Below are 461373 nucleotides of genomic sequence, written 5' to 3' on the forward strand. Positions count from 1 at the left end.
GGCAATCCGGGCGCCGGAGTTGATCACAAGGCACCGGTCGCATAGCGAGCGGATGGCGTCCATGACATGTTCGACAAGAATGATCGTCCGCCCCTCCTGGCGCAGGCTGGCAATCAGATCGATGCCGACCGTCAGCTCGGAAGGATTGAGACCGGCGAGCCACTCGTCCAGAAGAAGGACTTCCGGTTCACTGGCGAGCGCGCGGGCAAGTTCCAGCCGCTTCTGGTCGATGTAGGTCAGCGCGGAGACCGGCTTGCCACTTTGCCCTTCCAGACCGACCCTTGCCAGAAGCTCCGCCGCGAAAGTTTCCACCTCCTTGCCCCAGCGCCTGGCGTGGCCGAAGACGCCGCCGGCGATGACGTTTTCCAGCACGGTCAGCTCCGGCAGAATGCGGACAAGCTGAAAGGTTCTGGAAACGCCAGAGCGGGCAATTTCGTGGGGCTTTTTCCTGGTCAGATCCTGCCCCTTGAGAATGATCGCCCCGGAGCTCGGCTTCAGGGCGCCGGAAATCATGTTCATGGTCGTGGACTTGCCGGACCCGTTCGGCCCGATCAGCCCCATCACCTCATGCTCGAGCACCTGGAAACTGACATTGTTGACTGCAACAAGACCGCCGAAGCGCTTGCTGAGGCTTTCCACGTGAAGGATCGGTTGTCCTTGTGTCATGACGACCTCCCTGCCAGAAGCTTGCCGAAAAGACCGGTGACACCATTCGGCAGGAAATAGACGATCAAAAGAAAAGCGAGCCCCAGAACCAGCGTGGTGGCATTGGGGAAAGAGACAGAAATCACCTCCCAGAGGAGCGTGAAGGGAAGAACGCCCAGAAGCGGGCCGTAAAGTTTCCGCGTGCCCCCCAGAAGAGCCATGATGACAACGACGAAACTGAGTTCCGGCGAGAACACGACATTCGGTTCGATGTAGTAGTAGCGCGGTGCGACGATGGCACCGACGAGAGCGGCGACGAAGCCGGTGGTCATGAACATCAGGACCTTTGTGCGCGCGGTGTTGATGCCGACATGACGCGCCACAGCCTCGTCATTGCCGAGAATGCGCAGCGCGAACCCGAGCCGCGACCGCCCAAGCCACCAGCCGAACACGAACACGGCGGCAAGAACGGCAAGCAGCATCCAGTAGATATGCGTTTCATCCAGGTCGGTGAGCACATAGAGCCCGCGGCTGCCGAGGAAGTTATTCTGCACCCAGCTGACGAGGTTGCGGACCATTTCCGCAAGACCGAGCGTGAAGATGACGAAATAGACACCGGACAGGCGCAGGGTTGCCCAGCCGATCACCGCCGCGAGCGCTGTCGCGACAACGGGGGCGAGCGCCGCCATGGCCCAGAAGCTCTGGTCGTAGTCGCTCATGCCGAGGCCGACCAGATAACCACCGATGCCGAAAAAGGCGCCCGTCGACAGGGCAATGTAATGGGTCGGCCCGGAAAACAGCGACCATGAAGTGGCAAGGGCGGCATACATGAGAACGGTTACGGCGATCGACAGCCAGTAGCCGTCTGCAACAAAGGGAACGCATGCGGCGGCGGCCAGAAGCGCTGCGGCGCCGGGCATCGCAAGGGCTGAAATGTTCATGCGGGTCTCCTGCCAAACAGGCCCTGGGGTCGAAACAGGAGAACAAGCAGAAAGATCGTGTAGGCAGCAGCCAGGGTCAGCCCCGGATCGATCAGCGTCGCCACGGCGGTTTCCACCACGCCCAGGATCAGCGCAGCCACAATCGCCCCGCGAATGTCGCCGACCCCGCCCATGATCACGATGATCAACGCCTTCATGGTGAAGATGACACCCAACGACGGATCAAGCGTGACGAAGGTTGAAATCAGCACGCCCCCCATCGCCGTGATCGTGCCGCCGATGGCAAAGGCCAGCGCACTGATGCGTTCGACGTTGATGCCGACAAGACCGGCTGCCATCGGACTGACGGCAACAGCCCGGACAGCCAATCCGGCGTTGGACCGGTTCAGCCAGAGATAAAGCGCCAGACTGATGGCCACGGCCCCGCCGAAGGCAACCAGCCGGTTGGCGGCAACCGTCGTTCCGGCAACGTCCACCGGAACGGCAAGGAAGGAATAGGCAAACAGTTCCGGATAGATCAACACCATGGTGCCCACCAGAATGAATGCCATTCCGAAGGTTGCCAGAATGGAGTCCACCTCCAGCTGGCCTTGCGTTCTCGCCCGCCGGACAAGCGGCAGAAGCAGGACGCGGTAGACAAGCCAGCTGGTTGCGAACGCCAATGGCGCCACGAGGAACACCGTGATCAGCGGACTTATGCTAGCCGCGGTAAAGGCAAGAAACGACGCCAGTGCCCCCATGACCAGAACCTCGCCATTGGCAAGGTTCATGATCCGGGCGACGCCGTATTGCAGATTGAGCCCCATGGCTATGAGCGCATAGGTTCCGCCCAGAAGCAGGCCGGAAATCAGGATGTCCATCTAAACTACCAATTCGCGAGACGATCCGGACCGGCCTGAGCCGGCCGGTCCGAAGGTCTTCAGTTCCAGCCTTCCTTGGCGACCGGCTCGACCGCAACCGGGACACCGACGCCGGCGACGGCATTGAACTGGCCGTCGTGCCACTGGCCCACCGTCCAGTAGTGCTTCGATTCATTGTGCTTGTCGAAGCTGATCGTGCCGAGGGCGGTGTCAAAGCTGTTGGCCTTGATGTACTCGGTCACGGCCTCGCGGTCCGTACTGTCAGCCCCTTCGATCGCCTGTTCCAGAACCTGCAGGCTGGCATAGTAGGTGGCTGCGGCCCAATATTCAGGCTGGTTGCCATGAAGCGCGTTGAAGGCCGTGCGGTATTCCGTCATCGGCTCCAGATCGAGATTGACGCCCCCTGCCCCGAGATTACCTTCGATCTTGCTGCCGAATTTGCCGGCGTAGGCGGGAAACGCTGTCGCGACCGCCGTGTAGAAGGCGCCGACATCGAGATTTTCAATGATCGCCTGTTCCGTCAGAGCAAAGGTATCCGGCGGGTAGGAAAAGGCGATGAACGCATCCGGTTCGGTCGCCTTGGCTCCCTTGACCACCGGGGACAGATCCGCCGTGCCGAGGGGGTAGGACTTGTCGAAGACAATCTCGTAGCCAGCTGCCGGCAGAACTTCACGGGCGACGGCAGCAAGCTCTATGCCGAAGGCATCTGCGACGTTGACCATGGCCACCTTGTTGCCGATGGCACCGTTGTCACGAAGCTTGTTCAAGGTGTCGCGCAGGCCCTCGACAAAACCGGTCGTGTTGCCGAGGGTGAAGAACATGTTCGGAAACCGTTCGGAAAGTTCCTCGATCTCGTCGGTGATGTTGGTCACCGAGATTTGCGGATATCCGTATTTTGCGAAGATCGGAGCAGCTGCCGCGTTGAAACCGGTGCCCCAGGGCGTCAGCAGAAAATCGACTTCATCCTGCGTGGCGAGACGCTGCACCGCCTTGATCATCTCGGCCGGATTGGATTTGTCGTCATATTCGACCAGTTCCACAGGACGGCGCTCGCCGCCGACCATCAGGCCGCCGCGTCCGTTCACCTGGCTAACCCAGAGCTCCACATTCGGGCTGTGGCTGGCAGCATCACCTCCTGCCGCCGGACCGGTCATATGCACCACGCGGCCGATCTTGATCGGGTCCGCGGCAAAGGCCGTGGAGGCCAGCAGCGCCGCGGCAAGCGCGGTCGCTCCAAAAACTATTCTACGCATCAGAACTCCTCCCAGTCGCGCAGATCATGCGTTTGATCGCGCCTCAACTTTGTATCCATAAATTTTCAACTTTGCAACATATTGCATCCAATAATGGTGATTTCAGAAATTTTGTAATGACAATGCGCTATTTTTGGATACATAAATATGAAAATGCTCATGATAAGGTCCATGCCTTCGAACAGGTATGGATCCGAAAATGGCAAGGACAGATGACGACCAAGGCAAATGAAACAGCCCCGTCCGACAAGCGCGTGCTGGCAGTTCTTCATCGCATGATCATGGACGGCTCGCTGGCACCGGGCTCGAAGATCAGCGAAGTGAGCGTCGCCGACATGTTCGACGTGTCGCGAACACCTGCGCGGCTGGCACTGCGCGCGCTGGAGGTGGAAGGTCTCATCAAGAAGCGTGACGGTCGCGGCTTCACGGTGCAGGAATTCAATCTGGGCGACATCAAGCATGCCTACGAGGTGCGCGGTGTACTGGAAGGCCTGGCTGCCGGCACGCTTGCCAAGAGCGGCATGAGCAAGGACGTCGAGGCGACGCTGAAATCCGTCATCAAGGACATGGACATCGCGCTAACCGACACATCGGCGGATGGTGACAAGATCTCGCGCTATCAGGACGGCAATGTCGCCTTTCACGAGACGATCATGCGCCAGTGCGGCAACGACTACATCGGCTATGCGTTCGATCGCATGGAAAGCCTCCCGATGCTCAAGCTGGGCACGGTGGTGTTCAGCGCCGACAAGGCCGAAGAAGACATGATGCGCCTGCGCCTGGGCAACATGCAGCACCGCCTCATCTTCGACGCGATCTCGAAACGCGACCCACAGCGCGCTGAATCGATCATGCGCGAACACGCCAACCAGACACTCGTCTACTCCGCCCTGTTCGCAGGCCCGGACAACTGACGGAACCAAACAAGACCAACACAACGGAGGATCCCATGGACTACGGCCTTTTCATCGACAACGAGGACCAGGCAGCCAGCAACGCGGCAGTCTTCGAACGCAAGAACCCGGTCAGCGGCGAACGCGCCAGCGTGGCGGCGGCCGCGGTGGCGGCCGACGTCGACAAGGCTGTGCAGTCAGCGCAGGCTGCCTTTGCCGCGTGGTCGAAGACTGGCCCGAGCGAACGGCGCAAGATCCTCAACAAGGCTGCCGATCTCATGGAAGAACGCACGCCGCAGTTCGTTGAGGTCGGCATTCGCGAGACAGGGGCGACCGCGCCATGGCTCGGTTTCAACAACATGTTCGCCGCCAAGATCCTGCGTGAAGCGGCCGCTTCCACCACTCAGATCAAGGGCGAGATCATCCCCTCCGACAAGCCCGGCTCCTTTTCCATGGGGTACCGCCAGCCCGTGGGCGTTCTGGTCGGCATGGCGCCGTGGAACGCTCCGACCATTCTGGGTGTCCGCTGTTTCGCGCTGCCGATTGCTTGCGGCAACACGGTGGTGATGAAGGCCTCCGAGAAATGCCCGGGCCTGCACAGGCTTCTGGGTGACGTCATGGCTGATGCGGGCTTGCCCAAGGGCGTCCTGAACATCCTGACCCACGATGCAGCTGACGCTCCCGAAGTGGTCAACGCGCTGGTCGACCACCCGCTGACGCGCCGGATCAACTTTACCGGATCTACCCGCGTTGGCCGGATCATCGCAGAGCGTGCTGCCAAGCACCTGAAACCCTGCCTTCTGGAACTCGGCGGCAAGGCTTCACTGGTGGTGCTCGACGATGCCGATCTCGACGGTGCGGTCAATGCGGCCCGGTTCGGCGCTTTCATGAACCAGGGACAGATCTGCATGTCCACGGAAAAAGTTGTTGTCGATCAGTCCGTTGCAGACGTCTTTGCGGAGAAATTCGCGGCCAGCGCCAGCGCTCTCAAAGTGGGCGCGCCAACCGAACAGGTTCATATCGGTTCGGTTGTCGATCGCGACACGGTCGACCATGTCAAAGCCCTGATTGACGACGCCGTTGCGAAAGGCGCAAAGGTTCTGTGCGGCGGCGTGCCGGAGGAAGGCACCGTGATGGCCCCGACCATCGTCGATCTGGTTACTCCGGAGATGCGCATCTACGGCGAAGAAAGCTTCGGTCCTGTCACCACGATGATCCGCGCCCGCGACACCGCCCATGCCATCGAGATCGCCAACGACACGGACTACGGCCTTTCGGCTGCCGTCTTCGGGCAGGATACCCGCAGGGCTCTGGAAGTTGCCAAGGACATCCAGTCCGGCATCTGCCACATCAATGGCCCGACTGTCTTTGACGAAGCGCAGATGCCTTTCGGCGGCGTGAAATCCTCCGGCTATGGCCGCTTCGGCGGTACGGCAGGCATCAACGAGTTCACGGAACTGCGCTGGATCACCATCGAAGACCCCGGTCAGGGCTATCCGATCTGATCCATCACCGGTAAGTCGCCGCCTCCCCCCCCCCTGAGAGTGTGCGGGAGGCGGTTGAGCCAAATCACTTTCACCAGAGGCCCCGCAGCAAGGCTTGCCGAGGCTGTGCTGGGGCTTGCCTCCTTTGCAAGGCCCGCCGGGCGGGACGCTGCGTCATCTGGCTTAAACAGGTGTGCCTTCACGCACTGTTAACCATAAATTGCAATACCTGACACACCAATAGCGCGCATTCCCGCGTAATCAGACAAGCGGTGTTTCAGCCATGAAAAGACTATTGCAGTCCCTTCCGATTGCGGCCTTCCTTGCGCTTTCTTCGGCGCCCCTTGCCTCCGCTGCGGATGTCTACTCAGGGCCCGGCGAGCTCTATCAGCCATCGACACTGCGCGGCAGCATCGGTCTGCGATACTGGTACAGCCAATCGCGCTCCGATCTGGACAACAGCGGCTTCGACATTTCCAGCACGGATAATGTGACCTCGCACACCGCTGAACTGGTCGGAACGCTCGAGGACACGACGTCCAACACCTTCTTCAGGGGCTATGTCGGCCTCGGCAGGAGCGACGGCGGCGATGTGCATTTCTCTGGCTACGAGATGGACGAAACCGATGAGACCTCGCTCGGATATGTTGTTCTCGACGGCGGCTGGGGCTTTGCGCAATTTGCAAACAACCAGGTGCGGCTGAAGGGGTTCGTCGGCTACCAGTACCTGTCCGACGACGTTTCGGCGAAATACGGAAACCTGACCGTCGAACAGTCCCGCGACTGGCATGCGATCCGCCTGGGAATGACTGCTGAAGGCGACATCGGCCAACGCGCCGGCTGGTCCGTTGACGTCGCAGGTGTCCCCTGGAGCTACAACAAGATAGAAACCTGGGAAAGCGACTGGACCTATGGTCTGGAAGCAGATGCGATGCTGAATGTCGACCTGACCAAGAACTGGCAACTGGGCGTCGGTGGCCGTTACTGGTGGCTCCAATCGAATTTCGACCGCAGATATGTCGTCACCGGCGAGAAAGTGGTTCTCGACCAGAACTATCACCGCTACGGCCTGCTGCTGGAAAGCAAATACACCTTCTAGAACGTATCGCGTTCAACCAGAAGGATCGCGCATCGCGATTTGCGCCAGGCAGCTTCCCGGAAAGACAGCACAGCCTTCAGAAAGGTCCGCGCACGCGGGCCTTTTTCGTATAAACAGACGAAACGGAAACCATTTGCTCCCGAAAGGTCTGCGCACCTTCATCCGGAGCTCCCTCACCGCCTTAAAGAGCCAGAGATGCCGAACAGCCTCGCCGCCACCTATCTTTTTCTCGTCGCGGCCATCGTCGCCGAGGTGATCGCAACTTCCGCACTGGCAAAAACCGAAAATTTCACCCGCCTGCTGCCGTCGATCGTCACCGTGGCCGGTTATGCGATCTCTTTCTGGCTGCTGTCCTATCCGATTCGCGTTTTGCCGACGGGAATCGTCTACGCAATCTGGTCCGGAGCAGGCATCGTTCTCATCACCATGGTCGCCTGGCTGGTGTTCGATCAGAAACTCGACCTGCCGGCCCTGATCGGCCTTGGACTGATCCTTAGCGGGGTGGTGATCATCAATGTTTTCTCAAAATCGGTAGGCCATTAGGCCAAAACGCCGAAGCAGCCCCAGAAACGAAAAAAGCTCCGGAAAACCGGAGCTTTTTTAGATTGTTCTGGACCTTGGTAGTGTGTCCAAAACCGGAATTTGGTGCCCAGGAGAGGACTCGAACCTCCACGCCCTTGCGAGCGCTAGCACCTGAAGCTAGTGCGTCTACCAATTCCGCCACCTGGGCTGTGAGGGGGGCTTTTAAGGGTGGTTCCGGGGCTTGTCAATCACTCTGTGTGACTTTTTTTATTCATTCACAGCCAGCCCTTCACAGACCCGCGGCAAAGGGCTAAGAAACTCCCAGACTGAGCCGGCCAAATTCCAGGCCGCCTCTCCTTTTGGACGCGACAGAAGGCATTTTCAGGATGTCCACAGCACTTAACGGCAAACTCGTCACGGTTTTCGGCGGATCGGGATTCCTTGGCCGTCATATCGTTCAGGCGCTCGCCAAGCGCGGTTACCGCGTGCGCGCAGCCGTCCGCCGTCCCGATCTGGCGACTCATCTTCAGCCGCTTGGCGCCGTTGGCCAGATCATGCCGGTACAGGCCAACCTGCGCTATCGCTGGTCGGTCGACCGGGCCGTGATCGGCGCGGATGCGGTGGTCAACGCCGTCGGCATCCTGGCCCCCAGCGGCAAACAGTCCTTCGACGCGGTGCAGAGTTTCGGTCCGCGAGCAATCGCGGAAGCCGCGCGTGCAGCAGGCCTTGATCGGATCACGCATATCTCTGCCATCGGTGCGGACGCACAGAGCAGCTCTGCCTACGCCCGCTCCAAGGCGGTCGGCGAAGCCGGTGTTCTGGAAACCCTGCCCGGCAGCGTTATCCTGCGGCCATCCATCGTGTTCGGTCCGGAAGACAAGTTCTTCAACAAGTTTGCCGACATGGCCCGCTTCTCGCCTGTGCTGCCGCTGCTTGGTGGCGGCGAGTCCAAGTTCCAGCCGGTTTATGTCTGCGACGTTGCCGAAGCGGTTGCCCGCGCTGTCGATGGCCAGCTTGCCGGTGGCACCACGTATGAACTCGGCGGCCCTGAAGTGAAAAGCTTCAAGTCTTGCCTGGAAGACGTTCTGGAAGTCACCCGCCGCAATCGCGTTCTGTTGCCGCTGCCCTTCCCGGTCGCATCTGCCATGGGCAAGGTTCTGCAGCTCTTCCCCTACGCGCCGTTCACCGCCGATCAGGTCGAGCTGCTGAAAACCGACAACGTGGTGTCTGACAAGGCCAAAGCGGAAGGCAGCACCCTGGAAGGCATCGGCATTCCCCCGGCAACGCTGGCAGCCGTTTTGCCGACCTACCTGGAACGCTACCGCGAACACGGCCAGTACGACGCGCACCGGCCGGCGTAAGGCCTGCTTGCACCTGACTTCTTCGACGGGCCCTTTGGGGCCCGTTTTCTGTTGAAAGAAACTTGCCCGGTGCCGGGCGGGTATGCGCACTCCAGCAGTTCGTCTGCAAGCAGCACCGTTCATCTGCCGCCCCTACCCGGCACAGCTTTTCGTTGCCGCATCCCGCTCCTTCGCCTACCGTCAAAATTGACGGGAGGCGCAGATGTCATTTCTTGCCAAGGTCACGTTACTTTTTGTTGTCTTTGTCGACCTGCTCGGCCAGGGGCTGGTGTTTCCGATCATCAATTCCCTGGTGATGGAACCGTCGACGTCGATGTTGCCGCAGTCCACCAGCGACGCGATGCGCCATTTCGATTACGGCCTCATCATCGGCATCTTCTTCTTGTGCTGGTTCTTCGGTGCGCCCTACATCTCCAAACTGTCGGATGTCATCGGCCGCAAGAATGCGATCCTGATCTGCCTGTTCGGCGCGCTCGGCGGCTATGCGCTCACCATAGCAGCGCTCTATCTCAACAGCTTCCTGCTCCTGGTCCTGGGCCGCGCGATCACCGGGTTGACTGCGGGCAACCAACCGATCGCGCAGGCCGCGATGATCGATGGCAGCACGGATGACGAGGACCGCAACCGGAACATGGGCTATATCATTACCGGCGTCAGCTTCGGGCTGGTCGGCGGCCCACTGCTCGGCGGTCTCCTGTCGGACCCGGTCCTGCTTGGCGACCTGGCGAGCATCAAGCTACCGTTCTATGCCTGTTTCGTGCTGGTGCTGATTGCCATCCTGCTGGTGGTGTTCTCATTCAAGGATGCACACGACGCCGAGGCGGAACGGCAGAAATTCGTGTTCAGACCTTCGGAAATCCTCGAGCTTCTGTGGCGTATCCGGAAATATCCGACAGTGATGCGGCTGACAGTGGTGTTCTTCTTTTTTCACGTCGCCAACCTGTCTTTCTACATCTTCGTCGACAACTACCTGACCAGCCGCTTCGGTTACGGCACGCTCGGCGGTTCGATGGTGATGCTGACAATCGGCATTGCCCTTGCCTTTTCCAGCACGTTTCTGGTTGTGCCGGCGCAAAAGCGGTTCAGCAAGGAAGCTATTCTGGGCATGACCTTCACGGTCTGGGCAGTGTCGGCGGCAGCTTTCATAGCCTCGCCCAACGCAATTCTGACCTATGTGCCGGTCTTCTGTTACTACTTCGCCTTCGGCATCGCCTATCCGACGTTTCTCGGGCTTTATTCGGCAGCCGTCAGCGACAAGGAACAGGGATGGGTCATGGGCGTGACCATTGCCGTCTTCACTTTGGTGGCGGGCGTGATCTCGTTGCTGGGCGGGGAACTGATCGGGCTTGATCTGGATCTGCCGTTCTACGGTGTGATCATCGCGGCCCTTACCGCTCTTGTTGTGATGTTCTTTGCCTGGAACAAGCCGGAGATAAAGGCATTGATGCGCGGATCCGGCGGCTGACAGGAGAACTTGCCAGCCGCCGGAAAAGATTATCCACGCCGAGGCCCCAACTTGAAGCGGTCGTCGTGCAGCTCGCTGTAGCCGAGCTCTGTGCGTTGCAGGCCGATATCCTTCAGCTCACTCTCGTTCAGGCGAGAAAGTGCTCGGTTAGTTTCCCGGCGGCGAAGATAATTCCGGAACTCTGCCACACAAACACGAAGGGCAGAAAACAGAACACTGCGGCTGTTTGCGCGGCTGCGGAAAATGGTGTCGATCTCAAGGCTCATCTCTCTTCTCCTAAGGGCTGAACGCCCGTTCCTTTCTGGGGACGAGATGAGAATGACAAATCAATCCTGACAGCAGTGAGTCATGTTTGATCCCGTTCTGTTCTCAGGTTATGATTTTTTTTGTTCCGACCTCACAGAGCCCGATTTTCCATGAACCCGATTGAACGCGCACTCGGCATCCTGCTTCTGCTGACCGGCGGCAAACTTGTCCCGGCAACCGTACTTGCCGAACGGTTTCACGTTTCCCATCGCACGATCTATCGCGACATCGACAGGCTGATCGCGCTTGGCGTTCCGGTGGATGCGGAGCGTGGTGCGGAAGGCGGCTACCGGCTTGCCAGCGGTTATCTTCAGCCACCCGTGGCGCTGACCCGCAATGAGACCGCCGCCCTGCTGGCTGCAATGGCACTGGTGCGCTCCAGCCGCACGGTACCGCTGGCAGACGATCTTGCGGCCGCGGAAAAGAAGCTGTTGGCGTCCCTGCCCAAAACGGTTCACGGGCTCCTGAAAGAGGCCGACAGGATCGTGGGCATCGAACCAATCCCGCCCGACATCTTTCATTCCGGCACAAAGGCGGAACCGACGGGCGACTGGCAGAAGGCCCTCGACGGATTCATGGCCGGTATCCTGGATGGCAAACGGGTCCGCTTCGAACACGTCAACCCCACAAGGCGGACCGTGAAAGCCCATGACGTCGAACCCTATGGGGTCATGTTCGACCGGGACCTTTGGTATCTGGCCGGACGCTGCGTCGATACGGACACGCTCAAGGTCTATCGGGCGGACCGGGTGCGGGATCTGGAAATCAGCGGGCTCTTTTTCCGGCCCGACAAGACCTTCTCCATCAAGAGCCTTCTCGGCGGGGCATGGCTGTCGCAGGCGATGCGTCGCTGGGAGCAGGAAGAAGCGATTGCCGAGATCCTGATCACTGCCGCACAGGCCAAGAAGCTGAGCGCCGACTGGTATTATCGTCACGCTGTCTTCACACCGGCCGAAGAAGGCCGGATCCTCGTCAGCATCCCCTCTACCGAGCGGGCCCGCATATTGCCGCTCGTCCGCTGGCTCGGGCCGGGGGCGGAACTGCTTGGCCCGGAGGACCTTCGTCAGGAGCTTGCAAGCGAACTGGAGGCGCTGGCGGGCATCTACACTACCAAGAGACAGCTTAACCGCTCAGCCTGAGCCAAGCCCCCGTCACACACGCTCCGTCGGTCCGGACAAGCGCAGCAAAATATGCACGCCGATCCGGACATTGGTGAAGCGGCCTCAGCCCAGAAAATAAAGCCCGGCGAAACCGGCAATGCCGACGAAAATGCGCCACCAGGCAAAGGGTGCGAAGCCGTGTTTGGAGACGAAGTCGAGCAGCCCCTTGACCACAAACACACCGGCGATGAAAGACGCGACAAAGCCGATACCAATGAGCATGGCATCGTCCATCGAGAGCACGTTGCGGTTCTTGTAGAGATCGTAGGCAAAGGCGCCGGCCATTGTCGGCATAGCCAGAAAGAACGAGAATTCGGCCGCCGAGCGCTTGTCGGTGCCCATCAGCAATGCACCGGCAATGGTCGCACCGGAGCGCGAAACGCCGGGCACCATGGCAAGGCACTGACAAAAGCCGATCTTCAGGCAGAGCGACAGCGGGTAATCCATCACATTTGTATAGCGCGGCTTCAGTGGCAGGCGGTCGATCCACAGAAGGACGATGCCACCGAGCAGCAACGTCGTACAGATAAGCGCGGGCGTTTCGAACAGCACTTCCTTGATGAAACCATGCAGCAGCACGCCGATGACGGCGGCCGGCAGGAAGGCAATCAGGATACCGGCCACGAAACGCCGGCTGGAGGGATCGCTTGGCAGCGTGATCAGAAGCGTCCACAAACGGCCGAAATAAACCGACAGGATCGCCAGAATGGCGCCGAGCTGGATCAGAACTTCGAATGTTTTGCCTGTGCTGTCGAAGCCGAGAAAATGCCCCAGCAGCAGGATGTGACCGGTTGACGAGACGGGAATGAACTCGGTCAGACCTTCGACAATCCCCAAAATGAGAGCATTAACAATCGTTTGGCCGTCCATTGTGTATCTTGTCTCCAAATGGCTTGATGAAAACCAGCCTGACCAAGTATGTCTCGCGACTCAGGGCGTCTCCCAAGTCGCCGCTTATTTGACGAAGCGAAGTCACGCCGTCAAACCCTTGATAACCATATTCGGGGCAAACTCTCCGTTAAGGCGATTGCAGCATTCGGCATTCGCTTTGACGTAGTCTTGCCACAGTTCAGGCTCTTAACCCCTTCATGCTGACGCTCTACCATCATCCGTTCTCGCCATCTTCAAGGTTCATCCGGCTCATCCTGAGCGAATACGGTGCCGCCTTCGAGGAGCATCACGTGAACCCATGGGAGCGGCCTCAGGCGCTCCTGGTGCTGAACGCGGCAGGCACCGTGCCGGTTATCGTGGAAAACGAAGGCCCTGCCATTTGCGGCGCCGGACCAATCATGGAGTATCTGGACGAAACCCGGGGCTATGCGGTTGCCGACCGCCGGTTGATGCCGGATCATCCCGATGCCCGTGCAGAAACGAGACGCCTGGTCGAGTGGAGCCTCGGCAAGTTCGATCAGGAAGTGATCGGCCATCTTGTGCGTGAGCGCATCTACAAGCAGATCATGCCGAAATCCGCCGGCGGCGGCGAACCGGATTCGGCTGCCCTGCGCGTTGCCCGGGCAAACATCCATCACCACCTGAAATACTTCGGCTATCTGGTCGCCTCCCGCCGCTGGGTTGCCGGCGACCGGCTGACCTTCGCCGACTTCGCCCTTGCTGCCTCCCTGTCGTGTGCCGACTATCTGGGCGAAGTGCCGTGGAGCGATCAGGAAGACATCAAGAGCTGGTATGCGCGGGTCAAGTCGCGGCCGTCGATGCGCCCGCTCCTGGGCGAGAAGGTACTGGGCATGCCGGCCGCACAGACCTATGCGGATCTCGATTTCTGACGCATTCTTCGTGCGTTCAACCGGTTCCGGTTGAACTGAACGTTGTTCCAGCGAGCAGCCGAAGGCCTTGGACCGAAAGACCCAAAAGCTTCTGACCGCCTTTGAGGAGAAGGCCCGCGCCCTCGGTTTCGACGGCGTGAAGATTGCCGCTGCCGACAGCATTCCGGAGGCGGGCGAACGCCTGCGGCACTTCCTGGATAAGGGTTATGAAGGCAGCATGGCCTGGATGGCGGAAACCGCCGACCGCCGATCCTCACCTCAAGCGCTATGGCCGGAGGTTCGCTCTGTCATCATGCTGGCGATGAACTATGGCCCCGGCAGCGCACCACACGAACATCCCCTCGCCCATCTGGCCGACAAGACCACCGGCGGCATTTCCGTCTATGCGCGACACCGCGACTATCACGATGTCATCAAGGGGCGCTTGAAGGAACTGGCCAGCTTCCTGGTTTCCCGCTCCGGTGGCGATGTGAAGGTATTCGTCGATACCGCACCGGTGATGGAAAAGCCGCTCGGGGAGGCTGCCGGGCTTGGCTGGCAGGGCAAGCACACGAACCTGGTGTCACGAGATCTCGGGTCCTGGTTTTTCCTCGGTTCGATCTTCACCACACTGGATCTGCCGCCGAGCGGCGCGGAACGCGATCATTGCGGCTCCTGCCGCGCCTGCCTCGACAGTTGCCCGACGAACGCATTTCCCGCGCCCTACCAGCTCGATGCGAGGCGCTGCATTTCCTACCTCACCATCGAACACCCCGGCCCCATTCCGGACGCGTTTCGCAAAGCCATCGGCAACCGAATTTACGGCTGTGACGATTGCCTGGCCGCCTGTCCCTGGAACAAGTTTGCCGAAGCTGCCCGGGAGGCCAAGTTGATTGCCCGGGAGGAGATGATTACCCCGAAGCTTGCAGACCTTCTGTCGCTGGACGACGCAGCTTTCCGCCAGCTCTTTTCCGGATCACCGGTGAAACGGATCGGACGGGGAAAGTTTCTGCGCAACGTTTTGATTGCCGCCGGTAATTCCGGAGAAACTGAACTGCTCGGCAAGATCGAAGCACTGCTGGACGATGCCGACGCCCTTGTTCGCGGCACCGCCGTCTGGGCATTCGGCCAACTTTCTGCACAGGAAGATTTTCAAGCCCGCAAAACCGCGGCGTTGCGCGTCGAAACCGACGAGACCGTGCGTTCTGAATGGCTCCTCGCGCAATCCTGATCCGGCTTTTCCCGATTCGACCTTGTCATGTGATTGGTACATAGTCATGGAATGGCCTAGGTCTTGATGAGGACTTGGACGTCCAACCCTATCGGGACCGATCTCGTTCAAACCGCTCGATTCCGATCATTTTATTGGAGCCACGACATTGAATTTTCAGCCCGCCTCCGTTTTCTCATCCAAACCAGCCAGGGCCCGCGTCCGGCTCCTCATGCTCGGCACCGCGCTTGCGCTGGTTTCTGGCTCCGCCCTTGCGCAGGACACCGGCGAGACCGCCTATGAAGCTTATGTAGAAGGCTTGAAGAGCCTGGGTGTCGAGGTCGAAAACGGTAGCGTCGCTTACGACGAAGGTACCGATACGCTGACCCTCACCGACAGCACGATCTCCTTGAGCGGAACCATCGAGGATATTCCGGCCGAGGAAACGGATGTCACAGGCAATGACGGCGCCACGGATATCGAACCGGAAAAGCTGACCGACCTGACCTATTCGCTTTCATTCAGCAGCGGCACGGTCACCATTACAGGTCTCAGCCATGAAGACGGCGACTTTGACGCCGCAAGCTGGGTCTATTCCGACGATTCAGAAATGGTTCTTTCCGCCAGCGCCGAAGGCAAGGGCCGATTGAAGATCGACGGCCGGTTGAGCGGAGTTTCCGCGACGAACTACAGCTTCACCATGCCGGAAGTGCCGGCAGAAGACGAGGCGCATCAGGTCAGCCGCTGGCTGCCGTTCGTGAAGGCCGCTCTCCTGACTTCCTACGACGAAGTCAAGGCCGACAACACGGCGATGACAATCGAGGCGCATGAGATCGAAGACGGCAAGGACACTCTTGTTCTGTCAGGCACCATGCAGATTGCCGGCTACCGCATGGCCGACGCTGTGGATGGCCGGATCGGGGAATACACGATCGACAGCATGAGCCAGTCGATGCAGACGCTGGACACGTCCTCGGGCCAGATGCTGAACCAGACCACCAGCCAGGGCAAGACCGTTTACACGGACATGGACGCGGCCGCGTTCTTCGATCTGTTCGACCCCGATGTTCCCGAAACCGGCGATGAAGTGGTCATGCTCGGCTCGGCGTCGGCGATCGACTACAAGTCCAAACAGGACATCGCCGACGGGCTTGCGATTGAAATTGCCGTCGACAAGACCTCGATTTCAGAAGTCACCGTTCTGAAACGTGAAAACAACATCCTTGCCCTGTTCGACAGTCTGTTTGCCAAGCAGGTTCCAGCCCCTGAAGAACTGATCACCGGCGTATTCCAGTTCTACCGGTCGTTCGGCGTCACCGATGCCCGCATCAGCGGTATCAACGTGACCGTGCCGACACCTGGCCCAGAAAAGCCGATGGAAATCGCCATCAAGGAAATGTCCATGTCGGAGATCAACTCCGACGGTATCGGCGAAATGATGATGGTCGGTCTCGATGCCCCGGACCTGCCGGAAGGTGCATCGGTCAAGATCGACTGGGCGGCGATCGGCGATATCGAATTCGCCGAATATACGCCCATGCGTGCCATGATCAGCACATTGATGGCGGACCCAAGCTTCGGCGAGGATCATCCGATGGAGGTGGCCCGCGCGTTCATGCCGCGCTCTTTCGGCTATGAACTGGAAGGACTGGACGTTGCCGTGCCGGACCTCGGTCGGACCGAAATCGGCAGAGCCGAGATGACGCTGTCCACCACGGTGCCGCCAATCCCGACCAGCTTTCACGCCAGGACCGAAGGGCTGAAAGTGCCTGTCGCGGCCATCGATGACCCGGAAGCCCAGGCATTGCTGGAAGCTCTTGGTCTGGAAACGGTCGTCTGGTCCGACGAGACCCGGCTCTATTGGGACGAGGCAACGCTGGAACTGCGCCTGGAACGCATGATGGTGGATGTCGAAGGGCTCGGCCGCGCCGAATTGTCCGCACGTCTTGCAAACGTACCGAAGTCCTTGTTCGAGGATCCCGAGAACCAGGGACAAATGGCCCTTGTGGTTGCCCAGTTCGTCGACGCATCCCTGACCTTCAAGGATGCCGGCCTCACCAAGAAGGGCCTGACCCACATTGCCGAGGCTCAGAACATCCCCGAAAATGTCTTCCGGGAAGCCCTTGTTGCACAGGCGACGCAAATGACCGCGCCGATCCAGAATGCGGCCTTCACGCAGATGGTTACTGAAGCAGCGTCCAAGTTCCTCGACAATCCGGGGGAACTGAAGGTCACCCTGACGCCGCCGAACCCGGTTCCGCTGGCGCAGATCCTGGGTTCGATGGCAGCACCGCAAACCCTGCCGGATCTTCTTGCAGTCAAGATTGTTGCCAATTGATTGCTCTGACCACGTGAATGCGAATACCAAAAGGGCGGCCAGTGGCCGCCCTTTTTTGCCTTCAGGCAGTTAGCTCGTTCTTAGAGTTCTGGCGAGACCTGGCGTCACTCTGCCGCCTGCTGCTGTCCGACCGTTCCGATCCGCGCTGCACAGAACTTGAACTCCGGGATCTTGCCAAAGGGGTCCAGCTGCGGGTTGGTCAGGAAGTTGGCCGGGGCTTCGCTGAAGCAGAACGGGATGAAGAGCATGCCTGTCGACACGTCCCGGTCTGCGCGCAGGGTCAATGTGATTGCGCCGCGCCGTGTTTCCACCCTCACCTGCTGGCCGATGTCCAGACCCGAGCGCTCGATATCGCGCGGGTTCATGGAAACGACTGGCTCCGGTTCGATGGCATTGAGCACTTCCGCACGCCGCGTCATGGCACCGGTGTGCCAATGCTCCAGCATGCGCCCCGTGGTCAGCACCAACGGGAAATCATCGTCGGGAAGTTCATCCGGCGGCACCAGATCCGTCGGTACGATGCGCCCGCGGCCATCTGCCGTCGGGAAGGACTGGCCGAACAGGATCTCGTTGCCAGGCTTGTCCGGGGCATCCGCCGGATAGGTGACCGTGCCGTCGCGCTCCAGCCTTTCCCAGGAAATGTTACTCAGCGAGTTCATGTGCGACCGCATTTCCTCATAGATCGCCGGAACGCCGTCATAGGTCCAGTTCAGGCCCAGGCGGTTGGCGATATCGATGAGGATCTGCCAGTCGGCGCGTGCCTCACCGGGCATCGGCACGCAAGGACGGCCGATCTGAACCTGGCGGTTGGTGTTCGTGAACGTGCCGAGCTTTTCCGCATGGGCGGAGGCAGGCAGGATCACGTCCGCATGCCAGGCGGTTTCTGTCAGGAAGATATCCTGAACCACAAGATGTTTCAGACTGGCGAGTGCCTTGCGGGCATGGGCCTGGTCCGGATCGGACATGGCCGGGTTTTCACCCTGAACGAACATCGCCTCGATGCCACCATCCAGGATATCGTCCATGATCTCCACCACGGTCAAACCGCGCGCGGGGTCGAGCGTGCGGCCCCAGGCGTCTTCGAATTCGGCGCGGATATCCGGATTTTCAACTGAACGATAGTCCGGGAACACCATCGGAATGAGCCCGGCGTCGGATGCCCCTTGCACGTTGTTCTGACCGCGTAGAGGATGCAGGCCGGTGCCCGGGCGGCCTATCTGGCCGGTTGTCAGCGCCATGGCGATCAGGCAGCGGACGTTGTCGGTGCCGTGGACATGCTGCGAAACGCCCATACCCCAGAAGATTATCGACTTGGCACTGGTGGCGTAAAGCCTTGCGACTTCCCGCAGGGTTTGTGCGTCGATGCCGCAGACCGGCTCCATCGCTTCCGGCGTGAAATCGATGATCTTTTCCTTCAGTGCCTCGAAGCCGTCCACGTGAGCGGCGATATACTGGCTGTCGTAGAGGCCTTCGGTGATGATGACGTTGAGGATCGCGTTCAACATCGCCACATCGGTTCCCGGCTTGAACTTCAAGCCGTAGTCGGCAAAGCGCATCAGTCCCTGGCCGCGCGGGTCCATGACGATCAGCTTTGTACCGTTCTTGGCCGCCTGCTTGATATAGGTCGCGGCAACCGGGTGGTTCTGTTCCGGACGAGCGCCGATCACGATCATGCAGTCTGCATCGCCGGCTGCATTGAACGGGGCTGTCACTGCACCCGAACCGATGCCCTCCATGAGCGCAGCCACAGAAGAAGCGTGGCAGAGACGCGTGCAGTGGTCGACATTGTTGGTCTGGAAACCCTGGCGGATCAGCTTCTGGAAGAGATAAGCCTCTTCGTTGGAGCCCTTGGCCGAGCCGAAGCCCGCGATGCCACGGCCGCCCTTGGCGTCATAAACCGCTTTAAGACCACCAACGGCTCGCTCGAGCGCTTCGTCCCAGGTTGCCTCACGGAAATAGTCGAGATGGTTTTCCAGCGTCATGGCAATGTCGCCACGCTTGGGTGCATCGTCCCGGCGGATCAGCGGCTTGGTCAGGCGCTCGCGGCTGGAAACATAATCGAAGCCGAAGCGGCCCTTGACGCAGAGCCGGTTCTCGTTGGCCGGGCCGTCGCGGCCCTCGACGCTGACGATCTTGCCGTCCTTCACCGAGACAGACGTCAGGCAGCCCACACCACAGAAAGGACAGACGCTGTCGACGGTTTCTTCGGCAAAGATCTCGCGCTTGCTGGCGCTGGCATCCAGAAGGCTCTTTTCCATCAGGGCCCCGGTCGGACAGGCCGACACGCATTCGCCGCAGGCAACGCAGGTGGAAAGACCCATCGGGTCTGCCAGATCGAACACCGGCACCGTGTGCGAACCGCGATCCGCCATGCCGATAACGTCGTTGACCTGCACTTCCCGGCAGGCTCGCTCGCACAGATTGCACGCGATGCAGGCGTCCAGATTGACTGCGATGGCCGGATGGGAAATGTCCTGGGCCGGTTTGGCGCATGGGGCAAAGCGGCTGGTGGAGACACCGACATGGTCGGACCATTTCCAGAAATCACTTTCCGGGTCAGGGTGATGGTCGCGCGAGGGCTGGTCGGCAGCCAGAAGTTCGAACACCATCTCGCGTGCCTTGGACGCACGTTCGCTGGCGGTCTTCACCACCATGCCTTCGGCGGGGGTGCGAATACAGGAAGCGGCAAGCACGCGCTCGCCCTCGATATCGACCATACAGGCACGGCAATTGCCGTCGGAGCGATAACCCGGTGCGTCCTTGTGGCAGAGATGCGGAATGGCGACGCCTTCGCGCTTGGCAACTTGCCAGATGGTTTCGCCGTCTTCCGCGGTGACCATCCGACCGTCGAGGGAGAAAGTGACCTGGCTCATTTCTCGAACTCCTCCGGGAAAAATTTCAGCACCGACGTGACCGGATTGCTGGCTGCCTGCCCAAGACCGCAAATGGATGCCGATCGCATGACTTCATCGAGATCCGTGATCTTCGTCTTGTCCCAATCGCCTGCTGCCAGCAGATGTTCCATCTTCTCCGTTCCGGAGCGGCAGGGCGTGCACTGACCGCAACTCTCGTGCTTGAAGAAGCGCATCAGGTTCAATGCCACATCGCGCATGTCATCCTGATCGGAGAAAACGACGATGGCGTGGCTGCCGATGAAACAGCCGTATTTGTCGAGCGTACCGAAATCCAGCGGCTCGTCGGCAAGAGATGCGGGCAGGATGCCCCCGGAGGCACCACCGGGCAGGTAGCCCTTGAAGACGTGCCCCTCTTCCATGCCACCGCAGTATTCTGCCAGAAGTTCGTTCATGGTGATCCCCGCCGGGGCCATCTTGACGCCAGGGTCCCTCACACGGCCGGAAACCGAGAAGGAGCGGTAGCCCTTGTGACCACGGCGGCCGTGGCTGGCGAACCACTCCGAACCCTTCTCGACGATATCCCTGATCCAGAACAGGGTTTCTATGTTGTGATTGAGCGTCGGCCGACCGAACAGGCCGACCTGGGCAATGTACGGTGGGCGGTGGCGCGGCAGGCCGCGCTTGCCTTCGATCGATTCGATCATCGCGCTTTCCTCGCCGCAGATATAGGCTCCCGCCCCGCGGCGCAGTTCGATGTCGATGGTCGTGATGATGCCCGCTTCGCGCAGGGCCTCAATTTCAGTCTTCAGGATCCGGAGTACCGCCGGGTATTCATCGCGCATATAGAGATAGATGCGCGCGGCGGAAATCGCATGGGCGGCGATCAGCGCGCCCTCGAGCATCCGGTGCGGGTCGCGTTCCAGGTGAACGCGGTCCTTGAACGTGCCAGGTTCGCCTTCATCGCCATTGATGGTGAGGTATTTCGGGGCCGGCAGGTCGTGGACGATCTTCCATTTCGTGCCGGTCGGGAAGCCTGCACCGCCCAGGCCGCGAAGGCCTGCTTCCAGCGCCTTGTCCGCAATTGCCGCTGCATCCAGTTCACCTGCGCGCACGCGCTCCAGCAACTTGTAACCACCAGCTTCGCGGTAGGCATCCAGCTTGATGTAATCGGGAACCACCGGATCGGAAATTCCTTCGAACAAGGCAGCGCGTACGGACACTTCGCTCGCGTTGTCGATGGCCCGCTTGCCGACCTGCACGGCCGGGGCACCGGCACAGCGACCGATGCACGGAACTTTCTGGATGCGGACTTTTGTCGGATCAACCCCGGCTTCAAGCGCAGCAGCCAGAGCGTCCGCCCCCTTGAGCGCGCAGGCAACGCTGTCGCAAACACGAATGGTCAGAGGTGCAGGCTTTGCATCCCCTTCCCGTACGATGTCGAAATGGTGGTAAAAGCTCGCGACCTCATAGACCTCGGCCTGCGACAGGCGCATCTCGTCGGCCAACGCGCGCAGGTGCCGAGCCTCAAGACAGCCAAATGCGTCCTGGATCTTGTGCAGATGTTCAATGAGCAGGTCGCGCCGGCGCGGCTCATCACCCAGCAAATTCCGGACTTCGTCCAGGGCCGCATCTTCCAACTGACGCCCTTTTGGCTGGGACGGCTTGCGTGAAAGCCCCTTGCCGAAAGACATTGGCGTACCTCCCGTATTGCTGGAGCGCATGTGGATTTCGCGTCCGCGCTCCTCTCTCGATCTTCGCGGGGGCGGCTGATGGTTCGAACAGGCGAACCCAGGACCTACCCCGCATTTTGGTCCGGATGTTAGCCGCGCCGAGTCAGCCTGTCTGTTTGAAAAACGACAAGCGGGACTCCAATGCTGACGCTTTGGAGCACCTCACGGACAAAAAGCACCGCGAACCCAGCAGGTTCCAGGGGGCTTTTCAGCCCGTGTTGGATGAGCTTCGTTTTACGAGGTCAGATGTGAAAACGCGGCAACCACGCGCTCATAGACTGGGCGCTTGAACGGCACGATCAAACCGGGCAGCCGGTCGGCATCTTCCCAGCGCCACTCGCTGAATTCCGCGGTGTGGCCGTCCGGGGGCGTGAGGATATCGATTTCGTCTTCCGATCCGTCGAAGCGGTAGGCGATCCAGCGCTGAGCCTGACCGCGATACTTGCCCTTGCGCGATGCGCGGACGACGTCTTCTGGATAGTCGTAGGCGAACCACTCCGGGGCTTCTTCCAGAAGGGAAACGGACTTGATCGAGGTTTCCTCGTAGAGCTCGCGCCGGGCAGCCGGCTCGGGGGCTTCGCCCTTGTCGATCCCGCCTTGCGGCATCTGCCAGCAATATTCGTAGTTGGAGGAACTGCCTCCATCATCGCGGCTGCCGATCCAGACCTTGCCCGCCTTGTTGATCAGCATGATACCGACGCAGGGCCGATAGGGAAGACCGTCGACAGGTTCCGGAAATCCCGGTCCGAGTGCCAGCTTCGTCACGAATACCTCTTGGTGCTCAATTTCTCAGAATTATCGATCGATGGTCGCGCTGACGGGGACCAGCTGGAGACCGCGCTCTTCAAGATCCTGCACCCACTTTTCCAGCTGGCGCACGGTCACAGGCAATGCGGATGCGGTCGCCACCGCGACACCGCGGGCACGGGCGACGCTTTCCAGCTGCAGCAGCTTGGCGTTAATGTCGTCTTCACGCGGGACTTCGTCCAGCACCACGTCCACCCCACTGAAGGGAACGCGCATTTCCTTGGAGACATCATCGGCGATGGACCGGGAAGATGTGCCGTTGTCGGCGAACATCAGGCCACGCGCCTTCAGTTTTTCCAGAAGGAACTCCATGGAGGGTTTCGTCGCCGTGAAACGCGCGCCCATTTCAGGAATGACGCCGACATAGTTGGTCGCCCGCGTGAGCAGGAACCCAAGCCGATCCATCATTTCATTGGGGCGCAGGCTGACCAGCAGCGTGTGCGGGCCCGGGTCATTGTCGGGAAAATCGAACGGCTCCAGCGGCAATTGCAGCAGCAGTTCATGGCCCTTGGTCCGGGCCTGCTGCATCCACAGGTCCAGGTCTTCACCATAAGGGGCAAGCGCAAAGGTCGTATCGGCCGGCAGCCGGGTAATGGCGTTCTGGGTACCGGTTTCACTCAGGCCGAGCCCGGTCACGATGACGGCAATTTTTGGGATCGAGGTGAACTCGCGAACGATCGGCCGGGAATAGGCATCCAGCGGACGGATACCAGCATCGCTGACCTTCGGCAGGAACCCGAAATCGGACCGTTCGCTGACACGGCTGTCCGGATTGATCGACAGGCCGGTTACCGGAGCTTCCGGGCCCAGTCCGTCCGGTCGCATGACCATGTCGTAGCGCGGGCCAAGCAGATCCTTGCTGCTTTCCGGACGCAGGTTCGGGCCCAGGTCACCGTTGATGCCCGGGCGGATCTCGACCACTTCGATGTCCTGGGAGGTCACGCCTTCGACAATGGCGTCGAGCGGCAGAACGGCAACGGGTTCTCCGCCAAGCGGGTCGTCGACGACAGTGATCCAGACGAGCGTAGAAGTGAGGATCACGCTCAGAATACCGACCCCGATAAGACCGAACGGCAGCCTGACCAGCCGCCGCTTGCCCATGCCTAAAGGAGCTGTGAGATCTTCGCTCGACATATCGTCCTGAGCCTATTGCCCGGTTTCAGGATGTCCCTGAACCGGAAAGTTTGTTTTTGATATACGCAGAACGAGAACGACAAGTCGCGCGCCGGCGGACCGGCGCGCGTTTTTTGATTTAGTTTTTGACAGCCGCGCTGTCGGAGACCGGCGGGAAGGCGCTGTTCACCTGATTGCCGCGCAGAAGGTCGAGTGCCAGGTTCAGCTGGGTGTCGTCCTTCGGATCGGACGGCACATAGGCCTGGCTACCGGATTCTTCCTCACCTTCGGAAGCTTCCAGGTGGCCACGAAGACCGGCTTCGCCCTTGGTATCGACACGGCCGACCAGATCGTCCGGCAGATCCTGCAGGGACTCAATGTCCGGCACGATGCCCTTGGCCTGGATCGATGTGCCAGACGGGGTGTAGTAGCGAGCCGTGGTCAGGCGGATGGCACCGTTGGCACCAAGCGGGATGATCGTCTGAACCGAGCCCTTGCCGAAGGACCGTGTGCCGAGGATGGTTGCCCGGCGATGATCCTGCAGCGCACCTGCAACGATTTCCGAAGCGGAGGCGGAACCGCCGTTGACCAGCACGATTACCGGCTTGCCGGTTGTCAGGTCGCCAGCCCGTGCGTTGTAGCGCTGGGTTTCGTCGGCTTCACGGCCACGTGTCGAAACAATCTCGCCACGGTCCAGGAAGGCGTCGGAAACGGCTATTGCCTGATCCAGCAGACCACCCGGGTTGTTGCGCAGGTCGATGACGAAGCCCTTGAGCTTGTCTTCACCGATGTTCGCAGTCATTTCCTCGATGCCTTCCTTCAGGCCATCGAAGGTCTGTTCGTTGAACTGGGTGACGCGAACATATCCGACGTCATCCTCTTCCCGCCAGCGAACCGAACGGATGCGGATGATGTCGCGGGTGATGGTGATGTCGAACGGCTCGGCGCGGCCCTTGCGGCGCACCGTCACCACTATGTCCGTCTTGACCGGACCGCGCATCTTTTCGACCGCTTCGTTGAGGGTCAGTCCCTGGACCTGTTCGCCGTCGATGTAGGTGATGTAGTCACCGGCCAGAACGCCGGCCTTGGCGGCAGGCGTATCGTCGATCGGCGACACGACCTTCACGAGGCCTTCTTCCATGGTGACTTCAATGCCGAGACCACCGAATTCGCCGCGGGTCTGCACCTGCATGTCCCGGAAGCTCTTCGGAGACATGTAGCTGGAGTGCGGGTCGAGGGAGGTCAACATGCCGTTGATGGCGCTCTCGATGAGCTGGGCGTCATCAGGGACTTCCACGTAGTCTGACCGCACGCGTTCGAACACGTCGCCAAACAGGTTAAGCTGCCGGTACGTATCCGTTGCCGCCGCATTGGCCGCTACCGAGACATTGATCGGCATCTGGGACAGTGTCGTGATTGCTGCTGCTCCCATGAGAGCACCCACAAGCAGCAAGGAAGCTTTCCGTATCATCCGCGAGCCTTTTCTTCTTCAGTGCGTGCCCACCAGGGTGTGGGATCGATCGCACGACCGTCTTTCCGGAATTCAACATAAAGGATCGGCTGGGTCGAGCCCAAACCGAACGTCGAAGCGCTTGCCCACTGGGTTGCGCCCATCACTCCGACCGGTTCCCCGGTCAAAACAAATTGCCCCAACTCCGCATCGATCCGGTCCATTCCGGCCAGCAACACATGGTAGCCGTCGCCGGTATTCAGGATCAAGAGCTGTCCGAACGAACGAAACGGTCCGGAGTAGACCACCCATCCGTCGGCAGGTGACGTAATATTGGACCCAGGCCGTGTGGCGATAGATTGACCCTCCGTCACACCGCCGAAATCGTCTTCCTGGCCATAGTCCTTCAAAAGCGTACCGGCAACAGGCTGAGGCAGCTTGCCCTTGGCCTCCTGGAACGAAATGGCCGGTGCCAGGCGCCCAGGATCCGCAAAGGGATCATACGAGCGCGACGGATTTTTCCTGGCCTCGAGTGCTGCCTGGCGCGACTTTTCCGCCGCCTCCCGGGCGCTCTCGATTTCCACTTCCAGGGTCGCGATCAATTCTTGGAGAGATCCCGCCTTGTCCGCAAGTTCCGCTGCACGTTCCTTCTCTTCCTGAAGGTCCTGTACCGATCTTTGATGTTCCTGCCTTTTCGCGCTCAGAAGAAGCTCCAGCCGGGACTTTTCCTCAGCCAATCGCATCGCGTCGCCGCGCAGGCGGTTTTTTTCCTCAGCAATCACCGTCTTCAGACGGTGCAATTCCTCAAGATCTGCTGCCAGTGCCTCGGTTTCCACCTTCAACTCCGGCATGACCGCGTTCAGGAGAATCGCACTGCGCACAGCCGACAGCGCGTCGCTCGGGCGCACGGCAAGCGCCGGTGGCGGACGCCTTCCGATTCGCTGCAGGGCAGCCAGAACTTCTGCCAGCACGTCACGGCGAGCAATCAGCGACAAGCGCACCGCATCCTCGTTCTCCCCCAGCGCGCGCAGCCGCCGCTCGGTATCGGTCAGTTCGCCTTCCAGGCCCTTGATCGTGTCGGACGTGCTGATGATCTTGGCATTCAACGTGTCCCGGTCGCGATCAAGTGCGCGGATTTCGCGTGCGATGGTCGCCTGCCGGTCCGTCGATACCTCGATATCACGCGACAGCGCGGCAAGTTCCTCTTCGCGTTGTTTCTTGCGTTCCAGTGCAGCAGTCACCTCAGCAGGCGGAGCCGCCTGTTCCTGGGTGGTGGTCTCGTCGACACTTTCCGTCGATCCGGCTGGCAGGGGCAGAACGAGCAAGGCCGCAGTCAGGCCACTCAAGAGCGGGCGGAATTTCTTCCGTCTCTCGAGTTCCGAACGCGCCGCTGTCATGCGATCCGCTATCAACCTGCCTAAGCTCCCAAAGGGTTATCTTCCAATGCGATACACAGTCTGCGTTAACGAACCGTTTACCCTAGTGACCGGCCAATTAACTTCTGCTCCCACCGAGGATCGCATTCCCTCTTCTGTCTGATCGATGACCGTTACGTGGCGAATGCGGCGAGATACAGGCATTCTCGCCTTTTTCCGCCGTTTCAATCGTTAATTTTTAGTCATAGTGCCGTTACGACAACAGGTTTTCCGGCGGAAACCCCATCTCCTGTCCTTCACGATCAGTAATGTCTGTAGACAATATCCTTGGGGTCCGGGCGCGCAGCATCGACATCGAGATGCGCTCCAAGCCGTTCGGCAAGGCGCGCCGAGCGGGTGTTTTCCTGATCCATATAGCTGACGAGCGACGGTAGGCTGCGGTCCTGCCGTGCCCAGTCACGAAAGGCCCTGGCCGCCTCGAAAGCGTAGCCCCTGCCCTCCGCATGCTCATAGACGAACCAGCCGAGTTCATGTTCCGGAAAAAGCGGACCATGATTGATACCGACCTGACCGAAGACCTCGCCGGAGCCACGTGCTTCCATCATGAGGGCCCCATGCCCCATCAACTGCCATTGCGCAATGTCGTGGCAGAACAGGCCCCAGGCTGCAAACCGCGAAAGCGGGCCTCCCATATACTGGGATCGGTCCGAGGCCATCAAAGCCTCGTACGCCGGCCAGTCCGACATGGTCATCGGCCGCAGGATCAGTCTTTCGGTCTCAAGTGCCGGTATCACCGGTTCTCTCCCAGGGCTTTTTCAGAAGTCTCACACACGGTGATAAGGGTGACCGGACTGGATCGTCATGGCGCGGTAGACCTGCTCCGCCAAAAGAATGCGGGCGATCTGATGCGGCCAGGTCATGGCACCAAGAGCGAGTTTAAGATCGGCGCGGCTCAGAACCTCCTGGCCGTGACCATCCGCTCCGCCAATGGCAAAGACCACGTCGGGAACACCTTCATCCTTCCAGGCTTCCAGTTTCTGACTGAAGGCCGGGCTGGTCAGGTTCTTGCCGTTCTCGTCCAGCACCACCAGCCGCGCACCGGCATTGAGCGCGGCAAGAATTCCCCGCGCTTCTTCCGCCTTGCGGTCATCGGCGCGCTGCGCACGGCTTTCCGGCATTTCGTTGAGGATGACTTCGGTAACGCCGAGACCGCGGCCTGTCTTGCGGGCGCGGTCGATATATCGGTCGAAAAGTTCTTTGTCCGCACCGGCTTTCATTTTGCCAATGCAGAAGAGCGTAAAGCGCATAAGTCCCTGCCGGAGATCGATCCGGTGATAAATCTGCCCGGCAGCAGACGGAGGCCCTGCCTCAGGGCCTCAATGCCGGCTCAGCCGATGTAATGCGGTGCCGCATCCTCTTCCGGTGCCCACATCTTCTCAAGATTGTAGAAGCCGCGAACCTCCGGACGGAAGATGTGTACGATCACATCACCCGCATCGATCAGCACCCAATCGCAAATGTTCAGACCCTCAACCGTTGCCGATCCGGCGCCGGCCGATTTGAGGTCTTTCAGCAAGTGCTCGGCAATCGCGCCCACGTGACGATGGGAACGACCGGACACGATTACCATGTAATCGGCCAGTGAACTCTTGCCTGCGATGTCGAGGGTAACAGCGTCCTCAGCTTTGGAGTCGTCAAGACTGGTGAGGACCGTATCGAGGAGGTCTGCCGCAAGTTCTTTACCTACGGAAGCCTGCAGAGGAGAGGACATGTCTGTCCGCCCACTTTCAAAGGTCATGGTCAGGTGTTGTGCCTTTCGCCGTTTATGCCGTCCCGCGCCCAACGTCGTCACGAACTGAAACGTCCGACTTCGTACGTCACCCGTTTTGGATGCAGGACCGGTTGACCGTACCTCGGCCGCGCTCATCGCGACCGTCCCTATAATACCGCTTCCCGTTTGGCATTTTCAAGACACGCGGGAATTCTTGGCAAATCCGCTGTTTACCGCTTTTGCCCGAGGCGCAGATCGGTGGACGATGTCCGGTCCAATGGCGTGTGCAGAAAAGTCCAGATCGGCGCCTCCATTTCCGGCAGAAGTGCCGCGTCTTCTTCAGGAAGCCTATATTTTTCATAGGCTTTTGCCATGGGAGACGACATCACTGACAAGGAGGCTCCCGGCCGGTCGACAATGGCGATCGGCACCGAGCCGACGATGTCGCGCCAGTCCTGCCAGCGATGGAAGCCGGCTAAATTGTCAGCCCCCATAACCCAAACGAATCGGACAGATGGACGCATCTGGCGCAGGGCGACCAGCGTTCTGGCCGTATAGGGTGTTCCCAGAACCTGCTCGAAGGCGGTAACCTTCATGCGTGGATGGTCGGCGAGGTCCGCCGTCAGGCGCAGCCGCCGCTCCAGCGGCGCCAGGTCCGCGTGGCTCTTGAGCGGGTTGCCAGGCGTCACCAGCCACCAGACCTGATCCAGCCCCAGCCGCTTCAACACGGTCGAAGCCACCAGCCGGTGACCTGAATGAGGAGGATTGAAGGATCCGCCGAAAATGCCGATGCGGTTGCCCGGCTCGGCATGGGGCAGTTTCATCCAGTCACGGTCCAGTCCCGCGCCAAGACTCAAGGGGCTCATTCAGACGAACTCACGATTGGTCATTACGGGCGGGCATTCCTGGCGGTCCTCAAGGGCGGTCGTCACGGGCGGGTCTGGCCGGTGCCATGCACCTTGTACTTGAAGCTGGTCAGCTGCTCCACGCCCACTGGTCCGCGTGCATGCATGCGCCCAGTGGCAATGCCGATCTCCGCGCCCATGCCGAATTCACCACCATCGGCAAACTGGGTCGACGCATTGTGCAGCACGATGGCTGAATCCACTTCCCGCTGGAACCGGTCGGCAGTCGCCTGATCTTCGGTCAGGATGCAATCGGTATGGTTGGAACCGTAGCGCGCGATATGCTCCATGGCAGCGTCGAGATCCGCGACCACCTTCACCGAAAGGATCTTGTCCAGATACTCCGTCGACCAGTCGTCTTCGCTTGCCGGCACGATGTTTTCGCAAATGTCGCGCACAATCGCACCGCCCCGGATCTCGCAGCCCTTTTCCTGAAGTGCCTTCACGATCACCGGCAAATGGCTGTGGGCCACGTCTTCATGCACCAGCAATGTTTCCAGCGCCCCGCAGATGCCGGTCCGGCGCAGCTTGGAATTGACGATCACCTCGACGGATTTCTCAAGATCGGCCGCCTTGTCGACGAAGATATGCACCAGGCCTTCCAGATGGGCAAAGACCGGCACGCGAGCTTCGGTCTGCACACGCTCTACAAGACTGCGGCCACCACGCGGGACGATGACATCGAGGTTGCCTTGAAGACCGCGCAGCATTTCGCCAACAGCGGCCCTGTCAGTCACCGGAACGATCTGGATCGCATCTTCCGGCAGACCGGCGGCGGCGAGGCCTTTCTGCAGGGCTGCGTGGATCGCCCGGTTGGAATTGATGGTGTCGGAGCCGCCACGCAGAACAACGGCGTTGCCGGCTTTCAAGCACAGCGCGCCTGCATCCGCGGTCACGTTCGGGCGGCTTTCGTAAATGACACCGATAACACCCAGGGGCGTGCGCACACGTTCGATCTTCAGGCCGTTCGGCCGATCCCAGGCGGCGATCACGCTGCCGACGGGATCGTCCAGCGCGACAATGTCCTCAAGGGCTTTGGCAATCGCCTCGATCCGCTCTTCCGTAAGCGTGCCACGATCCAGGAACGCTGCCGTCTGGCCGCCTGCCTTCATCGCTTCGAGATCGAGACGGTTGCCTGCAAGAATATCCGGTGTTGCAACCCGAACGGCGGCTGCCATTTCGGCCAGGGCCTTGTTCTTCTGGTCTGCTGGAGCGATGGCAAGGATCCGGCCGGCAGCACGGGCGCGCTGCCCGATCTCTGCCATCAAGTCCTCGGTCGTCTTTGCCTCGACTACTTCCAGCATACTCACTTGCTCCCGTTTTGCGGCGTTCACCGCCGCCAGTCTTTCCGCGTTTTAGCGCGTTCTGCCTCAAAAGGCATCCATCGGTTCGCTCACACTCACTCGAGCGCGGGCAGTTCCAGAACCAGATCGTCCCGGTGGATCATTTCCGCCCGGCCCGGATAGCCGACGATGGCTTCAATCTCGCGGCTGTTGCGGCCTGCAATCAACTGCGCTTCGTCCGCGTCATATGCAATCAGCCCCCGGCCGATGATCCGGCCTTCCGGGTTGAGCAATGTCACGGCGTCGCCGCGCGAAAAACTTCCCGATACAGATGTCACTCCGGCAGGCAGGAGGCTCTTGCCAGACGTCATCGCCTTGACCGCGCCTGCATCCAGCCGGATTTCACCGCGCGGCTCCAGATGGCCGCCAATCCAGGCCTTGCGGGCACTGGCAGGTGAACTGAGCGCCGGGAACCAGGTGCCGCGGGCGCCCTGATCCAGCCGCTGAAGCGGGTTGAGTTCCTTGCCGGACGTGATCACCATCGACGTTCCGGCCGCGGTCGCGATCTTGCCGGCATCGATTTTCGTCTTCATGCCGCCGCGCGAAAGCTCCGACCCGGCGCTGCCGGCCATGGATTCGATTTCATGGGTAATGCGCGGCACTTCCGGCAGGAACACTGCATCGGGGTTCTGCTGGGGCGGTGCGGTATAAAGCCCGTCAATATCCGACAAAAGCACAAGGCAGTCGGCACTGGCCATGGTGGCAACACGCGCCGCCAAACGGTCGTTGTCGCCGTAGCGGATCTCGGAGGTCGCCACGGAATCGTTTTCGTTGATGATCGGCACGGCCCCGAGTTTCAACAAGGTGCCGATAGTGGCGCGCGCATTGAGATAGCGCCGCCTTTCTTCCGTGTCGCCAAGGGTGAGCAGGATCTGACCAGCCTTCTTGCCATGCGCGCCGAGGGCATCCGCATAGGCCTGGGCCAGCGCGATCTGACCGGCTGCGGCCGCCGCCTGGCTTTCCTCCAGCTTCAGCGGCCCACCCGGCAGCCCTAGAATACCGCGGCCGAGTGCAATCGATCCGGAGGAGACTAGCAGCACCTCCGCACCGGCATCGGACAGCTTGACCACATCGGCGACCAGCGCGTTGAGCCAGCTACGCTTGAGTTCGCCCTGCTCGACAAGCAGGGCGGAGCCGATCTTGACGACGATGCGGCTGAAGTCTCTCAGACTGCGGGACATCAGGGATGCCAGCCCTCTTGTTCGGGTGCAGGCACCTGGTTGGCTTCTTCTTCCTTGTCCCTGTCAATGGCGCGCACGATCATGCGCAGCGCCCGGTCGACATTGAGGCCGCTGGCCGAGGACAGGATCAGCGGTTTCTGACCACAGGCTTCCTCGAGGCTCGCCGCCTTTTCGGCAATCAGGTCTTCATTGAGAGCGTCGCACTTGCTGAGCGCCACGATCTCGGGTTTCTCCGTAAGCCCGGCGCCATAGGCATCCAACTCGCCGCGCACGATCCGATAGGCTTCGCCCGGGTCTTCCTGGCCAGAGCCGTCAACCAGATGAAGCAGAACGCGGGTGCGTTCGACATGCCCAAGGAAGCGGTCGCCAAGGCCCGTGCCTTCGTGCGCCCCCTCGATCAAGCCGGGAATATCGGCCATGGCAAAGCTGCGACCGTCGATCTGCACGATGCCAAGATTGGGGTGAATGGTCGTGAACGGATAGTCGGCAATTTTCGGCTTTGCAGCCGATACCGTTGCAAGAAAGGTGGACTTGCCCGCATTGGGCAGGCCGACCAGGCCAGCATCGGCGATCAGCTTCAGCCGCAGCCAGATCCATTTTTCCTCGCCTTCAAGACCAGGGTTGGCCCTGCGCGGCGCCTGATTGACCGACGACTTGAAATGGGCGTTGCCGAAGCCGCCATTGCCCCCTTTCAGAAGCATCACCTTCTGGCCAAGCTCGGTCAGGTCGGCAATCAGCGTCTCGTTGTCTTCCTCGAAGATCTGGGTACCGACAGGAACCTTCAGCACAACGTCGCCGCCGTGCGCGCCGGTGCGGTTGCGGCCCATGCCGTGAATGCCGGTTTCCGCCTTGAAGTGCTGTTTGTAGCGATAGTCGATAAGCGTGTTCAGGCCGTCGACACATTCTATGATGACATCACCACCCTTGCCGCCGTCACCACCGTCCGGTCCGCCATATTCGATGTATTTCTCGCGCCGGAACGATACGCAGCCCGCTCCGCCATTGCCAGAGCGCACATAGATCTTGGCCTGATCTAGGAATTTCATTTTCTTTTTCTCTTTTCGTCCTGTTTCAGGCCGGATCCCGATCGGATCAATGGCCGTTCAGAAAGTCTGTTCGTGTCAGCTCGGTGCGAATGGCGGGCATCGTACAGCCTCGCGACACGCTGGCACAGCCCACTTCACCAACTTCCCGGAAACCCAATTTCCGGGCAACACCGAGCGAAGCCGGGTTATCCGTCATGGCTTCGCAGGCGACCAACTTGTGATCCGTATTGCCGAACAGCCAGGCGACCGCCGCCTGCACTGCTTCGCTCATATATCCCTTGCCCCAATAGGCGCGCCCCAGCCAATAGCCGATCTCCGGGGTCTCCCGCAACTTTTTGAAGCCGATGCCACCGATCATCAGGCCGTCGCAGTCGATCTGGAAACCGAGTTCTTCCGCCTCCTGCCATGTCGACCAGCGCTCGACAGACAGCGCCAGATAAGCCCGGCCCTGCTCCAGATCGTAAGGGTAGGTAACCCGCGACAGCATCTTGGCGACTTCGTAGTCCCCCAGAAGCTCGGCGCAGCGATCCAGGTCCTCCGGGCGCGGGGCTCGAAGGACCAGACGCTCGGTCTTCAGAACGGGCGGCATCAGGCCGCTTCCTTGCGTGCATCGAAATCGGTGCGCGCCAGGCGGACGATCACGTTGGAAACCCTGCGATCCAGTGCCTTCGAAAAACGTTCCGTCATGGAGTAAGGCTTGAAACCCATTTTCCTCAGCAGACCGCGGGAGCGGAAGTTGTCCTCAAAGGCGCGCGCGGCTATGGCGTCCGTCTCAAAGGCTTCGAACGCCCAGGCGAGAGCAGCCTCTACAGCCTCGCTGGCATAGCCGTGCCCCTGAAACGCCCGACCGAGCCAATAGCCGAGTGTCGGCAGGTTCGGCAGATCATCCAGGTCACCCGGCGGTTCGATGGCAACCACCCCGATGAACACCCCACCGAGCGTAATGGCAAACAGCGCTTCGGTTTCGAACGGATCCTTGCCGACCACCGTCTTCAGGAAGGCTTCCGCAGCTCCGTCCTCATAAGGCCAGGTGAACGACGTCATCCAGCGGGCGACCTCGAAATCCTTGCCCGCCAGCGCAACCATGGCTTCGGCGTCCGACATCTCGATCGGCCGCAGGATCAGGCGTCTTGTTTTCAGCTCAGGCAACATGCTCATCGTCCCTGCCCCCATCTTTTCAATGACTTCCAGACAGCCCGCTCCAGCGTATAGCGCTCGATGGGCACCGAGCCACCCGCCCCCAGAGAGCGGATCATGGCCTGGTCGCGATACTGAAATCCGGATTTGACGAGCACCCGGCGCGATGCCGGGTTGGTGACCCTGCAGGATCCCTGCAGCTCGCCGATGTCATGATAGGTGAAGGCATGGTCGACCAGTGCATGCACCGCCTCTGTCGCCAGACCCTGGCCCCAGAAGGGTTCACCCAACCAATAGCCGACATGCACCGGACCGCCGGGCTCGACATTGGCATACCGCGCGATGCCGATCAGCCGGCCGGTTAACTTCAGGCGGATGGCAAAGCTAGCAGACCGGGGTTGGTTGATCGCGGCCTTGGCGACCAGCGCCCGGGCATCGTCCAATGCGAAGGGATGCGGCATGGTGGAAAGGTTTGCCGCCACTTTCTTGTTGTTGGCCAGAAACACCATATCGGCCAAATCGTCCATACGCGGCTTGTCGAGCCGCACACGAACCGCTTCCTGCGGCAATGGGGCCGCAGCCAGACTGCTTTCGTCTAATAAACCGTCACTTTCAACAACCATCTTTTCCTCCAGCCAAAACAAATCAAGGGAGAGATGGCGCCCCATCTCCCCCTTGGATCTTGACTGGTCGGATTGCTGACCTGTCTCGAATTGCCGGGGTCTTACGGGACGCCGGCGTTTCGAAACTTCACGTCGGCTTTACTCCGCTGCTTCCGCTACCGGGAGCACGTTAATGTAGGTTCGCTTGTTGGCTTTCGCCTGGAACTCTACCTTGCCTTCCACGGTTGCGAAGATGGTATGGTCCTTGCCCATACCAACGCCGGTGCCCGGGTGCCAGGTAGTGCCGCGCTGACGCGCGATGATGTTGCCGGGAATCACAGCTTCCCCGCCGAATTTCTTGATGCCGAGACGGCGGCCAGCTGAGTCGCGGCCGTTGCGGGACGAGCCGCCTGCCTTTTTATGTGCCATCGTTAGAACTCCTCGTTCTTCGAATACTTTTTAGGTTCGGGAGCGGCGGCTTAGTTGCCAGCCAGTTCCTTGGCCTGCTCAACCCAATTACCGCGCTCGAACTTGCCTTTCAGGCCAGTTTCTTCTTCAACGCGTGCGACGTCGTCAGCGGACATTGCTGCGATCTGAGCGAAGGTGGTGATCCCTGCTTCGTTCAGCTTCTTCACAGCTGCCGGACCGGCGCCATCGAGTTTCTTCAGGTCGTCGGCGCCTTCTGCTGCAGCCGGTGCGGCTTCAGCGGTTTCTTCAGCCTTCGGCGCTGCCTTCTTCGGCGCTGCCTTCTTGGCCGGCTTTGCACCACCGGTCAGGATATCGGTCACCTTCACGAGGGTGAAAGCCTGACGATGGCCGTTGCGGCGGCGGGAATTCTGACGCCGGCGCTTCTTGAAAATGATAACCTTGCGGTTACGGCCCTGTTCGACCACTTCGGCAACCACGGTTGCGCCTTCGACAAGCGGAGCGCCAACTGTGGTGTCGGTGCCATTGCCGACCATCAGAACCTCTTCAAAGGTTACGGTGCTGCCGGCTTCGGCATCGAGCTTTTCGACCTTCAGGAGGTCATCGGCGGCAACAGTGTACTGCTTGCCACCCGTCTTGATCACTGCGAACATGTCTCGCACGTCCTTCTTTTCGTTTTTGACACACCGGAACGGGCTGTTAAACCATCGAACCGGCTGCTTTTCAGGTCGAACCGAGGCGCCTGTCTCTCCAGGTCTTGAACCTGGCTGACAAGTCTTTGTGTCGGGTTGAGCGTGAAGCTTTTAAAGCCCGGCAGGCCTTGAACGACAAACATAACTCGAAAAAGCGAACCTTTTCGAGCCCGCGCAATATAGTCGGCCGGTTCTCGTTGTCAAACGGAAATCTGGCCTTTCTGCCGCAAAACCGCTTGTTTTCGTTTCCCTGGCGCCCCCGCATTCGCGGCGGTTTCTCTCGTGGTCACCACGATTCCCGCAAACAGGGATACGCCAATCGGCGTTGACGGCCGTTATCGGGGCAAGCCGACATCCGGTCAATCCGAATCTCCATGGTGCTCCCTCCTCCCCTTCCCCGAGCTCCCTGCAGACCGCTTTTCGCGTCGTGCAAATACGTCTGCAGGCGGTAAATTCGCGCCCAGGAAGCAGACAAACCGGGCAAAAACAGCCCCAATCCACAAACTGAAAAAAGAACTCATTTCCGGGCTTGCAGGGCGCGCAGAGTGTGTCTATGTTCCGCGCCACTTGAGACCCGTTTATCGCAAGTACCGCGGAGAGGTGCCGGAGTGGTTGAACGGGGCGGTCTCGAAAACCGTTGAGCGCGCAAGCGTTCCGGGGGTTCGAATCCCCCTCTCTCCGCCATATCTATCCTTGCGCTACCGCCTTCGGCTACTTGAGCGCATGGCTCCGGGTTCGGACCTTGTCCTCGCTGCTCCGCCATTTTCCAAATTTCCAGTTGAAGTTTTTATTCTCTTCAGCGCGTTTTCGCGGTGACGAAAGAGCATTGCATAGCAATCGCCTTCAGATCATCAGTGTGCTCGAGGACCGAGTCGTCATCGGTGCCACACGTGTGGGTCGTCGGGTCAGCTTTATCACCTGCCGCCATCGATGAAGAGTTCCAGGCCGCTCAGCGCGCCGCCGAGTTCCATCAGCCTCCCGCCTGTCGCCAGCGAGCCGATGTACACCGGGTGCAGATGGATGTCTGAAACCAGATGCTGTGCGATGGCGACAGCGTCTTCGTCGTCACCGGCCACGAACAGGACTCGCCGCAAACGGTCTTCCTGTAACGGCGCGATCATTGTGGCGACAGGAAGAGTGTTGAACGCCTTCACGACACGAGCGCCGGGGGCCAGGCTGGCGACAATCTCGCTGCCGGTCTCTTCCCCCAGATCATCGATCTCGAACGACGGTGCATAGCTGGTGAAGATATTTGTCGCGTCGATCAGGACGCGGTTGTCCCAATTGATATCAGGCGCAAGCACGTCGCTGAGTTTCGTCCATGGCATGGCCAGGACAACGACCGGTTTGTTCATGGCCTCCGCCGCATGGCCGGCGGCAATCCCTCTCCCAAGTCGCGTGATGACATCACGCAGACTTTCCGGCCCGCGGCTGTTGGCCAGGACGATGTTGTGACCGGCAGCGGCCAGCCGGCTGGCGAGGGTCTGCCCGAGCGACGCTGCACCCAGAATTCCGATTTCCATCGAAGAGACTCCTTGAGAGCGTATTGAAGTGAGCGCGTGGGCCAGACGGCCAAACCGGTTGTCGGCTCGGACCGTCTGGTCAACCGCGGACTTAAATCTGGTTCATGCCGCCATCGACGAACAGCTCGATGCCGTTGACGAAGCTCGATGCCTCTGAAGCAAGAAAGAGCACTGCGTTGCTGATGTCTTCCGGCCGGCCGATCCGGCCCGAGGGAATATTGCCGAGGATGTGGTTCTTGACACCTTCGGCCTGCTCACCGCCACCGAAGAGATCGTTGAGGCCGGCGGTCTCGGTCAGCCCGGGGCTGATGGCGTTCACCCGGATATTGCGGTCCTTCAGATCGAGGATCCAGCTACGGGCGAAATTGCGCACTGCTGCCTTGGTTGCCGAATAGACACTGAAGTTCGGTGTCCCCGCGGTGCCCGTGGTCGAAGACGTCAGGATGATCGAGGCTCCGTCCCGCAGCAGCGGCAGCGCCTTTTGCACGGTGAAAAGAACACCTTTCACATTGGTATCGAATGTCTTTTGATAGTGCTCTTCGCTGATCTCGCCGAGCGGGGCAAATTCACCTCCACCGGCATTGGCGAAGAGTACATCAATCTGGCTGTGCTGCTGCTGAACCGCGTCGTACAGCCGGTCGATATCTGCAAGCACGGACATATCCCCCTGCACGCCGGTCGTTCGCCCGCCAATGGACTTGACGGCTTCGTCAAGAGTTGCCTGGCGGCGACCGGTGATGAAGACGGATGCCCCCGCAGATGCGAATGCTTTTGCCGTCGCGAGACCGATGCCACTGGTTCCGCCGGTGACAACCACAACCTTGTTCTCGAAGTTCTGTGTCATTTCATTCTCCTGTCTGACGGCACGATTGCCGTTGACATGAAGATGCAAATGGAACGATCGTTTCTGTAGTGGGCAATTTCAACACTTAGCGTTCCATAGAAAGAACGATCGATGCAGCAAGACCTGAATGACCTGGCTTATTTCGCCGAGGTGGTGGCGCATCGCGGATTTGCGCCGGCGGGCCGGGCGATCGGCGTTCCCAAGTCAAAGCTCAGCCGGCGAATAGCGGCTCTGGAAGAGCGCCTGGGCGTAAGGCTGATCGAAAGATCAAGCCGGCGGTTTCGGGTCACCGACATCGGGGAGCAATTCTATGAGCGGTGCCGCAGCATGCAGTCGGAAGCTGAACACGCCCATGCCCTGGTTGCGGAATCCCGGGCAGAACCGCACGGGCTGATCCGCTTCGGATGCCCAACTGGCCTCGTTGAGGTTGTTGCCCCGCTGATAAGCGAGTTCCTGTCTCGTCACCCCAAGGTACGGCTGCAGCTCGTAGCAGCCGATCGGGCGCTGGACCTGATCTCGGAACGCATTGATCTCGCCTTGCGTGTGCGTACGGCGTTGACCAGCGATGCCTCGCTGACAATGCGTACGATCGGTACCTCAATCAGAATTCTGGTTGCAAATCCAGGTCTCGCGCAGACCGTTCATGAGGTCGATGACCTGGACAAAGTTCCATTGCTATCGACGAGCGATAGCGCGGATGAAATCGAATGGAACATCGAAACCGACATGGGCGAAACCCGCGCGTTTCGAAAGCAGGCCAGGATGGGCTGCGCGGATTTTTCGGCAACACGAACGGCCGTGAAGAAGGGTCTCGGTGTAGCGCTATTGCCCGACCACGTCTGCAGCGCGGAACTGGCTACCGGGGATCTTGTGCGTGTCCTCCCGCAATGGCGAAGTCAGAAAGGGATCGTGCATCTGGTCTTCACGACGCGGCGCGGGCTGCCGCCAGCTGTCCGATCATTCATCGACCATCTTGCCCGCTGTTTTCCAAAGGATGCGCTGAGCTACGAATAACAGTCGAAACCTACCCATGTTGCGACTCCGTCTGTCCTTCGAAAGACACATGTGGCGGATCCACGAGAAACCACAGCAAACGGATCTCATGGAAAGGAATGGAACAGGCAGAAAACCCCGATGCGAGCTGATCGCTCTGCACCGGGGTCTTGATTTTTCAGGCAGGTTTCCCGTCAAACACTCAAGGTCTTGTCAGCTGGTAGCCTCTTCCCTTTTGGCGCCTTGAATCCGCCGCTTGATCATCGGCCCGACGACAACCGCGACCGTCAGGGCTACCAGAACCAGGCTGGTTGTATTCGAGAACAGGACCAGCCAGTCGCCGCGTCCGATCCGCAAGGCAAGACGAAGGTTTTCCTCGGCAAACCCACCCAGGATAAGACCCAGGACAACCGGTGGCAGCGGGAACTTGAGCTTGTCCATTACCCAACCGATCGCACCGAAGCCGAGCATCAGATAGACATCGAACATTCGTCCGTGGATCGAATAGACCCCGATCAGCATCAAGACGATGATGACCGACCCCAGGAGAGGACGCGGGAGATTCAAAAGGCGCGCAAAGCTGTTCGTTGCCAGTGCCCCGCCAAGCAGCACCAGAAGGATCGCGCCGAACAGGAACTGCCACATGAAGCCGAATACCACGTCCGGATTGTCCCGGAACAGCATGGGCCCCGGCTGCAGACCATGCACCAGCAACCCACCCAGCATGACCGCAGCGACGGCAGTTCCCGGGATGCCAAGTGTCAGGGCCGGGATTAGCGCGGAAGCGGTGTCGGCATTGTTTGCTGTTTCCGCGGCCGCAACGCCTTCGGGTTCACCATTGCCCCAGGTATCCGGTGTTTTCGAGGCCCGGCGAGCTTCGTTATAGGACATGAAAGCAGCCATAGAACCGCCGGCTCCCGGAAGAATTCCGATCCAGATCCCGATGATCGATGAACGGATCCATGTCTTCCAGAAGCGGTACATGCGAGGCAGAGCACGCCAGATCGGCTCCGTTCCCAGTTTGGAACTGTTGACGCCGTCCGTTTTCAAGGGCGTTTCCAGCAGATCGATAACCGGAGGCAGCGCGTAGAGACCGACGAGCAGAATGACGATGTTGACGCCGTCCAGAAGCTCCAGCTGTCCGAAAGTGTAACGATCATTTCCATAGATCGGGTCCGAGCCCGCCACTGAGACGAAGACACCGAAACAGGCGCTGATCAGCCCTTTCACCGGGTTGCCTCCCAGCAGGAAGATGATGCTGGCAAGGCCGAACACGGCAACCCAGAACACTTCCGAAGGGCCAAACAGGAGCGTGACCTTGGAGAGCGGAGGCGCGAGCAGCATCAGGGCAAAGGCGCTTGCGATGCCTCCGATCGAAGATGAGACGACGGCCACTTGCAGCGCAAATCCGCCCTCGCCCTTTTGCGCCATCGGATAACCGTCGAACGTTGTCGCAACGGCTGCGGGGGTTCCGGGAATGCGCAGAAGTACTGCTGGGATGGCACCGCCATACATTGCACCGTTGTAGATGCCGGCCATAAGACCGAGCGCGACCAGGGGTTCGAGACCGAACGTGAATGGCACAAGCACGGAGATGGCCATTGTGGCGCTCAGGCCGGGCATTGCACCGACAACGATGCCCGCAATCACGCGATGACGACAGCGGCAAAGTTGGCCAGCCCGAAAACTTCGGGAAGTGCGCTGAGAAGATCGGAGTACATTGAGATCACTCCTGCCAGAGGCGTCCTGCCGGAAAGTCTTGCGACATTCCGTAATCGAAGATCAGCCAGATGGCTCCGACGACGACCAGGGTTGCCACTGCAAGTCCAAGTGGGTTGCGATAGCCGAAGAGCCAGGCAACGAGCGGAATGGTTATGGCTGTGCTCGGGTAAAAGCCGATCAGGTCGGTGGCCAAGGCATATCCAAGGATCAGCAGAAAGGCACCTGCAACCCGGCCGGGTGACTTGCTCATGGGCTCGGTTTCTTCACCAGCCGACGCCTTGCGTTGATCGGCGATCAGAAGCAGTAGCGAGAGGATGATCAGCCCGACCAGCATCACGGCTGGCAGCAGGGCAGATATCGGCCTCAATGTCGAGGTCGGGTAGAGAAAAGCAAACGCGGCCGCGGCGATGCCAAGAGCGGTCAGTGTCTCGGGCCGGAGAAGGCGGTGTGTACGATGGTCGGACATGGCACTGGCTTTATCTGAGTAAGAGAGGCCGCGCGGGGGCGTGCCCCGCGCAACGCGCATCAGTTCCAGGGAGTCGTATCCCAGACCTGCTTTGCAAGGGTATGCAGATCCTCGGTCAATGCCTTGAAATCGTCCCCGGTTACCACCTCGACCAGATTTGCGGTTTCCTTCATGGCTTTGAGGAACTCCGGATCAGAGGCAAGCTGTTCGAATGCGGCAAGAAGCTTAGCCTGTACATCCTCAGGCAGGCCGGCAGGCGCGACGAACCCCCGCATGGAACCGTTTATCAGGTCCAGCCCCTGCTCCTTGAAGGTTGGCAGGTCTGGCGCAAAGTCAGAGCGCTCCGGCGTCGCAACGCCAAGTACATTCAGTTCTTCCTGAAACTCGGCCACCTCGGAAATGTTGAGGATCCCCATCGCCACGTGTCCGCCCATGAGTGCGGTTCGCGCCGGGGCGGAGCCCTTGAACGGTACGATGGTGAACTCGGTTTCGGTCAGGCCTTCAAGCTTGATCAGCGCGAAGTGATCATCGCCTCCGAGGCTGGACATCCCGACGGTGATGGCCCCGGGATTGGCCTTGGCTTCCGCGATCAGCTTGTCGAGCGTGTCGAGACCGCTCGCCTTGGAGGTGACGATCACGTTGGGATCGTTCACCACATTGGCGAGATAGGTGAAGCTGTCGGCATCATATTCCGCTTCACGATCAATCGTGCGCGCCATCATGCCCGGAAGGTTGAAGGTGCCGAGCGTGTAGCCATCCGGAGAAGATCTCGCCGTTTCCGTAATGCCGATCTGCCCACTTGCACCCGGCATGTTCTTGACGACGAGGCTTGCCCCTTCGCCCAGGTATTTTTCGATGAACGGTGCAGCGGTGCGAGCCATAACGTCCGTGCCGCCGCCTGCGGAATATCCGACAATGACCTCGATGGGTTTTTCGGGATAGTCGGCCATGGCAGCCCCAGCGACCATAACCAGCGCACCTGCAATTGCAGAAGCCTTCAGGTAAGTAAGCATTTGTCTCCTCCCTTTGTTGAGACTGTTCAGTAATCCGGAAATTCGCAACCGCGTTCCTTGAGGGCTGCGTCCACCCAGCTGCGATCGTTCTTGCCTTCAGCGATTGCCTTCATCTGCCGTTCTTCGGCATCCTGTTTCGCCAGGGTCTGACGAAGAATTTTCTCGGCCCCATCCAGGGGAACCGCGAGCACGCCATCGGAATCGCCCAGCACGATGTCACCTGGCTCGATCACCATTCCGTCCAGACTGATCGGAACATTGATTTCACCCGGGCCGTCCTTGTAAGGGCCGCGATGGGTTACCCCCGCTGCGAAGGTCGGCAGGTTGGTCTTGAGAAAGGCATCGACATCGCGGATTGCGCCATTCAAGACGAAGCCCGCAACCCCTCGCTTGACGGCGTAGGCAAGCATCAGCTCACCCATGAGGGCATTGGAAAGATCCCCACCGGCATCGACAACGATCACATCACCGGGTTTGGCCAGGTCGATCGCCTTGTGCAGCATCAGGTTGTCACCCGGACGGCTCTTGACGGTCAGCGCCACGCCGGCCAGGCCGCCGGAGGCATGCATCGGCCGCAGGCGCGGACCGGCGGCTGCGAGGCGTCCCATGCAGTCGGAGACATTGGCAACCGGAAGCTTGGCAAATTCAGCAACGAGTTCCAGCGGCGCAGCTTGTTTTCGGCTGCAAATACGAAAGCCAACCGACATGTTCATTCTCCTGCTTTGGCGTACATGGCACCGGCGTCGGCCAGAAGTGCACGATTTGCTATGCGTTCGCGGGCGACAGGCTGGCCATCCAGAACCTGGAAGATGCCGCGCACGGCCTCCACTCCGACACGTGCACCGGCTTCGCGCGTGACGCCGCCGATATGCGGAGTGACAATGATGCGGTTTTCACTGAAGAACGGATGGTTCGCCTGGGGTGGTTCCACGGCAAAGGTGTCAAGTCCCGCGCCTGCAAGATGACCTGATTGAATTGCAGCGAGCAGCGCGTCTTCGTCAATCAGCCCACCACGTGCCGTGTTGATCACGTAGCTGCCTTCCGGCATGCGCGCGATGGCTTCGGCGTTCAGGATCTGGCGTGTCTGATCGGTCAGCGGACAATGAAGGCTGAGGACATCGGATTGTTCCAGCAGCTCTTCGAGCGAGCTGCAGCGTTTTACGCCCAGTCTTTCGAATACGTCGTTGTCGGCATAGGGATCGTAGCCGATCAGGTTCAGGCCAATGCCCTTGGCAATTCGGCCTGTCGCCTGTGCAATAGACCCCATCCCCAACAAGCCCAGTCGGCTTCCTGCCAGCTCGCGGCCAAGAAAACCTGCCTTTTCCCAGCGGCCGGCACGAAGCCCTGCGTCAAGCGGCAGGATGCGCTTCACGGTGGCAAGCATGAGTGCAATCGCATGTTCGGCGACTGAAACTGCATTCGCGCCCGTTGCAACAAGTACCGGAATGCCGCGGGATGCGGCTGCCTGGAGATCGATGTTGTCGACGCCAACACCATGCTTTGAAATGACGCGCAGCTTTGGAGCCTTTTCAAGGACGTCGGCATCCAGTCGGCCCATCCGCGAGACGATCCCTTCCGCCCCGGTCTCGACCAGGAGCGTGGAGATCACATCACTGTCTGCATAGGCCGGAGTATGAACGGTTTCGTATCCGTGGTCTTTCACAAGCGCGACAGCACTTGGGTCGAGGTCGGGGCCGGTCACAAGGATTTTCTTGCTCATGCGTACGTCTCTCTGCTCTCCGCAAGCGGAAAGTGATTGTTCTTTGATAGGGGATGAGTGACCGCGTCCGCCTCCCAGCTTGCACGGTTGAATTCCTCCGCCATCTTGGGTAACGGATAGAATGACTTAACAAAAGCGAATTAATCTGGTTCTTATATTAAGAAAAACTGGATAAAGGTATGGACACCCGTCAACTCAAGACCCTGGTCGCTATCGCAACCCATGGCACCTTCACCAAGGCGGCGGAGATCGTAAACCTGACGCCGTCGGCAGTCAGTCAACAGATCCAGGCGCTGGAAGTCGAACTGAACATCATCCTGTTCGAACGGTCGTCCCGTCCTCCGAAGTTGACCTCGCAGGGACTTCAAGTCCTTGAAATGGCTCAGGAGATGTTACGTCTCGAAGACGATACCAAGGCAAATCTGCGGGGAGACAAGCTCGCCGGCACCCTCATGCTGGGCTCTGTTCGTTCCAGTGCACTCAATCTGCTGCCGAGAGCCATTGTCCAGATGCGAAACCAGTATCCCGATCTGAAAACCAATCTGAGAGTTTCGCTGTCTTCAACCCTGATTGCCGATGTGGCTTCCGGACGGCTCGATGCTGCAGTGGTCGCGGAGCATGTCGGCATTCCGCCCGCCTTGCGCTGGAGCCCCTTTCTTCGTGAGCCGCTCTGGCTGATCGCACCGGAAGACACAAAATCCACCGACCCCGCCGACCTGCTGGCCACCTGTCCGTTCATTCGATTTCGCAGCGCCGTGCCGCTTGCCAACCTTATCGACACGGAGATCTCTCGCATGGGGATCGCTACCAACGACATTGCCGAGATCGACACGATCGGGTCCATCGTGACATGTGTCCGGCAAGGCATGGGCGTTTCCGTTGTACCGCATGTCGCCTTGCAGGAACCGGATCACCAGCGGCTGACAAAACTCCCTTTCGGCAATCCGCAAGTGACAAGGCAAATCGGCATCGTTGAGCGGATCGTATCGCCGCGGGCTGAAATCATCGCGCGTATCCACACGGTACTTGCCGAACTTTGCGCCCCGCATGGCGTAAGCAGAATAGAGGACGTGTCTTGACCATCCTCCGGAGGATCACCAGCCAGTAGGCTGCACCGCCTAATCAATGTGTCTTGTCAAAAAGGCTGTCACCAACGAGGTCGTTCGGTCTCAGGGCCGAGAAAGAAGGCGTTGCCTGGACAAACGGAAGATCCTCGCATTGTTTTTTCCATCACAAGAACAAGGTCGCAATGCCGGGCAGAAGAATAACGAGCAGCAAGACCAGCAGCATGACCGCGATGAATGGCATCGTGCCCGCGAAGATCTGTTCGACGGAAACGTCCGGATCGTTGAGCGTATTGTGCACCGTGAACACCGAGATGCCGAAGGGCGGCGTCAGGAGGCCGATTTCAACGGCGATCACGATGACGATGCCGAACTGGCTGAGATCTATGCCCATGTGCTGCGCGATGGGCGCTGCGATCGGCACCATGATCAGGAGGATCGACGTGCTGTCGAGGATCATGCCCATGACGAGAATGAGCGCCGAGCACAGAACCATGAAGCCCATCGGGCCGAGGCCGGTCTCGTTGACGAGGCTTGCGATGGCGTTGGGAAGGCCGGCGATCGACAACATGCGCGAATAGTAACTGGCAGCGACAAGCAGCAGCAGGATCGATACCGAGATCACGCCGGTCTGTTTCATCACCCGCCACAGGTTATGGCGGTTGAGGGAACGGCGTGAAAGCGCAACCAGCAGCGCACCGAAGGCGCCGACACCGCCAGCCTCTGTTGGTGTGAAATATCCCGAATAAAGTCCGCCGAGCACCAGAACCACGAGCAGGATGATCGGCACCAGCTTGGCGATCATCCGGCCAAGCGGCATCGGTTCAATGGCGCTGTCGCGCCGACGCTCCTTCGCAGCAGCCGGATCGGTAAGAACGAAACCCGGGAACAGCACGGTGACGGCAACGAGCATTGTCACGAAGCCACCGGCAAGCATCAGCCCCGGCACGATGCCGGCGATGAACATGCCACCGATGGAGACTTCTGCCAGAACCCCATAAATAATGAGGAGCAAGCTCGGCGGGATCAGCATACCGAGTACCGATGAGCCCGCGACGGTACCGGCAGCAAAGGCCGGGCGATACCCGTGACGCTCCATTTCAGGGACTGCGACGCGCGTGAATACCGCCGCCGAGGCAATGGAAACGCCGGTGACCGCAGCGAAGATCGTGTTGGCCGCGACAGTCGCGACCCCGAGACCGCAGATGACCCGGCGCAGCAGTTCCTCTGCAACTTCGAAGGTGTCCCGCCCGACGTTGGAAACGCTCACCAGCAGCCCCATCAGGACGAAGAGGGGAATGGTCGCGAACAGATAATCGGCAATGCCGCTGTAGACGGTCAGCTCCAGCATCCTGAAGGCAAGGTCGATGTTATTGCGGATGATCCATATCCCGGCAAAGGCCACCAGGAACAGCGCATAGGCTATTTGCATGCCGAGCAGAACCAGAACGATCAACGCGCCGACAAGCAGGAAGCCAATGGTCAACGTCGTCATGAAAAGCTCCGGAACATGCGAATTTCTGTGTGCGCCCGGTAGAACGCGGCCAAAACAGCCACCGCCGAGCCCAGGACCGTTATGCCCCGGAAGGGCCAGGTCGGAATGGTAAAGACGCCCTGGACGCCGAAAAATTCGGACGTCGCCCAGGCACTGGCGAATTTCGGCCAGGAAGCCCAGAGAATGAGACCGAACACGATGACGCCGCAGAGGGAGAACAGGGCCTCGATCAGGCAGACACCTTTCGGCGACACGCTTTCAAGACGCCGGACGAGAAAATCGGCCCGGGTCAGGCGCTTTTGCAAGATGGCAGCGGCAACCTGCAGGAAGACGATGGCAACAACGGTGCGCGCAGCGATTTCCGCAACGCCGGTAATCGGCGCGTTGAAGAAGTTTCGACCAAGGACATCAGCGACGATCAGTATCATGAGCGCGCCGATGGAAAGTGTACCGACCGATGACATGATGGCGGCCGTGCCGCCGAGCATTGCGCCGAAAGGCGCTTCCGAGAAAGCCGGGACATAGGCGTCGTCGGCCTCGGTTCTGGTCTCATCCGTCATCGTTACGTCCAGTTCGCTCTCAATAAACCCGCCCGGACAAGATGCCGGGCGGGAGAGGTGTGAGGCAAGGCCGCTCTCAGAGCCCTTCGTCCCAGGACCTCAGCGGTTCCGCACCGCGTGCGCGCAGGGCGTCGAAATAGGCCTTCAGCACGACACGGCCGGCATCGCCGGTCTGTTCCAGCCACGGTTCCACGATATTCGGCAGTCCGTTCACCCAGGCGGTTTTTTCTGCTTCCGGCAGTTCGTGGATCGTCAGACCCGCTTCCTGCATTTCCTTGAGTGCTCGCGTGGCAAGATCCTCGACATATTGACCGTGTGCCGCGGAAGTTGCCTTCGCAGCTTCCCGGAAGGCGGCCTGGACCGGTTCCGGCAGACCGTCGAAGAAGTCCTTGTTGGCCGCGATGCCGCCGAAATACATCGAGCCGATGCCCACGCGGGTGAGTTCCGGCGCGACTTCATAGACGCGGGTCGGCAGAATGCCCGACGCGAAGGACAGCGTACCTTCGGTCACGCCGGTCTGGATGTTGGTGTAATAGGTCGTCAGTGCACCATCGACCGGCGTTGCCCCCGTCCCGCGCAACCAGTTGGCCGAGGTTCCCGGGGCGTTGAGCTTGCGGTTTTCAAGATCCTTCATGGAGTTGACCGGGAAGGTGGCATAGATGTCGTAGCTGTCGGTGATGAGCGATGACAGATGAACCATGCCGTTTTCCGCCCAGCTGTCACGCAGCTCCGGTAGGTTTGCCGAAAGATCATCGAAGATCTCGATGATCATCTTGTGGTCTTCCGTGGCAAACGGCGTGAAATAGGTCACGTTCTGGAGCGGCATGTTCGCACCTTCCCAGACGGTGCCGACCATGCCTACATCGACGATGCCGTCCATGACGGCTTCACGCGTGTCGGTGAATTTGTAGAGCGTGCCGGCATAGGACTCCACCCAGTCGACCTTGTATTCGCCGGCGGCTTCCAGGATCCGGTTCACTTCCGGCTGGAAGGTGTTCTTCATCGCATAGACCCAGATGTTCTGTTCCGGATGCGACGAACCGATATTGACCGTGATCGCCTGTTGCGCGGCGGCGAGGCCGGCAGAACTGGCCAGCATGGCCGTTGCGGTTGCCAATGTTACGAACTTCATGATTTTCCTCCCTGCATTCGGAGCCTTATCCTCCCAGGCTCCTCTGGTTCAGTCATTCAAGGTTCCAAGTGCTCTCACGATCCGTTCAGGCGTGAACGGCATTTCTGTCACTTGCGCGCCCATGGGCCGCAGGGCGTCGTTGATCGCATTCATGACGGCGGCCGGAGACCCGGCAGTGCCCGCCTCGCCCGCGCCCTTGGCCCCGAGCAGGCTCTCCCCCGTCGGCGTTTCAACGTGACCGATGATCATGTCGGGCATTTCAGCCGCCATCGGCACGAGGTAGTCTGCCATCGAGCCGTTCAGGAGCTGGCCTTCCGCGTCGTAGTGGATTTCCTCGAACAGCGCTCCACCGAGCCCCTGAACGATGCCACCCCGGATCTGCTCGTCAACGAGAAGCGGGTTGATCACCCGCCCGCAATCCTCGACGCACCAATGCTTCAGCAGCTTCACGATGCCGGTCTCCGTATCGACCTCGAGGTAGGAGGCCTGGACGCCGTTGGTGAAGGCAAAGGGGTATTCGGACGTAATGAAGTGCCGTGTCTGGACAAGCTCCCGCGGCAGGCCCTTCGGCAATGTGTCGCCGCGGAAGTAGACGATCCGGCCGAGCTCCTCGAGCGGCATGCGGGCTTCGCCTGAAGTGCTGTCGACCACAGCGCCGTCGCGGATGTCGAGCTGCGCCTGATCGGCCTGGAGCATGGAAGCGGCCACCTCAAGGATGGAATCGCGAAGCGCCCGCGCCGCCTGCAGCGCAGCCTCGCCGCCGATACCGGCCCCGCGCGACGCCCAGGTGCCGCCACCGTAGGGCGTCACTTGTGTATCACCGGTAATGACGCGCACACGCGCAGGGGACACGCCAAGACCCTCGGCAACCACCTGGCTCAGCATCGCCTCGGTGCCCTGCCCCTGTTCGGTTACGCCGGACAGGGCGACGATCGATCCGTCCGGATCCATCCGCACCGTGCAACCGTCTTGTGCCGAAATGCGCGCGCCGCCGATACCGTACATGAAGGGCGAGGGATTGGTCAGCTCGATGAAGCTTGCAATACCGATGCCCCTGTAGATGCCCTTCTTGCGGAGCTCTGCCTGTTCGGCTCGCAAGCCGTCGTAGTCCATCAGCTCCAGAAGCTTGTCCATGGAGGCGTGATGCGACAGCCCCTCGAAACGCATGTTCGCGGGAGACGTCACCGGATAGGCATCATCCCTGAACATGTTGCGCCGGCGGATCTCGACCGGGTCCATGCCGATTTCGGCGGCCGCCATATCCACCAGGCCTTCGGTGATCGCAACCGCGATCGGATGGCCGACTGCCCGGTACTGGCAGGTCGGCGTCTTGTTCTGGAAGACGACTGTGGTCCTGGCCCGGTAATTCTGGAAGTCATAGGGGCCACCGCAGAGGTTCACCACCTGGTTGCCTTCGATGGCGGAGGTGCGCGGATAGACCGAATATGGGCCGATCGCCGTCCAGTCATCGACATCCATGGCGAGGATCCGGCCGTCTTCTCCAACTGCAATCTTCGCCTCGATCTGATGATCGCGGGCGTGGATGTCGCTGGAGAAACTTTCCAGCCGGTCGGCAATGAATTTCACCGGCCGTTTCATGATCTTGGCGATTGCCGCCGTCGCCATTTCGTCCGGATAGACATGCACCTTGATGCCGTAGGAGCCGCCGACATCCTCGCAGATGACACGGACCCGGCTTTCCGGCAGGTCGAGATGAGTGGCCAGAACTGTCTGGATCATGTGGGGCGCTTGCGTCGCATGCCAGGCGGTCATCTGTTCCTCGGCCGGGTTCCAGTCGACCAGGATCGAGCGCGGCTCCAGCGTCACGCCCGTGTGCCGTCCGGTGACGAAGCGCGCCGAGACGACCTTGTGCGCGGTCCGGAAGGTTTCGTCCACGTCCCCCTGTTCGTGCAGGCGCCGGAAGGCGAGGTTGTCGCCCATTTCCGGATGCAGCACCGGCGTTTCAGGATCGAGCGCGGTCATCATGTCGGTGACGACGTCCAGTTGCTCGTAGTCAACATCGACAAGAGCCGCACCATCCTCGGCAGCAGCGCGAGAGGTCGCGACAACGGCTGCCACCGGTTCGCCGACCCAGCAGGCTCGGTCAACGGCAATCGCGTGTTCCGGCGGCGATTTCAGGCCTTTCAGATGGGCGAGCACAGCAACCCATGGCTTGCAGACCTCGGCGATGTCCTGGCCCGTGAAGACCCGGAGCACACCCTTCACCGCTTTTGCATCCTCGGCGTCGATACTGTTGATCTTCGCGTGCGCGAAGGGCGAGCGCACAAAAGCGACATGGACCATGCGCGGCAGCACGATGTCGTCCACATAGACGCCGCGCCCCTGGACCAGACGCCGGGCATTGGGCCTGGGGACCGTCTTGCCGATATAGGAATTGGGCCGGTCCGGATTACCGAATTGAATGGTCATGCGGCCCCCTTATGTGCGCGGACACGCGCTACCGATTCAACCGCGTCCACGATGGCTTCGTAGCCGGTGCAGCGGCAGTAATTGCCCGACAGATGTTCGCGGATCTGATCGCGTGACGGCATGCCGCCGGCCTCCAGCAGCTCGTTAATGGCAACCAGCATGCCGGGCGTGCAGAAGCCGCACTGGAGCGCATTGCGCTCGACAAAGACGTCCTGAAGATCCTTTATCGCGCCCAGGTCCGACAGGCCTTCCACTGTCCAGACGTCGGCACCGTCCGCCTGGGCGGCCAGCATCAGGCAGCCCCGCACGGCTTTGCCATCGACCTTCAGTGTACAGGCACCGCAGACACCGTGTTCGCAGCTTGCATGGGCGCCGGTAAGGCCAAGCTCGCCGCGCAGGAAATCAACGAGATGCTGACCTGCCGGAACACGCGCCTCGACGGGCTCCCCGTTAACGGTCAGGCTGATGTCGATCTTGTCGCGGAACATCTCCGTCATGCGTTTCCTCCCTCGATCCTGGCGGCGGCGCGGCGTAAGAGGACACCGGCAAGGTGGCGGCGGTAAGCGGCACTTGCCTGGGTGTCCGACGGTGGGTCGATTTCCGCCTGAAGAGCCTGAACGGCGCCATCAATGTTGCCCTGGTCGAGAGCGGCCATGGCCCCTTCGGCAAGGACCGGCTTGGGTCCGACGGAAAAAAGCGACAGCCGGTGTCCATCGGCGCGCGTGACGAGGCACACTCCGGCAAGGGCATAGTCGCCGGATCTCCTGGCAACCTCTACGATGACCTGCTTTTCGCCGGGCTCTGCCTTCGGGACCGAGAGGCCGGTCAGGATTTCCCCCTCCTCGATGGCCGTTTCGAAAATGTCCTGAAAGAAATCTTCCACCGGTATGTCCCGCGAGCCGTTGAGGCCCTCCACATGTAGCGTGGCGCCAAGGGCCAGAACGCAGGCTGGAAACTCCGCAGCCGGATCGGCATGAGCCAGCGCACCACCCATGGTGCCGCGGTTGCGGATCGCAGCATGGGCGATGAATTCCACCGCCTGTGAAAGAAGCGGAGCAGACTGCCGGATCAGCGGGTTACGACCAATCTCCGCATGCGATGTCAGCGCGCCGATCCGCAGACCATCCTGCGTTTCGGTTACCCCGGAAAGCTCGCTCAGGCGGGAAATGTCGATCAGGACGTCGCCTGCGGAGAGACGCAGGTTCAAGGCCGCAACCAGGCTCTGGCCACCTGCAAGCACGCGGCCGTTGCCGTCGCTCGCGGCCAGCATTTCCAGCGCGTTGCGCAAACTGGATGCCCGGGCATAACCGCCCGCCGATGCCTTCATGGCGTCTCCCTCCCGATTTCATCGCGACGCCCTCCAGCATCGCTTATTGAGCATCTGCTCAACTTTATTGATCAGATGATCTATAAAAATCGGAAGATTGCAAGTAGATTATTGCGTGCCGTATGAGGGAGGCAGGAAAAGGAACATGAATGGAATGACCGATGTCGCCGAAACGGGGGACACTTCCAGCCGTCGCAGGCTGCCCCCTTCCGAACGCCGCCAGCAGATCGTTGAAGGTGCCGTCGCCTTCTTCGCCGAGGTCGGCCTTGACGGCAACACACGCGATCTCGCCAAGCGTATCGGCGTCACGCAATCGCTGCTTTTCAACTATTTCGCCACCAAGGACGACCTCATAGAGGCGGTCTACGAAAAGGTGTACCTCGGTCGACTTTCTCCCGACTGGCCGGAGCGGCTGACCGACCGGGAAGTGCCGCTGCGTCGGCGCCTGCTCGATTTCTACACCGAATACAGCACACTCATCTTCCAGTACGAGTGGATGCGGATTTTCATGTTTTCCGGCCTTTATGGCGCAGAACTCAACCGCCGCTATCTCAAACATCTGGGTGACGTCATCCTGCTGCCGCTCCTGGGCGAGATCGAGCACGAGGCCAGTTCCGGCGTCTCACCGGTCATGGAAGATATCTGGAACCTGCACGGCGGCATCGTCTACATCGGCATCCGACAGCACATCTACCGAACCCCCTGCCCGGACGATCCGTCCGAGGCCATATCAAGAGCGATCGACCGTTTCCTGCTGTCGTTCGGAATCAGTCCCTGCCCTTGAGCTGGTGCTGAAGAGGTTGTCCGCTGTTCAAGCGGCTCATTCTCATTCACCGCACCCGGAGAGACACACGCGAGGCAAGGCTCCAAATCTGTTCCAAGCGCAGCTGGACAGTCGGAAACGCGATTTCGGTAACTTCGTGGAGAACAGAGATAACGTCGTTCCGGCTATTCCTCAGGTTTTTCAAGGACCGCATAGCGTCCACAAGCTCCCAGGCAGCTACACACATTCCGGGAACCTCAATCTTGCAGTGAGGTAAATCCAGCGGACAGCCCGTCAGATCAACATCCGCCGAGGCTCTTTCAAAAGACCCGCGTAATAGCTCAGGAAGCGCGCGGCGTCGGCGCCGTTGATGACCCTGTGGTCGTAGCTGAGATCGAGGGGCGCCATCTGGACGGGTTGGAAAGCCTCCCCGTCCCAGACGGGGGACACTTCGGTGCGAGTGATGCCGAGTATGGCGACTTCGGGTGGGTTGACGATGGGTGTGAAGGCGGTGCCGCCGATCCCGCCGAGGTTGGTGATGGTCATGGACGCACCGCCCATTTCATCAGGGCGCACCTTGCGCTCTTGTGCTCTGGAGGCAAGGTCGGCGATTTCCGCCGCGATCTGCCAGAGGCCTTTCCGGTCAACGTCCCGGATAACGGGCACCATCAGGCCGTGGGCGGTGTCGACCGCGATGCCAAGGTGCACGTAGTCCTTCAGGAACAGTGTCTTGCCGTCCGAGCTGAGAGAAGCGTTGAACTTCGGGAACTCCCGCAAGGCCTTCGACAAGGCTTTGGCATGGAAGGCCAGCGCCGTCAGCTTCACGCCGCGCTCGCCGGCTTCCGATCGCAATTCCTTGCGCAGGGCTTCAATGGCGGTCATCTCCGCGCGGTCGTGATGGGTGACGGCGGGAATGAGCCGCTGGGCCGCGGCCATGTTCTGTGCAGCAACCTGCGCGAACCTTGAAACCGGTTCTTCCGTTATGGGGCCGGAAAGCGCGTGGTCGACGTCCCAGTACCCGCGGTCTCCTGTTTCAACTGGAGAAGCTGAGACCGAAGGCGACATCCCAGTATCGCCTTCGCCCTCCACATCCTCGCGGGCGATGGACGTGCGTCCGATGTCGCGCGCGAGTTTCTCTATGTCTATGCCCTTCTGCCGGGCCAGCGCCCTGACCGAAGGCGGTGCGATCACGTCGGACATCTCCACCTCCTACCAGCTTGCCGAAATATACTGGGTTTCCATGAACTCCAGCATGCCTTCATGACCGCCTTCACGGCCAAGGCCGGACTGCTTGGTGCCGCCGAAGGGAGCCGCCGGATCGGAGACGAGGCCGCGGTTGAAGCCGACCATGCCATAGTCCAGCTTTTCGCAGACCTGCAGGCCGCGTTTCATGTCCTTCGTGAAGACATAGGCAACCAGACCGTATTCCGTGTCGTTGGCTCTGCGGATCACGTCGTCCTGATCGGTGAAGGTCTGGAGGGCGGCGACGGGCCCGAAGATTTCGTCGTGCACGCAGTCGGCCGTCTCGGGCACACCCGACAGAACCGTGGGCGGATAGAAAAAGCCCTTTCCGCCCGGCAGGTCGCCACCGACTTCGATCTTCGCCCCCTTCTCAACGGCATCACGAACGAAAACCGCAACCTTGTCGCGGGTTTCCGCATTGACCAGCGGGCCGACGTCCACATCCGGGTCAGATCCGTCACCGACCTTCAGTTTTTTCATGGCCTCGACAAGTCGGCGGGTAAAGTCGTCGGCAACGGCTTCGTGTACATAGATACGGTTGGCCGCCGTGCAGGCTTCACCGAGGTTGCGCATCTTGGCCAGCATCGTGCCCTGCACCGCCTCATCAAGGTCGGCATCGTCAAAGACGATCAGCGGTGCGTTGCCGCCAAGTTCCATCGCCGGTTTGAGAACCTGATCGGCCGCAGAATGCAGCAGCTTGCGGCCAACCGCCGTGGAACCGGTGAAGGAGACGACGCGCACGCGCGGGTCGTGCAGCATGTGGTCGACAAGCGCGCCGGTGCGCTTGGAAGGCAGCACATTGACGAGGCCTGCCGGAACGCCGGCTTCTTCCAGGAGGGGCATGAGCGCCAGCATGGTCAGCGGTGTTTCGGAAGCCGGTTTGATGATCACCCCGCAGCCGGCGGCCAGAGCCGGAGCGATCTTGCGGGTGCCCATCGCCGCAGGATAGTTCCATGGCGTGACAAGAACCGCAAGGCCGGCAGGCTTGTGCTGCACGATGATGCGCGCGCCAGAGGCAGGCGCATGGGTGATGAGGCCGTCGGCGCGTACGGCTTCTTCGGCAAACCAGCGGAAGAATTCGGCGGCATAGGTCGCCTCGCCCATGGCGTCACTGCGCGCCTTGCCGTTTTCCAGCGTGATCATGCGGGCAAAGTCTTCCAGCCGCGCCGTCATCAATTCCCACGCCTTGCGGAGCACTTCAGAACGTTCGCGCGGCGTTTTGGCGGCCCATTTTGCCATCGCGGCTTCTGCGGCATCCAGCGCGGCATCCGCGTCCTTGATATCTGCGGACGCGACGGAGGCAAGCACCTCTTCGGTTGCCGGGTTCAGAACGTCGAACCTTTCGCCGCTCGCTCCCGCGCACCAGGTGCCGTTAATGTAAAGATCTGTATGGTCCATAATGGTCCCCATGGGTTCAAAGCAGGTGGCGGAGCGGTTGCTCCATCCGACCCGCGAAATTGGAAAGCAGGTCAATCGCCTGAGACGTGGTCACTCGGTCACCGGTCCATTCCAGCACGAGAGCGAGATCCTCCCCCTGGCGCAGGATGCTGATGACAGGGCATTTGCCTGCATTAAGCTGAAGCGCCGAGATGCGGCTTGCTCTCAGGTCACGCACCAGCAGATCCACTTCTAGATCGTCGTCTGCCGGTTTGACCTGACCAAGCCAGAGCGAAGCAGCGGAGTAGGCTTGCGACTGCCACATATTCTCAACGCGGACTTTGGCGGGAAAGTTCCCGAAACTGGCAGCCGCAAACCCGGCTAGCAGAGCTGCCTGATCGGCTTGCCCGCCGTTTTCCTTCGCCCAGGCCACGAAGTCTGCAAATCCTGTACCCGATACCTCTGCCCTGAGTTCGAAGCGCTGCGCCGTGGCACTTGCCGCCGGCGTTTCCGCGTGCAGGGTCTTGAGGGTCTCCAGATCCTTGACGTGAAACGGCTGGGGGTGGCCGGCATCGGCCAGACGCTGCAGGTCCAGCCCTTGTTCCTGCGCAAGCCGCCGTGCCTTGGGGGACGCAAGAACTCTCCCGGCCACCCCGGGCGCTGTCTTGGCCGTCATCCGTTTTTCAGGAGAAGGTGCAGGCGTGTTAACAGGTTCCGTCTTTTCCTGCCGCTCCGGCGCTGTTTCACCGGCTGCGGAGATTGGTGCTCCAGCCGCCTTGCGCGACACTGCCTTGTCCGGCTTTTGCGCCGAAATCACCGCGATCGCCTGGCCGACAGGCACTTCCTCTCCCGCTTCCGCCAGAAGCGCGGCCACGAAACCGTCGCGGCCGGCATTGACCTCAACAGTGCTCTTGTCCGTTTCCACTTCGAAGAGAATGTCGTCAGCCGCAACGGCTTCTCCGGGCTGTTTGCACCAGGCAACCAAAAGGCCCGTGTCTTGAGCCATGCCGAGTGTCGGCATGATCACCTGATGTCCGTCTGGAAGCTCATCCTCCCCGGCCTCCATGCCGCCCGGTACGGGTTCTGCCGTATCGACGACCTTCTCCGGTGAAGGCGCATTGCCTGCCTCTACAGCCCCTTCCGGGGTTTCAGAGATCATCGCGATCACCTGTCCAACCGGAACATCGCTGCCTGCTTCCACGGAGACGTCGGTCAGATAGCCTTCCTTCTGCGCCTCCACTTCCATGGCGGCCTTGTCGGTTTCCACCTCGAAAAGCACATCGCCAGCGGCGACCGCCTCTCCCGGTTTCTTGTGCCAGGCCAGCAATTGGCCGCTGTCCTGGGCCATGCCGAGCGCGGGCATGATCACCTCATGCGGCATGGACCAGCTCCCCGCGGCAGATCTTGCGCGCGTTGTCGGCAACTCCTGCGGCATTCGGAACGGTGATGTCTTCAAGGGCAGGCGAAAATGGCACCGGCACGTCCATGGCGCCCATGCGGATGACCGGCGCGTCGAGGTGGTAGAAAGCTTTCTCGCTGATCCGCGCTGCGATTTCCGCCGTCACGCCGTAGCTCTGGTGGCCTTCGTCGATGACGATGGCGCGCGACGTCTTGCGGACTGAACGCAGGATGGTTTCCTCATCCAGCGGCACGATCGTGCGCGGGTCGATGATCTCCGCGCTGATGCCCTCGCGGGACAACGTTTCCGCTGCTTCCTCGGCTACCTGCACCATGGAAGAGGTCGCCACCAGCGTGACGTCCCGACCCTCGCGCTTGATGTGCGCCTGACCGAAGGGGATCAGGTATTCTTCCTCCGGCACCGGGGCCTTGTCGTTGTACATCAGCTTGTCTTCGAAGATGACCACCGGATTGTTGTCCCGGATTGCCGTCTTCATCAGGCCCTTGGCCTCGTAAGCCGAAGACGGCATGGCGACCTTGAGCCCCGGAATGTGGGCGACAAGCGCTTGCAGCGACTGGCTGTGCTGGGCGGCCGAGCGGCGGGTTGCCCCCATGTTGGTCCGCAGGACCAGCGGCACGTTCAGCTTGCCGCCGGACATATAGTGGGTCTTGGCGGCCTGATTGCAGAGCTGATCCATGACCAGATAGAGAAAGTCGCCGAACATCAGGTCGACGATCGGCCTCAGTCCGGTCATCGCCGCACCAACGGCTATGCCCATGAAGCCGGGTTCGGATATCGGCGTGTCGATGATCCTGTCCGTTCCGAACTCCTCCACCAGGCCGGACAGCACCTTGAACGGCGTTCCGGCCTCCGCGACGTCTTCGCCCAGGAGAATGATCGACGGATCCCGGCGCATTTCTTCCGCGATGGCCTCGTTGACGGCCCTGGACAGGGTGATTTCACGTGTCATGGCGTCCCTCCTCAGGCGGCCGTGTCGGCGTAGACATGCATGTCCACTTCCCGCACATCCGGATATTTCGCGTCGAGCGCATATTTGACGGCAGCTTCCGCATCGGCGGAGATTTCATTGTCGATGGCCACCAGTTCGTCGGCGGTCATGATCTTCTGGTCGATCAGCCACTTGCCGAAGTTGGTGATCGGGTCGCGCGCAGACTTCCACTCCGTCTCTTCATCCTTGGCGCGGTAGTAGTCGCGGTTGATGTCGCCGACGTGGTGGCCGTGATAGCGATAGGTGTCGAGTTCGATGAAGAACGGGCCTTCGCCCTTTCGGCAGCGGGCGGCGAGCTCTCCCGCCAGCTTGTTCACGGCCAGCACATCCTGGCCATCGACCTTGAAGCTCTCGATGCCGAAGGCTTCCGCTCGGGCAGTCAGCGAACCGGCCGCGATTTCCTCGGTCTTGGTGTATTCGCTGTAACCGTTGTTCTCGCAGGCGTAGATGACAGGGAGCTTCCAGAGCGCGGCCATGTTCATGACCTCGTACCAGAGCCCCTGTGCCGTCGCGCCATCTCCGAAGAAACACACGGTGACGTGCCCGGTGCCCAGACGCTTGGCGGTGAGTGCCGATCCGGTGGCAATGCCCATGGAGCCGCCGACAATGGCGTTGGCGCCAAGGTTGCCGTTGGCCTGATCGGCGATATGCATCGACCCGCCCTTGCCCCGGCAATAGCCCTCTTCCTTGCCCAGAAGCTCGCAGAACATTTCCTTGAAATGCGCCCCCTTGGCGACACAGTGACCGTGCCCCCTGTGCGTCGACGTGATCTTGTCTTCGGGCGTCAGCGCTTCGCAGATGCCGACGGCCACGGCTTCCTGACCGGAATACATGTGGGTCAGACCCGGCATCTTCGCCGACAGGTAAAGCTGGTTGGCGTTGTCCTCGAAGGCACGGATGCGCACCATCTGCGTGTACATGCGCAGATACTCTTCCGTGTTGTGTTTCTTTTTCTTCGCAGCGCTCATCTTGTTGTCCCTTGACTGGGCCCGGCCGCCGCGCGGCCGGGCACGATGGGCAGGTCAGTATCGGTTGGCGATCGGAAGTTCTTCGGCCGGGAACAGGCTGATCACCTCGACGCCCGTATCCGTCACCACGACTTCCTCCTCGATCCGGGCGGCGGAATAGCCGTCGGCGGCCGGGCAGTAGGTTTCCAGCGCGAACACCATGCCCGTCTTGATTTCCATCGGATGGTCGAGCGAGACCGCACGCGAGATGATCGGCCGCTCGTGCAGGGCCAGACCCAGGCCGTGGCCGAATTGCAGACCGAAGGCTGTCTCCTCGTTGGGGAAGCCGAACTCCTCCGCCTTGGGCCAGACTTCCGCCACCTTGTCGGTGGAAACGCCGGGCTTGATCATGGCGATGGAGGCATCGATCCATTCGCGCGCCTTGACGTAGGCATCACGCTGCGCCGGGGTTGCCCGGCCGATGTTGAAGGTGCGGTAGTAGCAGGTCCGATAGCCCTGATAGGACTGCAGGATGTCGAAGAACGCCTGATCGCCCGGACGGAAATAGCGGTCGGTGAAATTGTGCGGATGCGGATTGCAGCGCTCGCCGGAAATGGCGTTGATCGCCTCGACATCATCCGATCCCATCTCGTAGAGCATCTTGTTGGACAGGGCGACAATGTCGTTCTCGCGCACGCCCGGCTTCAGTTCCTCGTAGATCATGTGATAGACGCCATCGACCATGGAAGCCGCCTGCGTCAGAAGCTGGATCTCGTCCCAGTTCTTGATCTCGCGCGCCGCCAGCATGATCTGCTGACCGTCCACCACGTTAAGTCCCTCTGCCTGCAGCGCATGGAACATGGCGGTTTCGGCATAGTCGACACCGACTGGCATGTCCGCCATGCCGGCGTCCCGGATCAGCCCGGCAATTTCGCGGGCATATTTGCGCATCAGGCCGAATTCCGGCGGAATGGTGCCGCGCATGCCGACCACACCTGCCCGGCAATGATCCGGCACCAGCCAGTCGGAGAACTTCTTGTGGTGGACGGCGGCTGAACCGAAGTCCCACACGTAAGGGGCATCATCGCCCGTCAGCAGGCAGAAGCGGCACATCTTGTCCCGCTCCCATTCGCCGATCTTGGTGGCCGAGACGTAGCGGATGTTGTTGACGTCAAATAGCAGCAGCGTACCGGCGGGAGAGGCCTTCAGCGCCTCCCGTGTTCTGGCAAGGCGATACCGGCGCAGCCGATCATGGTCGATACGGCGTTCGAAATCGACGGATGTGTGCCCCCAGGCAGGCAAACGCCCCTCCCAGCGCCAATGCGGTTCGAGATCCTGTGGCGTCAGGAGGTTGGGTAACAGTGCGCGAGACATGGCTCTCTCCTTCGGATGCACCTACGCACATCCGTCATGTGAAAAAGAATATTGTTTTTCAGAATGTTACTGGATGCACCAGCCGCCATCGATGTGGATCATCTGGCCGGTCATGTAATCGCTGTCGGGGCTGGCGAGAAACGACGCGGTGCCCTTGATGTCATCCGGATAGGACACACGCTTGATCACCAGTTCGTTGTTGGCGATGTCTTCGTAGGCCTGTCCGGCCCGTTCCTTGAAGCCGATTTCGACAAGATCCTTGTCGAGCTGTTCCCAAAGCGGTGTCACCACCACGCCGGGGGCATAGCCGTTGACGGTGATGTTGTGTTCGCCGAGCGCAACGGCCCCGCAATGGGTCAGAGCCAGGCAGCCGTATTTGGACGTGCAATAGACGGTCACATCCACCAGCGGCTTGCGCGAAGCGATGGAGCCGACATTGATCAGCTTGTAGGGAAAATCCTGTGGCCCTTGCGCAATCATCTGCCGGGCGGTTTCCTGCATGCCCAGCCACATTGCCTTGGTGTTGACACCCATGATGAGATCCCAGTTGTCCTCATCGATATCCATGAAGAAACGGGGCTTGTTGAGGCCGGCGTTGAAGAGGCCCACATTGATGCTGCCGAAGGCTTCGACAGTTGCCGCCACCGCCGCGGCGTTGTCCTCGCGGCGGGTCACGTCCATCTTGACCGCAACCGCCTTGCCGTTACCGGCCGCATTGATCCGCTCCGCGACGGCCTGGGCTTCGTCGAGGTCCAGATCACCAAGACAGATGTTGGCGCCCTGAGCTGCAAAATGCTCGGCGTTGGTTGCGCCCATGCCGCGTGCGGCACCGGTAATCAGAACGTTTTTTCCCTTGAGCCGATTGGGGTCCATGAATTCCTCCCATTAAAGTTTTCCAGCCTCCCGCAGAAGTCGGTCGGCACGATCTTGAGCCATCTGCAACGCGGCTTTTGGCGTCTTCACGCCACGCAACATGTCGTGGCATTCCTCCCCGCAGATGCGGATGATGTCGTTGATTTCCGGGATCGGCGGTCGTGGCCAGAACTGCAGTTCGTCCCGCCAGGACATGGCGTCCACCGCTTCAAAGATCGGAGACAGGCGCCGGACTTCCGGGTCCGCGCCAACCGAATAGCGCGGATTGGTGCGGCTGCCGTGTTCGACGTAGAGCTTTTGCGCTTCAGGCGACGTGAAGACGATCAACGCTTCGGCTGCCGCCTCCAGCCGTTCCGGCGCGATATTGGCCGGAATGCCGAGCAGATAGCCACCGACCGGGGCGATATTCTGCGCATTCGGGCCGGAAGGATGCGGCAGGAAACCAACCTTGCCGTGAGCCGCGCAGGCCGGATTCTGTTCGAAGTATGGAGCGAGCAAAGTATAGCCGTAGGCCATCGCTACACGTCCGCTGGCGAACGGACGGACGCGCTCGTACCAGGACATCGACAGGATATCTGGCGGCGAATATTGCAACAGCGCCATCAGGTATTCGGCAGCATCGAGTGCACGTTCGGAATAGATGACAGGCCGGTAGCCGCCGTCTGCCAGTCGCGAGGCGTCATAACCACCAGCCTGTTTGGGCAAATCGAGAATAGGCTGACCGAAGTCCGCACAAGTCATCATGAATGTATGGCCAAGCGCCGTCCCGCGTGCCGCGTTCCAGGCAATTCCGTATCTGCCCTGAACCGGGTCGTTGAGCCGGGCGGCGGCCTTGAGCAGCGCGTCCGTGGTGAGGGGCGGTTCAAGCCCTGCTTCCGCCAGCAGATCCTTCCGGTAAAACAGCAGTTCCGGCGTAGTCTGCGAAGGCACACCGTATGGCTTGCCTCCCCAGTGAGCTGCCTGCCAACCGGCGGTGTGAAAATCGCTCGGCTGAAGCCGCTCGACATCCAGCACTTCGTCCAGCGGCAGGAGATACCCGTTCTCGGCAAACTCCCCAAGCCACGGCAGGTCCAGGGCAATCAGGTCATAGCGACTTGTCGCCCTGTGGGCGTTCTTGACCGCTTCTTCGTGAAGCCGGTCGATGGAAAAGGCCCGCTGCTGAATGGAACACCCGACCACCTGCTCGAACTGGCGTTTCAGACCATGCATCACCATGAAGGTGGGATCGCCATGGACCAGAACGCGAAGATCGCCGGACAGTTTCAAGGGTTCAAGCAGGACCTGGGGCGGCTGGATCGTCTGGGCTTCCAGATAGGACCCGCCAAAATAATAGTCCTGTGTGCCGGAGCGCAGATCGGCAGAACCGAACGATTGTGCCGCCATCCTGCGGACCCGGCTGCTGAACTGGGTCCATGCCTCCAGCATGTCGGCGCTCGGATGGAGGGAGTAGCTTCTGCCGGAAGACGTCCTCGGCCTTTGCTCGATCAGGCCGTTGTCGATCATCTCGCGCATGCGGCGGCTGGCTGTCGCGTAGGGAACGCCCGACGCGCCAATGAGCGAGGTCGGGGTCACCGCCTTCGCTTCCAGATGCCTTTTCACCAGATAGGTCGACATTTTGACATAGGGGTTCGGAGCAGATATCTCCAACAGACCATCCATCTCTTCTTCAAAGTTCTCCAGAAAGCTGAGAACCTGGAGGATTTCCGTCTTGGCCTGTTGCGTCAGATAAGTCTTTTCGCGAACCAACTCTCCCTCTTGCTGGTTCATCGCTCGGCTCCAGTTTTCCGGACGGGATGAACCACTGCTGCGTTTCCTCGTTTTGGATATTTTTTGGATCGACATTGAATGTCCTCCTAAGCGTGAGCGACGTGGCCGATTAGAAAAACGGCCAAAAAATCCATTTTGGATATAAGAACATCCATTTTGGATATTTTCGAGGGGGCGTCGTTCTGCCGAGGCGTGCAGGCTTTTGAGTGACGCTCACGGTGGGCGCATATCCGTGTCAGGAGGAGGCACGGTTCAGAATTCAGACCATTCGAAATGGTCTCTCAGGGAGGAAATGAAACGATGAACACTTTCCGTTCGCTGCTTGTCGCCACGACGGCCGTCGCAGGCCTGACCTTGTCTGGTGCAGCCGGTGCAGAAACGATGAAGATCGGCATCACGCAGAACAACGTCGGCGTCGACAGCTACCAGACCACCTATGAAAAGGCCTTCATCGCGGCAGCCGACGCCAATGCGGATGTCGAGACCGTCGTTCTGGACGCCGGCGGCGACGTCGCCCGGCAGATCGCCCAGATGGAAGACCTGATCCAGCAGGAAGTGGACGCGATCATCATCTGGCCGACGAACGGTGAAGCCGTCATCCCGGCCGTCCGCAAGGCCTTCAAGGCCGACATTCCGGTGATTGTGACCAACTCGAACATCGCCGAACAGGGCTTCGAGTTCGTGAAGTCCTTCTCCGGTCCGGACAACATCACCCAGGGCTCCCGTTCCGCCGAGATCATGTGCGACAAGTTCAAGGCCATGGGCATCGAGAACGAGGCGCAGATCGTTCAGATTTCCGGCCAGCCGGGCTACACGACGGCGATCGAGCGCGCCAAGGGCTTCGAAGACCGCCTGCCGGAAGTCTGCCCGAATGTGACGCTGGTGGAGACCCAGCCGGGCGACTGGAACCGCGAAAAGTCCCAGAAGGTCATGGAAGCGTTCCTGGTCAAGTATGACGACATCGACGGCGTTTACGCCGGAGACGACAACATGGGTGTCGGCGCGCTGAATGCCGCCAAGGCCGCTGGACGCGAGGGCATCATCTTCGTCGGCGCGACCAATTTCTCCGTCGGTTACGAGGCGATGGAGCGCGGCGAATACTGGGGTTCGATCTACCAGTCGCCCGTTGACGATGCCGAAGCTGCCCTGCAGACGGCAATCGACATCCTGTCCGGCAAGGATGTTCCGTTCCTAAATTACTTCGACACGCCGAAGATCACCCAGGACAACATGGCCGAATTCGACAAGCCTGTCTTCTGAGCCTGAAGGTCAAGCCCGACTGGGGCGCGAGCCAAGCCTTGCGCCCCATTTTTCCCAATACATTGACCGGGAGGAAACCATGGGCCGAGTGTCCGGGCGTTCCTGTATCGTCACCGGCGCTGCCCGAGGGATCGGTCGTGCCATTGGCGAAGCCCTTATCAACGAGGGAGCGGATGTCTGCTTTGCGGACATCAACGGCGAACAGGCAAGTGCCGTTGCCGAAGCCAACCGCGACCGTGCTGCCGAAACCGGCGCCGGGGTGACATGGGCCCAGGTCGATGTGACCGATCGTGAGCAGGTTCGTGCCATGATCGCGAAAACCGTTGCGACTTTCGGCAAGCTGGACGTCAAGTTCAACAATGCCGGCGTCAACAAGCCCATGAACTTTCTCGATGTCACGGAGGACAACTGGAACTTCATCATGGGAGTGAACGGCCTTGGGTGCCTGATCGGCATGCAGGAAGCCGCCCGCCAGATGATTGGCCAGGGCACCGGCGGCAAGATCATCAACACCGCGTCGGTCGCCAGTCGACAGGGGTTCGACAATGTCGCGCCCTATTGCGCCTCGAAATGGGCCGTGGTCTCGCTGACGCAATCCGGCGCAAGAGACCTTGCCAGACACAACATCACCGTCACAGGCTTCGCACCGGGTGTCGTGGCTACCGAAATGTGGGAACAGGTGGACCGGGATCTTCTGGATATCGGCGCTGCCGAACGGCCCGGACAGGCGATGGAGGAATTCTCCTCCGAGATCCTGCGCGGCCGGGTGGCGACACCGTCCGACATCACGGGAACGACCACGTTCCTGGCGTCACCAGAAAGCGATTACATGACCGGTCAGGTGGTGATGATCGATGGTGGCATGACGCTCGTTTGAATCTTTACAACAGGATGAGGGAGGGTCTGTTGTCCGACATATCAACCAAGGCTGCCAGCCGTCCCGGCAGTTCCAAGGAAAAATCCATGAAGCCCTTCAGTCTGTCGGGCGTTGGGGGATTTCTGGCGAAACAGGGCATTCTGATCGCCTTCGCCGTCTTCATGATCGGCTTCACGATCGCCAACCAGCGCTTTCTCGACCCAGACAACATCATGGGCGTTGTCCGCTCCTCTGCAATCCTGGGCGTGATGGCCCTCGGCGTCACCTTTGTCGTCATCAGCGGCAATCTCGACCTGTCCGTCGGTTCGATGATGTCGTTTGCCACCATCGTCGTCCTTGATCTGCACGACAAGCTGGGGCCTTTGCTCGCCATTCCGTCCATGTACGCCATGGTACTGTGCCTGGGCGCCTTCATTGGCTTCCTCGTCGGATATCTGAAGCTGAATTCCCTGATCGTGACCCTTGGCATGTTGTCGGCGATCCACGGACTGACCCTCACCTATTCCGGCGGCAAGAACATGGATATTGCCGACAAGGAAGGCACCTGGTTCAGCGTCTTCGGCCAGTCGACCGTCCTCGGCATTCCGGTACCGATCCTACTGTTTGCCCTTGTCGCCTCTGTTCTGGGGATCGTCCTTGCCAAGACACCGTTCGGTCGCAAGGTCTACGCGGTTGGAGGCAACGGCACCGCGGCAACCTTCTCGGGCATTCGCAGAGCCCGTGTCGTCTTCACCTGCTACCTCATGTCCGCTTTCTGCGTCGGTACTGCCGGTCTCATCCAGGCCAGCCGGTCACTGGGAAGCCAGAACACGGTTGGTCAGGGGCTTGAGCTTGAAGTTCTGGCTGCAGTCATCCTCGGCGGAGCATCGCTGATGGGCGGCTCCGGCACGATCTTCAAGACCGTTATCGGTGTCCTGATCCTCGGCTTCATCCAGAACGGCCTCTTGCTCGTCGGACTGCAGTTCTATGTCCAGTATGTGGTGACCTGGATCATCATCATTCTTGCCGTGTGGCTGGATATTGCCGCCAAACGCGGCAAGCTCTGGTCGCCGATCGCGTGAGGGAGGGATTGATGGAACCGGGAACCTTGAGCACTTTTCTGAAACGCGGCGCGATCTGGGGCTTCATTCTCGTCGAGCTGGTCTTCTTCTCGGTCGCGGGCGAATTCCTGTCGCTCAGTGACAAGGCCTTCATGGACGTGGACAACATGCTGCTTTTGTTCAAGCAGTCAGCCCCCATCGGGATCATCGCCATCGGCATGACGATCATCATGATCAATGGCAATATCGACCTCAGCGTCGGAGCGACCTTTGCCCTGAGCGCCGTCGTCCTGCTCGACAGCATGACCTGGCCGGTTTTCGCCGGCCTCGGCGACGGCGTCATTCCCATTGCCTGGGGACTGGCATTGCTGACAGGGATCGTTCTGGGCGCTCTGAACGGGTTGATCGTCTGGAAGACCGGTGTCGATGCCTTCATCGTCACGCTCGGTTCCATGCTCGGCTATCGCGGGCTTGTGTTCATGTACAATGGCGAACAGCCCACATCTCATCTCAACTGGACGCTGGTTGATTTCGCCGAAGCCCATTTCCTGGGACTGCACACCGCCACCTGGTTCCTGATCGTCGTGACCGCCGTGATCTGGTTCGTGATGAACCGCACGATCCACGGGCGCAACGCCTATGCCATCGGCGACAACCGGTCTGCGGCCATCAATGCGGGTATCCGCGTCGGGCCGCACATGATGATCAACTTCATGATCATCGGCTTTCTCGCGTCCCTGTCTGCCGTGGTGTTCTATTCGGAATCCGGCTCGGTCAATCCCAACGACGGCGAACTCTATGAGCTGTGGGTCATCACCGCCGTGGTTCTGGGCGGCACCAAGCTTACCGGAGGTGCGGGATCCGTGCTTTCGACGCTCGGCGGCGTTCTGGCCATCCAGCTTCTGCGAAAAGGACTTGGACACATCGGCGCCGACACGGAAACAGTCAATCTGGTAATCGGCCTGATCCTGATTGCCGTCCTGTTCCTCGACCGCCAATTGAATCTGAAAGGCAAACAGGAGCTGAGAATATGACCGGCACCACCCCCGCCTTGCGCCTGGAAGGCATCGTCAAGACCTTCCCCGGCGTGCGCGCGCTCGACGGTGTGTCCTTTTCCGTCCTGCCCGGCGAAGTGCATGCTCTGATGGGCGAAAACGGCGCCGGAAAGTCGACCCTCATGAAAGTGCTTGGCGGCATCTATCAGCCTGATGAAGGCAAGATTATCGTCAGCGAGCAACCGGTTGTCATGACGTCGCCGCTTCAGGCGAAAAGCAAGGGCATCGTCTTCATCCATCAGGAACTGAGCCTCGCCGAGGAACTGACAGTTGCCGAAAACATCTATCTCGGCGAACTGCCGCGAAAGAGCTTCGGCCGGGTCGACTGGCAAAAGCTGCATGAGCAGACCAACCGCATTCTGGAGATGCTCAAAGTCGGCTTCGACGCCCGCACGCGTGTCGGCGATCTCTCCATCGCCAACCAGCAGATGGTGGAAATCGCGCGTGCCCTGACAGTGGAAGCCAAGGCGGTCATCTTTGATGAGCCGACCGCCTCGCTGACCGATGCGGAAAAGGTGGTTCTGTTCGATGTCATCGACAACCTGAAAGCCGAAGGCGTCGGCATCATCTACATCTCGCACCGGATGGAAGAGATCTTCAGGATCACCGACCGCATCAGCGTGCTGCGGGACGGACAGTATCGCGGCACGCTGAACACCGCTGAAACCAGCGAGGACGAGATTACGCAGCTCATGATCGGCCGCAAGCTCGACCTGTCACGCAACGCCGTCCATCACGAACTGGGTGATGTGGCACTGGAGGTACGAGGGCTCTCCTGTGGTTCGCTTTTCCGTGACATCAGCTTCGAAGTGCGCAAGGGAGAGGTTGTCGGCTTTTATGGCCTGGTCGGGGCCGGCCGCACGGAAATCGCCGAAACGCTGTTCGGTCTCAGAGAACCCAGCAGTGGCGCTATTTTCCTGAACGGGCAAGAAACTGCCATTCACTCGCCGGCCGATGCCATCGCCAAGGGTATCTCGCTGGTGCCTGAGGACCGCAAGACGCAGGGCCTCGTTCTGGGCATGAACTGCCGGGACAACATGACCCTGCCTCAAGTAGACGACTTGAAAGCCGGCCCATTCGTCGCCGAAGGCGCGGAGATCGCGATTTTCGACCAGTACCGGGACCGGCTCGACATTCGCACGCCCGGCTGGAAGCAGCTTGCCGGCAACCTTTCCGGCGGTAACCAGCAGAAGATCGTGATCGGCAAGTGGCTTTCGATGCACCCGAGCGTTCTGATCGTCGATGAACCGACACGCGGCATCGATGTCGGCAGCAAGTCCGAGATCCACAACCTCATCCGCGACCTGGCAAGCCAGGGCTATGCGGTCATCGTCATCAGTTCGGAAATGCCGGAGGTCCTGCATGTAAGTGACCGGATCGTCGCCATGTACAGCGGCGAGATCATCCGGACTTTCACCTCCGAGGAAGTTACCGAAGACAATCTCATCCAGGCCATTTCCGGCATTCGGCCGGACAAGGCCGCCTGATGCGGGTCGGATTTGCGGGGCTTGGCCGGATGGGCGTGCGCATGGCTGCCAATCTGGCCGCCGCCGGTCTGGATGTGAGCGTCTGGAACCGGACAGCAGGAACTGCACAGGCCTTCGCCGCCGCCCACAACGCCTTTTCGGCAGCCAACCCAAAAGACCTGGCGGAACGGTCGGATGTGGTGATCACCATGCTCGCCGACGACACCGCCGCGGAGACAGTCTATCACGGGCCGGATGGCCTGCTTGAGGCGTCAGGGGGCAGTCGGGTTCTGGCCGAAATGGGTACCATTTCCGTACCGATGGCAGAACGTCTGGCGCTATCGGCACGGGAGAAAGGCCGACGCTTCGTCGATGCGCCGGTTTCCGGTGCCACACAAGCGGCGGCGGATGCCAAGCTGCTTATCATGGCAGGAGCAGAAGCAACTGATGTGCCTGACCTGGCCCGCCTCTTCGAGGTTCTTGGCCGGAAAACCGTCTGGCTTGGCAAATCCGGCGCAGGCGCTGCCATGAAACTCGGCGTCAACATGCTCATTCATGGCCTCAACCAGACATTGTCAGAAGCCCTTACGCTGACCTCAGCAGCCGGCATCTCAAAAGAACAAGCCTATGAGGTCGTTGAGAATTCGGCGGCAGCCGCTCCGGTTCTCGCCTATCGCAAGGGGCTTTATCTGGATGAGACTGCGCATGACGTCAGCTTCACGGTCGCACTTGCCCGCAAGGATGTCGGGCTGGCGCTGGAGCTTGCATCCACTTGCGGTGTGATCATGCCGCAGGCGGAACTCAATCATGCGGTTCTGAAGGCCGCCGGATCAGCCGGATATGACGACCGCGACATGGCTTCCATTCTTTCTTTCGTGAACAAGGGTCTGAAATGAAGGCAGTTCTGTTTGTCGGTGGCTGGGAAGGCCACACACCAACCCATTTCAGCGACTGGTATGAGGCCTTGCTTCGCGACAATGGTTTCAGCGTTACCGTCTACGATACGATGGAACCGCTGGAACGCCCGGAAGACCTTGCCGATGTCGACCTGATCACGCCTATCTGGTCCTCGGCCCGGTCGGGTCACCAGCAGGAATTCGGCAACATGACCAAACCGCAGGAGGACGGGATGCTGAAGCTCGTCGCCAACGGCTGCGGCATTGCCGGGTGGCACGGACATATGGGAGATGCCTTCCGCGACCGGCCGACCTACCACTTCCTGATTGGAGGCCAATTTGTTGCCCATCCTCCCGGTTGGCCGGACAACCTGCAGCCCAGGGAGGACTACATCGACTACGACGTGACGATCTGCAAACCGGACGATCCGATCGTGAAGGGCATCAGGAGTTTCCGCCTCAGGTCCGAGCAATACTACATGCTGGTCGATCCCTCCAACGACGTGCTGGCCACCACGACCTTCTCAGGCGATCATTTGTGGTGGATCGAGGGCACCGTCATTCCCGTTGTCTGGAAACGGCGCTGGGACAAGGGCCGAGTGTTCTACTGCTCCATCGGACACGAACTGGATGACCTGAAGGTTCCCCAGGTGACGGAGATCATCCGTCGCGGTGCACTCTGGGCAGCAGAAGGCAAATCCGCTTAGTGACCCGCAAAGAACACACCCTTCAAGAACCGTCAGCTTTGCAATAGGATATTCAAACTTTCACGATCGTCTGGCGCACCTTTCACTGCGCTGATCTGCGCGAATGCAGTTAATACACTGCAGGAACAGGGAGACGTTTTTGAAGTTTGATAGAAAGATCTTCTTCTGCCATATCCCGAAAACAGCCGGCACCTCATTGCGCCTGTCGCTGGAACAGGCTGTCGGAGACGCAGCCGTTGTTCCCTCTCAGGCGCTGATTTCCCATCATGGTGGCCGCTATCCGCCGCTTCACGAAGCCCTGCAGGAGCTTCAGGAGAAGCCGGACTATCGCCTGTTTCGGGGACACTACGGCTTTTGGGTCCGAAATTATCTTCCGAGGAATACACTGACGATCGTAGTTCTGCGTGATCCGGTAGAGCGTGTCCTTTCCCACATTCGCCATTTTCTCGCAGACGGAAAAACGACAGAGGCAGAAGCGCTTGAAAGTCTGGATCAGGGAAGATTGCCAATTCCTGACAATGCTTTGTGCCGATATCTGGGTGGTGCGGCCATAGAAGCAGCAGGACAAGAGCTGTCCGCCCGATTTCTTGATTCCAAATCAATACCGATTGTCGATCATAACGATCTTTTCAAACGGGCTATTTCAACCGGTCGCTCGGTGGATATCATGGGATTTACCGATAAAATGCCGGATCTCTACGAAAAGATCTCGCAAGAAACCGGCCTGCCCCTGACAATGCGGCAGGACAATCCGAGCCGCTATCCTGCGCTTTCGCTTTCAGACCGTCAGCTCGACACCGTCAGGAGACACAATCAACTCGATCTGCAGCTCTATGAGGCAATGCGAGCAGAGCGCACTTCCAACAAGTTGACACGGCTCCTAAAAAGAACAGGACTATACCGAACCTGATCTGCAGCTAAGGCCCTGCCTGCCAGAGCCCCCACTAGAGACCGTCGGCTTGCTGACGTGGAAATCAACCGCATGAACAATCCACTTGCAGGCAAATGGGCCGGAGGCGCTAAACTCTGGCGCCCAGCTTGACCTGCACATTGAGACGGGACGCAGCACCCTGAACATGAGCCGCCATGGCTTCCCGGGCGCCTGTCCTGTCACCTGCCTCAATGGCCTCAAGCACCCTGCAATGTTCACCCAAAGTGATCTCCACCAGGTCGTCCTTGGCGTAGATGTCGGATGTCACCCGCGTGGTTTCCTTCAGCCTGGAGGAGATGTAGCAGATGATGGCGAAGAGATAGGAGTTGCCGGCCGCCTTGCCGATTGCGCGGTGAAACACGGCGTCGGCTTCCAGCCGCTGTTCGTCGAACTGCTTGTGCCCTTCCAGAATGGCGACTGCTGCCCGCATCTCCCTGAGATCTGCCCCTGTGCGACGCATCGCGGCAAGTCCCGCAGCTTCGATTTCCAGGAGGCCACGCAACTCGAACAGGTCCGCAAGGTTGCCGGACTTGTCGAGTGAGCGGATATCGACCCGGAAGGTTTCGCGCTCCGAAACAGGTTTGACAATGGCCCCACGCCCCTGACGCGATTCAATGACGCCATCAGACCGCAGCCTGGCAATGGCTTCGCGCACCACATTTCGGCTCACGCCAAAGGTTCCGGCGAGTGCATGTTCGGTCGGCAACGTATCGCCGGGATTCAGTTCACCATCCTGAATTTTCGCCATGATGTCTGCTGCGATGCGGTCCGGTAACAGCGATGACCGACGCACTTCCCGAAACTCAGCCATGCCGGGCTCCTCTTCGCATTGCCGGTGGGTTATTCGTGTTCTTCAACGGCTTAATGCATCCTTAGGCCAAGCTCGGGTGCTTGTCGAGCCGGTCGCCACCTCGAGGTCAGATGGCCGAAACCCGCCATTCTCACGGATCGAACGCGATTACGGAAGCAGATTGCAGATCGAGCCGAAGGACCCGTTTCCCCTGAAGTTCTAAAGCGCGTAGATCACCTCTGCTGCGCGAACGGCAGCGGAAGCCCTGTTCTCAACACCAAGTTTGACGAAGATCTGCTCCAGATGCTTGTTCACGGTGCGCGGCGACAGACCCAGAATTTCGCCGATATCCTTGTTGGACTTGCCCTTGGCGATCCAGATCAGGACTTCCGCCTCGCGCTGTGTCAGTTCAAAGCTGCCCTGCAGCGCCTGGACCTGCCCGGCTTCGTCTTCAGCGGTAACACGGAACAGGTTTTCGTCCGGGCCGACACGGCCAAGCGGGTGAAGTTGCACTGCCAGGTTTTCAGATAAGCCGAGCATGAAACTCTTGCGACGCTCGCCGGAGGAATTCGGCCCGTCCAGCCAGTCCCCCAGTGCTCGGCCCAGCCGGAAAAGACTGGTTTCGGCAGCCCCTGTCTTTGCCAGCAGGTTGTGAATTTGCGGTGTCGACCAAAGCACTGTCCCCTCCTGAGACACGGCCACCAGATGGCGCCCGGCTGCATCCAGCGCCACATGCGCGCTTTGAACCGACCGGGCATTCTTCAGATGCACCTTGATCCGCGCCTTCAGTTCGTCGACGTCGATCGGCTTGGTAAGGAAATCGACCCCGCCGGATTCCAGCGCCTTTACCACATGTTCCGTTTCGGACAGCCCGGTCATGAAAATCACCGGGACATGCTGAAGCGCCGGGTTTTCCTTGATCTGCCGGCAGGTCTCAAAACCGTCGAGGCCGGGCATGACCGCATCCATCAGGATCGTATCCGGTGTCACCTTGTTGCAGATGTTGAGAGCGGTTTCGCCGCTGGTCGCCACCAGAACGGCTACGCCGGTCTTTTTCAGGGCTTCGGTGACGAAGCCGAGCGTTTCCGGGCTGTCGTCGACCACAAGGACCGTATCGCGACGATCATCCGTCATGTGTTTCCAATTCACTCAAGACGTTTTTGTAGGCATCGAAATCGAACCGGGCGAGATGGACATTCAATGCATCGATCAGGGGCAGATTTTCCGGCGTTTTCGCCAGTTCGTTCAATTTGGCCTCGATGCCTTCCACATAACCGATCTCCGCAAGCGAGATGAGATCGGCGACGTGATCGGCACCGGGCGATTTCAAGGGATCCTTTCGGGCGGGTTCCTGGTTTCGCTCGACCGGCTGTTCGGTCCAGACAACACCCATGTGTTTTTGCAGCAGGTCGTAAAGCTGGCCGATGCCGAAGGGCTTTGCAAGGGTTGCCGAATGGTGAGCCGGACCGTCCGGCCGCAAAGCCTTGTCACCGATGTTGGCCGACAGCATGATGATCGGCGCGCTGACGCCTCTGTCCCTCAGGTCCTCGGCCAGTTCCCAACCGTTCATTCCCGGCATCAGGATATCGATCAGGTAGAGATCCGGCCGGAGCGGCTCGACCGTCTCCAGGCAGGCCCTGCCCGTATCCGCCTCGACGACGGCAAATCCGATCGGTTTCAGGATATCGCAGACAAGCGCTCGGTGATCCGGATTGTCATCGATCACGGCAACCGTCTTCCGCTCGCCTTCGTAGCCTCGCACCTGTCTTTCCAGGCGGATGGTATCGACCGGCCGGTCGACAGCCGCCAGCATCAGCCGCACTTCAAAGGAAGCGCCCTTCCCCGGTTCGCTGGACAGCGCGATGGCTCCACCCATGGTTTCCGTCAGAAGCTTGGTGATGGTCAGCCCGAGCCCCAACCCCGGTGTCTTCGCCCCGTCGGCGGTCTTGCTGCGGCCGAATGGTTCGAAAATCTTGACCTGTTCGTCAAGCGCGATGCCCGGTCCGCTGTCCGACACGACAAAGCTGGCCACCTGTGACCGGTAACTGACCGAAAACGAAACAATGCCCTCAGAGGTGAACTTGATCGCATTCGACAGGAGGTTCACCAGGATCTGCCGCAGACGTTTTTCGTCGGTTCGGACAAACACCGGCAGGTTGGGTGCGCGCGCATAGTTGAAGCCGAGCCCCTTGGCAGCCGCCTGCATGCGGAACATGTCGACGATCTGATCCAGAAACTCGTGAATGTTGATCTCGTTGGAATAGATCTGCAGCCTGCCAGCCTCGATCCGCGAAATATCCAGAAGGCCGTCGATCAGCCCTGACAGATGCTCGGCACTGCGCCGGATTGTGCTGATCGCAGGCCTGCGGGCTGTCGGCACGCTGTCGTCCCGTTCCAGCACCTGCGCATAGCCCATGACCGCGTTCAAGGGTGTTCTGAGTTCGTGACTGAGGCCGACCACGTAGCGGCTCTTGGCAAGGTTGGCGGCCTCGGCATCTTCCTTGGCCTTCTGCAGAGCCGCGTCGGTAACACCGTGAGCGTCGATTTCCTTCTGAAGCAGCGCGTTCTGGCGCATGGATTCTTCTTCGGCGACCCGCCGGGTGTCATGAGCAAGCACCAGGAACCAGCAGGCAATACCGACGACGATGGCGAAAACAAAGAAAATCAACAGCACCGTCTGGCCGATGATGCCGGTCGGATCTCCCAGACGATTTTCCGCCTGGGCGTAGATGATCCAGAGCACCAGGCCGATTGCAGCATTCGACAGAACAGAGATGAACGCATAGCGCCCCAGCCGGGACTGTAGGAACGCCATCGCGTTTTCCGGCAGAATGCGGCCCGCGACGGTGCCGACCTGATAGGAGAGCCGCGCCTTCGGCTTGCAGCTGTCGTGGCAGCGGGCATCGAGTGAACAGCACAGCGAACAGATCGGCGACTGATAGGCCGGGCAATAAGCCATGTCTTCCGGCTCGAACGGGTTTTCGCAGATCGAACAGGCGATGTGCTCCTTCTTCTGCCAGCTCTGGCGCGGTTTGCGAGCCAGGTAGAACCGCCCCCTGGTCGCATAAGCGATCAGGGGCGCGGCAACAAAGGCAATGGCCATCGCCAGAAAGGTGGCGAGGGCCTCCGCCGTCTTGCCGAACTCGCCGAAGTGCGCGGCCAATGCGAGACCGGCGGCCAGAAGCATTGCGCCGGTACCAACCGGATTGATGTCATAAAGATGTGCGCGTTTGAATTCGATTCCCGGAGGCGACAGCCCGAGCGGCTTGTTGATGAAGAGATCAGCCGAAATGGCGGAAAGCCAGGCCATCGCAATGATGGAAAAGACGCCAAGAGTTTCTTCCAGCAACCGATAGATGCCGAGTTCCATCAACAGCAGAGCGATGCCGACATTGAAGACGAGCCAGACGACCCGGCCGGGATGGGAGTGTGTGAGGCGCGAGAAGAAATTCGACCAGGCAAGCGACCCGGCGTAGGCATTCATGACGTTGATCTTGAGCTGCGCCACCACCACGAATGCCGCCATCAGCAAGAGGACGACGGTTTCGTTCGGGATCATGTAGCCGAAAGCGACCGCATACATGCGCGAGGGTTCGTCGGCATGATCAACCGGAACACCGTGCGACAAAACGAGGACTGCCAGGAAAGAGCCTGCAATCATCTTGGGGGCACCGAGAACAACCCAGCCGGGCCCGGCCAGAAACAGGGCAAGCCGGTGCCGGCGGCGGGCATAATCCTGCGCCGGAAGAAACCGCAGAAAGTCCACCTGTTCACCGATCTGTGCCATCAGCGCCAGAATGACTGCGGAGGCTGCGCCGAAGCTGACCAGGTTGATACTGTCCCAGCCGCCAGCTGTCGTACGCGGCGCCTGTGTTACCGGGTCGATGCCGGAAAACGTCAACCATTCGCCGACGGCCTGCCAGTCGGTGAAGGCAATGAAGAGGAACGGCAGGATGTTCAGGATGATCCAGAAGGGCTGGGTTGCGAGCTGAAAGCGGCTGATCCAGGTAATGCCGTGGGTCACCAGCGGAATGACCGCAACCGCGCTGATGACAAACCCCAGCCAGAGCGGCACACCGAACGCGAATTCCAGCGCGCTCGACATGATGGAGGCTTCAATCGCAAAGAGAATGAAGGTGAAGCTGGCATAGATCAGCGAGGTAACCGTCGAACCGATGTAGCCGAACCCGGCGCCACGCGTGAGCAGGTCTATGTCGACGCCGTAACGCATGGCATAGCGGCTGATCGGCAGACCGACGACCAACAGCACCAGGCTACCGACCAGTATGGCGAGAAACGCGTTGGCTGTTCCGTGGGACAGGGTGATCGCACCACCGATCGCCTCCAGAGCCAGAAAGGAGATCGCCCCGATCGCCGTCTGGGAAATCGCGCGTGAGGAAAAGCGGCGCGCGCTCTTGGCGGTGAATCTGAGCGCATAGTCTTCCAGGGTCTGGTTGTTGACCCATTTGTTGTACTGGCGCCGAACAGGCAGAATGCGTTGGCGCGCCCTCACGCGTCCGCCTCCACACCGGCACCGAATGCCCAATAACTGGACATATGACTATTTATTCGGCAAATGCCGTTCTTCATCGCCCGCTTTCCGCCCCGTTTTTTTATTCAGCTCCTCTCTTCAGCACATTTCATGCCGTCTTTGCTTCTGGAACGCCGTGGCAGGCTTTCAAGCCGGTTACGTCAATTGACGTATGTTGCGGTGCAGTGGTGCCAGTGCACGATCCCTTCCTGACAGCGGCACACCTTCCAGCCGCCAATCGCCGGCGTGGGAACCGGTGACGTCAAGCAAAGGGGAACATCCATGAAAAACACATTCACCAAACTCGCATTGGCAGGCCTGATGGCCTCCACGATGATCGGCGGCGCATCCGCCCAGGAAGACACGATCAAGGTCGGCATCCTGCATTCGCTTTCCGGCACCATGGCCATTTCGGAAACCACTCTGAAAGACGCCATGCTGATGCTCATCGAAGAGCAGAACAAGAAGGGTGGCCTGCTTGGCAAGAAACTGGAAGCGGTTGTCGTTGACCCGGCTTCCGACTGGCCGCTGTTTGCTGAAAAGGCGCGTGAGCTGATTGAAGTCAACGGCGTCGACGCCGTTTTCGGCTGCTGGACGTCCGTTTCGCGCAAGTCCGTTCTGCCGGTCTTCGAAGAACTCAACTCGCTGCTGTTCTATCCGGTTCAGTACGAAGGTGAAGAATCCCAGCGCAATGTCTTCTACACGGGCGCTGCACCGAACCAGCAGGCCATTCCGGCCGTCGATTACCTGATGAACGAGGAAGGCGTCGAGCGCTGGGTTCTGGCCGGCACCGACTATGTCTATCCGCGCACGACCAACAAGATCCTTGAAGCCTACCTGAAGTCCAAGGGCGTGGCTGAAGAAGACATCATGATCAACTACACGCCGTTCGGACATTCCGACTGGCAGACGATCGTGTCCGACATCAAGACCTTCGGCTCTGCCGGCAAGAAAACCGCTGTGGTCTCTACCATCAACGGCGATGCCAACGTGCCGTTCTACAAGGAACTGGGCAACGCGGGCATCAAGGCTGAAGACATTCCGGTTGTCGCCTTCTCCGTTGGTGAAGAAGAGCTCGCCGGTCTCGACACCGCTCCGCTCGTCGGCCACCTGGCTGCCTGGAACTACTTCCAGTCCGCAGATACCGAAGCCAACGCCGAATTCATCGATGCCTGGCACGCTTACATCGGCGACGACAAGCGCGTGACCAACGACCCGATGGAAGCGCACTTCATCGGCTTCAACATGTGGGTTGAAGCAGTCAAGAAGGCGGGCAGCACCGAGCCGGATGCCGTGATCGACGCCATCGTCGGCGTCAGCGTTCCGAACCTGACCGGCGGCTACTCGGCAATGATGCCGAACCACCACATCACCAAGCCGGTGCTGATCGGTGAAATCCAGGAAGACGGCCAGTTCGAAACCGTCTGGGAAACCTCCGGTCTCGTCGTCGGCGACGCATGGTCCGACTATCTGGACGGCTCCAAGGACCTGATCTCCGATTGGCGCGCACCGCTTTCCTGCGGCAACTTCAACACTGCCACCGGCAAGTGCGGCGGCTCCGGGTCTTAAGGGAGGAGACGGAGTTCGGGCGGGTCTTACGAGACCCGTCCTCTTTCCCCGGTTTTCCAACCGGAAAGGTTTGCCTGGAGAGACGCTCTTAGCTCTCCCCTCATCCTGAGGAGGACCACAAAGTCCGTCTCGAAGGATGGGCGGCAACCCCGGAAGCAAGTGACCCATCCGTCGAGACGCCGCAATGCGACTCCCCAGGATGAGGTCGTCAGGTGAAAGTTCTAAACACCGGTGGACACGATGTCCTTGATGAGATCCTTCCTACTCCTCCTCAGCCTCGCTGCCAGCCTCCTTGCCGCACCGGCACTGGCCCAAAGCGATCCAGAGGCACTCCGTCCGCTGATCAACGACCTGGCCAAGGGCAAATATTCCGAAACCGAAAAGCAGATCGGTGCCCTTGTCGCGACCGGTGACCCGCAGGTGGCCCCTGCTCTCGAGGCCCTGAGCGATGGCGACCTCTACGTGCGCAAGGCCGATGGCGAAGTCTTCATCACCAGGAAGGCCGGCAAGAACTTTGCCCTGATCGACCCGCTGACCATGGAAACGACCGGCGAAGCGGCCAAGGGCGAAATCGACAAGATCAAGGTCAACAACAAGCTGCGCCGGGTGATCCGATCCGCGCTCGGGTCGCTGACCCTGATGGCGCCCGACCCGAAGGTGCGGATGGCGGCTGCCGAAGCCGTGTTCAAGGCGAAGGATCCGGACAGTATCGAAGCCCTGGATGCCGCCATTGCCGCTGAAACGGACGATGGCGTGCGCAAGGTGATGGAAGAAGCCCGGGCCGCGGCCGTTCTGAACTCAGATATGGACGAGGCAACGAAACTCCAGGCGGTTTCGACGCTCGGCACCATGGGCAATCGCGATGCTCTGTCGCTTCTGATCGCCGTACAATCTTCCTCTGAAGGCGCTTTGCGCGAAGCGGCAACCACGGAAATCACCAAGATCGAGAAATCCATCGCCGCCTGGGATGCGGCACAGAATGTCTGGTACGGCCTGTCGCTTGGATCCGTGCTGCTGCTCGCTGCCATTGGTCTTGCCATCACCTTCGGTGTCATGGGCGTCATCAATATGGCGCATGGCGAGATGGTCATGATCGGGGCTTACGTCACCTTCGTGGTTCAGGAATTCATTCGCTCCTCCGCACCTGGTCTTTTCGATTATTCCCTGTTCATCGCCCTGCCGCTTGCTTTCCTCACCTCAGGACTGGTGGGCGTTGCCATCGAACGTGGCGTGATCCGCTGGCTGTATGGGCGCCCTCTGGAGACGTTGCTTGCGACCTGGGGCATCTCGTTGGTGCTGCAGCAGGCGGTGCGATCGATCTTCGGCCCGACCAACCGTGAGGTTGGCAACCCGGACTGGATGTCCGGCGCCTTCGAAATTGGCCAGATGACGATCACCTATAACCGCATGTGGATCATCGTCTTCGCGATGCTGGTCTTCGCCGGTCTGATGCTTGTCCTCAAGAAGACCCCGTTCGGGCTCTATACCCGGGCCGTGACCCAGAACCGGCGCATGGCCGCCTCGATGGGCATCCGCACTCCCTGGATCGACGCCCTCACCTTCGGGCTCGGCTCTGGTATTGCCGGGATCGCGGGCGTCGCACTCAGCCAGATCGACAACGTTTCGCCGAACCTTGGCCAGGGCTACATCATCGACAGTTTCATGGTGGTGGTCTTCGGCGGGGTCGGCAATCTGTGGGGCACACTGGTAGGCGCCATGACCCTCGGTGTCGTGAACAAGTTCCTGGAGCCCTATGCCGGCGCCGTGCTCGGCAAGATCTTCGTGCTCATCTTTATCATTCTCTTTATCCAGAAGCGTCCAAGGGGCCTGTTCGCCCTCAAGGGCCGGGCAGTTGAAGCATGATGACCTCTTTCCTCTTCCGCGCCATGGACGCCCGAGCAGGGATCTTCCTCGCCATCATGGCGGCCGTGATTGTCCTGGTTCCTGCCGGCAACCTGCTTGTCCCCGAAGGCTCGGCCTTCCATGTACCGACCTACGCGGTCACGCTGATGGGCAAATACCTGACTTACGCGTTGTTGGCGTTGGCGGTAGATCTGGTCTGGGGCTATTGCGGCATTCTCTCGCTCGGTCATGCGGCCTTCTTCGCGCTCGGCGGCTATGCCATGGGCATGTACCTGATGCGTCAGATCGGGACCCGCGGCGTTTACGGCGACCCGATCCTGCCGGATTTCATGGTGTTCCTGAACTGGGGAGAACTGCCCTGGTATTGGTACGGCTTCGACATGTTCTGGTTTGCGGCGCTCATGGTGCTGCTGGTGCCGGGCGTGCTGGCCTTCGTCTTTGGCTGGTTCGCCTTCCGCTCACGCGTCACCGGCGTTTACCTGTCGATCATCACGCAGGCCCTCACCTACGCGCTGCTGCTTGCCTTCTTCCGCAACGACATGGGTTTTGGCGGCAACAACGGCCTGACCGACTTCAAAGACATTCTCGGCTTTGATATTCAAGCCGACACGACCCGCGCGGGCCTGTTTGCAGCCTCAGGCCTGGCGCTGGTCCTGTGTTTCCTCATCTGCCGGGCGATCACCCGATCGAAACTCGGCAAGGTGCTGGTGGCCGTGCGCGACGCGGAGAGCCGGACACGCTTCCTGGGCTACCGTGTGGAACACTACAAGCTGTTCGTCTGGACCCTGTCGGCCATGATGGCCGGTATCGCCGGTGCCCTTTACGTGCCGCAGGTCGGCATCATCAACCCGGGTGAATTTGCACCTGCCAACTCCATCGAGGTGGTGATCTGGGTTGCCGTCGGCGGGCGCGGAACGCTGGTCGGGGCCGTTCTCGGCGCCGTTCTGGTCAACTTCGCCAAGACCTGGTTCACCGCCGCCCTGCCCGACATCTGGCTCTTTGCGCTCGGCGGCCTCTTCGTGGTCGTGACCCTGTTCCTGCCGAAGGGCATCGTCGGCACCCTTTCCCAGGGCTGGACGGCCTTGCGGCAACGGAAAGTCTCCAAAGACTTCGAAGCCGGGTCGGACCAACCTCCGAGCCAGGCGCCGCAGTCGCCCGCTTCCCCGGCCAACGTCAGCCCGAAAAAATCTGCCTCGACCGTTCCGGCGGATGCCGAACCCCAGCCCGCGGAGTAAAGCCATGGCACGATCTTCCAGTCTTCTTTATCTCGACGGCGTGTCGGTTTCCTTTGACGGTTTCAAGGCACTGAACGAATTGTCGCTGACGATTGCCCCGGGTGAAATGCGGGCCATCATCGGTCCCAACGGGGCAGGCAAGACCACGATGATGGACGTCATTACCGGCAAGACCCGACCGGACAGTGGCGAGGTCTTTTTCAACGGCACCGTGGACCTTACCGGCGAGGACGAAGCTTCAATCGCCGAACTCGGGATCGGCCGCAAGTTTCAAAAACCGACCGTTTTTGAGAGCCATACCGTCTGGGACAACCTGGAACTGGCGCTCAAGGCACCGCGCGGTCCATTTGCGACCCTGTTTCATGTCATTTCGGGTGGTGAGAAGAAGCGGGTTGAATATCTGCTCGATCTGATCCGGCTTGGTTCGAAGAGAAGCGAGCTCGCAGCCAACCTCAGCCACGGCCAGAAGCAGTGGCTGGAGATCGGCATGCTGCTGGCCCAGGATCCGAAGCTGCTTCTCGTGGACGAGCCTGCTGCCGGCATGACGGATGCCGAAACCGCCGAAACCGCTGAACTTCTGAAGGATATCGCCAATGATCACTCGGTCGTCGTGGTCGAGCACGACATGGTGTTTGTGCGCTCCCTGGGTGTCAAAGTCACCGTTCTCCACGAAGGCTCGGTCCTGGCTGAAGGCTCACTCGACCATGTCTCAGCCGACGAACGTGTCGTGGAAGTTTATCTCGGACGATGAGGAGTAGGCTTTGTCTTTCGTGTCTCGTCGCTCGCGGAAGCGATACGGCGGTACCGACAACGAACGAACCAACGGCCACAAGGCGCATCGCGATCAGCCAAGGGAAGTCAGCTCATGCTGCAAGTTGAAAACATCGATCTTCACTATGGCGCAGCCCAGGCGCTGAAGAAGGTTTCGCTGAAGGCCGAGACCGGCAAGGTAACCTGTCTGATGGGGCGCAATGGTGTCGGCAAGACGTCCACCTTGCGTGCTGTGGCCGGTCAGCACGGCATCAGCGCCGGCAAGATCCTGTGGGACGGCGAGGACATCTCCTCGCTGGCAGCCCATGCCCGCGCCAAGAAAGGCATCGCAATCGTGCCGCAGGGACGCGAGATCTTCCCGCTTCTATCGGTAAAGGAAAATCTTGAGACCGGCTATGCCCCGATCCCGCGCAAGGAACGGTTCATTCCCGATACGATCTTCGAACTTTTCCCGGTGCTCAAGGACATGCTGTCACGCCGTGGCGGTGATCTGTCCGGCGGACAGCAGCAGCAGCTCGCGATTGCACGAGCTCTGGTCACCCGTCCGAAACTTCTGGTGCTTGACGAACCGACGGAAGGCATCCAGCCTTCAATCATCAAGGACATTGGCCGGGCAATCTCGTGGCTGCGCGACCAGGGCACGATGGCCATCGTGCTGGTGGAACAATATTTCGAATTCGCCCGTGATCTGGCCGACGATTATGCCGTCATGGACCGCGGCGAAGTGGTGCTCTCGGGCACGGGGGCCGACCTTTCTGAAACGGAAGTCCGTCGGTATCTGACTGTTTAGGCCAGGGGCACGTCTCCCAAAGCTCACTTTTCCGCCTCATCGTGGGGAGCCGCTTCGGAGGCGCCGCGAAGGATGATGGGGTTAGGTGTGCTGTTACCCGCATTTGACGCAGGCAGTGCAGTTGATAGGGTGCAGGCAAATCGCCCACCTCATCATCCTTCCAAGCCGGATCGTCATGTCAGAACCACTTTCCAACGAAGCCATTTCCGCAATCATCACTGCCGTTGACGCCGCATTCGAGGACGAGATCGCCTTCCTGCAGGATATCGTGCGGGCAAGATCCCTTCGCGGTGAGGAGGCCGGTGTCCAGAAGATCATTGCAGACGCTCTCCGTGACCGTGCCTATGACGTCGAGACTTATGGGCTTGATGTGGCGCAACTGCAGTCTCATCCGGCCTATTCTCCAGCCACTATCGACTACACCGACACGTTCAACGTCAGTGGTCGCAAGAAGTCTGCCAATGGCGGACGTTCGTTGATCCTGAATGCCCACGTCGATGTTGTTCCCACTGCCAATCCGGCAAACTGGACCCATCCGCCGTTTGCAGCCGTGCGCGAGGGCGATTGGCTTTTCGGACGGGGCGCGGGGGACATGAAGGCAGGCCTCGCAGCCAATCTCTTCGCAGTCGATGCCATCGAGGCTGCCGGGTTCAGATTGAAAGGACCGCTCGAGTTCCAGTCCGTCATCGACGAAGAGGTGACGGGCAATGGCACCGCAGCTGCGATCATGAATGGTGCGACAGCGGACGCGGTTCTCATTCCCGAGCCGACAGACGAAGAGGTCACCTGTGCAAATTCCGGTGTCATCAAGTTCCGGATTTCCGTCCAGGGTGTGCCGGCTCACCCGCGCGAGCCGGAGTCAGGCCTCAGCGCAATCGAGGCGGCGTTCCTCGTCATCAACGAGTTGAAGGCGCTGGAAGCTCGCTGGAATGAGGAAAAGACCAACCATCCCGGCTTCGACGAGCTGCGCAATCCTGCAAGCCTCAACATCGGCACCATCAACGGCGGCGAATGGCCGGCGTCCATCCCGTTTGAATGCCGTTTCGAAGGCCGGATCGGGTTTTATCCGGGTGACGCCCCGCAAGACCGGATGGCCAGCCTGGAACAGATGCTTAAAACGCTTGGTACGAAGGATCCCCGGCTTGAAAAAGCCAATCCAAAGCTCGAATGGATCGGGACATGTCAGGCTGGATATCTTCTTCCCCAAGGCAGCGATGCGGAAAATGCGCTCGCCGCCGCACACAACATCACGTCCGGAACTGCGCTCAAACGGTCGATCATGGCCTGCTATCTGGATGCGGCTCTTTACGTGAACCATTGCGGCATTCCCGCCCTCACCTATGGCCCGCTGACAAAGAACATTCACGGCATAGACGAATGCGTGAACCTGCCGTCGCTGAAACGAGTGACGAAGACGATCGCCCTGTTTACCGCTGCTTGGTGCGGCATCGCACCGACGTAGGCCAGTTCAGCTGCACCGAAATGAGGAGGCCCTTCTTCGCACAGGGCCTTCCTTCCGGAGGAAGCACATCCCCTCTTTAGCCAGAAAAATGCTCCCGTTTTTTGTGTCGTTCCGTTAGTCTTCATGACCGGGACGCGTTCAGGCAATTGCAGACGCCTCATCCTGTCCCTATTCAGAGTAGTGTACGGAGCAGAATTTCAAAATTTCAAACAATACGTTTTCAACGAACTGGTCTTTTGCTGCCGGTCCATGTAATTCGGGCAGCACCTAGCGGGCTTATGGTGATTGACTAGCGCCTGAAGACCACCCAGAAGCAGGAAAATTTAAAATGCGTGTTGCAATGATTGGGACCGGCTATGTCGGTCTGGTGTCCGGAACCTGTTTTGCCGATTTCGGACATGTCGTGACCTGCATCGACAAGGATGCAAGCAAGATCGACGCCCTGAACAACGGACAGATCCCGATCTATGAGCCTGGCTTGCAGGAACTCGTTGCAAAGAACGTTGCCGAAGAACGCCTCTTCTTTACCACTGAACCTGAAGAAGCGATCCGCAAAGCGGATGCCGTTTTCATTGCCGTCGGCACGCCGACCCGCCGAGGCGATGGCCATGCCGATCTGTCCTATGTTTATGCCGCGGCAGAGGAAATCGCACGGCTGATCGAGGGCTTCACCGTGATCGTCACAAAATCGACCGTTCCGGTCGGTACGGGAGACGAAGTGGAAGCGATCATCCGCAAGACCAACCCTGACGCAGAATTCGCCGTCGTTTCAAATCCGGAATTCCTGCGCGAAGGCGCCGCCATCAGCGACTTCAAACGCCCCGACCGGGTGGTGGTCGGGACCGATGACGAGCGCGCGGTCGAAGTGATGCGTGAGCTTTACCGCCCGCTGTATCTCAATGAAACCCCGATCATCGTGACCCGCCGCCGCACATCGGAACTCACCAAATACGCGGCCAATGCGTTTCTCGCGGTCAAGATCACCTTCATCAATGAAATTGCAGACCTGTGTGAGAAAGTCGGGGCAAACGTCCAGGAAGTCTCGCGCGGTATCGGCCTCGACAACCGCATCGGCGGCAAGTTCCTGCATGCCGGCCCAGGCTACGGCGGCTCCTGCTTTCCGAAGGACACTCTTGCCCTCTCGCGGATCGCCGCGGACGCACAGTCCGATCTGAAGATCGTCGATTCCGTCATCGAGGTGAACGCAGCCCGCAAGAAGAAGATGGCCGACAAGGTGATCGAATTCATGGGCGGCGACGTAAGCGGCAAGACGATCGCGCTGCTTGGCCTCGCCTTCAAGCCCAATACGGACGACATGCGCGAGGCTCCGAGCATCGACATCGTGGAAAAACTGCAGGCTGCTGGTGCCAAGATCCGCGCCTATGACCCTGCCAGCATGGAAGAAGCCGAGAAGGTCATGTCGGGTGTGATGTTCTGCGATGGCCCCTATCATGCCATTGAGAACGCAGATGTGGTTGTAATCGTTACGGAGTGGGATCAGTTCCGTGCGCTTGACCTCGACCGCGTCAAAACCCTCGTCTCTGCACCCAAGGTGGTCGACCTGCGAAATATCTACAAGCCGGACTACATGGAAGCCCGTGGCTTCGAGTACACCAGCGTCGGCCGCAGCTACTAAGCGGCCGGTTCCCACTCCAGAATTTAATATCCTATGCGAACGTCGGGCTAACCCTAGCCCGGCGTTCAATTTTTTAAAAATTAATTAAATTTCACATCACTTTTGACGCCGGAACATTGCTCCCGTCGCGTCACTATGGTAACCAAACCCTTAATGGATAACAATTTTCCCGATCTTGTTACCCAAATATTAACGATACGATCGTGATTGCGACTGCCTCCAGACAGGTTGCTGGCGCACATCAAGTGGTCTCGTAAATCGGGTTGAGGCTGGCATATCTTGGCAGACGAAACAGTATCTTACGAAGCAGATGATCACGGCCGCGAAGCGATGAATATCGCCGGTTTCGCGACGTGGGGCTATGCGCACCCCGACCTGCTCGATGCGACAAACCGTGCCTCCCGCGACCTCCGCCCGGCACGCGGAGTGATTCAATCCGGACTGAAGAAATGTATTGACCTGACCGGTGCAAGTGCCGGCCTTCTACTGCTTTTTCCCTTATTTGTTGCACTTGCGGTTGCAATAAAACTGACAAGCCGCGGACCGGTATTTTTCCGTCAGTGGCGCTACGGTTTGAACGGCAAGAAGTTTGCCGTTCTCAAGTTCCGGACGATGTATGCCAACCAGTGCGACAGCTCCGGGATTTCGCAAACCGTTGCCAACGATCCGCGCGTCACATTGATCGGCGCCTTCCTGCGCAAGAGCAATTTCGATGAATTGCCGCAGCTCATTAACGTGTTGCGGGGAGAAATGTCCCTGGTAGGTCCTCGTCCGCATGTGCCCGGCATGCTGGCCGCCGGAATGCCTTATGAAGACTTCCACCCCAGGTATATGGACCGCCACAAGGTGCTTCCGGGCATCACAGGCCTGGCACAGGTCAACGGCTTTCGCGGGGAAACCAAAAACCCTCATGCGGCCCGCATGCGTCTGGCCTATGATCTTGCCTACATTGAGCGTCAGTCGGTTATCCTTGATGTCAAAATCCTCGCAACGACGGTCGCCAGGGAATTCTTCAACGGCAACGGTTACTGAACCGCCGGAAAATCCTCAAACAGTGTCATGGGCAGAGACGCGGGATCATGCGTCTGCGCACAAAGTTGCCATGCGCTGCAGGGCAAGCAGGTAACCCTCCACACCGCAGCCAGCAATCACCGCATCCGCGCGGGCTGAAACGTAGGAATGGTGCCGGAAGCTTTCCCGTTTGTGGATGTTGGAGACATGAACCTCGATCACCGGGCAGGTGCAGGTATTCAATGCGTCCAGAATTGCGATCGACGTGTGCGTATAGGCCGCCGGGTTGATGATGATACCCGCGGCCGCTTCTCTCGCCTCATGGATCCAGTCGATCAGTACGTGTTCGGCATTGCTCTGATGGAATGCAATCTCCAGCCCCTTGGGCGCAGCGGCGGCCTCACACATCGCACGGACATCATCCAGGGTCTGAGCCCCGTAGATCTCCGGTTCCCGCTTGCCAAGCAGATTGAGATTCGGACCGTTCAGAACATAGATGATTTTTGCCATTGAATTTTCCCTAGACCTTCGTCGACAACTTGCCCCGCACTGGCGATTTTTACCAAGAAATTCGAAGATTTCCGGCAAAAGTTTGTGGACGATTGTTATCGGAGGTGATACCGCGGTCCCGCATCCTTGCGACGCTCGGTTTTACGCATTATTAACTATAAAACTCCAGTGTGAGAAAAAATCGGCTCATCGGGTAACCATGATTAAACTCCGCGAACGGTTGGACACACTTGAAGCTTTGATGGCCGCCATCGAAGGCTACCATCATCTCCCTATCGATGTTCTTTCCCAGTTTCTGCTTGACCACTACACGGTTGATCTTGACGTTCTGGCGCAGTTTGCCGAAGCGGCAGAAAGTGCCCAAGCTCAAGGCGCATCGTCTTATGCGGCAGCGGAAAATCGCGCGGCAGCACAGTCGGCCGCCTGACGCGTCCACATCACATTCAGCTGAATTTTACGCTTAACCGATCGCGGTGAGGTTACCGTCGCCTTCGCCGCCCTGCTGTTGCGGCTGGCCGGGGCCACCTTGCCAGATCTTCTGGCGGTTCCGGATTTCGCGCGGTGCAGGGCCGAAATAAGTGGCTGTCTTGATGAAATCGCGCGGGTGCAGGATCACGCTGGAAACGCGCTGATACAGTGCCTTTGCCGAGATCGGCTTGGACAGCAGCTCGTGTACGCCGAGCCGGCGCGCTTCCACGATCCGGCTACGCTCGGTGTGAGCGGTCACCATGATAATCGGGATATAGGCGAAGGGATTGTTCGGACTGCGGATCATGCGCACCATGTCCGCCCCGTCCAGGATCGGCATGACCCAATCCAGAATAAGGATGTCAGGGTTCGCCCGGTCCATGGCTTCAAGGCCGGACGCGCCGTCTTCAGCCTCGACAATGCGCCGTGCACCGAACCCCTGCAGCATGGTGCGCAGGATGGTCCGCATGTAAGCACTGTCTTCGACCAGCAAGAATGTCAGAGAGGCAAGATCCAGGCTCACCTAGTCCTCCTTGTTTGACTTAACCTTTGCCATGAAAGTCTGAACAATGAGTTAGTCTCCGGCCGCGAGGGGCCCACAAACATCCGCCGACGCGGCATCGACTTTGAATAGTTTCGGAAAGGCTGAGAAATTACTCGCAATACACTGAGGGATTTCACCTATTGGTAATATTGCGCTCAATTAATCTTTTGGCCGGTTCGATATTAACGGGACTTTCAATTGTACGCCCCCATCTTTCAGGCAAGAAATCGAACTGAATGAGCAGCCTTTTGCAAACGATTGTAAGAACCATGTCCCGGGATCCTGAAACGTTCGGGGAAGACGACCCGCTCCCTATGGAGCATGAACCGTCCGACCTCGGCACAAATGCAAGACTGAGAGACAATCTCCTTCTGCTTGCCGGCATAGGGCTCGTCCTGCTTGCCACAGGCATGGCCCTGTCCAACGTCCTCTCCTAAGCCGCCCGTTGTGCCTTGCCGCGGCAGGGCTCAGGCAAGGCGCGGCTTCCGGGCACTGAAGAGTGCCACGCACCCGATCCTTTCAATCGTCACCTCGGCAAAGCGTTTTTCAAGTTCCGCTCGCAAAGTGTCCTGCGTGTCGGCTTCGTTTGAAAAGACACCCTTGCGGTTATAGATCTGCATCAGCTTGCGGGCGGCACCGGACCGCGGCGCATCGCCTTGCAGGATGGTGGAGCCAAAGACCGTTGCCCCTTCTTCGAGATGCGGTACCGCATGATCGAAAATCACTGCCTTTTCAGTCATGGTGCCCGGAAGGCAATGAAGCACGTAGTTGAGGCCGATGGTCTTGAAACTGCCGATATCTTTTGGCCAAGGCACAAGTGCATCTGCCTGAACGGTGACGGGGTTCAAGCGGGCAATCCTGGCGGCAGCCTTGTCGAGGCACTCCCGGTTGGGATCGAGCAACGTCACCCTTGGATCTGAAACGGGAAACCTGGTCTTGTCCAGGAAGTAACCGGTGCCCACGCCGATATCCAGGTGATTGGCGGAAACATGCTGGTCATAGAGCGCGACCAGATGAGAACTCGGACAACGCCAGATCCAGCGGTTCGACAAACCCAGCACCAGGGCATCGTAGATGGCCAGCGACGTTCTCGAATAAACGGCGTAGCCCGGTTTGTGCGCGTCCGGAAACGAATCCATGCATAGCTCCAGTTACCTAAAGGAATGCATGGGGCTAGGCGCACGGGAACACAAAGTCAAGATTGCCGGCAACTACTTGTCTGGCAGGTCGTCGTCGTCAAGGATGCGCCATTTGGCACCTTCGAGATCGTCATACTGGCCGCTTTTCAAGGACCAAAGGAAAGCCCCAAGCCCCAGCGCTCCCAGGAGCAGTGCAATCGGTATCAGATAGATCAGAACGTCCATGTTGATCTCATTCAGCAGCCTGTTGCTGTCGCACTGCGGGTGCGTTCGCTCCCGCGTTCCTGCCGCCCTCTCCCCAGCGCAGCTTGAGCGCGTTTGCGGTAACTGCCAGCGACGATGCGGACATCGCTGCTGCCGCCATCAAAGGTGTGACGAAACCGGCCACGGCAATGGGCACGGCAATGATGTTGTAGACGACCGAAATCCAGAGGTTCTGCTCGATTGCCGCCCTTGCCCGTTTCGACAGCCTGAGCGCATCGGCCACCGGCTGCAATTTGTCACCGAGAAAAACGGCGTCTGCAGCGGCCTGACTGAGATGCACGGCCGAGACAGGCGACAGCGAGACATGCGCCCCGGCCAGCGCCGGTGCATCATTCAGGCCATCGCCAACCATCAGGACCTTGCGGCCACTGGCCTGGAGTTCTTCGAGACGCGCAATTTTCTGGGCGGGCTTCATGCCCGAGCGCCAGTCCGATACACCCAGCACAGCCGCGCAATCGGCCACAGCAGGTTTCGTATCCCCGGAGAGAATTTCAAGCGCGTAGCCGGCTGATTTCAACTGATCGACCACTGCCCTGGCATCCGGCCGCAGCCGTTGCCGGAAGGCCAACAGGCGGGCAGGATCCCTGCCAAAGCGGATAGCAAGCAGAGAGGCTCCCGGGTTCGACTGCAGTGCGGCCTCGACCTGTTCGTCGGATGCTTCGCAGAACAGCGGGCTGCCAAGCCGCAGACGCTGTCCGGCAACCAGGGTTTCAAGACCCGCCCCGGATGTCTCGCTGACATCAGGCAGAGGCTGCAACGCTCCTGTTGCCTTGACCAGGGCTGCCGACAAGGGATGCCGACTTGCCAGGGCAAGGCGTCCGGCCAGCGCAAGCGTTTCGTCATCTGGATTGATGGAGCTACACAGATCCGGCTCGGTAAGCGTCAGCGTACCGGTCTTGTCGAACAGGATGGTGTCGATATCCGACAATCGTTCGATGGCATCGCCCGAATTGAGCAGGATTCCACACCGGAAGAGCTGCCCGGATGCCACCACCTGCACAGCAGGAACCGCCAAACCGAGCGCGCAGGGACAGGTGATGATCAAGACGGAAATGGCGATGATCAGGGCTGGCTGCCAGTCGAGCCCGGCCAGCAACCAGCCAAGAAATGTCAGCGCAGCCGCGCCATGCACCAGGGGCGCATAAAGGCGGGCGGCTCGGTCGGCAATGCGCACGTATTTGGATTTGGCCTGGGATGCCGCTTCGAGCAAGCGGTTGACCTCATCCAGCAACGTCGCGCCGGAAGCAGCCTGAACCCGGACCTGCAACACCCCTGCTCCGTTTAAGGTACCGGCGTAGACCCGCTGACCGGCCGCAACCGGCACCAGCACACTTTCACCGGTCACGAGGCTCTGGTCGATCTCGGAAACACCGGTTTCAACCACACCATCCACCGGCACCCGCTCGCCGCCCGATACCAGAACCAGGTCGCCTGCGGCGATTTTTGAAAGCGGAACTTCGCGGACAGCACCGTCGGGATGGATCAGCGCGGCAACTTCCGCCTTCAGCGCGGCGATGTTCTCTGCAAAGGATCGCGTTCGCCCCCGCATGTTGTGGTCGAGATACCGCCCGACCAGCAGGAAGAACAGCAACATGACGGCGGATTCGAAATAGGCATGATGCTGGTGCTGGATGGTCTGGACGACCGACAGGGCGACCGCCAGTGTCACGCCGATCACGATCGGCACATCCATGTTCAACCGGCCGGCAGCCAGGGCGTTGAAGGCGCTGCGAAAGAACGGCCGTCCGGAGTAGGCAACCGTCGGCAAGGCAATCAGCGCAGACAGCCAGTGGAAGAAATCCCGGGTTTCCGGGGTGATGTCCGTGGCATTGCCCGACCACACGGAAACGGACAGCAGCATGATGTTCATACCGGCAAAGCCGGAAACCGCCAGGCAGCGCAGCAATTGTTTGCCGGTCTTGTCCTGACGCTCCTTCTGGCTTGCCGGATCAAACGGGTGGGCCTTGTATCCGAGACGCTCCAGTTCGGCGACGATCTCGTCAGCCCCGGTCTGGTCTTCCGACCAGTCGACGGCGAGCCGCTGACTGGTCAGGTTGACGCGTGCCGTCCGGATGCCCGGAAGCCGTTTCAGACCTCGCTCGATGTCTCCCATGCAGGCAGCGCAGGTGATGCCGTCGACGGCAAGGTCCATGTGGACCGCACCGTCTTCGCCCGGCGTCACGAATGCCTGCCAATCACGCTGATGGACCGTCACGGTACGTGCCTCAGTTCTTGACGAAGATCCGGTTCTCGGACCGGAATTTCCGTTCGCCATCCTGTTCGATTTCCAGGATGAGTGTCCAGTTGCCGTCGGCAAGGTTCTCGACTGCTCCGACATAGCGCCCACCGCCGTCAGCCGTGAAATCGACCTTCACGTCGGCGTCGTCATGAACCGGATTGCGCAAAAGGGCATGAAGGACCACCCCGTAAAGCGGCGTTCCCTGCGCGTCGTTGGCCGTGACGACCAGCTTGCCATCCGCACTGCTGGTGCGGGTAAATTCGGTCGAGACCTGCCAGTTCAGGTCTGCCTGAGCCTTGGCGGCCGCGATTTCCTGGTTGTAGGCCTGTCCGGCTTCATAGGAACTTTCCACCACCACGCCCGGGAAAGACCCGAGCGCGAGATAGATGAACACGGCGTTGGCGGTAAAGATCACCCCAAAGAAGGCAAGAAGCCAGACCAGGACCGTCTTTCCGGTGATCGCCTTGGGATCTTTCATGTTCGATTGAACCATCGTCATTCTTTGCTCCTCAAGGTTTTTCCGGTGCCTTGAACGTGTCTTTGGCTGTGACCACTTCGCCCATGACGCTTTCGGTGATCCGGAAGGTAACCGGCGTCGAATGTGGCATCTTTGCCCAGGGCGGCGATGTCACAAGAATACGGACTTCCCGGGTCGTGTCAGGACCGACAGAGATGATCGGACGGCCGGCGAAGGTGTCCTCCGTACCGACGGCTTCCACCATCGTGTTGGCCGGCATGCCTTCCACATGCAGCATGAAATGGCGCTCGTGGCGGCGTTTGTTCGACAGACGCACGGTATAGCCGTTGCGCACGGACCCGTCAGACTGCTCGACGAACACCGGGTTTCTGTCATGCAGAACGCTGATATCGGCGAAATCACGATTGAGCAGTGCGAACAGCATGATACCGCAGACCACGGCGATGATGCCGACATAAATGACCGTTCGGACGCGGACGATCTCGTAGACCGATTCCTTGCCTTCCAGGCGGCGCTGGATGTTTTCGTCCGTATCGTAGCCGATCAGTCCCTTCGGCTTGCCGATCTTTTCCATGACGTTGTCGCAGGCATCGATACACAGGCCGCACTGGATGCAGTCGAGCTGCATGCCCTTGCGGATGTCGACACCGGTCGGGCAGACCTGGAAGCACTGGTAGCAGTCCACGCAATCGCCAGCAGGCATGCCCTGATCGGCAAGTTTCTTGTTTTGCTTCAGGGAACCGCGCGGCTCGCCCCTGTCCCAGCGATAGGTGACGTTGAGGGCCTTCTCGTCGGTCATGGCAGCCTGGATGCGCGGCCACGGGCACATGTAGATGCACACCTGCTCCCGCATGAAGCCTGCGAGGAGATAGGTCGTCGTGGTCAGGATGGCGATCCAGACATAGGCAATCATCGGTGCCTGGAAGGTCAGGAGTTCCCATACCAAGGTCGGTGCGTCGTTGAAGTAAAGCACCCACGCACCGCCCGTCCACCAGGCGATCATCAGCCACAGGAAATGCTTTGTCACGCGCTTGCGGACCTTGTCGAAGGTCCAGGGGTCCTTGTCCAGCACGATGCGCTCGCGCCGGTCGCCTTCCACCTTGCGCTCGACCCAGAGGAACAGGTCCGTCCAGACCGTCTGCGGGCACAGATAGCCGCACCAGACGCGTCCTGCGACCGCGTTCATCAGGAACAGTACCAGCGCTGCAAGAATCAGGAGACCGGTAAGGTAGTAAACTTCCTGCGGCCAGATCTCGATGAAAAAGAAATAGGCCCTGCTGCCTTCCATATCGACAAGAACAGCCTGGCTTGGAGCATCCGGGCCGCGGTCATACCGGATGAAAGGCAGGAAATAATAGATGCCCAGCGTGATGAACAGCAGCGCCCACTTGATCCTGCGGAACAGGCCGTGCGTCGCCATGGGATAGATCTTTTTGGCTGATGCAAACCATTCATCGGATTGCGCGCCCTCATGCGTCTCGGTGTCCGTAGACATACCGTCCGTCCTCTTCAACGCGATCCTGCCCCAATAGGATCTTTGGAAAATCATTCGCCACCCACCATTAGCAGCGAGTGCTCAAAATAAACCGGCGCAAAGCGTCACACTTTGCGCCGGATCAAATCGTTCAGGCTATCTGGCGCATTTGTCGCACCAGATCCGCAGGTTCTACTGCCCGCCCCCGAAGGAGTGGACGTAGACCGTCAGCGACTTGATGGTCGCCGGATCGAGACGATCGACCCAGGCCGGCATCACGCCGTTGCGCGGATTGTTGATCTGCGCCTTGATGGCGTCCAGCGACTTGCCATAGAGGTAATTGGCAGACAGCAGGCTCGGCGCACCGACATCCTGAATGCCCTTCAGGTCTTCGCCGTGGCAGGCTGCGCAGTTGTCGTCATAGACGGTCTGCCCCGCTGCCAGATCGACGCCTTCGTCGGTCTCAAGTCCCGCGCGGGATGCGACGAAGTTGGCAACCTGATTGATCTCCTCGCGGCTCAACAGCTCATCACGGCCGAAGGCTGGCATTTCGCCGATGCGTGCTTCGTCATGACCGGACCTGATACCGAATTCCAGCGTGGTGTGGATGTTATCCAGCGTGCCACCCCAGATCCAGGTGTCGTCCTGCAGGTTCGGATAACCTTCCGCACCCGTGCCGCCGGAACCGTGGCACGGTGCACAGTTGTCACCGAAAGCTGCCTGGCCGTTGGCCCGGGCAAATTGCAGCAACTCCTGATCAGTGGAGATGTCCTCAAGCGAGGCTGCCACGATCTTGTCGGCAAAGACCGACCGGTCGGAGATACCCTTGTCGTAGGCAGCAATCGCCTCGGTCCGCTGGTTGGCACCCAGTACACCGGTGGTATAGCTGGAGACCAGCGGCCAGGACGGGTAGAGAACCCAGTAGATCACCGCCCAGACAATGCAGGCGTAGAACAGATACAGCCACCATTTCGGCAGAGGATTGTTCAGTTCTTTCAGACCGTCCCATTCGTGGCCGGTGGTTTCGACCCCGGAGATCTGGTCGACTTCCTTGTTATGTGTGTCTGCCATGGATCAGTCCTCCCGAAACGGGATTTGAGCAGCGTCGTCGAACTTTTTCCGGTTCTTCGGCCACAATGCGTAGGCCAGAACGACGCCAAACAGGATCATGAAGTAGAGTAGGCCCCAGGTTTGTGCGAAGCCTGCGAATGCTGAGTATGTCTCGTTCATCGCCCTTACCTCGCGTTTGCCTTGTCGTCATAGATCGAGAAATCGACCATGGTACCCAGAACCTGGAGATAGGCGACAAGCGCGTCCATCTCGGTCACTTCCCTCGGGTTGCCGTCGAAATCGCGGATCGTGGCATTCGGCCAGCGTTCCTCGAAGCCATCGGCCGCTTCCGTATCCGGTCTCGCCTGACCGAGGATGTCAGATGCGGCATTTGCGATCTGCTCTTCGGTATAAGGCACGCCGATCACGGTGTTGACCGTCAGGTGAGACTCGATGTCCCGGGTGTTGAGGCGGTTTTCAGCCAGGAACGGATAGCCGGGCATGATGGACGCTGGAACCAGCGAGCGCGGGTCCTTCAGGTGCTCCACATGCCAGTCGTCGGAGTATTTGCCACCGACGCGGGCCAGATCTGGACCGGTACGCTTGGACCCCCACTGGAACGGATGATCGTACATCGATTCCGCAGCCAGCGAGAAATGACCGTAGCGTTCCATTTCATCGCGCATCGGACGCACCATCTGCGAGTGGCACAGATAGCAGCCTTCGCGGATGTAGATATTGCGTCCGGCCAGTTCGAGCGGCGTATAGGGCCGCACGCCTTCGGTCTTTTCGATCGTGCTCTTCAGATAGAAGAGCGGAGCGATCTCGACCAGGCCGCCGATGGCGACCATGACCAGAATGCCGATCAAGAGAACGAAGGAGTTCTTTTCAAAGACTTCGTGTTTTTTCCATGCAGACATAGTCTGTCCCTCCCTTATTCGGCCGGAGCCAGGGAGCCAGCCGGCGTGGCATCGGCTTCTTCAGCCTCGCCGTGACGGACGGTCATCCAGAGATTGTAGGCCATGATCACGGCGCCGAGCACGAAGAGCGCACCGCCAAGAGCACGGATGATGTAGAAGGGATGCATCGCCTCGACGGTTTCCACGAAGGAGTACTCCAGGAAGCCGAGCTGGTCGTAGGCGCGCCACATCAGGCCCTGCATGATACCGGACACCCACATCGCGGTGATGTAGAGAACGATACCGATCGTGGACAGCCAGAAGTGCAGGTTCACGAGCTTCAGCGAATACAGCTGACGCTTGTTCCAGAGCCACGGGATCAGGCAGTAGATCGCGCCGAACGAGATGTAGCCAACCCAGCCCAGAGCACCGGAGTGCACGTGACCGATGGTCCAGTCGGTGTAGTGCGACAGGGAGTTGACCGAGCGCAGCGACATCAGCGGACCTTCAAAGGTGGACATGCCGTAGAAGGCGACCGAAACCACCATCATGCGCAGAACCGGGTCGGTCCGCAACTTGTCCCATGCACCCGAAAGCGTCATCAGGCCGTTGATCATGCCACCCCAGGACGGCATCCACAGGATGATGGAGAAGGTTGCACCCAGCGTAGACGCCCACTGCGGCAGAGCCGTGTAGTGAAGGTGGTGCGGACCTGCCCAGATGTAGATGAAGATCAGCGCCCAGAAGTGCACGATGGAAAGACGGTAGGAATAGACCGGCCGCTCCGCGCGCTTCGGGATGAAGTAGTACATGATGGCAAGGAAGCCGGCGGTCAGGAAGAAGCCCACCGCGTTATGGCCGTACCACCACTGCACCATGGCGTCCTGAACGCCCGACCAGACGATGTAGGACTTGGTCGAGTAGATCGAGACCGGAATGGTCAGGTTGTTGGTGATGTGCAGCATGGCAATCGTGACGATGAACGCCAGATAAAACCAGTTGGCCACGTAGATATGCGGTTCCTTGCGCTTCCAGAGCGTACCCAAGAACAGCAGCAGGTAGGCCACCCAGACGATGGTCAGCCACAGGTCGGCATACCATTCCGGCTCGGCATATTCCTTGCTCTGTGTCGCGCCGAGCAGATAACCCGTTCCCGCGATCACGATGAAGGCGTTGTAACCCAGGATCACGAACCAGGGCAGGATCTTGCCGGGCATGCGTACGCGGCAGGTACGCTGGACCACATACATGGATGTTGCCAGCAGCACGTTGCCGCCGAAGGCGAAAATCACCGCGGAGGTGTGCAGCGGGCGCAGGCGCCCGAAATTGGTCCACGGCAAATCAAAGTTCAGCGCAGGCCAGGCCAGCTGAAGAGCGATGATCAAACCGACCGTGAAACCGGCAATGCCCCAGAACATTGCCGCGACCGCACCGAATTTGATCGGTCCGATGTTGTAGTTTGGTTTGCCGTCGATTTCGGCCGGAATCACTTCCCCGCCGTCATCGAAGTAGTTCTTGAAAATCAGAAACACGCTGACGGCGGCGAACAATGCGCCTATGCCAGCGTGGAATGCCATGACCTGATCGAATGTCTTGCCTGCCACGATGATGCAGGCAAACGCAAGCAGCACAAGGAAGATGGCGAAGCCGCCTTCCTCGAGCGAGATCATTTTGGCCTTGTTTTGTGCCATTTTAGCGCCCCAGTCTTGAAATCGTTACAAGGTGCCAACGATGGCACGACCATGCACACGACTCTGAAAATGCCGCGTTGATTCATATCAACATGCCAGCAATTGGCGATGTCGGAACAGCCTCCAAAGGTCAGATTGCATTGCGTAAATTGTCGCGGGCAAGATGAAGGCACGCCGTGAAAGGGATGTGACGCCGGCCTGAGGGGCATTGGCCGGTTTGCGGCAATGTCCTGGCACCCTTGCTCATCTGCCGGTCTTGCGGTTTTCCGAAGCCAAGGACCGGGAAACGTGTTACGCCGTTCTTCCTTCCGCTGAAGGGCGATGCTTTCTGGCGCGTCCGATAGCCCCTGATCTGCCGCTGACGACCTTCCACCTCGACACGGGACCCCTCCCTTGAACGCTGCATCTCAAAATGGCGCAAGCCTCCATCCCAATATCATCGGCAGCCTCTGGATGGTGGCTGCGATGGCCGCCTTCGCATTGGAAGATGCCTTCGTGAAGCAGGCTGCGGCACAGTTGCCCGTGGCGGAAATCCTGGTGCTGTTCGGCGTCGGTGGAACCATTACCTTCTTCGGACTTGCCACTGTCACAGGCGAGAAAGTTCTCAACCGGGACGTATTCTCGCCTGTCATGCGAGTTCGCTTCGCCTTCGAACTGGTCGGCCGGTTGTTCTATGTTCTGGCGTTGGCCCTGACGCCGCTCTCCTCGACCACTGCCATTCTCCAGGCAACACCGATATTCGTTGTGCTGGGCGCTTCCCTGTTCTTTGGCGAAAAGGTCGGCTGGCGCAGGTGGACAGCAATCTTTATCGGCCTTGTGGGCGTCCTGATCGTGCTCCGACCGACCAGCGAAAGCTTTTCTTTGCTTTCGGTCCTGGCCGTCATCGGCATGCTTGGCTTCTCCGGCCGCGACCTTGCCAGCCGCGCTGCGCCGGCGACCCTCAGCACCAATATCCTCGGGTTCTACGGTTTCCTGACGATCATAATCGCCGGTCTTGTCTATGGTCTTTGGGACAGGTCCGCTTTCGTGGTGCCTGACACAACCGCCCTTCTCGCCCTTGGAACCGCAGTCTTCTGTGGTGTCTTTGCCTATAGCGCCCTGATGAAGGCCATGCGCACCGGAGAAATCGCCACCGTCACACCGTTCCGCTATTCGCGGCTCCTGTTCGGCGTCCTGCTCGGTGCCGTCTGGTTCAACGAGCGGATCGACGCGCAGATGCTGGTTGGCTGCACCGTCATCGTCGGATCGGGACTGTTCATCCTGTGGCGCGGCAACAAGGCGAAGACCCGGCGCACTTGAAACAGGAACAGCCTTTCAGGCACCTAGCCCATCTGGCGCAAGGCCTGCAGCACCTGACCGGCCGCACCTTTGCCCCGGCTTGCCGGAAGGGCCCACAGGCAGATCTGACGCTGTAGCGGGACAACTGCTGCAAGAGGCGCCACCAGGGTGCCGGCGGCAAGCTGATCTGCGACAAGTGAGCGATGCGCCATCAGAACGCCTGCGCCGTTCAGTGCTTCTTCGACCGCAAGAGCATAAAGCGAGAAGACAGGTCCGCGTGGCGCAAACCCCTCGCCCGGCATAGCTTCATCCGCCCATATCCGCCAATCGTCTGCCCAGGCCGTGTCCGTCAGACAAACCGCCTCTTTCAGATCACCAGGCTGCTTGAGCGCCTTTGCAAGCGCCGGTGTGCAGACCGGCAGCAATTCGTCTCCCGAAAACGCGATCCCGTTGTCCGGAAGGCTGTCGCAGTAGAACAGGCAGAGATCGAATGGCACCCGCTTCAGGTTCGGCGGTGTTTCAAGGGCTGTGACCGAAATGTCGATCTCCGGCAACTTCTCGCGTAGCTGCGGCAGTCTGGGGGCCAGCCAAAGCTGCGCCAGCGCCGGCAGGGCCGCGATGTGTATCCTGCCGGGCGCAGCATCACGCCTCAGGTCGCGCACCGCAGTTCCAAGCTGGTCGAATGCGGCGACAAAACCCGGCAGTGCCCGCTGACCAGCGGCCGTCAGGCGGACCCCCTTGGCATGCCGCACGAACAGGGCCGCCCCGATCTCCTGCTCCAGCGCCTTGATCTGCGCTGCTACGGCTCCGGGTGTAACCTGCAGTTCCGCCGCGGCCTGTGCAAACCCACCGAGGCGCGCGGACGCTTCGAACGCTCTCAGTGCGTTCAGCGAAGGCAGTCTGGGGACGGGAGGAGCTACCGACATCTGCAAGGCCTATTTTTTCTAGCCCTTGAATTTCTAAAATCTGATTTGCGCGAACACAAGCGGAGATGGACACTTTGTCCAAATAGAACCGGAGTTCCGACATGACCGCGCAAGACAAATGCCCCTGGCTCCCCGCTGTGGCTGCCACCCGTATCGACGAGATCACCCAGGCAACTTCGCCTCTCGGATCCGAAGCAATTGCCGCGCGCGTCGAAGCGCTGGCCGAGGCCAACAGGACCATCCACGAGAAAGACTGCTTCAATCTCAACCCCGCGACCAACGTGATGAACCCGCGCGCCGAAGCCTTGCTGGCAAGCGGCATGGGGTCCCGTCCCTCGCTCGGCTACCCGGGTGACAAATATGAGATGGGCCTCGAAGCCATCGAGGAAATCGAGGTGATCGCAGCGAACCTTGCCTGCGAAATCTTCCAGTCGGCTTATGCGGAAATCCGGGTCGCCTCGGGCGCGCTGGCAAATCTTTATGCATTCATGGCAACCACAAAGCCGGGCGACGCCATCATCGCACCGCCTGCGTCCGTCGGTGGCCACGTCACTCACCATGCGCCGGGCTGTGCCGGTCTTTATGGCCTGGATATCCACGAAGCACCGGTCGATGCCGGCGGCTACACGATCGATCTGGAAGGTCTGCGCGCCCTGGCCCTGAAGGTTCGGCCGAAGCTGATTACCATCGGCATGAGCCTCAACCTGTTCCCGCACCCGGTAAAAGAAATTCGGGCCATCGCCGATGAAGTCGGCGCCTTTGTCCTGTTCGATGCAGCCCATCAGTGTGGCATGATTGCCGGTGGCGTCTTTTCCGACCCGCTGTCGGAAGGCGCACATCTCATGACCATGAGCACTTACAAGAGCCTGGGGGGTCCCGCTGGCGGGCTGATCGTCAGCAATGATCAGGATCTTGCCCACAAGCTCGACAAGATTGCCTTTCCAGGGCTGACAGCCAACTTTGACGTTGCAAAGTCTGCCGCGCTCGCCATCACCCTTCTGGATTGGCGCGATTTCGGCAAGGCCTACGCTGCCGAAATGGCCGCCAGCGCCGGTGCGCTCGCCGCTGGTCTCGAAGCAGAGGGAATGCCGGTGTTCACTACCGCCAAGGGGACAACCGCTTCACATCAGTTTGCCCTGGAAGCGGCAGCCCTCGGCGGCGGTCAGGCAGCTTCGAAGAAGCTTCGCCAGGCAGGGTTTCTGGCATGCGGAATCGGACTGCCGATAGCTCCCGTCGCCGGTGACATGAACGGCCTGAGGTTCGGAACACCGGAACTGGTCCGTTGGGGCATGACGACGGTCGACATGCCAGAGCTGGCCAAACTGATAGCCGAAGCACTGCGATCGAACGATCCGGCAGCGATGGCAGGACGCGTGGCCAAATGGCGCCGGAGTTTCAACACGCTCCACTTCATCCACCCTTGAGAAGCGTCACTCAACCTGCAGATCGGCGGTTCTTTGTTCCGCACTCAGGACCGCCAAGCAGGATCAGTTGCTTCGACGCCCCAGAACAAGTCCGGTGATGAAAGGCAGCAGCAGCACCATTCCGGTAAAGCGGGCGATCTGGTGCGCAGCCACAAAGGCGGGGTCGAGATCCAGCATGAATGCGAGCAGCGTCATCACCTCAAGTCCGCCCGGCGCATAGGCAAGCAGGGCCTGGCCAAAGGGAATGTCCACCAGTTCGGCAACGATCCACGCCCCGGCAAGCGAGGTCAGGAACGCCGCCGCAAAGGCGGCCATGGATGCGCCGAGCACGCTGAGAAACTGGCGCAGTGTCATGGACGCAAAGCGGCATCCGATGTGAGCGCCCATCATGACAAAGCACGGCAGCACGATGTAGCCCGGCAGGACAAGGACCAAGAGGCCGGATGCATTGAGGCCGGCACTCATGAAAAACGCACCTGTCAGACCGCCCCCTGGAACTCTGGCCTTGATGGCAAGCCAGCTTGCCGCGAGGCAGAGCGGTATCCCGATCAGGAAGTCCTTGAGACCGGAGACATAAATCGTGCCGCTGCCACCGCCCGCCGGTTCTGCTGAGGACACAACGGCGAAAGGCAGCACCGCCACCAGAACGAACAGACGCAAGGACTGGCTGGAAGCGATGCGGGGAAGGTCCGCCCCTCTTTCGGTGGCGAGGGCTATGACATAGGAAAGTGCACCGGGAATGGCGCCGAAATAGGCCGTTTCCCTGGACCATTTCGCCCCGTAGTGCAGAACCGCGTAGCCCGCGAACGTGACCGCCACCATGACAGCGATCAGCATGGCCATGGACACCGGCCACTCCGCCACCCGGTCAACGATATCGGGATGGACACCCGCCCCCATGGAGATGCCGATCATGACGAAGAGCGCGTCTCGCAGCGGGACCGGCATGAGCGTCGGCACTTGCGCAAGCGTCGCGATGGCAACAAAGACCATGGCGCCCGACAGCCATGCCGCGGGAAGCCCGAACAGGTTGAATGTTGCTCCTCCGGCAGCGGCAATGAGAAGTGTGACCGCAAGTCTTCCGGCGGCAGATTGAAACGAATTGGCAGGCATCGGGAACCGTTGAGCTTGGAATGGCTCCTTGAGCTATAAATGGATTGATCGGCCAGCGCATGGTTGATTGCATGGATCAACATGTACGGCCTGTATTTTATCAGGCGGTTGTCCCCGGCAACTGTACAGGACGGGGCTCCGTGAAAGGTTTACCCTCAATTCCTTCCAGTTCACAGGCCCTGTGTATCGCCGGGCGCATTTCCAGTTGTTCGCACAGGGCGCGCAGGTGGGGCGTCGCCGCCAGGGACCACTTGCCCTCATTACGATAGATCTGCGCCCACCTGGCACAGGCAGCAAGATAGTGGTCGAGGATGGAAAGGTCCTGTCCCAGGAGAAATGGTCCACTCCAAGTGGCAAGTTCAGTTTCCAGATGCGCGAAACTGCCGGCGATCCGGCGGGTCAGCCCAGCGTGAAGGCTCAAGGCCGTCTCCGGTTCGCGAACGTATCTTTCCGGCTTGAAGGAGATCCGAAGGTCGGAATGCAGGGTGTTTGAGAGAAAAAACAGCCATTTCAGAAATCGACCGCGCTGTGGAGAGGCCAGCCCCGGGGCCAGACGGCCGTGCGTATCTGCCAGATGCAGAGCGATCGCGGCGGTTTCGAACATGGGGGCATCCTGACCCGGCACTTCCAGAACCGGGATCAAACCTTGAGGATTGAGCCGCCGATATGCTTCCGAATTCTGTTCGGAGATCAACCTGTCAACAGCCACGTAGTCATAGGGCAGACCCAGTTCTTCCAATATCATCCTGACAATGAAATTGGCGCTGTCAGGCGAACCGTGCAGGCGATAGCGCTCCAGACCCTCAGGTTTCCGGGTCGGTTCAGTTGCGGCAAGCAAATCGGTCACCCCACAGCTCTCCATCGAATTGCGTGTCTTTCAAACGACTGGACTTGAGCGATATCAAGGCACGACCGGGCGAAGGACGGATAGATCGACACATGATGAAAGATCCGCTCTCCTACGCCATGCGCAACGTACCGCGCTATACAAGTTATCCGACAGCACCGCATTTTCATGACGGCGTAACGGCCGGCGTTTATGCGGACTGGCTCAAGGCGCTTTCGCCGCAGGACTCGCTTTCGCTGTACCTGCATGTCCCCTATTGCCGTGAGCTCTGCCATTATTGCGGCTGCCATACCAAGGCGACCCGTCAGGATGCGCCGCTCAAGGCCTATGCAGCGACACTCGGCCAGGAAATCAATCTGGTTGCCGGGCACATGCCGAATGCCGGTCCTGTCCGGCACATTCACTGGGGCGGCGGCACACCCAGCCTTCTGCCACGGCAGAGCCTGATCGACCTCACCGGCCTGATGCGTGTCAATTTCGACCTTGCACCGGACCTGGAACATGCCATCGAACTCGATCCGAGGCTTGTTACGGAACAGCTCGCCGAGACGCTGGCCATCATCGGAGTGAACCGGGCCAGCCTTGGCGTTCAGGACTTTGATCCCGACGTTCAAAAGGCCATCGGCCGTCTTCAGCCCTACAGGGTCGTCAAACAGGCCGTAGAGTTTCTGACAGCAGCCGGTGTCACCGCACTCAATTTCGACCTGATGTACGGATTGCCCGGCCAGTCGCCGGAAACGATACTCGATACGGTGGAAAAGACGCTCTCGCTGGCACCCGGGCGCATTGCCCTGTTCGGCTATGCCCATGTGCCCTGGATGCGCAAGCACCAGCGCCTGATTGACGAAAGCACCTTGCCGAATGCCGCCGAACGGCTGGCCCTTGCGGACCTCGCCCGCGCGGAACTGCTCAAGGCCGGTTATGTCGCCATCGGGCTAGATCATTTTGCCTGGCCGGACGACAGCATGGCCATCGCCCTTTCGGACGGCTCCTTGAAGCGCAATTTCCAGGGCTATACGACGGACCAGGGCGAACAACTCGTTGGCTTCGGCGTCTCCTCCATCGGACGTCTGTCTGCCGGTTATATTCAGAACATGTCTGATGTCGGCAACTGGCGCCGGGCAATAATGGCGAGCGAATTGCCGGTATCCAAGGGCTTGGCGCTTTCTGCCGACGACCGTTTGCGGGCACGGATCATCGAAGAGCTGATGACCAACTATGCCTGCGATCTCGTACCGGCCTGCCGCGCTTTCGGCCTGCCGACAAGTCACTTGAACGATGCTTTCGATGCCTTGCAAGACCTGGCCGCCGACGGCCTGGTCCGTCTGGAAGTAGGCAATGAAACTGCCAGGGTTGAAGTGACTGAGGCCGGACGGCCCTACGTACGTCTCGCAGCTGCAGCCTTTGACGCCTACCTGGCGGCGAGCCAGGCAAGTGGCAAGGCCCGGCATTCTGCCGCGGTTTGAAGAAAATGACCCCGAGGCGAGACCTCGGGGCCGAATACCAAACTTGCCAGCTTACGGATCGCCGAAGATCGACAACAAAAAAGGGCCGCCAAAATCGCAGCCCTTTCCAAGTCGACTATAAAGCAACGGATCAGTGCATACCAGTCATCTGACAGAGGCTGCAGACCTTGTTGAGATGGATCTGATCGGCGCGGTCGACGCGGATAACGCCCCGGCGTTTCAGATCGGACACAACGCGGCTGACAGTCTCGATGGTCAGACCCAGATAGTCGGCGATTTCCTGCCGGGTCATGTGCAGTCTCAGGTCGAACCCGTCGTCGCTGTCGTCAATCGGCCCAACGCAGCCGACACCACCGCGATCCGGAACGAGATGCATCAGAAAGCTTGCAACCCTTTCGACGGCAGACTTGCGGCCGAGCAGAACCGCATGCTCGTGCAGCACGCGCATCTGGTTGGTCAGGCATCTGGTGAGCGTGCGCTGAAGCGCATCGGAACGTTCGACCTGCTTCAGATCGATTTCCTGAATTTCGGCATTGGTGAGTGTTTCGGCGGTGCAGTCGTTCTCGTCACTGCCGGCGAGACCGAAAATGTCACCGGGACGAAGGACTTCGACAACCTGGCGGCGTCCGTCCGGCAGCAGCTTGTAAAGCATCACCGAGCCCTTCACCAACTCATAGAGCCGCTTTGCGGGATCGCCTTCGTAATAGATCACCGCATGGGTGTCGTATTGGACAGCCTTGCCGCCAAATTCCGAAAACGATGTCTTGCTGGGTGTGCAGATGGGAGCACCTGTCATTCTTGGTGCTGCGCCCTGGCCGGGGGTACCCGCGTCGAAATAAGCCATATGTCCCTCCTTCGTGCCTGTGGCACGGCCTTCATTTGCTACGTCAGCGGGTGATCTCCATTCCTTGGTGCTTCCATTTCCGCACCGCTCGAAAAATCGACCACTGCTTGCAGGTGTCCCGTCCGACACCCCGCAGCTTGCAGGATGCACTCTAAAACGCGGAGTGCACACAACGTAATTCGGTCGACTGCGTAAGATAAACTACATATGAGCCGTAACGACGCAGCCGACTAAGGTCTAATCAGGCCGGGACCGACTGCGCGTTTCGGGCGCGCGAAGCCAACGCCCGCCAAAATCGGCAGCGCTCAATCTCGCACACTCAATTTTCTGAAATTGGGTCAAGCAGGAGGAGAGATCAGATGATCGCCTTCTGAGCCATGGCCGCCGTCAGCATGTCTATCGACAGCGGTTTCCTCAGGACCTTGAGCCCCGGAAGCTCTCGAATTTGCTGCAACAGGTTCACTCTCGACTTGCCGGAAATGGCAAGGATGCTCGGAGGTGTTGGCAGGCCCATGAGTTCACGAACAACATCCGTGCCGCATCTGTCGGGAAGGCCGATGTCCACGATAACCCAATCGTCCGACGAAGGAATACCGCCGGCGAAAAAACTCTCCGCATCTTTGTAAGTTATCGGATGATGATCGAGATCTTCGAGCGCAATCGCCAATGCATCGGCGACTGCTTCATCATCTTCAACAATGTGAACAACCACGAATGTAGATCCTCAAAGCCTGCCCCCAGCGCAGACGATCAATCATACATACGCGATATTTTGCTTGCCGGATGTACGCAGAAATACGTTTCGGCATGCCGGTCATCCGGAAATGCATTCCAGCCGTTCACCTGAACCCGGCTTATCCCGAGGCGGAGTGGCCCAAAACAATGCGAACGAGATCCGCCGCATTGCGTGCACCCAGTTTTTCCATGATCCGCGCCCGGTGCACTTCCACCGTTCTCGGACTGATTCCAAGAGTGCGGCCGGCTTCCTTGTTGGAAGCTCCGTCGGTGATTTCCTTCAGGACTTCCAGCTCACGGCGGGTCAGCAGATCCGCTCCCTGGAAAGAGGCCGTGACGACCTCGTCCTGACGCTGCTTGGTGATGGCGATGCTTTCCTTCACCCGCTCCAGGACGGTTTCAGCGGAAAACGGTTTCTCCACGAAGTCAAAGGCGCCGTTGCGGATGGCTTCAACAGCCATCGGAATGTCACCCTGGCCGGAAATGATGAAGATCGGCGCCGGATAGTGTTCGGCATTCAGCGCCTTGAGAATCTCGATGCCGGAGCGCCCAGGCATATGGACATCCAGCATGACACAGGCAGGAACAGCCTTGCTTGCAGACTGCACGAAAGTGTCGCCATCCGAGAAGGTTTCGACCACATAGCCTTCCATATTGAAAAGCACCGACAGCGCGTCGCGCACCGCCGGATCATCATCAACGATGTATATGGCCTCCGCGTCAGCTTTCATGTCCATCACTTCCTCAGCTCATTTCTTTCGAACCGTGCGTTTCGGCTCTTTCTGCAACATCTTCTTCGGGCGGGTCTATTGGCAGGGACAACACGAAGGAGGCTCCTCGGCCGTTTGCCCCCTTTTCCAGACGCAAATCACCACCGTGGTTTTGAGCAATCGAACGGGATATCGCCAAGCCCAGACCAACCCCCTTGTGCTTGGCACCCGTAAAGGCCCGGAACAGGTTGTCAACCAGCTCTTCGGGAACGCCCGGGCCGTTGTCCGTAACCCGAAATTCCAGGCGATCTCCATTCCGGCATACGGCCAGCACTACCTTGCGGTCGGCCTGATCGCAGACCGCTTCGCGCGCATTGCGCAGCAGGTTGATGAGAATCTGCCGAATCTGCACCGGGTCGGCCATCAGTGGCGGCAGTCCTCTGGCGATCTCGGCCTTCATGATCGATCTGCCATTGCCGCTGCCGAGTTCCGCCATTTCCAGGCAGCTGGTGACAAAGTCCCGCACTTCGATCGACTGGCGATTGGGCGTTTTCTTTTCCACCAGTTGACGCATGCGCTGGATGATTTCTCCCGCCCGCTCGGCTTCGCGTACCGCCTTGTCGATAACCTCGATGATGAAGGGATCCAGGGACTTATCGGCGCGGGTCTTGCGCGATACGGATTGCAGGTAGAGCAGTACCGCGGTCAGCGGCTGGTTGAGCTCATGCGCAATCGCCGCGCCCATTTCGTCCAGTGCGCTGATCCGGGTCATGTGGAGAAGCTGTGCCTGGGTCTTGGCCAACCGGTCTTCCATCTGTCTGCGCGAGCGCAGATCGCGCAGGATGCCGATGAATTGTCGTCCGGCCGGTGTCCATGCCTCACCGACAGACAGCTCGATGGGAAAGACCGTACCGTCCTTGTGGCGGGCCTGGACCTCGCGGCCGATACCAATGATCTTCTTATGACCGGTGGTGAGATAGTTGTTCACGTAGTGATCATGCGCGTTGGCATATTCTGCAGGCATGATCCTGTTGACATTGCGTCCCAGAAGGTCGGCGGCTTCATAACCGAAAAGCCGTTCGCAGGCCTTGTTGAAGGCCAGCACCTGCGCACGGTCATTGATCACGACAATACCGTCGGCCGCGGTATCGAAAACACTGGCAAGACGCGCTTCCGTTACGGCTGCATTGTCATCATCGTGATCTAAAACGTCGTCGCCCACCGTCCCCGCACCCAAATGGAATTCTCATCCCGTCTAGGTTTAAGGGTTTTCCCGTAGGCCAGCAACCCGTCAGGGCTCTAAATCTCTGGTATCCAAGTGCTAATTCGACGCACTGCTTCCTCCAGGTGATCCTCGCGCCGGGCATAACATAACCTAAGGTGATGTTCACCGCCCTTGCCGAACGCAGTGCCCGGTGCAAGACCCACACCTGTCTGGCGAACAAGGTCCAACGCAAAGTTGCGCGTGTCCGTGACGCCCTCAATGGAAAAGAAGAGATAGAACGCGCCGTCGGGCGGCAGCACCTTCACGCGGTTAAGGCCCTGCAATCCCTTGAGAACACAGTCACGCCCCTTGCGAGCACGTGCGACCTGCTCCTGCAGGAACGCGCGCCCTTCGGTCAGGGCGGCAACGGCGCCCCACTGCGAAAAGGACGGAACACCCGACGTGGAATACTGGATCAGGTTTTCAAACACCTGGCCGAGTTCCGGCGGCGCCGAGATCCAGCCAACCCGCCACCCGGTCATTGCCCAGTTCTTGGACATGGAATTCACGAAGATGATGCGGTCGTCTTCCTCGGCGATATCGTAGAAGGAGGGCGAGCGCTCCCCTTCCCCGTAATAGAACAGCGCATAGATTTCGTCCGCGATGATCCAAAGGTCATGCTTTCGCGCGAGATCCAGAAAAGCCTTCAAGAGGTCTTCGCTTGCGACCCATCCGGTCGGGTTGCAGGGCGAGTTCAGGAAGAGTGCGGTCGTGTGCGGTGTGATCGCTGCTTCGACATCCTCGATGGCCAGCCGCCAGCCGTCATCCTCCTCCCGCATCGGCACACTGACCGAACGCGCCCCGTGAATTTCGATGGCAGCCGATATGTTCGGCCAGGACGGCGTCGGCACGATCACTTCGCGCCCGGCTCCTGCAACCGCCTGCACGGCGAGCTGAATGGACTGCATGCCCGATCCGGTCACATAGAATCGTTCCGGCGAGAAAGGCTTGCCGTAAAGATCTTGATGATAGGCCGCCAGTGCCTCGCGCAGCTGCGGGATGCCGCGCTGGTATGTGTAGAACGTCTCGCCCCGGTCGAGCGACGCTTTTGCGGCTGCGCGGATGAACTCGGGCGTCGGCAGATCGCCTTCACCGGCCCAGAGCGGGATCAGATCTTTCCGGTCACGTCCGGCATTGAAAACTTCGACGATACCGCTTTCAGGTGCGGTTCTGGCTTCCGGGCTCAATCGCTCGATCAGGCTGGTCACGTGGCAGATCCTTCATTGTCAATTGGCGCCACCTTATCGGGTTTGCTTGCCATTGTTCCATGAAAGGATGTGAAGAAGACTTCACCGAAGGTGATCAATTCACATACCTTGGGAGGCCTTTAAAACAGATCAGTCGCAAGGCGAATAGACAGATCGATTTGGCTGTGGTCGGATCGGACAAGGCAGCGTAAGAGGTTGCCGGGAAACAGGTTCGAGCCGGCCCGCCAAGAGGCCGACGGACCCCATGCCGCTCGGGAGGACGGTTACCAGATCATGCTGCATGGATGGCTCGTGATACTGGCCGCAACGGCCTACATCCTGTGCTTGTTCGCCATCGCCAGCTTCGGCGACCGGATGCCGCGCCGGTATTCGTCGCGTACGGGCGGCCGCCCCTTCATCTACGCCCTGTCGCTTTCGGTCTATTGTACCTCCTGGACCTTCTACGGCTCAGTCGGCAACGCCAGCCGGACGGGCATAGAATTCCTGACCATCTATATCGGCCCCTTGATTGTTTTCGCGCTCGGATACCCGCTGCTGCAGCGGATCATCCAGATCTCCAAGACAGAAAGCATCACGTCGATCGCCGATTTCATCGGCGCACGATACGGCAAGAGCCAGTCGGTCGCAGCACTTGCCACGTTGATTGCGGTCATTGGCGTCATTCCCTACATCGCCCTGCAGCTGAAAGCGGTGTCGCTGTCGATCACCACCATGATCGGCCCGCTGATTTCCCCCGGTGACATCTTCACGCCGGTGTTCGATGACGTCACCCTGCTGATTGCCCTCGGCATGGCCATCTTCAGCTGGGCGTTCGGGACAAGACACATTGATGCGACGGAGCACCAGGAAGGGCTGATGCTGGCGATCGCAGCCGAGGCGGTGGTCAAGCTCATTGCCTTTCTCGCGGTCGGCTTCTGGGTCACCTACTCGCTTTTCGACGGCCCGGTCGATCTGATCCGTTCCATTTCGGAAGCGCCTGAAGTCGCGCAGATTTTCGAAAAACCGCTGAACATCGGCAACTGGCTCGTCATGTCGTGCCTGTCGGCCTTTGCGGTGCTCTTGTTGCCGCGCCAGTTCCACGTCACGGTGACGGAGAACAATTCAGACGCCGAGCTGCGCCGCGCGACCTGGATGTTTCCGCTCTATCTGGTGCTGATCAACCTGTTCGTGATCCCGATTGCAGCTGCCGGCCTGCTGCGCTTCGGCCAGGACGTCAATCCGGATACCTTCGTTCTGGCCCTGCCCATAGACGCCGGACACCCGTGGCTTGCCCTCTTTGCCTTCATCGGAGGCCTTTCGGCGGCAACAGCCATGGTCATCGTGGCGACGGTTGCGCTGGCCATCATGATTTCCAACGACATCGTTGTGCCGCTCCTGCTGCGCCGGCACAGCGAGGACGACATCGTCAACATCGGCGGCCAGGACATGAGCGACCGGCTGCTGACGATCCGCCGCCTCGCCATCTTCGGCATCCTTCTGCTGGCCTATGCCTACTACAAGGCGGCCGGCAATACCGCGGCGCTCGTTTCCATCGGGCTTCTGTCCTTCGCCGCCATCGCCCAGTTCGCTCCCGCTTTCGTCGGCGCCCTCTTCTGGCGCCGGGCCACGTCTCTGGGGGCCATCGCCGGGTTGAGCGGCGGGTTTGTCTTCTGGGCCTATACGCTGCTGCTACCGACTTTCGCCAAATCCGGCCTGATTTCCGACGGTTTCCTGGAAACCGGCCCGTTCGGCATTAGCGAACTGAACCCGCAGGCCCTGCTCGGGATCACCATGGATCCGTTTATCCATGGCACCCTGTGGAGCCTATTCGTCAACATCGTCCTGTTTGTTGGCGGCTCCTTCCTGAGAAAGCCTCTGCCGGCGGAAACCCTTCAGGCAAACGTCTTCGTACCGGCCGAGTTTGCACCCTCCCCCAGCCTGCGTTACTGGCGTACGTCCGTTACCGCCGGAGACTTGCAGGCAACCGTCGCGCGCTATCTCGGTGAAGAACGTACGGCCCGTTCGTTCCGGCGGTTTGCGAGCGAACGAGGTATCGAACTCGATCCGAAAACTTTGGCGGACGCCAACCTGCTGCGCTTTTCCGAGCAGCTTCTGGCAAGCGCCATTGGCGCGGCCTCGTCCCGCCTTGTGCTGACCTTGATGCTCAAGCGGCACGACCCGTCGACCAAAGGCGCAGTAAAGCTGCTCGACGACGCCTCCATCGCCATTCAGTACAACCGCGACCTGCTGCAGACGGCACTCGATCAGGTGCGCCAGGGCATCGGAGTGTTCGACCGGGATCTGCGTCTGATCTGCTGGAACAGGCAGTTCCGCGACCTGCTGGGCCTGCCTGCCGAATATGGTCAGGTCGGCACCACACTGGATGCGATCCTGCGTTTCAACGCGGAACGGGGCGAGCATGGCCCCGGGCCTGTGGAGGCGATCGTCGCCGACCGGATCGAGAAGCTGGTGCTGATCCAGGAAACCTTTCAGGAAAAACTGGAATCGAGCGGAGCGGTGTTCGAAGTCCGCATCAGTCCGATGCCCGACGGCGGCATCGTGACCACCTATACTGACATCACCGAACGGGTTCTTGCGGAAGAAGCGCTCGCCCGCGCCAACGAGACGCTGGAACGCCGGGTCAGGGAACGCACGGAAGAACTCACCCACGTCAACGAGCGCCTGGTGGAGGCCACCCACGCCGCGGAAGAAGCCAATATCGGCAAGACCCGTTTCCTGGCAGCGGCCGGGCATGACATCCTGCAGCCTCTGAATGCCGCCCGTCTTTACGCCTCGGTTCTGGTCGACAAGCTTAAGGACGGCGACGACGGCTCGCTGGTCCGCAATGTGGAAATGGCGCTGGAATCGGTCGAGGACATTCTCGGCGCCGTCCTCGATATTTCCAGGCTCGACACCGGCGCCCTGAAACCGGAACCGACGGTCTTCCGGCTGGACGAACTGCTGCGCGGAATCGACCTTGATTTCCAGCCTGTCGCCAAGGAAAAGGGGTTGGAACTGCGGATCGTGCCGACGTCCCTTTCGGTGCGGACAGACAGACGCCTTATGCGGCGCCTGCTGCAGAACCTCGTTTCGAACGCCTTGAAATACACTCAGTCAGGCCGCGTCCTTGTGGGGTGCCGCCGACGCGGCAATCGGGTGATCGTGGAAATTCACGACACCGGCATGGGCATCCCGAAAAGCAAGCAGAAGGCGATTTTCCAGGAATTTCACCGGCTGGATGACGGCATGCGCGTTGCCAAGGGACTGGGGCTAGGCTTGTCCATCGTCGAGCGCATCAGCCACGTTCTGAACCACCCGGTTGAACTCCGCTCGGAAGCCAACAAGGGCTCGTGCTTCTCGGTCGAACTGCCTCGTTCCGCGGACATGCCCGATCTCGTTCCCATTCCGCAGGCCCCAACCATGGCTGGCCAGCTTGATGGTCTTTGCGTTGTGGCCATCGACAACGAGCCGGACATCCTGAGCGGCATGCGCCACCTGCTGACGAACTGGAACTGCAAGGTGATTGCAGCTGCCGATGACGTGGAGGCGGCAAACGAGCTCAGCAAAGCCGGCCTGACGCCGGACGTCATACTGGCGGACTATCACCTCGACAATGGCACCGGTATCGAGGCGATCTTGAAACTGAGATGGAAATTCGGTCGCCAGATCCCCGCGATCCTGATCACCGCGGACCGGAGCCGCCCTGTGCGCACGGAAGCCGAGGAAAAGGACATCGCCTTCTTCAACAAGCCGCTGAAACCGGCTGCCCTGCGTGCCCATCTGGCCCGCTGCCAGGCAGGCCAGGCGGCCGAATAAGCCGGGTTGGAGCCTGGGTCCCGGACGCTGTCAGCACCAATGCATCAGGAAGCTGAGCGGAGCGCTCCAGGGTTCTTCGGCGCAGTGCTCGGCGAACGGTCCTGCCAGTCTTCCCTGCGTATCTGGGCGACCCGCATCGGATTGGGATCCGGCTTGCCGAAGTAATAGCCTTGCATGGTGTCGCAGCCGAGCGTGCGCAAAGCATCCACCTGAAACTGGCGCTCCACGCCTTCTGCCGTGACTTCCAGACCAAGGTTATGCGCAAGCGCAATGACTGCAGAGATGATCGCCAGACCGTCGCTGCGTTCGCCGATCTCATCGACGAAGGATTTGTCGATCTTGATCTTGTCGAACTTGTAGTGCCGCAGATACGAAAGAGACGAATAGCCCGTGCCGAAGTCGTCCAGCGCGATGCGGATACCAAGGTCACGCAATTTCTGCAGCTTGATCGATGCTGTGCCGAAGTCGCGCAGGAACACGGATTCGGTTATTTCCAGGACAAGGCGTTCCGGCGGGAACCCCGTTTCCTGCAGCACGGTCAGGATCTGTTCCACCAGATTTGGATCCATGAACTGGACCGGCGACAGGTTGACCGCAACGCTCTCCAGCTCGGGACATTGGGCCGCCGCTGCACAGGCTTTCCTCAGAACCCAACTGCCGAGCGGCAGTATCAGACCGGCGTGTTCGGCAATCGGAATGAACACGTCCGGCGGCACCTCACCACGCTCGGGATGCAGCCAGCGGAGCAGGACCTCGCTGGACACCACCTTGCCGGACCGGGCGTCCACGATCGGCTGAAAATCGACATTGAGCTTGCCGTATTCGAATGCTTCGCGCAGATCCGATTCCAGTTCGCGGCGTTCGCGGACCTCACGCTCCATGTCCTGCTCGAAGGCGAGCGACCGTCCCCGGCCGCCTTCCTTTGCCTTGTAAAGCGCAATGTCAGCCTTGCGCATCAGATCGTCGACAGTGTCCTTGCTATCGCACAGACGGGTGAACCCGACGGTGGCGCCAATGGCGAAGTCGCGACGGCCAATCCGGAAAGGCTTGCGTGTCACGGCAACCAGTTCCTCGGCAAATGCAAGAGCCGCCTGATCGCTGACGAAACGGCCGAGCGCGGCGAATTCGTCGCCACCGAAACGCGCGAGCATCGTTCTGCCTTCGCCAAGGGCGGTAAACCGGCTTGCGACCTGCCGCAGAAGTTCATCCCCTGCCGGGTGTCCGCTGGTATCGTTCACGACCTTGAAATTGTCGAGGTCAATGAGGAAGAGCGTCAGTGTGTTCTGGCCATTCTGGTTTTGCTCTTCCAGTTGCGCTTCGGCCTGTTTCAGGAACCAGCTCCGATTGCCGATCCCCGTCAGGGAATCGTGCTCGGCCAGGTGAGAAACAAGGGCGCTTGCCCTGCGGGCTTCGGTGATGTCGGAAGCAACACCGCGGTAACCGGTAAAGGAACCATGGTCGTCGTAGACCGGACGTGCTGCCAGGGACCACCAGCGTTCCTCGCCGTTCACGTCCACCCCGATGACGATTTCGCGGAAGGCCTGCTGACGCTTCATGGCGTTTTCCAGCCTGGTCACGGCGGACCGCGCATCGTTCTCGTCCAGGGAATAGGCCAGATCGACCATGCGCATGGTTTCCAGTTCTGCCCGGTCCCGGCCGCTGGCATGTAAGAACCGGTCGGAAATGGAATGCAGATTACCGTGGCTATCCGATTTCCAGAGCCAGTCGCTGGACTTTTCCTCGAACTCGTTCAGCAGCAGGGCGATCAGTTCACCGCGTTGTTCCAGCTCGGCTTCAGCAAGAAAATGGGAGGCAAACAGCCAGCCTGCCGAAGCAACGCTGCCGACCACCACCAGCGTGTAGCTGCTCAACAGGAAGACCAGCGGCCACAGCTCCGCGCTGCGTCCGATTGCGAACGATACGAGCGATGCAAGGAAAAGGATCGCAACCCAGCGAAAGGCTGCCTGCGGCACGGTTGCCAGAGTAAAACCGCCACCACACAGCATGCCGGTGGTGACGCAGGAGGCAATCCAGATGCCGTCCGGATCGCCATAGCCGAATGCGGCAATTGGAACGACCGCCCAAAGACCACTGAAAATCGTCGCGTGCAAGACCGCCTTGTTCAGCGATCGCCGCGAGGCAAGATGAATAGGCGATCTGTTCGCTTTCAGCCACTTGTACAGGGTGTAGGCAAGAAAAGCTCCAATGGCCGCAATCCAGACCGCAATGAAACTGAACGGCATGAAGTGCTGAAACGCGAGCGTAATGACGATTACGTTGACGACGTTTGCCAGCACGATAAAGGGTGTCAGGCGCGCGATACTTGCGATCTGCGCTGCACGTACCTTGCGGGCGAGGAGTTCGTCGACCACCGGGTGACCGAACGCGAGCATGAAGGCGCGAACAGGATTGCTTTCCTGCTGTCCGGTCTGCGTGTCCGCGTCAGACTGGAAGTCCACCTTGAGCTGACGACCGGGCAACACGAAGGCCATGCCGATCGTCTTGAAGATCAGTCGCCAATTGAAGCTGGACCGCATTTTCTCTCCGGGTGGCTACTCGCACTCTGCGTGGCAGCGCCCCGCAGCAATGACGGTTACAGCCATTCCCTGAAATTACGGTAAAAACAGTGGTCTGGATTCCGCTATGTTTTTGCAATCCTGACTGGAAAGCTCGCCCTCAAGGCCTACAGAAATTGCATCCGGGCAGGTCGATCTCAGCACGCAAAGCAGAAAACGGTCTCCCGCATTGGAGACCGTTTCCAGGTGGAGCAGCCAGAAAGCAACGTGGCGCGTGTGCCTGGCGTTACTGAGCCTGGGCAGCCTCGGCGGTTTCGCCGCCAACCTGCCACTGCCCGGCCTCGATCTTGGACGCTGCAATAACGGCCTGGGTTCTGCTTTCCACGCCAAGCTTTTGCAGGATCGCGGATACATGGGCCTTTACGGTCGCTTCCGAAACGGACAGTTCGTAGGCAATCTGCTTGTTCAGAAGACCTTCAGACAGCATCATCAGAACACGAACCTGTTGGGGGGTAAGCGTTGCAAGGCGCTGGACCAGATCACCGCTGCCATCGTCGGCGGCAAGGTCGACATCCGGCGGGGTCCACATGTTGCCGGACATGACCTCCGAAATCGCCTCGCGAATGACATCGATCCCGTGAGACTTCGGAATGAAGCCGGAAGCTCCGAATTCAACCGCGCGCCGGATGGCCTGCGGATCTTCATTGGCCGAGACCACGACCACCGGAACGCCGGAATATTGGGCCCGCAGGTACATAAGCCCGGAAAAGCCGCGCATGCCGGGCATGGACAGATCAAGCAGGATGAGATCGACTTCGCCATCCTGTTCCAGCTTGGCCGTAACGTCCTCCAACGCACCGGCTTCCTCGATCACAGCATCGGGGTATTGTGTTTCGAGCGTTTGACGCAGAGCACCCCGGAACAGGGGATGATCATCCGCGATGATGAACCGATACGATGTCGCCGACACGTTGTTATTCCTCCCTCAACGGTCCGTTTGGCCCGCAGGTTCCGCCAGAGCCATGCGTCGCAGTCATCCTGCACCCGCTCGCTTCTTGATTTTATGGCGAAGCCCCGTTGTTGCGGCCATTGTGAAGTATGTTTGCAACATGGGTTACGCGCAAGTCAAACCATGCTTTTGACCAACACGCCATGTTCACGCGCTGCGCATTGGCTGCTGTCACGGCAAATAGGCTGCCTTTAGGCGCAAGAAAAATAGTTAAGTTAGAGCCACCAACAAAAACAACCTAAAGTTTAAATCACGCCGCCGCAGTTGATCTTTTCATTTTACCCACTTCCTCAACGTTGCCTGAACTAATTTTCCAGAATCTACATTTCTTGTTGATAATCAATGCAAAGACAGCAACAAATGACCTGTCCAATACACATCACATAATCAAAAATCACTGAGTGCACGAAGCAATTATGACAATTCAGGCAACGCTGTTTTCATTTGTGAACCGTTGGGAATGTGACGAAAACGATCATCTGAACGTCCAGTTCTACTTCAGCCGCTTCGAGGAAGCAGATCGCCAGTTCCGGCTAATGACCGGCTTGAGCGAAACCGTCGTGGGGGCTCGCCGGGTGCGCCACGTGCGCTACCACAAGGAGATGCGTACGGGAGACCTGATCACGGTTCACTCCAGCATCGCCTTCGACGGCCCGCATATGCTCACTGTCATTCACGAAATGCGCGACGCCGCCACGGGAGCGCTTTCGGCAACAGCTCTCGACGGATATGAACCAAGCGCCAGTGCCGCGAAGACCTTGCGCCAGCGCTTCCGCGACTTCCAGACGCCAATGATTGCAGAGGCCGGACCAAGGGGGATTTCCGCCGGACCGGCAAATGCGCGCGCGACGCTTGCGGCCCTGCAGTCGAAAGGCGCCCAGATCGTCTACCGGGGGACCGTTTTGCCACGCGATATCGGTCCGGACGGCAAGGCCGACGACAGATTTGCGCTGTCCTGCTGCACGGACGGCGTAGCCCATGTCTGGCAGCGTACGCCGATGACACACGCCTATTTGACGGAAAACGGTTTCGGCCGGGTGGCCGTTGAAATGAAGCTGACCTGGATCACACCGCTGAAGACCGGCGACGCAATGCTGGTGGTTTCCGGCTTTACCGGCGTCAATCCAAAGACCTTCTCGATGCGCCATCACCTGTTTGAAACACGGACGAACCGTCTCGCCGCCGTCCTGGATGTTGTCGCGCTGACGATGGATCTGACCAGGCGTGTTGCCGTGGAACAACCGGATGAAGCCTATCAGAGCATCAACAAGATGCTGATCGACTGACGTCTCCGGGCCAAGGAACTTTGCCGGACACAGCGTGCCCCTGGCAGGGACACGCTGTTTTTTTATCCTGACTTCAGGCGATCAGTTGGCTTCGCCTTCGAAGTCCTTCTGCAGATCGCGAACCATGCCAAAGAAACGACGCATGGCGCTTTCTGTGAAAGTTAGAACCTTTTCCAGTTCCTCATCTTCCTCGGTTGTCGATGGGCTGCGTCCGCCCTGACTGGAGCCGGGTGCTTTTGGGCGATCAAGTCCGGAACCGGGTGGCAATTGCTTGTCGGACTTTACGCCATTGCCTTCCAGCTCCTCCACACGGGCGGTCAGGCGATCCACTTCACCGGCCAGCTCGTTGATTTCGGCAAGATAGGCATCTTCTGCCAGCGGCACCGGATTGCAGCGCCAAGCGTCGCTCTGCTCCTTGCAAATGGAGACAGTCCCGTTCTGCCGGTCCACCCTGAGGATATCCTCATCCACCCTGACCAGGGAAAAGCGGTCCGCCTGTCCCTTTGTCACTGCGTCTGCGGTTTCAGGGGAGACGCTGTCCTGGGCGACAGCTGCCGGGGCCAGAAGAACGGCCACGGCCAGCCCGCGGAACACGGGAGCCAGATATTTGTTGCGGATCGTCATATTGCCTCTCCGGTTGCCGGCCTCGCGCTTTCGCGCCCCAGGTATTTCAGTTGAAACAGGGGCACAAGCGTCTGGCCGTTTGTATCTTGCCATGGGTGCCATATTTCCATGGCCAAAGCACGACTTAAGGGCGGGTTTTCAAAAGCGAGTTGTCGAACACCGAATTACCCTTCTTCGCCTGGCAACATTGCCTGAAGCGTTTCCAGCCTGTCGGCCTCAGCCGCCGGCTTGTCCCAACGCAGCCTGGAAATGTGAGGAAAACGCATGGCAACGCCGGACTTGTGCCGGGTGGACCGGTTGAGCCCTTCAAAGGCGACTTCCAGCACAAGCCCCTTTTCAGCGCTATGAACGACTTCCCTCACCGGTCCGAACCGGTTGATGGTGTTGTTGCGCACATAGCGGTCAATTTCACGCAATTCCTCATCGGTAAAGCCGAAATACGCCTTGCCGACCGGAACCAGATCGGCTCCCGCCTCCCCGTCACGCCAGACACCGAAGGTATAGTCGGAATAAAAGGATGAGCGTTTGCCGTGGCCGCGCTGCGCATACATCAGCACGGCATCGATCAGGTAGGGTTCCCGTTTCCACTTGAACCACAATCCCTTCGGCCGGCCGGTGACATAGGGCGCATCCCACCGCTTCAGCATCAAGCCTTCAACGGCATCGGCGTCGGCAGGAGGCAGATGGGCATGGGGATCGGCGCGCGCGGAGGTGATTTCCTCCCATCCGGTTACCTTCACCATGGGCGACAGATCGATGCTTCCCTCCGGCAATCCGGTGATAAAGGCTTCAAGCGCCTTGCGCCGTTCTGCAAACGGCAGCTCCCTCAAATCGGTTCCGCCGACACTAAGCAGGTCGTAGGCACGGATCGCTGCCGGGTATTCGCGGATCAGTTTTGGCCCGGCGGTCTTGCGGTTGAGGCGTTTTTGCAGATCTGCAAAAGGACGCACCTGACCGTCCGACACCACCAGCAATTCGCCATCAATGCAGGCATCGAATGTCAGCAAATCGAGAATATCGGGAAAGGCCCTGGATATGTCTTCACCGGTCCGGCTGAACAGGCGGCGTACGCGGTCGCCACGCTCTGTCAGACCAGCTGCCGCCTGAACGCGAATGCCGTCCCATTTCCACTCGACCGCAAAGTCCTCTGCGTTCAGAAGCTCCGTGTCCCTGTCCTCGTCCAGGGGGTGCGCCAGCATTACCGGCCGGAATGGTGCGGGATCGGACGTTTGCGGTTGTCCGCTCAGTCCTTCCGCCCAGGCGAACAGCGCTTCATAAGGTGGCTCCAGACCGTGCCAGACCTCCTCCACTGAAGCAACATCCAGTCCACCGAGCTTTGCCACGGCCGTTTTCGCAAGGCGCGCAGATACCCCGACGCGCAAACCGCCCGTCACCAGTTTCAAAAGGGCCCATCTGCCGGTCTCATCCAGCGTGTCCAGCCAGTCGGTCAGCAAACCGGGCACTTCGCTCTTTCCGGCCCCTTCCAGCCGCTTGACCACTTCAGACAGGCTGGGGGCAGCTTCTTTCGGGGCAACCTCTCCCTTTGCTGCCTGCGGCCACATCAGCGCAATGGTTTCGGACAGGTCACCAACAAAATCATAGGAAAGCGCAAACAGCTCCGGGTCCGTCCGCTCGCCGATCAAAGCCCTGAGCAGGGCAGGTTTGGCGTGTTTGAAACTCAGCCCGCCTGTCAGTGCGGCCAGGGCAAAGCCCCGGTCCGGATCCGCGACCTCCTGGAAATAACGGATCAGGAGCGCTTCCTTGGCGAGGCGCCTGGGTTCCAGCGAAAGCCGGTCGAGCAGATGGGAAAAAGCCAGCATAAGCGTTATACGAACCGCGAAAGCGCCCGGACTGCAAGCCCTTACGTCATAGACAAAAAATTCAGCTCACCATCTCAATGCGGGCTGAAAGCTAAGACCGGCTCTAGGCCCAGTTCAATTTAGCAACGGCATAAGATAATTGGTCAATGCCCCACAAGATGACCGGGTACGAGGAACAATAGTGCACTTGCGTCATCGCTCGGTACCTGGCGCACTGCGTAGAAACGCTGCAGTTTTTGCCAGTGCACCACTTTCACACCTAAAAAATGCGGGATGGACGGCGAGGAATAATGCCTGTATAAGCCGCGGCCATCCATGGGCCGATGACTGGATGGCCCTATCCGGTAGACTGCTGACTGGCATGCAGAAGATCCGGAGCAGTTGAAAGATTTCTATGACCGATTTGACTTCTCTCGCCCCGGCGCTGAAGGCCGCGCTGGCGAAACGTGGCTATGAAAACCTCACCTCCGTGCAGGAAAGCGTTCTCAGCGACGCGCCGCCGGAAGCCGACCTTCTGGTATCTGCGCAGACCGGATCCGGCAAGACCGTTGCCTTTGGCCTCGCACTTGCCCCGACGCTGCTTGACGGCCAGGACAGTCTCGGCCAGGCAGGCGCTCCCATTGCGCTGGCCATTGCCCCGACCCGCGAACTTGCCCTTCAGGTGAAGGAAGAACTGACCTGGCTTTATAATGAAGCCGGTGCCGTAACGGCCTCTTGTGTCGGCGGCATGGACCCGCGCACCGAACGGCGGACGCTGGAACGCGGTGTTCATATTGTCGTCGGCACGCCTGGCCGCCTGCGCGACCATATCGAACGTGGCGCACTGGACCTGTCGGAGATCAAGGCTGTCGTGCTCGACGAAGCCGACGAGATGCTCGATATGGGCTTCCGCGAAGACCTGGAATTCATTCTGGATACCGCGCCGCAGGACCGGCGCACGCTGATGTTCTCAGCAACGGTTCCGAAGCCGATTGCAGAACTCGCCAAGCGCTTCCAGAAAGATGCCGTTCGACTGTCGACCATCAACGCTCGCGAACAGCACGGCGATATCGACTACGTCGCGCATCCGGTTGCTCCGAACGAGCGCGAAAACGCCATCATCAACGTGCTGCGCCAGCATGAAGCGGAAAAGGCAATCGTCTTCTGCTCGACGCGTGAAGCTGTCAGCCGGCTGACATCGCGCCTCGCGAACCGTGGTTTCTCCATCGTGTCCCTTTCCGGCGAGCTCAGCCAGGAACAGCGTTCCAGCGCGCTGGCCGCGATGAAGGATGGCCGCGCCCGTGTGTGTGTGGCAACCGACGTTGCTGCACGCGGCATCGACCTGCCGAACCTCGATCTGGTGATCCACGCCGACCTGCCGACAGGCAAGGCTGCCCTGCTGCACCGTTCCGGCCGTACGGGACGTGCCGGCCGCAAGGGTACCTGTGTGCTGATGGTTCCCTTCCCGCGCCGCCGCCAGGCAGAGCGCGTGCTGCATTTTGCCGGCATCACTGCGACCTGGAAGGGTGCTCCGACCGCCGACGACATTCGTGCCAAGGACAAGGAACGGCTTCTGGCCGATCCCGCACTCAAGGTGGAACTGGAAGAAGAAGAACTGGCGATCGCGAACGAGCTGCTTGCGCTGCACAGCCCGGAACAGCTTGCAGCCGCCTTCGTCAAGCTGCGCCAGTCGCGTCTGCCCGCTCCGGAAGAAGTCTCCGATCTCGATGAGACCTCGCTCCGAGGCAGGGATGCCGGCTCGCGCGGTGGCCGCAATGCGGAAATCACCGGCAAGTTCGAAGACGGCATCTGGTTCTCGCTGTCGCTCGGCCACCGCCAGCGCGCAGAACCGCGCTGGATCCTTCCGATGATCTGCCGTGCCGGTCACGTCACCAAGAAGGAAGTCGGCGCGATCAAGATCTTCCAGAACGAGCTCTACTTCGAAATCGCCGGCAGTCATGGCCAGCGCTTCGCCGATGTGGTCAAGCGCGAAGGCACTGGCGAGGAAAATGCCACCATCACACTGCTTGATGCACGTGGCGGCAAGATCCCTGCCCCGCCGAAGGAAGACGGCTTCCGCCGTGACCGGTCTGACCGTTCCGGCCCGCCCAAGCGCCGTCCGCGTGGTGCAGATGCACCGGATTACGAAAGCCTCGGTGCCGAAGACAGCATGAAATCCGGCCGGCCGAAGCGCGAAGGCAGAGGCAAGTTCGACGGGCCCAAAGGCAAATTCGACGGGCCGCGCGGCAAGTTTGACGGACCTCGTGGCAAATCCCGCCGCCGGTCCGGTGACGACGATTTCGTGCCGCACCACCCTGCCTACGAGCCTCTGAACACCAAGGAACTGGCTCGCGACCTCGACGGCGGCGAGCGCGCTCCCAAGCGCAAGGAACGTGCCGCGGATGGCCCGGACGGCGATCGGCGCAAGCCGCGGACCCGGTCGGCTGCCAACTCCGCGCCGCCAAAGAAAAAGGCCGCAAAGAAAAACAAGCCGTCGCGCGCCGAGCGCAAGGCCTCGAAAACAAAGCCCTGACAGAAAGCCGGTGACCTGTGTCACCGGCAAAGACGATGAACCAGACTCGCCTCGCCTGTCGTCATCCCGGCCAAGCGTAGCGCGAGCCGGGACCGGGGAGGCGCAAGCCTTTCTGTTTTCAGGTTTTTCTTAAAGTCATCGGTACCCCGATCCCGGATCCTCGCTTCGCTGCGTCCGGGATGACAAACAGAAGGGCCTGTGAACAACAACAGCCGGTGACCAGCGTCACCGGCTTTTTTCATTTGAACCGGTCTAGGTCTGTCCCGTCTTGCAGGTATCCGGCGCAGGCACGGATGAACCAGCATCGGGCTGGACGATGACAGTGTCCTTGTGCTCGTCATCGGCCAGAAAGCTGTTCTGCAGGAAGCTTCGCGACGAGGGAGAGGCATTCTTGTTGCCTTCTATCACTGTTCCCTCTATCGGCCGGTTCAGCATTTTTGCCCGGAACGGACTGCCGAGATAAAGGTATTCGAAGTCTCCCACAAACAGATTGTCCCGGACCGTGTTGCCGTCGTCCTCGATCCGGATGCCCGTGACAAGGTTCTCGAAGCAGTTGTCCTGATACGTGTTGTCTTCGGCGAAATCCTCGTAAAGGTGCAGCTCCATCGGAAACGGCCATCTGGGAGCAAGCGCGTTCTTGTCGACAAAACCGGCGATGAGTTCCGGGTTGAAGTGATACCCCAGAAAAGTGTCGGACTGCCCCCATGGGCGGTCGCCCATCATCGGGGCCAGTGAAACCGGACTGTCGTAAGGGCTCTTGTCGCCGCAGTCCCACATCACCAGATCGCGCGCCTGGCGCGAGGCAACCCAGATGCCGATGTCCATATTCCGAAAGACATTGCCGCGGATGACGTTGCCGTCCGATCCTTGCAGGCGCGGTCGGCTTTCCGGGTTGGTGGTGTGGAACTCCCAACAGTTCTTGTAGTGAAAGATGCCACCGAAAGCGTTGCTGTCGAAGATGTTGTTTTCGATCAGATTGTACGCGGATCCATCCACGGACAGGCCTTCTCGGCGGGTCGGGCCGATGCGCCGGATGCCCTTGTTGGTGAAGAGGCCATTGTTGCGGATCAGATTGCCGGAAACGACGTTCTTCTGCGAACCATGCTCCAAATAGATGCCAACATGGTGACCATCGGCAACGATGGAATTACGGATCGTCGCGCCGACGACGTAGTGATCGACAAAGACGCCTGTCATGTAGGACTTGGTGATGGTCAGATGGTCGAGAACAACCCCTTGAGACGAATTTGCCCGCGCCTCGTCCCGCGCCGCCGCGTCATCCGACGGCGTTTGACCTTCAATCAGGATGCCGCCGGTATCGTCGAGGCGACAATCGCGAATGGTGATGTTTTTCAGGCCTGGCCGAATGGTAATGCCGCGCCGGTGCATGCCCGTGATGGTGCCACCGCGGCAATCCAGCAGGATGTTGTCGGAGGAGATGACGACCGGTTCCGTATAACGGCAATCGGTCTCCAGCAACACCTTGCCAGGCGTCATCTCCGGAAGTGTGCAGGCTCGCAAGGTTTCCGATGCTGGCGTCAATGCCCCATAGATAGCCTGCGTTTCGCCCGCTGCGGTTCCCGACAGGACCGAAAGCAGGCAAAGGATCGGCAGGGCAAGGCACCCTGCCCTCCGGCCCGTCGTTCTATTCATTGACGATGCAGGCAATAACCCAATCCGCTCCGTCCTGGATAAGCTGATAATGGCAGGTGAACTCGAACACGGCTTCGCCGTCCGCCGTTTCCTGGCTCCAGTCGAGGGTCACCAGTGCGACCGAGCCGCTCACGTGGCTGGATACGACGTGAAAGTCCGAATGGGACACGCCTTCCTTCTCCAATGCCTGAAGGAGCGCTTCGATGTTCTCGATCAACTCTTCGTCGTCGTTGAAGACATGCCCCTTCTCGTGCTGCCAGATGATGGTCGGCAGGGCGAAGCAGTCGCAGATCCTGTCGATGTCATAATCGTTGAAGCCGGCCTGATAGTCGTCAAAGAGCTGTGCAATCGCCTCTTCGGCTTCGCCGTTGGCACCAGCTCCGGCGCCGTTTGTCTGGCCGTTGCCGGCACCTGCAAATTCACCGTCGTCCGCCATGACTGCCTCTCCCCCAAAAGGAAATAAATGCCGCAATTTCGCGTGGGCCGGATCAGCCTTGTGCGGCCCGCGCAACGTCGGCGTCCTCGCCGTCGTCATAGCCTATCATATTGAGCGGGCGGGCGTTTCGTCCATTCAATTCGCACCAGTGGACAAGTGCCTCCTCCGCGCCATGGGTCACCCAGATCTGCTCGGCACCCGTTTCCAGAATGGTGCGGCAAAGGTCGTCCCAGTCGGCATGGTCGGACAGGATCAGAGGCAACTCTGCCCCTCTTTGACGCGCCCGCGCCCGAACGCGCATCCACCCCGAGGCCATTGCCGCGACCGGGTCGCCGAACCGGCGGGACCAACGGTCCGAAAGCTGGCCGGGCGGACACAAAACGATTTCACCGGCAAGCTCCTTGCCGCGCTGGCCGACAGGTTCGACATCGCCAAGTTCGATCCCCTGGCTTCGGTAATAGGCCGTCAGCTTCTCCAATGCGCCGTGAAGGTAGACCGTCTTTTGGTAACCGGCCGCCCGCAATTCTGCGAGAACACGTTGCGCCTTGCCGAGCGGATAGGCACCGACCAGATGGGTCTGCTCCGGAAACAGCTCCAGCGACGACAGCAGCTTGGCAATCTCCTCTCGCGCCGGGGGATGACGAAACACCGGCAGGCCGAAGGTCGCCTCGGTAACGAAGGTATCGCAGGGCACCACTTCGAAAGGCGCGCAGGTCGGGTCTGCCTGCCGTTTGTAGTCTCCCGATACGACGGTTCGCCGCCCGGCAGATGACAGCAGAACCTGTGCAGAGCCAAGTACATGACCTGCAGGGTGCAGCGAGATCTCGACATCCCGAAGCTTCAACGTCTCGCCATATCCGATCGCCTGCGCCGATCCGCAGAAGTTCTCGCCATAGCGGATTGCCATGATGTCGAGGGTCTGGCCCGTTGCCAGCACCGCGCCATGACCCGAACGCGCATGATCTGCGTGGCCATGCGTGATGACCGCCCTTTCGACCGGGCGGACGGGATCGATATGGACACCTGCTTCAGGACAATAGAGGCCTTCGGGTGTCAGCGTCAGTAGATCGGACATCCGTCGCTAGATAGGTCTGATTTGCGGATGTGCCATGGCCATTCGGCGAAAAGGTCGCATGGCCATGGTGTCGTGGTTCACTGGTAAGTGGCTCACTGACAATAGGAATACTCGATACGGCAGCCGCTTGCGCCGCTGTTCGAGCACCAGCCCATGGCAAAGTTCATCGCTGCCTGCTCGCTGTCGCCAGCGCCAATACCGTTGCTGGAAGGCGAAACAGCCAATGCATGGCACCTTGCCTGGGTGGCGTCCGCAATCCGGCATTGATTGTTGCCGCAATATTGCATGGCGAATTGTTCCGCGGCTGCCCTGGTGGGGGCAGCGCCATGACCAAAGGCTCCACCAGGTGCCAGGGCAAACGCCATCCAGCCACTACCGAGTTGCTGAGCCACTTTCGTGGCCGGCTGCGCAGACGCCTGCGCACCACAAGCTTGATAGACACCGTCAATCTTCGAGCCGTTGGAGCACATGATTCCGCCCCACTGGAAACCGCGCAATCCGCTGTCGGCCACAACTTCAAACCAGTCGTAGCCGTCCATTCGAACACCACTGTTTTTCAGGATGGTGACCCAGGTCCCCTCCGAAAGGCTGCCGACCTGCGCGAAATTCGTTCCCGGACCTGCGCGCAACTTGCCCCCCCGAGATTGGCCCTGGAGATTCAATTGCGTTTCATTTTTTCCAACAGCGTTGCTTGCCTGGCTCTGGCCGATGGAATCTGGCGCCGCTATTTCGCAGTTATGCGACACATCGCCAAGCCAGAGTTCAGGAACGGCTTTAGCCTGCTCAAAAGAGATTTCCTCGTCATCGTTGAAGTAACCACCCCGCCCGTCCGGCACCAGGATTGTCTTGCCGTTGATATCCTCGAGAATTGCGCGTCCCTCTTCCGGGATCGTTTCAATGAAGACGAACTCATTGCCGAGTTTGCAACGATAATTGAGGCTTTCCGAAGCATTTGCGCTTTCACCTGCACAAAGAACGGTTACTGACAAAAGTCCCATAAATACCAATGCTTTCAAAAGAACCTCCCTTAGGTCATATTCGCGCAGAATTGACCATAGGTCACCTGAACACAAGCTGAACAATCAAGGAACATTCCCCCTCGCCTTTCACCCATCCCTGGCCTAAAACCAAAGCCATGGACGTGCAGTTGCTACCAAACAGATTCCAAAGCTGGTTTGCCTCGCGGGGATGGGCTCCAAGGCCCCATCAGCTGCAACTGATCGATCATCTGCAACAGGGCCATTCCACCCTGCTGATTGCGCCAACGGGCGCCGGGAAGACCCTGGCAGGCTTTCTGCCCAGCCTGGTGGAACTGGAAGCGCGGGGAAAGCGCAAACCCGGTTCCGCGGGCAATGGCATCCACACACTTTACATCTCGCCGCTGAAGGCACTTGCGGTCGATATTGCCCGCAACCTGGAGGCTCCGGTTTCGGAAATGGATCTTGCCGTCCGGCTGGAAACCCGCACCGGTGACACGCCCTCTCACAAGCGCCAGCGGCAAAAGCTCAATCCACCGGACATTCTGCTGACCACGCCGGAACAGATTGCCCTGCTTCTGTCGGATCCAGCCTCGGCACGGATGTTTGCCTCGCTTCGAACCGTCATTCTGGACGAGTTGCATGCGCTGGTGACCTCCAAGCGTGGCGACCTCTTGGCACTTGGCCTGGCACGGCTGAGGCGTCTTGTCCCGAACCTCAGGACCATCGGGCTTTCGGCAACTGTCGCCGAACCGGATGACCTGCGCGCCTATCTTGTCGATCAGCCCGACCCGAATGGCCGGGCGCTGTCTCATGTCGTTGAGGTTGCCGGTGGCGCCAAGCCCGACATCTCGATCCTGGAGAGCGAAGAACGCGTTCCCTGGTCCGGCCACTCGTCGCGTTATGCCATTGCCGACATCTACAAGCTGATCAAGGCACACAACGTATCGCTGCTGTTCGTCAACACGCGCAGCCAGGCCGAAATGGTGTTTCAGGAACTCTGGCGCATAAACGAAGACACGCTGCCGATCGCGCTGCATCATGGCTCGCTTGATGTCGGCCAGCGGCGGAAAGTCGAAACGGCCATGGCCTCCGGTGCGCTGAAGGCCGTGGTTGCCACCTCTTCGCTGGATATGGGCATCGACTGGGGCGATATCGATCTGGTGGTCAACATCGGCGCGCCGAAAGGGGCCAGCCGCCTTGCCCAGCGGATCGGCCGCGCCAACCACCGCATGGACGAACCGTCAAAGGCGATCCTCATCCCCTCCAACCGGTTCGAGGTGCTCGAGTGTCAGGCCGCCCTTGCCGCGTCGATGCGCGGTGATCAGGACACGCCGCCGCTGCGCCAGGGCGCACTCGATGTGCTTGCCCAGCATCTGCTCGGCCTTGCCTGCGCAGACCCGTTGGATGCGTTGGATGTCTTTAATGAAATACGTTCCTCTGAAACCTACAGGCATCTCGACTGGGAGACGTTCGAGCGGGTGCTCGATTTCGTCGCCACCGGCGGCTACGCACTGAAAAGCTACGATCAATATGCCAAGCTGCGGAAAGGCCAGGACGGGCTTTGGCGGATTTCCCACCCGAAGATCGCGCAGCAATACCGGCTTAATGTCGGCACCATTGTCGAAGCCCTGATGCTGAAGGTGCGGCTGGTGCGCTCCAAGGCTTCCGGACGAAGGACGCCCGTTGGCCGGGGCGGCCGGGTTCTGGGCGAGATGGAAGAGTATTTTCTGGAGCAGATGGCGCCGGGCGACACGTTTCTTTTCGGCGGCGAGGTGGTGCGTTTCGAGGGCATCCGCGAAAACGAGGCCTATGTCTCGCGCACCACATCGGACAATCCGATGATCCCGTCCTACATGGGCGGAAAATTTCCGCTCTCCACCTATCTCGCTGAAGGCGTCCGCACGATGCTGGCGACACCCGAGAGCTGGAAGGCGCTGCCCGAACAAGTGCGCGACTGGCTGAACATCCAGAGGGAGAAATCCGTCCTGCCAGCAAGGGACGGCTTGCTGGTGGAGACGTTTCCGCGCGCCAACAAGCACTACATGGTCTGTTATCCGTTCGAGGGACGATTGGCGCACCAGACACTTGGCATGCTGCTGACCAAGCGTCTGGAGCGGCTGGGTGCGAACCCGCTCGGCTTTGTCGCCAACGACTATGCGCTTGGCATATGGGGCCTCGGAGACCTGTCTCTGCTGTTTTCTTCCGGCAGAATTCCTCTCGACCGATTGTTCGAGGAAGACATCCTCGGCGACGATCTGGATGCCTGGCTCGCCGAATCCAGCCTCATGAAACGTACGTTTCGTAATTGTGCCGTCATTGCCGGTCTGATCGAACGCCGCCACCCGGGGCTGGAGAAGTCGGGCCGGCAGGTAACCGTATCCTCGGACCTGATCTATGACGTGCTGCGAGCCCATGAACCAGACCACATATTACTCAAGGCAACCTGGAACGACGCCGCCGAAGGACTTTTGGATATCTCGCGTTTGGGGGAACTTCTTGCCCGGATCCGCGGACGAATCACGCATACTGAACTTCCGCACGTCTCTCCCCTTGCCGTGCCAATTCTCCTGGAAATAGGGAAGGAACCGGTCTACGGGGAGGCCATGGACACGCTGTTGGCAGAGGCAGCCGAAGAACTCGTACTGGAGGCTATGGAATGAGTGCCCTGACATCCCATTTGCGCAAATATGCTGCTGCGCCGGTATGTCATGACATTCAGATCAATGGCCAGCTGGTCGGTCTGCACGACAGCGGGATCTTGTGGTGGCCGGACGAGTCCACCCTGATCGTCGCGGATCTCCATCTTGAAAAAGGGTCCAGCTACGCCCGACGCGGTGTGATGCTTCCGCCCTATGACACCGGAGCAACGCTGGAGAAACTTGCCGGCGTAATCGATGCCTTCGATCCGGCTTGCGTCATTTGCCTTGGCGACAGTTTCCACGATCCCGACGGCTCCGACCGGTTGCCAGCGCCCTACCGCGCGATGCTGACGACCCTTCAGCTCGGCCGTGAATGGATCTGGGTCACGGGAAACCACGATCCGATTGCACCGGTGCGCCTGTGCGGTGTAACGGTTGACGAAATCACCATCGGCCCGCTGACCTTCCGGCACGAACCAATCGAGAAGGTCGGTTCCACGTCGACCGCAGGAGAAATCTGCGGACATCTGCATCCGGCCGCCCGCGTGCGCCGCTTCGGCCGCTCGATCCGGCGGGCCTGCTTCGTTACCGACGGCACCCGTCTTGTCCTGCCCGCCTTTGGCGCGTTGACCGGCGGCCTCAATGTCACCGATGAAGCCTATGGCATGCTCTTCCGGCGACGGCAGTTTTCCGTTTTCATGCTCGGTAATGACCGCCTGTTCCCCTTTACTGCCAGCCGTCTGGTCGGGGACTGACACTTCATCTGCCGCTTGTGCTCATGGCTGCCGTTGGCTAAGCCAGAGCTATGCTGACGAATTCTCCCGTACAAGCTTGCCACTCCGTCCATACCGACAGTGCTTCGCCAGCAATCGCTGCACTGAGTGATGCCGTTCGGAAGTTTGCGAAAACGGAAGGGGTCGCTCCGTCCCCACTCGGCTCCGTCTGGGCTTTGAAACTGTCGGAATGCCTTCCCTATCACCGTGGCCGGAACAAGGGACTTTCGGTCGCCGTTGCCGTATCCGGGCTGAAACGCGTTTGCCTGGGTGACAAGCAGATCGTCAATGACCCCGGCCACGTGATCGCGTTTCATGGTGACGCTTCTTACAGCGCAGTTGTCGAGGGCACACCGGCAAAGCCCTATCTGGCCCTCAAACTGCAATTGTCACCTGAGCTGATTGCTCAAACACTGGTTCGCCTTGCCGAAACCGATGCCCATGCGTCTTCCCCGGCCAAAGGCGCGCTTATCTCCTGTGAACCGCTGGACGATGAACTTGCCGGTTCGCTGCTGCGCCTCGTCACCTCTTTTCGGGATCCGGCCGACTGCCATGTGCTGGCACCGCTGTGCCTGCAGGAAATCTGTTACCGGATCCTGCGGTCCGACGCCTTTGGCGTCTTGAGGACCCTGGTTAGTGCAAGGGATGAAAGGCTGGTCAAGGCCTTGCGCTATATCGAGACCCATGCGGCACAACCGGAGCTGACGATTGCCGAAATCGCAGCCGAAGTTGCCATGAGCCCCTCCCATTTCGCACATGGTTTCACTGCTCTGTTCGGTCAGTCCCCGCTTCAATACCGCAAGCAGGTACGTCTCGACCGCGCCCGGCAACACCTACTGACGTCAAACGCCAGCGTGGCTCGTGCAGCCGAGGCTGCCGGCTATGCAAGCACGTCTCACTTCACGCGTGATTTCAAATCGGCTTTCGGTTTGGCTCCGCGCCAATATGCCGAAACTCTGGACCCGCCTCGCCAGAACGGTACTTGAGGAAAGTTCCGCAGGATCGGGCAGCCGTTCAGCAGGAATGGATCTGTCGCCAGCTACCTTGGCTGTTTATCCCATGCTGGCAACATACAGCCGACGCGGAAAGGATCCCCCATGGCCATCAAAGTTGTCGTTCAATTCAAGGCTCTCAAGGACTGGCAAGAGGCGTTTGAAACCATCATGCACTCGGTTTCGGCCGAGCTTCCGGGCGTGTCCGGATGTCAGGGTGTCGAGGTTCTGAAGGACCTGGACGATGCATGCCGCTTCACGCTTGTCGAAAGCTGGGAAAACGAAGCAATCCACAAGGCACATATCGACGGACTCATTGCTGACGGAACCTGGGCCATGATTTCCGGTCATCTCGCCGAAGATCCGGTAAGTGGCTATTTTCAGACGCTCTAGCGATCGGGCAAGGTCGTCACTTCAGGCGGCCTTTTCTCGCCTGCCTTCACCCAAGCAATGATCAGTTCGTAAAACACCGCCAGGATGACGGGCCCGAGGAAGAGACCGATCAAGCCATAGGCAATGGTGCCGCCGAGAACGCCGATCAGGATCACCAGCATCGGCACGTTGAGGCCACGGGACATCAGGATTGGCCGCAAGACATTGTCGATGAGCATCACCGGAACCATCAGCACGGTGAACAGGAGTGCCGGCACCAGTTCCCAGGAGCTCCAGGCCCAGATGATCGTGGGAATAATCACCAGTGCCGGACCAATCTGGATGATGCACAGGATCAGCGCCACGAAGGTCAGGACGCCGGCAAGCGGCACGGAAAACGATATCAGCACGATCCCCGTCAGCAGCCCCTGGACGACAGCAACACCAATGACACCGCGCGAGACGTTGCGGATGGTGGCACCGGCCAGATCGACAAATTCCGATCCGCGCGGCGCGATGATGCGGTCGGCAAACAGCTTGCTGCCCTTTGCCAGAGACGGGGCCGGCACAAACAGGCAGCCTGCGAGTACGATGGAGACGATGAAGAACAGCACGCTGCCACTGAGCGAAGCCAGAACACCGAGGATGCGGCTGCCGGCCGGAACCAGCGTCGGCCCGACCTTGGCCAGGAGTTGTTCCAGCCCCTGACCGGCGAGTTGCCAGATCTCGGAAATCTTGGCACCGACGACCGGCAACCCGGCGAGTTTCTCAGGCAGGGGCGGCAGCTTGAGGACGCCGTTCGCCATGCCGTGGTACCAGCCCTGAAGCGTGTCCACGAGACTGACGATCAACACGGCAACGGGACCGATCACGATTGCAAGACAGCAGAGCGTGATCAGGACTGCTGCAAGAACCTTTCGTCCACCAAGCCTGGCGACGAGCCAGTCAAACACCGGATAGAGTGCGACCGTCAGCACAACCGCCCAGACCAGGAACAGAAAGAACGGCGCGACGAGCTGAAGTGAAAAATAGGCAAAGAGCCCCAGAACGCCCAGGCGGATGGCGATATCGATGACCTTTGCATCCAGTGTCGGGTCAGGTTTCACAACTGTTTCCACCCGTGGTGTGGATGAGGGTTCTTCTGTCATGTCCGCCTGCCCCAACAGCCTGAAAAATCTTTGGACTTGAGAATAGCCGCGGCGGCGGCAAGCGCCAGCGGAAAGTGCGCGAACATGCGGTTTCCGACGATAACATTCGGCGTTCAGTCAGATGGGTAAGCCCGGTAGGACACAATCGGCTCGAGAAGACGAAATCGGGCGGGCCGAGATCGGGTCTGCCTAGTCCTTGCGGAAGATCACACCGGCGAGCCAGCCTGTGAAAATGGCCAGTGACACCGCGAGGAGGCCATAGAAGAACGGATAGGACTGCGCCAATTCAAAGGTGACCTGTTCGAAACCGCTTTTGGCAACAGCCAGCGTCTGCTCCGTCTGGGCCACCACCTCGCCGTGGAGGAAGAGGAAGCTTTTGACCTTGTAGTCGCCCACGGGGATGTTGGCTGGCAGGGGGATATTTGTTCGGAACATTGTGTCGGTCAGAAAGGTGATCGAGGTCTGCTGTTCCGAGTAAAGACCCATCTGCTCCCGCAGCCGGACGAAGGCGCGGCGAAAATCATCCCTGTCTGACAGAGCGACATTGGAAACGCCCGAGACAGCCAGGTTGATGTGGTTGAGGCCGATGCCAAGGTCGTCAAGAACCGTGCGGTTCGCAAGGTTGCCGATATTGATGGTGCTGGCGACCGCGTAGTAGGAAGGGACGTTCTGGAACCGCTCGGCCTCCCGGTTCACCCAAACGCCCAGAAAACGGCCCTTGCGCCGCGTGGTGATGTCCTGCGGTGGTCCTTCCACGACGATGGCCAGTTCATAGCCGCTCGGATCGTTGGGTTGGCGCTCGATGTTGCTTGCCTGCCCGAAGATGACGATTTCCGTGCCCGTGAAATTGGACTGGATCGAAATCAGATCCGAGGACAGGGACGTCACCAGTTCCTGGTTCGGCCGGCTCTGGGCAGCAGCGCCGGTTACCAGGCCAACGACAATCGACAGAAGCAGGATCAGCCGGCTCATGCCCCTGCCCCCTTCCGGATCGCGATGGAATAGAAATCGTCCGGTGTCAGCAGCAGGTCGACCGCAAAGCGCAAGCCGACAGCCAGGACCAGAAGCGCAAGCAGCAGACGCAATTGATCGCCGCGCAAGTTCTGGCCCATGCGAGCTCCGAACTGGGCTCCGATCACCCCGCCGACCATCAGCGTCATGGCCAGAACGATGTCGACAGTCTTCGTGCCCATGGCATGGAACACGGTTGCAGCTGCCATTGTGAAAAGGATCTGGAACAGGGATGTGCCGATGACGATGCTGGTGGGCACGCGCAGCAGGTAAATCAGCGCAGGCACCATCATGAAGCCGCCGCCGATCCCCAGGATCGTGCCGAGAAAGCCGATGATCGCGCCAAGGCCGACAACCGGGATGATGCTCACATAAAGCTTGGAGCGCCGGAAACGGACCTTCAGCGGCAACCCGTGGATCCAGTTATGCTGACCGGGTTTGCGGGCTTTGGGCGCAACGCCGGACTTGCGCCGACGGATGGCACGGATGGATTCGAACAGCATCAGGCCGCCAATGGCGCCCAGGAACGTCACATAGGACAGCGAAATCACGACATCCAGCTGACCGATGGACTGAAGAACCTCAAACAATATGACGCCGATAAACGACCCTATGACACCGCCGCAGAGCAGGATTGTGCCAAGTTTCAGGTCGATGGCCTTTCGTCGCCAATAGGTGACGACGGCCGATGACGAAGAGGCAACCACCTGCGTGGTGACAGTGGCAACGGAAACCGCGGGCGGGATACCGGAGAAGATCAAAAGCGGTGTCAGCAGGAAGCCACCGCCGATACCGAACAGCCCCGACAGAAAACCCACGGCGCCGCCCATGCCGAATATCACGAAGATATTCACCGGAATCTCGGCTATGGGCAGGTATAATTGCACGGGATCAACCGGAAAACTGCAGAAATGACTGCGTAAAGATTACGATGAAATGGTTAAAGACCTGTAGAGTCCAGCATGTCAACCGGCCAGCAGGTCGGTTTGGTTCGGTTCGCCGATTTTAGACAAGTGTCAGGCGGAATTCGACCATTGCGTTGCGGATATATCCCGCGTTCCGATCTGTTTTTGAAACCACGCCCATCGTGCTTCACGTTCGAATATCTGACTGGATTCAGGCTCTGCCTTTTCCATCGGCAAATTGCCTGTAGCGCCGTTTCCGAAGAAAATTCCATTTCGTGTCGCCGTGAAAAAACAATGCGGGCCGCAATGTGAAAACACCCAGCCGGGCATCTGGCCTGGCTGGGTGCTTGTTTCATCAGGTCGCCGTTTGTCGCGCCCACCCCGGATACACCAAGGGATGGTCTAGATCGCCTGGCTCTTCAACTCTTCCAGCAGACGGTTGTCGACTTCTCCGGTTTCCGGCATTCCGATGCTCCGCTGGAAGGCGCGGATCGCGCTGCGGGTGCGCGGACCCATCTGGCCGTCCGGGGTACCGGTGTCAAAACCGAGGTAGTTGAGCTTGTCCTGGGCTTCCTTGACCATGGCCGTGTTGTCGGGCGCCTGGATCGACACCTTTTCCGCCGGCAATGTGGCGCTGTCCACCCAACCCGGCTCCATCGTCACCTTGTTGGCCGCCGCGTTCGGCGTCTTCAGCTTGAAGTTTTCAACCGCGAGCCGGGCATTGGCCAGGGTTTCCTGGTCCATCATGTTGGCGACATCGTCGCGGCGCTTGGCTGCTTCCGGATCGCCCTGATCGGCCGCTATCGCGAACCATTTGTAGCTGGCTACCAGGTCCTTATCGACGCCTATGCCTCCGGCATAGAGGATGCCCAGGTTGAACAGGCTGTCCTTGACGCCGAAATTGGCGGCTTCTTCGAACCACTTGGCAGCAGCTGCATAGTCGGGCTGTTCACCACCTCCCTCAGCATAAAGAACCGCGAGGTTATGCATGGCCTTCGCATTACCGGCTTCGGCCGCCTTGGAATACCAGGCCTTTGCCTTCGGCAGGTCCTTGTCGACACCACGGCCTTTTTCGTAGAGGCTTGCGAGCCTGTACTGGGCAGGCGCGAGACCCTTGTCGGCCGCTTTCTGATACCAGACTGCTGCCTTGGACAGATCCGCCGATACACCGCTGCCTTCGGTGAATTTCACACCCACCAGGAATTCTGCAGCCGCATTGCCACTGGCAGCAGCGCTACGCAGCGCCATCGGGCCAACGCCTTCCGGCGGCAGGTTTGCAAGGAGGCTTGCCGGGGCGCCGGCTTCGCTTGCCGGTTGGAACCCGGACACAGTGCTTTCACCTGCTTCGCCGAAGCTGCTTGCAATGCCTGCGGGCGGCGTGAACGCCAGTTCGGTTTCAGGGGCAAGCGGACCGGACGCGGACGCAGCCTCAACATTGTTGCTTTCGGTGACCGGTGTCGTTTGCGGCGGCGCGGACTGCGCTGATGCAACAGCCGGGGCCTGTTCTGACATCGTGTCGGCTGTCTCGTCCGGCATCGCGCTGACAGCCCCGGATTCTGCGCCTTCGGCCGCAGATCCGACGCCGCGGCTTTCTGCCAGAGCGACCTCGCTAGTAACCTCAACGTCCGGCTGCACGTCGGCTTGTACCGGAGCAGCGTCTGCCATTTCCGGCGCAGGAACCGCTTCAACGGTTTCCGGCGCGTTCGCGGCAAGCTGATCGACCTCTTCCGGGCCACCGGTTGCCAGGCGGAACACCTGAAGTGTTCCGATCAACAGGACAACGGCGGCAGCTGTATAGAGAATGGCCCGACGACGGCCGCTGGAGGCCTGCGTAGCTTCCGGCGCCGGGCGATCACCCGGCAGAACGGCAGAATCCTGGGTTTCAAACGCCTGATCGGCAACGTCCTCAGCATTCAGCTCCAGATCTCCGACCGGTTCGGCCTTGTCTTCCTTTGCAGCGGACTTGTCGCGCTTGAGAACGTTGCGCAGCCAGCCGACACGGGCCTTGCCGCGTTCCTCGTCGGCAGCTTCAGGTTCTTCCGTTACCTTCTGCCGCTTTTCCAGCTGGGCAGCTTCCGCGGAAGCTGCCTGTGCTGCACGGCGGGCAGCTGCGATGAAGTCTGCCTTGCGATCACGGGTCCGGTCATCGGCTCGCGGTGCCTGCGATGCATCAGCGGGCTGCTGCTCGCCTTCCGTCTTCCTGGCCTGTGGGGCCTTGGAGAACAACGGGGCCGGTTCATCAACCTTGATCGGGGAGAAGCTGGAGGCCGGCGTTTCACCGAAGTGGTCGGCACGTTCCAGGTTGTCCAGGCGCTCGGTCAGCGAGCCCAGCACGGACTTGACCCCGTCAAAAGTGTTCCGCGTCCGTTCGTCAGTACCTTCAGCAGCGTCAAGCAACCGCTTCAGATCGGACTGAAGCTCCGTGATGGCCTGATCGTACTGGCCGTTTCTCGGTGCCGGTGCGCTTTCGATCGCTTCCCTTGCCGCTTCGCGGGCGATGCCCACAACGTCTGAGCGGGTTTTTTCCAGGCCCTTCTCGATCCGCTCCAGGAACGGCGAGAACTGCTCCATGCTGAACGCCTGAGTGGACGTGCTTTCGATCTGTTCCGCGAGCGCGGCAACCTTGGCTCCAAGCTGTTCGAAGCGGCTGTCGTCGGTAACTTCGGCACCCTTCGACACGATCTGTGCCAGATCGGCAATCCGCTGTTCGAGCGCTTCTGTCGATGCCGGTGCCGACACGCTGGCACGCATGGATCCGATCTCCGCGCGCAGCTTGTCGAGGTCCGATGTCGTGACCGTGTCTTTCGGCTGATCCAGACGAGCAGTCAGATCGTTCAACCGCTCCTGAAGCTGGGCCATGAACTTGGTGTCCGGCGCATTGCCGCCGGACCGCATCGCGGCTGCATCCAGAACCGGCACCGGGCGCGCAGATTTCTTTTCGATCGCGTCGATCTTGCCGGAGATCGTTTCCAGACGCTGTTCCAGCGCTGCAAAGGCGCCCGTGTCGGTCGACGGAAGCGGACCTGCTTGCTCCATCCTCTCGAGACGGTCAACGATTTCGTCGAGGCGCCGGTCAACCTGACCCAGATGCTGAGTGTCCACCGGAGCTGCACGGTCGTCGGCCATCATGCCGACGATGTCTTCCAGGCGGCCCTGCAGCCTGGAGATCGTTTCCGGCTCGGGCATGCGTTGTTCCATGGCGGACAGACGGCTGTCCAGGCCGCGCTGTTCCCGTGCCAGGACTTCCAGATCGTCGAGGCGGCCGGACACGAATTTCATCCGGTCATCGATACCCTCGACAAGACCCTTGATATCGATCTGTTCGACAAAGCCGCGCACTTCACGCAGTTCCGCGCGAAGCGGTTCGATATCGGCATGGCCCTTGCGCTGCAGGAGCTCTTCCATACGTTCGGCAATGCTGACGACCCGGTCTTCCAGCACCATCATGTGCTCGGACCGCGGCAGGGCGGCGAAGGCGTCCTCGATTTCGTTGAGGCGCGCGGTCACACCGCGCAGGACGCGGGGATCCACAGACGCACGGGACAATTCATCAAGGCGCTGCAGGATATGGGCATATCCGTGCTCCAGGGTCTGGAGTGCCCCTTCCACGTTCGTGCGGCCGACCATGTCCTTCAGGTCGGCGACTTCCTTGCGGATCTCGCGGGCAAGCTGGTCGTTCTTCTTGTCTGCACGCAGACGCTCGACCATGTCGGACAGGCGACGCAGTTCCGCATTCTGCCGGCTCACGGTTTCGTTGGTGCCACGCGACAGGCCGCCAAGTGCCTCGCGCAGCGAACCAAGCTCATCGCGAACCTGATTGAAGGCCTGTTCCTGCGGCGCTCTCAATGCGTCGATGCGGCGGCCAAGGTCCTTGTAGATATGCATGGACGCTTCGCTTCTGGAGCGTACGTCCCGGTCGCGCTGGCGAGAGGGCTGCGGTGCATAGTGCGCTTCGTAGGCATCGTCCTCGTCATAATAGGGTTCGTCAGCCGGCAGATTGTCGATGGCATAGCTCCCCGGGCGAGGACGTGGCTTCGGCGCCGGCCGAAGCGGCTCATCCCGGTAGTCCGCGCGATGCTCCTGACGATAGTCTTCCCGCGGGTCCGGGCTCGCAAGCCCCTGCACCTGTTCGTCCAATCGGTCGAGCGCGCCCATGACTTCATCAATGCCCGGCTCGCGGCGAGACACCCTGCGGCGCGGCGCAGACTGGTGAGGCTCCGGCCGACGCACTTCGGGCCGGCGTGGTTCCGCCTGGTCGGCCAGAAGCCGGTCCAGCTCGTCGGCCACGGCGTCGAGATCCTCGTCACGTTCCTCGGAGGGATAACGGTCATTTTTGCCAAGCGCCGTTGCAGTGCGCGTCAACCGTTCTATGCGGTTTCGCGCCGGCTCGCGGCGTGGTGCATCGTAAAAGTCGTCGCCTTCATACGCATCACGGCCGCGGCGTCCTGCCTCGTTTTTCTTCCAAGCCGGCATCTCTTGACCCTGGGCTGACGGTCATTCAGACCGCTGATGAAACAGGCTGCGCCATGATTCCGTCGAGGACGGGACAGGCACAGCGTTTTGAAAGACTTTGTCGTTTTAGGGTAAACAGGCCGTTAATTGGCCTTGCTAAATGCGAAAACAGACCGTTTTCGAATGAAAATCCGATGTTCACGCGATCAGGGTGACGCGAATCGGCAAACGCTGCGTTAACGAATTTTTCCCCTGCGACCTTCCGTGACTGGACCTTAACGCAAACGTAAGCTAAACAGTGCGCAAGAAACCGGCTGAGCCACTGTGCACACAACCGCATCGCCTGAGAACGCACTGGAGATCATGTCTTCGGAGCGGGTTTCGAAAACTGCAAAACATCAACGATGAGCCGGACAACGGCTGAAAAACGAGAACAAACTGCTATGAGCGAAGCGCTTTCGATCCTCAATGAAGACGATCTTGTGGACGTTGTGTCCGCAAACGACGACAGCACAAAGAAAACCCAGTTCACAATCGGCGACCTGGCGAAAGAATTCGACTGCACCCTGCGCACGCTGCGCTTTTACGAAGACAAGGGGTTGCTCAACCCCAAGCGCGACGGCCTGAACCGCGTCTATAACCGCCGCGACCGTGCCCGCCTGAAACTGGTACTGATGGGCAAACGCGTTGGCTTCTCCCTGTCCGAGATCCGCGACATGCTCGACCTTTACGACCTGCGCGACGGTCAGGTGACCCAGCTCCGCGTCGCCCTGTCCAAGTTCAACGAGCAGATCGCCGTTCTGGAAGATCAGCGCAAGGACATCGAACAGGCCATCGAGGAACTGTCGCGCACTGTCGAGATCGTTTCCGGCATGCTGAAGCACAAGGAAGCGGAAGAGGCATAAGTCCCTTTCCTTTCGACCTCAGAGTTTTGAAACCGCTGGCGGCAACGCCAGCGGTTTTTGTTTGTGCGTCCGCCAACTTGCAATTTTTGCGAGAATTGACGCCTTTTTCCAAAAACTGTGAAATTCCCCAAAAACGACACCTCGCAACACGATTTCGCGCACGGGACCTTCGGAAATCATTCCCATCAGCATGTTTTAGGCGTATTTTTTTGACAACCCTTCCGTTGGGACACCACTTGCCGGGCAATAACAACACGCGTATATAGGCCTCAAGGTGACGTTTACGGAAACGTAAGGTCGAGACATAAACGGCAGATCTGGGAGGATTTCCATGCCGAGCTATACCGCTCCCGTCGATGACACGCTTTTCCTGTTGAAGGACGTGTTCGGCTATGACCGATATTCCAACCTGCCAGGTTTTTCCGATGCACCTCTCGACCTTGTGGAAGCGATTTTGCGCGAGGGTGGCAAGTTCGCGGAAGAAGTTCTCCAGCCGTTGAACCAGACCGGAGACAGCGAAGGCTGCACGCGCAACGACGACGGCACGGTCACGACCCCAAAAGGCTTTCTGAAAGCCTACAAGGCGTTTTGCGAAAACGGCTGGGGCACCTTGTCGGCGGACGCGAATTACGGCGGACAGGGCCTGCCACATACTCTGACCACCGTCTTCAATGAATTTGCCTCTTCGGCAAACATGGCCTTTTCCATGTACCCGGGTCTGACCGCAGGGGCCGTTGCGGCCCTGACGATCCACGGCACGGATGATCAGAAGCAGACATACCTTCCCAACATGATCGCCGGAACCTGGACCGGCACCATGAACCTGACCGAACCGCACTGCGGAACGGATCTCGGCCTCATCCGCACCAAGGCGGTGCCGCAAGCCGACGGCTCCTACAAGATTACCGGTACCAAGATCTTTATCTCAGCCGGTCAGCACGACATGGCGGAAAACATCATCCACCTGGTGCTGGCCCGCATCGAGGGCGCCCCGGAAGGCACCAAGGGCATTTCGCTGTTTGTCGTGCCCCGCAACGCGATCGGCGACGATGGCTCGGTGGGAGACAACAATGGCGTTTCCTGCGGCTCGATCGAGCACAAGATGGGCATTCACGGCAACGCCACCTGCGTGATGAACTACGACGATGCCACCGGCTGGCTGGTTGGCGAAGAGAACAAGGGACTGCGCGCCATGTTCACCATGATGAACGAGGCCCGCCTCGGCGTTGCGGTTCAGGGGCTCTCCCAGTCGGAGGTCGCCTATCAGAATGCCGTCATCTACGCCAAGGATCGCATCCAGGGCCGCGCCCTCACCGGACCGAAAAACCCGGACAAGCCCGCCGACCCGATCATCGTGCATCCGGACGTACGCCGCACCCTGATGCAAATCCGCTCGTTCAACGAGGCCGCCCGTGCTCTCGTCATCTGGACCGCGCTTCATGGCGATGTCTCGCACAGGTCCGACGACGAAAAGTCCAAGCAGTTCTCCGACGACATGATGGGGCTGATGACACCTGTGCTCAAAGGCGTTCTGACCGACACCGGATTTGCAAATGCGGTCAATGCCCAGCAGCTTTACGGTGGCCATGGCTACATCAGCGAGTGGGGCATGGAGCAGTTCGTCCGCGATGCCCGTATTGCCATGATCTACGAAGGCGCCAACGGCATCCAGGCACTGGACCTCGTCGGCCGCAAGCTGCCCGCGAACGGCGGTCGGGCAGTCATGAGCTTCTTCAACGAGGTCAATACCTTCCTGAAGGAGAACAAGGACAACGAAGCCCTTGCCGCCTTCACCGGGCCATTGAAGAAGGGCATGGACGATCTTCAGGCCGCGACCATGTGGTTCATGAACAACGCCATGAAGAACCCGGACAACGCCGGCGCCGGCTCCGTCGACTACATGCACCTCTTCGGGCTTGTTGCCCTTGGCTACATGTGGGCGAAGATCGCAAAGGCCATTCAGGAAAAGGTCGCGGAAGGTGCAGGCGACAAGGCCGAATGGCTGGAAACCAAGCTGACCTTCGGGCGTTTCTTCATGGAACGCACGTTGCCGGAAACGGGCGCGCATCTTGCCCGAATCTCGTCCGGGTCCGAAACCATGATGTCGGTTGCCGCGGACGCTTTTTAAAGCGTCCGGGGACCAGCTCGCTGATGGCGGAAATTTGAGCCCGCAAATCGAAACCGGCGGCTATAGTCGCGTTCCAATTTGATTTGCGAGGGGAATTTCAAGTTATGGCTGAATACGTTCTTCACTGCATGGCCCAGTCGGGACACTCCTACAAGGTGGCCCTGATGCTGGAGCTGTGCGGCGCCGACTGGAAGCCGGAGTGGGTCGACTTCTTCAACGGGGCCACCCGAACCGAAGAATTCCGGGACACGCTGAACGAGATGGGTGAAGTGCCGGTGCTTGTGCATGGTGACGACATCCTGACCCAGTCCGCCGTCATCATGGACGACCTGTCCGAGAAGTTCGGCGCCTTTGGCTGGGAAAACGATGAAGAGCGGCGGGAAATCCTGCGCTGGACGATTTTCGACAACCAGAAGGTTTCCGGCTTGCTCGGCCCGCTGCGCTTCCTGCGCACGCTGATGAAGACCGGCGAGACGGACGTGGTCAAATGGCTCGACGGGCGGTCGAAATCCGCCCTCGCCATCCTGGACAAGCATTTCGCGAAGAATGACTTCGCCATCGGCAAGAAGCCGACAAGCGCGGATTTCTCGCTGTGCAGCTACCTCTTTTACGAAGGTGAGCTCGGGATTGATCTCGAGGCTTATCCGAATGTCACCAAGTGGCTGGGGCGGATCAAGGCTCTGCCCGGCTGGAAACATCCTTACGACCTCATGCCCGGCCATCCCTTGCCGGATAAGACCTGAGGCCAATCCGATCTAGAGGAGGATCTGATGCCCGAAGCCTATATCTACGACCACGTGCGCACGCCGCGCGGACGCGGCAAGAAGGACGGTTCGCTGCACGAAGTGCCCGCCGTCCGGCTTGCGGCCACCGCGCTGGAAGCGATCCGTGACCGGAACGGTCTCGACACGACGCGGGTGGACGACGTCGTCCTGGGTTGTGTCGACCCGGTCGGGGAAGCCGGAGGCGACATTGCCCGTGCGGCGGTGTTTGCGGCCGGTTACGACAAGTCGGTTCCGGGCATGCAGATCAATCGCTTCTGCGCCTCCGGTCTCGACGCGGTCAACATGGCTTCGGCCCAGGTCATGGCAGGCCAGCACAAGCTGGTAATCGCCGGCGGCGTGGAAAGCATGAGCCGTGTCGGCCTTGGCGCTTCCGGCGGTGCCTGGCCGATTGAGCCGCAGGTGGCCATCCCCTCTTATTTCATGCCCCAGGGCGTCTCGGCTGATCTGATTGCCACCAAATACGGTTTTTCGCGCGATGATTGCGATGCCTATGCGGTGGAAAGCCAGAAGCGCGCCGGCAAATCCTGGGAAGATGGCCGGTTCTCCGGATCCGTCGTGCCGGTGAAGGACGTCAACGGCATCACCATTCTTGACCGGGACGAGCACATGCGGCCGGAAACCGACATGCAGTCGCTCGCCTCGCTCAACCCCTCCTTCGAAATGATGGGCAACATGGGCGGTTTCGATGCGGTCGGCATCCAGGCCCATCCGGAAATCGAAAAGATCACCCATGTGCACCACGCCGGCAACTCCTCCGGCATTGTCGATGGAGCTGCCGCCGTTCTGATCGGTTCCAGCACAGCAGGCCGTTCCTCCGGCCTGAAGCCGCGTGCCCGCATCAAGGCTTTCGCCAATATCGGTTCCGAACCGGCCCTGATGTTGACCGGCCCGGTGGATGTTACCGAAAAGCTTCTGAAAAACGCCAAGATGGACATCAAGGACATTGATCTCATCGAGATCAACGAAGCCTTTGCCTCCGTCGTCCTGCGTTACCAGCAAGCCTTCGATCTTGATCCGGCAACGGTCAACGTCAACGGCGGTGCGATTGCCATGGGCCATCCTCTCGGCGCCACCGGCGCCATGATCCTTGGCACCGTGCTCGACGAACTGGAACGCCGCGATCTCAACACCGCCCTCGTCACGCTGTGCATCGGCGCGGGCATGGGAACAGCGACCATCATCGAGCGGGTCTGATCATGATCAGCAACATCGACAGGGAATTCGCCCAGATCACTGACTACTGGTCGCCGCGTGTGGTGGCCGACGTCAACGACCAGAGCGTCAAGCTTGCGAAGCTGAAAGGCGAGTTCGTCTGGCACGACCACCAGGACGAGGACGAGCTCTTCTTCATCATCAAGGGCAGCCTCACCATCCGCTACCGCGACCGGGACGATGTCGTCCTGAACGCCGGCGACATGCACGTCGTGCCCAATGGCGTCGAGCACAATCCGCTCGCAGAAGACGAATGCTGGGTGATGCTGTTCGAACCCGCAGAGACCAAACACACTGGCGACGTTGTCGTCGACGGCACGAAGACGGCTGCGCAACAGCGCGCCCATCTGCAGTCGACCGGCGCCTGACCCGAGGAGGACCATCAAATGAGCTACAAGAATTTCACCGTTGAAACCGATGAGGACGGTTTTGCCCTGATCACCTGGGACATGCCGGAAAAATCGATGAACGTCATCGATCTGTCGGTCATGGACGAGCTGGATGCGATTGTCGACCAGGTGGCAAGTGACGACGCCATCAAGGGGGCCGTGATCACGTCCGGCAAGTCCGCCTTTTCCGGTGGTGCCGACCTGACCATGCTGGAAGGGCTTCTGAAGGACTTCCACATCAAGCGCGGTAACGACGCGGAAGCTGCGGCCAAGGCTCTGTTCGAAGGATCGCGCAAGCTGTCTCAGGTCTACCGCAAGCTGGAAACCTGCGGCAAACCCTTCGTCGCCGCCGTTGCCGGCACCTGCATGGGCGGCGGTACCGAACTGGCGCTGGCCTGTCATGGCCGCGTCGTTGACGAAGGCCTGAAAATGGGTCTGCCGGAAGTCAAGGTAGGCCTCTTTCCGGGCGCCGGCGGCACCCAGCGTGTCATGCGCATGACGGACGGACAGCAGGGCATGCAGTTCCTGCTCCAGGGCCGCACCCTGCGGGCACCCCAGGCCAAACAGATGAAACTGGTGGATGAAGTCGCCCCGACCAAGAAACTGGTCGCCGCCGCCAAGAAGATGCTGAAGGCAGGCCTCGACCCGGTCAAGGACTGGGACAAGAAGGGTTACAAGCTGCCAAACGGCAAGGTCTATTCCCCTGCCGGTTTCCAGTTCTGGCCGGCTGCCAATGCGATCTACCGCCGCGAGACCTATGACAACTATCCGGGTGCCCGCTACCTGCTGCGCTCCGTCGTCGAAGGTCTGCAGCTGCCGATGGATCTCGCGCTTCAGGTGGAAAGCCGCTACTTCGCCAAGGTGCTGCAGGCCCCGGAAGCCGCCAACATGATCCGCTCGCTGTTCGTCTCCATGCAGGAGCTGAACAAGCTGGCCCGCCGCCCGGTGGATCAGCGTCCAAACAAGATCCGCAAGATCGGCATTCTCGGCGCAGGCTTCATGGGTGCAGGCATTGCCTATGTTACGGCACAGGCGGGCATCGACGTCGTCCTGATCGACCGCGACCAGGAAGCCGCCGACAAGGGCAAGGCTCATTCCGAAGAGTTGATCACCAAGGCGATCAAGCGTGGACGGGCGAGCGAGGAGCAGAAGGAAAAGCTGCTGTCGAAGATCACCGCCACCGTCGATTATGAAGCCCTAGCAGATTGCGATCTGGTGATCGAAGCCGTCTTCGAAGATCGCGATATCAAGAAGGCGGTGACAGAGAAGGCCGAGGCGGTGATGAAGTCTCGTGCCATCTATGCTTCCAACACCTCGACCCTGCCGATCACCTCCCTGGCGCAGGCGTCCAAGCGGCCGAAGAACTTCATCGGCATCCACTTCTTCTCGCCCGTCGACAAGATGATGCTGGTGGAAGTGATCCTCGGCAAGCGCACCTCCGACCGCGCGCTTGCCATGGCGCTCGACTATATCAAGGCCATCAAGAAGACCCCGATCGTCGTCAATGACAGCCGCGGCTTCTATACCTCGCGTGTCGTCATGACCTATATCCGCGAAGGTCTGATGATGCTGGCGGACGGCGTTCCGGCGGCCATGATCGAGAATGCGGGCAAGATGGCCGGCATGCCGGTCGGACCGCTGTCGCTTGGCGATGAAGTGGCGCTGGATCTTGCCTGGAAGATCGTTTCCGCCACCCGCAAGGACCTCGGCGTCAAATATGTCGAAGGCCCACTCGACAACATCCTGGAAGAGATGGTGGTGAAGCAGGAGCGTTTCGGCCGCAAGAACGGCAAGGGCTTCTACGACTACAAGGGCAAGGACAAGAGCCTGTGGCCCGGCATTCCGGAAGTCACCGGCCAGCCGAAACCCGCAGAGAGCTTCAACATCGAAGAACTCAAGCAGCGTCTCCTGGTGATGCAGGCGCTCGAAACCGCCCGCATCTTCGAGGAAAAGTGCCTGACGGACGTGCGTGAAGCCGATGTCGGCTCCATCCTTGGCTTCGGCTTCGCACCCTATACCGGCGGTACGCTCAGCTATATCGACATGATGGGCACGCCGGCCTTTGTCGACTTGTGCAAGAAGTTCACCCGCAAGTGGGGACCGCGCTTCAAGCCGAACAAGCTGCTGAAGGACATGGCCAAGGAAAACGAAACGTTCTACGGCAAATTCCCGCCGAAAGCCGAAGCCAAGGTCAAGGACGCAGCCTGATCGACAACCGATGCCGCTTCCGAACGGGAGCGGCATCACCCTATCGCATTCGCCAGCAATTGTTAGCATTTCACGACAAAACTTGATCCGGCGTGACTTGTCATGCACAGTTCTGCTTGGAATTAAGCATGGGCAGGCTGGAGATACGAATGCCGCTAGATGGCGAATGGGCGCGCTCGGATGTCTTCCGCGTTCTGCGCGACATTTGTTCGAACGCCAATCTGGACTGGCCTCAAATGGCCAGGGACTATGAATTCGATCTCGCCAGCCTGGACGACCCGCAAGGTACCGTGCCGATAGCCGCCTGGCATGCCGTTTTTGAACATATCGCCAATGTCCTGGGCGATGACGCCGTCATGTTCGATCTGTTCAACACGATCGACATCGGCTGCTTCTCAATCTTCGACTATCTGTTTGCCTGCGCTCCGTCACTTCGGGAGGCCTGTCAGGCCTGGGCGAAGTTCAGTCCGATCAGAACCAATGCCTATCGGGTGATTTTCGAGGAAGACGAAACCGGCGGCTTCGTGGAATGGCCTATCCTTGAAGGACGCGGTGAATGGCGACAGAACGTGTTCGGACGCATCGGCTGGGCGACCCAGCAGATTGAACATGCACTCGACATGAAAGCGCCGCCAATCCTTATCGAGCTCGCGACCTCACAACCAAATTGCACGTCCAATTTTCAGAAGAAATATCAGGGCCGCATCAAGTTCGGCGCGACCCGCAACAGGATTTCGTTTCCGAAAACGTTGCTCTCCCGCCCGCTCCGGCGCCACGACGCCCACCTTTACGAGATCATCCTGACGTCTGCGAATTCGGAACTGGAAAGGTTCGGCCAGTTTGAATCTCCGCTGTCGCGCATTGCCAATGAAGTTTCCGCCAGTCTGTCGACCGGGACATGCACCCTGCCGCTCATTTCAGCGAAACTTGGCATGTCGCAGAGGGCGGTGCAGAGGCTTCTGGAAAAGGAAGGCACCAGCTTCCGTCAGCTAAGCGAGGAAGTTCGGCGTTCCGCAGCCGAACGATATCTTCTGGGAACGGACCTTCCGATGAAGGAGATCGCCTATCTCCTCGGCTTTTCGGAACTGAGCACCTTTTCGCGCGCCGTGAAGACATGGTTTGGCGTCTCCCCCAAGAAGGTTCGGGATGCCCCCCGCTCCAGATCTCCTGCTGCTGCTAATTCCACGACGGGGCGCAAGCAATCGCTGCAGCGCCCCAGGGTCACGGTGGCGACGCCCTCCGCTGTTCGGCAATCCGCTGCCACAAAATGATTTCGTCTCCAGCCTCTGACAGGGCTTGGTCACCGCGAAGCTGTGATGGCTTGAGAATTGCGGCACGGCGGTTACGGGCTTGTCACCACCGTGCCAGAGATCATTCTTGTTGCCGGCGGTTCCGTCGAGAACACTCGACTAAACCCGCCAATACCGCTATCGGCTGCTCTTTCATTTGCATGAAGAACAGGACGGGTCGATGGCGGCTGGCCCATCCTGCAGTGTGCGCGCCTTTTTTGCCGGTTCAGCACTTGTGCCGGTCCGGCGGCTGTCTTTCACCGCAGGTAGAGGAAGGCAGACCGTCGCGGTTGTGGGTGGCCGCAAACAATCTAGATGCACATTCCTGAAAGTTTAATACGCCAGCAGGGCCGCTGCGTCTTTGGCAGGAAGCGAACAGAACTTTACGAATTACGACACCAAACTTAATTAATAAGAAATTTTACAAACGGCCTTCGCACGAGCTGGAGTTGCCGCCGTGCTTGCCAGGCCTCATTGTAATCGACACCGAATATTCCTAACTTCTGGCCAGGAATACTAGCAACGTCATGCAGGAGACACATATGTCCGACACCGGCCTGAGCCGATTTCTGGGAGGTTCACCAGCCCAGGTGCTTTTGCGGCTTGTGTTCCTGTCCTTCGTTGTCGGCATTATCCTGTCCGCGCTGAACCTCGACCCGCTCGACCTGATCACCATGTCGATCGATTTTGTCGAACGCCTGTGGAACATGGGTTTCAACGCCCTTGGACGCCTGGGCAAGTATCTGGTTATCGGTGCAATGGTGGTTGTCCCGATCTGGCTGGTTACTCGCATTCTGGCCATGGGTCGAAACCGCTAGTCCCGGCAGAGGACTGCGTTTGTCACTTAAGGCAAGCACGCAACCCTTGCGGGAAATTAACCCTTTCTTAATCATAATTAACTGAAACTGGCGGAACCTCCCCGAGCCTTAAGGGGCCCTTGCATGTCCGCCATCGCAACATCGAAATTTGCTGCCTCCTACCAGGCCTACGCCCGCGCGGGTTCTGGTGCGGGCAATCGCTCAGGTTCGCTTGCTGCCGCACAAACGCTCACCACGTTTCTGGGGGCCAACGGTTCGGCCGACGACGAGGACAAGGCAAAATCCCTCTTCGAAACCTACAAGGATTCTGTTGAGCTCAGCGACGGCCTCGCCCGCTCGGTAGAGAACAACAAGGATGCGATGCGCAGGCAAAAGATCGAGATGGTCCAGAAGCGCATCGAACGGCTCAAGGAAATGCTGCGGTTCGCAACGCCGGAGCAGGCCAAGCGTCTGCTCAAGGAGCTGAAACAGATCTCCAAGGAGTTCAAGTCCGCCTCCCAGGACCTCAAGTCGGCAGGTCAGGGCTTGAGCGGTGGAGGCGTCGGCACGGGTGTTCTTTCAGGTGCTTCAAACATCGCCGCCACAGCAGATATCATAACCAGTGCCGGGACGCAGGTTAATGCAACCTCCGCATTGGTCGAGACTGTGTCTGCAGCAGCGAGCAGTCCCGAGACACAAATTCCGGTATCCGGATCTGAAACGGGTGACGCGACTTCGGGACCGGAGAGCCAGGCGACGGGTCAGGCTCAGACCGGAGCGGAGCAGGATGGTTCTTCCGCAGGCGCACAGGATCCGGACAGCTGGCGGGAAGACCTGAAAGCGGCTGTCCTGACCTACACAAAACAGCAACAGGAAACGAACAAGGCAATCGCCGCAAGCCGCAGGTCCGGGCTGCAGGGCGACAAGGAAGTCCTCGCCAAGATGGCTGAGGACATCAAATCTCTTGCCCAACAGATAGAACGCCTGCTCAAGCGCGATGAGCGCGACACAAAAAAAGATCTGAAAGACGTCCGTGCAGATCTCAAGGACGGCGTCAAGGCACTGAGGACCTCAGACTTCAGCGCGCAGCCAGACCCAGCTTCCACCGCGAGCCCTGCGGGTACGGACGGGGTTTCGACCGCAACCGGTTCGACATCGGTCTCCCTGCAGGTGTCCGATATCCTGGTGTGAACCGGCTGGCTTTAGCCGGCCACCTGTTCATTGGCGGCGACCATAGTGAAATCCTCAGCCATAACGGCCTTGGCTGTTCGATGCAGTGTCACATGGCGATCGGCCAATTCGTCGATATCCGTCGAATAGCCTCCGCCCAGAACGCCCGCCAGCGGCACGCCCGCCTTTCGCACCGTTTCGATGACATAGCGGTCACGCCTGCAAAGACCGTCGCGTGACAGCGACAGTCTGCCGAGACGATCACCGGCATAGGGATCGACACCGGCATTGAAGAAAACGATGTCCCAGGGCCCCTGGCGCAGCAGGTCAGGCAGAACCTCTTCCAGAACAGCAAGATAGACTTCGTCACTCGTCCCATCGGCAAGACCTATATCGAGATGGGAGGGGACCTTTCGCACGGGGTAGTTCTTTTCCGAGTGAAGCGAGAAAGTGAAGACATCCGGGTCGCCCTGAAAGATGTCCGCGGTTCCGTCTCCCTGATGCACGTCCAGGTCGACCACCAGCGCCTTACGGATGGCGCCGTCCGCCTGCAACACCTTGATGGCAACTGCGACGTCGTTGAAGACGCAGAACCCGGCTCCGTGTGCACGCCGGGCATGATGACTGCCGCCGGCGGTGTTGCAGGCAATGCCGTGTTCCAACGCCAGATATCCCGTCAACACGGTCCCACCCGTTGCACAGCGTGCCCGCAGGGCGATGTCCTCGCGCATCGGAAAACCGATTTCCCGCGCCACCTTTTCCGGCACCCGGGCATTGAAGACCTGATCCACATAGGCCGGCTCATGTGCGAGTGCGACCCACTCGAAGGGGGCGGGACGAGGCCTGAAAAAGGCGTTGTCGCCGAGAAGCCCTTCCTGCCGTATCAACTCGGCGACGGCACGGAACTTGTCCATCGGGAACCGGTGATTGGCGGGAAGATCGGCGCAGTAGGCCGGATGGTGAACGATAGGCAGGGTCATCTGTGCGCAATATAAGGCACGCCGGCGCTACGGGCACCCCTTTGAACGACACAGCAGATCCGAATTTTACGGCTCAGTGCAAATTCGGCAGCCATGTCCGTGAATACCCGGTATGTGCCGAAATGAATTGACGTGCCGAGGCAAGGCAGACATGAAGGTCTTCCTCTCGAAGCGAGCCATCGATGTCCCAACTTTCAGCAACCGGCGAGCGGCCGAAACTGGCGTTTGCGGTTACCCACCGCACTGTTCTTGCCATCGCCATTCCGATGACACTCGCCTATCTGTCGACGCCCCTGCTCGGCATCGTCGACATGGCCGTGATCGGCCGCCTTGGTGACCCGGCTCTGCTTGGCGGGATTGCCATAGGCGGGATCATCTTCGACCTGGTGTTCACGACCTTCAACTTCTTGAGGTCCGGGACGACAGGCCTGACAGCCCAGGCTTTCGGTGCCCAGAACGAAGAAGAAGTCAGGGCAACACTGCTGCGCGCCTTCGTGATTGCGGCCATCGGCGGGCTCCTGGTCATCTTCTTGCAAGCTCCCTTGCGGGAAATCGGGCTCTGGTTCCTGGGAGGCAGTGCGGATGTGCAGGCCGCAACGAGCCGCTACTTTGACATCCGCGTCTATAGTGCCCCTTTTCTCCTTGCAAACTATGCCATGCTCGGCTGGTTCATCGGCCTCGGGCGTGCGGGAACAGGGCTGGTGCTTCAGCTCGTTCTGAACGGGCTCAACATCGGCCTCAGTGTCTGGTTCGTCATCGGTTTCGGCTGGAGCGTGGAAGGTGTCGCGCTGGCAACTGTCCTGAGTGAAATCGCGGCAACGGCACTGGGCGTCTGCCTGGTCGTCTTCACCACCGGCAAGACGTCCTGGCCGGCTTTTCAGGTGATTTTCGACCGCCGCCTGCTGGTGCGCATGATGGCCGTCAACCGGGACATCATGATCCGCTCCTTCACCCTTCTCTTCGCCTTCGCGTTTTTCACGGCGCGTTCGGCAGACCAGGGTGACACCGTATTGGCCGCAAACGCTTTGCTTGAGAAGTTCATCATGCTGGCTGCGTTCTTTCTGGATGGTCTGGCAACTGCGGCGGAACAGCTTGCGGGCCGCGCGGTCGGCGCAAGATACCGGCCCGCCTTCGACCGCGCATTGAAACTGACAGCACTGTGGAGCTTCGCCCTGGCGGGGATCCTGTCGACGCTGTTCTGGTTTTTCGGGCAGTACATGATCGATTTCATGACAACGGCAGAAGATGTCCGTCAGGTAACGTCGACCTATCTTGTGTGGGCGATACTGACCCCGGTCTTCGGCGTGCTGGCATTCCAGATGGACGGGGTCTTTATCGGCGCTACGTGGTCATCGACCATGCGCAACATGATGCTGTTGTCGCTCGTCGTTTACCTGGCTGCCTATTACCTTCTGTTTCCTATCCTGGGGAACCACGGTCTTTGGCTCGCCTTCCTGTTGTTCTTCGGAACGCGTGGCCTGACATTGCTGGCCGCCTGCAGAAAGCGGGCAGCCGAGACGTTCGGCAACGCATAAGAACAGCTGTATCTAGGCCGTTTCCGATGCCCAAGCATCGACATTGGCATCCCGCGCGTCGCGCAGCGACGCAATCCCGTGCTGGTCCAGTTTTGCAGAAAGGCCGCTCAGGATCTCGTCAATCAGCCCCGCGCCCTTGAACACAAGGGCAGAATAGAGCTGCAACAGGTCCGCCCCCGCCGTGATCTTGGTCCAGGCGGTTTCCGCACTGTCGATACCGCCGACACCGATGATCGGCAGGTCCGGTCCGGCCAGTTTGCGTGCGCGCGCCAGCATGATGGTCGATTTCCGGAACAGGGGCTTGCCCGACAAGCCTCCGGTTTCCTGTGCCGGCCCCTTGCCGATCAGGCCGTCTCGTCCGATCGTCGTGTTGGAGACGATCAGGCCGTCGACGCTCTTGGCGAGCACTTCCACGACGATATCCTGCAGGTCCTCATCAGCAACGTCCGGCGCGATCTTCAAGAGCACAGGAACCTTGCGCCCAAACGTCTGCGTGCATTCGTCCCGCGCCGTGATCACGGCGGTCAGCAGATCGGCAAGTGCGGACCGGGCCTGCAGGTCGCGCAGTCCCGGTGTGTTGGGTGAAGAAATGTTGACGGTAAAATAAGACGCCAAGTCGGCGAATGCGGTGATGCCGGCGACGTAGTCGGCAATCCGGTCGGTTGCGTCCTTGTTGGCACCAACATTGATGCCGACAATTCCTGTCAACCGCCGGCGGGCTTCAAGCCGCTGGCGCAAGGCTGCGTGGCCTTCGTTGTTGAATCCATAGCGGTTGATCACGCCTTCGTCTGCGGGCAAGCGGAACACCCTCGGCCGCGGATTGCCGGGTTGCGGCTTCGGGGTAACCGACCCTGCCTCGGTATATCCGAACCCCAGCTTCAGCAGCGCATCGGGCACTTCGCCGTTCTTGTCGAACCCTGCAGCCATTCCGAGCGGATTGGGAAAGGTCAGATCCCAGAGCTTCACTGCAAGGCGCGGGTCAGACACCTTCCGGCGCGGCGGCATCAGACCGGATTTCAAAGCCACAACAGTCGCACGGTGCGCGGTTTCGGCGTCCAGGCACTGCAGGCCTCTCAGCGCAACGTTTTCAAGGAAAGGCGGTATCATTGATCCAGCTCCGGAAAGTCATGTGACCCGTCCGGTGAAAGCGGCAGTTCCTTCACCCAGAGTGCGACCTTCGGGTCCAGCGAGCCATAGAGATGGGGAAACAGGGCCCCGCCCCGGGAAGTTTCCCATTTCAACAAGTCGCCAAACCCATCAGCATCAAAGGCGGCCAGCAACAGACCCTGATGGCCCGCGAAATGCTTTGCAGCGGTTTCCCGGACCTGATCCTCGGCGGAAAAATGAATGAAGCCGTCCTGAAGGTCCACCGGCGCGCCCTTGAAGACGCCTTGGTCGGTTGCCTCCTGCCACATGGATTTCGGGACGATCTTGAAAATCAGGGTCATCTGTCTGCCTTGCCTCTTGCCGGGGATGGCATGGCAGGCAAAGGCCCGGCGCATGCTCAGCCGGTCGGGACACTACTCATCCGAACCGTAGCGAACAAGCGGCACAAGGGACTCCAGCCTGTTTCTTTTGAATTTTGGTCGGGAAAACCCATATGAGCGAAAGGTATTTATTCCTGTCGCGTCAATACGGAGAAACGGCAGCCGTGCTCTCACATGAAAAGGTCTGGGCGGCCATTGATGCCCTCGCCTCGCAGAACGGGCTTTCGCCGTCCGGCCTGGCTCGGCGTGCCGGACTGGATCCGACCGCTTTCAACCCGTCGAAACGCGTTGCGGGCGACGGACGCCCACGGTGGCCATCGACAGAGTCGCTTGCCAAGGTGCTGGCCGCCACCGGCGAAGCCTTGAACACGTTTGCCGCCAGAGTTGAAACCCCGGGCGGGCCAAACGACGCTGCGCCAGCTTTGGTGCCCCTTGCAGGGTTTGATGCTGCCTCGGACCGAAATGCCTTCGACAGTGCCGGCCGGCCAGCCGGCGCGACGTGGCAAAGTCTCAGCTTTCCCCAAATCGGCGCTGCGTTTGCGCTGCAGGTCAGCACCGAAGACTTCCATCCCCTTTACAGAAACGGCGATATCGTCGTGGTTGCTCCCGGCGCGCCCCTTCGCACCGGTGACAGGCTTGCCATCAAGCTCAACAGTGGCCGGTTGTCGCTTTACACGTTGCAGGAGACAGGCGACGAAGACCTGGCGGTTTGCACAATCGGGGACAATTCACAGTCAGTGCGCTTTCAGCACTCGGCAATCGAGTGGACAGCCCGTATTATCTGGGCGAGCCAATAACCTGCGAGCACACATTTGATGAAGCTTCGGCCTCTCATAACGCCAGCAATCGTGCTGACCACCGCAGGTGGTCTGCTCGCCTGGCTGCTCCTGGCAGACCCGCCGTCCGTACAGGACGAGCCGGTAGCGGCAGGCAGCATCACCAGCACCGCCGAGGAAACAAGCGAGCCGGCAGAGACGCCCGAGCCCGCTCCGCAATCGTCCCCTCCCCAAGCCCAGACGCAGAAACCTGCACAGACACAAAGTGAACCCGTCGTCGTTGCCGCTGCGCCTTTGCCGAACGACATTCGCAACGTTTCGCCGGAGGGGGTATCGGCACCGCAGGTACAAGGTGACCTCAAACGTATCGAACCTTCCAAACGCTACCTGGAACTGAAGGATCCGCCGATTGAACCGGTTCCGGACGGCCCACTGGAGCTGATGCGCGTGCAGGTTCTCGACGGCGGACGCATCAAGTCGGACCGGTTGACAGTAACGCTTGCCCATATCGTTCCGCTGAAATCGGACGAAACCTGTGTTTCCCGTCTCGGTGGCACCTGGCCCTGCGGCGCAAGGGCGCGCACTTTCCTGAGAGGACTGGTGCGGCAATTGAAGGTGGTATGCGAAAAGATCGAGGAGACCGGGCCGAAACAGATTCTGGCAACCTGCACCCGCGGATCGATGGACCTCAGCAAGCGTCTTGTCCGCTATGGCTGGGCGGATCCGGCGCCGGACGCACCTGCCGATTTCATGGAACTTGCCGAAAAGGCCAGAGACAGAAAAGTCGGCAAGTGGCAATCGGAATGGCTGACCGAGTTGCCGACGAGCGAACTGGAAACAGAAGTGCCGTCTGCCTTGCCAGGCCTTGAGGAACTTGCCCCGGAAATCGTCGAATGGAGCCTGAGGACTGAACCGGAACAGCCGGGGCACGGTCAACCGGCAATCGAGGATTACCCGCAAGTAGAACGGCCGGTGCAGTAGGGCTGGAGCGGCACCGCTTCGCGTTGAAGCAAGCCTTTGTTTCTCCTCCTCAACCGACCGCCTCTCACTGCTGCTGAAAAATCCTTGCGAGCGCCTCGAAGCAGCTCATACCTTCGGCGAATAGGGTTAATACATAGACAAATCAATCAGTACAATTAGTTCAATATTTACGCCCTTAAGGGAAAGTGGCTCAAACATTATCAGTCCGTGACGAGGACCAAAGAAATATGAGCACATCTGCCCCCAAGAACACTGTCGAAACTGACAATATCGCAAAATATATCAAGTTCATGTCCAGTTCCGGAAGCAATACAGCTTCTGCGCAGACGGCTTGGAACACCCTTCAAAAACACCTTCCGGCCATTCTGGATCGCTTCTACGTAGAGCTCCTTTCGCAAGAAGAGCTGCGCCAGAAAATGGGAACGCATGAGAAGAACACCGTTCCTCTCAAAAACGCGCAAACCAAACACTGGGAATACATCTTCAATCACGACCCGGACCTGGAGTTCATCGGACAGGCTGCGCGTATCGGTCAGGCTCACGTAAAGATCGGGCTGAAGGCCGAATGGCTGATGTCCGCGTTTGGACGGCTGTTGAACGAAATCCTTCCCGTCATCGTCAAGAAGCACCGGTTCTCGCAAAAGGCCATGATTGCCGAGATGCAGGCCGTGGTGACACGGTTCTTTCTGGACATGATCCTTGCACAACGCGCGTTCGAAACGGAACAGCGCCGCATTGAAGACGCTGAAATGCGGGATACGATCGGTCTGGAGAACCTGCGCACGACCGCGAACACCATCAGCGAGCTGAACGAAATCGTGATGTCGATGGCGTTGTTGTCGCGCAATACCCAGGAAGCCAACGCGAACGGCCAGTCGATTTCCGCCGCGGCGGACCAGCTTGTCGCCTCCATCGGCCAGATTTCCGAAAACAGCGAAGGCGCGGCCAACGAAGCCGTTCAAACAAACAACGCCGCCAAGGATGGCTTGGACAAGATGTCGGCCGTGTCGAGTGCTATCGGCGATATTTCCTCAACGTCCCGGCAAACCGCGCAGAGCCTGTCAGACCTCAGCGAAGCTGCATCGCAGATCGGCGAATTCCTATCGGTCATTCAATCCATCGCAGACCAGACCAATCTTCTGGCGCTGAATGCCACCATTGAAGCCGCCCGTGCAGGGGAAGCCGGCAAAGGCTTTGCCGTCGTTGCTTCGGAAGTCAAAACCCTCGCCTCGCAGACCGGCAAGGCGACGGAAGACATCGCGCAGCGGATCGAAGCACTGACCGCGGGCATGGAAACAATCCAGACAGCCATCCAGAGCTCCGAAGGCGCCATCCAGAATGGCGAGGATGCCATTGCGGCCGCCAACGAACTGATGCAATCCATCGACGGGATGGTTGGCAATGTCTCCGAACGGGTTACCCAGATAACGGGCATCCTGCACCAGCAGAAAGAAGCCAGCCACGAAATCGCTCGCAATGTCGCCAATGTCGCTGAATCGAACCGGAATACGGATCAGCAACTCGGGGCCATGCAGCGCGTTCTGAAGCAGAGCAACGACAGTTTCAGCGGAGCAGCGAAAAACTTCTTTGATGCCAATTCTGACAAGTCCTTGCTGGAAATGGCTCGGATCGACCACGTTCTGTTCAAGAAACGTGTCGTCGATACGGTGACCGGCCACGACGACTGGGCGACTTCCGGCATGCCCGACCATCATCATTGCCGTCTTGGCAAATGGTACGACTCGATCAAGAACGAGAAGATCAAATCACATCCAGCGTTCCGCAACCTGATCGCTCCTCATAAGGCGGTTCACGAAGCGGGTCACCGGGCGCTGCATGCCACTGAACAAGGCAATTCCACGGAAGCTTTCGCGGCACTCGTTGACCTGGACAAGGCCAGCAAGGAAGTTCTCAAGGGCCTTACAGTTCTTGCCGCCGCCATGGAAACCGATCTGGCGGATGCAGAACCCCGCAAGTCGCCAAGACAGGACGTCGGCAAGAAGGCCGAAGTTCTGCTAGACGGGGGAGCCCAGACAGTTGAGCTGGAAAACGTGTCCGTGACCGGTGTCGGCTTGAAGGGCATAAGGGATGCCAAGGCAGGCAAGACCGTTTGCATCCGATGCGATGGCACGGAGCGCCTTGGCCATATCATCTGGGTGGATGGCACCAGGGCAGGCGTCCAGTTCTTCGACGAAAACAAATGATCTTCGCGGGAAACGCCTGCAGACAACCCTGATAAGGTGCCCATGGGCACCTTTTCCAGCTTTATCGCCATGCACGTTTGAATGAACGGCTGCTACAGCCATTCACACCACTGGATGCAGGCAGACCTGCTGACAGACCTCTGCTTAATTGCGATCCGCCGGTTTCTTATTTGCCCTGATTGGTATTAGGCTTCGGACTTCGGAAGTCCCGGATCTGGAGTTTTCATGACTGGAGAAATCAAGGTCGGCATTGTTGGTGGAACCGGGCAACTCGGCAGCGCCATCGCAACGGCTTGGCTGGAAAGCGGCTGTGTCAAACCTCTCCAGCTCTGGATATCCAATCGATCCGGAACGGCCGCAGGCTTCGAAAGCTGGCCGGAGATCACCTTCACCGCATCCAATCAGCTTCTGGCTGACACCTGTGATGTCATCCTTCTGTCCGTTCCGCCAGCGCTTGTCGAAACGGTCAGCATTTCGGCGCCCGGCAAACTGGTCCTCTCGGTCATGGCGGGTGTCTCGCGTGAGAGGCTCAAAGCCCTCACAGGCTCGGAAAAGGTCGTTCGTGCCATGTCGAGCCCCGCGGCGGGCAAGCAGCTGGCCTACTCCCCATGGTGTGCGGCTTCGTCGCTTTCGCAGGAAGACAGGGACCTCGTCCAGTCGTTGTTGTCGACCTGCGGGCCGAGTGATGAAGTCCAGGACGAACAGCAGATCGAGGTCTTCACCGCCATAACCGGTCCGGTACCGGGATTTGCGGCCTTCTTCGCCGACTGCATTGTTGACTATGCAAGGTCAAACGGTGTCGACAGGCACATTGCCGAGCGCGCTGCAAAACAGCTGATCCTGTCGGCAGGGCAAATCATGGCCGGAGACACCAGATCTCCGGCGGAACATGTTCAGGAGATGGTCGACTACGCAGGAACGACTGCCGCCGGTCTCGTCAAGCTGAAGGAACTGGGTGTTTCGGATCTGATCAGTGAAGGGCTGGACGCCAGTACGGAGCGCGTCAGAACGATTGCCGGCAAAGACTGATACCGCGCTTCTTCCGCCGGAGAGCACAGCTGGAAACAAAAAAAGCGGCGCTGATGCGCCGCTTTTTCCTGAAGTCTGATCATCAGGCTGTCAGTTCGCCAGCCAGTGCCTTGCGGATCATCTCACGCGTTTCGGCAATGCCGTAAAGAGCAACGAAAGACCCGAAACGCGGTCCCTTTTCCTGCCCGAGCAGAAGCTGGTAAAGCGCAGAGAACCAGACGACGGACACGCCAGGACCACCATCGGGACCCTTTTTGGACGGGTCCTGATAACGCTCGATGGACCGGGCGACGTCCAGCACGGCATCCTGGATGGCACCGCCATCCGCACCGGCCGGCAGGGCGGCCAGTGTTTCGTCCAGTTTTTCCAGCGCAGTGCGCTCGACATCGTCCGGCACCTTGAACGACTTGGTTGGTTTGACGAAATCGTCGAAGTAGCGGATCGCATAGCCGACAAGCGCATCCAGTTCCGGATGGGTCGACGCCGTCACGCCCGGAGCGTAGCGGGAGATGAACGCCCACAGCACGTCCTTGTTTTCCGCGTTGGAGGCGGACACAAGGTTCAGCAGCATGGCAAAGGGCACCGGCATGTCGATCTTCGGAATGTTGCCCGAATGGATGTGCCAGACCGGGTTCTGAAGCTTCTGCTCCACCGGCATCTGCTCGTACTTCTGGACGAAGGTGTAATATTCGTCGACCGCCTTCGGAATGACGTCGAAATAGAGCTTCTTGGCCGTCTTCGGCTTCTGGAAATTGTAGAGCGCAAGGCTCTCCGGTGCAGCGTAGGTCAACCACTCGTCAATGGTCAGACCGTTGCCCTTGGACTTGGAGATCTTCTCGCCCTTTTCGTCCAGGAACAGTTCGTAGACGAAGTGTTCCGGAGCGGTCCCGCCCAGGATGTTGCAGATCTTGTCGTAGATCGGCGCATTGGTCATATGATCCTTGCCGAACATCTCGAAATCGACGTCAAGCGCAGCCCAGCGCATGCCGAAGTCGGGCTTCCACTGCAGCTTCACCTTGCCGCCGGTGACCGGCAGCGTGATGTCCTCGCCCGTCTCGTCCGCAAAGGTGATGGTGCCGTCCTTCGAATTGACGTCCTTCATGGGCACATAGAGCACGCGGCCGGACGTCGGCGAGATCGGCAGGAAGGGCGAATAGGTCGCCTGACGTTCCGCGCCGAGCGTCGGCAGCATCACGTCCATGATCTTCTGGTACTTCTCGGTCGCCCGGATCAGCACGTCATCGAACTTGCCGGCCTTGTAGTATTCGGTCGCGCTGGCGAATTCATAATCGAAACCGAAGGTATCCAGGAACCGGCGCAGCATGGCGTTGTTGTGCTCTGCAAAGCTTTCATAGTCGCCGCCGAAGGGGTTCGGCACCGCCGTCAGAGGCATCTGCAGATATGGCTCAAGCGCTGCGCGGTCCGGCACGTTTTCCGGGATCTTGCGCATGCCGTCCATGTCGTCGGAGAAGCACAGCAACCGCGTCGGGATCTTGTCTTCGGTCAGCAGCCGAAACGCCGTGCGCACCATGGTGGTGCGCAGAACTTCGCCGAAGGTGCCGATGTGCGGCAGGCCGGACGGGCCATAGCCCGTTTCGAACAGAACCGGTTTGTCCGTCCCCCGTTTCTCGATCCGTTTGACCAGTTTTCGCGCTTCTTCGAACGGCCACGCTTTCGATTTCGTGGCCGCCTCGACAAACTCTTGCGAAAGGTCAAGCGGAGGCAGGGATTGATCGGTCATTTTTCAAGTCGTTCTGTTCATGAGAATGGATGGAATGCAACCCGGTCGGTTTTTTGACTTTTCGGCCGGTTGCTGCGGCGCGACACTAGATCAACGCGCCTCTATGTGCAATCACATGAACACAGCTAAGTTGACCGAAATCTCGGGCTTTGCGCACTCTTTCCGCCTGCGGACATATTGCGCCGGAAAAAAGCGGATAACTCCGGTCAATCGATTGTCTCGTAGCGGTGACTTGAAGCTTGTCTTCCAACCCGTTACATCGGGCGCACGATCAAGAAGAAATTTTCCGTCTTTTGGCGCTACGGGAGAATGAATAGTGTCTATGAACGAGCCGATCAGCGTACAGGAAGCCCTTATCTACGTGATGGTTATCGTCTCGGCGTCGGACAACCAGATGACCGACAACGAACTGGCCACCATCGGCGACATGATCAAGATGCTGCCCGTTTTCAATGGTTATGACGGCAACCGGATCATCCCGGCAGCCCAGCGCTGCGGCGACATCCTGCAGGAAGACAACGGCTTGCAGCTGGTGCTGGAGCTGGTTGGCGACGTCCTGCCGGCAAAGCTTTACGACACCGCATATGCGCTTGGGGTTGAAGTCGCGGCTGCCGATCTCCACGTCGAGAAGGAAGAATTGCGCATCCTTCAGCTTCTGCGCGACCGCTTCAAACTCGACAAACTCACCGTTGCCGCAATCGAGCGCGGTGCGATTGCCCGTCACCGGACCATCTGATCCTCTCGGAGCAGGTATTTGAAAGCAACGAAGGCCCTCGCCTGGGCCGGGGCGGTATCGATAGCCGTCCTGGCAGGTGTTTTCCTGATCTTCCAGGGCCTTCAGGATTTCGATCTTTCTGAATATGAAAGCCGGCCGATTGCCTTTTCCTTCGACGGACATTCCGTCGCCGGAACGTTGCATCTGCCCCACCTTCAAGATCCTGGGCACGTAAACCCGCCTCTGGTCCTGATCGTTCACGGGGACGGGCCAGCCGACCGCTATTCCGGCGGTGGGTACATGCCTCTCATCAGCCGTCTTCTGGACAGCGGTCTTGCCGTCTATTCCTGGGACAAGCCTGGCGTCGGCGAAAGCCAGGGCAACTGGCTGTCCTTTTCCATGGAAGAGCGAGCGCGCCTCGCGGCAACGGCCCTTGCGGCCGCAAAAGAACAGCCCGAATTGAAGACGTCTCCAGCCGGATTTCTCGGCTTTTCGCAGGCGGGGTGGGTTTTGCCCATTCTGGCGGAAGAGCCAGCGCAGGGCGATTTCTTCGTGATTGTCGGCGGAGCCGTCAACTGGCTGCGGCAGGCTGGGTATTATACCCGGCGCAGGCTGGAGCTTGCAGGTGCGGACAGCAAGACGATCGACAAGGCCCTCGCGCAGGACGCAAAAGACGGACAAAAGTTTCTAGACAGGAACTTTTCCTATCAGGACTATCTCGACAGCGGCATGGACAGGGTTCCGATGCCGGAAGATCGCTTCGCATTTGCGCGCCGGAATGCAGCTTCCGACTCCACCGCCTCCCTTGCCCATATCTCCTCTCCTGTTCTGACACTGCACGGAGCGGAGGACCTCAACGTGGATCCTCATTTCAATATCGGCATCTATCGAAAGATGCTGACGGACAACAATCCCGCCAACCGCTTCGTGATCGTCCCGGAAGCAACCCATGCGCTGTTGCGGGCGGAAGCCTTCAACTACCAGCTCGAGGGGCAAATGCCTTCCTGGTCGAAGGCCTTGTTCATGGTCCTGGGACGCCGTGCCTACGCACCGGGCGCACTGGACACCATAACAATCTGGATCAAGGAACAGGCCTCATCAGCAAACAGCCTTTCAACTTCACCAGATCGATCAAATTGAACCCTTTTTGTTTTCGGTCCTTCAATCCGCAGCACCTTATCACCGGAGCGGGGACAGCACGCTTGTGGGCTGCCGGGACCCTTGGGTCCTTCAGTGCGGAGACGGGGACATGAGCAATCAGGCAATCGGAGAGCGGACAAGTGTGCGCTATCCACTGAGGCGGCGCCGCCAGAGGCTGCGCGTAAAGCGCCCCATGCCTTATGCTGTCCGGTACGTGCAGGTTCGCACCGCTCCAAAGCAGGCGAACTGGGGCACGCGAATGATGATTGCCTTCGCAGGCTTTGTCTGCGGACTTGCAGCCGACGCGCTGGTGATGTTTGCCGAAGACCATTTCCATCTGGCAAAGAACCGGGATCCGGATCTTTTCGCATGGGTGCTCGGCACCGGCTTTGCCGGCCATATCCTCTATCTGATCTTCGGAATACTAGCGGTCACGTTGCTGACGGCCTTCAACCGCCGCAAGTGGATCTTGTGGCTGCTGATCGGCTTTGTCGGCGGGCTACTGAGTATCTGATCGGCTGATAGCCTCAATTCAGGCTGTGGATCGCATCCGGCAGATCGAGTGAAAACGCCGGAATGACGACGTCGAACATGGAGCCGTCCGGACGTTCCATCGAGTAGGACCCGGCCATGATGCCGCTGTCGGTCGAAAGCGGGCAGTGCGACGAATACTCATAGGTCTCGCCAGGCTCTATCACCGGCTGTTCGCCGACCACGCCCTCGCCGCTGACTTCTTCCTGGCGCCCTCTGGCATCGGTTATCTGCCAGTATCGCGTCTTCAGCTGCACCGGTTCGCTGCCACCGTTGTGGATCTCGACCATATACGCCCAGATATACTCGCTCTCTTCCGGACGCGATTCATCGTCCAGATAAAACGGCTCGACGGAGACTTCGATCCCTTGGGTGATGGCGGTGTAACTGCCAGACACGGCTTTTCCTTAATTTCAGAACTGCGAACCTTGAAATAGACCGGTCCGAAGCGACTTCCACGGGTAGTGCCCGCTCGTTCAGGAGGGGCTTATAGGGCGAATGACGCAAGCGTGAAAGAGGGTTGTGACATATGAGGCCGGAATTGCTTGAGATTTGAGGCCGGATTTTGCAAGAACACCATCTGTCAGACCCAAAACAGTGATCTCTTCATGTTCGATGCCCACCTGCGCCCGCTGATCGATCCGCCGTTGAACCGGCTGGGCCTGATCCTTGCCGGCACGGGGCTTACCGCCAACAGCGTGACGCTGGCGGGCTTTGCTGCCGGTATGGGGGCAGCCATCGCTATCGCAACGGGTCATACCCTGATCGGCTTGTTCCTGATCGCGGTCAACCGATTTGCAGACGGTCTCGATGGCGCGTTGGCTCGGGCAACGGCCAAGACGGATCTCGGCGGCTACCTCGACATCACACTGGATTTCTTCTTCTACAGCGCAATCCCTCTGGCCTTTGCCATACAGGACCCGGCCAGCAACGCTTTGCCGGCGGTGGCACTTCTTGCCAGCTTCTACGCCAACGGCTCGGCCTTTCTGGCCTTTGCCATCATGGCGGAGAAGAACAAGCTGACCACCGACGCTCAGGGCTCCAAATCGCTCTATTACATAGGCGGGCTGGCCGAAGGTACCGAGACCATCGCGCTATTCCTGCTGATGGCCCTGGTTCCCGCCTGGTTTCCTGCGCTTGCCTACGGTTTTGCCGCGATATGCGTCGTGTCCGCCGGCGCCCGGGTGCTCATTGGCGTGAAGGCGCTGCGGCAGACAGGCCGTTAGATCGCCTGGAGCGCCTTCTCGATATCTTCCAGCAGATCCTGCGGATCCTCCAGACCGATTGAAAGCCGCAGGATACCATCGGTGATACCGAGTTCCGCGCGGGCTTCCTCGCCGATCGACTGGTGCGTGGTCGTCGCCGGATGGGTGATCAGGCTCTTGGCGTCGCCCAGGTTGTTGGAGATCTTGACGATTTCCAGCGCGTTTGTGAAACGGAACGCAGCTTCCTTGCCACCCTCGATTTCCATCGCCAGCATGGTGGATCCGCCGCTCATCTGGCGTTTGGCAACATCGGCCTGCGGGTGGTCGTCCCGGCCTGGATAGATCAGCCGCGCGACCTTGGACTGGCTTGCCAGATAGTCGGCAATCCTGCCCGCCGTTTCCGTCTGGCGCGCAACGCGCAGCGGCAGCGTTTCCAGGCCCTTCAACAGGACCCAGGCACTGAACGGGCTCATGTGCGGACCGGTATGCTTGATGAAGGGCATGACCTCGTCGTTGATCCATTCCTCGTCCGACAGGATCACACCGCCGAGGCACCTGCCCTGGCCATCGATGTGCTTGGTGGCCGAATAGACGACCACATCGGCACCGAGCTGAAACGGCGACTGATACAGCGGGGTCGCAAAGACGTTGTCGACGATCAGACGGGCACCGGCTTCCTTGGCGATCTGTGCCACGGCCTCGATGTCGATGACTTCCAGCGTCGGGTTGGTCGGGCTTTCCAGGAACAGGGCCTTGGTGTTCGGCCGGACAGCCGCCTTCCACTGCTCGATGTCCGTTCCGTCTACCAGCGTACTTTCAACGCCGAAGCGCGGCAACAGTGTTTCGCAAATATAGCGGCAGGAGCCGAACAGGGCCTTGGCGGCAATCACGTGATCGCCTGCCCTTACCGCTGCCATCAGCGCCAGATTGACGGCCGCCATGCCGCTGGCGGTTGCCCGCGCGGCCTCAGCCCCTTCCAGTGCCTTGATACGGTCCTCGAACATGGTGACGGTCGGGTTGGCATAGCGCGAATAGACATAACCCGGATCCTCGCCATTGAACCTGGCCTCGGCAGCTTCGGCACCGCTATAGGTAAAGCCCTGGGTCAGGTAGATTGTCTCCGAGGTCTCACCAAACGGTGACCGCATGGTGCCGCCATGAACCAGAGTGGTTGCAGGGCGCCAGTTCTTGTTTCCGGTCTTGGTGGTCTCAGTCATGTCTTTCATTCGCTCCAAACGCAAAAAACCCCAGCCTCAAGACCGGGGTTCTCACCTCCGGCCTTTTTAGCAACTTGTTTAACGTGGCTGCAAGCCGGCCGGCCCAAATCACCACGAAGTGAGCCTGTCCTACGGGAAAAGCAGGCACTGGTCAATTGTCTTGCGCACGATCCTCTCAAAAGCCCCGTTCTGCCAGAATGCCTGTTGGCGCGGGCGGCCCGATCCTTTAATGACCATAGACCAGCATAATGCGGAACATCTTCATGAACGTCACAGCGGGTCAGGTCTTGAACGGAAGCGCACTTCTCACAGCAAACGGCATTTTGCCGGAACGGGTAATCCAGGCCATGTTCGCCGCCGGAGAGATTTCAGCGGACGCGCCGCCTGTCACCGGTCAGATACAGCCTGCCAGCCTCGACCTGCGCTTGGGCAAGGAAGCCTACCGGGTGCGTGCCAGCTTCCTGCCGGGCCCCGACATCCAGGTCGCGGCTCGGCTTGAGCAGATGAAACTGCACACGGTCGACCTGAGCGAAGGTGCCGTCCTTGAAACAGGCTGCGTCTATATCGTGCCGCTGCAGGAAAGCCTCGCCCTGGCTCCGGATATTTCGGCAACTGCCAACCCGAAAAGCTCGACCGGCCGCCTGGACGTCTTCACCCGCGTCATCACAGACAACGGCCTTGCCTTCGACACCATTCCGGCCGGCTACACCGGTCCGCTTTATGCCGAAATCTCGCCGCTGACCTTTCCGATCCTCGTGCGGTCCGGGTCCCGCCTCAGCCAGATCCGCTTCCGGCGCGGTCAATCGCTCATTCCCGATGCGGAGCTGGAAGAGGTGCACAAGGCCCACACGCTGATGAGCGGTGGCAACGAGCGCATCGGCAACGGTGTGCAGCTCTCCATCGATCTGGAAGGGACCGGACCCAACAGCCTGATCGGATATCGCGCCAAGCAACACTCCGGACTGATCGATGTGGATGTCGTCGGAGCGCAGGACGTTCTGGATTTCTGGGAACCTATCTATCGCCGCCAGCGGGCGGAACTTATCCTCGATCCGGATGCATTCTATATTCTGGTCAGCCAGGAAGCTGTGCATGTGCCGCCGGACTATGCGGCCGAAATGGTGCCGTTCGATCCGCTCGTCGGCGAATTCCGCGTCCACTATGCAGGCTTCTTCGATCCCGGTTTTGGCCACGCCAGTGCCGGTGGTGTCGGCTCGCGCGCGGTTCTTGAAGTCCGCTCACATGATGTCCCGTTCATCGTGGAACACGGCCAGACCATCGGGCGTCTGGTCTATGAACACATGGCGGAGCGCCCGGCGACACTCTACGGTGAAGGCATCGGCTCCAACTATCAGGGCCAGGCACTCAAGCTGTCCAAGCACTTCAAGGCACCCGCCTGACCGCCGATGGCCCTGAAAACCGTCACCCGTGAGTTTGAAGGATTTCTGGAAGACCGGAAGTCCCGCTTTCTGGCGCATCTGGTGCCGGTGGACATGTTCGACCAGCGGATGGAAGAGCTGCGCAAGGAGCACAAGAAGGCCAATCACATCGTCACGGCGCACCGAAGACTTCTGGAAGACGACCGGATTGAGGAGAGCGGCAAGGACGACGGTGAACCGGCTGGCACCTCCGGCATGCCGACATTGCGCGTGCTGCAAGGGGCAGACCTGATCAACTGCGCTGTTCTGATCGTGCGTTATTTCGGCGGTACGAAACTCGGCGGTGGGGGCCTGGCCCGAGCCTATTCCGGCGCAGCGCAGGATGCGATCAACAACGCCGACCTGGTACCGTTTCAAAAGATACTGTCGAAAACAGTTCGCGCCGATTTTGCGTCCGGATCGGAACTGGAACGGCGGATCGAGACCCTCGGCCTCACCGTCATGGCGCGCGACTACACCGAAGACGGAGTGACGCTGACCGTCGAAGGGCCGGAAGAGGTTCTGGCTGAACTCTAGAGAGCGTCGACGTCCCGTCGCTCCTTCCAAGTCACTAGGGCCGGCCCCTCCCCCAGTCGTCATTGCCGGACTTGATCCGGCCATCCATACGGGGATCTTGGTCACAAAGAGACAATTGGGTCAGGAGACGGAGCGTCCTGGTTCCCACGGTTCAGTCAAGGGACGACGCATCAGATCGTGGATAGCTCTTGGTTTATCCGCTGACGCCACTGTTTCAGTCCACCAGGCCGCCTTACGTCCGCGTCTTGCCAGCTTCCGCCTTCAGCTCTTTCAGTTCTGCTCGAAGCGCCCTGACCTCTTCCAGGATCAGCCCTGTGTCGTCATGAATGGCCTGACGGTTGGCGTCGGCTTCAGCCTCGTGTTCCTCCTGCATGGCGGAGACGATGATACCGATAAAGAGGTTCAGCACCGTGAAGGCCGTGCACAGGATGAAGGGGACAAAGAACAGCCAGGAATAGGGATAGACATCCATGACCGGACGCACGATGCCCATGGACCAGCTTTCCAGGGTCATGACCTGGAACAGCGTGTAGAGCGATGCGCCGAGGTTGCCGAACCATTCCGGAAAGGCTTCGCCATAGAGCTTGGTCGCCATGACGGCGAAGACGTAAAAGACCAGCGCCATCAACACGACGATGGAGCCCATGCCCGGCAGGGCGGCCACCAACCCGCCGATAACACGGCGCAAGGACGGTACGACGGAAATGAGACGCAGAGCCCTCAAAATTCGCAGCGACCGCAGAACGGACAGGTTGCCTGTTGCCGGCATCAGCGAGATTGCAACGATGCTGAAGTCGAAGAGGCTCCAGGGGTCCTTGAAGAACTTCAGGCCATGAGCATAGAGCCGCAAAGCCAGTTCAACGACGAATATGCCTAGGATCACCTGATCGACCAGCCTGAGGAAACTGCCTACCTCTGCCATGACAGCAGGACTGGTCTCCAGACCGAGCGTCACCGCATTCAAAACGATAACGCCAATGATGCAGACTTCCCAGTTGCGTGAGGTGACCAGCGCCCTGACCTGATTTCGCATATATATGACCCGGTTTGATGTCTTTTCGTGCGTACCGCACTGCCCGGGCCGGAACATGGCGATTTCAGCGTCGCAGCGCAAGATCGCAGCGCTTTGGAAAAGCATCTACCCATCAGACAAGCGTGCTTGACAGGTCGGGCAAGTCGGCGCAGAAAGCTCATCAGGTTCGGCGGGTGTAGCTCAATGGTAGAGCAGAAGCTTCCCAAGCTTAAGACGGGGGTTCGATTCCCCTCACCCGCTCCAAACAACCAATCCAATTCCTGAATTTCCCAGTGGCTTTTCTTCAGCGCAGCGTTTCGCCGACCTGCGGGGTTTTCCGGACATCTGCGCGGCTGAGGCCAACATCCTTCAAGAGATAGTCGGGCAGATCCGCCAAGTGCGCCATGTCGCGCCGACGGCGCAGGCACTTCAGCGCGAAATGCAAGACGGCAGCAACGAGACCGGCTCTACGGACGCGCGCCAGGTGCAGAGGTACAAGGTGATCGGTCATCTGTTTTGCTCCTTTCCAACGGACAGGAGTAAGTTTAGAAAAAGCCTCTACGGACAGTGCGCAAAATTCTCAAAATTGAGCGATAAATTCGCAAAAATTCCGATTTTGAGATAAACTACCGCACAATTACGCCGAACAGGACTTTTCAACATGGATCTGGACGATTTCGATCATCAGCTGCTGCATCTGCTCAGTCTCGATGCCCGCCAGACCGGCAAGGAGCTTTCCGAGAAAGTTGGCCTGTCTTCTGCCGCCTGCCTGCGCAGGGTGCAACGCCTGAGAGAAGTCGGGGCGATCGAGCGGGAAGTGGCCATCGTGTCACCGGAGGCAACGGGCGCCTCCGTTACCTTGCTAGTGATGCTGATGCTGTCGCGTGGACAGCCGGAACGTATGGCGAAGTTGCGGCAGAAGTTGCTGAAGCTTCGGGAAGTGAAAAAGATCTACCACGTCACGGGTCCGGCCGATCTGGTACTCACCGTGCAGTGCTCTTCCATGGAAGCCTATTCAACTTTCACCGAGGCGCATTTCTATGAAGACGACATCAAGGGCTTCGATACGATCGTCGTCCTGCGCTCCTACGATCCGGAATCGGGGACTTGACTGCACTCCGCGGAATTCAGCCAACGCTGTGCCTGTCAGAGTTCTCGCGTTTGTTTTCGGAGTGCCTCGTGACATCTTCGACGGAGCGGGCTGACAAGCGCTGCCGGTTCGCGATATTCTGTCTGCGCGATTCCCGGCGCGTATTGCCGACCATGACTTGATACGGAACGAGACGTCCGCGTGCCAGCTTCACTGCCACTTCTCAAGATTATCTGCCGCGTTGCAGCCGGGCTGCTGACGCTTGGCACTTTGGCGCTTGGTACTTTGGCGCTCGGCGTCCTGTCGGTTTCAGCCCAGGAGGCTTCGGTCCGCGTTCCCAATTTCTGGGATCCGAAAGCCGTCCACGACCGGCCAAATGCCATTCCGGACAAGATCCAGTTTCTGGCAACCGACGGATATCCGCCCTTCGTGTTCCGTGACCAGCATGGCCGTCTTACAGGCTTCAATGTCGATCTCGCACGGGCTCTCTGCCAGGAGCTTGGAAGTTCCTGCGCCTTGCGCATCAAGGACTTCGAGGTTCTTCTGCCTGCACTGGACGAAGAAGAAGGTGACGCGATTATCTCCGGCCTGTCGCGCAGCCTCCCCTCCACGCGCCGCCTCAACTTCACCGAGGACTATCTGAAGCTGCCGGCGCGGTTTGTGGTTCGGGCGTATAACGCGTCCGATTTCAACGAGCAGGCTCTCACCGGCAAGCGGATAGCCGTTGAAGCAGGGTCCCGCTACGAGGCGTTTGCCAAGCGCTTCTTTCCCGATGCCGAGATCATCAGTCTGGAAACCGCAGAGGCGACACGCGAGGCGGTCAAGGGCGGTTCGGCCGATGCTCTGTTCGGCGACGGCCTGAACCTGTCCTTCTGGCTGCCGAGCGAAGCTGCAGATGGCTGCTGTGCCTTTGCCGGCGGCCCGTGGCTGGAGCCGGGCTATTTTGATGAAGGCATGGCCATTGCGACCCGCCAGGACGATCCGGAACGGGCTGCGGCCCTCACCTACGCCTTGCGCCAGCTTCACCAGAAGGGCATCTACCGCGAGCTTTACCTGCGCTATTTTCCCATGAGCTTCTTCTGACCTTTCCGGCCATTCCCGACAAAGAACCAGGTCAGCTTTTGCCTTTCGCGTCCTCGACACGCGCCTCCTTCCGGCGGTCCGGATTTTTCAGGAACGGGATCGCCAGGCTGAAGGGAAACGAATGCGCACGCGGCGTGAGCGCGGCACCGAGCCCGATTTCCATCGTCTCTTGTCCTTGCTCGGGATCTTCCACGTAGGTTCCGAACAGACGGTCCCAGACCGAAAGATAGAACCCGTAGTTGGAATCCGTCTCGTGCGGTAGCACCGAGTGATGAATGCGGTGCATGTCCGGAGTGACGATCAGAAACCGCAAGGGGCGGTCCAGCCAAAGCGGCAAGCGGACATTGGCGTGGCTGAAAACCGCAGAGCCGTTGAGAACGATCTCGAAGATCAGCACGGCTTCAACAGGACCGCCGAGGGCGATGATGACCACCCCTTTCCAGAGGAAGGACAGCAGAATTTCGATCGGGTGGAACCTGAGCGCGGTTGTAGCGTCCACCTCACTATCTGCGTGGTGCATGCGGTGAATGCGCCAGAACAGGGGAACCTTGTGCGACACCAGGTGTTGAAACCACACCGCAAGATCAAGCACGACAAAGGTGATCAGACCGGCCACAACACCCGACCAGCCGAGAAATGCAAAGAGGCCCCAACCCTTTTCCTGTGCCAGCATTGCAAGGCCGACGCCGCCGATGGGGAAGAACAGCCGCACCAGAAGGGCATCAAGCAGAACAATGCCCCAGTTGGTCGGCCAGCGCTTCAAACGGCTGCTCTTCAGGCGCCGCCGTGGCAAGCCCGCCTCCAACAGCGCCATTATCAGAAAGATGCCGCCGAAACAGGCCATGCGAACCTGGTTGATGTCGATCTGGTCAAACATGGGGTCTTTTGAAACGTCCTAACTAATGCTGCTTGCCACGGTCCCGATGGCACGATAGGGCGATACGACAATACTCCTGATATCATTCCTTGCCGCTGCGACAGATCACATCATCATGACCGACTTTCTCTGGACCCACCCCGAAACGCCACCTGTGGCAACACTGCTGCTGGCCCATGGTGCTGGCGCAGCCATGGACTCAACCTTCATGAACAAGCTCGCGGCAGCCCTCGCGAGCCAAGGCATTGCGGCCGCACGTTTTGAATTTGCCTATATGGCCGGTCGCCGGACGGGAGGCCCGAAAAAACCGCCGCCCCGGGCCGACAAGCTGATTGCCGAGTTCCAGACCGCCCTGCAATCAGTCCTCAGCCAGAGCGACGGTCCTCTGCTGATCGGCGGCAAATCGATGGGTGGTAGGGTCGCCGCGATGCTGGCAGGCGGCGGCTCGCTGCCTGGCCGCGCCAAGGGCGTTGCCTGTTTTGGCTACCCTTTCCACCCGACCGGCAAGGCCGATGCCGAATGGCGGCTCCAGCCGCTGCAGGACGCCAAACGGCCGGTTCTGGTTCTCCAGGGCGACCGGGATCCGTTCGGCTCGAAGGCGGAACTCGATGAAGTCACCTTGCCAGCTCATGTCAGCCTGACTTATCTGGAAGACGGCAACCACGACTTCGGACCGCGTGGCAAGTCGCCGGCGACACTCGACGGCAACATCAAACTGGCAGCCGAAGCAGTCAGGGCATTCGTGGATCGGCTCACGAGTTAGGGCCCACTACGTACCCGGACAAGCGCAGCGCAAGTCCAGGGCTTACGCGCAAGGCAGCAAGGAAAAAAGCCCGGACCGTTTCCGATCCGGGCTTTTTGAATTTCACGACAGTCCGGCTTACTGGCCGGGCTTTCCGTCGAATTCGTAGCTGGTGCTGCAGAACTCGCAGGTGACGATGATCTTGCCGTCGACAGTCATGTGGTCGACGTCGTCGTCGCTGAACCCGGCGAGAACATTCTCGATCTTCTCGCGAGAACAGCTGCACTTGTCGACCAGCGGCTGCGGCTCGAAAAGGCGGACGCCACGTTCGTGAAACAGCCGGAAGAGCAGCATTTCCACGCTGACTTCCGGATCAGTCAGTTCGACATCCTTGACCGTCTCGACCAGTACCTTGGCTTCCACCCAGGCATCGTCCTCGTCAATCTCGTGCGGGCTCGTGCCTTCCGGGGCATTGCCTGGATCGATGTCAGCCTGGCGCATGCGTTCCGGCGCTTCGGGCAGGAACTGGATCAGGATCCCGCCGGCTGTCCAGGTTTTCACGTGACCCTCGCCTTCCTGGCGGGTGAACAGTTCACCAACACCAAGACGAACTTCTGTCGGGATCTGCTCGGATCGCTCGAAGTACCGGCGTGCGACTTCTTCCAGCGAAACACCATCCAGCTCCACCAGTCCCTGGTAGCGCTGCATGTGCATTCCCTGGTCGATGGTCATCGCCAGATGTCCGTGCCCGAGAAGGGCCTCCTGCGTCGCCTTGCCGTCAGCCATCAGCGCTGCGACTTCAGCAGCATCGAAGGTTGCGCAGGCGCGGATTGCGTCGGGTGACTTGAAGTCGACGACCAGCATGGACACCGGCCCCTTCGTCTGCGTCTGCAGCGTGAAGCGACCGTCGAATTTCAGCGACGTGCCCAAGAGGCTGGTCAGAACGATCGCTTCCGCCAGCAGGCGCGAAACCGGTTCCGGATAGGCATGCCGGTCCAGAATTTTTTCCAGGACAGGACCAAGCGCGACCGCACGGCCGCGCACATCGAGCCCTTCCACGGCAAAGGGCCGGACAGCGTCCAGCCCTGCAGGCGTAATGCCCAGTTCATCAAGATTAAGTGCCACTTGGCTTGCCTTATGCTGCGCCGAAGCACCAGGCCAGAATGCCCTTTTGGGCATGGAGCCGGTTTTCGGCTTCGTCAAACACAACGGAGTTGGGACCGTCCATGACGTCCGAGGTGACTTCCTCACCCCGGTGGGCCGGCAGGCAATGCATGAACAGGGCGTCCTGGTTTGCCTCAGCCATCAGGCGTTTGTTGACCTGATAGGCGCTGAGGAGGTTGTGACGCGATTCCGCATCGTCATCACCCATGGACACCCAGCAGTCGGTCACGACACAGTCGGTCCCCTTGACTGCCTCATATGGGTCCGTCGTGACCTGAATGGAACCACCCTTGGCACGAGCAGTTTCAATCAGGTCCATCGGCGGCGCCAGTTCGCCCGGCGTCGCGATGCGCAATTCGAAATCGAAGCGCGGCGCGGCATGAATCCAGGAGGCCAGCACGTTGTTGCTGTCACCGGTCCAGGCAACGCTCTTGCCCTTGATCGAACCGCGATGCTCTTCAAAGGTCAACAGATCCGCCATGATCTGACAGGGATGCGAGAGCTTGGTCAGGCCGTTGATCACCGGCACTGTCGCATTTTCGGCAAGTTCACGCAGGTCGTTGTGATCGAGGATGCGGATCATGATCGCGTCGACGAAGCGCGACAGAACCTGCGCCGTATCGGCGATTGTCTCTCCGCGGCCGAGCTGCATTTCCGCACCGGTCAGCATCAAGGTCTCGCCGCCGAGCTCGCGCATGCCGACATCGAAGGAAATGCGCGTACGGGTCGACGGTTGTTCGAAGATCATGGCCAGCACCTTGCCGGCCAGAGGACCCTGGCCGCGATGCACGCCGTTACGGCTCGACTTGATCTTCCGGCTGGTGTCCAGGATGGCGCGCAGTTCGTCGCCTTCGAAGTCCGTCAGATCCAGAAAGTTCCGGTAGGTTCCGTTTGCGGTCATCAGGCCGCTCCTTCCGCCAATTTCGCTTCCATGGCGACAGCAGCCTGTTCCAGGCGCTCGACAGCAATGGAAATTTCCTCTTCGCTCATGGTCAGCGGCGGCATGATGCGCACCACGTTATCGCCGGCAGGAACTGCCAGCAGACCGGCTTCACGGGCTGCAAGCACATAATCTGCTACCGGCACCACGCATTTCAGACCGAGCATCAGGCCGTTGCCGCGTACTTCGGCCAGAACGTCCGGATGGCCGTCCACCAGTCCGGCCAGCTTCTGCTTGAAGCTGAGCCCCTTCTGACGGACACCTTCCAGGAACCCGTCTTCCAGAACGACGTCCAGAACGGCATTGCCGACTGCCATGGCCAGCGGATTGCCGCCAAAGGTGGTGCCGTGGGTCCCGGGGGACAGCGCCGCTGCCGTTTCTGCCGTTGCAAGACATGCGCCCATCGGGAACCCGCCGCCAATACCCTTGGCGATTGCCATCAGGTCCGGTTCCACGCCCGTCCACTGGTGAGCGAACAGCTTGCCGGTCCGTCCGACACCGGTCTGGATCTCGTCGAAAATCAGCAGAATGCCGTTGTCATCACAGATCTTGCGCAGCGCACGCAGGAAATCGGCCGGAATTTCGCGGATACCGCCTTCGCCCTGCACGGGCTCGATCGCGATCGCGGCCGTTTGCGGTCCGATGGCATCTTTCAGCGCATCCAGGTCTCCTGCCGGCACCTGGTCGAAACCCGGAGCCTTCGGGCCAAAGCCTTCAAGATATTTCGCCTGGCCGCCAGCCGCGATGGTCGCGATGGTCCGGCCATGGAAGGCGCCTTCGAAGGTCACGATGTGGAACCGCTCGGGGTTGCCGTTGTCATAATGATAACGGCGCGCGCATTTGATGGCAGCTTCCATCGCTTCCGCGCCGGAATTCACGAACAGCACCTTGTCGGCAAAGGTTTCCGCGCACAGGCGCTGCGCCAGCCGTTCGCCATCCGGGATCTGGTGCAGGTTAGAGGTATGCCACAGCTTGGCTGCCTGATCCTGCAATGCCTTGACCAGATGCGGATGGGCATGACCGAGTGCGTTGACCGCGATGCCGGAACCGCAATCGAGGAATCGTCGGCCATCGGTGGTAACCAGCCAGACGCCTTCCCCATGATCGAAAGACAGGTTCGATCTTGCGTAATTTCCGAATAGTGCAGTCGCGGACATAACCTCGTTTGTCTCCTTTAAACGCCCCTGCTGTCCCCTGCGTCGCCCCGACGCCGGGCCGTCACCTTGAAAAGATGCCGAAGGGCCAAAACGCAACGTGCCGCCCCGATGAGGCGGCACGCAGCGGCTTTCTTATACACTGCCGGTACCATGCACTGTCAATGGAAATGGCGCACAAGACATTTCATGTGCCGCGGAGGGCGGATTTCATAAAATTCTCAATGACCTCGCCATAATTGGGGAAAAGTCGTTTCATCCCCAACTGGTTTGGGTCGAGTGGTTGCCTGACAAATTAACGTTATTGTAACCTCTCAGCAATCAGACACGAGATCTCGTGAGGCAAATCACCAAGAGGCACTAGATCTGCCAGCATTAAGCGTGCTTGCGCATGCTTAACACGGGGTTAATGGCCGCAGGACGGTCAAACTAAAGGGTGCGGCAATGAGTTGGACAAACGAACGAGTTGAGCTTCTCAAAAAGCTTTGGGGCGACGGCTTGAGCGCAAGCCAGATCGCAGGCGAACTGGGTGGTGTTACCCGTAACGCCGTGATCGGCAAGGTGCACCGCCTTGGCCTGTCCGGCCGCGCCAAGTCCACCTCTTCAAGCGCCAAGCCGCGCCGGCCGCGCACCGCAGCTCCTGCAACGGGTGCAGCGCCGAAGAAACCGACGACGTCACATCCGCAGTCGATCGGCGCGACGGCCCTTAAAGCAGACATCTCGCCTGCACCAGTGGTGGCCCCCAAGCCGCGCGTAGAGCCGATTGCAGAGCTCGTTCCGATCTCGCAGCGGGCTACCATCCTGACGCTGACCGAGCGGACCTGCAAATGGCCGATTGGCGACCCGGCGACCGACGACTTTTACTTCTGCGGCCGCCAGTCCGATGCCGGCGTCCCCTACTGCGCTCATCACTGCAAGATCGCGTATCAGCCGGTCGCCGACCGCCGCCGCGATCGCAAGACGATGGCTCAGGCAGGCTGATAGCCTCGCACCTAACCAATTCATGAGAAAGCCCGCCATCTGGCGGGCTTTTTTTTGTTTGGGCCTTCCATTGACCAGATGCCCGACCCCGACCAGTGACCTCCCACGGCTTGTTCTTGGCACCGATCCATGTCGTTTCCGTTCCATCAAATCAAACCTTGTTTGACCGCTCCGCCACGACAGGGACCGCAGGATCAGCCCCGACACCGACACATCTGATGGGGTGGTCGCAGAAGAGAACCTTGTTCCGCGAAAGGCACATAACCGCTGAGAAACAAAAAGCCCGCTTGAAAGCGGGCTCCTTAATTCCATTCTGCAAGTTGCGCTCAGGCAGTGGCAGAGGTGAACTGGTCATTGAAGGCGTATCCGGCACCACGGACGGTACGGATAGGATCCTTCGCCTTGCCCTTGTTCAGAGCCTTGCGCAAGCGACCGACGTGAACATCGACAGTGCGTTCGTCCACGTAGACATCGTGACCCCAGACCCCATCCAGCAGTTGTTCGCGGGAGAAGACACGGCCAGGCGATGTCATCAGGAATTCCAGCAGGCGGAATTCCGTCGGCCCCAGGTGTATTTCCTTGGTGTTGCGGCGAACGCGGTGCGTTTCGCGATCCAGTTCGATATCGCCGGATCGCAACATGCTGGACACCACTTCCGGACTTGCCCGGCGCAGGATGGCGCGCACGCGGGCCATCAATTCCGGTACCGAGAAGGGCTTGACCACGTAGTCGTCGGCACCGGTCGACAGGCCGCGGATGCGCTCTGCTTCCTCACCGCGTGCCGTCAGCATGATGACCGGCAGGCGCTCGGTGTCTTCGCGCGCCCGCAGGCGGCGGCACAGTTCAATTCCGGACAGGCCCGGCAGCATCCAGTCGAGCAGCAACAGATCCGGCAGGCTTTCCCGCAGGCGGATTTCCGCCTCGTCACCCCGGACACAGGACTCGACCGAGTACCCTTCCGCTTCCAAATTGTATCTCAATAGAAGGCTGAGCGGTTCTTCGTCTTCAACGATGAGCACCTTCGGCATACATCTCGCTCCAATTACCGCAACCGGCGCCGAAGCGCCGGCCGTTAAGATCTTCTGCAAATCCGACGATTACCGGCGGGTCAGACCGCGCCTGTTTCGTCGACCTTTGCCCGGTCTTCCGGCAAACGCTCGCCAGTGACCATGTAGTAGACGTTCTCGGCGATGTTCGTGGCGTGATCGCCGATGCGCTCGATGTTCTTTGCGCAGAACAAGAGATGGACGCACTGGGTAATGACCCGCGGGTCTTCCATCATGTAGGTCAGGAGTTCGCGAAAGATCGACGTGTAGATCGCGTCGACCTCGGCGTCGGCTTCCTGAACCCGGCGGGCGGCTTCCGCATCCTTGCGGGCGTAGGCATCCAGCACCTGCTTGAGCTGCGAAAGAGCAAGTTCCGTCATGTGCTCCACACCGATCGCGAGCTTCTTGGACTGCAAGTCGCTGTCGATGGCGATGACGCGCTTGGCAACGTTCTTGGCAAGATCGCCAACACGCTCCAGGTCATTGGCAATGCGCGTTGCGGCGGTGATTTCACGCAGGTCCTGCCCCATCGGCTGGCGGCGGACGATCAGCTCGATCAGCTTCACTTCAAGTTCGTTGTAAAGGCTGTCCAGACGGACATCGCCCTTGATCGTCGCCTTGGCAAGCTCCAGATCCTGCGACACCAGCGCGGACACCGCATCGGCGAAAGCCTTTTCGGCAATACCACCCATTTCGGCAACCTTGCCGGCCATGGCCGTCAGTTCGTCATCGTAAGCCGAGACTGTATGTTCAGACATCCTGTGTCCCCTTCAGAAACCTAAAAAATGCTTAGCCGAAGCGGCCCGTAATATAGTCCTGCGTACGCTTGTCCTTCGGATTGGTAAAGATGTCCTCCGTCAGACCTTCCTCCACCAGAACACCCAGGTGGAAGAACGCGGTTCGCTGAGACACACGGGCAGCCTGCTGCATCGAGTGGGTCACGATCACGATGGTGAAGTTTTCCCGCAGTTCGTCGATCAGCTCTTCCACCTTCGCGGTCGCGATGGGGTCAAGCGCCGAGCACGGTTCGTCCATCAGGATCACTTCCGGGCTGACGGCAATCGCACGGGCAATGCACAGACGCTGCTGCTGACCGCCCGACATGCCGGTGCCCGGCTCGTCCAGACGGTTCTTGACTTCTTCCCAAAGCCCGGCCTTCTGCAGGCTGGAGGCTACGATTTCATCAAGCTCGGACTTGTTGCGGGCCAGACCATGGATCCGCGGACCATACGCAATGTTGTCGTAGATCGACTTGGGAAACGGGTTCGGCTTCTGGAAAACCATGCCGACCTTGGCACGCAGCTGTACGGGATCGACCTTGGGATCGTAGATGTCCTCACCGTCGATCTTGATCGACCCTTCCACACGGCAGATGTCGATGGTGTCGTTCATGCGGTTGATCGTCCGCAGGAACGTCGACTTGCCACATCCGGAGGGACCGATGAAGGCAGTCACGGACCGCGGCTGGATCTCGATGTCCACGTCCTTGATGGCGTGGGTATCGCCATAATAGACCTGCACCTTGTTCGCGGAAATTTTGCTGTCGGTCATGGTTTTCGCCTGTTCAAAATTCGGCATCTCGTTCATCGGAGCAATCCTTACCAGCGGCGTTCAAACCTGCGGCGCAGGATGATAGCGATAATGTTCATGGTCATGAGGAAGACCAGCAGCACGATGATCCCGCCCCAAGCGCGTTCATAGAAAGCCGGGTCGGCGCGTTTCGCCCACTCGTAGATCTGGGCCGGCATGGCCGAGTTCGGAGAGAAGAAACCGGCAGCCACACCGTCCGGGAAATTGGAGGCGATGAAACCGACCATCCCGATCAGCAGCAGCGGAGCGGTTTCCCCAAGCGCCTGTGCCAGACCGATGATCGTGCCGGTCAGAATGCCAGGCATTGCCAGCGGCAGGACATGGTGGAAGATCGACTGCATCTTGGAGGCGCCAATACCAAGGGCCGCATCGCGGATGCTCGGCGGAACGGCCTTCAAGGAGGCGCGGGTGGAGATGATGATCGTCGGAAGTGTCATCAGCGTCAGCACCAGGCCACCGACCAGCGGTGCGGATTGCGGCAGATGCATGAACTGGATGAAGACCGCCAGACCGAGAATACCGAACACGATGGAGGGAACGGCGGCCAGGTTGGAGATATTCACCTCGATCAGATCGGTGAACTTGTTCTGCGGAGCGAACTCTTCCAGGTAGATGGAAGCGGCCACGCCGATCGGCAGCGACAGGAACAGCACCACCAGCATCATGAACAGCGACCCGATCATGGACGCCCCGATGCCGGCCTGCTCCGGACGGCTGTCGGAAGCATCGGTTCCGGTGATGAAGGCCCAGTTGAAGCGCTTCTCCAGAATGCCGGCGGACTGCATCTGGTCAGCCAGATCCAGGTGTGCGGCGTCCAGGTTCTTGTCTTCGGCAAGATCCTCGCGCTTGACGCGGCCCTTCAGGTAGCCGTCGACACGGGATGAGGCGATCAGCTCGAAGGTTACCGTCGTGCCGATCTTGTCCGGGTTGGCAAGTGCATAGTCACGAACCGTCGCGGCAGCCCCTGAGGAGAACAGCTTCTGCAGGTCCTTTGCCGACATGTCGGTGGTGATATTGAGGCCGGCAAGTTCCTTGGCAAAGGCGTCGTCGATAATGGCCCGGTACTTGGAGGTCTTGACCACCGACTTTTCCGCTTCGGCAATCTGCTCCTGATTGAGCGGGACATCCACCTTCAGGAAGGTCTGGCTGAAGGCGCCAAGGCCGTTGGAAAGGATTGCCCACAACAGCGCGACGAGGAAGAACAGGCCGATGCCGATGGCAATGATGCCGTAGAGCTTGAAGCGCGCTTCAGCGGCGTTGCGCTTTCTGGTCAGCGGATCGAGTTCGAGGATCGACGTGGTCTTGTGCGGGGTCGGAGCACTGGTCTTGCCCGACGGTGGCGTAAGGGTCGTGTCGGTCATTAGTCGTACTGCTCCCGATATTTGCGCACGATGTAGAGCGCGACGATGTTGAGCCCCAGGGTCACGACGAACAGGGTCATGCCGAGTGCGAAGGCGACAAGGGCTTCCGGGGAGGCAAAGTCGGCGTCACCAGTGAGCTGGCTGACGATCTTCGCGGTCACGGTGGTCATCGCTTCGAGCGGGTTCATGCTGAGCCGGGCAGCAGCGCCGGCCCCCAGCACAACGATCATGGTTTCACCGATGGCGCGAGAGGCCGCCAGCAGGATGGCCCCGACGATCCCCGGCAGGGCCGCCGGCAGAATGACCTGCTTCACGGTTTCCGAATGGGTGGCACCAAGTCCGAGCGAACCGTCACGCATGGCCTGCGGCACAGCGTTGATGATGTCGTCGGAAAGCGAGCTGACGAAAGGGATCAGCATGATGCCCATGACAGCGCCCGCGGTGAACACCGAGGAAGCACCGGACATCCAGCTTACGCCAAGCGCACCGCCGGAGCCGAAGACGTTCATCAGAAGCGGGCCGACTGTGAGCAGCGCGAAGAGACCGTAAACGATGGTTGGAATACCGGCCAGGATCTCGAGCAGCGGCTTGGCGACGGCGCGTACGTGCGGCGTTGCATACTCAGACAGGTAGATGGCAGCGAACAGACCGATCGGTACGGCAACGGCAAGTGCGATCAGGGAGATATACATGGTCGCCCAGATCAGCGGCACGATCCCCAGCTCCGATCCACCGCCGAAGCTCGGCGCCCAGGTCAGGCCGAAGAAGAAATCAGCAGCCGGATAGAGCCGGAAGAACTCGACCGTGTTGAAGATCAGCGACAGCACGATGCCGACAGTCGTCAGGATGGCGATCGAGGCTGCTGCAATCAGGATATAGCGGACGACCGTTTCCACGACGTTGCGGGCACGGAAATCCTTGTTGGTGCGCAGAACACCGACAGCGAAACCGATCAGGCCGACCGCCAGAACGCCGATTGTCCGCAACAGCAGGCCTGTACCCGAGATGCTGCGGTATGTCTGCGCGGCCCGCAACGTTTCGGCGGTCACTTCGGAACCGAGCGCGACACCTATCTCGCCGAGACGGCTGCGCACGTCGGTCAGATCGGTGCGGATGGAAGACGCCATGTCGGCCGACATGGCGCCTTGGGAAACGGCAAGGTCGAGACCCTCGGCAACACGTACGACGTCGCTCATGACGAGGTCGAGCGAACTTGCGGCAATGGTCTCTTCGGAAATCTTGGAGGAAACCTGACTGTCAAGAATGATGGGCTGGAAGATCAGCCACGCAATGAGCAGCAGGAGGGCAGGAACCAATATCGAAACAACGACGTTCCAGCCGTAATAACCAGGCAGGGAATGGAGCTCACGCACATCCCCTCCGGCAGAACTTAAGGCTTTTCCGCGGCCGACTATGTATCCGGCGACAGCCAGAACCAGCAGCGCAATAAGAATATATGGAAGTGACATAGGGCGACCCAACCGGCAAAGAAGAAAGAAAGGGCGGCCGAAGCCGCCCTTCCGGAAAGATGTGCTTAGTTGCCCATCGTTTCTTCGGCTTCGATGGAAGCCTGCGTAGCTGCAAGCTCCGGATCGGAAACCAGGCCATACTGGGCCAGCGGGCCGTCCGGGCCAGCGATTTCGTCAGAAACGAAGAACTGAGCGTATTCTTTCAGGCCCGGGATAACGCCGATGTGTGCCTTCTTGATGTAGAAGAACAGCGGACGGGAAACCGGATACTCACCCTTGGCGATGGTTTCGGTGGACGGAGCGATACCGGCCATCGTTGCCACTTTGAGTTTGTCGGTGTTGTTCTCGTAGAACGCCAGGCCGAAAACGCCAACGCCGTTCGGGTTGGAATCGATGCGAGCCAGGGTCTCGGTGTAGTCGCCGTCGATGTCGACCGACTTGCCGTCCGTGCGAACTGCGATGCAGGCGTCTTCAGCGTCGTCTTCGGACATGCCGCCGTCGATCATGGCTTTCAGAGCGCCGGATTCTTCACAGCCAACAGCCAGAACTTTTTCTTCAAACACTTCACGGGTGCCGTGCTTGGTGCCCGGGATGAAAGCAGCGATTTCCGCGTCCGGCAGGGAAGCGTCAACTTCGGACCACTTGGTGTACGGGTTGTCGACGATCTGACCGTCCTTCAGGACTTTCGGGGACAGAGCGTTGAACCACTGAACCTGGGTGAATTCGTTGAAAGCCGGGCCGTCTTTCTGGGAAGCGAAGACGATGCCATCGTAGCCGATGCGGACTTCGATGATGTCTTTCACGCCAGCTTCGGCACAAGCCTTGATTTCCTTCTCGCGGATAGCGCGGGAAGCGTTTGCGATGTCGATGGTGTTTTCGCCAACGCCGGTGCAGAACTTCTTCAGACCAGCAGAGGAGCCACCGGATTCAACGACCGGTGTCGGGAAATCGGTGTTTTCGCCGAATGCTTCAGCAACGATGGAAGCATAAGGAAGAACCGTGGAGGAACCAGCAATCTGCACCTGGTCGCGAGCCTGAGCCGAACCAACGAATGCAGTGGAAGCAACGGCAAGAGCAGTTGCGCTAACGAGGGTCGTAAATTTCACTTGACCACTCCCTTTGAATGTCAAGGTTTCTAGATGATCACCGCGCTTGGATGTGCACGAGCGATGCGGGGAACCTAGGCTCCACGGATGAGAGTTCTATGACAGTTCCTTTTCAGTTTTGTGACAATTTAAGATGCTGAAATTACTCAAGAAAACCTGTTCCTTGACGGTTTTATGTCGCAAAGGGTCACAAAAACCCGTCTCGAGGTGCACATGGTGCAGCTCTCACTTGCCTCGGCAAAGCTGACAGGCATCCCTTTTATCCATCTGGCGAGCGTTATGCCTGATCAGGGAGGTTTTCAGGCACCTGCCGCAGCGGCCGAACGGGGTTTTGCATTGCCCGGTTCGGCTCGATCAGAGTTGCAAGGCCGGCAACGCCATTGCGTCGGCCGCCACTTGCCTGCGTTTTTCGGCAGACAGGGGAATCAGTCCCTTGCTCGTCAGATACCCATCGTCGCCCCAGGCCTCTTCGCTGGTGAAGGCAGCCACATACTCCTCCATGCCAGGAATAAGGCCGACGTGTTCCTTCTTGATGTAGAAAAACAGCGGGCGGGACACCGGGTATTCCCCGGAGGCAATCTTTTCGAACGTCGGCTCGACTCCGTTGACGCCAACGCTCTGGATCTTGTCCCGGTTCTGCATCAGGAAGGAATAGCCGAAGATGCCGACCGTCACGGGATTGGCCTCCAGAGCACCGACGATCAGGTCATCGTTCTCGCCCGCTTCGACAAAGCTGCCGTCCCGACGAATGCGGGTGCAACCGTCCTTTTCCAGATCCTTGACCGACTTGCAGCCTTCTTCCATGACAAGTTCCTCGAACGCATCACGGGTGCCGGAGGTCGGAGGCGGTCCAAGCACCTCGATTTCCTCATTCGGCAAGTCCGCATCAATGTCAGACCAGGCGAGGTTGCCGTTGTCGACAAGCTGTCCGTCCTTCGGAAGTTTCTCGGCCAGCGCCTCGAAAATCTGCTCCACGGTCAGGGTGAATTTCGGGCCATTGCGCGAATTGGCCAGCACGATGCCGTCATAACCGATTTCCACTTCGACCGGCGTGACGCCGTTTGCGAGACAGGTGTCCAGTTCCGAAGGCTTCATGCGCCTGGATGCATTGGTGATGTCCGGCGTGTGTTCACCAACGCCCTTGCAGAACAGGTTGAAACCGGCGCCTGAGCCCGTGGATTCGACAATCGGGAACTTTACGCCGTTGCTGCCGACTGCTTCTGCGACCGCGGTCGCAAACGGAAATACCGTTGACGAGCCGACGATAAGCAACCGGTCACGGGCTTCGGCGGTCAGGGATGCCAAACAAAAAACGCCACACAACACAGCGCGGGCTGAAAAATACATCGGCACGTTAAAACTCCTGGACAAAATGCTGGCGCGATCCGGCAAGACAGGCCTTCCTTCCGGCGGATCGCCTGACCGGTCACAAAAGACTTTTCCGATCTTGCAGTGGCAAGTCTCTAGCAGTCTCGCGTCTCAGGAATACGACAGTCGCCAATCCGGCATCAGGCGGAGATCTTCTCGGGCAGACCTTCAACGTTCTCCATGGCAGGCAAACTGACCTTGAACGTCGCCCCCTGCCCCGGCTCGCTTTCCACCTCCAGCCGGCCCCTGTGGCGTGTCAGGATGTGCTTCACGATGGCAAGCCCGAGGCCCGTCCCCTTCATCGCCCGGCTCGATTCGACATCGACCCGGTAGAACCTCTCCGTCAGGCGCGGCAGATGCTCACGCGGGATGCCCTCGCCGTAGTCGCGTACCGAAAGTTGCCAGGTCAGTGCATCCTGCGGCGCCTGCGGTCTTTCAAGACCGACGTCGACGAACTTGCCGTCATGGCCGTATTTCAGCGCGTTCTCGATCAGGTTTTCCGTCACCTGGATGAGCTCGTCCCTGTCGCCCCTGATCCGCACGGGAGTGTCCGGGAGCTGAAGCCGGATCTCGACGCCCATGTCGGAGGCCAGTGGAGACAGCGCATCGGTCGTATGCCGGACGATTTCTGACAGATCGACAGCATTTGCGGGCCGGACGTGCGCCTTCAGCTCGATCCGCGACAGCGACAGGATATCGTCGATCAACCGGCGCATACGCCCCGCCTGGTCCAGCATGATCGACAGAAACCTGTCTCTCGCCTCCGGATCGTTGCGCGCAGGACCTTGCAAGGTCTCGATAAATCCGGTGAGCGAGGCCAGAGGCGTGCGCAGTTCATGGCTGGCATTGGCGACGAAATCCGTGCGCATGCGTTCAAGCCGGCGATTTTCTGTCAGGTCCTGAATGACCACCAGAATGAAGTCCGGCAAGCTCGGCATCTTTTCCAGGCCTGCGCTTCCGGGCATGTAGATCGGCGAGATATGAGCCTCGTACCAGGTTTCGGTCGGCACCTTCTCGATCCAGCTGATCTTCTCGGCCTCACCCGTTGTGCAGACACGGTCGAACGCTTCCAGCAGCGAAGGAGCCCGGAGCGAGAAGGACAGAGGATCCCCCGGTTTCACGCCTTCGTAAATCGACAGCGCCTGCTTGTTGACATAGCGGGTGATGCCCCGCCCGTCGGCAACGAAGCAGGGTGTCGGCAACGCATCAACAGTGACCTTCATGCCCGTACCCGGCCACATCCTGCGGATTTCCCGCTGGGCATTCAGCTTGACCCTGCGGCTCGAAGACTTGCGCGGCACGAAACAGGCCACAACAACAATTGCCGCCATGGCGAGCAGCGCCGTCGTCAACGGCACTTCATGGACGATGACCGCGCCTGCGGCTGCAGCAAACGCGAACAGCAGAATCCAGCGGGCTTCGCCAAGTCGGGTCAGCGGCGATGCGGCCTGCCGGTCTTCAGCAGGTTCTTCGATTGGCGAAGGCGGTTGGGTCATGGACGGTCGAGCGAATTCGTTTCAGCGGTTAGGTGTCCCGAGTGCAGACACTATTTCGACGTCTCAGTAAATGTGCAAGGCCGGAATAGGGAGATCGGGGCAGCATCGGACCACTCCCCTAACACGGAAAGCATGTCAGCCAAGCGACAATCAAATACACCCCTGAAAATGGGCTCCGACCCACCAACGCTGTTCGCGTCAGGTGAACCGAAACTTCCGAACCGGCGCTAAATACCCGCACCAATCACCGATTTTGAGGCAAGGGATGTCTGGCGGCGGATTTCAGGTTGTCCAGAATACGCGGCCAGCCATCAGGCTGGCGCATGCGTTCCAGATATTCCGCTCCCGCTTCGCCATGTCTCAGAAACTCACTGTGAACGATTTCAAGGCGCGTGCTGTCCCCGGCCTCGCGGAAGTTCACCATGACACGGCTTGCCGTCGCAGGATCCGCAACTTCCTCGCCATCCCGGCTGACCTGCCAGGCCAGACGAATGTAAAGCGGCGGTTCCAGCGAGAGGACGGTTCCCCAGACCCTGTGCTGGCCTTCACTGTCGATCTCATAACAGCTACCACCCGCGTAGGGATCGATACCCGCCTGAACCTTGCCGTCGCCCGCATCCTTGAAAGGCGATGTCCACCACAGATCAAGCCGGTCGACAAACAGTGAAAACGCCTGGCTCCGCGGCAGATTCAACATGCCTTCAACCCGGCACTCGGTGTCATGTGTCATGATTTTCCGTCAAATTCGTTCTTTCCAACCCAAAACGCACTGTTTCACATTTGGACCCGGCTTGGCAAAGTACCGCTTCCCTAGCCGATTCAAACGTCAGATACATGACGTAAAGACCGAGGCAGAACCTGCCGAAACTGTCGCCCCTGGCGGAACCAACTGGAGACATCATGAAGCACGATCGCACGTTCGATCCGCAATATGGAACTGCCGTCGAGCTGATGCCGGGCGTGCGCCGGCTAACGGTAAACAACCCGGGGCCTTTCACCTTTCATGGCACCAACAGCTATCTGCTGGGGACCAGTCGGCTGATCTGCGTTGACCCCGGGCCTGCCCTGGAAGGCCAGGTCGACACCATCTTGAAGGCTGCACAAGGCGCAGTCATCGAGGCGATCCTGATCACCCACACGCATGTGGATCATTCGCCGGGCGCACGGCTGTTGAAAGAAAGAACCGGTGCCGAGATCATCGGGTGCGGGCCGCACCGGCCGGCACGAGCGCTTCTTGAAAACGAGGTCAATCCACTCGACGCCAGCGGCGACAAGGACTACGCGCCCGACAGGTTGCTGGAAGACGGCGAGATGTTCGAGGCCGCAGGCATTTCGCTTGAAGCCGTCGCCACGCCCGGCCACACGTCCAACCATCTGTGTTTTGCTCTTGCCGGGGAACCGGTTCTGCTGTCCGCCGATCACGTCATGGGCTGGTCAACATCGGTCGTCGCCCCACCCGACGGCAGCATGCGGGACTACATGGCCTCGATCGACAAACTGCTGGCCCGTTCCGAAACCGTCTATCTACCCGGACACGGCGGTATTGTTCGCAATGCCATCGACTACGTCCGCGACCTGAAGCGGCACAGGCACGACCGGGAAGCCTCTATCCTTCATGAACTGGCAAAAGGCGAAAGATCGATTCCGGAAATCGTATCGGTGCTCTATGCAGCGGTTGATCCGGCGTTGCACCCGGCAGCAGGTCTGTCCGTATTCGCGCACCTGGAGGACCTTGCGGACAGAGGCCGCGTCGAGGCCAGTCCGGAGCTGTCTCTTGCCGCCCGCTATCGCCTCACCGGCTGAGCCTGCAAGCGATCAGCCTTCCAGATCGACCGCATCCAGACCTTCGGCAACCGGCGCATCCTCGTCCTCGAAATAGGGTTTGAAGCTCGGCAACGGAATGGTTTCGCGCAAGTCTTCAACCGGTTCGGCCGGCAGGTCTTCTTCCAGCTCTGTCTCGTCGACCGAAAGCCGCGCCAGATCGCCGTATGTTTCCAGAAGCACACGGTCGATCTCGCTGAAGACAAGACGGATGCGGTCCGCATTGTCGGTCAGGTCCTTCAGCGGTGTGCGCGAACGCGAACGAACGTCAAGCAGGGCCCCCACCGAATCCGGCCGGACGCGCAGTACGATATCGTGTTTCAATCCCAGGATCTGCGAAGTGCCCTCAGCCTGCAGATAGGTCGGTGCATCGAGGAGATCGGGCGGCAATTCATCAACGACCTGCCAGTTCAGACCTTCAAGCGCCTTGACACTCGCCGCATGCAGTTGAGCGATAGAAATGCGGTATCGGCGCGGAACGATATCGGGGTAAAGACGGTCTTCCGCCGAATTGGCCATAGCAGTCATGCCCGGCGCGGCACCCGTATAAGCGGCAACGGCCGGCCAGACGTCTTCAACAAGCGCGATGTTCAGCCAGTCGAGAAAAGGTTGTTCGCTTGAAGCCACATTTGTTTCAAGTTCGGGTGGATCGGCTCGGTTGGTGGCCAGGTCGCTCGCTCCCGCGTGCATGACCAGCATTCCGACCACAAGCACGGGCGTCGCAAGCGCCAGCAGCCCCAGGAACAAACCTGTGAGCGCCGCCGGCACGCCGGGTCCGCCATAAGTCCAGATCCGGTGGAAGCCGAACAGGGCAAGCAGGATGGCAGCGAGCGCAATCGTAGCCGCTGCAATCAGAGACAGGACAAACACATCCGCGTCGATCAGGCCGAACCGCTTTGCCAGAAAAGCAATTGCCGCAAGCGCCAGCGCCACGGAGCCGGTCGTGCGACTGGCCGGTGCCGAAGCTGTTTTATAGACGGCGTAGCGCTTCATGAGATCCTATCTCGCCTGGCTTGCCGCATCGGCGCGGCAAGGTGTCCACCTGATTGTTTCTTCGTTTACAGCCAATTTGTCAAAAATGAACTTCACTTCGACAGCGAACACATCATACATTCCTTCTGGGCAAACGATAAACGTGCAAGCAAGACACGCCGGAAATACAGTTGCAAATCGGGGTAAGGCATGACCGGATTGCGGTCCCGTCATACGGCGAGCGAACAGGAACACCGCGCTGCCGGTGACGGAAAACAAAAGGCGTTTTCACCATTTGGCTTGTTTCGGCCAGGCTCTGCCAATATCTGCCTGTGCCACCTGCTGGTTCTGACGATACTCCTGTCGCCCATCGCCCTGGCATTTGCGATCCTCTATGCCGAACCGGGCGGACGCTGGCTGCAAGCCCACTATCATTACCTGCGGACAACCATTGCCCTCTTGGTCATAGGCCTCGGCACAGGAGGCCTGATGATCCTTCTGGGAGCTTCGATCTCTTCTGCATTGATGCTGGCCGGACTGGGCCTTTGTGCCACGACGGTACTGCTCAGCTACGCGCGATCGCTGCTAGGATTCTGCAGTGCCTTGCGGGGCTCTCCACTACGGAATCACAGAAGCTATTTCATATGAATGGGCAGTCATATACTTGCTCAAATGACTGGCAGGCCTAATTCGTAAATAAATCCTTACTGTATTACTTCAAATCCGGCCGGGATTCGTTACATCTTGTTATTGTTTTTGACTGGCCGATTTCCGCCAATAAGCGCATGCTTTTTCACATTCATTGCGAAAACCGGCTGAAAGGCGTGTTTTCTGCCTTCCGTTTGCCGCAATTGGATACGACATGCACACCGCCCGCGAGCCAAGTAAACTTTAACCCAGAGAGCGGGCACTGGAAAAGACAACGGACGAGACAAATGTCTGAGCAATCTGCCCGCCCTGCCCCGAAGCAAAGCGCCGATGCGAAACTGGTGAACCTCTACAAGCCCGTCGGCATCGCAGCCCTCAATGCAGCTGCCCTTTGCAAGAATTCGGGCACGGTGGCCAAAAAGAAGAACTGAGCCGCTGCGCTATAGCGTCCGAAGACGCGGCAAGCCGCTGGTGACGGCCAGCTTGCCATGTTGTTTCGAGACGCTGTTTGACGGCCGGCGTGACCGGTCCAGGATAGCGTTCGGACATACAATCGGTGACGATTGAATGTCCGCCATCCTGAAGCGGCCAAGCCCCGCCGGGGTGCCGCAAAATCACTTTCTTCAGACGGTTGCCGTCTTCCGATCTGTTGGGCAAACTGCCGCCGAACAGGGCACGCTCCGTGTCCTTCGGCGGAGATTGCCTGCATGATCATTGCCTACTGCCCGACCGTCAAAGGTCTGGAGCGTCTTGAGCTTGCCTCCGGCGCCCCCCTTCCGACCACGTCTGTATGGATCGACCTGATCGCCCCGACGCAGGAAGAGCAAAAGGCAGCAGAAAAGCTGATGGGCGCGGAAATCCCGACACGGGACGAGATCGCCTCCATCGAAACCTCCGAACGCCTTTACCTGGAACCCGGCGCCGTGGTGATGACCGCGCAGCTTCCGATCGCCACGCAGATGATCGACCCGGCGCTTTCGTCTGTCACATTTGTCGTCAATGCCAAGCGGCTGGTGACTGTGCGCTATGGCGAACCGAAATCCATCGCCCTTCTGTCGCGCAAGGTTCAGGCTGATTCGACTATCGCCCACAAGGGGCCGGCTGTTCTCTTCACGATGCTCGACATCATCGTCGACCGGTGTGCCGATGAAATGGAAAGCGCGTCAGCACGGTATGACAAACTGGCAGTGCAGGTGTTCGGCGACGGCCTCAACATGCGCAAGACCGCAAGCTATCAGATCGCCATCAAGCAACTGGGGCAGATCGGACTGCATGTGTCCAAGATGCACGATGTCTGCACCAGCCTGTCGCGGATGATGCTTTACCTCAGCACACATGCCAAACGTCTGAACCTGAACGAAGAGCAGGAAGCCGACTGCAAGATGTTCGGCAGGGACATCCATTCCATCAAGGAACACGGCGACGCACTGGACAACAAGCTGTCCTTCCTGCTGGACGCAACGGTCGGCCTTGTCACGCTGGAGCAGAACCAGATCTCGAAGATCTTTACGGTCGTCAGCGTGATCTTCCTGCCACCGACCTTGATCGCATCGATCTACGGCATGAACTTTGCCAACATGCCCGAGCTGAACTGGCAGCTCGGGTTCCTGTTCTCGTTGGGCCTGATGGTGTCGTCAGTCGGGCTGACGTTCCTGTTCTTCCGCTGGAAACGCCTGCTTTAACCGGTCCGGCATCTTGAAACTTTCAGCCCCTGTCGCAGGCGCGTTACGGATAAAGGCGCGCCTTGGACCATGGCTGATCCGCGCCAGTTCGGGTGAACTGCACGCGGTCATGAAGCCGGAACGGCCGGTCGTGCCAGAATTCGATGGAAACCGGCACCAGGCGCATGCCTGACCAGTGGTCGGGCCGCGGAATGTCGCCGATACCGAACTTGGCGGTATATTTCGCCACTTCCTTTTCCAGCGCGAAACGGCTTTCCAGCGGCCGCGATTGCCTGGACGCCCAGGCACCGATCCGGCTGCCGCGCGGCCGGGAGCGGTAGTACTCGTCCGCTTCCTCGTTCGAAACCTGTTCGACAAGGCCACGAATGCGAACCTGCCGGCGCAAGGACTTCCAGTGGAAGCACATGGCAGCCTTGCCGGCGGAGAGCAGCTCCTGCCCCTTGGCGCTTTCGAAATTTGTGTAAAAAACAAAGCCGCGTTCGTCGAAGTCCTTCAGCAGAACCATCCGCACATTCGGCAGGCCGTCTGGGTCGACGGTCGATAGCGCCAGTGCGTTGGGATCGTTGGGCTCCGAAGCCCTGGCGTCCTCAAGCCATTCTGCAAAAAGCTCAAATGGCTTCACTACCTCTGTAAAGTCACCTTTTGTTAACTCTTCAGGGGGATCTTTAAGGTCTGTCATCGGTAACCTGTCGAAGGAAACGACAGCCTTTAGTGCGGCTCGAATAAGCCGGACCGGGGGGCTGCCTGAAAAATGTATCGTATGCGTTCATATACTGCCGGGCACATAAAGATCCAACCCTTAGCCGCACTTTGCATGGCCATTGCAACCGCACTTGGCGGCTGTAGCCAGTTGTCCGTTCCGGTGGGCAGCAACAACATCGATTCCCCGACAGTCCTGACCGGCTCCATTCCGTCCGCATCCGACGTCGCCTATGCCGATATCAACGAGGACGACCGGTCTGTGATCGCGCAGAACCTCGACACTATCAGCCAGGACCTTGCCGCCGGAACGCCGACGCAGGCCTTGTCACTGACGTGGCTCAACGCGATCAGCGGCAATTCCGGCACATTGTCGAACATCAATGCCTCCACCTACAGCGAGACAGGCTGTCTCGGCTTTCAGACGACGGCGAATACCATCGTCGGCATCAAGCTGTACTCCGGCACGGCCTGCCGGGACATCACGCAAAAATTCGCGGTCACCAGCCTGACCGTCGCCGAAGCTTGAACCCCGTCAAAAAACCGCTAAAACCGGAAGGTCCTCAAGACGAATTCGGGGTCTGGAATTTTTTCCTATCCATCCCGATATAGAGGACAAGTCCGGTCAAGCATGACCTGCTAAACTTGCACGCTTGTGTTCGGCTCGCCGAACGGAGCAGTGCGCGGGGCAGCCTGCCGGAAAATCTTAGGAACCTGGTGAGACGAATGCGTGATCCCTATAGCGTTCTCGGGGTGGCAAAATCTGCCAGCGAGAGCGAAATCAAGAAGGCCTTTCGGAAGCTGGCCAAAAAATACCATCCGGATCAGAACAAGGATGATCCGACGGCCGCACAGCGTTTTTCCGAAGCAAATCAGGCCTATGAAATTGTCGGCGACAAGGAAAAACGTGCCAAGTTCGACCGCGGAGAAATCGATGCGGAGGGCAAGCAGCGCTATCAGGCGCATGGTTTTGACGGCTTTTCCGGATATGAAGACTTCGGCGGTGCACGCACCCAGAAGACATCTGGTGGCGGCGGCAGTTTCGACGATATTCTGAACGACATTTTCGGCAGTTTCGGTGGTGGCCGTGCACGCGCCGGCGCAGGTGCAGGCGCTGGACCCGGCGCAGGTTTCGGCGGAGGCGCCCGTGCGAAGGCGCCGCCCAAGACAAAAGGCGCCAATGCGGAAATCGTCGCCCGCGCCTCGCTGGAGGACATCGTCAACTCCGGCAAGACCCAGGTAACGCTTCCAAGCGGCAAGACGGTGAATGTTACCCTGCCCAAGGGGGTGGTCGAAGGCGAAAAGATTCGGCTCAAGGGCCAGGGGCACCCCGGGGAAAACGGCGGCCCTGCAGGCGACGCCCTGGTCGAGATCCGTTTCAAGCCTCACAAGCTTTTCGAAGTGAAGGGATCCGACCTCCACCTCGACCTGCCTCTGACACTTTATGAAGCTGTCCTGGGCGCAAAGGTGCGTACGCCGACCCTGTCCGGTGCCGTCAACCTGACCATTCCGGCCAATGCCTCCAGCGGCAAGTCCATGCGGTTGAAGGGCAAAGGCCTTCCGACCAAGACCGGTGGTCATGGCGACCTTCTGGTCAAGCTGCAGATCGTAATGCCGCCGCACGGCGACGACGAGTTGGACACGCTGATGCGGGCCTGGAAGGAAATCACTCCGTACCGCGCACGCGGACCGGAATTCGACTAGGCTGCTTCTTCGTCAACTGTTGACCATCACCTCGCCCCGCCAGTGCTACTGGTAGGGCGAGGTTTTTCAACCTTCCACATCTCCGCCTTAGGTCAGTCTCCAAGTTCTTCACCCACCAGGTCTTGCGAATTTATATAACTAGTTATATATCAAGTTATGTAAATGGAGTGACCCATGAGCGAAGATGTCGTCCGCGCGCTTGGCTATGCCACCCTGGGCAGCCGGCTGAAACGGATCGGGGAAATGCTGCAGGCACAAACGCAGATCGTTGCGGCCGAGCTTGCCGACACCAGTCTGCCGACGCCGCACAACCCTGTTCTTGCCGCACTCGACCGGCAAGGCCCGCTGAGTATCGGCGATCTGGCGAAGACCCTTGGCCAGAGCCAACCGGGCGTTACCAGAACGATCAACAAGATGAAGTCGGATGGACTGGTTGAATCCGTTGCCTCGCAACAGGACCGTCGCGTGACGACAATCGGCCTGACCGACAAGGGAGTAGCCCTCGTCGCCCATCTGAAAGAAACGCTCTGGCCCGCGATCACACTGGCAGTTGCCGATGCCTGCAACAGTCTGGAAGGTCCTTTGCTGGACCAGCTTGCAGGTCTGGAGGATGCCCTTTGCACGAGGCCGCTGTCCGTCCGCTGCAAGGACAGGCCCTTGCAGGACTGGAACTCTCTGCAAACACCCCCGGAGCTTGAACGATGATCAAGCGCATCTGGCACGGCTGGACAGACCCCGGCATGGCCGACACCTATGCCCATGTTCTCACGACACAGGTCATTCCGGGCATCGAGGCGAAAGCCATTCCCGGCTATCTCGGCATCGAGGTCCTTCGAAGGAACCTGGAAACCGAGGTGGAGTTCATCACCATCATGAGTTTCCGCTCGCTTGACGACATCATCGCGTTTCAAGGCCCGGATTACGAGCGCTGTTATGTGCCCGATGTCGCCCGGGACGTGTTGAAGCGATGGGATCTGATTTCACAACACTATGAGCTCGAAGATGCACGCAGTTATGAATGAACCGAGCCGGGACAGCCTTCTGAAGCGGGTTGTCTGGTCAGCCCTGACCTCCCGGCATGCGCAATTCAGCCAGGGAGGCGACCTTGCCCGCCGTTTCGATCCGGCCATCTCCCCTTTTGCGGCAGCGGCGAACAACTCGCCCGAAGCTCTGGCCGCGCTGGCGGAACTGATTCAACCGGGTGACGACCGGGCGTTCATTCTGCAGGCGGACGACATCGCCCTGCCCCATGAACTTGAGGCAGAGATTACCGCGCTGGGTGTTCTCATGGTGGAAGTTTCCCCGTCAGCCGGCCCATCCCGACCGACTTCAATCGTGCAGCTGGATGAAACCGATGTCCCGGAGATGGTCGAGCTTGCAACGCTGACAAAACCGGGTCCGTTCACCGCTCGCACGCCGGAGCTGGGCACTTTCTTCGGCATCAGGCTGGACGGCCGTCTGGCTGCAATGGCGGGTAGCAGGATCAACCTCGACGGCTATACGGAAGTCAGCGGGATCTGCACTCATCCCGATTTCCGAGGCAGAGGCCTGGCATCCGAGCTCTCTCTTCATGTGACTGAAGTCATCAGGAACCGCGGCGACATTCCGTTCCTTCACGCCTATGCGGACAATCACGGAGCAATTGCCCTCTACCGCAAGCTGGGTTTCGAGATATGGCGGGAGGTCAACGTAGCCGTTGTCAGACGCAAGGCTCAGATCGACCCGGACTGATCCCTTACATCGGAATTGCGCCGGTCTCTTTCCTCCTGAAACTGAGAAAGACGTTGGCGAAGATATTTCGAAGCCGACCGGTAATGGCTTGGACCGGCGGCTTCCGCCCAGCGTCCCGTCGTCCACTTGTTGTTGGAGCCTTTCATCGGTTCGCCGTAGAGTTCGTCATTCTCCAGACTTTCCACGAGGGCGAGCAGTTCGGCATGGTTTCCCTCCAGAAGGGATCGCACCGATCGCCAGGAAAGACCGGATTGCTTTTGCCGCAAGTCGGCATTGTATCTGGGTGTCTCGTTCCACTTGTAGCCTTTGGCCGGAAACCAGACCGGTCTGCCGGCCTGGCCGTCCCGGTACCAGCCCAGAAACAGGTCTATCCAGTGGGCCCGGTGACCGACGATATCCTTTGGCGATATGCCGTCCGCATCCTTTTCAAGACGCAGCATCGCGGGCAGGTCATCGAGGAGCGTTTGCAGCTTTGAAAACTCGCTCTCGCTTGCGGCGAGCAATTCCGTTTTCGTGGTTGCAGGCATTTCGCTCTCCCGTGACCACAACATTCAGTGCGAACTATGCGGAGCTAAAGCCTCGTTGGCCTGTGGCGACTACAAGCTTCGCCCGCACCAGATGGTGCCATGAGATCCGCTGTTGCTGACTGTCAGAACCGGATGGAACTCCCGTGCTGTCCAGAATGCGAGCCCGGCATCGTTGGCAGCGCTCACCCCGGCATGAACAGCCGATACACCCTTCAGTTTTGCAGCGGCAATCCAGGCGTCCAGCAGCCTGGTGCCAACTCCCCTCCCGCGCGCACGCGGCAAGAGGTTCATGTGAATATGCGCCGGATATTCATCGATGACGGCCTGTGGCACGGGCGAAGGATTGTGGATCGTGCGGATCCGCTGATCATCTGCTGACTGCACGGGTTCCTGCTGCACCGGTTCCGGGTAACGTTCCCGCAAAGCCGGCCACCATTCCCGCTCCAATTCGCGCTCGAAAGCCCGTGTATCGCTGACGCCGACGGCATAGCCGAATACGCCGAGATCATCTTCAGCGACAAAGCTGATCGGACCTTTCAAAGCCACATAGGGCCCTGCGTAGATATGGCCGATCAATGCGGGGTCAGAATAAAGATCCGTCGCGTCGCGCCCGGCCTGGCCGGTTTTCAGGCAGATATCGTAAACGGCTTCCAGGTCCCGAAGCTCGGCCTGCCGCACGATCATGGTATCAGTCATAAGCATCCGATTTCTGTCTTCAATGGTCCCGGATCATGGCGAATGCAGATCTGCGGTTTACCTGTCCTGCCAGCCGTACCACCAGTAAGCGCCCTGAAGATAGAGTTTGCGCAGTGACGGCAGGGGAAACCTTGCAAAAGGCCGGCGCAGGGCAACCGGCAGATCTTCCGGCTGAAGCTTGCCCAGGATCAGTCCGGCGACCTTCTCCCCCGAGATCGATGCCATTGCTATGCCGCTGCCGTGCCACCCCATTGCGGCATAGACGCCGCCGAGACCGGGCACTTCCCCAACAAAGGGGGTCAGATTTCGCGCCAGGCACACATGTCCATACCAGCTGTGTTCGGCCTCAATGCCCGCCCAGGCAGGAAACATCTCGTCGAAATCCGACCTTGCACGCTTGTACATCGCCGTGAGCGACTGGGCATTTTCGAAAATGCCGCCGCGCGTTCCGAACAGGAACCGCCGGTCAGGCAACAGGCGGAAATAATGCAACAGGTTACGAGTGTCGGCAGCCATGGTGTCGGAGGTCCAGCCCTGTGTGGCAAGTTCGCCCTCGCTCAGGGGGCGGGTCACCAGGATTGACGACATGACCGGCAGCGTACGCCCGTGCAGCCATTTGGGTGCATCCTCGCGTGCATAACCATTACCCGCCAGGACAACCTTCCGGGCCCGGATGAAGCCGTGTTCGGTCTCCAGTTGCCAGCGGTCATTGTCCCGGGTCATCCCTGTCACCGGCGACTTGCCGAAGATCTTGCCACCGGCTCGGCGCACCTGATCCGCCAGAGCCTGGACATAGGCCATCGGATTGAGTGCAAAGCCGTAGGGTACCTGCAGTCCGCCGTGGAATGTCGGCCCGCCATAGCCTTCCGCGTCCAGGTCCGTCTTGGAAAGCACTCGGGCCTTGATGCCGAAGTTCTCCTTCAGGAACGCTGCTTCCGCCTGAAAGCCGGCGAAATCCTTCCGCCGGTGGGCAAGATAGATTTCGCCATTGGAATGGCGGTCGGCGTCAACACCCCAGCTGTCGAGTCTCTGGGCAACCAGATTGACGCCCGCGACCTGATAGGCAACGAAACGGCGCGCTTCCTCGAGGCCGAATTTCTTGATGAGGCGGCGTTCATCGAGTTTGGTACCACCCAGGCAACAAAATCCGCCGTTGCGGCCCGAAGCGCCGTAACCAACGTGTTCCGCTTCCAGAACGCACACGGAAACGCCTGCCTGCGCGAGCCGTAGCGCAGCGCTCAGCCCGGCGAACCCAGCGCCGATAATCGCAACATCGAAAAGCGCGTTGCCGATGAGCTGCCGGTCCAGCTTGACCTGCGGAACGCTGGCTTCCCAGTAACTGCCGATCGTCCGGCGCGCTTCTGTACGGCTCTGCGGCATCTCAGAACCCGAGCCTGTCCCGCAGAGAGAACCACGTCATGGCAAGTACCAGAAGCGGGAAGCGGAGCCGGTCACCGCCGGGGAATGCCGGTACGTTCAGTTTTTCAAAGACGTCGAAGCGACCCGCAGTTCCCGTCACGGCTTCCGCCAGCACCTGACCACCAAGGGTTGCCATGGCAACGCCGTGGCCGGAGTACCCACCTGCGGTCAGCATGTTGGGCGCAATCCTTGCGAAATAGGGCATGCGCTTGGGCGTAATCGCCAGCGTACCGCCCCAGCCGTAATCGATGGCCACGTCGCTGAGCTGGGGGAAGATTTCCAGCATCGGTTCGCGCACGAAGGCCTTGATGTCTTCCGGAAAGCGATAGCCGTAATTCTCACCGCCACCGAATAGCAGCCGGCGGTCTGCCGACAGACGGAAGTAGTTGATGACGAACTTGCTGTCGGCCACGGCGACGTTGTTGCGGATGATCTTTTGCGCCTCGTCTTCCGAAAAGGGCTCCGTTGCGACAATGAAATTGTTGATCGGCATGACGTGCGCGGCTGTCTGCCGGTCAAGGCGGCCGAGATAACCGTTGCACGCCAGAATGACGTGCTCTGCACGAACGTCGCCCTGTCCCGTCCTCACGGTGATCCGTCCTGTGCCCTGACCGTCAATGCCGGTGACCTTGGTTTCCTCGAAAATCCTGGCCCCTGCCGCTTCGGCTGCCTGCCCGAGACCCAGTGCGAAATTGAGCGGATGCAAATGGCCTGCGCCCGTGTCCAGAGAGCCGCCGTAGTACCGGGGACTGCCGACCTGCTCGCCGATTTCATCCGGACCGACAAAGCGAATGTCCTCATAGCCGTAGACGAGCCTGAGATGCTCGACATAGTCCCGGCTTTCCTCGACAAAACTCTTGCGGTGATCGGCATGCAGTATCCCCGGCGTGTAGTCGCAGGCGATCTGGTGCTTGATGATCAGGTCCTTGACCAGCGCCTTGGAATCCTCGGCAAGGTCCCACAGCAATCTGGCGTGAGACTTGCCATGGCGTTCTTCCAGAACCGTCTGGTCCATGCGCTGGCCGGAACCGACCTGGCCGCCATTGCGGCCCGAGGCGCCCCACCCGATCCGGTTGGCTTCCAGGAGGATGACGTCAACACCCCGTTCAGCCAGATGCAATGCAGCCGATAGCCCCGTATAACCGCCACCGATGACGCAGACCGTGCAGGTGTGTGAGCCATCGAGAACCGGGTGAGCCGTTTGCCTGTTGGCAGTTGCAGCGTAATAGGAAGGTGGGTGTTGACCTGGCGTGTCATTAGCTGTCAGGAGATCAAGCGCAGTCAGCATGTCGGAAGCCAGGCTCCTCTTATCAACATGAATTTCCGTGGCCGGGAGTGGTACGCCACATTCCCTTGTTCAGCAGCCAGTTTCAAGGTGTAATCAGGTGATGGCAGGCAAGTTTTGCCTGATTTTGCAAGCTCTTGAGGCTCCCGCTACGTCAGCAAGCCCGGGCAGCTCGGCTCAGATGACGCAAAAGGAAGGCAAAACTGTGTTTGGTCCCGTAGAACATCCCTGGTTTGATGCGCTTTGGCGCAGAATTGTTCTGGTCGCTTTTTGCGCCGGCTGGACCGGAGTGGAATATGCATTCGGCAATATCACCTGGGTCTACATCATGGCGGCAATCACCGCCTATGCCGCCTGGGCGTACCTGTTCAACTACAAGGGACCTGACGACCCGAGCCGGGTGACCCGTCCACGGATGGAAGACGATGAAGGTTGATGCCTCCGGCATGATTGCGGCCGGCCGCCTTCAGGCTCTCTGGTCCCGGATCCTGAAACAGGCGTTTCGCGCCATACTGCTGATTTGCTGTGCCGGCGCTGCATCGGCGCAGGAGGATACGTCAGCTCTCGATGTCCTCAACAAGCGCTGCGTCGTCTGCCACGGCTGCTATGACGCGCCCTGTCAGCTCAAGCTGTCATCCGCCGCGGGCTGGATGCGCGGAGCAAGCAAGCAGAAAGTCTACGATTCCTCGCGTCTGGAAGATGCTCCGATGACACGCCTCGGGATCGATGCAAAGTCTGTTCCGGGCTGGCGCGCCAAGGGTTTCTTCGACGTTGTCGGCACACAGGACGGGCCATCCGTTCTGGAACAACTGCTGCTGGCCGGCCGCAAGAATTCGTTCAAGCTCGGAGCGCCGCTTCCTGACGACATCGACATTTCGACGCTACGTGCAAACACCTGCGCCATGCCCGGCAAGGTGAATGACTATCTCAAGGAACACCCGCAGGGCGGCATGCCGTTTGCCATGGCGCCGCTTGCAGATGGCGACTACGAGACCCTGCTGTCCTGGGCCAGGGACGGGGCACCTGCACCTGACGCCGGCAAAGGATTGCCACAGAGTGTCGAACAGTCGGTGCACACCGTCGAAACGTTCTTCAACCGCGGCGACAAACGGTCGAAACTTGTCGCGCGCTATATCTATGAACACCTGTTCCTGGCCCATCTGCACCTGGAAGGCGATGACCCGAACCGCTTCTTCCGCGTAATCCGTTCCAGAACCGCGACCGGCTCGCCTCCAGATGAGATTGCCTCGCGCCGCCCCTTTGACGATCCAGGTGGCCCCTTTCATTACAGGCTCATCCCGATTGACGGCACCATCCTGCACAAGGAGCACATGGTCTATGAGATCGGGTCCAAACGCCTGAACCGCTATGAAGACCTGTTCCTGAAAAGCGACTGGGAGATTGCGAGCCTGCCGCCCTATTCAACGGCTGCAGGCGGCAACCCGCTGTCGACCTTCCGCGCCATTCCTGCACGCAGCCGCTACCAGTTCCTGCTGGACGAAGCGCTTTATTTTGTCCGCTCTTTCATTCGTGGTCCGGTCTGCTACGGCCAGGTCGCGGTGAACGTGATCGAGGACCGTTTCTGGGTCTCCTTCCTGACACCCGACGCCGATCTCTCCGTCACCGACCCGAGCTTCCTGGAAGCCGCGACCCCGATCCTCGAACTGCCGGTCGCCCAGTCAAAGGGAAAACTGTCCAAGCGTCTGGAAGGCTTCCTGTCGCTCGGACCGGTCAAGTATCAGGAGTTTCGCAAGGGGCGGTATGAACGCAAGTTCCTGGCGGAAGGCGGCCCCGACTACGGTGACATCTGGCAAGGTGACGGTTCCGAAGTCGATGCCCGTCTGACCGTCTACCGTAATTTCTCTTCCGCCTCAGTGGTGACAGGCTTCGTCGGCGCGGTGCCCGAAACCGCCTGGGTAATCGATTTCCCGCTGTTCGAGCGGATCTACTACAATCTCGTTGCCGGGTTCGATGTCTTCGGCAACGTGGAACACCAACTCACGACACGCCTTTATATGGACAGCCTGCGCCGTGAAGGAGAGCGAACCTTCCTGTCGTTCCTGCCGCCACAAGTGCGCAAACCCTTGCACGAAAGCTGGTATCAGGGTCCGCTTGTCAGCATGGTCGATCTCTGGAAGGAAAGCGCGCTCGACACCAGGTCTCCAACAGGTATCGACTTTTCCACCAGCGATCCCAAGGAGGAGTTCCTCACCGAGCTGCTGCGCGAACCTGCTGGCCTGTGGGCTGAACAAGACCCTATCAACCGCTGCACCGGCAATGCCTGTGCGTCCAGTGACACGCCTGCCGGGCAACTACGCCCGCTTGCCCAGAAACCTGCGCCATATGCAAAGTTCCTGCCTGATATCTCTGTTCTGCTCGTGGAAACGGAACGGGACACGCAGGTCTTTACCCTGGTGCATGACATGGCCCACAGCAACGTTGCCTTCATCTTCAACGAGGATCTGCGCCGCGAACCCCAGAACGACAGCGTGACGGTCGTGCCCGGCCAGTTCAGCAGCTATCCGAATTTCATGTTCAAGGTGAAACAGGATCAGCTGCCGGCCTTCGTGGAGACGGTTCGGGAGATCAGGTCACAAGATGATTTCCTCAAGCTTGTCGACCGTTTTGGCGTCCGCAGAACCGACCCGGAATTCTGGACCGACTTCGACCGGATCCAGACCGCCCTGAAAGACCAGGACACCCTTCAGGCGGGCCTGCTGGACCTCAATCGATACCGCGACCCCAAACCGCTCGACCCGATTGACCGGTTGTTCGAGTTCACCTTCTCGCTGGATTAATCTTGCAGCTTGAGCGGATGAGCTTTTGCTCAGCCAAACTCTCTTCCTCATCCTGAATGTCTGATCCGAAAGGGGTGCCCGGGGCGACTGTGACAACTGAGCAAGGCGCAAGTTCGTTATACGACCCACGTCAACTGCGTCCTCTGATACTTTCAAACCAAACTCTGAGGAGCGGCGTCTCGAAGAATGAACCGGAGTTCGTTGCGATCAACCAGGCAAGCAGTTCGTGTCCCTGGACAAGTTCCTCATCCCGCTTCGCCGCCAAGTTCCCGGAACATCCAGTCGCAAAAGATCTGGGCGTCGGGGCCGAGTGCCTGACGCGAGCCGTCGGTGACGAGATAGTAGCTGTGCCGGCTCTTTATCTTCTTGTCCGATGAACGGATCAGCCGGCCGCTGTCGAGATACGGCTGGGCCAGCGTTTCCAGAACCAGAGCGTGTCCATGGCCGAGAGCAGCCAGTTCCAGGGCCGAGAGGGTCTGGTCGACCTGCAGGCCGTTGCGTTTTGGAACCGCATGCCCGTGGCTGCGGAAGAAGCTCTCCCAGGTGTCGATCACGCCCATGATGTCGAGCCGGGTTGCTTCCGCCAGCGCCTCGATTTCACGCTTGCCAGGGTCAAGCGCCAGATCTGGATGACAGACCGGAATGATCGGGTCGTTCAACAGAAACGCCACCACTCCGTCAGTCCAGCTGCCGTCGCCGAAGCGGATATCGATGTCGAACAGTTCCGGGCTGAGAGTTTCCGCCCAGGAGGCCGAGATCATCTGCAGGTCGATGCCCGGATGTGCTTCCTGAAACGCACGCAGCCGCGGGATCATCCAGAGCTGGCCGAAGCTGTTGAGGCAGCGGAAGCGAACCGGCTGACGGTCGCGCTCGCCAAAGACCGAGACGGTGGCAATCGAAAGATCTGAGAATGCCTTTTCAACCGTCGGCAGATAGGTCTGGCCCAGCCGGGTCAGCGCCAGCTCCCGATGGACGCGGTCGAACAGCGGATATCCCAACAGTTGCTCCAGCTGACGCACCTGATAGCTGACGGCAGCCGGAGTGATCAGCAGCTCCTCCGCTGCCCGGGTGAAGTTCCCCAGGCGCGCAGCCGCCTCGAAGGCGCGCAGCCATGTGAGCGGTGGCAGGCTGTAGGCCATTTCGTCTTCCTTTTATCATCAGGTGCGGAAGCTGTTTTCATTTTCTGAAACGAATTCGCACCTGTGCAACAAGCGTCTCCTTCAAATTTTCTCAAAGCTATACCAAATATTTTTTCGTTTCAGGAATTTTCCATCCTCGCAGACACTTCTCCAAAACAGCGGTCAACCGGCAGCGCATCATGGACAAGGTCGATTACATCATCGTGGGAGCCGGTTCGGCCGGATGTATCCTGGCGGAACGCCTGAGCGCAGATCCGCAGACGCGTGTTCTGCTGCTGGAGGCCGGTGGGTCCGATGCCTCACCCTGGGTGTCGCTGCCACTCGGCTATGGCAAGCTGAATTCCGACCCAAAACGCACGTGGCGCTTCATGACCGAACCAGACGAAGGCCTCGGCGGGCGCAGTGTCTACTGGCCCCGCGGTCGATTGCTGGGTGGCTCTGGCTCGATCAACGCCATGGTCTATTGCCGAGGTCTGCCTGGCGATTTCGAAGACTGGGAGGCCTCCGGCGCGGCAGGTTGGGGCTGGGCGAATGTAAAGGCAACTTACGAGCGCCTTGAAACCCGGGTGACCTGCGAGGGTGTGAAGCAAGGCGAGGGACCGATCCATATCCAGAATGTGTCCGACCAGATCCACAGGGTGAACCGGCACTTCTTTGCCGCGATCCGCGAAGTGGGCCTGCCCTGGAGTGACGACTTCAACGGTGATGCTCCCGAAGGTGGCGGCATTTACCAGATCAACACGCAAGATGGCCGCCGGTGTTCGTCCGCACGCGCCTATCTCCATCCTGCCCTTGCCCGCAAGAACCTAAGCGTCCGGACACAGGCCCAGGTTGCCCGCATCCTGTTTGAAGGAAGAACGGCTGTCGGCGTCGAACTCCTGAGCGGGGAAACCCTGCTTGCCGGCCGAGAGGTCATCCTGGCGGCAGGCGCAATCGGTTCGCCGCAACTGCTTCAGGTTTCCGGCATCGGCCCGGGAAGGTTGCTGAATGAGCTCGGCATTCCGGTGATCCAGGCCAATGACAATGTCGGCGGCAATCTGCAGGATCATCTGGCTGCGAATTTCACCTTCCGCGCCAAGGAACCGACACTCAATGCGATCCTGCGTCCCTTGCTGGGTCAGGCCCTGTCCGCCATGCAATACGCAGCAACCCGCAAGGGTCCTCTGGCTCTATCCGTCAACCAGTGCGGCGGATTCCTGCGCTCGCGCCCCGAGCTGAGCCGGCCGGACCAGCAGCTCTATTTCAATCCGATCAGCTATCGCCTGAGGCCTTACAAGGACAAGACACGGCTGAGCATCGATCCGTTCAACGGCTTCATCATTTGCGCACAGCCGGCCCGCCCGACGAGCCGCGGCCGCATCGACATCAAAAGTGCCAATGCCAGTGCGGCGCCTTCGATCCAGCCCAATTCGCTGGCGACCGAGGAAGACCGCCAGACCGTGATCGATGGCGGCAAGCTCTGCCAGAAGCTGATGGCAAGCCAGGCCTTGAGCGCGCTTGTCGAAAACCCCATCGCTCCGAACCTCGGAGAACTCGACGGCGACGGCATCCTGGCGGACTTCCGCGCCCGGGCCAGCACCGTCTTCCATCCGGTATCGACTTGCCGCATGGGCGAGAACCGCGAGACAACCGTCGTCAACAGCCGGCTGCAGGTGCACGGAATTGAAGGGCTTCGCGTTGCCGACGCCTCCGCCTTTCCGAACATCACCTCCGGCAACACCAACGCCCCGACCATGATGCTGGCTCTCAAGGGAGCCGATCTCATTCTAGAAGACCAGAAGCGAGCCCTCTCATGACCGTTCAGGACATCGCCCAAGACTATCTGACCACCGGCAAGCTGGATGCCTTGCCCGATGGGCATTTCATTGCCGGCAAACGCACTCCGACCTCGAACAAGAAGATGGAAAGCTTCGATCCGGGCCGGGCAGAAGCCTTTGCCGAATTTTCTCTCGGGTCCGACACCGATATGGATAACGCCATCGACGCTGCCGAGAAAGCAGCCCTGCATTGGCGGCAAGTCTCACCGGCAGAGCGCTGCCGTATCCTCAACAATGTTGCCCGGGTCTTCCGCGACAACGCAGACCGGTTGGCCGTGATAGAGGTGGTCGACAGCGGCAAGACGCTGGCCGAGGCCCAGGGTGACGTTCAGTCCTCCGTACGCCTTTTCGAATATTACGCCGGCGCTGCCGACAAGCTCGATGGCCGATCGGTCAATCTTGGTCCGGCCTATACCGCCTTCACCGTGCGCGAACCGGTCGGCGTTACAGGACACATCATTCCCTGGAACTATCCCACCTCGACCTTCGCGCGCGGTGTCGCCCCTGCCCTTGCCGCGGGCTGTTCCGTTGTTGCCAAGCCGGCCGAGACCACGCCCTTTACCGCGCTGGTCATGGCGGAACTGCTTTGCGAGGCCGGGGTGCCGGAAGGGCTGGTAAATGTGGTCACCGGCCTGGGCAGTGATGTCGGCGCGCAGATGGCGCGCGATCCGCGCATCAAGCAGCTGACCTTCACTGGCTCCGTCACCACTGGTATCAATGTTGCCCAGATGGCTGCCCCGAATGTGACCCGCCTGACGTTGGAACTTGGCGGCAAGTCACCACTGATCGCCTTTGCCGACGCCGATCCGGAAAAGGTCGCCGACGGAGCCTACTGGGCAATCTTCTCGAACGCCGGTCAGATCTGTTCGGCCGGATCCAGGCTGATCCTGCATAAATCGATCCGCGACGAAGTGCTTTCCATCCTTGCGGAACGAGCCGCCAAGATCAGGACCGGTCACGGACTGACGGCTCCGGACATGGGGGCCATCAATTCCGAGCTGCACCTGACCCGCATCAAGGCCCATGTGGATGCCGCAAAGGCGCGCGGTGCCAACATCCTGACCGGAGGCGACGCTACCGGCGACGCGGAGACGGGCAAAGGCTGGTTCTTCCAGCCAACGGTAATTGCGGACCTTGCACCGAACGATCCGGCGGTTCAGGAAGAGATTTTCGGCCCGGTCCTGTCGGTGCAACTGTTCGAAAGCGAAGAAGAAGCCGTCGCCCTTGCAAACGGTACAGACTTTGGCCTGATTGCCAGCGTCTATACCAATGATGTCGGGCGGGCGATGCGGGTTGCCGGCGCAATGGATTGCGGCCAGGTGTCGGTCAACGATTACTGGGCCGGGGGGCTTGAGCTGCCTTTCGGCGGCAACAAGAAATCAGGTTACGGCCGCGAAAAAGGCTGGGAAGGCCTCGATGCCTATACCAAGGTAAAGTCCATCACGATCAGCAACGCGAGCTAAGCGGACCAACATGAAACTCGACCAAATCGAGACCTTCGTCGTCGAAAACGCCCCGCCGCGCCATGGCGGGCGCTACTTCATCTTCGTCAAGCTGGTGACCGCTTGCGGCATCACAGGCTATGGCGAGATCTACAACGCCACCTTCGGCCCGCACCTGGTGGCCGAGATGGCGAAGGACGTGTTCCAGCGCCAGTTCGAGGGCGAAGATCCGCATCATATCGAGAAGCTGTGGCACAAGACCTATGGTGCCGGATATACGCAACGACCTGATGTGACCGTGATGGGCGTTTTGTCAGGTCTGGAAATGGCTTGCTGGGACATCATCGGCAAAGCCGCCGGCAAGCCGGCCTATCAGCTTCTGGGCGGTAGGGTGCATGAGCGCCTGCGCTCCTACACCTACCTTTATCCCTCCGATGGCGATGTCTATCCGGACCCGTCGAAACCCAATGTCTACAACGATCCGGACATGGCGGCCGAAGCGGCGGTCAAGGCCGTCGACCAGGGTTTCACGGCGGTGAAGTTCGACCCGGCCGGTGCCTATACGATCTACGATGGTCACCAGCCGAGCCTTGACGATCTGGAACGCTCGGAAGCCTTCTGCCGGCAGATCCGCAATGCCGTCGGCACGAGGGCCGACCTTCTTTTCGGTACCCACGGACAGTTCACCGTTTCCGGAGCCAAGCGGCTTGCACGCCGGATTGAGGGCTATGATCCGCTTTGGTTCGAAGAGCCGATCCCGCCCGAAAAGCCCGAAGACATGGCCGAGGTTGCGCGGTTTACCTCCATGCCAGTTGCGACGGGTGAGCGTCTGTGCACCAAGTATGAATTCGCCCGCGTGCTTGAAACCGGTGCGGCCAGTATCCTGCAGATGAACCTCGGCCGCGTCGGCGGCCTTCTGGAAGCCAAGAAGATTGCCGCCATGGCGGAATGCCGGTCAGCGCAGATAGCCCCTCACCTTTATTGCGGACCGCTGGTGGCGCTCGCAAACATCCAGCTGGCAACCTGCAGCCCGAATTTCCTGGTGCTGGAATCCATCCGGACCTTCGACGGGTTCTATGCCGACCTCTTGAAGACGCCTATTCGATGGGAAGACGGCTATGTCATTCCTTCAAGCGAACCGGGCCTCGGGCATGATCTGAACGAAGACGTCGCGCGGGCCCATCCCTATACCGGCAACGAACTGCATCTCGGGTTTCAGGAAAGCCCGGCTTTGCCGCTATAAGGGGATCAGGGCCGGCAAGGCGGTATTCCTTTGCCCGGCCCATGCCCTTGTCATCCCTTGGTCAAACCATGGGATGACGGGAAAGAAGGTTGCCTCAGGCCACCTTGCTGATCAGGGTCATGTCCTGCGCGGGCTCAGCGGGCGGAACCGGTTCTTCGACCCGGATGGCGGTTGATGCCATTAAGGCACGGCGGACGTCGGCCACCGGCATGGGCCTGCCGAACAGGAAGCCCTGAACCTCGTTGCACCCTTGCGAAGCAAGAAAGCCGAGATGGTCTTCCGTTTCCACACCTTCGGCCAGCACCGGAATATTGAGACTTTCACCCAGAATGATCGTTGCCTTGATGATCGCTTCTGACTGCTTGTTGCCCCCGAGATCCTTGACGAACTCCCGGTCGATCTTGATCTTGTCGAACGGAAAGGCCTGCAGTGTGGCAAGCGACGAATAGCCGGTGCCGAAGTCGTCCATGGCGATGCGAATGCCGAGACGTTTCAGCTGGTGGATGATCTGAAGCGCATGCGATGTGTCAGCGATGATGCCGGTCTCGGTGATCTCCAGTTCGAGACGCTCCGGCGACAGGCCGCTTTCCTTCAAGGCGTGGGCAACGATATCCGGAAAGCTGCTGTCGGCAAGCTGCACTGGCGCCACATTGACCGCGATCTTGACCCGGTTGTCCCAGGACGCTGCCTCACGGCAGGCGGTGCGAATGATCCAGGCGCCGATTTCACGGATCTGGCCGGTCTCCTCCGCAATCGGAATGAACTCGAACGGCGGGATCATGCCGCGCTGCGGGTGGTTCCAGCGCAGCAGAACTTCCGTGCCGGTGACTTCCCGGGTCATGACATCGTTCTGAAGCTGATAATAAAGCTCGAACTCGCCGTTCTTCAGGGCATTGCGCAGGTCCATGGCAAGGGCACTGCGCTCGCGGGTCTGTTGATCTAGCTCGACGTCATAACAAAGCGCGGCATTGCCGCCGGCAGCCTTGGCACGGTGCATGGCCCGCTCCGCGGCTTCGATCAACTGCGCACCCGACGATGCGTGATCGGGATAGTTCGCGTAGCCGACACTGCAACTGACGCGGATTTCTTCGCCCTGCCATAGCAGTGGCCGAGCGACCAGCTTCTGGATGCGCTTGCAAAGGTCAAGGATGTAGCCCCGGTAGTAGACCGGCTTGCCGACGATCACGAATTCGACGCCGCCGTTCCTGGCGATGTATTCATCGGGCTCCAGGTTCTCCGACAGATGCTTGGCAACGTGCCGCAGGAGAGCATCTCCGCACGCATGGCCATGAACTTCGTTGACTTCCTTGAACCGGCTCAGACTGCAGTTGAGCACGACGACCCGGGCATTGTCGGCAGCATACCTTGTCAGGAAACTATCGAGATGGCGGTCGAGTGCCCGGCGGTTCGGCAGACCGGTCAGCGGGTCGTGATGGGTAATGTGGTTGACCCTGCTTTCGGCAACCTGGGAGTTTGCACTGTCGATCGAATAGGTGATCATCGCCGACAGCAACAGGACGCTCATGGTGAAGACCACCGAGATGCCGATCAACTGGTTGGAGACAAGGTCCTTGACGCTGCCATCCAGTCGCAGGGGCAGAATTTCGACACCAGCCATCGCAACAAAGTGCAGGCTGGCCACAGCCAGGATCAGGCTGAGTACAGCCCCGTATTTGCAGTAGCGTGTCACCGGGCGGGCGACACGGCTTGTGGCAATGAGGCAGAAGACGCAGGCCAAAACGACGGAAACCACCACGAAAGGCGTCGACAACATCATGATGCCGGATATCTGAAGCGCCTTGATCCCGATGAAATGCATCGCCGCAATAGAGGCGCCAAAGATGACACCCCCGACCTCGATAAGTGCCGAGCGCTGGGAAATACTGCTGACAAGAAGTCCTGCTGTCGTGCCGGCAATGGCGATAACCAGCGAGAAGGCCGTCAGTTTGAGATCGTAACCCAGAATGAACGGGCTCTTGTAGGCGATCATGGCAACGAAGTGCGTGCTCCAGATCGTACCGCCGGCGATCAGGCCGGACAACAGCAGCCAGAGATACTTGAGATCGCCTTGTGTCCGCCGGACACGGGCGAACAGCCGCATAGTCAAAACGGCACCGACCGTCAGGATTATTACCGCCAGGGCAACAAACAACGGGTCATGCTCGAAAGCTATGCAAGACAGGACGGTTAGCATCATCAACTCCAGATGATGCAAGATAGCGTTTTTCTGCTCTAAAGTAGTAAAAACACCTATATCCCATGCAATATGGATAACAGTTGGTAAATTGTTTTAACTGATTGTAAATGCGAGAGTATTTTCCGGAAACTGTACGCTTTCGATCCAAGACAGTTTGCTTCGATTTTTACCCGTTTACCATTCCCGTATTGCGCAGCACAAAGCGAAGCAACACGCCATGCGGGAACAGGGGATCATAACGATTTCGGCCGCCGGGATCGCTCCCGGCGGCCGAAACTTCAAGACCTGGTGACAAATGTCAGGCTGCGGTTTTCGCCTTGAACTCGATCCTGCGGCGATGCAGCACCGGCTCGGTGTAACCATTTGGCTGGCTGGTGCCTTCGAACACCAGTTCGCAAGCTGCCTGGAAGGCGACAGAGCCGTCGAAATCCGCCGCCATCGGCCGGTAGAGCGGGTCACCTTCATTCTGGCCGTCAACGACAGCGGCCATGCGTTTCATGGTCTCCAGAACCTGCTCTCGGCCGACAACGCCATGGTGCAACCAGTTGGCGATGTGCTGCGAAGAAATGCGCAGTGTTGCACGGTCTTCCATCAGGCCGACATCGTTGATGTCCGGCACCTTCGAACAGCCAACGCCCTGTTCAACCCAGCGGACGACGTAGCCCAGAATGCCCTGGGCGTTGTTGTCGAGTTCTGCCTGAATGTCTTCCGGTGCCCAGTTGGGACGTTCGGCAACAGGAATGGAGAGAATGTCTTCCAGCTTGGCGGAAGCACGGCTCTTCAGCTCGTTCTGACGATCCTTCACGGCGACCTTGTGATAATGCAGCGCGTGGAGCGTTGCGGCGGTCGGTGACGGAACCCAGGCCGTGTTCGCGCCGGACATCGGATGACCGATCTTCTGCTCCAGCATGGCATGCATCAGGTCAGGCATCGCCCACATGCCCTTGCCGATCTGCGCATGGCCCGGCAGGCCGCAGGCAAGTCCGACATCGACGTTGTTGTTCTCGTAGGCGCTAATCCAGGTCGCGGCCTTCATGTCGCCCTTGCGGATCATCGGGCCGGCTTCCATGGACGTGTGCATTTCATCGCCGGTCCGGTCGAGGAAGCCGGTGTTGATGAAGAACACCCTGTCCTTGGCCTGGCGGATACACTCCTTCAGGTTCACCGTGGTGCGGCGTTCCTCGTCCATGATGCCCATCTTGAGCGTGTTGCGCTCGAGGCTCAGCGCATCTTCAACGCGGTTGAAGATCTCGCAGGCGAATGCCACTTCTTCCGGTCCGTGCATCTTCGGCTTGACGATATAGACCGAACCCGCGCGGCTGTTGAGCTCCCGGCCGTTCGGACCAATGTCGTGCAGCGCAATCAGGGAAGTGATCATGCCGTCGAGGAGGCCTTCCGGCACTTCGTTGCCGTCCTTGTCGAGTACGGCATCGTTGGTCATCAGATGGCCGACGTTGCGGATCAGCAGCAGCGAGCGACCGTGCAGCGACAGCGCGGAGCCGTCGGGAGCGGTGTAATTGCGATCGCCATTCATGCGGCGGGTAACGGTCTCGCCGCCTTTGACGAAGGTTTCTTCCAGATCGCCCTTCATCAGGCCAAGCCAGTTGGTGTAGACGACGACCTTGTCTTCCGCGTCGACAGCGGCAACGGAATCCTCGCAGTCCATGATCGTCGACATGGCCGATTCCAGGATCACGTCGGCGATGTGGGCGGCATCGGTCTTGCCGATCGGATGCTGCGCATCAATGTCGATTTCAAGGTGCAGACCGTTTCTGACCAGCAGGACCTTGTAGGGAGCAGCGTTGTCCCCGGAATAGCCGGCAAACTGCGAACCGTCGGCAAGGCTCGTGGAGCCCGTCTTGGTGGAAAGAACCAGAGCTTCGCCTTCAACGGCAAAACCGGTCACGTCGGACCAGCTTCCATCAGCCAACGGTGCCGCTTCATCCAGGACCTTGCGTGCATAGGCGATCACCTCGGCACCGCGTGCCGGATCAAATCCCTTGCCGGCCGGCAGAGAGCCCATCGCATCGGTGCCGTAAAGCGCATCGTAAAGAGAGCCCCAGCGGGCGTTGGCGGCATTCAGCGCATAGCGCGCGTTCATCACCGGAACGACAAGCTGCGGGCCCGCGACAGAGCCGATTTCCGGATCGATGTTGGCGGTACCAACGGCAAAGTCCGCACCTTCCGGCACCAGGTAACCGATTTCCGTCAGGAAGGTCTTGTAGCCGTCCATGTCCGGAGTACCGGGGTTGGCCTTGTGCCAGATATCGATCTTTTCCTGCAGGCTGTCGCGCTTTGCCAGCAGTGCCCGGTTCTTCGGTGCCAGATCGTGGATCAGGCTGGACAGGCTTTTCCAGAAATGGTCTTGATCGACGCCGGTATCCGGAAGGGCCTTTTCATTGACGAAGTCATAAAGAACCCTGGCAACTTGCAATCCATGGGCATCGACGCGGCCTGTCATCTGTCAGCTCCCCTAAACGAACTTGAATGTCTGATATTAGCCCGTGTTTTGGGGTCTTAACACGCAATCGTCAATTGCCGGGTCGATTGGATGACTTTTTCCATTTTGGAAAAGATCCAGATCATTATCTCCAACAGTATAAGTCGGTATACAAAAAGATAGCCCTTTGCCTGGGCCCGCCAATCCGTTACCGATGGGTTTCCACTCCATCTTCCACGCAACGGTTTTCATGTTTTCGCTGGTTAAACGTGTAGGCGACCTGACCTACGGCAACGCCCTGTTGATGCTGGCCCTGACCACATTGTTCTGGGGCGGCAATACCGTCGCCGGTCGTCTGGCCGTGGGCGAAGTGTCTCCGATGGTGGTGGTGTTCCTGCGTTGGGTGATCGTTGCCGGCATCCTGGTCCCGCTGCAATGGCGGCACATACGTGCGGAGTGGCCCCTGATGCGGCCCTATTCCTTCCGCATGGTGCTGATGGCCGTCTTCGGGTTCATCGGGTTCAACACCCTTTTCTACATCGCTGCGACGGAAACCACGGCCGTCAACCTAGGCATTATCCAGGGATCCGTCCCGATTCTTGTTCTGATCGGTTCCATGATTGCCTTCGGCAGCAGGATCCGAGCCCTGCAGGTGATCGGCATTCTGCTGACGCTTGCCGGGGTGACGCTGATTGCCGCCCAGGGCAGCCTGGACGTGCTGCTGGCGCTTGCCGTCAATCCGGGCGATGGCGTCATGCTGATCGCCTGTGTGCTCTATTCCGGCTATACACTTGCCCTGCGTGACCGGCCCCAGGTCTCACCACTGGCCTTCTTTGCGGTTCTGTCCGGCATTGCGGCCATCACATCTCTGCCCGGACTTGCATACGACATCGCTGCCGGCACCGTTCAGTGGCCGTCACTCCAGGGCTGGCTCGTAGTCCTTTATATCGCGCTGTTTCCTTCCTGCCTCGCGCAGATCTTCTTCATGCGAGGTGTCGAACTGATCGGACCGGCGCGCGCGGGGGTCTTTATCAACCTCGTGCCGATCTTTGCGGCCATACTGGCGGTCTCCATTCTCGGAGAACCGTTCAAATGGTACCACGGCACCGCTCTGGCGCTGGTAATCGGCGGCATCTGGCTTTCGGAGCGCAAGGCAGGTTAAGCGGATCGGCACAGTGCCGACGCAGTTGCAACCGGGTCGAGGGCCATTATCCTTGCTGCCGTTTTGAGTTTTTTGGAAACACCTTTTCTATCTGACCGGGATTTCAGGCGTGTTGCGCAGTTTCAAAGGTTCTCTCCGCGTGCTTGCCCTCGTGGCAGCCACCTTGTGTGTTGTCTCGACCGCCGACGCCGGGCTGTTGTCGCGGCTTGCGCGGGAAGCAGGCGATGCTGCGGGGTCCGCAGGCAAGCATATCGACACGCCCAAGCATCTTCTCGATGAAGGCGCTTCCCTGGCAAAGCGGTTGCCCAAGGTCACTGGTGCTGCATCCCTTGCCCTGATGCCGGCACCAGGCAACGCCTGGCAGCTTGTCACGCCTGACGGGAAAAGCCTTCAGCTCGCCTCCCTGCACGACTTGCCGAATGCCCTGGATGATGCCGCCAGACAGACCCACCGGCCACTGGCGGGTGATCTCCCCGGCAAGGCTCCTGTGCCCGACGCCCTGCAACTTGCGCTTCGGGAAACCGATTTTTTCAAGCTTCGCGACCAGCTTGACAGCCTGCCCCCCAAAGCCCGGGCGGTGATGGTGAGGCCAAATGGCAAGACCTACGACCTGAAGCCGATCAGCACTTCAAATGGCACGCGGCTTGCGGTTGCGCTTTCTCCAGACGTCCTGATCAACCCGGCAACCGCAAGGGCGCTCGACGGAAACATCAGGTTCCTGTCCCGGCCGGTTAAACGCGCGGATCTCAAGATGGCGCGGTTCAACAGCTCCGAAGCAGCCAATGCTTCAGGTCCCGGAGACATGATTGCCGATCTGAATGCCGACATTCTGGCCTCCAGCCTGGCGAAGTACAAAAACAGGTCGCTGGTTGTCACCGGCCGCATCACCCCGCACCCGCAAACCGGTCGCCCTCAGCTCAGCGTGCGTGACGGCAAGTCCGTGCGGGAAATCGACCTCGACGCATTTCAGAGGGCGGCTGAAAGCCAGCGGGTCAACCTGATGCTTGTGGAAAGCAAGTCACTGGTGCAGCCCGGCAAAAGCTGGTTTTCAAGAACAGCACTCGAAAAGCGCTTCGAGGCCGCGCAGTCGGCAATGACACAGGCGGAGCTGCTCAAGGCACTTTCGCCTCCGAACAGCACGACACTGATCCACGCTGCCGATGAACGAAACTTCCGCCTTGTTACCGCAAGCCGTTTCAGCCCGGAGGCGACCCCCGTAACGACCTCGCCTCAGGTGTCTGCCACTGCCGGAGACGACTATACGCTCGCAGGCTGGTTGCTGGACGCAAGCTTGCGCACAAGTGTCAGGACCATTCACCGCAATGGCGAGGACCCCGAGCACACGGAAGAAATCGAAAGCCGCTGGATACCCTGGATATCAAATTTCGACCTGATCCTGCTCTCGGTCCTTTCCGTCGTAACGCTGTTCATGAGCTGGTATCTCTGGCGCTGGTGGAACCGCTTCTGGCGCTTCGTGCTGGGGAACTGGGCTGCCGCCGATGCTCCCTCTTTGCCGCTCAAGCTCGTGAAGATCGTCTTCTTCCTGCCGTTTGCACTGATCATGCTGGTTCCGGCGATGATCTGGCTCTTTATCGGCGACTGGGTGAGATTTCTTACATGGCCGCTCCGAAAAGCATTCGGACGTTAACGCATTTGCGCGTATTCCTGTGCCCTATTGCCCGTGGCGGCAATAATTTTGGATGGCCAATTTGAAATTGCCGCAATCGCGGTGCACCATAACGACATGGAAACTCCATTAATTACAGGCGCTTTCGCGCTGCTCCTGATTACGATTTCCCTGCTGCAGCCCCTTGCCAGACGGCTTGGGCTGGCCCCCAGCGTTTTGCTGGCAACGGTCGGCACCATGATCGGCATTCTGGCGATCTATCTGCGCTACACTGCCGAAACGAATGCCTTCAACGCTATTGCGGACGTCTTCATCAATCCCCCGCTGGATTCGGAGATGATCCTCTACATTTTTCTGCCCATCCTTCTGTTTCAAACCGCCCTCACCCTGGAAGTTCGACGGATCGTCGAGGACATTGCCCCGATCCTGCTGATGGCGGTTGTCGCCGTCTTCGTCGCAACAGCCTTTATCGGCTTTGCCCTCTATCCGCTGGCAACGCTGTTTTCGCTCACCGACATCACGTTGATCGCCTGCCTGCTGCTGGGCTCGATTGTCGCCACGACGGACCCGGTTGCCGTTGTCGCCATCTTCCGGGACATTGGCGCGCCCGCGCGGCTCGGCCGCATCGTGGAAGGCGAGAGCCTGCTGAACGATGCTGCCGCCATCGTGATCTTCGTCATCCTGCTGCACATGCTGGCCGGTCACGAGACCATGACCGTCGGCGAAGCCGCCATTGCCTTCTGCCGCTCTTTCGCCGGTGGCATCATCGTAGGTGCGCTGCTTGGCCGGATCGCGGTTTCCCTTCTGCCGATCATGCGCGACATTCCGCTGGCACAGGTGACCCTGAGCCTGGCACTGCCCTACGGCACCTATGTGCTGAGCGACCAGTTCGTTGATGTTTCCGCCGTTGTTGCCGTCGTCTGTGCGGGCACTGTGTTCAACCTTTACGGCCCGGCCCGCATTCAGCCGGCCAGCTGGCAATTTCTCCATGCGGTCTGGGAGCAGATCTCCTTCTGGGCTGCTTCGCTCATCTTCCTCCTGTCCGCCATCCTGATCCCGCGTTTCGTGGAAGGCTTCACGCCTGTCGACATCCTGTTGCTGTTCGTCGTCATCGTCGCCGCATTGGCCGCCCGTGCGGTCGTCATCTTCGGACTGCTGCCGGTGCTCAGCGTTTTCCGGATGGGACAGGCGGTCAACGACCGCTACAAGACGGTGATCCTGTGGGGCGGCATGCGCGGCGCCGTCACGCTGACACTGGCGCTCAGCGTGTCCGAGCATGCGATGCTCTCGGACGAAGTGTCGGTCTTCGTCACCAAACTGGCGACGGGCTTCGTCCTGTTTACGCTGCTGGTTTACGGCACCAGTCTGAAGCCGCTGATCCGGCTGCTCGGTCTCGACAAGCTGAATGCCCGCGACGAGGCCTTGCGAACACAGTTCCTGGCCCTGGCTTTGTCAGACGTCCGGCACGAGCTGGAAACCGCCGCCCGCAACTATCACATTGCACCGCGCGTCACGGACGATGTGCTGAAAGACTACGAGAGCCGTGCGGAAGCCGCAGCTGCGGAAACCAACAAGCTGGAAGAACTGAAGGACTGGGACCGCGTCCGCATTGGCCTGATCGCCCTGGCCGACCGGGAACAGCAGCTCGTGCTGGAGCATTTCCACGAAAAGACCATCTCCGGACGGTCTGTTTCGCGGTTCCTGGCCCTGACCGGACGTACCGGCGACCTGACACGAAGCGACGGCCGGTCCGGCTATAATCAGGCTGCGCGTCAACCATTGAAATTCGGCCTCGGCTTCCGCCTCGCCCAGACACTGCAGCGGCGGCTCAGGATTGCCCGGCCATTGGCAATCCGTCTTGCCGACCGGTTCGAATTCCTGCTGGTCTACCGGATCCTTGCCGACGAACTGGTCGACTTCAACAACAAGCGGATACGCCCCCTGCTCGGCGACCGTGTTGCCGACATTCTGCAGGACACCCTGGCGATCCGGCAGGACGAGACCCTTGCAGCCATCGATGCCCTGCGCCTGCAGTATCCGGATTACGCCGACGCCCTGGAAGGGCAGTTCCTGCGCAAGGCCGGCGTCCGGCTGGAAGAAACCGCCTATGACGAAGCCAAGGAGCAGATGCTGATCGGCACCGAACTGCATCGCGACCTTCTGCGGGATGTCGAGCGGACCCGAAAAGCCTGTCACACGCGGCCTAAACTCGATCTTGGCCTGAAGACCCGCGAACTCGTCAGCGCGCATCCGCTGTTTGCGGACCTCACCCGCAAGCAGCAAAAGGCCATTCGCCGGATGATGCGGCCGCAATTCGCGACGCCGGGCGAGAAACTGATCCGCAAGGGCGACCGCGGTGATGCTGCCTATTTCATTGCGTCCGGCGCAGTGGAAGTGCGTGCACCCAGCCACAACATCCGTCTTGGCCGCGGTGACGTGTTTGGTGAAATCGCGCTGATGACCGGCGGCCGCCGCAGCGCGGATGTCGTCGCACTCGGGTATTGCCAGTTGCTCAGCCTCAGGGCGCAGGACTTCAAGGCGCTGCTGGCCGAAAACGAGGACTTGCGCAACCACGTCGCCATGCTGACCAAACGGCGTCAGCTGATGAACCTGGACGACGGCGAAACGGAAATGGAAGATCCTGTCTTTCCCATTTTCACCGAGATCAGAACCAGCAACCAGACCGGCGAGGAGCTGTCCCCGGAGACCGTTCTTGCGGAGCCTGATGCAGGAGAAACAGAAACCGAAATTCTCACCTTCGATGAGGCGGACGCGCAGAATGACCCTTCGCTCATGGAGAAGTTGAGCGCGGCGGATACCGTCACTGCAACGCCTGAAGAGCCCTCTCTGTCGGACAAGAACAAAGACAGCCACGCCGCAGAAGACGAAGAAGTACAGGAAGTCGCCAAGAGCGACGCCGGCTCTTCCGATGCGGAACCGGAACAGGCTGGCACTGAAGGCACGCAGCCACACTCGAAAGGCTTCGAAGCTTCTGCAGCGGACGCATCAACGCCGGACCAGGGCAAGTCGGAAGCAACTGAAGAGGCCACCGCCACGAGCGAGCCTGAGGAAACTCGAAAGCCGAAGACCAAGACCAAGACCAAGACCAAGACCCGCGAGACGGCATAGGCCTCTGATCGGAATACAATCGCCGCAGCGGACGTTCCCCTGCGGCGATGGTACGCCGTATTATCCAGCTTTCTGAATTTCGACCGAATGCGGATAGGGAATGGAGATGCCACCGGCATCAAACGCTTCCTTGACCGACTTCAGCATGTGGAACTTCAGTTCCCAGTAGTTTCCGGCATCACACCACAGCCTGACGCCAAGATCGACCGAACTGTCTCCCAGATTGGTCAACCGGACCCAGGGCTCCGGATCCTTGTGAACGCGTTCGTCCGTGTTGGCGACATCGAGAATGATCTGCACCGCCTTGTCGATATCGTCGCCATAGTCGATGCCGAAGGTCAGATCGAGACGCCGGGTGGAATGCGCCGAGAAATTGGTGATGACCGTGCCCCAGGCCTTGCCGTTCGGCATGATGATCTGAACGTTGTCCGGCGTCACAAGCTCGGTGACGAAGATGTTGAGATCCTTCACCGTTCCGGACGTTCCGCCGATATCAACATATTGGCCCATCTTGTAGGGCCGGAAGATGATCAGCATCACGCCTGCCGCGATGTCGCTCAATGTTCCCTGCAACGCCAGGCCGATGGCCAGTGTACCGGCGCCCAGCACGGCAACAAGACTGGTGGCCTGAATGCCGAAGAGCTGCAGAACCGCGATAACCGTGATGAGCAGGATGAGCCAGCGAACGATGGATGCGGCAAAGCTGCCGATCGTGTCGTCGATGCGCGGGTGAGCCACGATCCTGCTCTTGACGATGCTCGACAGGAAACCGGCCAGAAACCAGCCGATCACCAGAACGATGATGGCTTTCACTGCGTTGATGATCAGTGGCGTATAGACACTCACCTGGTCGATTGCGCTTTCCATGAAGTCCCTCCGTTCCCGTACAATCTCTTGAATACGTGGAAGTACTAACAGCAGATTTGGGCACTGGCCAGCAATGCACCCTGAGATTGCTGTAACTTACCGGAATATTGCCGGGGAGCCAGCTTCATCGGCTGAACCGGCAAGCCAATCCTCGAGAAACTGTGCCATTTCCTCGTTGCCGCATCCGCTGATGTAGCGCGGATCAAGCAAGCTGCCGGCTTCAAGCAGCAGACGTGCACAGGCAATATGATCGGCTTCACGGCGTTTCGGGGCAAATTCCGAACCGTGGACGACCGTGTCGAGAGCATCGCCGCCAAAGCGGTTCTTGTGGGTAAGATCCGGTCCAAGCGAGAGGAAATAGGCCATTTCATCCGCAAGGCCGTTCCAGCCTGCCACCTGCAATGGTGGCAACCCCATGTCGTCGGGCTCATTCGGGTCCAGTCCGGCCGCAATCAGCGCCTTCATGTGTTCCAGCTTGCCTGGAATGAAGGCGAGCCGCGTCAGCAGGCTTTTGTCTTCCTTGCTCAGACGCGCAATATCGAGACTACCCGGATTTGTCTTTCCCTCGGCGCAGGCGGCCAGAACCTGTTCGTTCCGGTCCAGCTTGTGCGCATGACCTTTCTCCACCAGGTATTTGGCGACCGGCAGATTGCCGTAAATCAACGCCATGGCGTATCCGGTATGGCCGTCCCAAACCGCGTCTGGATCGGCGCCATGGGCAAGCAACAGCTCGACAACCTTCACCGAGCCACCGCGCCGGGCTGCCTGATGCAGGGAGGGAATCGTGTTCATGGGCTGGCCGCTCGGATGATCCGGTACGGTGATGTTCGGATCGGCTCCGGCTTCCAGAAGCAGACGGACCTTTATTTCATCATCAAAGTCGAGTGCGCGCGGCAAGGCATTGGTCCCATCCGGCTGCGCGCCACGCTTCAGGAGGAGTTCGAGCGCACGCGGATGCTCAAGCTCGGTGGCGTGGTAGAGGCTTTCGTTGTCGTTGGGACTGGCTCCCTGGTCCAGCAACCAACGGCCAAGTTCGAAATTATCCGCGTGACACAACGCGCCATAGAGTGCGGACAGCATGTGTTTGTCGCCCGGCCTTTCCGGGTAACCGTCATTCACATCCGCTCCGTTGGCGACCAGCAGTTCGGCAATGGCAATCATGTCTGCCGCCCGTTCCGGACGCCGATGTATTTCCTTGGAAAAAGCCAGATGCAGGATCGGTGAGCGCACACCCACCAGGCGCGTGGCGGCTGCAGCGTCCGCTGCCACCACCGCGCGAACGGCGTCGAGGTCGTACAGGGCAACCTGAAGACCGAAATTGTCGTCCTTCAGCGTCGGGTCATCGGCAAGCAGTTTTTCCGTAACCCAATGTTGGCCGAAATAGAGCGCCTGTTTCAAACGCTCTGCCCGCTCTTCCCTGCTCAGGGATGCTGCTTCGAGGGTGAATTTCAGCTTCGGCCAGCTGTCATGACCGGCTTCACGGGCAATCACATGAAGAAAATCCGCGTGGCGAAGGGGCTTTGCCGGGTCTATGTGGGCGGATACACGGTCAGTGGCTCCCGCCTCGCCTTTCAGAAAGGCTTTTCTGAGACGGCGTGCGGATTTCTTGAAGTCGTCGAGGGAAGTTGCAGGTCCTGCGGACATGGCTTTTCTCCTGTGTCGAAAGCCCGGGCGATCCGCTGGTGTCGGGCGCAGGTGAAAAACCGGCATATGTCGTCAGAAGTCAGGGTGCTTTCGCTTTCCGCGGATCCGGCAGCCGCCCTCGTCGGCAACGCCAAATTGCATGAGGACACAACGGATTGCAACCCCGGAGGTCAGTCCGGACCGTTCTCCCTCTCGAACCGTTCTCGAGCCGAGGAGACAGCGGCTTCGTTCTCGATCGCCCAGTTGGTGAGCGCTTTCAGCGGCACCAGAAGCGTCCTGCCGAGCGGCGTCAGCGAATAGTCGACACGCGGGGGAATGCTGGGGGTCACGACGCGGTTGACTAGGCCGTCCTTTTCAAGTTCCCGCAAGGTCGCTGTCAGGGATTTCTGGGTCACGCCGCCAATCGACCGCTTGAGATCGGAAAACCGGCGCGGTTCATACTCAAGATGGGCAACCACCAGGCTGCACCATTTGCTGCCGACAGTTTGCAGCAGTCTTCGTACCGGCACGCAGCGCGGATCCTCGTGGTGCGGCAGCTGTTCTCGCGGCAGCTCTTCGACGGGTTTCGCCAGCGGTTTCATCAAGGATACCTCGGTTTCCAAAAAGTGCCGTCTTGCGGCCGGCTCAGTCTTACATCATTTCATACCAGTATCCAACGTATACCGAAGTATCGTCTGGATACTCCTCCCAAGCTTTTGTTTCTTAAGGAATTCATCATGTCGCTGAAACTGAAGATCATCTCCGGGTCGACCCGGCCTGGCCGCGTCGGGCCGACGATCGCGAAATGGGCAGCCAGTGCCGCCGAAGCGCATGGCGGCTTCGAGGTGGAAAGCATCGATCTCGCCGACATCAACCTGCCGCTTCTGGACGAGCCGGCGCATCCGGCTGCCCAGCAATACACCCACGACCACACCAAGCGCTGGAGCAGCATCGTCGCCGACGCCGACGCGTTCCTGTTCCTGACCCCGGAATACGACTATTTCGTGCCGGCATCGCTGGTGAATGCCGTGCAGGTGCTTTACCGCGAATGGAACTACAAGCCGGCCGGCATCATCAGCTACGGCGGGATTTCCGGTGGCCTGCGCGCGTCGCAGACGCTGCGCGAGCTGCTTGGCAACGTCAACGTGATGGCTCTGCCGCAGGTGGTTCCGGTTCCCTTCTTCCCGGAATTCATCAACGACGAAAGCGTCTTCACGCCGAATGACAAGATGAGTGAAGGCGCCACGCAGCTTCTGGGCGAGCTGACCAAATGGGCGACCGCCCTGAAAACCATGCGCGGTTAAATGACAAGGCCGCCGGATGTCGATCCGGCGGCCCCTAGATCTTCTGACACTCTTGCAGACCAGGTTCTACTTCTTGACCGGCCCCAGGTCGCACGGCGCCTTGCTCTCGTCAGGTACGAAGAAATCAGGTGCCAGTGCGAGGCTCGGGTCCACCCGATACTGGTCGAAATCGGTGACACCGCGACTGGCCAGGAACGTGTCGTCAATGACGAACTGTCCGGTAAATTCCTTCGAGGGTGTGGTGAAGATCTCGTAGGCTGCATCGGCCAGAATGTCCGGCGTCCGGCTCTGCTGCATCATCTTGTCACCACCGATGATGTTCTTGATCGCCGCCGTCGCAATGGTCGTGCGTGGCCATAGCGCGTTGACCGCAATCCCCTTGGAGCGCAGCTCGCCTGCCAGGCCCAGCACCACGAGGCTCATTCCGTATTTGGCGATCGAATAGGGCGTGAAGGGCGCGAACCATTTCTCTTGCATGTCCAGAGGGGGCGACAGCATCAGGATATGCGGGTTGTCGGACTGTTTCAAATGTTCGATGGCATGCTTGGAACAGGCAAGCGTTCCACGGGTGTTGATCTGGTGCATCAGATCGAACCGCTTCATGTCGGTCTGCTGCAGCGGGGTCAGTTGAATGGCACTGGCGTTGTTGACCAGAATGTCGAGCCCGCCGAAATGTGCCGCGGTCTTGTCCATTGCTTCCTTGACCGCTTCGTCGTCGCGCACGTCGAGCAGCACCGGAAGTGCCTTGCCGCCTGCCGCCTCGATCTCTTCGGCAGCGGAATAGATCGTTCCTTCCAGTTTGGGATGTGGCTCGGCGGTTTTGGCGGCGACGGCAACATTGGCTCCGTCACGCGCGGCCCGCAGCGCAATAGCCTTGCCGATCCCGCGCGATGCGCCAGTGATGAAAAGTGTCTTGCCCTTCAGGGACATGGTGGTTCCTCCGTATGCCGCTCTCCGGCGACAACCTTGCGGTCTGAAATTTTCTCATCCGAGCAAATGTGGCTCAGGCCTTCTTTTTGGTCATGAAAGCCTGGAAGGCAGCTATCGTTTCCGGCGCACTCAGCCGGCTGGAGAAGATCCTGATTTCTTCCTCTACGCGCTCGGACAGCTGAGCTGTGTCGCCGCGCAGAAGCTTTCTGGAAAGCGCCATTGCTTCGGGCGGCTTTGCGGCGATTTCCTTCGCGCAGGCAAGTGCTGCCGCGTCGACGTCACCTTCGACAACCTCGTTTACCAGTCCGGCCTGTGCCGCCTTTTCGGCCGAAAAGGCGTTGCCGAGGCAGAGCAGCTCAAAGGCCCGGGCCGGCCCCATGATCTGTGGTCCGAGCAGGCTGGACCCCGCCTCCGGAACAAGCCCAAGATCGACGAAAGGGGAACGGATGAGGGCGCGCGGGCTGGCAAACACCATGTCGCAATGCATCAACAAGGTCGTGCCGACACCGATGGCGATACCGTCTATCGAGGCAACCAAAGGCTTTTCGTTGCGAACCAGAGCCCTCAGGAACCGGACGACCGGTGTTTCCCCAAGCCCGGTCTTGCCAGCGTATTGCAGGAAGTCGCCAATATCGTTGCCGGCGGTAAAAACTTCCGGCAGGCCGCAGATCAGATGACAGCGAATACCCGCATCCGTGTTGCCTGTTTCCAGAGCTTCGGCGAGATCACTGTACATCTGCCCGGTCAGGGCATTCTTCTTTTCCGGCCGGTCCAGACGCAGGGTCTGGACACCGTCTTCAAGGGACTTGCGGATCATCATCTACTCCGATCAGGCGGTTCAGGACGCCAGGGCTTCGGCGTCGAACGCCTGAATGGCTTCGGCGGACAGAAGAATATCCGACTTCAAACCGGCGGTTTCCCCCATTGTGGTTTCACAGAAACTGCGGGCAAGCAGCGTACGTTCTGACAGCCGCAGTGCCGGTTCACCTGTCGAGGCAAGCGCCCCCTTGGCAAGCAAGGCGCCGCCCAGGGTCAGCCCGGCCAGCCGCAGATAGGGCGTCGCCCCGGCGAGGGCATCGCCGACCCTGCCATCCGCCTGCGCGCTCAGCATGAAGCTCGTTGCTTCCTCAAGATCCCGGATACTGGCCGAGAGCCGATCCGCGGCGGCACCGAATTCCGGGCGGTTGGAGGCAGCAACCTCGTCGGCCACGGTCTGCAGTTCCGCGATGAAGCCCTTGATGTGTTCACCGCCGGACAGCGGCAGCTTGCGCATGACCAGGTCGATGGACTGGATACCGTTGGTGCCTTCATAAATCGGGGCGATGCGCGCGTCGCGCAGATGTTGTGCGGCGCCGGTTTCCTCGATGAAGCCCATGCCGCCGTGTATCTGAATACCCAGCGAAGCGACCTCGACGCCGAAGTCGGTCGGCAGCGCCTTGGCGATCGGCGTCAGCAGGCTTGCACGCTCGTTCCAGAACGTCTTGCCAGCTTCGTCTTCGGCAATCTTCGACATGTCGATGGCGTGGGCGCAGGCGTAACAGATGGCGCGGGCAACCTGCGTGCGCGCCTTCATGCCCAGCAGCATGCGTTTGATATCCGGGTGGCGAGCAATGGGGCTCATGCCGTCGCCGGTCTCGCCGGGGGCCCTGCCCTGCTTGCGCTCCAGCGCGTAGGCAAGCGCATGCTGATAGGCGCGCTCGGCCACACCAAGCCCCTGAATACCGACTGCAAGGCGAGCGTTGTTCATCATCGTGAACATGCAGGCCAGCCCCCGATTTTCCTCACCGACCAGCCAGCCGATGGCACCGCCCTCGTCGCCATAGACCATGGTGCAGGTAGGCGAACCGTGAATGCCCATCTTGTGTTCGACACCGGCCACTTTCACGTCGTTTCGCTCACCCAAGGAACCGTCGTCGTTGACCAGGAACTTCGGTACAAGGAACAGCGAAATGCCCTTGGTGCCTACTGGCGCATCCGGCAGGCGCGCCAGCACCATGTGGACGATATTGTCAGTAAGATCGTGGTCGCCGTAGGTAATGAAAATCTTCTGGCCGAAGATGCGGTAGGTGCCGTCGTCCCGACGCTCGGCCTTTGCCTTGAGCGCATTCAGATCCGAACCGGCCTGCGGTTCGGTCAGGTTCATGGTGCCCATCCACTCGCCGGATACCAGCTTCTCCAGGTACTTGGCCTTGAGCTCTTCCGAAGCGTGTTTTTCCATCGCCTCGATAGCGCCGATGGTCAGGGTCGGTCCGATGGCGAATGCCATTGATCCGGAGTTCCACATTTCCAGAGCCGCCGCCGACATCATCACCGGCAGGCCCTGGCCGCCGGACTCCGGATTGGCGGTCAGGCTGTTCCAGCCGCCCTCGATCCATGCATGATAAGCCTCGCGCCACCCCGGAGGAGTAGACACCTTGCCATCGGCAAGCGGTGTGCCGTGCTTGTCGGCAACTGCATTGAGAGGCGCGATTTCCTCGGCGGCGAACCGGCCCGCCTCGGTCAGGATGGCATCGACAAGATCGTCGCCGAGTTCGGCATGACGGGCACTCTTTTGCAGGTCGGACAGACCGCAGACATGTTTCAGAGTGAAGGCAATCTCATCGACGGGTGCGCGATACATTCAGGTCCTCCCAAAACCAATTGGCTTTCGATTCTTGCCGCCGGATGGCGGTTTTCGCTGTTCCGAGCTTGACGGCAGCAAGGCTACTCCGCAAAAGGCGCTATCGACAGCGGTTTGAAAGGACAATAGACCCGTTGACGTTAACGTCAACCCGTATCGCAGCGGCAGGTCATCGTCTTTTTGGTCAATTGCGGAAATGACATGTCCGGTCGGCTCGCGCCCTTCCGGAACTCATTGTACCGTCACTGTCGGAACCGAAATCGTCGCACATCCGGGCAGCTCTCGACTGCAGGATACGCAAGCGAGTGAGGCACATGCGGACTTGGACGCTCGACATCGCGGCACCTGACTGGAAGGAAGCGCCTGAAGCAGATGCGGTGTGCGCTGCGCTGATGGCGGGTGATCTTGTGGCGGTTCCAACCGAAACCGTTTACGGCCTTGCCGCCGATGCCACCAACGGCACGGCCTGTGCGAAGATTTTTGCCGCCAAGGGCAGGCCCCAGTTCAATCCGCTCATCTCCCACGTCCAGACGCTGGATGCAGCACTGGAACATGGTGTTTTCAACGAACGCGCACTTGCACTGGCTGAAGCCTTCTGGCCCGGCCCCTTGACGCTGGTCGTGCCCAAACGCCCGGCCTCCCCGATTTCCGATCTGGCCACTGCCGGACTTCAGACTGTTGCGCTTCGGGTGCCGGTCGGTCCGGTGATGCGATTTCTGGCAGAAAAGACCGGCAGGCCTCTCGCCGCGCCAAGCGCAAACCGCTCGGGCAAGATCAGTCCGACGCGCGCAGAGGACGTCGTTGCCGATCTCGGCCCTTCGCTCAGCTTCGTCATTGATGCGGGCGCTTGTGCCGTCGGTATAGAATCCACCATTGTCGGCCTGGTTGACGGCACACCGCGCCTGTTGCGGCCAGGCGGCCTTGCTCGCGAGGACATCGAACGCGTACTTGGCCAATCGCTGCAAGGCGCCAGCCCCGACATGCGGCCGGACGCTCCCGCGGCCCCCGGTATGTTGACGTCTCACTATGCCCCCGACGCTGCGATGATACTGAACGCCAGCGAGGTGAATGCCACAGACGGACTGCTCTCCTTCGGGGCTGATCGTTTGCCAGGAGCTGATAGTGCACAGGCCGAATTCAACCTGAGCCCGGCCGGTGACCTTGCCGAAGCTGCCGCAAATCTGTTTCGCGCCATGCGATTTCTGGACGCCAAGGGTGTCCGCGTCATCAAGGTGCAGTTTATCCCCAGCTTTGGATTGGGCGAAGCGATCAACGATCGGCTGCGCCGTGCGGCGGCACCACGCGACTGACCCCGACCAACGCTTGCGATGGAATGAGCCGGCTAAATTTATCCGGCAATGTTTTGGCGCATTCTGCGGCACCAAAACAAAAGGCCTTAAAAAACAGCAACTCGGAAGCAGGCGCTAAAATTCAAGCTGAATCCGGATCGCCTTAAGTTAACCGAAGAGAGACGCAAGTTTCCGCTTTAACGGACAAGCAACCGTCGCCCTCGCAACTCGATTTTGGTTAAGCAAACCATACAATATCTATCGAGATACGACCCTCTACTGCAAACTTATCAACACCATGCCCCAAATGGATTACGGTAAAAAGCTCGCATTCCCTTACTGGAATCACGTAGTTTAAGAATCAGATTTGAGATGCAGCGGACCTCCCCTCGGGCATTGCGGTGCTCGCACCTCGGTAAGGGCCGGCAAAGAGCCGGCCCCTTTTTTTGACCCTCCCCTTCCATGACGCAAGTCCGATCAGCTGAAGCTGAAGCCGGTACACCGGGATGCGTGCGACACTGGCCCAATCTGCTGCCTCATGTACTCACTTGCCTCAAACGCGCTCGATGCGTCTCTCTGCGATGGTGAAAGCTTTCAAGTGAAGTTCAAGTGAAGTCTCCGCTCAGATGGAAGCGTTGCCTCCCTTGATGCGGGACAAGCTCACGTGGAACCGGTATCGGAGTCCAAGTTCAGTCTGACCTGACTTTGTAAAATGCTCCCCCGACCTCCCGGCTTTCCTTTCCGCGGCTCACCAATTTTGCCGCAGTCGTTATTCCAATGCGGGAATTGACAGCCTGTCCGGCAACCGTTCTGATGCAGAGCCGACAAAAGATAACAATCGACCTTCCGGAAACACCCCTTGTCTACCTTGCTTCTGCATCATTCGTCCTATCTCGACCACCTGACACCCGTGGGGCATCCGGAGCGACCAGACCGGATCCGGGCGATCGACAGGATCCTGGAGCACGAAAAATTCCAGTCCGTGGAACGCGACCTCGCCCCCATGGGAACCGTTGAGGACATCGCCCGCGCCCACCCGATGAGCTACGTCGACCAGATCCACCGGCTGGCGCCGGCGGAAGGAACAGCCCGGGTTGATGCGGACACCACCATGTCGCCCGGCACCTGGGAAGCAGCGCTTCGCGGCGTTGGCGGTGCATGCCGTGCGGTCGACGAGGTCTTGACGAAAAAGGTCAACAACGCCTTTTCCGCGTCCCGCCCGCCTGGCCACCACGCGGAAAAAGACCGCGCCATGGGCTTCTGCTTTTTCAACAACGCTGCGGTTGCCGCGCGTTATGCGCAGGCAAAGTTCGGACTGGAGCGGGTGGCCATCGTCGATTTCGACGTTCACCACGGCAACGGCACGCAGGACATTTTCTGGGACGATCCCACGGTAATGTATTGTTCTACCCACCAGATGCCGCTCTATCCGGGCTCGGGGGCCGCCTCGGAGACCGGAGAAGCCAACACGATCGTGAATGCACCTCTGGCCCCGGGGGAGGATGGAACCGGCTTCAAGGAAGCGTTCGAAGTCCTGTTGCTGCCTCGCCTCAATCACTTCGCGCCGGAGTTGGTCATCGTTTCCGCAGGTTTCGATGCGCACATGCGCGACCCGCTTGGGGGCCTTAATCTGGTCGAAGCCGACTTTGCCTGGGCAACGCGGGCGCTGATGGACGTTGCCGATGCCCACAGCAACGGTCACCTGATCTCCGTCCTTGAAGGCGGATACGATCTCGAGGGCCTGGCGCGATCGGTCGCAGCCCATGTCATGACGTTGATGACGGGTTAAGCGATCCCGCTTCGGCGCAGCAAGACCGAAAAGCACGGGGATGACCGTCTGAAGGCCCAAATGAAACCTTGACCTTCGGCCCTCAGACCGCAAGTTTCCCTCAAGACCAGATGCCATCCAGACAAACGGAATCCGACCGATGACCGATGCTGCCAACGATATTGCCGGCCTTTCCTTTGAAGAAGCGCTGAAGCAGTTGGAAACCATTGTGCGGGAACTCGAGCAGGGGAACGTACCGCTGGAGCGAAGCATCGACATGTACGAACGCGGTGATGCGCTGCGCAAACATTGCGACACACTCCTGAAATCGGCGGAAGCGAAGGTCGAGAAGATCCAACTGGGTCAAAATGGCGAAGCCAGCGGCACCGAAGCACTCGACCCGCAGTAATCCGACAAGGTCATTTTCCAGTCCGACCAGACGCCATACAGTCAGATTGCAGTCAGAACAGCCTTGAAACGTGACCTGTTCAACCGGCAGACGCTTTTAGCTTACGTCATCCCTCATCGTTTTGACCGGCTTGCGGCTGCCCCACCACCATCCGGAGCAACGCAGACTTTACGAGCGCGTCGCCTCGTTGAAGTGTCGACCACCTTTATCCAGACGACGGCGTCAACTACGTCCAATTTAGCTGTACAAGCCGACATTCACTTTGTTCATTTTAAAGTAAGTTCAAGTTCCGCCCTGATCCTGACACAATAAATTTCATACTGTTCAACGATCATTCTGTCATTCGTACGCTAGGTTATCATTGGTGTATTTATTGCCATTTATTCGATAATTTGATAAATCTATTGTCAAATAGAACCCTGACAATGTAATCATTAATAGACGCAGCAGAGCATGCCGGCACTCAGCCAACGCGACCACATAGAACTACTTATGCAGATGCTCAAGCGCCCGCTACAACCTGAAGGTTGGCCCCCGGTACTGAACTTCATCGACGGCAAACTGAACTGCAGAACCTTTCTTGCTGAATACGATGGAGACGGGACGCCGTTAAGGTCCCTGGGCGGTGAAGAGCAGGCCAGAGAGCTCGCGACCCTTTTGAGCCGCATTGAAACGGTGAACGGCAACACCGCATTTCAGTTCCTACGCACCGAAGCCTCCCCGCTTTACCCCTATTCAAAGACATCCTTGGCGAACCATCGACAGACGGCATCCGACCCCGCCACCGGATCGCAGGAAACTTCGCACCCAGATGCGGATATGGCAGGCAACTGGCTGAAAAATGCTCCCGGGCTGGTTACCCCAGTCAGGCGCACTGCAGACGCTTCCGTCCTTTTTGGCTGCCTTTTCAGAGGATACAGTACTGAAAGGATTGACGCGGACCGGGCCAGTGCAACCTTTCACACCCTTGTCAGCGCGCTGCTGCCCGCACTCGATCTGCATTTCCAACTGGAAAAACAACGGCTCGAAAACCAGCTCCGGGAATTGATGCTCTTGGAACAGGACAGCGCTGCGGTTCTTGTCGACGCTAACCGGGTGATACTTGCCGAAACGTCCGAAGGGTTGGAAAGATTGAACGAACTGGATATCGCCCTCCGTCGGCAGCGACACCTGGCGATCAACAGCAGACGCCTTGAGATTGCCCTCCAGGAACAACTGGCGACATTCGAAGAAGGTGGCATCGCAGACCCGACAAGCGTCCTTTTTTGTCCCGCACCCGAGAGCGGACTTGTCTGCCGGGTGTCGCTGGAGACCGTTTCCTGCCCAAGCCTGACGCCGGACGCCTGCGCACAACCTTTGTTTTTGATCCGCACGACAACATCAAAGGACCCTCCGGATGAGGTCGAGATTTGCCTTCAGGACCATTACGAGCTTTCACATTCCGAAGCACGCCTGGCCTGGCATCTGACCATGACCGGCGCACTGAGCACCACGATCCAGGATCTCGGCATCACGCAGAACACAGCAAAAACACACCTGCGACGGATATACGAAAAGACCGGAGCGCACACACAACTTCAACTCGCACGGCTCGTCCACCGGATAGCCCGTCTGTTTTGAAAATATTCTGGGGCGGGGCATTTTGCGTTGAAGCCACTTGCTATCATTGTTGTTTCAGCAACCGGAAAGCGGCCCAAGCATAAAAAAATGGAGCCGTGGATTACGACTCCCAGTTGATCACTGTGCACGTGGCCCCATCGACCACACACAATCCGTAGGCCAGTTCTGATTTTTTTGCATCACCCAAAGGGGTGATTGCGCGTATTTTCACTAAAAATTGCACGGTTTCTGCCAAACACCGTCTTAAGTCTTTTGGGGCGAAGACGTGGTAAATTTTCGACCGAAATCATGAGGCCAATTTGGCGCATACCCCCTGCCCGATTTGCGCCCTATATCCGGTTGGTGTATGCCTGCCCGCCATGTTTCAAATCGTGGAGCTATCTCCAGAGTGACTTCCAAGCTCGATACCCCGCTTCTTGACAAGGTCAAGTCCCCGGCCGATCTGCGCCTGCTCGATGAAAGCGAACTCAAGCAGCTCGCCGAAGAGTTGCGTGCGGAAACGATTGACGCCGTGTCGATTACTGGCGGACACCTGGGCGCCGGGCTTGGCGTCGTGGAACTTACTGTCGCGCTGCACTACGTGTTCAACACACCGGAAGACAAGCTCATCTGGGACGTCGGCCACCAGTGCTATCCGCACAAGATCCTGACGGAACGCCGCGACCGCATTCGCACGCTTCGCCAAGGCGATGGCCTGTCCGGCTTCACGAAACGCGCCGAAAGCGACTTTGACCCGTTTGGTGCAGCCCATTCCTCGACGTCGATCTCGGCAGGCCTCGGCATGGCCGCCGGACGGGATCTGAAGGGCGGAAACAATAACGTCATAGCGGTGATCGGTGACGGCGCCATGTCCGCCGGCATGGCCTACGAGGCGATGAACAACGCCGGCCATCTCGGCTCTCGCCTTATCGTCATCCTGAACGACAACGACATGTCCATTGCGCCGCCGGTCGGCGCCATGTCCGCCTATCTGGCCAGGCTCGTTTCAGGCCCGACCTACCAGACCCTGCGCGATGCGGCCAAGAACCTGGTGAAGAACCTGCCCAAACCCATGTTCGAAAAGGCGGCCCGGGCTGAAGAATATGCCCGCGGGTTCTGGACGGGCGGCACGCTGTTCGAGGAACTCGGTTTCTATTATGTCGGTCCGGTGGACGGTCATAACCTGGAACACCTGCTGCCTGTTCTGAAGAATGTCCGCGACACCCACCATGGCCCGATCCTGATCCATGCGGTCACGCAGAAGGGCAAGGGTTATGCTCCTGCCGAAGGGGCCAAGGACAAGTATCACGGCGTTGCCAAGTTTGATGTCGTCACCGGCAAGCAGTCCAAGCCGAAGGCCAATGCACCCAGCTACACCAACGTCTTTGCGACGTCCTTGATCAAGGAAGCGGAAACGGACGACAAGGTGGTCGCGATTACAGCTGCCATGCCGGACGGAACAGGCCTTGATCTGTTCGGCGAAGCCTATCCGAAACGCACCTTCGACGTCGGTATCGCCGAACAGCACGCGGTCACTTTTGCCGCGGGTCTTGCCACCGAAGGCTTCAAGCCCTTCTGCGCGATTTACTCCACATTCCTGCAGCGCGCCTATGATCAGGTTGTCCACGATGTGGCGATCCAGGGTCTGCCGGTGCGTTTCCCGATTGACCGTGCAGGCCTCGTTGGTGCGGATGGCCCGACCCATGCCGGCGCTTTCGACACCGCTTTCCTGACCTGCCTTCCCGGCTTTGTCGTCATGGCGGCTTCGGACGAAGTGGAGCTGCGCCACATGGTGGCAACTGCCGTTGCCTATGACGAAGGCCCGATCTCCTTCCGCTATCCTCGCGGTGAAGGTGTCGGCCTGGAGATGCCGGAACGCGGCAGCGTGCTTGAAATCGGCAAGGGTGTCATCCGCAGGGAGGGCACCAAGGTTGCCCTTCTCAACTTCGGTGGCCGCATGAGCGAATGCCTCAAGGCGGCGGACGAACTGGATGCGGCCGGTCTTTCGACCACAGTTGCAGATGCCCGCTTCGCAAAGCCGCTCGACATGGACATGATCCGCCGTCTTGCCCGCGAACATGAAGTTCTCGTGATGATCGAAGAAGGCTCCGCCGGTGGTTTCGGCAGCCATGTGCTGACCCGGCTTGCCGAGGAAGGTTTGCTGGACAATGGACTGAAAGTGCGTGCCCTTGCCTTGCCGGATGCCTATCTCGACCACGACAAGCCGGACCTGATGTATGCCCGGGCAGGCCTCACCTGCGACGGCATCCTGAAGACCGTCTTCACCGCACTCGGAACGGCCTCCGTCAGCGCGCCGCAACGCGCCTGACCGGTCTTCAGGTCACCGGCTCCAGCACGCGGCATACTGTAATGGACAAAGTCGATTGGGGAGCGGGTTTCAAACCTGATTGACACAGGCCGCCATACCTGAAAAGGCTGGTCGAAAGAAACAGACGCGTCGGATCAATCCGGCGCTTTTGTTTTATTTCTGGAGCACGATACCGGCCGCGACGCTTCTGTTGGAGCTGCGGCGATCCATCGTCAGGATGCAGCCATGGCTCAGACCCTTCTTTCCGTGTCCGCTCTCTTGTTGTCCGTTGCCCTGCTCATATTCGGGCACGGTCTGCAGACGACACTGCTGCCGCTGGCCGCCGAACGGTTTTACTTCACCGACTTCGAAATCGGTCTGGTCTCTTCGGCCTATTTCTTCGGCATGGTGCTTGGCTGTCTCGGCGCACCTCTGGTGATCATGCGGGCCGGGCACATTCGCGCCTTTGCCGCACTTGTTTCGCTGATGTCGGCCGCCGCCATCCTGCATCCCGTGCTTATCGACCCCTATGCCTGGATGATCATCCGCATGATCTCCGGCTTCAGTCTTGCCGGCTTCTACATGATCGTCGAAAGCTGGCTCAACGAAAGCGCGTCCAACGAGAACCGCGGCACGGTGATGTCGTTTTACATCGTCATCCTGTTCGGTGCCCTGATGCTGGGCCAGATCTCGATCGCGTCGATGAATATTGCCGATTTCATCCCGTTCGCGATTGCCTCGGTGATGGTGTCCCTTGCGGTGATGCCCGTTTCGCTGACCACCTCGACCCAACCTGCACCGATCACGCTGGTGCGGTTCCAGCCCGTCAAGCTCTACAAGAACTCCCCTGCCGCCTTCATCGGCGTGCTGTTTATCGGCAGTTCGCAAGGAGCCCTGCTGACGCTGTCTTCGCTCTACGGGTCCCAGATCGGCCTCTCGACCAAGGAAGCCGCCTTTTATGCGGCGGCCATCGTCGGCGGCGGGCTTATCGCACAGTGGCCCGTTGGGCGTTTGTCCGACCGCATTGACCGGCGCCTTGTGATCGCAGGGCTCGGGATCGCAACCGCTGCCGTTTCGGCAGCTATCGTGTTCTTCTCGCCGAAGGACTTCACGATTGCCATACTGAGCGCCGTGGCCGTGGGCATGGTCGTCCAACCGCTTTATGCAATCGCGGTTGCGCACGCCTTCGACCACGCGGCCGCTGAAGATTTTGTCGCCACGTCGTCCGGCATGCTGCTGTCGTTCGGTATCGGATCAATCATCGGGCCGCTGGCCGCCTCCATGATCATGAGCAACACCGGCCCATCCGGGCTCTACATCATGATCATTGGGGCCAATATCCTGATGGTGATCTTCATCCTTGCCCGCGTCCTGACCCGTCAGGCACCGACAGCAGAAGAAAAGACCGACTTCGAATACGCTTCCACGGCACAGGTCGGTTCGGTTATCTCCGCTGAACCGCTGGATGCAGCAGCAGAAGAATACGTCATCGCGCCTGAAGATTTCCCCGCCTACGAAGACGACATCTACAATTTCGAATCGTCATCCGATGCAGAGGCAGGGGCAGAGGCAGAGGCAGAGGCAGAGGCAGAGGCAGAGGAAAACAACGCGTCCGCTGAAGGTGCCGCAACGGATGAAGCTCCGGATGCGACTGCAGACAAGACAACTCCAAAGAGCTGACACCGCCACTCGGCGGGTGACAGGCCTCAGCCCATGCACCTGCGCGGTTTCGCCCCTCGACACGGCATTCCAACCGGCTTATAGCCGCTAGCATGAATGCGCGCGTCACAAAGCTGCAACAGCTAAGGCAGGAGCGCCACCCTCTGGTGGCGCTGGCAACCCTTGCCTTTGCAATGCGGCTTGTTCTGCTGGTTCTCGCCAGCGCGCTGACGCCGGACGCAGCTGTTGCCGCGGGCCTTACCAGTCTCTGCCAGCCCTCCGGGCAGGAACAAAACCTTCCTGGACCGCACAACCCGCTGACCTGCCAATGCGGCCCGGTCTGTGCTCATGGCTGTGCTATCGCGCCCTGCCTTGCAGGTGCTTTCGCCCCTCTGAATCTGTCGCCCGAAATTTCCGCCACTGAACGCGTTCCGGCAGGGCAACAGGCTGTGCTGGCGCCTCCTCATCGAGCCACCGCCATCAGGGCTCCCCCTTCCTTGATCTGAAAAAGCTTCCAACTTCTCAGACCTCAAGGAATAGTATTATGAAACTCTGGAAATCCGTTGCGGCCGCGGCCGCCCTTTCGCTTGTCTCCCTGTCCGCCCTTGCCAGTGACTACAAGGTTGGTGAACTGACCCTGACCCAACCCTGGACCCGTGCGACTCCGCCCAAAGCAAAGGCCGGTGGCGGTTTCGTCGAGATCGTCAACAACGGCACCGACACTGACCGCCTTGTCGCGGTCAGTTCAGATGTTGCCGCGAAGGTGGAAATCCACGAGATGGCAGTCACCGACGGCGTGATGAAAATGCGCAAGATGGAAAATGGCATCGACATCCCGGCTGGCGAAACGGTTGCGCTTCAACCGGGCGGCTTCCACATCATGTTCATGGGCCTGAACCAATCCTTCGAAGAAGGCACCAGCATTCCGGTTGTCCTGACCTTCGAAAAGGCCGGGGACGTTGCCATCGAACTTCCAGTTGCCAAGATGGGCGCCAAGGCACCTGATGGCGAAGCTGCGCATGGTGCGATGGACCACAGCAAGATGGATCACGGCAAGAACTAAGCCCCGTCAGCGGGCGTTGCCTCGGCGAAGACGCAACGCCAGCAATTTCTTTTCCAAGCGCCAGAGCCGCCAGCCCGTCTCGAAGCCGGCACTGAAGGCTCTGGCCAAAGCAGGACGAAACCGATGTCTGGTTTGAAACTCTTCCGGTATGTGGCCTGGGCTGCTGTTGCCGTGCTCGCTGTCGTGTCCGGTGTTCTGGTCTATCAGCAGACTGCCGGCAACAAGGGCACCGGTGCCTTGATCGAGCCGCTTGCGGCCATTGGCGGCCCGTTCGAACTTGTCAGCGGCACCGGCGAAACGGTGACCGACGAGACCTTCTCCACCAAGCCGACAGTGATGTTCTTCGGCTTTACCTTCTGTCCGGACGTCTGCCCGACCACCCTTTCCGAACTTCAGGGCTGGATGGCTGAACTCGGACCGGATGCGGACAAGCTCAACTATGCTTTCGTCACTGTGGATCCGGAACGCGATACGCCCGAAGTCATGCGTGACTATGTCTGGGCATTCGACAAGCGTATAGTTCCGCTGACCGGTTCGCGGGAACAGATCGATGCGATGCTGAAGGCCTATCGGGTCTACTCCAAGAAGGTGCCACTTGACGATGGCGACTATACGATGGACCATTCCGCTGCCGTCTACCTGATGAGCGCCGACAACAAGTTCGTCGGTACCATTGCCTATGGCGAGGCGGAGGAAAATGCCCTGAAGAAGCTGCGCAGGCTGATCGACAACGCACCTGCCTCTTCCTGAGACAAGTATCTGGAGCAAGCCGGACACGATGCGTATGCCGCTGTTCATGGGACTGACCGCCGGCGCGACGGGCCTCGTCGCGCTTTCGGCGTTTCTGTGGCTATATGCCGGTGAACGGGTTTATGCCGACCGCCTGATCTCGGCAATCGCCGGCTGCTTCTGAAGACCGCATGTCCAAACAACGCCTCGACCAGCATCTCGTTGATACGGGTGTCTTTCCAAGCCGCGCACGGGCGCGTGACGCAATCCTGCGCGGAACGGTGAGTGTCGATGGTCATCTATGCACCAAACCGGCGCAGAAAACTTCGGCAGACGCCAGCATCACGGTTAAAGATCCCGCTTCCGGTTATGTAAGCCGGGCCGCGCTGAAGCTGATCGAAGGCCTCGACCGGTTCACGGTCGACCCCGCAGGCCGGATCTGCCTCGATATTGGCGCGTCCACAGGCGGATTTACCCAGGTTCTGCTGGAACGTGGGGCCAAAAAGGTTCACGCCATCGATGTCGGGCATGGTCAGTTGCACGACAGTCTGAAGTCACACCCGAAGGTGGCCGCGCGCGACGGCCTCAACGCCCGGGACCTGACCTCACAGGACCTTGGAGGAGACGCCCCGGCTCTGCTTGTCTCGGATGTCAGCTTCATCTCGCTAAAGCTTGCCCTTCCTCCCGCTCTTGCGCTGGCTGCACCGGGTGCTGAAGGCGTCTTTCTGGTGAAGCCGCAATTCGAGGCGGGCAAGGACAAAATCGGCAAAGGCGGCCTGGTCGATCCGGAAATTGCCGAAGAGACCGCAAAATCCCTACAGATGTGGTTGGACACCATTCCCGCCTGGCAGGCAGGCGACCTCGTCCCCTCGCCGGTCAAGGGTGGTGACGGCAATGCGGAATGGTTGCTCTACGGAAAGAAAGCCGGTTGAGGGCTGTCGCCTTTCATCTCCTTTGACGTCTGGTGAAAGCGCAAAAGCCTGTTTCCATCAAGGGAGCGGAAAGCACGTCCCATGATCAAGACTTGCCCAAACCCCTACTTGGCGTTATCGCTCGCCCATGAGCGAGAGAGAGATTGAAATCACCACGCTCGGTCACCGCGGCGACGGCGTTGCCGAGACGGAGACCGGGCCGATCTACGTGGCCGGGGCCCTGCCCGGGGAAATCGTCCGGGCGAAAGTCGTGGACGGGCGCGCCCAAAAGCATGTGATCGAAAAGCCGTCGCCGGACCGGATCGAACCCGTGTGCCGTCATTACTCCGCCTGCGGCGGCTGTTCCGTACAGCACCTTGCGGAAGAGCCGTACCTTGTCTGGAAAAGCGGGCTTGTCGAAAAGGCCTTGCGCGACCGTGGCATCGAGACCGAAGTTTCCGGGACGATAGCTGCGACCATGGGGGGGCGACGCCGGGCTGTACTGACGGCCACCCGCGCCGGACGCCACACCTTGCTCGGTTACCATGAAAAGGCCAGCCACAGGCTGGTCGATATCGCCGAATGCCCGGTGCTCGACCCGGTCATCGTTGAAGCGCTGCCCGGTCTCAAGTCCCTCGCCTCGGAAGTGCTTCCGAAAAAGGGTGAACTGCGGATGACCGTTCTGGTAACGACCACCGGTCTGGATGTGGCCCTCGACAAGGCCGACAAGGGATACGAGCGCAAGATCCCGGCCCTGTCGCAAAAGGTCGTCGATCAGAACCTTGCGCGGCTTTCGGTCAACGGTGAAGTCATTCTGGAGTTGCGCCCGCCGCTGCTCGACATGGGCGGCATCGGCATTGTTGCCGCGCCCGGCGGGTTTGCCCAGGCGACGCTGGCAGCGGAACATGCGCTTTCCAAGCTGGTAATTGACGGTGTCGGCAAGGCCAAGACAATTGCAGATCTCTTCTCCGGCGTCGGCACATTCGCGCTCAGGCTCGGCCGACAGGCAAATGTGCATGCGGTCGAAGGCGATGCTGCGGCACTGGCCGCCTTTGACAAGGCCCTGCGCAAACCCCAAGGCCTGAAGAAGGTAACCTTTGAACGGCGAGACCTGTCACGCAGGCCGCTGGTGAAGGAAGAGCTGGAGCCTTACGACGCCGTGGTTTTCGACCCGCCGCGCGCAGGCGCTCAAGCCCAGGCAGAGCAACTGGCGCTATCCAAGGTCAAGACGATTGTTGCCGTCTCCTGCAATCCGGCGACGCTTGCCCGGGATCTGCGCATCCTGCTCGACGGCGGTTACGTGCTGCAAAGCGTCACACCAGTGGACCAGTTCCACTATTCGCCCCATATTGAAGCAGTGGCGGTGTTGACCAGACCTTGATCAGGGAGTGAGCCATGAGCGCGGCGGATGAGGAATTCGGACCTGTCAAAGGAACCCGCAGCCTGCCGCCGCTCCTGAGCCTTGCCCGGCGAACGCGCTATGCGCTTTACCAGGGCAGCCGGGTCGCGCTCTACACCCTTCATTCCGAAGCCATGCGGCGGATGAACCGGGACCTCCAGAAACAGCTTCCGGAAACGCCGAAGGTGGTGCCGACCGGCCCGGTGCCGAGCCAGCGGCGCATGCTGTCGGACATCGTCAAGCTGTTTGCGGATGATCTGAAGTCCGTCGAGGACGGGATTTATCCGCTGCCTTCCGATGGCACCATGACGCCGGGCGAGCTGATCGCGACCAGCCGTGCCTTCTTCAAGGACGTGCCGGAGGTGGCACGCCGTCGCGCAAGCGGTGCACATCAGGAGGTCAATTCCACCGAGGGGTTTGCCGCAGCACTGCCGCGCTATTACCGGCAGAACTTTCATTTTCAGACCGATGGCTGGCTGTCGGAGGAGAGTGCCAGGCTCTATGACTTCCAGGTGGATGTGCTTTTTTCAGGTGCCACTGCCGCCATGCGTCGACGGGCCCTGGTACCCTTCGCCAGGATCTTGCGCCGCAAGGACCAACGCCACGTTTCGTATCTTGATATCGCCTGCGGCACCGGCGGTCTCTTGCGGCCCGCCCTGGCCGCATTTCCGCGCCTCAAGGGCACGGGGCTCGATCTGTCGGAACCCTATCTGAACGTTGCCCGTGAGCGCCTGCCGTCGCGCCGTGCCGGCTATATTTGCGGCCTGGCCGAAACCCTGCCGTTTGCGGACAATTCTCTCGACGTCGTATCCTGCGTCTTCCTGTTCCATGAACTGCCGCCGAAAATCCGGCGTCAGGTCATCTCGGAGGTCGCACGCGTTCTGAAACCCGGCGGCTCCTTCCTTTTCGTCGACAGCCTGCAAACCGGAGACGTGCCGGAATATGACGGCCTTCTGTCGGTCTTTCCGCAGCTTTTCCACGAGCCCTATTTTACCTCTTATCTCAGCGAAGACCTGACGGGTATCGCCAAGGCGGCAGGGCTCGAAGAGAGCTGGATGGTGCCTGCCTTTGTCTCCCGCGTCGCGGAGTTTATCAAAAGCGACTGATCTTTCAGTATTACTGAAAAATCTCATTCCTTCTCTTGAGACTGAAAACAATCAGGCGTATATCGAACGCCATGAGATTGGATCTATGGCTCTTGCAGACAGGGGAAAGCCGCAGCGCCTTTGCGCGCCGCGCCAACCTGTCGCCTGCCTCCGTAACCGCCCTATGCAATGACCCCAATGTCTGGGTCTCGCGGGATATGGCCCGCAAGATCGCCATTGCCACCAATGGCGCCGTAACCCCCAACGACTTTCTCGGACTGTCTACAACCAAGGAGCATCCCGTGTCCCAGGCCCGTGTCGCAGAAGCAATCCGCGCATTCGAACGTGGAGAAATGGTGGTCGTGACTGACGATGACGACCGCGAGAACGAAGGCGATCTGATTGTTGCCGCCGCCAAGGTCACGCCGGAACAGATGGCCTTTATGGTGCGTCACACCTCAGGCATCATCTGTGCGCCGATGACGGTTGCCCATGCACGGCGCCTGCGTCTTGACCCTATGGTTGCCGAAAATGATGCTCCGCTTGCGACCGCCTTCACCATTTCCGTGGACTACCGCCAGGGTCTGACCACCGGCATTTCGGCCGAAGAGCGCTGCTCTACCGTACGCGCACTTGCAAACCCCAATGTCGGCGCTGACGACTTCGTCCGGCCCGGGCACATCTTCCCGCTGGTGGCCAAGGAAGGCGGTGTCATGATCCGCTCCGGCCATACGGAAGCTGCCGTCGACCTGTGCCGTCTCGCCGGACTGGAGCAGGTTGGCGTCATCAGCGAGCTGGTGAACGACGATGGCACCGTGAAACGCGGCCAGCAGGTTGCCGAGTTTGCAGCCGAGCACGACCTGAAGATGGTTTCCGTTTCCGACCTGATCGCCTGGCGCCAGCGTACCGAGAAACTGGTGGAACGCGTCAACGAACAGCCCGTCGACACGGTTTTCGGCCCGGCCTATGCCACCACCTATTCCACCCCGTATGACCCGATGCACCATCTGGCCATCGTCTACGGCGACATTCTGGACGGCCGCAGCGTGCCGGTGCGCCTGCAACTGGAATCCGTGCTCGATGATGTCTTCGGAGACGTCCAGCCACTCGACCAGATCATGAAACACTTCGCGGATCGCGGCCGGGGTGTCATCGTCTATCTCCGCGAAGGGTCGGTGGGCGTTGCCCGTCAGTCCAAGCGGCCGAGATCCGACTTTGAAGCCGCTGATTCCGAGGAACACAGCTCCGCACAAGCTAGACAGGAACAATGGCGTGAGGTCGGGCTTGGTGCACAGATCCTGAAGGACCTGGGCGTCAGTTCAATTCGCCTGCTGGCCTCCCGTGAGCGTCATTACGTTGGGCTGGAAGGCTTCGACATCAAGATTGACGAAACAGAGATCCTCGACACCTGAGGATCCTTCGGAAGGGGCCTTTCATGGCGGCGAAGAAAGAGGCAGTCAAACAAGAGGAAAACGTGAAGCCGACACCGGTGCCCTTCACCGTCGGCTTTAACCGCAGTCAGAGCGAAAGCATTGTCTACGGCAGCTTCATCCTCGGCATTCTGTTCGCCGTGATCGGGATTGTCGGCAATCTTCCCTTGCTGGCCCTCGCCGCCCTCGCCCCGCTCGCAATTGCCTTCTGGCACTATCCGATGATCGAAAAAGGCAAGCCACAGCTCGGCGCCAACGAAGACGGGCTTTATGTGGAACGCATCGGTTTCATCGACTGGGCCGCAATCCGGATGACGGACGTCAAACGGACGTCCGTCCGCAACATCGAGTTGGTCCGGCTGGACGTCCTCCTGACCCGTTCACTGGATGACGCCGTCACCAAGGCACAGACCTTTCCGGTCTGGAAAAAGTTCATGATGCGCAACTGGAAGCGCACGCCGCGCGAGCATGGCCGGGAGCTGATTGCGATCAACCTCCACACGCTTGCAGCCGACCCGGAAGAAATCCTGAGCCGCATCCGCGCCTTCAAGTTTGTCTGAGATATCGCGGCCCCGGCACCAAGCCGGGCCGCAATTTGTTGGAAGACGACCAAACCAAGCCTGCTCATCATGATCATCCCGGCCGGGCAAAGCCGGAACCGGGATGAGGTGAGACGAGCAGACCCAGGCAACCCTACATCAGGTTTTCCTTGAAGAAGTCGACGGTTCTCTGCTCTGCGAGCTTTGCAGCCTCTTCGTCGTAGCGCGGTGTCGTATCGTTATGGAAGCCGTGGTTCACGCCCGGATACATATGCGCCACGTAGGTCTTGCCGTTGGCCTTCAGAGCTTCCTCATACGCCGGCCAGCCCGCATTGATACGCTCGTCCAGCTCGGCATATTGCAGCATCAGGGGCGCTTCGATCTTGGAGACATCCGCAGGATCCGGCTGACGTCCATAGAAAGGAACGCCCGCGGCAAGCTCCGGATAGGCGACCGCAATTGCATTGACCACACCGCCGCCGTAGCAGAAACCAACCGCCCCTACCTTGCCGGTGCTGTCGTCACTGTTGAGGAGATACTCGAAGCCGGCGAAGAAATCGTTCATCAGCTTGGTGCCATCGACCGTTCGCTGCAATTCGCGGCCCTGATCGTCACTGCCCGGATAACCGCCGACCGAGGTCAGTCCGTCCGGCGCCAGCGCCATGAACCCGGCCTTGCCGAGGCGGCGCGCGACATCCTCGATATACGGATTGAGACCTCGGTTCTCATGCACGACCAGCACCGCCGGCAGCTTGCCGGTCGCACCTGCGGGCTTCACCAGATAACCGTTGACCTCGCCATGGCCGTTTGGTGACGGGTAAGTGATGCGTTCGGTGACGATCCCCGCATCATCGGGAGCAACCTGTTGTGCCAGCGCATAATTGGGCGAAAGCTGATCCAGCAGCATGGCCGCCGTCAGTCCACCAACCGCGAATTTTGCTGCCCCGTTCATGAACTCGCGCTTGGTAATCTTTCCATGCGCGTAGAAATCATAAAGATCCAGAAGCTCCTGAGGAAAATCCTTTGCCGTCATACGGCGCACAGGCGTCATTTCATTCATGTCATTACTCCCTGAAATGCATGAGACGTCATGCTGGAGATAAAACTAGAGAGATGACGGGCAAGGTCCATGGCCCTTGCCTTCCGGAATTGTAACGAGTTGTAACGCTGCGAAGTTGCCCGTCAGCCGATCTGGCCGCGATGACGCAGGAAATGGTCCGCCAGAACGCAAGCCATCATCGCTTCGCCGACCGGCACTGCGCGAATGCCGACGCAAGGGTCATGCCGGCCCTTCGTCATGACGTTGACCTCTTCACCCTTGCTGGTGATCGACTTGCGCTCGGTGAGGATCGAAGACGTCGGCTTGACCGCGAACCGGACAACCAAGGGATCGCCGTTGGAGATCCCGCCCAGAATGCCGCCGGAATTGTTGCTCAGGAAGACGGGCCGGCCGACATCATCAAGGCGGATCTCGTCTGCATTGTCTTCACCGGTCAGGCTTGCGGCATCAAACCCGTTGCCGACCTCGACCCCCTTGACCGCATTGATCGACATCATCGCAGCAGCAAGATCCGTGTCCAGCTTGCCGTAGATCGGCGCGCCCCAACCCGCGGGGACACCTTCTGCAACGACTTCGATGACGGCACCGACGGAAGACCCGGCCTTGCGGATGCCGTCCAGATAGTCCGCCCAGAATGCGGCGGCCTTTGCGTCCGGAGAAAAGAAGGCGTTGTTGTCGACTTCCGCCCAGTCCCAGTTGGCCCGGTCGATCTTGTGCGGCCCAACCTGCACCAAAGCGCCGCGAACGGTTACGCCCTGCAGCACCTTGCGTGCGACGGCCCCGGCGGCAACGCGCATGGCGGTTTCGCGCGCCGAGGAACGTCCACCGCCGCGATAGTCGCGGATGCCGTATTTGGCGTCATAGGTGAAATCGGCATGGCCGGGACGGAACCGGTCCTTGATCTCCGAATAGTCCTTGGAGCGCTGGTCGGTGTTTTCGACAAACAGTGAAATCGGCGTCCCGGTCGTTTTCTGGATACCGTCCTCGTCAACCATGACGCCGGACAGGATCTTCACTTCATCCGGCTCGCGCCGCTGCGTGGTGAAGCGGGACTGGCCCGGCTTGCGCTTGTTCATGAAGCCCTGAATATCGGTCTCCGTCAGGGGAATGAGCGGCGGGCAGCCGTCCACCACGCAACCGATAGCGGGACCGTGGCTTTCGCCCCAGGTGGTAACCCGGAAAAGATGACCAAAACTGTTGTGCGACATGAACGGTGACCGAGGCTTGCAATTGAACTGTCAGGCGCCGAGCGATACGCCATCGCGCCCGCAAGCTCAAGCCCGCAGCCGGGAATACAGGTATTTTTGGCAAGTCCTTTCGTCCACCACCCTTGTCAAAATTAAAGGCAAGTAGATATCGAATGGAAGCTGGCGTCCTTGGCACGAGTTTCACGATGTCTTGAATTAACGACCTAGGAAATCGCGCGAACCGTTCGCAAAAATTCGACCCTTGATTTGCTAATCCTTAAACCTCTACCGTTATTACACGTTGGGATCTAATAAACACCAAGAGGCAAAACGTTGCGGATCAGGGGCTGGCTGACTGGACTGATCGTATTTCTGCTGGCACCCAGCCTGCTCTTTGCCTCACTCTGGTTTCATAATAAATTCGAGAAGGTCAACTCGATCGACCACAGCCTGGCCGGGCTGCACCTGATCGAGGCACTCGGGCCGCTGATGCAGGAGAAAGCGCTCACCGGCAAGATCAGGGAGACGCCGGTCCAACTGCGCGAACGCCTGGAAACACTCGGGGGAGATGAGCTTTCCGCCGACCTCGTTCAGCCGCTCGACACCTTCCTGAACGAAGGCAATATTCCGCTCGCGCTTCGGCAGGCCCGTATCCTCGCCTCGATGATCTCCCAGGTCACCAGGCTGAGTTCGACTTCATCCTTCGAGACCGCAAAACTTCCGCATCTGATCACCGACACCATGCCGACCGTCGTGATCGAATCCGCGATCATGGCAAGCAATGCGAAAAGCATTTCCAGCCGGGGCGAGATCAATGTCTGGGACAAGATGCTGATCCCCGTGCAGGGAGGCCAGTACAAGATTGCCGCCGACGGGGCGTCGCGGGACACGGTTGATTACTTTAACGACCTGACAGGTGAGCAAGCCGATCTCTTGCAAAAACAGGCGAGAGCCTTCCGGACAACGAACGTCGCCTTCCAGACCGCAGGCTCGAAACTGCTCTCTTCCACAATCACCGCCTCAAAGGGGGCGGATGTCATCGCCCTGCCCGTGGTGGAGATGCAGCCTGCCCTGGTCAGTGCCGCGTTCGACCTTTGGCAGTCCACCGTCGACTATCTCCTGATGGACCTGCAGAGGCAGCGATCCGAGACACTGTTTGCCGTTACACTTGCCGGACTTGTCGGCGGACTGGTCATTGTAGCGGCCTTTGCAATCGCCATTGCTCTGTCGCGCGCACTTGCCGACAGGACGCAGCAGGAATTTGAAAATCTCGGATTTCACGATCCCCTGACCGGACTGCCGAACCGCCGCGCCCTTCTCAATACGATACGCAACCTGCCACCGGCAGAGCCGGGAACGCGCACGGGTGCAATCCTGATCGATCTGCGCCAGTTCAAGAAGGTGAACGACCGGTTCGGGGACCACAACGGCGATTCACTTCTGCGCCAGGTGGCCGAACAGCTGACCCAGCACGCGGAACCGGAAGACTTCCTGTGCCGGACAGGCGGAACGGAGTTCCTGTTTCTACGTCCGCGCCTCAAGAAGGCGGCGCAGTTCGAGCAACTGGCTTTCACACTTCTCCAGGAGATTGCGACCGACCGGATCATCGGCAACAACAGGTCGGCCATCGAGGCGAATGCGGGCATCTTCATCAGCAGTCCGGGCGAGCAGGTCTTCGATCATCTGCTGACCGATGCGGCTCTGGCCCTGAGAGCGGCCAAGCAAAAGGGGCCGCGCAAGTTCGATCGCTTCACCCCGGCAATGCGCGCTGCCTTCGAGGAAAGCGACGAGATTGCCAAAGAGCTGCAGAATGCGCTCAAGAACGGCAATATCGTTGCCTGGTTCCAACCGCAGGTGAATATCCACACGGGCGAAGTTGTCGGCGCAGAAGCCCTCGCCCGGTGGATTGATGACGACGAGATCCGGTATCCAGGCGCTTTCCTGCCCGCCGCAATGGAAGTCGGGTATCTGGAGGAGATCGAGGAGGCCGTGCGCAGCCGGGCGCTGAAGTTTGCCGCCAGCCTGAGCGGCAAGACGAGGCCAGCCATACATCTGGGCCTGAACGTGACCGCCAGTCTGCTGACAAGCGCCAAGGCGGTGGATGCGCTCCACAGGCAGGTACTTGACCTGGGACTTCAGCCTGCAGATGTCAGCCTGGAAATCCTGGAAGCGGTGATGATCGACGAAATCACGGCCACCCCCATCAAGCAGAATATCGCCCGCCTCTCGGAACTGGGGTTCTTCATCGAATTGGATGACTTTGGAACCGGCCATTCAAGCATTTCGAGCCTGCGCGATCTGAAGGTTGACCGGGTCAAGATCGACAGGAGCTTCATTTCCGGCGTCGATGCCGATCCCGCCCTGCAGAAATTCACCAGTGCGCTGATTAATCTTGCCAAGAGCCTCGACATCAGTGTCCTTGCCGAAGGTGTGGAAACCGAAGCCGAGCGTGACTGGCTGAAACGCCACGGGTGCGACGTTATCCAGGGGTTCCTCATATCAAGGGCCGTTCCCGACAGCGACCTTGCGATGATGATCCTGAAACAGAATTTTGCACACCCGATGCCCGCCCTGGAACGACACGGCCCGCTGCGCAGTCAGGCCTGACCGACCGCCTTCGGCACCATGTTCGCCTGCCGTTTCTTGAATTCGGCAGCTGCCAGAGAAAACCCGCCGTCAGCCCCGTCGACGAAATGGATATGCCGGCTTTTGCCGATATCCTCGACAAAGCAGGTCATCAGAGCGGACGTGGACACATGCAGCCCGAACACCAGATCCCCGGCGGCATAGCCAGCTTTCAGATAGTCTTCGACCCCTGCAAACTGCTCCGGTGTCAGATCCAGCACGAGCTGCAGGCTGTCGCCGACCTTGCGATGGTCAGTGTTGAGGCCAAGTTCGGGAAAGTATCGTTTCGGGTCAAAAGGGCCGATGCGCCAGCCCGTGTGATAGCTGATGACGAAGACCATCGCCTCCAGCAACGCCTTTGCCCATCCGCGGAAGTCTTTTCCAGGTGATCCCAGGCGCACCTCATGACGCGTACCGGTTGGGGGAAAGCGAAAACGAAGACGCGTCTTGTCCGCCAGTCTCATCCGGCTGTCATCCCTCGAGGGATCATAGCCGAGTTTATCGGCCAGCCCCCGCAGGACATCCTGCATCGGAATACGTCCGGTCGGCTTGACGATCAGGGAAACGATGTGTCCGTTTCGTGAAGGAAGCGGTTCCCATCTGCAGGAAAGCCCGTCGAGCGGCGGTAACGCGGCATCGGGGAGAGAGATCTCAAACGGCCGCGCTTTTTCCGGATCTTTCAAAATATTGTCCGCGACGGCCAGGCCATCCCCAAGGATCATGGCCAGGTGATTGCCCGGGCTGAGCTGGTACTTGCGCACGCGGACGTCGCCCCCAAGATCCCGCAGATGAGCGACCGGAATTGCAGCGGCGCGCAGCTCCAGTTCCATGACCTGGCGCGCCAGACCGACAACGCCGGCCAGCGTGTCGCTGGCTGCCTCGACATCGTGTTCGGACACGACCAGCATCGCGCCATCTCCGCCGAAGACAAACGGTACACGGTCGCTGCCGATCCGGTTCAACACCGCGGCGATCACCGCGGCGCCAACCATGTTGACTTCCTTGTACCGGCCCTGTGCGACCGCATCGCTGGAGCGAACTATGTCGGCAGCAAGAACGTACCAGTCGTCCGGCACCGGCCGGTAATCGGCCAGATCCCCGACCGTGCTGAAATCTGAAAAGCTTGGCAGTTCGCTATAAAATTCATTGGCGGACACGGCACCTGACCCGGATTGTATCCAGGTTCCCTCGCAATCGCTGTAAACATCTACGCCGCAGCTGCTTCGCCCGATCACCGTCACTGGACAAACCCGAGGCACGGATGGTCGGGGGTTCCTTTGCAGTGCCCAAGGTCACACGTAAAGCGGCCTTCACATGCGTACATTTCGAACAGCAAACGCTCATGGCCCGTTGTACCAGAGGAAACCGAAATGACGTATTCAAGAACCGCTTTCGATCAGGATCTACTGACACTTTCCTACAATCACTATGAGCTGAACGAACTGAGGCAGAACCCCTGGGAGACCAACCGAACCCAATTTGAATCACCTGGAGATGCAAACAGCAAGATCAGCCTGTCACACATATCAAGACACACCGCGTGGGCCGTCTATGACAAGGTCGCCCGTTCCGGTGGCGAGATGTATGTCGGGAGACTGGCGCAGACCCAACAGCTTTACCGGCGCTTCAACCTGGAAGACCCGACGCATTTCAACCTGACCCCCGGTCTTCCGATCAATGTCCAGAAGCTTGCCCGCTGGTCGGTGTGCATCAACGACTGCTGGATCCTGGGGGCGATTCACACCCATAAGAAATTCTGCCTCGTTACCAAGATCCGCAATCCGGGTGAAATTTACGATTACGGACGCGGCTTCTTCATCGTGACAGGGCGTGAGCTTTATGGCCTGAGCAAGTTCGGCTATGAGCCGGAACGGGAATGGGGAAGTGTGATGACCTTTGTCTGCACCAACAAGCAGAAGGCCGACCGTGCGACGCTCACGAATTACGCCACCCTCATGGGGCAAGCCGCCAATAGCGTTGTCGCAAAAGCGAAGATTTCCCTGTATGCCCAGGGTATCTACTGAGCCAATTGAGGAATGCCGCAGGTCTTTGATATGGCGGATTGGTTCCGGCTTATTCTATGGATTGATTGGCGATTCCCGCAGACGGAACTTTCCCGCATGCTGATCTGCAACAGCTTGTCGCAAGCTACAATCGAACGCCGATAAGGGGGCAGTCAAACGATCTCGAAAGCGCCCTTACGCCAGACAAAGACCTTGTCCTGCGGCACATCCAGCTTGGGAACGGAAACCGTGTCCAGCCCTTCCAGCAAGCCGCGCAGAACCCGGAAGACACCGCCATGCGACACGACGACTGAAGGCCGATCAACGGTCACCAGCCAGCGCCCGATGCGCTCGGCCAACATCTTGTAGCTTTCGCCCTTGGGGGGAACGAAGCCCCACTTGTCGGCGCGGCGCTGCAGGATCAGATCCTGCTCTTCCTCTGCCAGTTCTTCCAGCGTGAAGCCTTCCCAGTCGCCGAAGGTGATCTCCTTGAGCTGGTCTTCAAGGCGGTAGGCCTCCACCGGAAGGTTCATGGACTGGCGCAGCAACTCCATTGTCGAGCGCGTGCGATGGAGCGGTGAGGATACGAAATCCAGACCGGCGGGATCGATCATCTCCTGCTCCAGAAACGCTTTGAGACGCTTGCCATTGCCGCTGGCCTGGCCGCGCCCCGTGTCGTTCAGCGGAATGTCCCTTTGCCCCTGCATGCGCCCTTCGAAGTTCCAGTCCGTCTGGCCATGGCGGACAAAGATCAGGAACTCCGGATCGTGCAGCCTGGGCAGCAGGTCGGATTTCGGGGTACTCAGCACAGATGTCATTTCAGTTTCCGGAATGCGGGATCACCCCTGGCGGGCGGCGCCGGACAATATGAAAATGGCCGGTGCGAAACCGGCCATTCGAAACGGTCAATCCTTGACGACGGAAATGTCCGGAGCGTCCACCGCCTTCATGCCGACAATGTTGTAGCCGCAGTCGACGTGCTGGATCTCGCCGGTAACACCACGGCCGAGGTCTGACACCAGGAACAACGCGCTGTCGCCGACTTCCTCGATCGTCACCGTGCGGCGCAGAGGCGAGTTGTATTCGTTCCACTTCAGAATGTAGCGGAAGTCGCCGATACCGGAGGCAGCCAGGGTCTTGATCGGTCCGGCGGAAATCGCGTTGACGCGAATGTTCTGCGGGCCGAGGTCCATCGCCAGATACTTTACGCTGGTTTCCAGCGCGGCCTTGGCAACGCCCATGACATTATAATGCGGCATAACCTTCTCGGCGCCGTAATAGGTCAGCGTCAGAATGGAGCCGCCGTCGGGCATCAGCTTCTCGGCGCGCTGGGTGACAGCCGTCAGCGAGTAGCAGGAAATGTCCATGGTGCGGGCGAAGTTATCGGAAGACGTATCGACGAAACGGCCGGTCAATTCGGATTTGTCGGAGAAGGCAACGGCATGGACGAGAAAATCGATCTTGCCCCATTTGTCTTCCAGCGTCTTGAAGACCGCATCGATGGAAGCGCCATCGGTCACGTCGCAATGGCCGACAACAATGGCGTTCAACTGGTCTGCCAGTGGCTCCACGCGCTTCTTCAACGCATCACCCTGGTAGGTCAGAGCCAGTTCAGCTCCCGCGTCGGCCAGTGCTTTGGCAATGCCCCAGGCAATTGACTTGTTGTTCGCCACACCCATGATCAGGCCGCGTTTGCCATTCATCAGTCCGCGCGTTTCCGCCATCGTCGTCTCCGAAAGAATTCCAATACCACCCCAGCGGGCTGGCTTCCTATGGCACAAGGGGTTTGTTCCTTCAAGAGACACGGTGACGGAATGAACCGTCGACGTCAGCGCTTTCAGACACTATGTTGGCGCCCGAATTTTACTGTCAAACTTCACGAGGACCCCGCTCATGGAGCGTACTGCCCATGCCGACCGCTTCGCCGAGATGATCGGCGCAGCCAACGTTCTGACAAGTCCGGACGACCAGGCTCCCTACCTCACCGAATGGCGCGACCTGTATCAGGGCGTCACTCTCATGGTGCTGCGCCCGGGCAGCACCGAAGAGGTGAGCGCCGTCATGACCTATGCGTATCAGAACGATCTCAAGGTCGTGCCGCAAGGCGGCAACACCGGCCTTGTCGGTGGCCAGATTCCGCAGGAAACCGGGGATGAAATCGTCCTTTCACTGTCACGCCTCAACAAGGTTCGTGCGGTAGATCCGGCCGGCTTCACCATTACGGCCGAGGCCGGTGTGGTGCTGGAGACGCTTCAGAATGAAGCTGAAAACGTCGACCGGTTGTTCCCGCTTGCGCTCGGGGCTCAGGGCTCCTGCCAGATCGGCGGCAACATTTCCACGAACGCGGGCGGCACCGCCGTTCTGGCCTATGGCAACACGCGCGATCTGGTTCTGGGCCTCGAGGTGGTGCTGCCGACAGGGGAGATCTGGAACGGTCTCAGAACCCTGCGCAAGGACAATACCGGTTATGATTTGAAACAATTATTTATCGGTGGTGAAGGTACTCTGGGCATCATTACAGCCGCAGCGCTGAAACTTTTCCCCAGGCCCAAGAAGCTGGAGGCCGCTTTTGTCGGCCTGCCGGACCCGCACGCCGCCCTCAAGCTGTTCACCCTTGCCAAGGCACAGGCCGGACCGGTTCTGACCGGCTTTGAAATCATGCCGCGCGTTGGCGTCGAATTCTGCCTGCGCCACCTGGAAGGCGCACGAGACCCGCTCGAGGGCGAACATGCCTGGTACGTGCTGATGGAGCTGTCCAGTGGTTCTGAAGCTTTTCCGGTGCGGGACCTGATGGAGAGCATTCTCGGCGAAGCATTTGAAGAAGGCCTGGTGGAAGACGCCGCCTTTGCCCAGAACCTGACCCAGGTTCAGGATTTCTGGCACATCCGCCACGGCATGTCGGAAGTGCAGAAGCCCGAGGGTGGCTCGATCAAGCATGACGTTTCCGTGCCGGTTGCCTCGATCCCGGACTTCCTGGACAAGGCCATGGCCGCGGTAGAGGACTTCGTGCCCGGATGCCGGCCTGTTCCGTTCGGTCATATCGGCGACGGCAACATCCACTTCAATGTCAGCCAGCCGGTGGGCGCCGACAAGGAAGACTACCTGGCGAAATGGGATGAGATGAACACCATTGTTCATGGCATCGTCGGCGAGTTCGGCGGCAGCATCTCCGCGGAGCACGGCATCGGCCGCCTCAAGCGCGATCTCCTGAAGGACGTCAAGCAGGGTATCGAGCTGGATCTCATGAAGCGGATCAAGGACGCATTCGACCCCAAGGGACTGTTGAACCCGGGCCGCGTCCTCTAGGGCGCTTCGCCTGCTCTTGAAGGCAGACTTTGCGTCCGCAGGTTTGAAAGCCGGTCATCGGCAGATTTCGACAAACAAGAAGTGCCGGTGCCAAAAGCGCCGGCATTTTTTTGCTGTCCGAACCTCTCAAGTCAAAGCGGCTTTGCCAGCGTGGTCTGCATTCCAAATCCGCTTCAATGAGGGATGTATTCTTAAAGCTTTATTCAGCACTCTTTGGTTGCATTATTGTGAGATTGCACGAAAAAGTATCTCATTTCTGAGCGCAAGACTTCCGCAAAAACCCTTTATTTCAGGCGACCCACCATGACGACAACCAAATGGACATGTTCCGTCGACAGCAATGGAACCGCAAATCTTTACTGCGAACTCACCGAAGACGGACAACAGCCCACGACCGAGAAGGTCAAATTGAAAGGGGTCTGCTATTCCCCGGCCCCGATCAACGGTTCCAACTCCTATGCCCCCGCCCTGGGTGACTGGTATTGGGACGACTTCGAAGCAGGCTCCACTTTCATTTCCAGCTGGTCACCCTTGCTGTCCCGCGACTTCCCCAATTTCAGGAACCTCCACAACAATGCACTGCGGGTCTACTGCATGCTGTCACGGCAACTGGAAGGCAACGGAACCTTCCCTTCCCCCTGGGACAACGGCCACTACTTCACGCATAAGAACTTTCTGGACCTGGCCTGGGACAAGTCTGCTCCGCCAGAAGCAAAGATGCGCCGGTCCGTCCTGGTCGGCGTCCCCCTGCCTGCCACGATGTTCTGGAAGACCCAATACGACCAGGCCTCACAGGTAGAGATCGACTACTGGACGAATGTCCTGCGGGAGACCGTCAGATCCGTAGCAGATCATCCGGCGGTGATGGGGTTCACCATTCAGAACGAACAGGACGGCGCCGACGTTTGCTACAACAATCCGGAATGGGCCACTTTCTGGTGGGGCCAGGTGGAGAAAATGGCAGCCATCGTCAAGGAAGAAGCTCCTGGCAAGCTGGCCGGCATGGCCACCCACGACGACCCGAACATTCCCCTGAAGGCGTCCTCCTACATGGAGAACTGCCCGAGCATCGACTTCTGGGGCGTCAACACCTACCAGACCGAGACCTTTGAAAGCATCTTCAAGGACTACGGCAGCCTGCCGCCAAAGGCGTTAAAACCCGTTCTCTTCACCGAGTGGGGCATGCCGGCAACCAGTCACCGGGACCCGAACAACCCCGGGACCATTTATGCCGACGATCAGACCTGCAGCAAGGCGGCGCAAGTTGCGCAGAAAATGCTGCCTCAGGCCTTTGCTCATCCGCTTTGTATTGGGCTTTACTACTTCGAATATTGCGATGAACTGTGGAACCAGCCTGAAGCCCCCAACATCTACACCTGGTGGGGCGGCCCGCCTGCGCCCGGTTTTCCCAACGGGTACTGGGACAACGACGGCTTTGGCCTCGTTTCGGTGCAACGGGGTCAAGGCCTGCCCAACGACGCGCCCATCTGGGCGAACACCGGCCCAAAGTTTCCGATAGATGTGCACACGAACAGAAACAATCTGTTCTCGACTGTTGCGAATGTTTTCAAGACGACAACTTGAGCTGACAAGCTGCGGAGCCGGCGCACCCCAAGCCGGTTTCGCCACGTCGGCGTAGCCGAACTTCGTGATTTACTGATCTCTACTTGGAAGGCGCCAGGTCTCAGCTATGTAAAAGCACCTAGTGCTGGGGAAGCCTGCCCCGCCCGCAACAGCCTCAAGGGATCAATTGTCAAAACTGGCAGGTCGCCGAAGTTTCTTCGGTGCTGGGGATAAGGTTCGTTCGATCTGCCAAATACGATGCCCCATCAACGTATGCATTGATACGGCCAGGATCCTGATCTGTCAGCAGTTTACGGGAACGGCAACCAGGCCCGGGTTCTGGTTTTGCCGGTCATAAAGCCTGTTTTCAGGCGCCCCATTTTCCCCAGCTTCCACCACCATACGGACCTGCCAGACCGGTTAGGTGGGACGTTAGCCGATTCAGTGACCATGTGACGGGTGAACCGGCGCGTACGCACCCCTGTCATAAACGACATGATCTTTCGATTTAAGCCGGCTTTTTCCTTGGCTAAACTTCTTAATTTGACAGCGTCCTTTTGAAAACTCGCAGAAAAAATCCTGAAAAGTTAAATTTTTCCTAAAATCGTCTTCAAGCTCACAGGCAGAGCGGAAACAGCAACAGGAGAACAACTGGGTCGGGACTTGCGGCATGTCCTGACGATGACGAAACGCAAGATTCGCTATGTAAAATTTACATGCGCAGCGCCCGTCATCTACAAAAATTACAATATGAAACGTCTATGACCTCATAAAAATAAGCTATTTGTAAATATGGTAAGCAAAAGGTTAATGGTGTTTCATAGGCGCTAATAAGCCATCCGGTCTGGAGACCCAAAATGGGCAAAAGACCTAACGAAAGAAACGGGCAGCGAGGCGGAACGTCGTTGCTCATAGACAGTGCACAGGGGGGGAGCGGTTCCAAACGGTCCCTCCAATGGAGGCCACAATGCAGGTTCAGAACTTAGCTGGTTCGGATCAATGGGATCGTGTGAAAAAGGAACTGAGAAACGAGCTCGGTGACGATGTATTTTCCAACTGGTTCGGCAGAGTAAAACACGAAGAAACCACGGGCGATGCAGTCCGCCTGTCGGTGCCCACCCGCTTCCTGAAAAACTGGATCCAGAACAACTACGAGAAGCAGCTCGTCGGCCTCTGGAAACGCGAGCAGGACGATATCAACCGTATCGAGCTGACCGTTCGCGGTGCTCTGCGTCCTCGTCAACTCAATGTCGGTCTTGCCCCCAAGGCGATCTCCGCCCGGCGGATCAGCGGCCGTCCCGGCCCCTTCAGCAGCACGCCTCAATTCGGCGCGTCCCATGGCATGTCGGTCATTCCGTGCCTTGCGGACAGCAACGAGGATGCGGCGGCGGATTTCCTGAACGGTGCGTCTCTCAATCCGAAGCTGACCTTCGACACCTTTGCCGAAGGCGCCTCGAACAGCCTTGCCTGTGCCGCCGTGCGCCAGATGGCTGCCGGCCACCAGGGCACGCTGGACTTGCTCTATATCCATTCGTCCACCGGCATCGGCAAAACCCACCTGCTGCAGGCAGCGGCGGCCGAAGCTCGCAAGACGGGACGGCAGGTTGCCTATCTGTCGGCTGAATTCTTCATGTACCACCTGGTGCCTGCTCTCAGAACGCCGGCCTTCCCGGTGCTGCGCCAGGCAATGCGCTCCATCGACCTGCTCCTAGTTGACGATCTCCAGTTCCTGCATGGCAAGCAGGCCGCGGACGAGTTCAGCAAGACGCTGGAACTGCTCATGGAGTCGCCGACCCAGATCATCATGGCAGCCGACCGCTCGCCTGAAGACCTCGATACGCTTGGCGATGCGCTGCGCTACCGGATCCAGAAAGGTGAAGTCGTCGGCATCCAGTCAACCGATTATGCGCTGCGCCACGATATCCTGAAGAAGCGGATCACCGCAGCGCGTCGCACACATCCGGGCTTCTCCGTTCCCGAAGATGTAGCCGACTACATCGCGCGCTACGTGATCGCTTCGGCCCGCGACCTGGAAGGCGCTCTCAATCGCCTGTTCGCTCACAACCAGCTGACAAAACAGCCGGTGACGATGGACCTGGCGGAAAAGACCCTGCACGACCTGGTGCGGATCGGCGAGCCGCGCTCCATCAAGGTGGAAGAGATCCAGCAGGTGGTGTGCAAGCATTTCAGCGTTACCAAGGCGGATCTCCTGTCGTCGTGCCGGGCGCGCACATTGGTCCGTCCGCGCCAGATCGCGATGTATATCGCCAAGGTGATGACCGGACGCTCACTGCCGGAAATCGGCCGGCGGTTCGGCAACCGTGATCACACCACCGTGTTGCATGCGGTCCGCAAGATCGAGGACATGGTGTCCAAGGACAAGGCCCTTGCACAGGAAGTCGAACTCCTGAAGCGGCTGGTCCACGCCTGATCTGTTTCCGGGGACACCCCTCCCTCGGAAAACCTGCGGCGGCGGGCTTGCCCGTCTCCGCGATTGCCCTGCCCCCAATTCAGGGCAATCACCCTTCTGCGTCCGACGGGGCGCGGTCGAACTCAGGCGGCAAGAACCGCCGGGTGTTTCATCTTAACCTCCCTCTCCTTGAAGCCGCGCCAGCGGCTTTCTTTTTGCCGCGTTGACAGACCTGGAACCGGGGCGTATGCCTTGCGCCGGTTTGAGGGAACCGGCCGCCCGCAGGCTTCGGCCATGGTGAATTCCCTTGCGCAAGTCATCTTGCAACTTTGATCGACCTTCACGAGACAGTGCAGGCTGATGGCAACGCGGGCCCCATGACGGGTCGCCGCCAATTGGCGAACACCTTACCGCCTGCCTTTCTTGGAAAGGTAATCCCATGACGCTGCCCAGCGTTGCCAATCTCAAAGCACAGGCCAAGCGCCTGCGCGCCGCGCTAGCTGCCAAGGGGCAGGATATCTCCCACAGCCAGGCGCTCGAACTCCTGTCCGCCCAATACGGCTTCAAGGACTGGAACACCGTATCCGCGACAGCCGCCAGACCAAACCAGATGCAGTTTGCCGTCGGCAACCGTGTCTCGGGCACCTATATGAAGCAGCCTTTCGAAGGAGAGGTGCTGTCGCTGACACGGGTTGGTCCGGCAGGCCAATACCGGGTGACCATCAAGTTCGACACGCCCGTGGATGTGGTCACCTTCGACAGTTTTTCTGCTTTTCGCAGTCGGGTCGTCGTTCTGATCAACGGTGACGGTGTCGCCGTCAAGCGAACGTCCGACGGTGAACCCTATCTGCGCATGCAAAGGGCTGACTAGCGGAAAGGCGATAGTCTGCCGTGCCATCGGCCACGATGGAACGGCAGATGATCCCTGGCCTTCCCGTTGAATATCGAACCGAAGAAATGCTCTTCAGCGCATGGGCTCTAGCGCAGCCGCGCAATCACAAGGTGCCCGGGGACAGGGTCTCCGTCCTCGAGACGAACGGTGATGGGGTCCATTGCGAGAATGTCGAAGCCCGCCGCATCCAGAGATGAGCGAATATAGCCTTCCCCTTGCGCAAACCGGCTTTTCGGCCCGACCATGTAGGGACGCCCTTCAAGTGCTTCTTCAGACAGGGTCTCGGTGGAGAAAGCCAGGTAACCGCGCGGTTTCAGACGGTCAACTGCACCGGCAAGAAATGGTTCAACCGCCCCCAGATAGGGAAACACGTCGGTTGCCGCGATCATGTCCCAGCCGGGACGAGAGCCATCGTCTTCCTCGAACTCCTCAAGGAATGCGACGGCCTCGCCCACATAAAGGTCGTCATAGACTTCCCGGTCATAGGCAAGTTCAACGATCCGCTCGGAGAGATCGACGCCGGTCCGGTGGCCCGTGCAATCGGCAAGAGCCATACCTGTAAGGCCCGTGCCGCAGCCGAGGTCGAGCAATCGATCGAATGGGCCAATCTCAAGCTTCTGGACGAGATCGCGAACCAGCAGAGGCACGCAGTAACCAAGCTCATCGACCAGAATGTCGTCGAACACATCTGCGTGCTGATCGAATAGGGTCGCGACATAGGCATCCGGCATTTTCTGAGGGGCGGCTTCCGCGCCGATTGCCGCCAGACGAATGCTGACGCCGCCCGGGTCGTCCGGATCCAGCGCAAAGGCTTCGCGATAGGCCTGCGCGGCACCTGCCAGATCGCCCGATTTCTGCAGGGCGAGACCTCGATTATAGGCTTCGGCCAACGCTTCGTTCTCCGATGCGTCCTCTTCCAAGGCCTCGTCTAGCTCAAATTCAGGCGTGTCGTCGTTGCTCATGATCCATCCTTGCGGCTGAGCCCCTGCCCTACAGCCATGAGCCGACTTTTGCACGGCAATTCTGATGCCTGCGACGGTTCAGAACAGATCGAGCTGGTTCTTGTCCTCCTGCGATTTCTCCGCAGCTGACGGCTTGGCAACCTTTTTCAAGGGCACCGACATTTCCTCCGGCGATATCTCGCGCTGCACATCAGCATCGTCATTGACCACCTTGTTCACCCGGTTGGAAACCGGCGTCGCGACCAGAAAATCGTCTTCTACCGGCTGCAGCAGCTTTTCGGCTTCACGCCTGTCGACGTTGGCAACATCCAGCCACGTTCCGAAATCTTCCCGTTTCAGGATCACCGGCATCCGGTGATGGATCGCAGACATCATCCGGTTGGACTGGATCGTCAGGATTGCGCCTGTGTCGATGTCACCGCCATCGGGATCCGACCAGGTTTCCCAAAGGCCGGCAAAGCCCATGACGTCGCCCTTCGCCGGACGGATCCAGAAAGGCTGCTTGCCTTCCGGCGTGCGACGCCACTCGTAAAAGCCGGACGCCGGCACGAGGCACCTGTGATGACGCATGGCATTGCGGAACGACGGTTTTTGCGACGCTGTTTCCGCCCGGGCATTGATCAGAAGTGTGAAGCTTGCCGGGTCCTTGACCCAGGGCGGCATCAAGCCCCAACGCACAAGATGAAAGCGGCGTGTGCCGTCGAGCGTCTGCCGCACGATGGCCAGCGGCTGGGTTGGCGCAATGTTGTATCGCGGCGGAAAATTGGGCTGATCGACATAGTCGAAGAAGCTGCGCACAGCGTCCGGTGGTGTCGTCAGAGCCAGGCGGCCGCACATCGTTTTTCTCCGGTTGGGGCCCCTGAAGCGGGGCAAACAGGGTTCCGCCAAGTTAGGCAATTGGAAATAAAAAAGAAGTACCGTAGGCCCCAAGTCAATAACAGGGGGACCGGTATGGAATGTTTGCATCCAGTTTTGGGCGCCGGGGAGCTGGCAGCCGAAAGGCTGGAACAGGCAAACATTAATCCCCAAACCGGTTTGGCGACCGATTATCTCAATCATTTCAATGAAGTCATGATGCTTCTGGAAATGCTGCCGGATATGCCGGATTGCGCCGAAGATGTTCTGGAGTGGGAGCCGCTCGACTATGAGGGCCATTTCGAGAACTCGAGTTTCAAGGACAAGAACCTGGCCATCATGGCCTATCATGCCGCCCCGAACTTCTTGCGCGAACACCTGGAAAAACAGGTTGCGGGCATAAACAGGCTCGTGGGCAAGATTCAGGACCAGCTGCGCGAGACACCGGATCCCGCAATGATTGCGACTGACATTGCCGACCGGGCCACGAACGAAATCAAGCCGCTAATAGCCGTTGCCGGCGCCGTCATCCACGGCCATGTGGAACCCGAAGCGACGCAGCACGAAGGCGAAGGCGCACAGGCGGAAATCGACGCTCTGTTCGCATAAGGCCTGACGGCTTATTGTGCCCGGGCAGAATCAGCCGTCTTTCCGTCCGCCGAGGTTCCATGTCCAGGTTCTATCCGGAAGCGCCACGCGCCAGTGTCAGTGTCCTGTGCCATCGTGATGGCCGTGCCCTGCTGGTGAAGCGCGGCAGGCCTCCTTTCAAGGATCACTGGAGTTTGCCTGGTGGAGTGATCGAGCTTGGGGAGACCCTTCAGGAAGCGGCCGCGCGTGAACTGCTGGAGGAAACCGGTGTCACTGCCGCGATCAGCGAGCCTGTCGAGACCTTCGATTCCATCCAGAGAGATGATGACGGCCGTGTCGTCACTCACTTCATCCTGACTGTCTTTTGTGGGCCTTATGTATCGGGAACTGCAGTTGCCGCCGATGATGCCGCGGCGCTCGACTGGGTCGGCCTGGAAGATCTCGACGGGCTGTTGACCACACCCGGTACGCCGGACCGCATTCGGCGGCACCTGGCTATCCCTTCAGCCAAGCAACCAGACCTCTAATCTTTGGATCAACTTGCCATAGTGCTTGCGGTGCGGCGCCGGGTTCAGCATGATCCGCCCATGATCAAACGCCGCATGCACGTTTTCCTGTCCCGGACTGCTGTTGTTCTGGCCCTTGCGGCCATGTGCCCGGTGCAGGTTGTATCGGCGCAGGAAACCGCGATCGACGCGCCCCCTTACGAACAGCAACTCATGCGTCTGTCGGAGATATTCGGAGCGCTGCATTTCCTGCGACCGCTGTGCAAGGAAAGCGATAACCCGAGCTGGCGTGACCGCATGGAAGATTTCCTGGACGCTGAAACGCTGGACGAGAATCGCCGCCGAAGGTTCATTGAGCGGTTTAACCAGGGTTATCGTGGTTTCTCAGTTGCTTACCGAGAGTGCACAGAGGCTGCCCGTCTCGCAATGGGACAGTACTTGAGCGAAGGCGAGGTCATCATCAGCGACGTCACCAGTCGCTATGGTCGGTAATTTTCGCAGAAATCTTCAAATCGTTACGAGTTGGTTAACCTTTTGAATCAAATTTGTGGGTGGCCGTTAAGTTTGCGTTCACGGTTACTTATCAGCGCGGTTCGCCGTGCTAGGATCATTACTCAAGATTCGGGGCAGGAACACGCGGGAGTTGTCCCTCTTGCGTTCGGGAAGGACCGGTAAGGAAGCGAATGATAAACGACGATTACGCCGACGCGGCAATGGAAGCCGAATTTGCTGAAGACGAAGACATCAGACGTGCTGCACTCGGCTTCATTTCCGACGCCTGGGCCGAAGCCATCGCCAATGGTGTAGATGCGGACGCCGTCGCTCACGCGGCGATGTTCACTGCACTTGCGGATCTGGTTGCTGCCTATGGTGAAGATGCCGTGGCCAAATTGGCTGAAGGCCTGCCGGATCGTATCCTGCAGGGCGACTACACCGTGAACCGCGTACTTCAGTAAAACGCACGCTCACGACACGCATTCTGAAGAGGCCGGTTGCCCGGCCTTTTTGATTCAGGTGTATTTACGCCAGGCCCGTGCTACGTGATCAGCCCAACGCCTGCCGCTTCGAGCGCCAGCTTGAGATAGATCAGCGCGCCGAACACGACCAGCAGAAATCCGGCAATATGGTTGGCACGATCCAGCCAGAGATCGTCGATGCGCGACTTGAAGTGTGAAACGGACGCCGAGACCAGCACCCACCAGGTGGTCGCCCCTGCCGTAACCCCGGCAACCATCACCAATGCGCCGAAATGATCCCCCGTTTGGGGGCGATAGTCTCCGAGACCGCCAAATATCGCCACGAAGGCAAGCACTGCACCCGGATTGGTGATCGCCATGAAAAAGGCTGCGGTGGCATCGGCCAAAAATCCATGTTCTCTCGGATTGCCGTTCCTGGTCAGATGCGGATGGGTGTTCCAGATCTTGATGCCGAAAATGATCAGCAGAGCTCCGCCGACGATCTCGATGAGGTCGAACTGGCCTTCAATGAAATTGGTGACAGCGGAGATGCCGAAAATCGCAGCAGCCGCAAAGATGGTGTCGGCAACGACAGCCCCCAGCCCCACGAAGACACCCTGTCGAAACCCGCCATGCACGGCGTGTTGAATGGCCATGATGTTTACAGGACCAACCGGGGCTGTTGTGATAATGCCAACAAAAAACCCGATCAGTGCATATTCGAAAAACGACACGGCCGGTCCTTTTCTAGACCCTTGATATTACCTTTAAAGCGAACGGACCTCTCGATAGCGGCCCCGCGGCGTCGTGACAAGACAAGAGGAAATTCCAGTCCCGATGTTTTCAGTCTCGCATGAATTGTTTAAGGAAAGGCGCGGGGCGATGCCTGCTTGTGCCAGTGTTATACGACGGGGACCGGCAGGTGCGGATAAACGAGGAACTTTCATGAGTCGGATTTATCAGGCTGCGGTTATTGCCGCCGGTCTTCTGGCGGGCACAGCGCTCGCAGCCCCGGGTTTCGCCAAGACTGTCCAGGTGGAAACAATTCCGGTTGCGCCGTCCGAGCCTGAAAATGCACCTGCAATTCCGGCGGAAGACCTGGCAGCGCCCGAAGCTGGAGAGCCGGCAGCCGTAGAAGGTTCCAAAGCACCTACGCCGGCCAGCGCCGAGTTGCCTCAGGTGCTCTACAGCACGTCCTATCTGCCGAAACCTGTGCAGCGCATGCAGGCCCAGCTGAAGGAAGCAGCGCTTTCGGGCAACATGGAACGGCTGCGCATGGTGTTCGAGAGCAACGAACTGCCGCCTACGGTCTCGTTCGGGCAAATCGACGACCCGATAGACTTTCTGAAGGAAATCTCCGGTGACGGCGAAGGCTTCGAGATCCTGGCCATTCTCGCCGACATCATGGATGCAGGGTTCCTGCATGTGGATGCAGGCACACCTCAGGAAATGTATCTCTGGCCGTATTTTGCCCGTTACCCCCTTCACGATCTGACACCCGATCAGAAAGTGGAGTTGTTCCGGATCGTTACCGCAGGCGACTTTGCTGAAATGCAGGATTTCGGCGCCTGGACGTTTTATCGCGTCGGCATCGGTCCTGACGGCACGCTTCATTACTTCGTGGCCGGTGACTGACAATAGCCCCCCTCAGAACGCAAACCGCCAGATAAATCGGGCGCCTGTACCGATGGGGCTATTGCAGCAAAACAAAAAATCGTGACAATCAATACGAGCGCAAGAAGTTCATTACGCGAAAAGCACGTACTTGCGCCCCGCCTTCCAACTCCCGCCATCTGCGGCGCATGCGAGTGACCAATATGATTGTAAGATTTTTCTCTGCTGCCTTTCTGATTTCGCTTCTGGCCCTGGGCGGCTGCCAATCCAGCAACCAGTCCGGCGACGGCCTGGAGAACGGTAGCGCAGCGCCTCCGATCGGCGGCTTGAGTTCAGTGGACCAGGGCCCGGATGGCGACCCGGACGCTTGCGCAGGCGAAATGTCCGAAGGCACTTCGATGACACCGGGCTGCTAAGCGCCCGGAACCTGATCAAAACCTGCTTTCCGGAACGGCCGCAGCAAACAGCGCAACCGCTCCGGAAAGCTTCCGAGCTGCTTCGCCGGTGGTTGACCTTGACTGGTTTCAAAAAATCGCCGGACCTCACTGTCCGGCAGGGGTGGTCCAGCCTGCTTCCTTAAGTCCTGCCGTAAGGGAAGAAACTATCTGCTCGCTCGCCTGATGGGAGCGCAGGAAGGTACCAGGGTCACGGCCCAGGCCGGGAGAAACTTCCGCCATCTTTTCCAGCGCAGCACGAGCTGCTGCCTTGTTGCCGAGCTTCGATTGGGCAATTGCGACGAGACACCAGCTCACCCCGGATCCATCCAGGACGCCCTTCTTCGCGGCTGTCAGCATCTCGGCGTAGCGGCCATTCAGCAGATGATTGATGGCAATCAGATGGAAATACCAGCCCGGCGCGTTCCGCGTGCGCTCGATCGCCTTTTCCAGATAGGGAATGCCTTCCTCGAACTTTCCCACCACAGCCAGTCGCCAACCCAGCTGTGCCAGGGTGTCCGGATCGTTGGGATTGAGATCGAGCGCCTTCTTGGCGAGCCTTTCCCCTTCCTCGATATTTCCCATGTAATGATTGATCGAGGAAAGCGCCTTGAGTGCGAGAATGTTGTTGCCATCAAGGCTCAGGGCATGTGACGCGGCGTCCAGGGCACTGTCGAAGGCAAGTTCCTTGTCTCCCTCTGCAGCCAGACCGAAGCGCGCGGAATCCAGATAGAGCCAGCCCAGCATGGCCCAGGCTTCTACATAATCCGGATCCCGCTTGACCGCGCGGTTCAGGCACTCCTGAACCTTCGCATGCAGTTGCCTGGAAAAGTTCCTTCGGTAAACGTAGCCCCGCAGCACGCACTCGAAACTGTCGTTGCTCGGTTCACCTCCGGCGGGCAGGTTGCTCGCAAGTTCCGACTTGATGACGCCGTAGGGCTGACCGGCGACCGTCGCAATTTCCGAAGCGATGCTTTTCTCGATTTCCAGCAAGGTTGTTCGACTGCGCTTGCGATCGTAGCTGCCAGACCAGAGCACCCGCTTGCTGGGGCTGTGCACCAGCTTCGCACCGACACGGACGATCTCGCCTTCCGAGGCGACAGACCCGGAAATCAGGAAGGCGACGTTTTCCTGCCGGCCGATTTCAACCGGGTCAAAGGTTTCGCCAACCTTTCTGCCGGATGGAGGCCAAAAGATCCGGAAGTCCGGAAACCGGCTCAATGCAGTCATGATCTGCTCGGCAATACCCGCCGCCAGGATCTGTTGTTCCGGATCCGTCGACGTCACACTGAATGGAAGAACCATCACGGAAGGTTGGGAGGCCTCGAGCCGCACCTGTTGTGCCGGCTGAAAGAGCATCACGACTGCTGCCCCCAGCACAAGAAGCGCGAACAGGACCGCTCCCCCGGCAACCAACCAGGGCAACCTGGATGAGGTTCGCACAGATCTTGGTGACGCATTGACCTCTTCGGGCACATGAGAACCTGCCGTCTCATCGTTGCCGGTAGTCGAGCCGTCCCGTGCAGTCACACTGGCCAGATTGTCATGAAACTTCGGCGCATACTGGCCTTTGGGAATGGAAATGCGGATCGGATTCCGCGCGCCTTCTGCAATGTAGTAACTGTCCAGATCATGCCGCAGGCGGCGGGCCTCCAGACGAACGATCGGGTCTGATTGCGGGTCAAAGTTCTCATCACGACCGAAGACGGCCAATCCGATAGCGTAGCCCTTCAGCGTGTCCGCGCGCCCGGCCAACGCCTCCTCTATCAGGAACGTCAGCATGGCGCGGCGCTTGGGCGTTGCGTGAAAATGATCGCTTTGCAGGACACGGGATAGTTCCTCCCGAACGCGGGCCGGGCAATCGAACTCCTCCACATCTCCCGCTGCAACTATTTGTTGCCTGCCAGTCCGCATCTTTCCCCCTGAAAGGGCCGGAAAATAACTTTAACCGAACGATAGTCCAATGCCATGAGCTTTGTCATCTTTAACAAGTGACTTAACGCAAAAAGACGAACAACAGATTGCATAAGACTCCTGTTCGTACCTGTTCATACCTTGTAAGTGGCTTGAATCCCGTAGGTAATCTTGGTGGAATTTTCCTGGAGCCATCGACAACGGGGCAATGCCGTCATGCCGACAGCAGCTCTCATCACGCGTCGTTTCAACGTGGACGAACTTGCTGTCCGCCGCCTCTGCAACTCTCATCCTGCCTTCTTGTCACTGTGCGAGGACTACGCAACCGCATGTTGCGCCCTCGAACGCTGGCGGAACGATGAAGCAAAGGCTGCCGACTATCGCTCCGTGATTGAAGAACTTGAACGGGAAATATCAAGCTTCCTGACCGGAAGCGCACCTATCGACGGGCCGTCATCGGCCTACTCCACGAATGGTCCAAAAAGGAGCCATTAGGTATGTTGACCAGAATAGTAACCGGACTGGCGGTCGCAGGCATGGCCTGCACAGCGCTGTCAGGTGTCGCCTTCGCGCTAGACGCAAAGAAGCCCAACATCCTCTTCATTGTGTCGGACGACACCGGCTACGGCGACACTGGCCCGTATCTGGGCGGTGAAGCCCGCGGCATGCCGACGCCGAACATCGACAAGCTGGCTGACGACGGCATGATGTTCACGCATTTCTACGCCCAGCCCAGCTGCACGCCGGGACGTGCCGCCATGCAGACAGGCCGTATTCCCAACCGGTCCGGCATGACGACGGTGGCCTTCCAGGGCCAGGGTGGCGGCCTTCCCGCTGCCGAGTGGACATTGGCGTCGGTTCTGAAAACCGGTGGCTACGACACCTATTTCACCGGCAAATGGCACCTTGGTGAAGCGGACTACGCGCTGCCAAATGCCCAGGGCTATGACGTGATGAAATACGTCGGTCTTTACCACCTCAACGCCTACACCTATGCCGATCCGACCTGGTTCCCGGACATGCCGAAGGACCTGCGCGAGATGTTCGCGAAGGTCACAAAGGGGTCGCTCTCCGGCAAGGCCGGTGAAAAGCCGACAGAGGACTTCAAGATCAACGGCCAATACGTCGATACGCCGGACAAGGGTGTGGTCGGTATTCCCTATTTCGATGGCTACGTCGAAAAGGCGGGGCTCGAGTTTCTGGAAGAAGCCGCCAAGAAACCGGACACGCCGTTCTTCATCAACGTCAACTTCATGAAGGTGCACCAGCCGAACATGCCGGCGCCGGAGTTTGAAGGAAAATCGATCTCCAAGACCAAATATGCAGACTCCGTCGTCGAACTGGACAGCCGCATCGGCAATCTGGTCAATAAACTCGACGAGCTCGGTCTGTCCGACAATACGATTGTCTTCTGGACCACGGACAACGGCGCCTGGCAGGACGTTTATCCGGACGCCGGTTACACGCCGTTCCGCGGCACCAAAGGCACCGTGCGTGAAGGCGGCAACCGCGTTCCGGCAATCGTCCGCTGGCCCGGCCACGTCAAACCGGACACGAAAAGTGCCGCTGTTGTCGGCGGTCTCGACCTGATGGCCACTTTCGCTTCTGCCGCCGGCATTACGCTGCCGACCGAAGACCGCGAAGGCCAGCCGATCATGTTCGACAGCTACGACATGACACCTGTGTGGGAAGGTTCCGGAGACTCCGGCCGTAAAGCGTGGTTCTATTTCACCGAGAACGAGCTTTCCCCAGGGGCAGCGCGTGTCGGCAACTACAAGGCCGTTTTCAACCTGCGCGGCGACGATGGCGCAACCACCGGCGGCTTGGCAGTCGACAGCAACCTTGGCTGGAAGGGTCCCGACAGCTATGTTGCTACTGTTCCGCAGGTGTTCAACCTGCTGGACGATCCGCAGGAGCGCTATGACATGTTCATGAACAACTTCACCGAACGCACCTGGTATTTGCCGGTGATCAACAACGAGGTGACGGAACTCATGAAGTCCTACGTCAAATATCCGCCGCGCAAGCTGCAGTCGGAAACCTATACAGGCCCGATCACGCTCAGCCAGTATCAGCGGTTCAAATATGTTCAGGAGGCTCTTGCCAAGGACGGTTTCTCGATCGGCCTGCCGACCGGCAACTGATCTTCGAAGTAAATGAGCGTCCGCCCCGGCGACGTCCGGGGCGGACATAGCGTTGAACAACACGAATTTGGAAGGTTGCAGCTATGAAGGTCAAATTCCTCTTCGGCGCAATGGTCTCCGGCCTGTTGGGAGCAAGCGTCTGGATATCGGGTGCCCTTGCACAAACCGACCCGCTGCCATCGTGGAACGATGGCGCGAACAAGCAGGCGATCGTCGAATTCGTCGAAGCCGTAACGAGCGAAGGTGGCGCGGATTTCGTGGCACCGGGAGAGCGGATCGCAACCTTCGACAATGACGGCACCTTGTGGGTCGAGCATCCCATGTACACCCAGCTTGCCTTCGCATTTGACCGGGTGAAGGCATTGGCGCCGGACCACCCGGAATGGAAGACGACCCAGCCTTACCAGGCCGTTCTCGAAAACGACATGGAAGCCCTCGGCAAGGCCGGTGAAAAGGGATTGATGGAGATCCTCGCTGTCACTCATGCCAGCATGAGCACTGCCGAGTTCGAAAAGACGGTCACCGACTGGATCGCAACTGCCAGGCACCCGAAATTCGACAAGCCCTACACCGAGCTTGTCTATCAGCCGATGCTGGAACTTCTCGCATATCTGCGCGCAAACGACTTCAAGACCTTCATCGTTTCCGGTGGCGGCATCGAATTCATGCGTCCCTGGACGGAGAGCGTTTACGGGATACCAACCGAACAGGTGGTCGGCTCATCGATTGTCACTGAATACAAGGTTGTCGACGGCGTTCCCACCTTGATGCGGACACCCAAGATTGCCTTTGTCGACGACAAGGCTGGCAAACCTGTCGGCATCCTCACCCACATCGGCAAGCGTCCGTTGGCAGCCTTCGGCAACTCCGACGGCGATTATCAGATGCTGCAATACACGACTGCCGGTTCCGGCAAGCGCCTCGGCATGTTTGTCCATCATGATGATGCAGATAGAGAATATGCTTATGATCGTGATACCCATTTCGGGTCGCTGAACAAGGGGCTGGACGACGCCCCGAAGGAAGGTTGGCATATCATCAGCATGAAAGACGATTGGAAGCAGATCTTTCCGGAATAGATTTGCCGGAAAAGACACATGAATTGAACAGCAACTGGATTGCACCGCTTTCGGGACAAATGCCTGAATGGCCGCACCGGGGCGATGCAAGCTGCAAGGATAGATCATGAAAAGAATTTTTTGCCTCGCCCTCATGACAGGACTGGCATTTGCCGGCCCGGCGCTGGCGCACGACCCCCAAAAGATTCAAAAACGCATGGAAGAGCGCATGCGGACACTCGGACTGGATGTCGGCAATGCCTATGCCTGCACTCCGGACGACCAGAAAAAGGCGTTCCGAGACCAGGCCCGCCACCTGTTTGTACACGTCCTTTACGACCACGGTGAAGATGCTGCCTACGACTATGCAGCCTCTGTCGGCTTTGGCTCTGCTCGGGATCTCGAAAGCATCAACTGTGAAGAGCGGCTCGCCTATTGGGAAGACGTCAAGGAAACGCTGGAACTGGAGGAAAAGGAATGAGGCTTCGCACGATCAGACTTCTTGGTGTTGGCGCTGCCCTGCTCCTCGGCAGCAGCGGGATCGCAATGTCCCATGACGTTGTCCGCGGCGGATACCATGGCGGTTATCACGGGGGTTACCATGGAGGATATCACGGCGGTTACCACGGCGGATATCATGGTGGCCACAACGTGGTCGTGGAAAACAACAACAGCCATGGCTACTACGGCCGCCCCTATTACGGCCCGACTGGCGGCTACCTGGCCGGAGCGGCCGTTGGCGCAGCAACCGGTGCGCTGGTCGGATCTGCAATCGCCAGTTCGAACAGCGACAATGGTTGCCAGGTAACGGATGCCGCCGGCCAGAAACACGTCGTTCCCTGTTCAGACCTCGACTAGGCAACAACGAGACGAAGCCGTGCGGAGAAGCAGCCGGTAGGCAGCAGCTTCTCCGCATTGAGCCTGCACAAGCACCAGGCAGTGCCGGCAGAAACAGACGTCTCGTTTTACCCAGCGGCTTTGACGGAGAGGTTTGAGCGCACAGAATGTTGTTCACCCGATTGCTCGTCGCGCTCCTTGCCGTGCTCTGGTTCCAGAGCGCCAATGCAGCCGAAAACCTTTCTGCCGCTGTTCCGGACTATGCCGGAACAGCAACATGTACCGGTTGCCACAAGGCGGAAGCCGGCGCCTGGCGCGCTTCGCACCATTCCAAGGCATGGATGGAGCCCGGACCGGATACTGTCGACGCGAACTTCGACAATTCGCAGTTCACGCACAAGGGGCGCACCAACCGCTTCTTCACACGCGACGGCGACTATTTCATCGAGACGAGCGACGTTCCGGGTAAGACGCAAACATTCAAGGTGATCGGCGTCGACGGAATTGCTCCGCTGCAACAGTATCTTGTCGAAACGGAACCGGGACGGGTTCAGTCTTTCGACGTGGTCTGGGACCAGCAGAACAAGCGCTGGTATCACCTTTACGGAGACGATGCTCCACCGCCTGAAGACGGGCTGCACTGGACCGGACCTTACAAGAACTGGAACGCCCGCTGCGCCGAGTGCCACGCCACCGGCTTTGAAAAGAATTATGACCCCGCCACCAGGACCTACTCCAGCCGGCAGGCGGAAATCGGCGTCGGATGCGAAGCCTGTCACGGACCGGGGGCCGCCCATCTTGCCTGGGCGAAAGACCCGGAGACCTACGGCAAAAGCCCCTTCCCCGGAACCGGGCCGACCGGTCTTCTACCGGTGTTTGCAAAAGGCCAGCCGGAAGCGGAAATCCAGCAATGCGCAGGTTGTCATTCGCGCCGCGAAGCCTTTGAGGACGGCAATCCGGTGCCTGGTACACCGTTCCATGATGCCTACCGTTTATCGCCACTACGCGAAGGCCTTTATCACGCCGACGGGCAGATCCTTGACGAGGTCTATGTCTACGGCTCATTTCTGCAGTCAAAGATGTATGCCAAGGGCGTAAGCTGCAGCAATTGCCACGAGCCACACAGCGGAGAATTGCGCGCGGAAGGCAACGCCGTTTGCACACAATGCCACAGTTCCGCGGGCAACGAGGCGTTTCCGTCGCTGACGGGCAAGCTCTATGACGACCCTTCCCATCATTTCCATCAACCGGAGACGCCGGGCGCCGAGTGCAAATCCTGCCACATGATCGAGCGCGTCTATATGGGCATCGACGGGCGAAGAGATCATTCCTTCCGCGTTCCACGGCCGGATCTTTCTGAAAAGCTCGGCACGCCGAATGCCTGCAACGACTGCCACACCGACAAGTCTGCCGCCTGGGCGGCCGGAGAACTTGAAAAGCGGTTTCCGGACAGTCGTCACCGTGGGCCGCATTTTGCAGAGATCTTTTCGGCGGCACGGCAGAACCCGGGCGTGAACGCCGCGGACCTTCTGGCAGTCGCCCATCAGGCGAGCTACCCGGGCATCGTTCGGGCGAGCGCTCTGGACCTGCTGCTGCCTGTTGCGACTCCGGAGATCGCCGAGGCCGTCACCGACCTTCTGGCAGATCCGGAGCCAATCGTCCGCGCCGGAGCGCTGGCGTTACAGCAACCGGTTCCGCCAACCCAGCGGCTTCCGCGGATCATTCCTGCCTTGAGTGATCCGGTCAAAGCCGTCCGGATTGCAGCGGCCCGTCTCATGATCGGCGCTCCAATTGCCCATATGCCGGACCAAATGGCCGAGGCTGCGTCCAGAGCCACAACCGAATGGCAGCAGTCACTCGCGAACAAGGCGGATTTTCCGGAGACCCAGCTGGTACTTGGGGGAACCGCGCTCGTTCTTCGCAATATACCGGCAGCCATAGCAGCCTTTGAGGAAGTCACGCTGCTGGATCCGCAAATGATCAATGCCTGGGTAATGCAGGTACGCATCAAGATGGCAGTCGGTGACATGGCGGGAGCGCAGCTCAGTCTGCAAAAGGCCCTGGTTGCCAATCCTTCGGACCCGACATTGCAATCCTACAGGCAACAGCTTTCACAGCAATAAGACGAAAAGGCGTGCTATACTCCTGATTGCTATTTTCAGAAGTACATCCACAAAATCCGGAAGGATCTTCTGGGTCACATAGATGATTAGCCCCCTGCAAGGGCAGTTCTCTTGAGCATGGAAGGCATGAGACCATGAAGCAGTTGGTTACCTTGAGCGCTCTGGCGCTTTTCTTCCAGATGACACCCGCAGGCGCTCAGGATTCGGATCTCGCAAAGAAGCTCTCCAACCCTGTGGCGTCGCTCATCAGCGTCCCGTTTCAATGGAACTACGATCACGGATTTGGCCCTGCCGACGGCAACAAGATCACGCTCAACATACAGCCCGTAGTGCCGTTCTCGCTCAACGAGGACTGGAATCTGATCTCTCGAACGATCCTGCCCGTTGTCTGGCAGGATGACATTGCCGGAAATTCAGGCACGCAGTTCGGTCTCAGCGACACGACGCAGAGCTTCTTCTTTTCGCCAAAGGAGCCGACGTCCGGTGGGATCATCTGGGGCCTTGGCCCGGTGTTGCTGCTTCCGACAGGTACCGACGACCTGTTGAGCACCCGCAAATGGGGTGCTGGTCCGACGGGCGTCGTGCTACGCCAGTCCGGCCCGTGGACCTATGGCGGGCTCGTCAATCACGTCTGGTCCTACGCGGGAGATGACAACCGTAACGACGTCAATTCGACCTTCCTGCAGCCATTCCTGTCCTACACAACCGACGACGCCTGGACTTTTACGCTGAACTCGGAAAGCACCTATGACTGGACGGCGGACGAATGGTCCGTGCCGATCAACGCCATGGTTGCCAAACTAGTGACCATCGACAAGCAACCCATCAGCTTTCAGGCAGGTGTTCGGTATTATGCGGCAAGTTCCGACAACGGCCCGGAAGGCTTCGGCGCACGGGCTGCAGTGACCTTTCTTTTCCCGAAATAGGGACCCAACAGGGGCGGGGTAATATGAAAAGAGCTGCATTTCTACTGATTTTGGCCAGCCTGCTGACCGGGGGTGCTCAGGCTGCCGATCTGGCACAAGCGCCTGCTCCGGTTGAAACACCGGATGTGCGTGTCGACCGAGCGTGGAAGTTCGTCATCGCGCCTTACCTGCTTGCCCCGACCATTCAGGGAAACAGCCGTATCGGCCGATTGCCCGACACGTCGCTCGACGTTTCCCCCGGAACCATTTTCGAGAACCTACAATTCGGGGCGATGGGTCATTTCGAGGCGCTTTACGACAATCGTTTCGGCGCAACACTGGACGTGGCCTACATGGACCTTGGCAAGGGCCGGAGTTTCCCACGTGTCGGCGGCAGTATCGATGCTGGCGTCAAGCAATTGGTGACCGAAGCCTTCTTCGGCTACCGCTTCTGGCGTCAGGACCGGAACTGGGCCGAAGCCTATGCCGGGGGTCGCTGGTGGTACAATCAGCTGAAGGTCAATGCCAACACGCCGGCCAACACCTTTACCCGAACAATCACCGAACAATGGATCGATCCGGTGATCGGCGTTCGCGGGCAGGTTTTCGTGGCACCCAAATGGTCGCTGTTCGGCAGTGGTAACGTCGGTGGTTTTGGCCTGGTGTCGGACTTCACCTGGGGTCTGCAAGGCGGTTTCGGATATCACTTCAACGATCGTGTCGCGCTGCATCTGCAATACAAGGCAACCGGCGTCGATTACGACAACGACAAGTCCGGCCGATCCGCCTTCAGCTATGACACGGTCACACACGGCCCGTTGATGGGAGTTGCCATCAGCTTCTAGGACGCAGGCAAGGACAACAAGTCAAAAGGCCGGTTCCTCATCGGGACCGGCCTTTCCTTTTTGTGCTGCGACTTCGTCGGAAGATCACGAAAGCACATCCGTTGCCTTGTGATCCGCGTCGACACCTTCGATCAGGAACACCTCGCCCACCGCCTTGTTCAGGCGCAGTGGCAGGATCGTCCGGTAGGCCGGCGATGCATACCAGGCCTCGGCCCGTACCCGGTCAGGAAAGGCAATCACGATGAGGTCCCCCTGGAACGCGCCTTCCAGCTGATGTTTCTCGCCACCATGGATGATGAAGCGGCCGTCAAAGGGTGCCAGCGTTGCGTCGATCCCTTCCAGATAGGCCACGATGTCGGGCCCCATTTCGATTTCGCGCAGATGGCCGATGGCGTAACAGGTCATGGTCCGGCCTCTTCAAGCAAGCGGTTGCGCAATGACGGGCTGCGGCCTTGCGGCTTTCCACTCCAGCCAGGTGAAGCAGAGCACGACGACGGCCTGCGCCAAGAGGAACGCCCAGCCCAGCACGTTGGGAGCAATCAGGCCCGTCAACGGCAGCAGCAAACTGGCCAGCACCCAAAGAAGATTGCCGGCAACTACCAGGCTTGACGCCCAGACAGGCACCTGACCGGCAAACGCGAATACTCCCATGAAAACCGCTACCGGAAACAAGGCCAGACCTGCCCAGACCAGGAGCTCGCCTGGAAGTGCCGTCAATCCGGCAATCCATCCGGATGCGCCGACCAGCAGGACACCCATCACCGCACAGGTCAACGCGTCAAACCTCAGAACCACCTGTAACGGAACACCTGAATTCGATTTGGTCATCATCTGTCTCCACTCGTGAAATCCACCCGCACAGTGCGAGTGGCGATGACAAGAGGATTGCCAATCGATGTTCTGAAGTCGATTACTTCGCAGGTAATTGAATCTTCGAAACTGCACCGGCAGGGTAATGCTCATGAAACGAACAGCGGAAACAGCGGGTGACCTGCTGCGCCAGTGGCGACAACACCGGCGAATGAGCCAGCTTGCACTGGCCAGTGAAGCGGATATCTCTCAGCGCCACCTGAGTTTTCTGGAATCTGGACGGTCTCGTCCAAGCCGGGACATGGTGATGCATCTTGCCGAACAGCTGGATGTCCCCTTGCGTGAACGCAATGCCATTCTTGTTGCGGCAGGCCATGCCCCGCAATATCCGCAGCACGGGCTGGATGAGCCTGAACTTGCCGCGGCAACCGCTGTTGTCCGGCAGATCCTCGACGGACATTTGCCCCACCCTGCCCTTGCCGTGAACCGGCATTGGGAGCTGCAGGCCGCCAATCAGGCGATCTTTGCCCTGCTGGACGGCGTCGCGCCGCACCTGCTGGAAGCACCGGTAAATGTGCTTCGTCTCAGCCTGCACCCTGATGGTCTGGCCCCGCGCATCCTCAACCTCGGTGAATGGCACGCCCATATTCTTGCACGCCTCGCACATGAGGTAGATCAGTCCGCCGACCCGAAGCTTGCCGCGCTCAGGGAGGAACTCGCCGAGATGGCTCCGGACCGGTCGCGCAAATCACGGACCGAGGTACCGTCACAGAAAGGACGCATCGCCGTTCCGCTTTATCTGCAAGGCCTCAACGGAACCTTGAGCTTCCTGAGCACCACGACGGTGTTCGGCACGGCCGTGGATGTCACCTTGTCCGAAATCGCCATCGAGGCCTTCTTTCCCGCAGATGAGGAAACGGCAAGGCAGATGAGCGCCTTGAGCGCTGGAAGCGCGGGCGGCCGTTCCTGAACCGCCCGCGCTCCGGACTCAAACGCGTGCCTTGACGATCAGGATCATCGGGCGCTCCATCTCTTCCGCCAACGATGGCATGGCTTCGATCTGCTCTTCGCCGGGGAACCATTCCAGTACATGATCAACCGTGAAACCTGCCGCGATCAGCGTGTTGAGCGTGGTGCCGATGGTACGGTGGTATTTGACGACGCCATCGGCCAGCCAACTGGTTTCCCGTGCTCCTTCGCGAAGATACTGGTTGACCGGCCAAGACTTCCGGCCGTTCAGTTCGATCCATCCAGGTTCTACTGGTGCCATGAAGATCGGGTGTTCGATGCTGAAGACGAAACTGCCTCCTGCCTTGAGTGATCTGAAGATCTCTCCGGCCAGCCGGTTGAAGTCCTCGATATAGTGAAAGGCGAGCGAGCTGTAGACCAGGTCGAAGGCTGCTTGAGGCAGGTTCAGGGTTTCCAGGTCAGCAGTCCGGTAAACGATCGCATCGTCTTCGGTTTCGTCCCGCGCACGGGCGAGCATTTTTTCAGACAGGTCGAAACCGAGTACATGCGCAGCACCAGCGCTCCGGACCCAGCGGGCAAACCAGCCGAACCCGCAGCCGAGATCGGCAACGTGCAGCCCATTTGCTTCGGGCAACAGTGCCCGGATAGCGGGCCATTCGGGAGCCCCGTCAAGGCCGAACTGCGACCTGGGCAGCTGGCTGTAACCTTCAAAAAAGGCCGGTTCGTCATAGATGTTTTGTGCCATTTATTTCTCCATCAGAGTGCCGATGGACGGCGCGCACCGCAACAGGCAAAGCCCCGCCCGATCCGGCGGGGGTGCAGGTGCGCGAAACGCTTGAAACTCAGCGTACACAATCAGCCTGCATCCCGCCTATTGGGATGCAAGCGAACCGGGACACGATATGAGTATCTTCTTCGCACATGAGAGCATCATTAGGAGCGCCCTTGGTGCCTGTCAACGAGTTGCAGGTCTCTGACGCGGCTCGCCCTGGCGGGATAGAGCTACTTCCCGCAGATTGCGAAGAGGCCGGCTCTGGAGGCAATGCCAAGCTTTGCGTAGGCGCGTTTGCGGTATGTGATGACTGTCGAGGGAGCGACGTCGAGATCTGCTGCAATCGCCTCCGCCTTGCGACCTGACAGGATGCCCAGACACACCGAACGCTCCCGCTCGCTGAGCGCCGCCAAAGGCGGTGGCAGATCCGTGTCCGATGCCTTTTCGAAATGGAGCAGAGCCAGACGGCCTGCAAGGCGTGCAAGATCCGGATCACACAGGGGAGCGGCAGGATCGCTTTGATAGAGACTGACGAAAAGGCGCAGTTTTTCTCCGACCGCAAGCAATGTCGTCTTTGCCAGCATGCCGGGATTTTCGAAAAAGAGCTTCCGGTAGTCTGAGCTCATCCGGCCCTCGATCTCGGCGAGCCGGCTCAAGGTCACCGACTGAGGCGGTAACGCCACCAGATCAGGCAACAGAGGATCCTTGAAAAACCAACCGTCGAGATAGGTCTCGGCAAGTTTTCCGGCCATGACGGAGCGGCTGAAGTGCCACGACAGCAGACATCGAGCCTGCGTGTTCTCGATTGCAAAAACCATGATCTGGTCGACACCGAGCGTTTCGACAAACGAGACAAAGGTCTGGGCAAACCGATCCGTGCCCAGATCCGCGAGGCAGGCTTCAATATGACAGGCAGTGGTGTGTCCGTCCGGAGTGCTCATGAAATGCTGATAGCATGTCCTCCCCGAAAGGGGACAGACGCGAGACGGCAAGGCTCCTAATCTTCTGCCAACAATCAGGGAGGATCCTCAAATGAGGCCAGCCGGACGTGCCGAAACGGACTCGCTCTATTTCACCTATCCGCATTTCGAAGCGCCGACGGACCGTGCGCATCTGACCCGGTCTGCACGTGTTGCCATTGCCGGAGCGGGGCCGGTCGGCATGACTGCCGCGCTGGCACTTGCCCGAGAAGGAATTGCTTGCGTCCTGGTGGACGCGAAGTCCACCTTCAACGACGGCAGCCGCGCGATCTGTATCGCCCGACAGAGCTACCACATTCTCGACCGGCTTGGCGCAGTCGAGCCCTTTCTGGAAAAATCACTCGGCTGGACCACAGGCCGCAGCTTCTATCGCGGCAGGCAGATCCTCGAATTTGAAATGCCGGACAGTCCGCGCGAGAAATACCGGCCGATGTACAACCTCGAACAGCAATATATCGAGCAGTACCTGTGGGATGCGATCCAGCGGGAGCCGCTGATCGAAACGAGATGGCAAAGCCGTGTCTGCGGTCTGGAAGATCTTGAGCAGGGTGTGCGACTGACAATCGAGGATCCGCATCGCACTTACCAGATGACCTGTGACTGGTTGCTGGCGGCGGATGGTGCTCGCAGCACCGTCCGGAGCTTGCGCGGTCTGCGGCTCAAGGGCGAGAATTTTGAAGGCCGCTACGTGATTGCCGACGTCCAGATGGAGCATGATTACCCGACGATCCGACGCGCCCTGTTCGATCCGGATTGTCGCCGGGGCGGAACGATCCTTGTTCACAAGCAGCCCGACAATATCTGGCGCATCGACTATCAGCTTCGCGATGGCGAGGACGAAGCCGAAGCCATCCGCGAGGACACCGTGCGTGCCTCAGTGGCCGCCGTTCTGACGGAAATCGGTTATGACGGGAACTGGGACCTGGAATGGTGGAGCATCTATTCGGCCAACACCCTGGCACTGGATGACTACCGCGACGGCCGGGTGTTTTTCATCGGCGACAGCGCGCACATCGTGCCGATCTTTGGCGTACGTGGCCTCAACAACGGTCTCGCCGACGCCCACAACATTGCCTGGAAACTCGCCTGGGTACTGAACGGAAAGGCCGGTCCGGATCTCCTCGACAGCTACACGCCCGAGCGACGTGGGGCGACGCTGGATGTGTTTCGGAACGCCTCCAAGTCCGCCCGTTTCATGACACCTCCGACGGCAGGTTGGCAATTGATGCGCGACGCAGCTCTCAATCTTTCGCTCAGCCACTCCTTTGCAGGAGAGCTCGCCAACCCGCGCCAGATGACACCCTACACTTATGCCGACAGCCCGGTTGTTACCCCGGACGACGAAAACTTCGAAGGTGGGCCAAAACCCGGCGCTGTCTTGCCGAACGCGCGCGTTGGTGACGGGTTCCTGTCCGACTTGCTCGGTGACGGGTTCTCGCTGATCGCCTTCAGTAAAGAGGTGGCGGATCGTCTCGCCGACCTGGATTTTACCCGGGTCGTGCTGCAGCCGGGCTCGGAAGCAGCTGAAGTGCTCGCGGCTTCCGCCTGCAGTGCCTATCTTGTCCGGCCCGACATGCACATTGCAGCGCGCTGGCAAACCGCTTCAACAGAGGCAATCCGCCAAGCTCTCGAGCTTGCAGTCGCTGGAGGAAAAGCATGACACCCGCCGATCTGGAAACCGTTTACGAGGCCTTGGCCGAACAGCTCGATGCCATCGGATCCGCTCAACGGGAGCTTTACCTCGCCAAGCTCGCCTTGCTGCTGGCGCATGAGGTCGCCGACGCAAATCGTGCACGTTCGCTTGTTGCCGAAGCTGCCAACAATCTCGAAGTATGACGTCAGTGTCAACAAACAAAGCGTGTCGCGATCTTTCGAATTCAGGCGACACGCTTTTTCTCTTTTTAACGCACAGCCTTTTGCGTCATTCAGATTGACCCGCCCGACACTTTTGAGCGGCGGATTCTTTTGCAGTCAGCCCTCGGTACGTCTTCCCGGACGCAGCGGAGCGGAGATCCGGGACCGGTGAGCCGAGGCCTTTCGTTTGAGCGGCCTCAAAAGATAGCTCCTTGGCTCCCCGATCCCGGCTCGCGCTACGCTTGGCCGGGATGACGCCGGTGGGTGAAACCGGAAGCCCTGACTTCGAACCGGTCGACGTCGCTTTAAGCGAGTGCCGCGATGACGATGATCTCGACCTTGTATTCCGGGGCTGCCAGTTTGGCTTCACCGGTAGCGCGTGCCGGCGGGTTTGCCGGATCGACCCAGGCGTCCCAGACCTTGTTCATCTCGGCAAAGTCCTTCATGTCGTCCATCCAGATAGTGGTCTGGAGAATGCGGCTCTTGTTGCTGCCAGCCTGCTCCAGAAGGGCATCGATGCGCTCCAGGATCGTCTGTGTCTGGTTGGTAACGGTGTCGCCTGGATTGCCGACCTGACCGGCAAGATAGACGAGACCGCCGTGGATAACAGCCTGGCTCATGCGCGGGCCAACTTCCAGCCGTTTGATGTCGGACATGATTGAATTCCTTCTTGTCTTGAAAGAGACGCCCGCTCAGAACAAGCGGGCGGGATCGAGAGCAGCCACTACCTTCTCGGGCAGTTCGCTCGGACGCTTGAGACAAAGATCCGCAACGAGCCGGGAGAGCGCTGGGGCCGTTTGTACGCCGTAGCCGCCCTGACCGGCAAGCCAGAAAAACCCTTCCGCATCCGGTGCAAATCCAACCACAGGCGTGCGGTCCGCAACGAAGCTGCGCAGGCCTGCCCAATTCCGCTCGACGCGCGTGACGGGCATCGTCACGGCCTGCTCGAACCGGTGCAGACCTTCAGCCAGAACCATGTCATCTGCCCAGGCATCGTGCGGCTCAACCGGGTCTTCATCGGCAGGCGAAACCATGAACTTGCCGGCATCCGGCTTGGCATACCATTGCTCCGACGCGCTGGCGACGAGCGGCCATTTCGTGACATCGATACCATCTGGCGGCGGCACGATGGCCGCCGAGCGGCGCATGGGCACCAGGCCGACCTTGCGAACGCCTGCCAGACCCGCGATCTGATCCGCCCAGGCCCCGGCTGCATTGATGAGGACCGGCGCTTCGAAGGCCCCCTTGGGCGTCTCGACACGCCACTGCCCGCCGCTTCTGAGAATGCGCTGCGCGGGCGCTTCCGTGACGAACCGCGCCCCGGCCTTTCGTGCAAGCCGGGCAAAGCCCTGCAACAATCTGTCGACGTCGATATCCTGTGCGTCCTGCTCGATGGCAGCAGCGGCAATCGTTTCCTTGCGAAGCAGTGGAAACAGGGCGACAGCTTCTTCCGCCGTCAGGACTTCCATGCCGTCCGCACCCTCAAGATATGTGCGGAATGCCTCCAGTTCGTCCTCCGTCGCGATGAGCATTTCACCACGGGGCGACAGCAGGCTTTCCTCCGATATCCCTTCCGGGTTCTTCAGAACCGGCTCCGAAGCTGCATTCAAGGCCCGTAAGGTGGCATTGCCGTAGTTGCGGATGAAGATGGCGGCGGAGCGACCGGTCGCGTGTCGGCCAAGCGCATCTTCCATTTCCAGCACGGTGACCTTTGCGTCCGGTGCAAGCCGTGCCGCGGCCCCGGTGCCGGCTATGCCGCCGCCGATGATCAGAAAATCCGATGTCTCGATCATGCGTCCTGGAACCCTTTCAGGAAACTGCTGAGGTTCTGGCCGAGTTCTTCCGACAGGTAACCGCCTTCCTGCACGAACAGCACCGGCAGGCCGAGCTTCGCGATGGCGGCACCAATCCGTCCGAACCCGGGTGTGGTGATGGCGAGCCCCTTGAGAGGATCTTTTTCATAAGCATCGAGCCCCAGGGCAACAACCAGAATATCGGTACCGAATGCCCGAATGTGGTCGAAGGCCGTTTCCAGGGGTTTCAGGTACTCGTCATCCCCGGTGCCGCGTGCCAGGGGCAGGTTGAGATTACAGCCCCGTCCTGCGCCCTCGCCGCGCTCATGGCCGTGGCCCCAGAAGAACGGATAGAACCGCACCGGATCGGCATGCAGCGAAACGGTGAGAACGTCACCGCGCTCATAGAAGATGCCTTGCGTGCCATTGCCGTGGTGGACGTCGATGTCGAGGATCGCCGGACGCTTGCCTGCCTTCAGAAGCCTTTCGGCCGCAATGCCGGAGTTGTTGAGAAAACAGAAGCCGCCCGCCAGATCGGCGAATGCATGGTGACCGGGAGGGCGCGACAGCACATAGGCGGCCTGTTCCCCGGCCGCCATTAAGTCCGCGCCGTGGACCGCACTTTGGGCAGACCAATAGGCCGCTTCCCAGGTACCGGCTGCGATTGGACAACTGGTATCGGCCTGATGGAACCCGGCCTGACCGACTGCGGAGCGCGGATAACTTGCCGTGCGCCGGTCCGGATGAATGTTCGGAATGACCTCGTCGGATGCTCCCTCGATCCGGCTCCAGCGTTCATGGATGGTCTGAAGAAAAACGAGGTATTCCGCAGAGTGGAGAGCCGCAATCGGGCCGAGGCCATGATCTTCCGGCGCTTCGAAGCGGCACCCTGCTTCCTTGGCACCTTCGGTCAGGACCTCGATGCGCTTCGGCTGTTCCGGATTGGCCAGCCTGGTGCCGTTCGCCATGAAATGCTTGGGATCGTGCACCCATTGGCGGTCGTCAAAAATGGCTTTCATGAGCGGTCCCTCAATTTGTCGAGTGCCGGTGCGCGCAGATCGAAGACGGTTTCGCCTTCCCGAGGCGCAAAACCGAGCCGTTCATAGAAACGGCGTGCATCCGGATTGTCGTGATAAACGGCGAGCTTCAGAAAGATCGGCGTCCAGCTATCAGGCGCTAGATCCAGACTGGCGGCAAGCAGGCGCTGGCCCAGCCCTTCACCGCGCGCTTCTCCATCGACCCAAAGATCGGAAACATAGAGACCGGTGCCACCACGCGTCGTCGAAAAGACAGGCGAGGCCTGCAACACGCCGAGCGTTCGGTCGTCAGACGGCCGGATCGCTAGCAGCGCGAAGAAGGCGGGAGTTTCCGAGAAACCGTGGCGGATCACATCATCAAGACTGGCGACGTGAGTGTCGCCCATATCGGCCGAAAGCTGGAGCAGCGCTGCGTGAAGCCTTTCGGCATCAGCTCGTTCAGCCCGCCTGATCGTTATGTTGCTCATGATCAGAAGGCCGTCTCGCCGGCCCCTTTGAGGCCCAGCATCTGCCGGGCTTCTTCCGGTGTTGCGACCGTTCGCCCGAGTTCCTCGACAATCTTGCGGATCTTGGTGACCTGCTCCGCGTTGGAGCGGGCCAGCTCACCCTTGGCGATGTAAAGATTGTCCTCCAGCCCGACACGGACGTGCCCGCCCATGCTGGCAGCAATGGTGGCGAAAGGGATCTGCTGTCGGCCCGCCGCAAGAACGGAGAAGATATAGTCGTCGCCGAAAAGCTTGTCCGCCATCCGCTTCATGTGCTGCAGGTTTTCCGGGTCCGCACCGATACCGCCCAGAACGCCGAAGACGAACTGGATGAAGTACGGCGGCTTGACGAGCCCCCGGTCGGCGAAGTGGCGCAGCATGTAAAGATGCCCGACGTCGTAGCATTCGAACTCGAAACGCGCACCGCGCTGCTGGCCCATCTGTGTCAGCACGAATTCGATATCCCGCGGTGTGTTCTTGAAGACGAGATCATCCGTACCGCGCAGGAAAGGCTGCTCCCAGTCATGCACCCACGCGTCGTAACGGTCGGCCAGCGGATAGAGCGCAAAGTTCATTGTGCCCATGTTGAGTGAGCACATTTCCGGCTCGGCCTTCAGCGGACCGGCAAGCCTGTCCTCCAGGCTCATGATGGCGCTGCCGCCGGTGGACAGGTTGAGCACCGCGCCGCAGCCCGCCTTGATCTCCGAAAGGAAGGCCATGAAGTCGGCCTCCCTCGCCGACGGCTGGCCGGTTTCCGGATTTCGGGCATGAAGATGCAGGATTGCGGCGCCCGCCTCGGCAGCGCCTATCGCCTGGCCTGCAATCTCGGCAGGCGTCACCGGCAAGTGAGGCGACATGGTGGGTGTATGAATGGAGCCCGTGACGGCACAGGTGATGATGATCTTGTCTGTCATGTCTTGAATGTCAGCTGGCTCTGGCCTGTTGCTGCGAAATCCTGTCGAGAAACTGGCGGAGAGAAAGGTCGAGACCTTCGATGATCTCGGCAACATGATCCGGTGTCGAGATCATGGGAGGCGCAATCAGGAAGTGGTCGCCGCTGTAGCCGCCCCGCGTCCGGCGGGAATAGATGATAAGGCCATTCTCATAAGCAATATCGACCAGTTCGTTGAAGGCGTTCAGTTCCTTTGCGAGTGGTCTCAGGCTTGCACGGTCCTCGACCAGTTCGAAGGCCAGCAACAACCCTTCGCCGCGTACGTCGCCGATGATCGAATAGCGGTCCATCAGCTTCTTCAGTTCGCTCTTCAGGAGCGCCCCTGTTTCAGCCGCGTTCTGGCACAGGTTTTCCCGCTCGATCTCGTCCAGCACCGCCAGACCGGCAGAGCAGGCAAGCGGGTTGCCGGCATATGTGAAACCATGCAGGAAACCGCCATTATCAAGCACGTTGGTGACGATGTCCTTATGCGCAATCATGGCGCCCAGAGGCGCATAACCAGCAGCAAAGCCTTTGGAGATCACCAGAATATCCGGATCGACATTCCAGTGTTCACCGGCGAAGAACTTTCCGGTCCTCCCGCCACCGGTCATGACCTCGTCATGGATCAGCAGGACGCCGTAACGCGTGCAGATCTCGCGAATGCGTTGCATGTACCCCTTCGGCGGCACGAGCGCGCCGGTGGAGGCGCCACCGATCGGCTCGACAATAAAGGCCAGGATCGTTTCCGGGCCTTCGGACAGGATCTTCGCCTCCAGCATGTCGGCGTAGTGTCTGCCCGTTGCCTCGTCGTCCGGGTCCAGTCCGTCGAGATAGGCGCGCGGTGCCGGGATCTTCGGCATCGGCCGCATCATGGGGTCGAACGGCGCAGTAAGGGGTGCATAGCCTGTCAGGGCCAGAGCGCCGAGCGTGCAGCCGTGATAGCTCGGTTCGCGCGAGATGATCTTGTAACGCTGCGCCTGGCCGATCGCGATGGCGTTCTGGCGGGCCAGCTTGATGGCGCTCTCCACCGCTTCCGACCCGCCGGAAACGAAGAAGACCTTTTCCAGCCCCTCGGGCGCCAGTGCGGCGGTCCTGGCGGCCAGCAGTTCCGCAGGCTCTGTCTCGAAATGGAGGCGGTAACCGAAGGTGGACTTGTCCATCTGCTTGCGCATTGCCTCCAGCACGCGCGGGTTGGAATGGCCGATGTTGCAGACCATCGCCCCGGACGAACCGTCGAGATAGCGCTTGCCGTCGACGTCCCACATGTAGACGCCGCGCGCCTGGTCCAGAACAGGCCGGCGCTGACGAGACTGATAGAACAGATGAGAAGTTTGCGGACGGCTCATGAAGCAGCTCCAGGCAGGGCTGCGCAGTCGCGCGGACGGAAGCGAACGGAGACGTCCGAGCCTTCCTCGAAAGGGTGCTGATCGATCATGTTGATCACCTGAAGTTGCTGGTCGCCGACACGAACGAAATACCGTGCCGCCTGACCCTGGTAGTCCACCGCCTCGACCTTGCCGTCGAGCGCGATGCGATCATCCGCCGGAGCGGATTTTTCCGCCAGCAGAAGTTTTTCAGCCCGGATAACAAGCTGTGCAGGACCGGCCTGTGAAAGATTGGGGGCCTTTTCCCTCGGCACATTGATCTTGCCGAAGTAAGGCAGTTCAAGGGACAGCTCCTGCCCGTTCACGGCCTGGCACGTCGCTGGCAGAATGTTGGAGATGCCCAGGAAGCGCGAAACGAACTCGCTTGCAGGCGTGTTGTAAACCTCCTGCGGCGTGCCGATCTGCTCCACCCGTCCGTTGGACATCACCACGATCCGATCGGACATGGCGAGCGCTTCGGACTGGTCATGGGTAACGAAAACGGTTGTGATGCCGATCTGATGCTGGATGCGCTTCAGCTCGACGCGCATGTCCTCGCGCAGGTTGGCGTCGAGTGCGGACAGCGGTTCGTCCAGAAGCAGCACGTCCGGCTCTATGACGATGGCCCGCGCCAGCGCGATACGCTGCTGCTGACCACCGGAAAGCTGCTTGGGATAACGGTCGCTGACATGGGGAAGCTGAACCAGTTCCAGCGCATCGCGTACTTTCTTTTCGGCATCCGCCTTCGGGATGTCGCGGTATTTCAGGCCGAAAGCCACATTTTCGGCAATCGTCTTGTGGGGAAAGAGCGCGTAGTTCTGGAAGACGAGACCAAGGTTTCGCCTGTGGATCGGCACATCGTTGATGCGTTGACCCTTGATGGTGATGTCGCCTTCGGAAGGGTCGATGAGACCGGCGATCATCCTGAGGGTGGTCGTCTTGCCACATCCGGAAGGGCCGAGCAGCGTTACGAAGCTTCCGTCCGGGATGTCCATGCTCATCCGGTGAACGGCGGTAAAGCCACCGAACTTCTTGACGATATTGTTGAGGGAAACCGCGCTCACGCAAATTCTCCAGGTCCTGGGGAGAAGACGACCTTCCGGCAGCAACTGCCGGAAGGTGCTGGGTCAGTGATGGGGCCGTACCGGGCTTAGTACCCCTTCTGGATCCGCCCGAACATCTTGGACCAGTCCTGTTCGTGGCTGTTCCAGTATTCCGGATTGGCGAAGGTCAGACCGTCAAGCGTGCCCGTCGGATCGAACGCCGGAAGGGTCGGGATCTTCTTGCCGAGATCGACCTTTGTCGGGTCGAGCGCCGGCGGGTAGTTCTGGCCTTCGGCGACCGCGATCGAGGTTTCGGGCGCCAGCATGAAGTTCAGGAGTTCCTCGCAGGCTTCCATGGGCGAGCCCTTGATCACGAACAGGCATTCCTGCCAGCCGAAACCGTTGGGCGGATCGATATAGCCGATGTCATGGCCCTGCTCCTGAAGGGCGTAGATCCGGCCGGACCAGCCCTCGGTAACGTAAATTTCCTCTTCAGCCAGAAGGCTCATCAGTTCCGCGCCGGACTGCCAGTATTTCAACAGCAGATCGCGGTTGGTGCGCACAGCCTGCCAGACGGCATCCATATCCGTTGCGTTGTTCGGATCCTGGTCGGTCTGCAACGATGCGTACCAGATGCGGGTGCGCCAGTCGGACCAGCCGCCGATCTTGCCCTTGTAGGCTTCGTCGATCAGGAGCTTTGCACCCTTTTCCTTGGCTTCGTCGTCGGAGATGTATTTCCGGTTATAGGCAATGCCTGTGGTGCCGTAGTCATAAGGCACGCAGGACAGCTTGCCGTCGGTGACACCGCGGAAGACGTCGGTGAGTTTCGGGATCACGTATTTCAGGTTCGGGATGTTGTCCTCGTTGAGCGTCGAGTTCAGCCCGAGATTGACATAGCGTGCGTAGTCGAAGACGCCTGACAGGTGCGCGATATTATATTCGCCTTCCTGGCTGGCCTTGACGCGCGACAGATATTCATCACCGCCGCCGAATGTTCCATCGACAACCTTGATGCCGGTCTTTTCGGTGTAGGGATCGAAGGCATATTTGCGGAAGGCTTCCGAGACGACCCCGCCCCAGCCGTCGAAGCGGACTTCCTCCGTCGCAGCCATGGCATGGCGGGCAAAGGGTGTCTGCACACCGTAGGCGAGACCGGCTGCCCCGATCAGGCCAAGGAACTTGCGGCGGTCGAGATCACCGTTGAGATAGCGTTCGCGCAGACGCTCATAGCGTTTGGTATTGTCCATCTTGTTTTCCACTCTGGTTCTTGTGTCGGTTTCTTGCTTTGATCGCGCGGTTCTAACCGCCGCGCTGCATGGCCATCCGCCGGGCGATTGCCAGCCCGAGAAGCGGCAGGCCGACGGTCAGGAAAATCATCACGGTGCCGAGCGCGTTGATCTCCGGGGAGATGGAATTGCGCAGCATGGCAAAGATCTGGGTGGGCACGGTTTCGACCCCGCCCGGCTTCCAGAACAAGGTGCCGGTGATGTCGTCGAAGCTGATGGTGAAGGCGAACAGCATGCCGGCGAAGACGGCAGGTGCCAGCAGCGGCAGCGTGATCTGGAAAAAAGCCTGCACGGGACTTGCGCCAAGGCTGAGTGCGGCTTCCTCGTAATCGCGGCGGATGCCGACAAGGCGGGCCTGCACCACAAGGATGACAAAGGGCAGCGTGAAGATGACGTGCCCCATCAGGAGCAGGAAAAAGCTCTTGTTGATCGACAGGAAATTCAGGAACAGCAACAAGGCGACCGCCAGCACCACCTCAGGCACCAGGATCGGCGCAATCAGGAGGGTGGAGATCAGGTTGCGGCCGGGCACCTCGTAGCGCACCAGGGCAAGACTTGCCAGAACGCCAAGTGTCGTGGAGATCAGCGCGGTCAGGGCACCAAGGACAATCGAGGTCTGGAATGCCCGCAGGATGGCGTCGTTTCCGGCCAGTTCGACGAACCAGCGGAACGAGAAGCCGGTCATCGGAAAACTGCCGAACTGGCTGGCGTTGAAGCTGAGCAGAACCACCACCGCGACCGGCAGGAACATGAACAGATAGACCAGCAGCGTGTAGGCCCGGATCAGTTGCCACCCCATCAGCCAAGCCCCTTCATCAGTTGGCCCATGCCGAGATAGTGGTTGTAGATCAGCACCAGGGCGCCGAGAACGGCGAGCAGCATGAGCGAGAGCGCAGAGCCGAGCGGCCAGTTGAGCTGTGTGATGATCGCCTCGAAAACGAGGTTGGCAAACATGGCGTCCGTCGGCCCCCCCAGAACCAACGGTGTGATGTAGGTGCCCGCACTCAGCACGAAACAGAGCAGGCCTCCCGCGGCGAGCCCCGGCAGGGACAGCGGCAAGGTGACTTCCCGGAATGCCTGCCAGCGGGTGGAGCCGAGGGAACACGCCGCGTCCTCCAGCGAAACATCGATCCCTTCCAGCGCCACATAGACGTTCAACACCATGAAGGGCAGCAGGAAATGCACGAGGCCGAGGATCACGGTCGGCTCGTTGTAGAGCATCTGGACCGGTTCGGAGACGATGCCGAGGTTGAGCAGGGCCCAGTTGACCGCACCGGATACACCCAGGATGTTGATCCAGGACATGGTCCGAATGATGTAGCTGATCCAGAAAGGCAGCATCAGCAACAGCAGCAGCAAGGCCTTGTTGCCACGTGAACGGGCAATGAAATAAGCCGCCGGATAGCCCATGACGGCGCAGGCAAATGTGGTGATGGCGGCAATCCGCAGGGTACCGAGCAGGATGTCCCGATAGAAGGGATCGGTCAGCGCCTCGTTCCAGTTGTCCAGGTAAAAGCCCGCCTGGTCAGCGCCCGTGGCCGTGCGCAGCCAGAATGAATAGACGACAATAAAAACAAGCGGCACGAAAAGCAGCAGCCCCACTGCTGTGAGCGCAGGGGAAAGGAGTATCCATGGCTGTCGTTTTTCCCGCGCCTCGACGCTCATGCGCTCAAACCCTGCCAGATGCCTTGTCAAAATTGCTTGACTTCAGCGTCGCAGGCAGGTGTTCATTGATCAAATAGATAATGAAAATTATAACTATAGATCTGATCAATGGCTGATGGATTACGCCCGATCCAGGCAGAGCGGCTTGCCCGCGAACTGGACTGGAACTTGCTGAGAACCTTCATCGTCCTGGCCCAGTCCGGAAGTGTGACACGGGCGGCAGACAGACTGCGCCTCAAGCAGCCCACCGTTTCCAGCGCACTGAAGCGGCTGGAGGACCGGTTGGGACGCAAGCTCATCAATCGCAAGCCGGGTCAGTTCGAGCTGACGGAAGCCGGCGAATTGCTGTTGAAGGAAGCCATCGAGATCCAGGGTTCCATCCTGAGGCTCGGGACCCTGATGCGTGACGTCACCGACGAGATCCGCGGCCACGTCGAAATCGCCATGGCCAGTCACGTGGTTTCGCCGCTCTATGACGACACCCTGCGCGAGTTTCACGAACGGCACCCGGCCGCAACACTCACCATCAACGTTTCGGCCAGCAAGGACGCACTGGAAGCCGTCACGTCCCGCCGGGCTTCGCTCGCCGTCTGCCTGGTGCGCGAACGCAATCCAAAGCTTGAGTACCTGCGCCTTTTCCGGGAGTTTTTCGGCCTCTTCTGCGGTCCGCCTCACCCGCTTTACGGCAAGACCAACCTGACAAAGGCCGATCTTGCCGGTCAGTCCGCTGTCAGCTTCGTGACCGACCGGCTGGAAGACGCCCTTCGTCCGGTAACGCTGATGCGGGCGGAAGCGGATCTTGAAGACCGGATTGTCGGCACATCGGCCAACCTGGAAGAAGTCCGGCGCATGATCATTGCCGGACTGGGCATCGGCCCCTTGCCTGTCCACGTTGCCAAACGGGATATTCGAGAGGGTCTTTTGTGGCAACTCCCACCCTATGACGCGCTGCCGGAGATCGACGTTCATGTGGTCTGGAACCCCAAGGCGAAACTGAACCGCGCCGAACAGGCTCTTCTGGACATGCTGCTGGAAAAGATAAGGCTGACGCCGATAGAGGAGCGGACCTATCGCTGACACATATCGCGGAGCATTGGCCTGCCGGCTTCTTTACCAACCCGAGCGACCAATACGGGAAACCCGGCAGCGGCCCGTTGCATTCCCCCGCTGACGTTGTAAAACTTTCAGGACGCTACGAAAATTGGCGATCAACGCTGTCCGGGTTGAAGGGGTAGGAAGATGAATGGTGTGCGGTTCGCCTGGAAAATGCTCTTCCTTGCGCTGGTGACAGTGGTCCTTATTCAGTCGCCTGCCAATGCATCGGAAGAATTCTTTGAAGGCGGCTGGACCCTGCAACGGGATGCATCTTCCCTGCGGTTCCAGTCGGTCAAGAACCTGACCATTGTGGAATCCAGTTCTTTCGCGGAATTTGAAGGCGGCATTGACGATACCGGCAACGCCAGCGTCCGCATCTTTCTTGACTCGATCGATACGAAAATCGACCTCAGAAACGTGCGCATGCGGTTTCTCTTCTTCGAAACGTTCGAGTTCCCTGAAGCCGTCATCTCGACGAAAATTGATGCGTCAGCCCTGGCTGACCTTCCGACCGTCAAACGCAAGACGATCCCGCTTGCCTTCAATCTCGACCTTCACGGCGTCTCAAAACCGTTCGAGGCCAATGTTACGGTGACCTATCTGAGCGAAGACCTGGTTGCCGTTTCGAGCACCGCGCCGGTGTCTGTCGCAGCTTCCGACTTCGCCCTCGGTGGCGGTATCAAGAAGCTCGAGGAAGCCGCCGGCGTCGTCATCGTGCCATCGGCAACGGTCTCCTTCGATTTCGTCTTCGCCCGCAAATCGGGCGAAACGGACGAGGACGATGCCGACGACCAGACCCAGCAGGCGGCCGCTTCTCAGCCAGCTGCAAGCACCGCGCTTGAACCGGAAGGCAACCTGGACAACGAGGCTTGCACCGGCCGGTTCGAGATCCTGTCCCGCACGGACAACATTTACTTTCCAAGCGGCAGTTCGCAGCTTGATCCGCGAAGCCAGCCACTCCTGAACAGCCTCGTTGACATCATCATGAGATGCCCGGAGCTGACCATTGAAGTCGGAGGACATACCGACAGTGATGGCAGCGATACATCAAACCTGGCTCTGTCCGAACGCCGGGCGGGCGCGGTCAAGCAGTATCTAGTCTCCAAGAACGTTCCCGACAGCAGGATCAGGAGTGTTGGGTATGGCGAAAGCCGTCCCGTAGCTCCGAACACCTCCGCGGAAGGAAAGCAACGCAACCGGCGGATAGAGTTTGTCGTTGTCGAATAGGTCCAACATGCACCGCTTTGCAATCGCAATCCTCCTGGCACTGACAGTGACCATTGGCGCGCTGTCTGAGAGGGCTCACGCGGAACCGCGGCTGGCTCTGGTTGTCGGCAATGGCGCTTACACGACCGTGACGCCGCTGGACAATCCGGTAAACGACGCAAACCTGATGGCCGACGCGCTGCGCAAGGTCGGCTTCGAGGTAACCCTCGTCACCGACTCCAGCCAGAACGAGATGATCACGGCGATTTCGCAATTCGGCAGCAAGTTGCGGGCCGCGGGCGAGGATGCAACAGGGCTGTTCTATTATGCCGGCCACGGCGTGCAATCGTTCGGTGCAAACTTTCTCCTTCCGGTCGATATCGAACTTCAGGACGCTGCCGACCTCAGCCTGGTCGGTGTCCCTGCACAGGCCGTTCTGCGGCAGATGTTCTCGGCACGGAACCGGACCAACATCGTCATTCTGGATGCCTGCCGAAACAATCCGTTCGTTTCCATCCCGGACCTCAGCGACAACGGTCTGGCAGAAATGAAGGCTCCCAGAGGCACCTTCCTCTCCTATTCCACCGCACCGGGCGACATCGCGCTCGATGGTATCGGCGGCAACAGCCCCTTCACCGAAGCGCTGGCCCGGCACATGCCGACACCCGGCATGCCCGTCGAAACCCTTTTCAAGGCGGTGCGGGTCGATGTTCTGAAGGAGACCGGCAACCAGCAGACCCCGTGGGATACATCCTCCCTCACCGTTGATTTTCAGTTTGTCCCCGCCAAGGCTCCCTCTGCCGAGGAAGTCGAGCTGCGCCAGATCTGGGACACGGTGAAACTCAGCAAGGACCCCTTGCAGGTCCTCCTGTTCCTGCGCGCGCACCCGGACAGCCGATACTCCGCAGAAGCCAGGGAACTCCTGACGGCCCTGATGGAAAAGGAAACGCAGCCCACCGCGCAGGCGACTCCTGCCCCACAACAGGAATCCGAACCAGCCACGCCCCAGACAAGCGAGCGTGACATGATCGAAACAGCGCGCCGAGAGGGAACCGCAAGCGCCTATCAAACCTATCTGGACGCATATCCGAACGGAGCCTTTGCCGAACTCGCTCGCCTGGAGCTGCAAACGATCGTCAACAAGGAGCAGAGCACGGATCCGGTCGCCAATCAGCCGCAAAAGGAAGACGCGCCGGCCATCGCCGAGCAAGGCTCACCTGCCGCCGATCCGGGGGAACCGTCAGCCGTCATAGCATTCAACGCTCCCCTTGCCATGGGAGAGCCGGATATCGCCACCCGAAGCATTTCGGAGCTGATCACCGGATCGCCGAAATTCCCGCCGATCGAGGGCCTGCCGGAAGCGGTCTGGAAGGACAAGACTTGTGCCGCCTGTCATCAATGGGAGCAAGCGAACCTGTGCGACCAGGCCAAGACCTATGTCGCAGACAAGTCCAGAACCATCGAGAAACAGCACCCCTACGGCGGCACTTTCAAGAATGCGTTGCGGCTTTGGGCCGAACAGGGGTGTCCGTAACTTCGACGCCGGTTCTGTAGCGATCCGACGTGTTTTCCGTGCGTCGGTTACTGCGATTTCGAGATCACCGCATAGTCGGAGTAGCCGGCGTAAAGGCGATGGAAAGAGGCAACTGCGCCGATGCTGGCAGCCAGGGCTTTCAACTCGCCTTCCAGGTCAGCTCGTGGAGATACGTGGAAGGATTTGAGCCAGGCAAACAGGACGCGCTTGAACCAGCCAGGCAAGCGTTCCAGCTGACCGAAATCGACCACGTGGATCCGCCCGTCCGGCGCCAGCCGCGCGGCACCTGCCGCCAATGCTTCGCGCCAGATCGGGATCATGGACAGCGTATAGGAATAAAAGACGCGGTCGAAAGCCGGAACACCAAAGCCTTCCGTCGCCGCCGGGTTTGCGGCATCGCCTTCCACAAGCGTGATACGGTCTGTCAGGCCTGCCTTGTCGATGTTCTTCTGGGCGGTTTCCAGCATGTTCCTGGAAATGTCGAGACCGTAGAAACGAACGTCCGGATAGGCTTTTGCAGCCGCAATCAGGTTCCGGCCGGTGCCGCAGCCGAGTTCCAGCACGACGCCGTCTCGCGGCGGCTGAAGCTCTCGGATCAGCTTGTCGCGCCCGAGCAGGTAGAACTTGCGGGTCAGGTCGTAAAAATGGCGCTGATGGCGATAGACGGCATCCATCAGCCGGGCTGTTTCGACGGCTTGGGTCATGACGCTATGTTTCCGTACGCAGGACGGCCAGCTTAGCCGTTGAACACATAAAGATGGAAGCCACCATAAATGGAGGAGCGGTCCTGACGGCCAAGCTCCAGGCTTTCCTCTTCCTCGTAGGTCCAGCGGTTCAGGATCTGGTCGGATACGCGGCCCGGCAGAAGGGTCGGTTCGGCAGCGGTGCGGAAGATGACCCGGGCACCTGGAAGCGCGGTCCGCGTTATCTCGGTCCAGAGTGCATTGAGCTGATGGTCTGTCATCCAGTCCTGGGCATCTAGCAGCACATAGGCGTCAAGCGTATTGTCCTGAACCGACTGAAGGTGTTCGGTAAAATTGCGATTGAGCACACGGACCCGGCCCGCACGCTGACGGATTTCCTCGAAATGCTCGCGCTTTAGGTATGGCGGCAAAGGCCCGGCCGGACCGGTGCTGTCCTGACTGCTTGGAGCATAGCCACGGCCGAAGGCCTGCCAGGCGAAATAGTTGTCCTGCATGGAGAAGTCGCAAGCGAGTTTCTCAAGCCGCTGACGCAGAACCGCGGACATGTCGCGTTCGGCACTGGCCGATACCAGGGCGTCATACTGTGCCGGCGGAATGCCGAGGCCGTAGAGCGACATCTTCTTGGACGTAGCCCAGCGCACCAGACGCTTGTCGAACAGCGGTGCCAGTGCGGTATCGAAGAAAGTGCGCTGTTCTTCCAGCGACCTGGTCTTGACCATGTGCTTCGGGTCGATGCCATAGAGCCTTGCGACCAGGTGTCCCGCGCCGATGCAATAGCCCAGCAGACCGTGATGATAGAGGTCGCGCGAGAACAGCGTGATCCTCTTGCGGCCCCAATTGGCCATGTCACGGCCTTCCCAGTAGGCGACCGTTTCAGGATCGAGCTTGTCTTTCAGGAACCGCTGATAGGCGGCAACATTGGCCTTTTCGTCTGCTTCGCCGAAGAACCTGTAGAAGATCTCGTAATTCGGCAGATGCTTGGCTGCCGCCAGTTTCAGCCGGCCCAGCGCCACATGTGCACGGTTGAGGTCCACCGCAGTGATCTCGGCCGGATTTGCCGTCAGGTAGGACATGACGTTGCAGCCGCCCGACGCGATGGTGATCATTCGGGAGTCCGGCGTCAGGCGAAGAGCCCTCATGTCCACATCCGGATCTTCCCAGATCTGCGGATAGACAAGGCCCTTGAAGGCGAATGTGAACAGGCGCTCGAGAAAACCGTCCTTGGAGGTGGCTTCGGAACGGTGAACCGCATTCTTGAGACGTTTCTTCGATGCGGTGAGCGTGCTCTGCGCCATGTCTTTCTCCCGAGTCACCTGCGCCAATAAACTGCCTTCCGATACGTGACGGACGCGACAGTTTGGTGACGTTTGCGGAGAATCGAGCCGTTATCCGGATAATAAACCGCCAGTGAAGACCTGCCTCGGCAGTCAGGAGCGTCTTCATCGATGGGAAGCCTTCCTCCCCGGCGGAAACGAAACAAAAAAGCCCCCGCCGAAGCGGGGGCTGTGTTTCCGTCCAGACCGTTGGGAGATCCGAACCTAGCGCGTGATAACCACGAAGTCGGTGCCAAGACCCGTGTTGCGGGTGAAGTTTCGGTCCGTGACCGTCAGGGACGAACCCGGGGTCAGCATCCTGGAAACTTCAAGCGCGACCTTCTTGGACATCTCGATCCGGTCGAGAACGTCCATCGACGCGCCACCGCGTTCACCTTCGGCAGATACCGCCATCCACTCGACCGACGAGTCTCCTGGCTTGAAATCCATGGCAGTGAAAACGTGCGTTCCGATTTCCTGGTCGATATCCTTGATCGAGACAGGGGCGGAATAGACATCGCGGAACTTGCGACGGATCCGCAGCGTTGCATTCTTCGGCTCTTCGTATCCGGCATCGGCATGGATGCGGAACTCAAGCGCATTGGTCAGCTGACCGGTTACCGGCAGTTCGGCACCTTCCTGGTACAGGCTGATCGCTGCACGGGTCTTGCGGCCCATGACACCGTCTTCCGGACCGGCATTGAAGCCCATCTGGTTGAGCAGCTGTTGCAGCACCTGAATACGGCTTGGTGCTTTCTGTGGCGTGATGATCATCCGAAGAGGCTGATCGAAATAAGGATTTTCCGGCTGTACGGCCGGCAGATTAGCCTGCAGAGGCGCTTCCTGAATGGCACCACGCAGAGCTGGATCGGCTGCAATGGTCTCGTCCGTCAGGCTTGCGACCTCGGTTTCAGGCACATAGGGCTGCGGCAATACAGCGTGATGCACACCAAGCGGATTCGCCTCGCCCCGTGTCACGACAACATGCATGCCGCGCTCGGTCATGCTGTAAAGCGATTGTGCGAAGGCCTTCGGAAGACGAATGCAACCGTGCGAAGCCGGATAGCCGGGCAACCTTCCCACATGCAGGGCAATACCCGACCATGTCAGACGCTGCATGAATGGCATTGGCGCGTTGTCGTAGAGGTTGGAAAAGTGCTTGCGCCTCTTTTCCAGAATGGAAAACACACCGGTCGGTGTGCTGTGGCCGCGCTTCCCGGAGGAAATCGACGACACTTCGATCAGATCAAGGCCGCGATAGACCTTGATCTTCTGCTCGTCCAGCGACACCAGCATGTGCAATGGCGGTTCGCTTGCCACATCCGTTTCCGGAGCGGCGTCACGCGCGAATGCGGCCGACATGGCGGCGAACGAAATAACTGCGGCACCGGTCAAGTTGAGCAGCGAGCGCTTGTGCCTGCTCCGGCTATTCATTTCCAATGACAACATCCCTGAGCTCCCCAACGCAAATACCCATAAAGCTCGATTAAAACTGTAACCAACATCTGTGTAGATCGGGTTAGGAAACACGGTTACTTATTGGTTTCCTTCGACCTTTCAGCCGCAAAGTCGCACATTACCCAGCTCGCGGCTGTTATTCACATCACATTTTGTACAGCTAGCAGCCACAACGTGAACGGGGCCTGAATGGGAAAACGGCCCATTCACGCCAACGGTTCCCGCAGGAGTGGCTTTTCTCAGGCTTTCAGTCCGTCCAGGAAACGGACAGGTTCGCCACGCGAAGGTGTCGTCAGCTCGCCGTCCCACATGACGCGCTGCCCGCGGACAACAGTCCCAACCGGCCAGCCGGTGACGTCCTTGCCGTCATAAGGTGTCCAGCCGCACTTGGAGGCAATCCACTCGTTGCGGATCGTTTCCTTGCGCTTCATGTCGACCACGGTGAAGTCGGCATCGTAGCCGACTGCGATCCGGCCCTTGAGCGCCGTCTGGAAAAGACGGGCCGGGCCTGCACTGGTCATGTCGACAAAACGCGCGAGGCTGAGGCGGCCTGCGTTGACATGATCCAGCATGATCGGAACCAGCGTCTGCACACCGGTCATTCCCGACGGGGACGCCGGATAGGGCTTCTGCTTTTCTTCCAGAAGATGCGGGGCATGATCGGAACCGAAGATGTCGAGAATGCCCTGCTGCAAGGCCCACCAGAGACGCTCCGAGTGGCGCGGTGCACGCACCGGCGGGTTCATCTGAACCAGCGTACCCAGTCGGTGGTAGGCTTCGTCCGTCAATGTCAGGTGGTGCGGTGTCACCTCGATGGAGGCGACATCCTTGTGGTCGATCAGGAAATCGACCTCCTCTGCCGTAGACAGATGCAGAATGTGGATCTTGGCGCCGGTTTCGCGCGCAATGCCCACAAGACGCTGGGTGCACTGAAGCGCTGCGATCTCGTCACGCCAGATCGGATGGGAGCTTGGGTCGCCTTCAACACGTTCTCCCTGACGTTCGCGCAGGCGGAACTCGTCCTCGGAGTGGAAGGCCGCCCGGCGGCGGGTTACGGACAGGATTTCCTTCACGCCCTGGTCGTCTTCCACCAGAAGGTCGCCGGTGGAAGACCCCATGAACACCTTGATGCCCGCTGCCGCCGGCAGTCGTTCCAGGTCAGGAATGTCCTTGACGTTATCCCGCGTACCGCCGACCCAGAAGGCAAAGTCGCAGTGCATGCGGTGGTGTCCGCGCCGCACCTTGTCGGCAAGGGCTGCCTCGGAAGTCGTCAGCGGATTGGTGTTCGGCATCTCGAAGACCGCGGTAACGCCGCCCATGACGGCAGCACGGGAACCGGATTCCAGGTCTTCCTTGTGGTCGAGACCGGGCTCGCGGAAATGCACCTGGGTGTCCATGACGCCCGGCAGGACATGCAGCCCCGTGCAATCGACCGTTTCGCCTGCCTGTGAAGCGTCGAAGGAGCCAATGCCGACAATCCGGCCGCCGCGAACAGCGACATCACGCTGCCCCTCGCCGTCCTGATTGACTACGGTTCCGCCCTTCAGGATCAGGTCATAGGTCGCGCTCATGTGGCTCCTCCGCGTTAATTCGGGTCTATCGGCAGGTCGGTTTAACGGGCTTATACGCGGCCCGGCGGCAAAGGACCAGACAGGGGCCGACAGATTCAGAACCTTGCCCACGGTGGGGAAAGCGCCTATGTGGCACTCAAGTGAAACTGGCCAGTCAACCTGTCTGAATCAGTCATCCGTTCCATGGAGCCTGCCGTGTCGACCCTGTCCTATGCCCACCTGTCCGACCGCTCGTTGATCCGCGTTGGCGGTGCCGAGGCACAGCATTTCCTGCAAAACCTGGTGACGGCAGATATCGACGGCATGACGGAAGGTGGCGCTCGCGCAGGTGCCCTGCTGACGCCCCAGGGCAAGATCCTGTTCGATTTCCTGATTTACCGCGTCGAAACCGGGTATCTGCTGGATGCCCCCTCAGAAACGGCAGCCGACCTTCTGAAACGGCTGACATTCTATCGGCTGCGGGCAAAGGTGGAACTGGAACTGCTGCCGGAAGACATCGGTGTGATTGCGGTTTGGGATGACGCCTCGGAAGCGGGCAACGCTTTGAACCTTGGTCCGGAGGCAGCCCTGGCCTGCGTCACGGATCCGCGGCTGCCAGCGCTCGGGATGCGTATTTCCGGTTCAGTGGCTGATCTTTCCGCAATGCTCGACGGTTCCCCCGCGGACGTTGCAGCCTATGATCTTCACCGCATTTCAAAAGGCGTGCCGGAAGGTCTGAAAGACTACGACTACTCGGATATTTTCCCTCACGATGCCGATCTGGATCAGCTTGGCGGTGTCTCCTTTTCCAAGGGATGTTACGTCGGTCAGGAAGTGGTTTCGCGCATGCAGCACCGGGGCAGCGCCCGCAAGCGGTTCGTTCAGATCGAAAGCGGCGCGATGCTCCCCGAAAAGGGCGCCGATATCATGGCCGGCGGCAAATCCGTCGGGGCGCTCGGGTCCAGTGCCGGTACCGGCGACAGCGCTGTGGGCCTTGCCCTGCTCCGTCTTGACAAGGTAGCCCAAGCCAAGGACAACGGCATCCCTCTGCAATGCGGTGACGCGGAGATTCTGGTCAAGGTGCCCGACTGGGCATCGTTTTCCTTGCCGGAGCCCAGCACCGCGGACTGAAACCGCGAGATCTTTGAGGACCGATGGCCTCTGCCCGAACCGACCAGCCCCCGCGCGCCTGGCAGCGCATGTTGTCCGGCAGACGGCTCAATCTTCTGGACCCCTCACCGCTCGACGTCGAGATCTCCGACATCGCTCATGGCCTTGCCCGTGTCGCCCGCTGGAACGGACAGACCTATGGCAACCATGCCTTCTCGGTCGCGGAACATTCGCTGATCGTAGAAGACATCGCCATGATGCTGAAACCGGACCTGCCGCCGCACTGGCGCCTGGCTGTTCTGCTGCATGATGCGCCGGAATATGTCATCGGCGACATGATATCTCCCTTCAAGTCCGTCATCGGTGAAGCCTACAAGGGGGTGGAATCCCGCCTGCAGGGGGCAATCCACTTGCGGTTCGGTCTGCCCGCGGCAATTCCCGTGGCCGTGAAGAAGCTCGCAAAGCGCGCCGACATCATCTGTGCCTATTTCGAGGCTGTGGAACTGGCCGGTTTCGACGAAGACGAAGCTGCCAAGATTTTCGGCAAGCCACGTGGTTTTCCGCTCGATGCGAACGGCAAGTTGCGTTACGGCCTTGAGCCTCTGCCGGTGAAATCTGCCCAGGAAATGTTCATGCAGCGCTTTGAAGAGATCGAAGCCCTGCGCGAAGCTGGGAACAACCCGAAAAGCAGACAAGCTAACGGGTGACCTTGCCCACGAATGACCCTAGTTTATTGACGGATACGAAGAACCGGTTCTGTCATGCTGCACGTTTGTTCCTTGTCTAAATTGCCCGAAACGGTGGTCTCCACCGGCGCGAAATCCGTGATCACCCTGATCAACGCCGAAATGAGCGTGCCGACACCCGTCGGTATCTTGCCGGAACGCCATCTGTTTCTTGCCTTCAACGACATTGTAACGCCGGTGAAGGGGCTGGTTCCGGCCAGTGAAAGGCAAGTGGAGGCTTTTCTGTCCTTCGTGAGATCCTGGGACCGGCAGGAACCGCTGGTGATACACTGCTGGGCCGGCATCAGCCGCTCGACGGCCGGTGCCTATGTGGCAGCTTGTGCGCTCAACCCGAATGCGGATGAATACGATCTTGCGAAGATCCTTCGGACACGGTCGCCGTCGGCCACACCGAACGCCCGGATTGTTGCGATGGGCGACAAGATCCTCGGCCGTGATGGCCGCATGATCGACGCCATCCGGGGCATCGGCCGCGGTGCAAATGCCTTTGAAGGCAACCCCTTTGTCATGCCGATCGACTGACGACCAACCACGGAGACGCAATGCCCCACCGGCAAGCCAATATTGAAATCGGATTGAATGCCGTCATCGTATCGGTTGCCGGAGGCCTGCCCCAGATCGTTCACGTGAACGATGCGAAGGAGGCCAGTACACAGACAGGCCAGAAAACCGGAGCAGAGAGCGGCACGAATGCGCCGGGTGAGGCAACACTCGACAGCCTTCCGTTTGGTCCATTCGACCCGATCCGTCACCGCACCTTCGAAATCGGCCTGCGTTCCTGGGTGGAAAACCAGACCGCGCTGAGGTTGGGATATGTCGAACAGCTTTACACTTTCGGCGACCGTGGCCGGCACCGGGTCTTCGGTGATGAAGGACCGCATGTGGTTTCGGTCGGATATCTGGCTTTGACACGTCAAACCCCGGATTCGGAAAGCATGCTCCTGCGGCACGATTCGGCATGGCGTTCCTGGTACGACTATTTCCCCTGGGAAGACTGGCGCACCGGACGTCCCGAGGTCCTGGATCGGGACATTCTGCCGGCTCTCGACGCCTGGTCCAGCGAACCGCCGCCTTCGGGTGAGCCGCCCAAACCACTTGGGCGTCAGGAACGGGTGCGGCTTGCCTTTGGCACCGGCGGGACTTCCTGGGATGAAGAAAGGGCGCTGGAGCGGTTCGAACTTCTTTATGAGGCTGGCCTCGTCGAAGAAGCCCGGACCGATGGACGGCCCGCGGCCCTGCGGCGGTCAAACCTGCCTTTTCTCGGCGCGTCGATGCGCTTCGACCATCGCCGGGTGCTGGCGACAGCCATTTCCCGGTTGCGCGGCAAGTTGAAATACCGACCGGTGATCTTCGAACTGATGCCGGAGACCTTCACGCTCACCGAGCTTCAAACCTCAGTCGAGGCCATTTCGGGACGCCATCTGCATAAGCAGAATTTCCGCCGCCTGGTAGAAAACGCCGACCTTGTTGAACCGACCGGTGCAACGTCGACCGCGACCGGGGGCCGCCCGGCCGCCCTGTTCCGGTTCCGCCATCAATTGTTGAGCGAACGGCCTGCCCCCGGGCTTCGTGTAGGCGGACGCTGACGGCTTTCTGCGATTTTTTTCGACACGGCCATTAAAGTTAAGTCCTTAGTAATATTAACCATAACTCCTCCTATCGACGCGAAAACTTCCACGATTTTCCACGAATTCCAGTCTTATTAACGCTCTTTCAAGGTTAAGCAGACATCTTCAATTTCAGCGTCGTTGTTTACACAGCGTTCACGCTGTTCGTCCGGCGTTTTCGGGACGATGTGTAACGAGTTGGAGTTGGCTGCGTATGTCTGGCCTTAAGTCCCGCAACGGAAAGCGGTTTTCTTCTAAAGTGACACAAGATTTCGGCCCGGTCCGTGCGCGTATGCGCCGGCTCAAATATGTTCTTGTTGCCTGCCCACTGGTCTGGCTCGGTATCGGCGGATCGGTTGGAAACCAGGACATCTTTTCGCTCGTCAACTCACGCAAGGCGGAATCGCCGCGCTGGATGATGTATCTCGAGCCAGCGAATTTCACGACGAAGGTTGCACCGAAACTGGCGCTCGGCACGACGCCGGTACCCGACCATATCTCTGCACCGATCCTGACACTGACGTCGGCAGATGAGGATTTCGAGGCCAAGCCACTCGTCGGTTTTGAAGAGGTCGCCATGAACGCCAGGCCGACCGAAGTGCCCGATACGATCCTCACCAACAGCACCGCCAAAAGCGACCGCCTGATCACGATGGCGCCGGACCGCCAGATGGTCGACAGGGCAGCCGGCAATCTCTACGCCATGTCGAGCCTGATCTCGACGGAGAAGAAACACGAGGATCTGCCGCGCGTCGCCTTCGTCAAGGCGCAGCCGCTCAACTCCCAGGAAACCAGCATGCTCGCCAGCAACGGCAAGGATGGTTTCCCGGAAGGTGGGCCGCTGGACCTGCAAAAGGTCATGATGGCTCGCAATGCCGCTGCCGCCAGCTTCTCCCTCGTTTCCGCCTACGCTCCTGAAAGCGTGAAGGAAACCAAGGAACCCTTCGACGCGCTGTTCGGCGCTGCCATGTACGAGCAGGAGCTGCCGCCGCCGGAAGATCCCGACAACCCGCATTGGTGGGCGCAAAAGCCGCTGCCGTTGTCCGTTGGAGACAAGAAAGAACAGCGCTGCCTTGCCGAGGCCATCTACTTCGAAGCTCGCGGTGAAAGCGAAGATGGCCAGGTGGCCGTCGCACAGGTCGTGTTGAACCGGGTCAAGAACCCGGCCTACCCGGACAGCATCTGCGGCGTCGTTTACCAGAACCGCCACAAACGCAACCGCTGCCAGTTCTCCTTTGCCTGCGATGGTATCAAGGATCGCATTTCCAGCCCGACCGCCTGGGCAACGGCCCAGAAGCTGGCAAGGGATGTCGCTGACGGCAAGCGCTATTCGAAGATGGTCGACGCTTCGACCCACTATCATGCGACCTACGTCAACCCGCGGTGGGCGAAATCCATGGCAAAACGCGGCAAAGTCGGCCTGCACATCTTTTACAAGACCTACGCCGGCGGCTGGAACTGATCCTGCCGCCCGGGGCCTTCTCCACGTCCTTCTTCGGCCTGCTCGCGCCACAGGCATCCTCAGACGCCTGTGGCCCGTCCTTTCCCGTCAGTCGCTCGACTTGAAGACGTTGGTGACCACATAAGTTGCCAGAAGGACGAGATGAAACCCCAGAAGGGCGGCAACCTGAAGCGGTGTGGTCTGGGAAAATTCCAGAAGTTCGCTCAACACGTGGATCGATGAGATGATGATGATCGTCGAGACGATCCGGTGCTTCATCCGCCTGTAGGCCTTCTCGCCCTGCTGGATGTAGTCATCGCCCTGCACAAGCGCCTTCAGCCGGAAGGTGTTGTAGGTGTTGGTTGCGACCATGATCACCAGATTGGCGATGAACACCATGTCGAGCAGATTGAGAATCAGCAGAATCGTCTTCTTTCGATCCAGAAACTCGAAGCTCTGGATCGCGTCGTAGATATCGACGAAGAAGGTGACGAGAAACAACACCATGGCAACAGACAGACCGGCCAGGATCGGAACCTGCGCGTAGCGGGTCAGCCTGATTACCGGATCGCTTGCCGAGATCTTGCGGTCTTCGTTCTCACGTTCGCTCATGTGCCTGCCCTGACTGTCCTTTTTCAGAGCTAGCACGAGTATGGATTGCAGACCAACCCGGAAGGTCGGCCGGCGGTAGATGCCGGCCGGATCAAACGGCTGAGATCAAGCGGTTGCGAAAGTGTCCTTGAACTGCTCGCGAAGAACGTTCTTCTGGACCTTGCCCATGGTGTTGCGCGGCAGGCTGTCGACCAGAACAAGCTTCCGCGGATGCTTGAAACGGGCGAGCGATGTTCCGGCAACAGCAAGGATCGCGTCCAGATCGGGCGTTTCCGGGCTATCCGGCACCACCAGTCCCAAGACTGTTTCACCGAAATCCGAATGCGGCACACCAATGACGGCGCTTTCCCGAACCCCGGGCTGGGCATCCAGGATCAACTCGATCTCCTTCGGGTAGATGTTGTAGCCGCCGGAAATGATCAGGTCCTTGTTGCGCCCGACGATATGGACATAGCCGTCTGCGTCGATCATCCCGAGATCACCGGTGATGAAGAAGCCGTCCTCCCGCAATTCGGCAGCGGTCTTCTCCGGCATCTGCCAATACCCCTTGAAGACGTTCGGGCCGCGCACCTCGATCTGGCCAACCGTTTCGGCCGGCAACGTGTCGCCCGTCGCGGGGTCCGTGATCTTCAGTTCCACGCCCGGGAGCGGGAAACCGACCGTCCCGGCGCGGCGTTCGCCTTCATACGGGTTGGAGGTATTCATGTTGGTTTCGGTCATGCCGTATCGCTCCAGGATCCGGTGACCGGTCCTTTCCTCGAACTGCCGGTGCGTTTCGGCAAGCAGTGGCGCGCTTCCGGAAATGAAAAGCCGCATGCCCTTTGTGAGGTCCGCCGTAAAACGCTCGTCCTGAAGCAGTCGGGTATAGAAGGTCGGCACGCCCATCATCGTCGTTGCCTTGGGCATCAGCTCGATCATGGCGTCGAGATCGAATTTCGGCAGGAACAGGATGGCGCCACCAGCAGCCAGCGACACGTTGGTCGCAACGAAAAGCCCGTGTGTGTGAAAGATCGGCAAGGCATGCAGCAGCACATCCTTGTCGGTGAAGCGCCAGAGTTCCGCCAGGGTGGCGGCATTCGACAACAGGTTCGCCTGCGTCAGCATTGCCCCCTTCGACCGCCCTGTCGTGCCGGAGGTGTAAAGGAAAGCGGCCAGATCGTCCGGCGCCCGTTCCACCGTTGCAAATTCGGAGGGTTTGGCTTTGGCCTGATCCGTCAGCGACCCGCTTCCGTCAGCGTTGAGCGTCTCGAGGCGGGCGCCGAGTTTCGAGACGACAGGGTCCAGCAAGGTCTTGCTGCCACCGTCGCAGACCACGGTCCTGGCACCGCTGTTTTCGATAAAGTAGCTGAGCTCATCGACAGTGTAGGCCGTATTGAGCGGCAGGAACACGATCCCCGCCTGGGCACAGGCCGCGTAAAGAGCCAGAGACGTGGCTGACTTTTCGACCTGGGCGGCGAGCCGGTCGCCAGCCACCATGCCGTTGTCGGTCAGAACATGGGCAATCTGCGCCGCGCTTTCCAGAAACGCAGCATGGGTCAGGATGGAGCCGTCCTGAAAGATCAGAAAGGGAGTGTTCTTGCCGGCATGCTTTCCGAACAGTTGGTCGTAGAGTGGGTTTGTCATCTATGGGGCTCCTGGATCAGCAGGCTTTCGATCTAACCTTGCAAGGCCAAAAAGCTGATCGATTCTATATTGTTAGAGCTTATTAGCCGCATTCAGTTCAGTGCGGATAGCTCTAAAGTGAACGCATTTTCTCCAGCAGTGCTGAGTGATTTGATTTCAGATGAAGCGGCAATTGTCCGGATCGAAGCGAACCTCTCATGGTTCTGGGTTACCTTCTCCAGATCGTAGAGATAATTGACCATGACGCCGGCAGACTGCTTCATTCCCTTGTCGGAAAGATCCGCGCCTGCGTGCACCTGGTGGACCAATGCACCGTTGCCAAGGTGGAAGCGGGCGACAGGGTCCAGCGGCAGACCGTCCTTGCGCTTTGCGGTCATCAGGTACCGGGCAGCAAGCTTGCGCAAGGTATCCTCGTCGGCAGAGCCGTGATCGATCCCCTCGCCGTCCAGCCAGCGGACCAGCCCCGGGATCGGCGACAAGGTGACGAATGTCTTGAGCTTGGGCAGCTCAAGCGACAAATCCGCGGCCACCTGTTTGATAAGCGAGTTGCCGAAGGATATCCCTGCAAGGCCGGCCTGGCAGTTGGAGATCGAATAAAACACCGCGGTATCCGCCGTATCTGCTTCGATCTGCGTTCTGTTTTCGGCAAGAAGACCCTGGATGGAGCCTGGAATGCCCTTTGTCAGGGCAACTTCGACGAAGATCAGCGGCTCATCCGGCATTGCCGGATGCAGAAACGCGAAGCACCGCCTGTCGACAGGCTCCAGACGTCGGCGAAGATCGCTCCAGCTGTCGATCGCGTGAACGGCTTCATAGGCGATGATCTTTTCCAGAAGCTGGGCCGGGCTTTCCCAATTGATCGGCCTAAGCACCAGGAACCCGCGGTTGAACCAGCTGGCAAACAGATGCCGGAAGTCCAGATCAAGCGCCTGAAGGACATCATCGCCCTTGCTGAGGCGCAACAGGTCCTCGCGCATGCCGACCAGAAGCCGGGTTGCGTCCGGAACCTGGTTGAGCCGTCGGATCAGTTCCTGCCGCGGAGGTTCGACAGCCTCCATGAATTCTCGGTAACTGGCCTTCGACTGCCCCTTCTCATAATGCTCCAACGCCGATCTGACAGCCGGAGCCGATACGGCCAGACCTTCCGCGAGATGACGGAAGAAGGCACGTTTTTCCTCGTCATTGAGAGCGCCATACCGGCTGAGGATCTGCCGGGCAAGATTTTGCCCGGAGACCTCCCCGGTTGCACCGATCAAATCGGCGACGAGCGCCTCGAGCGGACGGTCATCCGCCTTGTCCGCCCCCTTCGACAGGTATCTTCGTTCGAAAACGGTCGTCAGCAGATCGGCCAGAAACATCACCGCGCTTCTCCCATCACCACGTCCGGCAGCCAGGTGGCCAGTTCCGGAAACAGACAGAGGATGACGATCGCCACGAACATGCACGCCACGAATGGCAGGGACCCGGTGAGGATCGTCTTCAAGGAAATGTCCGGAGCGATGCCGTTGATCACGTAGAGGTTCAACCCGACCGGAGGAGAGATCAGACCGATCTCCATGTTGATGGTCAGGACAACCGCGAACCAGATCGGATCGAAGCCGGCTGTGGTGATGATCGGCAGCAGGATCGGTGCCGCCATCAGGATCACCGCGACGGGCGGCAGGAAGAAACCGGCAATCAGCAGGAAGACGTTGATTGCCGCCATCAGGATCCAGCGGTTGACGGACAGCGTGCCGATCCATTCTGCAATCGCCTGCGTGATGAAAAGCGACGACAGCATGTAGGAAAAGACACCGGCTGCCGCGATGATGAAGAGGATCATCACGCTTTCCCGCGTGCTGTCGCGCAGCACGGTCCAGAGCAGTTTCGGGCTCCAGAGCCGGTAGATGATGACCGCGATCAGCAGACAGAGCAAAGCGCCGACGGCAGCGGTTTCAGACGGTGTCGCGATGCCGCCGTACATGGCATAGAGCACACCCAGAATAATGAGCATGAACGGCAGGACGCGCGGCAGGATCTCGAACTTTTCCGCCCAGGAATAGTTGCCCGCGCTGAGCACGCTGGCATTGCCGCTGCGCCAGGTCGAATAGAGCGACCAGGCCATGAAAAGGCCCATCAGCATCAGGCCGGGAATAACACCTGCCAGGAACAGACGACCGATCGAAGTTTCGGTTGAAATGCCGTAGACGATCATCGTGACGGACGGCGGGATCAGGATGCCGAGCGTGCCGCCCGCGGCGATGGAGCCGGCGGCGACACCGTCCGGATAACCGCGCTTGCGCATTTCCGGAATACCCATCTTGCCGATGGCCGCACAGGTGGCGGGTGAAGACCCGGACATGGCAGCGAACAGGGCGCATGCACCGAGGTTCGAGACGACCAGTCCACCGGGTACCCGGGTGAGCCAGCGTTCCAAAGCTTCGTAGAGATCGGCCCCCGCCCGAGTGGAGGCGATGGAGGCGCCCATGATGATGAACATGGGGATCGACAGAAGGGCGAAGTTATCAAGTTTACCGAACAGGATTTCGGGCATCAGTTCGAGCGACCGGAAGCCGTCGAATGCCAGCAGGAAGCCCGCGGAAACGATCAACAGACCGATCGCAACGGAAATGCCGGAGAAGAGGACCAGGATGGTGGCGACCGCCACCAGGGCGCCGAGCAGCAAGGGATCCATTATTTATCCTCCAGACCGAAGGGTTTGTCGACACCGATGAGAACCGCGTAAAGATCTGCGGCGAGCTGCAGCAACAGCAGTCCGAACCCAACGGGGATCGACAGATACGGGATCCAGAGCCTGACGCCCCAGACTGTGTCTGAGGTCCAGCCCTTCGACCAGGCGAGGTACCAGAATTCAGTGCCGTAGAAGAGCATCATCGCCATGACCAGGATCGAGATTGACAGCGTGATGCAGGCCAGCACGAAGCGGGCACGTGGTGCCAGCGACAGGGGAAACAGGTCGACATTGACGTGCCCCCGAAGCCGCTGAACGTAAGGCAGCCCCACAAGGGTTGCGGCGATGACCAGATAAATGACCGTTTCGGTCTGCCAGACGGTGGAAGCGTTGAGCACGAGGCGCACGAAGATCATCTGGCAAGTGACGACGACGGCGACAACGATCATCGCTGCCGCACACCAGCCGGCCACGGTCGAAATCGCTGCGACAACGCGCAAGAAGGGGTTGCTGCCGGCATGCGCTACCGCAGCCGTACTGTGGCCCGCCATGGGTCACTCCTTGAAATGAGGTCCTTTGGAACAGGTTTCGGGGCGGCTTTCAGGCCGCCCCGCAAGTTCAGTCGCTTATTCGACGGCGAATGCCAGATCGAGAAGCTGCTGACCGTTCGGGGTTTCTTCCACGAACGCCTTGTAGGAGGTTTCCTTGGCAAGAGCCCGCCAGGCATCGAAGTCCGCTGCGGTCATTTCGGCGATTTCGACACCGTTCTCACGGAAGACTTCTGCAGAGGCCGCATCTTCCTTCTTGGCTTCTTCGAGATAGAAAGCCTGCGCCTTTTCAGAAGCCGCCAGCAGCGCTTTTTGCTGGTCTTCGGTGAGGCTTTCGAACTTGGCCTTGTTCATCAGGAGTGGCTGGTACATGAACCAGAGCGCATATTCGCCAGCCGGGGTGTAGCAGGATACCTGCTCGTAAATGCGATAGCTGACGAAGGACGAGGACGAGGTGTTGACCGCGTCCAGAACACCGGACTGCATGGCATTGTAGACTTCCGAAGACGCCATCGAGGCAATCGAAGCGCCTGCGCCTGCAAGCATCTGCTCAAAGGCCTTGCCCGCAGCGCGGGTCTGAAGGCCCGGCATGTCTTCCGGCTTGGTGATGCACTTGTCCTTGGCTGCAAAGCCGCCGGCCAGATAACCGTGCACCAGCACGATCACATCGTCCTCGGCCATGATTCCCTCAATGGCCTCCATGAACGGGCTTTCGTTCATGCGGGCCGCATGGTCATGGTTTTTCACCAGACCCGGCATCAGGGTGAGGTTATAGGCAGGTTGCTGGCCACCGGCATAGCTGAGCGGCAGAACGGTCATGTCCAGCAGACCGCGAGACAGCGGCTTATACTGTTCGCGCGCCTTCAAAAGCGACTGGGACGGGAAAATCTTGATGTCGAGATCGACACCGGCCGCCGCCACGTCGTCGGCAACCATCTGGGCCACCTTGTGGCGAACGTCGCCGGTGGACCACTGGTGAGACAGGCGCAGCTCGGTCGCGTTGGCGGTGAGCGCGCTGGCGAAAAGCGTCACGGCAGCAACCGACGCTGAGAATTTGAAGTTCATTTTTTCCTCCCTGATGGTTCCGGACGGGAACCGGAATTCGATCTTACCCTCATGTGATGTTTTTCTGTCAAGTCATTTTGTATACAAGACCGACAATATTGCGCGCGAAAAACTCCTATGCTAAATGCGAAACATGGAAAGAAAACGATCCGACCGCATCGCGGATGCGCTTGAAGGGCTGATTTTCGACGGCACTTTCGCCGATGGCGACAGGCTGGACGAGGTTCAGCTTGCGGGCCGGTTTTCGGTTTCCAGAACACCGGTCCGGGAAGCCCTTCACAGGCTTTCCCAGTCCGGTCTGGTCGTGCAGATACCCCGCCGCGGTGTGTTCGTCCGGCAACCCGGCCCGGTGGAACTGATCGAAATGTTCGAAGTGATGGCAGAGCTGGAAGCCGTGAGTGCGCGCCTGGCTGCCGCGCGTATTTCCGAAACTGCCCTTGCCGATCTTCACGCTGCGAACGAGCGTTGCAAACACGCCGTCGAGGCGCAGGACACGGATGGCTACTATCTGGAAAACGAACAATTCCACGCCATCATCTACCGCCAGTCAGGCAACCGTTTTCTGGAGCAGGAATGCCTTCGCCTTCAACGGCGTCTGCAGCCCTTCCGAAGGGTGCAGTTGCGCGTGCGCGGGCGCATGAAACAATCCATGGCCGAACATGAAGACGTCGTTGCCGCCATCGAGGCTGCCGACGGTGATCGGGCGGCGGCTGCCATCCGTCGGCACGTTTCCGTGCAGGGCGAGAAATTCCATCACCTGATGGCAAGCCTGAAGCCCGCAGCCGAGTAAGTCCGTCTAGAACTCGAAAACCCGGCCATGCTGCTGACGGTCCGCGGCAGGGCTTGTGCCGAGGGCTGACCGGTAGCGTTTCGAAAAATGGGATGCGCTGGCAAAGCCGCAGGCCATCGCGATGTCGATCATGCGCATTGAGGTGCGGCAGACGAGCTGGCGGGCAATGTCCAGACGAACCTTTGCGTAATATTCCTGCGGGCTGCACTTGAGATATTTCTGGAATTCCCGCTGCAACTGGCGGGGGCTGACGTCCAGTTTCTGCGCGATTTCCTGCAAGGAAAGCGGCTCGACGACGTTCTCCGTCATCAGGGCGATGCTGCTGCGCACCCGTTGCGAGACGGTTTCCAGATCATCACGCATGTGCTTGTGCTGCCGCTCATTGCCACTGCGCCAGTCGTGATGAAGGGCGATTTCGGCAACATCCGCAGCAACCGCGCCACCGTGGACCTGGGCCACGAAGCCGATCATCAGATCGAGCGCGGAGGTTCCCCCGGCGCAGGTCATGTACTTGCCGTCCGTCTGAATGAGACTGTCCACCAGCCGCGCATCGGGGAACCGCTCCTTGAAGAAATCGGCATATTCCCAGTGGATCGTGCAGTTCCTGTTGTCCAGCAGGCCGAAGTCGGCCAACACATAGGCACCAGTGCAGATGCCTGCGATCCGGCTGGAGCGGTTGGCCAGTTTCCGGATGGCAACCTTCTGGGCCAGTGTCAGCCCAATGCGTTCCACATCATCACTGCTGCAGACCGCAAGAAGATCCGGCCGTTCGACATCGCCGATGGCGCAGTCGGCCCGTATGGTGCTGCCGTTGCTGGCAATGGCATCGCTGCCGTCCAGACTGCAGCATCGATATGTGAAGGCCTTGCGTTTCAACACTTTGTTCGCGATCCGCAGAGGCTCGATTGCAGAGGCAAAGGAGAGCAGGGAAAAATTTCTCATGAGCAGAAAGCAGATCTCGACGGTTCGCGAGGCAAGCGCCTCTCCGCCGTCATCCCCTTCGCTTCGGCCGGGTGCCGGAGAGGATTTCTGCCCTGGGGAAATTTGTGCTTCGTCCAATCTAGCGCTCACAGGTATCCTGCCTTCACCATCTTGATCGGCTCGAACCGATCTTGAAGAACCTTCAGCCGGAAATTTAGCAGCCTGAAAAGCTGCTCCCTATCGGGAAACCGGACTACATTGTCGCAGTTCTTCCGGTGCGCTACCCGGCACACGCCTCACGAAAGAGACCGCCGTTGTGGTTTACAGGCTCCCAGAATCATCGATAGTACACGGGTCTTGAGCTCTTCATGAACGGTGCGACCCATCCCGGGGCACCGGAGTGACCAACCGAAGGAACATTTCATGCTCTACCGCCTCGGCCTTGCCACCGCATTCGGCCTGTTGACCGCCTCTCCCGCCCTTGCCCATCTGGATCCGTCAGAACACGGCTCCTTTGCCGCCGGCTTCACGCATCCACTGTTCGGTACCGATCACGTGCTGGCGATGATTGCCGTTGGCCTTTGGGCCGCCCTTCTTGGCGGGCGCGCCGTCTGGGCTCTGCCGACCGCCTTCGTCGGTGCGATGATCGTCGGTTTCCTGCTCTCGCTTGCCGGCGTTCCGCTGCCCTACGTCGAACCGTTCATTCTGACATCGGTCGTGGTTCTTGGTGTCGTCGTCGCCCTTGCCTTGCGCCTGCCACTTGGCGTGTGTGCGGCACTGGTGGGGGGGTTCGGCATTTGTCACGGCCATGCCCACGGCGGTGAAATCGGCTCGGCTGGCGAACTTTCCTATGCCGGTGGCTTTGTTTTGGCGACCGCACTCCTGCATGCGGCCGGGCTCCTGATTGGCTACGGCGCCAATGTGGCCACCCGGAACGATCCCGCGTGGGCACCACGCATCATTCGCAGCCTGGGTGTGCTGACGGCACTCGGCGGGCTGTATCTTGCAGCAGCGTAAGTTCGGTGACTGATTAAAACAGACGCGACTGTCGTCCCACTGCTCCCCCTCATCTGAGCATGCGCGCAGCGCTGTTTCGAAGGATGGCCGGCAAACTTCAGAGCAAGCGGCCCATCCTTCGAGATGGACCTGACGGTCCTTCTCAGGATGACGTAGAGACGGGATGGCAGACAGGGCAGAACACCGAACGGGTAGCCGGTAAAGGGATCTCAGCCGATCTCGATATCCAGACCCAGATCCAGAACCGGAGCCGAATGGGTGATCCAGCCTGAGGAGATCAGGTCAACCCCGGCTTCGGCGACGGCCTTGACCGTATCGAGCTCTATTCCACCGGATGCTTCCAGCAGAACCTTGCCTCCGGCCTTTGCAACAGCCTGCTTCAGGACTTTGGGCGGCATGTTATCGAGCATGACCACGTCAGGACCGGCGGCAAGTGCCTCGTCCAGCTGTTCCAGCGTGTCGACTTCCACCTCGATCTTCACCAGATGACCGGCGAAAGCCTTGGCGGCTTCGATGGCTTGCGTCACACCGCCGGCGACCGCGATGTGGTTGTCCTTGATCAGGATCGCATCGTCGAGACCGAAGCGATGGTTGGAACCGCCGCCACATTTGACCGCATATTTCTCGAACGCACGCAGACCCGGTGTCGTCTTGCGGGTGCAGACGATGTCCGCCTTGGTGTGTGCGATCAGATCGGCGAATTTCGACGTAGCCGTCGCAATGCCTGACAAGTGACCCAGGAAGTTCAATGCCACCCTTTCGGCAGCGAGAAGCGCGCGGGCTGGCCCCTCGATCCGGGCGACAACTGCCTTGGGCGACAACCGGTCACCATCTGCCAGAACGGCCTCGAAATGCAAACCGGCATCCGTCTGACGAAAGGCGCTTTCGGCGAAGGCTAATCCGGCGAGAACCCCCGGTTTGCGCGCGGCAATCACGGCGGAGGCTTTTGCATCCGGTGGCAGCGTTGCCTGGCTGGTGACGTCACCCGCCCGGCCCCAGTCTTCCAGAAGAGCGGCCTTGACGGCTTCATCCACCATCAGGCGTGGCAGCTCGGGCAAAAATCTACGGGTCATGCGCCTCTCCGGTCAGGCAGTTTCCAGGGCCTCAGCGGTGATGGCTTCGACTTCCTTCAAGGTGGTGTAGGAGCGGCTTGCCATGTCAGGGTTTTCCTGCGGGAAATCCTTGCGGAAATGCCCGCCACGGCTTTCCTCGCGCTTCAGTGCCGCCGCGGTGATGATACGCCCGGCGACCATCATGTTGAGGATCGACTGGCGCACGCAATTCTGTTCAACCTGCGCAATATCGGCAAGGGCCGTCTTGAGGCCGGCCGCGTCACGCAGCACGCCGACATTGCGCGCCAGTGTCTTGCGCAGAACGGTGATCGCTTCCCGCTCCTCGACGTTGCGCTGGCTCGGCAAGCCTGGAGCATCGTCCATCTCGTTCCAGTAGGCGCTGCGCGGGGTCGGCATCAGGCCCTGGATATCTTCCGCGATGCGCGCGGCAAAAACGACCGCCTCCAACAGCGAATTGGATGCCAGGCGGTTGGCGCCGTGGGCACCGGTTGAAGCCACTTCACCCGCGGCCCACAGACCGTCAAGCGACGTCCGGCCGTTGGCATCGGTCAGGACCCCGCCCATGTGGTAATGCTCCGCGGGCGCCACGGGCAGCAGATCCTTTGCCGGATCGATGCCCGCTGCGGAGGCTGCCGCGAAGACGGTCGGAAAATCGTCCTTGAACCTTTCGCCGATCGCTGTCCGGCAGTCGAGGAAGGCCCCCCGGCCTTCGGACACCTCCCGGTGAATGGCCCGGGCAACGATGTCGCGCGGCGCCAGTTCCAATTCCGGGTGAACACCTTCCATGAAGCGTTCGCCGTCCTTGTTGACGAGGGTGGCTCCCTCGCCGCGCAGGGCTTCGGTTGCCAGCGGTGCCGGATCCTTGCCGAGATCAAGCGCGGTCGGGTGAAACTGCACGAATTCGGCATCGGCAATCACCGCACCGGCGCGGGCCGCCATGGCAAGGCCATGACCGTTGGCTTCGTGCGGGTTGGTCGTCAGTTCGTAGAGGTGACCGATGCCGCCGGAAGCAAGCACCACGGCCTTTGCCGGGAAAATCAGCCGTTCCAGACCGCCACGCCGGCGCGCCAGGACCCCGGTTACATACCGTCCTTCGCCAATGAAGCTTTCGCCGATGTAGCCTTCCAGAATGCGGATCGACGGCGTCTTGCGAACAGCTGCGATCAGGGCATCCATGATCGCCCGGCCTGCCATGTCGCCGCGCACACGTACAACCCGGCTCTGGGAATGGGCGGCTTCGCGTGAAAACTTCAGCCGGCCTTCAAGATCCTGATCGAACGGAACGCCATAGGACAAGAGGTCATGAACCCGGGCACTGCCTTCGCGGGTCATCTCTTCGACGATCTTTTCCTCGCAAATGCCGCAGCCGGCGGCCAGCGTATCGTCGCGGTGTTTTTCCACCGAGTCCTGCTCGGAGATCGCAGCGGCAATACCGCCCTGCGCCCAGGCAGAGGACGCCCCTTGCCCGATCGGAGCGTTGGTGATGACGGTGACCGGGCGCGGGCTGAGCTTCAGCGCGCAGAAAAGGCCTGCCAGACCTCCCCCCAGAATGACGACATCATCCACATCCTTGCCTATATAGGCAGGTGCAAAATCCTCAACCGACACGGCCATGGGAAACTTCCTGGAACAGACGGGGCAAGAGCCCCAAAGAAACTCCCGGGCCGGCAGGCCCGGAAGCAATCGCATAGATGCGGTTTAGACCGAAGCCGGTCAGATTTTCAAGTTGATCATCCGCTCGACCGCGGTGCGGGCCCTGTCGGCCACCGCCGGGTCGACGACCACTTCCTCTTTCATCTCCAGAAGAGTGTCGAGGATCTTGTTCAGCGTGATCCGCTTCATGTGCGGGCAAAGGTTGCAAGGGCGGATGTAGTCGACACCCGGCGTTTCGCTGGCAACATTGTCCGCCATGGAGCACTCGGTGATCATCATCACCTTTTCCGGACGCTTTGTCTTGACCCAGTCGATCATGTGCGCGGTGGAACCGGCAAAGTCGGCTTCCGCGACCACTTCGGGCGGGCACTCCGGATGGGCAATGATCTTCACATTCGGTTCGATCTTGCGATAGTCGCGCAGCTCTTCCGCGGTGAAGCGCTCATGCACTTCGCAGGCACCGTCCCAGACCAGAACCTCGACGTCGGTCTTGTTGCCGACGTTTGCGGCCAGATACTTGTCCGGGATCAGGAACACCTTGTCGACGCCGAAGCTTTCCACGACCTGCAGCGCGTTGGAAGACGTGCAGCAGATGTCGCATTCCGCCTTCACGTCGGCAGACGTGTTCACATAGGTGATGATCGGGATGCCGGGGTTCCGCTCGCGCAGGGCCCGCACATCGGCACCGGTAATGGATTCAGCCAGCGAGCAGCCTGCACGCATGTCCGGGATCAGCACGGTCTTTTCCGGGCTCAGGATCTTCGAGGTCTCTGCCATGAAGTGCACGCCGCACTGGACGATGACTTCCGCATCGGTGCGGGTCGCCTCGATGGCCAGCTGCAGGCTATCGCCAACGATATCGGCAACACCATGGTAGATATCCGGCGTCATGTAGTTGTGCGCCAGGATAACCGCGTTGCGCTGCTTCTTCAGCTTGTTGATCGCATGGATGGTCGGCGCCAGAGCAGGCCATTCAATGGCCGGGATGATGTGCTTGACCTTCTCGTAGATCGGCGCAGTCGCCTCTGCGACCTCCGGCGTATAACGCAGGTCCGGGCGCTCCAGCTTGCCGAAACGCTCCAGTGCCGTCAGTCCGGCGGCAATCGGTGCTCCAACCGGTGCTTTGGTCTGGGCAATGGTCATGGCGACCTCCCTTTTTTGCGCGGCGCGAAGGGTATTTTGTGCCGCTATTTAATTATACTCAACTTGAGCATATCAGAGACAAAAGAAAACGGGCGGTGATGCCCATACTTTTGCTCTTTCGGAGTTTATATAGTCATGAGCAAATCGAAAATCTACAAAAATCCGAAAAATTCTCGCGCGGAATCCGATTTGCCTTTGTTTTCCTGAGCTTAAGACGCAACTTTTCCGTTTCCGGAAAGCCGGCTAACAATTATCGCCTTCACATACGAGATGCAAACGGCAAAACCAACCGTGCTCTCGCAACATCTGTTACTGTGTTTCCACCACAACGTGCAACTTGCTGACATGATCGAAGTTTTTCCGTTCCATTTGCAACGCTGATCAATCCATCAAAAATACGCGTTTTGAGATTGGCTCACTTCAGACTATTCCTATCGTAATATCACGATCAGAGACACGTCCATGACAACAGCTTCCTCCACCGGCCGGGTCGGCCCGAATATCCCGCTGGTGATTTCCTGCGGCTGTTTGATCGCCCTCATTTCGTTCGGGCCACGTTCTGCCATGGGCCTGTTCTTTCAGCCCATGACCGAGGCCAGGGACTGGAGCCGCGAGATCTTCGCACTGGCACTGGCGATCCAGAACCTTATGTGGGGCATCGGACAGCCGATCGCCGGCATGATGGCCGACCGGTTCGGAACCTGGAAGACCATGACACTTGGCGCAGTCCTCTACTGTGCCGGCCTTTTGCTGATGATCGACGCGGAAAGCACCGTCGCCCTGCACATTTCCGCAGGTGTGCTCATCGGGCTCGGCATTGCCTGTTCGTCCTTCTCGCTGGTTCTGGCGGCTTTCGGCCGTGCCGTCTCGCCTTCACAGAGAACACTGGCCTTTGGTATCGGCACAGCCTCCGGATCTCTCGGCCAGTTCCTGTTTGCCCCACTTGGCGGCACGCTGATTGCCAGCATCGGCTGGCAGCAGACCCTCATCGTCTTCGCCGGCCTTGTGGCAATTGTTCCACTTCTGGCGATCGCGCTCAGGGGCAAGTCGGAGCTGCCGAAAGATAGCAATCCGGCGAACGACCAGAAACTGTCCTCCGCCATTTCCGAAGCCTTCGGAACACGCGGATTTATCCTGCTCACCTTCGGCTTTTTCGTCTGCGGCTTTCACGTCGCCTTCATCACGGTTCACCTGCCGCCCTATATCGCCGACCTTGGCCTTGACCCCGCCTGGGGTGCCACGGCCATCGCCCTCATCGGTCTTTGCAACATCGCGGGCTCATTGCTGTCAGGATACATTTCCGGCCGCTATTCCAAGCCGATCTTCCTGTCGCTGATCTATCTCGGCCGCGCCGTCGCGATTTTCGCCTTCATCATGCTGCCGGTCACGCCCGCCTCGGTACTCGTGTTCTCCGGCGTGATGGGTCTCCTGTGGCTGTCGACCGTGCCACCGACATCGGGCCTCGTCGCCGTCATGTTCGGGCCGCGCTACATGGCAACCCTGTTCGGCTTCGTCTTCCTGTCGCACCAGGTCGGCTCGTTCCTGGGTGTGTGGCTCGGCGGCAAGATCTACGACGAAACAGGCTCCTATGACGCCATCTGGTGGCTGGGCATCGCCCTCGGCATCTTCGCCGCCATCGTGCATTGGCCGATCCAGGAAAAACCAGTTGACCGGCTCGCTGCTGCACCTGCCGAGTGAGGCGCTGCATCCAAGAAGCCGCGCTTCCACTTAATGGAAGCGCGGCCATTCAGGAAAGTTGTACTGAAAAGACAGAAAACACTGTCGCAAGCATCTGCAGGTTTATTCTGTCTGACATCAAAGCTTTTATATAGACGGCAAAAAACTCGTCAGCCGGCTCATTGAGCTTGATGCCGTTAAATTCAAGAAAAACTAGTGCTGCCATAAAAGCTATACGTTTATTGCCGTCCACTAAGGCATGCGCCTTGCCGATACCATAAACATATTCACACGAGAGCATAAAGAGGTTGGTTTCGCCTGCATAATGAAACCGATTTACAGGGCGCTCCAATGCAGCAGCCAATTCGTTTGGCCGCACCAATTCGACCCGATGCTTCGGATAGAGGTCCCCAACTGCTTGAATTATTTCTTCTGTTTCATCAAGTGACAACCAGACCGGCTCAATCAGTCTTGTCATTCACCAAGGGACTTCATTGTCGCCGCGAACCGGGTGTTGTTATCAACTACCATTTCGCGAATAGTACGACGCCTCGTTGCTTGATTGCTTGCGGGAGACGTTTTCTCTCCTTCAGCGAAAGCTTCCTCAGGTTGCATCGGTTCGTTTCTTCGACCGTCCGATCTCGTTTCCATCAACCCAAATATCCCTACTTCTATTTGGAATAGGATAACGCAAAATAATCCAATCCCAAAATTCTCAATCCTTTGCTTATCCCGCCACCTTCGAGAAGTCCGCCACGACGTGGGTCGCATCGCGGATTTCAGCAAGGAGCTGCAGGCGGTTCATGCGCAGCGTGGCGTCCTCGGCATTGACCAGGATATCGTCGAAGAAACGGTCGACCGGAGCACGCAATTTCGACAGCGCTTCCATTGCCCCTTCGAAGTTCTCGCTTGCCACGGCGTCGGCCGCTTCAGCCCGGGCCACATCGATGGCAGCGGCCAGATCGATTTCGGCCTGCTCCTGGAAGTGATCCGCATGCGGCTTGCCGGAAACAGGGCTACCGTCCTTCTTTTCCTCGGCCTTCAGAATATTCACCGCACGCTTGTAACCAGCCAGCAGGTTGGTGCCGTCGTCGGACGACACGAACTTGCCAAGCGCCTCGACGCGGCGAACCACCATCAGGAGATCGTCCTGGCCTTCCAATGCAAAGACCGCGTCGATCAGATCGTGGCGCGCGCCTTCATCCTTCAAGTGGACTTTCAGGCGATCGCCGAAGAAGGACAGCAGATCGGCAACAAGAGCTGCGGGATCGCTCGCTTCAACACCTTGAAGATCCAGAGCGGAACGAATGGCATCGCCCAGCCTGATCCTGAGGTTGTTTTCCAGAATGATCCGGATCACGCCCAGAGCCGCGCGGCGAAGCGCGTAAGGGTCCTTGGAGCCGGTCGGCTTTTCATCGATGGCCCAGAAACCTGCGAGAAGGTCCAGCTTTTCGGCAAGGGCCACGGCAACGGCGACCGGGTCGGTCGGCACGCTGTCACTTGGTCCCTGCGGCTTGTAATGCTCTTCGATAGCCGTTGCCACCGACGCATCCTCGCCCTGGGCTGTTGCATAGTAGCGGCCCATGAGGCCCTGCAATTCCGGGAATTCGAACACCATGTTGGAGACAAGGTCCGCCTTGGCGAGTTCCGCCGCGCGTCTGGCCTTGGTTTCATCCGCCCCGGCAACCGTAGCCAGTTCGGCCGAAAGCGCGATCAAACGCTTCACCCGCTCGCCAACGCTGCCGAGCTTTTCGTGAAACTTGACTTCATCCAGCTTGGGCAGGTTGTCCGAAAGCTTCGACTTCAGGTCGGTTTCCCAGAAGAAGCGGGCATCGGACAGGCGTGCGCGGATAACCTTCTCGTTTCCGGCCACGATCAGCTTGCCGCCATCGTCGGCAATGATGTTGGAAATCAGAACGAACTTGTTGGCAAGGCGCCCGGTGGCCGGGTTCTTCAGCACGAAGCACTTCTGGTTGACCTTGATGGTCAGCTGAATGCACTCGTCCGGGATCGTCAGGAAATCCTCGTCGAAGCTGCCCGTCAGCACCACAGGCCATTCAACCAGCCCGGCAACCTCTTCCAGAAGACCCGGATCCTCCACCAGATCGAGGCCTAGCGCCAGCGCACAATCCTTGGCGTCATTCTGGATGATGTCCTTGCGGCGGTCGGCATCCAGCACGACCTTGTGCTTCTCAAGCGAAGGCGCATAGTCGTCGAAACGGCGCACGTCGAAGGCCTCATCCGCCAGGAAGCGGTGGCCGCGTGTGGTCTTGCCCGCCTTTATGCCATCGAATTCGAACGGAACCACGTCCGGTTCTTCCGTTTCAGGACCGAAGGTCGCGACGATTGAGTGCAGCGGCCGCACCCAGCGTGTGGATCCAGTGCCCCAGCGCATGGCTTTCGGCCAGGGGAAGTTGCGCAGGATGCCCGGCATGAACTCGGCAATGACGTCGATCGCCGAACGGCCCGGCTTTTCGATCACCGCAACGTAGAAATCGCCCTTTTTCGGGTCCGTCTGAATGGTCGCCTGATCGATCGACGTCAGCCCGGCGCCTCTCAGGAAGCCTTCCAGTGCCTTTTCGGGAGACCCGACGCGCGGTCCCTTGCGTTCTTCACGCGTGGCGGCAGAGCCAGCGGGAACACCGGCAACATGCAGGGCCAGACGCCGCGGTGTCGCGAAGGCCTTAGCACCCTCATAGGGCAAACCGGCATCCACCAGGGCATTGGTCACGAGAGATTTCAGGTCTTCGGCCGCCTTGCGCTGCATGCGGGCCGGAATCTCTTCGCTGAAAAGTTCAAGCAGAAGATCGGGCATGGATATCTGGACCTTTGGTCTGGTGGAATAACACCGGAAACGGTTTGCGCCGTCCGTTACCAAGACAACGGAGACTTGTCACCCCCTTTCGCGGAACCGGACAACGGGCGACCTGCCCATTTTGACGCCAGTCCGTCTGCTTTGTTTCACTCTTCTTCAAGGATTGCATGTGAAACTGCGCGACTTGTTAGCAGTTGTATGTATTGGGACCGACCTTGTGGCGAACCGGGAAGTTGCAGACAACAGATATATGACACGATCTATAGTTGCGTTACTTGCGATAGTTCTTGTCATTTTTACTGGGGTTAAGGTCCTTCCAGTACTTTTCCCGACCTACCAAATTCATAATTCGCAAATGACGTTCGACGTGGTCACCAGCCTCCTTCTGGGCATCGCCATCTTCAGTCTGGGATATGGCACGTGGGCAACGCGCCGTTTGCGCAAGGAGCTGAAGGCAAGATCGTCGGCTCATTCCGAAGCCCTGGCCCTTGCCCAGCACGACCCGCTGACCGGGCTGCCAAATCGCCGCCGGCTGCTGGAGGCCTTTGCCGATCTGACCCGTGAGGTGAAGCCTGACTGCTTTCGTGCCGTAATGATGCTCGACCTTGACGGGTTCAAGCCGATCAACGACGTCTATGGTCATGCCTTTGGCGACAATCTGCTGCGAAGCTTTGCCGACCGACTGGCCGAAACTCTCGGCAAGGAAGGCATTGTCGCCCGTCTCGGAGGGGACGAATTTGCCATCGTCTCCCCTGTGTTCAAGGACAAATCCGAGGCAGCCGGCTTCGCCAGGCGACTGTTGACGCGGATCAACGATCGTTTCGAGTTCGGCGACCGCCAGATTTCCATCGGCACCGGTATCGGCATCGCGCTTTATCCCCATGACGGCCACGCGGTCACGGAGCTATTGCGCCGGGCCGATATTGCCCTTTACCGGGCCAAATCCTCTGGGCGCTCGACCTACCGGTTCTTCGAGGTCGACATGGATGCCTCGATCCTGCATCGCACGCTACTGGAACAGCGTCTGCGCCGCGCAATTTCGGAACATGAGGTGAAGGCCTATTACCAGCCGATCCTGGACATGGATTCCGGCCGCATCGCAGGCTTCGAAGCCCTTGCACGCTGGACCGATGCCGATTTCGGCAAGGTACCGCCGCTGCAGTTCATCCCGATTGCCGAAGACTGCGGCATCATCTCCGAGCTGACCCAGCATCTGCTGGAGGACGCCTGCAAGGTCGCTACCACCTGGCCGGACGATCTCTACCTGTCCTTTAATCTGTCGCCGGTGCAGTTGCAGGATCCGGCCTTGCCGACCCAGATCAATGCCATCTTGAAGAAATTCGAATTTCCGCCCAGACGGCTGGTGCTGGAGATCACCGAAACGTCGCTGGTGAAGAACCCGGAATCGGCCAAACGCATCCTGACCGAGCTGACGGAAGCCGGCATTTCCATTGCGCTCGACGATTTCGGCGCAGGCCATTCCAGCCTGAGCTATCTGCGCGATTTCCCGATCAAGAAGGTCAAGATCGACAAGTCCTTCACCGAACGCATGCTGGAAGACAAGCAGTGTGCCGCCATCGTCGAGGCCATACTGGTCCTGTCCAAGGGGCTAGACATCGACGCTGTCGCGGAAGGGATCGAGGAAAGCGCGGTCCATGACGCGTTGAATTCCAACGGCTGTCACTACGGTCAGGGCTTCCTTTATGCAGCGGCCGTTACTTCAGACGAAGCCTGCAGTCTGCTGGAATCCCAGGTCGACGGACGGTTTCCCTTCAGCGAGAAGACAGACGCCGCCTGACCGCGCCCCTCATCCTCCGAGAAACAGAAGGATGATGACCGCATTGGCCAGATCTACAAAGAATGCGGACACGAGTGGCAGGATCAGGAATGCCTGGGTTGCCGGGCCGAAGTGTTTGGTGATTGCGGTCATGTTGGCAATGGCCGTCGGTGTCGCGCCCAGTGCAAACCCTGCAAAGCCCGCCCCCAGCACCGCCGCGTTGTAGTTCCGGCCCATCAACGGATAAAGCGCCAGGATGATGAAGGCGGCCGCAACGACGACCTGCGTGAAAAGAATGAGCAGCATCGGCCCCGCCAGTCCCGCAATGGTCCACAGCTGCAGGCTCATGAGTGACATCGTCAGAAAAATGCCAAGTGCAAGGTCCGACAAGACCGCCAGGGACTTGGACCGGGCCGGCCAGGTCATTTTCGGAAAGACCAGCGGCACGGTGTTTGACAGCACGATGCCACAGAAGAGACAGCAGACGAACACCGGCAGATCGAGGCCTATTCCCGCGCTTAAGGCTTCCTGAAGCGCGACGCCGAGGCCAATGGCGATGTTGAGAACCAGCAGCGAGCGCATCAGCCCGGTGTGGGTCACGCTCGTGTCTGCCTCTCGTTCCATCTCAAGGCCGATCATGGGGGCTTCTTCCGGGCGGTTCGGATCCGGTTTGCCACCCCGTTTTTCGATCAGAAACTTGCCCACCGGACCACCAAGAAGGCTGGCGGCGATCAAGCCGAGCGTTGCCGTCGCAGCACCGATGTCGACCGCCCCTGGAACGCCATAGTCGGTGGCCAGCTTCGGCCCCCACGCAATTGCCGTGCCGTGGCCGCCAACCAGCGAAATGGTGCCTCCAAGAAGGCCGAACCCTGTGGGCAGACCCAGCGCCGCCGCAATGCCTGAGCCGACAGCATTCTGCAGCAGCATGTAACAGACGGTGAGCATCAGCAGGATCAGAAGCGGCTTGCCCCCCTTGGCCAGGTCCATGAAGCGGGCGTTCAAGCCGATTGCCGTAAAGAAGCAATACAGCAGGTAATCACGCGACTGCAGGGAGAACCCGATTTCCGTTCCAAGCCCCAGGTAGACTACGAGGGACAGGAACGCGACAAGCAGGCCGCCTGATACCGGTTCCGGAATGTTGAACCTGTCCAGAACCAGAATCTTCTTGTTCAGCCGCACGCCCAGGAAATAGACGAGGATTGCCAGATTGAAGCTGACAAACTCCGTTAGCGTGATTGTTTCGCCGGCCATCCGCACCCCCGCTCCTGCTTGATGCTTCCACTATGCCGTTCGAAGCAGCTTGCGCAAGGCGGAGCTGACGATCCTCAGCTCGTTACCAGCCGCCGCCACCGCCACCGCCGCCACCGCCGCCGGAAAAGCCGCCGGAGGAACCCGACGATCCGGAGCTGGAGGATTTCGGAGCTGGCAGAGACGACTGGAAGGAGCCAGCCATGGAACTTGCCGTCCGGCCGAGGCTGTCGGACACGTGCCGGGCATCGAAGTGATTGCCGGAGTACCAGCCCGGATGGTAGCTGGCGGCCGCAGCCGCCCCGGCAGCGGTTGTCAGCCAGGCCTCGAAGGCCTTTGCCCAGGGCTTTTCGACGCCAAGCGCAACGGCGTAGGGCAAAAGCTCCTCGAAATGATCCGTGCTCATATCCGGAAGCTTTTCCATATTGAGCCGCTCCTTTTCCGCCACGCTCAGATACATCCGAAGACCCTCGATTTCATCGAGAGCCTGGCGGCCGATTGCCGTCGGTGCGCCGATCAGGAAAAAGAACAGGATGTTGAGGGCAACCAGCGCCACCGCGATGAACGGCAGAACAGGCAAGGAATCCACACCGCCATTCACATGGAAGGCACCGAAAGCTGCCCCTGATATTGCGAGACCAAAGACTATGAAGATCAGCGCCATACGCAGTTTCATGCTGGCGAAGCGGAAGATGGCCCTCCCCAGATTGACTGAAATGACGGTCGCAAAAACGGAAAAGACCAGAAAGACGATGACGAACCCTTCCTGACCCGGCTGCAGTCCACCGAAAGCCAGCAGCGCGACAATGGTAACCAGGCTTAGTATGAACCCGGGAATGAGATAGCCCCTGTTCGCCCTGAAAAAGACGTTTCGGCTCTCCCGCTCGATAGCCGCCCGGAATTTTTTCCCCAGCGCCTGGATAGAGGTGCCGTTGTCCTTGTTGAGGGTCAACGGACTCCCCCGTCCGCTTAGCCAGTCCTCAAGCGCAGCTTCGCCCCTGGGCAGCCCGAAGCCCGGGATCTGACCTTCCCGTCCTTTCCGGTTCAGAACCAGAGTTGTATCGCCATCCGTCTCTTCAAGTCGCAAGCGTTTCTTGACCGCGAGGTTGAGGCAGGCTGCAGACAGGGCCACCCAGCCACCATCCCCGAATCCTCGGTTGACAATGTATTTGGCAAGAGCCGGCGAGATGCCGGAAGGCGGTGAAAACCTCGGGAAAACAACACCTTCAGAAGGATCCTGGCCAACCATCCACCAGGCTGCGAAATAATAAAGCAGCACCAGCAGCACCCCGGCTCCTCCGATCAGCTCCGATCTGTAGTCCTCGACGAAATACTCCAGCTGTTCGGCTTCCGTAGGCGCTGCAATTGCGCCTTTCGGAAGGCTGACGTTGATCGACAAGCCTTCGTAGGCCCCCAGAACCTCGGTTGTCCGGAAGATAATCTCAGAACCACCCTGGGCGCTCTGTGCCTCAAAGGCATTTCCGGTTTCGCCATAGCCGCCCGTATAGGCCGTCCATGCGCTGGCTTTCACCCCTTCCGGCAAAACGACCCGCGCGATGGCCTCATCAACGGGGAAGATCCATTCGTTGCCGGTCGCGTTCCAATAGACCTCGTCATGGTCTTCAAAGAAACGGATTTGCCGATTGGTTTCATAGGTGAAGGTGTAGGTGTAGTTGCCCGGTGACAGGAAGGTGTTCTCGTCCCCCACATAGATCCGCGCACCCTGGCTGTTCTCGTTGGTGTGGTAGGAGGCCGGAGCGCCGTCCTGCAGCACCGAGAGCAACTTGAAGCCGGCCTTGTAGATGCGCCCGTTTGCACCTTCCACCGCAAGCGGGATATCGCGGAAAATGCCCCGCTTGATCTGATCGCCTTCCGCACTGACGGTAATCGTTTCGGTAACCGTCAGCGTGCCATTGCTCGCAACGTCAATATCGGAAACGAACTTCAAGATGCGTTCGTCTGCTTGCGCGCAAAGTCCGGCAGTCAGCAGGACGAAGACGGCCAGGATGCCGGCGGAGATCCGGTTCAGCATTGCGCGCACCTCAGAACTGAACCTTGGGAACCGCGCGGTCAGCCTCGTCTTCGATTTCGAAGTACTCGGCCTTTTCGAACTTGAACTGGTTGGCAATCAGATTGGATGGGAAGCTCTCGACCGCAACATTCAGGTTCCGGACCGCGCCATTGTAATAACGGCGCGCCATCTGGATGGCGTTTTCGATCTCGTCCAGCGAATTGTGAAGGTCGGAAAAGTTCTGACTTGCCTTCAGGTCTGGATAGGCTTCCGCAACTGCAAACAGGCGACCGAGAGCATGACTGAGTTCTCCTTCTGCCTTTGCACGGCCTGCAACGTCGTCCTTCGGCACTGCCGAAACTTGCGCGCGCATGCTGGTCACGGCCTCGAGCGCTTCCTTTTCGTGCGAGGCGTAGCCTTTCACGGTCTCGACAAGGTTGGGAATGAGATTTGCCCGCCGCTTGAGCTGGACATCGATGCCGCTCCAGCCCTCCTCGACCATCTGCCGTTTCTTGACAAGTCCGTTGTAAAGAACGATCGCAAAAACAGATAGCGCAACCAGCGCTGCAAGAAAGAACCAGGACAAGACAATCACCTCCAGAAAATGTGTTCTGGAAGCTAACCGGGAGGTGCTGACTTGTCATCTTCTTCAAGCGACCGACGCCTGAATTGAGTCATTCTGTAATCTTCGACACAGGATTGCAGATAAGCTTGGGCAAGCTTGCCTGAAACGCCTGAACGAAAGGTCGGCCACCAATGTGCGTCTTGCAACTTTGCAGAATGATCCCGGTACTTGCGGTGCTGCTGTTGGTGCTGGCAACGCAAGAGGCCCATGCCTCGCTTGCTGACCAATATCGCTGTTCGAATGGCGATCTGGTCTTTCACGTCATCTTCAACCCGCAGGAACCGGGGCCCGCGACGCTTTCCGGACCTGTTGGCGGAAAGGCACATACGCAAGTCCTGCTTGACCCGGTTCCGGGCGCTTCGGGAGAAAGTTTCGAGCGGGGAAACACCCGGTTTTCCGGCAATCGACAGGCAAGCCACCTGGACATCGGCGACATGCGCTTCGCCTGTGAACTGGAGCCCGAGCCGGGCTCGGAACCCGAGTGAGCCTTCACAGGTTGCTGGTAGCGGTAAAATGAACAACCTGGATATTGCCTGACGAAAACGGGGCCAACCTGGCCCCGCATTCGATTGATCAAAAAGATCCGCCTCAAGCCGGAATGCGTTATTCCGCAGCCTGGTTGTGATAGCCGACACCGCCGGCTTCCGTTTCAAGGAAGGCAGCGCCGCAGGCCTTGGCCAGTTCGCGGACACGCAGGATATAGCTCTGGCGCTCGGTCACGGAGATGACGCCGCGCGCGTCGAGCAGGTTGAAGGCATGGCTGGCTTTGATGCACTGGTCATAGGCTGGCAGCACCACCTGATGGACATTGGCACCGGCAGCTTCACGAGCTTTCGCACCGGCTTCCAGCAGTGAACGGCATTCGGCTTCGGCATCCTTGAAATGGCGGAACAGCATTTCGGTGTCCGCGTGCTCGAAATTGTGCCGCGAGTATTCCTGCTCGGCCTGCAGGAAAACATCGCCATAGGTGACCTTGGCATCGCCTTCCATGCCGTTGTAGTTGAGGTCATAGACGTTATCGACGCCCTGAATATACATCGCCAGGCGCTCAAGGCCGTAGGTCAGCTCGCCGGAGACGGGCGAGCATTCAAAGCCTGCCACCTGCTGGAAATAGGTGAACTGGGAGACTTCCATGCCATCGCACCAGCATTCCCAGCCGAGGCCCCAGGCCCCCAGGGTCGGGCTTTCCCAGTCGTCTTCCACAAAGCGGATATCGTGCAGCTTCGGGTCAAGGCCGATCGCGTAGAGCGAATTCAGATAGAGCTCCTGAAGGTTTGCCGGTGACGGCTTCAGGATCACCTGGAACTGGTAGTAGTGCTGCAGACGGTTCGGGTTCTCACCATAACGGCCGTCGGTCGGGCGGCGCGACGGCTGCACATAGGCAGCCCGCCACGGACGCGGGCCGAGTGAACGCAGCGTGGTCGCCGGGTGGAACGTACCGGCGCCGACTTCCATGTCGTAAGGCTGAAGCACAACACAGCCCTGGTCGGCCCAGTAGCGCTGCAGGGTCAGGATCAGGCCTTGAAAGGAGTTTTCCGGCCGCATGTGCGCCGGCAGGGTTTCAGTCGACATGAAGATGTTCCGCGAATATGGCTGTGCCCGGCGTGCACGTATCGCCGGTTTGGGCGACAGGTGCCACGATGTCGGGGCAAGGTCAAGGCGAAGCGGGCGTGGCGGTTTCAGATTGACGGAGCGCCGGCACCAAGGTATCCCTCGCACCGGCTTCAGAATGCCTGCCGCTCGCGGACGACAGTCACGGTGAAATTCTGGTCTTCAAGACTTTCTGTTCCCCACGCATTTCGCGCTGGTGGCAATGCGAGCCCCTCCTTCCCGATCGAAATGCCCATTGATGGAGAACGGAATGTCTTCCGACATATCCCGGCCCAACGCCTATACGCATGGGCCAATCCTTCCGACCCTGGCCAGAACCGCCTTGCCCATCATCCTGGTGATGAGCATGAACGGGTTGCTGACCGTGGTCGATGCCATATTCCTCGGCCTTTTCGTCGGGCCGGATGCCCTCAGCGCCGTCACGCTGATGTTTCCTGCCTATATGCTGCTTGCGGCGTTGGCGACACTTGTTGCCAGCGGCATGTCCAGCGTGCTCGCCCGCAAACTCGGAGCCGACCTTCGTGCCGAAGCCGAAGCGGTTTTTGCCGGTGCCCACGGCCTGGCACTTGCCATCGCTGGCATCGTGATCGCCCTCTTCCTGGGTGTAGGTGACGGCCTCACCCGGGCCGCCGCTGACGGTTCAGTGGAGATTGCCGGTATGAGCCATACCTACATGGCCATCACGGTTGCCTTCACACCACTGATGTTCGTGCTGTCGGTAAATGCTGACGCGCTGCGCAACGAAGGCCTCGCGGTTGTAATGGCAGGCTTCAGCCTGCTTGTTTCGCTGGCCAACATCGCCTTCGATTATCTGCTGATCGCGGTCTACGATTACGGTGTTGCCGGTAGTGCGGCCGGAACCGTGCTGGCACAGGCGATGGCGCTTGCAATCATGCTGGGTCTAAGACTGAGCGGGAAAACGGAATTGTCACCGTCCGCGCTCCTGCGATATCCGCTGACATCTTTCTGGCGCGATATCCTGATGCTTGGTGCACCTCAGAGCCTCAGCTTCATCGGCATCGCGCTGGGCTCCGCCGCAACCATCGCCGCACTGCAGACGGCCGGTGCCAGCGGTTACGAGGCAACGGTCGCCGCTTTCGGGATCGTTACCCGGGTCATGACCTTCTGCTATCTGCCTCTCCTGGGACTTGCCCAGGCGCTACAGTCCATGATCGGAAACAATATCGGGGCAGGTCTGTGGCATCGCTCGGACAGCACCTTGCGGGCTGGCCTGGTTGTGGCCCTTGTCTACTGCGGCCTTGCGGAACTCGTGCTCACGCTGTTCTCACACCAGGTCGGTTTCGCATTTGTCGACGATCCAGGCGTGGCGGCGGAAGTCGGCCGGATCCTTCCGGTGATAATGGCGCTCTACTTTGTCGCGGGGCCGCTGTTCATGGTTGCGACCTACTTTCAGGCGCTCGGAGATGCGGCTCGGGCAGCTCTGCTGAGCCTCGCCAAACCCTATGCTTTCTTTCTGCCGCTGGTGTTCCTGATGCCGGTCTATTTCGGAGAGGGCGGCATCTGGCTGTCCAGTCCGCTGGCGGAACTGATGCTGCTGGTGGTGACGCTGGTCCTGCTCGGTATTACCGCGCGCACCGGGACAGCGCGCTGGGGACTTTTCCGGGCGGTACCGGCAAATTGAAACCGCTGAAACAAAGCACCTGACGGCGGGCGGGCAAACTGCCCGCCGTTGCGTCAGGCTTGCGGACGGTACTTGCCGCTGACCGGGTCAAGCACAAGCTTGGCACCGCGGCCATTGGGATCGGCTTTTGCAGCTGCCCTGGAAATCTGGTTTTCAACCTCGGCCATCTTGCGCTTCACGCGCTGCACGATCCAGTAACCTCCCACGGCCAATGCGGCGACGCCTATCAATTCGGTCATGTTTTTTCCCCTTGCTCACCCGATTTTCACACAGGCATTGTGCCTTTTTAAAGGCCGTAGCGCATCCACATTGCCCGTTCCTCGACAGAGGAGATCAACTCCTCGCCGACCCCGTCCAGCAGTCGGCCCTTTGCAAGGCCGACACCAAGCCCGGCCTTGCGGCCAAAAAGGCCACGCGGTGCAGAAATCAATTTTGGCTCGGCCTTGTCACCGTACCGGTCCTTGATCACTTCGCGCAGGTCGCCGATCGCGTCGACCAACCCAAGCTGAACACCGGTGCGCCCGGTCCAGAACTTGCCCGTGAAAAGATCCGGATCATCTGCGAGCACGTCACCGCGACGCGATTTCACCATGTCGATGAAGGTCTCGTGGATCTCGAGCTGCAGGCTCTTGATGTATTCGATGTCTTCCGGCACTTCCGGCTGGAAGGGATCGAGGGTCACCTTCTTTTCACCTGCGGTATAAACGCGCCGATCAACGCCGATTTTCTTGATCATCTCCGTGAAGCCGAACCCGGCTGCAACCACACCGATCGAGCCGACGATGGACGACGGATCGACAAAGATCTCGTCCCCTGCGAGCGCAATCATGTAACCGCCGCTGGCAGCCACATCCTCAACGAAAACCAGAACGTCCTTCTCGTTTTCCTTGGCCAGGTCCCGGATCCGCTTGAAGATGAGCCTCGATTGAACGGGCGAGCCACCCGGCGAATTGACCATCAGGGCCACCGCCGGTGCTTTCTTCATCGAGAAGGCTTTTTCCAGGGGGATGGACGCGGTCGCCAGGGACAATCCGGACTTCAGCGGCCCACCGCCACCGATTGCCCCATGCAGGCGCACGACCGGAATGACAGGCTTATCGTTTCGAAAGGGTTTGGGAAGAAACCGGCGAAGGGATGAAATCACGCGCAATAGGCCCTGAAAGAGTTCACAAACTCCATCCGATATATGTACGCAAAGCCCGCTTGCAAAGACTCCAGGCCGTCAAAACCTTGTCGCACGGTTTAACGCGCCCAAGCGCTGTTCAACCACCGAAAGCGCTGATCTTCTTTTTGCGCTTGCGTTTCGGCTTTTCGTCTTCTTCTTTCATGCGCTCCAGAACGTCTTCCGGTTTGGGCTTGGGCGACGCTTCGAACGGCCAGGTGAGCCTGACACCGGCCTGGTTGTTCTTGCGCCAGACAATTTCTGCACTGATTGGCAGATCGAGACCGGGAATGGAGACCTCGATGTCATCGGGAAGTCGATCCAGCTTGTCGCCTTCCAGCCGGCATCCGGACCTGCTGGCATCAACGATCCGACATCTCATTGTTGCCGAATTGGTCTTGCCGCAAACGATTGCCGTGATCCAGACTTGCCGCCGGATCTCGCGGCGTTTTTCGCCTGACGCCTCTCGTTTGGTCCTAAAAGAAATTTGCGCTTGCTGATCGCCAAAGGCAATCACGGTCCCGCGGACCAGTTTGTCGAACCCGGCAAGGCGCAAGCCCACCTCCTCCTTCAGGAGGTCAACCCTGTCGGACGCAATCCAACAGCCGTTCTCTGTCAGATCATAGGCCGTTGCTTCGAAACACGACATGTCCGCCAAGTCGACGACGAGCGCCGAAATGCATTTGTCTGCATCCATCGTCATGACCGGTTGTTAAAATCACCCAGAGCGTTACACACTCAATGTTACAACCTGTAGTCTGAAATCCAAGTTAACGCAAGGTCACTTTTGATCTGAAAAAGAAGAAACGTTTGGATGATTGCAGGAAACCATGCAGTCCGAAGGCTATTGCGCTGCTTTTTCTGCCAGCTTCTGCTTGATCGCCAGAAAGTCACGCCAGGACAATCGCTTCTCAAGTGGACTGCGTAAAAGATACGCTGGATGGTAAGTGGCGATAGCCGAGATTTCCCTGCCCTTGCAGGGATAGGTCATCCAGCGCCCGCGCATCTTGCGGATGCCGTCCTGTACCCCGAGCAGGGTCTTGGCGGATGCCGCACCGAGAAAGACGAGCACGTCCGGATTGACCAGTTCGATCTGGCGCAGAATGAACGGCTTGCAGATCTCGGTTTCCTGCGGTGTCGGTGTCCGGTTGCCAGGTGGCCGCCAGGGAACCACGTTGGCGATATAGGCCGACGAGCGATCCAGACCGATCGCACCCAGCATTCTGTCCAGCAATTGGCCGGACCGGCCAACAAAAGGCAAGCCTTGAAGATCCTCGTCGCGGCCCGGCGCCTCGCCGACAAACATCAGCTTCGCCTGTGGATTGCCGTCGGCAAACACAAGCTTCTTGGCGGTCAGCTTGAGGTTGCAGCCGTCGAAACCGCCCAGGCAATTGCGCAGTTCCTCGAGAGTCGGGGCAGATGCCGCCAGATCCCGGGCTGCGGCGATTATCTCCCTGTCGGGCAAGACCGGCGCTTGCCCCGCAACTGCGGGCGGCACGGAAATCGTCTGGGGAGCAACGGGAGCTGCCGGAACCGGAGAGCCTGTCTGCCCCTGGAAATTGCCTGCCGGGGCCTGTTGCCGGGGCTGCTGAGCATGCGTGGGGGCTGTTGCCTGCTGACCGGCCAGCGCACGCTGCGCTGCCTGCGCACGCGTCAGCGCTACCCAATCGACGGGTTCGTCCTGAAGAAAACAATCGACACCCGCACCGGCATAAAAATCCAGCAGGGCTTCAAGGTGTCTCGGGTCGTTCGGGATCTGTTGCAAGAGGCTGCCTCCGGCGCGGAGTTTAACCGCCCCGATCATTTCTACAAGCATGCAGCGCCAGACCACTATCAATCCGGCCGGTTTTCCAAAGCCTGTGCACATTTTCGAAACTGCCGGGAATACCCATTAGTTACGTTTACGTAAACGTTAACTAAACACTTGACGCCCTGCGCCTGCTTTGGTCTATCTGATGCCCAACTGAAGGAATAGCGGCGAAATTTCGCAATTGCCGATGAAAAATGTCGTGTTTTGCGCTGCAAAATGGGGCAAATAGGCGGTAAGGGCTAATAGGCGCTGCTTCCGAACGGACGCAGGTAAGTTGCTCTAACAATTGGGCATCAGCCGTTATCCATACGCTGGTTCACTTGATTTGAGCACCTGGCGGCGCAGAAGTTGCCCTTTGGGCGGAGGGAGAAAAAGATGAGCGAACAAGAAGCGCTTGGCGAACGCGAAAGCATGGATGTGGATGTTGTGATCGTAGGCGCAGGGCCCGCCGGTCTTGCAGCTGCGATCCGGCTGAAACAGATCGCCAACGACAAGGGCGAAGAGCTGAGCGTTGTCGTACTGGAAAAGGGATCCGAGGTCGGCGCGCATATTCTCTCCGGCGCCGTGATTGATCCGATCGCTCTCGACAAGCTGCTTCCGGAATGGCGCGAAGAAGACACGCCGATCAAGACGGCAGTAACCGACGACCACTTCCTCGTGCTGGGGCCGGCAGGTTCCATGCGTTTGCCGAACATGTTCATGCCGAAACTCATGAACAACCACGGCAATTACATCGTCTCGCTTGGCAATGTCTGCCGCTGGCTGGCCGAAAAGGCTGAAGCGCTCGGCGTTGAAATCTACCCGGGCTTTGCAGCTGCCGAGATCCTCTATGACGATAATGGCAACGTGGTTGGTGTTGCGACGGGCGACATGGGCATTGGCCGGGATGGCAAACCCAATGCCATGTTTACACGCGGCATGGAGCTGCGCGGCAAATACACCCTGATCGGTGAAGGCGCACGTGGCTCTCTGGCCAAGCAGCTGATCGAGAAATTCGACCTCGACAAGGACAGCGACGTGCCGAAATTCGGCATCGGCATCAAGGAGCTGTGGCAGATCGACCCGGAGAAGCACCGGCTTGGCCTGGTGCAGCATTCCTTCGGCTGGCCGCTTGACGGCAAGACCGGTGGCGGCTCGTTCCTCTATCACCTGGAAGACAACCAGGTCGCTGTCGGCTTCGTGGTTCACCTCAACTACGAAAACCCCTGGCTGTCGCCCTTTGACGAGTTCCAGCGTTTCAAGACGCACCCGGCGATCCGTGACACCTTCGAAGGCGGCAAGCGTATTTCCTATGGTGCCCGTGCCATTACCGAAGGCGGTTTCCAGTCCGTGCCGAAACTCTCATTCCCCGGCGGTCTGCTGATGGGTTGTTCCGCAGGCTTCGTCAACGTGCCGCGGATCAAGGGCTCCCACAATGCCATGCTGTCCGGCATGCTGGCGGCAGAAGAAGTCATGGCCGCAATCGGCCGCGGCGAAGCACACAACGAGCTGGCCAATTACGACACAGCCTGGCGCGAAAGCCCGATCGGCAAGGATCTCTGGCGTGTGCGCAACGCAAAGCCGCTGTGGTCCAAATTCGGCACCGCTATCGGTGTTGCCCTCGGCGGTCTCGACATGTGGACCAACGAGCTGTTCGGCTTCTCCTTCTTCGGCACAATGAAACACGGCAAGAAGGACGCCGACACCCTGAAGCCGGCCAAGGACTGCAAGAAGATCGACTATCCGAAGCCGGATGGTGTCGTTTCCTTCGACAAGCTGTCTTCGGTGTTCCTCTCCAACACCAACCATGAAGAAGATCAGCCGATCCATCTGAAGGTGAAGGACGAGGCACTGCAGAAGCGCTCGGAACACGATGTCTTTGCCGGTCCGTCCAACCGCTATTGCCCGGCTGGCGTATACGAATGGATCGAGGAAGGCGAAGATGCGCCGCGGTTCCAGATCAATGCGCAGAACTGCGTCCACTGCAAGACCTGCGATATCAAGGACCCGAACGGCAACATCAACTGGACCGTTCCGGAAGGCTCCGGTGGACCGAACTATCCGAACATGTAAGGTTCGCTGCCAAACTGGAAAACATTGAAAGCCACGGGGAAACCCGTGGTTTTTTTGTGCCTTGAAAAACGAACAGCACCGGAAAGGAAGCCTTCCCGGTGCTGCAGTCTTGCGGCCGATGGGTCGTAATCAGGCTGGCGTATGTGGGGGTCCAGCCTGTTGCGGTTGTCAAACACACGGACAAGGCCGAGTGGACATGCCACTCCGCTTGCTGCCGCGTGGTTGCCCGCGCCACAAGTTCGTACCCGTATTAACAACGGGCAATTCTTATGAGGTCGTTGGTCCCGATGGAGCCAGCGTGCACATTTATCCCAGAGATGATCTGGATTTTTTTCGGGTTTCGATTTGTTTAATTCTGTTAACCAAAACCGTGATGGCGCCGGAATAAACTCCCCCTACGGCAAGGTCAAATAAATAATGAGACGAATAAAAACTTGTTATGACTCCAAAAGACAAAATTATACCAACTGGTCAAAAAATGTCTGGAATACGCCTTAACTGAAAACACGGAGCCTGGAAAATAAGAGTTGTTCGAAAATACCGATCAATACATCGCGATATTTGACAGTATAACTATTGCCGGGTTTTTCCGTTTATAAACAATGTGATAAGGAACTTATCGACCTTCAGAGGGTATATAAATTTTTTCTATATAACAATAAATTAAGAAAATGAATTAGCCAATTCTTTGAAATCTAAGCGTTTATTTCAACCACTCAACCATCAACTCCATCTGAGGTTGTTCGTCAAATCCATCGCTATTTCACCAAAAACAAACTAACTAGCTGAAATTACTGATAAATCTATTTATCCACATACCAAATAGCGACCAGCTGGTTGTGATTGCAGTCTCGCGTTGGTTAATTTACTTTTACTTTCACGGGGCAAATTTGTAGCAAATCACCAAGATCTTGGTGACTTTCTACAAGTTCTTCGCGGAGTTCCCGCGGTTTTCCCGAAAGCTTAACGAGATCGAGCCGCGCAAGCGGTTGGATACCTTGTGGACAGGAAGACAGCAGGGTCATAACCAGCCGGCGGCGGTTCTGGTTCGGATCAGGCGGTTCATCCACCAAATTCATTCAGCACTGTTTCAACAGTTCTGAAACCCATCGACCACAAGGTTCGGCACCGGGAAGGCCACTTCCCGGTGCAATTTTTTTCACATCACAATGAACTGCGACGTAACCCGTCAGTCGTCAGGCTGCATCTCTGCGTGTGTTCTGACGACGGCGACGCGGAGGACGACGGTTTTCGGACGCGTTGTCGTTGGCGCCGGAGGACGACTGCTTGCGGAACGGCTTCTTGCCGCCCGGCTTGCTGTTGCCATTCCGGTTTCCGCCGCGCTTTGCGCGCCCGGCAGCCGCGGACATCGGCGGAATTTCACCACCGGCAACCGTGATATCGATACCGATCAGCTTCTCGATCTGGCGGAAGAGACCGATTTCCTCCGGAGCACACAGGGCAATCGCCTCACCTTCCGCACCGGCGCGGGCCGTACGGCCAATTCGGTGAACGTAGGCTTCCGCAACTTCCGGCAGCTCGAAGTTATAAACGTGGCTGACACCCGGGATATCAATGCCGCGAGCGGCAACATCGGTTGCCACGAGCACGTTGATGGTGCCTTCCCGCAGATCCTTGATCGCGCGGTCACGCTGGTTCTGGCTCTTGTTACCATGGATCGAGCCAGCGGAAATTCCGGAATGCGCCAGCTTGCGCATCAGCCGTTCCGCACCGTGCTTTGTGCGGCAGAACACCAGCGACAGCCCGTCCGGCTTGTCACGAAGCTGATCAACCAGGAAGTCGCCCTTGTCGTTCTTGTCCATGAAATGAACTGACTGGGTAACCTTGTCAGCGGTCTTGCCGGCCGGAGCAACTTCGACCCTCTCCGGGTTGCGCAGATAGGACTGTGCCAGCTCGTTGATCTGCTTCGGCATGGTTGCGGAGAACAGCAAGGTCTGGCGCTTGTCGGCCACCAGGCCCGCGATCCGGCGCAGGGCATGAATGAAGCCCAGATCGAGCATCTGGTCGGCTTCGTCGAGCACCAGGTAGGAAGCGGTGCGCAGGTCGATCGCTTCACGATCTACCAGGTCCAGCAGCCGGCCCGGTGTTGCCACCAGAATGTCGGTGCCCTTTGAGAGCCGCTTGATCTGGCCATTGATGGACACACCACCGACAACGGAGGAAACCCGCAGCGGCGTATGCTTCAGGAAGGAAATCAGGTTCTTTGCGATCTGGTTCACCAGTTCGCGGGTCGGAGCCAGAATCAGCGCCCGTGTGCCCTTGGGAACCGCTCTTTTCTTCTCCAGGAGAAGCCGGTCGATCAACGGCAGGCCGAAAGCAGCCGTCTTGCCCGTACCCGTCTGTGCCAGACCCATGAGGTCCCGGCCTTCCAGGATCAACGGGATGGCTTTTTGCTGGATCGGTGTCGGAGCGTCATAGCCGTTTTCGGTAACGGCAGTCACAAGGCCATTGGAGAGTCCCAGGCTTTGAAAGTCGGTCAATATAAAATCCTTGGTTCAAGCGAAACAAACGCTTGTTAAGCCGCACGTCATTGACGGTGCGACTTGAAGTTGGAATGCGGCACAGCCGGCAGCCATCGCTACCCGGTCTCTCTGCCGCCAGACCCTCGCGTGAAATGGGAACTGGTTGAACCCCTCATTGGGTTCTTGAAGTGGCAACCCTCTTGCGACTGCCCGCCAAGAAACTTCTCTTGTCCGGGGCGCACTCTCTGCTCACGCGGCAGCGGTTGCAGTGCGGTATATCGTCGGGAACGGCCCTAATGTCAAGCAGAGAAGCCGCAAAAGCGCTTACAGCTCAAAAAGTTCGGCCTGCCTCAAGGTTGCAGCCGCAGCAACCGGCCATCGTCGCTGTCTGTCAGAACATAGACGTAGCCATCGGGGCCCTGCCGGACATCGCGTATCCGCTCGCCCAGATCCGTCAGCAGCTTTTCCTCGCCGACAACCGCTCCGCCGTCGAGGTCAACACGGGCAAGGTGCTGTCCGGCCAGCGCACCAACCAGCATGTCGCCCTTCCAGTCGGGATATCGGTCGCTGGTTACAAAGGCCATGCCGGACGGCGCGATGGAGGGATCCCAATAGTGAACCGGCTGTTCCATGCCTTCCTTCGACGTGCCTTGACCGATGGTTGCCCCGGAGTAATGGCGTCCGTAGGAAATCACCGGCCAGCCATAGTTCTTTCCGGCTTCGGGAATATTGATTTCGTCGCCGCCACGTGCCCCGTGTTCAACTGTCCACAAAACGCCGGTTTCAGGATGGATCGCAGCCGACTGCGGATTGCGATGACCATAGGACCAGATTTCCGGCTTGTAGCCTTCCTGCCCGATAAAGGGATTGTCCGGAGCAGGTTGACCGTCCCTCGTCAGACGCAACACCGATCCGGCGTGGTCCGAGGTATCCTGAGCACGCTCGCCGTCTCCCCGCTCACCGACGGTCATGAACAAGGTGCCATCGGGCGCAAAAACGAGGCGTGATCCGAAGTGGCGGCCTCCGTAGGCCTTGTTGTTGCCGGAAAAGATCGTCTCGCCATCTTCCAGCGCGAAGCCTCCCTCAAAGGCACCGGTAAGCTTCGCCCGGAACAGGGATGTACCGGCGCCCTCTGCCGATCCTTGGGAATAGGACAGAAAGACCGTCCGGTCGGTGGCAAAGTCCGGGCTGAGCGCCACGTCCAGCAGACCACCCTGTCCTTGTGCAAAGACTTCCGGAACACCGGTAACTTCGCTCTGCCTGCCGGATGCATCAATGTGCTTCACGGTCCCGTCGCGTTCCGTCACCAGGTAGCCCTCCTCCGGAAGGAAAGCGACGCTCCATGGGTAGGACAATCCCGTGGCAACGGTTTCCAGCTGAACCGCGGACTGGGCCATAGCGGCAGGGACAATCGGCAGGACGAGCGCTGCGGCCATTGCGGCCACGCCTGGAAGAAGATGCGAATTCAGGGTCATTGGGGCTCCACGGACGATCCATACTCCCTGATAGGTAGGAGACCGAACGGTCTGGAAAACCCGGCACGGTGCTAAAAATCGGAGCCCGGTTTCGTCGGCTCGTCCTGCAGCGCCTCGAGTCGTGCGGCGATTGTTCGCTTCTCGAAGGCCACGTTCCAGTCGATCAGCGTTCGCCAGACCGCTTCCGCCTGGGCGCCTTCCAGCCCCAATTCTTCCGCCCGGTCTTTCAGAGCAGCCACCATTGTTTCAATCCTCTGATGATCAAAGGCCTCATCAGGGTGCTGTTTCAGGTCCGCCATCCGCCGGACATAGCCCTGGCGACGGGCAAAGAGCTGCAGGAGTTCTTCGTCAAGCGCATCAATTGCGGTGCGGATATCCGTTTTGCTGACGCAGTCGGCTGGCTGTTTCACAAGGGTCATGGCAGGCCGTTTGAAAAATGGAAAAGCGGACCGGTTGTACCGGTCCGCCTTGTTCAACAGAAGGCGCGATTTGAAGCAGGACTAGCCGGCGGACCGGGTCTGTGCCTCGACGCTGGCAAGCGCCGACATGTTCACCACGCCGCGCGAGGTGACAGACGGTGTCAGGATATGCGCGGGCTTGGCCGTGCCCAGAAGGATCGGTCCGACATGAAGCGCCTGGGTCGAAACCTTCAGAAGGTTATGAGCAATGTTGGCCGCATCCAGGTTCGGGAACAGAAGCAGGTTGGCCTCGCCCTTCAACTTGCTGCCCGGCATCACCCGCTCACGCAGCTCCACGCTGAGCGCGCTGTCGCCGTGCATTTCGCCATCGACTTCCAGTTCCGGATAGCGCTTCCAGATCATCTCCAGCGCTTCGCGCATCTTGCGCGAGGACGCCGTGTCGCGAGAACCGAAGTTGGAAAGCGACAGCAGGGCGATCTTCGGCTCGATACCGAAGCGCCGGATTTCCTCAGCCGCGAGGTTGGCCATTTCGGAGATCTCTTCGGCGGTCGGGTCTTCCGTCACGAAGGTATCCGACAGGAATATGGCCCCTTGCGAGTTGATCAGCAGCGACATGGCCGAAAGGTCCCTGGCCGTCTCGCAAACGCCGATCACCTGCTTGATGTCCCGCAGATGGCGGATAAACCGGCCTTCCAGACCGCAAATGACCGCATCGGCATCGCCGCGGCGCACCGCAAGGGCGGAAATTACCGTGGTGTTGGTGCGCACGACCGTCCGCGCTGCATTGGGCGGCATGCCCTTGCGGCCGACACACTCGAAATATTCGTCGACATACTCACGGTAGCGCGGATCGTCCTGCGGGTTGACGAACTCGAAATCGACATCGGGACGAATGCGCAGGCCAAAGCGTTCGCAGCGTTGCTGCAGAACGTCCGGACGGCCAACCAGGATCGGCTTGGCGATATTGTCTTCGATCAGCACCTGAGCGGCACGAAGAACACGTTCGTCCTCGCCCTCGGCATAAATGATCCGCTGCGGGTCCTTGCTGGCGTTCTGGATGATCGGCTTCATGATGAGGCCGGACCGGAAGACAAAACGGTTCAGCCGGTCCAGATAGGCCGTGAAATCCTCGATCGGGCGCGTGGCGACACCTGTTGCCATGGCCGCCTTGGCAACAGCCGGTGCAATGCGCAGGATCAGGCGCTGATCGAACGGCGAAGGGATCAGGTAGTTCGGCCCGAAGGTTTCGGTCTTGCCGCCGTAGGCACGGGCGGCAACGTCGGACGGTTCCTCGCGCGCAAGGCCGGCAATTGCCTCGACGGCGGCCCGCTTCATTTCCTCGTTGATGGTGGTCGCCCCGACGTCGAGCGCACCCCGGAAGATGTAGGGGAAGCACAGGACGTTGTTGACCTGGTTCGGGTAGTCGGACCGTCCGGTACACATGACCACGTCGTCACGGACAGCCTTGGCGTCCTCCGGCATGATTTCCGGATTGGGGTTGGCGAGCGCCAGGATCAGCGGGCCCTTGCCCATCTTTTCCACCATGCCCGGCTTCAGCACGCCGGCAGCGGACAGCCCCAGGAAGACATCGGCGCCGTCGATTACCTGATCGAGCGACCTCAAATCCGTCTTCTGGGCAAAGACCGCCTTCCATTCGTCCATCAGCGCCTCGCGGCCTTCATAGACGACGCCTTCAATGTCGGTAACCCAGATGTTCTCCCGCTTCGCCCCCAGCGAGACGAGCATGTTGAGGCAGGCAAGCGCAGCCGCGCCCGCACCGGACGCCACAATCTTGGCTTCCTCGATCTTCTTGCCGGCAAGGTCCAGACCGTTGCGAACCGCGGCACCGACGATGATCGCCGTGCCATGCTGATCGTCGTGAAAGACCGGGATCTTCATACGTTCCCGGAGCTTCGATTCAATCATGAAGCATTCGGGCGCCTTGATGTCTTCCAGGTTGATACCGCCAAAGGTCGGCTCCAGAACCGAAACCGCATCGACGAATTTTTCAACGTCGGTCTGGGCCACCTCGATATCGAAGACGTCGATGCCGGCGAACTTCTTGAAGAGAACCGCCTTGCCTTCCATCACCGGCTTGGATGCCAGCGGACCGATGTTGCCGAGGCCGAGCACTGCCGTGCCGTTTGAGATGACGGCGACCAGATTGCCGCGCGAGGTGTAATTGGCTGCCAGTGCCGGATTGTCGGCAATCGCAAGGCACGGCGCGGCCACGCCGGGTGAATAGGCCAGCGCCAGGTCGCGCTGGTTGCCCAGCGGCTTGATTGCCTGGATCTCCAGTTTTCCCGGGCGCGGATGCTCGTGATAGAACAGGGCCGCTTCGGTCAGATCACTTCCGGTCTTGCTGCTGTCGCTCATGACGGTCCCTGTCTCCTGCCTCTTCCCTAAGGTCATATTGTTGTTCTGCAAAGCTCTGCGGCCTGTCCGCAAGGATGATCTGCAATTTCGTGAATACTCTGTGTGATTTAACCGGCGCGCTGCCTGATGAGAACCCGTAATAGCAAAAACAGCACGACCCCGTTCAGGATATGCCACAGGAAATGCGTGCCAATGGCAAGTTGATCGCAAACCGGGCCGTCCAGCGTCCGGAATGTCAGTGAAACGGCAAAGACGACACCTGTCAGCAACACCTCACGCCCGAACCGCACATTCTTGCGAAGAAACAGTGCCCCCACCACGAAGATCGCCAACAGCGCAGGCACATAGCCTGCAGATGAGCCGACCAGTGGGGCAACCGCGCGCCCGGCAAAGGGCGTGACTGCGAAAAACACGATAACGATGCCTAGCGCCGCCCACCAGGACAGACCCAGAAACCGGTTCAGCGCCGCAAAGAGATAGACATGGATAAACAGCGCGATCGGGATGACATCGGCAAGGCTCGCCCAACGTGTCGCGAAGGTGTGAAACAGGAACGACCCCAGGCCGGTCACGAAGACGATGCCGATCAGGACAAGGGCAAAGAGATCGTCCGGTGTCTTGCGGCGCCAGAGCATGTATCCGGCAATGGCCGCAATCAGGAAAGCCGCATTGGTGAGCGCATTGAGCGGCTCGGACCAGAACTCCGGCCCGATCCGCTCACAATAATTGTCCAGCTTGTCGGTCAGCGCCATCGGCTCCAACACCCGCCCCTGCTTCTTCCCTCGAAGGACTTACAACTTGGACGTGACAGTTTCGGTAATCAAGCGGCCAAGCCTTGAAATACCTTCTTCGATTTTCTGATAGTCGTTGCAGGAGAAGCTGAGCCGGAGGGTGTTCGCCCCGGTGCCATCCGGATGGAACGCACGGCCGGGAACGAAGGCGACACGCGCCGTTTCGATGGAGGTTTCCAGCAGAGTTGCCGCGTCCATACCTTCGGGCAGGGTCATCCAAATGAACATGCCCCCTTCCGGGCGGGTCCAGCTGACGCCAGCCGGCATGTGTCGCTCAAGCGCGGCCAGCATTGCATCGCGTCGGGACTTGTAGACCGCATTCGTCTTTGCCGTATGCGCTTCAAAGACATTTTCGGCAACCCGGGCCATGGCTTCCTGGTTGAGCACCGGCGAGTTCAGGTCACTCGCCTGCTTGATCAGAACCAGCCTGGAGATGACTTCAGCCGACGCACAGATCCAGCCGAGGCGCAATCCCGGTGAGAGCGACTTGGAAAAGCTGCCGCAGTAAAGTGTGCGGGCGTTGTTGATGCCTCCCGAGGCTTCGCAATCAAGCGCCAGCATCGGTGGCAACGGTTCGCCGTCATAGCGCAGCGCCTCGTAGGGCGAATCCTCAATGACTGCACAGGAGAGTTCCCCGGCCAGTGCCAGCAGGCGTTGTCGCTCGGCCAGATCCACCGTCAGGCCCGTGGGGTTGGCGAAATCGGGAGAAAGGTAAGCGAACTTGATCCGTCCCCCCTTTTCGCGCGCGGTTGCCGCATAATCTTCCGCAGGGCGGTTGGCTCCAGGGTCAAGCCGGTCGTAACCGGGCTCATAGGCATTGAAAGCCTGCAATGCGCCCAGGTAGGTCGGCCACTGCACCAATGCGGTATCGCCTTCCGTGAGGAACAGTTTGCCGATGTAATCGAGCCCCTGCTGAGACCCGGAGGTGACAAGAATATTTTCTGGTCCGCACTCGACGCCAAGGCGGCGCATGTGGCTGACGATCCAGTTGCGCAGACGGGCGCTGCCTTCGCTCATGCCGTATTGCAGTGCGCGGCCCGCGTCCGGACCTGCCAGAATTTCCTGATAGGCTGCCTTGAACGCTTCGGCGGGGAACAGAGCCTGGTCGGGAATGCCGCCGGCGAAGTTGATCACATCCGGCTGGTCCAGCAGTTTCAGGAGTTCACGGATTTCCGAGGCGCGCATGCGGCTGGCGCGTCGGGCGTATAGGCTTTCCCAGGTTGTCATTGTTGGCTCGTTGCATTTTTGGATTGGTTATTTAAGTCAATAATACTGACCTAACTTTTTTGCAAGTGTCTCAATCTTGTTATTTTTTGTAATTTTATTTCAATATCAAAATGCCGCGACAGTTTGCTTGCTGCCTCTGGAAGCCATTGCGGCTATTGCCTATGTCTGGAGAGCAAAGGAGTTCGCCATGTCCCGTCTCGATGAAACCCGTCCGTTCATTCCGCTCAACATTGCTGTGCTGACGGTATCGGATACGCGCAAGCTGGAAGAAGACCGCTCCGGCAACACGCTGGTGGACCGGATCGAAAAGGCAGGACATACGCTTGCGGACAGGCAGATCGTCACCGACGACGTTCCGGCCATTCAGGCGGTCGTCAAAAGCTGGATCAATGACAAGGGCGTGGATGTGATCGTCTCGACCGGCGGCACCGGCTTTACCGGCCGTGACGTGACACCGGAGGCTATGGAGCCTCTGTTCGAAAAACGCATGGACGGCTTTTCAGAGGTCTTTCACCGGATCTCCTACGACAAGATCGGCACCTCCACGATCCAGTCCCGTGCGACCGGCGGCGTCGCCGGGGCGACTTATATTTTCGTGCTGCCCGGTTCCCCAGGCGCCTGCAAGGACGCCTGGGACGGTATCCTGAAATGGCAGCTGGACTATCGTCACATGCCCTGCAATTTCGTGGAGATCATGCCCAGGCTGGACGAGCACCTGAAGCGCGGCAAGCTGCGGGAGGCGTGAGCGCCACCACACCGAAGAAGAGCGTCTCCGCCCAGAACCGTGCAGTGCCTTGTTCAGCCGTGCAACTTGACGGCAACACTTGCTGGAATGCGCAGGGTACCGACGCAAAAGCGTGCGAAGGCCTGGCGGAACCTGGAAAACATCCCTTCCCGCTCGGGTTCACCCGAAGAGACGGCGGCAGCCCGCAGGAACACCATCCGCCCGCGTCCGATACGCTTGGCGATATCGAGATCTTCCAGCTCCGGCAGCGGCCGATGGCCGCCGAGCTTCTGATAAAACTGTCTGGAGATCAGCAGGCCCTGGTTACCGTAAGGCATGCCAAGCAGTTGAGACCGCAAGGCTGCAAAAGACTCGCTTACCCGCGCACTGAGCCCGAAAGCCTCATAGCGAAGGCGGAAGCTTGCGGCGGTCCGTGGACCGTTGGAGGCACGGGCTGCCCGCTCGATGAAGGCCTGGGCCTCATGATGCCAGCCGCTTTCCAGAAGCGTTTCCGGCCGCAGGAACAATAGCCAGTCGCCCCGGCTCGCCATGGAGGCGCCATAGGCAAGGCGTTCGCTGCGGGAAGCATTGCCCCGGCTGATCCAAACACACCCGGCCGCGTCGGCAACCTTCTCGGTATTGTCCGACGAACCACCATCGACCACGATAACTTCGCGGATAACGCCCTCTGCAGCTGCCGGCACCAGGGCCGAAAGCGCGTGAACGAGCTCGGTTTCGGAATTTCTTGTCGCAATGATGATGCTGATCATGATCTCAAGTTTTACATGATTTTTTTCAAAGTGCGAGTGTCGGTGACGAAGCGGGAGCTGTTTTTTGTTGGGGCTCTTAACAAACTCCAATAATCGGTCACCAACCTTCGCGATATATATCGCCAGGTAATGTCTACTTTGGTTGCATGAAAAGAAAAGACCGGGCGAAAGCTGTAGCAGTACCTCTTTCACATTTGTCATAGGGCCGTGAAAAGTTGCTCCAGTGTGAAACCGATCGGTATCCATTTGACGGTTTTCAGGAAAATAGCCCCTCTCTGGCAAATGGAAGTGCCGGATTTCATGTTATCTTAAGAGTGCATACCAAAGCTGAAAGCTCTTACTTCGACCAGAACCCAAGCGATCGCGCCATGACGACACCCGATCAACAGCCAACTTCAGGCGCAGGATACCTGACGCAGACGCTCAGTCGGATTTTCACGGGGCTCGCCGGGTTTGTTCTGTCCATGGCTTTGCTGGCCGGGACAGCATCGGCCCGAGACCTCGTGGTGCTGGCAACCCCGGAAGAGCCATACAAGTTTCTTGAAGATGGGGTGTACAAGGGTATCGACGTCGAAGTTCTCGATGAAGTCATGCGCCGTCTCGGCCTTTCCTATTCGCTGGAACTGGTCGAATCCGGAACCCGCATCCAACAGGAAGCGCGCGCCGGACGGGCGGACATGCTGCTATTGTTTTCCAAGAAGCCGGACCGGATGGAGTACCTGAACTATCCGGACGAAAGCTACATCGACATCAGCTGGAGCTTCTTCATCCGCGCCGAAGATGCCGGGACAATCCGTTTCGAAGGTTACGACGACCTGAAGGGGCTGCAGATCGGTATCACGCAGGATTTCGCCTATACGCCGGAGTTCCTCAACGCCGGCCTCGACTTTCAGACGGTCGCCAGCAACAATCTCCAGATCGGCATGCTGCTGGCAAAGCGTGTGGATGCCGTTCCCATGAACACCATCAGCACGCTCTACGAGGAAAAGAAGGCCGGGAGGCTGGACCAGTTGGCGACGTTACCGCTGCCGCTGATAACGAAGCCCTACTACAACGTCTTTGCCAAAGCTTCGACCTACCCGGACATCGAAAGCCTTCCCGGACGCTACGACGAAACCATTCGCGAGATGCAGTCCGACGGGACGCTGGATGCGATCCTGATCAAATACCTTGGTCGCCGGCCAGGTCACGATGATCGTGGCGGTTCCTGAATTCCGGCCTGGTCTGCAGTCCACCATCTTTTGAAGGTCAAATCCCACAAGGTGTAAACAGCATCTTGCGTCGCGTTGGCGTCGTGATAATGTTCTTGTTATGTTCCATTTCGTAACCTGGACGTTCTCGCGTGCCCTTCAGTCCCCCCGATGAAATTTCACTACCAGCCGACGCAGCCGGCCTTGTACCCGATGTCCGCTCCGTTGCCGAGCACAGGCGGCGGGGACGCGCGGCTGCGCTCAATGCCTCCGGCCGCTTCGAGAAATTAACTCGTGAATGTTTCGACGATGGCTGGGAAACGCTTGAAGACCTGCCGCCGCTGAAAACCCAGGTGCAGGAAGAGCGTGCGCGCACAATCATCACCCGAAACGAGTCGCCGGATATTTCCTTCGACCGCTCGATCAATCCGTACCGGGGCTGCGAACATGGATGCATCTACTGTTTCGCCAGACCGAGCCACGCGTTCATGGGGCTGTCTCCAGGCCTGGATTTCGAAACCAGGCTGTTTGCCAAACCCAATGCCGCACAGTTGCTTGAACGTGAACTTTCCCGCCCCGGTTATCAGCCGCGCGTGATCGCCATCGGCACCAATACTGATCCCTACCAGCCGATGGAACGCGGCTACAAGCTTATGCGTGAGATCCTGGAAGTGCTGGACAATTGCTCCCACCCGGTTGCGATCGTAACCAAGTCAGCCCTGGTCACGCGAGATATCGACATTCTGTCGAGGCTGGCAGAACGAAATCTGGTGAAGGTTGCCTTGTCGGTCACGACGCTCGACAAGAAGCTCTGCCGGGCCATGGAGCCGCGTGCGTCTGCACCCCACAAAAGGCTTGAGGCCGTCCGGGCTCTCTCCGACGCGGGCATTCCCACGTCCGTAATGATGGCGCCTGTGATCCCAGCCCTGACAGACAGCGAAATTGAAAACGTTCTGGAAGCGGCAGCCGAGCATTGCGCGACGGAGGTCGCCTACATCCTTTTACGGCTTCCCCTGGAAGTGTCGGAACTCTTTCGGGACTGGCTGCTGCGAGAGCGTCCGGACCGTTACCGCCATGTGATGAACCTGATCCGCGCCATGCGCGGCGGCAAGGACTATGACGCCAAATGGGGCGAGCGCATGCGCGGGAGAGGTCCGTATGCCGACCAGATTGCCAAACGGTTCTCGCTGGGAGCGAAACGCCTTGGCCTCAATCTGCGTCGCCGAAAGCTCAACACCGAGGCCTTCGTCCAGCCGCAAAAAGGCGGTGTGCAATTGGACCTGTTTTGACGCAAGATCTTGAGAAACTTGCTGCCGGACGGCAGGGTGCAGTTCATGACGTTCAGCCCTTCCCTCTTTGACCTTGCCTTTCCCGATAGCCCGGACCTTGTGATCGAGCGTAAGCACGCGAAATCCTTTGACGGTCGGCTCTGCGGCGTAGACGAAGCCGGTCGCGGCCCCTGGGCCGGGCCCGTGGTCACGGCCGCGGTTATCCTGGATTACGACCGGGTACCGCTTGGCCTCAATGATTCCAAGAAACTGACCGAAGCCCGGCGCGAAGAGCTTTTCGAGCAGATTGTTGCTACAGCCCATGTCTCGCTCGCCAGCGCTTCACCGGCAACGATCGATGCTGTCAATATTCGCACCGCAACCCTTTCGGCCATGATGCGAGCCGTCAATCACCTGCCTCTGGTTCCCGACTACGTTCTTGTCGACGGCCGCGATGTGCCGCATGGGCTGCGTCAGGCCGGGCAGGCATTGATCAAGGGAGATGGCCGCTGCCTGTGCGTTGCGGCTGCCTCTATCGTTGCGAAGGTGACAAGGGACCGGATGATGGTTCACCTCGACGCCAGTTTTCCGGACTACGGGTTTGCCCAGCACAAGGGGTATGGCGTGCCGCAGCATCAGGCAGCCCTGGAACGCCATGGGCCGACAGTTCATCATCGCCTCAGCTTCAAGCCGGTCAGGCTGGCTGCAGGTACTTGAGGTTCCAGACATAACGGGGTCGGTTTAGACGGCAGGAAATACGTTGCAAGTCAGCGACACTCCTCTCCTTTCGGGCACGTCAACACCAACCGGCAATAGAGACCGCTGCCGATTAGTGCCAAGTAGCGTGCGAATTGCCTGCCGCAACAAAAAAGCGGCCCCGAAAGGCCGCTTCTTCAATTCGTCAGCAGAGTGGACCGAACTTAGTTCAGCCGCTCCTTCACCTGCTCAATGCTCTTGGCGAGGATGTCGTCGGCGACTTTATCCTTCACCTTCGCTGCAAGGATTTCCTCGGCAGCGGCAACGGCAATGTCAGCGGCCTTGGCACGGACTTCAGCGACTGCCTGGCTTTCAGCCTGTGCAATCTTGTCTTCCGCAGCCTTGGTACGGCGAGCAATCATTTCTTCCAGAGCCTGGCTGGTTTCGAGCGTCAGGCGCTCGGCTTCCGAGTTGGCTTCTGCGATGATGGCTTCCGCTTCGCTTTCGGCTTCATGACGCTTGCGCTGATACTCGGACAAGAGAGCCTGGGCTTCTTCACGCATCTTGCGTGCGTCTTCCAGTTCCTTGCGGATGGTTTCTGCGCGTTCGTCCAGTGAACCGTTGATCTTGGCCGGAACCTTGACGTAGAAAATCACGACGAAGAACAGGATAAGACCGATCAGGGCCCAAAATGTAGCATCCATGACGGTCTCCTCAGTTCATCGCCGACTTGAGCGCCTTGGTCAGGTCGGTCTTGGTCGGAGCTTTGCCCATCAGCTGCTCAACGAGCGCTGAAGCGGTTTCTCCGGCAATATCCCCGATCTGAGAAAGGGCATCGGTCTTGGTTGCAGCGATCTGTGCTTCAGCCGCTTTCAGCTTCCCGTTCAGCTCGGCTTCCGCCTTTTCGCGGCGAGCTTCGTGATCTGCCTTGAGCTTGGTCCGCGTCTCGTGGGCAATGCCATGAGCCTTGTTGCGGGCCTCGGCCAGCGCCTGCTCGTAAGCTGCGATCGCAGCGTCGGTTTCTTCCTGCAGCCGGTTGGCTTCGGAAATGTCACCGGCGATACGGTCCCTGCGGTCTTCCAGAATGCCTGCGATCCGCGGAACGGCCACATTCTTCATGATCCAGTAGAACACGCCGAACGTGATCGCGAGCCACAAGAGCTGGGAGGCGAATGTGGTGCTGTCAAAAGGCGGGAAACCCGCGCCATGCTCTGCGGCCGGCACTTCTATGGCTTCGTGCATGCCTTCTGTGGTCGAGTGAGTTTGGCCTGCCATTTCCAGTCTCCTAAATCCGGCTGGGCGGCGCTAGAGAGCGCCGCCACCGGAGTCGCATCGATAGTCGCTAAGGTTTAGCGATTAAGCGAACAGGAGGATCAGAGCCACCAGCAGGGAGAAGATGCCCAGAGCTTCCGTCACGGCGAAGCCGAAGATCAGACGGCCGAACTGGCCATCAGCAGCGGACGGGTTGCGCAGAGCGCCTGCGAGGTAGTTACCGAAAATGTTGCCAAGGCCGATGCCTGCGCCGCCCATGCCCAGGCATGCGATACCGGCACCGATGTATTTTGCTGCTTCTGCTTCCATGACACGTGCTCCTAAATGGTGTTTGCAGATTGCTCACTCGCGGCGCAATGGCCGTGTGATTGGGTTACCCTCAGTGTGAAGGATGAATGGCGTCGTTCAGGTACATGCAGGTCAGAACGGTGAAGACGTATGCCTGCAGGAACGCGACCAGGAATTCCAGAGCCGTCAGGGCAACCGTCATTCCGAGAGGGAGAATGGATCCGAAGATACCGACCGCACCCATCGCGCTAAGGCTGACGATGAATCCGGAGAACACTTTCAGCGTGATGTGACCGGCGAGCATGTTCGCGAAAAGACGAACGGACAGGCTGATCGGGCGCGAAAGGAACGAGATCACCTCGATCAGCGTCACGAGCGGGATCAGTGCACCGGGCACGCCGCTGGGGACGAAGAGCTTGAGGAACTTCATGCCGTTTTTCATGAAGCCGTAAATGATCACGGTAAGGATCACCAGCATCGCCAGGGCGAAGGTCACGATGATGTGGCTGGTGATGGTAAAGAAGTACGGGAACATCCCGAACAGATTGGCAACCAGAACGAACATGAAGAGCGAGAACACGAGAGGGAAGAAGCGCATCCCTTCCGTTCCTGCTGAACTTCGCAATGTTCCGGCAACAAACTCATACGCCATTTCCGAAATCGACTGCAGGCGGGTCGGAACGAGTCCGCGGCCACTGGTCGAGAAAATCAGGAATGCAGACGTCGCCGCCACGGTCAAAACCATGAACAACGAAGAGTTGGTAAAAGAGAAATCCATGCCCCCGACTTCAATCGGGAATAGCGTCTGGATATGGAACTGATGGATCGGATCGTTCGCCACCGGCCAGCCTTCTTCGTTCGTTCATATCAATGCGCCAGAAGGCGCGACAAATTCTATTTCGATCTGTCGTTCTGAACGTCTTTTTCGCGCTGGACCTTGGCATCCGGCTGCTCGACTACACCGGCCGCGCGCAGAACGTTCAAGACCCCGGCTACGAAACCCAGCAACAGAAAGACAATCAGCCCGAAAGGCGACGTCCCAAGCCACTGGTCGGCAACCCAACCAATCCCGGCCCCCACCAGCACGCCGGCGATAAACTCCGAAGAGAGTTTCATTGCCTGCGCGTATCCGGATGAGCTGCTTTGCGACTTCCGAGCGGTCTTTTCTTCAACCACCCTTATGTCATCAAGCTTCCGGTTCAATTGAGCCCGCCGTTCCGACAGACCTGCTTCCGGGGAACCAACCGCCCGATCCTTGTTATCGCCGTTTTGCGAAGACATGTTCTTAAGTCCTCAGCTCGCGCCGACATGCTTGATCCGACAACTGGGGAGCCCCCTAAGCCGCGCGCACCATAGTCGGCACCTCATGCCGTGTCAAGAAGCCTGCACTAAACTCTATCCACTTGAAAAATATAGATCTTTTCTGTTTTAACAGAATCAGCCAGACCTAAGTTGCATAAGGTTTTCGCGGCAGTGCCGCACCAGACGCAATCTTAGCCAGTTTCGCGGAATCGCTCTGCCGTCTCCAGATCGACCGAAACAAGCTGGGAAACCCCGCGCTCGGCCATCGTCACGCCGAAGAGACGGTTCATGCGCGCCATGGTGATCGGATTGTGCGTGATCACCACAAATCTGGTTTCCGTGCTCTTGGCCATCTCGTCCAGGAGATCGCAGTAACGCTCCACGTTCGCGTCATCCAGCGGTGCATCGACCTCGTCGAGCACGCAGATCGGCGCAGGGTTGGTCAGGAAGACCGCGAAAATCAGGGACATGGCCGTGAGTGCCTGCTCACCACCCGACAGCAGCGTCATGGTCTGTGGCTTCTTGCCGGGAGGGCGCGCAATGATTTCCAGCCCCGCATCCAGCGGATCATCGGAATCGACCAGCTGGAGTTCGGCCGTGCCCCCGCCGAAAAGATGAGTGAACAAGCGCTGGAAATGACCGTTGACGATCTCGAAGGAGGCGAGCAGACGTTCGCGCGCCTCGCGGTTGAGATTCGAAATCCCTGTTCGCAGACGGCGAATCGCCTCGATCAGGTCGTCGCGCTCCGAGGTCAGCGTGGTCTTCTGATCGTCGATTTCGCGCAGCTCCTCCTCCGCGCGCAGGTTAACGCCGCCAAGCCGTTCGCGCTCCGCCTTCAGCCGTTCCAGCTTGCGCTCCATGGAATCGGGATCCGGCAGCGGTGCGCCTTCCTTCAGACCAGCGATTTCCGGCAATGCCGTTACCGCAACCTCCAGGTCCTCGTCGATCCGCCGTTCCAGGTTCTGCTTGCGGTCGCGGGCGGCTTCCAGCCGTTCCTCGGCGCGAATCTTCTCTTCTCGTGCGCCCGCCATCGCTTCCATCGCGGCCTTGGCTGCACGGTCGACGTCGGCAAGATCCAGTTCCGCCTGCTGAAGCTGATCGTCCCGCGCCTTCTTTTCCTCTTCTGCCTTGGCAATGGCGGAAAACACGTCGCGGCGCTTGATTTCGATGTCTTCTGGCGCCTCGATCAGCTCGGCCCGCTCTTCTTCCGCTTCTTCACGCCGTTCCTGCAAAATGGAAATCTGCTGGGCGGCATTGGCAGCACGGGTCTTCCAGCCGTCATATTCCCGGGCGATGGCTTCAAGCCGCCGGTCACGCATCTGCTGTTCGCGGGCAAGCCCCTCTGCAACGGCCCTAGCCTCGGCCAGGGCGCCGCGTGCGGCCGCGACCTGCCCCTGCAGTTCTTCAATACGATCGCGATAGCTGGTTCCGTCTGGCGCTTCTTCCAGGCGTTCTTCGGCCTCTGCCAGTTGTTCACGTGCCAGCTCGGCCTCTTCACCAAGACGCTGTGCCCGGTCCTGCGCAGCTTCCAGCTTGGCGGCGAACTGGGAAACGGCCCTTTCCGCCGCAGCCAGGGCTTCGCGCGCCGCGGCCGCCTGACGCTGGCCGTCACGAACCTTGCCCCTGGCCATCTGTTCAAGTTCGACGGCCTGCCGAACCCTCGTTGCGGCACCTTCCAGTGCCTGCTGACGATCCTCAAGCTCGCGCCGGGCCTGCTCGATTTCATCTCCGAGTTCAGCAAGGCGGTTCTTCTGCGCCAGGCGCTGTGCCGCCGGTGTCGGCGCATTGGCCGCGATTACGAATCCATCCCAGCGCCACAGGTCGCCTTCCACGGAAACCAGACATTGCCCCGGTTTCAGGGTCGTGCGCAGGCCTGGCCCGTCGGTCTGGTCGACAAGGCCGATCTGGCGCAGGCGGCGGCTCAGCTCGACAGGGGCTTCAACCACCTCGGCCAGACTGCGGGTTCCTGCCGGCAAGGCTGGATCGCCATCATGAGAGAGGACACCACCCCAGCGAACAGCAGCAGCTTCTTCAAGTGAGGCATCAAGGTCTTCACCAAGTGCCGCCCCCAGAGCCGTTTCAAAGCCCTGCTCCACCTGGATCTGCTCGACAACCGGCGTGTGATCCTGTTCGGAGTGAACATTCAGCACCTGCTCCAGCGTCCTTGCCTCTGTCTCGAGGCCCTGCAGCATCTGGCGGGCATCACCAACGGGTCCACGTGCGGACTGTTCCTGTTCGCGCGCTTCACGGGTCGCGGTTTCGGCTTCTTCCGCGGCAGCTTCCGCCTCCAGAAGAGATTCCTCGGCCATCTCCAGCGCTTCCCGGTTCTCGGAAACGCCGTCCTGTTCGGCCATGCGTTCGTTGATTTCCTGAAGAGCCTTCTGAGCGTCCTGAGCCTGAGCTAACAACCGGTCCGAGCGCTGGCGGCTTTCCGCGACTGCCCGCTCCAACTGGCGGCGTTCGGCGGTTGCACGCGCTTCGGCCGCGGTCAGGTCGGACAACTGGTTCTCCAGCGTTCCCACGGTCTCTTCGGCCTCGGCCACCTTTTCACGAGCGCTTTCGGTGCGCTCCTGCACCATCTCGTTTTCTTCCAGTAGCTCTGCGCGTTCTTCCGACAAGCGCTCCAGAACCTCGTCGTTCTCGGACACCATGGACTGTTCGCGCCGGATATCTTCCGCCAGCTGCACCAGGCGGCGCTCCAGATCCTGAAGCTTTTCCTTTACCCGCCGTTCTTCCGCGTCCAGTTCGTTGCGGGCGATCACCAGCCGCTGCAAGGCGGCGCCCGCCCTTGCCGCATCCTCGCGCAGTTCCGGCAGCTTGTGGGCGGCGATAGCCTGGATGCGGGCGCTTTCCGCCTGCAGACCGGTGGCTTCGTTCACCTGCTTCTGGGCTTCGGCAAAATGGCTTTCGGCTGTTCCCAGCGCATCGCGCGCCTCGGTCCAGCGAATGTAAAGGATCGAGGCTTCAGCCCCGCGGATTTCAGACGACAGGTTACGATAGCGCGAAGCCTGGCGCGACTGGCGGCGCAGATTGTCGAGCTGGCTGTCGATCTGAACGAGGACATCTTCCAGTCGTTCCAGGTTCTGCTCTGCGGCGCGAAGGCGAATTTCCGCCTCATGCCGGCGCGAATGCAGACCGGAGATACCGGCGGCTTCTTCCAGGATCTGCCTGCGGGAGGTCGGTTTGGCGGCAATCAGCTCGCCAATCTGCCCCTGGCGCACCATGGCAGGTGACCTGGCGCCTGTGGATGCGTCGGCAAAAAGAAGCTGCACGTCACGCGCACGCACATCCTTGGCGTTGATCTTGTAGTTGGAACCCTGCTCGCGTTCGATACGGCGGCTGACTTCAAGCGCATCGGCATCATTGAAAGCGGCAGGCGCCGTACGGTCCTGGTTTTCCAGGTAGAGCGTCACTTCCGCGGTGTTGCGCGCCGGGCGGTTCAGGCTGCCGGAAAAGATGACGTCGTCCATGCCGGACGCACGCATGTTCTTGTAGGAGTTTTCGCCCATCACCCAGCGAAGGGCCTCGACAAGATTGGACTTGCCGCAGCCATTCGGCCCGACCACACCGGTCAGGCCGTTGCCGATGATGAACTCCATCGGTTCGACGAAGGATTTGAAACCGACAATGCGGAGCTTGGAAAATTTCATTGGCGCCCGTGCCTCCTGGACACGGACACCTGAAGATCACGAGCTTGATCGGCGCATACCGAAAAGACCGGCGGACAGACCGCCAGTCTAGAGGTTTGCGTCAATAAGTTTGCCCATCTCTTCAATCGAAAGCGCCCCCGAGTGCTTTTCGCCATTGATGAAGAACGTCGGGGTGGAGTTCACGCCAAACTCGTTTGCACCGCGGTTTTTCACCGCATCGATGGCGTCGAGCAGACCCTGGTTCCCCAAGCATTCCTCAAAGGACTCTTTTGTAAAACCTATCTGCTTGGAAAAGTCGAGCATGGATTGGTACGGATTGTCGGTAAACGCCCAGGTCCGCTGCTGTTCGAACATGATGTCCACAATCTCGAAATATTTGTCCGCAGGAGCGCAGCGGGCGAGCATGAACGCGCCGGCCGCAACCGGATCCAGCGGGAATTCGCGGAAAATGAAGCGAACCTTGCCGGTATCGATGTAGTCGGCCTTCAGGGCCGGATAGGTACGCTCATGGAAATTGGCGCAATGTCCGCAGGTCATGGATGCGTATTCCACAATCGTGACCGGCGCGTTTTCGTCGCCAAGAATCTTGTCGCCCAGCGGGCCGGGTTTGACCAGCTCGTCCTGGTCGACGGCCTGCGCAAGAGCCAAGCTCGAACCGGCAAGGCAGAATGCGGCCGTCGCCAGGGCAGTGGTTTTGAGAAACTGTCTACGGGTCTGGGTCACGAAGATCGTCCTGTCACATTAATCAAGCGCTGCACCGGCCGGTGCGTGGATCGAAGCACATCCTGTCGGATATCCTGGCCGATCGGGTTAATTGATACCGGGCCACCCTATTTGCGTTCAGCTGAATGCAGGATGAACCAGCTTGCCGCTTTCTGTGCCCTCTCGGGCAGGCGGCGTCAACAAAGCTTATCAAATGTGGCAGGAGCGAGGACGGTCAAAGGCTATTAAATACTGGCATCCTCCCTTGACCCGCCGACACCAACACAAGGGAAATCCTGAGTTCTTCGATATCATGCCAAAGTCGGCGGCACGTTTGCCAATGCCGGTTTCACAGAGTTGTTATTGGAAGAAGTAATGTGGACCGTCAGGCCGCATCTTCTGCGCTGCGGGCGATAACCTGGGCGCCAAGCTTCCTGAGCGCCTGCCGCAGGCGGTCGTTCTCCACCCCCTCCAGCCGCGCTTCGAGCTGCTGTTCCTCGGTTTGCGTCAAGTCGCGCAAGGGCTTCTTGCGCACGGGCTGCTTCACCAGAACCGGCTTCTGCAGGATCTTGATGCGGCCGATGGCCCGCCAGCCATAGAAAGTATTGATACGCTCGATCACCTGGGCACTGTCATGAGACAGGATCAAGGCTGTCGCCCCGTCGGTGTGCACCACCAGCGTCGCCGGTTCCGGCGGGTTTTCCGGGTCGCCGCGTTCAGGCTGCCGCGGCCAAATCAGCCTGTCCGGCTGCACGCGCGTGCCGTAACGCTCGCCGACAATATCGGCCCAGGAGGCAATGATATCGACGGACGCAAATCCACGCTTCCGGCAAACAGGCGTCATCGCCTTGCCGACAAGATCGGCCAGCGATTTCACCCCCTTCGAGGCGTGCACGGGATTTGCCTTTGTAGCGCTAATAGCCTACCTCCTCATCCAGATGTAAGGTGCGGCGATTTGCCGGCCATTTTCCGGATTGGGGTGTTGTGTCTCAATAGAATACGACAAAATGACGACGAATACTTTCCCCAACCTCACCGCACTGCCTTTATCAGCCAAGTTGTCCCCAGGCTATCCAAGGCTTGCTGCTTCATATCAACACCACTTGTTCTGCTGATCTCATGGCGTCTGCTTCCCCTTCCCGACTACTTCTCGACTGGTACGACCGTCATGCCCGGCGCCTGCCCTGGCGGGTTTCCCCGGAAGACCGCCTACTGGGCGAAGTCCCCGATCCCTACCGGATCTGGCTGTCCGAAGTCATGCTTCAGCAAACGACCGTTGCCGCCGTCAAAGACTATTTCACGAAGTTTACGCGAAGCTGGCCAACCGTAACCGATCTTGCCGCCGCGGCTGAAGAAGACGTCATGAAAGCCTGGGCGGGCCTTGGCTATTACTCGCGGGCGCGCAATTTGAAAAAATGCGCAGAAACCGTTGCCCGTGATCACGACGGCCGCTTTCCGGAAGACGAAGACGCATTGCTGAAGCTGCCGGGCATCGGCCCCTATACGGCTGCCGCCATCGCAACCATCGCGTTTGACCGGCACGCGGCAGTGGTCGACGGCAACGTGGAGCGGGTGCTGACACGACTTTTCCAGATCGAAACACCGCTTCCGGACGCCAAACCAGAAATAAAGGCCAAAATGGCTGGCCTGACACCGGACCAACGGCCCGGTGACTTCGCGCAAGCGGTGATGGACCTTGGCGCAACCATCTGTACGCCCAGACGTCCGGCCTGCGCGCTTTGCCCGTGGCGCTCTATCTGCAAGGTGCAATCCTCAAGCCTTGCCGAAACACTGCCGCGCAAAGCACCCAAGAAGGAAAAACCCACCCGTTTTGGAGCTGCATTCGTGGCTGTCGATACGGCGACGGGGGCCGTGCTGTTGCGCCGCCGCCCACCAAGAGGCCTTCTTGGCGGGATGACCGAAGTGCCGGGGACCGAATGGGCAGAGGATTTCTCCCCAGAAGCAGCTCCAGACTTCGCACCGTTTCCAGCGGATTGGCGGCAGCGCCCAGTGGAAGTGAAACACACCTTCACCCATTTCCATTTGCGGCTCACCGTCTATCGGGCCGACCTCACGGCAGACACCACTCCACTGCTTGACGGTGGCTGGTGGTCGGCCCCGGAAGTCATTGAAACCGAAGCACTTCCCACGGTTATGAAGAAGGCTCTTGCCGCTGCGTTCGAAAGCCCCCGGAAATAGTTCTTTCCCGGCTCAAGAAAACAGTTGCAGTTTGTCCGGTTTGGATGTTGAACAGCGCACCCAATCCTTGGATCTGAGCCTCGATGTTCACCTATTCTTATGACGCACTCTTCTCTCAAAAGGACTGCGATGAAATCATCCGCCTGAGCCGGGCCGAAGCTCAGGATACGGGCGGCCTCGTTGGTGGCAAGCAGCAGGGTGACATCCGCCGGGCCAGAATCAGCTGGCTTGATGACGAAGGCGATGCGGGATGGGTTTTGAACCGCGTTATGACAGCCGTGGCAAAGGCCAACCGCGAGGCTTTCGATTTCGACATCACCGAGTTTCGGGAGAAACTGCAGGTCGCCATCTACGACGAAAGTGAAGAAGGCCATTACGACTGGCATTCCGATGTCGGCGAAGGCCCGATCGCGCAGTTCCGCAAGGCAACCATCGTCACCCAGCTTTCCCCTTCACAGGACTATGAAGGTGGCGCGCTGGAAATCAGCCTTGGACACAAGGTGATGGCCGCATCGCGTGAACAGGGCTGTGCAACGCTGTTTGCCAGTTTCATGCTGCACAGGGTCGTACCCGTGACCAAGGGCACCCGCTACTCCCTGACCTGCTGGAGCCACGGCCCCCGCTTTCGGTGAGATCTGAGCGGGGACAGGTGTCTACGGCTCCGAAGCTTGCACTTCGCACCCGGAAAAACGTCAAAGCGCACGTGATCGGTTTCAATTCGCTGTTTCGGGGTGTAACCAGTGGAAGTTACACTTCCGTGCGCAATGGACCCTTGCGCCTGCCGTGAATTACTCTAGAATAATTCTAAACAAAGATCGGTTTGCAATAAGGAGGCTCTGCCGTGAAAGGGAATGAAAAAGTCATTGAGTGCCTGAACGAAGCTCTGTTTCTGGAGCTCGGCGCCATCAACCAGTACTGGCTTCACTACCGCCTCCTGAGCGACTGGGGCTTTGCGCGCCTTGCCAAGAAGGAACGTGAAGAATCCATCGAGGAAATGCAGCACGCCGACAAGCTGGTCGACCGCATCATCTTCCTGGAAGGCCATCCGAACATGCAGAAGGTCGCACCGCTGCGCATCGGCCAGAACATCAAGGAAGTGCTGGAATCAGACCTTGCCGGCGAATATGACGCCCGCACGGCCTATGCCAAGTCCCGCGATGTCTGCCGCGAAGAAGGCGACTATGTTTCCATGCAGCTTTTCGAAGAGCTGCTGTCCGACGAGGAAGGCCATATCGACTTCCTGGAAACCCAGATCGACCTTCTGGAAAAGATCGGTGTCGAGCGCTACGGCATGTTGAATGCCGCACCAGCCGACGAAGCCGAATAGTCGCAAGCGGCCATTTCATTGGTTATGTTGAAGCCGGTGCAGGTCTGCACCGGCTTTTTCATTGCAATTGGAGGTGCGAAACCATGACGGAAATCCGGATTGGGCTGATCGGAACAGGCTATATGGGCAAGGCCCATGCTGTTGCCCTGAAATCAGTGGCGTCGGTATTCGACACAGGCCTGCGCCCGATTTGCGAGACGATTTGTGCAACGACGCTGGAAGGCGCCCGGGAAAAGGCCCGTGCTTTCGGGTTCAACCGGGCGACGGACGACTGGCGCACTGTCGTTGCCGATCCGGCGATCGATGCGGTTGTAATTGCCTCACCCCAGTCGACCCATATGGATATCGCAATTGCCGCCTTTGAAAACGGCAAGGCTGTCTTTTGCGAAAAGCCGCTTGCCAGCCACGCCGAAGATTGCCGCAGGATGATGGCGGCGGCAGAAGCCTCCGGCCTGCCGAACATGACCGGCTTCAATTACATTCGCACCCCTGCAAGCCAATTTGCCCATGACCTTGTCCAGTCAGGCCGGATTGGTCAGATCCACTATATTCGCGCTGAACACACCGAGGATTTTCTGTCAGATCCGCAAACGCCGTCGCACTGGCGTACCAAGGACATAAGCAATGGATGCATGGGCGATCTCGCCCCTCACATCATCAACGCCGCCCTGCGCCTTGCCGGGCCTATCTCCAGCGTTAGTGCGGATATCCAGACCGTCCATTCCGAACGCCCCGGCGCAAACGGGCCGGAGGCGGTCACCAATGACGACCAGGCCCATCTCATGTGCCGCTTTCAAAACGGTGCGATGGGTCATCTCTTCATCAGCCGTGTCGCCACCGGCCGGAAGATGGGTTACGCCTACGAGATATACGGTGACAAAGGTTCGATCCGCTTCGACCAGGAAGACCAGAACGCGCTCTGGCTTTACCTTGCCGAAGGGCCGGAGGCGGAACGCGGCTTCCGCAAGATCCTGACCGGTCCGGCACATCCCGATTACCTGCCCTTCTGTCAGGGCCCCGGTCACGGAACCGGTTATCAGGACCAGATCATTATCGAGATGCGGGACTTCCTGAAGGCCATCGAAACCGGAACACCTGTCTGGCCAACCTTCCGGGACGGGCTGGAGGTGCAACTGGTCACGGAAGCTGCCTGGAACTCGTCGAAGACCGGTACGTGGGCAACGGTTTGACGGACGGGGCGGCTTGGGGCGAGCGTTGTTCTCCAGGGTGTTTCCCCGGACATGCGCAGCCCAGATCCGGGGCCTACTCGCAAGTCAGCTTGCCAAAGCAGGAGGTTCTGCCAACTCCTTGCCACGCCAGGTCATTTTTCTGGAAATCAGTAGGCCGCGGGTCTCGCTTTGCTCGCCCGGGGCGACACTAATAAGTCGGGAACTCCCTGTCCGCACAGGAAACTTTACTGGAACGCTGTCTCGGCAAAGCTGCGGAGCTTGCGGGAATGCAGGCGTTCTGCCGTCATGTCTCGCATCTTCTCCATTGCCCTGATGCCGATCTGGAGATGCTGGGCGACCTGGCGCTTGTAGAAGTCAGTCGCCATGCCCGGCAGTTTCAATTCGCCATGGAGCGGCTTGTCCGAGATGCACAGCAGCGTGCCGTAAGGCACCCGGAAGCGGAAGCCGTTGGCCGCGATGGTTGCCGATTCCATATCGAGCGCGATGGCACGGGACTGGGAGAACCGCTTGACCAGTTCCGGCTGGTCCCAGAGTTCCCAGTTTCGGTTGTCGAGCGATACGACGGTTCCGGTGCGCATGACACGTTTCAATTCATACCCATCGATGCCGGTGATTTCGGCAACCGCGTCTTCCAGGGCAACCTGCACCTCGGCGAGCGGCGGGATCGGCACCCAGATCGGCAGGTCCTGGTCGAGCACATTGTCCTCTCGCACATACCCATGGGCCAGAACATAGTCACCTAGCGTCTGGCTGTTCCTGAGGCCCGCGCAGTGACCGAGCATCAGCCAGACATGCGGGCGCAGCACCGCGATATGGTCGGTGATGGTTTTGGCGTTGGACGGCCCGACGCCGATGTTGACCATGGTAATACCGCTGCCGTCAGCCCGCTTCAGGTGATACGCCGGCATCTGGGGCAGTTTTGTCAGCTCTTCCCCGTCCGGCTGGGTCTGTCCTGCCTCCAGCACCACGTTGCCGGGGGAAACAAAAGCCTCGTAGCCACTGTCCGGCTGCAACAGCAGCGCCTTGGACATGCGGCAGAACTCGTCGATGTAGAACTGGTAGTTCGTGAAAAGCACGTAGTTCTGGAAATGCTCGGCCTTTGTCGCGGTGTAGTGCTGCAGGCGGTGCAGGGAATAGTCGACGCGCGGCGCCGTGAAGGATGCCAGCGGCATCACACCGTCGGCCGGATCGTAGGTGCCGTTGGCAATGGAATCGTCCATCACCGTCAGGTCGGGAAGATCGAACATGTCAGCGAGGGGACGGTCGAGATTTGCAGCTGCTGCGCCGCCTTCCACATGCGTTCCGTCATAGAAAGCGAAGTGCAGCGGGATCGGCATGTCGCTGTCGCCGACCTGGATCGGCACGTCATGGTTCTTCATCAGCAGCGAAAGCTGCGACACCAGATAGTTACGGAACAGATCCGGGCGGGTAATCGTGGAGGCGTGGGTGCCAGGGCGGGAGACGAACCCATAAGACAGGCGGCTGTCGAGGCGGACGTGGCTGTCGGTCACGATACGGACCTGCGGATAGAACGCGCGCACGCGGCCGTCGATTTCCTTGCCATCCAGAAGGTCCTGAAAATGCTGGCGCAGAAAGGCGGTGTTGGATTCAAAAATTTCGATCAAACGGTCGACCGCCTTGTTGGCGTCGGTAAAGACCTCAAGCGGATGCGATGGCGCATGACGAACCCTGCGGGCGGCTTGATGAAAAACGTTTTTGGTTGAGTTGGACATAAACCGTCTCCTTATTGTTGTTATGGGCTCACAGTCCCGCTAACGCTTGCCTTGGTCAATAGATCTAGCATCGGATTTTGAATTTTTTTTCGCGGAGAGAAAATTTCTGCACAAGCTCCTCAACGATGCATTTGAGCAGGCTTTCCCAAACCGTGGCAAGCGGCTAAAGTCCGGCTAACTTTTGACCAGGAGTTTCCCATGAAAAAAACCGTTCTGACCCTCGCGGTCGCCGTTTCCTCCCTGATTGGCGCAGGCGTCTCCGCCCTTGCCGACAATCTGCCGGATCTCGGTGGCCGGGACATTGTCATTGCTTCGGAAAACACCTACCCACCGCTGCAGTTCGTCGACCCCAAGTCAGGCGAGGCAATCGGCTGGGAATATGATGCGGTTGCAGAAATCGCCAAGCGGCTGAACCTGAACGTCACCTTTCAGAACACCAGCTGGGATGCGATGATCCCTGCCATCTCCGCCGGCGAATACGACATGGCGATGAACGGCATCACCATTCGCGCCGACAGGGCCGAGCAGGTCGACTTTTCGGAGCCCTACATGCGGTCCGAAATGTTCATGCTGGTGCGCGCCGATGAAGACCGGTTTACCGATGCAAAGGGCTTTGCTTCCAACACGGACTTCCTGGCCGGTGCTCAACCGGGCACCACCCCCTTCTACGTCACTGTTTATGAAGTGCTGGATGGCGATGAAGCCAACCCGCGCATCAAGCTGTTCGAAACCTTTGGTGCTGCTGTCCAGGCGCTCAAGGCGGGCGACGTCGATCTGGTCCTGACAGACAGCACCGGCGGCCAGGGCTATGTCGCGACCAATCCGGACACCTTCAAGCTGATCGGCGATCCGATGGGCTCGGAAGACTTCGGCTTCATTTTCCCGAAAGGCTCCGACCTGATCGAACCGATCAATGCGGCTGTCGCCAGCATGCGCACAGACGGCACGCTGGATGCACTGAACAAGAAGTGGTTCTTCGACTATAAAGTCGCCCAGTAAGGCCATCCTCCGCCCCTGCGCGGCTGGACTTTCCACTCCATGGCCGGTATCCGGGCTTTTGGCCCCGATGCCGGCCATTTTCGTTTGAACTGCCGTTAACAAAGCTGGAGCCGAGACCAACCCATGTTCCGCAACAAGACACCGTCCGGCGCCCCCAAGGAAGACTTTCCCTATTGGCTTGTTGCTGCCGCCGGCATTGCGGTTTTCCTGTTGTTCCAGATCGCCACCGACGACATCTATTCGCAGGTCATGTCGACGGTCTCGCGTGGTATCGGACTGACGGTCTTCGTCACGCTTGTCGCCTTCTTCTGCGCGTCCCTGATCGGGCTCCTGCTGGCGCTTGCCTCCCTGTCCGGATCAATCGTCTTGCGGCAGATGGCCCGGTTCTACGTCGAGATCGTGCGCGGCATGCCGATCATCGTGCTTCTGCTCTATATCGCCTTCGTCGCAACGCCGCTGTTCATTGCCGGGGTCAACGCCATTGTGGAACCTCTGGGTCTGGATCCGCTGCGCACGCGGGATTTCCCTCTGCTCTGGCGCGCCGTTCTCGCGCTGACCATCGGCTATTCGGCCTTCATTGCCGAGGTGTTTCGGGCAGGCATCCAGGCTGTCGACAAGGGACAGATCGAGGCCGCCGAAGCACTCGGCATGAACGGTTGGCTTCGCTTCCGTCTGATCATCTTCCCGCAGGCGCTGAAGACCATCCTGCCGCCCCTCGGCAATGATTTCGTCGCCCTGATCAAGGACAGCTCGCTGGTCTCGGTTCTGGGTGTCGCGGATATCACCCAGCTGGGCAAGGTCTACGCTGCCGGCTCCTTCCGGTACTTCGAGACCTACAATGTCGTCGCGCTGATCTACCTGATGATGACGATCACGCTTTCGCTGGCCCTGCGCAAATTTGAACGGGCAAAGCAGATCCAGGAGCGCTAAGGTTTTCGCCTGACCACGCCTTTCCTCCTCCCTCATCCTGAGGAGGGGTGCAGGGGGAACGGCGTCTGCAGCGAGACGGAGACCCGCATGCGTTCCTTTGAAGAAATAGAAGCACTGGCCGCGGAGAAGAAGGGCGGACCGGCAGCACTCAATGCTCTTTTGGCAGAGCATAATGCGCCCAGGACTGCGGAAGAACTGGAGAAGGTTGGTGACGATCGCTGGCTGGCCATGTTCACCAAGTGCGTGTTCCAGGCCGGTTTCAGCTGGAAGGTGATCGACCAGAAGTGGCCGGGTTTCGAGGAAGCCTTCGAGGGGTTCGACGTTCCCCGCCTCGCCTTTCTCCCTGACGAGGCCTTTGAAGCGCTGCTCGGCGACAAACGCATCGTCCGCAACGGTGCCAAGATCCGATCTGTTCAGGAAAACGCGATTTTCCTCAAGGACCTAGCGACCGAACACGGCAGCGCAGCCGGTTTTTTCGCGCATTATCCCGTCAACGACCAGATCGGCCTGATGGAGCTGCTCAAGAAGCGCGGCAGCCGGCTTGGTGGCAACACAGGGCAAATCGCCTTGCGCTTCATGGGCAAGGAAAGTTTCGTCCTCTCCGGCGATGTGGTTAACGCCCTGATCCGCGAAAATGTCATCGAGAAGGACGCGATGTCGAAAAAAAATCTTACCGCGATTCAGGCCGCCTTTAACGAATGGAAAGCAACTTCCGGTCGTCCCCTGAACGAAATCAGCAGAATTCTGGCCTTTTCGGTCGGGACAAGTCATTAACTTCTCATTCAGCTTTTACGATTGTAAACAAAGCCTTGATTCAAAGGGAATTTTTGTTCCGTCAGCTTAACCGCTGATTTACCAAACCCGGTAACCATGACACTCGAAATTGCGTGAGGTATTGCGTCGCAATGAGTGTACTGCGTACCGGGGTGTCCTTCGCGGCACCCCGCCTATCAAATGAACCGGAAGCTGGTGCTTCCTGGCTGAACACGATCCTGAAGGGCGACTGCGTTGCCGCCCTTGAGAAACTGCCGTCCCGGTCTGTTGACCTGGTCTTCGCGGATCCGCCCTACAACCTTCAGTTGGGTGGCGATCTGCACAGGCCGGATCAGTCAAAGGTGGATGCCTGTGACGACCATTGGGACCAGTTCGAAAGTTTCGAAGCCTATGACGCTTTCACCCGGGCCTGGCTTCTGGCCGTCCGGCGGGTGATGAAGGCGGATGGCTCGCTGTATGTGATCGGTTCGTATCACAACATCTTCCGCGTCGGCGCGATCCTGCAGGATCTCGGCTTCTGGATCATGAATGACATCGTCTGGCTGAAGTCCAACCCGATGCCGAACTTCCGCGGCAAACGGTTCACCAATGCCCACGAGACCATGATCTGGGCGGTGAAGTCGAAAGATGCGAAGCCGACCTTCAACTACGATGCGCTGAAGACCTTCAACGAGGATCTTCAGATGCGCTCCGACTGGCACCTGCCGCTGTGTACCGGCACCGAGAGGCTGAAGGGCAAGGACGGGCAGAAGGTGCATCCGACCCAAAAACCGGAAGCTCTGCTCTACCGGGTTCTGACCGCGTCTTCCAAGCCGGGTGATGTCGTGCTCGACCCATTCTTCGGGACCGGCACCACCGGGGCTGTCGCCAAGAAACTTGGCCGCCACTATGTCGGCGTGGAGCGCGAGCAGGACTATATCGACGCGGCCATGGCTCGTATCGAGGCCATCGAGCCGGGCGATGCCGCGTCGCTGGAAATGCAGCAGGGCAAGCGGGCGCTGAAGCGCATCCCGTTCGGCACGCTTCTGGAAAGCGGTCTGCTGCAGCCGGGGACGGAACTCAGCTGCCCGAAAGGCAAGCATCTTGCCATCGTGCGCGCCGACGGCTCGCTCAAGTCCGGCGATCATACCGGCTCGATCCACAAGGTCGGTGCTCTGGTACAGGGTCAGGAGGCCTGCAACGGCTGGACGTTCTGGCACATCAACGAGGGCGGCAAGACGTCACCCATCGACGATCTCCGCAAGGAAATCAGATCCCGCCTGCAGGCATAAGCAGGCACTCCAAAGAGAGACTTCGCGTTCCCCGCGAGATCGACTTAGCCCCGTTTCCCAGAAAAGGAGACGGGGTTTTCTTTATGGAATACGAGAACGGTATCTCGATCAGGCGCTCTTGTATTTCACGTCCGGCGCCCAGACATCCAGCCATTGCAGGATCTCGTCGGCACCGATGGGCGGCGAAAAATAGAAACCCTGGAATAGACGGCAGCCACAGTTTTTCAGGAACTCCAGCTCCTCGCGGGTTTCAACGCCTTCCGCGAGAACGTCCAACCCCATGTTCTTGGCCATTGCCAGCATGGCGCCGGCGATTCTCTGCATCTTCGGGTTCCTGTCGAGCCCGGAAACGAACGAGCGGTCGATCTTAAGCGTCGCGACCGGTGTTTCGATCAAGGTTGCGATGGAGGAATGTCCGGTGCCGAAGTCATCAAGGGCCAGGGCGAAACCTGCCTGTTCCAGGTTACGGCACTGGGCAATCAGCTCCTGATCCGACTGGTCGAAGAGGATCGATTCCAGCAGCTCCAGCTGAATGTCTTCGGGCTTCAGACCGGCCGTGGCAAGTTCGGCATGCAAGATCGCGACAAACTCCACCGACCTGAGGTTCGATGCAGTCACGTTCAACGAGAGCTTGCCAATGTCCCTGCCTGCGGATTTCCAGGCAGCAAAATGGGTGAACGCCTTGCACCGTACCTGCCGGTCGATTTCGGACATGATGTTTGCCCTGGTCGCCGTTTCCAGGAAACGGGCCGGTGGCAACACCCCTTGTTCTGCCGTCTCCCAGCGCGCGACCACCTCCAGGCCGCACACCCGACCCGTGACGATATCGATCTGCGGCTGAAAATAGGGAACGAACTGGCTGCGTTTCAGACCTTCTTCGATCTGCGAGACCAACCTGCTCGTCTCCTCGTGCCGCCGGATCATCTCCTTTGACAGCAATTTGACGGACGACCTGGTGACCTTGGCATCGTAAAGCGCAATATCGGAATTCGCGATAAGCCTGTCGGCGTTCTGCACTTCGCCGGGATGAAACAGGACCACGCCTATACTCGCGCTGACCTGGCAGCTGTGCCCGTTGTAGCGGATCGGCATGGCGATCGCATTCAAGAGACGCAGCGCCATGGCATAGAGGTTTTCCTTGTCCGGAGGCTCAGCCAGAAACAGGGCAAACTCATCACCTCCAAGCCGCGCAGGAAGATCGTTCGGACCGCATATCGCCGACAACACCTCGGCCGTCTGCATCAGGATCATGTCACCCGCGGTATGGCCGAAGTTGTCGTTTATCGACTTGAATTCGTCGAGGTCGATGTGAAGGAGCGCAAACACGTGGCCGGTGTCAGGCAGCTGCAACGCCTCTTCCAGACGCCGGTGCAGTGCCCCTCTGTTGGCAATCTCCGTCAGCGTATCCTGTGAGGCCTTCTTTTCCGCTTCGATCTTCGCCGCCTTCAATGCAGTTGCCATCTTCTGGCTATCCTCCAGAAGCGTGCGTTGCGCTTCGAAGGAGTAGAAGAGATCGATGGAAAAGTCGTTCGGTTTGAAGTCGGTTTCCGTCAACCTGAAACGCTCGACGACCTGTGAAAGGTGAAGACCGAAGGACAGGTCCAGAAACACCGTGTCCTCGTCCGCAGCAGCAAGGGCGAAACCGCGAAACTGTATAGGCTCGCCATCCTGCGGACATGCGGAAAGGACCAGTTTCGTGCCGAGCCTTTCGCGAACACAGGCCATGGATCTGACGTTACGCGGCCGCTCAACCGTGAAGACGTCGAACAAGTTTGCTCCCGACGCTTCCGGCCCGAGGATCCGTTCAAGGGTCGGGCCCAGTCCACTGATCCGGCCGCGACTGTCCAGAACAACATGCATGGGAAAAAGCATGTCGATGGCCTTGCGGGTCAGATCGAGTTTGGATGCTGTCAAATTCCGGCCTCGGTTCTCATGGGCTTGAGTGCAGTGTCGAGGATCCGGATTTCAAAGATGTCGTGATCCGCCTGTTCCGATTTCACCGCGACCTGGTTGACCTCGATGCTCTCACCGGTCTCCTTGGCGAGACCATGCAGAAGTCCGATGACCATCGGCGCCAGTCCGTCACGATCGGAATAGTAGTGCAGAATGCAGGATCCATCGTCCTTCTGGTCGACCTCGAAGGACGGCGGCTTCAGATGTGGCATCGACAGCAGGATCCGGTCGTGCATGTCATCGAGTCCCTTCAACTGCTCGATGAAGGAATTGCCGGCAAGGCGCATCAGATTGCCGAAATGCGAGGCGCCTGCGTATTCGACCCAGTATTTTCCGAAGATGCTCAGGACGTCCGATGCAGGCAGGCCGGTAAAGCTGCAGATGGCACCGACAAGCTTGTAGGTTATGGCATCGTCATAACTCGACATTCTTTCAAATTCGAGTTCCTCCAGGCCCGCGGTTTCGCAAATGCTTTGCCAGGCTTCGGGTCCGTGGTTGTCCAGAATGAAGGTGCGAATGCCTTCGTTCACCATTCCATACATGCAGACTCCTCCAGAGTTAGCATTGTGAGTATACGAATTTGCTTACGTCAGCATTAATCAGTTCCAGACATATGTCTGTTTTTAACTGCCATTACTGACAAACAATCACTACTTCCGCGCGAAATTTTCGAATTAATTACCCAACGTTTCTTTTTCTCCAAATAACCCATTGAGAAAAACAACAATGAATACCTGAAACTCTTGCCGGAAGAAGGCGCATCGTTTGAGGTGCCGGAAAGGCAATGCCAACCTTCATGTCCAGCCCGCCAGCGTCTTCGGCTCGGCACCTTGCCGGACAGACGACTTGCAATCGCCATGCAATCCCTCCATCCTCCGCGATCAATCGAGCGTTCATGGGAGGAACGATCCGACGGTTTGAAACCGGCGCAAACGGCTGGAAGACCCGAGGTCGGCGGTCGCATTTATGAAGGACCATGTCGAGACAGTTCTGCGAACCGTGCAATCGGGATCGGCGCCTGCGCTGTCCCGGATTGCCGCCTCGTGGCGCAGATCGATCGACAAGCACGGCCTGGACCCTGCCGCCCACAAGGCGCCCCAGCGCATGGGGGACGACCAGCTTTACCAGCGACGGGAAGAGACAGGTGCCTTCCTGAAAATCGCCACGCCGAAACTGGACCAGTTATTCGGCCTGGTCGGTCAGTCCGGCTGCACGGTTCTGCTGACCGACGCGGAAGGCGTCGTGCTCGACCAGCGTTGCATGAGCGCCGATGCGGACATCTTTCAGGATTGGGGTCTCAGCCAGGGCACCGACTGGAGCGAAGCCGCCGTCGGCACAAACGGCATCGGCACCTGCCTTGCCGAGGAACGCAATCTGATCGTCCACCGGCAGGAACATTTCCTGGCTCGCAATGTCGGCATGAGCTGCATGGACGCGCCGATCTATGGTCCGGACGGCAGGCTGGCCGGTGCACTCGATGTGTCTTCTGCCCGTTCCGACCAGACGGAAACCTTCAACCGGCTGATCGCAGCGATGGTCTCGCAGACTGCAAGACAGATCGAGATCGAAACCTTCCGCGCCGCTTTTCCTGCCGCCCGTATCATCGTCGCCGACGGGGAAACTACCGATACTGCAATGCTGTTTGCCGTCGACGCCGACGACATCGTTCTCGGGGCGACGCGCGCCGCCAGGAAGGCCTTCGGGCTTGGTGCAAGCGGCCCTCTGAAGCCCCTGCCCGCTTCCGATCTGCTTGGCCGCGAGGATGGCCCGAGTGGCTTTGAGAAGGCCGAAAGGGCTGCCGTCATTCGTGCACTGGCGCGGGCCGGCGGCAACGTTTCCGAAGCCGCGCGCGCGCTCGGCATCGGCCGGGCAACCCTTTACCGGCGAATGAAACGGCTGAACATAGACTGATATCCCGGCTGACCTGTCTCAGAACTGAGACACATGCCGGACACAGGCATCTGCCCCCTCCTACCACAGCGCAAGTTCCTCCGGCACAGTCCGCCCATTCCCGGTGGAGGACCGGGACCTTCGGCCCGTCGCAGCTTCGGTTGCCTGACCGCCGAACTTGTGGAGGAACCCAGATGAATCAGATGCCCAGTTTTTCCGTCGACACGACGTCTCCGTTCAAGTCCCGCTATGACAACTATATCGGCGGCAAATTCGTTGCGCCTGTGAACGGACGGTATTTCAACAACATCACGCCGATTTCCGGCGCCACCGTTTGCGAAGTCGCCCGTTCCGATGCCGCTGACGTTGACCTGGCGCTTGATGCGGCCCATGCGGCCAAGGAAGCCTGGGGCCGGACCCCGGCAGCAGAGCGTGCCAATATTTTGCTGAAAATCGCCGATGTCATGGAGCAGAATCTCGACATTCTGGCAAAGGCAGAAACCTGGGACAACGGCAAGCCGATCCGCGAAACCACGGCAGCCGATATTCCGCTTTCCGTCGATCACTTCCGCTATTTCGCAGGCGTTCTGCGCGGCCAGGAAGGCTCCATGTCGGAGATCGATGCCGACACCATTGCTTACCACTTCCATGAGCCGCTCGGCGTTGTCGGGCAGATCATTCCCTGGAACTTCTCCATTCTGATGGCTGCCTGGAAACTGGCTCCGGCGCTTGCCGCCGGCAACTGCGTCGTTTTGAAACCGGCCGAGCAGACCCCGGCGGCAATCATGGTGCTGGTGGAGCTCATCGGCGGTCTGTTGCCGGATGGCGTTCTCAACATCGTCAATGGCTTTGGTGCAGAGGTTGGCGCCCCGCTCGCCAAGTCAAATCGCATCGCCAAGATCGCCTTTACCGGGTCGACCGAAACCGGCCGGATGATCATGCAGTACGCAACCGAGAACCTCATTCCGGTGACGCTGGAACTGGGCGGCAAGTCGCCGAACATCTTCTTTTCCGACGTCATGAGCGAAGACGATGCGTTCCTCGACAAGGCCATCGAGGGCTTTGTTCTGTTCGCCTTCAACCAGGGTGAAGTCTGCACCTGTCCGAGCCGGGCCCTGATCCAGGAAGACATCTACGAAGCCTTCATTGAACGGGCGATCGCACGTGTGAAAGCTATCAAGCAGGGTGACCCGCGCGCCATCGAGACCATGGTCGGTGCCCAGGCCAGCCGCGAGCAGCAGGACAAGATCCTGTCCTATCTGACCATCGGGGTCGAGGAAGGTGCACAAGTGCTGTGCGGCGGCGCGGAAGCGAAGTTCGACGGCGACCTTTCCGGCGGCTTCTACGTTCAGCCGACCATCCTGAAAGGCCACAACAAGATGCGGGTCTTCCAGGAGGAAATCTTCGGCCCGGTGGTGTCCGTCACCACGTTCAAGACCGAAGAAGAAGCCCTGGCGATTGCAAACGACACCATGTACGGCCTCGGCGCCGGCGTGTGGTCGCGTGATGCCAACCGCTGCTACCGGTTCGGCCGCGCCATCGAGGCAGGCCGCGTATGGGTGAACAACTATCACGCCTACCCGGCCCATGCGGCCTTTGGTGGCTACAAGCAGTCCGGCATCGGCCGTGAGACCCACAAGATGATGCTGGATCACTATCAGCAGACCAAGAACATGCTGGTCAGCTACAACCCGAACAAACTCGGGTTCTTCTAAAGACTGCCGGCGTTACCCGATCTTGTCCTGGCAGTGATGCGGGGCAGTCTTCGAAAGAAGGCTGCCCCGTTTTCCGTTGAAGCTCCGGGAACGGCAGCCTGTTCATCGTCAAAGTTCTTCTGCAATCTCTTCCAGCAGATCTGCAAGCGCCTCAGGCTCGCTCACCATGGCATCGTGGCCTGTCGCGATCCGAGAGACCGGCCATCCCTTGGCCTGTGCCCGGGCCAGCGCGACTTTTGCCGGCGGATACGGCGGGTCAGTACATTCGATGTAATGGGCTGGAAGACCGTTTCCGACCGGGTGCTTCAGGTCCAGTGCCGTGGTGAAGGTTCGGAACGGGTGCGGTGTCAGGCGCGGTTTCAAAAAGGCAACGTCGTCCGGCTTCGTGATGCCAAAACTTTCCGGCGGGGCTGGCGGCAGTGACAGGCCGCCGCTGCTGGTTTCCGCCAGCTTCCTGCGGTCTTCGGCAAGATCTTGCGGCAGAAGATCGAACCAGGTCTCTCCGCTTTCCAGCATGATCGCGTCGAGATAGATCAGACCGGCAATCCGCTCAGGCACGAGGTCTGCAACCCCGGTGATCGGAATGCCGCCAAAGCTGTGGCCGACTAGAATGACGTCCGCCAGGTCCTCGAACTGTAAATGCCGGACGATATCTTCCACGAAGGTCCGGATCGTGATGTCCGGCGAAAGCAGATGCGAGCGCTCGCCGAGGCCCGTCTGCGTTGGTGCGGTCACCCGATGCCCACGTGCCCGCAGGATGTTTGCCAGACGCGACCAGCACCAGCCGCCATGCCAGACACCATGGACGCAAACGAAAGTCTGCTGTTTCATTAGCCCCTCCCCGCTTCACCGCCTATTCGGCGGCTTCGGCCGCCATCTGGAAATCGCGCCGTACCTTCAGTTTGTGCCCGACTTCGACAATGGCTTCCAGTGCCGGAATCAGATCCTGGCCAAGATCCGTCAGCTCATATTCAACGGAAGGTGGCGATGTCGGGCGGACATGGCGCAACAGCACGCCGCGGCCTTCCAACTCTGAAAGGCGCTGTGACAGTACCTTGCCGGACACAGGGGGAATATCCGCCTTCAGCTCGTTAAAGCGGCGGGGACCTGCCCGCAGGCTCCAGATGACGTTGGGTGCCCAGGCTCCGGAAATCACCTGCATGCACTGGGTCAGACTGCAAGGGGTCGGCGGTTTCGGGCTCAGATTCTTGCGCATTTTCAAGGCCATGGGCACCACACGATCTTCAAGGGTCCAAGGTCACGCGGGAACCATCAGGTTTCTGCCCGGTAACTCGATAATGCAAGTTACCAATAGAAACCTACTTGTCAATGGTGACTTCAAAAGACACCTTCCGGGCATCGATACAAACCAAGGAGCCAATCGATGAAACTGTTCTACAAACCCGGTGCCTGTTCCATGGCTGCTCATCTCCTGCTCAACGAAGCCGGAGCCACCTACAGTCTCGAAAAAGTCGATACGACCGAGGGTTTGACGGAGACCGGCGCAACATACGCGCAGACCAATCCGCGCGGCTACGTGCCGGCGCTTCGGTTTGAGAACGGTGACGTTCTGACGGAAAACGTTGCCATCCTGCATTGGCTTGGCGAGCAGTACCCGAACTTTGCGACGGATACAGCAGGCAAGCCGCTCGACCGGTTCCGCGTGCTGGAATTGCTCAGCTTCCTGTCCTCAGAGCTTCACAAAGGGTTCAGCCCGTTCTTTTCCGGCAAGGAATTTTCTGAAGCAGAAGCAGCTGAAAACCAAGCAAAGCTGAATACCAAGCTCGGCCAGTTCGACGCCTTGCTGGCCAAGGGCGGCGACTATCTTTTGGGAGATACCTTCTCCGTTGCCGACGCCTATGCCTTTGTCATCTTGAACTGGACGAACTTCATCGGCGTATCCCTTGGCGACTGGCCGAAGATGGCAGCCTATGTTGAGCGCATCCGTGCTCGCCCGGCCACCCTGAAGACCCTACAGGAAGAAGGCCTGGCGGCATGAGCAGTGCCTTGGCTGCGCTGGAAAAGGTCATATCCAACTATTTCGACGCGCTTTATCACTGCGATACCGACCTGCTGCAGCAGGTGTTTCACGAGAAGGCAATCTACGCCACGGCGGACGAGACACCCCTGCTCTATCGCACGATGGCCGAATATGTACCGGTCGTCGCCGCCCGCCAGTCGCCGGCGTCCCGGGGTGAGGAGCGCCGCGATGTCATCGACGAGATCCAGTTCGCCGGTGAGAACACGGCCTTTGCCAGAGTTCGCTGTTCGATCGGCAACAACGATTTCACCGATTTCCTGACCTTCGTGCGGGACGAAGGCCGCTGGCAAATCATGGCGAAAATCTTCGAAATTCGACCACGCAACGAAGGAGTGGCCTGACATGCCTTACGTGAATATCCAGGTGACCCGTGAAGGGGTGACGGCGGAGCAGAAAGCCAGGCTTATCAAAGGCGCGACGGACCTACTGGTTGACGTTCTCGACAAGAACCCGGCAACCACCTTCGTGGTGATCGAGGAAGTGGACCTTGAGAACTGGGGCGTCGGCGGCCTGCCGGTGGAAGAATACCGGGCAAGGCAGCTGGAAAAACAGAGCTGAACGGTCAAATGGAAGCCGGGGCAATCCCGGCTTCTTTCTTTGCCGCGTTGCGCTTCCCTCTTTCAGTTCCTCGCCACTGTCCGGAAAACCCTGGACTATTTCGTTCGTCCCAAACATTCGTCATTGCAGGGCGCGACCCTGCAATCCATGCCGTGACCGCGCCTAAGCCAGAAGCCTCAATTGGCGGATGGGGAGCGGCATGGATGCCATGGTCGGGCCATGGCATGACGGAGGAAGTGGAGAGGGATGATGGGAAGGCTGAATGGTGCTCCTCTGGACGTCACCAAACAAGTGCAAAGAGTTTTTGCTGTTGTCCAATCGACGCGAGAATGGTCTGTCTGAGAAGACACATCGACATCAAAACAGTTCTCACATGCCCCGCACGCTTTATCAAACCATCCTCGGCCCCGAGTTCGACAAGGTTCCGGCAGAAATCCGGCGGATGCACAGCTTCGCGCGGGTGGCGCGGGGAACCGCGGATGTCACCCGGGGAAGCTCGTGGGGCGCAAGACTGATCTGCCGGCTGGCGAAGTTGCCGAAAGCACAGATGGGCGTTCCGGTCGAGACCAGCTTTGAACCTATCGAGGGTGGAGAGCGCTGGACCCGGCGGTTTGACGGGCAGCCGTTCCAGACCGACATGATGGCAGGTACTGGCGAAGCGTATCCCTGCATGCTCGAGCGCCTTGGACCGTTCCTGTTCAAGATGCGGGTAACGGCAAGTGACAAGGGCATCGACATCACCCCGGCAGACGTTTCGCTTGGACCGCTTCCGCTGCCGCTGCGCCTTGCTCCGAGAGCGGTCGGGCGCGAGCGTGTTGTCGATGGAAGATACAGTTTCACCGTAGAGGTGACCTTCCCGCTGATCGGGAAGGTCTTCGGCTACAACGGCCGGCTGGAGCCGGCCGTTCTGACAGCTGATGCGAAAGCCGTCTGAACGGCCTCACTCGAAGCCGACGAGGGCCTTGCGGCGTTTGCCGACAGAAATCGACAAACGGTCGTTGGCCTGAAGATCGCCGGTGGCAATGCGGCGGCGTGCGTCGTCGACGATCTGGTTGTTGAGGCGAACGCCTCCACCTTCCACCAGACGCCGTGCTTCGCCGTTGGATGCCGCGAAGCCAACGGCGACCACAAGCTCCAGAAGACCGAGACCGTCTGCCAGAATTTTCAGCGGCAGACTGTGGGTCGGTTCCAGGATCTCGCCTTCGCCCGAAAACAGGGCATCGCCTTGCTGCAAGGCGCCGCGCGCTTCTTCCGGGCCATGCACGATTGCCGTCACCTGGGTTGCCAGGATCTTCTTGGCTTCGTTCAGCTCCGCCCCTTCCAGCGCCGCCAGTCGTTCGATTTCGCTCATCGGCAGCTCGGTAAAAAGGCGCAGGCACTTGGCGACATCGGCATCAGCGGTGTTGCGCCAGAACTGCCAGAAGCCGAAGGGCGACAGGTGTTCGGGATGCAGCCACACGGCACCTGCAGCCGTCTTGCCCATCTTCGCACCGCTGGCGGTGGTCAGCAGAGGCACTGTCAGGCCGTGCAACTTGCGGCCATCACGGCGGCCAAGCTCGACACCATTGACGATGTTGCCCCATTGATCGGATCCACCGACCTGAAGCGCACAGTCATGACGCTTTGCCAACTCCAGAAAATCAACGGCCTGCAGCATCATGTAGCAGAACTCCAGAACCGTCAGCGGCATCTGAGCATCGAGGCGCGACTTGACGCTGTCGAAGGTCATCATGCGGTTGACGGTGAACTGGGAGCCATAGTCGCGGAGGAATTCCAGGAAGCGGAATTCATTGAGCCATTCCGCATTGTCGACCAGCAAAGCCCCATCTTCGCCGTTCATATCCACGAGACGCTCAACGGATCGTCGTATGCTCGCGATGTTGGCTGCGATCTGGCGTTCCTCCAGCATCGGCCGGGCATCCTTGCGGAAACTCGGATCGCCGATCTGACTTGTGCCACCGCCAAGCACGACGATGGGACGATGGCCGAGCTTCTGCAGCCAACGCATGGTCATCAACGGCATCAGATGGCCGACATGAAGACTTGCCGCCGTGGCATCGAACCCGGCGTATGCGGTGATCGGCCCTTGTGACAGCGTCTGGTCGAGCGCCTCGATATCCGTGCATTGGTGCACAAGACCACGTTCCAGAAGCACGGCAAGTGCTTCCGATTTGAGTTTTGTCGCCGGTTTTCCGGCTTCGATCATATGTCTGGTCATTTTTCGCTTCCTGGTTCCCCCGCCAGGAAGCTCGGGTCTCTAGAAACCAAAAAGCCGCCTGACGCGGCGGCTTTTGAGGTGTCTATGGGGTGAACAAGATCCTACGCAGCCGCCGGTATGTCGGTGACGTAATAAAAATACACGAAGGATGCGCTCATCTTGGTCATGCCAGCTTAAATGCGTTAGGGCGGGAAAAGAGTCAAGCCTGTTGTGTTCGTGACGTCCCAGCCCCCCGGCAAGTGTAACCGGAATGCCTCAAGGCTGCGCGCGGTCAAGAAATTCCACCTGTCCCTGTGCGAAAGGCGTGCGCTTGCGCACGTCTGGCCGCGTTACGACAACCCGAGTTTCCGTTCGCCGCGATCCAGGATAACCGGAACGATCAGGTCTTCCTCGTCATCCAGATGGCGCATCAGGCCGGAGATCAGGGTGTCGCTGACACCGGCGAAACTGTCGGCCGCGCGGCGGATGGCATCGCGGTCTTTCGTCTGCAATTGCCCGAACAGCTTGTTGGCGCTCTTGATCACCGCCTCAATGCGATGATGAATCAGTTCGTGGTCGCCCTCCAGCAGCTCGAAGCCATCCACCAGGCGCTTTTCGGCTTCCATGAACACCGGGAAATAGTGCTCATCCTCGATCATGTGGTGGTGATGCAGCTCACTGAGAAACTGTTGCAGACGCGGGGCAAAGAGGTTGCCGAAACGGTTTACCGGGAGCCGTTGTTCGCGGAAGTCGGTCAGGATCGTATCCAGGTCAGCACCGAGCTGACGGAAGCCGTTATGCCGTGCGAGCCAGAATTCGGTCAGTGGGCCGAGGTTCCGGTGACCCGGCCAGTCTTCGCGCGGATGTTCTTTCAGAAGGAACAGCCACTCCTGCGGAAGTCCGGTCCGTTCATCCAGATTGGTGGTGTTGGTCATGGGTTTCAGGTCCGGTCAGAGAGAAGGTTTGCCGACCTTATACGCATGTTTTGGCCTGTCATGCGGAAACAGTGTGTTCACTCCCCGGGAACAGACGTCACTGCACCAGTTTGCCCAGCACCTTCCAGAGCGCTTCGGTGTCCCCCGGCTCCAGATGCCTTGTGAATTCGGTTTCCACCGCTGCCCGGTAACACGGCCACATGGCCTTCAAGAGCATCTCCCCTTCCTGGGTCAGACGCACCGAGACACCTCTGCCGTCTTCCGGGCTCTTCAGCTTTTCGATGTAGCCCGCAGCCACCAGCCGATCGAGCAGGCGCGAAACATTGTACTGGGCCAGCAGCATCCGCTTTTCGATTTCGACCGGTCGCAGAGTTTTGTCCTCTGCCCGGCTTAATTCCAGCAGCACATCGTACCAGCCGAGAGGTGGGAAACCGGCCGCCTTCAGGCGTGCCTCGACCCGCGCCAGCACGTTGCCGCTTGCACGCTGCAGACGGGCCCAGGCGTCGATGGCCTGGGGGACGGTTTCGGCGGAATTGCTCATGGCCAAGAAATAGAAAATTTATGCAATTGCATCAATCTTGATTTTTCATGCATATGCATCCATCTTGATGCAGATGCATGAAAAGGAGTTTCCAGATGCCCGACACACTCACCCTGATCAGCCATGCGCTTTGCCCTTACGTGCAGCGCGCGGCGATCGTCCTTCATGAAAAGAATGTTCCGTTTGACCGGGTTACCATCGACCTTGCCGACAAACCTGACTGGTTCCGCGCGGCCTCACCACTCGGCAAGGTGCCGCTGCTGAAACTGGGTGCTGATCGCTATCTCTTCGAATCCGCCCCGATCGTCGAATTCCTGGACGAGACAGAAGGGAGCCGGCTGCACCCGGAGGACCCTTCCGAACGCGCGCGGCACCGGGCCTATATCGAATTTGCCTCGCAGATCCTGAACGGTATCGGCGCGCTCTACAACGCCAGGGACGACACCGGGTTTTATGCTGCGGGTGAAGCACTTCGTGCAAAGTTCCGTCATCTGGAAAGCGAACTTGATCCGGACGGTCCCTTCTTCGCCGGTAGTGCCTTTTCGCTCGTCGATGCGGCTTTCGCCCCGGTGTTCCGATATTTCGATGTCTTTGAGTCGTTCTTGACGCTTGAAATGTTTGACGACCTCGACCGGGTTCTTGCGTGGCGTAGCAAGCTTGCGGCCCGTACATCGGTTCAAGAAGCAGTTACTGCGGACTATCCAGCGCTATTGACCGCCTTTCTGCAAAATCGAAATAGCTGGATCTCCCAACTTCTCGACTTGCGCAGCCGGGAGCGATCACTCCTGGTCGCACACTGAGGCCTTCAAGCGCAGCCGGACATGGCTCCGACTGCGCCCGCTTCAGGCGAAGGCTGCGCCGAGTTTGCCCAACTCGCCTTTGAGGTCCGTCCATCTGTCCGGCGTCGTGGTTAGTGTCGCAGGATCCCTGATTTCGACGTCATATCCCCGGTTCAACGCACCCTTTGCGGTCAGCTGAACGCAATGACAGGCATCAAGCCCAACCAGGACCAGCCGTCCGATCCGCTTTTCCTCAAGCCAGGCTTCAAATTGCGGACTGGAGAAACTGTCACCGATCGACTTTTCAAAGACCGGAGCATTGCCGACAGCAAGTGTTCGGTCGAGCTTCAAACCGTCTCGCCCCGGTGTCCCGATACCGCCCGCCGACATCTTCATGGCCACGATCACCGGCCAGTCGCGGAAGACATTCTTGACGAAAGCGACCTGGTGGCCTGCCATCCGATGCGCTTCCACCTGGCGCCCTATTTCGGCAAGCACAGCGTCTCTCTGGCCTGCGTCAAAAGCGTGTTTGCCGGTATTCCTGGTGAAGTCCTCCTGCACGTCGATGACCACCAGAGCTGTGCCAGGCCGCATTGACCTGTCGATACTTGCGCCCTTTGTCGGCGTTCCCAGCCGCCGCAGGCAATAAACGATATAGGCGACAATGCTTGCGGCACAGAGCCCGGCCGCAATCCAGATACCGGTCATGTGACCTCTCCTGTTCGTGAAATTATTCCAGTGCCTTGGGCCGATCCGGGTCGTCCTCGAACGCAGCAAAATGATCAAGCATGGTGCAGAGCACCCGTTGCGTGGAACGCAGATCGTCGTCCGAGAAGAGCTCGCAGACTGTCTCGATTTCGTCAGTCTCCCGTGCCCGGATTTCGCCGAACCGGTCGTGCCCCGCTTCGTTCAAGGCAAACAGTGGTGATCGCTTGTGCGCCGGATTGGCCCGGCGCTCGACCAGTCCCTGCTCTTCCAGGGCGTTCATCACGAGCTGGATCTGCTGGCGGGCAAGAAACAGCGCCCGGCCGATCTCGGGTACCGCCATCGGCCCGGCCTCCTCCAGCACTTCCATGACCGCTCGCATACCGACGGTCACGCCGGTTCCCTCCAGCTTGGCCTCCACCGCCCGCGCAAGCCGGCGGTGCACGGGGCGTATCAGGCGGATGATTTCATAAAGCTCGACGGACTTCTTCATGGGTACCTCGTTTGACAATTTATATGTCATTTTGACATTTATATTGTCAATAAGATTTTTGAACGCCCCTGTGTGTCATCACCCTGGAACCGAAGGCCCTAAGCCAGACGTTTCGATCCCGGTAAAAACCAGGTTCCGTGCCTTGGCGAGGGTTTGGAGCTATACTGCCGGTCCCGTTCGTAGTCTGGAGCGAACCATGAGCAATCAGGAAGGCGTCCCCCGAAACGGAACATTCGCCGAGCGATACGACAGTGTCATGGTGCCGGTGATCTTTCAGCCTTGGGCACAAGAGCTGCTCCAACGGCAACCACCCCAAAAAGGAGACCGGATCCTGGACCTTGCGTGCGGCACCGGTGCGGTAATCCGTGAAGTCGCGAGCCTTGGGAACGGATTTGCGAGGCTGGCCGGCGTGGACATGAGTGCGGGAATGCTGGCCGTTGCGGCCGAAAAGGCCAGCGTAAACAGGATAGACGCAGAATGGTTCGAGGCAACCGCAGGCGATCTGCCGTTTCCTGATGGCGGCTTTGACCTCGCTTACTGTCAGCAGGCTTTGCAGTTCTTTCCCGATCGTGTCGGAGCCCTGCGCGAACTTCACCGCGTACTGGCACGCGGGGGCCGCGTCGCCTTCTGCGTTTCCCGCGGTCTGTCAGAAAATCCTCTGCTGATGGCGCAGGCAACCGCATTGGAAAAACACGTCGGTGCAGAGGCGGGGGCAGCCGTTCGTGCGATCTGCCAACTCTCCGACCCTGAAGAAATACGATCGAACTTCGAGGCCGCCGGGTTTCTGGATATCCAACTGGAGACAGTTTCACTGACGCTTCATCACCCGGATGGCCGTGCGTATGCCGCCGGAGCCATGGGCGGCATGCATACCGGAGACAAGCTCTCCCGGCTATCCGAAGACGACAGGAACGCCTGCTTCAATGATTTCCTGAAAGAACTGGGCCACTGTTTTGACGGTAAGGCAATCCGGTTTCCGCACGTCTCCAACGTTGTGACAGCACACACCTGAGCGACAGGAAACAAAAAACCCCGGCCGAAGCCGGGGTTTTCATGCTTGAAAATTCGTCCACGTGCTACTCGGCAGCAGCCGGGGTCACTTCGGCCGGAGCCGGCTCGGTCCATTTCAGGACCGGCTTGCGAGCTGCACCCGTTTCGTCCAGACGGCGTCGCGGGGCAAGATACGGTGCACCGGAGAAGCGTTCCGTTTCGCCGCGCTTTGCGCTCATCACGAGATCGCGCATGGTGGCGACGAAAAGATCGAGCGCAGCCCGGCTTTCCGATTCCGTCGGCTCGATCAGCATCGCGCCATGGACAACCAGCGGGAAGTACATGGTCATCGGATGATAGCCCTCGTCGATCATCGCCTTGGCGAAGTCGAGCGTGGTCACGCCGGTGTCCTTCAGGAAGCTGTCGTCGAACAGCACTTCGTGCATGCATGGACGCTCGCCAAAGGGCAGGCTCATCAGGTCCTGCAGGCCGACGCGAATATAGTTCGCATTCAGCACCGCATCTTCAGACGCCTGCCGCAGACCGTCGGAGCCGTGGCTCATCATGTAGGACAGAGCCCGCACGTACATGCCCATCTGGCCGTGGAACGCGGTCATGCGGCCGAACGGCTGCTCGCCGTCCTTGGTGGCAGCTTCGGTTTCGACCAGTTCTACACCTTTTTCCGTCTTGCGGATGAACGGCAGCGGCGCGAATGGAGCCAGTCTCTGGGACAGGACGACCGGACCGGAACCCGGGCCACCGCCGCCGTGAGGCGTCGAGAAGGTCTTGTGCAGGTTGATATGCATGGCGTCGACACCAAGATCCCCCGGGCGGGCCTTGCCGACGATGGCGTTGAAGTTGGCGCCATCGCAGTAGAAATAGGCATCCGCCTTGTGAATCAGATCGGCGATCTGCTTCACTTCCCGTTCGAACAGCCCGCAGGTGTTCGGGTTGGTCAGCATGATGCCGGCGATGTTGCCTTCGTGTTCGGCAATGGTCTTCTTCAGTGCCTCCAGATCGACGGTCCCGTCGTCCTTGGCATCGATGTTGACGACCTTGTAACCCAAGAGCGCTGCCGTTGCCGGGTTGGTGCCATGAGCGCTTTCCGGCACCAGAACGATCTTCGGATCACGGCCGGCAGCGGTGTGGGCTGCCTTGATCGCCATCATGCCGCACAATTCGCCATGGGCACCGGCTTTCGGGCTCATTGCGACGGCGGAGGTGTTGGTGGACACCATCAGCCAGTGGGCAAGCGCATCGATCAGTTCCAGTGCGCCGGGCACCGAGGAGACCGGCTGAAGCGGATGGATGTCCGCGAAGCCCGGCAGACGGGCCATCTTCTCGTTGAGGCGCGGATTGTGCTTCATGGTGCACGAGCCGAGCGGATAGAGACCGCTGTCGATGGCATAGTTGTTCCGCGACAGGCGCACATAGTGGCGCATGGCTTCCGGTTCGGCGAGGCCAGGCAGACCGATCTCGGCCTTGCGCTTGAAGCTGCCAAGCTCGAACTCGGCGCTTTCGTCCTCGTCGAGATCGACACCGGTTGTTTCCAGCGAGCCGAATTCGAAAATCAGCGGCTCTTCCATATCGAGACCACGGTTGCCGGTGAAAGTCTTCGGGCGGAAAGCATCCCCGGCATCACCTGCTGCGGTCGGGCGGCCTTGCGTGTTCATGCTCATGCCAGCACCTCCTTCAGCGCGTCCGCAAAGGCCGCGCGGTCTTCATCCGTATTGACTTCGGTCGACGCGACGACCAACAGGTTCGCGAGATCCTTGTTGCCCGGCTCCAGTCGAGAAACCGGCAGGCCCGCGAGAACGCCCCGTTCGGCCAGTTGCTCGACCACATCCTCGGCCACCTTCGGCAGCGCAATCGTGAACTCGTTGAAATAGGCCGAGTTCAGAACCTCGACACCGGGCACGTCGGCAAGAAGCTTCTTCAGCTTCACCGCGTTGCCGTGGTTGATGCGGGCGAGTTTGGTCAACCCGGCCTGCCCCAGCAGCGACATGTGAATGGTGAAGGCAAGGCAGCAGAGACCGGAGTTGGTGCAGATGTTGGACGTTGCCTTGTCGCGGCGGATATGCTGCTCGCGGGTCGACAGCGTCAGCACGAAACCGCGCTTGCCTTCCGCATCCACCGTCTCACCGCAGAGCCGGCCCGGCATCTGGCGGACATATTGCTGGCGGGTGGCGAAGAGACCGACGTAAGGACCACCGAAGTTGAGGCCGTTGCCGATGGACTGGCCTTCACCGACCACGATGTCGGCGCCTTGTGTTCCCGGCGGTTCGATCAGGCCGAGCGACACCACTTCGGTGAAGACCGCGATCAGCAGCGCCTTGTGCTGGTGCGCCTTTTCGGCAATCGGCTTCAGGTCGATCAGCTGGCCGTAGAACGACGGCGACTGGACGACAACGCAAGACGTCTCGTCATCGATCTGTGACAGGATGTCTTCGGTGCCCGTCGGGTCTGCCGGGAGGCTGACGACCCGATCGCCGGCCATGTTGGACAGGCCTTCGACGACTTCCCGGTACTGCGGATGCAGCCCGCCGGAAAGCACGGCCTTGTTGCGCTTGGTCACCCGGTGCGCCATCAGCACGGCTTCACCGGTGCCGGTGGAGCCGTCATACATGGACGCGTTGGCGACATCCATTGCGGTAAGGCGCGCTACCTGGGTCTGGAACTCGAACAGGTACTGAAGCGTACCTTGCGTGATTTCCGGCTGATAGGGCGTATAGGAGGTCAGGAACTCCGACCGCTGGATCAGGTGGTCGACTGTTGCCGGCACATGGTGCTTGTAGGCACCTGCGCCGACGAAGAACGGAACGGAGCCGGCCGCAGTGTTCTTCGATGCCATGGCCGAGAGCTTGCGCTCCACTTCCATTTCGCTGGCTCGTTTGGGAAGGTCGAGCAGACCCTTCATGCGAACGTCTTCAGGGATATCCGCAAAGAGTTCATCGACGGATTTGACGCCGACCCGCGCGAGCATGTCGCTGCGGTCGGTATCGTTCAAAGGCAGGTAGCGCATCAGGCAGCTCCCAAGGGTTTGATCAAAAATCGGACCGGCGAAAACCACGCTCTCGCTTCATCAGCCCGGAACCGGAGAACTGACAAGCTTCCGGATACGGGCTCCCCGTTTCCTGCTCGGCGCGGTGGCGCCGTGCAGACACACAGAGAAGAGAACTGGTCACCATCCAGAACAGGGAACCGGCTGCGACTTCGTGCGGCCGGTTCCGGAAAGTCACGGTGCGACGAGGCGGAGCGGTTCGGGCTCCACAACGATCTCGCACTTCACGGAGTTGGCGATGAAACAGACGTCATGCGCCTTTTCATGCAGATCGGTCAGCCAGGTCGGATCCGGGTCCTCGGCCGCAACCAGCGTGATAACCGGCCGCAGCACCACTTTCGTGATTGCCATCTTGCCCCGCGCCACCCGGCTCATTTCGCCCTGGGCACGGTCGCTGTAACTGGCGACAACGAAATTCGCCCGCCGGGCAAGATCCAGGAAGGACATCATGTGGCAGGACGAGATAGCGGCGACGAAAGCCTCTTCCGGATCGACGGCGGCCTCAATGGAATATGGCAGGGGTACCACCGTGGGCGAGGCGCTTGCCGGGATCTCCAGACCACCGTCAAAACGCCAGATGTGCCCTCTGGAATAGGCGTTTGCGGCATAGTCGCCGTCGCATGCCCATTCCACCTGTGCCGTGTAGTAGTGCCCTGCCATGAATTACAACGTCTCCACGTACGCCTTGTAGGCTGCCGCGTCCATCAGGTCGGACAGCTGATCCGCATTGCCGACGGTCATCTTGATGAACCATGCAGCGCCTTCGGGATCTTCGTTCACCTTGGCCGGCTCGTCCACCAGCGCATCGTTGGCTTCAACGACTTCACCGTCGATCGGAGCGTAGACTTCACTGGCTGCCTTGACGGATTCCACGACGGCGGCTTCATCGCCCTGTGACAGCGCCTTGCCGGCTTCCGGCAGTTCGACGTAAACGACGTCGCCGAGCTGCTCCTGCGCGTAAGTCGTGATGCCGATGGTGGCTTTGTCGCCATCTACGGCGATCCACTCGTGGTCCTTGGAGTAATAGGTGGTCATATTGTGCGTCCGTTATCTGGAAAGATTTATGCTTTGGGTTTGCGGTAATACCGGTTCGGAACAAACGGCATGTCCGCGACGGTAGCGGGCAAGCGCTTGCCTCTGACGATCAATTCAAGTGGCGTGCCAGTTTCGGAGTGCTCCACCGGGACATAGCCCATTGCGATCGGGGCACCCACGGTCGGTGCGAAACCGCCGGATGTCACGGTGCCGATCACCGGCCCGTCGGGCAGTGCGATCTCGGCCCCTTCCCGCGCAGGTGCCTTGCCATCGAGGCGCAGGCCGACGCGGACGCGGCCCGGTCCCTTTTCGAGTTCACCCTGAATGCGTTCGGCGCCAGGAAAGCCGCCTTCTTCTCGGCGGCGCTTCTGCATGCAGAAGGTGATGGCGCCTTCGACGGGAGACGTCATCTCGTCAATGTCGTGTCCGTAGAGGCACAGCCCTGCCTCAAGACGCAGGCTGTCGCGGGCCCCGAGCCCAATCGGTTCGACCCTGTCGTCGGCGAGCAGTGCACGGGCAATCGCTTCAGCAGCACCGGCAGGCACGGACATCTCCACGCCGTCCTCGCCGGTATAGCCGGCACGGGCAACGTGGCAGTCGATACCGTCAAACTCCATCGGTGCGGCGGCCATGAAGCCAAGTTCGGCCGCCTTGGGCGCATGTGCTGCGACCGCAGCCACGGCTTCCGGTCCCTGAACCGCGATCAATGCACGATCGTCGATCACTTCAAGGGTCACGTTTTCAGGCAGTCTGTCGCGGAAATGGGCGTAGTCGACATCCTTGCGAGAGGCATTGACCACCAGCATCAGCTTGCCGTCTTCTGCTTCGGACAGCGGCCGGGTGACCATCAGATCGTCGATGATGCCGCCTTCGTCGTTGAGCAGCACCGTGTAGCGCTGACGGCCGTGGCCAAGTTCGACGAAATTGGACGGAGTCAGCGCTTCCAGAGCCCGGGCCGTCGTTTCGTGATCGGGACCGATCAACAGGGCCTGGCCCATGTGGGAGACGTCGAAAAGGCCGGCTTTCGTGCGGGTCTGCTGGTGCTCGGCCATGATGCCGGCCTTGTACTGCACGGGCATGGAATAGCCGGCAAACGGCACCATGCGTGCACCCAGTTCCACATGAAGGTCGTGAAGAGGCGTTTGTTTCAGATCTTCGTCTGCAACGGTTTCCGCCATGAACGGTCCTCGTATTCGGGGTTGCGCAGTCCCGAACCGGCCCGCATGGGTCCTGATCCGTCTGCACCCCCTCTGTCCGAGTACCTGAGAGATTTCCCGACCGGCGCCGATGACGCCTTTCGGTTACTCCTTCGGTGAGCAGTCCGCAAACCCACTTGCGGAGCACTGCTTTCCAGAGCGTTGCAGTTCATGCGGTCCTTCTGCCTGAGAGTTTCCGGGGCGGTTGCTCCTTCGGCGCCAGGATCCTTTCACCCGGCCTCTCCCGCATAAACATTGACGTGTTTCCACGCCAACCGGGGGACGACCCCGATTGGGGCCGGATTGTGCGAGGCAGACATAGTCTTGTCAATATGCGACATGCAGCCCCCGCAATTTTGCCGGTGCACAATTTTAGGCATCGTCTTGCAGAGTGTGCACGATCAATGGCCGGCCGGTTTCCATCTTCCCGGCCAGGCCTCAAATTCAGTCGAACCTGATGTGCTACGTGCGTGGCCGGGCCTTAGCGGCGACGGCCTTCGTCAAAGCCGAAGACAACCTTGGCGTCCGCACCTGCCGGGATCCTGAATTTCTCTTCGATCAGCGTCCAGGTTTCGCTTGGCGAGTTCGCTCCAAGCGTGACCGGAATTTTCACGATCTCGGAGCTGAGCGGCTTGGCACCGCTGCCGCCGGGCACAATGGCGACGCGCATCGGCAGAACCACTTCGCCGCCCTTCCAGGCAGGACCGGAGGTGACATCGCCGGACAGGCCCAGCTTCATGCGGCGGCTTCCGTCCGGCTGCTGCGTGCAGGTGTTGGCCCAATCCTTGACGGTGGCCTGGTAAAGCAGACCCTGCGGGTCATCGTCCTTGCCGCGCACATACTTGCGGATCAGGAAGGTGTTGGACTGAAGCTGCAGCGCAGGACAGGGAACCGGCGGCGCGAAGGTTTCGGGAGAAATCTCGATCGGCTGCTGGCCACCGGAAATAACCTTGCCCGCAACACCGTCAGCGGCACTCATACACCCCGCAAGAGCCGCGGCGGAAAGGCCCACGGCCATAATTGTCTTCAGGGTCTTGCCGGAGACGGCGGGAATCGCACTGATCATCTTCATTCCATAAAAATGCAACAATTGTCGGCGGAGCTTCATAGCAGGTGAAGAATTGCTTGGCGAGGCTTGTCAAACGCAAACCTTCAAGCAGCTCATTGTGGCTGAATTGGTTCAGCTTGCCGCACATCCCTTGACACAGCGTGGCTGCGAGCCCTTATTGCGCGCAGAAACGTTCCTCGAAAGAGCATGATGACCGAGAGCAAACAGGAAAAAACACCGCTTGCCATTCACCTTTGCGCGCCCCGAGGGTTCTGCGCCGGTGTCGATCGCGCGATCCAGATCGTGGAACTCGCCCTGGAAAAATACGGCAGTCCGGTCTACGTCCGTCACGAGATCGTGCACAACAAGTTCGTGGTGGACGGGCTGAAGGCCAAGGGCGCTGTGTTCGTGGAAGAGCTGGAAGAAATACCGGCCGGGCACACCGACAGACCGGTGATCTTCTCTGCGCACGGCGTCCCGAAATCCGTCCCGGAAGACGCCCAGAGCCGCAAGATGTTCTATCTCGACGCCACCTGTCCTCTGGTCTCGAAGGTCCACAAGGAAGCGGAAATCCATTTTCGCCGGGACCGCGAGATTCTGCTGATCGGTCATGCGGGGCATCCTGAAGTGATCGGCACCATGGGCCAATTGCCCGAGGGCACCGTCAGCCTGATCGAGACTGAAGACGGCGCGCGTGCCTTCACGCCGAAGACCGACCGCCCCCTCGCCTATATTACCCAGACCACCTTGTCCGTGGACGACACGGCCGGGATCGTGGCTGTGCTGCAGGACCGGTTCCCGCAGATTGTCGCTCCGCACAAGGAGGACATCTGCTACGCAACCACCAACCGTCAGGAAGCGGTCAAGCATGTGGCGCCAAAGGTCGACGCAATGATCGTTGTCGGCGCCCCGAACTCCTCCAACTCGCAACGCCTGCGTGAAGTTGCGGAACGGGCCGGGTGCAGGACTGCAGTGTTGATCCAGCGCGCAAGCGACATCGACTGGCACGATTTCGAAGGTATCACGTCGTTGGGTCTGACAGCAGGTGCATCGGCCCCCGAGACCCTGGTAGAGGAAATCATCGCGGCATTTGCCGGTCGGTTCGACGTCAACGTCGAGACGGTGCGTACTGCCGAAGAAACGATTTCCTTCAACCTGCCGCGGGAGCTGCGCGAGATGATCGCCTCCTCCCAGGCCGCTGCCGGATAACCCCATGGCTGTTTATACCGAAGTAACCGATGAGGAACTGAACGACTTCATCGGCAGCTACGATGTCGGACGTCTGTTGTCATTCAAGGGCATTGCCGAAGGTGTCGAGAACAGCAACTTCCTGGTCCACACGGACAAGGCGTCCTACATCCTGACGCTGTACGAAAAGCGCGTGAACCCGGACGATCTGCCTTATTTTCTGAACCTTCTGCAGCATCTGGCCGCAAAGGGCCTGTCCTGTCCGACGCCGGTCCCTTCGAGGGACGGCAAACTTCTGGGCACTCTCGCCGGCCGACCGGCCGCGCTGGTCACCTTTCTGGACGGCATGTGGGTCAAGCGGCCCAAAGTGGATCATTGCGCCGAGCTGGGCCGGGCCATGGCAGAGTTGCACCTGGACGGCGCCGATTACGACGGGTTCCGCAAGAACGCACTCGACGTCAGCGGCTGGCGGCCCCTGTTCGATCAATGCGGGGAGCGCAGCGATACGGTTCATCCCGGTCTCGGTGCAGAGATCGCCAGCGAGCTGGACCACGTGGAAAAGGTCTGGCCCAGGGACCTTCCGGGCGGGGTGATCCATGCGGATCTGTTTCCCGACAACGTGTTCTTTCTGGGCAACGAACTTTCCGGGCTGATCGATTTCTATTTCGCCTGCAACGATGCCTTTGCCTATGACATTGCTATCTGTCTCAACGCATGGTGCTTCGAGCAGGACATGTCGTTCAACGTGACCAAGGCAAAGGCCCTGCTCAAGGGCTATGCCGCCGTGCGACCGTTGAGCGAGGCTGAATACGATGCCTTGCCGACCCTTTGCCGGGGTGCGGCCCTGCGTTTCCTGCTGACACGGCTCTATGACTGGCTAAGCGTGCCGGAAGGTGCGCTGGTTACGCCGAAGGATCCGCTGGAATATCTGAAGAAGCTCCGCTTCCACCAGAGCATTTCCTCCACGCAGGCCTACGGGTTGGAGCGATGACGGAGAACAACAACCGGGTCACGATCTATACGGACGGCGCTTGTTCCGGCAATCCTGGCCCGGGCGGCTGGGGTGTTATCCTGCGGTTCGGGGAGCACGAGAAAGAGCTTTCCGGGGGCGAGTCGGAAACCACCAACAACCGTATGGAGCTGATGGCCGCCATTGAGGCGCTGAATGCCCTCAAGCGCCCTTGTGCGGTCGACCTTTATACCGACAGCACATACGTGCGCAGCGGCATCAAGGAATGGATGTACGGCTGGAAGCGCAAGAATTGGCGCACGGCTGCCAACAAGCCGGTAAAGAATGCGGATCTCTGGCAAGCTCTTGACGCCGCAAGGGAACGTCATGACGTTACCTGGCACTGGGTCAAGGGACATGCCGGCCATCCGGACAATGAACGCGCAGATGAACTGGCGCGCGGCGGAATGGCCCCGTATAAGAGCGGCGAAAAAACGAATCCTGTCTGATGAGCAGAGGATTTTGAGTGAGACTTTTCTGGTGGTCCGGCGCAGCAGCAGTGCGCACAATGGTTCCGGATATGGCCGGAAAGGTTCTGATCGTGGCCAACCCGACCTCGGGCGGCTATAGCGCCGAATTTCTGGATGACGTGCGCAATCGCCTGGAAGATCTCGGATGCAAGACCGAGATCCGGTTGACGAGACGCGCAGGCGAGATCGGCGACATCTGCGCGGATCCCTCACTGCCTGTGCAGACGCTGGTGGTCGCCGGCGGAGACGGCTCCGTCAACGAGGCCCTGACCGGATTTCAGAACCACCCTGCCCCGCCGCAACTGGGTATCATTCCCTTCGGCACCGCCAATGTGCTTGCCCTTGAACTTGGCCTCCCGCGCAATGCAAAGGCAATTGCCGAGCTGATCCGACGCGGCAAGACCAGGCAGTTGCACTATGGCCTTGCCAACGGCAGGCCTTTTGTACTGATGGCCTCTGCCGGGTTCGATGCCGAAGTCGTTCACGCAGTGCCGCTTTCCCTGAAACGGCGCCTTGGCAAGCTCGCCTATGTCATCACAGCGCTTCGGACCGGTTTCAAACGCAAGAGCGCATCGCTGAAAGTGATCCTGGATGGCGAAGAGCTGACCGGCAAACTCGCCGTAGCCAGCAACGCCCGCCACTATGGCGGCCCCTTTGTCATCTGTCCCGGCGGGGCGACCGATCCCGGCCTGCATATGCTGGTTCTGGAAAGGGACGACCCCTGGTCGTCCTTCTGCTACGGCGTCGCGCTCTTGATGGGCCGCATCCACAAGGCCAAGGGCGCTTTGGTGCGCCCGTTCAAAACGGCTTCCATTCTGGCAACAGGTGCCGTGGCTGCACAGGTGGACGGCGATCCCTTCGGTGCAACGCCGCTGGAAATCCGGCAAACGGACAAGACCGTGCCCATCCTGGCACCTTGACGCGGAAACGGCGCGGCATCTCCTCCTCGCCTTCCAACCCCAACTACATCAACTCCCTCTGTCATTGCAGGACTTGCCCCTGCAATCCAATTCGTGACCTCGGCGACCCCGAAGCCCTTGCGGCTGGATAGCGCACGGCGTGGATGCCATGGTCGAGCCATGGCATGACGGAGGGTGTGGGAAACTGCTGTCAGAGCCCCTGACGCAAGATCAGCCGGCACGATAGGTGCCGGCCAATGTCAGGCCGTTTCGGCTTCCGCTGGCATCTTGCGCAGGATCTTGGTGGCTTCCGCTGCCGTGACGGCCTCGCCGAAGTAGAAGCCTTGAGCGTATTCGCAGCCGAGCTGGTAGAGCTCCAGCGCATCGTTCTCGCTCTCCGCTCCTTCTGCAACGACAGACATGCCAAGGTCATGCCCCATGGCGACGATTGTCCTGAGCAGGACCGGCCGGGCGGAAGACCCGTTGGGTTTGACGAAGGACTGGTCGATCTTGATCGTGTCGAACGGGAACCGCTGCAGATAGGACAACGATGAATGGCCGGTGCCGAAGTCGTCGAGGGACAGGCCTGCCCCCAGCCCGCGAAGGCGCTCGAGCACCTTGGCGGAATATTCCGGGTTGGACATGACGAGTGATTCCGTCAGTTCCAGCTTCAACGTTCCCGGTGCCAGCGATGTTCTCGACAGAACGGCCTTCACATCGTTGATCAGGTCCTGTTTCAACAGCTGACGGGACGAGAGATTCACCGAAGCGAACAAAGGCTGCTGCATCGGGAACTCGCGCTGCCAGAACGCCAGCTGCTGTGCGCCCTTGTCGAGCATGTAGATGCCCAGTTCGTTGATGAGACCGGACTGCTCTGCGACGGGAATGAATTCCGAAGGTGAAATCTTGCCGCGCTTGGCGTGGTTCCAGCGCGCCAGCACTTCGAAGCCGGCTACCGCCTGGTCTTCCAACCGGATGATCGGCTGGAAGTAGACACCCAGCGTTTCCTTCTTGATCGCTTCGCGCAGGTCGGCTTCCAGATCGACGATGTTCTTGTCGAGCGGGCGCAAGATCGGACGGAACACTTCCTGGCGGTCACCACCCAGGCGCTTGGCGTGATTGAGGGCGATCTCCGCATTGGTGACCATGTCCTCGACCGCCTGTTTGCCACCTTCGAAGAAGGCAATGCCGACGGAGCAGGTCAGAAAGATCTCCCGGTCGCCGAAGGTGATCGGTGCGCGGACCGCCTTGCGCAGCGAATCCGCCAGCGCGACAATCCGGTCCGGCTCCTGCTCGGACAGGAGAACAAGGCCGTACTGGTCGCCGGAAAGACGTCCCAGCGTATCCTGCTGGCCGATCAGTCGGCCGAGACGACGCGCCACCGTCAAGAGAATGCTGTCGCCGGCAGACAGGCCAATGCTGTCGTTGACCTGCTTGAAGCGGTCAAGATTGAGCACGAGCAAGGTCGGCTTGGAGGTTTCTTCCGCACGCGACCGGATGACGCTGGTGCGCAAGCGGTCGACGAAGAGTTCGCGGTTCGGCAGACCGGTCAGATTGTCGTGGACGGCATCGTGCAGAAGGCGTTCTTCCGCCGTGCGCTCCTCGGTCACGTCCAGGAGCGTGCCCACGCAGCGGATCACCTCGCCGTCCGATCCGATGATCGGCCGGGCCCGCAGGCGGAACCAGCGGAAGTGACCGTCTTCTGAGCGCAGACGGAAGGTCTGGGTTACCTTGCCGCGACGCTGATCGATGACCGCGTCGAGCGTCGCCCGGAACCGGTCACGGTCCTGGGGATGCAGGATGTCCAGCCAGTCGCGCGCAGGCCCTTCCAGGGTGCCACGCTTCAGGTTGAGCAGGTCTTCGACCTCGTTGCCCGTGTAAATGCGGTCGCGGTCGATGTCCCAGTCCCAGATGATGTCACCGGCACCCGTCAGGGCCAGTGCCTTGCGTTCGACATCGGAGATAAGCCCCTGCGCAATCGCGCCACCGGCAAAGGCGTGCTGCATCACCGTGAAGCCGATCAGCAGCACGATGAGAACAAGACCACCGCCGAGCGCGGGCTGAACGATGTCGTTGGACAGATAGCCGGTTACGGTCATCGCCGCCCCGACCAGCCAGGCCATCAGCAGGCACCAGGTCGGGATCAGCAGGATGGCGCGGTCATAGTGCTGGAAGGCCAGCACCGCGATGGTGACGAACCCGAGCAAGCCGATGATGGCCAGCGCAAGACGGGCGATGCCGGCTGCAATCGAAGGATCCCAAACGGCAACGCCAAGCAGACCCAGGATCAGGATCAGCGTCGTCAGCGCCAGATGGGAATAATGAATGTTCCAGCGATTGAGGTTCAGGTAGGCGTACAGGAAGATGATCAAGCTGGCCGCGAGCATGACCTCGGCGCAGGCGCGCGCAAGCTGGCTGCCGCCACCCTCCAGATTGAACACCATGCCCCAGAAGCCGAAATCGATGCACAGATAGGCCAGCACCGACCAGGCAAGTGCCGCGGTGGCCGGAAACATGACCGTGCCCTTGACCACGAACAAGATGGTGAGGAACAGGGCCAGCAGGCCGGAGATGCCCAGAATGATGCCACGGTAGAGCGTGTAGGCGTTGACGGTTTCCTCGTAGACGTCCGGTTCCCAGATCCGGATTTCCGGCAGGTTCGGCGTCGTCATTTCAGCGACGAAGGTGACGATCGACCCCGGGTCGAGCGTGACCAGGAAGACGTCTGCCTCAAGGCTTTTCTGACGTTCGGGAGCGATGCCCTGGCTCGGTGTGATCGCCAGAATGCGCGAGGAACCGAGATCCGGCCAGAACAGGTCGGAGCCGACCAGCTTGTAATTTGGCGCAACGATCAGCCGGTCGATCTGTTCATCGCTGGTGTTGGCCAGCGCAAACACCGCCCAGTTGGTGTTGGTACCATCGCGGGAGGGAACCTCGATACGGCGCACGATGCCGTCCGCACCCGGTGCGGTCGACACCTGCAGCCGGGTCCCGGCTTCGCGATGCAGGTCGACGGAATTGGTGATGTCCAGTGCTTCGACGTCGATCGGAACAGGGATCGGCTCCAGCGCCCGCGCAGGCAGGGTGGCAAGCAACGTTGCAAACAACGTCAGAGCAATGACAAGGTTTCTGATCACGCTTGTTTTCGGATCCGGTATCACAATCGACATGGGGCGAAGAAGTACCGGGTTGTGGCGCATGTCACAAGAATTCTTTCAAGATTCCCTCGACGCTCGGTGCCACCTTTTCAGGTCGCGACGCATGGTCTTCCGCCAAACAGGCAAACAGAAGATGATCCTGCCAGGTCCCGTTAATTAACAGATAGTTGCGTGCGTAGCCTTCCCGGTGGAACCCGGCATTTTCGAGCAGACGGATGGACGGCATGTTCGTTGGCAGACATGCCGCTTCAATACGATGAAGGTTCAACACGTCGAAACAAAACGGCAAGATCATGGCGACAGCCGAGGACATATGTCCTTTTCCGGCGTGCCGCTCGCCCATCCAGTAGCCAAGTGTCGCAGTCTGGCTGACACCCCTGCGGATATTACTGAGTGTCAGTCCGCCGAGGATCTCGTTGCTGCGCGCGCGAAACAGCAGGAACGACAGGCTGCGCCCTTCCTTGCGGTCCTTCGAATAGCGGCGCAAGCGGCGGCGAAAGCCGGTTCGGGTGAGATCATCGGACGGCCAGAGCGGTTCCCAGGGCTTCAGGAAGGCCCGGCTTTCGCCGCGAAGTTCCGCCCAGGGCTTGAAGTCGTACATGATCGGCGGGCGAAGATAATAACCACCGGCCTCGATCAGGAGTTCGGCGTCAGGTGTTGCTCCCGGCCGTAACAGCGCCATGCCCCACTCTCCGCCTTGTTCTGTCCGACTTACATGGATGCGGCCCGCAGGACCGGGCTTTGCTGAAGCCGTCCTGCGAGTTCGTCCGCAGTCATGATACCGTCAACCGGCCCGATCGCAGTCAGGGTCGGCACCGTGCCCACGAAAGTCTCGTGCGCGACCCTGCGGATATCAGCAGCTGTCACCGCTTCGATCTTCGAGGAGATCTCGTCCGGATCGAGCACGCGGTTGTGCACGAGGATCTGACGGGCAATCTGTCCGGCGCGTGCTGCCGGGCTTTCCAGCGCCATCATCAGTCCCGCGCGGATCTGCGCCCTGGAGCGGGCGACTTCCTCGTCGGTGATCGTCTGGGTGGCGGCGATCAGTTCGTCCACGATCATCGGCATCAGCGCAGCCAGGTCTTCCTGGCTGGTGGCCGCATGCAGGCCGAACAGTCCGGTATCGGAAAACGCCCAGTGGAAGCTGTAGATGGCGTAGCAAAGGCCGTGCTTCTCCCGGATTTCCTGGAACAGGCGCGAGGACATGCCACCGCCCAGGACCGATGCCAGGATCTGGATGGCGTAATAGTCCTTGGACTTGTAGGGCCGACCTTCGAAACCGATCAGAACCTGTGCTTCCATCAGTTCTTTCGGCCGAAGGGTTTCGCCGCCGCGGTAGCGTGCTTCGGATTCGGGAGCTGCAGGCTCGGAGTTGAAACCGCCGAACTTCTCGCGGGCAAGAGCGACAAGCTCTTCATGATCAACCGCGCCGGCAGCGGCCAGCACCATGTCGGGTGCCCGGTAGCGATCGGCGAGATAGGCGTTGAGTGCGTCGCGGTTGAACCCCTGCACCGTTTCCGGCGTTCCGAGGATCGGCCGTCCGATGGCCTGGTCCGGCCAGGCGGTTTCCTGGAACAGATCGAAAGCCTGATCGTCGGGGGAGTCGTTTGCCGCGCCTATTTCCTGAAGGATCACATGTTGTTCGCGCGTCAGCTCCTGGGCATCGAATGTGGAATTCTGCAGGATGTCAGCGAGAATATCGACCGCAAGCGGCGTGTCCTCAGCCAGGATACGCGCGTAGTAATTGGTGTGTTCGATGCTTGTGGAAGCGTTCAGCTCACCACCGACGGCCTCGATCTCTTCTGCGATGCCACGCGCCGTGCGGGTCTTGGTGCCCTTGAAGGCCATATGCTCCAGAAGATGGGTTATCCCGTTCTGATGCACATTCTCCGCGCGGGATCCGGTTCGCACCCACACGCCAAGAGCCGCCGTTTTCAGATGAGGCATCTGGTCGGTGACGACCGTCATCCCGTTATCGAGGATTGTTGTTTGTACTTTCATATGCTCACACCCCAGCAGTAACGGCCCGGGCGTGATCTTCGATGTATCGCTCCACCACGCCCTGATCCGCCGCCAGAACCTGCTGGCGCTCCTCCGCAGTCATCATATCCTTCAGGTTTTCCGGCAGCTCCGGCCGGTTTCCTGAAGCCCTTTCCACCGCATCCGGGAATTTGGCCGGATGCGCCGTGCCCAACACCACCATCGGTGTCTCGCCGTTATCGTGGTCTTTCGCCACATGGACACCGATTGCCGTGTGCGGGTCCAGCAAATAGCCTGCCTCGTTCCACAGTTCGGCAATGGTCGATGCCGTTTCGTCCTCGTTGCAGCGGCCTGCGCCGAAAACCGCGCGCATGGCGCGGAGTGGGCCTTCCTCGATCTCGAAACTGCCGGACTGGCTCAACTGGTTCATCATGCGCCGGACTGCCGCGCCATCGCGTCCGCAGACCTCCGCCAGAAGCCGCTCGAAATTGGAGGACACCTGGATGTCCATGGACGGAGAAATGGTCGGCGTCACGCCGCGCTTTTCATAACGCCCGGTCTTGAGTGTCCGCGCCAGGATGTCGTTGACATTGGTCGCCACCACCAGCTTCTCGACGGGAAGCCCCATCTGCATGGCGGCATAGCCGGCAAAAATATCACCGAAGTTGCCGGTCGGCACCGTGAAGGAGATCTTGCGATGCGGCGCGCCAAGGGCAGCGCCTGCGACGAAATAATAGACGATCTGCGCCAGGATCCGCGCCCAGTTGATCGAATTGACGCCGGAAAGGGCAACCCTGTCGCGGAAGGAGAAATGGTTGAACATGCCTTTGACGATGGCCTGGCAATCATCAAAGTCGCCGTTTAGTGCCAGGGCATGAACGTTCTTTTCCGCCGGGGTCGTCATCTGGCGGCGCTGCACGCTGGAAACGCGTCCGTCGGGAAACAGGATGAAGATATCGGTACGCTCGCGCCCGCGGAAGGCCTCGATGGCGGCGCCGCCGGTGTCTCCGGAAGTTGCGCCGACAATGGTCGCGCGCAAGCCGCGCTCGGTCAGGACATAGTCCATCATCCGGCCAAGCAACTGCATCGCGACGTCCTTGAACGCCAGCGTCGGGCCGTGGAAGAGTTCAAGGATGAAAGTGTTCGGTCCGGTCTGGACAAGCGGCGTCACGGCCGGGTGGCGGAAGCCGTCATAGGCTTCTGCAATCATGGACTTCAGATCGTCTTCGGGAATGGCGCCAGCCACGAAGGGTGAAATAACCTCGAAGGCAACATCCTGATAGGGTTTACCGGCGAAAGACGCGATGGTGTCGGCATCAAATTGCGGCCAGGTTTCGGGTAAATAAAGTCCGCCGTCGCGTGCGAGCCCCTGTAGCAGGACATCGGAAAATTCCAGAACTGGTGCTTCACCACGCGTACTGATGTATTTCACCGCGCAACGTTCCTCTTGCTTTGTTTGTCGCGGGACGCCCGCGTCCCCTGCCTGTTTGCCAGACCTCTGATGCGAGAAGGATCAGCCTACTTGAATTCCGGCAGATTTGAAACAAACCATGCCATTGATGCGACTTACGCGCCATAACATTCAAGCGCAAGTCGCTTTTGGCTAAAATGATGACCGTGGAGAGACAAGTTTTGCGAAACCGGCCGTGACGTCAGCGCCGTCAGGCGTGCCCTGCATCGGCATAGAGCATGGCGGGGTCGATACCCATGCTGGCGAGCGCGCGATGCCATTTCTTGTCGGAGGCCTGATCGAACAGGATGTCCGGATCGGCCGGAGCCGTCAGCCACCCATTGGCCTGGATTTCGTTTTCAAGCTGCCCCGGAGCCCAGCCCGCATAACCGAGGGCCAGCATGGCCTGGGTGGGGCCGGTCCCTTGCGCAAGCGCCCGCAGGATCTCCAATGTTGCCGTCAGGCAGATGCCGTTATCAATGGCAAGGGTCGACTGGTTCAGCATGAAATCGTCGCTATGCAACACGAAGCCGCGTTCGACCTCTACCGGGCCACCCTTGTGAACGCTCATGTCGCGGACTTTCGACGGCAGGCGAATGGCACCATCGTCGTTGACGATATCGAGTTGAATCAGAAGCTCTTCCAGTGACAGATGGCGGGCCACCTGGTTCACCACGAGACCCATTGCGCCCTGGTCCGAATGAGAGCACAGATAAATCACAGAATGTTCGAACCGGCTGTCTGACATGCCCGGCATCGCAATCAGAAACTGACCTTCAAGGGAATCTGTTGCTGCGGATCCGGCCATGCGTACCTCGTTTTCTGTTGACGCTCTCTGCCCAAGGGAAAGCATAGCCCCTTTGCCGGGCTTTGTTAATGTCTGTTTGTGCTCGCCGAATGGCAACCGGCTCACTTCAGCGTCACAAGGATATGACCTGGATTGCCCAGTCTGGCCGATGACGCTTGCCTGAAACTCGTGTAGCAAAGAAGGCATGAAACGCTCTGTCCTTGCCCTTGCGCTCACTATTTTTGTTTTTGCTCCACCCGCCCATGCCGCCATGACCGGCTGGACGGAAGTTCAGGGAGGCGCCGTCAGGCTGATCGCCTCGGGCCCCATGAAGGACGGCCATTATGAAGCCGGTTTGGAGTTCCTTCTGGAACCGGGCTGGCACACCTATTGGCGCTATCCTGGCGAAGCCGGAATTCCGCCCCAGATCGATACGACCGGAAGCGCAAACATCAAGACCACCGAGGTGCTCTATCCTGCGCCGGAGCGCTATGACGACGGCTTTTCTGAATCGATCGTCTATCACAATGGCATTGTTCTGCCTCTGCGGGTCGAACCTGAAAATCCCGGTCAAACCGTGACGCTTTCCCTGGACGTTTTCTTTGGTATCTGCAACGAGATCTGCGTTCCCGGAGAGGCCTCCCTGACGCTTGATCTGACCCCGGATGACCAGACCGACAGCCTTGCCCAGACACTGATCCTACGAGACCTCGAGGCCGTGCCTGCCAAGCAGCCGTCCGCGGATCTGAAGATAAGTGCGATAGCCCTGTCGGCATCGGGCGATGCAGTGGAGATCGAGGTCCAGGCGCCTGACGACACCACGCCGGATCTTTTTGCAGCAGCTCCCGAAGGCTCCTATATCGGCCTGCCTAAACCTGCCGGCCAAGGTGGTGAAAAGACACTCTGGCGCTTGCCACTCAAAGGCATGAAAACAACTGAGACCGACGACGATCTGCGCCTTGTGCTGACTGCGGGCGGTCGGGCGGTCGAGCAGCTGTTTCCCATTGATCCGGCCTGGGTGAAATAGAAACTGCCTCCTGCCGGTCTGTCTATCGAACCGCTTTTGCCTCAACTTCCCTCGACGGACGGCCAACAAAGCCCTATCTGTGTCGCGGGGCTGCCGTTTCGCCGCAGCCGGTCAATCAAGGGATATTCACTATGACACTTTCTGTTGGGGATCGTCTTCCTGAGGCAACATTCAACACCATGACCGCGGACGGCCCCGGCGAAATATCGACCGGCGAGCTGACATCCGGCAAGACCGTTGTGCTGTTCGGCGTGCCGGGTGCCTTCACCCCGACCTGCCACATGAACCACCTGCCGGGCTTCATCGAGCATGCGGAAACGCTGAAGAACAAGGGTGTCGACACCATTGCTGTCCTGTCCGTGAACGATGTCTTCGTCATGGACGCCTGGAAGAAAGCCTCCAGCGCCGGCGACAGCATCACGTTCCTGTCAGACACGGCTGCCGGCTTTGTCGAAGCCGCAGGCCTCGGCCTCGGGCCGGCACCGATCTTCGGTCACCTGCGCTCACAGCGTTTCGCGCTGATTGCCAAGGATGGCGTGATCACCTTCCTGGCTATTGAAGACGCTCCGGGCGAAGCCGTAAAGTCCGGTGCCGCCGCAATCCTGGAAGCACTCGGCTAAGCTGTTTGCAAGCTTGCAGGAGAAATGATGAAGGGCCCTGCGGGGCCCTTTTTTGATCGCCCCCTCTCAGCAGATCATCCCGGACGCGGAGATCGGTGACCGGAGAGCCGAGGGCTTTTCAACCTGCCTGCCGACAAAAGTGAAGCAGTGGATCCCCGATCCCGGCTCGCGCTTCGCTTGGCCGCGACGACGACCGAGAGCCTAGGTTCTCCTGCCCCTCCGGGGCCACGTTCCTTCGTGTCACGAGGCCACCAGCACCACCTACTTGGTCGACGTTTCGCCCGCCTGCCGTTTGCGCGGCCAAAGGATACTTGCAGCGTAAGTGAGGTAGACACCGATCAGCGTTGCCGCCAGACCGAACCAGGTCAGCGCATAGCCGAGGTGGTCGTTCTTGAAATGAACGATGGTCTCCCCCGCCTGCGGCAGACCGGACGGCGGCGTGAAGGAAGCGTCGAGATCTATGCTGAAGGGAGCCAGCCTGGCGGGATCGAGGCCCAGTTCTGCTGCCATGGCATCCGTATCACGTGCGAACCAGATACGATCATCCCGACCGGGTTCCGGCGTTGTCCAGTTCGGTTTTTCACTCAGCCGCAAAAGTCCGGTCAGCTCCCAGGCACCATCAGGCGGCGTGATTGCCTTTTCGCGCGAATCCTTGTCGAGCCCTTGTGGCAGGAAGCCGCGGTTGACCAGAACGATCCACTGCTGATCCGTTTCGAAAGGTGCATAAACCATCACCCCGGGCCCGCTTACTGGCCCGACCGGATCAGTCAGCGCGGTGTAATAGAAAACCGCCCCTTCCAGGAAACGTCCGGTGAGCCTGACATGGCTATAGTCGTCAGAGGGGGCAAGGTCGCCCCAGGCCCCAGGTTCGGGTGCTGTTTCCGGCGGGGTCGAAACACCGGCTTCCACCTGTTCGATGAGGTTTTCTTTCCAGGCCAGGCGGTCGAGCTGCCAGAAACCGAGATTGAGCAGAACCACCAGAGCCACGATGGCAGCGAGTGTCGGGATAACGAGTTTACGCATGAGATTGTCTTCCCGGGACCTGCCCGGTCAATTGTCGTCCTTGCCGGTGTCCAGTTGACCTTCGGCAGCCTTGTGCCGGAACTGAAGCGCAATCATGAGGCCTTTCAGCGGTCGAAGCACTCCGCCGGCCAGCAGGATCGTCAGCGGTAGCCAGAGGACCAGGTGTACCCAGATCGGCGGCTGGTAGGAGAGTTCGACGAAGAGCACCAGACCGACCACGATAAACCCGACGATCATGATGACGAAAACCGCCGGGCCGTCACCACTGTCGGCGAAAGAGTAGTCGAGCCCGCAGGCCATGCAGGATTTCTTGACGCTCAGGAAACCGTCGAAGAGCTTCCCCTGGCCGCAGCGCGGACACTTGCCCGACAGGCCTGCGGAAACCGGATTGACCGGTGGAAAATGCGCCTTGTCTTCCATGATGTGCCTCAAGCCTCAGCTGAAATGAAAACGCCCGATCCGGTGGCCGGATCGGGCGTTGCTCGTGCCGGTTTGGCGCGATCCTAGTGAGCGGCCGGTGTGCCTGCGCCCCAAATGTAGATGGAGACGAACAGGAACAGCCAGACGACGTCAACGAAGTGCCAGTACCATGCGGCAGCTTCGAAACCGAAGTGCTTCTCGACGGTGAACTGACCAGCCAGTGCCCGGAACAGGCAGACGGCCAGGAAGATGGTGCCGACGATAACGTGGAAACCGTGGAAACCGGTCGCCATGAAGAAGGTCGCGCCGTAGATGTTGCCGCCGAAATCGAACGCAGCGTGCATGTATTCGTAGACCTGGCAGACGGTGAAGAGAACACCCAGCAGAACCGTAAGGGTCAGGCCCCACTTCAGGCCATCGCGGTCATTATGCAGCAGCGCATGGTGTGCCCAGGTGACCGTGGTGCCGGAGCACAGCAGGATCAGGGTGTTGAGCAGCGGCAGGTGCCAGGGATCGAATGTTTCGATGCCGGCAGGCGGCCAGTGACCGCCAGTTGCCTCGACACGGGCATACTGGATGGCTTCGCTGGTGAAGAGCGATGCATCGAAGTAGGCCCAGAACCATGCAACGAAGAACATCACTTCAGAAGCGATGAACAGCAGCATGCCGTAGCGAAGATGCAGCGAGACCACCCGGGTGTGGTGACCCTGAGCGGATTCGCGAACGGTGTCGCGCCACCAGCCGAACATCACATAAAGGACGATCAGCAGCCCGATAGCGAACAGGCCCCAGCCAGTGAGATCCAGGCCAAGCAGCACGAACTCCGTGCCCTGTGCATATTTCATGAAGCCGATGGCACCCAGTGCCATGACGAATGCACCGACGGATGCGATGAACGGCCACGGACTCGGATCGACCAAGTGGTAATCGTGGTTTTTGGTATGTGCCTCAGCCATCGGCAAGCTCCCCAAAGACAGTCATTTCAAGCGCGGATGCGCCAATCACTCGAATTTTGTTTCAGCTGCGGCCTTCTCGGCCTTTGCTGCAACAGGACGTTCCGGTTCTTCTACCGGGAAGAAGGTGTAGGACAAAGTGATTTCCTTCACGTGTTTCAGCTCAGGATCCTTGTCCATTTCCGGGTCGACGAAGAAAACGACCGGCATCTGAACAGTCTCGCCGCTTTCCAGCGCCTGCTCGGTAAAGCAGAAGCATTGCAGCTTGTTGAAATAGGCTCCGGCCGTCGGCGGCGACACGTTGAAAGTCGACGTGCCGACGGTCCTGCCGGAACCCGTGTTGGTTGCCACATATTCCAGTTGAGCGGTTTCGCCCATCTGGAGCGTGACCGAACGCTGCACCGGTTTGAATTTCCAGGGCAGCTCGTGATTGACGTTGCCGTCGAAGCGCACGGTGATCTTGCGGTCGATGATCACGTCGCTTTCAGCCGTGGCAACCTGCGTGGTGCCACCAAACCCGGTGACACGGCAGAAAAGATTGTAGAGCGGCACGGCGGCATAGGCCGCCCCGACCATGAACATGAACACGCCAGCGCAAACCACCGCGACCTTGCGGTTGCTGCGTGACAGGTTTGAAGTGTCTTGTCCGTTGCTCACACGATCTCCCTCAAAGCGCCCGGTCCAGGATACCGGGGCCCAGTTTGACGATGGTCACGACATAGAACAGCACGACGAGGCCGCCGAGCACGCAGGCGATTGCAATCGACCGCGACCGGCGCTTCTTCTTCTGCTCTTCGGTGAGCGCAATGCCCTGCTCTTCCTTGGCCATCACGTCACACTCCTGCAATCAGGCTCTCGCCCAGAAGCAGGGCAAACAGCATGAACAGGTAAAAGATTGAAAACTTGAACAGACGCCAGCACGCGGCCTTCGCCGGATCGCCCTCGCGCTTGCGCCAGACGTCAAAGGAAAGGCCGACGAAGATGGCACTCAGAAGAGCGGATGCAATGCCGTAGACGGGGCTTGCAAAGCCAAGCAGGTAAGGCGCGACACCGATGGGTGCGAGCAGGATGGCATAAGCCAGAATATGATGCCGTGTCACGGTCTCGCCGGCAACAACTGGCAGCATCGGGATCTTGGCGGCCTGATAGTCGCCGTTCTTGACCAGTGCCAGCGCCCAGAAGTGCGGCGGTGTCCACATGAAGATGATCAGGAAGAGCACGAAGCTTTCCAGGCTTACGCTTCCGGTAACGGCAGCCCAGCCGATCATCGGAGGAAACGCCCCGGCTGCGCCGCCGATAACAATGTTCTGCGGCGTCGAACGCTTCAGCCACATCGTATAGACGATCACGTAAAAGAAGATGGTGAAGGCCAGGAATGCACCGGCAAACCAGTTGACCAGAAGGCCGAGCAGCACAACCGAACCGATGGACAGCGTCACACCGAAGGCAAGCGCTTCCTCACGCGTGACCTTGCCGGCCGGGATCGGCCGCTTGCGGGTGCGCGTCATGACTTCGTCGATGTCGGCGTCGTACCACATGTTGAGCGCGCCGGAAGCGCCCGCTCCGATGGCAATGCACAGGATCGCGACAACGCCCAGCACTGGATGCACGGAGCCTGGTGCCAGCATCAGGCCGACAAAAGCGGTGAAGATGACCAGAGACATCACACGCGGCTTCAGGAGCGCCACATAGTCGCTCACCGATCCCATGCCGCCGTCCCAGACAGCGGTTTCCTGGCTCATCATATCCTGGCGCTCAACGAGCGACATAGGCGCGTCCTTTGAATTCTTGTTTTCTTCCGCGATCCAGGGATCGCGCATCCGGGTGCACATGGCCCGGCAGATTTCTTTAAAGGGAGCACCGCGCCGGCAACCGGCGCGGTGCTGATCTTGACCGGGAGGCGAACCTCCCGCCGCGAATTACTTGATGCGCGGCAGGGTCTCGAACTGGTGGAACGGCGGAGGAGAAGACAGGGTCCACTCCAGGGTCGTTGCACCTTCGCCCCACGGGTTGTTGCCGACAACGCGCTTCTTGGAGAACGCTTCGACGATGCCGAAGAGGAACACCAGAACCGCAAAGGCCGAGATGTAGGAGCCGATGGAGGAAACGAAGTTCCAGCCGGCAAACGCATCCGGGTAGTCGACATAGCGGCGCGGCATGCCGTTCAGGCCCAGGAAGTGCTGCGGGAAGAACACCAGGTTCACGCCCACGAAGGTGATCCAGAAATGGGCCTTGCCGATCGTCTCGTTGTACATGTAGCCGAACATTTTCGGGAACCAGTAGTACCAGGCCGCGAAGATGGCGAACACGGCGCCGAGAGACAGCACGTAGTGGAAGTGAGCAACCACGAAGTAAGTGTCGTGGAACGCACGGTCGAGACCGGCGTTGGCGAGCTGCACACCTGTCACACCGCCGACGGTGAACAGGAAGATGAAGCCGATTGCCCAGACCATAGGTGTGCGGAACTCGATGGAACCACCCCACATGGTCGCGATCCACGAGAAGATCTTCACGCCGGTCGGAACCGCGATCACCATGGTGGCGGCCACGAAGTAGGCCTGCGTCTCGGAGGACATGCCGACGGTGTACATGTGGTGCGCCCACACGATGAAGCCGACGACGCCAATGGCGACCATGGCGTAGGCCATGCCGAGGTAACCGAAGATCGGCTTGCGCGAGAAGGTGGAAATGATGTGGCTGATGATGCCGAAGCCCGGCAGGATCAGGATGTACACTTCCGGATGACCGAAGAACCAGAACAGGTGCTGGAACAGGATCGGGTCACCGCCACCGGCAGGCGCAAAGAACGTGGTGCCGAAGTTACGGTCGGTCAAAAGCATGGTGATGGCACCAGCCAGAACCGGCAGGGACAGCAGCAGCAGGAACGCGGTGATCAGCACGGACCAGGCAAACAGCGGCATCTTGTGCAGGGTCATGCCCGGCGCACGCATGTTGAAGATGGTCGTGATGAAGTTGATGGCACCGAGGATCGAGGAAGCACCAGCAATGTGCAGGGCCAGGATCGCCAGATCCATCGCCGGTCCGGGCTGACCGGACGTGGACAGCGGCGGATAGATGGTCCAGCCGCCACCGACACCGTTGGAGCCCGGAGGACCTTCAACGAAGAGGGAGAGAAGCAGGAGCAGGAAGGCCGGCGGAAGCAGCCAGAAGGAGATGTTGTTCATCCGCGGGAACGCCATGTCCGGCGCACCGATCATGATCGGCACGAAGTAGTTGGCGTAGCCGCCGATCATGGCCGGCATGACCATGAAGAAGATCATGATCAGACCATGTGCGGTGGTGAACACGTTGAACAGGTGCGGATCACCGAAGATCTGCATCCCCGGTTCCTGAAGTTCCATCCGCATGCCGACGCTGAGCGCGCCGCCAACGATACCTGCCATGATAGCGAACATCAGGTACATGATACCGATGTCCTTGTGGTTGGTCGAATAGACCCAGCGGCGCCATCCGGTCGGATGGCCATGTGCCGCATGTGCTTCGGTCGCAGCCATTTTGGGCTCCCTCTTTCAGACTTTCTCAGCGGCGCTGCATGTCATCGCGCGCATCGCCAAACAGGATCGCCGCCACATTATTTCGCGGCGACAGAGATCTCTTCCAGCTTGCCTGCGGCAGCCACTTTCTTCGCATCGGCGATCGATGCCAGGAGCTGCTGGTTGGCAGTGTCCAGATCGTCCTGGGCGGCAGTTGACCAGGTCTGGAACTGATCCTTGGAAACCACCCGGATTGCGATCGGCATGAAGGCATGGTCCTTGCCGCAAAGCTCGGAACACTGACCGTAGTAGACGCCTTCCTCGCGAGCGTGGAACCAGGTTTCGTTCAAACGGCCCGGGATGGCGTCGATCTTAACGCCGAAGGACGGCATCGCGAAGGCGTGGATAACATCTTCGGAGGTCACCTGGACGCGAACAGTGGTGTCGACCGGAATGACGAGATCGTAGTCAACGGACAGAAGGCGCGGAACTTCGTTCAGCGTCACGCCGCGAGCGTCTGCAACAGCCTGGCGCTCGTCGTCCTTGACCATGATGGAGTCGAAGGAGAGCTCACCCATGTTCTCATCGGTGTACTCATAGCCCCAGTACCACTGGTACCCGGTCGCCTTGATGGTCATCTCGTATTCGGGAATGTCCAGCTGCTTGTAGAGCAGGCGGAAAGACGGGATCGCGATCACGACCAGAATCAGGATCGGAGCAACCGTCCAGACCACTTCGATCATGGTGTTGTGCGATGTCCTGGACGGAACCGGGTTCTTTTTCGCGCTGAAGCGGGTCATGCAGACGATCAGCAGCGCAAGCACGAACAGCGTGATTACGGTGATGATCACCAGGGTGAACCCGTTGAACCAGGTAATGTCGTCCATTACATCGGTGACAGAGGCCTGAAAGCCCAACTGCCATTCCTTGATGCCGGATTCCGCTGCCAGGGCCGCTGTCGACACTCCAGCAAAAGTTGCCGCCGCACCGGCCATAGTCATGAGACGCTTGAAGACTGCCTTCACGTCCGCGCTCCCTTCCCTCATCCGCCTGAAATGGCGGAAAATGCTAAATTTCCGGACTCAGATCCGGTCCAATCCGGTGCGGCAGTAGCGGGCTTGGCGGCGCTGCGCAAGCCAAATCTGCTGCGTCCTGGAGTTGGACAAGGTCATGAGTTTGACCGGACTATAACCACAAACTCATATAAAGGGCGATGGCTACCATCGGGCATAGCGGCGATGTGCCGCATCATTCCACCGACACCTTTGAGCCGCACAAAAACCACAAGAAACGCCGGGCTGCAACGGAATTTCCAACTTTTCACAGCCACCTGAAGCTCTCTGCCATTTGACACGGGTCAAGGACATGCGAATTTTCGACAAGAATTGCGGCTAATCCTTAGGTTCCTGAACCGCCGGACTGGAAACGTGCGCCGTCATGCGGCAATGTCTGGCCTAGAATTACACCTTGATTCGCCAAGCAGGCCGCATCTTTTTATGCCGGGCCGACCAAAAGCGAACCGGACAACGATTGACTGGAGGATTTCTTGTCAACCCAATTGCCGCAGTCACTGGCTGCCCGCCCTAATGGACGTTCCAGACTGTCTTTTTCCAAACTCGCGGCCGTTGCCGGGATCGTCTTCAGTTCGTTGACTTACGGAAATCTGCCCGCCGCGGCACAAGGCGAGGTCCGCTCGACTCACGGCGACTGGCAAATGCGCTGCGACACGCCTCCCGGTTCCACCGGTGACCAGTGCGCGCTGATCCAGAACGTCACTGCGGCCGACCGGGAAAACGTCGGGCTTTCCGTGATCATTCTGAAAACCGCCGACAAGCAGGCCCGCATTCTCAGGGTTCTCGCACCGCTCGGCGTGTTGCTGCCGTCTGGTCTTGGCCTCAGGGTCGACAACGCCGATATCGGCCGGGCCGGTTTCGTCCGCTGTCTTCCGAACGGCTGCATTGCCGAGGTCATTCTCGAAGAAGATCTGCTGAGCAAATTGCAGGCCGGCTCTCAGGCGACCTTCATCATCTTCCAGACCCCGGAAGAAGGGATCGGCATCCCGATTTCTCTGAATGGGTTCTCTGCAGGCTTCGACGCCCTGCCCTGACGCGGAAACGCAAGCAACCAAACGAAAGGCGCCCATTCGGCGCCTTTTTTGTTTCCGAAATCCTGGTGATGAGCCTTGCCGCCTATTCCGCGGCTGGCGCGTCAGGAGCGTTCGCCTCCATCGACCGGCGCGGCGTTACCTTGTGCAGCTTGTCGGCGCCGGCAAACATGCCCTCACGCAGTTGCTGGGCAAGCCGCTCCTCGTCCCGGTCGCGAACGTCTTCCTCGATCTGGTCGATTCGGTCGAGGGGAGTTCCCAGTGCCTCGAGTGCCGCCCGGCCGAAGACGACGCTTGATTCGAAGGTTTCACGAATCTGGAAATCGACGCCCCGTTTGGTGAGATCCAGCATATGCGCGCGGTCCGTCGCCCGGCAGAAGATCAGCGCCTCGGGGAAGCCTTCTCGAACGAGGTCGATGGCCTTGCCCATCACCTTGTCGTTCTCGATACACATGGCAACCAATGTTGCCTTGCCCGCCCCAGCCGCCGCCAAAACGTCTGCCCGCGTCGCATCGCCGTAATAGACCTTGTAGCCCTGCTTGCGGGCGTAAGCGATACGGTCCGGCCGGTTGTCGATGGCGGTGATCTCAAGACCTTCGGATGTCAGGAACTGGGCCACCACCATGCCGAAGCGGCCGAAGCCGATCACCAGCACGGTCGGAGTTGCCTCCTCGAATGTCTCGATCGACGGGTTTTCAACACCCCGTGCCTTGACCCTGGCCGCCAGCCGGTCCAGCCCAAGGCAGGCAACCGGCGTCAGCAACATGGTCAAGACCACAATCGCGTTCAGCTGGTTGACGGCCTGATAGCTCAACAGGCGTTCGCCGACAGCGGCGGTGAACAGGACAAAGGCAAATTCACCACCTTGAGGCAGCGTGACGGCAATGCGCAATGCATCGGAATTCGGCGAGCCGGTGCCCCGTGACAGAGCCCAAAGGAATATGCCCTTCACACCCATCACACAGATGACGCCGATTGCGAGGATTTCCCAGTGGGTCATCACCAGGTAGACATCAAGCGACATGCCGACGGCGACAAAGAACAGGCCCATGAGCAAAGACCGGAAGGGCTCGATGTCGGCTTCAAGCGTATGGCGAAAACTCGATTCGGCCAGCAGAACACCTGCCAGGAACGCCCCGAGCGCCATCGACAGGCCGACCGCATGCATGATGCCGGCACTGCCAAGAGCGACGAGGAGAGCGGCTGTCAGCATGACCTCGCGCGCGCGGCTTGCCGCCAGCAGCAGGAAAATCGGCGACACCAGATATCGGCCAGTCAGGACTACGGCAGCCACCGCCGCCAGAACGATCAGGATCTCGCTCGCGATCTGGGTATAGGTGGACGGCCCTTCCCCGGGCGCCAGGATGGCGACCATCGCAAGCAGTGGCACGATGGCGATATCCTGAAGCAACAGGATGCCGAACGCCCGCTGGCCGTAGGCTGAGGAAAGTTGTCCGCGTTCCTGCAGGATCTGCAGCGCGAACGCGGTGGAAGAAAGCGCCAGGCCGAAGCCAGCAACCAGAGAGGTGGTGAAGGAATATCCAAACAGCCGCCCTATGGCGTAGAAGGTCACACCGGTCAGAAGCACCTGGGCCGTTCCAAGGCCGAAGATGTCACGCTTCATCCGCCAGAGTTTTCGCGGGTCCAGCTCCAGACCGATGACAAACAGCAGCAGGACGACGCCAAGTTCGGCGACATGAAGCACGTCCTCGCCCGAGCCGAGAAGCTTTAGGCCGTGCGGGCCTATAACGGCTCCGGCAGCGAGATAACCGACCACCGATCCAAGCCCCAGCCTTTTGGCGATCGGAACGGCGACGACCGTCGCGGCCAGAAACACGATCGATTCGGCAAAAAACGGAGGGGCTCCTTCTGCTGCCATTCCTTCTCCTTAACCGCATGGTCCCGACACGTCGCCTTCTTGTTTCATGCGACTTCTGCTCACTTCAACGATATCAGAGAATACGCCCTATCCTTTAATCAAATCCAGCGACTGCAGCAAAAAAGTGCTTTATTTTCAATCAAAGGACAGCCCCACGCGCCGAGAACCGCACAAGCTGATTGCACGTTGGATATTTGCTGCGTAGCGTTGCAGATGTCCGGTGAAAAAGTCTGGCAGGCAACGTCCAGTCCAAAGGCTGGCTATCTATCCCTGTACTCCAAGACGGAGCTCTTGCACCGCATGTCCGATCTGTTTGCCTCAATCGATGCCGCACGCCTTGCCTGCGGGTTTCTGCCGCTGTCTCAGATGATGGAAATCCTGGACGGAAATCATGTTCTGGATCCCTTTTCCACGCTGGTTTCCGCAGGCGTATCGGCGGGCAGGAACAACATCTTTTATCCGGGCGTCACGCTGAAGGCCTCATCCGGAGCGGAGATCCGGCTGGGCGACGACAACATTGTGCACTCCGGCAGCCATTTCGAAGCGTCGAACGGCAATATTCTGATCGGTAGCAAGAACCAGTTCGGCGAAGGCGGATTTACCGCCAAGGCCAACAGGCCCGGCGCGGAAATCCGGATCGGCAGCCATGGCCGGTTCCTCAACAACCCGGCCCTGTTCGGCAGATGCATGCTGGGAGACGGCAGTCAGATCCTCGGCAATATCACGGTCGACAGTTGTACGCTGTCGGACGGAGGTTCCTTTCAGGAAGATGATCCGGACATGAGAGGCGGTCTGCTGAAAGGAAGCGGCGTTGCCAGGAACCTGAGCGTGGCACGCGGCATGGTGATAGCCGGAAACGGGACTTTCAGTTCGGAAGACCTGCTGCCTCAAAGGCACTTTCACCCAAAGCCCTGACTGAAACACACTGATCGCGCAAACCTGCGTTCCGGATCAGATCAGCCGGCAAGTCCTCAGGAACGTTCCAAGGCCATCCGCAGTCACATAGTGATGGCCCTTCAACCCGGCGTTCTGCGCCCCTACTATGTTTTCCGCTCGGTCATCGACAAACGCACTTTCCTCGGGACCATAGCCGTAGCGGCCGCAGATGCGCTCAAAGACCAGCGGATCAGGCTTGCGGGCTCCAAACTCAGCCGAGACATGGGCTTTCTCACCGAAAATTTCGACCGTTTCCGGCGCGCAGATGGGCAAGGCATCCTTCAAGAGCATGCCGTTGTTGGTCAGCAGCGCAATGTCTGCGGTCGCCTTCAGGCGGCGGACAAGCGACAAGACATCCCGGCGCGGGCGCATCATCTGCCGGCGCACATCCGCCCAGGTTTCGAAGTCGATCGGAAACTCGAGCAGTCTTGCAAATTGCTCCAGATAGGCATCGGCCGTTGCAGGATCTCCCGCCTCGGCTGCATTCTCGTGAGGACCGCCCCAGACCGAGCAATCAATATCGGCCGCAGGCCTTCCTGTCAGCTCTTCAAGCAACTTCAAGCGGATCTGGTGGTCGTAGTCGTAGAGCACCAGATCCATATCGAAGATGACGAATTTTATGTCCGGCATAGGTCCTTCCAGGCGGCCTTGTCAGACCGCCGTCCCGCCTATGGTCATGGCATTGATGCGCATGGACGGTTGGCCGACACCAACCGGCACGCCCTGCCCCTGCTTGCCGCAGGTGCCCATGCCGGGATCGAGCTTCATGTCGTTCCCGATCATGGAAACGCGGGTCAGCGCGTCCGGTCCGTTACCGATCAGCATTGCGCCTTTCAGCGGCGCGCCAACCTTGCCGTTCTCCACGCGGTAGGCTTCGGTGCAGGAGAACACGAATTTGCCGGAGGTGATGTCGACCTGGCCACCACCGAAAGACACGGCGTAAATGCCGTCCTTGACCGATGCCAGGATCTCGTCCGGATCCTTGTCACCGGCCATCATTACCGTATTGGTCATGCGCGGCATCGGGATGTGGGCGTAGGACTGCCGGCGGCCATTACCGGTCGGCTCCATGCCCATCAGGCGCGCGTTCTGGCGGTCCTGCATGTAGCCCTTCAGGATACCGTCCTCAATCAGTACCGTTCGGCTGGAAGGCGTGCCTTCGTCGTCCACAGTCAGCGAGCCCCGACGATCGGCAATCGTTCCGTCGTCAACGATGGTCACGCCAGGCGAAGCAACGCGCTGGCCCAAGAGACCGGCGAACGCGGACGTTTTCTTGCGGTTGAAGTCGCCTTCCAGTCCGTGGCCGACGGCTTCGTGCAGAAGAATGCCCGGCCAGCCCGGCCCCAGCACGACATCGAAAGTGCCGGCAGGTGCAGGAACCGCTTCCAGATTGACCAGAGCCTGACGCAGTGCCTCGTCGACACCGCCCTGCCAGTTTTCCGTGGTGATGAAACGCTCGAAGCCTTCCCGGCCACCGCAACCGAATGAGCCGCTTTCCTGGCGTTCGTCATTGCCGGCGACGACGGAAATGCTGAGCCGCACCATCGGACGCACATCGCGCACCAGATGACCGTCCGCACGCAGGATCTCGACCACCTGCCAGGAACCCGCCAGAGACGCGGACACCTGCCGCACGCGTGGATCCTTTGCCCGCGCGTAGGCGTCGATTTCCTGCAGCAGCTTGACCTTGTCCTCGAAGCTCGGCCCGCCAAGCGGGTTTGCATCGGTATAAAGCGTCTGGTTGGTGCGCGCAGGCGCTGCCGCGTAGCTACCCGAATACCCCTTCTTGACGGCGCTGACCGCATCGGCCGCCCGTTTCAATGCACCTTCGGAGATATCTCCGGCATGAGCGTAACCGGCAGCTTCACCGGCAACGGCTCTCAGGCCGAAACCTTGTGCGGTGTCGTAGTTGGCCCCTTTCAGGCGCCCGTTGTCGAAGACCAGGCCTTCGCTTTGCCGGTATTCGACAAAAAGCTCGCCATCATCCGCTCCATCAAGTGCGTCCTGAGTGATCCGCCTTGCCGTTTCGAGGCCCAGGCCTGAAGATTCGATAAGATCGGTGGTGGAAAGGGTCATCTGTCTGTCCTGATTTCGCCCGGAGTGTCTGCCGATGCAGGTTGCATTGCCAGACCGGGCAATTTGGTTGTTTCTCTCAACATAGGCGTTTTGGCGCGCAAATCATCCCATAAGCGGAGAATTCCACTTGCCAGTCATGCGGTACCGCGCGCCGGAATGCAGTCGGGGCCGGGTTACCCTGAGCGATTTTGAAACCGATTGTCCCGCAACGGGGAAATGGGCCCCCGGCAAAGCTTTGACTTGCCCTCTCCTGCCAGTCTGCCATAAATGCTATCGAGACTTCCCGATAGACCGACAGCCAAACTGCAGATCATGAACCGCTACGAAAATCCGCGCATCCCCAATGAAGCCCGCGTCCGCTACCTGGATGGCGACTATCAGGTGGAAACACCGGGGACATTCGTGCGCTGTGCGGTGACCGGAACGGCGATCCCGCTGGACGAGCTGAAATACTGGTCTGTCGAACGGCAGGAAGCCTATGTCGATGCCAATGCGTCCATGAAGCGGTATCTGGAAACGCGCTGAGCCGCGTCAGGCGAAGTCAAGCAGCCTCATTTTCCGAACTGACGCCGACGTAGCCGCTCCTTGATGAGTGACGCCAGCCTGTCTTCGTCGTCGATCTCCATTCGCACTTCCAGAACGGCCGCACTGGATGCGATCCAGTGGAACAGCTCTCCCGTCGACGTTTCCAGCCTGGCCATGTCCTTGGACGTCGTCACCAGCTTGAACCCGGCTTCCTCGGCTTCGGTCAGCAGCGCACGCACGTCGGCTTGCGTGTATTGATGGTGATCGGGGAATTCCCGCGTTTTCCTCACGTCGTAGCCAAGCGATTTCAGCGTATCGAAGAATTTCTGCGGTCTGCCGATGCCCGCAAATGCAAAAAGCCTGCTTCCCGCCAGTTCATCGTTCGGCTGTGGCCGCACATGCGCGTGAAGGATCGGCAGCCCCTTGCGTCCAGCCAGATGCACAGCTTCCTCTGCCGCATCCCCCTCGCCTACCAGGACCAGGCAATCGGCCTTCACGATCTGCTTGGCCGCAGGTGCCCGCAAGGGACCGGCAGGCAGACACTTGCCATTGCCGAACCCCACGCTGCAATCGACCAGCACCAGGCTGAGATCCTTGGCCAGCGCCGGGTTCTGAAATCCGTCATCCATCAGAAGGACATCAATGGGCTGCTGTTCGGCAAGCCGTGCCCCCGACGGCCTGTCGGCCGCAATCACGGTTGGACCGTACCGGGCCAGCAACAAGGCCTCGTCACCGACAACATCGGCGTCGTGCATGCTGGCATCGACAAGGAGCGGCCCTTTGGCCTTGCCGCCGTAACCGCGCAGCAGGAAACCGGGCCGCAAGCCTTCTTCCTGCAATCTGTAGGACAGTTCGATGGCAAAGGGCGTCTTTCCGGTTCCGCCGACGACGAAATTGCCGACGCAGATTACAGGCAACCGGCTTTTCGCTTTCGGCTTCTTCAACATGCGGCGGCCTGAGACCAGTCCGTAAATCCAGCCTGCCGGCGACAGCAGCCAACTTGCCAGTGTCTGTCCCGGCTTCCACCAGAAGTCGGGCGCCGACTTCATGCGCGGCCCCGCGGCAGCGGATCGCCAGTCGCCGGACCTGCTTTTCCCAACATGGGTTGCAACACTTTCAGGGTTTCGGCCAAGGCACCGCGCCCGGCCTCGACCAGGGCTCTTGCTCTTTCCGCCTGCGCCCGGGCAGCGTCAGCATCGCGCAAAAGACTGCCAACACAATCTGCCAGGTTCTCCGGCAACTCCGCTTTCAGCGAAGCCCGCCGGCTCCAGAAGTCCTTGTAGACGGCTCGGGCGTTCGCAACACGCGGGCCAGTGACCAACGCGGAGCCCGACAATGCAGCTTCCACCGGGTTATGACCGCCCGCATCGTTGAATGAACCACCCAAAAACGTCACCGGTGCCAATCTGTAAAAAAGTCCCATCTCGCCCAGTGTATCACCGAGATAGACATCTGTGTCCGTTTCAATTGCCTGATCCAGACTTCGACGCGCCGCACGCAGGCCACGGCTATCGATCATGGCCGCAATATCATCTGTCCGAACGGGATGTCGCGGCACCAGGACCAGCAGGAGACCGGGAAATTCCTCGGTGAGACGGCCAAAGGCCTCGAGTACAATTTCGTCTTCGCCCGGATGCGTCAGGGCGGCCAGCCAGACCGGACGCGCTCCTGTCTGCGCCAACAGGGCGGTTGCCTGGCCTTCGTCCACGGCCGGGTCCGGTGCATCGAATTTCAGATTGCCGGGCGTTGAAACATTGCGGCAGCCCAACAGGCGGAACCGCTCGCCATCGGCGGCGCTTTGCGCCAGAACCATATCCAGACACCGAAACAGATATCCGGAAATACGCGGAAAGCGCGCCCAGCTTCGATACGACCGGTCCGACAGGCGGCCGTTGAGAAGTACGAAGGGCGTTTGCCGTGAACGCATTTCATCGAAAAGGCACGGCCAGATTTCGGACTCGACCACCATCGCCAGGTCCGGGGACCAGTGGTCGAGAAATCGGCAGATCGGCCCGGGCGCATCGAATGGCATGAACTGGTGGATCGCCCCTTCCGGCAAGCGGCCCTGTGCCAGCTGTGCCGCCGTCACGGTGACAGTGGTCAGGAGCACCTTGTTGCCGGACCCCGTCAGTTCATCAACCAGCGGCAGCACGGATACGGTTTCACCGACACTGGCCGCGTGGATCCAGACAAGCTTGCCTGCTGGCCGGCTTGTTGCGCTCCGTCCGAAACGTTCCCCCTTGCGGGCCGGCAATTCCTTGCCGGAGTGGCTGCGCAGCCAGAAAAGCAGATTGAACAGAGGCGTCAGGGCCCGTGCAAGGCCCCTGTAGAGACTGAAGACAAGGGGTCGCCGGTCAGCCATCCGCCCTTCCGACCAGCTCGTAAGCACGTTTCGTTGCGGCGTTGAGCCCCTCTTCCACCTTGAGGCGATATTCCTCAAGCGTGTCGTCGTCCGCATCGGCGGGAACCCAGATGAGATCACTCACCGCGATGCTGCCCCGGCCGAACGGCAGGTTGACGCTGGCCTTGTCCCAACTGTTCAGCTCGATGCTGCGGCTGGTTGCCACCGCCACAGGCAGGACGGGACGGCCCGAATGCTTGGCAAGCTGAACGATGCCAACGCCAGACTTGCGGGCCGGACCTTTGGGCACATCCGCCGTCATGGCGATGGAATAGCCTTCCTTGAGCGCACGAAGCGCCTCGATGAAACCTCGCATGCCGCCGCGCTTTTTTATCTGGCGTGCGTTCTTGCCGCCGGAGGCACGGATCAGGCCGAGGCCGAGCTTGCGGGCCGCGATCGCGTTTACCTCGCCATCGGCAGACCGGGAAATCATCACCTTGGCGGGCCAGTGAGCCGGCTTGGCGAAGGGCACCATGAAGTGCTGGCCGTGCCACATGGCCACGATAACCGGGAGATCCTGTTCGGAACGTTCGTGCACGCCCTCCGGATCGATCACGAACCGGTTGGTACGGTAGACCAGTTTCAGGTAAACGGCCATCAAAGTGCCGATGCTGGCCAGAACCCAGGGCTGACGGCCGAGGCGTTTTATCATTTGGTGTTGTCGCCTGAGAGAGCTGCGCTGCCTTAAGAAGCCGTTTCCGGATCGAGCAAGCGGTGCATGTGGACGATGAAGTAACGCATATGAGCGTTGTCTACCGTCGCCTGTGCCTTGGATTTCCAGGCTTTGTAGGCTTCGGCATAATTCGGGTAGATTCCGACGATATCCAGTTCGTCCAGATCGCGGAACGTCAGCCCTTCCGGTGATTCCAGCTCGCCGCCGAACACAAGATGAAGGAGCTGCTTCGGAGTATCGGTATTACTCATCAATATCCTCGCTTTCGTCGCTGCAACCGGTCTGTTACCTGATCAGGTCGTCGAGCGCGTCGCGCACAGGCCCGATCAGCGCAACAGGAGCTGCGATCAGGGCCGGGTGGCCGGTCTTGGCGCGGTTGTAGATCAGGTTCCGACCCGACAGGTCGGTCAATACACCGCCCGCTTCCTGCACCAAAAGATCCGCCGCCGCAAGATCCCAATCGCTCGGCCCGCCCCGTGCGGCCCCGACATCGACCCTTCCTGCTGCAACGATCGCCAGCCGATAAGCCAGGGAGCGCAGGATTTCCGTACCGACAAAACCTGCAGCGACAACGTCCTGATTGGCAACAATGGAATGCGGTCCGGTCAAGGTTGCACCGGAAAGGCCGGTGCGATCTGACACCGCCAGTCGTGCCCCATTGAGCCAGGCTCCGCCGCCTGTACGGGCCAGGAACATCTCGTCCCGGCGCGGGCAAAAGACCGAAGCTGCAACGGGCCGACCGGCCTCGACCACGGCAATCGCCACCGTCCATTCGTCCCCACCCGCCAGAAAAGCCCGCGTGCCGTCAATCGGATCGACAATGAAGACACGCTCGTGGTTGAGACGGCTGCGGTCGTCGGCGGTTTCCTCCGAAAGCCAGCCGTAGTCCGGCCGCGCAGACCGCAGGTAGTCCGCGAGAAAACGGTCTACCGCGAGATCTGCCTCGGAAACCGGCGACATGCCCGCCTTGCCCTTGTACCAGGTCTCCGGATCCTGACCGAAGAAACCCAGTGCAATATCGCCCGCCTGGCGCGCAGCCAACTCCAGCAGGCGCAGGTCCGCGTCCCTTCCGGCTTCATCCAGCCCGATTTCGCTTCGTCCGGTGTCGTTCAGGCCCTTGTCAGCTTCCGGCAAGGGCCATTCCTTCAATCATGACCGAGGGAGTGGCTGCCGAATAACGGTTGTCGAGGTCGCTGCCGGGCACGAGCCGTGCAAACATGTCCTTCAGATTGCTTGCAATGGTGATTTCACTGACGGCTTCTACGATCTGGCCGTTTTCGAACCAGAACCCGGCTGCCCCGCGCGAATAGTCACCGGTGAGGCCGTTTACGCCGTGACCGATCAGGTCGGTCACCAGCAGGCCCTGCCCGGCTTCCGCCATCAATTCTTCCAGCGATTTTTCGCCAGGCATCAATGTGACGTTCGTTGCGCCAGGCGACGTGCCGCTGCCACTGCGGTGCGCCCGGCCATTGGGCGTCAGGCCCAGTTCGCGTGCGGAGGCACCGTCCAGAAACCAGTGTCGCAGGACACCGTCTTCAATAACATCGAGACGTTCCGCCCGGGTCCCTTCCCCGTCGAAGGGGCGTGTTGCGGCACCCCGGCGTTTGAACGGGTCGTCAACCACCTGGATGCCAGGTGCGAACACTGCCTCACCCATCCGGTCTTTCAGGAAGCTGGTCTTGCGCGCAATTGCGGCCCCGTTGATCGCCCCGACAAGGTGCCCGAGAATGCTGCGGGCAGCGCGCGATTCATAAATGACGTTCGCGGTGCGGGTCGAAAGCTTGTTCGGGTTGAGACGGCGCACAGCTCTTTCCCCGGCCCTGCGTCCGATTTCCGCCGGTGCTTCCAGGTCTTCGTAATAGGTACGGCTGTCGAAATCGTAATCCCGCTCCATGCCGGTCCCTTCCCCTGCGACGGCTGTCATGGACATGCCATAGCGGGACGACATGTAGGACCCCTGGAACCCATGGCTGGTCGCCAGAACGACACCGGCAAGACGCCAGGAGGCTCCCGCACCGCCGGATTTGGTGACGCCTTCGACTTCCAGACCGGCCGCTTCCGCTTCCAGCGCAATCTGCGTCAGGTCCTCGGCAGTCATTTCCTTTGTGTCCAGAAGCTCGAGTTCCGGAAACTCCTTCACGAGAAGATCCTGATCGGCAAGACCGGCATAGGGATCTTCCGGCGCGACCTTGGCCATGGCGACGGCACGTTCAGCCAGGCTTGCCGGGTCATCGAGACGGTTGGCTGAGACAGCAGCAGTGCGCTTGCCGACAAACACCCTCAAGGTGACGTCGTCGCCTTCGGCGCGCTCGGTTTCTTCCACCTTGCCTTCGCGAACATCGACCGAAAGCGAGACACCGGTAACCGCAATCGCGTCGCAGGCGTCAGCTCCGGCCTTGCGGGCTGCTTCCACCAGACGGGCTGCCCGGGATTGCAATTCGCTTTGATCAATCAGTTCCGACATCGTGTCCGCTCTTTCGTCTTCTGGTTCGGCAGTTGTTTACGCCCCGCACGGCTGCGCTGCAACTGTCGGGGCCTTTTGCGGGCAATCCGGTCGTGCCCGGCGCCGTCCAGAGACATGGTTTTCCCCTGATAGGTGGGAAATGGGATTTTGAGCCGGTTCCGGCAAGAGGTTGCAATGCCGCAGCGCCTCATCCGATTTTCGTAATGATGACCGCAAGATAGGCGGGATCGGGACAGGGCGGTAAATTCATTCAAAGGTTGTATCAAGTCGAATCTGCCACATGACTGAACAAGGTGTTACCTGTCTGATTACATTCCAGTAACCCTCTTATAAATCAGACTTTTTTAACTCTGTATCTTAAGTGGTTCACGACTTTTCTTCAGTAGATTAAATGCATCGAGAGACCAAAAATGGTCCGACCTAAAGGTCCGGTGGAGAGTCATTTGAGACGTCAAACAGAAATACAGGAAATGGTAGCAACCGGGGTCGGCGCCCAAACGATGCCGCATCCCGGTTGCCTGCCGGCCCACTTCGAGCAACGCCTTGAAAACCGGCCGGGTACCCCTTCCCTGCCAGCCGAAATTTTCCTGGATCGTGACAGGGCGGTCATCAAGCGGCGGGTTGCCGGTGTTCCGGTGACGGTGGTGGTGCCCGCTCAAGGTTTCGATGGTGTCATGGTCCGGATCGTTCCGGGCGCGGTGCCGGGTGAAATCGTGGCGGCACTGATCCTGAAACATCCCGATAGCGCGCTGTCGATCACCCTGGCCGAAACCGAGAAATCCGATGACCTTGCGGTTCTGTGGAGCCGGTGGGCCCAGGTGTTCAACCTGCCGATGCTGGTGTGTGACCTCGGCGGCAAGGTAAAGCCGATCGAAGCCTACAGCGCCGTTCCGGCTTCAAAACCTGCGCCCCGGCGCAAGCTGCGCCTATTGACCGGCCGCCGTCCGCGCTTCCTGAACCGCCGTCTTCCCGGCCGGCAGGAACCTTCGGCAACCGTCCACGCCAATGAGCGTGAGATCATTGCCCGCACCTGAGCGTGCACACGACAGTTTTCAAAAAAAGCCCCGCTGAGCGGGGCTTTTTTCGTTAGAGCGCACCGATAAGGGCATCGGCGAAGAAACCAAAGAACAGGATCCAGCCATAAGTCCCGTTGGATCGGAACAGTTGCAGGCACTGATCGCCGTCATCGATATCCAGAACGACGATCTGCCACCCCAGGTGAATGACGCCAGCCAGGATGCCGATAAAAGCGGCCGGACCGGCATCGGCAAAGATCGCAGCCAGAAAGAACAGCGCGGTTGCGCAGCTGTAGAGCAGGATGAGAGCCGGCTTGGTGTGCTCATCGAAGAGGCGGGCCGTCGACTTCACACCGACAAGCGCATCGTCCTCCTTGTCCTGATGGGCATAGATCGTGTCGTAGCCGATCGTCCAGCAGATGCCGCCGATATAGAGAAACACCGGTGACCAGGACAGGGACCCAAAGGCGGCCGCCCAGCCCATGAGCGCCCCCCAGGAAAAGGCGAACCCCAGAAACAGCTGCGGCCAGTTGGTAATGCGTTTCATGAACGGATAGACCGCAACCGGCAGCAGCGAGGCGATGCCCAGCCAGATCGTGTAGGTGTTGAACTGCAGCAGCACCGCAAGGCCGATGAGGGCCTGGACCACCAGAAAGATCTTTGCCTGAAGTCTGGACACCTGCCCCGCCGGGATGGGTCGGGAGCGGGTCCGCTCGACCTTGGAATCGATGTCGACGTCGACAAGGTCGTTGTAGGTGCAGCCTGCACCGCGCATGGCAACCGCACCGATGAAAAACAGAACCATGTGCCAGGGGTCCGGCCAGGCCTTGCCACCGGCGACCGCCGCCAATGCCGCCGACCAGAAACAGGGCCACAGCAACAGCCACCAACCGATCGGACGTTCCCAGCGGGCAAGGCGCGCATAGGGGCGCAGGCCAGCCGGCAGCCGCGTGTCCACCCAGTGCTGCTTGACCGCATCTGCAACCGGCCCCGTGTCGTTCGTGGAAAACACTTTCGATCCGTCCATTTCTCGATTATCCGGCGGAAACGCTCCTGCTTTCCGCCCTTCTCAGGTTCTTTTAGCGATTTTCAGCAGGAAATTCATCCCGCAAGAGGTCACAGGGGCGCTATCGTGAAACTCAGAGTTGGGCAAGGTGCCATGGTCTAACGACCCAAACCCGGTCAGCCCTCGGTTTCCTCTTCGCGCTTGCCACCCCTGGCTGACAAGCGTTCCGGCCTTTTCCTGGGCGCGGAAACCACCTCTCCCGCCGCGTCACAAGTTGGGCTGTGACCGGCAGAAATGCGCCGTTGCACGCGCCGCCAATTGCGGTATGCCGTCCTCCGTGTTAGGGGACGGCCCTCTTGCTTCAACCTTCACGAAGAGACTGCCCGTTTATGAAACTTCTCCTGATCGGATCCGGCGGCCGCGAACACGCGCTCGCCTGGGCGCTGGCAAAATCTCCCAAGCTGACCAAGCTCTATGCGGCGCCCGGCAATGCCGGGATTGCCGAGGTGGCCGAGCTTTGCAATCTGGACACCGCGGATCATCAGGCAGTCATCGGTTTCTGTCGCGAACATGCCATCGATCTTGTGGTCGTCGGCCCCGAGGCACCGCTTGTGGCGGGCCTTGTCGATGATCTGGAAGCGGCCGGGATCAAGACTTTCGGACCGTCCAGGGCAGCGGCCCAACTGGAGGGCTCCAAGGCCTTCACCAAGGGCGTGTGCGACGAAGCAGATATTCCGACCGCCGGATACGGCCGCTTTGATACGGCAGATGCCGCGCTCGCCTATGTCCGGGAAAAAGGTGCACCGATTGTCGTGAAGGCGGACGGGCTTGCAGCCGGCAAGGGTGTCGTGGTCGCCATGACCCTGAAAGACGCCGAAGAGGCGGTAACGGCCTGTTTCGAAGGCTCGTTCGGGGCCGCAGGTGCGGAAGTCGTCATCGAGGAATTCCTGGAAGGCGAGGAAGCGAGCTTCTTCGTGTTGTCCGACGGCACCAACGCACTGCCGCTTGCCACCGCCCAGGACCACAAACGCGCCTATGATGGTGACGAAGGCCCGAATACCGGCGGCATGGGCGCTTACTCGCCCGCTCCCGTGCTGACAGATGCACTGATTGCCGAGGTGATGCGTACCATCATCGAGCCGACCATCGCGACACTGGCCAAACGTGGCACCCCTTTCAAGGGCGTTCTCTATGCGGGTCTGATGATCGGCAAGAACGGCCCGAAGCTGATCGAATACAATACCCGCTTCGGTGATCCGGAATGCCAGGTCCTGATGATGCGCCTCAAGAGCGACCTGCTGGAGCTGCTGCTTGCAAGCGTCGAGGGCCGGCTGGACCAGACAACGGCGGACTGGCGCGACGAAGCCGCACTGACGGTCGTCATGGCCGCCAAGGGTTACCCGGGCAGCTACGACAAGGGCACGGAAATCCGTGGTCTCGATACACCGGCAACGGATGACGTTGCCGTCTTTCACGCAGGCACCAAACGCGATGGCACGCAGATCCTGGCAAATGGCGGACGCGTTTTGAACGTGACGGCGGTCGGCACCACCGTTCGCGAGGCACAGCAACGGGCCTACGAGCGGATCCGCAACATCGACTGGCCGGAAGGCTTCTGCCGAACCGACATCGGCTGGCGGGCCATCGCCCGGGAAAGCTGAGGCCGAGCCAAGCGAAAAACCGGCAATCGTGGCATTTCCGGTTTCCGGGACTTGGCAGGCGCTTGAAAGCAAAGGTAATCTTCTCCCCGGTGCGGGCTGGGGAGACAGACGTGAAAAACGACCTGCCGGATCTGTTTCCGGGGTTTGACAGCATCACTGTGGAAGCCAACGATGTGCGGCTGTTCTGCCGGACCGGCGGGTCCGGCCCACCGTTGCTTTTGCTGCACGGCTACCCGCAATCTCATGTCTGCTGGCACAAGGTGGCCCCGCAGCTTGCCGAACACTTCACGCTCGTCCTGCCCGACCTGCCGGGGTATGGCCGTTCGTCCGTGCCGCCGCTATCACACGATCACGCGGCCTATTCCAAACGAAGCATGGCCTCGGCCATGGTCGAGCTCATGAAGGTGCTCGGCCACTCGACGTTCTTTCTGGCCGGCCATGACCGTGGCGGCCGGGTGGCTTACCGCCTTGCCCTCGATCACCCGCAAGCCCTTCTGAAGGTCGCCGTTCTCGACATCCTTCCGACATGTGACTACTGGGACCGGATGGACAGGCTGTTCGGCCTCAAGATCTATCACTGGATGTTTCTGGCCCAGGCTGCGCCTTTCCCGGAAAAGACTATTTCTGCCGCACCGATACGATTTCTCGATCACACGCTGGCCAGCTGGACTGCGGCCAAGACCCTGTCGTGCTTTTCCAAGGAAGCCATGGCGCATAACCGTGACTGGTTTTGCGAACCAGACCGGGTATCGGCAACCTGCGAGGACTACCGCGCAGGTGCAACGATCGACTACGACCACGACCGGGCGGATCTGGATGCGGGAAGAAAGATCGTTGTTCCCCTTCTTGCACTTTGGGGAAGTAAAGGCATCGCCACCAGCGTGGACGATCCGCTTGAAGTCTGGCGGGGCTGGTCAAGGACCGCTGTCGGCGCCGCGCTTCCGGGTGGGCACTTCCTGCCCGAAGAAGCCCCGGAAGAGACGGTCAATGCCCTCCTCGAGTTCTTCGCAAGCGCGTCAGGCAGTTGATGGCACCGCGCCATACGACTTGCTTGCCAAGTCGAGGTTGGCTCCCGTCAATCGGCTGGGTCAAACACAGACGCTTGGGCGGCGATATCACCTCAACTGGTGACATTCAAAGGAGATCGTCTGATTTAGATCAAACTATTTTGCTGCATCGCCAATCATCAGGCTCAGCGCAAATACATTTGATCTTGAGACTGGAAGAATTCCTCTCGAATGAATTCTATTCTTAATAAGCCTTAAGGAACACATTCAATACAATTTAACCAATACAGCCTATTGAGAAAATTGGCAGTGATGGTTTGCATAACTTCGCCGTGCCCGGTGACCATAACAAACAGCGGACTGTCCTTGCCGATCAAAGAGGAGCTACGGCTGCTCGGGGGAACGGGTGCAACGCGTGGGCAAGCAAGAGTTTTGGCAAGACAAGGACTTGCGCGACGAGAAATCGCGCACAGTTGCGCGTGGGCGAAGTCCGAGTGCCATTCTTGACCAGATCCTGGCGCGGTGGTGCAAGGACGAAACCCGTTTCGAAAAACCCCTTCGCGTCGTTTTTCTGTCGTTTCTCTGCCTGACAGTTGCCGTCCTGACGCTCCAGAACGTGGTGACGGAATATCGTACGCTGAGCGAGCCGCAGGACCTGATCGTCAGGACGACTGAACGTCTTCTGATGCATCAAAGGGCGTTGGGGGAACAAACGCTCGATCAGGCAGTCAGTGTCGTCAGCGCCGATACGGATCTGCAGACAGCCATCCGCAAGAAAGACACCGCCAACATCAAGGCCGTTGCCGACAGGGTCTTTGCCGGAAAAGCTGCCGATCTGAATATTGCGGAATTGACCATCTATTCCGCCGACCAGCAGATCGTCTATCGCGCGCAAAGCAATGCCACTCCGGCGCAGGATTCCGCCAGCTTCGAGACCGAACTGAATTCCAACCGTTTTCGCGAAGTCGATGCTATCGAACTCGGCCGCAACAACGAGTTCATCGTCAGCGTGCTGAAACCCTGGCTCGTTGAGGGAACCCGGATCGGGTATCTGAAACTCGCGATCAATATCGAACAATCGCTCGCGCTGGCCAGTTCCGCGGTCAATGCCCAGATCGTCAAGGCCTGCGAAGTCGCCGAAGCAGGTGATTCCAGCACGGTTCACTACAAGGTTCTGGGCAATCTGACGCCGACCGGCTTCGACTTCAGCAAGATCGCCTCCAACGGCCACTTCGCCGGCTTCAACAGCTTCTTCCTCCAGAACAGCAAGGTGTTCATGGTTCGCGATCTGCCAATTATGGTCGTAACCCCGAACAACGACGTGAAGCTTCTGCTGGTAAAGGACATCACGGACAACATCTGGGACTTTGCCAAGGGGACATTGCTCTCTCTGATGGCAGGCATCGGCCTGGCGCTGCTCGCCTGGACGGTGGTCTTCCGTCTCCTGTCCCGTCTTCAGTCCTCCGTGCAGCTGACGCGTTCGCGCCTCGAGGCAGAAGTTCTGGACAATACCCTGAAGCTGGAAAGCAGCACGCTTCAACTTATCGAAGCCCAGCGGATTGCGCATGTGGGCAGCTGGGAACGCGATATCGCTTCAAACGAAATCCTGGGCTCGGAAGAATACTACCGGGTCATGAAGATCCCGCCGGACCTTCCGGCAAACGAGATCCAAGCCTATCTCTTTAATCGTATTCCCGGTGACGACCGAAAGAAAACCCTGGATGCGGTCAACGCAGCAGTGAAATCCTGCGGTGAATTCGACACCGAACACCCGCTGGTGCATGACGACGGCACCATCCAGTACCTGCACGTTCGCGGGTATGTGCTTGCCGGTCGGGACGGCAAGGCGTCCAAGGTGATCGGGACCGTTCACGACATCACCGACCGATGCCTGGCAGAACGCAGGAACCATCTGCTGGCCAATATTCTGGAGTCCTCGCTCAACGAGATCTACATCCTCGACGCGGAAACCTTCCAGATCGAATATGCCAACCGCTGCGCCCTGGCCAATCTCGGCTACACGATCGAAGAGCTGAAATCCCAGAAAATCGGCGATATCGATCCCGTTTACGACCCGAACACGGTCCGGCGCCACGTCGCGCCCCTCCTGAAAGGACATCGGGACAACCTGTCGGTCGAAAGCGTTCACCGGCGCAAGGACGGCACGGAATATCCGGTCGATCTCAGGGTACAGCTTCTCCGCGATCAGGACCGCGACCTGTTCGTGGCCATTGCCAATGATGTTTCCGAACGGGTGCAGCGGGAAAACGAAACCCGCGAAGCCAAGGTCCGGGCGGAGCGCCTGGCCTATTTCGACCCCCTGACCAAACTGTCCAACCGCGCCGGCTGCCAGCGCGATGCCAAGGAGCGTTTCGCCCGGAGCGAGAAGCCGGCGTTCCTGGTTCACGTCGACATGGACGGATTCAAGCGGGTCAACGATACGCTCGGCCATCTTGCCGGCGATCATTGCCTGGAAGAGACGGGCCGCCGGCTGCGCGAAGTCTGCCGTGGGCTGGGCACGGCCTATCGCTGGGGCGGCGACGAGTTCGTCATTCTGGCGGAAAGCGGAACGTCGGATCCCAACGAGTTGTGCGAACGGGCGCGCCGGATCATGCGGATGCCGATGGAGTTCAACGGCAACAGGTTCTGGCCGACCGTCAGCATGGGACTGGCACTGTGCCCGGAGGACAGTGACAACTTCGACACGCTTCTGGTCAATGCCGATCTCGCGCTTTACCAGTCCAAGGAAAACGGCAAGGACCGGTATACTTTCTTCCGTCCGGATATGCGCACAGACAGCGAAACGGAAGCACAGATCGAGCTTGAACTGAAGGACGCGGTCAAGAACGACCAGTTCTTCCTCGTGTTCCAGCCGCAGGTCAACTTGCGCACTCAGGCCGTCACCGGCATCGAAGCGCTGGTACGCTGGCGACACCCCGAACGCGGCACGGTTTCGCCCGGAGACTTTCTGCCGGTCGTGGAAAAATCCGGTCTGGCGCCGATCCTGGGTGAGATTGTCATCGACAAGGCTTTTGCCGCTGCCCGGCACTGGATCGACCAGGGCCTCGATTTTGGCCGCATCTCCGTGAACATCTCGCCATCGCACCTGTCGTCCGGGCTGCTGCTCGAGCACTTCAAGGCCGCGATGGAAAAGCACAATGTCGGACCGGAACGGATCACCGCCGAAGTTCTGGAATCGGTGTTCCTGAACGACAACCGGTCAGGTCACCTGGCTGCGCTGCGGCAACTCTTCGAGCTCGGCGTTCATATCGAGCTGGATGATTTCGGCACCGGCTATGCGTCCCTCTCCCATGTCTCGGACTTGCCGATAAACGGGCTGAAGATCGACCGCTCCTTCACGCGCCAGATGCTTCAGGACCCGAAAAAGGAAGTGATCGTCAACCAGCTCATCCATCTGGCCAGGTCGCTCAACATCGGCATCGTCTGCGAAGGCGTTGAAACCGAAGAACAATACGACCGGCTTCGGATGATGGGCGATTTCTCGATCCAGGGTTACCTGATTGCCCGGCCGATGCCGTTTGATCATGCAACGGACTGGATGTCGGAAGCCGCGGACGATCTATACTTCGTGATCTGAGTTTTTCCGGCACTGAGAGGGTTTTCCTGTTCGCAACTACCGTTGCAGGCAGTTGCAAGGTTGGCAAGGCGCGCGTCAGCCCCCATGTGCAGGGAGTAACGCTCTCAATGCCGGACCCGCGCCATGCCCTCTACCTCCTCCCCCAGAATCGGTCTTGCCCTTGGCGGCGGTGGTGCGCGCGGCCTCGCCCACATACCCGTTCTGGAAGCGCTGGATGACCTGGGCATAAAACCTGTCCGGATCAACGGCACGTCCATCGGTGCCCTGATGGGGGCGGCCTATGCCAGTGGTCGCAGTGGCCAGGAAATCCGCGACATTGCGCTGGAGATTTTTGCTGATCGCAACAGTGTGTTGTCGCGCCTGTGGCAGTTGAGACCACGCAAGTTCGCAGATGTGTTCCGTGGCGGCCCGGTGCAGTTCGACCCGCTTCGCGTGCTGGAAGTGTTTGTCTCGGGCTATCTGTCCGAAACGTTCGAAGACCTGGACATCCCGCTGCGTATGCTGGCGACGGACTTCTATCGCTGCGAGGAAGTGGATTTTGAAAGTGGCCCCTTGCTGCCTGCCCTGGCCGCCTCAATAGCGATTCCTGCGGTTTTCAGACCCGTGCGCTATGGCGACCGGTTTCTCATCGACGGCGGCGTCGTCAATCCACTGCCTTTCGACGGGCTCAGGGCGAGTTGCGACATCGTCATTGCTGTTGATGTCGTTGGCGCGCCGGTGCCGCGAGACAACAAGGATGACATCAGCATGCTGGATTCCCTGTTCGGCTCTTCCCAGATCCTGATGCAGACCATCACAAAGCAAAAACTGAAATCAGATCAACCGGATATCCTGGTCAGCCCGCCCCATGACTCCATCCGGGTTCTGGACTTCATGAAAGCCGAGAGCATACTGGATAAGGCGGAATCCTTGCGTACAGTTACCAGGGCAAAACTGGAGGAACTGATAAAAGAAACAATGGAAGTTACTTGATGGCAACATCAGCAGATTTATCCGTATAATTCCTTTTTATTGGACCCGACTTTGCGTTTAACAAATCATTAATCTTACTCCTAAATACTTTTCTCAATCTATTAGGAGAAGGTCAATGCGGCCATCGGGATCAACAGATTTGGAAGCCTGTCCGGTATCGGACGATTTGCTGAAACGGTTGCTGGATGCAACGTTGAACGCGGTTACTGATGTCGGATGCCAGCTGCCGGAACAGCAGCGCGCGGCACTTGCCGTCTACTGCTATCGCCGTGCGCATTTCCGCCGTCTGGGCCTGTCGCTGGCCTCGCTTTGCAGCCAGCAGGCGCTGGTCATGGAGGCCGGGCACGCGGGCGATCTTATCTACCGCCAGGCAAGCAGCGCCGGGTTCATGAGCGAAGGCGACGCGGCCAACCGGACGGCAAAGTCCGGGAAACCGCCGGTCAGTCTTTACGTGGTCTGAAAGTCAATTCCGGGGCTGGTTCTTCCTCCCACCCGCCCCCACCTCAGGCAACCGCCTTTGCAGCTACAAGCGCAGGCCGGTTGCCTTTTCTTTTGGCACCCCCTTCCAAAACGTCTCAAGTTTCAGGCAAACGGGCAGCGCACACCTCCACATGCCTTGCCGTTGGCGGTCTGCCCCCTAGTATTTTGCTCAGGTGTGGTTTTCGGGATGGACTGACATGGCAATGTGCTTTTTCCCAATTCACGGACGGCGACAGAAGGCCGGCGGATTGTTCCGGCTGGTTCCGGTGCTGCTCAGCCTCCTGGTTACAGCCGTTCTTGCAGGACCCGCATTCGCGGTCTGTCAACTGGTTGCAGACGCCCCCTACCGAGCGCCCGGGCCGGACGAAATGCGCATCTGGCGCGCGTCACTTCAGGCAAATGAAGTCCAGATCCGCTACATCGGCCATTCCACCTTTGAACTTGAAACGCCCAAGGGCGTGCGGATCGCAACCGACTACAACGACAGTGTCCGCCCGCTTCTGCCGCCGGATGTAGCCACGATGAACGGGGCTCACAGCACGCATTACTCCATCAGCCCGGATCCGAACATCGAACATCTTCTGTACGGCTGGAACCCGAAGGGCGGGCCGCTGGACCATGACATCACTGTTGATGATGTCCGCATCCGCAATATCCAGACCAACATCCGTGGCTGGGACGGGGAAGAACGCCGGCTCGGCAATTCGATCTTCATCTTCGAGGTCGCCGACATGTGCATTGCGCATCTCGGCCACCTGCATCACCGGCTTACGCAGGAAGATCTCGTCCGCCTTGGTCAGATCGACGTCGTATTTGCGGCCATAGACAATTCCTCGACGCTCCGGCTGGACAGCCTGATGGACGTTCTGGAAAGCATCGGCCCTGCGATGGTCGTGCCGATGCACTTCCATTTTTCCGGAGCACTTCAGGCCTTTGTCGGGCGAGCACAAGAGGCAGGGTATGACATCGTGCGGGCGCAAACGCCGGCCCTGATCGTCAGCCGTTCCAGCCTGCCAACGCGGAAAACCGCCTACATCATGATGCCGGGCGGCGCCTGACGGACGAAGGAAATCCCATAGCGAGACGAGAGGGTTGATGGCGGGCCGAAAGAGACTTCAGCCGCCATATCGCAGGAACACGACCTGGCTATCGCCTGCCTGGCGGCGGTCGAGTTCCTCGAAGCGTTCGGGAACATCGATGTGAGCTGAAGATCTCTCTTCAAGCACGCACAAGGCGCCCTGTTTCAGCCAGTCTCCGCCCGCTGCCGAAGCAAGGGCCTTTTCACCCAGCTTCTTGTCATAGGGAGGGTCGGCAAACACCAGATCGAAAGGCTCGATGGTGCCTGCACTGCCAAGGCGGGTGGCATCGCGCCGGAAGATCTTGGCAGCGCCATTGAGGCCCAGGGCCTCCATGTTCCGGCGAATGATGCCGCGCGCTTCTGCCCCTTCTTCGATGAAAGTGCAATGGCGGGCGCCCCGGCTGATCGCCTCGAAGCCCAGCGCGCCCGTGCCGGCAAAAAGATCCAGGACCCTTGCATCTTCAAGATCAACATCCAGGCCATGAGCCAGGATGTTGAAAATAGTTTCTCGCAATCGGTCGCTGGTTGGCCGTGTGTCGTGCGATTTCGGCGCGGCCAGAGCCGCACCCTTGAAACGCCCGGCGACTATTCTCACGAACGATCCCCGCGACGCGGCGGACGTCCACCTTTCGGAGGCCCGCGCCGGTCGTCCTTGTCACGGCTGGAACGGCGTTCCTGCTGCTTGTCTTCGACCACACCTTCCTCGCCCCAGATGCGGCGCGGCGGCGGTGTGAAACGCTCTTCACCGAAATCCTTGCGCGGTTTCGGTTCGGACGTCAGGCGGAAACGGGAGCGCGGCGAGACTTTTACTTTTTCCTGGCGCGGCCCGGCATTCTTGCGCGGCCCCTGGCCGGATGCCTTCTTGCGATCTTCACGCTTTTCGTTGCGTTCAGTCTTGGCTGCGCGCTTGCGATCGGTTTCACTACGGCCTTCTCGCGCGGTCATCCAGCGACCCTGGCTGGCTTCACGCTTGCCGCCATCCCTGCCGCTACTTTCCCGGCCGCCACCTTCCCGGCCACCGCCACGCTTGGCGCCTGCGGACTTCTTTTCCGCTTCCGGCTTGGGGGCATGAAAGATCGGAGCGTCAAAATCCGCACCGGCTTCCTCGGCCAGCGTATCGCCCAACTGGTCACGCAAAACGCGGCCCCGGATTTCACGGACGTCGCCTTCCGGCAGATCCATCAGCTGGAACGGGCCATAGGACAGGCGGATCAGGCGGTTCACGGCAAGGCCGAGATGTTCCAGAACCCGCTTGACCTCACGGTTCTTGCCTTCGCGCAGGCCGACCGTCATCCAGACGTTGTTGCCCTGCTCCTTGTCGAGCGTCGCCTCAATCGCGCCATAGAGCACGCCATCGATCGCGATACCGTCCTTCAATGTGTCGAGATCCGCCTGGGTCACCTTGCCGAAGGCGCGCACGCGGTAGCGGCGCAACCAGCCGGTGGCCGGCAATTCCAGAACGCGCGCCAGGCCACCATCATTGGTCAGGAGCAGCAAGCCTTCAGTGTTGATGTCGAGCCGGCCCACGGTCAGAACGCGCGGGAGATCATCTGGCAAGCGCTGGAACACCGTCGGACGGCCTTCCGGATCCTTGTTGGTCGTCACCAGCCCCCGTGGCTTGTGGTAGAGCCAGAGCCGGGTGCGCTCGCGCATCGGCAACGGTTCCCCGTCCACCAGCACCTTGTCGTCAGCTGTCACTGTTACCGCAGGCGTGGTCAACAGCTTGCCGTTGAGCTCAACGCGGCCGTTTTCGATCCACACTTCCGCCTCTCGGCGAGAACACAGGCCGACGCGCGCCATGACCTTGGCAATGCGTTCGCCACGATCATTGGCTTCATCTGCCAGTGGTGCAGTCGCCGGTCTCGGCGCCCGTTTTTCGAAGTCGCCCTTTTTGGGGCCGGCTTTCGATTTGTCGTTCGGTGCGGACCGGCGCTTTTCCGGTGCACGTTTATCGCGTCCCCGGCCTTTTGCGGGACCCGGGCGCTCGGAAGAGAATTTTCTTGTCGTCATGCGCGCGTCATAGCAGAGCTTGAGCCTTTCGGGAATCGCTTGTTTTCTGCATAAACCGCAGAGGCGCCGTGCTCCGGATGCATGGCGGCGGCCTGACGCCTCGGCGAAGGCCCTGTCCGGGGCTGACGACCGGCATAATAACGGGTAAACAGAACAAAGCCGACAGCCTCTCAAATCGAGGCTGAACCCTACACTTACGCTCCGACTCACCCTGCTCGATGCTTACCACTTCTGCCAATCAGACATCGTTCATGGATCTCGCGCTCGAAGAGGCCGAGAAAGCGGCGGCACGCGGTGAAGTGCCGGTCGGTGCGGTGCTCGTTCGCGATGGTGAAGTGATCGCTCGAGACGGGAACCGGACGCTGGAGCTCAGCGATCCGACAGCTCACGCAGAAATTCTCGTGATCCGCTCCGCATGCGAACGGGCAGCTTCGCAACGCCTTCCGGACTGCGATCTCTACGTGACGCTCGAACCGTGTCCCATGTGTGCGGGAGCGATCTCCTTCGCGCGGGTCCGCCGGCTTTACTATGGCGCAGGAGATGAAAAGGGCGGCGCGGTCGATCATGGCACCCGCTTTTTCTGCCAGCCGACGTGTCATCACACACCGGATGTCTATTCCGGCATAGGCGCGACACGCGCGGCGGGGTTGCTCAGATCGTTCTTTCAGGCAAAGCGTTAAACGGTTTTCAGGTTAAATTGACCGGATTGCCCGTTGCTCAAAAGCAACAACATCAACCAATCGCTCATATCTGCTGATTTCACCTCTCCGAGAGGCTGAAACTGACATCTACGAACGGCATAATGTGCGTGGGGGTATTTCCGCACTTCATCGGAGTATCAAATGACTCGTAATGTTGTTCTCGGGGCAATTGCCGGTTTCTTCGCGGCCGCAAGTCCGGCGCTTTCGGCCGACCTGCCAGTGGCTCCGGAACCTGTCGACTATGTCCGGATCTGTGACGCCTACGGCGCGCGCTTCTATTACATTCCCGGCACCGAAACCTGCCTGCGCGTAGGTGGTCGTGTCCGGACCGAATTCCGCGTCCGCAACTTCGGCGAGGCCGAAAACGCCTGGGGCGACCGGGACACCGACGGTTACCAGTGGCGTTCGCGCGGGTATCTCTACCTCGATGCACGTACCGCGACCGAATTCGGAACACTGCGTGCCTTTATCGAATCCTACATCACGCTGACCAACGCATCGACTTCGACCACGCTGGACAAAGCCTATATCCAGTGGGGCGGCCTGCTGGCCGGTCACAACGGTTCGAACTTCGACTTCTTCACCGGATATGCCTTCAACGCGCAGATCGAAAGCTATTCCGATCGCAAGCTGAATCAGGTCGCCTATACGATGGCCTTCGGCAACGGCTTCAATGCGACTGTCGCGCTGGAAGACCGTTCGGGCCGCGAAGAGAATATCGCGTTCAACGGCACCAACCAGAGCTATGGCGGCACCCGCGCACCGGACTTCGTCGCGGCACTGGGCGTCAACCAGGGCTGGGGTCAGGCCCAGATCATGGGTGCTCTTCACCAGGTCTATCCGAGCGCTGCCTACAACGGTCTTGCAGGCCGGACGGAAGACGAACTCGGCTGGGCAGCTGGTGCCGGCGTGACCGTGAACTTCGGTGGCTTTGCCAAGGGCGGTGCCGTCTCCCTGCAGGCCGTCTATACCGATGGCGCCAGCGGATACGGGTCCACGGGCTGGAACAGCCGCATCACCGATGCGGTCTGGAATGGCAGCAGCACCGAGACCACCAAGACGCTGAACATCTTCGGCGGCGTGACGCTCGGCGTAACCGACACCGTTCAGGTGAATGTCGAAGGCGGCTACCATGATGTCGATGGCGGCACCAGCGCCTATGACTTCACCCAGTGGGACGCGACCGCAAACGTGGTCTGGGAACCGGTCTCCGGCTTCCTGATGGGCCCGGAATTCCAGTATCGTGATGTCGACTACAGCCGCTCCTCCGGCCTGAACGACACCTACGAGCTCTACGGGACCTTCCGCCTGCAGCGCACATTCTGATGCCGTAACCCCGGCAAAGGAAAACCCCGGGCACTTCGCCCGGGGTTTTCTGTTTCAGGCGCAACACGGCAGATGGTTCAAGAGCCTTCGCGCCATTTCACCCAGGCGGCAAGAACGAAGTCCCACATCCCGTTTGACCACAGATTGCTGTGACCGCCACCTTCGACGATCACAAGCTGCCTGGGGTCTTTCGCAAATTCATAAAGACGCCTGCCGTGTTCGACCGGGATGACCCGGTCTTCCGTCCCGTGCACGATCAGGACCGGCGCGGCGATCTTGCCGACGCGATCCCGTGTCGCCATCGGGTCGCTCATCATGAGGCCCACCGGCAACCAGGGATACCTGTCCCAGGCCATGTCGATCAGCGCGGTATAGGGCGCTTCCAGCACCACAAGGTCCGTTTGCGAACGCTCTGCCGCCACTGCGGCGGCAACACCCGAGCCAAGACTTTCTCCATGGACAATGACCGGCGTGCCCGAAGCTGCCATCCGGTCGAAATGTTCAAGGCCGTCCGAAATCAACGCCTCTTCCGACGGGCTCCCCTCACTTCCGGCATATCCCCGGTAGCTGGGCGCATAGAGACCGAAACCGCTGTCCAGGATCTGCTTGAACCGCTTCCAGCGGGAGGAGACATTGGCTGAATTGCCGTGAAAATAGAGTACCGTGGGAGCGCCTTCAGCAGCAGGTGGCGCGTGCCAGACGGTCACCTTTGTACCGTCAGCCATCGCCGCTGTTTCAACGGTGATACCTGAGAGCCCCTTTTCATCCGGCGTACTCAATTCTCCGGTTGGAACGAAGATGAAGCTGCGCTGGTTGAAATACATGTAACCGGCCGCCATGGCGTAGGCGATGCCGGCAATGACAGCCACACGCGAGACGGCTTTCCAAAGCGTGCGCCCAGGTCTGCCGGTCTTGTTCAATGCCTGTTCCGCGCTGCCGGAGCCGGTTTGTGTCATCTGACTGTCTCCCATTGCTCCGACGTCTACGATCCGCATCGGGAGGTCGATCAGATTGCCGGGTTATTTGCGGCCGAACAGCTTCTCGATATCGCCGAGTTTCAGCTCCACCCAGGTTGGCCGGCCGTGATTGCACTGTCCGGAAAGCGGCGTGGCTTCCATGTCGCGCAAGAGCGCATCCATTTCCTCGGGACGCATGCGCCTGCCTGCACGCACCGAACCGTGGCAGGCCATCGTGGCGGCAACATGGTCCAGCTTTTCCTTGAGACCTTCGGCGGTGTCCCATTCGGCAAGCTCGTCGGCCAGGTTCCGGACCATGCCCTGGATATCCATGTCGCCGAGGATAGCGGGGGTCTCCCTGACGGCGATGGCACCCGGGCCGAAGGCTTCCAGGGACAGGCCGACTTTTTCAAGATCCTCCGCGCGATCAGCCAGCCGGATTGCATCTTCTTCCGGCAACTCGACGATCTCGGGGATGAGCAGCATCTGGCGGGCGACATCCTTCTTGGCCAGCGCTTCCTTCAGACGTTCGTAGACAAGGCGCTCGTGGGCGGCGTGCTGGTCAACGATGACGACACCGTCCTCGGTCTGGGCGATGATATAGGTTTCGTGAACCTGCGCACGGGCGGCCCCCAGCGGAAGGCGGGTCTTTTCGGTTTCAACCGGCACGTCATTCGCGCGGGCATCCGCCGACGGTCTGGCAAAGTCGGCAAAACCGTTCTGCCGTTCGAAGGCCGGCTGTGCTGCTTCGGCAAAGCCTGTTGCGTGCGCTTCCTCCATCTGGAGCGGGCGAAAGGCCTCCGGCGCCCAATGGGGCGCAGCAGACGTGCGGGTGTAGGAACCACCGCCATATCCCCCGGATCCTGCCGGAGAAGACGGTGTATGACCCGGTTGAGAGAACCCCGCCGACTGTGCCCTGATGGCGTCCAGTGCAACGGCCGCGTTCGAGGTCGATGACCGGTGCCCGGACTGAACCAGTGCATGCTTGATGGCACCCACCAGAAGCCCACGCACAAGCTGGCTGTCCCGGAAGCGCACATCGGCCTTGGCCGGGTGCACGTTGACATCGACCAGTGTCGGGTCGAGATCGATGAACAGAACCACAACCGGATGCCGGTCACGGGCCAGCACATCGGCATAGGCTCCGCGCAGTCCGGATAGCAGCAGCTTGTCCTTCACCGGGCGGCCGTTGACGAAGAAGAACTGGTTCTGCGCATTGCCACGGTGGTGTGTCGGCAAGCCTGCAAAACCGGTGAGACGCACGCCTTCCCGGGCAGCGTCGATTTCCATGGCGTTGTCGACAAAATCCTGGCCGAGAATCTGCGCGATCCGAGCAAGATGCGGTTCACTGCCGCGTGCTGCTGGCCAGCTCTGGGACTGCCGGTCGGCGCCGCCGAGGGAAAAGCCGATCTCCGGATAGGCGAGCGCGATCCGCTTGACGATTTCGGTGATGGCGGCCGCTTCCGCACGATCCGATTTCAGGAATTTCAGCCGTGCAGGTGTCGCGAAGAAAAGGTCACGCACTTCAACCTGGGTGCCTTTTGTACGGGCTGCGGGCACAAGCGGCTGCTCCCTGCCGCCCTCGACGGCGATGGCCCAGGCGTGGTCCTCGTCCTTGTGACGGGTCTGGATCGCCAGCCGGGCGACGGAGCCGATGGACGGCAGCGCTTCACCGCGAAACCCGAGCGTGCGGATGTCGAACAGGTCGTCGTCGGAAATCTTGGAGGTGCAGTGCCGGCGGATTGCCAGTTGCAGATCCTCCTGGCGCATGCCCTCGCCGTCGTCGGCAACGCGCATGAGCGTCTTGCCACCGGCGGCGGTGACGATCTCGACCTGTTTTGCCCCGGCGTCGACGGCGTTTTCCACCAACTCCTTGATCACGCTGGCGGGTCTTTCGATGACCTCGCCGGCCGCAATCTGGTTGATCACCTGTTCGCCAAGTTGCCTGACCTTCATGAAACTCCCTCTACTCGGTTTCGCACCGCGCCATGTTCCTATATGGTCCGCGCCGAGTTTGCGTCGATTCTTCAGCAAAGCTTATCAGACCTACCCAGATCCGAGTGACCCGCCATGACAGTTTCTGCACCGCTTCTTGTTGAGGGGCTCCGCACCCTCGCCCCGTCCTACAAGGGCATCCTGTGTGACGTGTGGGGCGTGCTGCACAACGGTGTATCGGCTTTTGAAGGCGCGCACAAAGCCCTCAAGGCCTTTCGCGAGGAAGCCGGTGGCAAGGTGGTCCTCATCACCAATGCCCCGCGCCCTGCAAAGCAGGTTGGCGAAATGCTGGCCGCTCTTGGTGTGCCGGACGGAACCTACGACGACATCGTCACCTCCGGCGACGTGACCCGCGAGGTCCTTGTGGCTCAGGGCAAAAAGACGCTCCTGCACATCGGTCCGCACCGGGACCAGCCGCTGTATCACGGCCTTGAAGCCACCTTCACCACCAATGACGAGGAAGCGGAAGGCATCAGCTGCACCGGGCTGGAAGACGACGAGGTCGAAACGCCCGACGATTACCGCGACCGGCTGCAGAAGCTGGCCGAACGCGGCCTGCCGATGATCTGCGCCAACCCCGACATCGTGGTGGAGCGCGGAGAGCGCCTGATCTGGTGCGCTGGCGCCCTTGCCCGTCTTTATGAAGATCTCGGCGGCGAAGTGGCCATTCTGGGCAAACCGCATGCCCCCATCTACGACGCGGCGATGAAGCGCCTCGCGACGCTGGCGGGCGAAGAGGTCGCCAAGGAAGACGTCCTGGCCATCGGCGACGGTCTGCCGACCGATATCCGCGGTGCGGTGTCTCAGGATCTCGACGTTCTGTTCATCACCGCCGGCATCCATGCCTCCGACTTCGGTCCGAGCGACGCGCCGGACGAACATCTGATCCGCCGCCGTCTGGCCGAAGAAGGCCTGCGCGCACGTGCTGCCCTGCCGCGTCTTTGGTGGTAAGCGCGCGCAGTATTGCTAGCGGGCTCATTTAACGTCCCGTATCGGGGCCATGCCCCTGCAAATAGGTCTGGACGTAATTTTCCACGTCCAGGCCTTCGTGGCCTGTCCCCAGGCCCATCTCCTTCATGAAGCCCATGACGGCCAGCGGCGCGATGAGCGCAACGGCAAAGCTGACCGGATCGCCCGGCTTGAGCCGCCCGCTGCTCTGATGCTTTGCCAATGTGCGGGCAACGCCCTGCAGGTTTTTCAGCAGGAAGGGTGTCACCGCGCGCAGTTCAGGATGCTGGGGCACCTGCGCAAACAGCGTCAGGGCAAGCCCGCTGTGCTTGCGGTAGGTCTTCAGATAATTGCGCACGATTTCCAGAAGATCGGCCTGTACGTCTTCCCCCGGCAACATCTTGCCGAACGAGACATCGGATAGCGTGTCGCCGATGGCGGCCTCGATCAAACCTGCCTTCGACCCGAAACGGCGAAACAGCGTGACTTCGTTCACCCCTGCCCTGTCCGCTATTTCCTTGGTCGTGGTTCCGCTGAACCCGCGCTCGCAAAACAGTGCGACTGTCGCGGAATAGATTTCTGAAACATCTACATTTCTAGGCACTTGGCCGCCAAACGCGCCGGGCGCGCCCTCAATTTTCCGGAAGACATTCCGTCGCACCTAATGCCAAACAGGATGCAAATGCAAGCAATCGCTTGCAATAAAATTGGATCATCACTATTTGCAAGTTTGGACTTGCATTAAAAGAATTGTGGTCGGCGGAGGTCTGCAGCCCGCCGAGCGAACATTGCCAGGAGAGCCGCCGTGTCGCTGTTGCGAAAAGCCCTGATCCTTCCCCCCGTGATCGCCGGTGCGGCAGTGCTGGTTTATGCGGTGAGCGGGCGCGAAGCACCCAAGCGCACCGACATCGGGGAAACGACGACGCTCGTGCGTGTCGTCACGGTCGAGCCTCAGGACTTCGTGCCGCGCGTAACCGGGTACGGGACGGTCGATCCGGCCCATACACTTGATGCCATCGCGCAGGTGTCCGGCCGGGTCACCTACATCAATCCGGATTTCAAACGCGGTGAATTCATCCCGGAAGGCAAGATTCTGGTGACACTGGCACCGGAAGACTACGAGCTGGAGATTGCCGAGGCGCAGAGCGATATCGCCAGTGCCGAGGTGGATATTGAAGAGCTGGCCGTTACCCTGGATACACAGAAACAATCCCTGGCGATTGCCAAATCGGTCCTCGACCTGGAACAGCGTGAGCTGGCCCGGCTGAAAACGCTTCAGGAGCGCAAGGTCGCGTCCGATCAGCTGGTCGAAAACCAGGAAGGCACGGTGCTTCAGCAAAAGTCGCGGGTTCAGGACCTTGAGAACGAGATTGCGCTCAACCCGGTGAAGCGCAAGGCACTGGAGCAGGTAAAGGCCAAGAACGAGGTTCGTCTGGAAACCGCAAAGCTGAACCTTGCCCGCACCACGATCCGTGTTCCCTTCGATGCCAGGGTTTCGAAGGTCAATGTAGAGATCGACCAGTATGTCGGTGCCGGCAGCTCCATCGGTGAACTTGACGGCATCGACGCAGCCGACATCGACGTTCAGATCAGTCCTGGCAACATGGCCGGATTTGCCAATCTGGCCTTTCCCGGACAATTGGAAACGGAAGAAGGTGTCATCCGGGCACGGCATTCGCTTGACCGGCTGAAGGCCAAGGTAAGGGTCGGATCCGTCGGAGAGACCGCCGTCTGGGATGCGCACGTCAAGCGGGTCAGCGACACGGTGGATCCGGACACCCGCTCCATCGGACTGATCGTCAGCGTGGACAAGCCCTATGACACCATCCGGCCGGGTATAAAGCCGCCATTGGTCAAAGGCATGTTTACCGAGGTTGAGCTGTCCGCACCGCCCGTGGCCGATCAGATCGTGTTGCCGCGCAACGCGGTCCACAGTGGCAGGATCATGACTGTCTCGCCCGACAGCCGACTGGTTACGGTGCCGGTCGAAATCGCCTTCCGCTTCGATGATATCGTCGTTCTGGGAACGGATCTGCCAGCTGGAAGCAAGGTCATCGTCAGCGATGTGTCCCCGGTGATCGAAGGCATGTTGCTGAAGCCTGTCGAAGACGAAGCCGTAAAGGCAGGTTTGAAGCGAATGGCGAGCACGGATGCTCTCAACGGTGAGGACCAGCCATGATCCGCTACTTCGCCCAGCACCCAACCGCCGCCAATCTGTTGATGGCCGGTTTCATCATTCTCGGACTGCTCAACCTTCCGGGTCTTCTGCTGGAAACCTTTCCGCAGATCCCGATAAAACGGATTACCGTGACAGTCGCCTATCCCGGAGCAACCTCAGCCGATGTCGAACGCACCGTTTGCCGGCGCATCGAGGACGCGCTCGACGGGATCGAGAACATCGACGAACTCAAATGCGATTCCCGGGAAAACCTCGCACTTGCGACCGTCAAGATCATGGAAGGCAAGGACATCGACCAGCTGATGCTGGATATCGACCGCGAGATCAACGCGATCGATGATTTTCCCGAGGGCGTTGAAGACCCGATCATCGAAGAGGCGGGCCGCCTGAGCGAGGCGACCTCCGTCGTCATCACCGGAATTGACGACAAGCCGCAGCTGAAGAACTACGCCGAAGCGGTGAAGGACCGCATGCTGAAGTTCGGCGGCATACCCCAGGTCGAGATTTCCGGCTTCTCTGACCGGCAGTTCCGCATCGAGGTGCGCGACGCCGCCGCGCGTGAAGTTGGGCTAACCCTCTCGGAAATCGCAAATACCCTCACCAGGCAGAATGTCAGCGCTCCCTCCGGAGAGATCACGACTGTAGGCGGCTCGATCCTGCTGCGTTTCGCCGACGAGCGCCTTGCCGCGGATGCCTATGCGTCGGTGATTGTCGCCTCTTCCCCGCAAGGCGGCCAGATCAAGCTGGGCGACATTGCCACGATCAGTGATCTCTTCGAGGACGAAGAGGTCGAAACCCTGCTGAACGGCAGGTTGGCCGCTGTTCTCGACATTTCCATGACCCGCAGTGACGACCTGATCAAGGTGGTGGAGCGGGTGCAGGAATTCGTCGACGAGGAACAGGCCCGTACTGCCCCAGGCATCGCCCTGACCATCATCAACGACGGCTCGATCATCCTGAAGGACCGCCTGTGGATGCTGGTCAACAATTCTCTCCAGGGACTGGCGCTTGTCGTTGCGGCCATGTGGATCTTCTTTGGCGGGCGGCAGGCATTCTGGATCGGCATGGGCCTGCCGGTGTCCTTTCTGGGCGCGCTCGCCGCAATGTCCATTCTGGGGCTGACGATCAACATGCTGTCGATGGTGGCCATGCTGATCGTGGTCGGCATCATGATGGACGACGCCATCGTGATTTCAGAAAACATCGCGACACGGCGCCAGAAGGGGCTCGGTCCGCTGGAGGCCGCCGTGCAGGGAACGCGGCAGGTCGCCCCGGGTGTGCTGTCTTCGTTTGTCACGACCACCGCCATTTTCGGTGCACTTGCCTTTATCGAGGGCGACCTCGGTGACCTGTTGCGCGTGATCCCGATGGTCATGTTGCTGGTTCTGGCCGTGTCGCTGGTCGAAGCTTTTCTGATCCTGCCCAACCACCTGTCCCATGGCGCTACGCGCGACACCCCGAACTGGGTAACCCGCAAGGCGGAAAGCGGTGTCGGGTGGGCGCGGGAGCATGTGATCGGTCCTTGTGCCACTTGGTCTGTGCGGAACCGCTATTTTGTCATCGGTGCCTGCTTCATGCTTTTCCTGGCTTCGGTCTCGCTGCTGGCCGGCGGCGTCGTTAAATTCCAGGCGTTTCCGAACGTGGAAGGCGACCAGATCGAAGCGCGGATCGAACTGCCGGCAAGTGCGACGCTCGCCGACACGCGCAAGGTCGTGACAGAGGCAATCAGTGCGCTGGAACGCACGGATGCGGCGCTGTCGCCGCGCAATCCGGATGGAACATCCCTCCTCAAGAACATACTGGTGCGGTTCAACGAAAACAGCGATGCCGGCACCAGCGGAGCACATCTGGCGACCATCGACATTGACTTGCTGGACGGGCCCCTTCGTGACGCAGGCAACCAGGAGATCCTGAAAGTCTGGCGCCACGAACTGCCCGAAACGCTCGACGTCCGGCGCATCATTCTCACCGAATCCAGCATCGGTCCGGCGGGACGCGCCATCGAATTGCGCCTGGCCCACAATGACCTGCAATTGCTCGACCAGGCTTCTGAAGAGCTTCAGGCCTGGCTCAAGGGCTATGACGGCGTCTACAACATTTCCGACGATCTCAGCCTCGGAAAACCGGAACTGGCCCTGTCTCTCAAGGACGGAGCCGGGGCGGTCGGCCTTGATGCCAAGGCGATCGCCGACCAGCTGAGAGGGGCCTACAACGGCATTACCGCCGATGAGGTGCAAGTCGGTTCGGAAAGCTTCGAGGTCGATGTCCGCCTTGCCGGCAGCGACCGCAACAGCCTTGGCGATTTCGAACTCTTCACCGTGGAGACCCCTTCAGGTCACCGGGTCCCGCTTGGCTCCGTCGCCGACATCCGGTCCGACCGCAGCTTCACGCGGATCAATCGTATTGACCGGGTACCGACCGTGACGGTCACTGGCGACGTTCTTCTCGGTGTCGCCAATGCCAACGAAGTCGTCAAGGACACGGAAACGAGTTACCTGCCACAACTCCTGGAAAAATACCCCGGATTGAGCACTTCGACCGAGGGGCAGAATGCGGAAGGCGCCAAGACGCAGGCGTCCATGGTCAAGGCGCTCGGCACCGGCCTGATCTTCGTGTTCATCCTGCTGAGTTTCCAGTTCCGCAGCTACAGCGAACCGGTCGTGGTGATGACGCTCATCCCCATGGCGTTGATTGGCGCGGTCTGGGGGCACTTCCTGATGGGCATCGACTTTGCGATGCCAAGCATGCTGGGCTTCATTTCGCTAGCCGGGATCGTGGTCAATGATTCAATCCTGCTGGTCCAGTTCATCAAGGACGAGCATGACCCATCGCTGGAAAGCGTTGCAGAGATCGCTCCACTGGGTGCCAAGGCCAGGTTCCGTGCGATCCTGCTGACGTCGGTGACCACAATCGTCGGCCTGCTGCCGCTGCTGTTCGAAACAAGCCCTCAGGCACAGGTATTGATCCCGCTGGTGACTTCGATCTCCTTCGGACTGATCGGCACGACACTCATGATCGTCTTCGTGGTTCCGGCGTTCTATACCATCCTCGACGATTTCGACCTGACCTCGCTCGCCCGGGAACGCAAGGCGCATCGGGAGAAGCTGGTGGCCGCCGAATAGATGCACCTCTCCGACGTCGTCCCTGCAGGGCTTACCCTGCAGTCCAAGCCGTTGCCTTGTCCCGAACAAGGCCAATCCGACTGGAGACCAAACGGCATGGATCCCATGGTCAAGCCATGGGAAGACGGTGGAGAGAAAGTTCAGAACCAAAAAAGGGCCCTCCGATGGAGAGCCCTTCGAAATCGTTTTTTTCAGTCCGGATCAGTCGAACAGCTTGTCGATATCCGCCTGTGCGCCGCCCAGAAGGGCATCGATATCGTCCTGCGAAACACCTTCGCCTGAATGCTGCGGACCATGGAGGATCAGCTCGCGCTTGCGGCGCTCCGACTCTGTCTCGACGAGTGTCGCATCGAGATCTTCCGGAATACGCAGTTGTTCGATGAAGGAAGTCACACGCTCGTCGATGTAACGAAGCGTTGCGACCACCTTGGAAATTCTCTGGCCGGTAATGTCCTGGAAGGTGCAAGCCTCGAAGATGCTGATCATCTTGTTGCTGACCAGTTCCTGATAGGCTTCCTGGTCGCTGGCATCGGCGCCCATGATCTCTTCGGCCGCTTCCATGATGGTGTTGGTGGCTTCTTCCGTCGCCTCAACGATGGCGTCCAGTTCCCGTCCGGCGTCCGGGATCTTGCTGCCAGTCATGTCGTTGGCGCGCAGTTGGGAGATTTCCTCCTTCATGCGCCTGATTTCCTTGGCGATGACGGTCAGTTCTTCCGTGACGGCCGGTTGTACGGTCGACAGAAAGTCGTGCATCGAACCCGACATGACTTCTGCAAGATGCATCACGTCGGTCAGGGAAACTTCACCTTGCCTGTTCTTGTTTTCCTGCAGGAAGTCTATGACTCGGGCAATGTTTTCCTGTTTCATACTGGCCACCAGGTCGAGCCTTTCCATTTTGAAAGCATCCTCCGAAGCGCGGATCCGGAATTCTCAGGAACCGCTATAACTTTTCGGATGCAGCAAAGCTGACCCGGCCTGCCTGCCCAGCAAGACCGCGCCGATCCTGTACATCCGTCTGGCACTGGCGGAGGTGCGCCCCAACGCAGCTCCCCGCCAAGTGCAAGAAATCAATCGGAGAAGACCGCCTCGATCTTGCCTTTCAGCGTCTGAGCATTGAAAGGCTTCACGATGTAGTTGTTCACGCCGGCTTTCTTGGCGGCGATGACGTTTTCCGTCTTGGATTCAGCAGTCACCATGATGAAAGGCGTCTTGCTGAGGCTGCCGTCGGCACGAACCTGCTTCAGCAGCTCGTAACCGGTCATCGGCTCCATGTTCCAGTCGGAAATCACCAGGCCATAACGGCGCTGTTTCATTTTTTCCAAAGCTTCGGTGCCGTCCGCAGCATCGTCGATGTCTTCGAAACCGAGTTGCTTGAGCAGGTTCCGAATGATGCGAATCATCGTTTTGTAGTCATCGACCACGAGGACCGGCATCTGAAGATCAAGGGCCATTGTCTACTCCATACTGTCAATTTGCGCGGCCCCTGGCCGTGGGCCGGTGGAAACGCGTTATGACTTCGAAGGAGAGCGACACATTATTGTGTCCTCACCTCCCCACACTCAACGCAATCTACCCGCCGCCCCTGAAAAGACCGTTAATAACAGGCGCTTTTTTCTTCGCCCAAAGCACAATTGCCAGAAAACCTTGCACCGCCTAGCGTCCGCCTACTTCAAATCAAGACAAATCAGGGCGGAAACCGTAATGTTGGAACTGCAAAAACTCTGCTTCGAAGATCTTTCCGTGGGTATGAGCGAAGTACTCGTGAAGCATGTAAGTTCTTCCGACGTGGTCGGCTTTGCGGAAGTATCCGGCGATCGGAATCCGATTCATCTGTCCGAACATTTTGCCGCCCGCACGCCCTTCAAGACGAGAATCGCCCATGGCCTCTATACGGCCAGCCTGATCTCGGCCGTGCTCGGCACCCGCCTTCCCGGCCCCGGCGCGATCTATCTGTCGCAGACGCTCAATTTCAAGGCACCGGTCAGGATCGGCGACGACGTCAAGGTGACTGTCACCGTCGAGGAACTGATGGAGCGCGGCAACCGTGCCCGCCTTTCCTGTATCTGCAGCGTCGACGACACCGTGGTTCTGGAAGGCGAGGCACTGGTGAAGGTTCCCGGCCGGGACGAAGATCAATCAGGTCTTTGACGGGCAGCGACTGCAAAGGCAAGTCTTCGGCACATCCCCATCTTGACCTTTGCTTTGCTTGACGGCAGGTTCCACGCCAAAGTCGGCAGGGCTGCTCCACCCGGAGCGCCTTGTTCGACGTGTTCCTGCAGGACGGGCCGGCACACCGGACCGTTGTGACGTATCGTTGCGCGAAGGTTTGCCGCATGAGCTCCACTGATCCCTCCAGCTTTCCGATCATCGAAAGCCTGGATGCCTTTCCGGCGGACCTGAAAGGCGGTATCGTTGCCATCGGCAACTTCGACGGCGTTCACAGGGGCCACCGTGCCGTGCTCGACGCCGCGCTCGGTCTTGGCCACGGCACGCATCATCCGGTCTATGCCATGAGCTTCGAGCCGCATCCGCGCACGGTCTTCAACCCGTCCAAACCCGTTTTCCGTCTGACCCCGCCACAGCAGAAACTCGATTTGCTGCGCCTGTGCGGTCTCGATGGCGCGCTCATCCTTCCCTTCACTCGGGAGTTTGCCGGCATCGAAGCGAATGCCTTCGTTCAGGACATTCTCATCGACACGCTCGGCATCTCCCACGCAGTCACCGGTTATGACTTCCACTTCGGCCGGGCCAGACAGGGCACGCCAGACTATTTGCGTTCCGCCGGCGCCGACCACGGCTTCGGCGTGACCATCGTCCAGCGCGAGGAAGACGAAGGCGCCGAAGTCATTTCTTCCACTCGCATCCGCGACGGCCTCTCACGGGGGGATATAGCCCAGGCAAACGGTCTCCTTGGCTACCGCTGGTTCTTCGAGGCGGACGTGCGCCACGGAGACAAGCGCGGCCGCGACCTCGGCTATCCGACCGCCAACATGAGCCTTACCGAGGACTGCCCGCTGAAGCAGGGCATCTATGCGGTCAAGGTCCGTGTCGACGGGGCCTGGCATGACGGCGTCGCCAGCTATGGTCGCCGCCCGACCTTCGACAATGGCGCCGCACTGTTTGAAGTGTTCCTGTTCGACTTTGCTGGCGATCTCTACGGCAAGACGCTGCGCGTGCACCTGGTGTCCTATCTGCGCGGCGAGGAAAAGTTCGACTCGGTCGAGGCACTGATCGCCCAGATGGACCGGGACAGCGAAGAAGCCCGCGCCGCGCTCGGCTCGCTACAGCCGCTTTCCGAACTCGACATGAAACTGCTCGATCTTTCCGCCTGAGCAGCCTTCAAAATATTTTCTCTTTTCTGACGAACTTGGCGTTTGCCGGCTTGCTCCGGGAGACGTTCAACTTCAAAAGGAATATGGATCGGCAATCCTGCTGCGGTCAGCGACCGCAGAGATTTTTGCCCGACCCTTTCCTTGTTGCCGGTCCTTCTCCCAAGCGATTGCCCATCGCCGGAAAGCCGGCGAAATCCCTGTTCGCGTGTGGTTTTCAGTGATGAAGACGCTCCGGAGGTTGCAGCACGATGAAGCGTCCATCCATTTCCTCGCGTTCCGGGGATGTCGAGCAGAACCCGCTCATGGCGATTTTCCTGATGACGTCGGCCATGCTGCTGCTGCCGGTGATGGATATCACCGCAAAATATCTCTCCGCGGAGCTGCCGACGCTTGAAGTCACATTCGGCCGCTTTTTCTTTCAGCTTCTGATCAGCCTCGCCATTGCACTGGTCACCGGCCGACTCATGCACCTGAGGGGCAAGCAACCGGTCGTGAACTATCTGCGCGGCATTCTTCTGGGCACGGCATCGCTCTGTTTCTTCACTGCGGTGAAGTACATGTCGGTGGCGACCGCGATCTCGATCTTCTTTGTTGAGCCCATGGTCCTTACCATCCTGGCGGCGGTGCTTTTGAAGGAACAGGTCGGCCCGCGGCGGATCGGCGCCATTCTCGTTGGCCTGCTGGGGGCCATAATCGTGTTGCGACCGACGCTGGCGGAAATTGGCCTCGTCAGCTTGCTGCCGGTCGCAACCGCCGTTCTGTTTTCCTTCTACCTGCTGCTCAACAGGCTCTACCCCGTTCGCGACGATCTTCTGACCATCCAGTTCAGCGCGGGCCTGTCCGGTTCACTGTTGCTTGGGACAGGTCTCGTGATCGGATATCTGACCGGGATCGAAGGCATGGAATTCGTCATGCCGGACGCCCCCCAGTCCGGCTTGCTGGCCTTGATCGGGCTGATTTCCTTCGCCGGCCACGGTCTTGTCGTTTCCGCGTTTCAACGCGGCAGCGCCAGTATGCTGGCACCGCTGCAATATATCGAAATCGTCAGCGCCACCCTGTTCGGGTATCTGGTCTTTTCCAATTTTCCGGACGGACCGACCTGGCTAGGGATTGCCCTGATCATCTCGAGCGGGCTCTACATCACCCACCGCGAGCGCAAGCTGCGGCAGGCGGCCTCAAACTGATCCGGCAACCGCGCCGTCGAGGTGCTCTCGTTCCGGATGTGCGGCGTGCAACTGGAGTCTGCGCAGCCCCAGCCAGACGAGCATCACCGGCAGGACGGGTGCGATCGGCATGCCGAGCCAGATCGCAAACGGGCTGGTGGATGCAGACAGGCCGATGATGATGAAGAGCGCTACTTTCTCGTAAGGCAAGAAGCCGTTTCTGAGGCCCTCGCGGATCAGGAAGGCACAAGGGATGATGATCAGCGTCAGGTCGTAGGAAAGGGCAAAAGGTGTGACCAGCAAGGTGCCGCCGACCAGGACCGGAGCCCGCACCGACATGGCGTCCGTCCGCCGCCAGACACGCCACACGCAAACGGCAGCGGCAAGGGCAAAGACCACCTGCACCATCATCGCCGGCAGATGACCGAGCCCCAGCACCCTGCCTGCACCGTAAACCGAAATCATCTTGACCCATTCCACGCCGCCCAGCTCCATCATGGCGGAGGCAACCGGCGCCTGAATCCAGAAGGCCTGCCAGGTGCCAAAGCCGAGTACCGCAACGCCGAGCGCGGCGAACACCAGCGTCGAGACGGATGCACTCAGGAAGGTTCGCCAATTGAAGCTGGCAACAAGGGCCAGCGGAATCAGGATGCCCAACTGCGGCTTGATGGTCAAAAGACCCAGCGCGATGCCCGCCCACACCATCTGCCGCCGTTCGATCCCGACAAGAAAGAAACCGTAGAGCGCTGCGGTCAACGCTGCATTCTGGCCATGGAAGGCGTTGTTCGCGCAGGCTGGAACGAGGATCAGACAGGCGGCCAGCAGCCAATTGCCCGCAATCAGGCGGCAGGCCAGACACAACAGACCCGTGGTGATCCCGATAAAGACGGCAAACGCAATCTTGTAGGGTAGAAGCGCAAACGGCATCTGCAACATCTGGAACGTGGGCGGATAGAAGAAACCGAAGACGGTGTCTGATCCGGTGTACTGCTGCTGGAGGGCGGAAAACGCAGCGGGACTGTATGCCACTTCCGGCGTTCCGTTGAGAGCCTGGCCCCCTGCCATCCAGAAGCTGAGGTAATCCATCAGCAACGTGCCGTTGGGCGCGCCATAAGTATTGGGCACCACCAGCATCCACAACAGGCCCAGCGTGAAACCGATCGCCGAACACAGACATGCAAAGCCGATCCGGTCCCAGCTCAGCCAGTCGCCCGTCACGACACCGCGAGACCAGAGACTTGCCTTGTCTACGCCCGCCTGCGACCCATTTGCCGCCTGTTTCACCTGATTGGCCATTTTCTGCCGGTCTGTCCGTCGCTCACCCGTCTCAATCCGGGCCTATCCATGACCGAAAGACATTCATATTCGGTTACCCGAAGCCGATTTTCGGAAGTTGTACGTTTGCCGGACAGACAAACAACACAGGAATTGCCGGAACATCTTTATTCATCGCCGAAGTGCTGCTATGTCCCTTGCCATGCAACACAAGGCTCTCATAGTCGTCGCCAGACCGACGATCGCGATTACGCGAATTACTTGCCCGGCCTTCGGCTGACGCGGCAATGCGGCGCCAGGGACCGGGACTTCCTGATTTCATGTTGCTGCCCGAAACGGGCCGGCAATCATCCTGACATATGACGCGGGCCCAGGGCCCGAACGACCGGATCGACGTGACGATGACCGAGACAGATAAACGCGACTATTCCGAAACGCTGAACCTGCCGCAGACCGAATTCCCGATGCGCGCCGGCCTTCCCAAGAAAGAGCCGGAAATCCTCGCTCGCTGGGAGCAGATGAACGTCTACAAAAAGCTGCGCGAACAGGGCAAGGGCCGCAACAAGTTCGTGCTGCATGACGGACCTCCCTATGCCAACGGCAACATCCATATCGGCCATGCGCTGAACAAGACGCTGAAAGACATCGTCACGCGCTCCATGCAGATGACGGGCTTCGAGAGCAACTACGTTCCGGGCTGGGACTGCCACGGCCTGCCGATCGAATGGAAGATCGAGGAGCAGTACCGCGCCAAGGGCAAGAACAAGGACGAGGTGCCGATCAACGAATTCCGCCGCGAGTGCCGCGAATTCGCCGAGCACTGGATCGACGTCCAGCGCAAGGAGTTCAAGCGCCTCGGCATCGAGGGCGACTGGGACAATCCTTACCTGACGATGCGCTTCGAGAGCGAAGCCGTGATTGCCCGGGAACTGATGAAGTTCGCAACCTCCGGCCAGCTTTACCGCGGTTCCAAGCCGGTGATGTGGTCGGTGGTCGAAAAGACCGCGCTTGCCGAAGCCGAGATCGAGTATCAGGACTACCAGTCCGACATGATCTGGGTGAAGTTCCCGGTCGAAAGTGCCGGCGGACGCGATGAAGCGGCTGTCGAGGAACTGCTGGACGCTTCGGTCGTGATCTGGACGACCACGCCCTGGACCATCCCGGGCAACCGCGCCATCAGCTATTCCTCGCGCATCGACTACAGCCTCTACGAGGTTACACAGGACGGACTGCCGGACGACAACTGGGTGCAGAAGGGCGACAAGCTGATCCTGGCGGATGCCCTTGCCGACGAAGTGTTCAAGAACGCCCGTATCACCGATTTTGCGCGTGTCCGGTCCGTCAGCAACGACGAGCTGGAAACACTGACCTGTGCTCATCCGCTGGCCGGACTCGACCTCGGCGGTTACGAATTCGACGTGCCGCTGCTGGACGGTGACCATGTCACCGACGATGCCGGTACCGGCTTCGTGCACACGGCACCAGGCCACGGCACGGACGACTTTGAAATCTGGATGACCAAACGGGCCGATCTGGAAGCACGCGGCATCAACACCGCGATCCCCTTCACTGTTGCCGATGACGGCTTCTACACCAAGGATGCCCCTGGCTTCGAAGGTTGCGAAGTCATCACGCACAAGGGCGAGAAGGGCAAGGCCAACAAGGCCGTGATCGAAAAGCTGAAGGAAAGCGGCAACCTGATCGGCCTCGGCCGGTTGAAGCATTCCTATCCGCATTCCTGGCGTTCCAAGAAGCCGGTGATCTTCCGCAACACGCCGCAGTGGTTCGTCTACATGGACAAGCAGCTGTCCGGCGAAGGCGACACGCTGCGCACGCGGGCACTGAACGCCATCGACGAGACACGCTTCGTGCCGGGTGCCGGCCAGAACCGTCTTCGCTCCATGATCGAGAACCGGCCGGACTGGGTCCTGTCGCGCCAGCGCGCCTGGGGTGTGCCGATCACCGTGTTCATCCACAAGGAAACTTCTGAAGTCCTGAAGGACGAAAACGTCAACAAGCGCATCTTCGATGCCTTCGTGGCGGAGGGTGCCGACGCCTGGTTTGCGGATGGCGCCAAGGAGCGTTTCCTGGGCAACGACTACAAGGCAGACGAGTGGGACATGGTCCGTGACATCCTGGATGTCTGGTTCGACAGTGGGTCCACACATGCGTTCGTTCTGGAACAGCGCGAAGATCTCGCCCCCAAGCGCAAGACCGACGGCGGCAAGGACTATGTCCTTTACCTTGAAGGCTCCGACCAGCATCGCGGCTGGTTCCATTCCTCACTGCTGGAAAGCTGCGGCACACGCGGTCATGCACCTTACGACGCCGTTCTGACACATGGCTTCACCATGGCAGAAGACGGCCGCAAGATGTCAAAGTCTCTCGGCAACCAGGTGTTCCCGCAGGACGTCATCAAGCAGTACGGCGCCGACATCCTGCGCCTGTGGGTGGCCTCCACCGACTATTGGGAAGACCAGCGCCTCGGGCCGGAGATCATCAAGACCAGCGTCGACAGCTACCGGAAGCTGCGCAATACGCTGCGCTGGATGCTGGGCTCACTTGGCCATGCCACCGGCGAAGAAGTCGCGCTGGCCGACATGCCTGAGCTGGAGCGGCTGATGCTGCACAGGCTGGTCGAACTCGACAAGATGATCCGTGAAGCCTACTGGGAGTTCGACTACAAGAAGGTCTTCCACCAGTTGTTCACTTTCATGACGGTGGAACTGTCGGCCTTCTATTTCGACATTCGCAAGGACGCGCTTTATTGCGATGCGGCTTCGTCCGTGCGCCGCAAGTCGTCGCTTTTCGTGATCGAGAAGCTGTTCGATTGCCTGGTGACCTGGCTCGCACCGATGATGCCGTTCACCATGGACGAAACCTGGACCTCCCGTTACGGCGAGGATGCCTGCGTTCACCTGGAGCAGTTCCCGACTGTTCCGGCCGAATGGCGTGACGATGCGCTTGCCGCCAAGTGGGCGAAGATCAAGACGGTTCGCCGCGTGATCACCGGCGCGCTGGAAATCGAGCGCCGTGAAAAGCGGATCGGCTCCTCGCTGGAAGCTCACCCGGTCGTGCATGTCACCGATGCGGAACTGATGGACGCGCTCAAGGGCAAGGACATGGCGGACATCGCCATCACCAGCCAGTTGACGCTCAGCAGCGAACCGGCACCGGAAGGCGCGTTCACGCTCGGCGACACCAAGGGTGTGGCTGTCGTGCCCGGCCTTGCCGAGGGTACCAAATGCGCCCGCTCGTGGAAGATCCTGCCGGAAGTCGGCTCCGATCCGGATTATCCGGATGTGACCCTGCGCGATGCTGCCGCCCTGCGTGAATGGGACGCTGCCCATGCCGCAGCCTGAGCGGCAGGGTTCCCGGTCACGATGACGCAACAGGATTCATCTTCCAACAATACGAAACGGCCCCTTCTCTGGGGCCGTTTCAGCACCTTTGTGCTTCTGATCGCGCTTGTCGGCGTTGTCATCGACCAGGGCAGCAAGCTCTGGCTGGTTTACGGCTTTGATCTTGCCCGCAACGGGCCGGTCGACCTTTTGCCGGTTCTCGAGATCGTTGTGGTCTGGAACCGGGGTATTTCCTATGGCCTGTTCCAGCAGAACAGCGACCTGGGCCGCTGGCTTCTGGCCGGTGTGACGATTGCAGTCACGATTGGCCTGTGGGTCTGGTCGGCGCGTTGCCAGTCACGCCTGGTTGCCCTTGCCCTGGCGCTGGTCATTGGCGGGGCGATCGGAAACGGGATCGACAGACTGACCTATGGCGCCGTCGTCGACTTCGTCCATTTCCACGTCGGCACGTTCTCCTGGTACGTGTTCAACCTGGCAGATGTGTGGATCGTTGCGGGCGTCGTCGGTCTCCTGTATGACAGTTTCCGAGATGGTCCTAATTCAGCCGCAAAATAATGGTTTAGGCTGGACAACGACTGATCGCGGGCGGAGTGCTGCCGGCTGTTTTTTATGAGAAATCGAGGGGTCTGCGCAGTGCGGACGTTAGTTGGGTTTGTAAAGAATTCTGCAGTGCTGGTGCTTTTGGCCGGTTTGGCCGCATGCCAGGCAGCGGATGGCACGAGCCAGGCACCGGATGTCGCCCTTGTCGACACCGTGATGAAAGGCCTTGGCGCCGTCGATCCGAATGAAAAGCAGATCGAGTACAAACCTCGCGGACCGCTGGCCATGCCCGCAGAGCCGACGAACCTTCCCGAACCGGAAACCAATGTTGCCGGTGTGAACGATCAGAACTGGCCGAAGCAGCGTGAAAACGAACAGCTGACCGAGCTGAAGCAGCTTTATGCCAGCTCCGGCAAGACCGGCAGCATGAACAGCGAAGCGCTGACCCCGGAACAGATGCGCGGCTTCAAGATTACCGGTGTTACCGGTCAGAATCGCGATCTCGACGCAGAGCGCCGCTTCAACGAGATCACCGAAGGCGGCAAGCTGACACGTGAAGAGCAGCGGGCCGAATGGGAGCGCCTGCAGCAGTTGCGGTCCCAGCAGGCAGGTATCGAGCAGAACGGCCTGTCCGCACGCCGCTACCTGACCGATCCGCCCACCGGCTACAGCACGCCTTCTCCGGATGCACCGATGCCGGAAGTGGTGAAGAAAAAGCGCAAGCCGACGAATTACGACGAGTACGACTCCAAGCCGCTCGATCCGCGTTGCCTGGAAGGCGACCAGAACTTCTGTAACTGATCTCTTCAGTGACCGGACTTCAGGGTCCGAAAGGCAGATGACAAAATTGTAACGGGACCTCCGGACCGCACCTCCTATATGGAGGATAGGTCCGGAGGTCTTTTTTGTTGGCCACCATGAAATTGCCCGGCTTTGCGCTTTTCCCGCAACTGGTTGAAGCGCATGCTGTTCGAACGACAAAGAACGGGAGTTGCACGTGAACCCATCGTCCTCGAAGCACGACAAGACATCCCCCGTAAGGCGGTTGAAGCGCTCCATCGGCCTTGTGCTGATGCCTGCGCTCCTGCTGGGCGGCGGCATGGCCCTTGTGCCGGGAAGTGCCTTTTCCGCGCCGGCAACGGCAGGGAACCTGATGATTGCGCCGAACCTTGAAAGCTTCACGCTGGATAACGGTTTGCAGGTCGTGGTCATCCCGGACCGCCGGGCGCCGGTTGTCACCCACATGATCTGGTACAAGGTCGGTTCCGCCGATGAACCGGAAGGTCAGTCTGGTGTTGCGCATTTTCTCGAACATTTGATGTTCAAGGGTACTCACGACCATCCCAACGGAGAATTCTCCAAGATGGTTGCCGATCGTGGTGGCCAGGAAAACGCCTTCACCAGCACCGACTACACTGCCTATTTCCAGAAAGTCGCCAAGCAGCATCTGCCGCTCATGATGAAGCTGGAAGCCGACCGGATGGAGAACCTGGTTCTGAGCAACGAAGTCGTGACGCCGGAACGGGACGTGGTTCTGGAAGAGCGGCGCATGCGGGTCGACAGTGAACCCGGTTCCCGGCTGCAGGAGGCGCTGAATTCCATTACCTTCGTCAACCACCCCTACGGCTCACCCGTCATCGGCTGGCAGAGCGAAATCGAAGCGCTCAACAAGGAAGCTGCGATCGCCTTCTACGACCGGTTCTACACGCCCAACAACGCGGTGGTGGTAATTGCCGGAGATGTGGACGTTGATGCGGTTCGCAAGCTTGCGCAGGAAACCTACGGCAAGGTTGCCCGGCGCGCAGAGCCTGGAGAACGCCTCCGGCCGGCCGAACCGCCGCTTGCGGGTGAAAGACGCATTGCCGTTTCCGATCCGCGGGTGCGCCAGGAGTCCCTGTCGCAAATATGGATCGTGCCGAGCCAGACCACCGGCGAAGGCCGCACGCCCGAGGCGCTGGACATACTATCGTATATTCTGGGCGAAGGGCCCTCCAGCCGCCTGCACAAGGCACTGGTTCTCGACCAGGAAGCCGCCCTCAGCGCCGGCGCCTATTATCAGGGCAGCGCCCTTGATAACGGCCGCTTCGGTCTCTACGCCGTGCCGCGCCCCGGTTACACGCTGGAAGACATGGAACGGCTGATAGCGACCGAACTTCAGAAACTGCTCGAGACCGGCGTCACGGAAGAAGAAGTCGAACGCGCCCGAAACAGCATGGTCGCCAGCGCGATCTACGCCCAGGACAGCCAATCCGGCCTGGCACGCCTTTTCGGCGGTGCCCTGACAACTGGGCAAACGATCGAAAACGTCCAGACCTGGCCTTCGCAGGTACAGGCTGTCACCCCTGAAGATGTCCTGGATGCGGCCCGCACCTATCTCGCCGGCCTCCCCGTGGTCGGAGAGTTGCGCATGGAACCGCCCGTCGTGCCCGATGCCGCCCAATCCGATGCGCCCCAGACGAAGGACAAGTCCTGATCATGGCACACACCCTCTTCTCCCTGCGCGGTCCGGTCTCCGCCCTCGCTTTGTCGCTTGTCGCCCTGCTTGGCCTGATGAGGCTGGCGCAGGCCGTCGAGATCCAGGAAGTCACCAGCCCCAAAGGCATCACAGCCTGGCTGGTAGAAGACCATACCGTGCCTATCATTGCGCTCGATTTTTCCTTCGATGGCGGCTCCGCGCAGGACCCTGTCGGAAAGGAAGGCCTGACGCGCCTGCTCGCAGCGACTCTGGACGAAGGCGCGGGTGAAATGGATTCCGAGACCTTCCAGGCCAAGCTGGAAGAACTTGCCATCAGCATCAACTTCAGCACCGGCAAGGACCGGTTCTACGGCAGCTTGCGGACCCTGACGCCGACCCTTGACGAGGCCAGTGACCTTCTGGCCCTCGCCGTGAACGAGCCGCGCTTCGACGAAGCCCCGGTGGAGCGGATGAAGGCCCAGCTGTCGCAAAGGGCGAGACGCAACGAAAGCGATCCGGATGCGATTGCCGGAAGAGCCCTTGCCGAAGCTATGTTCGGTGATCACCCCTACGCCCGGCCAACGCTTGGCACCGCCGAAACACTGGCCGGCCTGAACGCGGATGACCTTGCAAACCAGAAGGGCAAGCTTCTCGCCCGCAAGGGGCTGATCATCGGTGTCGTCGGTGCGATCGATGCTGAAACCCTCGCCGGAATTCTCGATAAGGTCTTTGCTCCTCTGCAGGAGGAAGGACAGCTGGTGCAGATTGCCGATTTCGAACCGGAGTTCGGAACCGGGGTAAACCAGCAGCTGGCGGTACCGCAAACCACGATCCTGCTCGGTCTTCCCGGACTGACACGTGACGATCCGGACTATCAGGCCGCCTTTGTGATGAACCACATTCTGGGTGGCGGCACCTTCACCTCCTGGATGTATGAAGAAGTGCGGGAAAAGCGCGGGCTTTCCTATGGCGCCGGCACATCTCTTTCTCCTTACGCACACACGGGTCTTCTGATCGCCAATGCAGCGACCAAGGCGGACCGGGCGGACGAGACGGTGAAGATCATGTTGGAACAGATCAGTCGCATGGCCGAGACCGGACCGAGCGAAGACGAATTGCAGTCTGCCAAACAGTATCTGACCGGCTCTTACCCTCTGCGCTTCGACAGTTCCGGCAAGATTGCCCGGCAGTTGGTCGCTCTGCAGAATGCGGAACTGGGGATCGACTATTTCGACCGCCGCAACAGCGAGATCGAGGCTATTTCACTGGACGACGTCAAACGGGTGGCCAAGCGCCTGCTGGCCGACAAGGCTCCGACAGTAGTGACCGTCGGCCCGAAGCAGGGGTAAACCCCAAACCGACAACGACACTGCCTCAATGACAAACGCCCCGGCTCAAACCGGGGCGTTTTTGATTTTGCCTGCGAGACTGAAGTGCGATCATCACTGTTCGAGCCTGGGACCAGCCTTCAAGGCAGAAAACGTGCATTCGAGACAGGCATTGCGATCCGCTTGTCCGGAGTGACACAGGGGGCTCCAGGCCGGCACTCGAATAAGGCGAGCGGGAAAAACCCTTAAGCCGCCTGCTTTTGCCATATGGCGGCAGACCACTGTCATGGGCTGCTCCGCCGGCTCACGGCGGCTGAAATGTCGAAGCAGATTATCGTTTCGGGAACGCGGAAGCGCCTTGCGCGGATCAACCGGCGGCGGAGCGTCTCGGGCCGGGTGCAGGTGCGCCCTGCAGCACTTCCGCACGCACCGGGCGCGGCGGCGAGAACAGGTTGCCCTGAGCGAGCTTGACGTCGTAGTCGAGCAACTCCAGCACCTGGGATTCCGTTTCCACATGATCAGTGATCAGCTGCATGCCATAGCGATGAAGCAGGTCACCGAAATCGGACGGATGGATGTGGCCGTGTTTGGCTTCGCGGCGCCCGATAAGATAGTCGGCGTGCAGCTTGCCGTATTTGAAACCCCGGCCCGCCAGGGAGTTGAAGTCCATCTTCATGTCCGCGATCTGGTCGACGGAGAAGCGGAACCCGGCTTCGAACAGCGAACTCAGGCTTTCCAGTTCCATCCCGCCCATGTGGGCGACATCGTCCTGGGAGAATTCGAACACAAGCACATCGGCCAGATCCTGGTTCGCCTTCACGAATTCCAGGAAGCCGGGGAAGAAGGTTTCGTCAACCAGCGACTGCGACGAGATATTGCAGAACAGGATGGCATTGCGATTGCGCGAGGTCAGGCGGCGCACGACCTGGATGGAGCGGAACAGCAGCAGATTGTCGATCCGGGCTATCTGGCCCGAGAGAACCGCTTCCGGAATAAAAGCCGATGCTTCGATCAGATTGCCACCGTTGTCACGCAGGCGGGTGAAGGCTTCATAGTACTTCACCTGGCGCTGCGGCAGTGTCACGATCGGCTGCAGGTGGAGCTCCACCCGGTTGGCATTGAGTGCCGACGTGATCAGTTCTCGCATGGCCATGTTCGGCTTCGGCTTTTCGGCCGGCATCGCGGTACGTGCGGCAAGGCGCTGGTCGGGTTCATCCGGCAGTTCGAATGCGTAATCCTGCTGCTGGTGGACCGGCTGTTCCTTTACCGGAACATGACCCAGCTTATCCTCGAGACGTGGTGCGTGCACACCATAGCGTCGATCGAAATCGTTCATGTCCCGGCGCGGTGCAGCCGCTGGTGCATAGGGCTCATGCATGCCGTTGTCCGCTTCATGAGAAAAGGACGCCGGGGCGTGCTGCTGGCGCTGCGGGGCTTGCGCAGGCTGCTGAACCGGAGGCCAGTTCTGCGGCGCCTGATAGGTGGACCGGCGTTCTTCCTGGTAGGTCTCCTGCGGCTGCTGATAACGTGGCAGGCTTGGCATCTGCGGCGGCGGCGCGATGGCCTGCTGGTCCTCGACCCTCGCTTCAAGGTCGGACATGGCCTCGGCCATCTGCTTGACCAAGGTGCCCAGAACTTCAACTTCAGCAAACAAAGGGTCGATTTCGGCGCGAGTACGGCGCGGCATGGTGTGTTCCATGCCCGTGAGCCTGCCTTCGAGATTGCCGACATCCTCGTCCAGATCCGCCATGCGCTCTTCAAGACGGTCGACCGCTTCACTCACCGCGCCGCGGTCGCGTGCACGACCGATCAGCAGGTGGATCAGGATCATGGTGCACATGAGCGCAAGCGACAGGGAAACAGCTTCGCCGAACGGCCGTCCGAACTGGAAGACCAGAACTGTCGCAGACGACAGCGCGATCACGGCCATGCAAATTGCTACGAATATGGTCCCTGTCCGCCCCATGGTATTCGAAAGTTCCAACGCGAATCAAAAGTTACTGGTTAATCATGCCTTAAGAACCATGCGTGGCCGAATCTACAACCGCCTTGCAGTATGGAATCCGTGACTTGTCCCCGACTATGGTTGATGCGTCACGGTATTTCGGCGTTTTTCGCTCCTCACGCAGCGTTCACAGTGTCTCAAACAGCTCACAACCACAAGTCTCCCACTCACCCGCTGGCCGCACCTGGCAATGACGTCCCCATGACTTTTTGACCGTTGCATTCGGTAGTACTTCGTCTAAATTTACGTAAGGGAAGCTACTTCACGGCGGATCAGTCAACAGGTCTAGCAGGGGGCTGATATGCATGCAGCCGAACAAACGACATATCGGGCACCGCGCGACAATGCGCCGGATGCGAAGATAGACCAGCCTGCCAAGGACCGCCCCGCACCCGAGGCCTCAACTTCTCTCAAGTCAGGTGAAGCGGCGGCCCCGAACACCGTCCAGGAGCAGCTTCCCTGCGAGGAGCAGATCAAGGCTGCGCTCATCAACACCCTGAAAAGCTCCGAATTCCAGTCCGCGCCCCAGCTGCGCGCCTTCCTGGGGTTTGTCGTGCATGCCACGCTGAACAGACAACAGGAAAAGATCAAAGGCTATACGATCGCGGTCGAAGCGCTCGGGCGGCCGGAAGACTTCAATCCGGTGACGGACCCTATCGTACGTGTCGAGGCCGCCCGGCTGCGGCGCAGGTTAGAGAAGTACTATGCCGGGTCCGGTGCAAACGACCCGGTGCGCATCACCATTCCCAAAGGCAGCTACGCGCCGGAGTTTCAACCGGCGCAGGCCGGGTCGTTTCCGGATTGTGCAACAGACCTTGCCGCCAAAGACGTGCCAGACGGGGAATTGGCCGGTAAACACTTCGCGCCGGAAACGATGGCTCATCCGCACCTCGAAACAGGTGGGGTGTCGGGAACCGTGGACGAGCATGATGCCTTCCGGCCGCCTGCACGCGCCTTGCGCACCGGAACCAACGCACCGGGTAAAACCGGCCTTCCGGAAGTCTTCCGAAAGCTGCAACGCGCATTGGCACATCCCGTTGACCTTTGGCTGGTGTTCGCCCTCTGCCTTGCCAGTTTCCTGGCAGGATACCTTTCGGCCGGCCTTTGATTTCTCAGGTCTGACCGGTCTTCGGCATATCCACCACACCCCGCCTGAGCTGGAATATTTTGCTCACTTCGGCCCTTTTCTGTGCCGAAAGCGAAGATCGCCTGCAATTTGCGTCATCTGACAACGCTTTGTTTACCCTGTTCGGAGAATTATCAAATTGACGAATCTTTCGATATTCGAATGACCCGTATCCAGCGATGGGAGTTACCCAGCAATGGGGAGTAATGAGGGCAAAGAGCTGCCTGTTATAGTACGCGTACTTGACGCAACGGCCTCCGAGGCTGCCCGCACCTCTGCGGTCTGCGCCAAGCTGTCTCATGCCTGTACGGACCCCATCCTGTACACGGAATCCTCGTCCTGCCTGCAGGACCTTGCAGACAAGACCACCGACATTCTGATCATCGATCTGGAAACCATCGGTGGCGACGAAGCCCTGGAAGCCTATGCGGTCCGCTGTCCCAAGGCGGTCATCATCGCGGTTTCGGCCAAGGGGTCTGTCTCGCGGGCCGTCAGCGCAATGCGCGCCGGAGCCCATGATTTCCTGACCAAGCCCTTCTCGCTCGATGCGCTTGCGTCCAAGATTTCCTTCCAGCTGAAACAAAGAAGGCCCGTTCAACCGGTTGCTCCCGCAGCACCGCAGAGTGTCCAGCCTGTCGTTTCAATGCCGGAGCTATCAGCACCTCCGCTTCGCGCTGCACACATCAGGACCGAAAGCTCCGGAACGAACCGCCTGGTGGGCACCTCCGCCCAGATGCGCGACATCCACGACCAGATCGGTCGCATGGCGCCCTCGCAAGCTCCGGTCTTCATTACCGGAGAGTCCGGAACGGGCAAGGAACTGTGCGCCGCTGCGGTTCACGAATTATCCGAGCGCCGGTCCAACCGTTTCGTCACCTTGAACTGCGCGGCGATTCCGCGAGACCTCATTGAAAGCGAGATCTTCGGATATGTGCGCGGCGCCTTTACCGGAGCTGCAGACAACCGTGCGGGCGCGGCCGAACAGGCCGATGGCGGCACGCTGTTCCTGGACGAGATCGGCGAGATGGACCTTCTCCTGCAGAGCAAGCTGTTGCGCTTCTTGCAGACGGGGACCTTCCAGCGCCTCGGTGACACACATACCCGCAAGGTGGACGCGCGCATCATCTGCGCCACAAACCGGAACCCGGTTCAGGAAATATCCGCCGGCCGCTTCCGCGAAGACCTTTACTACCGGCTGCACGTGCTGCCGATCCACATGCCGCCTCTCAGAGAGCGCCGCGACGATATCCTGCCGCTCGCCGAAACCTTCCTTGAACGCTATTCGGCGGAAGAACGGCGCGGTTTCAGAGGATTTGATGCGGACGCGGAAGCGCGGATCATTTCCTATCCCTGGCCGGGCAACGTTCGCCAGCTTGAGAACACCATCCGGCAGATCGTTGTCATGAATGACGGTGCCGCTGTCACCTACGACATGCTGCCGCTGATCATTCGCGACCAGAGCAGCCGGCCGGGCACCTTGATCGACCTGTCCCGCGAGCGATCGCGCGTGGCGCCGCCAAGCCGGCCGTTCGGAACCATCGAGCCGCTTTGGGCCCAGGAGCGGCGTATCATCGAAGACGCTCTTGATGCCTTTGACGGCAACATCGCCATGGCGGCAGCAGCCCTTGAGATCAGCCCTTCCACTATCTACCGCAAGCGCCAGTCCTGGACAGCCCGCAGCATGTAAATGCCCGGACCGGCGACACGTTAACCGCAATCGGGTTTTCTACTTTCGCGGATAACGAGTAGAGTACAGCTAAATCCGGCGTTTACCGCGCCGCACACATTGCCTTGTTTAATCGGACAAGTCGGTTTATATCGGCAAAATCGCTGAAAACGACAAGATTTAAAGGCGTGCGGGGATATAGATGATGCTGGTGGGAAAATGTGCTTTTCGGCAGACGCTGTCTGCTGTTCTGATTGCAACCGGACTGTCTGCTGGACAGCTGTCCGCGCAGGCCCAATCCCCCGCCAGTCCTCCAGAAGCTTTCCAGAACGCACTTGCCGCCTATGACCAGGCATGGGCGGCTGCCGGTCTTTCGTTCACGGCCGCAACGTTCGCTTCCAGCCCGAGCACCGGATATGGCCAGTATACGCCGCGCGCTGATGCGACGTTCGCCGATGGTGAAGCGCTGTCTGTCTACGCGGAACCGGTCGGTTACGGCTTTCAGGAAACCGCAGGTGGTTATGCCTATGAGCTGACCGCGGACTACAGGCTGCTGACCAAATCCGGCCAGGTTCTGGCCGAACAGGAGAACTTCGCGACCTTTTCCGGCAGCGGCCGGTCCAAGCAGCGTGAACTTTCCGCGGCCCTCACGTTTCAGTTCAGCGGCCTGCCGGCCGGCGACTACCAGCTGGAAACGAGCTTCACCGACGAAATCGGCGGCAAAACGAGCGCCTTTACACTGCCTTTCAGCGTTTCCGGCGCGAATTGAGCCGGGCTCGCTGACACCGTAACAGCGACGCCATAATTCCGCCTCCCCGGTCTGTTGACTACCCCATAGGCGCAACGCGACCGATTGCGATTAAATTCTCGTCACAAAGCATTGACAAGCTGAGCACAGCTACATAAATCCATGGCGCTGTTAGCACTCGCTGTTAAGGAGTGCTAATTGGTGACGGGAGGCAATTTCCTTCCGTGCAACGCAACCCAATGTTCATGTCTCGCGCGCTGCCTATTGCGTGGGGCGCGCTCATGAGAGGAAACAGTGTTATGGCATTTCGTCCACTGCACGACCGTGTCGTCGTTCGCCGCGTAGATTCTGAAGCAAAGACTGCTGGCGGCATCATCATTCCGGACACCGCTAAGGAAAAGCCGCAGGAAGGCGAAATCATCGCCATCGGCACCGGCGCCCGCAAGGACAACGGCGAGATCGTTCCGCTCGACGTCAAGGCTGGTGACCGCGTTCTGTTCGGCAAGTGGTCCGGCACCGAAGTCAAGATCGACGGTGAAGACCTCCTGATCATGAAGGAATCCGACATCATGGGCGTGATCGCGTAACCAGCCGCGAACCGCTTCTGATTTCAACCTGTTCCAAAAGAGTGAGACGATCACATGTCTGCTAAAGAAGTAAAATTCTCCTCCGACGCACGTGAGCGCATGCTGCGTGGTGTCGACACCCTCGCAAACGCCGTCAAGGTGACCCTCGGCCCGAAAGGCCGTAACGTCGTTCTCGACAAGGCTTTCGGCGCACCGCGCATCACCAAGGACGGTGTGTCTGTTGCCAAGGAAATCGAACTGGAAGACAAGTTCGAAAACATGGGCGCCCAGATGGTGCGCGAAGTGGCTTCCAAGACCAACGACATCGCTGGCGACGGCACCACCACCGCGACCGTTCTGGCTCAGGCCATCGTCAAGGAAGGCGCCAAGGCTGTTGCAGCCGGCATGAACCCGATGGACCTGAAGCGCGGCGTTGATCTTGCTGCTGCTGAAGCCGTCAAGGCTCTGACCGCTGCTTCCAAGACCATCACCACCTCTGGTGAAGTTGCACAGGTCGGCACGATCTCCGCTAACGGCGACGAGCAGGTCGGCAAGGACATTGCCGAAGCCATGCAAAAAGTCGGCAACGAAGGCGTGATCACCGTCGAGGAAGCAAAGTCCCTCGAAACCGAACTCGAAGTCGTTGAAGGCATGCAGTTCGACCGCGGCTACCTGTCTCCTTACTTCGTCACCAATGCTGACAAGATGATGGCTGACCTGGAAAAGCCGTACATCCTGCTGCACGAGAAGAAGCTTTCCAACCTGCAGGCCATGCTGCCGATCCTGGAAGCTGTTGTTCAGTCTTCCCGTCCGCTGTTGATCATTGCTGAAGACGTTGAAGGCGAAGCACTTGCTACCCTCGTCGTCAACAAGCTGCGTGGCGGCCTGAAGATTGCTGCTGTCAAGGCTCCGGGCTTCGGCGACCGCCGCAAGGCCATGCTGGAAGACATCGCGATCCTGACCGGCGGCACCGTTATCTCCGAAGATCTCGGCATCAAGCTGGAGAACGTGACCCTCGACATGCTCGGCACCGCCGAGAAGGTGTCCATCACCAAGGAAAACACCACCATCGTTGACGGTGCTGGCTCCAAGGACGACATCAACGGCCGCGTTTCCCAGATCAAGGCTCAGATCGA

At 59.6% G+C, this 461373-nt stretch carries 415 protein-coding genes, 3 tRNA genes and 2 riboswitches (2 of these 420 cut by a window edge); of the genes, 190 read left to right on the top strand and 228 right to left on the bottom strand.

The window, feature by feature from the left end:
- The 4 genes in view from B0E33_RS04560 to B0E33_RS04575 are tightly spaced (at most 59 nt apart) and all read right to left on the bottom strand, a layout consistent with a single transcriptional unit that may run on beyond the window.
- Positions 1-666, bottom strand: the 5' portion of a protein-coding gene (locus tag B0E33_RS04560; RefSeq protein WP_077290556.1) for an ABC transporter ATP-binding protein. The gene continues 66 nt to the left of window position 1, outside the view; the window shows 666 of its 732 coding nt (coding positions 1-666); its start codon is at positions 664-666; the stop codon falls past the left edge of the window.
- A complete protein-coding gene (locus tag B0E33_RS04565; protein WP_075281342.1) occupies positions 663-1586 on the bottom strand; it encodes a branched-chain amino acid ABC transporter permease in 924 nt (307 codons plus the stop codon). The genes B0E33_RS04560 and B0E33_RS04565 overlap by 4 nt, the downstream gene beginning before the upstream one ends.
- Positions 1583-2446 carry a branched-chain amino acid ABC transporter permease gene (locus tag B0E33_RS04570; protein ID WP_077290557.1) on the bottom strand — a complete coding sequence of 288 codons (864 nt, stop codon included), beginning with the start codon at positions 2444-2446 and terminating at the stop codon, positions 1583-1585. Before B0E33_RS04570 ends, B0E33_RS04565 begins: the two co-directional genes overlap by 4 nt.
- 59 nt (positions 2447-2505) lie before the next feature.
- Positions 2506-3699: an amino acid ABC transporter substrate-binding protein gene (locus B0E33_RS04575; RefSeq protein WP_023001659.1), complete on the bottom strand. Its 1194-nt coding sequence runs from the start codon at positions 3697-3699 to the stop codon at positions 2506-2508.
- Positions 3700-3911: 212 nt separating this feature from the next.
- On the opposite strand from B0E33_RS04575, the gene B0E33_RS04580 reads away from it, so the two are divergent.
- The 4 genes from B0E33_RS04580 to B0E33_RS04595 all read left to right on the top strand — a co-directional run bounded on the left by B0E33_RS04580 (position 3912) and on the right by B0E33_RS04595 (position 7718).
- Entirely contained in the window at positions 3912-4613 is a 702-nt protein-coding gene (locus B0E33_RS04580; RefSeq protein WP_167579491.1) for a GntR family transcriptional regulator, read from the top strand.
- A 35-nt stretch (positions 4614-4648) separates the two neighbouring features.
- Entirely contained in the window at positions 4649-6097 is a 1449-nt protein-coding gene (locus tag B0E33_RS04585) for an aldehyde dehydrogenase (protein ID WP_023001661.1), read from the top strand.
- 262 nt (positions 6098-6359) lie between these two features.
- Complete coding sequence (locus B0E33_RS04590) at positions 6360-7175, top strand: hypothetical protein (protein ID WP_156912343.1); 816 nt, start codon at positions 6360-6362, stop codon at positions 7173-7175.
- Between the two features lie 195 nt (positions 7176-7370).
- A complete protein-coding gene (locus B0E33_RS04595) occupies positions 7371-7718 on the top strand; it encodes an SMR family transporter (protein WP_075281348.1) in 348 nt (115 codons plus the stop codon).
- 100 nt (positions 7719-7818) lie between these two features.
- On the opposite strand, the gene B0E33_RS04600 is transcribed toward B0E33_RS04595, so the two are convergent.
- Positions 7819-7905: transfer RNA gene (locus tag B0E33_RS04600), tRNA-Leu, on the bottom strand.
- A 178-nt stretch (positions 7906-8083) separates the two neighbouring features.
- Here B0E33_RS04600 and B0E33_RS04605 point away from each other — a divergent pair.
- Both B0E33_RS04605 and B0E33_RS04610 read left to right on the top strand, forming a co-directional pair.
- Complete coding sequence (locus tag B0E33_RS04605) at positions 8084-9058, top strand: complex I NDUFA9 subunit family protein (protein WP_077293145.1); 975 nt, start codon at positions 8084-8086, stop codon at positions 9056-9058.
- Between the two features lie 202 nt (positions 9059-9260).
- On the top strand, positions 9261-10523 hold the full coding sequence (locus B0E33_RS04610) for an MFS transporter (protein ID WP_077290560.1): 1263 nt from the start codon (positions 9261-9263) through the stop codon (positions 10521-10523).
- Between the two features lie 29 nt (positions 10524-10552).
- Here the strand turns inward: B0E33_RS04610 and B0E33_RS04615 are convergent, their stop codons facing one another.
- A complete protein-coding gene (locus tag B0E33_RS04615; RefSeq protein ID WP_023001666.1) occupies positions 10553-10789 on the bottom strand; it encodes a DUF1127 domain-containing protein in 237 nt (78 codons plus the stop codon).
- A 150-nt stretch (positions 10790-10939) separates the two neighbouring features.
- Between B0E33_RS04615 and B0E33_RS04620 the strand changes: the two genes are divergently transcribed.
- Positions 10940-11968: a helix-turn-helix transcriptional regulator gene (locus B0E33_RS04620; RefSeq protein WP_077290561.1), complete on the top strand. Its 1029-nt coding sequence runs from the start codon at positions 10940-10942 to the stop codon at positions 11966-11968.
- Positions 11969-12052: 84 nt separating this feature from the next.
- Here B0E33_RS04620 and B0E33_RS04625 read toward each other — a convergent pair whose 3' ends face one another.
- Entirely contained in the window at positions 12053-12859 is an 807-nt protein-coding gene (locus B0E33_RS04625) for an undecaprenyl-diphosphate phosphatase (protein ID WP_023001668.1), read from the bottom strand.
- Between the two features lie 218 nt (positions 12860-13077).
- On the opposite strand from B0E33_RS04625, the gene B0E33_RS04630 reads away from it, so the two are divergent.
- From B0E33_RS04630 to B0E33_RS04640, 3 genes are all read left to right on the top strand, one after another.
- Positions 13078-13770: a glutathione S-transferase family protein gene (locus B0E33_RS04630; protein ID WP_023001669.1), complete on the top strand. Its 693-nt coding sequence runs from the start codon at positions 13078-13080 to the stop codon at positions 13768-13770.
- Positions 13771-13837: 67 nt separating this feature from the next.
- The gene (queG, locus tag B0E33_RS04635; protein ID WP_077290562.1) at positions 13838-14980 is read left to right on the top strand and encodes a tRNA epoxyqueuosine(34) reductase QueG; all 1143 of its coding nucleotides are present in this window, start codon (positions 13838-13840) and stop codon (positions 14978-14980) included.
- Between the two features lie 148 nt (positions 14981-15128).
- The gene (locus tag B0E33_RS04640; protein ID WP_077290563.1) at positions 15129-17297 is read left to right on the top strand and encodes an aq_1923 C-terminal domain; all 2169 of its coding nucleotides are present in this window, start codon (positions 15129-15131) and stop codon (positions 17295-17297) included.
- Between the two features lie 104 nt (positions 17298-17401).
- Here the strand turns inward: B0E33_RS04640 and fdhF are convergent, their stop codons facing one another.
- The 18 genes from fdhF to B0E33_RS04730 form a co-directional block, all read right to left on the bottom strand.
- A complete protein-coding gene (fdhF, locus tag B0E33_RS04645; protein WP_077290564.1) occupies positions 17402-20170 on the bottom strand; it encodes a formate dehydrogenase subunit alpha in 2769 nt (922 codons plus the stop codon).
- Positions 20167-21843, bottom strand: a complete 1677-nt coding sequence (locus tag B0E33_RS04650) for an NAD(P)H-dependent oxidoreductase subunit E (protein ID WP_077290565.1) — start codon at positions 21841-21843, stop codon at positions 20167-20169. Before B0E33_RS04650 ends, fdhF begins: the two co-directional genes overlap by 4 nt.
- Before the next feature lie 273 nt (positions 21844-22116).
- Positions 22117-22647, bottom strand: a complete 531-nt coding sequence (locus tag B0E33_RS04655) for an RNA pyrophosphohydrolase (RefSeq protein ID WP_055658263.1) — start codon at positions 22645-22647, stop codon at positions 22117-22119.
- Positions 22648-22677: 30 nt separating this feature from the next.
- Positions 22678-23823, bottom strand: a complete 1146-nt coding sequence (locus B0E33_RS04660; protein WP_208984457.1) for a divergent polysaccharide deacetylase family protein — start codon at positions 23821-23823, stop codon at positions 22678-22680.
- Positions 23824-23941: 118 nt separating this feature from the next.
- Positions 23942-25273 carry a S41 family peptidase gene (locus tag B0E33_RS04665; RefSeq protein WP_023001676.1) on the bottom strand — a complete coding sequence of 444 codons (1332 nt, stop codon included), beginning with the start codon at positions 25271-25273 and terminating at the stop codon, positions 23942-23944.
- A complete protein-coding gene (locus B0E33_RS04670) occupies positions 25270-26649 on the bottom strand; it encodes a murein hydrolase activator EnvC family protein (RefSeq protein ID WP_055658261.1) in 1380 nt (459 codons plus the stop codon). The genes B0E33_RS04665 and B0E33_RS04670 overlap by 4 nt, the downstream gene beginning before the upstream one ends.
- 281 nt (positions 26650-26930) lie before the next feature.
- Positions 26931-27422 (bottom strand): GNAT family N-acetyltransferase, encoded by a 492-nt coding sequence (locus B0E33_RS04675; protein WP_077290566.1) that lies wholly within the window; start codon positions 27420-27422, stop codon positions 26931-26933.
- 30 nt (positions 27423-27452) lie between these two features.
- Entirely contained in the window at positions 27453-27935 is a 483-nt protein-coding gene (gene rlmH, locus B0E33_RS04680; protein ID WP_023001679.1) for a 23S rRNA (pseudouridine(1915)-N(3))-methyltransferase RlmH, read from the bottom strand.
- An 80-nt stretch (positions 27936-28015) separates the two neighbouring features.
- Positions 28016-28399, bottom strand: coding sequence for a ribosome silencing factor (rsfS, locus tag B0E33_RS04685; RefSeq protein WP_023001680.1), 384 nt, complete (start codon positions 28397-28399; stop codon positions 28016-28018).
- 230 nt (positions 28400-28629) lie between these two features.
- Positions 28630-29265: a nicotinate-nucleotide adenylyltransferase gene (locus B0E33_RS04690; RefSeq protein ID WP_228148058.1), complete on the bottom strand. Its 636-nt coding sequence runs from the start codon at positions 29263-29265 to the stop codon at positions 28630-28632.
- A 62-nt stretch (positions 29266-29327) separates the two neighbouring features.
- The gene (locus B0E33_RS04695; protein ID WP_077290568.1) at positions 29328-30608 is read right to left on the bottom strand and encodes a glutamate-5-semialdehyde dehydrogenase; all 1281 of its coding nucleotides are present in this window, start codon (positions 30606-30608) and stop codon (positions 29328-29330) included.
- A gap of 95 nt (positions 30609-30703) precedes the next feature.
- On the bottom strand, positions 30704-31828 hold the full coding sequence (gene proB, locus B0E33_RS04700; protein ID WP_077290569.1) for a glutamate 5-kinase: 1125 nt from the start codon (positions 31826-31828) through the stop codon (positions 30704-30706).
- Positions 31828-32874, bottom strand: a complete 1047-nt coding sequence (gene obgE, locus B0E33_RS04705; protein ID WP_023001684.1) for a GTPase ObgE — start codon at positions 32872-32874, stop codon at positions 31828-31830. The genes proB and obgE overlap by 1 nt, the downstream gene beginning before the upstream one ends.
- 46 nt (positions 32875-32920) lie before the next feature.
- On the bottom strand, positions 32921-33463 hold the full coding sequence (locus B0E33_RS04710) for a GNAT family N-acetyltransferase (RefSeq protein WP_077290570.1): 543 nt from the start codon (positions 33461-33463) through the stop codon (positions 32921-32923).
- Complete coding sequence (locus B0E33_RS04715) at positions 33463-34032, bottom strand: GNAT family N-acetyltransferase (protein ID WP_023001686.1); 570 nt, start codon at positions 34030-34032, stop codon at positions 33463-33465. The genes B0E33_RS04710 and B0E33_RS04715 overlap by 1 nt, the downstream gene beginning before the upstream one ends.
- The gene (locus B0E33_RS04720) at positions 34029-34634 is read right to left on the bottom strand and encodes a GNAT family N-acetyltransferase (protein ID WP_031269624.1); all 606 of its coding nucleotides are present in this window, start codon (positions 34632-34634) and stop codon (positions 34029-34031) included. Before B0E33_RS04720 ends, B0E33_RS04715 begins: the two co-directional genes overlap by 4 nt.
- A gap of 138 nt (positions 34635-34772) precedes the next feature.
- Positions 34773-35042: a 50S ribosomal protein L27 gene (rpmA, locus tag B0E33_RS04725; protein ID WP_006933726.1), complete on the bottom strand. Its 270-nt coding sequence runs from the start codon at positions 35040-35042 to the stop codon at positions 34773-34775.
- Positions 35043-35092: 50 nt separating this feature from the next.
- On the bottom strand, positions 35093-35692 hold the full coding sequence (locus B0E33_RS04730) for a 50S ribosomal protein L21 (protein ID WP_023014642.1): 600 nt from the start codon (positions 35690-35692) through the stop codon (positions 35093-35095).
- Positions 35693-36325: 633 nt separating this feature from the next.
- Here B0E33_RS04730 and B0E33_RS04735 point away from each other — a divergent pair.
- Positions 36326-36415, top strand: a tRNA-Ser gene (locus tag B0E33_RS04735).
- A 230-nt stretch (positions 36416-36645) separates the two neighbouring features.
- Here the strand turns inward: B0E33_RS04735 and B0E33_RS04740 are convergent.
- Positions 36646-37254, bottom strand: a complete 609-nt coding sequence (locus tag B0E33_RS04740; RefSeq protein ID WP_077290571.1) for an NADPH-dependent F420 reductase — start codon at positions 37252-37254, stop codon at positions 36646-36648.
- A 91-nt stretch (positions 37255-37345) separates the two neighbouring features.
- Positions 37346-38098, bottom strand: coding sequence for an SDR family NAD(P)-dependent oxidoreductase (locus tag B0E33_RS04745; RefSeq protein WP_031269625.1), 753 nt, complete (start codon positions 38096-38098; stop codon positions 37346-37348).
- A gap of 111 nt (positions 38099-38209) precedes the next feature.
- On the opposite strand from B0E33_RS04745, the gene B0E33_RS04750 reads away from it, so the two are divergent.
- Positions 38210-39112 (top strand): LysR family transcriptional regulator, encoded by a 903-nt coding sequence (locus B0E33_RS04750; protein ID WP_077290572.1) that lies wholly within the window; start codon positions 38210-38212, stop codon positions 39110-39112.
- A gap of 192 nt (positions 39113-39304) precedes the next feature.
- Here B0E33_RS04750 and B0E33_RS04755 read toward each other — a convergent pair whose 3' ends face one another.
- The 5 genes from B0E33_RS04755 to B0E33_RS04775 all read right to left on the bottom strand — a co-directional run bounded on the left by B0E33_RS04755 (position 39305) and on the right by B0E33_RS04775 (position 44012).
- Positions 39305-40693: a tripartite tricarboxylate transporter permease gene (locus tag B0E33_RS04755; protein WP_265733516.1), complete on the bottom strand. Its 1389-nt coding sequence runs from the start codon at positions 40691-40693 to the stop codon at positions 39305-39307.
- 124 nt (positions 40694-40817) lie between these two features.
- A complete protein-coding gene (locus B0E33_RS04760; protein WP_023014641.1) occupies positions 40818-41279 on the bottom strand; it encodes a tripartite tricarboxylate transporter TctB family protein in 462 nt (153 codons plus the stop codon).
- 59 nt (positions 41280-41338) lie between these two features.
- The gene (locus tag B0E33_RS04765; protein WP_077290573.1) at positions 41339-42292 is read right to left on the bottom strand and encodes a Bug family tripartite tricarboxylate transporter substrate binding protein; all 954 of its coding nucleotides are present in this window, start codon (positions 42290-42292) and stop codon (positions 41339-41341) included.
- 26 nt (positions 42293-42318) lie between these two features.
- The gene (locus B0E33_RS04770) at positions 42319-42999 is read right to left on the bottom strand and encodes an RraA family protein (protein WP_173017421.1); all 681 of its coding nucleotides are present in this window, start codon (positions 42997-42999) and stop codon (positions 42319-42321) included.
- A 2-nt stretch (positions 43000-43001) separates the two neighbouring features.
- Positions 43002-44012 (bottom strand): hydroxyacid dehydrogenase, encoded by a 1011-nt coding sequence (locus B0E33_RS04775; RefSeq protein WP_062489886.1) that lies wholly within the window; start codon positions 44010-44012, stop codon positions 43002-43004.
- A gap of 179 nt (positions 44013-44191) precedes the next feature.
- Between B0E33_RS04775 and B0E33_RS04780 the strand changes: the two genes are divergently transcribed.
- Positions 44192-45091, top strand: coding sequence for a LysR family transcriptional regulator (locus B0E33_RS04780; RefSeq protein ID WP_075281367.1), 900 nt, complete (start codon positions 44192-44194; stop codon positions 45089-45091).
- A gap of 151 nt (positions 45092-45242) precedes the next feature.
- On the opposite strand, the gene B0E33_RS04785 is transcribed toward B0E33_RS04780, so the two are convergent.
- The 6 genes from B0E33_RS04785 to B0E33_RS04810 all read right to left on the bottom strand — a co-directional run bounded on the left by B0E33_RS04785 (position 45243) and on the right by B0E33_RS04810 (position 52020).
- Positions 45243-46571: a TRAP transporter large permease gene (locus tag B0E33_RS04785; protein ID WP_055658240.1), complete on the bottom strand. Its 1329-nt coding sequence runs from the start codon at positions 46569-46571 to the stop codon at positions 45243-45245.
- Positions 46568-47131, bottom strand: coding sequence for a TRAP transporter small permease subunit (locus tag B0E33_RS04790; protein ID WP_023001699.1), 564 nt, complete (start codon positions 47129-47131; stop codon positions 46568-46570). Before B0E33_RS04790 ends, B0E33_RS04785 begins: the two co-directional genes overlap by 4 nt.
- A 76-nt stretch (positions 47132-47207) precedes the next feature.
- Positions 47208-48263, bottom strand: a complete 1056-nt coding sequence (locus B0E33_RS04795; protein ID WP_023001700.1) for a C4-dicarboxylate TRAP transporter substrate-binding protein — start codon at positions 48261-48263, stop codon at positions 47208-47210.
- Between the two features lie 48 nt (positions 48264-48311).
- Positions 48312-50693, bottom strand: a complete 2382-nt coding sequence (locus tag B0E33_RS04800) for a xanthine dehydrogenase family protein molybdopterin-binding subunit (RefSeq protein WP_077290574.1) — start codon at positions 50691-50693, stop codon at positions 48312-48314.
- Positions 50690-51190 (bottom strand): (2Fe-2S)-binding protein, encoded by a 501-nt coding sequence (locus B0E33_RS04805; RefSeq protein ID WP_077290575.1) that lies wholly within the window; start codon positions 51188-51190, stop codon positions 50690-50692. Before B0E33_RS04805 ends, B0E33_RS04800 begins: the two co-directional genes overlap by 4 nt.
- The gene (locus tag B0E33_RS04810; RefSeq protein WP_077290576.1) at positions 51187-52020 is read right to left on the bottom strand and encodes an FAD binding domain-containing protein; all 834 of its coding nucleotides are present in this window, start codon (positions 52018-52020) and stop codon (positions 51187-51189) included. The genes B0E33_RS04805 and B0E33_RS04810 overlap by 4 nt, the downstream gene beginning before the upstream one ends.
- Positions 52021-52165: 145 nt before the next feature.
- Between B0E33_RS04810 and B0E33_RS04815 the strand changes: the two genes are divergently transcribed.
- Complete coding sequence (locus tag B0E33_RS04815) at positions 52166-52804, top strand: TetR/AcrR family transcriptional regulator (protein WP_062489896.1); 639 nt, start codon at positions 52166-52168, stop codon at positions 52802-52804.
- Between the two features lie 273 nt (positions 52805-53077).
- Here the strand turns inward: B0E33_RS04815 and B0E33_RS04825 are convergent, their stop codons facing one another.
- From B0E33_RS04825 to B0E33_RS04860, 8 genes are all read right to left on the bottom strand, one after another.
- Positions 53078-53983, bottom strand: coding sequence for a 2-oxo acid dehydrogenase subunit E2 (locus tag B0E33_RS04825; RefSeq protein WP_077290578.1), 906 nt, complete (start codon positions 53981-53983; stop codon positions 53078-53080).
- 9 nt (positions 53984-53992) lie between these two features.
- Entirely contained in the window at positions 53993-55423 is a 1431-nt protein-coding gene (locus B0E33_RS04830; protein ID WP_077290579.1) for an NAD-dependent succinate-semialdehyde dehydrogenase, read from the bottom strand.
- Positions 55424-55439: 16 nt separating this feature from the next.
- Complete coding sequence (locus tag B0E33_RS04835; protein WP_077290580.1) at positions 55440-56783, bottom strand: biotin/lipoyl-containing protein; 1344 nt, start codon at positions 56781-56783, stop codon at positions 55440-55442.
- Complete coding sequence (locus B0E33_RS04840; RefSeq protein ID WP_055658221.1) at positions 56773-57771, bottom strand: alpha-ketoacid dehydrogenase subunit beta; 999 nt, start codon at positions 57769-57771, stop codon at positions 56773-56775. The genes B0E33_RS04835 and B0E33_RS04840 overlap by 11 nt, the downstream gene beginning before the upstream one ends.
- Before the next feature lie 11 nt (positions 57772-57782).
- Positions 57783-58778, bottom strand: coding sequence for a thiamine pyrophosphate-dependent dehydrogenase E1 component subunit alpha (locus B0E33_RS04845; RefSeq protein WP_075281377.1), 996 nt, complete (start codon positions 58776-58778; stop codon positions 57783-57785).
- A 54-nt stretch (positions 58779-58832) separates the two neighbouring features.
- On the bottom strand, positions 58833-60131 hold the full coding sequence (locus B0E33_RS04850; protein ID WP_006933717.1) for a M24 family metallopeptidase: 1299 nt from the start codon (positions 60129-60131) through the stop codon (positions 58833-58835).
- 66 nt (positions 60132-60197) lie between these two features.
- The gene (locus B0E33_RS04855; protein WP_077290581.1) at positions 60198-61004 is read right to left on the bottom strand and encodes an SDR family NAD(P)-dependent oxidoreductase; all 807 of its coding nucleotides are present in this window, start codon (positions 61002-61004) and stop codon (positions 60198-60200) included.
- 12 nt (positions 61005-61016) lie between these two features.
- Positions 61017-62771, bottom strand: coding sequence for an extracellular solute-binding protein (locus B0E33_RS04860; RefSeq protein WP_228148059.1), 1755 nt, complete (start codon positions 62769-62771; stop codon positions 61017-61019).
- A 300-nt stretch (positions 62772-63071) separates the two neighbouring features.
- On the opposite strand from B0E33_RS04860, the gene B0E33_RS04865 reads away from it, so the two are divergent.
- The 8 genes from B0E33_RS04865 (at position 63072) to B0E33_RS04900 (ending at position 70982) form a co-directional block, all read left to right on the top strand.
- Positions 63072-64031: a sugar ABC transporter substrate-binding protein gene (locus B0E33_RS04865; RefSeq protein ID WP_031269629.1), complete on the top strand. Its 960-nt coding sequence runs from the start codon at positions 63072-63074 to the stop codon at positions 64029-64031.
- Between the two features lie 79 nt (positions 64032-64110).
- The gene (locus B0E33_RS04870) at positions 64111-64908 is read left to right on the top strand and encodes an SDR family oxidoreductase (RefSeq protein WP_077290582.1); all 798 of its coding nucleotides are present in this window, start codon (positions 64111-64113) and stop codon (positions 64906-64908) included.
- A gap of 29 nt (positions 64909-64937) precedes the next feature.
- Complete coding sequence (locus tag B0E33_RS04875; RefSeq protein ID WP_228148060.1) at positions 64938-65969, top strand: ABC transporter permease; 1032 nt, start codon at positions 64938-64940, stop codon at positions 65967-65969.
- An 11-nt stretch (positions 65970-65980) separates the two neighbouring features.
- The gene (locus B0E33_RS04880; RefSeq protein ID WP_023001717.1) at positions 65981-66982 is read left to right on the top strand and encodes an ABC transporter permease; all 1002 of its coding nucleotides are present in this window, start codon (positions 65981-65983) and stop codon (positions 66980-66982) included.
- On the top strand, positions 66979-68490 hold the full coding sequence (locus B0E33_RS04885) for a sugar ABC transporter ATP-binding protein (RefSeq protein ID WP_077290583.1): 1512 nt from the start codon (positions 66979-66981) through the stop codon (positions 68488-68490). The genes B0E33_RS04880 and B0E33_RS04885 overlap by 4 nt, the downstream gene beginning before the upstream one ends.
- A complete protein-coding gene (locus tag B0E33_RS04890) occupies positions 68490-69365 on the top strand; it encodes an NAD(P)-dependent oxidoreductase (RefSeq protein WP_077290584.1) in 876 nt (291 codons plus the stop codon). Before B0E33_RS04885 ends, B0E33_RS04890 begins: the two co-directional genes overlap by 1 nt.
- A complete protein-coding gene (locus B0E33_RS04895; RefSeq protein ID WP_077290585.1) occupies positions 69362-70072 on the top strand; it encodes a ThuA domain-containing protein in 711 nt (236 codons plus the stop codon). Before B0E33_RS04890 ends, B0E33_RS04895 begins: the two co-directional genes overlap by 4 nt.
- Before the next feature lie 139 nt (positions 70073-70211).
- On the top strand, positions 70212-70982 hold the full coding sequence (locus tag B0E33_RS04900) for a sulfotransferase family protein (RefSeq protein WP_167579492.1): 771 nt from the start codon (positions 70212-70214) through the stop codon (positions 70980-70982).
- Between the two features lie 109 nt (positions 70983-71091).
- On the opposite strand, the gene B0E33_RS04905 is transcribed toward B0E33_RS04900, so the two are convergent.
- The 3 genes from B0E33_RS04905 to B0E33_RS04915 all read right to left on the bottom strand — a co-directional run bounded on the left by B0E33_RS04905 (position 71092) and on the right by B0E33_RS04915 (position 76306).
- A complete protein-coding gene (locus tag B0E33_RS04905; RefSeq protein WP_055658202.1) occupies positions 71092-71814 on the bottom strand; it encodes a FadR/GntR family transcriptional regulator in 723 nt (240 codons plus the stop codon).
- A 198-nt stretch (positions 71815-72012) separates the two neighbouring features.
- On the bottom strand, positions 72013-72927 hold the full coding sequence (locus B0E33_RS04910; RefSeq protein WP_023001723.1) for a response regulator transcription factor: 915 nt from the start codon (positions 72925-72927) through the stop codon (positions 72013-72015).
- The gene (locus B0E33_RS04915) at positions 72917-76306 is read right to left on the bottom strand and encodes a hybrid sensor histidine kinase/response regulator (protein WP_077290587.1); all 3390 of its coding nucleotides are present in this window, start codon (positions 76304-76306) and stop codon (positions 72917-72919) included. Before B0E33_RS04915 ends, B0E33_RS04910 begins: the two co-directional genes overlap by 11 nt.
- Positions 76307-76606: 300 nt before the next feature.
- On the opposite strand from B0E33_RS04915, the gene urtA reads away from it, so the two are divergent.
- The 8 genes from urtA (at position 76607) to B0E33_RS04955 (ending at position 86682) form a co-directional block, all read left to right on the top strand.
- On the top strand, positions 76607-77893 hold the full coding sequence (gene urtA, locus B0E33_RS04920; protein WP_031269634.1) for an urea ABC transporter substrate-binding protein: 1287 nt from the start codon (positions 76607-76609) through the stop codon (positions 77891-77893).
- Positions 77894-78133: 240 nt separating this feature from the next.
- A complete protein-coding gene (urtB, locus tag B0E33_RS04925) occupies positions 78134-79756 on the top strand; it encodes an urea ABC transporter permease subunit UrtB (RefSeq protein ID WP_077290588.1) in 1623 nt (540 codons plus the stop codon).
- The gene (urtC, locus tag B0E33_RS04930) at positions 79753-80991 is read left to right on the top strand and encodes an urea ABC transporter permease subunit UrtC (protein ID WP_062489924.1); all 1239 of its coding nucleotides are present in this window, start codon (positions 79753-79755) and stop codon (positions 80989-80991) included. Before urtB ends, urtC begins: the two co-directional genes overlap by 4 nt.
- A 4-nt stretch (positions 80992-80995) precedes the next feature.
- Positions 80996-81742 (top strand): urea ABC transporter ATP-binding protein UrtD, encoded by a 747-nt coding sequence (urtD, locus tag B0E33_RS04935; RefSeq protein ID WP_023001728.1) that lies wholly within the window; start codon positions 80996-80998, stop codon positions 81740-81742.
- Positions 81743-81856: 114 nt separating this feature from the next.
- Complete coding sequence (gene urtE, locus B0E33_RS04940) at positions 81857-82552, top strand: urea ABC transporter ATP-binding subunit UrtE (protein ID WP_023001729.1); 696 nt, start codon at positions 81857-81859, stop codon at positions 82550-82552.
- A gap of 175 nt (positions 82553-82727) precedes the next feature.
- Positions 82728-84014, top strand: coding sequence for an ArgE/DapE family deacylase (locus B0E33_RS04945; RefSeq protein ID WP_077290589.1), 1287 nt, complete (start codon positions 82728-82730; stop codon positions 84012-84014).
- A gap of 328 nt (positions 84015-84342) precedes the next feature.
- Positions 84343-85650 carry a UDP-glucose dehydrogenase family protein gene (locus B0E33_RS04950; protein WP_077290590.1) on the top strand — a complete coding sequence of 436 codons (1308 nt, stop codon included), beginning with the start codon at positions 84343-84345 and terminating at the stop codon, positions 85648-85650.
- 279 nt (positions 85651-85929) lie between these two features.
- Complete coding sequence (locus tag B0E33_RS04955) at positions 85930-86682, top strand: sugar transferase (protein ID WP_077290591.1); 753 nt, start codon at positions 85930-85932, stop codon at positions 86680-86682.
- A 45-nt stretch (positions 86683-86727) separates the two neighbouring features.
- On the opposite strand, the gene aroQ is transcribed toward B0E33_RS04955, so the two are convergent.
- Complete coding sequence (aroQ, locus tag B0E33_RS04960; protein WP_055658186.1) at positions 86728-87171, bottom strand: type II 3-dehydroquinate dehydratase; 444 nt, start codon at positions 87169-87171, stop codon at positions 86728-86730.
- Between aroQ and B0E33_RS30840 the strand changes: the two genes are divergently transcribed.
- Positions 87158-87598, top strand: coding sequence for a hypothetical protein (locus B0E33_RS30840; RefSeq protein ID WP_139314026.1), 441 nt, complete (start codon positions 87158-87160; stop codon positions 87596-87598). The genes aroQ and B0E33_RS30840 overlap by 14 nt on opposite strands.
- 33 nt (positions 87599-87631) lie before the next feature.
- Here the strand turns inward: B0E33_RS30840 and B0E33_RS04970 are convergent, their stop codons facing one another.
- On the bottom strand, positions 87632-88108 hold the full coding sequence (locus tag B0E33_RS04970; protein ID WP_051990227.1) for a response regulator: 477 nt from the start codon (positions 88106-88108) through the stop codon (positions 87632-87634).
- Between the two features lie 311 nt (positions 88109-88419).
- Here B0E33_RS04970 and B0E33_RS04975 point away from each other — a divergent pair, with 311 nt between their 5' ends.
- Positions 88420-88620, top strand: a complete 201-nt coding sequence (locus B0E33_RS04975; RefSeq protein WP_023014640.1) for a hypothetical protein — start codon at positions 88420-88422, stop codon at positions 88618-88620.
- Between the two features lie 30 nt (positions 88621-88650).
- Here B0E33_RS04975 and B0E33_RS04980 read toward each other — a convergent pair whose 3' ends face one another.
- From B0E33_RS04980 to ccoN, 9 genes are all read right to left on the bottom strand, one after another.
- On the bottom strand, positions 88651-89322 hold the full coding sequence (locus B0E33_RS04980) for a class I SAM-dependent methyltransferase (protein WP_077290592.1): 672 nt from the start codon (positions 89320-89322) through the stop codon (positions 88651-88653).
- Between the two features lie 72 nt (positions 89323-89394).
- The gene (gene ccoS, locus B0E33_RS04985; protein ID WP_023001738.1) at positions 89395-89547 is read right to left on the bottom strand and encodes a cbb3-type cytochrome oxidase assembly protein CcoS; all 153 of its coding nucleotides are present in this window, start codon (positions 89545-89547) and stop codon (positions 89395-89397) included.
- Positions 89548-89554: 7 nt separating this feature from the next.
- A complete protein-coding gene (locus B0E33_RS04990) occupies positions 89555-91801 on the bottom strand; it encodes a heavy metal translocating P-type ATPase (protein ID WP_077290593.1) in 2247 nt (748 codons plus the stop codon).
- Between the two features lie 10 nt (positions 91802-91811).
- Positions 91812-92324 carry a FixH family protein gene (locus B0E33_RS04995; RefSeq protein WP_077290594.1) on the bottom strand — a complete coding sequence of 171 codons (513 nt, stop codon included), beginning with the start codon at positions 92322-92324 and terminating at the stop codon, positions 91812-91814.
- Positions 92325-92334: 10 nt separating this feature from the next.
- The gene (ccoG, locus tag B0E33_RS05000; protein ID WP_075281454.1) at positions 92335-93798 is read right to left on the bottom strand and encodes a cytochrome c oxidase accessory protein CcoG; all 1464 of its coding nucleotides are present in this window, start codon (positions 93796-93798) and stop codon (positions 92335-92337) included.
- 171 nt (positions 93799-93969) lie between these two features.
- Complete coding sequence (gene ccoP, locus B0E33_RS05005) at positions 93970-94848, bottom strand: cytochrome-c oxidase, cbb3-type subunit III (RefSeq protein ID WP_023001742.1); 879 nt, start codon at positions 94846-94848, stop codon at positions 93970-93972.
- Between the two features lie 3 nt (positions 94849-94851).
- The gene (locus B0E33_RS05010) at positions 94852-95007 is read right to left on the bottom strand and encodes a cbb3-type cytochrome c oxidase subunit 3 (RefSeq protein WP_006933670.1); all 156 of its coding nucleotides are present in this window, start codon (positions 95005-95007) and stop codon (positions 94852-94854) included.
- A 5-nt stretch (positions 95008-95012) separates the two neighbouring features.
- Positions 95013-95747, bottom strand: a complete 735-nt coding sequence (gene ccoO / locus B0E33_RS05015) for a cytochrome-c oxidase, cbb3-type subunit II (protein ID WP_077290595.1) — start codon at positions 95745-95747, stop codon at positions 95013-95015.
- Positions 95748-95761: 14 nt separating this feature from the next.
- A complete protein-coding gene (gene ccoN / locus B0E33_RS05020; RefSeq protein ID WP_075281394.1) occupies positions 95762-97417 on the bottom strand; it encodes a cytochrome-c oxidase, cbb3-type subunit I in 1656 nt (551 codons plus the stop codon).
- 393 nt (positions 97418-97810) lie between these two features.
- On the opposite strand from ccoN, the gene B0E33_RS05025 reads away from it, so the two are divergent.
- Positions 97811-98716, top strand: a complete 906-nt coding sequence (locus B0E33_RS05025; RefSeq protein ID WP_077290596.1) for a DMT family transporter — start codon at positions 97811-97813, stop codon at positions 98714-98716.
- A 23-nt stretch (positions 98717-98739) separates the two neighbouring features.
- Here B0E33_RS05025 and B0E33_RS05030 read toward each other — a convergent pair whose 3' ends face one another.
- The gene (locus B0E33_RS05030; protein WP_077290597.1) at positions 98740-99621 is read right to left on the bottom strand and encodes a LysR family transcriptional regulator; all 882 of its coding nucleotides are present in this window, start codon (positions 99619-99621) and stop codon (positions 98740-98742) included.
- A gap of 101 nt (positions 99622-99722) precedes the next feature.
- Between B0E33_RS05030 and glyA the strand changes: the two genes are divergently transcribed.
- The gene (glyA, locus tag B0E33_RS05035) at positions 99723-101045 is read left to right on the top strand and encodes a serine hydroxymethyltransferase (RefSeq protein WP_077290598.1); all 1323 of its coding nucleotides are present in this window, start codon (positions 99723-99725) and stop codon (positions 101043-101045) included.
- 63 nt (positions 101046-101108) lie between these two features.
- On the opposite strand, the gene B0E33_RS05040 is transcribed toward glyA, so the two are convergent.
- Together B0E33_RS05040 and B0E33_RS05045 are read right to left on the bottom strand one after the other, a co-directional pair.
- Positions 101109-102158, bottom strand: coding sequence for an AbrB family transcriptional regulator (locus B0E33_RS05040; protein ID WP_075281397.1), 1050 nt, complete (start codon positions 102156-102158; stop codon positions 101109-101111).
- Between the two features lie 100 nt (positions 102159-102258).
- Positions 102259-103005: a glutathione S-transferase family protein gene (locus tag B0E33_RS05045; RefSeq protein ID WP_208997763.1), complete on the bottom strand. Its 747-nt coding sequence runs from the start codon at positions 103003-103005 to the stop codon at positions 102259-102261.
- Between the two features lie 92 nt (positions 103006-103097).
- Between B0E33_RS05045 and hemN the strand changes: the two genes are divergently transcribed.
- On the top strand, positions 103098-104471 hold the full coding sequence (gene hemN / locus B0E33_RS05050; protein ID WP_077290600.1) for an oxygen-independent coproporphyrinogen III oxidase: 1374 nt from the start codon (positions 103098-103100) through the stop codon (positions 104469-104471).
- 130 nt (positions 104472-104601) lie between these two features.
- On the opposite strand, the gene B0E33_RS05055 is transcribed toward hemN, so the two are convergent.
- From B0E33_RS05055 to B0E33_RS05075, 5 genes are all read right to left on the bottom strand, one after another.
- Positions 104602-105315: a Crp/Fnr family transcriptional regulator gene (locus tag B0E33_RS05055; protein WP_023001751.1), complete on the bottom strand. Its 714-nt coding sequence runs from the start codon at positions 105313-105315 to the stop codon at positions 104602-104604.
- A 355-nt stretch (positions 105316-105670) separates the two neighbouring features.
- The gene (locus B0E33_RS05060) at positions 105671-106027 is read right to left on the bottom strand and encodes a response regulator (RefSeq protein ID WP_062489950.1); all 357 of its coding nucleotides are present in this window, start codon (positions 106025-106027) and stop codon (positions 105671-105673) included.
- Between the two features lie 142 nt (positions 106028-106169).
- Positions 106170-106787, bottom strand: coding sequence for a response regulator transcription factor (locus B0E33_RS05065; RefSeq protein ID WP_023001753.1), 618 nt, complete (start codon positions 106785-106787; stop codon positions 106170-106172).
- 7 nt (positions 106788-106794) lie between these two features.
- Positions 106795-107982, bottom strand: coding sequence for a two-component system sensor histidine kinase NtrB (locus B0E33_RS05070; RefSeq protein ID WP_077293146.1), 1188 nt, complete (start codon positions 107980-107982; stop codon positions 106795-106797).
- A 77-nt stretch (positions 107983-108059) separates the two neighbouring features.
- Complete coding sequence (locus B0E33_RS05075) at positions 108060-109232, bottom strand: pyridoxal phosphate-dependent aminotransferase (protein WP_077290601.1); 1173 nt, start codon at positions 109230-109232, stop codon at positions 108060-108062.
- 273 nt (positions 109233-109505) lie between these two features.
- Here B0E33_RS05075 and B0E33_RS05080 point away from each other — a divergent pair, with 273 nt between their 5' ends.
- Positions 109506-113027, top strand: coding sequence for a PAS domain-containing hybrid sensor histidine kinase/response regulator (locus B0E33_RS05080; protein ID WP_031269641.1), 3522 nt, complete (start codon positions 109506-109508; stop codon positions 113025-113027).
- A 44-nt stretch (positions 113028-113071) separates the two neighbouring features.
- On the opposite strand, the gene B0E33_RS05085 is transcribed toward B0E33_RS05080, so the two are convergent.
- Both B0E33_RS05085 and B0E33_RS05090 read right to left on the bottom strand, forming a co-directional pair.
- Entirely contained in the window at positions 113072-115564 is a 2493-nt protein-coding gene (locus tag B0E33_RS05085; protein ID WP_062489953.1) for a putative bifunctional diguanylate cyclase/phosphodiesterase, read from the bottom strand.
- A 265-nt stretch (positions 115565-115829) separates the two neighbouring features.
- On the bottom strand, positions 115830-116513 hold the full coding sequence (locus B0E33_RS05090) for a response regulator transcription factor (protein WP_023001759.1): 684 nt from the start codon (positions 116511-116513) through the stop codon (positions 115830-115832).
- 455 nt (positions 116514-116968) lie between these two features.
- On the opposite strand from B0E33_RS05090, the gene B0E33_RS05095 reads away from it, so the two are divergent.
- A complete protein-coding gene (locus B0E33_RS05095) occupies positions 116969-117838 on the top strand; it encodes a thioesterase family protein (protein ID WP_077290602.1) in 870 nt (289 codons plus the stop codon).
- 81 nt (positions 117839-117919) lie between these two features.
- Here B0E33_RS05095 and B0E33_RS05100 read toward each other — a convergent pair whose 3' ends face one another.
- Positions 117920-118462 carry a hypothetical protein gene (locus B0E33_RS05100; protein ID WP_208997764.1) on the bottom strand — a complete coding sequence of 181 codons (543 nt, stop codon included), beginning with the start codon at positions 118460-118462 and terminating at the stop codon, positions 117920-117922.
- A gap of 164 nt (positions 118463-118626) precedes the next feature.
- Positions 118627-120282, bottom strand: a complete 1656-nt coding sequence (locus tag B0E33_RS05105; protein ID WP_077290603.1) for a cisplatin damage response ATP-dependent DNA ligase — start codon at positions 120280-120282, stop codon at positions 118627-118629.
- A gap of 394 nt (positions 120283-120676) precedes the next feature.
- On the opposite strand from B0E33_RS05105, the gene B0E33_RS05110 reads away from it, so the two are divergent.
- The gene (locus B0E33_RS05110; RefSeq protein ID WP_062489960.1) at positions 120677-122794 is read left to right on the top strand and encodes a DEAD/DEAH box helicase; all 2118 of its coding nucleotides are present in this window, start codon (positions 120677-120679) and stop codon (positions 122792-122794) included.
- Between the two features lie 252 nt (positions 122795-123046).
- Here the strand turns inward: B0E33_RS05110 and B0E33_RS05115 are convergent, their stop codons facing one another.
- The 4 genes from B0E33_RS05115 to B0E33_RS05130 form a co-directional block, all read right to left on the bottom strand.
- Entirely contained in the window at positions 123047-124447 is a 1401-nt protein-coding gene (locus tag B0E33_RS05115; protein ID WP_077290604.1) for a right-handed parallel beta-helix repeat-containing protein, read from the bottom strand.
- Positions 124440-124883, bottom strand: coding sequence for a DUF6841 family protein (locus B0E33_RS05120; protein WP_023001766.1), 444 nt, complete (start codon positions 124881-124883; stop codon positions 124440-124442). The genes B0E33_RS05115 and B0E33_RS05120 overlap by 8 nt, the downstream gene beginning before the upstream one ends.
- 52 nt (positions 124884-124935) lie before the next feature.
- Positions 124936-125958: a ligase-associated DNA damage response exonuclease gene (locus tag B0E33_RS05125; protein ID WP_077290605.1), complete on the bottom strand. Its 1023-nt coding sequence runs from the start codon at positions 125956-125958 to the stop codon at positions 124936-124938.
- A gap of 92 nt (positions 125959-126050) precedes the next feature.
- Positions 126051-127040, bottom strand: coding sequence for a DUF4189 domain-containing protein (locus B0E33_RS05130; RefSeq protein ID WP_156912344.1), 990 nt, complete (start codon positions 127038-127040; stop codon positions 126051-126053).
- Positions 127041-127093: 53 nt separating this feature from the next.
- On the opposite strand from B0E33_RS05130, the gene B0E33_RS05135 reads away from it, so the two are divergent.
- From B0E33_RS05135 to B0E33_RS05150, 4 genes are all read left to right on the top strand, one after another.
- On the top strand, positions 127094-129598 hold the full coding sequence (locus B0E33_RS05135) for a ligase-associated DNA damage response DEXH box helicase (RefSeq protein WP_077290607.1): 2505 nt from the start codon (positions 127094-127096) through the stop codon (positions 129596-129598).
- Complete coding sequence (gene pdeM, locus B0E33_RS05140) at positions 129595-130332, top strand: ligase-associated DNA damage response endonuclease PdeM (protein WP_023001770.1); 738 nt, start codon at positions 129595-129597, stop codon at positions 130330-130332. The genes B0E33_RS05135 and pdeM overlap by 4 nt, the downstream gene beginning before the upstream one ends.
- 50 nt (positions 130333-130382) lie before the next feature.
- Positions 130383-131336 carry an AraC family transcriptional regulator gene (locus tag B0E33_RS05145; protein WP_077290608.1) on the top strand — a complete coding sequence of 318 codons (954 nt, stop codon included), beginning with the start codon at positions 130383-130385 and terminating at the stop codon, positions 131334-131336.
- Between the two features lie 111 nt (positions 131337-131447).
- A complete protein-coding gene (locus tag B0E33_RS05150; RefSeq protein WP_077290609.1) occupies positions 131448-131735 on the top strand; it encodes a putative quinol monooxygenase in 288 nt (95 codons plus the stop codon).
- Here B0E33_RS05150 and B0E33_RS05155 read toward each other — a convergent pair.
- The 4 genes from B0E33_RS05155 to B0E33_RS05170 all read right to left on the bottom strand — a co-directional run bounded on the left by B0E33_RS05155 (position 131732) and on the right by B0E33_RS05170 (position 139251).
- Positions 131732-132862: an AI-2E family transporter gene (locus B0E33_RS05155; protein WP_062489968.1), complete on the bottom strand. Its 1131-nt coding sequence runs from the start codon at positions 132860-132862 to the stop codon at positions 131732-131734. The genes B0E33_RS05150 and B0E33_RS05155 overlap by 4 nt on opposite strands.
- 189 nt (positions 132863-133051) lie before the next feature.
- Positions 133052-133834, bottom strand: coding sequence for a TIGR02186 family protein (locus tag B0E33_RS05160; RefSeq protein ID WP_023001774.1), 783 nt, complete (start codon positions 133832-133834; stop codon positions 133052-133054).
- Entirely contained in the window at positions 133831-134760 is a 930-nt protein-coding gene (locus B0E33_RS05165; protein WP_031269647.1) for a sulfite exporter TauE/SafE family protein, read from the bottom strand. The genes B0E33_RS05160 and B0E33_RS05165 overlap by 4 nt, the downstream gene beginning before the upstream one ends.
- A 420-nt stretch (positions 134761-135180) precedes the next feature.
- A complete protein-coding gene (locus B0E33_RS05170; RefSeq protein ID WP_077290610.1) occupies positions 135181-139251 on the bottom strand; it encodes a peptidoglycan-binding protein in 4071 nt (1356 codons plus the stop codon).
- 422 nt (positions 139252-139673) lie between these two features.
- Here B0E33_RS05170 and B0E33_RS05175 point away from each other — a divergent pair, with 422 nt between their 5' ends.
- The 9 genes from B0E33_RS05175 (at position 139674) to B0E33_RS05215 (ending at position 150134) form a co-directional block, all read left to right on the top strand.
- Positions 139674-140135, top strand: coding sequence for a MerR family transcriptional regulator (locus tag B0E33_RS05175; RefSeq protein WP_023001777.1), 462 nt, complete (start codon positions 139674-139676; stop codon positions 140133-140135).
- Between the two features lie 331 nt (positions 140136-140466).
- A complete protein-coding gene (locus B0E33_RS05180; RefSeq protein ID WP_077290611.1) occupies positions 140467-142263 on the top strand; it encodes an acyl-CoA dehydrogenase C-terminal domain-containing protein in 1797 nt (598 codons plus the stop codon).
- A gap of 104 nt (positions 142264-142367) precedes the next feature.
- A complete protein-coding gene (locus tag B0E33_RS05185) occupies positions 142368-143006 on the top strand; it encodes a glutathione S-transferase family protein (RefSeq protein ID WP_023001779.1) in 639 nt (212 codons plus the stop codon).
- 27 nt (positions 143007-143033) lie between these two features.
- A complete protein-coding gene (locus tag B0E33_RS05190; protein ID WP_023001780.1) occupies positions 143034-144242 on the top strand; it encodes an acetyl-CoA C-acetyltransferase in 1209 nt (402 codons plus the stop codon).
- 2 nt (positions 144243-144244) lie between these two features.
- Positions 144245-144628: a cupin domain-containing protein gene (locus tag B0E33_RS05195; protein ID WP_077290612.1), complete on the top strand. Its 384-nt coding sequence runs from the start codon at positions 144245-144247 to the stop codon at positions 144626-144628.
- A gap of 18 nt (positions 144629-144646) precedes the next feature.
- Entirely contained in the window at positions 144647-146857 is a 2211-nt protein-coding gene (locus tag B0E33_RS05200) for a 3-hydroxyacyl-CoA dehydrogenase NAD-binding domain-containing protein (RefSeq protein ID WP_075281412.1), read from the top strand.
- Between the two features lie 149 nt (positions 146858-147006).
- A complete protein-coding gene (locus B0E33_RS05205; protein WP_077290613.1) occupies positions 147007-148128 on the top strand; it encodes an AraC family transcriptional regulator in 1122 nt (373 codons plus the stop codon).
- A 560-nt stretch (positions 148129-148688) separates the two neighbouring features.
- Positions 148689-148964 carry a DUF6460 domain-containing protein gene (locus B0E33_RS05210; protein WP_031269649.1) on the top strand — a complete coding sequence of 92 codons (276 nt, stop codon included), beginning with the start codon at positions 148689-148691 and terminating at the stop codon, positions 148962-148964.
- Between the two features lie 123 nt (positions 148965-149087).
- Complete coding sequence (locus B0E33_RS05215; RefSeq protein WP_077290614.1) at positions 149088-150134, top strand: hypothetical protein; 1047 nt, start codon at positions 149088-149090, stop codon at positions 150132-150134.
- Between the two features lie 11 nt (positions 150135-150145).
- Here B0E33_RS05215 and B0E33_RS05220 read toward each other — a convergent pair whose 3' ends face one another.
- On the bottom strand, positions 150146-151093 hold the full coding sequence (locus B0E33_RS05220) for a histone deacetylase family protein (protein ID WP_077290615.1): 948 nt from the start codon (positions 151091-151093) through the stop codon (positions 150146-150148).
- Positions 151094-151275: 182 nt separating this feature from the next.
- Between B0E33_RS05220 and B0E33_RS05225 the strand changes: the two genes are divergently transcribed.
- On the top strand, positions 151276-152628 hold the full coding sequence (locus B0E33_RS05225) for an MATE family efflux transporter (RefSeq protein ID WP_077290616.1): 1353 nt from the start codon (positions 151276-151278) through the stop codon (positions 152626-152628).
- A 12-nt stretch (positions 152629-152640) separates the two neighbouring features.
- On the opposite strand, the gene B0E33_RS05230 is transcribed toward B0E33_RS05225, so the two are convergent.
- Both B0E33_RS05230 and B0E33_RS05235 read right to left on the bottom strand, forming a co-directional pair.
- Positions 152641-153735, bottom strand: coding sequence for a quinone-dependent dihydroorotate dehydrogenase (locus B0E33_RS05230; RefSeq protein WP_077290617.1), 1095 nt, complete (start codon positions 153733-153735; stop codon positions 152641-152643).
- The gene (locus tag B0E33_RS05235) at positions 153732-154076 is read right to left on the bottom strand and encodes a DUF952 domain-containing protein (RefSeq protein WP_167579493.1); all 345 of its coding nucleotides are present in this window, start codon (positions 154074-154076) and stop codon (positions 153732-153734) included. The genes B0E33_RS05230 and B0E33_RS05235 overlap by 4 nt, the downstream gene beginning before the upstream one ends.
- Before the next feature lie 152 nt (positions 154077-154228).
- Here B0E33_RS05235 and B0E33_RS05240 point away from each other — a divergent pair, with 152 nt between their 5' ends.
- The 4 genes from B0E33_RS05240 to B0E33_RS05255 all read left to right on the top strand — a co-directional run bounded on the left by B0E33_RS05240 (position 154229) and on the right by B0E33_RS05255 (position 159105).
- A complete protein-coding gene (locus B0E33_RS05240) occupies positions 154229-154912 on the top strand; it encodes a S24 family peptidase (RefSeq protein WP_077290619.1) in 684 nt (227 codons plus the stop codon).
- A gap of 18 nt (positions 154913-154930) precedes the next feature.
- The gene (locus tag B0E33_RS05245) at positions 154931-155872 is read left to right on the top strand and encodes a thermonuclease family protein (RefSeq protein ID WP_077290620.1); all 942 of its coding nucleotides are present in this window, start codon (positions 154931-154933) and stop codon (positions 155870-155872) included.
- A gap of 227 nt (positions 155873-156099) precedes the next feature.
- Positions 156100-158076: a methyl-accepting chemotaxis protein gene (locus tag B0E33_RS05250; protein WP_077290621.1), complete on the top strand. Its 1977-nt coding sequence runs from the start codon at positions 156100-156102 to the stop codon at positions 158074-158076.
- 225 nt (positions 158077-158301) lie between these two features.
- Complete coding sequence (locus B0E33_RS05255; RefSeq protein WP_077290622.1) at positions 158302-159105, top strand: pyrroline-5-carboxylate reductase family protein; 804 nt, start codon at positions 158302-158304, stop codon at positions 159103-159105.
- Between the two features lie 82 nt (positions 159106-159187).
- Here B0E33_RS05255 and B0E33_RS05260 read toward each other — a convergent pair whose 3' ends face one another.
- On the bottom strand, positions 159188-160846 hold the full coding sequence (locus B0E33_RS05260) for a lysine--tRNA ligase (RefSeq protein ID WP_075281420.1): 1659 nt from the start codon (positions 160844-160846) through the stop codon (positions 159188-159190).
- Positions 160847-161168: 322 nt separating this feature from the next.
- Between B0E33_RS05260 and B0E33_RS05265 the strand changes: the two genes are divergently transcribed.
- The 3 genes from B0E33_RS05265 to B0E33_RS05275 all read left to right on the top strand — a co-directional run bounded on the left by B0E33_RS05265 (position 161169) and on the right by B0E33_RS05275 (position 163215).
- The gene (locus tag B0E33_RS05265) at positions 161169-161582 is read left to right on the top strand and encodes a tellurite resistance TerB family protein (RefSeq protein WP_023001795.1); all 414 of its coding nucleotides are present in this window, start codon (positions 161169-161171) and stop codon (positions 161580-161582) included.
- A gap of 18 nt (positions 161583-161600) precedes the next feature.
- Positions 161601-162701 carry an alpha/beta hydrolase family protein gene (locus B0E33_RS05270; RefSeq protein WP_077290623.1) on the top strand — a complete coding sequence of 367 codons (1101 nt, stop codon included), beginning with the start codon at positions 161601-161603 and terminating at the stop codon, positions 162699-162701.
- A gap of 109 nt (positions 162702-162810) precedes the next feature.
- The gene (locus B0E33_RS05275) at positions 162811-163215 is read left to right on the top strand and encodes a hypothetical protein (RefSeq protein ID WP_077290624.1); all 405 of its coding nucleotides are present in this window, start codon (positions 162811-162813) and stop codon (positions 163213-163215) included.
- 13 nt (positions 163216-163228) lie between these two features.
- Here the strand turns inward: B0E33_RS05275 and apaG are convergent, their stop codons facing one another.
- Positions 163229-163630 carry a Co2+/Mg2+ efflux facilitator ApaG/CorD gene (apaG, locus tag B0E33_RS05280; RefSeq protein ID WP_023001798.1) on the bottom strand — a complete coding sequence of 134 codons (402 nt, stop codon included), beginning with the start codon at positions 163628-163630 and terminating at the stop codon, positions 163229-163231.
- A 210-nt stretch (positions 163631-163840) separates the two neighbouring features.
- On the opposite strand from apaG, the gene B0E33_RS05285 reads away from it, so the two are divergent.
- The gene (locus B0E33_RS05285) at positions 163841-164458 is read left to right on the top strand and encodes a CDP-alcohol phosphatidyltransferase family protein (protein WP_031269656.1); all 618 of its coding nucleotides are present in this window, start codon (positions 163841-163843) and stop codon (positions 164456-164458) included.
- On the opposite strand, the gene B0E33_RS05290 is transcribed toward B0E33_RS05285, so the two are convergent.
- Positions 164455-165663, bottom strand: coding sequence for an O-succinylhomoserine sulfhydrylase (locus B0E33_RS05290; protein ID WP_189640072.1), 1209 nt, complete (start codon positions 165661-165663; stop codon positions 164455-164457). The genes B0E33_RS05285 and B0E33_RS05290 overlap by 4 nt on opposite strands.
- 36 nt (positions 165664-165699) lie before the next feature.
- Positions 165700-165779: riboswitch (SAM riboswitch) on the bottom strand.
- Positions 165780-165917: 138 nt separating this feature from the next.
- Between B0E33_RS05290 and B0E33_RS05295 the strand changes: the two genes are divergently transcribed.
- Complete coding sequence (locus B0E33_RS05295; protein ID WP_051990224.1) at positions 165918-167054, top strand: 2'-deoxycytidine 5'-triphosphate deaminase; 1137 nt, start codon at positions 165918-165920, stop codon at positions 167052-167054.
- A 6-nt stretch (positions 167055-167060) separates the two neighbouring features.
- Entirely contained in the window at positions 167061-167609 is a 549-nt protein-coding gene (locus B0E33_RS05300; RefSeq protein ID WP_055658106.1) for an IMPACT family protein, read from the top strand.
- Positions 167610-167841: 232 nt separating this feature from the next.
- On the opposite strand, the gene B0E33_RS05305 is transcribed toward B0E33_RS05300, so the two are convergent.
- The gene (locus B0E33_RS05305; RefSeq protein ID WP_031269660.1) at positions 167842-168642 is read right to left on the bottom strand and encodes an ion transporter; all 801 of its coding nucleotides are present in this window, start codon (positions 168640-168642) and stop codon (positions 167842-167844) included.
- 169 nt (positions 168643-168811) lie between these two features.
- On the opposite strand from B0E33_RS05305, the gene B0E33_RS05310 reads away from it, so the two are divergent.
- Positions 168812-168885: transfer RNA gene (locus tag B0E33_RS05310), tRNA-Gly, on the top strand.
- 40 nt (positions 168886-168925) lie between these two features.
- Here the strand turns inward: B0E33_RS05310 and B0E33_RS05315 are convergent.
- Positions 168926-169132 (bottom strand): DUF1127 domain-containing protein, encoded by a 207-nt coding sequence (locus B0E33_RS05315; protein ID WP_055658103.1) that lies wholly within the window; start codon positions 169130-169132, stop codon positions 168926-168928.
- Positions 169133-169282: 150 nt separating this feature from the next.
- On the opposite strand from B0E33_RS05315, the gene B0E33_RS05320 reads away from it, so the two are divergent.
- Positions 169283-169732 (top strand): Lrp/AsnC family transcriptional regulator, encoded by a 450-nt coding sequence (locus B0E33_RS05320; protein WP_077290625.1) that lies wholly within the window; start codon positions 169283-169285, stop codon positions 169730-169732.
- 180 nt (positions 169733-169912) lie between these two features.
- Entirely contained in the window at positions 169913-170794 is an 882-nt protein-coding gene (locus B0E33_RS05325) for a transporter substrate-binding domain-containing protein (RefSeq protein ID WP_208997765.1), read from the top strand.
- Positions 170795-170825: 31 nt separating this feature from the next.
- Here the strand turns inward: B0E33_RS05325 and B0E33_RS05330 are convergent, their stop codons facing one another.
- A complete protein-coding gene (locus B0E33_RS05330; protein ID WP_077290626.1) occupies positions 170826-171671 on the bottom strand; it encodes a sterol desaturase family protein in 846 nt (281 codons plus the stop codon).
- Positions 171672-171786: 115 nt separating this feature from the next.
- Here B0E33_RS05330 and B0E33_RS05335 point away from each other — a divergent pair, with 115 nt between their 5' ends.
- Positions 171787-172434, top strand: a complete 648-nt coding sequence (locus B0E33_RS05335; RefSeq protein ID WP_077290627.1) for an alpha/beta family hydrolase — start codon at positions 171787-171789, stop codon at positions 172432-172434.
- 117 nt (positions 172435-172551) lie between these two features.
- On the opposite strand, the gene B0E33_RS05340 is transcribed toward B0E33_RS05335, so the two are convergent.
- From B0E33_RS05340 to B0E33_RS05350, 3 genes are read right to left on the bottom strand one after another with little or no spacing between them, the layout of a single operon-like run.
- The gene (locus B0E33_RS05340) at positions 172552-173538 is read right to left on the bottom strand and encodes an Hsp33 family molecular chaperone (protein ID WP_023001809.1); all 987 of its coding nucleotides are present in this window, start codon (positions 173536-173538) and stop codon (positions 172552-172554) included.
- Between the two features lie 10 nt (positions 173539-173548).
- On the bottom strand, positions 173549-174478 hold the full coding sequence (gene argF / locus B0E33_RS05345; protein ID WP_023001810.1) for an ornithine carbamoyltransferase: 930 nt from the start codon (positions 174476-174478) through the stop codon (positions 173549-173551).
- Complete coding sequence (locus B0E33_RS05350) at positions 174478-175674, bottom strand: aspartate aminotransferase family protein (RefSeq protein ID WP_075281428.1); 1197 nt, start codon at positions 175672-175674, stop codon at positions 174478-174480. Before B0E33_RS05350 ends, argF begins: the two co-directional genes overlap by 1 nt.
- A gap of 441 nt (positions 175675-176115) precedes the next feature.
- On the opposite strand from B0E33_RS05350, the gene B0E33_RS05355 reads away from it, so the two are divergent.
- The gene (locus B0E33_RS05355) at positions 176116-176652 is read left to right on the top strand and encodes a GcrA family cell cycle regulator (RefSeq protein ID WP_077290628.1); all 537 of its coding nucleotides are present in this window, start codon (positions 176116-176118) and stop codon (positions 176650-176652) included.
- Between the two features lie 326 nt (positions 176653-176978).
- Here B0E33_RS05355 and phoB read toward each other — a convergent pair whose 3' ends face one another.
- The 9 genes from phoB to B0E33_RS05400 form a co-directional block, all read right to left on the bottom strand.
- Entirely contained in the window at positions 176979-177680 is a 702-nt protein-coding gene (gene phoB / locus B0E33_RS05360) for a phosphate regulon transcriptional regulator PhoB (protein ID WP_023001813.1), read from the bottom strand.
- 80 nt (positions 177681-177760) lie between these two features.
- Complete coding sequence (gene phoU / locus B0E33_RS05365; protein WP_023001814.1) at positions 177761-178456, bottom strand: phosphate signaling complex protein PhoU; 696 nt, start codon at positions 178454-178456, stop codon at positions 177761-177763.
- 31 nt (positions 178457-178487) lie between these two features.
- The gene (gene pstB, locus B0E33_RS05370; protein ID WP_228148061.1) at positions 178488-179249 is read right to left on the bottom strand and encodes a phosphate ABC transporter ATP-binding protein PstB; all 762 of its coding nucleotides are present in this window, start codon (positions 179247-179249) and stop codon (positions 178488-178490) included.
- 47 nt (positions 179250-179296) lie between these two features.
- Positions 179297-180649, bottom strand: a complete 1353-nt coding sequence (pstA, locus tag B0E33_RS05375; RefSeq protein WP_023001816.1) for a phosphate ABC transporter permease PstA — start codon at positions 180647-180649, stop codon at positions 179297-179299.
- Positions 180649-182118: a phosphate ABC transporter permease subunit PstC gene (pstC, locus tag B0E33_RS05380; RefSeq protein ID WP_023001817.1), complete on the bottom strand. Its 1470-nt coding sequence runs from the start codon at positions 182116-182118 to the stop codon at positions 180649-180651. Before pstC ends, pstA begins: the two co-directional genes overlap by 1 nt.
- A gap of 65 nt (positions 182119-182183) precedes the next feature.
- Positions 182184-183224: a substrate-binding domain-containing protein gene (locus B0E33_RS05385; protein WP_023001818.1), complete on the bottom strand. Its 1041-nt coding sequence runs from the start codon at positions 183222-183224 to the stop codon at positions 182184-182186.
- Positions 183225-183578: 354 nt separating this feature from the next.
- Positions 183579-184571 carry a substrate-binding domain-containing protein gene (locus B0E33_RS05390; protein WP_077290629.1) on the bottom strand — a complete coding sequence of 331 codons (993 nt, stop codon included), beginning with the start codon at positions 184569-184571 and terminating at the stop codon, positions 183579-183581.
- 161 nt (positions 184572-184732) lie between these two features.
- Entirely contained in the window at positions 184733-186088 is a 1356-nt protein-coding gene (locus B0E33_RS05395; RefSeq protein ID WP_077290630.1) for an ATP-binding protein, read from the bottom strand.
- Positions 186089-186332: 244 nt separating this feature from the next.
- Positions 186333-186818, bottom strand: a complete 486-nt coding sequence (locus tag B0E33_RS05400; RefSeq protein WP_077290631.1) for an SRPBCC family protein — start codon at positions 186816-186818, stop codon at positions 186333-186335.
- 170 nt (positions 186819-186988) lie between these two features.
- On the opposite strand from B0E33_RS05400, the gene B0E33_RS05405 reads away from it, so the two are divergent.
- Positions 186989-187891, top strand: coding sequence for an MBL fold metallo-hydrolase (locus tag B0E33_RS05405; RefSeq protein WP_077290632.1), 903 nt, complete (start codon positions 186989-186991; stop codon positions 187889-187891).
- A gap of 12 nt (positions 187892-187903) precedes the next feature.
- Here B0E33_RS05405 and B0E33_RS05410 read toward each other — a convergent pair whose 3' ends face one another.
- On the bottom strand, positions 187904-188902 hold the full coding sequence (locus tag B0E33_RS05410) for a DUF1499 domain-containing protein (RefSeq protein ID WP_077290633.1): 999 nt from the start codon (positions 188900-188902) through the stop codon (positions 187904-187906).
- Positions 188903-189091: 189 nt separating this feature from the next.
- Here B0E33_RS05410 and B0E33_RS05415 point away from each other — a divergent pair, with 189 nt between their 5' ends.
- The 3 genes from B0E33_RS05415 (at position 189092) to B0E33_RS05420 (ending at position 191211) form a co-directional block, all read left to right on the top strand.
- Positions 189092-189529 carry a hypothetical protein gene (locus B0E33_RS05415; protein ID WP_023001825.1) on the top strand — a complete coding sequence of 146 codons (438 nt, stop codon included), beginning with the start codon at positions 189092-189094 and terminating at the stop codon, positions 189527-189529.
- Between the two features lie 287 nt (positions 189530-189816).
- Positions 189817-189960, top strand: coding sequence for a hypothetical protein (locus B0E33_RS31085; RefSeq protein WP_023001827.1), 144 nt, complete (start codon positions 189817-189819; stop codon positions 189958-189960).
- A 276-nt stretch (positions 189961-190236) separates the two neighbouring features.
- Positions 190237-191211: a magnesium transporter CorA family protein gene (locus B0E33_RS05420; protein ID WP_055658081.1), complete on the top strand. Its 975-nt coding sequence runs from the start codon at positions 190237-190239 to the stop codon at positions 191209-191211.
- 43 nt (positions 191212-191254) lie between these two features.
- On the opposite strand, the gene pdxH is transcribed toward B0E33_RS05420, so the two are convergent.
- Positions 191255-191890, bottom strand: coding sequence for a pyridoxamine 5'-phosphate oxidase (pdxH, locus tag B0E33_RS05425; RefSeq protein ID WP_031269667.1), 636 nt, complete (start codon positions 191888-191890; stop codon positions 191255-191257).
- Positions 191891-192025: 135 nt separating this feature from the next.
- Between pdxH and B0E33_RS05430 the strand changes: the two genes are divergently transcribed.
- The 5 genes from B0E33_RS05430 to B0E33_RS05450 all read left to right on the top strand — a co-directional run bounded on the left by B0E33_RS05430 (position 192026) and on the right by B0E33_RS05450 (position 195345).
- Positions 192026-192439 carry an RT0821/Lpp0805 family surface protein gene (locus B0E33_RS05430; RefSeq protein ID WP_077290634.1) on the top strand — a complete coding sequence of 138 codons (414 nt, stop codon included), beginning with the start codon at positions 192026-192028 and terminating at the stop codon, positions 192437-192439.
- A gap of 197 nt (positions 192440-192636) precedes the next feature.
- Positions 192637-193614 (top strand): DnaJ C-terminal domain-containing protein, encoded by a 978-nt coding sequence (locus B0E33_RS05435; RefSeq protein WP_023001831.1) that lies wholly within the window; start codon positions 192637-192639, stop codon positions 193612-193614.
- A gap of 174 nt (positions 193615-193788) precedes the next feature.
- Complete coding sequence (locus B0E33_RS05440) at positions 193789-194319, top strand: MarR family winged helix-turn-helix transcriptional regulator (protein ID WP_062490054.1); 531 nt, start codon at positions 193789-193791, stop codon at positions 194317-194319.
- Entirely contained in the window at positions 194316-194636 is a 321-nt protein-coding gene (locus B0E33_RS31350; RefSeq protein WP_023001833.1) for an antibiotic biosynthesis monooxygenase family protein, read from the top strand. The genes B0E33_RS05440 and B0E33_RS31350 overlap by 4 nt, the downstream gene beginning before the upstream one ends.
- Positions 194617-195345, top strand: a complete 729-nt coding sequence (locus B0E33_RS05450) for a GNAT family N-acetyltransferase (RefSeq protein ID WP_206051408.1) — start codon at positions 194617-194619, stop codon at positions 195343-195345. Before B0E33_RS31350 ends, B0E33_RS05450 begins: the two co-directional genes overlap by 20 nt.
- Here the strand turns inward: B0E33_RS05450 and B0E33_RS05455 are convergent.
- The 4 genes from B0E33_RS05455 to B0E33_RS05470 form a co-directional block, all read right to left on the bottom strand.
- Complete coding sequence (locus B0E33_RS05455) at positions 195327-195872, bottom strand: ClbS/DfsB family four-helix bundle protein (protein WP_077290636.1); 546 nt, start codon at positions 195870-195872, stop codon at positions 195327-195329. The two genes, B0E33_RS05450 and B0E33_RS05455, sit on opposite strands and share 19 nt — an antisense overlap.
- A 69-nt stretch (positions 195873-195941) precedes the next feature.
- A complete protein-coding gene (locus B0E33_RS05460) occupies positions 195942-196574 on the bottom strand; it encodes a GNAT family N-acetyltransferase (protein WP_206051409.1) in 633 nt (210 codons plus the stop codon).
- Positions 196575-196625: 51 nt separating this feature from the next.
- On the bottom strand, positions 196626-197948 hold the full coding sequence (locus B0E33_RS05465) for an NAD(P)/FAD-dependent oxidoreductase (protein WP_077290637.1): 1323 nt from the start codon (positions 197946-197948) through the stop codon (positions 196626-196628).
- A gap of 1 nt (position 197949) precedes the next feature.
- Complete coding sequence (locus tag B0E33_RS05470) at positions 197950-199275, bottom strand: NAD(P)/FAD-dependent oxidoreductase (protein ID WP_062490063.1); 1326 nt, start codon at positions 199273-199275, stop codon at positions 197950-197952.
- Between the two features lie 202 nt (positions 199276-199477).
- On the opposite strand from B0E33_RS05470, the gene B0E33_RS05475 reads away from it, so the two are divergent.
- Complete coding sequence (locus tag B0E33_RS05475; RefSeq protein WP_208984440.1) at positions 199478-199708, top strand: hypothetical protein; 231 nt, start codon at positions 199478-199480, stop codon at positions 199706-199708.
- On the top strand, positions 199698-202070 hold the full coding sequence (locus B0E33_RS05480) for a fatty acid cis/trans isomerase (protein WP_077290638.1): 2373 nt from the start codon (positions 199698-199700) through the stop codon (positions 202068-202070). The genes B0E33_RS05475 and B0E33_RS05480 overlap by 11 nt, the downstream gene beginning before the upstream one ends.
- A 245-nt stretch (positions 202071-202315) precedes the next feature.
- Here B0E33_RS05480 and B0E33_RS05485 read toward each other — a convergent pair whose 3' ends face one another.
- A complete protein-coding gene (locus tag B0E33_RS05485) occupies positions 202316-203209 on the bottom strand; it encodes a LysR substrate-binding domain-containing protein (RefSeq protein ID WP_077290639.1) in 894 nt (297 codons plus the stop codon).
- Positions 203210-203388: 179 nt separating this feature from the next.
- Between B0E33_RS05485 and B0E33_RS05490 the strand changes: the two genes are divergently transcribed.
- Genes B0E33_RS05490 through B0E33_RS05500 form a run of 3 tightly spaced genes read left to right on the top strand, consistent with a single transcriptional unit; the run spans position 203389 to position 207711 of the window.
- Positions 203389-205005: a GMC family oxidoreductase gene (locus B0E33_RS05490; RefSeq protein WP_077290640.1), complete on the top strand. Its 1617-nt coding sequence runs from the start codon at positions 203389-203391 to the stop codon at positions 205003-205005.
- Complete coding sequence (locus B0E33_RS05495) at positions 205002-206489, top strand: aldehyde dehydrogenase family protein (RefSeq protein WP_077290641.1); 1488 nt, start codon at positions 205002-205004, stop codon at positions 206487-206489. Before B0E33_RS05490 ends, B0E33_RS05495 begins: the two co-directional genes overlap by 4 nt.
- A gap of 10 nt (positions 206490-206499) precedes the next feature.
- Positions 206500-207711, top strand: coding sequence for a mandelate racemase/muconate lactonizing enzyme family protein (locus tag B0E33_RS05500; protein ID WP_077290642.1), 1212 nt, complete (start codon positions 206500-206502; stop codon positions 207709-207711).
- Between the two features lie 94 nt (positions 207712-207805).
- Here B0E33_RS05500 and B0E33_RS05505 read toward each other — a convergent pair whose 3' ends face one another.
- Both B0E33_RS05505 and B0E33_RS05510 read right to left on the bottom strand, forming a co-directional pair.
- A complete protein-coding gene (locus B0E33_RS05505) occupies positions 207806-209908 on the bottom strand; it encodes a putative bifunctional diguanylate cyclase/phosphodiesterase (RefSeq protein WP_077290643.1) in 2103 nt (700 codons plus the stop codon).
- A 298-nt stretch (positions 209909-210206) separates the two neighbouring features.
- A complete protein-coding gene (locus B0E33_RS05510; protein ID WP_077290644.1) occupies positions 210207-212369 on the bottom strand; it encodes a malate synthase G in 2163 nt (720 codons plus the stop codon).
- A 229-nt stretch (positions 212370-212598) separates the two neighbouring features.
- On the opposite strand from B0E33_RS05510, the gene B0E33_RS05515 reads away from it, so the two are divergent.
- The 3 genes from B0E33_RS05515 to B0E33_RS05525 all read left to right on the top strand — a co-directional run bounded on the left by B0E33_RS05515 (position 212599) and on the right by B0E33_RS05525 (position 218266).
- Positions 212599-213510: a DMT family transporter gene (locus tag B0E33_RS05515; RefSeq protein WP_031269674.1), complete on the top strand. Its 912-nt coding sequence runs from the start codon at positions 212599-212601 to the stop codon at positions 213508-213510.
- A 109-nt stretch (positions 213511-213619) separates the two neighbouring features.
- Positions 213620-215158, top strand: a complete 1539-nt coding sequence (locus B0E33_RS05520) for a hypothetical protein (RefSeq protein WP_077290645.1) — start codon at positions 213620-213622, stop codon at positions 215156-215158.
- A 96-nt stretch (positions 215159-215254) separates the two neighbouring features.
- Positions 215255-218266, top strand: coding sequence for a cation:proton antiporter domain-containing protein (locus tag B0E33_RS05525; protein WP_077290646.1), 3012 nt, complete (start codon positions 215255-215257; stop codon positions 218264-218266).
- Between the two features lie 60 nt (positions 218267-218326).
- Here the strand turns inward: B0E33_RS05525 and B0E33_RS05530 are convergent, their stop codons facing one another.
- The 3 genes from B0E33_RS05530 to B0E33_RS05540 form a co-directional block, all read right to left on the bottom strand.
- Positions 218327-219133, bottom strand: coding sequence for a mechanosensitive ion channel family protein (locus B0E33_RS05530; RefSeq protein ID WP_075283300.1), 807 nt, complete (start codon positions 219131-219133; stop codon positions 218327-218329).
- A gap of 96 nt (positions 219134-219229) precedes the next feature.
- Complete coding sequence (locus tag B0E33_RS05535; RefSeq protein WP_077290647.1) at positions 219230-220777, bottom strand: ankyrin repeat domain-containing protein; 1548 nt, start codon at positions 220775-220777, stop codon at positions 219230-219232.
- Between the two features lie 170 nt (positions 220778-220947).
- Positions 220948-221358, bottom strand: coding sequence for a winged helix-turn-helix transcriptional regulator (locus tag B0E33_RS05540; protein WP_023001852.1), 411 nt, complete (start codon positions 221356-221358; stop codon positions 220948-220950).
- A gap of 135 nt (positions 221359-221493) precedes the next feature.
- Between B0E33_RS05540 and B0E33_RS05545 the strand changes: the two genes are divergently transcribed.
- A complete protein-coding gene (locus B0E33_RS05545) occupies positions 221494-222060 on the top strand; it encodes an NADPH-dependent FMN reductase (protein ID WP_077293149.1) in 567 nt (188 codons plus the stop codon).
- A gap of 66 nt (positions 222061-222126) precedes the next feature.
- On the opposite strand, the gene B0E33_RS05550 is transcribed toward B0E33_RS05545, so the two are convergent.
- From B0E33_RS05550 to B0E33_RS05560, 3 genes are all read right to left on the bottom strand, one after another.
- Entirely contained in the window at positions 222127-222990 is an 864-nt protein-coding gene (locus tag B0E33_RS05550) for an SDR family oxidoreductase (RefSeq protein WP_077290648.1), read from the bottom strand.
- Positions 222991-223063: 73 nt separating this feature from the next.
- Positions 223064-223807 (bottom strand): crotonase/enoyl-CoA hydratase family protein, encoded by a 744-nt coding sequence (locus B0E33_RS05555; RefSeq protein WP_167579622.1) that lies wholly within the window; start codon positions 223805-223807, stop codon positions 223064-223066.
- Positions 223808-223828: 21 nt separating this feature from the next.
- Positions 223829-225610 (bottom strand): acyl-CoA dehydrogenase, encoded by a 1782-nt coding sequence (locus tag B0E33_RS05560; protein ID WP_077290650.1) that lies wholly within the window; start codon positions 225608-225610, stop codon positions 223829-223831.
- A 314-nt stretch (positions 225611-225924) separates the two neighbouring features.
- Here B0E33_RS05560 and B0E33_RS05565 point away from each other — a divergent pair, with 314 nt between their 5' ends.
- The 14 genes from B0E33_RS05565 to B0E33_RS05630 all read left to right on the top strand — a co-directional run bounded on the left by B0E33_RS05565 (position 225925) and on the right by B0E33_RS05630 (position 241819).
- The gene (locus B0E33_RS05565; RefSeq protein ID WP_077290651.1) at positions 225925-226920 is read left to right on the top strand and encodes an L-threonylcarbamoyladenylate synthase; all 996 of its coding nucleotides are present in this window, start codon (positions 225925-225927) and stop codon (positions 226918-226920) included.
- Positions 226921-227758: 838 nt separating this feature from the next.
- The gene (locus B0E33_RS05570) at positions 227759-228688 is read left to right on the top strand and encodes a histone deacetylase family protein (protein ID WP_201030423.1); all 930 of its coding nucleotides are present in this window, start codon (positions 227759-227761) and stop codon (positions 228686-228688) included.
- Positions 228689-228827: 139 nt separating this feature from the next.
- Complete coding sequence (locus tag B0E33_RS05575) at positions 228828-229076, top strand: exodeoxyribonuclease VII small subunit (protein WP_006933521.1); 249 nt, start codon at positions 228828-228830, stop codon at positions 229074-229076.
- Between the two features lie 453 nt (positions 229077-229529).
- Positions 229530-230696: a helix-turn-helix transcriptional regulator gene (locus B0E33_RS05580; protein WP_156912346.1), complete on the top strand. Its 1167-nt coding sequence runs from the start codon at positions 229530-229532 to the stop codon at positions 230694-230696.
- 346 nt (positions 230697-231042) lie between these two features.
- Positions 231043-233004 (top strand): 1-deoxy-D-xylulose-5-phosphate synthase, encoded by a 1962-nt coding sequence (dxs, locus tag B0E33_RS05585; RefSeq protein ID WP_055658032.1) that lies wholly within the window; start codon positions 231043-231045, stop codon positions 233002-233004.
- 225 nt (positions 233005-233229) lie between these two features.
- Positions 233230-234663 carry an MFS transporter gene (locus tag B0E33_RS05590; RefSeq protein ID WP_208997766.1) on the top strand — a complete coding sequence of 478 codons (1434 nt, stop codon included), beginning with the start codon at positions 233230-233232 and terminating at the stop codon, positions 234661-234663.
- Between the two features lie 523 nt (positions 234664-235186).
- Positions 235187-235705 carry a copper chaperone PCu(A)C gene (locus B0E33_RS05600; RefSeq protein ID WP_023001863.1) on the top strand — a complete coding sequence of 173 codons (519 nt, stop codon included), beginning with the start codon at positions 235187-235189 and terminating at the stop codon, positions 235703-235705.
- Positions 235706-235828: 123 nt separating this feature from the next.
- On the top strand, positions 235829-236455 hold the full coding sequence (locus B0E33_RS05605; RefSeq protein ID WP_075283310.1) for an SCO family protein: 627 nt from the start codon (positions 235829-235831) through the stop codon (positions 236453-236455).
- A gap of 28 nt (positions 236456-236483) precedes the next feature.
- Positions 236484-236618, top strand: coding sequence for a hypothetical protein (locus B0E33_RS31495; RefSeq protein ID WP_006933515.1), 135 nt, complete (start codon positions 236484-236486; stop codon positions 236616-236618).
- A gap of 7 nt (positions 236619-236625) precedes the next feature.
- Positions 236626-237366 carry a TlyA family RNA methyltransferase gene (locus B0E33_RS05610; RefSeq protein ID WP_077290655.1) on the top strand — a complete coding sequence of 247 codons (741 nt, stop codon included), beginning with the start codon at positions 236626-236628 and terminating at the stop codon, positions 237364-237366.
- 127 nt (positions 237367-237493) lie between these two features.
- Positions 237494-238726: a class I SAM-dependent RNA methyltransferase gene (locus B0E33_RS05615; protein ID WP_077290656.1), complete on the top strand. Its 1233-nt coding sequence runs from the start codon at positions 237494-237496 to the stop codon at positions 238724-238726.
- Positions 238727-238740: 14 nt separating this feature from the next.
- Complete coding sequence (locus B0E33_RS05620) at positions 238741-239850, top strand: class I SAM-dependent methyltransferase (protein WP_077290657.1); 1110 nt, start codon at positions 238741-238743, stop codon at positions 239848-239850.
- 71 nt (positions 239851-239921) lie between these two features.
- A complete protein-coding gene (gene ribB / locus B0E33_RS05625) occupies positions 239922-241241 on the top strand; it encodes a 3,4-dihydroxy-2-butanone-4-phosphate synthase (RefSeq protein WP_031269683.1) in 1320 nt (439 codons plus the stop codon).
- 23 nt (positions 241242-241264) lie between these two features.
- The gene (locus tag B0E33_RS05630) at positions 241265-241819 is read left to right on the top strand and encodes a hypothetical protein (RefSeq protein ID WP_077290658.1); all 555 of its coding nucleotides are present in this window, start codon (positions 241265-241267) and stop codon (positions 241817-241819) included.
- Between the two features lie 133 nt (positions 241820-241952).
- Here the strand turns inward: B0E33_RS05630 and yghX are convergent, their stop codons facing one another.
- On the bottom strand, positions 241953-242840 hold the full coding sequence (gene yghX / locus B0E33_RS05635) for a YghX family hydrolase (RefSeq protein ID WP_031269684.1): 888 nt from the start codon (positions 242838-242840) through the stop codon (positions 241953-241955).
- A gap of 140 nt (positions 242841-242980) precedes the next feature.
- Positions 242981-244066 carry a chorismate synthase gene (aroC, locus tag B0E33_RS05640; RefSeq protein WP_023001871.1) on the bottom strand — a complete coding sequence of 362 codons (1086 nt, stop codon included), beginning with the start codon at positions 244064-244066 and terminating at the stop codon, positions 242981-242983.
- A gap of 312 nt (positions 244067-244378) precedes the next feature.
- On the opposite strand from aroC, the gene B0E33_RS05645 reads away from it, so the two are divergent.
- On the top strand, positions 244379-246652 hold the full coding sequence (locus tag B0E33_RS05645; RefSeq protein ID WP_077290659.1) for a putative bifunctional diguanylate cyclase/phosphodiesterase: 2274 nt from the start codon (positions 244379-244381) through the stop codon (positions 246650-246652).
- On the opposite strand, the gene B0E33_RS05650 is transcribed toward B0E33_RS05645, so the two are convergent.
- Positions 246643-247827, bottom strand: coding sequence for a DUF3095 domain-containing protein (locus tag B0E33_RS05650; protein ID WP_208997767.1), 1185 nt, complete (start codon positions 247825-247827; stop codon positions 246643-246645). The two genes, B0E33_RS05645 and B0E33_RS05650, sit on opposite strands and share 10 nt — an antisense overlap.
- 213 nt (positions 247828-248040) lie before the next feature.
- Here B0E33_RS05650 and B0E33_RS05655 point away from each other — a divergent pair, with 213 nt between their 5' ends.
- A complete protein-coding gene (locus tag B0E33_RS05655; protein WP_055658013.1) occupies positions 248041-248694 on the top strand; it encodes a hypothetical protein in 654 nt (217 codons plus the stop codon).
- 152 nt (positions 248695-248846) lie between these two features.
- Here the strand turns inward: B0E33_RS05655 and B0E33_RS05660 are convergent, their stop codons facing one another.
- Positions 248847-249491, bottom strand: coding sequence for a histidine phosphatase family protein (locus B0E33_RS05660; RefSeq protein WP_077290660.1), 645 nt, complete (start codon positions 249489-249491; stop codon positions 248847-248849).
- A gap of 87 nt (positions 249492-249578) precedes the next feature.
- Positions 249579-250397, bottom strand: coding sequence for an enoyl-ACP reductase FabI (fabI, locus tag B0E33_RS05665; RefSeq protein ID WP_023001876.1), 819 nt, complete (start codon positions 250395-250397; stop codon positions 249579-249581).
- A 169-nt stretch (positions 250398-250566) separates the two neighbouring features.
- On the opposite strand from fabI, the gene B0E33_RS05670 reads away from it, so the two are divergent.
- From B0E33_RS05670 to B0E33_RS05685, 4 genes are all read left to right on the top strand, one after another.
- The gene (locus tag B0E33_RS05670; protein WP_077290661.1) at positions 250567-251979 is read left to right on the top strand and encodes an FAD-binding oxidoreductase; all 1413 of its coding nucleotides are present in this window, start codon (positions 250567-250569) and stop codon (positions 251977-251979) included.
- 303 nt (positions 251980-252282) lie between these two features.
- Positions 252283-253563 (top strand): glycoside hydrolase family protein, encoded by a 1281-nt coding sequence (locus B0E33_RS05675; RefSeq protein ID WP_077290662.1) that lies wholly within the window; start codon positions 252283-252285, stop codon positions 253561-253563.
- Between the two features lie 946 nt (positions 253564-254509).
- Positions 254510-255973, top strand: a complete 1464-nt coding sequence (dnaA, locus tag B0E33_RS05680; protein ID WP_075283338.1) for a chromosomal replication initiator protein DnaA — start codon at positions 254510-254512, stop codon at positions 255971-255973.
- Positions 255974-256391: 418 nt separating this feature from the next.
- Positions 256392-256823 carry a glyoxalase superfamily protein gene (locus tag B0E33_RS05685; RefSeq protein WP_023001881.1) on the top strand — a complete coding sequence of 144 codons (432 nt, stop codon included), beginning with the start codon at positions 256392-256394 and terminating at the stop codon, positions 256821-256823.
- 107 nt (positions 256824-256930) lie between these two features.
- Here the strand turns inward: B0E33_RS05685 and B0E33_RS05690 are convergent, their stop codons facing one another.
- Both B0E33_RS05690 and B0E33_RS05695 read right to left on the bottom strand, forming a co-directional pair.
- Complete coding sequence (locus B0E33_RS05690) at positions 256931-257806, bottom strand: class I SAM-dependent DNA methyltransferase (RefSeq protein WP_077290663.1); 876 nt, start codon at positions 257804-257806, stop codon at positions 256931-256933.
- A 78-nt stretch (positions 257807-257884) separates the two neighbouring features.
- On the bottom strand, positions 257885-258643 hold the full coding sequence (locus B0E33_RS05695; RefSeq protein ID WP_077290664.1) for an SOS response-associated peptidase: 759 nt from the start codon (positions 258641-258643) through the stop codon (positions 257885-257887).
- A 114-nt stretch (positions 258644-258757) separates the two neighbouring features.
- On the opposite strand from B0E33_RS05695, the gene B0E33_RS05700 reads away from it, so the two are divergent.
- The 4 genes from B0E33_RS05700 to B0E33_RS05715 all read left to right on the top strand — a co-directional run bounded on the left by B0E33_RS05700 (position 258758) and on the right by B0E33_RS05715 (position 260711).
- Positions 258758-259270, top strand: a complete 513-nt coding sequence (locus B0E33_RS05700; protein ID WP_031269690.1) for a hypothetical protein — start codon at positions 258758-258760, stop codon at positions 259268-259270.
- Between the two features lie 59 nt (positions 259271-259329).
- A complete protein-coding gene (locus tag B0E33_RS05705; protein WP_062490129.1) occupies positions 259330-259776 on the top strand; it encodes an NUDIX hydrolase in 447 nt (148 codons plus the stop codon).
- 60 nt (positions 259777-259836) lie between these two features.
- Entirely contained in the window at positions 259837-260247 is a 411-nt protein-coding gene (locus tag B0E33_RS05710; protein ID WP_077290665.1) for a TIGR02301 family protein, read from the top strand.
- Between the two features lie 191 nt (positions 260248-260438).
- Positions 260439-260711 carry a hypothetical protein gene (locus tag B0E33_RS05715; RefSeq protein WP_006933467.1) on the top strand — a complete coding sequence of 91 codons (273 nt, stop codon included), beginning with the start codon at positions 260439-260441 and terminating at the stop codon, positions 260709-260711.
- Positions 260712-260791: 80 nt separating this feature from the next.
- Here B0E33_RS05715 and B0E33_RS05720 read toward each other — a convergent pair whose 3' ends face one another.
- Complete coding sequence (locus B0E33_RS05720) at positions 260792-261367, bottom strand: LysE family translocator (protein WP_208984439.1); 576 nt, start codon at positions 261365-261367, stop codon at positions 260792-260794.
- A gap of 289 nt (positions 261368-261656) precedes the next feature.
- Here B0E33_RS05720 and B0E33_RS05725 point away from each other — a divergent pair, with 289 nt between their 5' ends.
- Both B0E33_RS05725 and B0E33_RS05730 read left to right on the top strand, forming a co-directional pair.
- Entirely contained in the window at positions 261657-262346 is a 690-nt protein-coding gene (locus B0E33_RS05725; RefSeq protein ID WP_077290666.1) for a hypothetical protein, read from the top strand.
- Between the two features lie 182 nt (positions 262347-262528).
- Positions 262529-262741: a hypothetical protein gene (locus tag B0E33_RS05730; protein ID WP_077290667.1), complete on the top strand. Its 213-nt coding sequence runs from the start codon at positions 262529-262531 to the stop codon at positions 262739-262741.
- A gap of 126 nt (positions 262742-262867) precedes the next feature.
- Here the strand turns inward: B0E33_RS05730 and B0E33_RS05735 are convergent, their stop codons facing one another.
- The gene (locus B0E33_RS05735; RefSeq protein ID WP_156912347.1) at positions 262868-264673 is read right to left on the bottom strand and encodes a tetratricopeptide repeat protein; all 1806 of its coding nucleotides are present in this window, start codon (positions 264671-264673) and stop codon (positions 262868-262870) included.
- Between the two features lie 497 nt (positions 264674-265170).
- Here B0E33_RS05735 and B0E33_RS05745 point away from each other — a divergent pair, with 497 nt between their 5' ends.
- The 7 genes from B0E33_RS05745 (at position 265171) to B0E33_RS05775 (ending at position 272585) form a co-directional block, all read left to right on the top strand.
- Entirely contained in the window at positions 265171-266817 is a 1647-nt protein-coding gene (locus B0E33_RS05745) for an arylsulfatase (protein WP_077290670.1), read from the top strand.
- Between the two features lie 110 nt (positions 266818-266927).
- Positions 266928-267896: an HAD family hydrolase gene (locus B0E33_RS05750; protein WP_077293151.1), complete on the top strand. Its 969-nt coding sequence runs from the start codon at positions 266928-266930 to the stop codon at positions 267894-267896.
- Positions 267897-268002: 106 nt separating this feature from the next.
- Positions 268003-268356: a hypothetical protein gene (locus B0E33_RS05755; protein WP_145915829.1), complete on the top strand. Its 354-nt coding sequence runs from the start codon at positions 268003-268005 to the stop codon at positions 268354-268356.
- The gene (locus B0E33_RS05760) at positions 268353-268733 is read left to right on the top strand and encodes a hypothetical protein (RefSeq protein WP_077290671.1); all 381 of its coding nucleotides are present in this window, start codon (positions 268353-268355) and stop codon (positions 268731-268733) included. The genes B0E33_RS05755 and B0E33_RS05760 overlap by 4 nt, the downstream gene beginning before the upstream one ends.
- 146 nt (positions 268734-268879) lie before the next feature.
- Entirely contained in the window at positions 268880-270835 is a 1956-nt protein-coding gene (locus tag B0E33_RS05765) for a multiheme c-type cytochrome (RefSeq protein WP_077290672.1), read from the top strand.
- Positions 270836-271014: 179 nt separating this feature from the next.
- Positions 271015-271761: a transporter gene (locus B0E33_RS05770; RefSeq protein WP_228148109.1), complete on the top strand. Its 747-nt coding sequence runs from the start codon at positions 271015-271017 to the stop codon at positions 271759-271761.
- Positions 271762-271784: 23 nt separating this feature from the next.
- A complete protein-coding gene (locus B0E33_RS05775; RefSeq protein ID WP_156912349.1) occupies positions 271785-272585 on the top strand; it encodes a hypothetical protein in 801 nt (266 codons plus the stop codon).
- 84 nt (positions 272586-272669) lie between these two features.
- Here the strand turns inward: B0E33_RS05775 and B0E33_RS05780 are convergent, their stop codons facing one another.
- Both B0E33_RS05780 and B0E33_RS05785 read right to left on the bottom strand, forming a co-directional pair.
- Positions 272670-272990: a DUF1330 domain-containing protein gene (locus B0E33_RS05780; protein ID WP_062490148.1), complete on the bottom strand. Its 321-nt coding sequence runs from the start codon at positions 272988-272990 to the stop codon at positions 272670-272672.
- A 12-nt stretch (positions 272991-273002) separates the two neighbouring features.
- Positions 273003-273416: a hypothetical protein gene (locus B0E33_RS05785; protein ID WP_077290674.1), complete on the bottom strand. Its 414-nt coding sequence runs from the start codon at positions 273414-273416 to the stop codon at positions 273003-273005.
- 130 nt (positions 273417-273546) lie between these two features.
- On the opposite strand from B0E33_RS05785, the gene B0E33_RS05790 reads away from it, so the two are divergent.
- Complete coding sequence (locus tag B0E33_RS05790) at positions 273547-274365, top strand: helix-turn-helix domain-containing protein (protein WP_077293153.1); 819 nt, start codon at positions 273547-273549, stop codon at positions 274363-274365.
- A gap of 18 nt (positions 274366-274383) precedes the next feature.
- Here the strand turns inward: B0E33_RS05790 and B0E33_RS05795 are convergent, their stop codons facing one another.
- Both B0E33_RS05795 and B0E33_RS05800 read right to left on the bottom strand, forming a co-directional pair.
- Positions 274384-275109 carry a class I SAM-dependent methyltransferase gene (locus tag B0E33_RS05795; protein WP_055657970.1) on the bottom strand — a complete coding sequence of 242 codons (726 nt, stop codon included), beginning with the start codon at positions 275107-275109 and terminating at the stop codon, positions 274384-274386.
- A 257-nt stretch (positions 275110-275366) separates the two neighbouring features.
- On the bottom strand, positions 275367-276077 hold the full coding sequence (locus tag B0E33_RS05800; RefSeq protein ID WP_077290675.1) for a helix-turn-helix transcriptional regulator: 711 nt from the start codon (positions 276075-276077) through the stop codon (positions 275367-275369).
- Between the two features lie 91 nt (positions 276078-276168).
- Between B0E33_RS05800 and B0E33_RS05805 the strand changes: the two genes are divergently transcribed.
- Both B0E33_RS05805 and B0E33_RS05810 read left to right on the top strand, forming a co-directional pair.
- Positions 276169-277776 carry an FAD-dependent monooxygenase gene (locus B0E33_RS05805; protein WP_077290676.1) on the top strand — a complete coding sequence of 536 codons (1608 nt, stop codon included), beginning with the start codon at positions 276169-276171 and terminating at the stop codon, positions 277774-277776.
- Positions 277773-277952: a hypothetical protein gene (locus B0E33_RS05810; RefSeq protein WP_077290677.1), complete on the top strand. Its 180-nt coding sequence runs from the start codon at positions 277773-277775 to the stop codon at positions 277950-277952. The genes B0E33_RS05805 and B0E33_RS05810 overlap by 4 nt, the downstream gene beginning before the upstream one ends.
- Before the next feature lie 323 nt (positions 277953-278275).
- On the opposite strand, the gene B0E33_RS05815 is transcribed toward B0E33_RS05810, so the two are convergent.
- The 10 genes from B0E33_RS05815 to B0E33_RS05860 form a co-directional block, all read right to left on the bottom strand.
- A complete protein-coding gene (locus B0E33_RS05815; RefSeq protein WP_023001906.1) occupies positions 278276-278626 on the bottom strand; it encodes a RidA family protein in 351 nt (116 codons plus the stop codon).
- Between the two features lie 36 nt (positions 278627-278662).
- A complete protein-coding gene (locus B0E33_RS05820; RefSeq protein ID WP_077290678.1) occupies positions 278663-279763 on the bottom strand; it encodes an NAD(P)/FAD-dependent oxidoreductase in 1101 nt (366 codons plus the stop codon).
- Entirely contained in the window at positions 279760-280782 is a 1023-nt protein-coding gene (locus B0E33_RS05825; RefSeq protein ID WP_077290679.1) for a histone deacetylase family protein, read from the bottom strand. The genes B0E33_RS05820 and B0E33_RS05825 overlap by 4 nt, the downstream gene beginning before the upstream one ends.
- On the bottom strand, positions 280779-281267 hold the full coding sequence (locus tag B0E33_RS05830) for a GNAT family N-acetyltransferase (RefSeq protein ID WP_023001909.1): 489 nt from the start codon (positions 281265-281267) through the stop codon (positions 280779-280781). The genes B0E33_RS05825 and B0E33_RS05830 overlap by 4 nt, the downstream gene beginning before the upstream one ends.
- Before the next feature lie 2 nt (positions 281268-281269).
- Positions 281270-282199: a 3,5-dioxohexanoate:acetyl-CoA acetone transferase gene (gene kce, locus B0E33_RS05835; RefSeq protein WP_077290680.1), complete on the bottom strand. Its 930-nt coding sequence runs from the start codon at positions 282197-282199 to the stop codon at positions 281270-281272.
- Between the two features lie 10 nt (positions 282200-282209).
- Positions 282210-283565, bottom strand: coding sequence for an aminotransferase family protein (locus B0E33_RS05840; RefSeq protein WP_077290681.1), 1356 nt, complete (start codon positions 283563-283565; stop codon positions 282210-282212).
- A complete protein-coding gene (locus tag B0E33_RS05845; RefSeq protein ID WP_055657954.1) occupies positions 283562-284647 on the bottom strand; it encodes an ABC transporter ATP-binding protein in 1086 nt (361 codons plus the stop codon). The genes B0E33_RS05840 and B0E33_RS05845 overlap by 4 nt, the downstream gene beginning before the upstream one ends.
- A gap of 86 nt (positions 284648-284733) precedes the next feature.
- A complete protein-coding gene (locus tag B0E33_RS05850) occupies positions 284734-285873 on the bottom strand; it encodes an extracellular solute-binding protein (RefSeq protein WP_062491878.1) in 1140 nt (379 codons plus the stop codon).
- Positions 285874-285925: 52 nt separating this feature from the next.
- On the bottom strand, positions 285926-286711 hold the full coding sequence (locus tag B0E33_RS05855) for an ABC transporter permease (RefSeq protein WP_077290682.1): 786 nt from the start codon (positions 286709-286711) through the stop codon (positions 285926-285928).
- On the bottom strand, positions 286711-287577 hold the full coding sequence (locus B0E33_RS05860; protein ID WP_031269698.1) for an ABC transporter permease: 867 nt from the start codon (positions 287575-287577) through the stop codon (positions 286711-286713). The genes B0E33_RS05855 and B0E33_RS05860 overlap by 1 nt, the downstream gene beginning before the upstream one ends.
- Before the next feature lie 108 nt (positions 287578-287685).
- On the opposite strand from B0E33_RS05860, the gene B0E33_RS05865 reads away from it, so the two are divergent.
- The 3 genes from B0E33_RS05865 to B0E33_RS05875 all read left to right on the top strand — a co-directional run bounded on the left by B0E33_RS05865 (position 287686) and on the right by B0E33_RS05875 (position 291412).
- A complete protein-coding gene (locus B0E33_RS05865; RefSeq protein ID WP_023001916.1) occupies positions 287686-288654 on the top strand; it encodes a LysR family transcriptional regulator in 969 nt (322 codons plus the stop codon).
- 162 nt (positions 288655-288816) lie between these two features.
- On the top strand, positions 288817-289899 hold the full coding sequence (locus B0E33_RS05870; protein WP_077290683.1) for an OmpA family protein: 1083 nt from the start codon (positions 288817-288819) through the stop codon (positions 289897-289899).
- Positions 289900-289906: 7 nt separating this feature from the next.
- The gene (locus B0E33_RS05875) at positions 289907-291412 is read left to right on the top strand and encodes a caspase family protein (protein WP_077290684.1); all 1506 of its coding nucleotides are present in this window, start codon (positions 289907-289909) and stop codon (positions 291410-291412) included.
- Positions 291413-291459: 47 nt separating this feature from the next.
- Here B0E33_RS05875 and B0E33_RS05880 read toward each other — a convergent pair whose 3' ends face one another.
- The 4 genes from B0E33_RS05880 to B0E33_RS05895 all read right to left on the bottom strand — a co-directional run bounded on the left by B0E33_RS05880 (position 291460) and on the right by B0E33_RS05895 (position 296458).
- Positions 291460-292116: a class I SAM-dependent methyltransferase gene (locus tag B0E33_RS05880; RefSeq protein WP_077290685.1), complete on the bottom strand. Its 657-nt coding sequence runs from the start codon at positions 292114-292116 to the stop codon at positions 291460-291462.
- Between the two features lie 32 nt (positions 292117-292148).
- Positions 292149-293411 (bottom strand): BtaA family protein, encoded by a 1263-nt coding sequence (locus B0E33_RS05885; protein WP_077290686.1) that lies wholly within the window; start codon positions 293409-293411, stop codon positions 292149-292151.
- A gap of 243 nt (positions 293412-293654) precedes the next feature.
- On the bottom strand, positions 293655-294878 hold the full coding sequence (locus B0E33_RS05890) for a L,D-transpeptidase (protein ID WP_031269699.1): 1224 nt from the start codon (positions 294876-294878) through the stop codon (positions 293655-293657).
- A 248-nt stretch (positions 294879-295126) separates the two neighbouring features.
- On the bottom strand, positions 295127-296458 hold the full coding sequence (locus B0E33_RS05895; RefSeq protein ID WP_023001922.1) for a dihydroorotase: 1332 nt from the start codon (positions 296456-296458) through the stop codon (positions 295127-295129).
- A 195-nt stretch (positions 296459-296653) separates the two neighbouring features.
- On the opposite strand from B0E33_RS05895, the gene ygfZ reads away from it, so the two are divergent.
- The 5 genes from ygfZ to B0E33_RS05920 all read left to right on the top strand — a co-directional run bounded on the left by ygfZ (position 296654) and on the right by B0E33_RS05920 (position 301362).
- On the top strand, positions 296654-297568 hold the full coding sequence (gene ygfZ / locus B0E33_RS05900; protein WP_228148063.1) for a CAF17-like 4Fe-4S cluster assembly/insertion protein YgfZ: 915 nt from the start codon (positions 296654-296656) through the stop codon (positions 297566-297568).
- A gap of 23 nt (positions 297569-297591) precedes the next feature.
- Entirely contained in the window at positions 297592-298254 is a 663-nt protein-coding gene (locus B0E33_RS05905; RefSeq protein WP_055657932.1) for a YfbR-like 5'-deoxynucleotidase, read from the top strand.
- Between the two features lie 54 nt (positions 298255-298308).
- A complete protein-coding gene (locus tag B0E33_RS05910; protein ID WP_023001925.1) occupies positions 298309-298815 on the top strand; it encodes a tyrosine phosphatase family protein in 507 nt (168 codons plus the stop codon).
- Positions 298816-298835: 20 nt separating this feature from the next.
- Complete coding sequence (locus tag B0E33_RS05915; protein WP_077290689.1) at positions 298836-299879, top strand: NUDIX hydrolase; 1044 nt, start codon at positions 298836-298838, stop codon at positions 299877-299879.
- A 313-nt stretch (positions 299880-300192) separates the two neighbouring features.
- Positions 300193-301362, top strand: a complete 1170-nt coding sequence (locus B0E33_RS05920) for a cell wall hydrolase (RefSeq protein ID WP_208997769.1) — start codon at positions 300193-300195, stop codon at positions 301360-301362.
- 87 nt (positions 301363-301449) lie between these two features.
- On the opposite strand, the gene B0E33_RS05925 is transcribed toward B0E33_RS05920, so the two are convergent.
- From B0E33_RS05925 to dctP, 6 genes are all read right to left on the bottom strand, one after another.
- Positions 301450-301953: a YqhA family protein gene (locus B0E33_RS05925; protein WP_062491880.1), complete on the bottom strand. Its 504-nt coding sequence runs from the start codon at positions 301951-301953 to the stop codon at positions 301450-301452.
- Positions 301954-302058: 105 nt separating this feature from the next.
- A complete protein-coding gene (locus tag B0E33_RS05930; protein ID WP_077290691.1) occupies positions 302059-303576 on the bottom strand; it encodes a malonate--CoA ligase in 1518 nt (505 codons plus the stop codon).
- A 92-nt stretch (positions 303577-303668) separates the two neighbouring features.
- The gene (locus tag B0E33_RS05935) at positions 303669-304934 is read right to left on the bottom strand and encodes a malonyl-CoA decarboxylase (RefSeq protein ID WP_077290692.1); all 1266 of its coding nucleotides are present in this window, start codon (positions 304932-304934) and stop codon (positions 303669-303671) included.
- Complete coding sequence (locus B0E33_RS05940; protein WP_023001931.1) at positions 304934-306250, bottom strand: TRAP transporter large permease; 1317 nt, start codon at positions 306248-306250, stop codon at positions 304934-304936. Before B0E33_RS05940 ends, B0E33_RS05935 begins: the two co-directional genes overlap by 1 nt.
- A complete protein-coding gene (locus tag B0E33_RS05945) occupies positions 306250-306798 on the bottom strand; it encodes a TRAP transporter small permease (RefSeq protein WP_077290693.1) in 549 nt (182 codons plus the stop codon). Before B0E33_RS05945 ends, B0E33_RS05940 begins: the two co-directional genes overlap by 1 nt.
- Before the next feature lie 75 nt (positions 306799-306873).
- A complete protein-coding gene (gene dctP / locus B0E33_RS05950) occupies positions 306874-307860 on the bottom strand; it encodes a TRAP transporter substrate-binding protein DctP (RefSeq protein WP_023001933.1) in 987 nt (328 codons plus the stop codon).
- A gap of 133 nt (positions 307861-307993) precedes the next feature.
- Here dctP and B0E33_RS05955 point away from each other — a divergent pair, with 133 nt between their 5' ends.
- Positions 307994-308650: a GntR family transcriptional regulator gene (locus tag B0E33_RS05955; RefSeq protein ID WP_077290694.1), complete on the top strand. Its 657-nt coding sequence runs from the start codon at positions 307994-307996 to the stop codon at positions 308648-308650.
- A 6-nt stretch (positions 308651-308656) separates the two neighbouring features.
- Here the strand turns inward: B0E33_RS05955 and B0E33_RS05960 are convergent, their stop codons facing one another.
- The gene (locus B0E33_RS05960) at positions 308657-309592 is read right to left on the bottom strand and encodes a GlxA family transcriptional regulator (protein ID WP_208997770.1); all 936 of its coding nucleotides are present in this window, start codon (positions 309590-309592) and stop codon (positions 308657-308659) included.
- Between the two features lie 402 nt (positions 309593-309994).
- On the opposite strand from B0E33_RS05960, the gene B0E33_RS05965 reads away from it, so the two are divergent.
- Positions 309995-310588 (top strand): HupE/UreJ family protein, encoded by a 594-nt coding sequence (locus B0E33_RS05965; protein WP_077290695.1) that lies wholly within the window; start codon positions 309995-309997, stop codon positions 310586-310588.
- A 209-nt stretch (positions 310589-310797) separates the two neighbouring features.
- On the opposite strand, the gene nadC is transcribed toward B0E33_RS05965, so the two are convergent.
- From nadC to nadA, 3 genes are all read right to left on the bottom strand, one after another.
- Entirely contained in the window at positions 310798-311661 is an 864-nt protein-coding gene (gene nadC, locus B0E33_RS05970) for a carboxylating nicotinate-nucleotide diphosphorylase (RefSeq protein ID WP_077290696.1), read from the bottom strand.
- Between the two features lie 12 nt (positions 311662-311673).
- The gene (locus B0E33_RS05975) at positions 311674-313275 is read right to left on the bottom strand and encodes an L-aspartate oxidase (RefSeq protein ID WP_077290697.1); all 1602 of its coding nucleotides are present in this window, start codon (positions 313273-313275) and stop codon (positions 311674-311676) included.
- A 99-nt stretch (positions 313276-313374) separates the two neighbouring features.
- On the bottom strand, positions 313375-314457 hold the full coding sequence (nadA, locus tag B0E33_RS05980) for a quinolinate synthase NadA (RefSeq protein ID WP_055657911.1): 1083 nt from the start codon (positions 314455-314457) through the stop codon (positions 313375-313377).
- Positions 314458-314919: 462 nt separating this feature from the next.
- On the opposite strand from nadA, the gene B0E33_RS05985 reads away from it, so the two are divergent.
- Complete coding sequence (locus B0E33_RS05985) at positions 314920-316155, top strand: MFS transporter (RefSeq protein WP_077290698.1); 1236 nt, start codon at positions 314920-314922, stop codon at positions 316153-316155.
- A 49-nt stretch (positions 316156-316204) separates the two neighbouring features.
- On the opposite strand, the gene B0E33_RS05990 is transcribed toward B0E33_RS05985, so the two are convergent.
- Both B0E33_RS05990 and glyS read right to left on the bottom strand, forming a co-directional pair.
- Entirely contained in the window at positions 316205-316612 is a 408-nt protein-coding gene (locus B0E33_RS05990; RefSeq protein WP_077290699.1) for a type II toxin-antitoxin system death-on-curing family toxin, read from the bottom strand.
- Positions 316613-316861: 249 nt separating this feature from the next.
- Positions 316862-318949: a glycine--tRNA ligase subunit beta gene (glyS, locus tag B0E33_RS05995; protein ID WP_077290700.1), complete on the bottom strand. Its 2088-nt coding sequence runs from the start codon at positions 318947-318949 to the stop codon at positions 316862-316864.
- A 355-nt stretch (positions 318950-319304) separates the two neighbouring features.
- Here glyS and B0E33_RS06000 point away from each other — a divergent pair, with 355 nt between their 5' ends.
- Complete coding sequence (locus tag B0E33_RS06000; protein WP_208993386.1) at positions 319305-320747, top strand: putative bifunctional diguanylate cyclase/phosphodiesterase; 1443 nt, start codon at positions 319305-319307, stop codon at positions 320745-320747.
- A gap of 9 nt (positions 320748-320756) precedes the next feature.
- Here B0E33_RS06000 and gltS read toward each other — a convergent pair whose 3' ends face one another.
- The 3 genes from gltS to B0E33_RS06015 form a co-directional block, all read right to left on the bottom strand.
- A complete protein-coding gene (gltS, locus tag B0E33_RS06005; RefSeq protein WP_077290701.1) occupies positions 320757-321977 on the bottom strand; it encodes a sodium/glutamate symporter in 1221 nt (406 codons plus the stop codon).
- Positions 321978-322059: 82 nt separating this feature from the next.
- Positions 322060-324006: a DUF2207 domain-containing protein gene (locus B0E33_RS06010; protein WP_077290702.1), complete on the bottom strand. Its 1947-nt coding sequence runs from the start codon at positions 324004-324006 to the stop codon at positions 322060-322062.
- A 10-nt stretch (positions 324007-324016) separates the two neighbouring features.
- Positions 324017-324577: a LemA family protein gene (locus B0E33_RS06015; RefSeq protein WP_077293155.1), complete on the bottom strand. Its 561-nt coding sequence runs from the start codon at positions 324575-324577 to the stop codon at positions 324017-324019.
- A gap of 188 nt (positions 324578-324765) precedes the next feature.
- On the opposite strand from B0E33_RS06015, the gene B0E33_RS06020 reads away from it, so the two are divergent.
- A complete protein-coding gene (locus tag B0E33_RS06020) occupies positions 324766-325095 on the top strand; it encodes a hypothetical protein (RefSeq protein WP_077290703.1) in 330 nt (109 codons plus the stop codon).
- A gap of 118 nt (positions 325096-325213) precedes the next feature.
- On the opposite strand, the gene B0E33_RS06025 is transcribed toward B0E33_RS06020, so the two are convergent.
- Positions 325214-326155 (bottom strand): glycine--tRNA ligase subunit alpha, encoded by a 942-nt coding sequence (locus B0E33_RS06025; protein WP_197923129.1) that lies wholly within the window; start codon positions 326153-326155, stop codon positions 325214-325216.
- Between the two features lie 316 nt (positions 326156-326471).
- Between B0E33_RS06025 and B0E33_RS06030 the strand changes: the two genes are divergently transcribed.
- Positions 326472-327863 carry an MATE family efflux transporter gene (locus tag B0E33_RS06030; protein ID WP_208997771.1) on the top strand — a complete coding sequence of 464 codons (1392 nt, stop codon included), beginning with the start codon at positions 326472-326474 and terminating at the stop codon, positions 327861-327863.
- Positions 327864-327916: 53 nt separating this feature from the next.
- Here the strand turns inward: B0E33_RS06030 and B0E33_RS06035 are convergent, their stop codons facing one another.
- From B0E33_RS06035 to B0E33_RS06050, 4 genes are all read right to left on the bottom strand, one after another.
- Positions 327917-328102, bottom strand: coding sequence for a hypothetical protein (locus B0E33_RS06035; RefSeq protein ID WP_023001949.1), 186 nt, complete (start codon positions 328100-328102; stop codon positions 327917-327919).
- A gap of 47 nt (positions 328103-328149) precedes the next feature.
- The gene (locus tag B0E33_RS06040; protein WP_077293156.1) at positions 328150-329007 is read right to left on the bottom strand and encodes a S49 family peptidase; all 858 of its coding nucleotides are present in this window, start codon (positions 329005-329007) and stop codon (positions 328150-328152) included.
- Positions 329008-329125: 118 nt separating this feature from the next.
- A complete protein-coding gene (locus tag B0E33_RS06045) occupies positions 329126-329722 on the bottom strand; it encodes a PilZ domain-containing protein (protein ID WP_167579495.1) in 597 nt (198 codons plus the stop codon).
- Between the two features lie 147 nt (positions 329723-329869).
- Positions 329870-330829, bottom strand: coding sequence for a uracil-DNA glycosylase (locus tag B0E33_RS06050; RefSeq protein WP_077293157.1), 960 nt, complete (start codon positions 330827-330829; stop codon positions 329870-329872).
- Between the two features lie 381 nt (positions 330830-331210).
- On the opposite strand from B0E33_RS06050, the gene B0E33_RS06055 reads away from it, so the two are divergent.
- Positions 331211-332887 carry an electron transfer flavoprotein-ubiquinone oxidoreductase gene (locus B0E33_RS06055; RefSeq protein ID WP_023001953.1) on the top strand — a complete coding sequence of 559 codons (1677 nt, stop codon included), beginning with the start codon at positions 331211-331213 and terminating at the stop codon, positions 332885-332887.
- Between the two features lie 860 nt (positions 332888-333747).
- Here the strand turns inward: B0E33_RS06055 and B0E33_RS30845 are convergent.
- The 7 genes from B0E33_RS30845 to B0E33_RS06090 form a co-directional block, all read right to left on the bottom strand.
- Entirely contained in the window at positions 333748-333966 is a 219-nt protein-coding gene (locus B0E33_RS30845) for a hypothetical protein (protein WP_139314097.1), read from the bottom strand.
- Positions 333967-334083: 117 nt separating this feature from the next.
- Complete coding sequence (locus B0E33_RS06065) at positions 334084-335388, bottom strand: DEAD/DEAH box helicase (protein ID WP_023001956.1); 1305 nt, start codon at positions 335386-335388, stop codon at positions 334084-334086.
- Between the two features lie 332 nt (positions 335389-335720).
- Positions 335721-336845 carry a PQQ-dependent sugar dehydrogenase gene (locus B0E33_RS06070; RefSeq protein ID WP_208997772.1) on the bottom strand — a complete coding sequence of 375 codons (1125 nt, stop codon included), beginning with the start codon at positions 336843-336845 and terminating at the stop codon, positions 335721-335723.
- Between the two features lie 71 nt (positions 336846-336916).
- Positions 336917-337264 (bottom strand): chorismate mutase, encoded by a 348-nt coding sequence (locus tag B0E33_RS06075; protein WP_077293159.1) that lies wholly within the window; start codon positions 337262-337264, stop codon positions 336917-336919.
- Positions 337265-337345: 81 nt separating this feature from the next.
- A complete protein-coding gene (locus B0E33_RS06080; RefSeq protein WP_023001959.1) occupies positions 337346-339640 on the bottom strand; it encodes an NADP-dependent malic enzyme in 2295 nt (764 codons plus the stop codon).
- Positions 339641-339747: 107 nt separating this feature from the next.
- A complete protein-coding gene (locus B0E33_RS06085) occupies positions 339748-340404 on the bottom strand; it encodes a ceramidase domain-containing protein (RefSeq protein ID WP_322853556.1) in 657 nt (218 codons plus the stop codon).
- A 27-nt stretch (positions 340405-340431) separates the two neighbouring features.
- Positions 340432-341658, bottom strand: a complete 1227-nt coding sequence (locus B0E33_RS06090) for an aminotransferase-like domain-containing protein (RefSeq protein WP_023001961.1) — start codon at positions 341656-341658, stop codon at positions 340432-340434.
- A 187-nt stretch (positions 341659-341845) separates the two neighbouring features.
- On the opposite strand from B0E33_RS06090, the gene moaB reads away from it, so the two are divergent.
- The gene (gene moaB, locus B0E33_RS06095) at positions 341846-342403 is read left to right on the top strand and encodes a molybdenum cofactor biosynthesis protein B (protein WP_031269714.1); all 558 of its coding nucleotides are present in this window, start codon (positions 341846-341848) and stop codon (positions 342401-342403) included.
- Positions 342404-342456: 53 nt separating this feature from the next.
- Here moaB and B0E33_RS06100 read toward each other — a convergent pair whose 3' ends face one another.
- Complete coding sequence (locus B0E33_RS06100) at positions 342457-343152, bottom strand: glycosyltransferase (protein ID WP_077290706.1); 696 nt, start codon at positions 343150-343152, stop codon at positions 342457-342459.
- A 368-nt stretch (positions 343153-343520) separates the two neighbouring features.
- Here B0E33_RS06100 and B0E33_RS06105 point away from each other — a divergent pair, with 368 nt between their 5' ends.
- From B0E33_RS06105 to rnhB, 3 genes are all read left to right on the top strand, one after another.
- Positions 343521-344363, top strand: a complete 843-nt coding sequence (locus B0E33_RS06105) for a substrate-binding periplasmic protein (RefSeq protein ID WP_077290707.1) — start codon at positions 343521-343523, stop codon at positions 344361-344363.
- Positions 344364-344518: 155 nt separating this feature from the next.
- Entirely contained in the window at positions 344519-345631 is a 1113-nt protein-coding gene (locus B0E33_RS06110; protein ID WP_228148111.1) for a PA0069 family radical SAM protein, read from the top strand.
- Positions 345632-345676: 45 nt separating this feature from the next.
- Positions 345677-346327: a ribonuclease HII gene (gene rnhB / locus B0E33_RS06115; RefSeq protein WP_077293160.1), complete on the top strand. Its 651-nt coding sequence runs from the start codon at positions 345677-345679 to the stop codon at positions 346325-346327.
- Positions 346328-346530: 203 nt separating this feature from the next.
- Here rnhB and B0E33_RS06120 read toward each other — a convergent pair whose 3' ends face one another.
- The 8 genes from B0E33_RS06120 to B0E33_RS06155 form a co-directional block, all read right to left on the bottom strand.
- Entirely contained in the window at positions 346531-347010 is a 480-nt protein-coding gene (locus B0E33_RS06120; RefSeq protein ID WP_023001967.1) for a F0F1 ATP synthase subunit B family protein, read from the bottom strand.
- A gap of 10 nt (positions 347011-347020) precedes the next feature.
- The gene (locus B0E33_RS06125; protein ID WP_023001968.1) at positions 347021-347581 is read right to left on the bottom strand and encodes a F0F1 ATP synthase subunit B; all 561 of its coding nucleotides are present in this window, start codon (positions 347579-347581) and stop codon (positions 347021-347023) included.
- A gap of 81 nt (positions 347582-347662) precedes the next feature.
- On the bottom strand, positions 347663-347887 hold the full coding sequence (locus B0E33_RS06130; RefSeq protein WP_006935776.1) for a F0F1 ATP synthase subunit C: 225 nt from the start codon (positions 347885-347887) through the stop codon (positions 347663-347665).
- Between the two features lie 70 nt (positions 347888-347957).
- Positions 347958-348707: a F0F1 ATP synthase subunit A gene (locus tag B0E33_RS06135; protein WP_023001969.1), complete on the bottom strand. Its 750-nt coding sequence runs from the start codon at positions 348705-348707 to the stop codon at positions 347958-347960.
- Positions 348708-348760: 53 nt separating this feature from the next.
- The gene (locus B0E33_RS06140) at positions 348761-349147 is read right to left on the bottom strand and encodes an AtpZ/AtpI family protein (RefSeq protein ID WP_023001970.1); all 387 of its coding nucleotides are present in this window, start codon (positions 349145-349147) and stop codon (positions 348761-348763) included.
- Between the two features lie 212 nt (positions 349148-349359).
- Entirely contained in the window at positions 349360-352818 is a 3459-nt protein-coding gene (gene smc / locus B0E33_RS06145; RefSeq protein ID WP_077290709.1) for a chromosome segregation protein SMC, read from the bottom strand.
- A gap of 87 nt (positions 352819-352905) precedes the next feature.
- On the bottom strand, positions 352906-353541 hold the full coding sequence (locus B0E33_RS06150; RefSeq protein ID WP_023001972.1) for a thioredoxin domain-containing protein: 636 nt from the start codon (positions 353539-353541) through the stop codon (positions 352906-352908).
- Positions 353542-353905: 364 nt separating this feature from the next.
- A complete protein-coding gene (locus tag B0E33_RS06155; protein WP_031269719.1) occupies positions 353906-354415 on the bottom strand; it encodes a DUF721 domain-containing protein in 510 nt (169 codons plus the stop codon).
- A gap of 224 nt (positions 354416-354639) precedes the next feature.
- Between B0E33_RS06155 and mutY the strand changes: the two genes are divergently transcribed.
- From mutY to B0E33_RS06175, 4 genes are all read left to right on the top strand, one after another.
- Complete coding sequence (gene mutY, locus B0E33_RS06160) at positions 354640-355719, top strand: A/G-specific adenine glycosylase (protein ID WP_077290710.1); 1080 nt, start codon at positions 354640-354642, stop codon at positions 355717-355719.
- A gap of 83 nt (positions 355720-355802) precedes the next feature.
- Positions 355803-356351: a 2OG-Fe(II) oxygenase gene (locus B0E33_RS06165; RefSeq protein WP_023001975.1), complete on the top strand. Its 549-nt coding sequence runs from the start codon at positions 355803-355805 to the stop codon at positions 356349-356351.
- A gap of 209 nt (positions 356352-356560) precedes the next feature.
- Positions 356561-357046: a bacterioferritin gene (bfr, locus tag B0E33_RS06170; protein WP_023001976.1), complete on the top strand. Its 486-nt coding sequence runs from the start codon at positions 356561-356563 to the stop codon at positions 357044-357046.
- 83 nt (positions 357047-357129) lie between these two features.
- Positions 357130-358236 (top strand): Gfo/Idh/MocA family protein, encoded by a 1107-nt coding sequence (locus B0E33_RS06175; protein WP_077290711.1) that lies wholly within the window; start codon positions 357130-357132, stop codon positions 358234-358236.
- A gap of 224 nt (positions 358237-358460) precedes the next feature.
- Here B0E33_RS06175 and B0E33_RS06180 read toward each other — a convergent pair whose 3' ends face one another.
- Positions 358461-359969, bottom strand: coding sequence for an AMP nucleosidase (locus B0E33_RS06180; protein WP_062490216.1), 1509 nt, complete (start codon positions 359967-359969; stop codon positions 358461-358463).
- A gap of 198 nt (positions 359970-360167) precedes the next feature.
- Here B0E33_RS06180 and B0E33_RS06185 point away from each other — a divergent pair, with 198 nt between their 5' ends.
- From B0E33_RS06185 to B0E33_RS06200, 4 genes are all read left to right on the top strand, one after another.
- Entirely contained in the window at positions 360168-360968 is an 801-nt protein-coding gene (locus tag B0E33_RS06185) for a transporter substrate-binding domain-containing protein (protein ID WP_023001979.1), read from the top strand.
- Between the two features lie 123 nt (positions 360969-361091).
- On the top strand, positions 361092-361898 hold the full coding sequence (locus B0E33_RS06190) for an amino acid ABC transporter permease (protein WP_077290712.1): 807 nt from the start codon (positions 361092-361094) through the stop codon (positions 361896-361898).
- Between the two features lie 87 nt (positions 361899-361985).
- A complete protein-coding gene (locus B0E33_RS06195; RefSeq protein WP_077290713.1) occupies positions 361986-362672 on the top strand; it encodes a DNA-3-methyladenine glycosylase I in 687 nt (228 codons plus the stop codon).
- Between the two features lie 131 nt (positions 362673-362803).
- Positions 362804-363943: a site-specific DNA-methyltransferase gene (locus B0E33_RS06200; protein ID WP_062490224.1), complete on the top strand. Its 1140-nt coding sequence runs from the start codon at positions 362804-362806 to the stop codon at positions 363941-363943.
- Between the two features lie 108 nt (positions 363944-364051).
- On the opposite strand, the gene B0E33_RS06205 is transcribed toward B0E33_RS06200, so the two are convergent.
- Genes B0E33_RS06205 through B0E33_RS30850 form a run of 3 tightly spaced genes read right to left on the bottom strand, consistent with a single transcriptional unit; the run spans position 364052 to position 366755 of the window.
- A complete protein-coding gene (locus tag B0E33_RS06205) occupies positions 364052-365857 on the bottom strand; it encodes a putative bifunctional diguanylate cyclase/phosphodiesterase (RefSeq protein ID WP_077290714.1) in 1806 nt (601 codons plus the stop codon).
- Positions 365854-366438 carry a heme NO-binding domain-containing protein gene (locus B0E33_RS06210; protein ID WP_077290715.1) on the bottom strand — a complete coding sequence of 195 codons (585 nt, stop codon included), beginning with the start codon at positions 366436-366438 and terminating at the stop codon, positions 365854-365856. The genes B0E33_RS06205 and B0E33_RS06210 overlap by 4 nt, the downstream gene beginning before the upstream one ends.
- Before the next feature lie 53 nt (positions 366439-366491).
- A complete protein-coding gene (locus tag B0E33_RS30850) occupies positions 366492-366755 on the bottom strand; it encodes a hypothetical protein (RefSeq protein ID WP_156912350.1) in 264 nt (87 codons plus the stop codon).
- Positions 366756-366862: 107 nt separating this feature from the next.
- Between B0E33_RS30850 and B0E33_RS06215 the strand changes: the two genes are divergently transcribed.
- Both B0E33_RS06215 and adh read left to right on the top strand, forming a co-directional pair.
- Positions 366863-367807 carry a helix-turn-helix domain-containing protein gene (locus B0E33_RS06215; RefSeq protein WP_208997773.1) on the top strand — a complete coding sequence of 315 codons (945 nt, stop codon included), beginning with the start codon at positions 366863-366865 and terminating at the stop codon, positions 367805-367807.
- A 173-nt stretch (positions 367808-367980) separates the two neighbouring features.
- Positions 367981-369501, top strand: coding sequence for an aldehyde dehydrogenase (gene adh / locus B0E33_RS06220; protein WP_077290716.1), 1521 nt, complete (start codon positions 367981-367983; stop codon positions 369499-369501).
- Between the two features lie 108 nt (positions 369502-369609).
- On the opposite strand, the gene B0E33_RS06225 is transcribed toward adh, so the two are convergent.
- Both B0E33_RS06225 and B0E33_RS06230 read right to left on the bottom strand, forming a co-directional pair.
- Positions 369610-370332, bottom strand: coding sequence for an alpha/beta fold hydrolase (locus tag B0E33_RS06225; protein ID WP_077290717.1), 723 nt, complete (start codon positions 370330-370332; stop codon positions 369610-369612).
- Positions 370333-370354: 22 nt separating this feature from the next.
- Positions 370355-370717, bottom strand: coding sequence for a winged helix-turn-helix transcriptional regulator (locus B0E33_RS06230; protein ID WP_228148064.1), 363 nt, complete (start codon positions 370715-370717; stop codon positions 370355-370357).
- Between the two features lie 168 nt (positions 370718-370885).
- On the opposite strand from B0E33_RS06230, the gene B0E33_RS06235 reads away from it, so the two are divergent.
- The 4 genes from B0E33_RS06235 to B0E33_RS06250 all read left to right on the top strand — a co-directional run bounded on the left by B0E33_RS06235 (position 370886) and on the right by B0E33_RS06250 (position 373034).
- Positions 370886-371500: a glutathione binding-like protein gene (locus B0E33_RS06235; protein ID WP_077290718.1), complete on the top strand. Its 615-nt coding sequence runs from the start codon at positions 370886-370888 to the stop codon at positions 371498-371500.
- On the top strand, positions 371497-371883 hold the full coding sequence (locus B0E33_RS06240; protein WP_077290719.1) for a nuclear transport factor 2 family protein: 387 nt from the start codon (positions 371497-371499) through the stop codon (positions 371881-371883). The genes B0E33_RS06235 and B0E33_RS06240 overlap by 4 nt, the downstream gene beginning before the upstream one ends.
- A 1-nt stretch (position 371884) precedes the next feature.
- Positions 371885-372100 carry a tautomerase family protein gene (locus B0E33_RS06245; RefSeq protein WP_075282280.1) on the top strand — a complete coding sequence of 72 codons (216 nt, stop codon included), beginning with the start codon at positions 371885-371887 and terminating at the stop codon, positions 372098-372100.
- A 373-nt stretch (positions 372101-372473) separates the two neighbouring features.
- Positions 372474-373034 carry a DUF4166 domain-containing protein gene (locus B0E33_RS06250; protein ID WP_167579496.1) on the top strand — a complete coding sequence of 187 codons (561 nt, stop codon included), beginning with the start codon at positions 372474-372476 and terminating at the stop codon, positions 373032-373034.
- A gap of 6 nt (positions 373035-373040) precedes the next feature.
- Here the strand turns inward: B0E33_RS06250 and tyrS are convergent, their stop codons facing one another.
- From tyrS to B0E33_RS06265, 3 genes are all read right to left on the bottom strand, one after another.
- Positions 373041-374318 (bottom strand): tyrosine--tRNA ligase, encoded by a 1278-nt coding sequence (tyrS, locus tag B0E33_RS06255; protein ID WP_023001993.1) that lies wholly within the window; start codon positions 374316-374318, stop codon positions 373041-373043.
- A 329-nt stretch (positions 374319-374647) separates the two neighbouring features.
- Positions 374648-375232: a hemerythrin domain-containing protein gene (locus B0E33_RS06260; RefSeq protein WP_075282278.1), complete on the bottom strand. Its 585-nt coding sequence runs from the start codon at positions 375230-375232 to the stop codon at positions 374648-374650.
- Positions 375233-375329: 97 nt separating this feature from the next.
- Positions 375330-375773, bottom strand: coding sequence for a MarR family winged helix-turn-helix transcriptional regulator (locus tag B0E33_RS06265; RefSeq protein ID WP_077293162.1), 444 nt, complete (start codon positions 375771-375773; stop codon positions 375330-375332).
- Between the two features lie 95 nt (positions 375774-375868).
- Here B0E33_RS06265 and B0E33_RS06270 point away from each other — a divergent pair, with 95 nt between their 5' ends.
- A complete protein-coding gene (locus B0E33_RS06270) occupies positions 375869-376573 on the top strand; it encodes a glutathione S-transferase family protein (protein WP_077290721.1) in 705 nt (234 codons plus the stop codon).
- A 42-nt stretch (positions 376574-376615) separates the two neighbouring features.
- Here B0E33_RS06270 and B0E33_RS06275 read toward each other — a convergent pair whose 3' ends face one another.
- The gene (locus B0E33_RS06275; protein WP_077290722.1) at positions 376616-377260 is read right to left on the bottom strand and encodes a cysteine hydrolase family protein; all 645 of its coding nucleotides are present in this window, start codon (positions 377258-377260) and stop codon (positions 376616-376618) included.
- Between the two features lie 22 nt (positions 377261-377282).
- Entirely contained in the window at positions 377283-377750 is a 468-nt protein-coding gene (locus B0E33_RS06280; RefSeq protein WP_023001998.1) for a MarR family winged helix-turn-helix transcriptional regulator, read from the bottom strand.
- Between the two features lie 196 nt (positions 377751-377946).
- Between B0E33_RS06280 and B0E33_RS06285 the strand changes: the two genes are divergently transcribed.
- Positions 377947-378762 carry a class I SAM-dependent methyltransferase gene (locus tag B0E33_RS06285; RefSeq protein ID WP_167579497.1) on the top strand — a complete coding sequence of 272 codons (816 nt, stop codon included), beginning with the start codon at positions 377947-377949 and terminating at the stop codon, positions 378760-378762.
- Positions 378763-378826: 64 nt separating this feature from the next.
- Here the strand turns inward: B0E33_RS06285 and gcvPB are convergent, their stop codons facing one another.
- From gcvPB to B0E33_RS06315, 6 genes are all read right to left on the bottom strand, one after another.
- Positions 378827-380419 (bottom strand): aminomethyl-transferring glycine dehydrogenase subunit GcvPB, encoded by a 1593-nt coding sequence (gene gcvPB, locus B0E33_RS06290; RefSeq protein ID WP_077290724.1) that lies wholly within the window; start codon positions 380417-380419, stop codon positions 378827-378829.
- The gene (gene gcvPA / locus B0E33_RS06295) at positions 380416-381762 is read right to left on the bottom strand and encodes an aminomethyl-transferring glycine dehydrogenase subunit GcvPA (protein ID WP_062490245.1); all 1347 of its coding nucleotides are present in this window, start codon (positions 381760-381762) and stop codon (positions 380416-380418) included. The genes gcvPB and gcvPA overlap by 4 nt, the downstream gene beginning before the upstream one ends.
- 213 nt (positions 381763-381975) lie before the next feature.
- The gene (locus tag B0E33_RS06300) at positions 381976-382461 is read right to left on the bottom strand and encodes an OsmC family protein (RefSeq protein ID WP_023002002.1); all 486 of its coding nucleotides are present in this window, start codon (positions 382459-382461) and stop codon (positions 381976-381978) included.
- A gap of 3 nt (positions 382462-382464) precedes the next feature.
- Positions 382465-382836 (bottom strand): glycine cleavage system protein GcvH, encoded by a 372-nt coding sequence (gene gcvH / locus B0E33_RS06305; RefSeq protein WP_023002003.1) that lies wholly within the window; start codon positions 382834-382836, stop codon positions 382465-382467.
- Positions 382837-382862: 26 nt separating this feature from the next.
- Positions 382863-384014, bottom strand: coding sequence for a glycine cleavage system aminomethyltransferase GcvT (gene gcvT / locus B0E33_RS06310; protein ID WP_023002004.1), 1152 nt, complete (start codon positions 384012-384014; stop codon positions 382863-382865).
- Between the two features lie 182 nt (positions 384015-384196).
- Positions 384197-384289: riboswitch (glycine riboswitch) on the bottom strand.
- A gap of 224 nt (positions 384290-384513) precedes the next feature.
- Complete coding sequence (locus tag B0E33_RS06315; RefSeq protein ID WP_077293163.1) at positions 384514-385098, bottom strand: hypothetical protein; 585 nt, start codon at positions 385096-385098, stop codon at positions 384514-384516.
- Positions 385099-385287: 189 nt separating this feature from the next.
- Between B0E33_RS06315 and ispH the strand changes: the two genes are divergently transcribed.
- Genes ispH through B0E33_RS06335 form a run of 4 tightly spaced genes read left to right on the top strand, consistent with a single transcriptional unit; the run spans position 385288 to position 388667 of the window.
- Positions 385288-386289 carry a 4-hydroxy-3-methylbut-2-enyl diphosphate reductase gene (ispH, locus tag B0E33_RS06320; protein WP_077290725.1) on the top strand — a complete coding sequence of 334 codons (1002 nt, stop codon included), beginning with the start codon at positions 385288-385290 and terminating at the stop codon, positions 386287-386289.
- A gap of 4 nt (positions 386290-386293) precedes the next feature.
- Positions 386294-387259, top strand: coding sequence for a homoserine kinase (gene thrB / locus B0E33_RS06325; RefSeq protein ID WP_023002007.1), 966 nt, complete (start codon positions 386294-386296; stop codon positions 387257-387259).
- Positions 387256-387726, top strand: coding sequence for a ribonuclease HI (rnhA, locus tag B0E33_RS06330; protein WP_055657829.1), 471 nt, complete (start codon positions 387256-387258; stop codon positions 387724-387726). Before thrB ends, rnhA begins: the two co-directional genes overlap by 4 nt.
- Before the next feature lie 17 nt (positions 387727-387743).
- The gene (locus B0E33_RS06335; protein ID WP_208984429.1) at positions 387744-388667 is read left to right on the top strand and encodes a diacylglycerol/lipid kinase family protein; all 924 of its coding nucleotides are present in this window, start codon (positions 387744-387746) and stop codon (positions 388665-388667) included.
- Between the two features lie 239 nt (positions 388668-388906).
- Here the strand turns inward: B0E33_RS06335 and B0E33_RS06340 are convergent, their stop codons facing one another.
- The 5 genes from B0E33_RS06340 to B0E33_RS06360 form a co-directional block, all read right to left on the bottom strand.
- A complete protein-coding gene (locus B0E33_RS06340) occupies positions 388907-391816 on the bottom strand; it encodes an EAL domain-containing protein (protein WP_023002010.1) in 2910 nt (969 codons plus the stop codon).
- 31 nt (positions 391817-391847) lie between these two features.
- On the bottom strand, positions 391848-392486 hold the full coding sequence (locus B0E33_RS06345; protein ID WP_023002011.1) for a GNAT family N-acetyltransferase: 639 nt from the start codon (positions 392484-392486) through the stop codon (positions 391848-391850).
- Positions 392487-392515: 29 nt separating this feature from the next.
- Positions 392516-393805, bottom strand: a complete 1290-nt coding sequence (locus B0E33_RS06350; protein WP_031269731.1) for a M16 family metallopeptidase — start codon at positions 393803-393805, stop codon at positions 392516-392518.
- Between the two features lie 4 nt (positions 393806-393809).
- Positions 393810-395216, bottom strand: coding sequence for a threonine synthase (gene thrC / locus B0E33_RS06355; protein ID WP_077290726.1), 1407 nt, complete (start codon positions 395214-395216; stop codon positions 393810-393812).
- Between the two features lie 229 nt (positions 395217-395445).
- Positions 395446-396042, bottom strand: coding sequence for a YqgE/AlgH family protein (locus B0E33_RS06360; protein ID WP_023002014.1), 597 nt, complete (start codon positions 396040-396042; stop codon positions 395446-395448).
- 184 nt (positions 396043-396226) lie between these two features.
- Here B0E33_RS06360 and B0E33_RS06365 point away from each other — a divergent pair, with 184 nt between their 5' ends.
- Positions 396227-397048, top strand: a complete 822-nt coding sequence (locus tag B0E33_RS06365) for a protein-disulfide reductase DsbD domain-containing protein (RefSeq protein ID WP_062490253.1) — start codon at positions 396227-396229, stop codon at positions 397046-397048.
- Between the two features lie 131 nt (positions 397049-397179).
- A complete protein-coding gene (locus B0E33_RS06370; protein WP_055657820.1) occupies positions 397180-397668 on the top strand; it encodes a peroxiredoxin in 489 nt (162 codons plus the stop codon).
- 261 nt (positions 397669-397929) lie between these two features.
- Here B0E33_RS06370 and B0E33_RS06375 read toward each other — a convergent pair whose 3' ends face one another.
- From B0E33_RS06375 to coxB, 8 genes are all read right to left on the bottom strand, one after another.
- Positions 397930-398691, bottom strand: a complete 762-nt coding sequence (locus B0E33_RS06375; RefSeq protein WP_077290727.1) for an SURF1 family protein — start codon at positions 398689-398691, stop codon at positions 397930-397932.
- Positions 398692-398718: 27 nt separating this feature from the next.
- Complete coding sequence (locus B0E33_RS06380; RefSeq protein WP_031269732.1) at positions 398719-399114, bottom strand: DUF983 domain-containing protein; 396 nt, start codon at positions 399112-399114, stop codon at positions 398719-398721.
- 80 nt (positions 399115-399194) lie between these two features.
- A complete protein-coding gene (locus B0E33_RS06385) occupies positions 399195-400067 on the bottom strand; it encodes a cytochrome c oxidase subunit 3 (protein WP_062490256.1) in 873 nt (290 codons plus the stop codon).
- A 45-nt stretch (positions 400068-400112) separates the two neighbouring features.
- Positions 400113-400721: a cytochrome c oxidase assembly protein gene (locus B0E33_RS06390; protein WP_023002020.1), complete on the bottom strand. Its 609-nt coding sequence runs from the start codon at positions 400719-400721 to the stop codon at positions 400113-400115.
- Between the two features lie 10 nt (positions 400722-400731).
- Complete coding sequence (locus tag B0E33_RS31090) at positions 400732-400893, bottom strand: cytochrome c oxidase system small membrane protein (RefSeq protein WP_023002021.1); 162 nt, start codon at positions 400891-400893, stop codon at positions 400732-400734.
- A gap of 4 nt (positions 400894-400897) precedes the next feature.
- On the bottom strand, positions 400898-401833 hold the full coding sequence (locus B0E33_RS06395) for a heme o synthase (protein ID WP_031269734.1): 936 nt from the start codon (positions 401831-401833) through the stop codon (positions 400898-400900).
- 150 nt (positions 401834-401983) lie between these two features.
- The gene (ctaD, locus tag B0E33_RS06400) at positions 401984-403579 is read right to left on the bottom strand and encodes a cytochrome c oxidase subunit I (protein ID WP_062490261.1); all 1596 of its coding nucleotides are present in this window, start codon (positions 403577-403579) and stop codon (positions 401984-401986) included.
- Positions 403580-403656: 77 nt separating this feature from the next.
- Positions 403657-404604: a cytochrome c oxidase subunit II gene (coxB, locus tag B0E33_RS06405; RefSeq protein ID WP_077290728.1), complete on the bottom strand. Its 948-nt coding sequence runs from the start codon at positions 404602-404604 to the stop codon at positions 403657-403659.
- Between the two features lie 587 nt (positions 404605-405191).
- Here coxB and B0E33_RS06410 point away from each other — a divergent pair.
- Positions 405192-405665 (top strand): invasion associated locus B family protein, encoded by a 474-nt coding sequence (locus B0E33_RS06410; protein ID WP_051990219.1) that lies wholly within the window; start codon positions 405192-405194, stop codon positions 405663-405665.
- A gap of 82 nt (positions 405666-405747) precedes the next feature.
- On the opposite strand, the gene B0E33_RS06415 is transcribed toward B0E33_RS06410, so the two are convergent.
- Positions 405748-407541, bottom strand: a complete 1794-nt coding sequence (locus B0E33_RS06415) for a monovalent cation:proton antiporter-2 (CPA2) family protein (protein ID WP_077290729.1) — start codon at positions 407539-407541, stop codon at positions 405748-405750.
- A 300-nt stretch (positions 407542-407841) separates the two neighbouring features.
- Between B0E33_RS06415 and B0E33_RS06420 the strand changes: the two genes are divergently transcribed.
- Positions 407842-408456 carry an AraC family transcriptional regulator gene (locus B0E33_RS06420; protein ID WP_077293165.1) on the top strand — a complete coding sequence of 205 codons (615 nt, stop codon included), beginning with the start codon at positions 407842-407844 and terminating at the stop codon, positions 408454-408456.
- A gap of 36 nt (positions 408457-408492) precedes the next feature.
- On the opposite strand, the gene B0E33_RS06425 is transcribed toward B0E33_RS06420, so the two are convergent.
- The gene (locus B0E33_RS06425; protein ID WP_077290730.1) at positions 408493-409107 is read right to left on the bottom strand and encodes an HAD-IA family hydrolase; all 615 of its coding nucleotides are present in this window, start codon (positions 409105-409107) and stop codon (positions 408493-408495) included.
- Between the two features lie 21 nt (positions 409108-409128).
- The gene (tldD, locus tag B0E33_RS06430) at positions 409129-410553 is read right to left on the bottom strand and encodes a metalloprotease TldD (protein ID WP_077290731.1); all 1425 of its coding nucleotides are present in this window, start codon (positions 410551-410553) and stop codon (positions 409129-409131) included.
- Between the two features lie 312 nt (positions 410554-410865).
- Here tldD and B0E33_RS06435 point away from each other — a divergent pair, with 312 nt between their 5' ends.
- A complete protein-coding gene (locus B0E33_RS06435; RefSeq protein WP_023002031.1) occupies positions 410866-411078 on the top strand; it encodes a DUF2093 domain-containing protein in 213 nt (70 codons plus the stop codon).
- 26 nt (positions 411079-411104) lie between these two features.
- On the opposite strand, the gene lpxK is transcribed toward B0E33_RS06435, so the two are convergent.
- The 6 genes from lpxK to B0E33_RS06465 are packed head-to-tail and all read right to left on the bottom strand — an operon-like array spanning position 411105 to position 416616.
- Entirely contained in the window at positions 411105-412127 is a 1023-nt protein-coding gene (gene lpxK, locus B0E33_RS06440; RefSeq protein ID WP_077290732.1) for a tetraacyldisaccharide 4'-kinase, read from the bottom strand.
- Positions 412124-413440 carry a 3-deoxy-D-manno-octulosonic acid transferase gene (locus B0E33_RS06445; protein WP_077290733.1) on the bottom strand — a complete coding sequence of 439 codons (1317 nt, stop codon included), beginning with the start codon at positions 413438-413440 and terminating at the stop codon, positions 412124-412126. The genes lpxK and B0E33_RS06445 overlap by 4 nt, the downstream gene beginning before the upstream one ends.
- Positions 413433-414131, bottom strand: coding sequence for a lysophospholipid acyltransferase family protein (locus B0E33_RS06450; protein ID WP_055657809.1), 699 nt, complete (start codon positions 414129-414131; stop codon positions 413433-413435). Before B0E33_RS06450 ends, B0E33_RS06445 begins: the two co-directional genes overlap by 8 nt.
- Before the next feature lie 32 nt (positions 414132-414163).
- Positions 414164-414403 carry a DUF4170 domain-containing protein gene (locus tag B0E33_RS06455; protein ID WP_023002035.1) on the bottom strand — a complete coding sequence of 80 codons (240 nt, stop codon included), beginning with the start codon at positions 414401-414403 and terminating at the stop codon, positions 414164-414166.
- Between the two features lie 34 nt (positions 414404-414437).
- Positions 414438-415286 carry a 3'(2'),5'-bisphosphate nucleotidase CysQ gene (locus B0E33_RS06460; RefSeq protein ID WP_197923128.1) on the bottom strand — a complete coding sequence of 283 codons (849 nt, stop codon included), beginning with the start codon at positions 415284-415286 and terminating at the stop codon, positions 414438-414440.
- Positions 415273-416616 carry a TldD/PmbA family protein gene (locus B0E33_RS06465; RefSeq protein WP_077290734.1) on the bottom strand — a complete coding sequence of 448 codons (1344 nt, stop codon included), beginning with the start codon at positions 416614-416616 and terminating at the stop codon, positions 415273-415275. The genes B0E33_RS06460 and B0E33_RS06465 overlap by 14 nt, the downstream gene beginning before the upstream one ends.
- Before the next feature lie 443 nt (positions 416617-417059).
- Between B0E33_RS06465 and B0E33_RS06470 the strand changes: the two genes are divergently transcribed.
- Positions 417060-417650 (top strand): DUF6101 family protein, encoded by a 591-nt coding sequence (locus B0E33_RS06470; RefSeq protein ID WP_208984425.1) that lies wholly within the window; start codon positions 417060-417062, stop codon positions 417648-417650.
- Positions 417651-417702: 52 nt separating this feature from the next.
- Here the strand turns inward: B0E33_RS06470 and ubiA are convergent, their stop codons facing one another.
- Entirely contained in the window at positions 417703-418659 is a 957-nt protein-coding gene (gene ubiA, locus B0E33_RS06475; RefSeq protein WP_055657806.1) for a 4-hydroxybenzoate octaprenyltransferase, read from the bottom strand.
- 368 nt (positions 418660-419027) lie between these two features.
- Between ubiA and purD the strand changes: the two genes are divergently transcribed.
- From purD to B0E33_RS06505, 6 genes are all read left to right on the top strand, one after another.
- Complete coding sequence (purD, locus tag B0E33_RS06480) at positions 419028-420299, top strand: phosphoribosylamine--glycine ligase (RefSeq protein ID WP_077290735.1); 1272 nt, start codon at positions 419028-419030, stop codon at positions 420297-420299.
- Between the two features lie 110 nt (positions 420300-420409).
- The gene (locus B0E33_RS06485) at positions 420410-421327 is read left to right on the top strand and encodes an alpha/beta fold hydrolase (RefSeq protein ID WP_077290736.1); all 918 of its coding nucleotides are present in this window, start codon (positions 420410-420412) and stop codon (positions 421325-421327) included.
- Positions 421328-421754: 427 nt separating this feature from the next.
- Positions 421755-424904, top strand: a complete 3150-nt coding sequence (locus B0E33_RS06490; protein ID WP_077290737.1) for a bifunctional diguanylate cyclase/phosphodiesterase — start codon at positions 421755-421757, stop codon at positions 424902-424904.
- A 123-nt stretch (positions 424905-425027) separates the two neighbouring features.
- The gene (locus B0E33_RS06495) at positions 425028-425876 is read left to right on the top strand and encodes a patatin-like phospholipase family protein (protein ID WP_077290738.1); all 849 of its coding nucleotides are present in this window, start codon (positions 425028-425030) and stop codon (positions 425874-425876) included.
- Between the two features lie 115 nt (positions 425877-425991).
- Positions 425992-426336: a hypothetical protein gene (locus tag B0E33_RS06500; RefSeq protein WP_023002044.1), complete on the top strand. Its 345-nt coding sequence runs from the start codon at positions 425992-425994 to the stop codon at positions 426334-426336.
- Positions 426337-426604: 268 nt separating this feature from the next.
- On the top strand, positions 426605-427414 hold the full coding sequence (locus B0E33_RS06505) for an MBL fold metallo-hydrolase (RefSeq protein WP_208997774.1): 810 nt from the start codon (positions 426605-426607) through the stop codon (positions 427412-427414).
- Positions 427415-427471: 57 nt separating this feature from the next.
- On the opposite strand, the gene rsmD is transcribed toward B0E33_RS06505, so the two are convergent.
- Positions 427472-428029 carry a 16S rRNA (guanine(966)-N(2))-methyltransferase RsmD gene (rsmD, locus tag B0E33_RS06510; protein ID WP_077290739.1) on the bottom strand — a complete coding sequence of 186 codons (558 nt, stop codon included), beginning with the start codon at positions 428027-428029 and terminating at the stop codon, positions 427472-427474.
- Complete coding sequence (locus tag B0E33_RS06515; protein WP_208997775.1) at positions 428026-429444, bottom strand: pseudouridine synthase; 1419 nt, start codon at positions 429442-429444, stop codon at positions 428026-428028. The genes rsmD and B0E33_RS06515 overlap by 4 nt, the downstream gene beginning before the upstream one ends.
- 251 nt (positions 429445-429695) lie before the next feature.
- On the opposite strand from B0E33_RS06515, the gene B0E33_RS06520 reads away from it, so the two are divergent.
- Both B0E33_RS06520 and B0E33_RS06525 read left to right on the top strand, forming a co-directional pair.
- Positions 429696-430124, top strand: coding sequence for a nucleoside deaminase (locus tag B0E33_RS06520; RefSeq protein ID WP_077290740.1), 429 nt, complete (start codon positions 429696-429698; stop codon positions 430122-430124).
- Positions 430125-430286: 162 nt separating this feature from the next.
- Positions 430287-431471 (top strand): porin, encoded by a 1185-nt coding sequence (locus B0E33_RS06525; RefSeq protein ID WP_055657792.1) that lies wholly within the window; start codon positions 430287-430289, stop codon positions 431469-431471.
- A 77-nt stretch (positions 431472-431548) separates the two neighbouring features.
- On the opposite strand, the gene B0E33_RS06530 is transcribed toward B0E33_RS06525, so the two are convergent.
- Together B0E33_RS06530 and mutL are read right to left on the bottom strand one after the other, a co-directional pair.
- The gene (locus B0E33_RS06530; RefSeq protein WP_208997776.1) at positions 431549-432427 is read right to left on the bottom strand and encodes an alpha/beta hydrolase; all 879 of its coding nucleotides are present in this window, start codon (positions 432425-432427) and stop codon (positions 431549-431551) included.
- 63 nt (positions 432428-432490) lie between these two features.
- A complete protein-coding gene (gene mutL / locus B0E33_RS06535) occupies positions 432491-434383 on the bottom strand; it encodes a DNA mismatch repair endonuclease MutL (RefSeq protein WP_077290742.1) in 1893 nt (630 codons plus the stop codon).
- Between the two features lie 114 nt (positions 434384-434497).
- Here mutL and B0E33_RS06540 point away from each other — a divergent pair, with 114 nt between their 5' ends.
- On the top strand, positions 434498-435373 hold the full coding sequence (locus tag B0E33_RS06540) for a TIGR01459 family HAD-type hydrolase (protein ID WP_077290743.1): 876 nt from the start codon (positions 434498-434500) through the stop codon (positions 435371-435373).
- A 28-nt stretch (positions 435374-435401) separates the two neighbouring features.
- Here the strand turns inward: B0E33_RS06540 and B0E33_RS06545 are convergent, their stop codons facing one another.
- Positions 435402-435974, bottom strand: a complete 573-nt coding sequence (locus B0E33_RS06545) for a TetR/AcrR family transcriptional regulator (protein WP_167579498.1) — start codon at positions 435972-435974, stop codon at positions 435402-435404.
- Positions 435975-436175: 201 nt separating this feature from the next.
- Here B0E33_RS06545 and B0E33_RS06550 point away from each other — a divergent pair, with 201 nt between their 5' ends.
- Positions 436176-437549 (top strand): efflux RND transporter periplasmic adaptor subunit, encoded by a 1374-nt coding sequence (locus B0E33_RS06550; RefSeq protein WP_077290745.1) that lies wholly within the window; start codon positions 436176-436178, stop codon positions 437547-437549.
- A complete protein-coding gene (locus B0E33_RS06555; RefSeq protein WP_077290746.1) occupies positions 437546-440671 on the top strand; it encodes an efflux RND transporter permease subunit in 3126 nt (1041 codons plus the stop codon). The genes B0E33_RS06550 and B0E33_RS06555 overlap by 4 nt, the downstream gene beginning before the upstream one ends.
- A 201-nt stretch (positions 440672-440872) precedes the next feature.
- On the opposite strand, the gene B0E33_RS06560 is transcribed toward B0E33_RS06555, so the two are convergent.
- A complete protein-coding gene (locus B0E33_RS06560; protein WP_023002056.1) occupies positions 440873-441565 on the bottom strand; it encodes a protein phosphatase CheZ in 693 nt (230 codons plus the stop codon).
- 173 nt (positions 441566-441738) lie between these two features.
- On the bottom strand, positions 441739-442122 hold the full coding sequence (locus B0E33_RS06565; protein WP_006935666.1) for a response regulator: 384 nt from the start codon (positions 442120-442122) through the stop codon (positions 441739-441741).
- Between the two features lie 250 nt (positions 442123-442372).
- Between B0E33_RS06565 and B0E33_RS06570 the strand changes: the two genes are divergently transcribed.
- The 3 genes from B0E33_RS06570 (at position 442373) to B0E33_RS06580 (ending at position 445187) form a co-directional block, all read left to right on the top strand.
- A complete protein-coding gene (locus B0E33_RS06570; RefSeq protein WP_023002057.1) occupies positions 442373-442819 on the top strand; it encodes a MaoC family dehydratase in 447 nt (148 codons plus the stop codon).
- Positions 442820-443004: 185 nt separating this feature from the next.
- Positions 443005-444003: a bifunctional riboflavin kinase/FAD synthetase gene (locus B0E33_RS06575; protein ID WP_077293167.1), complete on the top strand. Its 999-nt coding sequence runs from the start codon at positions 443005-443007 to the stop codon at positions 444001-444003.
- Positions 444004-444251: 248 nt separating this feature from the next.
- Positions 444252-445187 (top strand): DMT family transporter, encoded by a 936-nt coding sequence (locus B0E33_RS06580; protein WP_023002059.1) that lies wholly within the window; start codon positions 444252-444254, stop codon positions 445185-445187.
- Here B0E33_RS06580 and B0E33_RS06585 read toward each other — a convergent pair.
- A complete protein-coding gene (locus tag B0E33_RS06585; RefSeq protein WP_077290747.1) occupies positions 445179-446462 on the bottom strand; it encodes a glycosyltransferase family 87 protein in 1284 nt (427 codons plus the stop codon). The two genes, B0E33_RS06580 and B0E33_RS06585, sit on opposite strands and share 9 nt — an antisense overlap.
- 380 nt (positions 446463-446842) lie before the next feature.
- Between B0E33_RS06585 and ileS the strand changes: the two genes are divergently transcribed.
- From ileS to B0E33_RS06610, 5 genes are all read left to right on the top strand, one after another.
- Entirely contained in the window at positions 446843-449803 is a 2961-nt protein-coding gene (gene ileS, locus B0E33_RS06590; protein WP_077293168.1) for an isoleucine--tRNA ligase, read from the top strand.
- Positions 449804-449824: 21 nt separating this feature from the next.
- Complete coding sequence (gene lspA / locus B0E33_RS06595) at positions 449825-450358, top strand: signal peptidase II (protein WP_206051411.1); 534 nt, start codon at positions 449825-449827, stop codon at positions 450356-450358.
- A gap of 114 nt (positions 450359-450472) precedes the next feature.
- On the top strand, positions 450473-451144 hold the full coding sequence (locus B0E33_RS06600; RefSeq protein WP_023002063.1) for a hypothetical protein: 672 nt from the start codon (positions 450473-450475) through the stop codon (positions 451142-451144).
- 271 nt (positions 451145-451415) lie between these two features.
- Complete coding sequence (locus B0E33_RS06605; RefSeq protein ID WP_439126690.1) at positions 451416-452816, top strand: M16 family metallopeptidase; 1401 nt, start codon at positions 451416-451418, stop codon at positions 452814-452816.
- A 2-nt stretch (positions 452817-452818) separates the two neighbouring features.
- Positions 452819-454147, top strand: coding sequence for a M16 family metallopeptidase (locus tag B0E33_RS06610; protein ID WP_055657773.1), 1329 nt, complete (start codon positions 452819-452821; stop codon positions 454145-454147).
- A 346-nt stretch (positions 454148-454493) separates the two neighbouring features.
- Here the strand turns inward: B0E33_RS06610 and B0E33_RS06615 are convergent, their stop codons facing one another.
- Positions 454494-456056, bottom strand: coding sequence for an EAL domain-containing protein (locus tag B0E33_RS06615; RefSeq protein ID WP_077290749.1), 1563 nt, complete (start codon positions 456054-456056; stop codon positions 454494-454496).
- Between the two features lie 376 nt (positions 456057-456432).
- Here B0E33_RS06615 and B0E33_RS06620 point away from each other — a divergent pair, with 376 nt between their 5' ends.
- The 5 genes from B0E33_RS06620 to groL form a co-directional block, all read left to right on the top strand.
- Complete coding sequence (locus tag B0E33_RS06620) at positions 456433-457239, top strand: hypothetical protein (RefSeq protein WP_077290750.1); 807 nt, start codon at positions 456433-456435, stop codon at positions 457237-457239.
- Positions 457240-457453: 214 nt separating this feature from the next.
- Positions 457454-458944, top strand: a complete 1491-nt coding sequence (locus B0E33_RS06625; protein WP_055657767.1) for a sigma-54-dependent transcriptional regulator — start codon at positions 457454-457456, stop codon at positions 458942-458944.
- Positions 458945-459125: 181 nt separating this feature from the next.
- On the top strand, positions 459126-459692 hold the full coding sequence (locus B0E33_RS06630) for a hypothetical protein (RefSeq protein ID WP_077290751.1): 567 nt from the start codon (positions 459126-459128) through the stop codon (positions 459690-459692).
- A gap of 278 nt (positions 459693-459970) precedes the next feature.
- Positions 459971-460258 (top strand): co-chaperone GroES, encoded by a 288-nt coding sequence (gene groES / locus B0E33_RS06635; RefSeq protein WP_006935644.1) that lies wholly within the window; start codon positions 459971-459973, stop codon positions 460256-460258.
- A gap of 54 nt (positions 460259-460312) precedes the next feature.
- Positions 460313-461373, top strand: partial view of a chaperonin GroEL gene (groL, locus tag B0E33_RS06640; RefSeq protein ID WP_031269757.1) — the 5' portion only. It continues 580 nt past the right edge of the window; 1061 of the gene's 1641 nt are visible here — the first part of the coding sequence; the start codon lies at positions 460313-460315; its stop codon lies off the right edge, out of view.

The organism is Roseibium algicola (genome assembly GCF_001999245.1).
GTDB classification, from domain to species: domain Bacteria; phylum Pseudomonadota; class Alphaproteobacteria; order Rhizobiales; family Stappiaceae; genus Roseibium; species Roseibium algicola.

What these genes read in the sequence shown, in the direction of transcription:
- B0E33_RS04565 (WP_075281342.1), bottom strand. Translation starts at nt 1,586, where the DNA reads ATGAACATTTCAGCCCTTGCGATGCCCGGCGCCGCAGCGCTTCTGGCC.
- B0E33_RS04570 (WP_077290557.1), bottom strand. Translation starts at nt 2,446, where the DNA reads ATGGACATCCTGATTTCCGGCCTGCTTCTGGGCGGAACCTATGCGCTC.
- B0E33_RS04575 (WP_023001659.1), bottom strand. Translation starts at nt 3,699, where the DNA reads ATGCGTAGAATAGTTTTTGGAGCGACCGCGCTTGCCGCGGCGCTGCTG.
- B0E33_RS04580 (WP_167579491.1), top strand. Translation starts at nt 3,912, where the DNA reads ATGACGACCAAGGCAAATGAAACAGCCCCGTCCGACAAGCGCGTGCTG.
- B0E33_RS04585 (WP_023001661.1), top strand. Translation starts at nt 4,649, where the DNA reads ATGGACTACGGCCTTTTCATCGACAACGAGGACCAGGCAGCCAGCAAC.
- B0E33_RS04590 (WP_156912343.1), top strand. Translation starts at nt 6,360, where the DNA reads ATGAAAAGACTATTGCAGTCCCTTCCGATTGCGGCCTTCCTTGCGCTT.
- B0E33_RS04595 (WP_075281348.1), top strand. Translation starts at nt 7,371, where the DNA reads ATGCCGAACAGCCTCGCCGCCACCTATCTTTTTCTCGTCGCGGCCATC.
- B0E33_RS04605 (WP_077293145.1), top strand. Translation starts at nt 8,084, where the DNA reads ATGTCCACAGCACTTAACGGCAAACTCGTCACGGTTTTCGGCGGATCG.
- B0E33_RS04610 (WP_077290560.1), top strand. Translation starts at nt 9,261, where the DNA reads ATGTCATTTCTTGCCAAGGTCACGTTACTTTTTGTTGTCTTTGTCGAC.
- B0E33_RS04615 (WP_023001666.1), bottom strand. Translation starts at nt 10,789, where the DNA reads ATGAGCCTTGAGATCGACACCATTTTCCGCAGCCGCGCAAACAGCCGC.
- B0E33_RS04620 (WP_077290561.1), top strand. Translation starts at nt 10,940, where the DNA reads ATGAACCCGATTGAACGCGCACTCGGCATCCTGCTTCTGCTGACCGGC.
- B0E33_RS04625 (WP_023001668.1), bottom strand. Translation starts at nt 12,859, where the DNA reads ATGGACGGCCAAACGATTGTTAATGCTCTCATTTTGGGGATTGTCGAA.
- B0E33_RS04630 (WP_023001669.1), top strand. Translation starts at nt 13,078, where the DNA reads ATGCTGACGCTCTACCATCATCCGTTCTCGCCATCTTCAAGGTTCATC.
- fdhF (WP_077290564.1), bottom strand. Translation starts at nt 20,170, where the DNA reads ATGAGCCAGGTCACTTTCTCCCTCGACGGTCGGATGGTCACCGCGGAA.
- B0E33_RS04650 (WP_077290565.1), bottom strand. Translation starts at nt 21,843, where the DNA reads ATGTCTTTCGGCAAGGGGCTTTCACGCAAGCCGTCCCAGCCAAAAGGG.
- B0E33_RS04660 (WP_208984457.1), bottom strand. Translation starts at nt 23,823, where the DNA reads ATGTCGAGCGAAGATCTCACAGCTCCTTTAGGCATGGGCAAGCGGCGG.
- B0E33_RS04665 (WP_023001676.1), bottom strand. Translation starts at nt 25,273, where the DNA reads ATGATACGGAAAGCTTCCTTGCTGCTTGTGGGTGCTCTCATGGGAGCA.
- B0E33_RS04670 (WP_055658261.1), bottom strand. Translation starts at nt 26,649, where the DNA reads ATGACAGCGGCGCGTTCGGAACTCGAGAGACGGAAGAAATTCCGCCCG.
- rlmH (WP_023001679.1), bottom strand. Translation starts at nt 27,935, where the DNA reads ATGCGCTTTACGCTCTTCTGCATTGGCAAAATGAAAGCCGGTGCGGAC.
- rsfS (WP_023001680.1), bottom strand. Translation starts at nt 28,399, where the DNA reads ATGTCCTCTCCTCTGCAGGCTTCCGTAGGTAAAGAACTTGCGGCAGAC.
- B0E33_RS04690 (WP_228148058.1), bottom strand. Translation starts at nt 29,265, where the DNA reads ATGAGCCCCTTGAGTCTTGGCGCGGGACTGGACCGTGACTGGATGAAA.
- B0E33_RS04695 (WP_077290568.1), bottom strand. Translation starts at nt 30,608, where the DNA reads ATGCTGGAAGTAGTCGAGGCAAAGACGACCGAGGACTTGATGGCAGAG.
- proB (WP_077290569.1), bottom strand. Translation starts at nt 31,828, where the DNA reads ATGTCCCGCAGTCTGAGAGACTTCAGCCGCATCGTCGTCAAGATCGGC.
- obgE (WP_023001684.1), bottom strand. Translation starts at nt 32,874, where the DNA reads ATGAAATTCCTAGATCAGGCCAAGATCTATGTGCGCTCTGGCAATGGC.
- B0E33_RS04710 (WP_077290570.1), bottom strand. Translation starts at nt 33,463, where the DNA reads ATGCCGCCCGTTCTGAAGACCGAGCGTCTGGTCCTTCGAGCCCCGCGC.
- B0E33_RS04715 (WP_023001686.1), bottom strand. Translation starts at nt 34,032, where the DNA reads ATGAGCATGTTGCCTGAGCTGAAAACAAGACGCCTGATCCTGCGGCCG.
- B0E33_RS04720 (WP_031269624.1), bottom strand. Translation starts at nt 34,634, where the DNA reads ATGGTTGTTGAAAGTGACGGTTTATTAGACGAAAGCAGTCTGGCTGCG.
- rpmA (WP_006933726.1), bottom strand. Translation starts at nt 35,042, where the DNA reads ATGGCACATAAAAAGGCAGGCGGCTCGTCCCGCAACGGCCGCGACTCA.
- B0E33_RS04730 (WP_023014642.1), bottom strand. Translation starts at nt 35,692, where the DNA reads ATGTTCGCAGTGATCAAGACGGGTGGCAAGCAGTACACTGTTGCCGCC.
- B0E33_RS04740 (WP_077290571.1), bottom strand. Translation starts at nt 37,254, where the DNA reads ATGGAAATCGGAATTCTGGGTGCAGCGTCGCTCGGGCAGACCCTCGCC.
- B0E33_RS04745 (WP_031269625.1), bottom strand. Translation starts at nt 38,098, where the DNA reads ATGACACAGAACTTCGAGAACAAGGTTGTGGTTGTCACCGGCGGAACC.
- B0E33_RS04750 (WP_077290572.1), top strand. Translation starts at nt 38,210, where the DNA reads ATGCAGCAAGACCTGAATGACCTGGCTTATTTCGCCGAGGTGGTGGCG.
- B0E33_RS04755 (WP_265733516.1), bottom strand. Translation starts at nt 40,693, where the DNA reads ATGGCCATCTCCGTGCTTGTGCCATTCACGTTCGGTCTCGAACCCCTG.
- B0E33_RS04760 (WP_023014641.1), bottom strand. Translation starts at nt 41,279, where the DNA reads ATGTCCGACCATCGTACACACCGCCTTCTCCGGCCCGAGACACTGACC.
- B0E33_RS04765 (WP_077290573.1), bottom strand. Translation starts at nt 42,292, where the DNA reads ATGCTTACTTACCTGAAGGCTTCTGCAATTGCAGGTGCGCTGGTTATG.
- B0E33_RS04770 (WP_173017421.1), bottom strand. Translation starts at nt 42,999, where the DNA reads ATGTCGGTTGGCTTTCGTATTTGCAGCCGAAAACAAGCTGCGCCGCTG.
- B0E33_RS04775 (WP_062489886.1), bottom strand. Translation starts at nt 44,012, where the DNA reads ATGAGCAAGAAAATCCTTGTGACCGGCCCCGACCTCGACCCAAGTGCT.
- B0E33_RS04780 (WP_075281367.1), top strand. Translation starts at nt 44,192, where the DNA reads ATGGACACCCGTCAACTCAAGACCCTGGTCGCTATCGCAACCCATGGC.
- B0E33_RS04785 (WP_055658240.1), bottom strand. Translation starts at nt 46,571, where the DNA reads ATGACGACGTTGACCATTGGCTTCCTGCTTGTCGGCGCGTTGATCGTT.
- B0E33_RS04790 (WP_023001699.1), bottom strand. Translation starts at nt 47,131, where the DNA reads ATGACGGATGAGACCAGAACCGAGGCCGACGACGCCTATGTCCCGGCT.
- B0E33_RS04795 (WP_023001700.1), bottom strand. Translation starts at nt 48,263, where the DNA reads ATGAAGTTCGTAACATTGGCAACCGCAACGGCCATGCTGGCCAGTTCT.
- B0E33_RS04800 (WP_077290574.1), bottom strand. Translation starts at nt 50,693, where the DNA reads ATGACCATTCAATTCGGTAATCCGGACCGGCCCAATTCCTATATCGGC.
- B0E33_RS04805 (WP_077290575.1), bottom strand. Translation starts at nt 51,190, where the DNA reads ATGACGGAGATGTTCCGCGACAAGATCGACATCAGCCTGACCGTTAAC.
- B0E33_RS04810 (WP_077290576.1), bottom strand. Translation starts at nt 52,020, where the DNA reads ATGAAGGCATCGGCGGGCGGTTATGCCCGGGCATCCAGTTTGCGCAAC.
- B0E33_RS04815 (WP_062489896.1), top strand. Translation starts at nt 52,166, where the DNA reads ATGAATGGAATGACCGATGTCGCCGAAACGGGGGACACTTCCAGCCGT.
- B0E33_RS04825 (WP_077290578.1), bottom strand. Translation starts at nt 53,983, where the DNA reads ATGTCCGACGTGATCGCACCGCCTTCGGTCAGGGCGCTGGCCCGGCAG.
- B0E33_RS04830 (WP_077290579.1), bottom strand. Translation starts at nt 55,423, where the DNA reads ATGGACCATACAGATCTTTACATTAACGGCACCTGGTGCGCGGGAGCG.
- B0E33_RS04835 (WP_077290580.1), bottom strand. Translation starts at nt 56,783, where the DNA reads ATGCCGCATGAGGTGATCATGCCCGCGCTCGGCATGGCCCAGGACAGC.
- B0E33_RS04840 (WP_055658221.1), bottom strand. Translation starts at nt 57,771, where the DNA reads ATGACACGTGAAATCACCCTGTCCAGGGCCGTCAACGAGGCCATCGCG.
- B0E33_RS04845 (WP_075281377.1), bottom strand. Translation starts at nt 58,778, where the DNA reads ATGAGCGCTGCGAAGAAAAAGAAACACAACACGGAAGAGTATCTGCGC.
- B0E33_RS04850 (WP_006933717.1), bottom strand. Translation starts at nt 60,131, where the DNA reads ATGTCTCGCGCACTGTTACCCAACCTCCTGACGCCACAGGATCTCGAA.
- B0E33_RS04855 (WP_077290581.1), bottom strand. Translation starts at nt 61,004, where the DNA reads ATGGACCCCAATCGGCTCAAGGGAAAAAACGTTCTGATTACCGGTGCC.
- B0E33_RS04860 (WP_228148059.1), bottom strand. Translation starts at nt 62,771, where the DNA reads ATGAACCAGCAAGAGGGAGAGTTGGTTCGCGAAAAGACTTATCTGACG.
- B0E33_RS04865 (WP_031269629.1), top strand. Translation starts at nt 63,072, where the DNA reads ATGAACACTTTCCGTTCGCTGCTTGTCGCCACGACGGCCGTCGCAGGC.
- B0E33_RS04870 (WP_077290582.1), top strand. Translation starts at nt 64,111, where the DNA reads ATGGGCCGAGTGTCCGGGCGTTCCTGTATCGTCACCGGCGCTGCCCGA.
- B0E33_RS04880 (WP_023001717.1), top strand. Translation starts at nt 65,981, where the DNA reads ATGGAACCGGGAACCTTGAGCACTTTTCTGAAACGCGGCGCGATCTGG.
- B0E33_RS04885 (WP_077290583.1), top strand. Translation starts at nt 66,979, where the DNA reads ATGACCGGCACCACCCCCGCCTTGCGCCTGGAAGGCATCGTCAAGACC.
- B0E33_RS04890 (WP_077290584.1), top strand. Translation starts at nt 68,490, where the DNA reads ATGCGGGTCGGATTTGCGGGGCTTGGCCGGATGGGCGTGCGCATGGCT.
- B0E33_RS04895 (WP_077290585.1), top strand. Translation starts at nt 69,362, where the DNA reads ATGAAGGCAGTTCTGTTTGTCGGTGGCTGGGAAGGCCACACACCAACC.
- B0E33_RS04905 (WP_055658202.1), bottom strand. Translation starts at nt 71,814, where the DNA reads ATGGCTGAGTTTCGGGAAGTGCGTCGGTCATCGCTGTTACCGGACCGC.
- B0E33_RS04910 (WP_023001723.1), bottom strand. Translation starts at nt 72,927, where the DNA reads ATGACGGATGATCGTCGCGATACGGTCCTTGTGGTCGACGACAGCCCG.
- urtA (WP_031269634.1), top strand. Translation starts at nt 76,607, where the DNA reads ATGAAAAACACATTCACCAAACTCGCATTGGCAGGCCTGATGGCCTCC.
- urtB (WP_077290588.1), top strand. Translation starts at nt 78,134, where the DNA reads ATGTCCTTGATGAGATCCTTCCTACTCCTCCTCAGCCTCGCTGCCAGC.
- urtC (WP_062489924.1), top strand. Translation starts at nt 79,753, where the DNA reads ATGATGACCTCTTTCCTCTTCCGCGCCATGGACGCCCGAGCAGGGATC.
- urtD (WP_023001728.1), top strand. Translation starts at nt 80,996, where the DNA reads ATGGCACGATCTTCCAGTCTTCTTTATCTCGACGGCGTGTCGGTTTCC.
- urtE (WP_023001729.1), top strand. Translation starts at nt 81,857, where the DNA reads ATGCTGCAAGTTGAAAACATCGATCTTCACTATGGCGCAGCCCAGGCG.
- B0E33_RS04945 (WP_077290589.1), top strand. Translation starts at nt 82,728, where the DNA reads ATGTCAGAACCACTTTCCAACGAAGCCATTTCCGCAATCATCACTGCC.
- B0E33_RS04950 (WP_077290590.1), top strand. Translation starts at nt 84,343, where the DNA reads ATGCGTGTTGCAATGATTGGGACCGGCTATGTCGGTCTGGTGTCCGGA.
- B0E33_RS30840 (WP_139314026.1), top strand. Translation starts at nt 87,158, where the DNA reads ATGATTTTTGCCATTGAATTTTCCCTAGACCTTCGTCGACAACTTGCC.
- aroQ (WP_055658186.1), bottom strand. Translation starts at nt 87,171, where the DNA reads ATGGCAAAAATCATCTATGTTCTGAACGGTCCGAATCTCAATCTGCTT.
- B0E33_RS04970 (WP_051990227.1), bottom strand. Translation starts at nt 88,108, where the DNA reads ATGCGGACCATCCTGCGCACCATGCTGCAGGGGTTCGGTGCACGGCGC.
- B0E33_RS04975 (WP_023014640.1), top strand. Translation starts at nt 88,420, where the DNA reads ATGAGCAGCCTTTTGCAAACGATTGTAAGAACCATGTCCCGGGATCCT.
- B0E33_RS04980 (WP_077290592.1), bottom strand. Translation starts at nt 89,322, where the DNA reads ATGGATTCGTTTCCGGACGCGCACAAACCGGGCTACGCCGTTTATTCG.
- ccoS (WP_023001738.1), bottom strand. Translation starts at nt 89,547, where the DNA reads ATGGACGTTCTGATCTATCTGATACCGATTGCACTGCTCCTGGGAGCG.
- B0E33_RS04995 (WP_077290594.1), bottom strand. Translation starts at nt 92,324, where the DNA reads ATGACGATGGTTCAATCGAACATGAAAGATCCCAAGGCGATCACCGGA.
- ccoG (WP_075281454.1), bottom strand. Translation starts at nt 93,798, where the DNA reads ATGTCTACGGACACCGAGACGCATGAGGGCGCGCAATCCGATGAATGG.
- ccoP (WP_023001742.1), bottom strand. Translation starts at nt 94,848, where the DNA reads ATGGCAGACACACATAACAAGGAAGTCGACCAGATCTCCGGGGTCGAA.
- B0E33_RS05010 (WP_006933670.1), bottom strand. Translation starts at nt 95,007, where the DNA reads ATGAACGAGACATACTCAGCATTCGCAGGCTTCGCACAAACCTGGGGC.
- ccoO (WP_077290595.1), bottom strand. Translation starts at nt 95,747, where the DNA reads ATGTCTGCATGGAAAAAACACGAAGTCTTTGAAAAGAACTCCTTCGTT.
- ccoN (WP_075281394.1), bottom strand. Translation starts at nt 97,417, where the DNA reads ATGGCACAAAACAAGGCCAAAATGATCTCGCTCGAGGAAGGCGGCTTC.
- B0E33_RS05030 (WP_077290597.1), bottom strand. Translation starts at nt 99,621, where the DNA reads ATGTCGGTAGCTCCTCCCGTCCCCAGACTGCCTTCGCTGAACGCACTG.
- glyA (WP_077290598.1), top strand. Translation starts at nt 99,723, where the DNA reads ATGACCGCGCAAGACAAATGCCCCTGGCTCCCCGCTGTGGCTGCCACC.
- B0E33_RS05040 (WP_075281397.1), bottom strand. Translation starts at nt 102,158, where the DNA reads ATGCCTGCCAATTCGTTTCAATCTGCCGCCGGAAGACTTGCGGTCACA.
- hemN (WP_077290600.1), top strand. Translation starts at nt 103,098, where the DNA reads ATGATGAAAGATCCGCTCTCCTACGCCATGCGCAACGTACCGCGCTAT.
- B0E33_RS05055 (WP_023001751.1), bottom strand. Translation starts at nt 105,315, where the DNA reads ATGGCTTATTTCGACGCGGGTACCCCCGGCCAGGGCGCAGCACCAAGA.
- B0E33_RS05065 (WP_023001753.1), bottom strand. Translation starts at nt 106,787, where the DNA reads ATGGACATGAAAGCTGACGCGGAGGCCATATACATCGTTGATGATGAT.
- B0E33_RS05080 (WP_031269641.1), top strand. Translation starts at nt 109,506, where the DNA reads ATGCTGCATGGATGGCTCGTGATACTGGCCGCAACGGCCTACATCCTG.
- B0E33_RS05085 (WP_062489953.1), bottom strand. Translation starts at nt 115,564, where the DNA reads ATGCGGTCCAGCTTCAATTGGCGACTGATCTTCAAGACGATCGGCATG.
- B0E33_RS05095 (WP_077290602.1), top strand. Translation starts at nt 116,969, where the DNA reads ATGACAATTCAGGCAACGCTGTTTTCATTTGTGAACCGTTGGGAATGT.
- B0E33_RS05100 (WP_208997764.1), bottom strand. Translation starts at nt 118,462, where the DNA reads ATGACGATCCGCAACAAATATCTGGCTCCCGTGTTCCGCGGGCTGGCC.
- B0E33_RS05105 (WP_077290603.1), bottom strand. Translation starts at nt 120,282, where the DNA reads ATGCTGGCTTTTTCCCATCTGCTCGACCGGCTTTCGCTGGAACCCAGG.
- B0E33_RS05110 (WP_062489960.1), top strand. Translation starts at nt 120,677, where the DNA reads ATGACCGATTTGACTTCTCTCGCCCCGGCGCTGAAGGCCGCGCTGGCG.
- B0E33_RS05115 (WP_077290604.1), bottom strand. Translation starts at nt 124,447, where the DNA reads ATGAATAGAACGACGGGCCGGAGGGCAGGGTGCCTTGCCCTGCCGATC.
- B0E33_RS05120 (WP_023001766.1), bottom strand. Translation starts at nt 124,883, where the DNA reads ATGGCGGACGACGGTGAATTTGCAGGTGCCGGCAACGGCCAGACAAAC.
- B0E33_RS05125 (WP_077290605.1), bottom strand. Translation starts at nt 125,958, where the DNA reads ATGTCCGATCTACTGACGCTGACACCCGAAGGCCTCTATTGTCCTGAA.
- B0E33_RS05135 (WP_077290607.1), top strand. Translation starts at nt 127,094, where the DNA reads ATGGACGTGCAGTTGCTACCAAACAGATTCCAAAGCTGGTTTGCCTCG.
- pdeM (WP_023001770.1), top strand. Translation starts at nt 129,595, where the DNA reads ATGAGTGCCCTGACATCCCATTTGCGCAAATATGCTGCTGCGCCGGTA.
- B0E33_RS05145 (WP_077290608.1), top strand. Translation starts at nt 130,383, where the DNA reads ATGCTGACGAATTCTCCCGTACAAGCTTGCCACTCCGTCCATACCGAC.
- B0E33_RS05150 (WP_077290609.1), top strand. Translation starts at nt 131,448, where the DNA reads ATGGCCATCAAAGTTGTCGTTCAATTCAAGGCTCTCAAGGACTGGCAA.
- B0E33_RS05155 (WP_062489968.1), bottom strand. Translation starts at nt 132,862, where the DNA reads ATGACAGAAGAACCCTCATCCACACCACGGGTGGAAACAGTTGTGAAA.
- B0E33_RS05160 (WP_023001774.1), bottom strand. Translation starts at nt 133,834, where the DNA reads ATGAGCCGGCTGATCCTGCTTCTGTCGATTGTCGTTGGCCTGGTAACC.
- B0E33_RS05170 (WP_077290610.1), bottom strand. Translation starts at nt 139,251, where the DNA reads ATGCCGGCTTGGAAGAAAAACGAGGCAGGACGCCGCGGCCGTGATGCG.
- B0E33_RS05175 (WP_023001777.1), top strand. Translation starts at nt 139,674, where the DNA reads ATGAGCGAAGCGCTTTCGATCCTCAATGAAGACGATCTTGTGGACGTT.
- B0E33_RS05180 (WP_077290611.1), top strand. Translation starts at nt 140,467, where the DNA reads ATGCCGAGCTATACCGCTCCCGTCGATGACACGCTTTTCCTGTTGAAG.
- B0E33_RS05185 (WP_023001779.1), top strand. Translation starts at nt 142,368, where the DNA reads ATGGCTGAATACGTTCTTCACTGCATGGCCCAGTCGGGACACTCCTAC.
- B0E33_RS05190 (WP_023001780.1), top strand. Translation starts at nt 143,034, where the DNA reads ATGCCCGAAGCCTATATCTACGACCACGTGCGCACGCCGCGCGGACGC.
- B0E33_RS05195 (WP_077290612.1), top strand. Translation starts at nt 144,245, where the DNA reads ATGATCAGCAACATCGACAGGGAATTCGCCCAGATCACTGACTACTGG.
- B0E33_RS05200 (WP_075281412.1), top strand. Translation starts at nt 144,647, where the DNA reads ATGAGCTACAAGAATTTCACCGTTGAAACCGATGAGGACGGTTTTGCC.
- B0E33_RS05205 (WP_077290613.1), top strand. Translation starts at nt 147,007, where the DNA reads ATGCCGCTAGATGGCGAATGGGCGCGCTCGGATGTCTTCCGCGTTCTG.
- B0E33_RS05210 (WP_031269649.1), top strand. Translation starts at nt 148,689, where the DNA reads ATGTCCGACACCGGCCTGAGCCGATTTCTGGGAGGTTCACCAGCCCAG.
- B0E33_RS05215 (WP_077290614.1), top strand. Translation starts at nt 149,088, where the DNA reads ATGTCCGCCATCGCAACATCGAAATTTGCTGCCTCCTACCAGGCCTAC.
- B0E33_RS05220 (WP_077290615.1), bottom strand. Translation starts at nt 151,093, where the DNA reads ATGACCCTGCCTATCGTTCACCATCCGGCCTACTGCGCCGATCTTCCC.
- B0E33_RS05225 (WP_077290616.1), top strand. Translation starts at nt 151,276, where the DNA reads ATGTCCCAACTTTCAGCAACCGGCGAGCGGCCGAAACTGGCGTTTGCG.
- B0E33_RS05230 (WP_077290617.1), bottom strand. Translation starts at nt 153,735, where the DNA reads ATGATACCGCCTTTCCTTGAAAACGTTGCGCTGAGAGGCCTGCAGTGC.
- B0E33_RS05235 (WP_167579493.1), bottom strand. Translation starts at nt 154,076, where the DNA reads ATGACCCTGATTTTCAAGATCGTCCCGAAATCCATGTGGCAGGAGGCA.
- B0E33_RS05240 (WP_077290619.1), top strand. Translation starts at nt 154,229, where the DNA reads ATGAGCGAAAGGTATTTATTCCTGTCGCGTCAATACGGAGAAACGGCA.
- B0E33_RS05245 (WP_077290620.1), top strand. Translation starts at nt 154,931, where the DNA reads ATGAAGCTTCGGCCTCTCATAACGCCAGCAATCGTGCTGACCACCGCA.
- B0E33_RS05250 (WP_077290621.1), top strand. Translation starts at nt 156,100, where the DNA reads ATGAGCACATCTGCCCCCAAGAACACTGTCGAAACTGACAATATCGCA.
- B0E33_RS05255 (WP_077290622.1), top strand. Translation starts at nt 158,302, where the DNA reads ATGACTGGAGAAATCAAGGTCGGCATTGTTGGTGGAACCGGGCAACTC.
- B0E33_RS05260 (WP_075281420.1), bottom strand. Translation starts at nt 160,846, where the DNA reads ATGACCGATCAATCCCTGCCTCCGCTTGACCTTTCGCAAGAGTTTGTC.
- B0E33_RS05265 (WP_023001795.1), top strand. Translation starts at nt 161,169, where the DNA reads ATGAACGAGCCGATCAGCGTACAGGAAGCCCTTATCTACGTGATGGTT.
- B0E33_RS05275 (WP_077290624.1), top strand. Translation starts at nt 162,811, where the DNA reads ATGAGCAATCAGGCAATCGGAGAGCGGACAAGTGTGCGCTATCCACTG.
- B0E33_RS05285 (WP_031269656.1), top strand. Translation starts at nt 163,841, where the DNA reads ATGTTCGATGCCCACCTGCGCCCGCTGATCGATCCGCCGTTGAACCGG.
- B0E33_RS05290 (WP_189640072.1), bottom strand. Translation starts at nt 165,663, where the DNA reads ATGAAAGACATGACTGAGACCACCAAGACCGGAAACAAGAACTGGCGC.
- B0E33_RS05295 (WP_051990224.1), top strand. Translation starts at nt 165,918, where the DNA reads ATGAACGTCACAGCGGGTCAGGTCTTGAACGGAAGCGCACTTCTCACA.
- B0E33_RS05300 (WP_055658106.1), top strand. Translation starts at nt 167,061, where the DNA reads ATGGCCCTGAAAACCGTCACCCGTGAGTTTGAAGGATTTCTGGAAGAC.
- B0E33_RS05305 (WP_031269660.1), bottom strand. Translation starts at nt 168,642, where the DNA reads ATGCGAAATCAGGTCAGGGCGCTGGTCACCTCACGCAACTGGGAAGTC.
- B0E33_RS05315 (WP_055658103.1), bottom strand. Translation starts at nt 169,132, where the DNA reads ATGACCGATCACCTTGTACCTCTGCACCTGGCGCGCGTCCGTAGAGCC.
- B0E33_RS05320 (WP_077290625.1), top strand. Translation starts at nt 169,283, where the DNA reads ATGGATCTGGACGATTTCGATCATCAGCTGCTGCATCTGCTCAGTCTC.
- B0E33_RS05330 (WP_077290626.1), bottom strand. Translation starts at nt 171,671, where the DNA reads ATGTTTGACCAGATCGACATCAACCAGGTTCGCATGGCCTGTTTCGGC.
- B0E33_RS05335 (WP_077290627.1), top strand. Translation starts at nt 171,787, where the DNA reads ATGACCGACTTTCTCTGGACCCACCCCGAAACGCCACCTGTGGCAACA.
- argF (WP_023001810.1), bottom strand. Translation starts at nt 174,478, where the DNA reads ATGACCGCAAACGGAACCTACCGGAACTTTCTGGATCTGACGGACTTC.
- B0E33_RS05350 (WP_075281428.1), bottom strand. Translation starts at nt 175,674, where the DNA reads ATGTCCGCGACTGCACTATTCGGAAATTACGCAAGATCGAACCTGTCT.
- B0E33_RS05355 (WP_077290628.1), top strand. Translation starts at nt 176,116, where the DNA reads ATGAGTTGGACAAACGAACGAGTTGAGCTTCTCAAAAAGCTTTGGGGC.
- phoB (WP_023001813.1), bottom strand. Translation starts at nt 177,680, where the DNA reads ATGCCGAAGGTGCTCATCGTTGAAGACGAAGAACCGCTCAGCCTTCTA.
- phoU (WP_023001814.1), bottom strand. Translation starts at nt 178,456, where the DNA reads ATGTCTGAACATACAGTCTCGGCTTACGATGACGAACTGACGGCCATG.
- pstB (WP_228148061.1), bottom strand. Translation starts at nt 179,249, where the DNA reads ATGACCGACAGCAAAATTTCCGCGAACAAGGTGCAGGTCTATTATGGC.
- pstA (WP_023001816.1), bottom strand. Translation starts at nt 180,649, where the DNA reads ATGACCGACACGACCCTTACGCCACCGTCGGGCAAGACCAGTGCTCCG.
- pstC (WP_023001817.1), bottom strand. Translation starts at nt 182,118, where the DNA reads ATGTCACTTCCATATATTCTTATTGCGCTGCTGGTTCTGGCTGTCGCC.
- B0E33_RS05390 (WP_077290629.1), bottom strand. Translation starts at nt 184,571, where the DNA reads ATGTATTTTTCAGCCCGCGCTGTGTTGTGTGGCGTTTTTTGTTTGGCA.
- B0E33_RS05395 (WP_077290630.1), bottom strand. Translation starts at nt 186,088, where the DNA reads ATGACCCAACCGCCTTCGCCAATCGAAGAACCTGCTGAAGACCGGCAG.
- B0E33_RS05400 (WP_077290631.1), bottom strand. Translation starts at nt 186,818, where the DNA reads ATGACACATGACACCGAGTGCCGGGTTGAAGGCATGTTGAATCTGCCG.
- B0E33_RS05405 (WP_077290632.1), top strand. Translation starts at nt 186,989, where the DNA reads ATGAAGCACGATCGCACGTTCGATCCGCAATATGGAACTGCCGTCGAG.
- B0E33_RS05410 (WP_077290633.1), bottom strand. Translation starts at nt 188,902, where the DNA reads ATGAAGCGCTACGCCGTCTATAAAACAGCTTCGGCACCGGCCAGTCGC.
- B0E33_RS05415 (WP_023001825.1), top strand. Translation starts at nt 189,092, where the DNA reads ATGACCGGATTGCGGTCCCGTCATACGGCGAGCGAACAGGAACACCGC.
- B0E33_RS31085 (WP_023001827.1), top strand. Translation starts at nt 189,817, where the DNA reads ATGTCTGAGCAATCTGCCCGCCCTGCCCCGAAGCAAAGCGCCGATGCG.
- B0E33_RS05420 (WP_055658081.1), top strand. Translation starts at nt 190,237, where the DNA reads ATGATCATTGCCTACTGCCCGACCGTCAAAGGTCTGGAGCGTCTTGAG.
- pdxH (WP_031269667.1), bottom strand. Translation starts at nt 191,890, where the DNA reads ATGACAGACCTTAAAGATCCCCCTGAAGAGTTAACAAAAGGTGACTTT.
- B0E33_RS05430 (WP_077290634.1), top strand. Translation starts at nt 192,026, where the DNA reads ATGGCCATTGCAACCGCACTTGGCGGCTGTAGCCAGTTGTCCGTTCCG.
- B0E33_RS05435 (WP_023001831.1), top strand. Translation starts at nt 192,637, where the DNA reads ATGCGTGATCCCTATAGCGTTCTCGGGGTGGCAAAATCTGCCAGCGAG.
- B0E33_RS05440 (WP_062490054.1), top strand. Translation starts at nt 193,789, where the DNA reads ATGAGCGAAGATGTCGTCCGCGCGCTTGGCTATGCCACCCTGGGCAGC.
- B0E33_RS31350 (WP_023001833.1), top strand. Translation starts at nt 194,316, where the DNA reads ATGATCAAGCGCATCTGGCACGGCTGGACAGACCCCGGCATGGCCGAC.
- B0E33_RS05450 (WP_206051408.1), top strand. Translation starts at nt 194,617, where the DNA reads ATGCACGCAGTTATGAATGAACCGAGCCGGGACAGCCTTCTGAAGCGG.
- B0E33_RS05455 (WP_077290636.1), bottom strand. Translation starts at nt 195,872, where the DNA reads ATGCCTGCAACCACGAAAACGGAATTGCTCGCCGCAAGCGAGAGCGAG.
- B0E33_RS05460 (WP_206051409.1), bottom strand. Translation starts at nt 196,574, where the DNA reads ATGCTTATGACTGATACCATGATCGTGCGGCAGGCCGAGCTTCGGGAC.
- B0E33_RS05465 (WP_077290637.1), bottom strand. Translation starts at nt 197,948, where the DNA reads ATGCCGCAGAGCCGTACAGAAGCGCGCCGGACGATCGGCAGTTACTGG.
- B0E33_RS05470 (WP_062490063.1), bottom strand. Translation starts at nt 199,275, where the DNA reads ATGCTGACTGCGCTTGATCTCCTGACAGCTAATGACACGCCAGGTCAA.
- B0E33_RS05480 (WP_077290638.1), top strand. Translation starts at nt 199,698, where the DNA reads ATGAAGGTTGATGCCTCCGGCATGATTGCGGCCGGCCGCCTTCAGGCT.
- B0E33_RS05485 (WP_077290639.1), bottom strand. Translation starts at nt 203,209, where the DNA reads ATGGCCTACAGCCTGCCACCGCTCACATGGCTGCGCGCCTTCGAGGCG.
- B0E33_RS05490 (WP_077290640.1), top strand. Translation starts at nt 203,389, where the DNA reads ATGGACAAGGTCGATTACATCATCGTGGGAGCCGGTTCGGCCGGATGT.
- B0E33_RS05495 (WP_077290641.1), top strand. Translation starts at nt 205,002, where the DNA reads ATGACCGTTCAGGACATCGCCCAAGACTATCTGACCACCGGCAAGCTG.
- B0E33_RS05500 (WP_077290642.1), top strand. Translation starts at nt 206,500, where the DNA reads ATGAAACTCGACCAAATCGAGACCTTCGTCGTCGAAAACGCCCCGCCG.
- B0E33_RS05505 (WP_077290643.1), bottom strand. Translation starts at nt 209,908, where the DNA reads ATGATGCTAACCGTCCTGTCTTGCATAGCTTTCGAGCATGACCCGTTG.
- B0E33_RS05510 (WP_077290644.1), bottom strand. Translation starts at nt 212,369, where the DNA reads ATGACAGGCCGCGTCGATGCCCATGGATTGCAAGTTGCCAGGGTTCTT.
- B0E33_RS05515 (WP_031269674.1), top strand. Translation starts at nt 212,599, where the DNA reads ATGTTTTCGCTGGTTAAACGTGTAGGCGACCTGACCTACGGCAACGCC.
- B0E33_RS05525 (WP_077290646.1), top strand. Translation starts at nt 215,255, where the DNA reads ATGGAAACTCCATTAATTACAGGCGCTTTCGCGCTGCTCCTGATTACG.
- B0E33_RS05530 (WP_075283300.1), bottom strand. Translation starts at nt 219,133, where the DNA reads ATGGAAAGCGCAATCGACCAGGTGAGTGTCTATACGCCACTGATCATC.
- B0E33_RS05535 (WP_077290647.1), bottom strand. Translation starts at nt 220,777, where the DNA reads ATGTCCGCAGGACCTGCAACTTCCCTCGACGACTTCAAGAAATCCGCA.
- B0E33_RS05540 (WP_023001852.1), bottom strand. Translation starts at nt 221,358, where the DNA reads ATGAAACCGCTGGCGAAACCCGTCGAAGAGCTGCCGCGAGAACAGCTG.
- B0E33_RS05545 (WP_077293149.1), top strand. Translation starts at nt 221,494, where the DNA reads ATGTCGCTGAAACTGAAGATCATCTCCGGGTCGACCCGGCCTGGCCGC.
- B0E33_RS05550 (WP_077290648.1), bottom strand. Translation starts at nt 222,990, where the DNA reads ATGTCCCTGAAGGGCAAGACACTTTTCATCACTGGCGCATCGCGCGGG.
- B0E33_RS05555 (WP_167579622.1), bottom strand. Translation starts at nt 223,807, where the DNA reads ATGATCCGCAAGTCCCTTGAAGACGGTGTCCAGACCCTGCGTCTGGAC.
- B0E33_RS05560 (WP_077290650.1), bottom strand. Translation starts at nt 225,610, where the DNA reads ATGTATCGCGCACCCGTCGATGAGATTGCCTTCACTCTGAAACATGTC.
- B0E33_RS05565 (WP_077290651.1), top strand. Translation starts at nt 225,925, where the DNA reads ATGCGGACTTGGACGCTCGACATCGCGGCACCTGACTGGAAGGAAGCG.
- B0E33_RS05575 (WP_006933521.1), top strand. Translation starts at nt 228,828, where the DNA reads ATGACCGATGCTGCCAACGATATTGCCGGCCTTTCCTTTGAAGAAGCG.
- B0E33_RS05580 (WP_156912346.1), top strand. Translation starts at nt 229,530, where the DNA reads ATGCCGGCACTCAGCCAACGCGACCACATAGAACTACTTATGCAGATG.
- dxs (WP_055658032.1), top strand. Translation starts at nt 231,043, where the DNA reads ATGCCTGCCCGCCATGTTTCAAATCGTGGAGCTATCTCCAGAGTGACT.
- B0E33_RS05590 (WP_208997766.1), top strand. Translation starts at nt 233,230, where the DNA reads ATGGCTCAGACCCTTCTTTCCGTGTCCGCTCTCTTGTTGTCCGTTGCC.
- B0E33_RS05600 (WP_023001863.1), top strand. Translation starts at nt 235,187, where the DNA reads ATGAAACTCTGGAAATCCGTTGCGGCCGCGGCCGCCCTTTCGCTTGTC.
- B0E33_RS05605 (WP_075283310.1), top strand. Translation starts at nt 235,829, where the DNA reads ATGTCTGGTTTGAAACTCTTCCGGTATGTGGCCTGGGCTGCTGTTGCC.
- B0E33_RS31495 (WP_006933515.1), top strand. Translation starts at nt 236,484, where the DNA reads ATGCGTATGCCGCTGTTCATGGGACTGACCGCCGGCGCGACGGGCCTC.
- B0E33_RS05610 (WP_077290655.1), top strand. Translation starts at nt 236,626, where the DNA reads ATGTCCAAACAACGCCTCGACCAGCATCTCGTTGATACGGGTGTCTTT.
- B0E33_RS05615 (WP_077290656.1), top strand. Translation starts at nt 237,494, where the DNA reads ATGAGCGAGAGAGAGATTGAAATCACCACGCTCGGTCACCGCGGCGAC.
- B0E33_RS05620 (WP_077290657.1), top strand. Translation starts at nt 238,741, where the DNA reads ATGAGCGCGGCGGATGAGGAATTCGGACCTGTCAAAGGAACCCGCAGC.
- ribB (WP_031269683.1), top strand. Translation starts at nt 239,922, where the DNA reads ATGAGATTGGATCTATGGCTCTTGCAGACAGGGGAAAGCCGCAGCGCC.
- B0E33_RS05630 (WP_077290658.1), top strand. Translation starts at nt 241,265, where the DNA reads ATGGCGGCGAAGAAAGAGGCAGTCAAACAAGAGGAAAACGTGAAGCCG.
- aroC (WP_023001871.1), bottom strand. Translation starts at nt 244,066, where the DNA reads ATGTCGCACAACAGTTTTGGTCATCTTTTCCGGGTTACCACCTGGGGC.
- B0E33_RS05655 (WP_055658013.1), top strand. Translation starts at nt 248,041, where the DNA reads ATGACGTATTCAAGAACCGCTTTCGATCAGGATCTACTGACACTTTCC.
- B0E33_RS05660 (WP_077290660.1), bottom strand. Translation starts at nt 249,491, where the DNA reads ATGACATCTGTGCTGAGTACCCCGAAATCCGACCTGCTGCCCAGGCTG.
- fabI (WP_023001876.1), bottom strand. Translation starts at nt 250,397, where the DNA reads ATGGCGGAAACGCGCGGACTGATGAATGGCAAACGCGGCCTGATCATG.
- B0E33_RS05670 (WP_077290661.1), top strand. Translation starts at nt 250,567, where the DNA reads ATGGAGCGTACTGCCCATGCCGACCGCTTCGCCGAGATGATCGGCGCA.
- B0E33_RS05675 (WP_077290662.1), top strand. Translation starts at nt 252,283, where the DNA reads ATGACGACAACCAAATGGACATGTTCCGTCGACAGCAATGGAACCGCA.
- dnaA (WP_075283338.1), top strand. Translation starts at nt 254,510, where the DNA reads ATGCAGGTTCAGAACTTAGCTGGTTCGGATCAATGGGATCGTGTGAAA.
- B0E33_RS05685 (WP_023001881.1), top strand. Translation starts at nt 256,392, where the DNA reads ATGACGCTGCCCAGCGTTGCCAATCTCAAAGCACAGGCCAAGCGCCTG.
- B0E33_RS05690 (WP_077290663.1), bottom strand. Translation starts at nt 257,806, where the DNA reads ATGAGCAACGACGACACGCCTGAATTTGAGCTAGACGAGGCCTTGGAA.
- B0E33_RS05695 (WP_077290664.1), bottom strand. Translation starts at nt 258,643, where the DNA reads ATGTGCGGCCGCCTGGCTCTGACGACACCACCGGACGCTGTGCGCAGC.
- B0E33_RS05700 (WP_031269690.1), top strand. Translation starts at nt 258,758, where the DNA reads ATGGAATGTTTGCATCCAGTTTTGGGCGCCGGGGAGCTGGCAGCCGAA.
- B0E33_RS05705 (WP_062490129.1), top strand. Translation starts at nt 259,330, where the DNA reads ATGTCCAGGTTCTATCCGGAAGCGCCACGCGCCAGTGTCAGTGTCCTG.
- B0E33_RS05710 (WP_077290665.1), top strand. Translation starts at nt 259,837, where the DNA reads ATGATCAAACGCCGCATGCACGTTTTCCTGTCCCGGACTGCTGTTGTT.
- B0E33_RS05715 (WP_006933467.1), top strand. Translation starts at nt 260,439, where the DNA reads ATGATAAACGACGATTACGCCGACGCGGCAATGGAAGCCGAATTTGCT.
- B0E33_RS05720 (WP_208984439.1), bottom strand. Translation starts at nt 261,367, where the DNA reads ATGGCCATTCAACACGCCGTGCATGGCGGGTTTCGACAGGGTGTCTTC.
- B0E33_RS05725 (WP_077290666.1), top strand. Translation starts at nt 261,657, where the DNA reads ATGAGTCGGATTTATCAGGCTGCGGTTATTGCCGCCGGTCTTCTGGCG.
- B0E33_RS05730 (WP_077290667.1), top strand. Translation starts at nt 262,529, where the DNA reads ATGATTGTAAGATTTTTCTCTGCTGCCTTTCTGATTTCGCTTCTGGCC.
- B0E33_RS05735 (WP_156912347.1), bottom strand. Translation starts at nt 264,673, where the DNA reads ATGCGGACTGGCAGGCAACAAATAGTTGCAGCGGGAGATGTGGAGGAG.
- B0E33_RS05745 (WP_077290670.1), top strand. Translation starts at nt 265,171, where the DNA reads ATGTTGACCAGAATAGTAACCGGACTGGCGGTCGCAGGCATGGCCTGC.
- B0E33_RS05750 (WP_077293151.1), top strand. Translation starts at nt 266,928, where the DNA reads ATGGTCTCCGGCCTGTTGGGAGCAAGCGTCTGGATATCGGGTGCCCTT.
- B0E33_RS05755 (WP_145915829.1), top strand. Translation starts at nt 268,003, where the DNA reads ATGAAAAGAATTTTTTGCCTCGCCCTCATGACAGGACTGGCATTTGCC.
- B0E33_RS05760 (WP_077290671.1), top strand. Translation starts at nt 268,353, where the DNA reads ATGAGGCTTCGCACGATCAGACTTCTTGGTGTTGGCGCTGCCCTGCTC.
- B0E33_RS05765 (WP_077290672.1), top strand. Translation starts at nt 268,880, where the DNA reads ATGTTGTTCACCCGATTGCTCGTCGCGCTCCTTGCCGTGCTCTGGTTC.
- B0E33_RS05770 (WP_228148109.1), top strand. Translation starts at nt 271,015, where the DNA reads ATGACACCCGCAGGCGCTCAGGATTCGGATCTCGCAAAGAAGCTCTCC.
- B0E33_RS05775 (WP_156912349.1), top strand. Translation starts at nt 271,785, where the DNA reads ATGAAAAGAGCTGCATTTCTACTGATTTTGGCCAGCCTGCTGACCGGG.
- B0E33_RS05780 (WP_062490148.1), bottom strand. Translation starts at nt 272,990, where the DNA reads ATGACCTGTTACGCCATCGGCCATCTGCGCGAAATCGAAATGGGGCCC.
- B0E33_RS05785 (WP_077290674.1), bottom strand. Translation starts at nt 273,416, where the DNA reads ATGATGACCAAATCGAATTCAGGTGTTCCGTTACAGGTGGTTCTGAGG.
- B0E33_RS05790 (WP_077293153.1), top strand. Translation starts at nt 273,547, where the DNA reads ATGAAACGAACAGCGGAAACAGCGGGTGACCTGCTGCGCCAGTGGCGA.
- B0E33_RS05795 (WP_055657970.1), bottom strand. Translation starts at nt 275,109, where the DNA reads ATGGCACAAAACATCTATGACGAACCGGCCTTTTTTGAAGGTTACAGC.
- B0E33_RS05800 (WP_077290675.1), bottom strand. Translation starts at nt 276,077, where the DNA reads ATGAGCACTCCGGACGGACACACCACTGCCTGTCATATTGAAGCCTGC.
- B0E33_RS05805 (WP_077290676.1), top strand. Translation starts at nt 276,169, where the DNA reads ATGAGGCCAGCCGGACGTGCCGAAACGGACTCGCTCTATTTCACCTAT.
- B0E33_RS05810 (WP_077290677.1), top strand. Translation starts at nt 277,773, where the DNA reads ATGACACCCGCCGATCTGGAAACCGTTTACGAGGCCTTGGCCGAACAG.
- B0E33_RS05815 (WP_023001906.1), bottom strand. Translation starts at nt 278,626, where the DNA reads ATGTCCGACATCAAACGGCTGGAAGTTGGCCCGCGCATGAGCCAGGCT.
- B0E33_RS05820 (WP_077290678.1), bottom strand. Translation starts at nt 279,763, where the DNA reads ATGATCGAGACATCGGATTTTCTGATCATCGGCGGCGGCATAGCCGGC.
- B0E33_RS05825 (WP_077290679.1), bottom strand. Translation starts at nt 280,782, where the DNA reads ATGAAAGCCATTTTTGACGACCGCCAATGGGTGCACGATCCCAAGCAT.
- B0E33_RS05830 (WP_023001909.1), bottom strand. Translation starts at nt 281,267, where the DNA reads ATGAGCAACATAACGATCAGGCGGGCTGAACGAGCTGATGCCGAAAGG.
- kce (WP_077290680.1), bottom strand. Translation starts at nt 282,199, where the DNA reads ATGACAGACAAGATCATCATCACCTGTGCCGTCACGGGCTCCATTCAT.
- B0E33_RS05840 (WP_077290681.1), bottom strand. Translation starts at nt 283,565, where the DNA reads ATGAGCCGTCCGCAAACTTCTCATCTGTTCTATCAGTCTCGTCAGCGC.
- B0E33_RS05850 (WP_062491878.1), bottom strand. Translation starts at nt 285,873, where the DNA reads ATGGACAATACCAAACGCTATGAGCGTCTGCGCGAACGCTATCTCAAC.
- B0E33_RS05855 (WP_077290682.1), bottom strand. Translation starts at nt 286,711, where the DNA reads ATGGGGTGGCAACTGATCCGGGCCTACACGCTGCTGGTCTATCTGTTC.
- B0E33_RS05860 (WP_031269698.1), bottom strand. Translation starts at nt 287,577, where the DNA reads ATGAGCGTCGAGGCGCGGGAAAAACGACAGCCATGGATACTCCTTTCC.
- B0E33_RS05865 (WP_023001916.1), top strand. Translation starts at nt 287,686, where the DNA reads ATGGCTGATGGATTACGCCCGATCCAGGCAGAGCGGCTTGCCCGCGAA.
- B0E33_RS05870 (WP_077290683.1), top strand. Translation starts at nt 288,817, where the DNA reads ATGAATGGTGTGCGGTTCGCCTGGAAAATGCTCTTCCTTGCGCTGGTG.
- B0E33_RS05875 (WP_077290684.1), top strand. Translation starts at nt 289,907, where the DNA reads ATGCACCGCTTTGCAATCGCAATCCTCCTGGCACTGACAGTGACCATT.
- B0E33_RS05880 (WP_077290685.1), bottom strand. Translation starts at nt 292,116, where the DNA reads ATGACCCAAGCCGTCGAAACAGCCCGGCTGATGGATGCCGTCTATCGC.
- B0E33_RS05885 (WP_077290686.1), bottom strand. Translation starts at nt 293,411, where the DNA reads ATGGCGCAGAGCACGCTCACCGCATCGAAGAAACGTCTCAAGAATGCG.
- B0E33_RS05890 (WP_031269699.1), bottom strand. Translation starts at nt 294,878, where the DNA reads ATGTTGTCATTGGAAATGAATAGCCGGAGCAGGCACAAGCGCTCGCTG.
- B0E33_RS05895 (WP_023001922.1), bottom strand. Translation starts at nt 296,458, where the DNA reads ATGAGCGCGACCTATGACCTGATCCTGAAGGGCGGAACCGTAGTCAAT.
- B0E33_RS05905 (WP_055657932.1), top strand. Translation starts at nt 297,592, where the DNA reads ATGGCCTCTGCCCGAACCGACCAGCCCCCGCGCGCCTGGCAGCGCATG.
- B0E33_RS05910 (WP_023001925.1), top strand. Translation starts at nt 298,309, where the DNA reads ATGCTGCACGTTTGTTCCTTGTCTAAATTGCCCGAAACGGTGGTCTCC.
- B0E33_RS05915 (WP_077290689.1), top strand. Translation starts at nt 298,836, where the DNA reads ATGCCCCACCGGCAAGCCAATATTGAAATCGGATTGAATGCCGTCATC.
- B0E33_RS05920 (WP_208997769.1), top strand. Translation starts at nt 300,193, where the DNA reads ATGCGCCGGCTCAAATATGTTCTTGTTGCCTGCCCACTGGTCTGGCTC.
- B0E33_RS05925 (WP_062491880.1), bottom strand. Translation starts at nt 301,953, where the DNA reads ATGAGCGAACGTGAGAACGAAGACCGCAAGATCTCGGCAAGCGATCCG.
- B0E33_RS05930 (WP_077290691.1), bottom strand. Translation starts at nt 303,576, where the DNA reads ATGACAAACCCACTCTACGACCAACTGTTCGGAAAGCATGCCGGCAAG.
- B0E33_RS05935 (WP_077290692.1), bottom strand. Translation starts at nt 304,934, where the DNA reads ATGTTTCTGGCCGATCTGCTGACGACCGTTTTCGAACGAAGATACCTG.
- B0E33_RS05940 (WP_023001931.1), bottom strand. Translation starts at nt 306,250, where the DNA reads ATGGATCCCTTGCTGCTCGGCGCCCTGGTGGCGGTCGCCACCATCCTG.
- B0E33_RS05945 (WP_077290693.1), bottom strand. Translation starts at nt 306,798, where the DNA reads ATGGCGGGCCACAGTACGGCTGCGGTAGCGCATGCCGGCAGCAACCCC.
- dctP (WP_023001933.1), bottom strand. Translation starts at nt 307,860, where the DNA reads ATGAACTTCAAATTCTCAGCGTCGGTTGCTGCCGTGACGCTTTTCGCC.
- B0E33_RS05955 (WP_077290694.1), top strand. Translation starts at nt 307,994, where the DNA reads ATGGAAAGAAAACGATCCGACCGCATCGCGGATGCGCTTGAAGGGCTG.
- B0E33_RS05960 (WP_208997770.1), bottom strand. Translation starts at nt 309,592, where the DNA reads ATGAGAAATTTTTCCCTGCTCTCCTTTGCCTCTGCAATCGAGCCTCTG.
- B0E33_RS05965 (WP_077290695.1), top strand. Translation starts at nt 309,995, where the DNA reads ATGCTCTACCGCCTCGGCCTTGCCACCGCATTCGGCCTGTTGACCGCC.
- nadC (WP_077290696.1), bottom strand. Translation starts at nt 311,661, where the DNA reads ATGACCCGTAGATTTTTGCCCGAGCTGCCACGCCTGATGGTGGATGAA.
- B0E33_RS05975 (WP_077290697.1), bottom strand. Translation starts at nt 313,275, where the DNA reads ATGGCCGTGTCGGTTGAGGATTTTGCACCTGCCTATATAGGCAAGGAT.
- nadA (WP_055657911.1), bottom strand. Translation starts at nt 314,457, where the DNA reads ATGACCATTGCCCAGACCAAAGCACCGGTTGGAGCACCGATTGCCGCC.
- B0E33_RS05985 (WP_077290698.1), top strand. Translation starts at nt 314,920, where the DNA reads ATGACAACAGCTTCCTCCACCGGCCGGGTCGGCCCGAATATCCCGCTG.
- B0E33_RS05990 (WP_077290699.1), bottom strand. Translation starts at nt 316,612, where the DNA reads ATGACAAGACTGATTGAGCCGGTCTGGTTGTCACTTGATGAAACAGAA.
- glyS (WP_077290700.1), bottom strand. Translation starts at nt 318,949, where the DNA reads ATGCCCGATCTTCTGCTTGAACTTTTCAGCGAAGAGATTCCGGCCCGC.
- B0E33_RS06000 (WP_208993386.1), top strand. Translation starts at nt 319,305, where the DNA reads ATGACGTTCGACGTGGTCACCAGCCTCCTTCTGGGCATCGCCATCTTC.
- gltS (WP_077290701.1), bottom strand. Translation starts at nt 321,977, where the DNA reads ATGGCCGGCGAAACAATCACGCTAACGGAGTTTGTCAGCTTCAATCTG.
- B0E33_RS06010 (WP_077290702.1), bottom strand. Translation starts at nt 324,006, where the DNA reads ATGCTGAACCGGATCTCCGCCGGCATCCTGGCCGTCTTCGTCCTGCTG.
- B0E33_RS06020 (WP_077290703.1), top strand. Translation starts at nt 324,766, where the DNA reads ATGATCCCGGTACTTGCGGTGCTGCTGTTGGTGCTGGCAACGCAAGAG.
- B0E33_RS06025 (WP_197923129.1), bottom strand. Translation starts at nt 326,155, where the DNA reads ATGCGGCCGGAAAACTCCTTTCAAGGCCTGATCCTGACCCTGCAGCGC.
- B0E33_RS06030 (WP_208997771.1), top strand. Translation starts at nt 326,472, where the DNA reads ATGTCTTCCGACATATCCCGGCCCAACGCCTATACGCATGGGCCAATC.
- B0E33_RS06035 (WP_023001949.1), bottom strand. Translation starts at nt 328,102, where the DNA reads ATGACCGAATTGATAGGCGTCGCCGCATTGGCCGTGGGAGGTTACTGG.
- B0E33_RS06045 (WP_167579495.1), bottom strand. Translation starts at nt 329,722, where the DNA reads ATGGATGCAGACAAATGCATTTCGGCGCTCGTCGTCGACTTGGCGGAC.
- B0E33_RS06050 (WP_077293157.1), bottom strand. Translation starts at nt 330,829, where the DNA reads ATGATCGGGGCGGTTAAACTCCGCGCCGGAGGCAGCCTCTTGCAACAG.
- B0E33_RS06055 (WP_023001953.1), top strand. Translation starts at nt 331,211, where the DNA reads ATGAGCGAACAAGAAGCGCTTGGCGAACGCGAAAGCATGGATGTGGAT.
- B0E33_RS30845 (WP_139314097.1), bottom strand. Translation starts at nt 333,966, where the DNA reads ATGAATTTGGTGGATGAACCGCCTGATCCGAACCAGAACCGCCGCCGG.
- B0E33_RS06070 (WP_208997772.1), bottom strand. Translation starts at nt 336,845, where the DNA reads ATGACCCTGAATTCGCATCTTCTTCCAGGCGTGGCCGCAATGGCCGCA.
- B0E33_RS06075 (WP_077293159.1), bottom strand. Translation starts at nt 337,264, where the DNA reads ATGACCCTTGTGAAACAGCCAGCCGACTGCGTCAGCAAAACGGATATC.
- B0E33_RS06080 (WP_023001959.1), bottom strand. Translation starts at nt 339,640, where the DNA reads ATGAGCGACAGCAGCAAGACCGGAAGTGATCTGACCGAAGCGGCCCTG.
- B0E33_RS06090 (WP_023001961.1), bottom strand. Translation starts at nt 341,658, where the DNA reads ATGACAACCTGGGAAAGCCTATACGCCCGACGCGCCAGCCGCATGCGC.
- moaB (WP_031269714.1), top strand. Translation starts at nt 341,846, where the DNA reads ATGTCCCGTCTCGATGAAACCCGTCCGTTCATTCCGCTCAACATTGCT.
- B0E33_RS06100 (WP_077290706.1), bottom strand. Translation starts at nt 343,152, where the DNA reads ATGATCAGCATCATCATTGCGACAAGAAATTCCGAAACCGAGCTCGTT.
- B0E33_RS06105 (WP_077290707.1), top strand. Translation starts at nt 343,521, where the DNA reads ATGACGACACCCGATCAACAGCCAACTTCAGGCGCAGGATACCTGACG.
- rnhB (WP_077293160.1), top strand. Translation starts at nt 345,677, where the DNA reads ATGACGTTCAGCCCTTCCCTCTTTGACCTTGCCTTTCCCGATAGCCCG.
- B0E33_RS06120 (WP_023001967.1), bottom strand. Translation starts at nt 347,010, where the DNA reads ATGGATGCTACATTTTGGGCCCTGATCGGTCTTATCCTGTTCTTCGTC.
- B0E33_RS06125 (WP_023001968.1), bottom strand. Translation starts at nt 347,581, where the DNA reads ATGGCAGGCCAAACTCACTCGACCACAGAAGGCATGCACGAAGCCATA.
- B0E33_RS06130 (WP_006935776.1), bottom strand. Translation starts at nt 347,887, where the DNA reads ATGGAAGCAGAAGCAGCAAAATACATCGGTGCCGGTATCGCATGCCTG.
- B0E33_RS06140 (WP_023001970.1), bottom strand. Translation starts at nt 349,147, where the DNA reads ATGTCTTCGCAAAACGGCGATAACAAGGATCGGGCGGTTGGTTCCCCG.
- smc (WP_077290709.1), bottom strand. Translation starts at nt 352,818, where the DNA reads ATGAAATTTTCCAAGCTCCGCATTGTCGGTTTCAAATCCTTCGTCGAA.
- mutY (WP_077290710.1), top strand. Translation starts at nt 354,640, where the DNA reads ATGGCGTCTGCTTCCCCTTCCCGACTACTTCTCGACTGGTACGACCGT.
- B0E33_RS06165 (WP_023001975.1), top strand. Translation starts at nt 355,803, where the DNA reads ATGTTCACCTATTCTTATGACGCACTCTTCTCTCAAAAGGACTGCGAT.
- B0E33_RS06175 (WP_077290711.1), top strand. Translation starts at nt 357,130, where the DNA reads ATGACGGAAATCCGGATTGGGCTGATCGGAACAGGCTATATGGGCAAG.
- B0E33_RS06180 (WP_062490216.1), bottom strand. Translation starts at nt 359,969, where the DNA reads ATGTCCAACTCAACCAAAAACGTTTTTCATCAAGCCGCCCGCAGGGTT.
- B0E33_RS06185 (WP_023001979.1), top strand. Translation starts at nt 360,168, where the DNA reads ATGAAAAAAACCGTTCTGACCCTCGCGGTCGCCGTTTCCTCCCTGATT.
- B0E33_RS06190 (WP_077290712.1), top strand. Translation starts at nt 361,092, where the DNA reads ATGTTCCGCAACAAGACACCGTCCGGCGCCCCCAAGGAAGACTTTCCC.
- B0E33_RS06195 (WP_077290713.1), top strand. Translation starts at nt 361,986, where the DNA reads ATGCGTTCCTTTGAAGAAATAGAAGCACTGGCCGCGGAGAAGAAGGGC.
- B0E33_RS06200 (WP_062490224.1), top strand. Translation starts at nt 362,804, where the DNA reads ATGAGTGTACTGCGTACCGGGGTGTCCTTCGCGGCACCCCGCCTATCA.
- B0E33_RS06210 (WP_077290715.1), bottom strand. Translation starts at nt 366,438, where the DNA reads ATGTATGGAATGGTGAACGAAGGCATTCGCACCTTCATTCTGGACAAC.
- B0E33_RS30850 (WP_156912350.1), bottom strand. Translation starts at nt 366,755, where the DNA reads ATGGCGATTGCAAGTCGTCTGTCCGGCAAGGTGCCGAGCCGAAGACGC.
- B0E33_RS06215 (WP_208997773.1), top strand. Translation starts at nt 366,863, where the DNA reads ATGAAGGACCATGTCGAGACAGTTCTGCGAACCGTGCAATCGGGATCG.
- adh (WP_077290716.1), top strand. Translation starts at nt 367,981, where the DNA reads ATGAATCAGATGCCCAGTTTTTCCGTCGACACGACGTCTCCGTTCAAG.
- B0E33_RS06225 (WP_077290717.1), bottom strand. Translation starts at nt 370,332, where the DNA reads ATGAAACAGCAGACTTTCGTTTGCGTCCATGGTGTCTGGCATGGCGGC.
- B0E33_RS06230 (WP_228148064.1), bottom strand. Translation starts at nt 370,717, where the DNA reads ATGCGCAAGAATCTGAGCCCGAAACCGCCGACCCCTTGCAGTCTGACC.
- B0E33_RS06235 (WP_077290718.1), top strand. Translation starts at nt 370,886, where the DNA reads ATGAAACTGTTCTACAAACCCGGTGCCTGTTCCATGGCTGCTCATCTC.
- B0E33_RS06240 (WP_077290719.1), top strand. Translation starts at nt 371,497, where the DNA reads ATGAGCAGTGCCTTGGCTGCGCTGGAAAAGGTCATATCCAACTATTTC.
- B0E33_RS06245 (WP_075282280.1), top strand. Translation starts at nt 371,885, where the DNA reads ATGCCTTACGTGAATATCCAGGTGACCCGTGAAGGGGTGACGGCGGAG.
- B0E33_RS06250 (WP_167579496.1), top strand. Translation starts at nt 372,474, where the DNA reads ATGCCCCGCACGCTTTATCAAACCATCCTCGGCCCCGAGTTCGACAAG.
- tyrS (WP_023001993.1), bottom strand. Translation starts at nt 374,318, where the DNA reads ATGACCAGACATATGATCGAAGCCGGAAAACCGGCGACAAAACTCAAA.
- B0E33_RS06260 (WP_075282278.1), bottom strand. Translation starts at nt 375,232, where the DNA reads ATGACCAACACCACCAATCTGGATGAACGGACCGGACTTCCGCAGGAG.
- B0E33_RS06265 (WP_077293162.1), bottom strand. Translation starts at nt 375,773, where the DNA reads ATGAGCAATTCCGCCGAAACCGTCCCCCAGGCCATCGACGCCTGGGCC.
- B0E33_RS06270 (WP_077290721.1), top strand. Translation starts at nt 375,869, where the DNA reads ATGCCCGACACACTCACCCTGATCAGCCATGCGCTTTGCCCTTACGTG.
- B0E33_RS06275 (WP_077290722.1), bottom strand. Translation starts at nt 377,260, where the DNA reads ATGACCGGTATCTGGATTGCGGCCGGGCTCTGTGCCGCAAGCATTGTC.
- B0E33_RS06280 (WP_023001998.1), bottom strand. Translation starts at nt 377,750, where the DNA reads ATGAAGAAGTCCGTCGAGCTTTATGAAATCATCCGCCTGATACGCCCC.
- B0E33_RS06285 (WP_167579497.1), top strand. Translation starts at nt 377,947, where the DNA reads ATGAGCAATCAGGAAGGCGTCCCCCGAAACGGAACATTCGCCGAGCGA.
- gcvPB (WP_077290724.1), bottom strand. Translation starts at nt 380,419, where the DNA reads ATGAGCATGAACACGCAAGGCCGCCCGACCGCAGCAGGTGATGCCGGG.
- gcvPA (WP_062490245.1), bottom strand. Translation starts at nt 381,762, where the DNA reads ATGCGCTACCTGCCTTTGAACGATACCGACCGCAGCGACATGCTCGCG.
- B0E33_RS06300 (WP_023002002.1), bottom strand. Translation starts at nt 382,461, where the DNA reads ATGGCAGGGCACTACTACACGGCACAGGTGGAATGGGCATGCGACGGC.
- gcvH (WP_023002003.1), bottom strand. Translation starts at nt 382,836, where the DNA reads ATGACCACCTATTACTCCAAGGACCACGAGTGGATCGCCGTAGATGGC.
- gcvT (WP_023002004.1), bottom strand. Translation starts at nt 384,014, where the DNA reads ATGGCGGAAACCGTTGCAGACGAAGATCTGAAACAAACGCCTCTTCAC.
- B0E33_RS06315 (WP_077293163.1), bottom strand. Translation starts at nt 385,098, where the DNA reads ATGATCAGTGCGATTCCCGCCGTCTCCGGCAAGACCCTGAAGACAATT.
- ispH (WP_077290725.1), top strand. Translation starts at nt 385,288, where the DNA reads ATGATGACCGAGAGCAAACAGGAAAAAACACCGCTTGCCATTCACCTT.
- thrB (WP_023002007.1), top strand. Translation starts at nt 386,294, where the DNA reads ATGGCTGTTTATACCGAAGTAACCGATGAGGAACTGAACGACTTCATC.
- rnhA (WP_055657829.1), top strand. Translation starts at nt 387,256, where the DNA reads ATGACGGAGAACAACAACCGGGTCACGATCTATACGGACGGCGCTTGT.
- B0E33_RS06340 (WP_023002010.1), bottom strand. Translation starts at nt 391,816, where the DNA reads ATGTCGATTGTGATACCGGATCCGAAAACAAGCGTGATCAGAAACCTT.
- B0E33_RS06345 (WP_023002011.1), bottom strand. Translation starts at nt 392,486, where the DNA reads ATGGCGCTGTTACGGCCGGGAGCAACACCTGACGCCGAACTCCTGATC.
- B0E33_RS06350 (WP_031269731.1), bottom strand. Translation starts at nt 393,805, where the DNA reads ATGAAAGTACAAACAACAATCCTCGATAACGGGATGACGGTCGTCACC.
- B0E33_RS06360 (WP_023002014.1), bottom strand. Translation starts at nt 396,042, where the DNA reads ATGGCCGGATCCGCAGCAACAGATTCCCTTGAAGGTCAGTTTCTGATT.
- B0E33_RS06365 (WP_062490253.1), top strand. Translation starts at nt 396,227, where the DNA reads ATGAAACGCTCTGTCCTTGCCCTTGCGCTCACTATTTTTGTTTTTGCT.
- B0E33_RS06370 (WP_055657820.1), top strand. Translation starts at nt 397,180, where the DNA reads ATGACACTTTCTGTTGGGGATCGTCTTCCTGAGGCAACATTCAACACC.
- B0E33_RS06375 (WP_077290727.1), bottom strand. Translation starts at nt 398,691, where the DNA reads ATGCGTAAACTCGTTATCCCGACACTCGCTGCCATCGTGGCTCTGGTG.
- B0E33_RS06385 (WP_062490256.1), bottom strand. Translation starts at nt 400,067, where the DNA reads ATGGCTGAGGCACATACCAAAAACCACGATTACCACTTGGTCGATCCG.
- B0E33_RS31090 (WP_023002021.1), bottom strand. Translation starts at nt 400,893, where the DNA reads ATGGCCAAGGAAGAGCAGGGCATTGCGCTCACCGAAGAGCAGAAGAAG.
- B0E33_RS06395 (WP_031269734.1), bottom strand. Translation starts at nt 401,833, where the DNA reads ATGTCGCTCGTTGAGCGCCAGGATATGATGAGCCAGGAAACCGCTGTC.
- ctaD (WP_062490261.1), bottom strand. Translation starts at nt 403,579, where the DNA reads ATGGCTGCGACCGAAGCACATGCGGCACATGGCCATCCGACCGGATGG.
- coxB (WP_077290728.1), bottom strand. Translation starts at nt 404,604, where the DNA reads ATGAGGGAAGGGAGCGCGGACGTGAAGGCAGTCTTCAAGCGTCTCATG.
- B0E33_RS06415 (WP_077290729.1), bottom strand. Translation starts at nt 407,541, where the DNA reads ATGGCAGCAGAAGGAGCCCCTCCGTTTTTTGCCGAATCGATCGTGTTT.
- B0E33_RS06420 (WP_077293165.1), top strand. Translation starts at nt 407,842, where the DNA reads ATGTCCGATCTGTTTGCCTCAATCGATGCCGCACGCCTTGCCTGCGGG.
- B0E33_RS06425 (WP_077290730.1), bottom strand. Translation starts at nt 409,107, where the DNA reads ATGCCGGACATAAAATTCGTCATCTTCGATATGGATCTGGTGCTCTAC.
- tldD (WP_077290731.1), bottom strand. Translation starts at nt 410,553, where the DNA reads ATGACCCTTTCCACCACCGATCTTATCGAATCTTCAGGCCTGGGCCTC.
- B0E33_RS06435 (WP_023002031.1), top strand. Translation starts at nt 410,866, where the DNA reads ATGAACCGCTACGAAAATCCGCGCATCCCCAATGAAGCCCGCGTCCGC.
- lpxK (WP_077290732.1), bottom strand. Translation starts at nt 412,127, where the DNA reads ATGAAGTCGGCGCCCGACTTCTGGTGGAAGCCGGGACAGACACTGGCA.
- B0E33_RS06445 (WP_077290733.1), bottom strand. Translation starts at nt 413,440, where the DNA reads ATGGCTGACCGGCGACCCCTTGTCTTCAGTCTCTACAGGGGCCTTGCA.
- B0E33_RS06450 (WP_055657809.1), bottom strand. Translation starts at nt 414,131, where the DNA reads ATGATAAAACGCCTCGGCCGTCAGCCCTGGGTTCTGGCCAGCATCGGC.
- B0E33_RS06455 (WP_023002035.1), bottom strand. Translation starts at nt 414,403, where the DNA reads ATGAGTAATACCGATACTCCGAAGCAGCTCCTTCATCTTGTGTTCGGC.
- B0E33_RS06465 (WP_077290734.1), bottom strand. Translation starts at nt 416,616, where the DNA reads ATGTCGGAACTGATTGATCAAAGCGAATTGCAATCCCGGGCAGCCCGT.
- ubiA (WP_055657806.1), bottom strand. Translation starts at nt 418,659, where the DNA reads ATGGACGGATCGAAAGTGTTTTCCACGAACGACACGGGGCCGGTTGCA.
- purD (WP_077290735.1), top strand. Translation starts at nt 419,028, where the DNA reads ATGAAACTTCTCCTGATCGGATCCGGCGGCCGCGAACACGCGCTCGCC.
- B0E33_RS06495 (WP_077290738.1), top strand. Translation starts at nt 425,028, where the DNA reads ATGCCCTCTACCTCCTCCCCCAGAATCGGTCTTGCCCTTGGCGGCGGT.
- B0E33_RS06500 (WP_023002044.1), top strand. Translation starts at nt 425,992, where the DNA reads ATGCGGCCATCGGGATCAACAGATTTGGAAGCCTGTCCGGTATCGGAC.
- B0E33_RS06515 (WP_208997775.1), bottom strand. Translation starts at nt 429,444, where the DNA reads ATGACGACAAGAAAATTCTCTTCCGAGCGCCCGGGTCCCGCAAAAGGC.
- B0E33_RS06520 (WP_077290740.1), top strand. Translation starts at nt 429,696, where the DNA reads ATGGATCTCGCGCTCGAAGAGGCCGAGAAAGCGGCGGCACGCGGTGAA.
- B0E33_RS06525 (WP_055657792.1), top strand. Translation starts at nt 430,287, where the DNA reads ATGACTCGTAATGTTGTTCTCGGGGCAATTGCCGGTTTCTTCGCGGCC.
- B0E33_RS06530 (WP_208997776.1), bottom strand. Translation starts at nt 432,427, where the DNA reads ATGACACAAACCGGCTCCGGCAGCGCGGAACAGGCATTGAACAAGACC.
- mutL (WP_077290742.1), bottom strand. Translation starts at nt 434,383, where the DNA reads ATGAAGGTCAGGCAACTTGGCGAACAGGTGATCAACCAGATTGCGGCC.
- B0E33_RS06540 (WP_077290743.1), top strand. Translation starts at nt 434,498, where the DNA reads ATGACAGTTTCTGCACCGCTTCTTGTTGAGGGGCTCCGCACCCTCGCC.
- B0E33_RS06555 (WP_077290746.1), top strand. Translation starts at nt 437,546, where the DNA reads ATGATCCGCTACTTCGCCCAGCACCCAACCGCCGCCAATCTGTTGATG.
- B0E33_RS06560 (WP_023002056.1), bottom strand. Translation starts at nt 441,565, where the DNA reads ATGGAAAGGCTCGACCTGGTGGCCAGTATGAAACAGGAAAACATTGCC.
- B0E33_RS06565 (WP_006935666.1), bottom strand. Translation starts at nt 442,122, where the DNA reads ATGGCCCTTGATCTTCAGATGCCGGTCCTCGTGGTCGATGACTACAAA.
- B0E33_RS06570 (WP_023002057.1), top strand. Translation starts at nt 442,373, where the DNA reads ATGTTGGAACTGCAAAAACTCTGCTTCGAAGATCTTTCCGTGGGTATG.
- B0E33_RS06575 (WP_077293167.1), top strand. Translation starts at nt 443,005, where the DNA reads ATGAGCTCCACTGATCCCTCCAGCTTTCCGATCATCGAAAGCCTGGAT.
- B0E33_RS06580 (WP_023002059.1), top strand. Translation starts at nt 444,252, where the DNA reads ATGAAGCGTCCATCCATTTCCTCGCGTTCCGGGGATGTCGAGCAGAAC.
- B0E33_RS06585 (WP_077290747.1), bottom strand. Translation starts at nt 446,462, where the DNA reads ATGGCCAATCAGGTGAAACAGGCGGCAAATGGGTCGCAGGCGGGCGTA.
- ileS (WP_077293168.1), top strand. Translation starts at nt 446,843, where the DNA reads ATGACCGAGACAGATAAACGCGACTATTCCGAAACGCTGAACCTGCCG.
- lspA (WP_206051411.1), top strand. Translation starts at nt 449,825, where the DNA reads ATGACGCAACAGGATTCATCTTCCAACAATACGAAACGGCCCCTTCTC.
- B0E33_RS06605 (WP_439126690.1), top strand. Translation starts at nt 451,416, where the DNA reads ATGCCTGCGCTCCTGCTGGGCGGCGGCATGGCCCTTGTGCCGGGAAGT.
- B0E33_RS06610 (WP_055657773.1), top strand. Translation starts at nt 452,819, where the DNA reads ATGGCACACACCCTCTTCTCCCTGCGCGGTCCGGTCTCCGCCCTCGCT.
- B0E33_RS06615 (WP_077290749.1), bottom strand. Translation starts at nt 456,056, where the DNA reads ATGGCCGTGATCGCGCTGTCGTCTGCGACAGTTCTGGTCTTCCAGTTC.
- B0E33_RS06620 (WP_077290750.1), top strand. Translation starts at nt 456,433, where the DNA reads ATGCATGCAGCCGAACAAACGACATATCGGGCACCGCGCGACAATGCG.
- B0E33_RS06625 (WP_055657767.1), top strand. Translation starts at nt 457,454, where the DNA reads ATGGGGAGTAATGAGGGCAAAGAGCTGCCTGTTATAGTACGCGTACTT.
- B0E33_RS06630 (WP_077290751.1), top strand. Translation starts at nt 459,126, where the DNA reads ATGATGCTGGTGGGAAAATGTGCTTTTCGGCAGACGCTGTCTGCTGTT.
- groES (WP_006935644.1), top strand. Translation starts at nt 459,971, where the DNA reads ATGGCATTTCGTCCACTGCACGACCGTGTCGTCGTTCGCCGCGTAGAT.